We start from the raw sequence: 461,373 nt of genomic DNA on the forward strand, positions 1-461,373 counted from the left end.
ACGACTGTGCAGATCGCCGAGGCGCCCGTCGCTGTCGGCGAGCAGCGTCTCGCACTCGCGCAGGATGTCGCGGGGCGGGATGCGCCGCCCCGCCTCGTAATCGGCGATGTTGCTGTGCGCGCTGAGCCCGAGCAGCCGGGTGAAGGCACGCTGGGAGAGCCCGCGCTCGCGGCGCAGCCGCCGCAGCTCGGCACCGAGTGCCACCGCGGCCTCTCGCCCCTCGCTCATACATTCAACACTATCAATGATATGTCGGTCGGCAAGTGTTCGGCGTTTGTTCGGCGGCCCCGGCCGGGCGGTCGGGGATCGGGAAGCCTGCTGGAAGGCGGATTCCCCCGCACACACCCCACCGGAGGAAACATGCTTCGAACCAGACAGGCCATGCTGGGCATCGCCCTGCTGGCGGTGACGATCTCGATGCTGCCCGCGTCGGCGGTCGCCGAGCCCGCACCCACCGCACGCTCGCTGGAGCAGATCGTCGCCGACGCCGTCGTGGCACGCGTCGGCAGGTCCACCACCGAGATCGCCGCCGCCGGGCGGACCCTGCGTACCGACGTCCAGCGCACCGACGCCACCGGCGCGTGGGCGTTCGGGGTCGGCATGCTCCAGGCGCCCGCCAAGCCGGGCGAATACCCCGCCGCCTGGCTCTTCCTGGCGCAACGGCAGCAGACAGGCTGGTCGGTGGCGCTGGAGAGCACCCAGGAGTTCCTGGACCTCGCCGCGAAGGCACCCGCCACCGTCTTCAGCGCGCAGGAGCGGAGCACCTTCGAGTCCGCCTGGCGGGCCGGCCGGTCGGGCCTGCTGGCGCTCTCCAACAACACCGGGCTGCGGCTGCCCTACGCCGTCGGCGCGACCTGGACCATGGGCGGCGGCCCGCACGGCTGGGGCGGCTCGGAGAGCCCCTTCAGCTCGGTCGACCTCAGCGGCGGTGACGGCATCGTCCGGGCGGCCGGAGCGGGCAGCGTCTACACGATGTGCGCGGACAGCTCCAACGGCGGCACCGCCGGCGGCTGGCGCCGCGTCTACCACGCCAGCGGCTACACCACCGACTACTACCACCTGTGGAACCTCACCGGGCTCGGTGCCAGCGTCAACGAGGGCGACGCCCTCGGCAACATCGGCGTGAACCTCTGCGCCGGCGGCTCGGCCTCCGGCCCGCACGTGCACTGGGGCATCCTGTCCGGCACCACCCGGGTCGCGTGGCACTGGCGCTCCGCGGGCAAGTGGGTCTTCTGGGCGGGTGCGGCATACGGCGGGTACGCCCTGCACGGCAGCACGCAGGCGAATGTCGGCACCGGCCTCTACAACTACGGCGCGCTCGGCCTCAACCAGGGCATCATCGACGCCTGGGGCAGCGGCACGATCAACAAGCGGTCCGGCCCCGGCACGGGCTACGGAATCGTCGGCTCCGTCGCCGACGGCACCACGGTGACGATCTCCTGCTGGCGCGCGGGCACCTCGGTCGGCGGCCGCTGGGGTACGACCACCACCTGGGACAAGCTCTCCGACGGCACGTGGATCAGCGATGCCCTGATCTACACCGGCGTGGGCACGATCGGTCCGAACTGCTAGCGACCGTTCCGCATCGCGCGCCCGACCGCGTTCATGGGACCAACTCTTCAAGAGTTGGTCCCATGACAGCTGCGCACGTGCGGAGGCGCGGACCCGTGGCCGGTCCGGATCGGGCTGTGCTTGGATACGTGCGTGGGACCGGACGTGACGAACATCGATGAAATTGGCACGCGCGGCTTCGGCGTGACGAGCAACCGCTCCGTCTGCCTGGAGTGCTTGAGAGACAGGGGCCTGATCCGGGAGACGAGCCGGCTGATCACCGAGCGGAGCTGCTCCTTCTGCGGCCGGACCGCCGCCGCGCACGAGCCGCCGATCGCCGCCGACTTCAACGCCTTCATGCGAGTCGTCATGGCCGGTGTCTACTTCGTCTACAACCACGCCGGCAACGAGGGTGTGCCCCGCAACCACGGCGACTGGGTCGGCGCGCCGATCTTCGACTCCGAGGACGTGATCGAGGACGTCTGCGGCAACGCCGTCAACGACGACGTGCTCGAAGCGATCATGGAGGCCGTGGGCTGGGAGGACTGGACCCACCGCCGCTTCCAGCAGCTCCGCCCGGACCAGGCGATGCGCCTGGGCTGGACCGAGTTCTGCCGCAAGGTCAAGCACGAGGCCCGCTTCGTCTTCATGTCGATCCCGCAGGAGCCGTCCTACAAGCCGGACAGCTTCACCGCCACGGAGTTCCTGACGAAGTTCGTCGACATCATCGCCACGACCGGGGTGCTGCTCCCGGTGCCCGCCGGGCGGGTCTTCTGGCGCGGCCGGCTCATCGACAGCACGCGGCCGCCCGCCTACTCCGCGGCGGCGCTCGGGTCGCCGCCGGCCGAGACAGCGTCGGCCAACCGGATGAGCCCCGCCGGGATCTCCATGTTCTACGGCAGCGACGACGTGGAGACCGCCGTCGCCGAGATCGGCGCGCACAGCACCAAGAGGTACGCCGCCGTCGGCGCCTTCGAGACCGTCCGGCCCCTCACGCTGCTCAACCTCGCCGCCCTGCCCGAGGTACCGAGCCTGTTCGACAGCGTGCCCCGCGCCAACTACTACGACCTGCGCTTCCTGCACGCCTTCGCCGAGGACCTGCGCAAACCCGTGGTCCTCGACGGCCGCGAGCACATCGAGTACGTTCCCACCCAGGTCGTCACCGAATACCTCCGCTGGATCTCGACCGAGCAGATCGACGGCATCCTCTTCCGCAGCGCGCAGACCGACGGCATGTCCTGCGTCATCTTCTGCGACGCCACCGGCTGTGCCGATCCGGGCCGGGAGAACGAGTCGACCTACCTCAGCTACATGCCCGGCACCGGGCGCGTCGTCAAGGTCGTCCCGCACGCGATCGAGCTGTAGGGTCGCTCCTCATGACTGACACCACCGGCCTCGACCCGCTGAAGCTGTTCGAGTATGACCACAAGCCCGGCCACTTCTCCCTGCTCCTGACCGATTCCTCGATGATCGCGTCGACGGAGGCCTTCGAGGCCGCGGGCTTCGAGGGCGGCGGCTACAGCTGGGCCGGCGTGGCCAAGACCGCGATCGAGGTGCACGCGCCGCACCTCGACGGCCGGATGGGCTTCGACCCGGAGGCGGGGATGTTCGTCGCCTACGGCACGGATCCCGAGGCGCTGCGCGAGCTGGGCCTGCTGCTGCGCAGGGCGCTGGGCGAGCCGGAGTTCCTGGCCGAGCTGATCGCCGCCGGCGACCCGGCGGCGTTCGACTGACCCTGAATTTTAATGCTGGACACGCCGTAGCAAGCGCAACAAAAGTCAGGATCAACTCGGGCGCCCGAGTTGATCCTGATTTTTGTTGCAGGATTCGCGGCGTGTCCAGCATTAAAATTCAGGGGGGAGCAGCGCGATCAGGCCGTCCGCCAGACCACCGCGCCAGCAGGCGTAATCGTGGCCGCCGTTGTACTCCGCATAGGTCACGTCATAACCCTTCGCCACCAGGACGTCGCGGAAGTGGCGGTTCAGGTCGCGCAGGAGCCACTCGATGTAGCCGGTCTCCAGATAGAAGCGCGCCGTCGTCCGCTCCGACCGTGCGTAGTCGCGGATCAGCGCACCCGCCTCGACGTCGAACTCGGATCCGCCGGGCCACCAGAAGGAGCCGCTCTGGCTGAGGATGAGCCCGAACCGGTCCGACGCGTGCAGTCCGGCGTAGGCGGCCATCAGCCCGCCGAAGCTCTGACCGGCGAGAACGGTCCTGGCCGGATCGCGGGTGAGGTTCAGCTCGGCGTGACCCCACGGCAGCAGCTCCTCGACGAGGAAGCGCAGGAACGTGGCGTGATCGGTGAGCTCGACCTGCCGGGTGGCGCTGTCGATCGCGTCGACCATCAGGATCACCGACGGCGGGATGCGCCCCTCGGCGATCAGATTGTCCACTGTGGGCGCGGCACCGACGGTGATCCAGTCGTCGCCGTCGAGCAGGACGATCAGCGGCAGCGGCACGCCCGCCGGGTCGTAGCCGGGCGGGGTGTATACCCAGATCTTGCGGGTGGAGCCGAAGATCTGCCCGGTGTGCAGGTGCTCGGTGACGACGCCGTGGGCCGAGCCGGGACGCGGCTGCCACCAGGACTGCGGCGGTGCGTCGGGCAGCTCCAGGACGGAGCTCGGGCCGGGGTTGCCGAAGACCGCGCCGAAGGAGGCCGGGTTGGTGGCGTCGGCGACCCCGGCGGCGATCAGCCCATGCCATCCGTCGTCGTCGAACCGGTGGCCGCGCAGCAGACCGTCGCGGGAGGGGCAGAACTGGTAGGCCGACCGGAAGTCGGCCCGCAGCCGCAGGGTGAGCCGCCACTGCCCGTCGCCGCAGTCGGTCATCAGGTAGGGACCGAGGTCACCGTCGTAGTGTGCCTTGTCCCCCAGGGTGATCAGCCGTACGAAGACGTCCCGTGCCGGCCGGTCCGGTTCGGTGTCGAGCCACTCGAGGGTGACCTGTCGATAGCGGGGGTCGTCGTCCGGATCGATCAGCATGGGGGGTTCCTCCCAGGCGCACTCACGGTTGCGAGCCTCAGACAGTAGCCATTGCACTACTTAATGTCATCCCGCGTGAGAGAAGCACCAAAAGGGGAAAATCCCCTAGATCCTCCACCTCGTCATCGCCACCGGCACCGGCGCGGTCGGCGCGAGGACCTCGGCCCGGGGCGGACGGCGGCGCAGGCGCACGGCGTACCCGGAATCGTTGGGCCACAGGTCCGCGAGCCGCCAGCCGGTGCCGTCGAGGACTCCCAGCAGCTCATCGGGGGTGAGCAGCCAGCGGTCGTGCCACTCGGAGACGACGGCGCCGTCGCGCAGCCGGACCCGCACCCGGCCGGGCGCCCGATCCGCCGATCCTGACGGGACCGGCTCGGCGCAGTCGCCGAGGATCTGGGCGCCGGGCCGGGCGTGCCAGGCGAGGGCCGCCAGCATCCGACGCGCCTGCTCGGGATTGCCCAGCCGGGACAGCCCTCCACCGAGCAGCAGAAACGTGTCGAAGCGGCCGAGCCCGGCCGGCGGGTCCTGCAGGCTGCCCTCGACCACCGCGACGCCCCGGTTGCGGGCGACCGCGGCCGCGCCGGGCGACTCCTCCAGGCCGACCACGTCCATCCCGCGCCGCTGCAGCCAGCGCGCCCGGCTGCCCGCCGCGCAACCGACGTCGAGTACGCGGCCGTCGGCGTGGGCGAGCACCGTCCGCAGCGCCGGCGTGGTCGCCGCCAGATCGGCGAAGTAGACAGCGGCGTCGATGGAGCTCTGGTGGCCGTCGTCCCGTTCGCTCACCTCGAAGGCGTGTCCCGGCAGGCCCCCTCGGGCATGGCAGACCGCGACGACCTGCCCGAAGACATCCCCGATCACGGTGGCCCGACCGGTGCTCGGGCCCGCGCGAAGGGCGCCGGTGTTGGCGCTCATGCGAAGACCACCCGGCTGACGCGCCACTGCAGCCGCAGCTCGGCCTGGCGGATCGCGGCGCCCACGGAGACCCGCGCCAGCAGTGCGGCGGGGTGCGGCTCGCCGTGATCGCGGCGGCGGAACAGGTGCGGCGCGTGCCCGTTGAGCACGTCACGGACGATCGACTCGAAGACCTCGGCGTCGACCGGGCTGCGGCGCTCGCAGGGCAGCGGGCAGCGGTAGACCCGCATTCCGGCCTCGAAGTCCGGCACGAGCTGCGTGTCGCAGAGCCGGCACCAGGCGATGTCCATCAGGGAAAACAGGGGCGACATCACAGTCATGATCAGATCCCGTTCGTCGGCGAAATCGTTGCGGGACAACGGGGTGCGCCGACCGAGGGGCGGTTCACCCTGCCAATGGGAGAACGGGCCGACCAGCGGTCAAGGTCTTACTTATCCGTGCTCAACGCCGAAAGGTGTCAGGTCCGAGCCGTGTTGAGATAGGCGAGAACCGCCAGGACCCGGCGATTGTCGTCGTCCGACGGCGCGAGCCCGAGCTTGCCGAAGATCCCGGCCGTGTGCTTGCCCACGGCGCCCTCGCTCATGAAGAGCCGCTGGGCGATCGCGGCATTGGACCGGCCCTCGGCCATCAGCCCCAGCACCTCCCGCTCGCGCGGGGTGAGCTGGTCGACGGGCCCGTCGGCGGGACCGGTCGAGAGCAGCTTCGCGATGACGTCCGGATCCATCGCGGTGCCACCGGCCGCGACCCGGTGCACCGCGTCGAGGAACTGGTCGGCGTTGAGCACCCGGTCCTTGAGCAGATAGCCGACCCCGCCGGAGCCGTCGGCGAGCAGCTCCCGGGCGTAGAGCTGCTCCACGTGCTGCGAGAGCACCAGAACGGGCAGGCCGGGTGCCGCGCGACGGGCGGCGAGGGCCGCGCGCAGCCCCTCGTCGGTGAAGGTCGGCGGCAGCCGCACGTCGACGATCGCCACGTCGGGCCGGTGCTCGGCGAGGGCGGCGGCGAGCTCGGGGCCGGACTCGACGGCGGCGACCACCTCGAACCCGTGCGCGCGCAGGAGCTGCGTCAGGCCCTCCCTCAGGAGGAAGAGGTCCTCGGCGAGGACGACGCGCATGGGATCTCCATCGTCAGCACGGTGGGGCCGCCCGGCGGGCTCGCCACGTCCACTGTTCCGTCGAAGATACCCAGTCGCCGGGCGAGCCCGCGCAGCCCGCTGCCCCGGGTCGGGTCGGCGCCGCCCCGGCCGTCATCGCGGACGGTGATCCGCAGCAGGTCGTCTTCGTGTGCGAGCACCACCGCGGCGGTCCGAGCCTCGGCGTGCCGGGCGGCGTTGCCGAGCGCCTCGGCGACCGCGAAGTAGGCGGCCGCCTCGATCGGTTCCGGCAACCGCTGCGGCAGCCGCACGGTCACGGTGACCGAGAGCGGGCTGTCGAGCGCGAGCGCCCGGACGGCGTCGCCGAGCCCGCGCTCGGCGAGCACCGGCGGATGGATGCCGCGGACCAGTTCTCGCAGCTCGCGTAGGGCGGTGGCGGCGGATTCGCGGGTCCGGGCGAGCAGCTCCCGCGCCGCCTGCGGGTCGGTCTCCATCAGCTTCTCGATCGTGGCGAGGCTCATTCCGACCGCGACGAGCCGGGCCTGCGCGCCGTCGTGCAGATCGCGTTCGATCCGTCGCAGCTCGCTCGCCTGCGCCTGCGAGGCCTCGGCCCGGGTCTGGGTGAGCTGCTCGACCCGCTGGGTCAGCGCCGCCTCGTTCGTCGGCCCGAGCAGCAGCCGGGTCCACCGGCCATGCAGGCGCAGCAGCGGGGGTGCGAGCTTCGCGGTGCCCACGGCGAGGAGGAGCCCGGCCGGGATCGCGGGCCAGGCGTAGCCGGCGACGTGGCCGTACCAGTCGGCTTCGGGAACGCCGAAGAGCGTCTGGGTGACCCGGGGCAGCGCGAGGCCCCAGATGCCGTAGATGATGCCGGCGGCGGGCACGAACGCGATCAGGCCGCCGACGATCGGGTCCACGCCGCGCCACAGCACCTCGCGCCAGGTCGCCGGGTCCTTCAGCAGCCAGCTGGAACGCTGGTTGAACGCCGCCCAGCGCTGCGACTCGTAGAGCCGCCCCTCCACCTGATAGAGCCCGTCATCGATGCGCCGCTGTAGTGGCGGCAGGATCCGGTAGGGGCTGGCGATCCGTCCGCCGGTCCACCGGGCCATCGACCGGCGCATGTCGGCGAGCCAGCGGAAGTCCTCCAGCACCGCCGGCACCAGGAAATAGATCCCCAGCCCGAACCCGCCGAGCAGCCCCAGGATCGTCACGACGAAGACCGGGATCGCGAGCATGCTGGTGAGGAACAGCAGCGTCAGCCGGAAGGCCGGCAGCAGGGTCCGGCCGAACCAGGCCCGGATCGGGTGCCGCCGCTCGCTCGGATCGTCCACATCGGAGCGGAGCAGGGCGCCGCCGAGCATCCGCCGGTTGAACCGCGCGCAGGCCGCGAGCGTCCACGGCGCGACGGCGACGCCCAGCCCCGCCGCACCAAGCCCAAGGGCCACGAGCAACCAGGTGGGTACGCCACCAGGCCCCCACCACGGCAGCGACACACCGCCGACCAGCGCGAACGCCGGAAGCAGCCCGATCAGCCCGCCGGTGAACGGCGCCAGCAGCATCCAGCCGAGGTCCCGCCACGTCGCGTTGTCGCCCAGCACCCACTCCAGCCGGAGCATCAGCCGCGGCATCCACGGTTTGCGATAGAGCTGCCGCTGGTGGCGGTACCACCCGTCGGGCTGCCGCACCGGTTCGGGCGGCTCCGGCAGGTAGGGGTCCCCGATCGCCACCCCGGTCCACCGGTGGGTGAGCAGTCTCGCCAGCCGGGCGAGGCGACGGCTGGCGAGGATCGGCAGCGGCAGCGAGAACACCAGGCCGAACCCGAAGCCGGGGATGAAGGACGCGATCGTGAACACGAAGCCGACCAGCCCGAGCAGCGCCACTCCGTAGAGCTGCACTCCCCTGACCAGCGCCGTCCATCGTCCCGTCATGCGCACAGTCTCGCCGGTGGGCGGCCCGGCCGCACTCCCCCCATCCCCACACCGGGGTGGTGCTAGCTCTACCCCGACCGGGGAGTTGCGGGCATTCCGCCGCCTCGCACCGGATTCCTAGAGTCGTCGGCATGGCAGTCATCGAAGTCAATAACCTCACGAAGCGGTACGCCGACCGCACCGTGGTGGCGGACGTCAGCTTCACCGTCGAGGCGGGCGAGATCTTCGGCATCATCGGGCGCAACGGCGTCGGCAAGACCACCACGGTCGAGTGCATCAGCGGCCTGCGGGTCCCCGACGGCGGCACCGTCGCCGTGCTCGGTCTCGATCCGCAGCGGCACGGCGTCCAGCTGCGCCGGCAGGTCGGGGTGCAGCTACAGGAGTCGGCGCTGCAGGACCGGATCACCGTGCGGGAGGCGCTGGGGCTGTTCGCCTCGTTCTACCCCGACCCGGCCCGGCCGGAGCAGCTCATGGACGAGCTCGGTCTCACCGCGTCGCGGGACACCGCCTATGCCAAGCTCTCCGGCGGGCAGAAGCAGCGGCTCTCGATCGCGCTGGCCCTGGTCGGCAATCCGAAGATCGCGATCCTCGACGAGCTGACCACGGGGCTCGACCCGCAGGCCCGCCGCGAAACCTGGCAGCTCATCTCCGGCGTACGCGACCGGGGTGTGACGATCTTGCTCGTCACCCACTTCATGGACGAGGCCGAACGGCTCTGCGACCGGATCGCCGTCATCCACGACGGGCGGGTCGCGGCGCTGGACACCCCCGACGGGCTGACCGCGCGAATCGCCACCGGCCAGGTGCTGCGCTTCCGCACCAAGAGCCCGGCCGACCTCGACGCGCTCCGCGCGCTGCCGGCGGTCTCCTCCGTCGTCGACACCGACGGCGATCTGGTCGTCGCCGGGACCGCCGAGGCGCTGCCGGAGGCGATCGTGGAGCTCAGCCGCCAGCACCTCATCCCCATCGGACTCAAGGTCGAGCAGGCCACCCTCGACGACGCCTTCATCGCCATCACCGGCACCGCACCGACAGGAGACCCGGCATGAACGTCCAGCTGCTCCGGATGGAGCTCAAGCTCTACTTCCGCGACATCGCCGCGGTGATCTTCGGAATCCTGCTCAGCCCGCTGATCCTCGTCGTCCTCGGCAGCATCCCCGGTTTCCGCGTCGAGGCGCCGGAACTGGGCGGACGCTCGGTGATCCAGCTCTACGTGCCGATCATGCTGGCGATGGCGATCGCCATGATCGCGACGAGCACCCTGCCGGTCCAGCTCGCCGCGTACCGGGAGCGGGGCATCCTGCGCCGCCTCTCCACCACCCCGGCCCGGCCCCGGGACCTGCTCGCCGCGCAGGGCCTCGTGCACCTGAGCATGCTGCTCGTGGGGACCGCGCTGATCCTCGGCATCGGCCGGGTCGCCTTCGGCGTGCCACTGCCCGGCAACCCGGTCGGGTTCGCCCTCGCCTACCTGCTCGCGGTCGCGGCGCTCTTCGGGCTCGGGCTGCTGATGGCGAGCGCGAGCACCAGCAAGGTGGCGCAGGCCCTCGGCACGACGGTCTTCTTCCCGATGCTCTTCTTCGCCGGGCTCTGGGTGCCCCGGGAGGCGATGCCGGAGGCGCTGCGCCGCATCGGCGACTTCACCCCGCTCGGCGCCGGAGTGCAGGCCCTCCAGGACACCACCGCGGGCCACTGGCCGCAGCTGCTGCACCTCGGTGTCCTGATCGGATACACCGTGCTCGCCTGGCTCGCCGCGATCCGCTATTTTCGCTGGTCCTGATCGCCCGGGACAGCCAAGGTCGCCGCAACTTTTCAAGAGTTGGTCCTAAAAACCCATTAGGACCAACTCTTGAAAAGTTGCGGCGACCTTGGGGTCGGCGCGGTTCCGGCGGCACCGGTCCCGGCTGTCCGTCAGATGTCCGGGAATGGATTCCACGTCGATCGAGGGGAACACGTGTGGGCACCGCCGGCGCGGCCGACTCGGCATCGCAGATCACCCGGATAGTCAACGCACGCGCTGAGCTGCTGCCGCGCATCCGATCCCGCCTCGACCAGTGGATCGCGGTGGAGGGACACCTCAACAACCTGGCGAGCCTGGTCGGCCCCGGGATCTCCTATCCGGAGCTCCAGATGGACCTGGCGCAGATGCGGACCGCGGTGGACACGACGCTGGCGGCGCTGCGCCTAGTCGAGCGCCGCTGCTCGCGCGACTCGATCAACGTCGGGGTCGGCGGTGACGCCCGCATGGGCAAGAGCACGCTGCTCCAGGCGATCTCCGGCCTCACCGACCAGCACATCCCGACCGGCAGCGATCTGCCGGTCACCGCCGCGCGCAGCCGCATCACCTACACCTCCGGCGAGCCGAGAGCGGTGCTGACGCTGCGCACCTTCGAGGGGTTCCGCCAGGAGGTGCTCGTCCCCTATCACGAGCGGATCGGCCTGGGCCCGGCGCCGCTGACGCCCTTCGAGTTCGAGAACCACGTCTACCCGGCGACGCTGGTCTCCGGCGGCGCCGAGGACCTCGCCTCGACGACCCGGCAGGCGCTGCTCAACGAGCTCCGCGAGCTGCACAGGGCGTTCCCCGGCTATCGCGACCTGCTCGTCGGCGGTACGAAGGAGGTGTCGCTCGACGAGATCGCCGGGTACGTCGCCTACGAGACGGCGGAATCGATCGCGGCGGGGCAGCAGCGCTCGGCGCGATACATGGCCGTCGACCACGCCGACATCATGTCGCGCTACCGCAACGACGACGCCCGCCAGCTCTGCCTCGTCGACCTCCCCGGCCTCGGCGAGCTCTCGCCCCGGGTCGCGGCGGAGAGCCACGCAGCCGCTCTGCGCGACGACATCGACGTCGCCCTGATGATCAAGCGAGCGGCCCCCACCACGGCGTTCTGGGGTGAGCGGGACGCCAACGCGCTCGGCATCCTCGACATGGCGAAGGGCCCGATCCGGCACGTCGCCGACTTCGCGGTGATCGTCGTCAACCGGCACCCGGACGACGGCGGCCGGATCCCGGCGATGCGGCGCAGCATCGAGGAGAAGCTCCACGAGAGCGGCGAGCAGGTCATCCAGATCTTCGAGGTCGACGTCCACGACACGACCGACGTCAACCAGCGGCTCCTGCCCTTCGTGCTGGAGTTCGTCGCCGAACGCCTGCAGCGCAACGATCGCGCGATCTTCGACGGGCTGGAGGTCAAGCTCCGCGAGCAGCTCGCCTCGGTCGCGGAGGCGCTTCACCGGATGCGGGCCGCGATCGCGCGCAGCGCCGGATCGGTGCACCACCACGACGACGAGCTGATCGGCCGGGCCGAGCGGCTGCGGTCGGACCTCGCCGGCGGGCTGCAGACCCTCATGACCGAGCTGCACGCCCTCACCACCCAGGACGCGGTCGACCGGGCCTACGAGACGCTGATCGAGCAGATTCACGCGGAGGTGCGCGAGTGGATCGTCGGCGGCCTCGGGATGGCCGAGTCGGACTGGTTCCAGGCCGCCGACGACGCGATCAACCGCGACGGCCACGGCCTCAACTTCTCCAGCCGCGAGCTCGACCGGGTCCGTGTCGAGCTCGGCGGCCGCTACGCCGTGCTCGACACCCTCTTCGCCGAGCGGGTCCGCAACCTCCAGGACCAGATCGTCAAGGTGCTGCTCAAGCACCTGCCGCCGCTCACGGCACAGGATCCGTCCTCCCCCGCCGGGGCGCTGCTGGAGCTGGCGCAAGCCGTCGAGCAGGCCGACTATCCGGCGGACGGCTTCGGCCAGGCGGTACGCGCCCTCGCCGCGGTGCGGCTGGACTTCGGCACCCAGATGTACCCGCAGATCCGCAGCGAGCTGCGCCGCATCGCCTACGTCGAGACCAACCCGACGACGGGGCAGCAGATCATCACGATCCGGCCCGACGACTCCGCGTCGCTGCGCGAGCAGATCATCGGCCGGGCCCTCAGCGGGGCCGACGGCACGCGGCGGGCACTGATCCTGAAGAAGCTGCCCACGGCGTCGATCCTGCACGCGGTGGCCGAGCAGTTCGAGGACTCGGTCATCCGGTCCGGCGACGCCGAACAGGAGTTCCGCAACATCCTGCGGTCCTACTACGAGGTGGTGCCGCAGGCCCGCGACTCGGACGTGTCCTACCAGCTCATCCGCTTTCGCAGATTTTCCAAGACGATGCTCGAGCACATCGCAGCCATGGAGGCAGGCTCGTGACACCCACGATGGTCCATCGCATCGGCATCGCGGCTCCGAGCGGGGTCGGCAAGACCACGCTGCTCGCGTCACTGCTGCTCGACGGCCGGGAGATGCTCAACGGCCAGAACGGGCGGTTGACCGCGGAGAACCAGGCACAGAGCGCCGACCTCTCCGACCTGATCAACCGGATCAAGGGCGCCCTGGAGAACCACCACCTCAACCTCGGCGCGATCAACGCCACGATCGGCGTCAAGAACTACCGCCTGCGGCTCGGCGCCGGTGTCTCCGGGCCGTCGGTGATCCTCGACATCATGGACTACCCCGGCGGCATCATCACCGGTGAGGTCCAGGACCAGAACAGCTGGGTACGCGTGCAGGAGCATGTCGAGCAGAGCACGATGCTGCTCGTACCCATCAATGCTCCTGCTCTGATGAGCGCGACCACGATCGCGGAGCGGGCGGCCCTCAGCTCTCACCTCGCCATCGAGGAGGTGAGCGTCATGGTCGAGTCCTGGGCCAAGTTCCGGGGCGGTATCGACAGCGAGCCGGCATGCATCATGTTCTGTCCGATCCGGTGCGAGAGCTACTTCTCCGACCACCACAACGTGGTGGACGAGTCGGCGCGGCTGTTCCAGGCCGTCTCCACGGCGTACCGGGATGTCTGGGACCTGGTCCGCTCCAACGCGCCGCGCGCCCAGATCGGTTACCTGCCGCTGGACACGCTCGGCTCGGTCTCCCTGCAGGAGGCGCGCTGGCTTCCCAACTCGACCACCGGCAAGCTGGAGTGCCAGCCCACCTTCCATGCCCGGGCGCCCTACAAATTCTCCCCCAAGGGCGTGCGCAACCTCATGGTGCTCACGGCGAAGCTGCTGATGGAGGACACCGAACGCCAGGCCGAGGCGCAGGAGAGCCGGGCGGGCCGGCTCTACCGCGAGGCCTCGGAGGAGGTCGACCGCGACCGGTTCGTCCTGTGGCGGTGGTGGTTGGAGGCCTCCGGGCAGATGGACCAGATGCGCGGCCGGGCCGAGCAGCGGCGTAGCGAGCTGGTGGCGGCGCGGTCCCAGCTCGGCACGCTGCGCGAGACGATGGAGTTCCTGCGTACGCATCAGATGGACAGCCGCTACGTCGCGTGGAACGAGAGGCGGTGACCGTGATCATCGTGCAGGCACGCGGGACCGGGACGACCGGCAGCGACTACCGCTTCCTCGGCCCGCCGCCCCAGCGGTGGTGGGACGGCCACACCGCCGCCACCTACATGCGCTGGGAGGAGTTCGCGGTCCTCGTCGAGTCCGACGGTGAGCGCTGGCAGGCGGCGGTCTTCGGCATCGCCGCGAAGCACCGCGACGTGCTCACCCGCCAGACGCAGATCATGCTCGCCATCTCCGGCGACGCCCACGACCCCGACGCCGAACTGCTGCGCGGCCTGCTGCAGTCGGTCCTCGCCGGCGAGGACGGCGCCGCCCTCGTCTCGGACCTGCTCGGCGAGGAGTTCCCGCAGCAGGAGATCGTGAAGCTGCGCGACTGGGCTGCGGCCCTGCCGGACGGCGAGATCCCGCCGACGGCGGAGGCCGCCCGGGCCGAGTCGGAGATCAGGGCCCGCCGAGCGCTCGCGAAGCTGCCCGCCTGCTCGGTCCCGCCGTGGATGGAGGACCCGGACATCGGGATCTCCTGCCACGTGCTGCGCGACGGTGCCGAGGAGTTCCTCGCCGTCGTGGGCAGGCTCTGCGCGGGGCGGGCGGGGCGGGCCGTCCTCACCGCGACCCTGCAGGACAAGGCCAGCGCCGACATCGTGCTCGACGAGCTGATGAAGCAGCCGGGTACGAGCATCGTGCTCGTCACCGTCGGCGGGGATGCGTTCGACCGGGCGTTCTGGGAGATCCCGGTCGAGCCGGAACCGGTGGCGGCCGACCCAAAAGGTGGGCCGGGTGGACCCGGCTCCAGCGACTCCTCCCGTGGAACTGGCGATTCTGGCGTAGGTCGCCCGCCGAATAGCGCTCCTGGCGGGCGGTTCACCCCTGCGCCCCGGGGCGGCGACTGGCTCACGTTGTGGGAGCCACGGCGGGATTTCGAGCTCGTTGCGGTCGGGGCGTCGGGCGGTCAGCTCGTGCTCACCTACACCAAGAGTTCGCGTCAGCACACCGTGAGGGTCACCCTGCGGCACGACCGGCTCGCGGCGATCCTGGAGATAGGCATCGACGGCGGCAGTGGTCCCATCAGAGTCGAGGTAGGAGTGACCCGTCAGGGATCCCGCCTGAAGTGCGCCGGGGATGTCACCGGCCACGGCAGTCGGATCGCGCGAGTCGAGGTGGTCGTCGACTGCGACTTCCACTGGGCGGGCTACTACGACACCGGCGGCGGCCTGCCGACTCTGGTGTCGGAGGGGACGGAGTTCGTCACGGGCATCGTGCGCAACGTCCTCAGCCCGCCGTCGACTCCGCCGGACCGGGACGGTCGCTGACCGGATCGGGAATCAGCACCCGGACCAGCCTCGACACCTCGGCGTAGGCGTCGAAGGCGGGGTCCGGGAACGCGACCTGGTGCAGCATGATCCCGTCGAGCTGGAACATCAGCATCCGGCAGTGGCCGTCGGGATCGGCGGAGCCGACGGCCCGCAGCCAGGCACCCGCCCACACCTGGATCCCGGCGGCCGTCGCGGCGAGGTGGTGCTGGAGCCGGGGTCGCCAGGCGGCCTCCATGAAGATGCCGTAGCGGGCCAGCGTGAGCGCGCGATCGGCTCCGGTGGCCCGGCTCACGAAGGTCGACAGGGCCATCGCGAGCTGGTCGGCGTCGGCCGGCGGCGCGAGCGACACGATCATCTCCCAGACGGCCCGCTCCCGGGCGGCGAAGCGCTCGATCACCCCGCCGATGAGGGCCTCCCGGGTCCGGAAGAGGTTGGACGTCGACCCCTGCGGCAGCCCGGCCTCGGTGTCGACGGCCCGGTGGGTGAGCAAACGCGCGCCCTGCTGGCCCAGGACCGCGATGGCGGCGTCCAGGATCAGCTCTTCTCTGCTGGTCACCGGCGGAATACTACAGGAGTAGTGACGATCCACTACAGCTGTAGTACGCTCGGGGCATGCGCGGAACAGCAGCGATCATCGGCGGCGGCATCGGCGGTCTCGCCACCGCTGCCGCACTGGCACAGCACGGCTGGGCGGTGACGGTCTTCGAGAAGGAGGCGGCACCCGCCGGGTCCGGCACGGCGCTCGGCATGTGGCCCTCCGCCGTCCAGGCCCTCGACCCGCTCGGCATCGGCGACCGGATCCGGCAGGTCGCCGTCCGCCAGACCGTCGGCGCGTTCCGGCGGACCGACGGCTCCCGGATCTGCACGCTCTCCATGGCCAAGCTGGAGAAACGCTCGGGCGACCCGATGTTCGTGATCTCCCGCCCGACCCTGCTCGGCATCCTGCGCGACGCGGTCGATCCCGCGTCGCTGCGGCTCAGCACGGCGATCGAGGACCCCGCCCCGCTGCGCGCGGAGCACGATGTCGTCGTCGCGGCGGACGGCATCTTCAGCCACACCCGCACCGCGCTCTTCGGCGACGCCCACCGCGCGACCTACACCGGCTTCACCGCCTGGCGCGGCTGCGTCGACGACATGCCGACGCAGACCTTCACCGAGACCTGGGGCCCGGGCAGCAAGTTCGGCGTCTCGCCGCAGGAGGGCGGCCGCACCAACTGGTATGGCACGATCGCCGCCCCCGAGCGCTCCTTCACCCCGGGGCGGGAGCTGGCGACCCTGCGCGAGCTCTTCGGCGGCTGGGCCGAGCCGATCCCGTCGGTCCTCGCCGCGACCAGCGAGGACGATGTCCTGCGCCACGACATCTACACCGTGCCGGAGCTGCCGGCCTTCATCAGCGGCAACGTCGCGCTCATCGGCGATGCGGCTCACGCGATGACGCCCGACCTCGGCCGGGGTGCCTGCGAGGCGCTCATCGACGCGGTCGCCCTGGCCCGCTGCCTCCACGAGGCGGCCGATGTCCCGGCCGGGCTCGCCGCCTATGACGGCCTGCGGCGACGGCCGGCCCAGCGGCTCGCGAGGGTCTCCGGCATCGCGTCGCGGCTCGTGCACCGGCGTCCACTGTGGCTGCGCGATCGACTTCTTCAGATGAGCCTTATCTTGCCCACACCGTCGTGACTTAGTCCGTTTTGACTGCTCAAGGACCGATAAGCGGCGCGATCGACTTTCGCCATCGAGCCTTCTCGTCTTCTACTCTGTGGCCGTGAGACACGGCGAGAGCCGCTGGGATGGCGACGATGGCATGCAGGCCTATGACCGATGGCTGGTGTGGCACCACGCCTCCCGGCTGCTGCGGGGAAACCCCACAGGGCACGGCGAGCGGGAGCTCGTGGACTGGGGCGATCAGGCGCTCCTGGAGGCGAGCCTCGCGGTGGTCGCTCCGGTCGCCCGCCCGATGGTGGACCACTTCTACGAACAGCTCTTTCTCCATTTCCCGCACTACCGCCGCTACTTCCCGGCCCAGATGGACGGCCAGTCAGACCGACTGCTGGCCGCGCTGCTCGCCCTGGTCAACGGGTTCGAGGACAAGGAAGCGCTGATCCGCACGCTGAAGCAGCTCGGCCGGGACCACCGCAAGTTCGGCATCCGGGCCGTGCACTTCACCGCCGTCGGCAAGACGCTGCTCACCACCCTCGCCCGCTTCTCCGGGTCGGCCTGGACACCCCAGATCGAGCAGGCGTGGCTCTGCCGCTTCCAGGCCGCCGCGACCACCATGATCGTCGCGGCCGAGGCGGACACGGATCAGCCGCCCTACTGGTATGCCACGGTCGTGCACCACCGGCCCACGGCGCCGGAGAAGGCGGTCCTCAAGCTGCGGCCGCACCACCCCTACGAGTACGCGTTCGGCCAGCACGCCACGATCGAGTCGCCGCTGCTCCCCCGCGTCTGGCGGCCCTTCCCGCTGATCGCCGAGCCGCGGCTCGACGGGCTGCTGGAGTTCGAGATCGTGGCGCTCGGCGACGGCGGGCTCGGCGACATCCTGATGGACAAGACCGTCGTCGGCGACACGCTGCGCCTCGGCGCACCGATCGGCTGACCCTCGACCGGTCCTCAGGCCGGTCATGGTCTCCTGGCCGCAGGAGGCTGTCACGATGACTGAATTGATCAAGGTTTGCGACGTGGACGCGCTGCCCGACGGCGAGGCGCTGCTCGTCCCGGCGGAGACGACCGGCTGGTCCGACGGGATCGCGGTCTTCCGCGACGGCGGCGAGTTCTTCGCCCTCGACGACACCTGCACCCACGAGGAGGCCTCGCTCGCCGACGGCTGGATCGAGAACGGTGCGGTCGAGTGCCCCGACCACGCGGCCCGCTTCTCGCTCGCCACCGGCGCGGTGCTCTGCGACCCGGCCACCAGGGCCGCCCGCACGCACCGGGTCGAGGTCGCCGACGGCTGCGTCTGGCTCGCGGTCGGCGAATGACAGTCGCGGTCGTCGGGGCCGGCGCGGCGGGCGTCGCCACCTGCCAGGCGCTGCGCGGCGGCGGGTACGCCGGAAGCATCACCCTGATCGGCGCCGAACCGGACCTGCCCTACGACCGCCCGCCGCTGAGCAAGAAGGTGCTGGCCGGGACCGCATCCCCGGAGACTGCGACCCTGCACCCCGCCACCTGGTACGCCGACCACCACATCGACCTCCGCCTCGGCACCCCCGCCGAGGAGCTGCGCCCCGATGGAGTGGCCCTCGCCGACGGCACGGTGATCGCGGCGTCCACAGTGGTCCTCGCCACCGGCGGGCGACCACGGCGCCTCACCGTCCCCGGCGCCGACCACCCCGCCATCCGCCACCTGCGGACCAGGGCCGACGCGATCGCGCTGCGGGACGCGCTGGCCCCCGGTCTCCACCTGCTCGTCGTCGGCGGCGGTCTCATCGGCGCCGAGGCGGCGTCCGTCGCCGTGGCCCGGGGTACGCGGGTCACCCTCGTCGAACCGGATCCGTGCCCGCTCGCCCGGGTCGTCGGGGCGCCCGTCGCCGCCTTCCTGCACGGCGAGCACGCGGCGCACGGGGTCAGGGTGGAGACGGCGCAGGTCACCGGCTTTCGCCCCGACGGCAACGGCGTCGTCGCGACACTCGGCGACGGCCGCGAGGTGGCGGCTGACGGCGTACTCATCGGAATCGGCATCGAGCCCGAGACGCGGCTCGCCGCGCGGGCCGGACTGGCGGTGGACGACGGTGTTCTGGTCGGACCGGAACAGCGGGCCGGGACCGGCGCGGTCTTCGCCGTCGGCGACGCCGCGCGGCAGGTCGGACGCCCCCGCGTGGAGCACTGGCACGGCGCGCACCAGTCGGCGGCGCGTGCCGCCGCCGCGATCCTCGGTGTCTCCGCGCCGGTGACCGCGCCGTGGTTCTGGTCGGATCGCTACGGCACACACCTGGAGATGGCCGGTGTCGCGGACCCCGGCGCCACGATGATCGTGCGCGGGATGCTCGGCGACCCGGCCGGATTCTCCGTCTTCTACCACCGGGACCGGTCGGTCCTCGGCGCCGTCACCGTCAACCGGCCGCTGGACTGCCGGGCAGCGCAACGCCTCATCGACCGCGCCGTTGCGGTCGATGAGGGAGCACTGAAGGACGAGACGGTCGCCCTGAAACGGTTGCTGCGCTAGTCGGTCAGGCGTTGCTGCGGCGACGGCGCCTGCGCTTCGGGGCGTCGTCGTCCGCGATCGCCGTGCGGGTCAGCGCGGCTGCGATCGCGATGCCGATCACCGCGAACACGAGCTGCACGCCGAGCTCCACCCAGCTCCAGCCGAAGTGCCAGCCGGCCCAGTCCCAGTCGAACCGCCCGGGAACGTTGTCGTCCCAGCCGAGCGCGCGCGAGGCCCACGTGCCGAGCAGTGCGGCGACCACGCCGACCGCGACCGTGGCGACTGCACCGATGCTCTGCCGTCCAGGCAGGATCAACCGGCCGAGGGTGCCGATCACTATTCCGATCAGGATTGCGCTGAGAATTCCGGTCGCCGTCATGCATCCCGAATACCCGAATCCCCCTCACCCCAATCCTCCCGCGCTCCCCGCAGCGCGAAGTTCGAGATCTTGTGCGTTTTCCGTCGCTCTGACGACGGAAAACGCACAAGATCTATGAATCCAGCAGATGTACGCCGTCGTGAAGGCGGATCGGGGTGCCCGCCGGCTGGAGAGCGTCGAGGGCGCGGATCGCGATCGGCTCGGCGATGGCCGCGGTGATCTGCGCCGGGGTCCACCAGGCGACCTGCTGCGATTCGTCGGTCGTCGTCGGCTCGCCGCCGATCTGACGTGCGCGGAAGACCAGCGCAACGACACCGATCCTGATGTTCTTGTAAACGCCGCTGAGCCGGACCGGCTCCACCTCGACGCCCGTCTCCTCCAAAACCTCACGACGCATGCCATCCTCAATGGACTCGTCGAGCTCGAGGATGCCTCCCGGCAGCTCCCACCGGCCGTTGTCCCGGCGCTGCACGACGAGCACCCGGCCGTCGCCGTCGACGACGACGCCCGTGACGCTGACCGAGTGCCGATAGGGTGCGGTCATAGCTGATCTCCCTGCTCAAATAGGCACAACGCGACAGTGGCGTCGTCGTGGGGCTTCGTGCCTGCCGATGTGACGGCGGTCCGCTCAGCACGTCGCACCTGTGCGATGAGCTCCCGCGGACCCTCGACCTCCACCAGATCGAGCAGCGCCGCCCAGCCCATCAGGCCGAACTTGTCCACGGCGCAGGACGCGCCATCCGTCAGCAACGCCGCTCGCCGCAGCGCACCCGGGCCATGCTTCGGCGCTGACCCGCTGAGCCCTCGGTAGGCAGCGAGGGGATCAGCGGCAGCGATCCAGTAGCCGCCTTCGCGGTTGATGTGGTCCCACTTACCCGGCGTGTGACCCCGGTTCATCTCCAGCGCACTCAACTCGGGGGCATCGGCGCGCAGCCGGGCGATCAGGTCGGCGAAGCGGGTATCCGTCACCGCCGTGATGTCACCCGAGTCCAGTACCAGCGTCGCGTCGCAGAGGACGAGGTATTCGACATCGTCCGGGTGATCGCGGAGGAGGCACACCGTCGACGCCGGCGTACTCGGAACGCTCAGATCGCAGGTGTCCTGGTGCTCCGCTGCGACGCAGGAGATCGCGCAGGCCAGGATCCGGGCAAGCGGCACACGGGATTCCGACGCGTAGCAGCCCATCACGTTCTTCATGAGGCGCTCGACATACCAGGCGGGATCGTGGATACAGCCATTGTCCAGATCGGACACTGCGGTCACTCCGTCGAGGACACAGACCAGGCCCATCGCGTGCGCCACGCGATCCTCGTTGGCCTCCCGACCAGGGGCTGTTTCAGAAGCGGTGACGACCCTCATGAGGGCGACACCCGGTCGGCCCACGCATAGTGCAGCGTCCACAGATGTCCGGACATCACATGGACGGTCACGCTTACCGGGCGATCGGCGGCGTCGTAGGCGACGTGGATGATCTCGAAGACCGGCTGGCCGGAGTCCAGATCCAGCTTCCGCTGCTCGGCAGCGTCGGGCATCCGCACGGTGACCGCCTCGGTGAAGCGCACCGGGGCAGCGCCGAGGTCGGCCAGCCGAGCATAGGAGCCACCCGCGCCGACGTCGGGCTGCACCAGGACGGAGTCTTTCGCCATGTCCCAGAGGTAGTAGGAGTCGGCCAGTTGCGTCGGCTCGTCATCGGCGAAGAGCGCTCGACTGCGCAGCAGCGTCTGCGTACCCGCCATGATGCCGAGCGCCTCGGCGACAGCGCTCGGTGCGCCGATCGGGCCCACGTAGCCGTAGTCGGTGCGGGGCTGCAAGCCTAAGGAACGGATCTCCACATCACCCGCGCCCGCGCCACGATCGCGCACGGCGAAGCGTTCGCTGGCGTGGCGGTCGATCTTCGACAGGGTGGCGACGTAGGTGCCGAGCCCTCGCTTGACCTTGACCAGGCCGGTGGCTCGCAACAGACCCACGGCCTTGTTGATCGTGACGCGCGAGACCCGCAGCTCAGCGGCGAGTTCCGGCTCGCTGGGCAGCGCCGAGCCCTTCACGTAGGTCCCGTCCGCGATGCGGCTGCGCAGCAGGTCGGCGATCTGCGCGTACTGCGACTTCGACGGTTCGATAGAAGACAACCTGCTCACCCTGCTCGTACGACATCTGGGCACCCAAGCCTAGATCTTCCTCGGCATCAGCCTGACACAGACGTATTACATCTTGCCAGCCACAAAATCCCACTTGTAGGATGTCTTACATCTACCTCGCTGAAATGAGGAACCATGGCCGCACGCGACCAACACCGTCTCATCACGACAGCACGTCCGGTGCCGAGCGGCGTCGAGGTCATGGTCAAGCTGGGCACGGGCTCGCGCATCAACCTCGACGTGGCTCCGCTCGGCGACGGAATGCCCATCCTGGAGATCCTGGCCGGTGACGGAGTGCACGTCATGATCACGCCGTGGGTCGGCGTTGCGGACGACGGGCCCCTCACCAGCATGGATCTGCTGATCGCCGACGAATTGCTGGCATCGGCCCGGGGTTATCGCAACGATCTCGCGCGGGCTCTCGGCGTACCCGCTGTCTAGTTCAGAGCGCGGTCCGCTCACCCGGGGTCAACCAGCGCAAGCCGTCCCGGGTCGCCGCCGGTGCCGTCGCGAACTCGCGCTCGATCGCCTCACGTGGCTGCTGGAAGTGCTTCCAGCCCTCGTAGTGCACCGGGATCACCACCCGTGGCCGGACCAGTTCGCACAGCTCGACAGCGTCCCGGGCCAGCATCGTGTATCGGATCGGCCCCGAGATCGGGAACCGCACCCCACCCATGTGGATCACCGCAACGTCGATGTCGAGCCGCTTCGCCACCTCGTGCAACCCGTCATAGAGCACCGTGTCGCCGGAGATCCAGACGCTGCCGCCCGGCCACCGCACGTCGAAGCCGATCACGTCGCCGACGATCGCCCGGCTCAGCGGCGGACCGTGCCGTCCCGGCGTGGCCGTGATCTGCACGGTCGGCCGTCCCGGCGCGGCGAGGGTGGCGGTGGCCCAGGGTGCCAGCCCGCGCGCGTTGCCGCCCAGCCGGCGCGCGCCGGAGACGGTGGTGAGCACGGTGGCGGCGGTCGGGAGCAGCCGTCGGCCGGCGGGGTCGAGGTTGTCGCCGTGGCCGTCGTGGCTGATCAGCACCGCGTCGATCGGCGGCAGGTCGACGGCGGCGATCGCCGGGCCGGTCAGCTTGCGCGACGAGGTGCCCCACCCGAAGCGGTAAAGCCCGCCGGGCGGGTCGAAGGTCGGGTCGGTGAGGAGCTGCCATCCGCCGATCTCGATGAGCGTCGTCGGTCCGCCGATGTGGGTGATCGCGAGCTCCGTCATGCGGATCAGTCTGCCAGCGCTGTCACGTCAGGGGTTGGTGGCGAGGAAGATGAATGCGGCGAACAGCGCCAGGTGCACACCGGCCTGCATCAGCGTGGCCCGTCCTGGTACGACGGTGAGAACGCCGACCACCACCGTGAGCAGCAGCAACACCATCTGGATCGGGTCGAGTCCGAGGAGCAGGTGCCCGGGCAGCCACAGCGACGCGACGGCGATCGCCGGGATGGTGAGCCCGATGCTCGCGATCGCCGAACCGAGCGCCAGGTTGAGGCTCGTCTGCATCCGGTCCCGCCGGGCGGCCTTCAGCGCGGCGAACGTCTCCGGTGTCAGCACCAGGATGGCGATGATGACACCGACGACGGCCTGCGGCAGCCCGGCGGCGGCGACACCGCGTTCGATCGTCGGCGACACCGATTTGGCGTTGCCGACCACCGCGATCAGCGCGATCAGGAGCAGGCCGAGACTGATCATCGTCTGCCGGTTGGTCGGCGGCGACTCGTGGTCCTCGGACTCGATCACCTCGCCGGCCCCGCCGTCGACCGTGGTGATCGGGAGGAAGTCGTCGCGGTGCCGGACGGTCTGCACGGTGATGAAGGTGGCGTAGAGCAGGAGCGAGGAGACGGCGGCGAAGGCGAGCTGCGGTGGCGTGAACTCCGGTCCCGGGCGGCTGGTGGTGAAGGTGGGCAGGACCAGGCTGAGCGTGGCGATCGTCGCGATCGTGGCGAGCGCGGCGCCCGTACCCTCCGAATTGAAGATGGCGACGCGGCGGCGCAAGGCGCCGGCGAGCAGCGACATGCCGAGGATGCCGTTGCAAGTGATCATGACGGCGGCGAAGACGGTGTCGCGCGCGAGCGACTGCGTCTTGGACCCGCCGCTGATCATCAGCGTGATGATCAGCGCGACCTCGATCACCGTGACCGCCACCGCGAGGATCAGCGAGCCGAACGGCTCGCCCACCCGGTGCGCGACGATCTCCGCGTGGTGCACCGCGGCCAGAACAGCGCCGGCCAGCAGCACCGCGATCACGATCACCGCACTCGCGCTCAGCGATCTCCCCCAGGAGATGGCGAGTACGCCGATGGCCAGCACCGGCAGCACGGCGGTCCAGTGGGCGATCGACCAGCGGATCGGGTTGGCCATATCGCCCACATTGCCATATGACTTGCATAGTCGGGCGTAGTGTCCGAATGTGATCAGCATCGACGCCGTGGCCGACACGCTGACCGAGCTGCACGACCGGCTGCGGACCCTCGACGAGGGCACGGTGGCCGACTACATCCCGCAGCTCGCGACGGTCGACCGGCGGCTGTTCGGGCTCGCCCTGGTGAGCATGGACGGTCACCTCTACACCGCCGGTGACGCCGACGTGCCGTGCACGATCCAGTCGGTCTCGAAGCCGTTCGTCTACGCCCTGGCCCTCGCCGATCTGGGACTGGCGGAGGTCAGCAGGCGGGTCGGCGCCGAGCCCAGCGGGGAGGCGTTCAACGCGATCAGCCTGGAGCCCGGCACCGGCCGCCCCGCCAACCCGATGGTCAACGCGGGCGCCATCGTCACCACCTCGCTCGTCGCCGCGGACTCGCCGGAGCAGCGGTTCGAGCGGATCCTGGCGTGCCTCTCGGCGTTCGCCGGGCGCCCGCTCGACGTGGACGAGCAGGTCTTCGCCTCCGAAGCGGCGACGGGTGACCGCAATCGGGCGCTCGCCCACCTGATGCGTGGCGCCGGATCCCTGACCGGCTCCGTCGACGACGCCGTGACCACGTATTTCCGCCAGTGCGCGATCCGGGTCACCGCCGCGGATCTCGCCGTGATGGCCGCGACCCTCGCCAACGGCGGCGTCAACCCGGTGACCGGCACCGCCGTCGTCCCCGAGCCGATCGCGATGCGGGTGCTCGCCGTCATGGCCACCTGCGGCATGTACGACGCCGCCGGCGACTGGCTGCTCCGCGTCGGTCTCCCCGCGAAGAGCGGGGTCTCGGGCGCGTTGATCGCGGCGAGCCCCGCGCGGTTCGGGATCGCGGTCTTCAGCCCGCCGCTGGACGCCACGGGGAATCCGGTACGCGGCGTCGCGGTGCTGCGGGAGGCGTCGGAGCGGTTCGGGCTGCACCTCATGCACCACCGGCCGGCGGCCGCTCCGACGGTGACCTCGGTGGGACCGGGGCGGTCGACCCGGCCGCGCTCCCGTGCCGCGGCCGCCCTCCTGGCTGCCGCGGCGGACCGGATCACGGTGGTCGCGGTGCAGGGCGCACTGGAATTCACCGAGACCGAGCGGCTGCTCCACGCTCTCGACCAGGCGATCTCGGCTGCTGTGCCATCGTGGGTGGTGCTCGACCTGGGTCGGGTGACGTTCATCGCGCCGGGCGCGGCGTCCATGCTGGACGGGCTGCCGATGCGGCTGCGCGACCATGGCGTGACGGTGGTCGTGGTCGACGTCGGCGGGTTGCTCACCGCTTCCTCGCGGCACTGGACGGGTTTCGCCGGGCTGGATGCGGCGGTCGCCTGGTGCGAGGATCAACTGCTCGCCGATCAGGGACCCCGCGTGGGGTCAGCCTAGCGACGCGGCACGATGATCACGTCCGCTTCGGGGAACCAGACGTGATCGCGGACCAAGCTTCGGTCGGGTTCCCCGAACCTGCCGTGATCACCCGAGGCGGAGCGACGGCGTGATCGCGCCATCGTCGTCAGAACGGCCAGAAGAGCGGGACCGCCCCCACCGCCACCACGAAGAACCAGGCGAGCATCGGCAGTCCGAGCTTCCAGTAGTCGCCGAAGCGGTAGCCGCCCGGCCCCATCACCATCATGTTCGCCGGAGTCGCGACCGGGGTCAGGAAGGACGCGGCCGCCGCGATCGTCACGCACATCAGCACCGGGCGCACCGACACACCCAGCTCCCCCGCGGCCGAGATCGCCACCGGGATCACGATCAGCGCCGTCGCCATGTTGCTGATCATCTGTCCGAGCACCGCCGTGAGCAGGAAGACCCCGACCAGCAGGGCATAGGGTCCCAGGTCGCCGACGACGGCGACGAGCCCGTGTGCCAGGGTCGCCGCCGCGCCGGACTCCTGGATCGCCACCGAGAGCGGGATCATCGCCCCCACGATGACGATCGTCGTCCACGAGATCCCCCGGTAGGCCTGGCTCATCGTCACCACCCGCAGCAGCACCATCGCCCCCGCCGCGAGCAGCCCGGCGACGGCGGGCGGCACGGCACCGGTCGCGAGCAGCACGACCATGGCGATCAGGACCGCGAGGGCCCGCTTCGCGCCCGGCCCGAGCGGGACGGCCTGCCGCCGCACGGCGCTGGGAGAGTCCACCACCAGGAAGTCGTCGTGGCGGTTGAGCGCCTGCCAGGTGCCCTGCAGCAGCAGGGTGTCGCCGACGGCGAGCGTGGTCGGCGCCGGACCCTGGTCGTAGCCCTTGCGTTGCACGGCGAGGACGACGAGGTCGCCGTCGCGGGCGGCCATGCCGGGAAAGGCGGTGTCACCGACGAGTTCGGAGCGAGGGCCGACCACGACCTCGGCGACGCCGAGCTCCCGGTTGAGCAGCGCACCGGCCACGTGGTCCGCGACCGGTCCGGCCAGGAAGGACAGGCCGCTGCGCGCCGCGTAGGCACCGACGGCGGCGAGCTCGCCCCGCACGATGAGTACGTCACCCGCGTCGAGCACACTCCCGCATTGCGCACCGATCACCACGACGCCCGGCGCGGCGGAGCCGGAGCCGGGGAGCGGTGCGGTACCGATCAGCGGCGAACCCGGCGAGACCGCCAGGCGGAAGGCGTCCTCGTCGAGCCGGTACTGCTGCACCAGCGTCCCGGCGTGCCGGCTCAGGTCCGGCGGGATCGACTTCGGCCGCCGCTGCGGCAGCAGCCGGTCCCCGAAGAGCACCGCGATCGCGCATACGCCGAGGACCAGCGGGATGCCGACGAGCGCGAACGAGAAGAACCCGAACCCGTCACCGCCCGCGGACTGCGCCGCCTCCGACGCGATGACGTTGATCGGGGTGCCGGTGAGGGCGAGCAGCGAGCCCGCGTGCGCGGCGAAGGCGAGGGGCATGACGAGCCCCGACGGTGACCGGCCGAGCCGCACGGCCATCACGACGACCATCGGCAGCAGGGCGGCCACGGCACCGTTGACGCTGATCAGGGCGGTGAGGCAGGCGACCAGCAGCATCGTGAGCAGGAGTTGGCGGGGGCGACTGGTGCCCGTACGCGAGATGAGCTCTTGACCTGCCCACGCGGTGACTCCGGTGGCGTCGAGCGCCTCGCTGACGACGAAGAGGCTCGCGATGAAGATGATCACCGGGTCGCCGAACCCGGCGAAGATCTGCTCGACGCCGAGCACGCCCGAGAGGAAGAGGGCGAGCGCGGCGCCGAGCGCGACGATCTCGACGGGCAGCCGGTTCCAGACGAAGAGCACGATCACCGCGCCGAGCACCGTGAAGGCGATCCCCGCCTGGCTCATGACGACCGCCCTACGGCATGTGCACCGGGGCGCCGGGGCCCCACGGGATGCCGATGAGGTACCACGCGACGAAGAACAGGATCCAGGCCACCGCGACGATCAGCGTGTAGGGCAGCATCAGCGACACGACCGTACCCATGCCCGCCTTTTTCTTGTATTTCTGCGTCAGCAGCACGATGAACGGCAGGTAGACCATGAGCGGCGTGATCACGTTGGCCGGTGAGTCGCCGACGCGGTAGGCGGCGAGCACGGTCTGCGGCGCGACCCCGAGCCGGATGAACAGCGGTACGAACACCGGCGCGAAGATCGCCCACTTCGGAATGACGCCCGGGATGATCAGGTCGAGGATGAGCGTGACGATGATGAAGCCGATGAGCAGCCACAACGCGTCGACGTTGGCGCCTTCGAGCGCATCCGCCATCTTCACCGCCGCGATCGTCGCCATGTTGCTGTAGTTGAAGTAGGCGATGAACTGGGCGATGATCAGCAGCAGGAAGATCAGGCCGCCGAGCCCGGCGAAGGTCTTCGTGATCGCCGCCATCGCGGCCGCGCTCCCCCGCAGCGTTCCGGCGCCCCGGCCGTAGCAGAGGCCCGCCACCAGGAAGATCAGCATGATGATGAAGATCAGGCCGTCCATCAGCGGCGACTCGTTGAAGATGCTGCCGGTCTCCGGGTTGCGCAGCGGCCCCCACGACGGCAGGGTCAGGATGAGCAGCAGCGCGACGACGGCGAGGAAGCCGTAAAGGGCGTACTTCAGCCCGCGCCCCTCATCGTCGGCGGACTCCTCGACCTCGGCCGAGGTCTCGGCGCCGCCCTCATAGCGGCCGAGCCGCGGCTCGATGATCCGCTCGGTCACGATCGTGATCACGATGGCGAGGAAGAGCGTCGACCCGATGCCGAAGAACAGGTTGGAGGTCAGGTCGATCGACTGACCGGGGTTGACGAGCTGGATCGCCTCGTTGGTGATCTCGGTGATGATGCCGTCGACCGGCGTGATCAGCACGTTGACGCCGAAGGTCGCGCCGACACCGGCGAAGGCCGCCGCGAGACCCGCGAGCGGATGTCGCCCGACACTCATGAAGGCGACCGCGCCCAGCGGGATCAGCACCAGGTAACCGGCGTCCGACGCGATGCTCGACAGCACGCCCAGCAGCACGATGATGAAGGTGAGCGCGCCCTTCGGGGAGACCTTGACCAGCTTGCGGATGAGCGCGCCGATCAGGCCCGCCTCCTCCGCGAGGCCCACACCGATCATGGCGACGAGGATGACGCCGACGACGCCGAAGTTGGTGAAGTTCGTGACCGCCGAGGTGAAGATGAACCGGATGCCGTCCGCGCTGAGCAGGCTCTGGATCGACGTAGTCTCGGTCGTCGGCTCGAAATCCGGGTGATAGACGGCGTCCGGCGGGTAGCCGACCGACGGCTGGTCGGTGCCGCCCGGATAGGTCTCCGCACCGGGGATCGGCAGGGGTGCCACGGTGTCGTAGGTGACCGAGACGTCGAGCCAGGACAGGATCGCCGAGAGCACGATGACCAGCCCGATCAGGGCGAGGAAGATGACGGCCGGGTGCGGGACCTTGTTGCCGACCCGTTCGATGCCGTCGAGCATCTTCTGGGTGAAGGTCCGCTTCGGCGCGGTGACGGCGGCGCTCATCGCACGCCCCCCTTCGGTGCGGTGAAGTTCAGCGCCAGCTCCAGCAGCAACCGCGCGCCGAACCCGGTGCAGCCCTTGGGCCGCCACGAGGCCGCGATGTCGTTCTGCGCCGTACCGGCGATGTCGAGATGCGCCCACGGCGTCTCGCCGACGAACTCGGCGAGGAAGAGCGCAGCGGTGATCGAGCCCGCGTTGACGCCGCCCATGTTGGTCATGTCGGCGACGCCGGAGTCGAGCTGGCTGCGGTAGCGCTTGTCCAGCGGCAGCTGCCACACCGGCTCGGCGGTCGCCTGCGCGGCCGTCGTGACCTGCTCCGCGAGGCCGGTGTCGTTGGCGAAGAGCCCCGCCACCTCCGGGCCGAGCGTCCGCAGGCAGGCCCCGGTGAGCGTGGCGATGTCCACGATCGCGTCGACGGGCTCCTCGGTGGCGAGCACCAGCGCGTCGGCCATGACGAGCCGGCCCTCGGCGTCGGTGTTGAGCACCTCGACCGTCTTCCCACCCCGCATGATCAGCACGTCACCGAGCTTCGTCGCGGTCGCCGACGGCATGTTGTCGGTGCACATGAGGTAGCCGGTGACCTCGGTCCGGCAGCCGAGCGCCGCGAGCTGCGACATCGCGGCGAGGATCGCACCCGCGCCGGACATGTCGTTCTTCATCTGGGCGTGCACGAGGTCGCTGGGTTTGAGGCTGATGCCGCCGGAGTCGTACATGATGCCTTTGCCGACCAGCGCCAACCGCCCGGTGGCAGCCTCCGCCGGCCGGTAGCGCAGCTTGATCATCCGGGGCTCCTCGACGCTGCCCGCGTTGACCCCGAGCAGCCCGCCGCAGCCCAGCTCGATCAGCGCGGCCCGGTCGAAGACCTCCACCTCCAGCCCGACCTCACCGGCGATCGCGGTGGCGCAGTCGGCCATCGCCTCCGCGCTCAGCATGCTCGGCGGCGAGTTCGCCAGGTCCCGCGAGAGCATGGTCGCGGCCGCGAAAGCCACCCCGCGCCGCCCACCCTCGGCGGCTCCGTCACCCGCCACCACCACGATCACATTCTCGACGGGTACGCCCACCGGCGCCGATTTCAACGGCGGATAGTCGTAACGGGCCAGGAGCACACCCTCGACCACCGCCTGAGCGGCCGCCTCCCCCGTCACCCCGGACAGCTCGCCCGGCACCAGTGCGAGGCTCCCGTGCCGCTTCGCCGCGAGCGCGAAGGCAGCCGCGGCATCACGCAGCTCATCCGGGCCGGTCGCCGCCCCCAGCCCGACCGCGACCACGGGAGCTCCGTCGGCCCGAGGCAGGACCAGCGCCTCCCCGACCTTCCCGGTGAACCCCACCGCGGCCAGCCCGTCCCGACCGATCCCCAGGTCCCGCGCCACCTCACCGGAGACGCCGACGCCGTAGCCGACGACGGTCCCGTCCGGCAGCCCGTCCGCCCCGGTGGCGACGGTGACGCCGACCGTCCGCCCCCGCGACGGCATCGGCTCGAACTTCCCCCGCAGAACCATTACCCAGCCCCCATCCGTGCCCGCCGAGCGTTCACATCCGTATCATCCCTCCCCAAACCCGTACGAACCCCCAAACCCTAAATTCGCGTTGATCAAGGGAAGACTCGCCGCATATCGGACACCCGACATGGCGAGTCTTCCCTTGATCAACGCGAATTTAGGGCGGGGGCGGGGCGGAGGGGCGGGGGGGCGGGGGGCGGGTTAGGCGTGGGTTAGTTGGGGGCGGGGGGCGGGGGTGCGGTGGGACTGGACGGATTGGAGGATCTCGCCGGCGCGGACCGCTGTGGCCGAGAGCAGCGACGACGTGATGCCGTGGGTGTGCTCGGTGCCGCCCTGGAGGTAGACGCCGCAGGTCAGCTCCGGTCCGGTGTGCACCCGGTAATCGCGGCCGACCAGCAGGCGGCCGTGCTCGTCGTGGCGGCAGTGCGCCACCACGTCACCGAGCACCCGGGCCGGGTCGGCGGGGCGGTAACCCGTCGCGCAGACCAGGATGTCGGCGTCGAGGACGGTCGGCTCACCGGTGATCAGCGAGGTGACCGCCACCTCGACGCCCGTGGCGGTCGGCTCCGCCGAGACGAGCCGGGAGGCGTTGAGGATACGCAGCCGCTCCCGGCCCAGCACCTTCTCCTGATAGGCCCGCCGGTAGATCTCGTTGATCAGATCGAGATCCACCACGGAGTAGTTGGTGCCGCTGTGGTAGCGCTGCAGCAGCTCCTTCGTCTCCGGCGGCGCGTGGTAGAAGTCGTCGACGGCGGCCGGGTCGAAGATCCGGTTGGCGAAAGGGCTGTCGTCGGCGGGGCTGTAGCCGTATCGGGAGAAGACCGCGCAGACCTCCGCGTCCGGGAAGCGCTCGTGCAGGAAGGTGGTCGCCTCGGCCGCGCTCTGCCCGGCGCCCACGACGACGATCCGCTGGGGCGGCGCGACCTGCTCCTCGACCCGTCGCAGCAGGTCGTTGCTGTGCCAGACGGTCGGCGACGCGGTCACACCGTCGGGCAGCGCCGGACGCAACCCGGTGGCGAGGACGACATTGCGAGCCCGGATGACCCGAGCCGGTCCGCGGCCCTGTGCGATGACGTTGAAGTACGCCGCCCGGCCGCCCTCGATCACCGGCATCACCTCGAGCACCTCGTGCCCGTAGCGCACCATTTGCTCGACCTTCTGCGCCGCCCACTCCAGGTAGTCGTGGAACTCGACCCGCAGCGGGTAGTGGTTCTTGTGGTTGATGAAGTCGATCAACCGGTTGCGGCTGTGCAGATAGCTGATGAAGCTGTAGTGGCTGGCCGGATTGCGCAGCGTGACCAGGTCTTTCATGAAGGAGACCTGCATGGTGGCGTCATTGAGGAGCATCCCGCGATGCCAGCCGAAGCCGGCTTGGCGCTCCAGGAAGACCGCGGTGAGACCGGTGCTGGCGGCGGACTCGGTGACGGCGATGGCGAGCGCCAGATTGGAGGGCCCGAATCCCACCCCGACGATGTCGTAGATCGGTTCTCCATCAATGGACAACTCTGACATGTCCGTCCCATCCTCGGCTACACCACAAGCCTGACGCTCATGACTTAGGTTAGGCTAACCTAGCGGTTCCTTGCTGCCAAGGCCGCCCGGAGTGCCAAGTCCACGGACGACAAACACCCTGCTGTCGGATTCCCGTGCTCAGGTGTTCACGATCGACACAACCATGGCTATGGTCTGTAGAAATCGTCGAGTCGGTGAGGTGAGGAATGTCCAAGGTCCTGGGCGAGCGCATCCGTCACCTACGCCGGTCCCACAACCTGAGCCAGCTCCAACTCGCCGAGGGCATCGCGTCGGCGAGCTATGTCTCGTTGATCGAGGCCGGTCGACGGATGCCGGAGCCGAAGATCCTGCGCGCGATCGCGGACCGGCTCGGCACCAGCGAAGCGGCGCTGCTGGAGCCCGAGATCGACCGCGAGCACCAGGCCCAGCTCGTGCTGCGGCTGCGCTACGCCGAGCTGGCCCTCGCCAACGGCGACACCGGTGAGGCGCTGCGCGAGCTCGGCGATCTGGTCCAGCACAACAGCATCGCCGCCGACGCGCACTGGGCGCTCTCCCGGACCTACGAGGCCGATGGCCGCCTGGAGGACGCGATAGGCGAGGTGGAGCTGCTGCTCGACCTCGTCCGCGGCGGCACACCCTGCGCCGCCGAGCTGCTCGTCCTGCTCAACACCCACTGCCGCCTCTACCGGGAGGTCGGCGACCTCGGCCGCAGCATCGACATCGGCGAGGCCGCCCGCCGCGAGGTGGCGGAGCTGGGACTCACCGGCACGGAGAACGACGTCCGCCTCGTCTCCACCCTCGCCGGCACCTACTGGCAGCGCGGCGACTGGGCGAGCGCGGAGGTGCTGGCCCGGCAGGCGATCGACCTCGCCGAGCAGCAGGGATCCCGGCGGTCGCGCGGCTCCGCCTACTGGAACGCCAGCCTCGTCGCCGAGGCACGCGGTCAGCTCGGCGAGGCGATCGCCCTCGCCGAACGCGCACTCGGGCTCTTCACCGAGGACAGCGACGAGCGCAGCATCGCCCGGCTGCGCACCGACCTCGCCTGGATCATCCTGCGCGCGCAGCCGGTCGAGGTGACCCGCGCCGAGCAGCTCCTGCTGCTGGCCCGGGCCCGCCTCGCGGAGGCCGGCATCGAGATGGACCTCGCCTACTGCGACACCGAGCTGGCCCGCTGCCACCTGCACCTGGGCCGGATCGAGCAGGCCGCCGAGCTCGCCGCCGATGTCGTACGCCGACTCGGCGAGCGCCCCATCCTGGAGGTGAGCAACGCCCGGACGGTGTGGGCACAGGCGCTCGCCGCCGGTGGCGACACCGCCGGCGCGCTGGCACAGCTCGACCTGGTGATCGAGCAGCTCCGCGCGCTCGGCATCGGGCGGCAGGGCGCGAGCCTCTGGCGCGAGATCGCCGAGCTGCTGCTGAGCCTCGGCGAGACCGCGGCCGCAGTCCGTGCCTTCCAGTACCTCGCCGACGCGTCGGGTGCGGTGGCACCGGCGATCTCGGCGCGGCGGGTGCTCGTCTAGGCTCCGGCCACCACCGGAGGCGCCGAGGCGGGCGGTGCGGGACAGCAGCCCCCGGGCCCGTCCGGGCCGATGGGACCGTATCCGATCACGGCGAGCACGGCGGTGATCACCGCTGCCAGCACCAACACTTGCGCCTTCACGCTGCCTCCAAAGCTTCATCAACTCCGTGCAAGGTATCGGTGATGATTGATTTAATCAAGCGATACCTGACGATGCGTTACGAAAGATCGTCGCAACTCTTGAAGAGTTGGTGCCTCAGGCCGCCAGGCCTTAGGACCAACTCTTCAAGAGTTGCGACGATCTTCAGGGAGGTCAGGATAGATGCCGGGCGAGGAAGGCGAGGCGGGCGGCGTCCTGGACGGACTCGCCGCCCTCGTGGCCGTTGAAGGGGTAGACCTCGATCGCCTTGGGCCCGGCGTACAGGTGGTAGGCGCCGAAGACCGTGGACGCCGGGCAGCTCTCGTCCATCAGCGCCACGCTGAACAGGGACGGACACTCCGCCCGCTCGGCGAAGTTGACCCCGTCGGCGTAGGCCAGCGTCTCGAAGACCTGCTCCTCATGCCCTCGGTGCACCGCGAGGTAGCCGACGACCTCCTGGAACGGCCCGGCCGAGGCGATCTCGGTACCCCGGCGCATGTCGCAGAGGAACGGTACGTCCGGCGCGGCGGCCGCGACCTGCGACGACAGGCCCGCGACGGCGAGGGTGAGCCCGCCGCCCTGACTGATCCCGGTCACCGCGATCCGGTCCGGGTCGACCGCCGGATGCGCGGCCGCCACCTCGACCGCCCGAACGCAGTCGGTGATGACGCGGCGGTAGTAGTACCCGGCGGGGTCGAGCACTCCCCGGGTCATGACGCCCGGGTGCTGCGGTCCGGTCCCGTGCGGATCGGGGGTGTCCCCGGATCGCCAGCCGCTCCCCTGTCCCCGGATGTCGACGAAGAGGTGGGCGTACCCGGCTGCGGCATAGAGCAGGCAGTCGGTCGGCAGCCCGCGCCCGCCGCCGTAGCCGGGGAACTCGACGACGCACGGCAGCCGCCCGACTGTATTTCCGGGCGCGCCCTGCGGGGCTCCCTCGCTTCGCTCGCTCACTCCTCGTGCCAGCACGGCATCACCCGGCGCGCCCTGCGGGGCTCCCTCGCTTCGCTCGCTCACTCCTCGTGCCAGCACGGCATCACCCGGCGCGCCCTGCGGGGCTCCCTCGCTTCGCTCGCTCACTCCTCGTGCCAGCGCCACACCGCGCGGCAGTGCCAACCACGCGCGGATCCGGTCGCCGCCGAAACCCGAGAAGGCCACGTCGAAGACGTCGACGATCGCCAAGCCGCTCGCGACCGGCGTGAAGACCGGGTCGAGCGGGAAGGTCCGGGCCTGCGCCAGGGTCGACGCCCAGAACTCGTCGAAGTCGGCCGGGATCCGCCTGGTCGGGCGGTACGCGTCGAGCTCCGGCAGGCGCAGGTCGGTGAGCGGCATGGCTACCCTTTCAGGCCTGTGTGTGCGAGGCCCTCGATGAACTGGCGCTGCGCGATCACGAAGACGACCAGCACCGGGATCGCGGTGAGCGACGCCGCCGAGAGCTGCACGTTCCACATCGGACCACCGTAGGCGTCCACGAACTGCGTCAACGCCTGCGGCAGCGTGAAGAGTTCCGGGGTCGAGAGGAAGACGATCGGCTCCAGGTAGAGGTTCCACGAGTGCAGGAAGGTGAAGATCGCGACGGCGGCGAGCGCCGGGCGGGCCAGCGGCAGCGCGATCCGCCAGAAGATCGCGAAGCGGCCGAGGCCGTCCATCCGCGCCGCCTCCTCCAGCTCACCGGGCAGGGCCAGGAAGAACTGCCGCATGATGAAGGTCGCGAGCACGCTCGGCGCCCCGAAGATCGGTACGAGCACCAGCGGCCAATGCGTATCGATCATGCCCCAGGTGTGGAACATCTGGAACAGCGGAACGATCGTCACCTCGCTCGGGATGAGCAGCCCGACCAGCACCACCAGGAAGAGCACGTTCTGGCCACGGAACCTGATCCGCGCGAAGGCGTACCCCGAGAGGGAAGCCACCGCGAGCGTCCCCAGGGTGACCACCGCCGCGATGTAGGCGCTGTTGAAGTACTGCCGCGCGAACGGCTGCAGCGTGAAGACCTCGCGGTAGGCGTCGAGGCTGAACGACGTCGGGATCAGCTGGGGCGGGAAGGTGAAGATGTCGATGTCGGGCTTGACCGACGACGTCACCATCCACCAGGTCGGGAAGAGAAACGGCAGCGCCAATACGCAGAGCGCCCCGTAGATGAGCAGCTTCCCCTTACGACTCATGGAAGACCCATTTCCGGCGCATCTGCCACTGCACCACGGTCAGCAGGAGCACGATGCCGAACAGCAGCACCGACAGCGTCGCGCCGTAGCCGAAGTGGTGGAACTGGAACGCCTGCTGGTAGAGGTAGTAGACGAGCACGGTCGTCGAGGTGCCCGGACCGCCCTGGGTGAGCACGGCGATCTGGGCGAAGACCTGCAGCGCGCCGACGACCGTGATGATCGAGGTGAGCAGGATCGTCGGGCTGATCATCGGGACCGTGATGGCCCGGAACTGCCGCCACCGGCTCGCGCCGTCCATCTTCGCCGCCTCGTAGAGGTCGGCCGGGACGCCCTGCAGCGCGGCGAGGAAGAGCACCATGTTGAGGCCGACGTTCTTGATCACCTGCACCACGACGACCGCGGCCATCGCGGTGCCCTCGCCGCGCAGCCAGTTGGGTCCGGCGATGCCGATCGCGTCGAGCAGGCCGTTGATGCCGCCGTTGTCCTGGAGCAGGAAGTTCCAGACGATGGTCCAGGCGACGAGCGAGACGACGACCGGCGAGAAGAAGATCGTCCGGAAGACGATCGTGCCGCGCAGCTTCTGGTTGAGCAGGACCGCGAGCAGCAGCGCCAGACCCAGGTTGAGGATGACGAGGCCGACCGAGAAGATCCCGGTCGCGGCGAGCACCCCCGGCAGCTTCGGATCGTCGAGCAGCGCCTGGTAGTTCTCCCCGCCGACGAAGTCGAAGGTGTCGGCGAGCACGTTCCACTCGTGCAGGCTGTACCACCCGACCAGTCCGAGCGGGATCAGCACGAAGACGATCGTGCCGATGAGCTGCGGCGTGATGAAGAGGTAGGCCGCGAGCTGGTCCCGTCGCCGGGTGGTCCAGTATCGGGGCGCGGTGCCGGTGGATGCCGAAGCACCCACCGGCGACTGCGTGCGGTCGGTCAATGCACTGCCCTACTTGGCCAGCAGCGGGTTGATGGCGGAGCAGACACCGTCGAGCACGCCCTTGACGTCGGCGTCGGCCTTCCACAGCGGGTCGAGCGCCGCCCGGACCGCCTGGCTGATCTCGGCCTGGCCGCTGTGGCTGGGCTTGACGACACCGGTGGCGATGCCGTCGATGACGACCGTCTGCAACTGCTCGGGCTTGAGCAGCGGGTTGGTCTTGGCGAGCGTCTCCGCGGTGAGCTGGCTCTGGCGCGGCGGCGGGAAGTACGCCGCGAGCTTCGCCGAGTTGTCGGGGCGGGTGAAGAAGGCGAGGAAGTCGGCCGCCTCCGCCGCGTGCTTGCCCTTCTTCAGCGCGCCGATGCCGGCCTGGCCGATCACGGCGTACTTGCCCTTGGGACCGGCCGGCAGCGGGACCAGGTCCCAGCCGAACTTCGCGTCCTTGAGCAGCGAGGCGCGGGAGATCTGGGTGATCGTCATGCCCGCCTCGCCGGTGAAGAAGTCCGCCGCCGTGCCGGGGCCCGGCAGCGCCTTGTCGGTGAAGATCGCCTTGTGCAGGGTCGTCATCGCGTCGACCATCTCCGGCGCTGCGAACCCGCAGGTCTTGCCGTCGGCGCTCCACGCCTGGGCGCCCCAGCCGGTCCAGATCGAGGCGAGGTTGTCCCAGCCCTTGTAGTCGAAGTCCCGCACGACGAGACCCGCCTTGCCGGTCTTCGCCTTGACCGCGGCGGCTGCCGCGTAGGCCCCCGTCCAGTCCCACTGACCGGCCGCGATCAGCTCGGCCGGGGTCTTCTGCCCGGCCGCCTTGAGCAGGTCGGTGTTGACGAAGATGCCGAAGGGCGAGGTGGAGAACGGGTAGGCGTAGAGCTTGCCGCCGGTCTGCCACAGCTTCGTCGCCGACGGGGAGAGGTCGGCGACGTTGTAGCCGTCGGCCTTGGCCAGGGTGTCGTCGAGCGGCACCAGCGCGCCGGAGGAGACGAAGTCCGGCGCCGAGTTCTCCAGCAGCCAGGCCAGGTCCGGCCCGTTGCCACCGGCGATCTGCGTCGTCAGCGTCGTGGTGTAGCTCTCGAACGGGATCGGGTCGAACTTGATCTCGGTGACGTTGCTGTGGGTCTTCTTGTACTCGTCGGCGATGGAGTTGAAGAGCTTCAGGTGGGCCTCGTTGGCGGTCCAGACCGTCACCCGCAGGGAGACCGGGCCGGAGTCGGCCGCCTTCTCGCTGCCGCACGCGGCCAGGCCGATCAGCCCGGCGAGCGCGACGGCGGCGAGGCGCATGCCCCGGTGGAGCGTCATAGGGAACTCCTCATGATCAAAAGGGAGGGAATCAGCATCAGTAACCGGCCACATCCGGCCAGCGCAGCTCGACGCCGTCGCGGACCAGCAGGGCCTGAAACTCGGCCAGCAGGCCGGGGGTGTTGCGCACCGCTCGCGGGGACTCGCCCCGGGTAAGGCAGAAGGCCGCGAGCGCGCCGGCGACCTCACCGACGTTCCACTCCACCGGGTGCAACCGGTAGGAGCCGTTGGTGATGTGCGTGGTGCCGATGTTCTTCCCGGCCGGCAGCAGGTTCTCCATCCGTTGCGGGATGAGCGCGCCGAGCGGGATCTCGAAGGGACAGGACCCGACGTCGATGTAGTTGTCGCCGCCCGTCGACGGGTGCAGGTCGATGCGGTACATCCCCACCCCGATCGCGTCCGGGTAGGAGACCGCGCCCTTGTCACCGCGTACCGACAGGGAAAGGTCCTGCTCCACGACGGTGCGCTCGGCGCGGATGCGGCGTGACTCGCGGATGTATGGCGCCTGGGCGAGACCGCCCGCGCCGCCGCCGGTGACATCGGAGCGCAACCGCAGCCCGGGGAAGCCCGTGCCGCCGTCGGCGCGCGGCGCCTGCGTCTGCAGCCAGTAGAGGACCGACCGCGACAGCTCGCGCGCCGCCGCCACGTGCGCTTCCGCATCGGGTACGCCGATGATCGGCGCCTCGAAGTAGTCGATCATCGGCCAGTTGACCAGGCAGATGTCGCTCTCGTAGGACCCGTCGACGAACATCCGGCGAGCCGCGATCCGGCGGAAGGTCCACAGGTTGCCGTCACCGGGGTTGACCCGCTGATCGGCGAGGACCGCGAGCGGATCGTCGTCCGGGTTGGGCGTGAAGCTCCGCTCGCTGATCGACAGGGTGCGCGGGTTCGGCGACCGGAAGGAGAGCATCCGGTCCCCCCAGAACGCGGGCTGGTAGTCCCGCCAGAACCCGTAGGAGTCCGGCCGGTCGATCGTGTGGTCGCCGTCGACGTGGTCGATCGCGAAGCAGACCGACATCGCCTGCATGTTGGTCGGGTCGGCGATGTCGGGGGCGCTCGGCTCCCCGGTCTCGTGCTGCGACTCGAAGCCGGTGACGAACTCGGTGCCGGTCAGCGGCAGCAGCTCCCCGGTCTCCGTCGCGTCGAGCACATAGGGTGCGCTGACCGTGACCAGCTCGCCGCTGTCGCGGTGGGCGAGCGTCACCGAGGTGACCCGGTCCCCGTCGGCCTGCGCGGCGATCGGACGGTAGGGCTGCAGCACCCGCAGCCGCCCCGAGCCCCGGTAGGGCGCGAGCATCGCTTCGAGGACCGCGACCGCGACCCGCGGCTCGTGGCAGAGCCGGCTGACGTGCCCGGCGCCGGGATTGAGCTCCCGGACGGCCCGAGCCGCGCTGGTCAGCGGGTAGTGGCGCCGGTAGTAGTCCCGGATCCCCTCGCGCAGCGCGCGGTAGGACGCGGTGACGCCGAACTGCTCGACCCAGGAGTGCTCGTCCGGCGGGACGGCCTGGCTGGTGAGCTGGCCGCCGAGCCAGTCGAACTCCTCGGTGAGGATGACCCGTCGCCCGGCCCGCAGCGCGCCGAGGGCCGCGGCGACGCCGCCGAGCCCGCCGCCGACGACGAGGATATCGGCCTCCATCTAGATTCCTCTCGGTTGTGCAAGGGTGGCGCCGGGCACGAATTCGCACTCCAGCAGCCGCTGAGTCGATGTCTGCGTGCCCTCGATCAGGGCGGTGAGCACCTCGACCGCTTCCCAGCCCATCCGGCGCCGGGGGATGCGGAAGCCGCTGAACTCCAGGTCCGCCGGGCCCGCCGGGGCGGTGCGGGTGGGGTCGCCGAGGGTGAGCACGGAGAGGTCGGCCGGCACGGCGAGCCCGCGCTTCTCCGCCGCCGCCACCAGCGCCACCCCGTCGGCATGCTCCTCGGCGAAGACCGCCGTGGCACCGTTGTCGAGGACGAGGTCGAGCAGCTCGTCCGGGGTACGGCCGACCGCGAGCTCGTGCCGCCCGGTCGTGCCCGGCACCTCGGCGACGGCGGCCCGGAAGCCGCTCATGCGGTCGGCGTGCGACTCCGGCCCGCCACCCTCGCCCAGGTAGATCAGCGTGGTGTGGCCGAGCCCGGTGGCCCGCCGGACCAGGGCGGCGACGGCGGCGGCGTAGTCGGCGCCGACATAGGGCACCGGCCCGCCCGCGTCGTCGCGGCGGCCGACGGAGACGAAGGGCAGCCCGTCGGCGACGAGCCGGGTCAGCTCGGCCCGGTCGAGCGAGCGGCCGAGCAGCACGCAGCCGTCGGCGAGGCGCAGCCGGTTGTCCTCGTGGAAGATCCGGCGGCGGCCGTCGACCACCGGGGAGCTGGTGAGCAGCAGCAGGTCGCAGCCGAGGCCCTCGGCCCGCTCCTCGATGCCGACGAGGAAGGGGTGGTAGAAGTCGCTGTTGGCGCTGGGGAAGACCGCCTCGTAGGTGAAGACGCCGAGGATGCGGTTGTGCCGCGACCCGAGTCGCCGGGCGATCGGATCGGCGACGTATCCGGTCTCGGCGATGGCGCGCAGCACCCGGTCCCGGGTCTCCGGCGCGATGCGCACATCGGACTCGCTACGTCCATTGAGGACGATCGAGACGGTGGACTGGCTGACGCCGGTCATCCGGGCGATGTCCTGCTGGGTCACCCGCCTGCGGGGAGCGGTCACGGAGCGTATCCAATCGTTTCTGGTCGGTTTCGACTAATGCGTATTAGCCGTTGCAGGGTTGCCATCTTGATGGCTCTCCCCGGCACCCGTCAAGACCTCGTGCTGGAAATGTTGCACGGGAAATCCCTGAACTAATACGTATTAGTGTCTTGACTGACGCCTCCGGCCGGTCGCAGACTCATGGCCACCACGCTCCTCCTGGCCATCACTCTGAGTCACTGGATTGCTGGCCACGATCGACCGTCCCCCACGATCGGAGGCACCTCGATGGATGACACACCCGCGCTCCCCCGCCGCAGCCTGCTGCGCGGCGCCGTCGCCCTCGGCGGCGCGGCGACGCTCGGCGGTCTCGCCGGCACCGCGCTCGGCTCGGCCGCCCACGCCGGTCCCGCCGGTTTCCCCGGGTACGCCTACCTGGGCACCCCGTTCACCAAGGCGAACCTGCGCTACAACCCCACCGGTGAGCTGATCTTCCCCTGCATCCGGGGGGTCTACGACAAGCTCTCGTCACCGCTGGGCCGCTACTACCTCTACTACGCCCCGCACGACGCCCCGGGCGGCATCTGCCTCGCCTACGGCAACTCGCTGTCCGGCCAGTTCACCGAGTACGCGGCGAACCCGATCATCAAGAACGTGTGGTCGCCCTACTACTCGGTCAGCCACGTCTCGTCGCCGCACGTGATCTGGAACGCCACCACCAGGCAGTTCTTCATGTATTTCCACGGCGAGAACACCACGACGCGGCTCGCGACCTCCACCAACGGCGTCAACTACACCTACTACGGCACGGTGCTGACCACGGCGATGGTGCCGAACACGACCGAGGTCTCCTACGCCCGGGTCTTCGCGCACAACATCCCTGCCCTCGGTGCCAAGTACGTCATGGTCTTCATGGGCTACCACACCGTCTCGCCGGGCCACCGCAAGATCTTCTGGGGCTGGTCGGCGGACGGGAAGTCGTGGCAGTTCGACCCGACCCCGCTCGTCTCCCCCGCAGGCGACGGCCAGACCGACCTGAGCGGGCCGAGCCTGCTCTACCGCAACGGCACGACATACGTCGCCTATCATGGCAATTCCGGCAAGATGTACTTGACGGAGGTGGGCAACTCCTTCGACCGCGAGGTCCATCTGGGTGTGTTCCACACTCCTTTGACGGGGGCTCCGGACAACGGCCGGTCGGCGGCTCCGAGCTTCGGCACCGACGGCGGCGTGGAGTACATGTTCTACGAGGCCGGCCAGCGCAGCAGCAGCACGATCGCGGTGGCCCGCGCCCTCTAACCCCTGAATTTTAATGCTGGACACGCCGCAGAAAGTGCAACAAAAGTCAGGATCAACTCGCCGTCGCAAACCGGCCCGAGTTGATCCTGACTTTTGTTACCGGAATCGCGGCGTGTCCAGCATTAAAATTCAGGGGTGGTGGGGTGGACGGGCTGGCATGCTCGCCGCATGACTGCGCCGCACCACAGCGTGCTGGAAGTCCGAGCCGCCGACGCGACCCTCGACGACGAGATCGGCGGGCGCCTGGTCGCCTTCAACGAGGCGGCGGTCGGAGCCGACCAGCACTCCATCGCCATCCGGGTGACCGACTCCGACGGCGGACTGGCCGCCGGGCTCACCGGCTGGAGCTGGGGCGACTGCGCCGGGATCGGTTCCCTCTGGGTACGCGAGGACCACCGCTCGCACGGCTGGGGCGGCAGGCTGCTGCAGGCCGCCGAGGACGAGGCCCGCCGCCGGGGCTGCCGGCAGATCACGGTGTCGTCGCTGACCTTCCAGGCACCGGGGTTCTACCGCAAGCACGGCTATGTCGAGGTGGGGCGGCTCGACGCCTTCCCCGACGGCAACGCCGACCACCACTTCGTCAAGTCGCTCGTCGAGCCCGCCGACGCCGAGCCGGTCCGGCTGATGGCGCTCGTCGAGTACGCCGAAGACGCCGTCGATGCCGGAACCGGATACGAGGACACCGTGCTCGGGCTGCTCGGCAGGCACGGCGGCACGGCGGAGCGGAGGATGCGCACGGCGGACTCGCGTACCGAGCTGCATGTGATCTTGTTTTCTTCCCGCGACGGCTATGAGGCGTTCCTGGTGGACCCGGCACGGTTGGCCTTGCGCGCCGAACTCGGCGACGCGGCCCCCGACCGCCCGGGTCCACGAAATGTGGGACGTCTAGACCGGTCCCCAGAGCCAGTTGCCCGGCGCGTCGGGGTCGGCACCCCGGTAATACTCCTCCGCCGCGACGACGAGCTCGTCGACCGTGAGCTCGCCGGACCCGTCGGAGTCCAACCGCTGGAACGCCGCGTCGATCGCCGCGTCAGCCGTGCCGAAGGCCCGCTGCAGCGCGTGGAACTCGGCGGGCCGTAGCGTGCCGTCGCCGTCGGTGTCGGCGAGGTGGAAGACCGCGCGGGCGGCGGGCCGGAAGTTGGCGAGGTAGCCGTCGGGGCTGTCGATGAAGGCTCCGGCCATCCCCTCGCGCCACTCGACCGGGTCGATCCTGCGATCGCCGTCGAGGTCGAGGTTGGCGAGCAGGGCCTGCCACAGCTGCTCGAACGCGCTGACGACCTCCGCGCCGCGCGGCGTCGTCGGCGACTGCCCGAAGGCGCTGGTGATCCGGGTGGCGAGCGCGATCCAGTCCTCCCACTCGATCGCACCGTCGCGATCGACGTCGAGGTGGCCGAAGGCCTGGTCGAGTTTACGCTCCTGGAGGATAGTAAGCACGGTTTCACCCCTTATACGATGAGTTTTATGAATCGTCCCATATTGCTCACGGGCGCAACAGGTTTCCTCGGCAGCAGGCTCTGCCACAGCCTGCTGATAGCCCAGCCGGGTGACATCCATTGCCTCGTTCGTGGCCGCACTCCCGCCGGCGGCGAGCGGCGCCTGCACGCCCGGCTCGACATCCCCGACGAGCTGCGGCACCGGATAGTCGTCGTCCCCGGCGACGTACGCCTGCCGCGCCTCGGTCTCTCCGAAGTGGACTTCAGGGAGCTGGCCGCGACGGTCGGAGCGGTCTACCACTGCGCCGCCTCCGTCAACCTCGCCGCCGACTACGAACGGCTCGCCCCGGCCAACGTCGAGGGCAGCCGCAACGTGCTCGCCCTGGCCCAGCGGGGTGAGCACCACCTGCACTACGTCTCGACACTCGGCGTCTTCCTCGCCGGTCGGGCGGTCGGCCTGCCCAAGGTCACCGAGGACACCGAGCCGAGCTGGGAGTCGGCCGGTGAGATCGGCTACTGCCGCACCAAGCTCGTCGCCGAACGGGAGCTCCTCGCGAGCGGCGTCCCGCTGACGATCTACCGTCCGGGGCTGGTCACGGGCGACACGCGTACCGGCGAGTGCTCCGGCAGCGACGTCGTCGCCCGCATCATCCGCGCCGCCGCGGCCCTGCGTGCGGCACCCGAGACGACGGGCGAGGTCTGCGTCGGCAGCGTCGACTTCACCGCCCGGGCCATCGCCGCGTTGTCGCTGCGCCCCGACGCCGCCGGGCGGACCCATCACCCGGTGGAGGAGCAGGCTTTCCCGATGTCGCGACTCTTCGACCACCTGGCGACCGCCCGCGAACCGCTGGAGCGGGTCGACGTCGGCGGGTGGCACCGGAGGCTCACCGAGGCACCCGACAGTTCGGCGGCGTTCGTGCTGCTCGCGGTCTGGCGGGCGGCCCGGCACCTGCTCGCCGAGACCGAGATCGCCGCGTCACCCGCCTTCGACGTCACGCAGACGCGCACCGTGCTCGCCGACGAGGGCGTCGACACCTCGGTGCTGGACGAGCCCTACTTCCACCGCATGATCCGGCGGATCATCACGCCGTGACCGCCGCCGCCCGGCGCGCCGCGACCTCCTCGATCGTCACCGCCCACAGCCGCAGCCCGAGCGCGACGAGCCCGAGCAGGAAGGCGCTGATGAGACCCCAGACGACCCGGTCCTGCATCGTCCGGCCCGGCCCGGCGTCACCGGTGACCATCACCTGCATCGAGGTGAGCAGCATGATCAGCATCAGGCCGAGATCGACGTAGAAGCCGACCCGGACCAGCCGCGCGGTCCAGCGCCGGAACGGGTAGGCGAGCACCAGCCGCCGCCCCAGCGACTCCGGGCGCAGGTCCGTGCTCGCGGCCTGCTGCCCGCCGAACGCCTCGGCCGCGGTGTCGAGCCAGGTCAGCACCCTCGACGCGTCGGCCTGCAGGGTCTCGGGCGACGACGGCACGCTCTGCCGCGCCTGCCACCACTCGTTGGCGAGCGCGACCCGGCGGCCGGCGTCCTCCATCTGCAGCTTGCGGCGTCCGGTCTTGGACCGGTCCCGCAGCAGGATGCCGACGGCGCCCAGCACCGCGGTGAGCACCGGCACCAGCACGGCGCCGAGAATGGTCGCGATCTCCGGTCCGGCGAGCATGCGCCACAGCATGCCAGCACCGACCGGACGAGGCCAACGCGATCCGGTCCTAGCAGTGGTGGTTGACGTGATCGGCCCTGTTCGGTTGGGGGACAAGGCGAATGCCCCGCTTGGTCACACTCAGCGAGAACAGCAGCTCATCGCCGGCGTGGCCGCCGGATCCCCTGTGGTCCAAGAAGTCGACCGAGCCGCTGCTCACGTTGTAGTAAACGGAACTTATGTGATCGCCCCAGCCCCACAGATAGAGGTCAGACCACCCACAATCGGAGAGCTTGCCGCGGACTCCGCGATAGTCCGGTTCGCTGTAGAAGCAGAACCAACCGGCCGGGCAGTCTGCGGACAGGCCCGACGACGATGAGGGCTCGTCCAAGGTCACCACCAGCTTTCCGTCACCATAGCTGGCCTCGGTGGGGCTGATCTGTGTGCCGCCGGGATGATCGGCGAGCAGCTGCTCCATCCGCGACTGCGTGGCCGACGCCGCCAGCACGCCCTGGTCGGGGCGCAGGCCCACCCGACCGACCAGGACCATCATGCCGATGGCAAGGATGCAGGCCAGCGCAGGGACGAGGATGGCCCGCCGTCCGCTGCTCGGGTCGACATGACCGGTTCGCTCATCCGCGGCGGGGACATCGCCTGCGCGGAGGAGTTCGACGAGTCCCGCATCCGTGTCGAGCTGGGCGGCGACAGCCGCACGGAGGTCGGCGTGTTGGACACGGAGCAGGAGTTCCCGCAGCCCCGCCTCCATGTCCAGGAAGGCGGCGACCTCGCCGATCTCCGGCAGAGATGAGTCGGCAGCGGCGTCTCGCATCACACGCCCCCCTGCTCGGACAGGTACGTCAGAGCCTTGCGCGCCTTCAGCAGGTTGCTGCGCACCGCTTCCCGCGTTATCCCGAGTTCCACGGCGATCTCCGACGGGCTGAATCCATCGTAGGTCCACGCCATCACCTGACGCTGCCGGGCGGGGAGTTCGCGCAGCTGACGCAGCACCTCGTTGGTCTGCTCCCAGTGCTCGAACGCCGCTTCGTCGACCATCAACGCAGTCCTCGACACCCCGACCGCACGCGGCTCCACCCGGCTCAGCAAGCGCCCGAACTCGCGTGAGGCCACCCGTCGCAGCCAGGCACGCCGGTTGGTGATGTCCTGCCAGGCCCGGGAGGCGGCGAACATGGTTTCCTGCACCAGATCGGGTACGTCGTTGCTCCGCGCGCCGAGGTAGAGGAGAAACGTCGCCAACCCGGGAGCCTCGGCTCGATAGAAGTCGGCGAAAGCCTCATCCACACCGCGAGAAGCATGATCGGCGGCGGGCGTCTCCGGGCGACGGCCCCATCCGAGCACGGATCGGGTCACCGGGCTTCCCGGCCATGTCCGCCACCGATGATCAGCGTCAGGCAGCTCCCGTCGGGAGACGCGCGCTGGACCACGGTTCCGGTCGGCAGCGTCGACGAGCAGCGGAGCAGAACCGCCAGATCCGCATCGTTCCTGTCGCCGCTCCCCCGACGCCTTCGCGGCAGTCGCCCGACTGACTGCGCGATCAGGCGGCCGGCGGCCGCCACCACGGCGACGAATATCGGGTCCACGACGGACTCCCTCCACATCGGTGTCACCTACCTAGTGGAGGAGAAGCGTTCCGGCGTGAACTCGTGGCCGGATCAGTTTCGGCGGGCTCCCGCGGCGAGCCGCTCGTCGAGGTCGTCCTCGGTCGGGCAGAACCACAGCTGCCGGCCCCGGTTGGTCTCGTAGACGAAGTCGCGCAGCGCGGTGCTCACCGTGGTGAAGGCGCTGATGTCGCCGACGATCGCGAGCCGCAGGTGGTAGTTGACGAACTTCTGCGCGATCCCCCCGGCCACCCCGGTGCTCAGCGTGAAGAAGTCCTCCGCGAGCCGCTCGACGGGGATGACGACCAGCTCGGCCTCGTGCTGAAAGGCGGTGCCGATGACATCGACCGCGTCACGCTCATCGCGCAGCTCCGGGCCGTCCACCGCACAGATCAGGGTGGGTACGCCATGCCGATGCACAAGGATGTCAGTGGTCATGCCCGGTGATCCTACTGCCCGTACCGTCCCGAGCCGATCGATTTTCGTGCGCACCTCGCTCCGGTCCAAGCCCCACGATCGCCGCAACTCTTGAAGAGTTGGTCCTAAAACCCGTTAGGACCAACTCTTCAAGAGTTGCGGCGATCGTGGGTGCCGATGCGGAGCGTGTAGAGGAACGAACCCAGCGCGACCAGCGCCAGCAGCAGCAGACCGATCCGGTAGGAGTCCGTCCAGCCGTAGACCGCGCCCATCACCAGCGGCGGCACGAACCCGCCCAGCCCGCCGACCGCGCCCACGATCCCGGTCACCGACCCGACCGTCGCCTTCGGCGTGACCTGCGCCAGCAGCGCGAAGACCGCTCCCGCCCCCGCTCCCAGCACCGCCGCCATCACCAGGAACGACACCGTCGCCCACGGATACAGCACGGGCTGGAACGACTGCACCAGCGCCATCACCGCGAGCACCGCGAGGCACACGGCGAGCACCTTCGCCGGCCCGATCCGGTCCGACAGCCACCCGCCCGGCGGCCGGAACACGACGGCGACGAGCGTGAACCCGGCCGCCTTCAGTGACGCGTCGGGCTGCGCCAACCCGTAGGCGGTCTGCAGGTAGGTGACGAGGTAGACGGCGAAGGCGACGTAGCCGCCGAACGTGACGGCATAGAGCCCGGCGAGCGGCCACGTCATCGACTGCCGGGACGCCTCGGCGAAGCGATGCGCGAAGGAGGTGGTCGGCACCGTCCGCCCCGGCGGGTCGCGCAGCAGCGCCATCAGCAGCAGTCCATAGAGGACGAGCACCGCCGCCACCAGGTAGAACTGGGCGTTGTCTCCGTAGTGCTTGCGCATCGGCGCGGTGAGGACCGCCGCGATCGCGGTGCCGCCCATGCCCATGCCGACGACGCCGAGGGCGAATCCGCGCTTGGCGGGCGGGAACCACGCGTTGGCGTGCGGCACCGACGCGGCGAAGGGCGTGCCGCCGAGGCCGAGGAAGAAGCCGACGACGAGCAGCCCGGCATAGGAGGAGCCGACGAGCGAGAGCGCGAGCACGGGCAGCACGGTGAGGAAGGTGATCGCGGGGAGCACCACCCGGGCGCCGAGCTTGTCGGTGAGCGCGCCGACCGGGATCCGGCCGAGCGAGCCGACGAGCACCGGTACGGCGACCAGCACCGACTGCTGCACCGCCGAGAGCCCGAGGACCTGCTTGTAATGAGCGCTCGACGGCGAGATCAGTCCCCATGCCCACGAGTTGAGCAGGAACGCCACGGCTGCGAGGACCAGGTTGCGATAGGCACCCGGCGCCACCCGGTCGGCGGGAGTGGTCATCGGTCCCTCCGCTGCCCGGCCCGCCAGACGACCAGCGCTAGCGAGAACGACACGACCTCGAAGCCCGCGATCCACCAGGCGATCCTGGTGTCGCCGCGCATCCACGCGTTGAGGCCGACCGTCAGGCCCCAGAGTTGCCCGACCAGGATGCTGAGGACGACGGCGAGGCGGGCGGTGAGCATCGACGACCGGTCGGGGTCGCTGTCGGCTCCGGCGCCGGGACCCGGTCCGGTGCTGCGGACGCGCGGGTCGGCGTACCCACTGGTGGGTCTGATCTCGGGGTAGCGGTCGTGAGTGGACATCTCACGCCTGACCCGAGCGCTGCGTGCCGATGGCGTAGATGCCGTCGGCACGCTCTTCCAGCAGCACCTTCGGCAGCGGCCGGGGCGGTGGACCGGCGGTGACCGCGCCCGTCCGCGCGTCGAAGACGCCCTCGTGGCAGGGGCAGAGCAGCTCGCCCTCGGTGCCGCGGTCGGCCCGCCACAGCACCGCGCAGGCGAGGTGCGTGCAGACGGAGGAGTAGGCGACGAGGGTCCCGTCGCGCAGCCGGATCGCGGTGGCCCGGTCGGCGTCGCCGGGGTAGGTGAAGGTGACCGACTCCCCCGGCGCGAGCCGCTCGGCGACGAGCTTCGCGGGTGCCGTGCCGTCGCCGTGCCGGTGGAAGAGCCCGCCCGCGATGGCGACGCTGCCGACGGCGAGCCCGCCCGAGACGGTGACGGCGATGCGGAGGTAGTCGCGGCGGCTGGTCAGCGAGTCGGCGCTGATCCGGTCGGCGTCGAAGTCGACGGTCACAGCGGCTCCCCCAGGACGTTGGGCTGCTCGTGGCCGCACCCGCCGGGGACGGGCAGGTCGCCGCGGTCGCGCGGCACGATGACGGCGACGCCGGTGGTGACGATCGTGCCGTCGAAGTCGAAGGTGTTGGCGACCGCGACGTTGGGCCGGTCGGCGAGGAGCTCGTCCATCGTGCCGTAGAAGAGCGCGCCGGTCGGGCAGACGGTCGCGCACATCGGCGCGAGCCCGGCCGAGGTCCGGTCGTAGCACAGGTTGCATTTGAACTGGAGCTTCGCGGCGAGGTCTATCTTGGGTACGCCCATCGGGCACGCGCTGACACAGTTGCCGCACCCGATGCACCGGCTCTTGTCGGCGTCGTGCACCACCCCGTCCGGCGTCACCAGGATCGCCTCGGCCGGGCAGACCTGGGCGCAGGGCGCGACGGGGTCCTCGCAGTGCATGCAGACCGTCGGCATCGAGGCGGCGCTGATCCCCTCCTCCAGGTAGTCGAGGTGGATCATCGATTTGCCCCGGTGCGAGTCGCACTCGCGGCACCCGGCCACGCAGGCCTGACAGCCGATGCAGCGACCCGGATCGATGAATAGCGTTCGTCCCATCATCGCTCCGACGTGCCCCTTCCCTGTGGTGAGGTGGGCGGCAGCGGATCGAGCCGCGAGACCTGGCTGGCGGCGTAGGTCGTCCGCCCCGGCGGCACCGGTGGTGCCGGGGTGTCGACGACGTGCTCGGCGCGTTCGAGCCGGCAGGCGCAGACCTTGTACTCCGGGATCTTGGAACGCGGGTCGAGGGCGTCGATCGTGAGCACGTTGGCGGCGACCGGGAACGGCCAGTGGTAGGGCACGAAGACCGTGTCGGCGCGGATCGCCTCGGTGACGAGCGCCGGGAAGACGGCGCTGCCCCGGCGCGTGACCACCCGGACCGGATCGCCGGAGGTGAAGCCGTGCGACGGGTGCACCTCGACCCACGGCCGGGGGGTCTGCTCGACGAGGCCGCCCAGGCGCCGGGTCTGGTTGCCGGAGAGGAAGTGGGCGACGGTCCGCCCGGTGGTGAGTGTCATGGCGAAGTCGTCGTCGTACGGGTCGGCGGGCGGGTGCCACTCGACGGTCTGCAGGTGCACCTTGCCGTCGGCGTGGTAGGTCCGGCCGCCCTCGAAGAGCCGGGGTGTGCCCGGGTGGTCCGTCGACGGGCACGGCCAGGCGATCCCGCCGGTCTCGTCGAGCCGGTCGTAGGTGATGCCGAAGTAGTCGTTGACCGTCCCCCGCGAGGCGATCCGCAGCTCCTCGAAGACGTCCGCCGAGGAGGTGAAGGCGAACTTGTCCCCGACGCCGAGCCGTTTCGCCAGCTCGCACATGACCCAGGTGTCGGTGCGTACCCCCGGCGGCGGCTCCTGCGCCTTGCGGTGCCGGACGACCCGGGCTTCGGCGTTCGCCATCACACCGTCGTCCTCGGCCCAGGTGGTGATCGGGAAGACGACGTGGGCGTTGGCGGCGGTCTCCGACAGGAAGAAGTCGGCCTGCGCGTGGAACTCCAGCGCGTCGTAGCCGGCCTTGACCACGGCGTGGTTGGGCAGCGAGACGAAGGGGTTGTTGCAGATGCCGACGAGTCCCCGGATCTCCCCGGCGCTCATCTGGTGCACCATCTCCATCATCGACGTGCCGGCCTGCGGCAATTCGGCTTCGTCGATGCCCCAGATCGCGGCGATCTGCGCCCGGTGCGCCGGGTCGTTGATGCTGCGCCCGCCGGGCAGCATGTCGGACTTCTGGCCGTGCTCCCGGCCGCCCTGCCCGTTGCCCTGGCCGGTGATGGTGCCGTAGCCCGCACCGGGCTTGCCGATGTTGCCGGTCGCGACGCAGAGGTTGATCACCGACAGGCAGTTCTCGACGCCCTGGGTGTGGTGCTCGATGCCGCGCGCGTGCCAGGCCATCACGTTGCGCGCGGTGGCGAAGATCCGGGCCACCTGCTCGACCTGCTCGGCCGGGATGCCGCAGATCTCGGCGGCCCGTGCGGGCGGATAGGCCGCGACGGTCTGCGCGACCTCGGCCCAGCCGGTCGTGTGGGCGGCGATGAAGTCCAGGTCGGCGAGGCCGTCGCGGATCACCACGTGCAGCACCGCGTTGAAGAAGGCCGAGTCGGTGCCCGAGCGCAGCGCGACGTGCACGTCGGCGGTCCGGGCGATGCTCGTCTCGCGCGGGTCGACGACGATCAGCTTCGCGCCCCGGTCCCGGGCGCCCCAGAGGTACTGGGTCATCACCGGGAAGCACTCGCCGACGTTGGAGCCCGCGATGAGCAGGCAGTCGGTGAGCAGGATGTCCGAGAACGGGTTCCCGGCCCGGTCGATGCCGAAGGAGAGCTTGTTGGCACCTGCCGCGCTCACCATGCACAGGCGCCCGTTGTAATCCACGTGCCGGGTCTTCAGCGCGACCCGGGCCAGCTTGCCGACGAGGTAGGTCTTCTCGCTGAAGAGGCTCGCCCCGCCGAGCAGGCCGAACGCGTCACGGCCGTGCTCGGCCTGAATGCGCTGGATCTCGGTCGCGGTCACGTCCAGCACCTGCTCCCAGCTCGCCGGGCGCAGGTCGTCGGTGCGCGAGCGCCGCAGCAGCGGCGCGGTCAGGCGGTCGGGATGATTCACCTGTTGGTACGCGTTGAGGCCCTTCGGGCACAGCCGCATCCGGTTGATGTCGTGGTTGCGCGGCTCGACCCCGAAGACCTTCCCCTCGCGGACCCGCAGGTACATCCCGCACTGCACGCCGCAGAAGCAGCAGTGCGTCGGCACGAGGGTCTCGTCGCCGACGAGGGCGCGCCACTGGTCGGCGGGGAGCCCGCCGGCGTCGCGGAAGCTCCTCGTCCCCGGCGGGGAGATGATCGGACCCAGCGGGATGCTCACTGCTAGAAGCCTCGCTTCACGTCGGAGAGGTAGGCCCGGCCGCGCTGGCGGCGCTTGCACCGGGGGCAGGTCTCGGCCCACTCGTCGAAGCCGAGGTGCAGGTCACGCATGGTCTCGCGCAGGTTGGCGACGTAGGCGGCGGAATCGATCGGCTCCCCGCAGACCCGGCAGCCCTTCAGCTCCCCGGCAATCTCCGGCGCGCCCCGCGGGGCTCGGTCGCTGCGCTCCCTCACTCCTCGTGCCAGCGCTGTGTACTTGAACAGCTGCATCCCCACCGCCGCAGGCCGCTGCACGATGTGGAAGAACTTGCCGAAGGGCAGGTAGAGCAGCGTGAAGACGACCGAGACCATGTGCAGGATCGCGAGGAACTCGTAGCCGCCGCCGTGCAGCAGCACGCTGGAGAAGGTGAGCAGCAGCCCGGTCACCGAGACGACGATGAGGGCGAGCAGCGGCATCAGGTCGTAGCCGAAGCGCTGCCCGGTGATCGCCTCCCGGTCGGTGAGCCGCCGCCGCAGGAAATACCCGGCACCCGCGATGACCAGCACCGCCGCGATGTCGAGCCCGTGAAAGGTGAGCCACCCCAGGACCGAGAGCCCGTCGAAGGTGACGAGCGGGAAGCCCCAGATGTTCATCGTGTAGCCGGGTCCGCTGCCGGTCGGCGAGGTGAAGGTGAACCAGCCCCAGGTGAGCGGGAAGGTGATCGCGGCGGCGAGCAGGCAGCCCCAGAACATGAGCTGGTGCGCGGCCCACCGGGCATGCGATCGCGCCCCGAGGAACTTCTGGAACCCCAGATAGGTGGCGGCCATCCGGGGCAGCGCGGTCGGCGCCCGCCGGAAGTTGCGCCACGACAGCGCCGCGCCCCAGCCCTTGACGAACAGCCGCTTCGCCGCGGGCTCGGAGACCCAGACGGTGTAGCGGTAGGCGATCCCGAAGGTGAGGAAGATCGTGGCGACCGCGTAGGGAACGAGCGCTGAGTCGAAGTTGCGCAGCCCTCGGCTGCCGAGGTAGATCGCCGCGCAGAGCAGCACGGCAGCACCGATGCCCACCCCCGTGGCTTTTCGCTTCACGGACGAATCATGCCAAAAAACCTATTCGGGACATGTCGTAAACGCCGGAGATCGTGTCGGTGCCGTTTGACCGCTAGATCACCCGGGTACTGCGAGAGTGTCTACAGGCCCGAGCGGCCACGAAAGGAGACGACCATGTTCACCGAAACGCACGCGTTCAGCGGATTCTCGGTCGACGACGTAGCGACGGCGAAGAAGTTCTACGGCGACGTCCTCGGCCTGCGGGTCTCCGAGGCCAACGGCATGCTGAGCCTGCACCTGGCCGGCGGCGGCGAGGTCCTCGTCTACCCCAAGGACGACCACACGCCGGCGAGCTTCACGATCCTCAACTTCCCGGTCGAGGACATCGACGCCGCCGTCGACCACCTCGTCGGCCAGGGCGTCGAGATGATCCGCTACGAGGGCTTCCACCAGGACGCCAAGGGCATCGCCCGCGGCAGCGGCCAGGGCAGCGGACCGGACATCGCGTGGTTCACCGACCCGTCCGGCAACGTGCTCTCCGTGCTGCACGGCAAGTAACAACCGGCGTCGGGCGCAAGCATGCAAGTGCTTGCACCCGACGCCTAGGTTTTTGCGCACAATCCGGTAGGCTGACCGGCGTGACGACGAGACTCTCGACCGTGGCCAAGTTCGCCGGCGTCAGCGAGGCGACCGTCAGCCGCGTCCTCTACGGCAAGCCGGGCGTCTCCCAGGCCACCCGCGACACGGTGCTGACCGCGCTGGACGTCTTCGGCTTCCCGAGGCCCGACCCCGTCCGCACCGACCGGGCCCGCCTGATCGGCCTGGTCCTGCCCGATCTGCAGAACCCCGTCTTCCCCGCCTTCGCCGACCTGATCGGCGCCACCCTGATCCAGCGCGGGCTCATCCCGGCGCTGTGCACCCGCACGTCCGACGGGGTCTCGGAGTCGCACTACATCGAGATGCTCCTCGCGCAGCAGGTCGGCGGCATCATCTTCGTCGGCGGCAGCTACGCCGACGCCGGGCCCGAGCAGTGCCGCCAGCTCGACGAGCGCAAGCTGCCGATAGTGCTGATCAACGCGGCCGATGAGAACCTCGGCGTCCCCCGGGTCTGCGTCGACGACACCCAGGCGGTCGCGCAGGCGATGGCGCACCTCACCGGCATGGGCCACCAGCGCATCGGCCTGGTGCTGGGCCCGGTCGGGCACGTGCCGTCGGCCCGCAAGCTGGCCGGCTTCGCCCGGTTCTGGGAGAGCCGGGGCGAGAGCCGCTGGCGGCGCTGGGTGGACCACACCGTCTTCTCCGTCGAGGGCGGCCGGGTCTCCGCCCACCGCCTGCTCGCGGAGGGTGTCACCGCCCTGGTGTGCGGCAGTGACGCCCTCGCGCTCGGTGCGATCCGGGCCGTCCGCAAGCAGGGGCTCACCGTGCCCGGCGATGTCTCGGTCGTCGGTTTCGACGACTCCGCCTACATGGGCGTGACGGATCCGCCGCTGACGACGGTGCGCCAACCGATCAAGACGATGGCGATGGCGGCGGTATCCTCGCTGCTGGCGCAGCTGGAGGGGCGCACCGTCTCGCGTGACGAGGTGCTCTTCGACCCGGAGCTGATCGTGCGGGGCTCGACGGGTCCCTGCCGCGTCACCGCCGCTGACCTGGCGTAACACCGAATGTAGTGGAATTGCGGTTCTACGCAAGCGCGCGACAACCTCGTTATCAAGTTTTTGCGTTATCCCATGGACTTCCTCGCATCCGTGGGCCTATCCTTCTGCCTACGCCGCGAAGTACTTAACCCCCACGCGATGCGGCGGCAACGCGCAATTAACAACCGCGGCGTACGGCGCCAGCGGTCGAACCGGGCTGCCCGTGGCCCGGTGCTTGCATACAGAAGGGATCGGATACCGATGGACCGACGTACGTTCGGCAAATCAGCAGCCGCGCTGCTGATCGCCGGCTCGGCATTGCTCACCGCCGCCTGCGGCACCGACGAGGACAAGACCGCAGCGGGCGGTCCGGTGACCCTGGTCGTCAACGGCCTCCCGCCGTCGACCGACGCGGTGAACCGGGCCAACTTCGAGGCCGACGTCAAGGCGTTCGAGGCGAAGTACCCGAACATCAAGATCAGTGCCAAAGAGGGTTTCATGGACCCGCAGACCTTCAGCACCAAGCTGGCGGGCGGGCAGCTCGAGGACGTGTTCTACGTCTACTTCACCGACCCGCAGGCGCTGATCGCCAAGAAGCAGGTCAGCGACATCTCCTCCTACCTCGGTGACTTCCCGGTCATCAAGGACGTCAAGCCCTCGCTCATGAAGGTCTTCTCCGGCCCGGACGGCAAGGTCTACGGCCTCCCCTCGGCCAACTACTCCCTCGGCCTCGTCTACAGCCGCACGCTGTTCACCAAGGCCGGTCTCGACCCGAACAGCCCGCCCAAGACCTGGGAAGAGGTCCGGGAGTACGCCAAGAAGATCGCCGCCCTCGGCACCGGGTACGTCGGCTACGGCGACTACAGCAAGAGCAACACCGGTGGCTGGCACTTCACCGCCGAGACCTACTCCGTGGGTGGCGACATCGCGGTGAAGGACGGCGACACCTGGAAGGCCGCCTTCAACAACGACAAGGGCAAGCAGGTCCTCCAGCAGCTCAAGGACATGCGCTGGACGGACAACACGATGGGCCAGCGCCAGCTGCTCGAGTGGGCCGACCTGCTGCAGATGATGGCCGGCGGCAAGCTCGGCATGTACGTCGGCTCGGGCGACAACCTGCCCGCGATCGTCAACCAGTTCAAGGGCAAGTACGAGGACCTGGGCCTCGGCGCCATCCCCGGCGGTCAGGCGACCCTCGGCGGCGGCGACGGCTACATGTTCAAGGCCGGCCTCAGCGCTGAGAAGATCAAGGCCGGTCTGACCTGGCTGACCTTCAAGTCGGTCAACCCCGACCGGATCGACGCCGACAACGCCAAGGCCGCCGCCGCCAAGCAGCCCGTGGGTGCGCCGGAGCCGAACATCTGGACCGGCGCGTCGGAGCAGAAGCTCATCGACGCCACCAAGAAGCACGCCAACATCCCGTCGGAGAACTTCGCCCCGTTCGTGACCGGCAGCGCCTCGATCCAGCTCAAGCTCGAGCCGCCGCTGGCCCAGCAGGTCTACGCCGTGCTCGACACCGTGATGCAGAAGGTCCTCACCGACAAGAACGCCGACATCGACGCCCTGCTCGCCGCTGCTGAGAAGCAGGTCAACCAGGTTCTCGCAGCCGCGAAGTAGTCAGGCCGGTCCCGGGCCGCTCCACCGCCTCGTGTCGGCCCGGGACCACACCTCTCGCGGGATTCACCCGCACCCTGTCGCACCACATCCGCACTCGGGCCGATCCGCTCCGGCCGGAGTGCCGGGTGCTGCTCGAAAACTCCCTGCACCGTCCCGCTCCCCCGCAGCGAAGGAGTACACCATGCACCTCGCCGTTAGATCCCGGGTCCGCGCCCGCTTCACGGCCGCCTTGGCCGCCGCAGCCGTGACCGTCGCGGCCGCCGCCTGGGCCGCCCTGCCCGCCGAGGCCGCCACCACCACCTACCAGGCCGAGAGCGCCGCCCGCGCCGGTGGCACCGTGGTCGCCACCGACCACACCGGATACACCGGCACCGGCTTCGTCGGCGGATACACCGACGGCAACAAGGGCAACGCCAACCTGACCTTCACGGTCAACGCGGCCGGGGCAGGCGGTTACGACCTGTCGCTGCGCTACGCCAACGGCACCGGTTCGCAGATGTCGCTCTCGCTCTACGTCAACGGCACCAAGATCCGTCAGACCACCCTGCCGGCCACGGCGAACTGGGACACCTGGGGCACCCGGGTCGAGACGGTGACGCTGGCCAACGGGAACAGCTCGGTGGCGTACAAATTCGATGCCTCTGATTCCGGCAACGTCAACCTGGACTCGCTGACGGTGAGCAACGTCGCGGCTCCGCCTGCGGGCACGCTGCAGGCCGAGTCGGCCGCGCTGACCGGCGGCACCGGCGTCGCCACGGACCACAGTGGATACAACGGGTCCGGCTTCGTCGGCGGATACACCGACGGCAACAAGGGCAACGCGAACACGACCTTCACCACCAGCGTGACCTACGCGGGCAGCGCCACGGTGACGATCCGCTACGCCAACGGCACCGGCGCGCAGATGTCGCTGTCCCTCTACGCCAACGGCACCAAGATCGGCCAGACCCTGCTCCCGGCGACCGCCAACTGGGACACCTGGGGCACGAAGGCCGAGACGGTCCCCCTCAACGCGGGCAGCAACACGATCGCGCTGAAGTTCGACACGACCGACTCCGGCAACATCAACCTCGACCAGATCACGGTCGCGGGCGCCGCCTCCCCCGCGCCCACCACCAGCCCGTCCACGCCGCCGGTGACCACCGGCTTCGAACTGGAGGGCGGCCACCTCTCCGGCGGGGCGTCCACCGCCACCTCCACCGGCGGTTACACCGGCACCGGTTACGCCACCGGCTTCACCGCCGTCGGGTCGCGGGTCATCCGCACCGTGAACGTCACGGCCGCGGGCAACGCGACGACCACGCTGCGGTACGCCAACAGCAGCGGCTCGGCCAAGCAGCTCAGCGTCTATGTCAACGGGCTCAAGTCCGGCACGATCGCGCTGCCGGCCGGGTCGGGCTGGCTCACCGCCACTCAGACCCTCGCGCTGCGGTCGGGCGTCAACATCATCGGCTACCAGTTCGACAGCGGCGACTCCGGCAACGTCTCCCTCGACAACGTGGGTGTCTCGGGTTCCGCGGCGCTCGCCACCCGGGGCGCCACCGTGCCGTTCACGCAGTATGAAGCCGAGAACGGCAGCACCAACGCCAGCGTCGTCGGGCCGAGCCGGGCCTACCTGACCGAGGCGAGCGAAGCCTCCGGCCGCCGGGCGGTCCGCCTCGCGAGCACCGGGCAGTACGTCCAGTTCACGCTCACCAAGCCGGCGAACTCGATCGTCGTGCGCTACTCGATCCCCGACAACGCGGCGGGCACCGGCATCACCGCGCCGCTCGCCTTCTACGCCAACGGCACCAAGGTCCAGGACCTCTCGCTGAGCTCCACCTACAGCTGGGTCTACGGCGCCTACCCCTACAACAACGCGCCCTCGGGCGGCGAGGGGCACCGCTTCTTCGACGACGTACGGGCCACCACGCCGAGCTACCCGGCGGGCACCGTCATCAAGCTGCAGAAGGACGCCTCGTCGACCGCCGCCTACTACACGATCGACCTGATCGAGACCGAGCAGGTCGCGGCGGCGCTCACGGCTCCGGCCGGGTACCTGTCGATCACGTCCTACGGCGCGGTCGCGGGCGACGCAGGGGACGACACCAACGCGTTCAACAGCGCCATCTCGGCGGCTGCGGGCGGCAGCAAGGGCGTCTGGATCCCGAGCGGCACCTTCATCGTCAACGCGCGGATCAACCTCGCCGGTGTCGCCGTCCGCGGTGCGGGCACCTGGTACAGCGTCGTCAAGGGCACCAACGGCAAGGGCGGGTTCTTCGCCACCGGCTCCAACACGACGCTCGCCGATTTCACCTTCGCCGGTGACGTCCGCTACCGCGACGACAGCGCCTTCGACACCGCGATCGAGGGCAACTTCGGCACCGGCTCGCTCATCTTCAACGTGTGGATGGAGCACGCCAAGGTCGGCATGTGGATCAGCTCCGGTACCAACGGCCTCTACGGCGTCGCCCTGCGCATCCGCAACACCTTCGCCGACGGCGTCAACCTCAACGACAACGTCGTCAACACCCGGATCGACCAGAGCGTGCTGCGCAACACCGGCGACGACGCCCTGGCGATGTGGTCGCACGCGGCGTCGGTGACGAACAGCGCGTTCACCTTCAACACCGCGGTGCTGCCGATGCTCGCCAACCCGGCGGCCATCTACGGCGGCAACGGCAACCGGATCGAGGACAACCTCTTCGCCGATGTCGTCTACGCCGGCTCCGGCATCGCGATCAGCACCTGGCACGAGTCGCAGCCCTTCGCCGGGACGACGCTGGTCTCCCGCAACACGGTGACCCGGGGCAGCGGTTACGAGCGCAACTGGGGCTCGTCGCTCGGCGCGCTGTGGGTCTACGCCGAGGCGCGGGACATCACCACTCCGGTGATCTTCTCGAACATCGACGTCATCGACAGCACCTACCAGGGCATCCTGCTCAGCTATGCCCGCACGATCTCCAACCTGACCTTCGACCACGTCACCGTCAACGGCGCCGGGACATACGGCATCGAGCTCAACGCGGCCGGCAGCGCCACCGTCAACTACGTCACCGTCACCGGCGCCGCCAGCGGCGGGCTGCTCAACAGCACCGGCTACACGCTGATCCGCGGTCCCGGCAACAGCGGCTTCTGACCCCTCACTCCATCGATCAGAGAGCAGGTAACCGTGTCCGAGAACGTGACCCGCGACTGGTGGCGCAACGCGGCCATCTACCAGGTCTACCCGCGTTCCTTCGCCGACGGCAACGGCGACGGGATCGGCGACCTCGCGGGCATCCGCGAACGGCTCGGTTACCTGCACGACCTGGGCATCGACGCCATCTGGTTCAGCCCGTGGTACCCGTCGCCGATGGCCGACGCCGGGTACGACGTGGCCGACTACCGCGACATCGACCCGTCCTTCGGCACCCTCGCCGAGGCGGAGGCGCTGATCGCGGAGGCGCACGCGCTGGGCATCCGGCTCATCGTGGACATCGTGCCCAACCACTGCTCCAACGCGCACGCCTGGTTCGTCGAGGCGCTCGCGTCACCGCCGGGATCACCGGCCCGGGACCGCTTCTGGTTCCGGGCCGGCCGGGGCGAGCACGGTGAGCTTCCCCCCAACGACTGGCGCGCCGACTTCGGCGGCGGCGCGTGGACCCGCCTGCCCGACGGGGAGTGGTACCTGCACCTGTTCTCCCCCGAGCAGCCCGACTTCCAGTGGGACAACGACGACGTACGGGCCGAGTTCCTCAGCATCCTGCGGTTCTGGTTCGACCGGGGCATCGACGGCATCCGGATCGACTCGGCGACGATGTGCGTCAAGGACCCGGCCCTGCCCGAGCTCGGCGGATCCGGACCCCACCCCTATGTGGACCACGACGGCGTACACGACGTCTATCGCTCGTGGCGCGCGGTGGCCGACAGCTACGACGTGCCGCGAGCACTGATCGGCGAGGTCTGGCTCGGGATCCCGGACCGGTTCGCGCGCTACCTGCGCCCCGACGAGATGCACGCCGCGTTCAACTTCGAGTTCCTCGCCGCGCCGCTGACGGCGAAGGCGCTGCGCGCCTGCATCGACGAGACGCTCGCGACCGCCGCGCTCGTCGGCGCGCCGAGCACCTGGGTGCTCTCCAACCACGATGTCACCCGGCACGTCACCCGTTACGGCCGCAGCGAGACCGGGTTCGACCACGGCCTGCGCCGCGAGCGCCACCTCAGCCGCACCGACCGCGACCTCGGCACCCGCCGGGCGCGCGCGGCGGCCCTGCTCACCCTGGCCCTGCCCGGCGGCGTCTACGTCTACCAGGGCGAGGAGCTCGGCCTGCCCGAGGTCGAGGACCTGCCCGACGAGGCCCGCCAGGACCCCAAGTTCCGCCGCACCAACGGCGTCGACCCCGGCCGCGACGGCTGCCGGGTGCCGCTGCCCTGGTCCGGCACACAAGCTCCATTCGGGTTCAGTCCGACCGGCGCGGCGGATCCGTGGCTGCCGCAGCCGTCGGACTGGATCGAGCTGACGGTAGAGGCGCAGCTAGAGAACTCTGGCTCGATGCTGCGCCTCTACCGCTCGGCGCTGGCGATCCGCAGGGGGGAGCCAGGCCTGGGCGACGGCCCGATGGCCTGGCAGGACGCTCCCGAAAACGTCCTGCACTTCACCCGCCCGGGAGGCTTCGCCTGCGTGGTCAACCTCTCCGACGCCCCCGCCGCCCTCCCCCCTCACACAGAGGTCCTCCTCACGAGCGCCCCCCTGACCGCCGGACGCCTGCCCGCCGACGCGGCGGCATGGCTCCGCACCGACCACTGACAACTATTTCGCGTTGATCAAGGGAAGACTCGCCGCATATCGGACACCCCGGATGGTGAGTCTTCCCTTGATCAACGCGAATTTTGGGTCGTTACGGCCAGGAGGAACCAGGCCGTGTGGGGGATCCACTGCTCGGCCCAGCGCCAGGCGTCGCCCTCGGGGGCGTCCGGCGGGAGGAACGCCATGTCCGCCTCGTCGGACCAGCCCGAGGTGATGCCGTTGACGATGCCGCCGGGGATGTTGGGGAAGTCGCAGGCGTAGTCGGCGTTGTTGCGGCCGCGGCCGTGGATCATCGAGACGTCGAACGGGTTGCGGCCGCAGACCCAGGCGAGCTGGTCGGCGGCGAACTCCTCGAATCGCCGCCGCTGCTCGGCCGGGATGCCGTCGACGGCCGAGCATGCGCTCGCGGCCGCCGACAGGGAGCAGATCGTGGCGTTCTCGCCCTGCCACCAGTAGCCGGTCTCGTTGGCGTGCGGGAAGAAGAACGCGTCCGCCGGTTCGCCGCCGAGCGGCTGCACTCGCTGGCGCGGGTAGCCGAACGGGTTCGGAACGCCGTCGGTGCGAGCGGCGATGTCGGCCATCGCCAGCAGCGCCACGGATCGGGCTTCGGCCGCGGGCACCGCATCCGGCAGCACCTCGGCGAAGCGCAGCAGGGCCAGGATCGGCAGGCCCGCCTCGGCGGCGTGGAAGAACGGCCGGCCCGCCGCATCGGCGGTGAACCACCCCGGACCGGTCTCCGGGCGCACGTAGCGGTCGATGAGGGCGCGGGCTCGGCGTACCGCCGACGGTTGTGCTTCTGCGACGCCGGCCGCGACGAGCTCGACGGCCGCGAGCAGCGCGGCGTAATCGTCCACGATGGACTCGACGCCGTCGAAGAGGTAGTCGGTGTTGTGCTGCTCCAGGTGCCGGAAGGCGTCGACGGCCGCCGCCAGGTAATCGGCCCGGGTGGTGTCGCCGTCGTCGTCGAGCCCGGCGGCGCGGGCCAGGGCCGCGATGGCGAGCCCGCCGCCCTGGCGGTATCCGGCCTGGTAGCGCGACGTGCGCACGCACTCCGGCAGCGGCGCGGTGATCACCCGCTCGTCGAGCTGCTTCGTCAGCGCGTCGAAGATCCCGGTGTAGAAGTAGCCCTCCGGCGCCCGGAACCGGTGCAGGAAGTCCGCGCCCCACAGCGCCTCGTCGCGCAGCCGGATCCGCAGCGGCCGGGACAGCCCGGGCGCGTCGAGCGCCGCGATCATCGCCCAGACGCAGAGCGGGATCTGCTGCGGGCTCATCGTGCTGGTGTAGGTGAGGTGGCTGAGGAACTTGCTGGTGTCGCCGCTCGCGTCGAGCCAGCCGCCGCGCGCGTCCACGGTCCGGCCGGAGTCGTCGTCCCAGAGCGCGGCGTGCCGGTCCTTGCGGTCGATCTCGCCGCTGGAGCGCATCGCCTTGAAGTAGCTGAGCACGTCGGAGACGGTCTGCTGGACCAGTCGGTCGGCCGCGATCTCGAAGGGCGCCGAGTCGATCTCCTCGCCGTCGGCCTCGACGAGCCGCACCCGGTAGGTACCCGGCGCGAGCTGCGCGGGGAGCGGGATGCGGGCGAAGGGGCCGAGGTGCCAGCCGGGCACGGACTGCACCGGGCCGACGGCCAGCTCGACGGCCTCCCCGGATGGCGTCAGCAGGACGGCGGCACGCGGCGCGCGACCGTCGCGCGGGGCGGCGATGACGGCCCGGGCGGGGCCGAGGCCGTAGCCGAGGTGTGAGATGAGCAGGCGCATCGAGGTCCTCCCGCAGCCGGTTCGCTTCGCGGGCCATGATCCGCGGGACCGACCATATCCGCCCGGGGTCACGGGCCGCACGCACCTGCGGCCCGTGGGCGCCGATCAGCAGTACGGCTGCACGTGGTCCGCGATGTCGGCGTTGTCACCGAGGTCGCTGATGGTCCGCTTCGAGACGCCGACCGCGAAGAGCGGGGTGTCACCGAGGTGCGGGGTCTTGCCGTGATTGATGAAGGTCACCGCTCCGGCCGACTTGTTGTAGTGGACGGAGCCGGCGACGTCGTTCCAGTAGGGGTAGAGGTCCCGCCACACGCACGTCGACAGCTCGGTCCGCGGGTAGCGGAAGTTGGTGCCGTCGTAGATGCAGAACAGGCCGCTGGGGCAGTTGGGCCCCGAGACATCGAGGCTGCTCCGGGCGACGGTCACGACGATCGCGCCGTTCTCGTAGCTGATGCGGCCCGGTCCGATCTGGACACCGCCGGGCTTGTCCCGCAGGTAGGCGTCGACCAGTTCCTGCATGTCGGCCCCCTCATCGGGGCGGGCCGCGACGGCTGCCGCGGGGGCGATCACGGCGAGGGTGGTGACTGCTGCGACGACGATGGTGACGATTCGGGCTCCTAGGTGCACGACTCCTCCTGACGACTGGCGCTGATGATGATCGTGGCAGCAACCCACTACTGTGGGTAGATCAATTGATCACTCTTCGTAGCCACGGCCTTCACGATACGAAGGGGCCAACATCGAGTCGCTACATAACAAAAAGATGGCAGTGAATGAACTGTAACGTGGAAGTTCATTGCAACCCTTGTTCGACCAGCGATGATCACCCTCAGTGATCGAACGAGTGCGAAGACTGCCTGCGAGCTGGACTTCGTCGTGACTGGATCGTCGCCAGTTCCGGTAACCAAAACGCTCACGATTGACAAATACAGGGTGAGCGGGTGACCGCTCAACGGTCCGGTGCGGAGACCCCTCCGCCGCCTCTAGGAGTACCGGTTGCCCAGCACAGAAGAACTCGATCATATCTTGGCGACATACGGTGACCGGCTGACTCGCGACTGCTTCCGCCTGTCCGTCGGAAACCAACTGGAAGCGGACGACCTCTTTCAAGACACCTGGGAAACCGCCTTGAAGCGGTTCGCCAAACTGAGAGAAGCCGACGACCAGTATCGATGGCTCTACAGCACCGCGTTCAACTTCGTACGCCGGAGCTGGTACCGGCAACGCATACAGCGGCGGTACCTCGCCGTCAATTCCACGGAACTGCCCGACCTTCCCGCCCCGGTCCAGCACGACGGGACCTTCGCCATCGACATCAATTCCTACCTGCGCCGGCTCAAACCGCACGACCGCGAGGTCCTGCTGCTGACCGTCTGGGAGGAGCTCACGGATGCCGAGATCGTGGAGAGGCTCGGCATCAAGGAGAACGCGGTCCGCACCCGACGGCACCGCGCGATGCGAAAGCTCAAGGACCTGCTCATGCGCGACGGGTACACCGAGTTCAGCCACTGCCTGGCATTCGACGAGACGGAGACGAGCAATGCGTAGGAGGAAGAGCCACATCACCGATGAAGAGATCATGGGTATGGTCCGGGCTCAGCGGCCGCCGCAGCCCGCACGGGAGCGGTCCGAGATGCTGACCTCGCGAGCGATCGTCAGGTACGCCGAGACGCCGCGCCGCGAGCCCTTCCAGCTCCAGCTCCGCACCACCCTGAAGTGGGCGACCCGGACCGGCGCGGCCCTGGTCGTCGTCGGCCTGCTGCTGCCCTCGGCGAACGCGACCGCGAGCCCCGCCACTCCCGGACCGCTGTCGATCGACAACACCAGCACCACCCCGGCCGACGAATACCTCCTCGACCTGGCGAAACGGGTGGAGCAGCGATCGGAGCCGACGAGCACCGGCCCGTACACCTACACGCGGGTGCAGGTGTGGGGGCTGGAGACCGGGGACGAGCAGTCGGACGGGGTCAACGCCCGAGACCAGCGGCTCTGGTGGCGAACGGACCGGTCGGCGGTCTCCATCGACACCCCCCTGCCACCGCAGCCACCCGGCCGGCGGCGCGCCGAGTGGACCCAGGCGCTCCCCGAGAAGGCGGCGAACCCGGTCCTCAACCCGCCGGGCACCTTCTCGCCGCTGCTGGCGGGCCTGCCCGGCCGCACCAGGGAGACCATGCGCGAGCAGCTGGAGCGCGGCCAGCGCAACCTGCCTGCGGAGCAGATCGTGCGCCGGGCCGCGCAGCTGTGCGAGTACTACGTCCTGGACCCGGCGCAGCGGGCCGCGCAGTTGCGGATGCTCGCCGACACCCCCGGCCTGATCTTCCGCGGCAGAACCGACGACCGGGCCGGCCGGGCCGGAGCGGTCGTGAGCGTCGACAGCGACGGCGACCACCTACGCGACATCCTCGTCTTCGACGACGCGACCGGCGAGCTGCTCAGCCTGGAGCGGGTGACCCTCAAAGCCCGCGACGGCGTCCCGGCGAACACCGTGATCGCCTACTTCATCTTCCTCGAACACAGCCGCGTCGACCGGGCCGGCTGACACCCCCTCCCACCCCGTCCTCCGGCGAACAGCCGGTCACCTTAGGAACCGAGATGTCGAGTACCACCACCCAGCCGTCATCCACGCCCGTCCACCAGCGCCTCCGCCCCGTCCTGCTCGCTCTGCCGCCCGCCGCGATCCTCGCCTGCACCTTCGTCGCGGGGCGGACTCACGGCGGCGGCGCCGTGGCCTGGATCGCCGCAGCGGTCCTGCTGACCATCGCCTCGGCCTCGCTGACCTACTGGCTCGACCGGCGGGCCGTCGCGCACGCGATCACCGTCGGGCTGGCGCGCAGCATCGTCGCGAAGTCGGTCAACCGCTCGGCCGAACCGGTGATCGGCGCCCTGAACTCCGTCGCCGCCAGCACCTGCCCCGAGGAGTGCCACACCTCGGTGCAGGTGCTGGTCAGCCGGGTCGTCGACCACTCGTACAACCAGTGCTGGCTGCCGGAGCCGACCTTCGCGGAGATCCGCTGCACCTACTACGAGCTGGTCGGGAAGGAGCAGCTCCGGCGGCGCCACTTCGGCGGCCGGGCCGATGTCCCCCGCCGCGACTTCAAGGCCGAGCGCAGCCTGCACGACCAGGAGGCGATCCGGCTCGCCCTCGACGAGCGGTCGCTGCTCGTGAACGACCTGCACACCGCGCCGCCGCCGCACTTCGAGGACAGCCTGGGCCGGCCCTACCGCTCCCTCGTCGCGGTGCCGGTGCGGGCGGGCGGCACCAGCTACGGGCTGCTCGTTCTCGACGCCGCAGCACCGGGCACCTTCGGACCGATCGACCTCGGACAGTTGCAGCTCATGGCGAACCTGCTCGGCGCCGGGCTCGCCCACGAGGAGCTCGTCTCGAAGACGTGACGACCGGCGGCGGAGCCGGACTAGGCTTGATCGATGCGCGCATTCGACGGTACGCGGGTGGTCGTCTTCGGTCTCGGCGGCACGATCGCGATGAAGTCGGCGGCGGGCGGTGGCGTCACACCCCTCGTCTCCGCCGCCGACCTCGTCGCCGGGGTGCCGGGGCTCGCCGACACCGGCGTCGCGGTGGAGGTGGTGGATTTCCTTCGCGTACCCAGCGCGTCGTTGAACTTCACGGACCTGGCCGAACTCGCGGCCGCGATCGACGCGGAGCTCGCCGCGGGCGCCACGGGCGTCGTCGTCACGCAGGGCACGGACACGATCGAGGAGTCCGCGTATCTGCTGGACCTGACCTATGCCGGGCCGCAGCCGATCGTGGTCACGGGGGCGATGCGCAACCCCACGCTCGCCGGTCCCGACGGCCCCGCCAACCTCCTGGCCGCGATCCTCACGGCCGCGCACCCCGACGCGCGCGGCCTGGGCGTGCTCGTCGCGCTCCATGACGAGATCCACACCTCCCGACGGGTACGCAAGACGCACGCCACCTCGGCCGGGACCTTCGCCTCGCCCAACGGCGGACCGCTCGGCTACCTCGTCGAGGGCGTGCCCCGGCTGCTCAACCACCCCGGCCCCCGGCTCACCGTTCCGCGACCGCCGTCCGGGGCGAGCCCGCGGGTGGCGATCTACACCGCCACCCTCGGCGACGACGGCGCATTGATCCCGAAGCTCGGGGGCGAGGTGGACGGGCTCGTCGTCGCGGCGATGGGCGTCGGCCACGTCCCCGAGCAGCTCGTCGATCCCCTCGCGGAGCTCAACGCCCGGATCCCGGTCGTCCTCGCCACCCGGACCGGTGCGGGTTCGACGCTCACGGGTACCTATGGCTTCCCCGGCTCCGAGCGCGACCTGATCGAGCGCAGCCTCATCCCCGCCGGGTGGCTGGATCCGCTGAAGGCGCGGCTGCTGCTGCGGACCCTGCTCGGGTCGGGCACCGGCCGGGCCGAGATCGCGGCGGCCTTCGCCGTGGCGGGCGGCCGCCTCCCGCACACCCGCTGGCCGTGGGCCTGACCGGCGTTCGGCGGCGATCGATGGAGCGTGGAGGCCGCGCATGATCATCCTCTACACTTGCCGCCATGACGCGCAGACTGGCTGAAGTCGCCAAGTACGTGGGGGTCAGCGAGTCAACGGTGTCTCGGGTCCTGAACGACAAACCCGGCATCTCGGATGCCACCCGGTCGGCCGTGCTGACCGCTCTCGACGTGCTCGGCTACGAGCGCCCCACGAAGCTGCGCGGCGAACGGGCCCGGCTGGTCGGCGTCATGCTCCCCGAGATGGAGAACCCGATCTACCCCGCCTTCACCGAAGTGGTCGCGGGCGCGCTGGCGAAGCGGGGCTTCACCCCCGTGCTGTGTACGCGCACCGTCGACGCCGTCTCCGAGACGCAGTACATCGACATCCTCCTGGAGCAGACCGTCTCCGGGGTGATCTTCGTCGGCGGCCTCTACCAGCAGACCGACGCGTCGCACGAGCCCTACCACCGCCTGCGCGAACGCAGCCTGCCGGCCGTGCTCGTCAACGCCGCGATCGAAGGGCTGCCCTTCCCCCGGGTCTCCTCCGACGACGCACACGCCGTGGACCACGCCTACGGGCACCTCGCCGCGCTCGGGCACGACCGGATCGGCCTGCTGCTCGGCCCGCCCGGGCACGTGCCGTCGGGTCGCAAGCTCGCCGCCTACCACGAGGCTCGACGCCGGCACGGCCACACCTCGCCGGAGCTGGTCAGCCATACGGTCTTCGCGATGGAGGACGGCCACGCCGGTGCGACCCGCCTGGTGCAGCAGGGTGCGACCGCGCTGATCTGCGCCAGCGACGCCCTCGCCATCGGTGCCATCCGGGCGGCGAAGCGGCTCGACCTCGTCGTACCGTCCGACCTCTCGGTGATCGGCTACGACGACGCCGCGGTGATGGCCTACACGGATCCGCCGCTGACGACGGTGCGGCAGCCGGTCGAGGCGATGGGTCAGGCGGCGGTGGCGCTGCTGATCAGCCAGATCGAGGGCCACGCGGTCCCGACCGACGAGCTGCTCTTCGAACCCGAGCTCGTGGTCCGCGCGTCCACCGGCGCGGCGCGCGCTCCCCAGCCCGCGTAGCGGTCGGTCCCACTCCCCTGAATTTTAATGCTGGGCACGCCGCGAAAAGTGCAACAAAGGTCAGGATCAACCCGGGCACACGGCGTGTCCAGCATTAAAGTTCAGGATCGACAGCCGTCGGCACGCGTGACTCGTGGAACGACACCCCGCGTGGTCAGCCACGAGGGACGGTGGTGGCGACGCCACGCGCGGGGAGGGGAACCGCCCGGGGCGAGCAACCGCTACAGGCGGCCGGCCTCGATGATGCGCTGCAGGAACTGCCGCGTGCGGGGCTGCTGAGGATCGCCGAGGACCTGCTCCGGCGGGCCCTGCTCCAGGATCGCGCCCTGCTCCAGGAAGCAGATCCGGTCCGCGACCTGGCGGGCGAACCCCATCTCGTGGGTGGCGATCAGCATCGTCATCCCGTCGCCCTTGAGGTCGCGCACCAGGCTCAGCACCTCCCCCACCAGCTCGGGGTCGAGCGCCGAGGTGACCTCGTCGAGCAGCATCAGCCGGGGCGAGTTCACGAGCGACCGGACGATCGCCACCCGCTGCTGCTGCCCGCCGGAGAGCCGGTCGGGGAACTCCCGGGCCTTGTCGGCGAGCCCCACCCGCTCCAGCAGCTCCAGCGCGCGGGCCTCGGCGGCGGCGGTGCTCAGGCCGTGCACCCGGATCGGCGCCAGAGTCACGTTGTCCAGCACGCTGAGGTGCGGGAACAGGTTGAAGGACTGGAAGACCATGCCGATGCGACGGCGTACCAGATCGGGGTTGGTCTTCGGGTCGGTGATGTGCTCGCCGTCGAGGTGGATGCTGCCGTCGTCGAGCGTCTCCAGCAGGTTGACGCAGCGCAGCAGGGTCGACTTGCCCGAGCCGGACGCTCCGATCAGCACGACCACCTCGTGCTCCGCGACATCGAGGCTCAGGTCGCGCAGGACGACGTTGCCGCGGAACTCCTTGCGCACGTCGCGGCACTCCAGCACGGCGCTCATGCCGAACCCTCCGCGGATTGGCGGCGAGCCGCGCGCAGGGTGACCCAGTCGGTCACCGCGATCAGCGGGATCGCCATGAGGACGAAGAGCACGCCCGCCACGACATAGGGCGTGTAGTTGTAGGTCTCGGCGGTCTGGATCTGCGCCACCCGGATCGCGTCGATGGGGCCGGCGAGCGAGATGAGCCCGACGTCCTTCTGCAGCGCGACGAGGTCGTTGAGCAGCGGCGGGGCGACCCGGCGCACGGCCTGCGGCAGCACGACGTGGCGCATCGTCTGCCGATAGGTCAGCCCCAGCGACCGGGCCGCCGCCCGCTGCGACGGGTGCACCGACTCGATACCGGCCCGGAACACCTCGGCGAGGTAGGCGCCGTAGGTGATGACCAGCGCGATCCCGCCCAGCACCAGCAGCGGTGGCGTGCCCTGCAACCGCAGCCCCGGTACGCCGAAGGTGAGCAGGTAGAGCACGATCAGCAGCGGCATGCCCCGGAAGAGGTAGGTGTAGGAGGTGGCGAGCGCCCGCAGCGGGAAGAAGACCGCCGGGCGCAGCGTGCGCAGCACCGCCACCCCCAGCCCGAGCAGCAGGGCGCCGATCGCGCAGAAGAAGAGCAGCTGCACGTTGAGCCAGAGCCCGCGCAGGATCTCCGGCAGCGACTCCCGAGCGACCTCGGCGTTGAGGAAGGTCTCCCGCACCCGGTCCCAGCCGGGTGCACCGGTGATCGCCACCACCGCCAGCACGCCGAGCACGGCGGTGGAGGCGGCGGCGATGACGATCGACGTGATCGTCTGCCGTCGCCGGTAGGCCAGTCGCTCCCGTTGCAGGGCGCTGACCTCGTAGGCGGGGGTGGTGGCGGTCACCGGTGCTCCGTCAGCTCAGCGTGGGCGCACCGGCGACACCGGCGAGCCACTGCTTCTCGATGGCGGCGAGGGTGCCGTCGGCGCGCAGCGCGTCGACGGCCTGGCTCACGCAGCCGGTCAGCGCCGAACCCTTGTCCAGCACCAGGCCGAACTGCTCCGGAGTGCCCGCGGGCTGCGCCACCTGGCCGACGATGATGCCGTTGTCGAGCTCCGCCGAGGTGATGTAGAAGGCGGTCGGCAGGTCGACGACGATCCCGTCGACGGTGCCGTTCTGCAGCTGCTTCTTGGCGTCGTCGTTGTTGTTGAAGACGGCGGGCTGCGCGGTCGGCTTGATCACCTCGGTGATCGCCCGGTAGCTCGTCGTGCCGACCTGCGCGCCGAGCTTGGCGCCCTTGAGGTCGGCGAGCGACTTCGCCCCGGCGATCTTGGAACCCTTGACGGTGATCACCGTCTGCGTCACGTCGTAGTAGGGCGAGGAGAAATCGACGGCCTTCTTGCGGTCCTCGGTGATCGAGAACTCGTTGACGTCGAAGTCGTAGGTCTTCTTCCCCGGCGCGATCGCGTTGTTGAAGGTGACCCGGGTCCAGACGACCTGGTCCTTGGCGTAGCCGAGCTTGGCGGCGATCGCGTAGGCGACCGCCGACTCGAAGCCCTGCCCGCTCTCGGGCTTGTTGTCGGCGAACCACGGCGGGTAGACCGGGTCGTCGGTGCCGATGGTGAGCTTGCCCGCGGCGAGGGTGGCGAGCTTGTCGGGGGTGCAGGCCGAGGGCGCCGCCGAGGTGGCGGCGACGGTCGGCTCGTCCTGCGGCGCGCATGCGGCCAGCGCCGCCGCCGCGAGCACGGCGGCGGCTAGCACTGCGGAGCGAAGAGGTGGGGTACGCATCCCAGCACCTTAACCTAGTGATGCGGTAGGAATTACGGGCGTGTCCGGGAGCTGATGCATCGCACACCCCAGGAGCACCGACTTGTCCGCATTGATGCTCAGGACGGTGATGTTGGCCGTGACCGGGGCCACCCGCAGCGCCATCCCGCCATAGCCATCGGGCCCCGACGGCATCGAGAAGACGCCGAGGTTGATCGTGTAGTCGGTGAGCTCGCCGTCCGGCGCGGGCACCAGTTGCGGCACCGGGCGCACCCGCCGCTGCAGGATCCACCCGCCGTCCATCGCCGCCTCGACCCGCTGCGCCCAGTCCGCCGGGTCGGCCTCCCAGCCGGGCAGCACCCCGCTGCCGCTGTGCAGCAGGGCCGGCTTGAGGATCAGCTCCGCCCGCTGCGCGAGCGCGTGGTCGAGCAGCTCGACCCGCTCGCCGGACTCCAGCGTCACCGTGCCCGGGCGGCACACCCGGGTCCACGGCAGGATCCGGTCCAGGGCTGCGAGGGTCTCCGCGTCGAAGCGGTGGCGGTGCGCCTCGTCGGAGAGCATCGCCAGTGCCGCCTTGGAGCCGAAGACCTGGCAGCCCAGCGGAGTGAAGATCTCCACCTCGCCGCGCTCGGCTGCGGCGAGCAGCGGATCGATCAGCTCGTTGGCCTCGGGACCGGTCGCCTGCTGGAGCATGAACATCCGGTAGACCACGTCGATCCGGTGCCCCTCGTCCCAGACACCGCCGTCGCGGTATTCGAGTCGGCCGAGGTGGGTCGGGATGCTGGTCAGGCCGTAGCTGTCGCGGTGCATGTCGGTGCAGAGCCGCAGTGGCGCCTCGTTGACGGGGAACTGGTCCGGCCAGTCGCACATCGCGATCACCGGCTGGGAATCGGGCGCCAGCCCGCACTCCTGCCGCATGCTCGCCAGGCACTCGGCCACCATGTCGACGGAGCCCAGCCGGTGCTCGGCCGCGAACCCGGCGAGCACCGGGTGCGCCAGCAGCGCGTCGTTGAGCAGGCCCGCCTCGATCATGCCGATCGTGCTGCCCACGTTGTACTCCAGCAGCTTGAAGCCGGTCGCGTCGGCATACATGTCGGCGCGGGCGAAGCGGGTCACCGGCGCGCCGGACTGGGTGCGCACGACGAAGCCGACCTGCCGCTCGGTGAGGCCCACGGCGGTGGCGAAGGCGCCGAGATCACCGCCGAAGAGCAGGTCGGGCAGGCTGGTCAGGGCGGCGTGCATGGTGGACAGATCCCGGACCAGCCGGGCGTGCTCCGCCTCGGCGAAGAAGACCGGCCGGGCCAGGGCGCGCTGGCCGTAGAACGACTCGACGATGGCGGGCAACCGGTCCGGGGGCAGGAGGTCGGACGCGGTGAGCCCGCGGGATCTGATCTCGTTGATGTACTGCTCGGTGAGTGACAAACCTGGCGACACTGACGGGTTCCTCTCTGCGACAGTCCTCCGGAGCCTATGGCCGCCGTATGACGCTGAGATTCCGTCTCAGCCGCAACTCTTCAAGAGTTGTCGCCTCAGGCCGCCAGGCCTTGGCGACAACTCTTGAAGAGTTGCGGCGATCTACAGCCGTCAGGCCGGTTGGACCGAACCGGTGAGGTCGTCGTCGGGGTCGTGCTGGCCGGGGACGACCGGTGGCGGGAGCGGGTCGCGTCGAGCCGCCCGGCGGCGCATCAGCGGCTCGACGCCGCGGGCGATGAGCGGACCGGCGACGGCGAGGATCAGCACATAGGCCGCGGCGAGCGGACCGAGTTGCGGTTCGATGCCGGCCGCGACCGCGAGTCCCGCGATGACGATGTTGAACTCGCCGCGCGGCAGCAGCGCCACCCCGGCTCGCAGGCGGCCCTGCGGGCCGATCCCGGCCCGGCGTGCCGCCCACCATCCGGTGCCCAGCTTCGTCAGCACGCCCGCCAGTGCCAGGAGCAGCGCGATCCCGGCCACCGGCGGCAACGCGGACGGATCGGTCTGCAGGCCGAAGAAGACGAAGAAGACCGCCGCGAAGAGGTCCCGCAGGGGGGTGAGCAGTTCCCGCGCCGTGTGTGCGAGCGGACCGGACAGGGCGATGCCGACGAGGAACGCGCCGACCGCGGCCGAGACCTGGAGCTGCTGCGCGACACCGGCGACGAGGACGGTGAGGCCCAGCACCTTGAGCAGCAGCACCTCCTGGCTCGGCGACGCGACGAAACGCTCGACCCAGTGGCCGTAACGCAGGGCCACCACCAGGATCACCGTGATCGTGCCCGCCGCGATGGCGAGCGTCGTGGCGCCCGCGACGAGCCCCGCACCGGCGAGCAGCGCGGTGAGGATCGGCAGGTACATCGCCATCGTGAGGTCCTCGAAGACCAGCAGCGAGAGCACGACCGGCACCTCGCGGTTGCCGAGCCAGTCCAGGTCGGCGAGGACCTTGGCGGTGATGCCGGAGGAGGTGACGTACGTGATGCCGCCCATCGCCACCGCCGCGACCGGACCCCAGCCCAGCAGCAGCGCCACGGCGACTCCGGGTGCGGAGTTGAGCACCAGGTCGACGAGGCCGGCCGGGGCGTTGTGCCGCAGCGTGCTCACGAGCTCCGGAGCCGTGTACTCCAGGCCCAGCGTGAACAGGAGCAGGATCACGCCGATCTCGGCACCGACGGCGGTGAACTCGGTACTCGTGGCGAGCGGCAGCAGACCGCCCTGGCCGAACGCGAGCCCGGCGAGCAGGTAGAGCGGGATCGGGGAGATGCCGATCCGGACGGAGAAGGCGCCCAGCAACCCGAGGCTGAGGATCACCGCGCCGATTTCGATCAGGGCGATGGCACCGTGCATCTGCGACTCCCCGCTCAGCCGTGCGCGAAGATGTCGGCGACGGCGGCGGTGCCCTCTTCGGTGCCGACCGCCACGACGAGGTCGCCGGGGTGGAAGACGTAGTCCGGGCGCGGGCTCGCCACGATCTCCCCCGCACGGATGACCGCGACGATGGAGGTGCCGGTACGCGTACGCGAGCGGGTGTCACCCAGCGTGCGCCCGTCGTAGGGCGAGCCGGCGATGATCGGGACCTGGGTGGTCTTCAAGCCCACGACCTGGCGCTGGAGGTCGGCGAGGCGCTCGACGATCCGCGCCGTGCCGAGCAGCTCGGCGACGCCGTTGGCCTCGTCGGTGGTGAGGGAGAGCGCCGCGATCGCGGTGTCGGGATCGTCGGGCCGATAGATGACGAGGTCACGGCGCCCGGAGACGTGCGAGACGACGGCTGCGTGCTGGCCCCGCGAGGTGCGGAACTCGTGCCGAAGGCCGATACCGGGCAAAGCGGTACGTTCGACATCCACAGCAGTGCTCCTCGCCTCCGGCGGACCGGTGGCCCCGATCCGCGTCCGGACAGCTTACCCGCTCTTGATCCATCACGCCGTGGTGTCCACAGTGGACGACAGCTCGCGCGCGTCTCGCCGGGGATGTCGGTCGGGGCTGCTATCGTCCCTGCGATTGCCCGACTGCGGAGGCCTCGATGACGATTAACAGCCACATCACCACCTTCGCCGGCCTGCCGGTGCTGGAGTATGTCGACGGCGCCCGGGCGGACGACCCCGCCGCGGTCGCCTGGCGGATCGAGGACCCGGACTATGACGGCGGCGATGTCTTCCGTGCCCGCCTCGCGGCCCTCGTCGCCGAGCCGTGGGCGGACCGGATCACCGCGCTGATCCTCGGATCGTGGGGCAGCACCTATGACAGCGCGCCGCCGCTGGAGCTGGTCATCGAGGCCGCGGCCAAGCTGCCCGCACTGACCGCGCTCTTCATCGGCGAGATCACCTTCGAGGAGTGCGAGATCTCCTGGATCCAGCAGGGCGACATCACGCCGGTGCTCGAGGCCTTCCCGAAGCTGGAGGTGCTCACCGTCCGGGGCACGGAGGACCTGCAGCTCAAGCCGCTGCGCCACACCGGCCTGCGCAAGCTGACCTTTGAGGCCGGCGGCCTGCCCGCCGAGATCGTCCGCGCCGTCGGCGAGTGCGACCTGCCCGCGCTCCAGCACCTGGAGCTGTGGCTCGGCACGGACAACTACGGCGGTGACGCGACGGTCGACGACCTGACGCATATCCTCATCGGCTCCCGCCTGCCCTCGCTGACCTATCTGGGCCTGCGCGACGCGGAGATCGCCGACCTGGTCGCCGCCGCCCTCGCCGGAGCGCCCATCGTCGCCCGCCTCACCGAGCTCGACCTGTCGCTGGGCATCCTCTCCGACGTGGGTGCCAGTGCCCTGCTCGCCGGGCAGCCCCTGATCCACCTGCTCAAGCTCGACCTGCACCACCACTACATCAGCGAGCCGGTCATGGACCGCCTCAACGCCGAGCTCGGCGAGGCGGGCGTCGCCGTCGACCTCTCCGACGCCGGCGACCCGGAGGACGTCGACGAGCGCTATGTCGCCGTCGCCGAGTGAGCCGCCGCCCCCGATGTCCAACGACACGCACCTGACCATCGTCGGCAACCCCGACAACCGGCGTGTCGCCCTCTTCACGAGGGCGGCCGCGGCGGCGGGCCTCCCCGCCCCCGAGGTCATCGCCTGGCGAGGCGTCGCCGCGGGCGAGGCCATCGCCTTCCGCCCCGGCACCCTGGTCAGAATCGACTCCCCCGGCGAGGACCCCGAGGTCGACCGCCTCCTCCGCCACGCCAAGGACCAGGCGGAGCACGGCGAGATCACCGGCACGAGGGCCTGGTTCGAGGGCTTCGCCCAGGCCCTCACCAGAATCGACAAGGCGGCCGCCGACGCCGGCGCCCACCTCCTGCACGACCCCGCCGAGATCCTCATCATGTTCGACAAGTCCTGCACCCACGCCCACCTGAGCGAAGCGGGAATCCCGGTCCCCCCTGCCCTCCCAGACAGCCCCGGAGACTGGCCGACCCTGCGTGCGCGGTTGCGAGATCAGGGTTGGGCCAGAGTCTTCGTCAAGCCACGGCACTCTTCGTCGGCCTCCGGAGTCATCGCCCTCCAGCAGGCGAGCAACGGCCGCATCATGGCCACCACCTCCACCGAACTCGCCGACGGCAGAGTCTTCAACTCCCTGCGGGTCCGCACCTACCGCGACGAGCAGACCGTCGCCGCCATCATCGACCGCCTCGCCCCCGACGGCCTCCACGTCGAACGCTGGTTCCCCAAGGCCGACCTCAACGGCAAGGTCGTGGACCTGCGGGTCGTGGTCATCGGCGGCACTCCCACCCATGCGGTGGTCCGCTCCAGCCACACCCCCATCACCAACCTCCACCTGGGCAACACCCGAGGCGACCTGCAAACCCTCAAACAGGCAGCCGGAAGCGCCTACGAAAAAGCCATGGAAACCTGCGAAAAGACGGCAGTCCTATTCCCCGGCAGCCCTCACGTGGCGATAGACCTGATGTTCAGCCCCACCTGGCAGTCCCAAGCAATAGCCGAGGTCAACGCCTTCGGTGATCTCCTCCCTGGCGTCACCACCAACGGCCAGGACACCTACGCGGCCCAGATAGCCACAATATTGAATAGCCCGACGAACCACGTCCCACCGTCAAGCAGCAACCAACCGACGGTAGACCCCCCGCCACCCGGACCCGGTCAGGTTTCGGGGCGGGGATCGACCCACGACGGGATCAAGCCTGACCGCCCAGAGTGGGTCGATCCCCGCCCCGAAACCCCCACAGCGACACCATGAAAAGCCTGATCCCCTCCCACGACCTGGCATTCATCACCCTGGACACCCTCCGATACGACACAGCCACACAACAAGCAGCACAAGGACGAACACCCAACCTCAGCAAGGCCGCGACCTGGGAAAAGAGACACACCCCGGCCAGCTTCACCTACGCCGCCCACCACGCGTTCTTCGCCGGCTTCCTCCCCACCCCCGCCACCCCCAGGCTCTTCGCAGCCCACTTCCCCGGCAGCACCACCACCACGGACGACACCTGGACCTTCGACGCCCCCGACGTGGTCACCGCGCTGAGCGAAACCGGCTACCACACCCTCTGCATCGGCGGCGTGGGCTTCTTCAACAAGCGGTCAGCCCTGGGCAGCGTCCTGCCCGGCCTCTTCGCCGAATCCCACTGGCAGGAGAGCTTCGGCGTCACCGAACCGGACTCGCTCCGCCACCAACTGGACCAGCTGGAAGCGTCGACCGCGCGGCTGGCTGCGGGGCGACCGCTCTTCACCTTCCTCAACGTCTCCGCCCTGCACCAGCCCAACCGCCACTACCTCCCCGGCGCCACCGAGGACTCCCTCGAGAGCCACGCCGCCGCGCTGGCCTATGTGGACACCCGGATCGAGCGCCTCTTCCGGCTGCTCTCCGCCCGCGGCCGCCCCTGCTTCGTCATCATCTGCGCCGACCACGGCACCGCTTACGGCGAGGACGGCCTCCACGGCCACCGGGTCGGGCACGACGTGGTCTGGACCGTCCCCTACGCCCACTTCACGCTGCATCCGGGAGAGTGGTGACGTGCTCGACGGTTCCCCTTACCAGGGCTACCTCTACGCCTACCCGCACAAGTCGGCGTACCGGCCGCTGCGCCCGCGACCCGCGCTGCGGGACGTGTGGGCGGCCGAGCCCCGAGACGCGCTCTTCCTCTACCTGCACATCCCCTTCTGCGAGATGCGCTGCGGGTTCTGCAACCTCTTCACCCGGGCCAACCCGCCCGCCGAGCAGGCAGCCGCCTACCTGCGGCAACTCCGCCACCAGGCCGTCGAGGTCGCGGCAGCGCTGGGCCCCGCCGGCTTCGCGCGGGCGGCAATCGGCGGGGGTACGCCGACCTACCTCACCGCCGACGAGCTGACGGAGCTCTTCTCCATCACCCGTGACGTGCTGGGCCTGGACCCCAGACGTGCCCTGCTCTCGGTCGAGACGTCGCCCGCCACGGCGACCCCGGACCGCCTCGCCGTCCTCGCCGCCAACGGCACCCACCGGGTCAGCATCGGCGTCCAGAGCTTCCTCGACAGCGAGGCCCATGCGGCGGGGCGCCCCCAGCGGCGGGCCGAGGTCGACGCGGCGCTCGACGCGATCCGCGCGGCGGAGGTCCCGCTGCTCAACGTGGACCTGATCTACGGCATCCCGGGTCAGACGGCGGCGACGTGGGAGCAGTCGCTGCGCACGGCGCTGACCTGGCGACCGGAGGAGATCTACCTCTACCCGCTCTACGTCCGCCCGCTGACCGGCCTCGGCCGGCGCGCTCCCGACGGTCCCGATCCGGCCTGGGACGCCGAGCGCCTCGACCGCTACCGCCATGGCCGGGACCTGCTGCGCGAGGCCGGTTACCGGCAGTTGTCGATGCGCCAGTTCCGCCACGAGACGGCGCTGGACGCGGTGGGCGACGCGGACTACTGCTGCCAGGACGACGGCATGGTGGGGTTGGGCTGCGGCGCCCGCTCCTACACGACCGATCTGCACTACTCGTTCGACTACGCCGTGAGCGTCGGCGAGGTCCGCGCCATCATCGACGACTACCTGCGCCGCCCGCCCGCCGACTTCGGCTTCGCCGAGTTCGGGTTCCGTCTCGACGCCGACGAGCAGCGGCTGCGCTGGCTGGTGAAGTCGCTCCTGCGGGCCGAGGGCGCGGACGTCAGGGCTTATGCGGCCCGGTTCGGCACCGGGCTCCTGGCCGACTTCCCGCACCTCGCGAAGCTGACCGAACGCGGATGGGCGGCGGTCTCCGACGACCGCGTCACCCTGACCGACGAGGGCCTGGCCCACAGCGACTCGATCGGCCCGTGGACGGTCTCCGACCGGGTCCGGGACGCGATGGCGGGGGCGGTGCTGCGGTGAGGCTGATGCTGCTCTACCGGGGACCGCTGGCGAGCTGCAACTACGACTGCCCCTACTGCCCCTTCGCGAAGCGCCGCGACTCCCCCGATCAGCTCCGCACGGACCGGGCGGACCTGGCCCGCTTCACCGACTGGGTGGCCGCCAACCCGCACGGCGACACCCTGTCGATCCTGTTCACCCCGTGGGGCGAGGGCCTGACCCGCTCCTGGTACCGCGAGGCCCTCACGACGCTGTCACACCTGCCGCAGGTGGAGCGGGTCGCCATCCAGACCAACCTCGCCGGGCGGCTCGGCTGGGTCGCCGACGCCGATCCGGGCTCGCTGGCGCTCTGGTGCACCTATCACCCCGGCCAGGTGACCCGGGAGCGATTCCTGGCGGCGTGCGCGACGCTGCGCGGGCACGGCATCCGGCACTCCGTCGGCATGGTGGGACTGCCGGAGCACCACGCCGAGGCGGTCGCGCTACGCGCCGCACTGCCTGCGGAGACCTACCTGTGGATCAACGCGGCGGACGGGCACACGTATGGCGCCGACGACGAGGCCCGCTGGACGCTGATCGATCCGCTCTTCGGCTTCAGCGCGAGACCGCACAGCTCGCTCGGTGACGAGTGCGGGGCCGGTGAGACCTCGCTCTCGGTGATCGGCGACGGCACGGTGCGGCGCTGCCACTTCCTGCCCGAGCCGCTCGGCAACCTCTATGACGGGTCCTACCGCGCGGCACTGCGACCGCGCGGCTGCACCGCGTCCGTGTGCGACTGCCACATCGGCTACGTGCACCTCAAACGGCTCGGCCTGCACCAGATCTTCGCGGGCGGTGTCGCGGAGCGCATCCCGGCCGTCGGGGCACCCACCTGGGGCGCCCCGACGGCGGCGGTCAGGTCTGCTGCAGCGGAGAGTATTCCGCTTCGGTGAGGTCGAACGTCCACGCGACCCCGGCCCGAGCGGTGCGGATCGTCGGCGGCACCCGCAGGAAGTAGGTGCGGAACGTGCCGTCCGGCTCGGCCGTCGAGTTGATCACCTCGACCATCACCAGCGGCTCGTCGCCCGGCAGCTCCACCCGCCACAGGACGCCGCACTCGTCGCTCTGCGTCCGGGCGGCACCCGAGTCGCGCAGGTAGCGGTCGAAGCCGAAGTGCTCCAGCATCACGCGGCGGATCTCCGCGTTGTCCTCGGCCCGGATCCGCTCGACCGTCAGCGAGCCCAGCTCGTCGGCGACCTCGGCCGGGATCGGCATGCCCCGCCAGGCGTGCAGGCCGAATCCGTCGGGATAGGACAGTGCCGCGCCGTCGCCGTGGTGCAGCCGGCCCAGGTTGTCGCGGTGCACCTCGCGGGGGCGCTCGGTGATGATCGCCAGGTGCTCGAACGCCCACCACCAGCCCGCCGAACGGGCGACCGCGGCGAGACCGGCGAGCTCGGCCGTGCCCTCGTCGAAGGCGCCGAGCCAGGCGGCGTCGTGCTGGCCGAAGATCGGGTCCAGCATCGCCTCCCGGCTCGCCGCACCGAGCGGACCGCTGTCGGCGGCGAACTGCGCGTCCAGCCTGGTGCGCAACGGAGTCACGATCTGCTCGACGAGCTGCTGCCAGGGCCGCCGGGACGAAGCCGCCCAGTGCCGGGCGAACCCGACGCCGCCGAGCTGCGCCACCAGCTCCGCCCGGGCCCGGGCCCAGGGACCGGTGCGAACCTTGGGCCGCACCGAACCGCCGAGCACCGTCTGGCCGGGGAAGGCGCTCTGGGCGAAGAGCAGGTCGCGGACGCCGGACTGCTCCGCGCCGCCCGTCTCGCCGGTGCGCAGCATCGCGATCGCCACGGCCGCAGCCGCCGGGGAGCCGAACCAGAGGATCTGCTCCGGCGGCGTCAGCCCGGCATCGGCGTAGGCGCGGCGGACACCGGCCTCGGCGGCGGCCCGGTCGGCGGGCACGCAGGTCAACCCGGTGTCGAGCCACTCATCGGCGCGGGCGGCGAGCGTCGTGTCGGGGGTCTGCACCGTCTCGGTGGTCATCGTCACACCCCTCAGTCCGCGACCGGGCGGATCGCGCCGGGGAAGTATTCCCGCTGGCGGATCACGCGATAGGCGCCGGGGCCGAGCGCGATCGGCCCGTGCTCCTCGTGACCGAGCCGGCCATAGCCCTCGATCAGCAGGAAGAGCTGCCCCGGGTCGTCGGGCGGGCAGAGCATGGAGACCCGCTCACCCGTGATGACGTGGGCGTGCCCGGTCGCCTCGCCGAGCGCCAGCACCATGCGGTTGCGCCGATCGCGCGGTGCCTGCATCAGCCCGGATGGCAGATCCTCGCGATCCATCGGCATGACAAGCACGTCGCCCTGTCGGTACATCGGTTAGCTCCGTCGATTGTGGGAAGGTGGCTGACGGAGCCTAGCGACCGGGTGTGACATTGCCCAGTCGAGGTGCGTCGGCGAAGAGTTCCTCCAGCGTGAGCGCCACACCGTCGTCGTCGTTGCTCGCCGTGATCCGGTGCGCCGCCGCGAGCACGGCCGGATGGGCGTTGGCGACGGCGACCGCTGTCCCGGCCCAGCGCAGCACCGACAGGTCGTTGGGCATGTCACCGAAGGCGATGACCTGCTCCGGCCCCACGCCCCACCCGGCGCAGAGCCGGGCCAGAGCATCCACCTTGGAGACTCCTGCCGCGCTGATCTCGATCAGCCCTTTCCCGCCGGAGTGGGTGATGTCCACCTCCGCCAGCAGCGAGCGCAGCCGGTCCAGCACGGCGTCGGTCACCGGCTCCGGCGTCCAGGCCAGCAGTTTCACGCAGGATTCGGCGGCCCAGAGCTCGTCGAGCGTCTCGGCGGGGAAGCGCTCGCGGTCCCGGGTCGCGACATGCCCGTATCCGGGGCCGATCAGCGCCCGATGCCCGGTCTCCACGGTGAAGGTGACGCCGGGAAGGGCCGACACGAGCAGGGCAGCGGTGCGCCGGGCGGTCTCGAGCGGCAGCGGGCCGACGATCTCCATCGCGTCGGTGCCGAGGTCCGCCACGATCGCGCCGTTGGAGCAGACCGCGACGCCGCTGATCCCCGCCTCGGCGGCGAGCATCCGGGTGAAGCGCGGCGGCCGCGCGGTGACGACCACCACGCGCGCTCCGGCCGCCGTCGCCCGGGCCAACACCGCCACGGTACGCGCGGAGACCGTCGAATCCGACCGCAGCAGGGTGCCGTCAAGGTCAACCGCTATGACGCTGATCATGCCCGGCAGGATAGCCGAAATGTGGATCACCCCTATCCGCAGCACGACAAATCAAGTAAAACGTGCACATGACTGAATCTGTGCTCGTTCGGCGGGCCACCCCGGCCGACGCCGCCGACCTGGCCACCATGATGAGTGAGGCCTTCATGGCCGACCCCGTCGCCACCTGGGTCTTCCCCGAGACCGACATGCGCCGAAAACTGCACCCGGCGTTCTTTCGGATCTTCGTGGACCTCGCCATCGCGGAGGGCGTGGCTCTCACCACCGACGACCTCGCCGGGGTGACCCTCTGGTACGCCTTCGACCCCGCCCACGAACCCGACGACCCCGAGCCGTTCCGGGACCTGTTCCGCGAGGCGCTCGACCCCTACCACGCCGACCGGTTCCTCGTTCTGGACGACCTGATGGGCGGCAACCACCCCCACCACGCCGCCCACGACTACCTCGGCTTCGCCGCCGTGGACCCCGATCGGCAGGGCCAGGGCATCGGGGCGGCCCTGATCAGCCACCGTCTCGCCGAGCTATCCGCCGACCTGCCCGCCTACGTGGAGGCGAGCTGCGAACGCAACGCCCGCCTCTACGCCCGCCACGGCTTCCAGCACCGCTCCCCCCAGCTGACCCTCCCCGACGGCCCCACCATCCACCCGATGTGGCGCCCCGCCCCGTAACCCCCAGAAAATCGCGTTGATCAAGGGAAGACTCGCCATCCGGGGTGTCCGATTCGCGGCGAGTCTTCCCTTGATCAACGCGGAATGAGGGCGGGACGGGGGCGCGGCGGGGGTGGGGGTGAGGGCGGGGGTGGGCGTCACAGCGGCTGGGGCTTCCTAGGAGGCTGGACTGCATGGTCTGGCGGGGTGCGGTATAGGTCGGCCATCAGCTCCACCAGGGCGTTCAGTGCGGGGTGGGGATCCTCGCGCCACCATGCGGCTACCACCGGGATCGGCGGGGTGCCGGGGATCGGGCGGTAGCGGACGCCGGGCCTCGGGTACTGGGCCGCCGTCGACTCCGCCGTCACGCCGATCGCCTCCCCCGCCGCGATCACCGCCAACCAGTCGTCGATGTCGCCGGTGTGCATGACCTTGCGGGGCTGGGCGTCCTCCGGCCACAGGGACAGGGTCGTGCTCCCCGTACGCCGGTCGATCACCACTGTCCGTTCGGCCAGTTCGGACAGGCGGATCGCTCGTCGGCGGGCCCATGGATCGTCGGTGGCGATCGCGCTGAACCGCCGTTCCAGACCGACCACGGCGGAGGCGAACCTGCGGTCGTCCGGCGGTACGCGCAGCACCGCGACATCGCACGCGCCCTCGGCGAGCCCCGACGTCGGCGAGTTGGTGCGCACCAGGACGAGCTTCGTCTCGGGGTGGCGCTGCGCCCATCGGCGCTGCAACGGGACCGTGTGCTCGCCCAGCGCCGCCCAGGCGTACCCGACGCGGATCTCGCCCAGGCCGAGCTGCGCGGCCTGGACGAGCAGGTCGAGCCCGGCCAGGACGCGGCGCGCGTGGCCGAGCACCCGCGTGCCGGCGGTGGTGAGCGAGACCGCGCGGGTGGTACGCCGAACCAGCAGCACGCCGAGCGCGGCCTCCAGCCCGGCGACCGTGCGGGAGACCCCGGCCTGGGAGATGCCCAGCTCGGCGGCGGCATCGGTGAAGCTGCCCGCGTCCGCGAGGGCGACCAGGCAGCGCAGGTGGCGCAGCTCGACATTCATGACCAGAGTGTATGAATGTCGCCGCCTATGCATTTCTCGAATCACTGCGAGCGGTGCAGGCTGTGCCCATGACCACGATCGCGCCGCCCGCCGCCGCACCCACGACCGGCCTCGCCGGCGGTGTCGCCGCGCTCGCCGCCAGCGGACTCTCCAACCAGGTCGGCGCGGCGACCGGTGCCCTCGCCTTCCCCGTCATCGGCCCGGTCGGGGTGGTGAGCATCCGGCAGTTCGTCGCGGCGGGCGTGCTGATGGCGACCGTGCGGCCGCCGCTGCGCAGCTTCACCCGGCAGCAGTGGTGGCCGGTGCTCTGCCTCGGTCTCGTCTTCGGCACGATGAACCTCACGCTCTACGCCGCGATCGACCGGATCGGGCTCGGCCTCGCCGTCACGCTGGAGTTCCTCGGCCCGATGGCGATCGCGCTCGCGACGACCCGGCGCCGCTCGGGGCTCGCCTACGCACTCGCCGCCGCCGTCGGGGTGGCGATCCTGTCCCGGCCCCAGCCGACCACCGATTACCTCGGCATCGCCCTCGGGCTCGTCGCCGCCGCCTGCTGGGCCGCTTACATCCTGCTCAACCGGGTGATCGGCGCCCGCCTGCCGGGGCTGCAGGGGACGGCCGCCGCAGCCGGGTTCTCCGCGCTGCTCTACCTGCCCGTCGGGGTGTGGGTGCTGATCGCCCATCCGCCGACGCCGGCCGCACTCGGCTGCGCACTCACGACCGGGGTGCTCTCGTCGATCGTGCCCTACGCCGCCGACATCATCACGCTGCGCCGGGTGCCGCCGCACCTGTTCGGCATCCTGATGAGCATGAACCCGGTGATCGCGGCACTGGTCGGGCTCGTCGTGCTGCACCAGGTGCTCGGGTGGAGCGAGGTCGTGGCGATGGGTCTGATCGTGCTCGCCAACGTCGCGGCGGTCGCCTCGTCCGACTGACGTGGCCGCATGCCGGAACGCCGCCGCGGCCCGGCGAGCCGGGCTCCAGGCATGCTGCTCGTCGAGGCCCGGACCGCCTCCTCGTCACCGGCCTGGCGGACGACCTCGCCGCCGCCCGCACCATCGAACGCAACGGCGGCGTCCTCGAAAGCCTCCGCGACACTCCGCACGGCCGGGGTGCGGCGCTACTAGATCGCCCGGGACCGCTGACGGCCGCCCCGGCGCCGGCGCAGCAGCAGGGCGCTCGCGGCACCGATCGCGAGCGGTGCCGGCAGGAACCCCACCGCGACCGAACCGCTGGCGTCGAGCAGTGCACCGTCCACAGCGGACCCCGCAGCGCTGCCGACCGCGAACGCCGTCGCCACCCAGGCGAACGACTCCGCCGCCGTCCCCGCCGGGGCGACCTTGTCGGCCGAGATGAAGACCGCGGTGAGCATCGCGGGCAGCCCCGCACCGCTCACCACCAGGAGGACCACCATCACCGGCAACCCCGGCACGAGGAGCAGCGGCAGGTAGCTCACCGCCAGCAATCCCACGATCCCCGGCAGGCTCCGCCGCAGGTCAGCGGGTTGATGCCGGGCGAAGAGCAGTCCGCCGATCAGCGCACCCGTCGCCTGCGCGGCGAGCAGCCAGCCCGCCCACGACCGTGACCCGGCCGCCTCCGCGTAGCCCGTCACCGCCACGACCGTGCTGCCGACACCCGCTCCCACCAGCAGCGTCGCGGCGAGCAGCAGCCGCAGCGCCGCCGACCGCAGCGGCCCGGCCCAGTGCCGCGGCACCGTCTCGCCCCGCCACCGGTTCACGACCGGCGCGGTGGCGAAGATCAGCGTTCCCACGAGCTGCACGACGCCGATCGCGACGAGCCCGCCCACCGATCCACCGAGGCCGATCGCGCCCAGCGCCAGCACCGGCCCCACGATGAAGATCAGCTCCTGCGCGGTGACATCGACCGTATAGGCCACGTGCACCAGCTCCGGCGGCACCAGGTCCTTCCACAGCACCCGCAGGCACGACTCGAACGGCGGCGCGCCCACCCCGATCAGAACTGCCGCGACCAGCATCGCAGCCGTCCCCGGCCGCAGTGCCGTGACGATGAGCCCCAGGGTGGAGAGCGCCACGGCCGCCCACAGCACCGGTGGTTGCCGCCACCGGTCCGCCAGCCTCGACAGCAGCGGCTGCCCGATCGCCGTCCCCGCGCTGTAGGCCCCCACCACCAGCCCTGCCAGCCCGATCGACATCGTCTCGCGCGCGAAGAGCAGCAGCACCAGCGGCGCCGCCCCCAGCGGCAGTCGCCCGATCAGGCTCCCACCCAAAACCCAGACCACCTGGGGTGTACGCAGAAAGCCACCCACACCGGACACGACAACTCCTAGATCAACTCGCAGACGGGGTCCTGGTGAAGCGGCCCGGTCAGGGAGCGAAGTCCCCGCGTTCGTGATCGTTGCCGTAGAGCGGCAGGTCAGGAGTGATCCACTGCGCGTAGGCGGCATCCAGCGAGATCACCCCGCCACCCTAGCGCGCCTGAGAAGCATCCCGAATCCTGCCCACCTCCACTCTTAGGACCAACTCTTGAAGAGTTGCGGCGATCTTGGCCAGGAGTGCCGTCCCACACTCCCGCATGATCGCGCTAAAACCCTGAAACTGCGCGAATCTTGGGCACACGAAGGGCCTATTTCCGGGAAGCAACGCGATCAAGCTCGGCGGCAGAGCTCAGGTGCGGGCGGACCAGGTGGCGTACATGCCGGCGTAGTGGCCGCCCGTCGCCACCAGTTCAGCGTGGGAACCGGACTCCAGGATCCCCGAGGCGTCGACCACGATGATCCGGTCGGCCCGCATCGCCGTCGACAGCCGGTGCGCGATGAGCAGCGCCGTGCGCCCGTCCAGCAGCCGGTCCAGTGCCCGCTCGACGAGCAGCTCGGACCGCAGGTCCAGATTGGAGGTCGCCTCGTCGAGCACCACCACCCGCGGCTGCGCCAGGAAGGCCCGGGCCAGCGCGAGGAGCTGCCGCTGCCCCGACGAGACCGACTGCCCCCGCTCGTGCAGGGGTGCGTCGAGGCCTAGCTGCGTACGCTCGACCAGCTCACGAAGGCCGACGGCATCGACGGCGGACCAGATCTCGTCGTCGGTCGCCTCCGGCCGGGCGAAGGCGATGTTGTCCCGCAGGGAGCCGACGAACATGAAGGGCTCCTGCGGTACGACACCGATCTGCCGGCGCAGCGACGCGAGGGTGACGCTGCGCAGGTCGACGCCGTCGATGAGGATCCGCCCCGAGTCGGGGTCGTGCAGCCGGGTGACGAGCTTGGCGAGCGTGGACTTGCCCGCGCCGGTGGGTCCGACCACGGCGAGGGTCTCCCCCGGTGCGATGCGCAGTTCGACGTCGCGGAGCACGGGACGGCCCGGCTCGTAGCCGAACGTGACGCCGGAGAAGACGATCTCCCCGCGTACCCGCGGAAGGGGTTGGGCCTGGGGGGTTTCCGGGACCGTCGGCGCTGCCGCGAGCAGCTCGCGGAGCTTGAGCACCGCGGCCCGGCCCTGCTGGTAGTTGGTGTAGAGCTGCACGAGCTGCTGCACCGGCGCGAAGAACGCGTTGAGGTAGAGCACGAACGCGGTCAGCTCGCCGATGCGCAGATCGCCGTCGAGGACCATGTTGCCGCCGATGAGCAGCAGAGCGGCGAGGCCGAGCATGCCGATCACGGAGGTGCCGGGCCCGTAGATCGCGTTGATGTGGCCGGTGAAGTCGTTGGCGTCGCGGTAGGCGCCGACCACCGCGCGGTGCGCGGCCGTGTTGCGCTCCTGGCGGTTGTGGGCGGTGATGACGCGTACGCCGTAGAGGTTCTCCGACAGGTCCGAGAACATCGCACCGATCGTGTCGCGCTGCCTGCGGTAGCCCACGTCCGACGCCTTGCGGAACCACAGCGACGCCACGAGCAGCAGCGGCACCACGAGGAAGAGGGTGATCGACGCGAGCTGCACGTTGTAGCTGAAGAGCACCACGGTGACCACGACCATGGTGAGCCCCTGGACCGCGAACTGCGCCAGCCCCTCCTGGAAGAGCTGCTGCAGCGCCTCGACGTCGGAGGTCATCCGGGTCATGATGACCCCGGCCTTCTCCCGCGTGTAGTAGTCCATGGAGAGGCGCTGGAGCTGCGCGAAGACCCGGACGCGCAGGTCGCGCATCGTGTCGGCGGCGAGTCGGCCGGTCTGGCGCATCCGGGCGCCGGACGCGGCCCACCCGGCGATGACGGAGGCGGCGAAGAGCCCCGCGGCGAGCAGCACGATGTCGAAGTCGCGGGGGACGATGCCGTGGTCGATCCCGATCTGCACGAGCAGCGGACCGGCCTGCAGCAGCAGCGTCTCGACGATGACGAGCGCCACGGCGACGGCGAAGGTCCGGCCGTGGCCGCGGATCAGCGACACCATGGTGAGCGGGCCGGTACGCGGTGGCTGGTGGGTGAAGGTGTCGGCGGGTTCCGCGTGGTCGGGCTCGCTGCGTTCGAGCTTCGCCACCCCGGCCATCAGCTCGGCCGGGATGCCCGCGAAGGGCAGTCCCTCGCCCGCTCCGACCTGCCGTCCGCCGCCTCGGTTGACGCCGATGCCGCCGAGGCCGCCCATGGGTGCGCTGCCGGGACCCGCGCCGGGGCCGCCGAATCCGCCACCGAACATGCTCATGCCGTCACTCCGTCGGTGTCGTGGTGCCGGGATCCAGCGGCGGCCGGGCCGCCCGGTGGCCGCGCCGACGGCACCAGCTCTTGAGCCGATGGCACCAACTCTTGAAGAGTTGCGCCGATCTCGGCGCCGCCCGCGGTGCCGCCGCCCGCGAAACCGCCGCCCGCAGCACCGCCGCCCCCGGTGCCGCCGGCAGCCGGGACGCCGGGCGGAGTGACGCCGAGGTCGGCCGCCCCGTCCGGGTCGATCGAGGCGAGGACCGCGCCGTAGCGGGGCTCGCTCACGAGCAGTTCGTCGTGGGTGCCGGTCGCGAGCACCCGGCCGCCGTCGATGAGGACCACCCGGTCGGCGAGCGCGATCGTCGACAGCCGGTGCGCGACGATGATCGTGGTGCGGTCGGTGAGCAGCGCCGACAGCGCCGAGTGGATCCGCTTCTCCACGGTCACGTCGACCGCGCTCGTCGCGTCGTCCAGGACCAGGATCGGCGGGTTGACCAGCAGCGCTCTGGCGATGGCGAGGCGCTGGCGCTGGCCGCCGGAGAGCGTGTAGCCGCGCTCGCCGACGACGGTGGCGTACCCGTCGGGGAGTTCTCGGATGAAGCCGTCGGCCCCGGCGGCGATGGCCGCGGCGATCACGTCGGCGGCGTCCGCCCCGGGCCGGCCGTAGGCGATGTTGTCGTGGATCGAGACCGAGAAGAGGAAGGGCTCGTCGGGGACGATGCCGATCTGGTCGCGCAGCCCGGCGAGCTCGTAATCGCGCACGTCGCGGCCGTCGATGGTGATCCGGCCGGCGTCGGCGTCGTAGAAGCGGGCGAGCAGCTTCGCCACGGTCGACTTGCCGGAGCCGGTGGCGCCGACGACGGCGACCGTCTCACCCGGCTCGACCCGCAGGTCCAGGCCGTGCAGCGCTTCGGTGCCGTTGGGGTAGGTGAACTCGACGCCGTCGAAGACGATCTCGCCGCGGATGCGGGCCCGGACCGGGTCGGCCGCCTCGACGATCTCCGAGGAGGTGTCGAGCACCTCGTAGATGCGGTGTGCGGAGGCGGCGGCCCGCTGACCCATCATGATCATCATGCCGAGCATCCGGAAGGGCGGCTGCAGCATCAGCACGTAGGAGTTGAAGGCGACGATCGCGCCGACCGAGGTGTGCCCCTCGATCACCATCCAGCCGCCGCAGAGCAGCACCAGCGCCATGCCGAGGCGGGGCAGGCTGTCCAGCGTCGGCGACCAGCGGCTGCGGATCACCGCATCGCGCCGGTACGCCCACCGCACCCGGTCCGCCGCCTTCGCCAGGAGCGTGAGCTGCCGCTGCTCGCCCGCGAAGGCCTTGACGATCCGGACGCCGTTGATGTTCTCGTCGACGATCGTGGCGACACCGGCGAGGCGGGACTGGATCAGCCAGGAGACCGGGAAGATCGCCTTGCGCATGGAGACCCCGAGGATCGCGATGACCGGCATGGCGAGCATCGCGACGATCGCGAGCGGCACGTTGATCGAGAGCATCAGGATGAAGGCGAAGATCGCAATCGTGCACTGGACCAGGATCGACGGGCCGAAGGCGAGGTACATCTGGACGGCGCGGATGTCGGAGCTGGAGCGCGACATCAGCTCGCCGGACTGCACCCGGTCATAGAAGCCGAACGGCATCCGGACCAGGTGCGAGAAGATGATGTTGCGCATGTCGTACTCGATCTCGTACGCCGTGCGCAGCAGGTAGCGCCGGGCCAGGTAGTTGATGACGCCCCCGGCGATCGCGAGCCCCGCCACCCACCAGACATATGTCGTCAGCGGCGCGGTCCGTGCCACCAGCGCGTCGTCGATGCCGATGCGCACCATGTTGGGGATCTGCACCTGCACGATGAGGCCGATCAGCGAGAGCCCGAGGGAGGTCAGCAGCAGCCATCGGTGCGCCTTGACCAGCGGCAGGGCCCGGCGCAGCCAGGACTTGGTGACATCGGGATCGATCGCCGCGGTGGGGGTGCGGTAGCGCGACGTGGTCACAGGCGTCCTTACCGAGACGAGGTGGAAAATCTAGTCGTTAGCTAGGCTACGCATTATTCCCATCTTCGGTCGGCCCGGGAAGAGCCCGCGAGAGTGACGTAGCTATCCACCGAGATCCGTTAACAGACACGCAGAAGTGCCCGCGCGGGGAGCGCGGGCACGGCAGTTCCGGAGTGCGGGGTCTAGCGCACGCCCGCGAAGCTGGACGACGACGGCGCAGCCGAGGTCGACGGGCTCGGCGAGGTCGGCACCGACGGCGACGACGTCGGGGTCGAGGTCGGCGAGGTCGTCGGGGACGGGGACGGCGAGCTCGTGCGGTTGAGGTTGTTGTACATCTGCGTCGTCAGCGAGTCGGCGAGGGCCGGGTCGGACTCGTTCACGATGAGCAGGGTGTTGCCCTGACCCGTGACGTTGACGTTGGCGACACAGGACTGCGCCACATCGAGCGACATCGAGGCGCCGGGGGGCATCTCGAAGCGGCGCACCAGCTCGGCCTCGGCCGATCCGGCCGTGACGTTGAAGGTGGTGGTGCCGGTGACCGAGTAGCCGACCGTACCCGGCAGGGCCGGACCGGTCCGCGCCTTGTAGGTCACGTTACCGGTGACCGGGGTCTGCCCGGCGAAGGTCACGGTGCCCCGGGCACAGGGCGCCAGCGCCGCCTTGACCCGGTCGACCAGCGCCTGGTTGGCACCGGTGGGGATGTTCAGCGCCAGCTGGCTGAAGTTGTCGTTGTGGTCCTCGTGCACCCGGGTGCCGTACTGGACGTAGCCGTCGAGCTGGTTGAGCGGCTTGCCGAGGGCGTCGGCGAGGTAGGTCTCGCAGGACTTCGGCGCGAAGGTAACGCCCTGCGCGGCGACGAGGCCGCCGAGCTCGGCCGCCTGCTTCACGGTCATCGGGCCCTGGACAGACCGGGTGGCGGGCTGCCCGGCGATGGGAACCAGCACGGAGCGCAGGTCGGTGGCGTTGAGGCCGACGGAGACTCCCTGGACGCCGTCGGGTGCCGCGGTGGGTTGCACCGACGAGCACGCCGCGGCTGCGGCGATGACTGCGGTCGCCAGAGCGAGTACGGCGCCACTCTTGATCATCTTGCCACGTGTACGCATGATCTTGTCCGATCTACCCGCCCGGTAGGGCAGGCGCGAGAGGTGGTGGGTGACTGGCCAGTCCTTACAGAAACCAAGTGTCCTGTCTGGACGGAGCCCGGGCACCTCCCGCGTTGCCATGGCGACCGATGTGGACGGTCCACGGCGGAATCGAATAACGGGTGCCGTGCCCGCGCCGGTGGCGCGAGCACGGCGATCCGCCGGGCTCACGGCCGCACCGATCCTGACCGATCCGGAGCGACCGTGAGCAGCCTGCGGGTTAGTTGATCGTCTTGACGCCCTTCAGGTTGTTGTACATCTGGGTGGTGATCGAGTTGGCGAGCGCCACGTCGGACTCCTGGACCACGAAGAGCGTGGTGCCGGTGCCGGTGATGTTGACCTGCTCGACACACGCCTCCGAGGAGTCGACGTTGAGCTGGGCACCCGGCGGGAGCTCGTAGTTCTCGACGATCTTCGCCTCAGGCGTACCCGGCTTGACCGCGAAGCGGGTCATACCGGTGATCGAGTAGCCGACGGTTCCGGCCAGCGCCGGGGTCGGGCGCTCCACGTAGGACACCTGGCCGGTGACCTTGCCGTCGAGCGTGACGGTGCCGGTGGCGCAGGGCTTGAGGGCCTCGCGCACCTTGTCGATCACGGCCTGGGTGACACCACCCGGGATCTCGACCGCCGCCTGGATGAAGTTGTCCTTGTGGGTGTCGTGGTCCCGGCTGCCGTACTGGATGTACCCGTTGAGGTCACCCATGTTGCCCAGAGCGCGGGCGAGGTAGTCGCCGCAGTTGGCGGGCGTGAACACGACGCCCTTCGGCGACGTCATGGCACCGGACTCGGCGGCCTGCTTCAGCGTCAGCGGGCCCGCCGAGGAGCGGGTGTCCGGCTGGGCCGACAGGGGGACGAGCGCCGAGCGCAGGTCCACCGATTGGGCCACGGTCACGGCCTGGACATCCTGCTTCGGCGACGCGGCGGGCTGCGACGAGGAGCAAGCAGCCGCGGTGGCGATCAGGCCGACGGCCAGCGCCAGGGCGGCGCCCCGGCCGATCAGATTGCTACGCATATGTGTGTCCCATCCTCCTGCCCGTTCGGGGCAGGTGCGCGAGTGGTGGAGACCGGCCGGTCTTTGTTGCACTCACAGTCTCCGGTCCCACCGGGGTGGTCCACACCTCTTGCGTTGCCATGCCCGAGCGGCCATGGCCACGGGTATGGCCAGGCGAGCGACACATCAGCTGGAAGACGACGGTCGATCGCCTGGCCGGCAGGATCGGGATAGCACTATCGCCGCCGGTACGCAGCGTCCCTGACCGATAGCGGGTGGTAGCCGGCGTCGGCCGGGTTGAGCGTCACGCCGGGCGGGACGATCTCGTCGATCCGGTCCAGGATCTCCGGGCTCAGCGTCACCTTGACCGCTCCGAGCTGCGACTCCAGGTGCTCCAGCGTGCGCGGGCCGATGATCGCCGAGGTGACCGCCGGGTGCTGGAGCACGAAGGCGAGCGCCAGGTGGATCAGCGAGATGCCCGCCTCGTCGGCGAGCGCGGCGAGCTGCTCCACCGCGACCAGCTTCGACGCGTTCGCCGGTGTCGTCGGGTCGTAGCGCTCGGGCATCCGGCTCGCCCGCGAGGAGATCGGCGCGGTGAGCTCCCTGGAGTAACGCCCGGACAGCCAGCCGCCGCCGAGCGGGCTCCACGGCAGCACCGCCAGGCCGTACTGCTGGGCCACCGGCAGCACCTCGCGCTCGATGCCCCGGGTGAGGATGGAGTAGGGCGGCTGCTCGGCGACGACCCGCTCGCGGCCCCGTCGCTGCGCGATCCACTGCCCCTCGACGATCGCCGAGGCGGGGAAGGTCGAGGTACCGATGTATCGGATCTTGCCCTGGTGCACCAGATCGCTCAGCGCGCCGAGGGTCTCGTCGAAGTCGGTGTCCGGGTCCGGCCGGTGCACCTGGTAGAGGTCGATCCACTCGGTCTGCAGCCGGGTCAGGCTCGCCTCGACCTCGCGGATGATCCAGCGTCGGGAGTTGCCCCGGTGGTTGGGGTGCTCGCCGATCTGCATGTGGAACTTGCTGGCGAGAAAGACGTCGTCGCGGCGCCCGGCGAGCGCCTTGCCGACGATGATCTCCGATTCGCCCTGCGAGTAGACGTCGGCGGTGTCGACGATGTTGATGCCCTCGTCCAGTGCCCGGTGGATGATCCGGATGCCGTCGGCGTGGTCGGCGTTGGCGCGCGAACCGAAGTTCATCGCGCCCAGGGTCAGCGGGCTGACCTTGACGCCGGTGCGGCCGAAGGGTCGAAGCTCGGTCATGGTGCTCCTCTGTGCGGTTGCGGTCCGCGGTTCACACCGGCTCACCCCGCAAAACCCCATCTGGGTACGCGGGAAGGCGCCATTGCCGCGGGGGCCGGTGCCGGGGAGAACCTAGCCAGCCAATTCCCACCAGGTCAATAGGAATTGACGGCGGATAACAGTCCGTTCACAACGATGGCGGCGGCACCGGTCGACCGGCACCGCCGCCATCCCGTGCGGCTATGCCTTGGCGGTGCGCTCCGCGGCGAGGGTGCGCAGCTCCCCCAGCGTCGTGCTGAACCCGTTGCCGTAGGCGGCCTGGTCGGCGGTCCGCAGCCCGGCGACGCTCATCGTCTTCGACCTGGTCGTGGCGGTCGACGTACCGTCAGCGCCGGCAACGTCGAAGACGCCGAAGTCCCAGCTCAACGTCGCGAAGGTCGGGTCGTCCTGGGTGTCGCCGCCCCGGGCCAGGTAGAGCACGGTCGCCTGACCCGGCTCCAGGGTCGACATCTGCACCGTGTCGATCACCCCCGGGGTCGCCCTGGTCAGGGCGATCTCGGCACCGGCTCGGACGGTGGTGCCCGGCGCGGCGAAGAGCACCTCGTCGACGCGGTAGGCGGCCCGGCCCTCGGTCACCTTCACCACGGCACCGCGCACGATCAGGTCGGCCGCGTCGGTGAGTTCCTGCACCGTGCCGAAGCCGCGGAGCTTGCCGTTGCGGGGTGCGTCGCCGGTGGCCGGGGTGGGTGCCGCACTCGTCGCGGCGGCGCTGGTCGGGGCCGCCGCCACCGGGCTCGCCGGAGAACCGCAGGCCGAGGCGGCGGCGAGCAGCAGCGCTGCGGCGGGCACCGCCACCAGCAGGCGGCGGGCGGACTGGGCGTGGTTCGGGATCATGACGCTCCTCGGGTCGGTCGACATCGCACTTTCACCCGTTATCTGTGCGGCACCGTCGCTCGAGTTCCCACATTCTTTTCGGCGCCGCCCGGTCGCGACCACGCCATGCCACGGCGTCGCGCGGCCACGATCGTCGCGCGGCCACTATCGTCGCAACTCTTGAAGAGTTGGTGTCATGGGCCGGCGAGTTCGCGCAGCTCGTCGAGGCTCGCGCTGAATCGCCGTTGCGGGGCGGCCGGATCCGGGGTACGCAGCCCGGAGACCGACATGGTCGACGACCGGGCGGTCGCGGTGTCGCCGGTGACGTCGAAGATCCCGAAGTCGCCGCTGAGCGGGCGGTAGACACCGTCGTCACCCCGAGCCAGGTAGACGACGACCTGCTGCCCCGCCGCCAGCGCGGACATGCCGAGCCGCTCGGAGAGCGACATGTCGAGCCCGATCTCGGCACCCGCGACGACCCGCAGACCGTCCCTCGCGAGCAGGACCTCGTCCACCCGCAACCGCACCGGGCGGTCCGATCCGGCCACGGTCCCGCGTACCACCAGGTCGGCAGCCGCCGTGAGCTCCGCGACCGTGCCGAAACCGCGGATCTTGGCCGGGCCGGGGTCCTCGCTCGTGCCGAGCGTGTCGCTCGGCGACGGGGCGCCGATCACGACGCCGCTGCCCCGGTCGGCGAGGACTCCCCCGGCGACGATGCCACCGGCGAGCACGATCGCGACGGCTCCGAAGGCGAGTGCCGGGCGCCACCGCGCCACCGCCCGACGGGGAGCCGGCGCCGTGTCGCGCTCGATGGCGGCCATCAGCTTCGCCCGGTGGTGCAGGTGGCGGCCGGGTGGCAGCTCCCGCTGCCCCGGGTCGGGCAGCACGGCGGCGAGCTCCGCCCACTCGGGCTCGTCCTGCGGTGACCGGGTGCTCATCGATTGCCCTCCTGCGCTGGCCGCGAACCGTTCTCACCTGTTGTCTGTCCGGCCGGGGCCGACGGGTTCCCGTGGAGCTGCGCGTCGACGAGCTTGCCGAGCCGGGCCCGGCCCCGGGACAGCCGCGACCGCACCGTGCCGACCGGCACCCCCAGCGCCCGGGCGGCGCTCTCGTAGTCCAGGCCCTCCCAGAGGCACAGCGTGATCACCTCCCGCTCGTGCGGCCGGAGCAGCGCGAGCGCGGCCACGGCGGCCCGGATCCGGCGGGCGTCGTCGAGCTGCCCCGCGACCTGCTCGGCGTGGTCCGGGGTCGGCGGCTCCACCGGCAGCGCCGCGGCGGCGGCCCGGTAGCGGCGATTGCTGCGGACGTGGTTGCGGGCCTCGTTGGTGGCGATCCCCAGCAGCCAGGGGCGCAGCGAGCCGCCCTCGTCGCTCACCCGCGCTCGCGACCGCCAGGCCTGCAGGAAGGTCGCCGACATGACGTCCTCGGTGACCGCCCAGTTGGCGGTCAGCCGGAACGCGTGGTTGTAGACGGCCTTCGCGTACCGGTCGAACAGTTCGGCGAAGACACTCGGGTCGCCCGACCGGACCCGTTCCCGGATATTCGACTCCACATCCATCTTCTGTCCGCAGGCTCCCCCCGAGTTCCCGATGACCTGCGTCACACGGCGTGGCCAGGGGCGGAGCAAGCCTACCGTCCGCCCACGCGGGGAAAGACCGCGCCGCCATGGGACCGACTCTTCAAGAGTTGCGGCGATCTCGGGGTGGGCGGCGAGTCCATTCTCGACTGTCGCAAGGGTGACTTGAGGTGGCGACCGGCGGCGGGGATGACGATGGTGAGTCCCTACACGCCCAACGGCTGAGGAGATCATCATGGCCCGATGGAAGCAGGTGGCCGTCGGCGCGTTCGCGCTGGCCCTGGTCACCGCGCTCGTCCCGTCCACCGCGACCAGCGCCGCACCGCCCCCGGCCGCCGCACCACAGCCGGCCGCCGCACCGAACGGCACGGACGACTTCGCCGAGGAGGCGGCCGGGTTCGCCAAGGAACGCGGCATCACCGAGGCCGAGGCCCGCAAGCGGATGGCCTGGCAGCTCGTCGCGCCGGACCTCGACGCCCGGCTCACGACCGACCTGGGCAGCCGCTACGGCGCGCTCTGGATCGACGTGCGCAATGGCGACCGGGTGACGATCGGCGTCACCGGGACGGTCGACGCGGCAGCCCAGGCCACCGTCAAGGCGGCCACGGCGGCGTTCGGCCTGACGGTCTACGACCTCATCCCGGTCAAGCGGTCGTGGGCGAAGCTCTCGGCCGACAACGACTGGCTCGCCGGCGAGGTGATCCGGGTCAACGCGGGGGCGACGGTGATGCTCAGCGCCGGCATCCGCACCGACCTCAACGCGGTGCAGGTCGGCGTACCCGCCGATGGGGTTCTTACCGCCGCCCAGAAGGCGTTCGTGGAGGCGGCCCGGACCCGGCTCGGCGCCGGCCTGGTCTTGGGCACCTCGCCGAGCCGCGGGTTCGAGGCGTTCGCCGGGTGCGACTCGCCCTACTGCGACCCGCCGCTGCGGGGCGGCGTGAAGATCAACTACCCGGGCGTCACCGCCTGCACGCTCGGGTTCATCGCCCAGAGCAAGGTCGACAGCAAGAAGTACATGGTGACCGCCGGGCACTGCGCGATGGACCGCCTCGGCAACTGGTGGAGCAAGAACGCCGGGCTCAGCGAGTTCAAGGTCGGTGCGGTGCACCACTGGATCTTCGACACCTACATCGGCGACATGGCGATCATCCGGATCGACGACCCGTCGGCGATCGGCTGGAACCCGCAGCCCTGGGTGATGGTGACCTGGGGCCTGTCCACCACGGAGAACTTCACCTATCACATCAGCTCCGACAACATGAGCGTCGTCGGGATGCGCATCTGCACCACCGGGATGAAGACCCGGATGAGCAACTGCAGCTACGTCACGGAGCTCGGCCTCACCGCCAACCTCGACGGCCTGCCGATGCGCAACCTGGGCCGCACCGACAACTGCAGCCAGCACGGCGACAGCGGCGCCCCGATGTACGCCAGCCACGTCGGCTACGGCATCCTCGTCGGCGGCGTCGAGGGTGACTGCGACACCGTCTACCAGGGCATCCGGACGGTCGAGCGGGAGCTGAACGTCAACATCCTGCACTGACCGCACGATCACCACAGCTTTCAAGAGTTGCGGCGATCGTGGGTGCGAACCACGGGGCGGCGACGCCGCGGGGTGGGAGCAGCGCAGAGCGGGCCGGGAAGTCGCGGATCACCCCCCGCGCCTTCCCGGCCCGCTCGCTCGGCGGTCGGCCGTCACGGCATCCAGGATCCGGCCGGCCGCCGGGTCTAGCTCAGCCCGTTACGGCTGATCACGTCGCTGAACCACAGGGCGCTGTCCTTCGGCGTACGCCGCTGGGTGTCGTAGTCGACGTGGATGATCCCGAAGCGCTGGCCGTAGCCGTAGCCCCACTCGTAGTTGTCGAGCAGCGACCAGGCGAGGAAGCCGCGCAGGTCGGCACCCTGCTGGATCGCCTCGTGCGAGGCGCGCAGGTGGCCGTCGAGGTAGGAGATCCGATCGGTGTCGCGGACCCGGCCGTCGATCACGGTGTCGATGAAGGCCGCGCCGTTCTCTGTGATCATCAGCGGCGTGCCCGGGTAATCCGCGGTGAGCCGCAGCAGCAGGTCCGACAGGCCGGTCGGGTCGATCGGCCAGTCCATCGCCGTCACCGGCTTGACCTGCGGAACGTCGATGATCCCCTCGCTGCCGGGGTAGACGGGGCTGCCCGGCGAGCCGACCTGGGCCCGCACGAGCCCGGCCTGGTAGTAGTTGATGCCGAGCAGATCGATCGGGGCGGAGATCACCGCGAGGTCGCCGTCGCGGATCGCGCCGGCAGCGCGGAACCGTTCGAACAACCGCAGCATGTCCGCCGGGTACGCCCCCCGCAGCACCGGATCGAGGAAGATGCGGTTCTGCAGCCCGTCGATGAGCGTCGCCGCCTCGACATCGTGGCGATCCGCGGGGTTGGCCGGGCTGACCCGGGTCAGGTTGAGGGTGAGCGACACCTCGGCGGCCCCGCCGGCCCGCAGCGCCTGGGTGGCGAGGCCGTGTGCCAGCAGCAGATGGTGGGTGGCGAGGTAGGCGGCCTGGGCGTCCTCACGGCCCGGCGCGTGGATGCCGCTGGCGTAGCCGAGGAAGGCCGAGCACCAGGGCTCGTTGAGCGTGGTCCAGGTGTTGACGCGGTCGCCGAGGCGGCCGTGGACCGCCTGGGCGAGGTCGGCGAAGGCGAGAGCGGTGTCGCGGCTCGTCCAGCCTCCGTGGTCCTCGAGGATCTGCGGCAGGTCCCAGTGGTAAAGCGTGATCATCGGATCGATGCCGTGCGTGAGCAGTTCGTCGACGAGCTTGTCGTAGAAGTCGAGTCCGCGGGTGTTGACCGAGCCGGTGCCGTCCGGCTTGATCCGCGGCCAGGCGATGGAGAAGCGGTAGGTGCCGAGGCCGAGCTGCGCCATGAGGGCCACGTCATCGCGGTAGCGGTGGTAGTGGTCGCAGGCGACGTCCCCGGTGTGTCCGAGGTGGACCTTGCCCGGCGTGCGCGCGAAGGTGTCCCAGATGGACCTGCTCCGACCGTCCTCCTGCGCTGCGCCCTCGATCTGGTACGACGCCGTGGCCGCGCCCCACCGGAATCCCTGCGGGAAGGTCAACTGGTCGACGCCGGTCAGCTCCCGGCCTTCAGTAGTGATGCTCACGCCTTCACCGTTCTCTCACCAATCATCGGCAGACTCGTCGAGCCGGGCCGGCCCCTTGGTGCACGGTGTGTGCGTGGGGGCCGGCCCGGGTGGGGTGTTACAGGAGGGCCTTGACGTCCTTGAGGACCTGGGTCCAGGCCTCGTCGGGGGTCTGCTTGCCCTGCTCGACACGGGTCAGGCCGTTGATGACCGCGGTGTTGACGTCACCGGACTTCGGGCCCATGTACTGCGGCACCATCGTCTTGACACTCTTGGAGAAGATCGCGCCGACCGGGGCGTCGGAGAAGAACGGGTTCTTGAAGTCCTTGATCACCGAGTCCTCGTACAGCGACACCGTCGACGGGAAGTTGCCGACCGCGCGGAACACCTTCGCCTGCTGCTCCGGAGCCACCAGCCACTTCGCCAACTCACTGGCCTCCTTGACGTGCTTGCCCTGCTTGGGCAGCGTCAGGAAGCTACCGCCCCAGTTACCGCCACCACCGGGCACATCAGCGATGTCCCACTTACCCGCGGTGTCCTTGGCCTGCGTCTGGATATACGCCATCATCCACGACGGGCACGCCAGGGTCGCGAACGTCCCCTTCGCCATACCCGTGTTCCAGTCCGGCGTCCACGCCGCGATCTTCGCCGACAACCCCGCGTTCATCGCCTTGATCGTCAGATCCCACGCCGTCTTCACACCCGGCGCGCTGTCCACCACGACCTTGTCACCGTCGTAGATACCCACCGGCTGCTGACCCAGGATCGACCGGTACATCACCGCCGGACCGTCCATGAACTTCGCACCGGGCTTGGCCGCCTCGAACTTCACACCCGTCGCGATGAACTCATCCCACGTCGGCCACAGCTTCGACACCTCAGCCCGGTCCGTCGGCAGACCCGCCTTCGCGAACAGATCCTTGCGGTAGCACATCGCCATCCCGCCGACATCCGTACCCAGACCGATGACCTTCCCATCCGGAGACGACGCCTGCTGCCACTTCCACGCCGGCCACGCCGACTTCAACTCCGCCCCGCCGTACTCCATCCAGTCATAGAACTTCCCCGGCTGCGACGTGAACTGACCGACCCAACCCTCCTCGATCGCCTCGATATCCGCCGCACCACTATTCGTGGCGAGGTGCGCCGCCAGGTTCTTCTGGTGATCCTCGGTCTTCGTGATCCGCTCCACGATCTCGATATTCGGATGCGCAGCCATGTACTCCGTGTACAACGCCTTATACCCGAACTCACCGAACGTCGCGACCGTGAGCTTGACCTTCTCATTACTCGCGGTGTCACTGTCACTGCCACACGCGGCAGTCGTCATGACCAGGGTGGCGGCGAGCAGCGAGCCCGCCACAGCCGCGAATCTGCGCCGACGATCGGCGCCTGAACGTGCTGAGAGCATTGGTGATCCTCCAGAACAAGGGGTTGGAGCGGGTGGGTGCTCGAACTGGAACTGCTGGTTCTGTTCTTGTTGATCTTCCAGAGAGCGCTCCCTGAAGTAACTCAGACATTCGGCCCCTTCCTCGAAACTGTCAAGATGGCGTTGCTGTGTCGTTACAAATTCCGCCATCCTTCGGCCACCCGCGACCAGGGTGGGGAGGGGGTCTCGTAGTCGTCGATCATTCCGAATGTGTCGTGGTCGCATGCCATTCCAACAGCATCTTCACTGACACGATAGCCGAGCGAGCGCTCCCACGGGATCCACCGCCGCCGATGATCTGGTCACGCGCTGGTCGCGAAGCTGTTACCGAACGTCGCTCAGAGTTGACACACATGCCTTCCCATTGACATCTCAGCGACCGCGGGCGATTCTTGCTCCAGAGAGCGCTCCCTCACATCGTTTGTCCGACTTAGAGCTCGTTCACCCGTCGAGTCGGAGCATGCAGCGATATTTCGCTTCGTGCGACGGCCTCCGCTGCCCGCGGAGCCGCCGCCGGAGTGCATGGGGAGGCCTGATGTGCCTGGTCCGGCTTCTTCTCCAGTCGTCGCGTGCGAGCCTAAGCCATCCGTCAGGAGATGTAATGAGATCCGTCCAGCTCGCGGCGGCTGCGCCGCGAACTAGTTCCCCCGGCCGACGCCGGCTCTATCTCACGATGAGCCTGCTCGGCGCACTCCTAGCCTCCTATGTGGCCGTGCTCTCGACCTCGGCGAGCGCGGCCGACACCCTGATCTCGCAGGGCCGGCCCGCCACGGCCTCCTCCATCGAGAACGCCGGCACCCCCGCCGCCAGCGCCGTCGACGGCAACCTGACCGGCACCCGCTGGTCCAGTGCCGCGAGCGACCCGCAGTGGATCCAGGTCGACCTCGGCGGCACCGCGACCATCAGCCAGGTCGTCCTGCGCTGGGAAGCCGCCTACGCCACCGCTTTCCAGGTGCAGACCTCGGCATCCGCCACCGGCCCGTGGACCAACATCTACAGCACCACCACCGGCACCGGCGGCGTGCAGACGCTCAACGTGACCGGCTCCGGGCGCTACATCCGGGTGAACGGCACAGCACGTGCCACGGTCTACGGCTACTCCCTCTGGGAGTTCCAGGTCTACGGCACCGTCGCGGGCACCCCCGGCGGCTGTGACACGGTCAACGCCGCGCTCAACCGCCCCGCCACCGCCTCCTCGGTGCAGGCGCCCTTCACGGCGGCCGCCGCGGTCGACGGCAGCACCGGCACCCGCTGGTCCAGCCTCGCGGCCGACCCGCAGTGGCTCCAGGTCGACCTCGGCACCAGCAAGGCGATCTGCCAGGTCGGGCTCAACTGGGAGGCGGCCTACGCGTCCGCGTTCCAGATCCAGGTCTCCGAGACCGGCACCGGCGGCTGGACCACCATCTACAGCACCACGACGAGCTCCGGTGGCGTCCAGACGATCCCGGTGACCGGCACCGGCCGCTTCCTGCGGGTCAACGGGACCGCGCGGGGCACGCAGTGGGGCTACTCGCTCTGGGAGCTGGTCGTCAACACCGGCACCGGTACGCCGCCCAGCTCGCCCGCGCCGCCCAGCTCCCCGCCGCCGAACTCGCCCTCGCCCAGCCCTTCGACGCAGCCCGGCACCGACGTGCTGCTCTCCTACAACAAGCCGGGCGTCGCCTCCACCTCGCAGGATGACGGTGCCTGCTGGCAGTGCCTGCCGCTGCGCGCCTTCGACCTCGACCCGGCTTCCCGGTGGGCGACGAGCCCGACCGGCGGCTGGGTGGATCCGGGCTGGATCTACGTCGACCTCGGCGCCACGGCACAGATCCACAAGGTCGTGCTGCAGTGGGACCCGGCGTACGCCACGGCGTACCAGATCCAGACCTCGGCGGACGCGAACACCTGGACCACGATCTACTCCACCACGACGAGCACCGGGTTCAAGCAGACCATCACCGGGCTCACCGGCACCGGCCGCTACGTGCGCATGTACGGCACGGCGCGCAGCAGCACCTACGGCTACTCGCTGTGGGAGTTCCAGGTCTACGGCACCGGCGGCGCACCCACCGCGCCACCGGCCCAGCCCGCCGACCCGGCCTTCCCGGCCAACAACCTGATCTGGAGCGACGAGTTCAACGGTGCCGCGGGCAGCAAGCCCGACCCGGCCAAGTGGACCATCGACCCGGGCACGGGCCAGAACGGTGAGATCCAGTACTACACCAACAACGAGAACGCGTCGATGAACGGCACCGGCGCCCTCGTCATCGAGGCCCGCAAGCAGACCCTCGGCGGCCGCGACTACACCTCGCACCGGATGAACACCGGCACCAAGTTCACCACCCAGTACGGCCGGGTCGAGGCGCGGATCCAGGTACCCAAGGGCAACGGCCTGTGGCCCGCGTTCTGGATGATGGGCGCCGACTTCCTCACCGGCCGCCCGTGGCCCTACAACGGCGAGATCGACATCATGGAGGTCCTCGGCCGCAACACGCTGGAGGGCTACTCCACGCTGCACGCGCCCGCCTACAACGGCGGCAACGGCTACGGCCAGAAGTACACCGCCCCCGGCGGCGCCGACCTGTCGGCCGGATTCCACGTCTGGGCGGTCGAGTGGAACAGCCAGGGCATGCGCTTCCTGCTCGACGGCACGCAGGTCTTCTACGCCAGCAAGGCGACGGTCGAGTCGACCCGCGGCCCGTGGGTCTACGACCACCCGTTCTACGTGATCCTCAACCTCGCGGTCGGCGGCGACTTCCCCGGTCCGGTGGACGCCACCACGCCCTTCCCGTCGCGGATGCTCGTCGACTACGTACGCGTCTACAAGTAACCGCGTCCCAGTAACCGATCGGGGCGGGCGGGTGCTGTCACACCCGCCCGCCCCCCGACCCCCGTACGATCCCGTCCCCTCCTCATGCCAGGAGAATCGTCATGAACCAGGTTTTACCCCGCCCCGCTCGTCCACGACGTCTGAGGATCGCCGGTCTCGCGATGGCCATCGCGGGTCTGGTCGGCACCTCGATTATCACCTCCGCCAGCCCGGCGAGCGCCGCCGACGTCCTGCTGTCCCAGGGCCACACGGCGACCGCCTCCTCGGTGGAGAACGGCGGTGCCGCAGCCGCCAACGCGGTTGACGGCAACAACGGAACCCGCTGGTCCAGCGCGTTCAGCAACCCGCAGTGGCTCCAGATCGACCTCGGCGCCACCGCCCAGGTCAACCAGGTGGTCCTGCGCTGGGAAGGCGCCTATGCCACGGCCTTCCAGATCCAGGTCTCCCCCAGCGGCGGCAACCCGTGGACCACCATCTACTCCACCACCACCGGCACGGGCGGAAACCAGACCCTCAACGTCTCGGGTTCCGGCCGCTACATCCGGCTCTACGCCACGGCCCGAGCCACCCAGTACGGCGTCTCGCTCTGGGAGTTCCAGGCCTTCGGCACCGGCGGCGCTCCGGCACCCGGCGGCGGTGGCGGCGGTCCGATCGTGCGCGTCGCCGAGTTCCTCGCCGACTGCCCCTTCACCCACCGGCTCCCGGACGACCCGATCGTCTTCCCGGGCCTGCCGGGCGCCTCGCACTCGCACGACTTCTTCGGCAACACCTCGACCAACGCCAACTCCACGGTCCAGACGCTCGCCGCGGCGGGCAGCAACTGCAACCCGGCGGTCGACCTGTCGTCCTACTGGGTGCCGACGCTCTACGTCAACAACGTCGCGGTCCCGCCCACCGGCACCACCTTCTACTACCTGGGTGAGGGCATCAACGAGAACCTGCTCCCGACGACGCAGGCCCTCCCCTACGGCCTGCGGATCGTGGCGGGCAACGCCAAGGCCACCGGGCCGAACGACAACACCATCTCCCGCTGGTCCTGCCTGCACCACAACGAGGTCGGCTCGTCCCACGACTTCGTCACCTGCCCGGCCGACTCGATGCTGGAGTCCTACCTGGACTTCCCGCAGTGCTGGAACGGCACGACCCTCGACTCGGCCGACCACAAGAGCCACATGGCCTACCCGGTCAACGGCGCCTGCCCGGCGTCGCATCCGGTCGCGGTGCCCAAGGTCCGCCAGGTGCTGCGCTACCCGGTGACCGGCAACCCGCTCAACCGGATCCGGCTCTCCTCCGGCGGCGGCTTCACCATGCACGGCGACTTCTTCAACGCATGGCCGATCGCCGAGATGGAGCGTCGCGTCAACGACTGCATCCGTCCGAAGATCAAGTGCGGGGCGAACGGCACCCCGTGACCTGAGTCAGCATCGCCCGGGGCGGGCCGCCGAACCGCCCCGGGCGATGCCCTTACCGCTTGGAGGCGTACCAGATGAGGTTTAAACTGCTCGCGGGCCTGGCGCTGATCGCGGCGCTCGCCCCCGGCTGCGCCTCGCCCGCACCGGCACCGACCGCGACCGCCTCCACGGCCGCGCCCGTCGCCGTCGCCGGCGGGACCGACCTGGCCTGGACCCAGCTCACGCTCGCCCTCGACGAGCACGCACTGCAGATCCTGGAGCTGGCACCCGAGCGCGCCGCCGACGCGAAGCTCAAGGCGTTCGCCGCCGAGGTCGCCGCCGCGCACCGCGACGAGGCGGCCGAGCTGAAGCGGATGCTCGTCGAGATCCAGGCGCCGCCCGGCAACCCGCACGAGGGGCACGTCATGCCCGGCATGGTCACCCCCGAGGCGCTCGCGGCCATGCGCGCCAGCAGCGGTGCGGCCTTCGACGCGCTGCTCACCACCAGCCTGCGCGAGCACCTGAGCCAGTGCCTCAGCCTGGCGAAGTCCGAGCAGAAGGCCGGCAGCCAGCCCGCGGTGAAGGCGCTCGCGATGGCGATCGAGAAGGACCGTGGGAGCGCCCTGGAGCGCCTTACCGCGTTAACCCCTCGGTAGAGCGCTCTCACGCGTGTAGCGTCGCTCTCATGCCCCCCGCACCACCCTCCCGGCGCGCCCCCTGGCCCGTGCTGAGCCTCGCCGTCATGTCCCTGGCGGTCTTCTTCTCCATCACCACCGAGGTGCTGCCGACCGGGCTGCTGCCCTCGATGAGCCGCTCGCTCGGCGTCTCCCCCGGCAAGCTCGGCCTGCTGGTCACGGCATATGCGCTGGTGGTCGCGGTGCTCGCCGCGCCGCTCGGCATCGCCACGGCCAGGTTCGCGCGCCGCCCGCTGCTCACCGCAACCCTCGTCGGGTACGCCTCCAGCAACGCCGTCATGGCGCTGAGCAGTTCCTACGCGCTCGCGATCGGGGCACGCCTGATCGGCGGGCTCAGCCATGCACTCTTCTGGGCGATGCTCGGCGGCTATGTGGCCCGGATGGTCTCACCCGAACGGGTCGGCCGCGCGGTCACCCTGGTCTCGTCGGGCGGGCTGCTGGCGGTGCTCTTCGGCGTACCGGCGGGGACGGCGCTCGGCGTCGCGATCGGCTGGCGCCCCACCTATGTCATCCTCGCCGTCGCACCGGTGCTGCTGATCGTGCTCGGCTGGCGCGCGCTGCCCGACCTGCCCGGCACCACGGGCGGGAAGGAGCAGCGGCTCGCCCAGGTGGCCCGGATCCCCGGGCTCGTGCCCGTCGTCGTGGTGACGGCGGTGACGATGCTCGGACAGTTCACCTTCTCGACCTATGTGGCACCGTTCCTGCTGCACGTCGGCCTCGCCGAGGAACAGATCAGTCCGGTGCTGCTCGCGTCCGGGGTCGCCGGGGGGCTGGGACTCCTCGCCACCGGCGTCTTCATCGACCGGCGCCTGCGGGCCGGGATGCTCATCGGCACCGCCGCGCTGGGTACGGCACTGGCGGTCCTCGCCTTCGGGCCGACATCGGTGGCGCTCGTCGTCGCCGGGATCTGCGTGACCGGGGTGGCGATGGGGTCGATCCCGGTCTTCGTACAGACCGCGACCCTGCGGGCCCGCGCCCGGCGCGCCCGATGCGGCGAGCGGGCTCAACGCGGCGTCGTTCAACCTCGGGATCGCCGGTGGGGCGCTCATCGGCGGTATCGTCGTCGACCACCTCGGCCCGGCGGCGCTGCCGGTGATCGCGGCGACGCTGGTCGGTGTCGGTTTCGTGGTCATCGCGACGACTCGCCTCGGCCGCCCGGACCCGTCCCCGCCCGGCGACGACCTCATCCCGTCAGATTCGTCCCCCCTCACCGCCTCCGCGTGACCTCCTCCTCACCCCCTTCCCCGGGGCGCGCTTCCCCGGGGGCCACGTTTTGCAGCAAAGCGTGGCCTCGCGCGGCGAAATGAGCACGCTTTGCTGCAAACCGCGCCCCCCGGGTCGGGACCGCGCCCAAGATCGCCGCAACTCTTCAAGAGTTGGTCTTAAAGCCCTCTCGGACTTCGACCTTGGCGCAGAAGTGCTGCTCCAGCGACACCTCGGCGCCACGATCTCGCCGATGAGCGGGCCTGGAGCGCCGCAGCGCCCGCCCACCGCACCAGCACCCGCAAGATCAGGCCTCGGTGGAGTCGCGGGACATGCCGGCCCAGGGGTTGTAGTCGACCTCGAGCTCCTCCTGCGCCGGCCGATCCGCCTCGGGCACGTGCTGGAGGTTGATGCGGATGCGGTACCAGACCGAGCTCCGACCGCGCATGCCGTCGACGAGGATGTCGGCGGGCTCCAGCAGCGGCACGACTCCCGGATGGCGTTCCTTCCAGCGGTCCAGGCCCGCCTCCGCCTCCTCGCGGGTCTTCGCCCGGGCGATCTCGATCAGCGGCATCGCCGACTGGCGGCGGCCGGTGCCCTTGGGCGGCTTCTCCGCCGGGCCGAGCTCCTTGGCGAGCGCGAGCAGCGGTGCCAGCGAGCCGGTCGCCGTCTCGATCCCGGCCCACGGGTCGCCGATGGCGCGGAAGCGCTCGGCGACGCTCGCGAGCGTGAACTCCTCCGGCTTGCAGCCGGGCACCTCGTCCCAGGTCAGCGGCGTCGAGACCCGGGCGTCGGCGACGGCGCGCACCGAGTAGGCCGACGCGACGGTCCGGTCCTTGGCGTTCTGGTTGAAGTCGACGAAGACACCCTCGCGGTCCTCCTTCCACCACTTGCTGGTGGCGAGGTCGGGAGCGCGCCGTTCCACCTCGCGGGCGACCGTCTCGGCGGCGAGCCGCACCTTGGGGTAGGGCCACTCCGGCGCGATCCGGGCATAGATGTGGAAGCCCCGCGAACCGGAGGTCTTGGGCCAGGCGGTGAGCCCGTGATCGGCGAGGACCTGCTGCACGACAAGGGCGACCTCGACGATCTGCGCCCAGCCGACGCCGGGCACGGGATCGAGGTCGATGCGCAGCTCGTCGGGGTGGTCGAGGTCCTCTGCCTGCACCGGGTGCGGGTTGAGGTCGATGCAGCCGAGGTTGACGACCCAGGCGAGCGCGGCGGCGTCGCGGACGACGACCTCCTCGGCGGAGGTGCCGGAGGCGTATTTCAGCTCCGCCACCTCGATCCAGTCCGGCCGGGCGGTGGGGGCGCGCTTCTGGAAGAACGCCTCCTCGTCGATGCCCTTGACGAACCGCTTGAGGATCATCGGCCGCCCGGTGACCCCGCGCAGCGCGCCGTCGGCAACGGTGAGGTAGTAGGTGACCAGGTCGAGCTTGGTGAGCCCGGACTCCGGGAAGATCACCTTGTCCGGGTGGGTGATCGTCACCTCGCGCCCGCCGACGGAGACGACCTGAGACGTGGCCATGCCTTCACCTTAGGACCAACTCTTCAAGAGTTGCGCCGATCTTGGCCCGCTCGCTGTCACGTTTTGCAGCAAAGCGTGGCCATCTCGCGAAGCGAGGCCACGCTTTGCTGCAAAACGTGACCGGGTCACGCGGGGAGGGCGACTCGCCACTGGCGGACGGTGCCGGGGCGGCGGATCGCCATCGACAGGCCGGCCGCGCCGACCGACAAGGCCCCCGCGACGTAGAACGCCGCGTTGTAGCTGCCCAGCGAGTCGCGGACGGCACCGGCACCGAACGCGGCGACCGCAGCACCGATCTGGTGCGACGCGAAGACCCAGCCGAAGACGATCGGCCCGGAGACGCCGAACTGCTCACGGCAGAGCGCGATCGTCGGCGGTACGGTCGCCACCCAGTCCAGGCCGTAGAAGATGATGAAGACCAGCATGCTCGGGTGCGCCTGCGCGCCGAAGAACCCCGGCAGGATCAGCAGCGACAGCCCGCGCAGCAGGTAATAGGCCCCGAGCAGCACCCGTGAGTCGAAGCGGTCGGTGAGCCAGCCGGAGAGCACCGTACCGACGATGTCGAACAGGCCGACGAGCGCCAGCAGGTTCGCCGCGGTCGTGATCGGCATGCCGTGGTCGTGCGCGGCGGGGATGAAGTGGGTGCCGATCAGGCCGTTCGTCGTCATCCCGCAGATCGCGAAACCACCCACGAGCAGCCAGAAGGCCCCCGACCGCGAGGCGTCCCGCAGCGCCGTCAGGGCGCGCCGGGCCGCGCCCCCTCCCGATCCCCCGGTGGGTACGCCATCAGCCGCCTCCGCCCCCAGCGCCGTCACACCGAGGTCGGCCGGGTCGTCCCGCAGCCGCCACAGCACCAGCGGCACGACGAGCAGGGCTGTCGCGGAGATGACGAGCGTGGCGATGCGCCACCCCTGCGCCTGGGTCAGCGAGGCGATGAAGGTGAGGAAGATGAGCTGGCCGGTGGCGCTGGCCGCGGTGAGGATGCCGGTGACGACGCCCCGGTGCTTGACGAACCAGCGGCTGGTGACCGTCGCGACGAAGGCGAGCGCCATCGACCCGGCGCCGAGCCCGACGAGCACACCCCAGCAGACGATGAGCTGCCACGATTGGCGCATGAAGACGGTGAGGCCGCTGCCCAGCGAGATCATGAGCAGCGCGAAGGCGGTGACCTTCCGGATGCCGAAGCGCTCCATCAGGGCGGCGGCGAAGGGTGCCGTGAGGCCGAAGAGCACGAGGTTGACGGAGACGGCGGCACCGATCGTCGCCGTCGACCAGCCGAACTCGTCCTGCAGCGGCTCGATGAGTACGCCGGGGGCCGATCGGAATCCGGCGGCACCGATCAGGGCCACGAACGCCACGGCGGCCACGGACCAGGCGGGGTGAAGTCTTCTCGTCACGACCTCATCATGATCCTGCCGTCGGCACGGAGCGAGTGGCTTGACTGCCACTATGTGAAAGAATCAGGCCATGCATCGGATCGCCGTCCTCGCCTTCGACGTCACCGTCGCCTTCGACCTGGGCATCCCGGCGCAGGTCTTCCCCGCCGCCGACCAGCCCGGTGAGCAGCAGCTCTACTCGGTCAGCACGGCGACCTCGGGGCGTGCTCCGGTGCGTACCAGCGCGGGGTTTGCGATCCTCCCCGACCACGGCCTGGAGCTGCTCGACGCCGCCGACACCGTGATCGTGCCGGGGGTGCACCGCTCGTCGCTGGAGCTGGATCCGCAGGATCCGGCGCTCGCGGCGCTGCGGGCCGCGCACGAGCGGGGCGCGCGGATCATGTCGATCTGCACCGGGGCGTTCGTGCTGGCGGCGGCGGGGCTGCTGGCGGGGCGGCCGGCGACGACGCACTGGGCATACGCCGACCGGTTCCGCCGGGCGTTCCCCGATGTGGAGCTGCGGCCCGACGTGCTCTTCGTCGACGACGGCGACGTGCTCACCTCGGCCGGGGTGGCGGCCGGGGTCGACCTGTGCCTGCACGTGCTGCGCCGCGACCACGGCAGCGAGGTCGCCAACCGGGCGGCTCGGCGCTGCGTGGTGCCGCCGTGGCGCGACGGCGGGCAGTCGCAGTTCATCGACCGGCCGATGCCGCCCGTCGGCGACGCCTCGACCGCGTCGGCCCGGGCCTGGGCGCTGACCCGGCTCGACGAACCGCTCGACCTCGACGCACTGGCCCGGCATGCGCGGATGAGCGTGCGCACCTTCACCCGGCGGTTCCGCGACGAGACCGGCGTCAGCCCCGGCCGGTGGCTCACCCACCAGCGGATAGAGCACGCCCGACGGCTGCTGGAGACGACCGACCTGCCGATCGACCAGGTCGCGACGCGGGCCGGGTTCGGCACGGCCACCTCGCTGCGCCAGCACCTGCACGCGGCGATCGGCGTCGCACCCGCCGCCTACCGCCGCACCTTCCGCCGCTGACCCGGTTCGGAGCTCCGACTGCCGGGTGCTCCAGTTAGGACCAACTCTTGAAGAGTTGGCCCTAACCCGGGGGCGAGCAGCGCGCGGCGTGCGGCCTCGACCCGCACGGTGGCCACACCCTGGCCGCAACTCTTCAAGAGTCGGTCCTAACGGCGGGGTGCTGGCGGTGACCGGTGACGGACCGCACCCCTAGGATCACCGGCAGACCCTCACCCCCGGAGAGACCCATGGCCGTCGCCGAAGAGCCGAAGCCCAGCAGCGGGCTGAGCAAGACGAGCACCGTCGTCACCATCATCAGCACGCTCGTCGGCCTGATCCTCGCCTATCTGACCTTCGCCGCGACGGTGGGCTGGCCCCCCTTCGGCGACGACAACCCGGCCCATGACGCCAAGGGCAGGTCGGTCGCCGTCTACAAGGGAGACAGCGCGCAGGGCCGGCCGAGGTGCGGCATCCCGTCCTGCGCGTTCATCGCGGTGGAGCTGAAGGGCTTCCCCAAGCTCACGGACGTCCGCTGCACCTTCGACAGCAGCCAGGGGCCGAGGGACTTCCTCGACTTCGTGGGCCGCACCGACAGCAAGGGCTCCCTGCTGGGGCAGAGCCAGAACTACATCGGCACCGGCTGGGTCAGCGCCACCTGTGACGGCGTCCGGGGCGAGCTCAACCCCTGGTAGGACTCACGCCTCGCGCGCTGGAGTGGGCCTTTCGCGCGCCCATATATCGATACATTTATTGTTTACGAAATAGTCATGCCCCGGGTAATCCGGCGACGGCATGACGATTCGTGAATAGGTCGCGAAAACCGACCATTTCCCAGGTCGATCTTTGATAAATCCCTCGAACCCTTGACACGGTTCCTTCACTGCTCTTTCATATTGGTACATACGTTCGAATGAAGCGAATGAACCGCCCGCCGACCGGCCGGGCGGGCCTTTCGTCTATCCACATCATGCAGTCGGTCGTGTTTTCCCAGCTCAGGACATGATCACGGAGGGAGGAACAGTGCAGGTATTCGACTATTCGACAGCCCATAAAAGCCTTGTCGAAAGCGTCGAGGTCGCACGATTCGAACAGTATCCGGCGACTCTCGGATTCCCATTCAAAGCGATGTGGTACTGCATTCCGCCACAGGACAACAGTCCACCGGACCGGCACCCGGAATACGAATTCTCCATCGCCGTCCGGGGCAGCGCCACGGTGGACGTGAACGGCGTTCGCACCGTCGTCGACCAGGGATCGGCCTTCCTGCTGGACAGCTCCGAGGGGCACACGGTCTACAACACCTCGCCCGACGAGGCATTGCTGATCTTCAGTGTCTACTGGATGCCCGCCACGAATTCGAACAGGTGTTCGAATGACGACCGATAAGCTCGTCGTCATCACGATGCCGCAGCCGACCGTGAATGGTCCGCTGCACATCGGCCACCTCTCCGGTCCCTATGTCGCAGCCGACATCGCGGCCCGGGCGGCCAGGGCCCGCGGTGTCCGGGCGATCCTCTCCACCGGTCTCGACGTCCACCAGAACTACGTGCTGCTCCAGGCGGAACGGACGGGGATCCCGGTCGAGAAGATGCTCACCGAGTTCCGCACCGAGATCGTCGAGACCTACCGGCTCGCCGGGATCCGCCACGACAACTTCACCGACCCGCTGCTGCCCGGGCACGACATCATCATCGACGGGCTGGTCAACCGGCTGATCACCAGCGGCGCGGTCCACCTGACGGAGTTCGACCTCAAGGTCTGCTCCGACTGCGACCGCACGCTCTACCAGTCCTATGTGACGGGCCGGTGCTCCCGCTGCGGCGGCGAGGCGGCGGGCGGTGCCTGCGAGGGCTGCGGCTCGTTCACCTCCGCGCAGGACCTCGTCGATCCGGTCTGCGGCGTGTGCGGTGGAGCCGCCCGGACGGTACCGACCGTGCTGCCCGTGCTGCGCATGGAGGACTACCGCGACCGGCTGACAGAGCTGTGGGTGCGGGCGGAACTCCCGAGCCGGGTCCGCAGCCTGATCGCCCACCACCTCAGGGTGGGGCTGCCCGCCGTGCCGCTCGCCTACCCCGCCGACTGGGGTGTGCCGGGGACCGCGGCGATCGCCGGGATGCGGGTGGACGCCCACGCCGAGGTCGCCCTCACCGACCTCTACGGCATCGCCCGCCACGTCTACCCGGACGCCGAGACCCTCGGCGACTACCGGGCAGCCTGGGGCGAGGTCGGCGAGCTGTGGCACTGCCACGGCATCGACAACGCCTTCTGGTACGCCGTCTACTGGCCCGCGATCTGGGCAGCCGCCGGACTCGACCCGCTGCCCCTCACCGGCCTCGCGGTCAACGAGTTCTACACATTGGACGGTCGGAAGTTCTCCACCAGCCGCAACCACGCCATCTGGGCCAACGAACTGCTCACCGGCGAGGACCCCGCGATCGTCCGGCTCTACCTCGCCTGGGACCGACCCGACCGCTACGCCAGCGACTTCACGATGGCCGCGTTCACCGCCTTCCGCGACCGGGTGGCCCCCCTGCTCGACGGCACCGCACCGACCACGCCGATGCCGCCGGAGCTCGCCGCCGCCGAGCTCGCCCGCGGCCTGGCGGCGCTGCGGCTCGACGGGTTCTCCCCGCCGACCGCCGCACGCTGCCTGCTCACGCTGCTCGCCGCCGGGGCGCCGGACGTGGAGCCGCTGCGGTCCGCGCTGACCGGGCGGGGGTGACGGCGATGCGCATCTGCGTCATCGGCGGCGGGCTCGCCGGGGCACTGCTCGCGTGGCGACTCGCCGGCCGCGCCCGGCAGGTCGACATCTTCACCGGCGACGACGGCGAGCGGGACGCGACCGATGCCTCCGGTGGCGGGGTGCGCGGCTACGAGACGCATCCCGTCCAGCGCGAACTCGCCGTGGCGAGCCTCGCCGAGCTCCTGTCGAGCCGGGTCCTGCGGGAGTGGGCCGACTTCCGGCGGACGGGGTCGGCGTACCTGCGGGAGGGTTCTGCGGAGCTGTCGGCCGAACTGGCCGAGGTGGACCGCTGCGTTTACGGGTCGGTCTCGCTGGCGGCGACCGATGAGCTGACCCGCGCGGGCTGGGCCGGGCTGCCCGCCGGGACGGTCGCCGTCACGGAGCGGTTCGCCGGCTACATCTCACCGCACCGGCTGCGCAGCCGGGTGCTCGCCGACCTCGCCGGACGGCAGCGCACCACCGTGCGGACCGGCGCGATCACCGCGCTGGTCCCGCACACCGACGGCACCGTCGACTGCCGCACCGTGGAGGCGGTGCGGCGTTACGACGTCGTCGTCATCGCGGCGGGGGCCTGGACCCCGGCGCTGCTGCGGGCGAGCGGCCTGCCCGCCGACGGCTACCGGACCAAGGCGATCCAGTACACGGTCTACCCGGCCGGCGGCTGGCGACCGCCGGTCTTCGTCGACGAGACGTCCGGGCTCTTCGGCCGGCCCACCGCCGACGGCGCCGTGCTGCTGGGACTGCCCACGCAGTCCTGGGGCGCGGGACCGGGCGAATCATCGGGGACCACCGCCCTGCACGTGGAGGCGAGCAGGGTGGCCCGGACCCGGTTCCCCCGGCTGCGCCTGGGCCCGCCGCGATCGCGGATCAGCGCCACCGACTGCTATGCCGGGCAGCCCGTCCTGCGGTTGCGGCCCGTCGGTGCGGCGCCCCGGCTGCACACCTTCACCGGTGGTGCCGGCGGCTCGGTGAAGACCGCGCTCGCCGCGAGCTCGATCGCCGCCGCTCAGCTCACCGCTGATTGAACAGCCCTTCGGCGCCACCGCGCCGCGGGTCCGTGAACCACCGCTGAACACCATCACCCGTCAGAAAGGTTCATCCCATGTCCGACCGTACAGTCAATGATCTTGGTTGTGTGCCGGCCGAACTCCCCTACTTCCACACGGTGGGGATCGGCGCCGGACCGGCCAACCTCAGCCTCGCCGCCCTCTTCGAATCCGCGACCACCGAGCGCATCGCGCTCTTCGACGCGGCTCCCGGCCCGTCGTGGCACGCCGACCTGCTCTATTCGGGGGTACGCATGCAGACGGGCTGGCTGAAGGATCTCGTCTCCCTCGTCGACCCGCGGCACAAGCTGACCTTCCACAACTACCTGGTCACCACCGGACGGCTCTACGCCCTGCTCAACGCCCAGTTCGACGCGATTCCCCGCATCGAGTACCAGCGCTACCTCGCCTGGGCCGCCGAGCAGATCGGCAACATCTCCTACAGCTCCCGGATCGACCGGGTCTCCTTCGGCGAGGGCGGCTTCACCGTCCACTCCGACGGCAAGCCGCTGGCCCGCTCGGAGCACCTGGTGCTGGGCGTCGGCACCAGGCCGATGCTGCCGGCCTACCTCGGCGGGCTCCCGGCCGACCAGGTCTTCATCGCCGACGGGCTCGCCGCCCGGCTCGACGCGATGCGCGCCGACACCGAGGCGCCCGTCGCCGTGATCGGCGCCGGACAGACCGGCATCGAGTGCGTGTTCCGGCTGCTCGGCGCGGGCTTCACCGACATCTCGTGGTTCGGTCGCCACCAGTGGTTCCAGAGCATCGACGACTCGCCGATCGCCAACGACATCTACCGGCCGCAGCACGTCGACTACATGCAGGAGCTGACCCGGACCACCCGGCGGCAGCTCATCGCCGACCACAAGCTGACCGGCGACGCCCTCACCCCGGGTGCGCTGCGCGCGCTCTACCAGGCCAACTACGACGGCATGCTGGAGCTGGGCCGCTATCCGGTGACCCTGCTGCCGCACCGGGACGTCACCTCGGGCGAGCGCGACGGCAACGACATCGTGCTGCGCTGCACGTCGCCGGAGCGGCGCGAGGAGTACCGGTTCCGCCACGTCGTGGTCGCCGCCGGGCGGGAGGCGACGCCGCTGCCCCTCGACGACGAGCTGCGCGAGCGGATCGACCTCGACGACGAGAACGAGATGATCGTCGAGTCGGACTTCTCGGTGCGCTGGAAGGGGATGAACGGGCACAAGATCTATGCCCTGGGCGCCAGCCGCTACAGCCACGGGCTCACCAACGCCGGGCTCACCCTGCTCCCGGTCCGCGCCGCGCGGGTGGTCAACTCCATGTTCGGCACGCACATCTACCAGGTACGCGACGAGCTGTCGCCGGTCCGGTGGTGAGCACCGTGCCGGACATCAGTTACCACGGTCGGGTCTTCGTACCCGTCGTCGTCGCACCGGCGGTGCAGTCGACCGAGGAGACCCCGCGCGGGCGGTTCAGCCAGCAGGGCGACCTGGTCCGGGGCGAGTACTCCGGCGGCTGGCTGCGCGGCGGCTCCATGGTCGGCGTCTGCGATCGTGACGGCACCGTCGAGGGCGTCTACTGCCTCGCCTTCGGCAACGGAGACATGGTCGCCGGGCGCTGCCGCTACGAGCCGACGGTGCTCGCCGACGGCCGGCTGCGGATCGCCGAGCACTGGGAGCGGTTCGACGGATCCGCCGGAGTGTCCTATATAGAGGAAGTAACCGACGACGCCGGCGCCACCGCGCCGTCGCGTCGAGGAGAGGAGCACTAGTCATGCACGACAACCCCACCGTGCGGACCGGTCGGCCGCACCTGCTGGTCATCGCCACCGGGATGCGCCTGTTCCGCGAGTACCTGCTGCGCTCGATCGCGTCGCAGTACCGCATCCACATGTTCCTGCACGCCGAGCCCACCTGGGAGACCGACTACATCGCCGGGTGGACGGTGCTGGAGAGCACCCTGGACGCCGACGCGATGACCGTCGCCGCCCGCAAGCTCGACAGCACCGACCCGATCGACGGGGTCCTCTGCTGGGACGAGGCCCGCATCCTGCAGACCGCCCACGTCGCAGCGGCGCTCGGACTGCCCGGCGGCGACCCCGAGATGGTCAACCGCTGCCGCGACAAGCACCTGACCCGGCAGGCGCTCTCGGCCGCCGGGGTGCCGCAGCCGCAGTCGATCCTCGTCGACACCGTGGACGACGCCCTGATCGCGGCCGAGAAGGTCGGTTACCCGATCATCCTCAAGCCCCGGGCGCTCGCCGCCAGCCTCGGCGTGATCAAGGTCAACGACGCCGAGGAGCTCGCGGCGAACTGGGCCTTCGCCCACGACACGACCGTGCCGGAGGCGCCGCACTACGACGTCAAGGTGCTCGTGGAGGAGTTCGCCGACGGCTATGAGATCAGCATCGACTCGGCGGTCTTCGAGGGGGCGGTGCAGCCGTTCTGCCTGGCCCGCAAGGAGTTGGGCTACTTCCCCTACGCCGAGGAGGTCGGCCACTTCGTCTCGGCCACCGACCCGCTCTGGCAGGACGAGCAGCTCATCAAGGTGCTGCACGACACCCACGCCGCGCTCGGGTTCACCGACGGCGTCACCCACACCGAGATCATGATGACCGGCGACGGGCCCAAGGTGATCGAGGTCAACGCCCGGATCGGCGGCGACCTCATCCCCTATCTGGGGCTGCGGGCCAACGGGATCGACCCCGGTCTCGCCGCGGCGGCGGTCGCGTGCGGGCACGCACCGGCGATGACCCCGGATCGGAGCCTCTGCGGCGGGGTGCGGTTCTTCTACGTCGACACCGACGACACGGTGCTCACCTCGATCCGGTTCGTCGAGGAGGACCTGCCCGCCGCGACGGATCTGCTGGTGCCGCTGATGAAGGCGGGCGACACCACCTCGCCGCCGCCGAAAGGCACGCTGTGGGGCCGCATCGCGTACGCCACCGCCGTCGCCGACTCCGTCGAGGAGTGCCGGGCCGCGCTCGACCACGCCCAGGCTGCCCTGCGCTGGAACGAGGAGGTGACCGCATGACAGCCGTCGCGGACACGCAGGAAACCGGCATCCTGGTGACGATCCGGGAAGCACCGGCGGCGGTGAAGGCGCTGCTCGCCGGGGTCTTCGTCAACAAGCTCGGCTGGTTCATCCAGGTCTTCCTGGTGCTCTTCCTGACCCATCGGGGCTTCAGCGAGGTGCAGGCGGGCACGGCACTCGGCTTCTACGGCGGCGGATCCGTCATCGGCCTGATCATCGGCGGCTCGCTCGCCGACAAGCTCGGGCCGCGCAACGCGGTGCTCGTCAGCATGCTCGGCACCGCCGCGTTCGTGGTCGGCATCCTCTACGTCGACGGTTACCCGGCGCTGCTCGCGATCATCACGCTCGTCGGCGTCGTGGGCCAGTTCTACCGGCCCGCCTCGGCGGCGCTGCTCACCGAGCTGACACCGGAGAACAGGCAGGTGATGATCTTCGCGGTCTATCGCCTCGCGCTGAACCTCGGCACCACCGCCGCCCCGCTCATCGGTGCGGCGCTGCTCGCCGTCTCCTGGGACCTGCTCTTCTGGGGCGAGGCGGTGGCGGCACTCGCCTTCGCCGCGATCGTCGCGGTGGCACTGCCCCGGCGCGTTTCCGCCTCGACCGAGGCAACGGACAGCGCGGCGCCGACCGCTCCGGCACCGAGCAGTGGCTACCTGGCGATGCTCGGCGACTACCGCTACCTGCTCTTCCTGCTCTGCATGTTCCTCAACGCCGCCGTCTACATCCAGTACCTGGCGACGCTGCCGCTCGCCATGTCGGCGCGGGGGCTGAGCACCTGGTGGTTCGGGGCGGTGGTCGCGCTCAACGGCTTCCTCGTCATCACCTGCGAGCTGCTCGTCACCAAGGTGGTGCAGCACTGGCCGGCCCGGATCGTCGCCGTCATCGGGTTCATCCTGCTCGGCGGCGGCCTCGCGTTCTACGCACTGCCGTGGGCTCCGGCGGTCTTCGTCGTCGGCACGCTCATCTGGACCCTCGCCGAGATCATCGGCGGGCCGACGATGTTCGCCTACCCCGGGATGGCGGCACCGGAGCACCTGCGTGGGCGCTATATCGGTGCTGCTCACGCCATGTTCGGCCTCGGGTCGGCGCTGGGACCGATCGCCGGTGTCTACGCCTTCCGGCAGCTCGGCAACTCCGTCTGGATCTGGATCGGCGTCGTCTCCCTCGCCGGGACCGCCGCCGCCTTCTTCGGCATGCGCGGCCGCCGCGTCGTCGACCAGCCCGTCGCGGCGCTCGCCGCCGAGAAGGTGGAGGCACTGTCATGACCTACGCCATCATCGTCGATCCGCTCTCCACCGGGCAGGAGTACGGCCCGGCGTTCCGGGAGGCGGGTGCCACTCCGATCGCCGTGCTCAGCGGTCTCCAGCCGCCGGACTCCTACCTGCCGACGTGGTTCCCGGAGAATTACGAGGCGGTGCACTACTTCGACGGGGACGTCTCCGCGCTCGCCGAACAGCTCCGCGGCTACCTCGTCGACGGGTTCGTCATCCCCGGCGCCGAGTCCGGGGTGGAGCTCGCCGACCAGCTCATCGACCGCCTCACCCCCGGCGCGGGGAATGTCAGCCCGCTCAACACGGCACGCCGGGACAAGCGGGCCATGTCGGCGGCGTTGGGCGCGGCCGGCGTACCCAGACTCCGTCAGATCAGCTCCGACGACCCGGCGGTGATCGACGCTTGGCTGGCCGACAACGGCCTGGTCGGTCGTCGTCTGGTGATCAAGCCGCCGAAGGGCGGCGGCGGCGACGAGGTGCACATCATCGCCGAGGACGACGACTGGCGGACGCGGTTCGCGGAGATCCTCGGCAACACCAACAAGCTGGGAGTGCACAACGACGAGGTGCTGGTCCAGGAGTACGCCGAGGGGACGGAGTACCTCGTCGACAGCTACTCCGTGGACGGGCGGCACGCGCTGGTGGACGTCTGCCGCTACACCAAGATCCGGCGTGGCGACCAGATCGGGATCTACCGGCGGATCGACTTCCTGGAGCCCGATCATCCGGAGGTGCTGGCGATCTGGCCGTATACGCAGCAGGTGCTTGATGCTGTCGGGATCCGCGTCGGGTGCGGGCACGCGGAGGTGATGCTGACTCCGGACGGGCCTCGTTTGATTGAAGTCGCCGCTCGGCCGGCCGGAGGCGGGCACCAGATGGTGAGCGACCTCGCGACCGGGGACAACCACATCAAGCGGACGGTCGCGCACCGCCTGCGCGGTGAGTTCCGGGAGAGCTTCGACCTGGTGCAGCGGCTGCGGGGGATCTTCGTCTCGGCGCATCGCGCGGGGATCCTGCGCAACGGCGAAGTGCTGCAGAAGGCGGAGGCGCTGGCGTCGTTCCACTGGATGCGGGTGATGAAGGAGAACGGCGCGCTGGTGCCGGAGACGGTGGACCTGTTCACGTGCCTGGCCTGGGTGATCCTGATTCACCAGGACCTGGCGGTGCTGGACGAGGACTACGACCGGGTGCTGGAGCTGGAGGCCGAGATCCAGATCGATCCGGTGTAGCAGCCGGTGTTTCACGGGCCGGACCGGGCTGGCGCCTGGTCCGGCCCGTTGGCGCTGAACGGCACGGTCTGGCCGGCTGGCGCTGCACGGTCTGGCCGGCTGGCGCTGCACGGCGCGGTCCGGCCGACTGGCGCTGGACGGCACGGTCTGGCCGGCTGGCGCTGCACGGCACGGCACAGCCGACTGGCGCTGGACGGCACGGTCTGGCCGGCTGGCGCTGCACGGTCCGGCCGGCTGGCGCTGAACCGCACGGCCCGGCCGGCTGGCGCTGAACCGCACGGTCCAGCCCGTTGATGCTCGACGGTCACCGCGCCGCGGTGACGGATCGTGACGGCAAGCCGCCCGGGGACCGGTGACGCGCGCGGAGCTTTGCTCTGCTTACACCCGCGCATCGGCCACTGAATCCGGATATTCCCGGTGATGCGTCGGTGTAAGCAGAGCAAAGCTCCGCGCGCACCCTAGGCCCACCCCGCGACGATCGCTACCATGCGTGACCTACGAAATAGACCCGGACACCCCGGTGATGCGTCTGTGTAAGCAGAGCAAAGCTCCGCGCGCACCCTAGGCCCACCCGGCGGCGACCGCTACCATGCGTGACCTCCGGAAAGGACCGCGAACAGCACCCGCAGCGCGCACGGCACGGTCGCGGACAATCGCGTCGTCGGCGGGAGATGTCGGTGGGCGCGGTTACGATCCGGGTCATGGCTACCGCGAAGAAGGCACCCGTGACGTCCCCCACCGGGGCCTCGGTCGAGGACTTCCTCGCCGCCGTGCCCGACGCGCGGCGGCAGGCCGACGCCCGCACTCTCTGCGCCCTGATGACCGAGGTCACCGGCGAGCAGCCCGTCATGTGGGGGCCCAGCATCGTCGGCTTCGGCAGCTACCACTACCGCTATGCCAGCGGCCACGAGGGCGACGCGCCCCGGGCGGCGTTCTCGCCCCGCAAGCCCCACCTCGTGGTCTACCTGGTCGGCGACTTCGAGACCCGCCACGCCACCGCGGTGGCCAAGCTCGGACCGCACACGGCCGGCAAGGGCTGCCTCTACCTCAAGCGCCTCGACGGCATCGACATCGGCGTCCTTCGCGAGCTGATCGAGCGGACATACCGGGTCGCGAAGGGCATCGACAAGGCCAACAGCGATTAGACGCCCGGGCCGCGGCCCCGCACGAGGGTGCGAGCTCGTGCGGAGCCGCGGCTTGGGGAGCGGGCGCGTTACACCCGGGTGATGCGGATGGCGTCGGCGATCACGTAACCGGCGCCCGAGGTCCAGCGGCTGACCGCGACGATGTTGTGCGAGCCGGCGGTCAGCGTGAAGGTGCCCAGCGACTTCCAGGCACCGCCGCCGGACTGCTGGTTGACCACGACGTTCTGGCTGCCGGTCTTGGTGTAGATGATGTAGGGCGTGGTCGCGTTGTAACCGGTGTTCGCCGGATACCACGTCTCGATCTTGTAGTTGCCCTCGGCCGGGATGTTCGCCGCGTAGTACGCCGGGTCGCTGATCGCCTGCGGGTTGGCGTAGTGGTAGTCGGCGCCGTAGCGCTGCGTGGAGTAGGTGGACACGGCCCAGTTGGCGCTCGCCGTGAACCCCGCCGAGCCGTTGTCGATGGTCGTGGTCCAGCTCGGCGTACCCCCGCCGTTGAGCACTGCCGCGACGTCCACCCGCAGCTGCGGCAGCATGCTGTAGAGGACGTCGCCCGGGCACTGGGTCGCCGTGTAATCACGGTGGCCGTAGATCTTCGTCGGCGCGATGCCGTACTGCTGGCAGATGTAGGCGCAGAACGCGACGAGCTGGTTGTAGAGCGCGGCCGGCGGTGCGACGGAGGTGTAGATGCCCTCGTTCTCGATGCCGATCGCCTGATCGTTCTGGCCGGGGGCGTGCGCACCGACGACCATGCCGCTGCCGGAGCGCAGGTGGGCGAGGCTCGTGTGCCGGCCCTCGGAGATGTAGCCGCCCCGGCTGATCGTGAAGTGCTGACCGGTGTCGGACCAGCCGTTGTGGTCCATGTGGTAATTCTGGATGCTCCGGCAGTCCGCGAAGGCGTGCGCCTGCGAGTAGTCGGTGGTGTTCGGCCCGGCGGTGTGGTGCACCAGGATCTTGTTGGGTTTCGTGCTGATCTCGGTCAGTGCCGACGACGGGTTGCGGGCGCCCCAGGTGGCACAGGAGGCGATGGTCGGGGTCGGCACGGCGGCGGAGGCCGGTGCGGTCGCGGTGAGCTCGACGCCGCCCGCCGTGGCGCCGATGCCGAGCAGGACGGCGCCGCGCATGACGTTGCGGCGCGACAGGGGGGTGCCGGACATGGTGATGGCCCTCCTAGTGGGATTTAGCTGCTGATCCGGACGGCGTCGGCGACGACGTACCCGGTCCCCGTGGTCCACCGGCTGACGCCGACGGTGTTGCGGTCCCCGGCGGCGAGGGTGAAGGTGCCGAGGCTGACCCATTTACCGCCGTTGGCGGTCTGGTTGACGGTCACCGACCTGTTGCCGGTCGTGGTGGCGACGATGAAGGGCGTCGCGGCGTTGTAGCCCGCGTTCGCCGGATACCACACCTCCACCTTGTAAGCGCCGACCGACGGCACGTCGACGGCGAACCAGGCGACGTCACTGCTGCTCACCGGGGTGGCGAAGCGGTAATCTGCCCCGTAGCCCTGGTCGGAGAAGCTCGACGTGCCCCAGGCGGCGCTCGCGGTGAAGCGCCCGGCGGTGGCGTTGTCGACGATCACCGAGAACGGCCCGCCACCGGCGACGACGCGGGCGGCGCTGACCGGGCTCTCGTGGTGCTGCCGGTCCAGCGCCGTCACGTAGTAGGAGTAGGTCTGCGACGAGACCGCCGACGTGTCGGTGAAGGTCCGCGATCGGGTGGTGCCCAGCAGCGCGGTGGCATCGGCGAACGCGCAGCTCCCGGCCGCGCCGGAGCCGTTCAACCGATAGATGGCGTACGCCGTGGCGCCCCCCGCCGCCGACCAGCCCACCGTGACCGTACCGCCCGCCCGGGTCGCCGAGGTGATCGAAGGCGCGACCGGGGCCGCCCCGCCGAGCCCGGCGTTGACCGGCACCAGCGCGGTACGGCTGTAGTGGTCGCCCGCGAGCCGGGTCACCGAACCGAGCCGGTCGGCCCGCACGTCCTTGGCACTGAAGTGGATGTCCCCCGAGACCTGCGGATATCCCCGGTTGACGAAGAGGTGGTCGGTGAGCTCCGTCGTCGTCTGCCACTGCGCGGGCTGCCCCGAGGCGCCGGTCCGGTAGGTCGCCTGCCCGACATACAGCTGGACGCCGGTGCCGGCCACGACACTCGCCCACCAGGGCACGAGCACGTCGTAGTCGGCGATGACGAAGCCCCGGTGCCAGTAGATCTGCGGGGTGATGTAGTCGATCCAGTGCTGCTTGACCCATTTCCGGGTGTCGGCGTAGATCGAGTCGTAGGACTGGAGCCCGTCGGTCGCCGAGCCGAGCGGATTGGTGCTGCCGTTGCGCCAGATCCCGAAGGGGCTGATCCCGAACGCCACCCACGGCTTCGCCGCCTTGATCCGCTGGCCCATCTCCTGCACCAGCTTGTCGACATTGGACCGCCGCCAGTCCCCGATGTCGGTGAAACCGCTCCCGTACTGCGCGAACGTGGCCTGATCGGGGATCGCCGACCCGTCCGGGTAGGGGTAGAAGTAGTCGTCCCAGTGCACGCCGTCGATGTCGTAGCGGCTGACCGCATCCATCATCGCGTCTTCGACGAAGTCGCGTACCGCCGGGATTCCGGGGTTGTAGTAGCGCTTGCCGCCGTAGGCGAAGGTCCATCCCGGGTGCTGGCGGGCCGGGTGCGCCGCGACGAGATCGGTGAGGTTCTCCGTCATCCCCACCCGGTAGGGGTTGAACCAGGCGTGGAAGTCGAGGTTGCGGGCGTGCGCCTCGCTGACGAGGAAGGCGAGCGGGTCGTAGCCGGGAGCGGTGCCCTGCTGCCCGGTGAGCCACTGCGACCAGGGCTCCAGCGGCGACGGCCAGAACGCGTCGGCGGCGGGGCGGACCTGCACGACCATGGCGTTCATCCGGCGCTGGACGGCAAGGTCGAGCCAGCTCCGGTACTCCGCCTGCTGCTGGGCGACGCTCAGACCGGGGGCGCTGGGCCAGTCGATGTTGACGACCGTGGAGATCCACATTGCCCGGAACTGGCTCTTCGGCGTGGCCGGGTTGGTCGTGCAGGCGACCGGGACGGGTGGTGCCTCGCGGGCGATCGCGGCGACGCCGAGCGCGGCGAGCAGGAGGAGGGGAAGGACACCGCGCAGACGAACCATGGCTGCCTACCTCGATTGACGGCGATTGCCGCACGGCTGGTGCGAATTGAAAGAAATCTTCAACCACACATCGAGATCATGCAATACCTACTGGTCACGTCAACGACCAGGTCGTCCAGGAGGGGCACTGGCTGACGTGGGTGATCTCGCCGTGCGGGCGATCCCCGGCGAATCACCGCCGCGAGCCAGGCCCCGGCCATCACGATGAACCGCCATATTCGCATCGCGCCATCAAGGCACCCCCCACGACTGGCCCGTCCCGGTTACGGTGGGCGCCATGCCCCTCGTACTTCTGGTTGAGGACGATCCCACGGTTAGGGCAGCGCTGACCTACGCGTTGACGGATGCGGGGCTCGCGGTGCGGGCCGTCGGCAGCGGGCTGGAGGCGTTGCGGGTCGTCACCATCCAGGCTCCCGATCTGGTCGTTCTCGACCTCGGGCTGCCGGACATCGACGGCGCCGACGCGCTGCGGATGCTGCGGGCGATCTGCGATGTCCCGGTCGTCGTCGCCACTGCACGGCGGCAGGAGAGCGACGCGATAGCGCTGCTCAACGCGGGCGCCGACGACTATGTCACCAAGCCCTTCTCCGGTGCGCACCTGCTCGCCCGAATCGGTGCCGTGCTGCGCCGGGGCCGGGCCGCGCCCGCCGCCGAGCCCGTCATCCACGTCGGCGGGCTGCGGCTGGAGCCCGATCAGCGGGCCGCCTGGCTCGACGGCGAGCCGTTGCAGCTCACGCGGCGCGAGTTCGACCTGCTCTCCTACCTCGCCGCCCGGCCGGGTCGGGTCGTCACCCGGCGCGAGCTCGTCACCGAGGTCTGGCAGCAGCAGCCGCTCAAGGGCGCCGACCAGACCCTCGACGTCCACCTGTCCTGGCTGCGCCGCAAGCTCGGCGAGAGCGCCGCCGCGCCGCGCTTCCTGCGGACGGTCCGGGGGGTCGGGGTCATGCTGGTGGCCCCCAGGTGAGGGGGACGCTCGCCCGGCTCGCCCTCGCGGTCGGCGACCTGTCGGCGCTGCGGCGCGGCACGAGCGGCTCCGGCCCGACGGGACTCGTCCCGTCGATCGCGCAGCGGGTGGCCGGCAGTGTCGGCGGACGCCTGGAGACAGGCCGGAGCCCGGCCCTGGACGGGGCACGGATCGCACTACACATGGGAGCAGCGTGATCACGACCCGGACGCGCCTCGCCGTCGTCCTGACGACCTTCGCCGCGATGATCTGGATCAGCCCGTTCACCGTCGACCGCAGCGGCACGATCGCCTTCATGCTGCTCGCGTCGCTGGGCTTCCTGCTGGTGCAGATCACCTGGTTGCGCGGTGTCTTCACCACCCGCGCGGTCTTCTTCTGGAGCTTCGTCGTCCCGACCGCGTTCGGGTTCGCCGTCATCCTGCCGCTGTGGCGCTTCAGCGACGAGCAGATCCCGACGGTGATCACGGGCGGTGTCGTCCTCGGCGTGGTCGGCGGATTCACCACCCTGTGGCTCGGCAACCTGGCGCAGATCCGCCGCCACCCGAAGATCTTCATCAGCTACCGCCGCGACGACTCCCAGCAGGCCACCAGCTACCTCTACGAGAGCCTCGTCAAGCGCTACGGGCGCGACAGCGTCTTCATGGACACCCAGTCCCTGCAACCCGGCCTGAGGTGGCGCGACCAGCTCCAGGAGGTGATCTCGCGCTGCGACATCGTGATCGTGGTGATCGGTCCGGTCTGGTGCGAGCTGCGCGAGGCCGCCGGCGGCCGGCGGCTCGACCGGACCGACGATCCGGTCCGGGTCGAGATCGAGATGGCGCTCGCGATGGCGAAGCCGACGATGCCGGTCCTCATCGGCGGCGCCGACCTGCCGCGCGCCGAGCAGCTCCCCGAGAGCATCCGGCTCCTGCCGGAGATGCACGGTGCGGTGCTGCGCGAGAGGTTCCTCGCCGAGGACACGCTGACCCTGATCACGATGCTCGACAACACCCAGCGGACCGGTGCCAGGGAATCGATCCTGCCTGCGCCGGTGGTGCGGCGGGGACGAAAGCTGCGGGTCGTGCTGGCGGTCGTCGCCTACCTGTTCGTCATGGCCGCGCCTGCCTCGTGGGCGTTCCTCACCGACGGCGGCTCGGACCTGGACGCGGCGGCTGTCTCTCCCGACGGCAGCCGGATCGCGGCGCTCGACGACAACGTGCTGCGGATCTGGAGCTCCACGACCGGCGAGTTGCAGCAAGCCCGGCCGCTGGGCGGCTCGCGGCCGTCGGACATGCTGGAGTGGTCGCCCGACGGACGCCGGATCGCCACCGCGAGCACCTTCGAAACCTCGATCACGATCTGGGACGTGGCCGGGCTGACCAAGGTCACCTCGCTGCTCGACCAGCAGGACTTCGCCTTCGAGAGCGGCCCGGCCCAGCCCCGGCTCGCCTGGTCTCCCGACAGCACCCGGGTCGCAGCCGGTGACGGCGCCGGCAACATCCGGGTCTGGGAGGCGACCAACGCGAAGCCGATCGCGTCCGCGCAGCTCGCCAAGAGCGGCGTCAGCGCGCTCGCCTGGTCACCCCAGGGTCCGGACCGCATCGCCTACGGCAGCGACGACTCGGCGATCCGCGTCCTCGCGGTCGGCGCGGAGCTGACCCCGATCTACACCTTCACCCACTATCCCCCGCCGGTGACGGTCGCCCCGTCACCGAACCCGACGGTGCTCGTGCTGCCGTCGCCGGTGCCCACGCCGCCCGAGGTCGATTATGTGGCCTGGTCGGGCGATGGGACGCGGCTGCTGACGCAGGCCGGTTCGGACATCCGGCTGCACCGGCTCAGCGGTGGCGCACCGGGACCGCTGCTGAAGGTCGACGCCGGGTCGAGCTTCCGCGACATCAGCTGGTCGCCGCAGGGCACCTGGTTGGCGTTGCGCGTCGACTACCCGGTCACGCAGATCCTGCTCCGCAACGTCGAGACGGGGGCGACCCGGACGGCGCCCTTCGGCTCCTGGGACTACAGCAGCGGAACGGTCCTGGCCTGGTCGGTGGACGGCGCGGAGCTCGCGGTCGTCGATCGGTTCAGCATCCGCCTCTGGTCGGCGGCGCTGGAGAGCGAGACCGAGTCGTTCAACCACGGTCAGGAGGGCAGCGGCCTCTCGCTCATCGGCTGGCTCTCGGGTAAACGCCGGGTCGCCACGATCCGATCGGAGTCGGTCGACCTCTGGGACATCGACAAGCAGAGCAGGCAGAGCAGCCTCTTCGTGACCCACGGCGAATTGCTCCGCGAATGAGGCGACCTCAACACCTGGTCCGGCCTAAAGGCGTCGCCATTCCTGCCGATCACCGACCCCCACGCGCTAATTCCCGTTGATCAAGGGAAGACTCGCCGCGAATCGGACACCCCGGATGGCGAGTCTTCCCTTGATCAACGGGAATTTGGGGTCAGGCGCAGGGGACGGAGGCGACGGTGCAGGTCAGGGGGGTGCCGTCTACACCGGACGGCAGGTTCACCTGGAATTCGAAGGTGAAGATGCCGTTCGCCTGGAGCACTCGGTGCGCCGCCAGCGGGGTGAAGGTTATCGTTGCGCCCTGTTGGCGTACCGCCATCTGGTCCCAGGCGCTGGAGACGGACGCCCCCGGCGGCAGGACGATCACCGCGCTCCACCCGTCGAGGCCGTCCGGGCCGGCCTTGACCGTGATCGCGCCGATGTAGCCCAGCTCATAGCTCTCCCGCACCCGGAAGAGCGCGCTGATCCGTGACCGGCTCGGGGTGGGCACCGCCGCGCTGCGGCTGGGCCGCACGCTGACGCGGCCGCTGGGGCGGGCCGTCGGCGACACCGGCTCAGACTCCCCCGGCTGCGCCGCAAACGCGGGGGTACGCCACGGGTCGACCCCCGCCTCCGCGGGCACCATCGACGGCTGGAGGATCAGCGCGGTGAGCCCGGTGATGACGACCGCGGTGAGCACGATCGCCGCGACCGCGGAGAGCACCCGCAATCGCAGCAGCGCAGCGGCGGCAGCGTCCCGGCGGGCCCGCCGGGACCGCACCTCCCATGACCCCGGCACCGCGCGCAGCGTCTCCTGCGGCGGATCGGCGAGCAGCAGCGGCAGGCGTTCGGCGAAGAACGTCTCATAGGCGGCGAGCAGTTCCCGGCGGTGCGGCAGGCCGTCGATGCCGAAGTAGCCCGACTGGGTCACCCGCAACCGGCAGCCGTGCGGCCGGGGTTCGAGGTCCCAGGTGACGTCGGAGAAGAGCTCCCGGCCCCGCCACCGCATCGCGAGGCGGCGCTCGGCGTCGACCGCGACCACCTCGATGGTGAAGGGTCCGTGGAAGCCGGCGAGATCCGGCGGCGGGACGGCGCGGGCGACCCGGCCGGCCTCGGCCACCAGGTCCGTCGCGAGCCACCAGTCGGCGGCGAGGCGACGATCGGTCAGCACCGCCCAGACATCGGCGGCGGTGGCGTCATAGTCGACCTCGAGTTCGATCACGTTCAGCAAGATAGCGTGCTATCGATCTCTCTGGTAGGGCGCTTCCATGTCGGTGCGGCGTGGCCGCGGCGGCGACCACGCCCATCGATGGCTCAGCAGCCGCCGCAGTTGTAGAAGGTGATGTCCCAGTGGTTGCCCTCGTCGGTGTAGAGGTTCCCCGCGCCGGAGCGCCACTGGTATCCCCAGCCGGCGATGTAGCCGACATAGGTGAAGTTGTTGCTGATGTAGTTGCCGATGCAGGTGGTCTTGGTGATGTCCAGCTTGTAGCCGTTGTAGTGGCTGTAGGTGCCACCGGCGTGGCCGACCTCGGTACCGGCGGTGATCGTGATGCCGCAGCCGCTGTAGGTCTTGAGCGTCTTGATGCCCGAGATCGTCGTCTGCCGGATGTCGGTGAAGGACGTGCAGGTGGAGTTGTTGCGGTTGCTGCAGTTGCCGCTGGAGGTCCAGCCGATGTTGGCGGCGTTGAGCTGGCTGGCGGCCTGCGCGTGAGTCAGGAAGGTGGCGGCGTGGGCCGGTCCGGCCAGTGCGACGACCACGGTCACGGTGACGGCGCCGATCAGGGTGAGGGCGCGCTGAAGCGTACGGAGCATGGGATGTTCTCCTCAGGGGGTGTTCGGAGATTTATTTCATGCGTCGCGATACATGTGAAGGATTTTTAGCACAGATAGACGAGCAACGCTAGATTCCGTACTCGTTGCGGCACAACGGAATCGGTGGCCCGCACACCCCTACGGGCCACCGGGGCTCCGTCGGCTCGCCGCTAATTGCCGCCGGGGTAGCAGCACCGAGGGAAGTCGGCGATGCTCGAGGAGGCAGGACGCGCGGTGCCGATGAGCGTCGCCAGCGTGACACCCAGCGCCGCGACGACCAAGATCTTGACCACTCTCATGGTGCTCCCCACTTCTGTATACCGGGCTACACTGCGCGGTAAACCAGGAGAGCATCTTGAGTCAACCCAGTCAATCGACCTCCGCCGAGTTCCCCCGGCGACTGCGCGCGTTGCGGACCGCCCGGGGCATCACGCAGCGTCAACTGGCCGGCGACAACCTCTCCGTGAGCTACGTGTCGCTGCTGGAGACCGGCCGCCGCTCCCCCGGTCCCGAGGTGCTGCAGCAGCTCGCCGATCGGCTCTCCTGCTCCGTCGAGGAGCTGCGCGGCGACATCGAGACCTCGGCGACCAGGCCCGCGGCCCTCGCCGTCCGATTCGGACAGTTGGCGCTGGAGTCGGGCCGCGCCGAGGAGGCGCTGGACCATTTCGGCACGGTGCTGCGCACCACCGACCTCGATCCGCTGCTGCGCTCCGACGCCCGCATCGGCGCCGCCCGCGCCCTGGAGGCGGCCGGTCGGCTGGAGGAGGCGGCCCGGGCGTACGAGACGCTGGTGCAGGAGGCGATCGACGCCCCGACCTATCTCGCGTCGCTGGGTGTCGTGCTGAGCTGGTGCGGCTGCCTCTTCGAACTCGGCCAGCTCAACCGGGTCGTCGAGGTCGGCGTCGGCGCGATGCAGCAGTTCGACCGGCTCGACGCCTGGGACTCCGACGGCGCCATCCAGCTCCTCGCGACCGTCGCCTCCGCCCACTTCGAGCTCGGCGATGTCGGCCAGGCCGAGCGGTTGCTCCAGGAGGGCCTGGCCCGCGCCAACAGGATGCACTCGCCCCGCGCCCGCGCCTCGGTGCTCTGGAACGCCAGCCAGATCGCGAGCGAGCGCGGCCGCCACCGCGAGGCCCTCGACCTCGCCGAGGAGGCGCTCGCCTACTTCCGGCACGGCTCGGACCGGCGCAGCACCGCCCGCCTGCTCGGCGCATACGGCTATCTGCTGCTGCGGCAGGACCCGCCCCGGCCGGTCGAGGCGAAGGAAGCCCTGCAGGAGGCGCTCGCCGGGCTCACCGACTCGGGACGAGGCTTCGACCGAGGCTCGATCCTGGTGGAGATATCTCGCTCCCACCTCATGATCGGCGACCCTTCCTCCGCCGTCGACGCGGCCCGACAGTCCCTTGTGGAGGCCGGGCCCGAGGCGACGTTGCAGGGTGCGCAGGCCCGGACGGCGCTCGGCGCGGCGCTCGCCGCGATCGGCGATGCCGACGGCGCCACGGTGGAGTTCGCCCGGGCCGCCGAGGAGCTCGGCCGGATCCACGCCAATCGGGAGGCCGCCCGTGCCTGGGCCGAGCTGGGCAACGTGCTCGCCGAGGCGGGTGACGCGCACGGGGCCGTCCGCGCATTCCGGCACGCCACCGCCGAGCTCCACCTCGTCCAGCGCCACCAGTCCACCGCGCCCGCGAGTCCGGCACCGCTCGCCGCCGGCTGACCCGATCCACTCTCGCGGAGTCGTTCCGGCCCTGAAGGAGGGGGTACCGGCCCTGAAGGAGTGGACCGCGCGGGGAGACGTGGCCGGCACGGCGGGAGTGAACCGGCACCGCCAGCCCGCACGAGCACCGGCACCGCACGGGCGCAGCGGGACCGCACCGGTCCCGCGGTAGTGGTGTGCGCGCCGCGCCGTCTACCAGCACCCCCTCGGTCGCACCCTGAGCGAACCGCACCGGCCCCGCGGTAGTGGTGTGCGCGCCGCGCTTTGCTCTGCTTACACCCACGCATCACCGGGAATGTCCGGACTTGCCGGGTGATGCGCCGGTGTAAGCAGAGCAAAGCCTCGCGCAGAACCACCTCCCCCGAGCCGAGGGCACGCAAGATCCGGTCTGCTTCGGGCAACCAGACGTGATCACGCGCCATGATCCGGTCTGGTTCCCCGAATTACCTGTGATCACCGCAAGGTCAGCACCCCGGCGGGGCGTCGACGGCTGCGCGGATCGCCCGCAGCCGGGGCAGGTTGGCGCCGTAGTAGGCCGCATCCGTGACCTGCGGGTCCTGATACCCCTGGTAGACCGCACCCGTGCCGTGGGGTGCCAGCGCATCGCGGCAGTCGCGCACCCACGCCGCCGCGTCCGCCCGCCGCTGCGCGCCGGCGTTCGCCCCCAGCACCGCGCGGTGCGCGACGAGGAAGCCGGGCCGCCGGTGCACGAACGCGGTGGCGTCCGGTGCGATGTCGGCGTACGCGCCGCCCCACGGTGTGAACTCCACGTCACGCTGTTCTCCCGGTACGCGCACCGCACCCACCACCGCCACCAGCGCCGCGATGGCGTCCACGGGAATCGGCGGGCCGAAGAACTCCGACGTGGCCCGCTGGAAACCCGGCCGGGGCGGCACCGGTGACACCTCGCCGAACTCGAACTCCTCACCCCGGCGCCACACCGACCCGGAGAGGTAACCGGCGGCGGCCTGCCCGTGCAGCGTCGTCACCTTCGGCTCGTCGAGGAAGCCACGCGGCGACGAGGCCAGGAACGAGGCGAACTCGGGAACGGCCTCACGCAGGGCACAGCCGAAGAGCTCCACGACCGGCTCCTCGTCCGCGTGGTCGCTGAGCGTCAGCGCCAGGTGGGCCGTGACCTCCCGGGGCAGGTGGGGTGCCCACCGCTGCCACCGGTCGATCAGCTCGACAGCCTCGTCGAGCGGCCACGACACGTGGAAGATCGTGACCGGCCGCGCCGGGTAGGTCCGGAACACCAGCTCCGTGACGACACCGAGCGTGCCGCCACCGCGCAGCGCCCAGTCGAGGTCGGGTTCCCGCCCGGAGCCGACCCGGACCACGCAGCCGTCGGCGAGCACCACCTCGGCGGCGAGCAGGCTGTCGGCGGTGAGCCCCCGCGACCGGCCCTGGAACCCGAACCCGCCCGCGATCGTGCTGCCGCCGATGCCGACCGAGGCGCAGGAGCCCGTGGGCAGCGAGCGACCCCGTTCCGCGAGGGCCCGCTGGATCTCGCCGAGCCGGGCACCGGGACCGACGGTGAGCAGCTCCCCGTCGAGCCGGATCGTCCGCAGACCACGCAGCTCGATGAGGAGCCCGGCGGTGCTGGAGCGGTCGGCGTAACTGTGGCCGCCGCTGCGCACCGCGAAGGGCAGCCCGGCCGACCGGGCGAAACCCAGGGATCGCACCACGTCCTGAGTGGACACGCACGCGGCGGCCGCCGACGGGAGCAGGTCCGCGTCGCCGCCGACGAATCCCCGCCGCACCCGCGCGTAGGAGTCGTCGCCGGGCAGCCAGACCTCCCCGTCCAGGGCGGCCCGGAGGCCGGAGAGGGTCGAAGCGTGGCCGAGCGGCCTCGGGGCGTCCGATGTGGAGGTGCGCCGCTCGGCCACGCCGCTCATCGCGGCACGACCGCGTCGGGGGCGTAGATGCGTGCCTGGATCGCGTAGAGCTCGGCATATCGAAGGTCCGCCGCGAGCAGCTCCTCGTGAGTGCCGTGCTCGACGAGCTCGCCCCCGTGCAGCAGGAAGATCTGGTCGGCGTGGCGCACGCTGGCGAGCCGGTGCGTGATCAGAATGACGGTACGCCCGGCCGCGAGCTGCCGCAGCGACTCGTAGACCGCCGCCTCGGCCCGGGCGTCGAGCGGCGCGGTCGGCTCGTCCCAGATCAGCAGGGGCGCGTCGCGGTAGAGCCCGCGCGCGATCGCCATCCGCTGCCACTGCCCGCCGGAGAGCTCCTGACCACCGGTGAAGAGCTTCGAGAGCAGGGTCTCCCAGCGCTTGGGCAGCCGGTCGACCACCTCGTCGGCGCGGGAGTGCCGGGCCGCGAGCAGCAGCGCCGCGTCGTCGGGATCGGGCCGGTCGGGTCGGCCGAGCCGGATGTTGGCCCGCGCCGTGGTGGGCCAGCGCACGGGTTCCTGCAGCACCATGACGACCTGGGCGGCGAGGTCGGCCGGGTCGAGGTCGCGGATGTCGGTGCCGTCCCAGCGGATCGCCCCCGAGCCCGGCCGGTAGAGCCCGGCGATGAGCTTGGCGAGGGTGGTCTTGCCGGAGCCGTTCTCGCCGACGAAGGCGACGGTCTGGCCGGCCGGGATGGTGAGGCTGACCCGGTGCAGCGCGGGTTCGTCGGTGCCCGGGTAGCGGAAGGTGACGTCGGCGACCGAGTAGCAATCCGGGCCGGAGGCGACGGGGGCACCGGAGGCCGACGGTGTCCGGGCCGCGGAATCGACGAGGAACCCCTGGTAGTCGGAGACGTAAAGCGCCTGCTCGACGATCCGGTTGCCCGCCACGACGAGCCGGGTGAGCGCGGCGACGGAGGCGCGGATCGCGATCACCGCCGTCCCCGCCACGGCGAGGGCCACCCAGCCGAGGTTGAGCAGCAGGGCGAGTGCCGCATAGGTGATGGCGATGCCGACACCCGCCATGGCCCGGCCGGTCGCCCTGGTCCGCGCCTGCGCCAGCCCGACCCGTACCTCCTGGGCCTGTAGAGCGTCCGCGGCCCGGCGGTAGTCGTCGAGCACGAAGCCCTGCGCCTGGAAGGCGCGGATCTCGGCGGCGGACTCGCGGCGGGTGGCGAGGTCGGCGATCGTCCACACGCGACGGGCGAGGGTCGCGGTGACGGTCATGTTGGCGAACTCGACCCGCGCCGCCCGCAGCACCGCCCACCCCTCCGGCACGACGCCGAGCAGCAGCACCGGCAGCAGCGCCGGGTGCAGCAGCCCGACGCTCGTCGTCGCCGCCGCCAGCGCGAACGCGGCACCGATCAGCTCGACGAGGTTCTCGGCGGCGCGCTCGATGTGCGGCACGGCCCGGTCCCGGGCCCGGTGCAGCCGGTCGTAGAAGCCGGAGTCGTCGAAGGCGGCGAGCTCCACCCGCACGCTCGCCGCGTAGAGCCGCTCCTCGGCCGCCCGCCGCACCGCGGGCACGAGCCTGGCCTGCGCGAACGACGTCCCCGCGTCGAGCGCTCCGCGCGCGCCGAAGGCCGCCACGACGAGCGCGAGTCCCGGCAGCGCGGCGGCGATCCGGTCCGCGGTGGGTCCGGCGGAGAGCAACTCGGCCAGTACGCCGGTGGTCGCCAGCAGCCCCGTCGCGGCGGCCACCCCGGCGGCGACCTGGAGTACCAGGATCGTGACCGCCGAACGGGGTGCCGCCTCGCGCACGATGGCGAGCACCGGCCGGGCGGCCTGCCCCAACCGGCGCAGCAGCCCGATCGGGCCGAGCCGGCGCACGGCGGGGTCCTCCAGCCGCCAGTCGGGTGCGGCCAGTTCGCCCACGAGCTCGTCGCTGCTCAGCGCAGGTCTCCGCCCGGCGTCGCGGCACCGGCGGGCAGCGGTGCGGCGTCGCCGAGCACCAGTACCGACGGCAGCCCGGCACCCCGGTCGAACCGCAGGAGCTGATAGGCGACGCCGCCGACCCCGGGCAGCAGCCCCGGTGTGAAGGCGTCCCGGGCCAGGCCGCTGACCGGGCCGTACTGCTCGATGCTGCCGATGAGCTGCGCGTCGAGTGTGGTGCGGTCGAGGCCGGGCGGCGCGAGCGGCGTGTCGGCGACCGCGTCGAGCAGCTCCCAGGCACCGAAGTCGCCGTGGCAGAGGGTGTGGTTCCAGCCCAGCGCCACCTCGGCGGTCTTCGCGGCCGCGAACGCGATGGTCGCCGACCCGCCACCGCCGTCGAACCGGCGTCTCTGCAGGTCGTGGGCGATCAGCCCGATGCCGACGGTGCCGTGGCACCACGCGGCCGAGCAGCGTTCGGGTTCGCGCAGGTCGCGCCAGGCCAGCTCGACCGGATCCCACAGCAGGTCCTCGAAGGCGAACGCGTGCCGGGCCACATCGGCGAAGCGGCCCTGCCCGGTCCGCAGCGCCAGCCGGGCCAGCGCCCAGCCGATGCCGGTGGAGCCGTGCGCGAGCCCGCCGAGCCCGGCCGGCCAGCGCAGGGTGGGCCAGATCGCGCCGACCGCCCCGGTCGGCAGCGCCACCTCGCGGGACACCTCGACCAGCCGCTCCCCGAGCATGATCGCGAGGTCCTGGAAGCGCTCGTCACCGGTGCGGTCGGCGAGCGCGAGCAGCGGCACGATCGACCCGGCCGCGCCGACCATCAGGGAGAACTCGTCGTCGACCTCGACCGCGCCGGGAATCTGCGCGGTGAGCGCGACGGCCCGGTCGAGGGCGATGTCGCGGGCGGCGCCGAGCTGGTCGAGGGCGAGCCAGGACCAGATCTGCCCGCCGAGGCCGATCTGCGCGCCGAGCGGTGGCGGCCGCACGTCGAGGTAGCCGGTGAAGTCCTCGGCCGCCTTCTGCTCGGCTAGGCACATGGTGCGCACCACGTCGTCGAGGAGGGTGTCGAGATCGGCGACCGGATCGGCCCGCCCGGCGGCGACCTCCCGCTGGTATGCCGCGACGACGATCGCCACCCCGGGCGCTCCGCCGTAGAAGTCGGGGCTGAGCGGCTGCACCGCCCAGCCGGTCGGGTTGAGCACGGGCGCGATCCAGGTGACGGTGCCGTCGGCGCCGTGGATCGCCTCCCCGGCGAGCCGCCGCATCATCGTGGCGAGCACCCGGCGCCGCCGCCCGTCGAGCCCGGTCAAGTCGACGGTCGGCGGCAGCAGGGTCTCCTCGGTCGGCAGCCAGCCCTCGTTGAGATAGGCGCTGACCAGCGCGGACTGGATGACCTGGCGCTCCAGCACGAGGTCGGCACCGCGCCAGCGCATCAGCGCGTCCGCCGCGAGGTCCTGCTCGTCGAACCAGTGCGTGCCGCGCGGGCCGGTGAGCCGCCCGTGGGCCGGGGTGGTGGCGAAGAAGGGCACGTCGCCGTCGAGCAGGTCGTCGATCTCGGCCCGGATCACCGCCGGGTCGCTGGGCGCGCCCGCGACGGACTGCGCCATGTCCGCGAGGATCCGCTCCGCGCGCTCGATCGCCGGTCCCGGCTCGTGCAGCGAGACCGGGTGCCAGAACATCCGCTCAATCTCCGCGTACGCCTCCGTCGAGCGCACCACCACCCGGATCGGGCAGTCGGCGAACCGGGCCAGCATCGGCACCAGTCGATCGGCCTTGTCGAGGGCGATCATCGCGTCGGTGAGCTCGACGAAGCCCGCGAGCACCTGGTCCCAGTGCTCGCCGAGGGCGGGGTCCGGGCTCGGGTGGTTCTGCGAGGGCTCGGGCTCGCCGGGTGCCATCCCGATGTGCGCGGTGTCGGTGCCCGCGTCGACGAGGACCGGGCGCTCCCCGGCCGGCTGCTGCCCGGGGAGGCCGCCGACGGCGGAGGCGCCCACACCACGCCAGCCGAGCGCCAGTCCTCTCCCGGGCAGCAGCCCCGTGCGGAGCACCGTGCCGTCGACCAGCTCGCCCGCGCGGTCGACGGCGAGCCCCAGCCCGGTCGGTGATGCCGGGGTGTCCGGCGTGAAGAGCGTCTCGCAGTCGATCACCATCGGGATCGGCCCGGCGGCGATGACGTTCTCCGCGTGCAGGTCGCAGCCGCCGAGCAGGCGCATCACGGCGAGCCAGTGGCCGATGCCCCGGTAGAAGTGGCGCAGCTCGGCCTCGCTGCCGCAGTAGGCGTGCTGCGCGAACGCCGCCCAGCCGTAGTCGCCCCGGTCGAGCACCCGCGGCACCCGGATCCGGCCGAGCGCGCCCTGCGGGGCTCCCTCGCCACGCTCGCTCACTCCTCGCGCCACCACAATTCCCGGCGCACCCTGCGGGGCTCCCTCGCCACGCTCGCTCACTCCTCGTGCCACCACAATTCCCGGCGCACCCTGCGGGGCTCCCTCGCTACGCTCGCTCACTCCTCGTGCCACCACAATTCCCGGCGCGCCCTGCGGGGCTCCCTCGCTACGCTCGCTCACTCCTCGTGCCAGCGCTGGGGCGTCGAGCAGGTCACCGAGGAGGGCATCGAGGGCGGTGTCCACGCGTACCGAGCGAGGTTTGTAGACGATCTTGCCGCCGTGGCCGCGCAGGATCGCGACGGCCTGGCCGCCGCGGTGGCTGTCGCCGTTGCCGAAGGTGGCGGCGGCGAGCTCGCCGAAGGGGCGGCCGAGCAGCTCGGCGAGGGTGTCGCGGTCGGTGGCGAGGCGTTCGGCGAGGGCCAGCGCGGCGGCGCAGCGGTTCGCGACGATCACCGCGACCCGGTCGAGCATCGGCGGGTAGTGCTCCACCAGCGAGTCCCAGAAGGACCGGTCGGTGGTGAGCTCGATGAACTCGTCCCAGCGCTCGGCGGAGGTCGGGGCGGTCAGTCGCCCGGTGATGCGGGCCGCGTTGAGTTCGAGGACCAGCACCCGCGCCAGCTTGCGGTGCAGCGTGTTGCGCAGCGATTCACGGACCGCGTCCAGGAGGACGTCCCGCTCGCCCGGTGTCACCCCGCCGATCATGCGGAGCTGGGCTGCCAGCCCGGCCAGAGCCGGTTCGATGAGGCAGCCCAGCGACGCGGTGAAGTCGGCGGTGTCGTCAGTCGACACCGACCGTGCCTAGCAGCAGTACCGGGTCGCGGACCAGGTGCAGGCGGTGCCGCACCGGTTGGTCGGACGACCGGTCTTCATCCGCAGCTCGGCCTCGGTGTACTGGCCGCCGCTGAACAGCGGGCCGGCCGGGTTGGCCTTGCCCGCGGCGCTGCGCCACTGCGCCACTTCGGACGCGGCTTGCTCCTGCGACATCGTTACCTCCAGGAATCGACGGTCCGGCCGGCCCGGGATCACCGGAACGACCGGGTGGTTCCTGATTGAACACGAGTGTCAACGTCCCGACAAGATGTGTTCACATATTTAAGAAGCCAAGTTGACAGGCATGTTGTAAACTCGGTGACAGCTCAGCTACTCGCGTACGAAAGCCATGATCGGCGCAACTCTTGAAGAGTTGCGCCGATCATGGCCGAGCGACGTGCCTGGGTCAGAGCGGATAGGTCTTGGCCACCACGACCAGCTCCGAGCTGTGCGAGCCGGCGATGTCCACACCGGTCGGGCGGGGCTTGAAGCCGGGCAGATCGGCGAGCCCGTCGCTGCCGTCCATCGCCCGCACCGTGACGCCGGTGCCGCCCTCCACGACGACCACCAGCTCCACCCCGTCGGCGGGCGGGGCGTGGAAGAGTACGCCGACCGTGCCGTCGCCGAGCCGCTGCGCCGGGATCTCCCGACCGGCCACCCCGGCAGAGACGATCTTCCCGCCGCCGGTGTCGATCCGGGCGTAGACGAGGCGGACCGCCCGTTGCGACTTCACCACCAGGCGCAGCGATCGCTGGGTGCCCTCGCGTTGATCGGAGACGACCCGCACCTCCGGCGGCAGCAGCGTCGCCGCCTCGGCCGGGCCGGTCCAGACGTCGCCGATGATCGGGTAATCCTCGGTCAGATCATGCTGCTCGGTGACGAACTGGCTGGTCCAGGCGCCCGGCGTCGACTCCAGGCTGGCCCAGGCGGCCTTGCCGGTGCCGGCGTCGAGGGCGTACATGAGCTGGCTCGGCACCGGGTGCCGGGCGTCGAAGCGGTCGACCACGAGACCGGTCACCGCCAGCCCGGCGAAGAGCACGAGGGCGCCGATCGCGGCCCGGCCCACCCGGGGCAGCTTCGGGAACAGCGGCAGCAGGGCGAGGCCGAGCAGCACCGCGAAGAGCGCCGGAGCGGCACCGGTGGCGAGGCCGAGCGCCGGGAAGAAGAGCACCACGGTCGGCGCGAGGATCACCACGGCGACGGCGGCACCGGCGGCCGCCGCGATCAGCCCGGCCCGGTGGGCGACGGCGAGCCCGGCGAGCGCACCGCAGAGCGCCGGCAGTGCCGCGAGGTAGGACCCGCCGGGGATCGCGGTCGCCATCAGCACCCCGAAGACCGCCAGCCAGCCCAGGCCCCCGATCGCGAGCGTGATCGGGGCGAACCGCCGCCGGGCCAGGGCGAACCAGCCGAGTACGACGGCGGTGACGAGGGCCGCCAGCGCCCAGCGGTAGAGGACCGGCCGCCACGGATCGATCATGTTGTCGTAACCGGGGCGGACGACGGTGAGCAGCCACCAGAAGAGCTGGGCGGCGATCGGCGCGACGATGACCGGGATCAGCGCGAGACCGAAGCCCGCCGCGAGCGCCCGGCCGGTGGCGGCACCCCGGCGGACCGTCAGCACGCCGAGCGCGGCGACCGCGAGCAGGGCGAGGATCGCCAGCGGCCAGACCAGCCAGCCGGGGTAGCGCACCAGCAGGCCGAGCACCGGGAAGTAGCTCGCGTCGGCGCCGCCGGTCTTCTTCAGCTCCGCGAGGTCGGCGTCGCCGAAGGCGCGGGCCAGCGCCAGCATGTTGTCGCCGTGGTGCTGCAGGCTGCCCTGGTCCATCCGGTCGGCGGTGTCCTGCGGCTTGTGATAGGCCGCCTGGCCGTCGATGTAGGCGCTGTTGAGCCCGGCGAACCGACCGCTGAGCCGGAACGGCGTGAAGTCGGTGTCGTTGGGGAGGATCCGGTAGACCTCGACGGCGACACTCGTGCCGACCGGGTGCGGCGCGTGCTTGCCGAACATCGCGACCACGCCGGAGTTGCCGGTCGAGGTCTCGAACATCACCGCCGGGCCGGAGCTGCCGCGCGCCTCGGCGTTGAGGACGATCCCGCCGTCGCGGGCGAGCTCGTGGCTGTGCACGAACGCCTCGGCACCGCAGAGGCACGCCTCCTCGGCGTCGGTGAAGAGCAGCACGATGTCGTTGCGCGGCTGGGGCCCGGTCCGCAGCGCGCGCACCGATTCCAGGATGGTGGCGAGTCCGGCGCTGTCGTCGTTGGCGCCCGGCCCGTTCTGCACGGAGTCGTAGTGCGCCATCAGGATCACCCGGCCGGTCGAGGCCGAGCCGGGGATCAGGCCGACGACGTTGCGTACGCGAGCGGCGGCCACCGGACCGTCGCCCTCGGTCTCCATGCCGATCGCGTCCTGCACCTGCGCGATGATGCCCATCCCCTGCAGCGTGCTGAGCAGGTAGGCGCGCACCTCGTCATTGGCGGGACTGCCCGCGACGTGCATGACCTTGCCGGTCTGCTGCACGTGGGCGAAGGCTCGGCCGGCGCTGAAGTCCTCCGGCGGAGCGCCGGCGTCGCGCGGGGACGGCGACTGCACCGTGGCGATCGCGCCGGCAGCGAGCGCGGCGAGGCAGGCGAGGGCGATGAGCGGCTGGATCAGACGGCTGGAGTTCGGCACGCAGACATCGTGCCACGACCGCCCGACCGGAGAGCGCTCTCCTGTCCCCGCACCTGCCCGCGCACCGACGAACGTTATATACCCACGAATCAGGGCAATCGAAGCATGATCTCGTCGATATTCATGCCCTTGACAGTCCGGCCCGACGGGACGACCCTGTACGCCAGAGAGCGCTCTCGCACCGCGTACGTCACACCCACGTAAACGAAGGAAACGTATGAGAAGCCCCGTCCCCCACGGCTTTCTCCCGTCCTGGCGTGCCTTGTCGGGCGCCACCAGGCTCTGGGTGAGCTTCGTCGTCCTCGCGGTCACCGCGGCCGGCCTAACTCTCGTGGCACGTCCGGCCACGGCGGATCTCGTCCTGCTGTCCCAGGGCAAGCCCGCCACCGCCTCCTCCGTCGAAGCGGTGGGCACACCTGCCTCCGCCGCCGTCGACGGCAACACCGGCACCCGCTGGGCCAGCGCGTTCTCGGATCCGCAGTGGATCCAGGTCGACCTCGGTGCCAGCTCCGCTATCTCCCAGGTGGTCCTCAACTGGGAGCCCGCCTACGCCACCGGCTTCCGGATCGAGGTCTCCACCAACGGCACCACCTGGACCCCGATCTACACCACGACCACCGGGACCGGCGGCATCCAGACGCTCGCCGTCACCGGCACCGGCCGCTACGTCCGGATGTACGGCACCGCCCGGGCCACGGCATACGGCTACTCGCTCTGGGAGTTCCAGGTCTTCGGCGGCTCGACGCCGCCGGCCTGCGGGACCGCCAACGTGGCGCAGGGCAAGGAGGCGACGGCGTCGTCGGTCGAGAACGCGGGCACCCCGGCCGCCTCCGCCGTCGACGGCAACGTGGGCACCCGCTGGTCGAGCGCCTACACCGTGCCGCAGTGGATCCAGATCGACCTCGGCTCGACCCAGCAGGTCTGCCAGGTCGTCCTCGTCTGGGAGGCGGCCTACGCCACCGCGTTCCAGGTCCAGCTCTCGTCCAACGCGACGGCCTGGACCTCGATCTACTCCACCACCACCGGGACCGGCGGCACGCAGACGCTCGACGTCAGCGGCACCGGCCGCTACCTGCGGGTCTACATCACGGCGAAGGCCACCCAGTGGGGCGCCTCGCTCTGGGAGATCCAGGTCCGCACGGGCACCGTGGTGACCTCGCCCAGCAGTTCGCCGAGCACGCAGCCCTCGCCGTCCACCAGCACGCCGCCCACCGGTGGTGACGTGCTGCTCTCCTACAACAAGCCGGGCACCGCCTCCACGTCTCAGGACGACGGGGCCTGCCCTGGCTGCGTACCCGCCAAGGCCTTTGACCGGGATCCCGGCACGCGCTGGGCGACCAGCGCGACCACCGGCTGGGTCGACCCGGGCTGGATCTACGTCGACCTGGGCGCCACCGCGCAGATCCACAAGGTGATCCTGCAGTGGGACCCGGCGTACGCCACGGCCTACCAGATCCAGACCTCGACCAACGCCACGACCTGGACCACGATCTACTCCACCACGACGAGCACCGGATTCAAGCAGACGCTGACCGGGCTCACCGGCACGGGCCGCTACGTCCGGATGTACGGCACGGCTCGGAGCAGCACCTACGGCTACTCGCTGTGGGAGTTCCAGGTCTGGGGCACCGGCGGCGCACCGATCACGCCGCCCGCGCTCCCGCCGGCGCCGGGCAACCCGCTCGTGCTGAAGTGGTCCGACGAGTTCAACGCGGGCAACGGTGCCGCGCCCGACAACGCCAAGTGGCGGCCCGAGGTCGGTCCCGGCGTCAACAACGAGCTGCAGTATTACACCAACAACGCCAACGCCTACCACGACGGCGGCGGCAACCTGGTGCTGGAGGCGAAGCGGCAGGTCACGCCCGGTTCGGCATGCCCCGGCGGCGAGTGCCAGTACACGTCGGCGCGGCTCAACACGAGCCAGACCTACACCTTCGCCTACGGCCGCGCCGAGGCACGCATCAAGGTCACCGGTACGCAGGGGCTCTGGCCCGCGTTCTGGCTGCTGGGAGCCAACTTCTTCCAGGGCACCCCGTGGCCCAACTGCGGTGAGATCGACATCATGGAGCACGTCGGCAAGGTGGCGAACGCGACATACGGCACGATCCACGCACCGGCCTACAACGGCGCCGGTGGCATCGGGTCGCCGTACACGATCGCGGGCGACTTCGCGTCGGACTTCCACGTGTTCCGGGTCGACTGGGACGCCATGCACATCGCGTTCTCCGTCGACGGCAACCAGTTCTACAGCATCGACAAGGAGCAGACCGAGCTGACGAAGGGCCCGTGGGTCTACGACCACCCGTTCTTCATCATCCTCAACAACGCGGTCGGCGGTGACTGGCCGGGCGCGCCCGATGCCACCACCGTCCTGCCGCAGAAGATGCTCGTCGACTACGTCCGCGTCTACCAGTAACAACGACCTCGATGGGCGCCCGGCTCACCGCATGGCCGGGCGCCCATCGACTTTCGTCTCGATCATGCGCCGGAGAGCGCTCTCTCGCCGTGCTATAAAGGACCGTGCCTGCGAACACACCCCCCGCCAAGCGGCCGCTGACCCTCGAACAGGTGGCCAAGACGATCGGCGTCTCCCGCGCCACCGTCTCCAGGGTCATCAACAAGGTGCCCACCGTCGACCCGGTGCTGCGCCAGACCGTTGAGCGGGCCATCGAGGCGACCGGCTACGTGCCCAACCAGGCAGCCCGGTCCCTGGTCACCCGGCGGACCGACTCCGTGGCGCTGGTGATCTCCGAGCCCGAGCACCGCCACTTCGACGACCCGTTCTTCGGCCGCGTCTTCACCGACCCGTTCTTCGGCCGCATGGTGAGCGGTGCGATGAGCGTCCTGCGCCCGCTCGGCATCCAGCTCGTGCTGATGCTCGCGGAGAACGCCGACGCCCGCGCCAAGCTCATGACCTATCTCCGGCAGGGCCACGTCGACGGGGTGATCATCGACTCGACGCACCTCGACGACCCGCTGCCGCAGCAGATCGTCGAGCTCGGCCTGCCGATCGTGCTCTGCGGCCGGCCCGCCAAGCCCTATCCGATCAGCTATGTCGATGTCGATCACCAGTCCGGGGCCAGGCTCGCCGCCGATCATCTCGTCGCCCGGGGCTGCCAGGAGGTCGGCACGATCTCCGGCCCGCTCGACATGTCGGCCGCGCAGGACCGGCTCACCGGATTCCGGGCCGGGATGGCCCAGCACGGCCACGCCTACATCCCCTGCGTGGAGGGGAACTTCACGGTCGAGAGCGGCGAGCGCGCGATGGAGCAGCTCCTCGACGAGCACCCGCGCCTCGACGGCGTCTTCGCCGCCAACGACCTCATGGCGCAGGGCGCGCTCACCGTCCTCGCCGCCCGGGGCCGCCGGGTGCCGCAGGACGTCGCGGTGATCGGCTTCGACGACAGCAGCGCGGCGGTGTCGAGCCGGCCGCCGCTGACGACGGTGCGGCAGCCGCTGGAGGACATGGCGGCGGCGATGGCCCGCAACCTGATGAACCACGTCGAGGACGCTGAGCTGCGCGTCTCCTCCCACATCTTCGAGCCGACCCTCGTCATCCGCGAGTCCGCCTGACCCCCGAAGCCGCAACTCTTCAAGAGTTGGTCCTAAACCCCGTTAGGACCAACTCTTGAAGAGTTGCGGCTTGGGGGCGCAGTCAGCGGGTGGCGAGGGCGGGGAGGGTCACGCCGGTGAGGCGTTCGGCCTCGGTCCAGAGGCGGGCGGCGACATCCTCGTCGCGCATCCGCTTGGTGAGCCGCGAGGGCTTCGTCTCGCCGACGAGCTCCATGAAGCCGCTCGGCCCGTAGTATCCCCCGTTGACCACGGCCCGGCTCGTCGCGGCGTGGAGCAGCGGCTCGGTGCCCTGCTCCGGCTGCTGCGACGGCAGGATGTCGACACTGGTGAGCAGGCTCCGCTTGGGCTTGTCGCGGCCGAGGCTGGCCCCGGCGGTCTGCAGGTTGGTCTTGGTGTAGCCGGGGTGCGCCGCGACGCTCATCGCCCGCCAGCCGCGCTCGGTGATCACCCCGGCGAGGTGCCGGGCGAAGAGCAGGTCGGCGAGCTTGGACTGGGCATAGGACCGCATCGGGCTGTATCCCCCCGTCCACTGCAGGTCGTCGAAGCGGATCCGGCCGAAGTTGGCGGTGCCGCTGCTCATCGTCACGATCCGCGGCGCGTCGGCCGCGAGCACCAGTGGCAGCAGGCGCATCGTCAGCGCGAACGGTCCGAGGAAGTTGCTGCCGAACTGCAGTTCAAACCCGTCGGCCGTGGTCATCCGGGTCGGCGGCGCCATCACGCCCGCGTTGTTGATCAACAAATCGACTGGTACGCCATCAGCCGCCATCCCGTCGGCGAACTCGCGCACCGAGGCGAGATCCGCGAGGTCGACACGGCGTACCGACAACAGGGCTTCGGGGTTTTCGGCGAGGATCTCGGCGCGGGGCCTGCTCGCCCTTCGCCACCGTGCGCACCGCCATCACGACGTGGGCGCCCGCGGCGGCGAGCCGCCTGGCGGCCTCGCGGCCGGTGCCGCTGTTGGATCCCGTGACGACGGCGAGACGACCGGTCTGATCTGGCACGGTGTACATGATCTTCTCCCTGCGGACGTTGATGAGACCATCGGTCTGTTATTCGCCACCGTATCAGACCGCCGGTTCGTTAACAAGGAACCGGCGGTCTGTAAGCTAAGATCAGCACCACAGCCGACGGGAGGGCAGAGCGCGTGACCAGATTCGCCGAGTTCCAGCGGGCACGCAGCGAGGAGCAGCGTGAGGTGCGCCGCCAGGCGATCCTCGACACCGCCGCGGCGATGCTCGCCGAGATGCCCGTCGCCGACCTCAGCCTCAACGAGCTGAGCCGCCGGGTGGGCCTCGCCAAGTCCAACGTGCTGCGCTATTTCGAGACCCGCGAGGCGGTCCTGCTCGACCTCTTCGACACCGCCTGGCGCGGGTGGCTCGCGCGCCTCGGCACGGAGCTGCCCGCCGCGATCGATCCGGCGGCGCCCGTCGCCGAGCGGTATGTCCAGGTCGCCGACGTGCTCACCGCCTCGCTCGTCGCCGATCCGCTGCTCTGTGAGCTGATGAGCGTCTCGGCCGGGGTGCTGGAGCGCAACATCTCCCCCGAGGTGGCCAAGCGCTACAAGCTCGGTGCGATCGCCAACACCGAGACGCTGACCGCGCTGACCCGCGCCTGCCTGCCGGAGCTCGGCGCCAAGGGCGGCTTCCACTTCGCCGCGGGGGTGCTGCTCTCGACCGGCGGGCTGTGGCCACTGACCAATCCGACCGACGCGATGCTCTGCGTCTACGAGGACCCGGCGATGGCGGCGATGCGGCTCGACTTCCGCACCGCGCTGCACGAAATGCTCGCCACCCTCCTGATCGGCTGCTTGACCCGCTGGCCGGCGGAGTAGGCAGCCTTCTTTAGAGAAGTTTCGCTGGTCAGCGTGGCCCCACTCGGTTCGGAGAGCGCTCGCCCATGATCAAAATAATTTCCCGGCACTGATTTATCAATTCGAATGCTGCCCCGGGCAACAAATATGCTGGCCAGGGTGGCTTCACCTGTGCGCCAAGGGGTAGCGCACCCGACACGTGGTCGAAACATGGCCTTGACAGGAATCCAACAAACGACAACTCTTCTCCCAGAGAGCGCTCTCTAGTACGACCTCCAGCCCGTCCCTGAGCTGGATCCGCCCGGCACGTTCTACTTCCCAGCCCCCACCAGGGAGATGAGATGCAACCCGTTCGTCGTCTCGCCGTTCCCCGCGGCAGACCCCTATACGCTCTCGTGTTCGCCGTCCTCGCAGCGCTGACGGCCACCTATGCCGTGGCGCTCTCCAGCTCCGCCAGCGCCGCGGTCACCCTGCTCTCGCAGGGCAAGCCCGCCACCGCCTCGTCCGTCGAGAACGCCGGCACCCCCGCCTCCGCCGCCTTCGACGGCAACCTCACCGGCACGCGCTGGTCCAGCGCCGCGAGCGACCCGCAGTGGATCCAGGTCGATCTGGGCGGCACCGCCACGATCAGCCAGGTCGTGCTGCGCTGGGAGGCCGCCTACGCGACCGCGTTCCAGGTGCAGACCTCGGCCACCGCGACCGGCCCCTGGACCAACATCTACAGCACCACCACCGGCACCGGTGGGGTGCAGACGCTCAACGTGACCGGCTCCGGCCGCTACGTGCGGGTCAACGGCACCGCCCGGGCCACCGGCTACGGATACTCGCTGTGGGAGTTCCAGGTCTACGGCGAGATCGGCGGCGGCACCGGCTGCGGCACGGCCAACGCCGCCCTCGGCCGCCCCGGCATCGCGTCCTCGGCCGAGAACGCCGCCAACGCCGCCTCGCTCGCCTTCGACGGCAACGGTGGCACCCGCTGGTCCAGCCTCTTCACGGTCCCCCAGTGGATCTATGTCGACCTCGGCACCACCCAGTCCATCTGCGAGGTCGTCCTGACCTGGGAGGCCGCGTACGCGACCGCCTTCCAGCTGCAGACCTCGGACAACACGACGACGTGGACCACCATCTACTCCACCACCACCGGCACGGGTGGCACGCAGACCATCCCGGTCACCGGCAGCGGCCGCTACCTGCGGCTCAACGCCACCGCCAAGGCCACGGCGTACGGCGTGTCGCTCTGGGAGTTCGTCGTGCACACCGGCACGGGCACCACCCCGCCCAGCTCGCCCCCGCCCGCCAGCCCCAGCCCGAGCGGCGGGGTCATCCCCGGCGGCGGTTCGCTCGGCCCGAACGTGAAGGTCTTCGACCCGAGCATGTCGGGCGCGACCATCCAGGCCCAGGCCGACGCCATCTTCAACGAGATGGAGGCCAACCAGTTCGGTCTCCAGCGCTACGTCCTCGCCTTCAAGCCGGGCACCTACAGCGGCTTCAACGCGCAGATCGGCTTCTACACCTCGATCATCGGTCTCGGCCAGAACCCCGGCGACGTCCGGATCAACGGCGACGTGACCGTGGACGCGGGCTGGTTCCAGGGCAACGCCACCCAGAACTTCTGGCGGTCGGCCGAGAACCTCTCCATCTACCCGTCGGCCGGGTTCACCCGGTGGGCCGTTTCGCAGGCGGCCCCGTTCCGGCGGATGGACATCCACGGTGACCTCAACCTGGCCCCCGCGGGCTACGGCTGGGCCAGTGGCGGCTACATCGCCGACTCCCGCGTCAGCGGCTCGGTGGGCCCCTACTCGCAGCAGCAGTGGTACACCCGGGACAGCCAGATCGGCGGCTGGGTCAACGGCGTCTGGAACATGACGTTCTCCGGCGTCCAGGGCGCTCCCGCCAACAGCTTCCCGAACCCGGTCTACACGACCCTGCCGACCACCCCGGTCAGCCGCGAGAAGCCGTACCTCTACCTCGACGGTGCCGGTGCCTACCGGGTCTTCGTGCCGTCGCTGCGTACCAACGCGTCGGGCACCACCTGGGCGGGCGGCGCCACGGCCGGCAGCTCGCTGTCGATCAACTCGTTCTACGTCGCCAAGCCCGGTGACACCGCCGCGCGGATCAACCAGGCGCTCGCCCAGGGCCTGCACCTGCTCTTCACGCCCGGCGTCTACCACATCAACGGGACGATCAACGTCAACCGCCCGGACACCGTCGTGCTCGGCCTCGGCCTCGCGACGATCATCCCGGACAACGGCGTCATCCCGATGTCCGTCGCCGACGTGGACGGTGTCCGCATCGCCGGCCTGCTCTTCGACGCCGGCCCCGTCAACTCCCCGGTGCTGCTCCAGCTGGGCGCCGCGGGCTCGACGGGCAACCACGCCGCCAACCCGACCTCGATCTCGGACGTCTTCTTCCGGATCGGCGGCGCGGGCCCCGGCAAGGCCACGACCAGCCTCGTGGTCAACAGCAACAACGTCATCATCGACCACATCTGGGCATGGCGCGGCGACCACGGCGCGGGCATCGGCTGGACGGTCAACACCGCGGACACCGGCCTCATCGTCAACGGCAACAACGTGACGGCGACCGGCCTGTTCGTCGAGCACTACCAGAAGTACAACGTGATCTGGAACGGCCAGGGCGGCAAGACCATCTTCTTCCAGAACGAGCTGCCCTACGACCCGCCGAACCAGGCCGCCTACATGAACGGGACGACGAAGGGCTACGCGGCGTACAAGGTGGCCGACTCGGTCACCTCGCACGAAGCGTGGGGCCTGGGTAGCTACTGCTACTTCAACGTCGACCCGACTATCCACGCCGCTCGCGGCTTCGAGGTGCCGAACAACCCCAACGTGAAGTTCCACAGTGTGCTCACTGTGTCGCTGGGCGGAAACGGCGTCATCGACAACGTCATCAACACCACGGGTGGACCGGCTCAGGGGACGGCTACCGTCCCGAGCAATGTTGTCAGCTACCCCTAACCGGTAGCCACCCTCAGAAAACGGCCGGGCGTGCTTTCTTCGCGGATGCACGCCCGGCCCCTGCATGTCCGCCCACGATCCCCACAACTCTTGAAGAGTTGGTCCTAAGCCGAGGCGCGTTGCGATCCTCCCAACTGGTGATCACACCATTTCCCCAAAGAAGGCCTGATCATGACCCTTGATCACACCGTTTTCCCCGAATTTGGTGTGATCACGCCGAGCGCGCGGCCTGCCTCCCCGGCCCCGCGACGGTGATCACGTCGCTTTCCCTGAAGTAGACGTGATCTTGATCAATGATTACGTCTGCTTCCCCGAATTTAACGTGATCTCCACCCGCGAAGACCCTGCGCCGCCACATCGGGCGCCTTCTGCACCGCTTGCCACCCGGACCCGCAGCACGTCGCCCAGACCAGCTGCCCACGCGCCAGGCCGACTGCCCACGCGCCAGCCCCGGCGCCCGACGCGCCAGACCAATCGCCCAACGCGCCAGCCCCGGCGCCCGACGCGCCAGCCCCGGCGCCCAACGTGCCAGCCCCGGCGCCCGACGCGCGAGGCCCGTCGCCACTAAACCCGGCGCCAAACGCGCCAGACCCGGCGCCCACCAAACCCGGCGCCAAACGCGCCAGACCCGGCGCCCACCAAACCCGGCGCCAAACGCGCCAGACCCGGCGCCCACCAAACCCGACGCCAAACGCGCCAGACCCGGCGCCCGCCGGGCGCGCCCCGTCGCCCGAGGGACCGATCGCCGACGGACCCGCACTACGCAGACCAGCCCGAGCGGGCACCTAGCTCCCCGTCGGCGAGCTCTTGACCCTCGCCCCCACCGAAACGCGCCTCGATAACACCAACTCTTCAAGAGTTGCGACGATCTTGGCCGACACCGGCGAGCAGCGAGCAGCGAGCGACGAGCCACGAGCAACGGCCAGGGAGCGACGAGCAACGGGCGGGGAGCAGGGAGCGGCGGCGGGTCTGGGTGCTACGGGAGGGTGGGGAGCCAGGACTTGAGGGCTGCGGCTACCTCGTCGGGGGTCTCCATGTGGGGGATGTGGCCGGCGTCCAGCTCGACATAGGTCCACTCCGGGTGCCTGGCCGCCGCGGCCCGGGCGTTCACCACCGACACCAACCGGTCGTGCGTCCCATGGACCAGCAGGACCGGCATCGTCAGCGCGTCCAGCTTCGCCTGATAGGTCGACGCCCGCCCCAGCACCCGCAGCAGCGACCGCGACGCCGCCACGTGCGCAGCGACCCGGTCCGGCTGCACCCGGTCCATCTCGCCGTCCTGCGCCACCATGTCCTCCACATAGGACGCAGAGATCCGCGAGACGTCCGAGCAGCACAGATCCAGTGTCGCGGCGACCCGGTCCCGGGCCGGAATCCGGGCGATCCGGCGCCGGATGACCAGCTCACCGAGCCCGGGGACGAGCTGGACCAGGAACTGTTTGCGTACCATCGGATCGATCTTGGCGCCACGCGCGGCCGGGAGGGTCGGGTCGATGAGTGCCAGACCGCGGACCAGGCCGGGGTTGGCCGCCGCGACGAGGATCGAGATCATCCCGCCCATCGAGTTGCCGACGAGCACGGCGGGCTCCCCCACCTTCTCGGCGATGAAGCGCTGCACCAGCGCCGCGTTGGCCTGCACGGTCGTCGACCGCGGGCCGCTCGGCGGGCGCAGCCCGAACCCGGCGAGGTCGAAGACGTGCAGCGGCCCGACATCGGCGAGCAGTGGCGTGAGCTGGGACCAGTTGAGCCCCGACCCACCCAGTCCGTGCACGAACACCAGCGGTGTGGTCATGCCTTCGGCTCCATTTCCCGCGCGCCCTGCGGGGCTCCCTCGCTTCGCTCGCTCACTCCTCGTGCCAGCGCATATTTCCTCAGCTCGGACTTGGCCAACGACATCTTGTGTACCTCATCGGGGCCGTCGGCGAGGCGCAACGAGCGCGCGCCGGCCCACATCGCGGCGAGCGGGAAGTCCTGGCTGACGCCACCGCCGCCGTGTGCCTGGATCGCCTTGTCGAGGACCCAGCCGGCCATCTCCGGTACCAGGATCTTGATCGCCTGGATCTCCGTGTGCGCGCCCTTGTTGCCGACGGTGTCCATCAGCCAGGCGGTCTTGAGCACCAGCAGCCGGGCCGCCTCGATGCGGCAGCGCGCCTCGGCGATCCACTCCCCCACGACGCCCTGCGCCGAGACCGGCTTGCCGAACGCCGTCCGCGACAGCGCCCGGCGGCACATCAGCTCCAGCGCCCGCTCGGCCATGCCGATCAGGCGCATGCAGTGGTGGATCCGGCCCGGCCCGAGCCGGGCCTGCGCGATCGCGAACCCCTCGCCCTCGCCGACGATCAGATTCCCGGCCGGTACGCGCACCCCGTGGAAAACGATCTCCGCGTGCCCGCCGTGCGACGAGTCGTCGTAGCCGAAGACCGTCATCCCCCGCTGGATCTCGATCCCGGGGGTGTCGCGGGGCACCAGGATCTGGCTCTGCTGCCGGTGCCGGTCGGCGGTCGGGTCGGTCTTGCCCATGACGATGAAGATCTGGCAGTTCGGGTTCATCGCGCCGGAGGCGAACCACTTCCGTCCGGTGATGACGTAGTCGTCGCCGTCGCGCACGATGCTGGTCGCGATGTTGGTGGCGTCGGAGGAGGCCACGTCGGGCTCGGTCATGCAGAACGCCGACCGGATCTCCCCCGCGAGCAGCGGCTTGAGCCAGCGCTCCTGCTGCTCGGGGGTGCCGAACATCGCGAGGACCTCCATGTTGCCGGTGTCCGGTGCGCTGCAGTTCATCGCCTCGGGCGCCAGGTGCGGGCTGCGGCCGCTGATCTCGGCGAGCGGGGCGTACTGCAGGTTGGTCAACCCGGCGCCACGAGTGTCGTGGGGAAGGCTGTGCCCTCGTCCTGCCTCCGGCAGGAAAAGGTTCCACAGGCCGAGCGCTCGGGCCTCCGCCTTGAGGGAGGCCATGACCGGCGGCGTCGACCAGTCGGTGATCTTCGCGGTCTGCTCGGCGAGCACGGCCTCGGCGGGGTAGACATGCGACTCCATGAAGCCGAGCAGACGTTCGCGCAGCTCGGTGGTGGTCGCGTCGAACTCGAACTCCATTGTCATGCCTCCCGGGTGGTTGCCAGCATCGCGTGGCCGCGCTGGACGAGCTGCGGTACGAGGGGGCCGAAGGTCTCGAAGCCCGCACCGACCGTCTGACCGGCCACGTATCGGTAGTGGATGCCCTCGGCGATGACCGCGAGCTTGAAGCAGGCGAAGGCGACATACCACGGCAGGCGGTCGATCGGCGTCGAGGTGCGCTCGGCGTAGCGGGCGGCGAGCACCTTCCCGTCGGGGAAACCGGCACCGCCGCCATCGCCCCGGAAACCGCCGTCGAGCATGATCTGCCAGTAGAGCAGCAGCAGGCCGACATCGGTGAGCTGGTCGCCGAGGGTCGCCATCTCCCAGTCGAGGACCGCCGCGATCCGGCCGTCCTCGGCGACGATCACGTTGTCGAGCCGGTAGTCGCCGTGGACCAGCCCGGACCGGGTCGACTCGGGCTGCTCGGCGACGAGGCGGTCGTGCAGCTCGTCGATGCCGGGCAGGTCGCGGCTGCGCGACGCGTCGAGCTGCTTGCCCCAGCGGGCGAGCTGCCGGGTGAGGTAGCCCTCCTGCTTGCCGAAGTCCGCGAGCCCGACGGCGGCCGGGTCGATCGCGTGCAGCTCCACCAGCACGTCCACCAGCGACATCGAGAGCTCGTGGAGTCGCGCGGCACCGAGCGGGGCGGCCTGGGCGGCCGTGCGGAAGACGGTGCCCTCGACGCGCTCCATCACATAGAACGGGGCGCCGAGCACCTCGTCGTCCTGGCACAGGGCGATCGTCGCCGGGACCGGCACGGCGGTGGCGGCCAGCGCCGACAGCACCCGGAACTCGCGGGCCATGTCGTGTGCCGTGGTGAGCACGTGGCCGAGCGGCGGTCGGCGTACCACCCAGGTGGTTGTGGTGTCGGTCACCGTGTAGGTGAGGTTGGACCGTCCACCCTGGATCAGCTCGGCGTCGAGCGGGCCACTGACCAGGCCCGGGCACGCCCGCTCCAGGTAGTCGGCGAGCCGCGCGGTGTCCATGCCGACGGCGGTCACGCAACGACCACCAGGCGGCCGACGCTCTGACCGGCACCGAGGCGGGTCAGACCCGCCGGGGCCTCGTCGAGCGGCATCGTGCCGCCGACCAGCGGCGTGATCTGTGCGGCGTCGGCGAGGCGGACCAGCTCCTCGTGCGCCGTCGTCAGCAGGCCGAGGTCGTGCTGCTTGTAGAGGCCCCAGTGCAGGCCGAGGATGGAGTAGTTCTTCACCAGCGCGTGGTTGAGGCCGGGCGTCGGCACGGTGCCACCGGCGAAGCCGACGACGACGATGCGCCCCTCGAAGGCGATGCAGCGCGCCGAACCGGTGTAGGCGTCCCCGCCGACCGGGTCGTAGACCACGTCGACACCCGTGCCGCCGGTGAACTCCTTCACCTCGGCGATGAAGTCGCGCGCATGGCGGTCGATCACCAGGTCCGCGCCGAGACCGGCCGCGACCTGCGCCTTCTCCTCGCCGCCGACGACCGCGATCACCCTGGCCCCGGCCGCGCGGCCGAGCTGCACCGCCGCGCTGCCGACCCCGCCCGCAGCCGCGTGGACCAGCAGCGTCTCGCCCGGCTGCAGCTTCGCGCGCCGATGCAATCCGAACCACCCCGTCTGGTACGCGATGTGCAGGCTCGCCGCAGCCGCGTCGTCGAGCGAGTCCGGTGCGCTGAACGCGTCGGCCACGGACATCAGGGCATATTCCGCGAGCGCGCCGTGCGGCAGCGCCGGTGTCCCGATGACGCGGGTGCCGACATCGATCCCGTCGCCCGAGACGACCTCACCGCACAGCTCGACACCGGGAGTGAAGGGCAGCGGCGGCCGGACCTGGTACTGCCCCCGGCACAGCAGCACGTCGGGGAAGTTGAGCGCCGCGGCGCGTACCCTGACCAGCACCTGTCCGGGACCCGGCTCCGGAGTCGGGACGTCGACCAGCTTCAGCACCTCGGCGGGCTCACCGTGCTCGTGGAGCTGCCATGCCTTCATCGTCACTCCAGGTCTCTTCTCGTCGTCGGGTCAGAAGTAGTAGCGGGACACGGTCTCGGCGACGCAGACCGGCTTGTCGCCGCCCTCGCGTTCGACGGTGACCCGGGAGACGACCTGCAGGCCGCCCTCGACCTCGTCGACGGTGACCACCTCGACGGCGGCCCGGACGCGGGAGCCGACCGGCACCGGCGCGGGGAAGCGCACCTTGTTGAGGCCGTAGTTGACCGCCATCCGGGCACTCGCGACCGCGACCAACGGCGAGGCGAGCTTCGGCAGCAGCGAGAGCGTCAGGTAGCCGTGGGCGACCGTGGTGCCGAAGGGACCGGCGGCGGCCTTGACCGGGTCGGTGTGGATCCACTGCAGATCGGCGGTCGCCTCGGCGAACCGGTCGATCCGCTCCTGGTCGATGGTGAACCAGTCGCTGTGCCCGAGCGAGGTGCCCGCGGCTGCCTTCAGCTCGTCGGCGGTGGTGAAACCCATGCTAATTCTTCCTGTCCGAGGTGAGAGAGTCCGATGTGGACGGGGCCAGGGCGGCGAAGACGACGGCGCAGATCTCATCCGCGATCTCGGCGGCCTTCTTCGGACCGTCCGGCCGGTACCACGTGGGCATGGTGCTGGTGACGCCGAAGATCATCCAGGAGATCACCTCGGGCGAGGCGACGGCGGCGAAGTCGCCGCTCGCCTGCGCGTCGCGGATCACCCCGCGCACGGTGTCCTGGTAGCGGCGCCACTGGGCCTGGAGCGCGTGCCAGTGCTCCAGGTTGAGCTTGGTGCGCTCGCGGGTGAAGACGGCGGTCGCGAGCGAGTGCTCGGCCGTCGTCTCCACCACGTCGGCGATGATCGCGCGCAGGGTCGGTACGGGCGCCATCTCCTGGGCGAGCACCCGGTCGAGCCCGGCGAGCTGCTCGGCGATGACCGAGCCGTAGATCTCGAAGAGCAGCTCCTCCTTGGAGGAGAAGTAGTGGTAGAGCGCGCCCTTCGTGACCCCGGCCCGGTTCACCACCTGCTGCACCGAGGTGGCGTCGTAGCCCAGCTCGGCGAAGAGCTCCGTGGCCGCGGTGAGCACCCGCGTCCGGACATCGTCCATCAGAAGGCCTCCGTGCCGATCTCCATCAGCGCGTTGTCGGTGCGCTCCAGGACGGCCCGGCGGGCGGCGAGCTCGGGCAGGACGGTGGCGGTGAAGAAGCGGGCGACCGCGAGCTTGCCGGTGTAGAAGTCGGTCTCGGTGCTGCCCGCCGCGAGCGCGGCCCGGGCGACGGCGGCCTGCCGGGTGAGCAGGTAGCCGATGAGCAGGTCACCGACGCTCAACAGCAGCCGGGTGGTGTTCTGCCCGACCTTGTAGACCTCGTCGACGTGGTCGCGGGCGGCGGACTGCCAGCCCAGCATCGTCTCCATCATGGACGTGACATCGGCGAGCGCCTCGCGGACGGCACCGGCCTCCGCCTTGAGGTCGCCGTCGACCGTGGCGAGGAACGCCTCGATCTCGGCGGCGACGGCGTCGAAGGCGACCCGGCGGTCCCGCACGATCTTGCGGAAGAAGAAGTCGAGGCCCTGGATGCTCGTCGTACCCTCGTAGAGAGTGTCGATCTTGACATCGCGGAGATACTGCTCCATCGGGTAGTCCTGCAGGAAGCCGGAGCCGCCGAGCGTCTGCAACGACAGCGTCAGCATCTCCCAGGCCCGCTCGGAGCCGACGCCCTTGACGATCGGGAGCAGCAGGTCGTTGACGTTGGTCGAGAGCTCGCCGCCCTGGTCGAGCCAGTCGGCGGTGTAGAGGTAGACCGCGCGCATCCCCTCCGCGTACGCCTTCTGCAGCATCAGCATCCGGCGAACGTCGGGGTGGTTGTCGATCGTCACCCGGGGTGCGGTCTTGTCGGCGGCACGGGTCAGGTCCGGGCCCTGGACCCGGCTGCGGGCGTAGTCCAGCGCGTTGAGGTAGCCCGTCGACATCGTCGCGATCGCCTTGACGCCGACCTGCATCCGGGCGAACTCGATCACCTTGAACATCTGGGCGATGCCGTCGTGCACCTCGCCCGCGAGCCAGGCCACGGCCGGCTGCTGCTCGCCGAAGCGCAGCTCGCAGGTGGTGGAGACCTTGAGCCCCATCTTCTTCTCGACGTTGGTGACGTAGACGCCGTTGCGCTCGCCGAGCTCGCCGGTGACCGGGTCGAAGCGGAACTTGGGCACGATGAACATCGACAGGCCCTTCGTCCCCGGGCCGGCACCCTCGGGGCGGGCCAGCACGAAGTGCACGATGTTGTCGCTGAGGTCGTGCTCGGCCGAGGTGATGAAGCGCTTGACGCCGGTGAGGTGCCAGGAGCCGTCGGGCTGCTGGACCGCCTTCGTCGTGCCCGCCCCGACATCGGAACCGGCGTCGGGCTCGGTCAGCGCCATGCTGCCGCCCCAGCCCCGCTCGATGATGATCTCGGCGATGCGCTGCTGCTCGGGGGTGCCGATGCGGTGCAGCAGGCCGCCGAAGCCGGGGCCGCCGCCGAACATGTAGACCGGTGCGTTGGCGCCCTGGATCAGCTCGCTCAGCGCCCACCAGAGCGCGCGGGGTGCGGCGGTGCCGCCGGCCTCGACGGGCACGTCGAGGCGCCACCACTCGGCGTCCATGTAGGCGCGGTAGGACCGCTGGAACGATTCGGGCATCGTCACCGAGCTCGTCGCGGGGTCGAAGACCGGCGGGTTGCGGTCGGAGTCCACATAGGAGGCGGCGATCGGGCCGGTGGAGAGCCGGTCGACCTCGTCGAGCATCGTCGCCGCGGTCTCCGGATCGAGGTCGGCGAAGCGGCCCCTGCCGAGCAGGCCGCCCGTGCCGAGCACCTCGAAGAGGTTGAAGCGCAGGTCGCGCACGTTGCTCCGGTAGTGGCTCATGAAGATCCTCTCACAGTCATACCGACCAGTCGGTTTCAGCCTACGTCGCGCAGTCGCCGGACGCCACGGACCCAGCGATCAGGGTCGGACGCCTTGTGGACCAGGAACTCCGCCACCTCGGGATGGGGCAGGATCAGGAAGCGCTCCTCGTCGAGGCCAGCGATCACCGCGTCGGCGACCTGCTCGGGCTCGATGATCGACCCGGCCGCGGCGACCGATCGGGCCGCCGTCGAGCCGGCCCGGACGCCGTCCATCAGCAGCGGGGTGTTGACGCCCTGCGGGCACAGGGCGCTGACGGTGATGCCGCGGTCGCCGTACATGATCGCGAGCCACTCGGCGAAGGCGACGGCGGCGTGCTTGCTCACCGAGTAGGGAGCATCGCCGAGCGCCGTGAGCAGCCCGGCCGCCGAGGCGGTGTGCAGCAGGTAGCCGCTGCCGCGCTCCAGCATCCCGGGCAGCACGGCGCGGGTGGAGTAGATGTGGGCCATCGTGTTGACCCGCCACGCCCGCTCCCAGTCGGCGTCGGCGGCGTCGAGAAGGCCCAGCCCGGTCGCGATGCCCGCGTTGGCGCAGAAGAGGTCGATCGGGCCCAGCTCGGCCTCGGTCCGCTCGACGAACTCGCGGACCGACGCCTCGTCGGCGACGTCCGTCCGGACCCCGATCGAGCGCACGCCGAGCGCCCGCAGCTCCACCGCGAGCGGCTCCGGATCGGTCAGATCGCTCACACCGATCGCCGCCGCACCCTCGGCCGCGAAGCGCCTGGCCAGGGCCGCACCGATCCCACCGGTGGCGCCGGTGATCGCGACAACCCTTCCGCTGACCCGCATGATGCTCTACCTTCCATATGCACATACCGAACGGTCGGTAACCTACGAAACATAGGCTCAGCAAGCGTCGGCCGTCAACGACCAGCCGCCCGATCCCAGGAGAGAAGCCACATGCAGACCGGACTCACCGGCAAGACCGCATTGATCACCGGGGCCTCCCGAGGCATCGGCCGGGCTATCGCCGAGGCGCTCGCCGCCGAGGGCTGCAACGTCGTGCTCAGCTCGCGCAAGCAGGACGCGCTCGACGAGGTCGCGGCCTCGATCCGGGCGGCATACCCACAGGTCGGGGTGCTCGCGAAGGCGGCACACGTCGGCGAGCCCGAGCAGGCCCACGCCTGCGTCGAGGCGGCGGTCGCCGAGTTCGGTGCGGTCGACGTGCTCGTCAACAACGCCGGCACCAACCCCTACTTCGGGCCGATGGTCGACCTCGATGTGGCCCGGGCCGAGAAGACGGTGCAGGTCAACCAGTTCTCCATCGTGCTGTGGACGCAGACCGTCTGGCGCGCGTCGATGGAGCGCAACGGCGGTTCGATCATCAACATCGCCTCGATCGGCGGGCTCAGCAGCGAGCCGGGGATCGGCTACTACAACGCGACCAAGGCGGCCGTCATCCACCTGACCCGGGGGTTCGCGGCGGAGCTGGCGCCGAAGGTGCGGGTCAACGGCATCGCGCCGGGGATCGTGCGGACGCAGCTCGCCCGCGGGCTGTGGGAGAACAACGAGGAGTTCCTCAACGAGCACACGCCGCTGGGGCGGATCGGCGAGCCCGTCGACATCGCGCACGCGGCGGTCTTCCTCGCCGGGGACACGTCGTCGTGGATGACCGGGCAGACGATCGCGATCGACGGCGGTGCGCTGATCCGCTCGTCGCTGAGCTGAGGCCGGGCGGGTGACAGCGGCAGGGAAGCGAGCGCTGCTGATCGACTATGGCGGCGTACTCACGACTGATGTCTTCGTCTCGTTCGCGGCCTTCAGCGCGGGGCACGGGCTGCCCCCCGACCACGTCGCGACGGTCTTCCGGACCGAGCCGCGCGGCCGCGAGCTGCTCGTCGGGCTGGAACGCGGAACGATCGCGACCGGCGACTTCGAGCGGGACTTCGCCGACCTGCTCGGGGTGGCGCCGGAGCGGCTGATCGCGCGGCTCTTCGCCGGGGTGCGGGCCGACACCGCGATGCGCGATGCGGTGCGGCGAGCCCGGGAGCAGGGCATTCGCACGGTGCTCGTCTCGAATTCGTGGGGTGCCGAGGGCTACACGGAGCTCGACGAGCTCTTCGACGCGACGGTGATCTCCGGCGCGGTCGGGGTACGCAAGCCGAGCCGGGCGATCTACGAACTGGGCCTCGCCGCCGCCGGGGTCCCGGCGGAGCGCTGCGTCTTCGTCGACGACCTCGCCGCCAACCTGGTGCCCGCCCGGGACCTGGGAATGGCCGTGATCGAGCACAGGGGCCCGGAGACGACGATCCCGCAGCTGGCGGCGGTGCTCGGCGTGACCCTGTGAGCCACGGTTCGCAGCAAAGCGTGGCCTCGCTTCGCGCGATGGCCACGCTTTGCTGCAAACCGTGACGGGGGTCAGCGCAGGGACAGGCGGATGTCGACGTCGGCGAGGTTGACGTAGGCGATCCGGTGGCCGAACTGGATCTGGGCGTACTTCGTGGTGCCGCTGATGACGGTCCAGTCACCGGGCGACGTGCCCGCGAAGGTGGAGGAGCGGTAGTACTCCGAGGGCGCGAACAGGCCCACGCTGTACTTCTCCCCCGCCGCGAACGTGTACTGCGTGAGCGGGGCGAGCGCCTGCACCGGTACGCCGGTCGGGTAGGCCGCCGCCTCGGGATAGGCCCGGCCGTAGACCGGAACCGTCGCCCTGCCCGCCTTCGGGGTGGCGATGAAGCCCAGTGACCACAGTGCGCTCGGCGCGGACGGCGGGTTGTAGAACCAGCCCTTCTGGCCGAGGTACCAGATCGCGGTCCAGTCGCCCTGGATCTCGGCGACCGCGTACTGCTGGCCCGTCGAGGCCCGGGCACCGTGGTCGGAGATGAGCATCGTCGAGGCCGGCCTGGTCGGGTTGCGGCCCTTGTCGGCCAGCAGCGGCGAGGCAGCATCCGGTGCGGTGTGCAGGATCACCGACGACGAGCCGTGCAGGACGCACGGGGTCGTGCCGCTGACGCAGCCGTAGAACGCGGGCTGGTTGCTCTCGTAGTCCGGGTTGATCGTGACGAGCCCGGCGTGCGGGGTGCCGACGCCACGGAAGGGCCGCCCGAGCAGGTCGAAGTAGTGCGACCAGTCCCAGTAGGGGCCCGGGTCCCAGTGCATGCCCTGCACGCCGGCCGGGGTGGTGCCGTTGACGTTGTCGTGGCCGATGATGTGCTGCCGGTCCAGCGGGATGCCCAGGCGCAGCGCCAGATAGCGGACGAGCTTGGCGGAGCTGCGGTACATCGCCTCGGTGAACCAGGCGCCCTGGCGTGCGGCGTACCCCTCGTGCTCCAGGCCGATCGCCTTGGCGTTCACATACCAGTTGCCCGCGTGCCAGGCGACGTCCTTCGCCTTGACGTGCTGGGCGATGTGCCCGTCGACCGAGCGCAGGGTGTAGTTCCACGACACGTAGGTCGGGTCCTGCACCATGTTGATCGTGCCGTTGTAGCTGCCCTCGGTCGAGTGGATCACGATGTACTCGATCTTCTGCTGCTGCGGCCGGTTGCCCGTGTCGTGGTTGCCGTAGGCGGTCGGGTTGGCGCCGAGGCTCTGATAGGGCGCCGGGATCCACTCGCAGGAGAGCTCGACCGGGCACTCCAGGCCGTCCGGGCGGGCGAGTTTGCGCAGGCCCAGCCGGTCGAGCCAGTCGCGGATCGGGTGCACCGCACGGGCCGGCAGGGTCACCGCCTCGCCGTCGTCGGTGGTCCGGGCAGCACCGGCGGCGATCGTCGCGTAGACCTCGTCGGCGAAGGCCGCCGCCGCGTCCGCGTTGTCGGCCCCGCTGTACTTCGCCACCGCGCCGAACCAGGCCGCCGGGTCACTCGCGGCCCCGGTCGGCCCCTGCACCCCCGACTGGTACGCCGCCAGCAGCGCCGCACCGCCGCGGATGTTGACCGCGGGGTCCTCGCGCAGGCTCGCCTCGCTGACCCCGATCAGCTCGGCGGCGGCGGTGAGCGTCCGCATCGAGGCCGGGTCCGGCGCCGGAGCGGTCTGCACCGGCACCACCTCGAACGGCCGGCTGTCGTCGCCGCGCGGATCCTCGTCGGCATCGTCGTGGTGCCCGCCGGGAAGGCTCGACACGTAGGCGGCGTCGGTCAGGTGCATCGGGCCGTACCCGCCGCTGGTGCTGGGTGCGCCGCCGTTGACGTCCCAGCGGGACTCCAGATAGGACACACCGAGCAGGATGCTCTCCGGCACGCCGAATTCGGTTGCCGCGGCGGCGTAGTCGCCCTGGCGGCCGGTCGCCTCGGGCTCGGCGGATGCGGGGATGGGTGCGCTGGCGGCGATCGCGGTGGCGGCGACGACGGCCAGGAGCCGGACCGAGACTCTTCGTCTCATCGGGGGGTCTCCGTTCCTCAGACGTGACCCCCACAGTCACCCGGCACCCCACCTATGTCAATAGTTTTCACTTCACGTTTAACATCAGGCGGAAAGCTTCATCGAGCTACATCATCTTCAGCACGTCTCCCGCGTTGATCAGGTCGGGATCGGTGATCTTCGGATTGAGCTTGAGGATGCCGTCGACGGTCACGCCGAAACGGCCGGCCACCGCACTCAGCGTGTCCCCCGGCTGGATCGTGTAGCTGCTCGCCAGCCCCGCCTTCGGCTTCTTCGCCGTCGCCTTCTTCACCGAGGTGGTGGCCTTCTTCGCCTTGCTCGCGGACTCCTTGCCCGTCGCCGCCTTCGCGCCCGAGGCCTGGAGCTTGACGAGGAGCCGCTGCGCGTCGTCGAGGTTGGCCGCGACGTGCACGTGGTTCATGTGCGCGGCACTCGTCGCCGGGCCGTAGAAGGACTCGCTGACCTTCTTGCCGTTCTTGACGTAGAAGCCGTTGTCGTCGCTGAAGGGCGTGGTGTGGATCAGCTCCAGCAGGTAGCCGCTGTACTGGTGCATCCAGCGGGCGAAGTCCCGCATCGCCTTCTGCCCGGCGGCGTTCTGCGCCAGCGCGAAGTCGACGGCCTTCTTGTCGACGTGGAAGTCCCAGCCCGGCCGGTCCCGCCAGCCGCCCGGGCAGGTCGGGCAGGTGTCGGTGACCTTCAGCTTCACCGGCGCAAACTTGGCGACCTCGATGAGCACCTCAAACGCTTCGGCCACCCCGCACACCACCCCTCCCCTCTGATTTCACCAGCCGCGAGCCGGTGATCGCGTTGTTTCCGGGAAACAGCTCCCTCGGCCGGTCCGCGAGGGGGCTGTTTCCCGGAAACAACGCGATCAAGGAGCGAGCGTGCGGGCCGGGTCAGAAACGCGCGACTCGCCGAGCGCGAAAATCTGTAGGGGCGGTAGTAGACATTCCCCGGGGGTGTGTGTAAAGTTTGAGGAGTTGAGAGAGAAGATCTATCGAGTGCGACAGACGAACTGGCGCACGACGTAGGGAGCAAGAAGCACCACCGCCTGTGATAAGCCGAGTGTCCCTGAGCCGGGTAAGTGATCGTGGCTCCGCGGAGACGCAGCAGGCCAAGGGGACGAAATTCCAGGTCCCGGCACGACCGCTTGTTGTAAGTCGGGTATCCCTGAGCCACGAAGTTGAACGGGCTCCGCGGAGACGCCGCAAGCCAAGGGGGCAGATGTCCGACGCCCCGGCACCACAGCACGACCGCCTGTGACAAGTCGAGCATCCCTGAGCCGGGCAAGTGATCGTGGCTCCGCGGAGACGCAGCAGGCCAAGGGGACGAGGTTCCAGGTCCCAGCACTTCAGTTGAGCAGTGACCAAGAGGTAGTTGAGAGAGGAGAAGGTGCCATCGGATCCCGTCCGACGAAGTGTGTCGGCGGAACCGCAGACCCCGAGCGAAAGAAGGTGGTCCCCGGTCGTATCCACGGTTTCCTTAAGGCCCGCGCTAGTCAGGCGGGTTCAGGACGCGATGAGCTGGTGTAACTGATCCAGCGATGGTATTAACTCGAGCTCTCCTAGGGTCCCGGTGCACACGCACCGGGACCCTCACCCGCGTTCACGACCCATTCAAGGAAAGGTGTGCATGACCTCTGCCGAGAAGGCTTCGGCCGATAAGTTCGACGACGACGACTACCCCGCCTACACGATGGGGCGGGCAGCGGAGATGATCGGCGCGACCCCCGCGTTCCTCCGCTCACTGGAGCAGGCGCGCCTGTTCGACCCGCTGCGCTCCGACGGCGGGCACCGCCGCTACTCCCGCTATCAGCTGCGCCTCGCCGCGCGGGTCCGCGAGATCGCCGACCAGGGTACGCCCGTGGAAGCGGCCTGCCGGATCGTGATCCTGGAGGACCAGCTCCAGGAGGCGCTGGAGATCAACCGGCGAGCCACCGAGAGGCAGCTCGCCGACGGCTAGTCCTTGACTATCTGGTTTTTGCCGATGACGACGATGCCGCTCTCGGTGACGGTGAAGCGCTCCCGATCGCGGTCCAGGTCGACACCGATCTGGGCCCCCTCGGGGATGCGCACATTTTTGTCGATGATGGCGTTGCGGACGACCGCGTGGCGGCCGATGTCGACGCCCTCCATCAGGACCGAGCCGTGCACGTGCGCCCAGGAGTGCACGAAGACGTTGGGCGAGACGATCGAGTTCTCCACCAGGCCGCCGGAGATGACGGCGCCCGCCGAGATCATCGAGGTGACGGCGCGGCCGGCCCGGTCGGGGCCGTCGTGGACGAACTTCGCGGGCGGCCACGGCGGGTGGTCGGTGAAGATCGGCCACTGGAAGTTGTAGAGGTTGAAGACCGGCAGCAGCGAGATCAGGTCCATCTGCGCGTCGTAATAGGAGTCGAGGCTTCCCACGTCGCGCCAGTAGCCGCGGTCGCGGTCGGTGCTGCCCGGCACCACGTTGTCGCGGAAGTCGTAGACGTTCGCCTCGCCCTTGGCGACGAGCGCCGGAATGATGTTGCCGCCCATGTCGTGGCGGCTCGTCGGGTCGAGGGCGTCGGTGACGACCGCCTCGCGCAGCGCGTCGGCGGTGAAGACGTAGTTGCCCATCGAGGCGTAGACCTCGTCCGGCGAGTCGACCAGGCCGACCGCGTCGGTCGGCTTCTCCCGGAACCGCTTGATCTTCTTGCCGTCGGTGTCGACGTCGATGATGCCGAACTGGTCGGCGAGGGCCAGCGGCTGGCGGATCGCGGCGACCGTGACCGAAGCGCCGGACTCGATGTGCTCGGCGACCATCTGCGCCGGATCCATGCGGTAGATGTGGTCGGCGCCGAAGACGAGGATGTAGTCGGGGCGCTCGTCGTTGACGAGGTTCATGCTCTGGTAGATCGCGTCGGCGGAGCCGGCGAACCACCGGGGTCCGAGCCGCTGCTGCGCCGGGACGGGGGTGACGTAATTGCCGAGCAGCGTCGACATCCGCCAGGTCTTCGTCACGTGCCGGTCGAGCGAGTGCGACTTGTACTGCGTCAGCACGACGATCTTGAGATAGCTCGCGTTGGCCAGGTTGGACAGGACGAAGTCGATGATCCGGTAGATCCCGCCGAAGGGGACAGCCGGCTTCGCGCGGTCCGCCGTGAGGGGCATGAGCCGCTTGCCCTCGCCACCGGCCAGGACGATGGCGAAGACCTTGGGAGCAGCCATGGTCAAGACGGTAACCACTCTCGCGCCCGTGCGCCAGCGTTACCGTTCCATTGCCACTACTCTGCGGCTGTGACCGACTCTTCATCCACCGCGTCTTCCGCTCTCCGCGTCGATCTGCTCACCCGCGAATACCCGCCGGAGGTCTACGGCGGCGCCGGGGTGCACGTGGAGTACCTCGCCCGTGAGCTGCGCTACCACGCCGATGTGCGAGTGCACTGCTTCGGCGCGCCCCGGACCGAGCCCGGCGTGACCGCCTACGCGGAGCCGGCCGACCTCACCGGGGCCAACGCGGCGCTGCGCACGATGGGAGTGGACCTGGCGATGGCGGCCGGCTGCGCCGGGTCCGACGTGGTGCACACCCACACCTGGTACGCGAACCTCGCCGGCCATGTCGCGAAACTCCTGCACGGCGTGCCGCACGTGGTCACCACGCACAGCCTGGAACCCCTGCGCCCGTGGAAGGCGGAGCAGCTCGGCGGCGGCTACGCCCTCTCGTCGTGGTGCGAGCGTACGGCGATCGAGTCGGCCGACGCCGTCATCGCCGTCTCCGCCGGGATGCGCCGCGACGTCCTCACCGCCTACCCCTCGGTCGATCCGGCGCGGGTGCACGTGGTCCACAACGGCATCGACACCACGCAGTACGCACCGGACCCGAACACCGATGTCCTGCGCCGGCGGGGAATCGACCCGGATGCGCCGACCGTCCTGTTCCTGGGCCGGATCACCCGGCAGAAGGGCCTGCCCTACCTGTTGCGGGCGGCGAGGTCGCTCCCGGCCGACGTGCAGCTCGTGCTGCTCGCGGGTGCCCCGGACACGCCGGAGATCGGCGCGGAGGTGCAGGCGCTCGCCGAGGAGCTGCACGCCACCCGGGGCAACGTGGTCTGGATCCAGGAGATGCTCCCCAAGCACGAGGCGATCCAGGTCCTCACCCACGCCACCGTCTTCGTCTGCCCGTCGATCTACGAGCCGATGGGGATCGTCAACCTGGAGGCGATGGCGTGCGAGACCGCCGTCGTCGCCACCGCCACCGGCGGCATCCCCGAGGTCGTCGCCGACGGCGAGACCGGGCTGCTGATCTCGACCGAGCAGGCGGCCGACGGCACCCCGCTGGACCCCGAACGTTTCGTCGCCGACCTCGCCGCCGCGATCACCGAGCTCGTCACCGATCCGCAGCGCGCCGCCGAGCTGGGCCGGGCCGGTCGCCGCCGGGCGATCGAGCACTTCTCCTGGACCGCGATCACCGAGCAGACGATGCAGATCTACCGGTCTGTGCGCAGCGTCATGTGATCACGATGCGGCACTCGCGTTCCGCGAGTGCCGCCGCTGCAATAGGGTTGAAACGTGAATAGCTTGCCCCCGGCGCTCGGTCGCCTCCCCATCGAGGACGTGACCCCGTCCGTCGCGGGCGGCACGCTGCCCGCCAAGGCCGTCGTCGGCGAGTGGGTGCCGGTCGGGGTGACGACCTATCGGGAGGGCCACGACGCCATCGGCTGCAACGTCGCCTGGCACGGCCCCGACGGGGTGGCGCGGCCGTTCACCCGGATGGTCCCCGGTGCGCCGGGCACCGACCGCTGGCACACGACGATCCGGCCCGACGCGGTCGGCGCGTGGAGCTTCACCGTCGAGGTCTTCGCCGATCCCTATCTGACCTGGCGTGACGCGGTGAGCAAGAAGCTCGACGCCGGTCAGGGGCCGGGCGACCTCGCCAACGACCTCGCCGAGGGCGCGCTCATCATGAAGGCGGCCGAGGCGACCGTGCCCGCCGAGTCGGTGCCCGAGGTTGTCGCGGCCGGGAAGGCGCTGCTCGACACGTCGCTGCCACTGATCGGGCGGGTCACGCTCGCGATGCACCTGGCGGAGCTGCTCTGGGAGCACCCGGTCCGCGAGTTCGTCACGGTCGGGCAGGCGCACCCGATCTGGTGCGATCGCGTCGAGGCGCTGTTCTCGGCGTGGTACGAGTTCTTCCCGCGGTCCGAGGGCGCCGTGGTGCCCGTACCCTCCTCGGGGTCGATCTTCGGGGGGAAGCGCAAGGCGGTCGCGAAAGCGCGCCACGGGACCTTCGCGACCGCGACCGAGCGGCTGCCCGCGGTGGCGGCGATGGGCTTCGACGTGCTCTACATGCCGCCGATCCACCCGATCGGCACGCTCAACCGCAAGGGCCCCAACAACACCCTCATCGCGGGTCCCGACGACGTCGGCTCGCCGTGGGCGATCGGGTCGGCCGCCGGCGGCCACGACGCGATCCACCCCCAGCTGGGTACGCCGTCCGACTTCCGAGCGTTCGTCAAGGCGGCCGACGGGCTGGGCCTGGAGATCGCGATGGACCTCGCGCTGCAGTGTGCGCCGGACCACCCGTGGGTCGCCGAGCACCCGGAGTGGTTCACGACCCGGCCCGACGGGACCATCGCCTACGCCGAGAACCCGCCGAAGAAATACCAGGACATCTACCCCCTCAACTTCGACAACGACCCCGAGGGGATCACCGCCGAGATCCTGCGCGTCGTGCTGCACTGGGTGAGCGAGGGCGTGAAGATCTTCCGCGTCGACAACCCGCACACCAAGCCGATGCACTTCTGGCACCGGCTGATCTGGGAGGTCAAGGCGGTCGACCCGGACGTGCTCTTCCTCGCCGAGGCGTTCGCCCGGCCGGCGATGATGCACGGCCTGGGCCGGATCGGGTTCACCCAGTCCTACACCTACTTCACCTGGCGCACCACGCCCCGGGAGCTGCGCGATTACTGCGAGGAGCTGATCGCGGCCGCCGACCACATGCGGCCCAACTTCTGGCCGACCACGCCGGACATCCTGCCGGAGAACCTGCAGCACGGCGGCCCGCCGATGTTCAAGATCCGGGCGGTGCTGGCGAGCCTGCTCTCCCCCGCCTGGGGGATGTACGCGGGGTACGAGCTCTTCGAGCACGTGGCGCGCCCCGGCGCCGAGGAGTTCATCGACAGCGAGAAGTTCCAGCTCCGCCCCCGCGACTGGGCCGGCGCCGAGGCGGCCGGGCGGTCGCTCGCGGGCTACATCACCCGGCTCAACGAGGTGCGGCGAGCCAATCCGGCCCTGCACTGGCTGCGCAACCTGCGCTTCCACGAGGTCGACAACGACCAGGTCCTCTGCTGGTCCAAACGCGATCCGGAGACCGGCAACACGGTCCTCGTCGTGTGCTCGATGGACTCGCGCAACGTCCAGTGGGCCAACACGACGCTCGACATGCCCGCGCTCGGCCTGGACTGGCACGACCGGTTCATCGCCACCGACCAGCTCGCCGAGGTCACCTTCGACTGGGGCCAGCGCAACGCCGTGCGCCTGGACCCCTTCCTCGAGCCCGCCCACGTCTTCCTCGTGCGTCCCCGTGGCTGAGCGCATGTCCGTCGCCAAGCCCACGCCCGCGGTCGAGCCGACGCCCGCGGTCGAGCCCACGCCCGCGGTCGACCCGACGCTCCCGGTCGGACCCGCGGCGCCGCCGACCGCGCCGGCACCCGTGGCCGAGCCCGCGCGGTCCGTGGCGGACAAGTCGGCCCGCAGCCACCCCGGTGACCTGGAGGATAGGACCATGGACCGCCTGATCGCCGGAGACGTGCACGACCCGCACGCGGTGCTGGGCGCGCACCCGCAGGGCGACGGCACGGTGATCCGGGCGCTGCGCCGGGGCGCGGCGCAGGTGTCCGTCGAGGTCAAGGGCAAGCGTTACCCGATGACCCGGGTCCACGCCGACGGGGTCTTCGAGGTGCTGGTGCCGATCGCCGGGGTCACGGGTTACCGGATCGAGGCCGACGGGGCGTCCACCGACGATCCCTACCGGCATCCGCCGACCCTCGGCGAGCTGGACCTGCACCTCATCGGCGAAGGGCGGCACGAGCGGCTCTGGACCGCGCTCGGCGCCAAGCCCGTCAAGGGCGGGGTCGCCTTCGCCGTCTGGGCGCCCAACGCCCGGGGCGTCCGCGTCGTGGGCGACTTCACCGGCTGGGCACCCGACGCCGGCTGGCCGATGCGATCGCTGGGCGCCAGCGGCGTCTGGGAGCTCCTCGTGCCCGACGCGGTGGCGGGGCAGCGCTACAAGTTCCGGGTGCTCGGGCGCGACGGCGTGTGGCGCGACAAGGCCGACCCGCTCGCCCGGCACAGCGAGGTGCCACCCGCCACGGCATCGGTGATCTTCACCTCGGCGTACCGGTGGGGTGACGGTGCCTGGCTCGCCCGTCGCGCCACGGCACAGCCGCACGAGCTGCCGATGAGCACCTACGAGGTGCACCTGGGCTCGTGGCGGCCGGGGCTGGGCTATCGCGAGCTCGCCGAGCAGCTCACGGCCTATGTCGTGGAGATGGGCTTCACGCACGTGGAGTTCATGCCGGTGATGCAGCACCCCTACTCGCCGTCCTGGGGCTATCAGGTCACCGGCTACTACGCCCCCACGTCGCGCTTCGGCGACCCGGACGACTTCCGGCACCTCGTCGACACGCTGCACCAGGCGGGCATCGGCGTCATCCTGGACTGGGTGCCCGCGCATTTCCCCAAGGACGAGTGGGCGCTGGCCCGCTTCGACGGGACCCCGCTCTACGAGCACCCGGACCCCCGGCGCGGCGAGCACCCCGACTGGGGCACCTACATCTTCGATTACGGCCGTCCCGAGGTGCGCAACTTCCTCGTCGCCAACGCGCTCTACTGGTGCGAGGAGTTCCACGTCGACGGGCTGCGCGTCGACGCCGTCGCCTCGATGATCTACCTGGACTACTCCCGCGAGGGCGGCGACTGGCTGCCCAACGTGCACGGCGGCCGGGAGAACCTGGAGGCCGTGGCGCTGCTGCAGGAGATGAACGCGACCGTCTACCGCCTGCACCCCGGCATCGCCACGATCGCCGAGGAGTCGACGGCCTGGCCGGGTGTCACCAGGCCCACCCACGCGGGGGGCCTCGGCTTCGGCCTGAAGTGGAACATGGGCTGGATGCACGACACCCTGGACTACCTGGCCCGGGAGCCGATCTACCGGCAGTACCACCACAACGACCTCACCTTCTCCCTCGTCTACGCCTGGGACGAGAATTTCGTGCTTCCGATCAGCCACGACGAGGTGGTGCACGGCAAGGGCTCGCTCGTCGGCAAGATGCCCGGCGACACCTGGCAGCGGCTCGCGGGCGTCCGGGCGCTGCTCGCCCTGATGTGGGCCCACCCCGGCAAGCAGCTGCTCTTCATGGGCTGCGAACTCGGCGACGAGCAGGAGTGGAGCGAGCAGCGCGGCCTCGACTGGACGCTGCTCGACGACCCCGACCGGGCCGGGGTGCAGCGGCTCGTCCGCGACCTCAACGGCGTCTACCGGGCGACACCCGCCCTCTGGTCGCAGGACACCAGCCCCAACGGTTTCCGCTGGATCGCCTACGACGACGTCCACAACAACGTCATCTCCTTCATCCGGATCGCCACCGACGGCTCGCCGCTCGTCTGCGTCGCCAACTTCTCCGGCGGCCCCTACGCCGACTACCGGATCGGGCTGCCGCGCGGCGGTGCCTGGACCGAGGTGCTCAACACCGACGCCGAGCACTACGGCGGGTCGGGCGTCGGCAACCTCGGTGAGGTGCGGGCCGACAACAAGCCGTGGCACGGTTTCCCGGCCTCGGCAGCGCTCAACGTGCCGCCGCTCGGGGCGATCTGGCTCCGACCGGCATAACGGGGCCGCCGAGGGGGAAGAATCACGGGTATGGCGGTCATCGGCACCACGTTGGGCGGTCTGCGCGACGCGCTGGCCGCGATCCGGTTCCCGCTCGCCCTGCCCGGGGCCGACACGTCCGGCGCGCTCGCGAAGGCGACCGCCGCCCAGCTCGACGACTACCTGATCCCGCGGCTGGCCCGGCTCGACGCGCCGCTGCTCGCCGTCGCGGGCGGGTCCACCGGCGCGGGCAAGTCGACGCTCGTCAACAGCCTGGTCCGGGCGCCCGTCAGCATCGCCGGGGCGCGCCGCCCGACGACCCGCGCGCCGGTGCTCGTCTGCCACCCCGCCGACGCCGCCTGGTTCACCTCCGCGCAGCTGTTGCCGCACCTCGCGCGTACCCACACCGCCGCCGGGGCGGGCACCGACCTGCGGATCGTGCCGACGCCCGTGCTCGGGCAGGGGCTGGCGCTGCTCGACGCGCCCGACATCGACTCCGTCGAGGACGCCAACCGGGCCCTCGCCGAGCAGCTGCTCGCCGCCGCCGACCTGTGGCTCTTCGTCACCACCGCCGTCCGATACGCCGACGCCGTGCCGTGGGAGCTGCTCACCGACGCCCGGGACCGGGGCACCGCGATCGCGATCGTGCTCAACCGGGTCCCGCCCGGCGCCGACGGCGAGGTCACCCCGCACCTCACCGAGATGCTCGGCGAGCACGGCCTCGGCGGCATCCCGATGTTCGTCATCGCCGAACGCGCCCTCGATGACCAGGGGCTCCTGCCCGTCGCTGCGATCGCACCGCTGCGCGACTGGCTCGGCTCCCTCGCCGAGTCGGCCGCCGCCCGCGCCGCCGTGGTGCGCCAGACGGTCGACGGCGCGCTCGCCGCGCTCGGCCCGGTCGCGGCCCGCCTCGCCACCGACGCCGACGCTCAGACCAGGGCGCTGGCAGCGCTCGGTGCCGGCGTCGACGGCGCCTACCGCGACGCGGAGCTCGCCGTCGAGCACGGGGTACGCGATGGCGTCCTCTTCCGGGGCGAGGTCCTCACGCGCTGGCAGGAGCTCGTCGGCACCGGCGAGTTCATGCGATCGTTGCAGGCCCGGGTCGGCCGATGGCGCGATCGACTCGTCGCCGCCGTCTCCGGCAAGCCGCGACCGACCGATGAGCTCGCCTCGGCGATGGAGTCCGGCCTCGTCACCCTGGTCCACGGCGCGGCTGCCGACGCGGCCGAGCAGGCGGCCACGGCGTGGCGGGCAACCCCGGCCGGAGCCGCTCTGCTCAACGCACAGCCACGCGGGCTCGCGCTCGTCGGCCCCGAGATCGACGCCCGGATCGAACGCATGGTCCGCGACTGGCAGCGCGGTGTCCTCGACCTGGTCCGGGCCGAGTCGGCGAGCAAACTCCTCGCCGCTCGAGCGGGTGCCTACGCGGTCAACGCGCTCGGTCTCTGCGTCATGGTGGCGGTCTTCGCCGCCACCGCGTTCATCCCGACCGGGGCGGAGATCGCCGTCGCGGGCGGGACGACGATCGCGGCGCAGAAGGTGTTGGAGGCGATCTTCGGGGATGACGCGGTGCGCCGCCTCGCCGATCGGGCCCGGCAGGACCTGCTGGACCGCGTACACACGCTGCTGAGCGAGGAGAGCGGGCGGTTCCACGCGGTGCTCGGCGCGACCAGCGTCGAGGGCGGCGATGCCCTGCGCGCGGCCGCGGCGGCGGTGGAGGCCGCGCGGCGGGCGGACCCGATCGGGCGTGCCGCGTGAGCGCGAGCATCGTGACCAGGATCGGCGCGCTCAGCCGCTTCGTCGAGGCCGCGCAGGGACACCTGCCCGATGCCGACCTCGCTCCGGCGAGAGCACTGATCGCCCGCGCCGGTGAGCGGCTCGCCCTCTCCGGCGCGCACACCGTCGTCGCGCTCGCGGGCGCCACCGGCAGCGGCAAGTCCAGCATCTTCAACGCGCTCGCCGAGGTCACCCTCTCGCAGACCGGGCTGCGGCGGCCCACCACCGGCGAGGCGCACGCCTGTGTCTGGGGCGGTGACGACGCGGGTGCCCTGCTCGACTGGCTCGCCGTGGGGCGGCGCTTCACCCGCGACGGCGGCCGCGACCCCGACCTGACCGGACTGGTCCTGCTCGACCTGCCCGACTTCGACTCCGTGCAGGCGGCGCACCGGGCCGAGGCGGACCGGCTGCTCGCCGTCGTCGACCTGATCGTCTGGGTGCTGCACCCCCAGAAGTACGCCGACAAGGTCGTGCACGCCGGCTACCTCGCCCAGTTCCACCGCCACCGCGACATCACCGTGGTCGTGCTCAACCAGGCCGACCTGCTCAGCCCGGATGACCTGCGCGAATGCATGGAGGATCTGCCCCGGCTGCTCGCCGACGACGGCCTCGGCGGGGTGCCCGTGCTCACCTCGTCCACCGTCGCCGCACCCGGTCTCGGTGCGCTGACCGGTGTCCTCGCCACAACCGTGGCGGCTCGCCAGGCTGCCCTGCGTCGCCTCGGCGCCGACCTCGACACCATCACCGCCCGGCTGGAACCGCTCGCCGGACCGGCCGTACCGAAGAACGCCCTCGGCCCCGCCGTGACCGGCCCGCTCACCGATGCCCTCGCCCGCGCCGCAGGTGTGCCGCTCGTCGCCGACGCGACCCGGGGCGCCTACATCCACCGCGCCCGCAAGGCCACCGGCTGGCCGCCCCTGCGGTGGGTCCGCCGCCTCCGCCCGGACCCGCTCACCCGGCTGCACCTCGGCGACCACACCGGCACGCCCGGTGCCACCTCGATCGGCCCCGCGATGCCCGCCGCGCAGGCCGCCGTCGCGCTCGCCCTGCGCGACACCGCGGCCAGAGCCGGGCAGGGATTGCCGGAGCCCTGGCAGGAGACCGTGCTCACCGCCGTTCGCTCCCATGTGGAGAAGCTGCCCGACGCGCTCGACCGGGCGGTCGCCGGGACCGACCTCGGCATGGCGCGGCCACGGCTGTGGTGGCGGTTCGTCGGCGTGCTGCAGTGGCTCTGCACCGCTGCCGCCCTCGCCGGGCTGCTCTGGCTCGGCGTACGCTACCTGCTCTTCGCGCTCGCCCTGCCCGAGCCCCCGATGCCGGAGCTCGGCCGGATCCCGCTGCCGACGGCGCTGCTCGCGGGCGGTCTGCTCGGCGGGTTGCTCGTCTCGCTGCTCGTTCGGCCGGTCGTACGCATCGCCGCCGGCCGACAGGCGCGTCGTGTCCGGGCCCGGCTGCACGCCGCCGTCGACCTCGTCTCCCGGGACCTCGTCGTGGCACCGGCACAGGGCGCCCTCGACGCCTACGCCGAGGCGCGGAAATCGCTGCGACAGGCGGCGGGGTGATCGCGAAGCGCACCCGCCATGTGGCGGGTGGCACGGCGCTGCCGTGTGCGCTCTTTGCACACAAGGCGACGAGCAACGCAGCCACCCGCCACATGGCGGGCGCGCTAGGGTGCCGGGGTGCATGAGGATCTGCTCCCTCCCGTCATCGCCGCCGTCTTCGGCTCCGACCGGCGTCTCGAGAGCGTGACGCGGCTGAAGGGCGGCAGCAAGAAGGGCGCCTATCGGCTCACCCTCGACGACGGCTTCACCGCCGTGCTCTACAGCTGGGAGGCGTCGGAGAACTTCTGGCCCGCGCTGCCGGACGAGGACCCGACGGACCCGTTCTCGCACGCCACCGGCCTGGACCTCTTCACGGCGGCGCACGGGATGCTCACCTCGCTGGGCGTCCGCACGATCTCCGCCTACCTGCTGGACCCGAGCCATGACCTCTATCCGGCGGACATCGCGCTCGTCGAGGACGTTCGCGGGGACAGCCTGGAGGTCCTGCTGGCACGCGACCCGGCCGCGGCCGCGTCCACGATGGACGCGCTCGCGTCGGCACTCGCGTCGATGGCGGGGCACCTCGGTGATCGGATCGGCAAGGTGGCGCTGGTCGAGCGGGGTGCGGCGCCGCAGGACCGGAGCTGCGAGCAGGTGGTGGCGGACCGGGCGCTGCGCGATCTCGCCGACGCGGCCGCGCGGGTCGACCGGCTGGGTGCGGTGCACGACCGGCTCGCGGCGGCGGTGCGCTCCCTGCGTGACGCGGTCGAGCCGCGCAGTTCGGTGGGGGTGATCCACGGTGAGCTCGGGCCGGACCACGTGCTGGTGGACGCGGCCGGGCTGCCGGTGCTGATCGACATCGAGGGGCTGATGCACTTCGACGTGGAGTGGGAGCACGTGTTCCTGCGGATCCGGTTCGGCGATCATTACCCGCGGCTGCACCGCCCGGGGCTGGACGCTTCGCGGTTGCGCCTCTATCGGCTGGCCCAGCATCTGTCGCTGGTCGCGGGCCCGCTGCGCCTGCTGGACGGCGACTTCCCGGACCGGGACTTCATGCTCGACATCGCGCACCACCACACCGGTGAGGCGCTCACCTTCCTGGCGGAGTAGACCTTGAATGGTTTGCGTGGCCCTGGCGACGCAAACCATTCAAGGTCTACGGCCCGGGTCACGTTTTGCAGCAAAGCGTGGCTTCGCGGCGCGAAATGGCCACGCTTTGCTGCAAAACGTGACCGGCGGCGCTGGGGGAAGCACCCTAGTCGGCGGGGCGGAACGCCCGGCGGTAGCCGCTCGGCGATGTGTGCATCGCGCGACCGAAATGGTGGCGGAAGGTGACCGCGCTGTCGAAGCCGACCGCCCCCGCGATCTCCTCCACCGGCAGCGTCGACCCCTCCAGCAGCGGCAACGACGCCGCCACCCGCTGCGCGATGAGCCACCGCACCGGGGAGGTGCCGGCCCGGCGTCCGAAGTGCCGCAGGAAGCTCCGCGTCGACAGGTGCGCCCGCCGCGCGAGCTCCTCCAGCGTGATCGGCTCCGCGAGGTGGTCGAGCGCCCATGCCATCGCCGCCGCCACCCCGTCGTGCTCGCCGATCTCCGGCACCGCCGCTTCGATGAACTGCGCCTGCCCGCCCTCCCGGTGCGGCGGCAGCACGAGCCGCCGGGCCACCGAGTTCGCGACGGCCGAGCCGTGGTCACTGCGCACGATGTGCAGGCTGAGGTCGAGCCCGGCCGCGCTCCCGGCCGAGGTCAGCACCCGCCCGTCGTCGAGGTAGAGCACGTCGGGATTGACGCGGACCAGCGGATAGCGCTGCTGCAGGATCCGCGCGTAGCGCCAGTGGGTGGTCGCCTCGCGGCCGTCGAGCAGCCCGGCCGCCGCCAGCGCGAACGCTCCGGAGCAGATCGAGACCAACCGAGCCCCCCGGTTGTACGCCGCCCGCAACGCCCCCACCAGCGCCTCCGGCACCGCACCGAGCACGTCCGGCACGGCGGTGACGACGAGCGTGTCGGCTTCGGCGAAGACCTCCAGCCCGTGCTCGGCGACGATGCTCATCCCGCCGAGCACACGCATCGGCGCCCGGCTCTCCCCGCAGACGACCATGTCGTACCACGGCCGGTCGATCTCGGGGCGGGGCAGCCCGAAGACCTCGATGACGCAGCCCAGCTCGAAGGGGCTCATGCCGGGGAACGCGAAGGCCGCGACCCGGTGCCGCCGGTGCAGTGACATGGCGAGATCTTAGCGATAGGCGGCGTTCACGCCACTGGCTGGTCGTCCACCGGGTCGGCAGGATCATCGGCATGACCACAGCGACCACCACCGCGGCCGACCCGGCCACCGCGATCGCCCACTTCAGCGCCAAGCTCTCCTTCGAGACCGATGTCTCCGACGTGCACGCCGCCCTGGCAGCGGGGACACCCGGGATCGTCGTCGTCGACACCCGCAGCCTCGACGGCTGGGAGCAGGGCCACGTGCCCGGTGCCGTGCACCTGCCGACCGCCGAGATCGCGGCTCGGGCACCGGCCGAGATCGACCCGGCGGCGCTCGTCGTCACCTACTGCTGGGGCCCGGCCTGCAACGGTTCCACCCGGGCGGCCCTGGAGTTCGCGAAGCTCGGCTTCCGGGTCAAGGAGATGATCGGCGGCTACGAGTACTGGGTGCGCGAAGGCTTCGACACCCGGGGGCTGCTCGGCCTGGTCCAGCACGATGTCGACCCGCTCACGGCGCCCGCCAGCGGCGCGGCCTGCGCCTGCTGAGCCGCCGGCCGGGAAGCAGACCGCCTGCCGGAAGCCACGCGATGAAGCCGCCGGCCGGGAAGCCGCGCCGGGAGCGGTCAGCCGGCGCGGGTCAGCCGGACCACGGCGATGTCGCGGGAGGTCCCGCGCTGGTAGATGTCCCAGCGCGGGAAGACCTCGACGAGGTGCGGCCAGACCCGCGCCTTCTCATCGGCGGAGAGGGTTTCGGCGACGGCGTCGAACCGCTCGGGGCCGACCCGCAGGCGCACCGCGGGGTTGGCGCGCAGCGACGGCAGCCAGAGCGGTTCGTCGTCGGAGCCGCTGTTGGAGGCGACCACCAGGTAGTCGTCGCCGTCCCGGCCATAGATCAGGACCGTTCGGCGCCACACCCCGCTGCGGCGGCCCAGGTAGTCCAGGAGCAGGCAGGGAGCGCCGCCCTGGGTGACACCCTTCGTCCCGCCGGACTCCTCATAGAGCGCGGCCTGCTTCGCCACCCAGCCGACGGGGCTGAGCTTCACCGATTCCGACATGGAGTCCCCGATCGTCGCCGTTTGCGTCACCCTATGCCGACCCGGCCGGGCGAGGCGGATCAGACCAGCATCTTCACCGCGAGGACGACGATGATGATCGAGCCCCACAGGACCACCTCGCGGAACCAGCGGGGTTTACGCCGCCACCACTGCAGGACGAGACCCCAGCGCCACCGCACCTTGGCGTATCCGACGGCGGCCCACTCGAACCGCAGGGCGAGCAGCCGCAAGCCGATCAGCAGCAGCGGGATGCCCGCCTCGGGAAGCGGCAGGGCCAGCACGACCCCGAGCAGCGCGGCGAGCCCGCCGAGGGCCACGGCTCCGGTCCGCACGAGGGCCGACCGGGGCTTGACGCGCTGCGCCTGCACCTCGGCGAGGATCGTGGCGTAGTCGGGGGCCTCGCTCATGATCACGATCCTAGCGGCTGGAGACGAGAGCGGCACGGTGCCGCCGGGGCGCTCATCGCTTCGCGGTGATGGTGAGCGGGCCCGCGGTCAACCGGACCTCGACCACCTTGGCGACACCGAAGGGCAGGTCGAAGCCGCACTGGGCGGCAGCGGCCCGCACGACGCACTCCCCCAGCGGATGGCTGACGCCCGCCTTGTCGACCACCGTCATGGCGTACCCCCCGTCTGCCGGCGCCGTCGAGAGCACCGCGAGCCCCCACGATGGATGGGTTTCGTAGTGGCCCTGGTAGAGGAAGAGCGTGCCGACCCGGTCGCCCGCGGCCGTCAGCAGCGGCGCTGCGGCGAGGTAGCGGCCGCCCGCGATCTCCAGCGTCGCCCGGTAGCGCTCGCCCAGGTCCCGGACCTCGGCCGTACGCCACAGCACCGCTCCGGCACCGACCGCCGCCGCGAGCAGCACCGCGACGAGCTGCCCGACGAGCCGCCGGGTGAGGCGGAACCGGCGGGCCCGCCGGACCGGGGCCGCGACAGTGTCCGGAGTAGACAGTCGCGCGAGGACACCCGCCTCGAACCTCGCCGTCGGCGCGAAGCCGGGCGCCAGCGCGAGCAGCCCGTCCGAGGTGTCGGCGAGTTCCCGCAGCTCGTCCCGGCAGGTCGGGCAGCCGCGCAGGTGACGCTGCACGATCGGACGATCCTGCTCGTCCAGGATGCCGAGGGCGAACTCCGGCAGCAGCTCGAGGACCTCCCCGCAGCAGACCTCGTCATTCATCCCCGGCTCCCAGCTGATCGCGCAGGCGGGAGAGGCCCAGCCGGATCCTGGTCTTCGCGGTGCCGAGCGGCACCCCTTCCCGCTCCGCGATCTCCCGCGCGGTGAGCCCGTAGAAGGTCGCGAGCACGACGGCCCGGGCCTGCTCGCCCGGGAGCCGGTGCAGCGCCTGGCGGATCCGCTGGGAATCGGCGAGGTCGTCGGTGGCGGCGGTGGCGCCGAGGAGGTCCATCAGCCGGTCCGGCTCGACGGGGTCCTCGGGACAGGCCCGCATGGCGTCGATCGCCGCGTTGCGGGTGATCGCCAGCAGCCAGGTGGTCGCGGCACCACGGCGCGGGTCGAAGGCGCCCGCGTAGCGCCACGCACGGACGAACGCATCCTGCGCCACCTCCTCGGCGAGGCCACGTGTCCCGACCACGGCCAGGGCCAGGCCGAAGACACGGGCGGAGTGTCGCCGGACGAAGACAGCGGCGGCCTGGGTATCACCCGCCGCCATCGCCGCCAGCAGTCCCTCGTCGGTAACCACGGCCGTAATTAGAGCCCACCGTGGCGCGAGGGATTTCGCGGGGTCGATATCTGTGCCCGGCCGGCGCCGATCCGGCCGCGCACGTCGGTGTCCAGAGTAGAGACGATCACCATGTCGTCGGGAAGTACCCGGCAGAGCGCTCCCAGGGATTCATCCGGGCCGAAATTTAAGGCTGGCAGCGTACGCCACGATGTTTGCGGTCATGTTGTCACTCTGTTGCGTAATGTTGTCGGACTATTGCGTAAGCATGTCGGTTCCTGACACGATGGCGCAACTGCCCACTGCCGGAGGTCGATGTCCCCGATGCCGGCAGGCGGGACACCCTCTACCCGGAAGGAGTGCACATGGCAGTCTCACGCCGGAAATTGATCACGTCTGCCGCAGCGGGTTCCGCCCTCGCCGCGGTGTCGTCCACCGGCCTGGTCACCTCGACCGCCAGCTCAGCCGCCGCCGCCAGCCCCATCGGCGACGTCGTCGGCAAGATCACCGTCGGCTACCAGGGCTGGTTCGCCGCGATCGGCGACGGCTCCCCGCTCAACGGCTGGTGGCACTGGGCCAACAACTGGGGCCAGGCACCGTCGCCGAGCAACAACTCGGTGATCTCGTGGCCGGACATGCGGGAGTACACCCGCACCTACCCGACCGCGTTCGCCAACCTCAACAGCGGCCAGCCCGCCACGCTCTTCTCGCACTACGACCAGCAGACGATCGACACGCACTTCCGCTGGATGCAGGAGAACGGGTGCGACACCGCGGCGCTGCAGCGGTTCAACCCGGTCGGCGGCGAGGGCCCGATCCGCGACGCGATCACGGTGAAGGTGCGCACGGCGGCCGAGGCGACCGGCCGCAAGTTCTACATCATGTACGACGTCACCAACTGGACGAACTTCCAGTCGGAGATCAAGACCGACTGGCTCAACAAGATGTCGGCGTACACGGCGTCCTCGGCGTACGCGAAGCAGAACGGCAAGCCGGTCGTCTGCATCTGGGGCTTCGGTTTCAACGACCCCGGCCGCCCCTTCACCCCGGCCCAGTGCCTCGAGGTCCTCAACTGGTTCAAGGCGCAGGGCTGCTATGTGATCGGCGGGGTGCCGACCTATTGGCGGCAGGGGATCAACGACTCCCGCCCCGGGTTCGAGCAGGTCTACCGCGCCTTCCACATGATCTCGCCGTGGATGGTCGGCCGCACCGGCGACCTCGCCGGACTCGACTCCTTCTACACCAACGTCAACACCCCGGACCAGGCCGAGTGCAACGCGCTCGGCATCGACTACCAGCCCTGCGTCATGCCCGGTGACCTCTCGTCCCACCACCGGCGCCACGGCGACTTCTACTGGCGGCACATCTACAACATGGTCCGCGTCGGCGCACAGGGCCTCTACGTCTCGATGTTCGACGAATACAACGAGGGCAACCAGATCGCCAAGTCGGCCGAGAACGCCTCGATGATCCCGGCCGGGACCAGCTTCGTCACCCTCGACGAGGACGGCACGATCTGCTCCTCCGACTACTACCTGCGCATCACCGCCGACGGCGGCAAGATGCTCAAGGGCCAGATCCCGCTCACCGCGGTCCGGCCCACCCAGCCCGTCGTCGGCGGCCAGCCGCCGGGCGACAGCAACCTCGCGCTCAACAAGCCCACCTCGGCGAGTACGAGCAACGGCGGCTTCCCGTCGGGCAACGCGGTCGACGGCAACACCGGTTCCTACTGGGAGAGCAACAACAACGCCTTCCCGCAGTGGGTCCAGGTCGACCTCGGCGCCGCCGCGACGGTGAGCCGGGTCGTGCTGAAGCTGCCGCCGTCGTGGGGTGCGCGTACTCAGACGCTCTCGGTCCAGGGCAGCACCAACGGCTCGACCTTCAGCACGCTCGCCGCCTCGGCGGGGAAGGTCTTCGACCCGGCGTCCGGCAACACCGTGACGATCACCTTCACGGCGGCGGCGACCCGGTACGTCCGGATCAACGTCACCGCCAACACCGGCTGGCCCGCCGCGCAACTCTCGGACCTGCAGGTCTTCGGCACCACCGGGGGCGGCGGGGACACCCAGGCGCCCACCGCGCCGGCCAACCTGACCGTGACCGGCAAGAACCAGACGAGCGTCTCGCTGAGCTGGTCGGCGTCGTCGGACAACGTCGGCGTCACCGGATACCAGGTCCGCCAGGGCGGCAACGTCGTCGGCACCACCGCGGCGACGAGCTACACGGTCAGCGGGCTGACCCCGGCCACGGCATACACCTTCACGGTCACCGCGCAGGACGCGGCGGGCAACACCTCGCCCGCCTCCAACTCCGCGAACGCGACCACCGACGCCGCCCCCAACACCAACCTGGCCCGGGGCAAGGCGACGTCGGAGAGCAGCCACGTGCAGAGCTACGGCTCGTGGAACGCGGTCGACGGCGACGCGGGGACCTACTGGGAGAGCAACAACAACGCCTTCCCGCAGTGGATCCAGGTCGACCTCGGCGCCGCCGCCTCGGTGAGCCGGGTCGTGCTCAAGCTGCCGACGCCCACCTCCTGGGCCACGCGTACGCAGACCGTCGCGGTGAGCACCAGCACGGACGGGTCGAGCTTCACCAATGCGGCAGGTCCGGCGGGTTACACCTTCAACCCGTCGAGCGGCAACACGGTGACGATCACCTTCTCGGCCCGCAGCGCCCGCTACCTGCGGCTGACCTTCACCGGCAACACGGGCTGGCCCGCCGGTCAGCTCTCGGAGTTCGAGGTCTACGCCGTCTAGGGATCCATACTCGGTGGGGGTCCGAGCTTCACCAGGGGACTCGGACCCCCACCGGCATCAGGGCCCACCTCGCGCGATCCGCACTGGATAGACCTAGTTGTCGAGCGATTGATCTCGATACGATGTCGATCAAACTGATGATTGCTTTCGAAATATCGCCATGTGACGATTCTCTCCACCCACCACGGAAGGGACCGCTCACCCATGCGACTTCCCCTGCGAACAGCCGCCGTCGCCACCGGCTTACTCGCTCTCATGCTCACCGTCACCACCTCGGCGCTGGCCCACGATCCCAACACCGCCGAAGGGCGGGAGGAACTCCGCCGCGTCAACGCCGACTACCAGCCGGCCGTGCGCTCGGCACCGATCACCGGACTCGCCGCGACCTCCTGCGTCGGCGGCACCGCCGCGGGCTACCCGTGCAGCAATGTCGACCTGCTCAGCGTCCTGCCGCTGGCGAGCATCGGCGGCGGCAACGGCAACAGCATGTGGGGCTGGACGGACTCGGCCACCGGCAAGGAGTACATCATCTTCGGGCGCACCACCGGTGCCGCCTTCATCGACGTGAGCGTGCCGACCGCCCCGGTCTACCTGGGCAACCTGCCGTCCTACAACGGCACGTCGAGCTCGTGGCGCGACATCAAGGTCTACGCCAACCACGCCTTCATCGGCGCGGACAGCATCAGCACCCACGGCATGCAGGTCTTCGACCTGACCCGGCTGCGTACGGTGACGACCCCGCAGACCTTCACCGCCGACGCGCGCTACACCGGCTTCGGCAACTCGCACACCCTCTCGGTCAACGAGGAGACGGGCTTCATCTACGCGGTCGGCACCAACACGTGCAGCGGCGGCGTCCACATGGTCAACGTCTCGAACCCGAAGGTCCCGGTCAACGCGGGCTGCGTCAGCAACGACGGTTACGTGCACGAGAACCAGTGCGTGGTCTACCACGGTCCGGACACGGCCTACAGCAACCACGAGATCTGCTTCAACTACAACACCGACACGCTGACGATCGTCGACGTCACCAACAAGTCGGCCCCGGTGCAGCTGTCCCGGACCGGCTACGCGGGCTCCGGCTACACCCACCAGGGCTGGCTCACCGGCGACCACGCGCGCCTGCTGATGGACGACGAGCTCGACACGGACCTGCCGGGCACCAAGACCTTCATCTGGAACGTCTCGGACCTCAACGCCCCGGTCAACACCGGCGTCTACGTCTCGCCGACGAGCCAGGCGACCGACCACAACCTCTACATCATCGGCAGCAAGGCCTACCAGGCGAGCTACCGGGCCGGGTTCCGGATGTTCGACATCACGAACATCGCGTCGAGCTCGATCAGCGAGATCGGCTACTTCGACATCTACCCGGCCGCCAACAACACCGGTTTCAACGGCGCCTGGAACGTCTACCCGTTCTTCGCCAGCGGCACGATCGCGATCAGCGGCATCGAGCAGGGCCTGTTCCTGGTGAAGTACAACCCGGTCGTCACCCCGCCGACCACCACGGTCTGGAGCGACACCTTCGAGACCGCGACGGGCTGGACGGTCAACCCGAGCGGCACCGACACCGCGACCACCGGTGCCTGGGAGCGCGGCGACCCCGCCGACACCACCTCCAGCGGCGCCAAGCAGCTCGGCACCACGGTCAGCGGCAGCAACGACCTGGTCACGGGCCGCCTCGCCGGCACGGCCGCCGGTGACTACGACCTCGACGGCGGCGTCTCCAGCATCCGCTCCCCCGCGGTCACCCTCCCGTCGAGCGGCACCCTGAAGGTCTCGCTCTCGTGGTACCTCGCCCACGGCAGCAACGCCTCCAGCGCCGACTACTTCCGGGTCTCGGTCATCCACAGCGGCGGCACCACGCAGCTGTTCAACCAGGCGGGCGCGGCGAGCAACCGCAACGGCGCCTGGGCGACCGGCACGTGGGACCTCAGCGCCTATGCCGGGCAGTCGGTGCAGATCCTGATCCAGGCCGCCGACGCCTCCGGTGCCAGCCTCGTCGAGGCCGGCGTGGACGACGTCAAGATCACAAAGCAGTAGCCAGTCGCACACCCGGTGCCGCCCGCCCGTCCCGGCGGGCGGCACCGCCGTTCACACCTAGGGGGTACGCCGTGAGTGCAGCCTGGCGTCGCAGGATGCCCTACCTCGCGCTCGTCATCACGTTCGCCCTGACGATCGCCTACATCTGGCCGGCGCTGACCGAGAGCTCCAGCGCCCGGACAGCGGCACTCCCCACCCCGTCGCCCTCCCCCAGCGCGCACGGCGACGGCCTCTCCGACAGCCACGACGGCTATCTGATGCAGCCCGTCTCGATGCCGACGACACGCGGAGCGGCCCGCACGGTCGCCTTCCGCATCGTCGCCCCCGACGGCACCGCCCTCACCGATTACGAGACGGTCCAGACGAAGCTGCTGCACATGTACGTCCTGCGCGACGACCTCAGCGGCTACCAGCACGTGCACCCCGAACTCGTCGGTGACACCTGGAGCGCCACGATCGGCGTACCCGATGGGGGTTCCTATCGGGTGTATGCCGAGTTCACGCCGCGCGGCCGCGGCGTGCTCGGCCACCCCACCACCCTGGGCCTGGCCTTCCTCATCCCGGGTGACACCAAGCTCGCGCCGCTGCCCGCACCTGCCGCGACCAGCGATGACGGCGAGCTGACCCTGACCCGGATGGACGGCGTCGCCAACCTGCTGGAGGACCGGGGCACGCTGCTGCGCTTCCGCCTCACCGACCGGTCGGGCGCCGTGGTGACCGGACTGGAGCCCTATCTCGGCTCGCTGGGCCACATGTCGGCCTTCGACTCGCGCACCCAGGCGCTGAGCCACGTCCACGCGGGCCTGGCGCTCGCGACGGCCGGGCCGATCGCGGCCGACGGGGTGCTCGGCTTCCACGTCCAGTTCACCGGGCGCGGGGAACGCCGCCTCTACCTGGAGTTCCAGGTGGCCGGCAAGGTCCACCGGGCCGCTTTCACCATCTTCGTCACCTGACCAAGAGCGCCGCAACTCTTCACGAGTCGGTGTTATCAGGGCACGCCCGAAGATCCCCGCAACTCTTGAAGAGTTGGTGCTATCCCGGCGTGCCGAAGATCGCCGCAACTCTTCAAGAGTTGCGGCGATCGTGAGGCGCGAGGTGCGGGACACGCCCGGGCAGGTCGGTGTTTGACCCGCGACGGCAGTGGATATCTGCTGGACAGCGGCGTGCGCACGACCGCGCGGCCACCGGCAGAACTAGGGCGGGAACACCATGGACGACATCACGGCGCTGATCCTCGACGACCACGCGGCGTTCCGGCGCGGGTTCGCGCGGCTCGACGACGCCGCCGACACCGAGCAGATGCGCGCCATCTGGGAGCCGCTCGCGCTGCACCTGGAGATCCACGCCGAGGCCGAGGAGCGGTTGCTCTACCCGCACCTGCTCAAGAAGGGCGGCGAGGACGCCGACGACGAGACGCTCGACGCGATCAAGGATCACAACAAGATCCGTGACGCCATCGACAAGGCCCGGGAGCAGGAGATCGGCTCGGACGAGTGGTGGGCGGCGGTCTGGGAGGCGCGCAAGGAGAACACCGAGCACCTCGGCGAGGAGGAGGACGAGGGGCTGCCCGACTTCCGCCGGCACGCGACGCCCGAGCTGCGCGCGGAGCTGGCCGCGAAGTGGCTGCTCTTCTACGGCGAGCACCCCTCCGGCAAGGGGCTGACCTTCCACGACAAGAACCCCGAGAAGTACGTCGAGCAGAACAGCTAGCCGCTCTCCCGTCGCGTTTCGCAGCAGAGCGTGGCCTCGCGCAGCGACATGGCCACGCTCTGCTGCGAAACGCGACCCGGGGTCAGCCGAGCGGAGCCGTCGGGGCGAGCGTGGTGTAGAAGCAGGTAGCCCCCGAGGTGGGGAGGCTGGTCGCGGCGGGCGGGGTCAGGCCGTCGTAGATGGCGAGCAGGAAGTTCTGCGGGCAGCGCCGCACCGTCCCGGTACGGATGCCGAAGTGCAGGTGCGGACCGGTGGTGTTGCCGGTGTTGCCGCTGAGCCCCAACTGCTGCCCGGTCGTGACGGTGGCGCCGTCGGCGACGGACCAGGCGGAGAAGTGGCAGTAGGTGTAGATCGCACCGTCGGCGCCCGTGAGGTTGATCCCGGTGCCGCAGGAGCTGTCGCTGATCCGGACCACGGTGCCGGAGCGCACCGCGTATGCGGGGGTACCCGTCCCCACCGGCAGGTCGATCGCCGGGTAGTCGTGGTGCGGGTCGTCGTATTCGCTGCGGGGCAGTGCCGACTTGGCGAGCGGCAGGCTGAAGGCGGCGGTGGTGACCGAGGTGATCCGCACGGCGTCGGCGACGACGTATCCCGTACCCGTCGTCCATCGGCTGACGCCGACGACGTTGCCGGAGCCCGCCGCGAGGGTGAAGTTGCCGAGGCTGACCCACTGGCCGCCGGTGGCGCGCTGGTTGACCCGGACCGTCTGGTTGCCGCCGGTGGCGGCGACGACGAAGGGCGTGGAGTCGTTGTATCCGGCGTCGGCGGGGTACCAGACCTCGATCTTGTGCGAGCCGGTGGCGGCGATGCTCGCCGAGAACCAGGCGGCGTCGCTGGCGGTGGTGTCGGGCGTCGCGAACCGGTAGTCGGCGCCGTAGCGCTGGGCCGACCAGGCCGACGTGCCCCAGTTGGCGCTGGCGGTGAAGGCACCGCTGTTGTCCACGATGGTGGTCGCGGCCGAGGCGGGTGCGGGGATGCCGAGCAGGCCGATCACGACGGCGGCGCTGGCGGCGAGGGTGAGCAGGCGTTTCACGAGGGTCCCTCCGGGGGGTGGGGAGAGCGGTACGTGAAACTATTTAACCAATTGAATGTAACGCTCGAAAGACTTCTTCATCGTGGAGGGCGGTGCCAGGCGCGCACGGGGCAGGCGCCTGGCACCCACCGATCAGCCGATGACGCGCTTGCCGGAGAGCTCCGCGAAGGCCTCGTCGAACTCGGCCATCGCCCGGGTGATCCACGGCACCGGAACCGGCTCCCCGGCCGCCCGCTGCATCAGCGTCAGACCATCGGCGAAGTCCTGGTCGGCGGCCTGCAGCCAGGGCTGGGACGAGGGGATCGTCGCCTGGCGGTCCGGGTCGTAGTAGCCGACCACGCCGGGCAGGGCACGCCCGGCACCCAGCGAGCGGGCGGCGGCGGCGAACTGGTCCGTCGCCTGCGAGCGCAGCACCGCGGCGGTACGCGGGTCGGCGACCGAGGCCTCGCTCAGCTTCGTCACGCCGGCCAGGAAGCTCGCCTGGAACAGCTTCTCCTGGTCTGCCGTGAGCACCACGGTCTTGCGGAAGTCGATCTGCCACGCGCACTTCGCGCAGCCGATGATCCCCTGCAGCTCATCGATCCAGAACCAGCTCGTCAGCGCAGCCCCGTTGGACTGCACCACGGCGTAGAGCTCCTTCCTCGGCGCGGCCTGCGCGACGCCGGGAGTGGCGATGACGGCTGCCGCCATCGCGAGAGCTGCCAGAAGTCCCACTGGACGTTTCATGTTGGACCCTTCGTTACGGACCTTCGGTGTGCTGCGGAACCTCGGGATTCCGCGCCACCTCAGGATCACTGTCGGGATCACGGCTGCTTCAAGGTCTATTCCGGGTTGACTCACGGTGACAGAGTGGATGACGGTCATCGCCCTTCACGGCCTGCGAAAACGCGGCGACACGGGGAGTGCGGGGCGGGCCGGAAACCTGGGGAGCAACATGGCGAGCCGGTCCACATCCGACGATGCGCTGGATCGCGGCGATGCCCTGATCGTCGCGGGGGACATCGACGGAGCGCTGGCGGCGCTCCACGAGCTGACCGGTGAGGAGGCAGCCTGGGAGCCCGGCGTCGCCTGGCGGATCGGGCTGGTCCACTACCTGCTGCGGGGATCACCCCGCGACGCACTGACCGGCATGTCGCGGGGGCGGCTGCACGAGGAGCGGACCGCTGACGAGGCGCTGCTGCTGGGGTGGCTCGCCGCCGCGTACTGGGCGCTCGGCGACATCGACGCCTGCACCGACTACTCCGGCCGCGCCATCGCCGCAGCCGAGGCCGCCGACGACGACCGGGCCCGAGCCGCCGCGCACGTCGCGCTGGCGATGCACGCCATGCTCACCGGCGACCGGATCAGCAACGCGGCGCACTACGGCAAGGCGCTGCGCTGCGCCGAGGCCGCCGCGGACCACATCCAGCTCATCCGCATCCTGCTGAACAGGTCCAGCCGCTCCCTCGACGAGGGCTGCTTCGACGACGCCCTCGCCGACCTGCGGCTCGCGGCCGAGCGGGCCGAGCTGATCGGCAACACGGTGCTCCTCGCCGTGGCGCTCACCAACGAGGGCGACACCCTCAACTCGCTGGGTCGGCTGGCGGGCGCCGAGAAGCTCTACCGCCGGGCGATCGAGCTCTGCCAGCAGGCCGAGTCCGGCAAGATCTGCTTCGGTCTGCTCGGCCTCGGCGAGGTGCTGCGCCGGTGCGGCCAGCCGGCCCTGGCCCGGGCCGCCTACGAGGAGGTCATTCCGCTCGCCGAGCAGCACGGGCACCTGCAGGTGCTCGTCCCGGCGCTGGCGGGGCTCTCCGGCGTACTGGCCGAGGGTGAACCGGCCACCGCGCTGGCGCTCGCCGAGCGCGCCCGGGACGAGGCGGTCGGGCCGTTCGTGACCGTCGCCCTGCTGGCGCTCGCGCGCGCGACGCTGGCCGTCGGCGACCTCGGCCGAGCCGTCGAGTTCGCCGACGAGGCCCAGCGCTCCGCGCGCAACCACCGCGACCGCACCGGGGTGGCGCAGGCGCTGGAGCTGCAGGCCGAGCTGTGCGACGAGTGGGAGCGAGCCGGTCGGTACCTCGCCGAGGCCCGCAGCATCTGGAGCGCCATGGGCGCCGGCTTCGACGCCGACCGGGTCACGGTCGCGCTGAGCAGGCTGCCGGTGGTGACGGCCGAGGCCGTCGAGGACTCCTACCTCGCCGCCGACCGGCTCGCCGCCGCCGGACTTCAAACCCCCTGTCCGGGTACGGGCACCGCGGAGATCCGCACCCTGGGGCGCTTCGAGGTGCTGGTCGCTGGCCGTCCGATGCCACCGGCGGCGTGGCAGTCGCGCAAGGCCCGGGACCTGCTGCGCCTGCTCGTCGCCCGGCGTGGCCGCCCCGCGATGCGCGAGGAGCTGACCGAGCTGCTCTGGGCGGACGAGCGCGGTGGCGGGCTCGACCGCCGAGGGCACCGGCTCGCCACGGCGCTCTCGATCATCCGGGGAGTGCTGGACGGCAACCGGCCCGCCAGTGCCGAGAGCGTGGTCATCGCCGACGGCGGCAGCGTGGCACTCGACACGAGCCGGGTCGTGATCGACTTCGAGACCTTCATGCGCCAGGCCGACCACGGGCTCCAGCTGCGGCGGCGGGGTCGCGACACCGACGCCAGGACCGTGCTGGTCGCGGCGGAGCGCCTCTACACCGGCGACTTCCTGGAGGGCGAATCCTATGAGGACTGGTCGGCGATGCCCCGTGAGCAGGCCCGCGCCACCTATCTGCGGGTCGGCCGAGCGCTCGCCGAGGACGCGACGCGGGCCGGCGACACCAAGGACGCGATCCATTACCTGCTGCGCATCCTCGCCATGGACAGCTACGACGAGCAGAGCCACCTCGACCTGATCGACGCCTTCTCGACGGCGGGACAGCACGGCGAGGCGCGGCGCGCCCGGGACCGGTATGTCGCCGCCATGCGCCAGATCGGAGTCGGCGTCCGTCAGCACGGGGTATGAGACATTCCCACTACATTTCGAGGTACTGATATACATGAATGAAATGTGACGGGGATCGATACGAAAGGCATCGGAGTGTCAGACCCAGGGATTACCGAAGTGACCACCCCCGATGGCCGCACCCTGACCGTGGAGGTGTCCGGAGATTCAGCTGGAACAACGGTGTTCCTCCTGCACGGCACGCCCGGCTCGCGTAACGGCCCGAAGCCTCGCGGCAGCGTGCTCTACCGGCTCGGCGTCAAACTCGTCACCTACGACCGGCCCGGCTACGGCGGGTCCACCCGTCAGTTCAACCGCACGGTCGCCGACGCGGCTGCCGACATCGGGGCGGTCGCCGACGCGCTCGGCTTCGACCGCTTCGCCGTGGTCGGCCGCTCCGGCGGCGGACCGCACGCCCTCGCCTGCGCCGCGCTCCTGCCCGACCGGCTCATCCGGACGGCGGTGCTGGTCGGCATCGCACCCTCCGACGCCACCGGGTTGGACTGGTTCGACGGCATGGCCGACGACAACGTCCGCGAATACTCCACCGCCGACAACGACTTCGACATCCTGATCGAGCGGCTGCGGGTGCGGGCCGAGCGGACGGTCAGCGACCCGGAGAGCCTGATCGAGCTGCTGCGCACGCAGATGGCCGAGCCGGACCGCTACGTCACGGACAGCCTCGCCCTGCGGCGCATGCTCGCGGAGACCTACACCGAGGCGCTGCGGCACGGCCCGGGCGGGTGGATCGACGACGTCCTCGCCTTCCGCAAGGACTGGGGCTTCGACCTCGCCACCATCAGCAGCCCGGTGCGGCTCTGGCACGGGGCCGACGACACCTTCTCCCCGGCCAGCCACGCCCGGTGGCTGGCGAGCCGGATCCCCGGCGCCGAGGTGCAGGTGCAGCGCAACGCCGCGCACTTCGGCGCCATCTCGGTCCTGCCCGAGATCCTCGCCTGGCTCACCGCGAGCCAGCCCGACCAGTTGCAGCCCAGCTCGGCCGGCTGAGATCAGAACGGGTGCGGGTCGATGATCCGGTAGAGGTAGTGGCGCTTGCGGAGCGCCTCGACGATCGGATGGCTGCTGGAGAGGCGGCGGATCAGTCGTTCCCGGACGTCCGCGATGCGCTCCTCCGCACCAGCCCGCCCGAGCGCGTGCGCCACCAGCGCGATGTTGCCCTGGCAGCGAAGCGTGTTCGGGTGGTCATCCCCCAGCACCTCGGCCATCTTCAGCGCGGCCTCCTCCAGCAGGCCCAGCGCCGTCTGCAGGTCACCTAGGCCGGCCTCGCAGATGGCCAGGTTCATCTGCGCGGACAGGCTGTAGGGGTGGTCGTGGCCCAGCGCCCCGCGCAGCCCTTCCGTCGCGGTCCGAGCCAGTCCGCGCGCGGCCTCCAGGTTCAACGCGGCCCACTCCGCCATCGCCAGGTTGGTCTCGCAGACGAGCGTCTGCGGGTGGCCGACACCGAGCACATCGGAGTAGATCGGCATCAGGCCCTCCAGTTCCCGGCGGGCCCGGTCCGGATCGCCCATCGCGAGGTGGCTCAGCGCCAGGCTGAGCCGACACGACAGAGTGTCCGGGTTCGACGGTCCGAGAATGTCGTTGAGCCGCTCGTACGCCTCCTCGTGCAGCCGCAGGGCATCCTTGACGGAACCGGCACTGCGCAGCGAGACGGCGAGGTTGGACTGTGCGGTCATCGCCGCCCGCGACTCGGGTCCCCTGCTCTCGACGCAGCTCTTGTGCACGGCGAGGCAGAGCACGACGGCCCGGTCGTAGTCGCCCGCGTCGCGGACGTCCCGGGCGATGGCCGAGGCGGAGAGCAGGGTGAACGGGTTCGTCTCGCCGAGCACGATCCGGCGGCGCTGGTGAGCGAGTTCGTCCCGTTCGCGCGCCGAGCGGAAGTCGCCCATCAACCGGTTGCAGACGGCGAGATTGCTCAGCGATGCCAGCGTCCGGGGATGATCCTCGCCGAAGTTCTCGAACCAGAGGTTGTAGGTGGTCGAGTCGCTCTCGAGCGCCTCCTGGTACTGCCCCAGGCCGCGAAGATCGCCACCGAGACTGTTCTGCGTCATCAGAGTGTCGGGGTGAGCACCGCCGAGCAGCTCCCGCTGCTCGGCGAGGACCGCCACGTCGAGGTCGTGGGACGCCTGCACCAGGCCCATGTCGCGCAGGATGTTGGCGAGGTTGAAGCGCAGGTGCAGGATCTGCCGGCGCAGCTCGCGCTCCTCGTCGATATCCGTCACTCCCGGCAGCATCTGCAGCCACACCTCGATGGTCCGCTCCGCCCGGCTGCGCCCGGCCAGGAGGTCGCCCTGGATCCACTGGTAGCGGACCCGGTCGATGATGAGTTCGCGGACCGCCGAGTCCCGGCTGGAGACGGACTCGGTGACGTCGAGGTGCGGCCAGAGCGTGCGGAAACGGGGCCAGGTCTCGACCTCGTCCACCACGCCGCTGGGACGGCTCGCCGCGAGCACCCGCTGCACCTGCAGCCGGGCGAGCGCGCGCTCCTCCTCCGTCATGCGGGACTGCACCACCGCCTGGACGACCCGGTGGATCAGGATCTGGCCGCCCCGGAGCCGGTCCCGCGGCAGGCCGCCCTCGGCCCGCTGGTCGACGCGCAGCAGCGCCAGCCGGTTGATCTGCTGGACCAGCGAGCCGCGGACCATCCGCACCGAGAGTCGTGGATCAATGGGCTTGAGCAGCTCCGCGAGCTCGTCGCTGTAGACGAGGTCGAGCGCGATCTCGGGTGCGAGCATGCAGCAGAGCTGGAACATCCGGTAGGCCGCCTCCGACCGCTCCCGGAGCCGCTCCAGCGACAGGTCCCACGTCCGCTGGATCGACCGGTCGGCCGCGACCTCCAGCGCGACGCTCGCGCCCTCGCTCTGCAGATTGCGGACATAGTCCTCGACCGGCGTGCCGGTGTCGGCGAGCCAGGCGCCGGCCGCCGCGACGGCGACCGGCAGGTCCGCCAGGAGCTCCGCGATCTGGGCGGCCTCCTCCCGCCGGATCCGGGGCACACGCTGGCTGAGGTGGTCGACACTCTCGCGCCGCTGAAAGACATCCACCGGTACGGGTTGAGCACGCTCGCCCCAGGACGGGTTCCGCGAGGTGATCAGCACGTGTCCCTTGCCCTGGGGAAGGTACTGGCTGACCAATTCGGGGTCCTCGGCGTTGTCGAAGATCAGCAGCCACCGGTCCCGGGAGCGGCCGAGCATCTGCAGCACGGCCCTCGCGTTGTCAGGGCCCGACGACTCCATCGGGACGCCCAACTGGGCACCCAGATCGATCAGGGACGTCTCGATCTCGCCCACCGGATCGGCGCTGACCCAACAGATCACGTCATAGGCCGCGCGGAAGCGGTATGCGTACTCGATGGCGAGCTGGGTCTTGCCGATGCCGCCCATGCCCTGCAGCGCCACCGGCTGAGCTCCGGAGAGCACGACGGCGGAGCGCTCCCGCAGGTGGCCCCGCAGCCGCCGGAGGTCTTCCTCGCGACCGGTGAAGCGGCTGTTGCGCTGCGGGACGTTGAAGATCCGGTTGTCGTCGCCGGGGTAGCGCGGAGCGCCCACGAGCACGGTGTCCGGCTCGATGCCCGATCGCCCGACCAGGCCCAGGATCCGCTCCACCGCGGCCGGACCCGGCTGCCCGGCGATCTGCACACCGTTGGCGAGCGGGATGTGGGTCAGCCTGGGCACGTCGGAGACGTAGATGGCGAGCGGCAGCCGGGAGGTGTTGCTCTCGGCCGAGATGAACGCCGCCTCGCTCGCCGCATTGACGTGGGAGACGATCGTCGTGGTCCGGGCGGTCGGTGGGACCGCCGGGGCCTCCTCCGCCGTGCCGGACAGCGACGGGGCGTGGACCCGCAATCCGCCGGTGGTCAGCACGTGCGCGACCCACTCGGCCCAGACCTGGTCCTGCGGCGCGAAACGCAGCACCACCTCATCCTCGGCGACCGACGGGCGCCGGATGAACCGGGCGGCGACCCGGCTCCGGACCGCCTCCTCCATCGGGGGCAGCGCGCGCACCTCGCCGCCGGTGATGTGATGGGTCAGCGTCTCGTAGGCGCTGAGCAGGGTACCGGTGCCGCCCGGCTGGTCGGCGAAGGTCGCCAGGGTCTCCTCGTACCCGTAGAACGCCTGGTAGGGAATCTGCACCGCGTTCCAGTAGGCCTGACGCTCCACATCGGAGAGCCCGGTCGGCAGGCCTTCGAAGCGCCGCATCGCCACGCTGCGCCCGGCATCCGCCTTCTCCTTCTCGGCGGGGTCGACCCGCATCGGCACGGGCAGGATGCGGATGTTGCGGACGGCGTAACGTCCCCGTACGGTGCGGGCCATCCGGGCGGAGCCGTCGATGCCCTGCTCGCTGAGGGTGAAGCAGTCGACGAGGGTGTCGGGCAGGTGGATGGTGCAGATGTCCGCGACATCGCTGAAGCCGGTCCGGCTGTCGATCAGGGTGTAGTCGTAGTGGCGCTTCATGTCGGCCCGCAGAGCGTCGAAGAACTGGCCGCCGCCGAGCCGCTCGTAGAAGTCGTCCCAGTTGGTCGCTGCGACGGTCGAGTTGTAGTCGTTGTTCTCCCGGCCGGCCGAGAGGTAGTCCAGGGTGCCGCCCTCGGGGAAGCCCTTCCAGTCCAGCGAGAACGAGTATTTCTGGACGCTGGCGTAGCGCTCGATCCACCGGGCGTCGGGCCGCGGCTCGATCGTGGCCCACTCGTAGCCTCGGATCAGCTCGATGACGCCGCCGGTGCTGGCGAGCGCGTTCGGCTTGATGAAGGGGCTGAAGAAGCGGTTGAGCCCGGGCGACTCGAGATCCCAGTCGACCACGAGCACCCGCTTGCCGTTGGCGGCGAGGATCCAGGCGACGTTCGCCAGCGCCATGGTCCGACCCGTGCCGCCCTTGTAGGAGTAGAAGGTGACCACCTGGCCGTTGCGATTGGCTGTCATCGTTCCTCTTCCCGTCGGGACTGCTGCGGGTTCTGCTTCGGGTCGGACCGGTCCTGGGCCACGATGAACCGCTGTCGGGACCGGTTGACCGCCTTGGACATCACGGCGTCGAACTCCTCGGCGTCGCGGGCGAGCTTGAGGCCCTGAGCGAGCTTGAGACCCTGCGCGTGGCCCATCGCCATCACCCGGTCCGCCAGCTCCCGGCCGCGGTCGTCGTACTGCGGGTCGAGGCGGTCGACGACGACCATGACCGTGGTCCACTGCCGCCGGGACGCCGCGAACGCCGCCCGCAGCAGCTGCGGCCCGTCCGGGTGCTCCAGCACCCACGGGTCGATGAGGATCACGCCGGGACAGATCTCCAGGCTCGTGTCACCGGCGGCGAACTCCACGATGCTGGTGCTGGGCAGCATCAGCCGCTTGGCCATCTCGGCGGTGTGCTCGGCGATCGAGACGGTGTAGCGGTTGCGAAAGGGGCGCCAGTTGACCGCCCTGGTGCCGTAGTACTGATGCTCCCGGCGCGCCGCGGGCAGCCGGCCCTCGACGGGGGCGATCACGGCGATGACGAAGGCGGTGTCCCCCGAAGCCGGTGCCGACAGCTCCAGCAGCGACCCGGGCATCGTCGGGTGCAGGATCACGTGCTCGGCCACGTGCACGATGCGGCTCGCCAGCCGGTGCACGATCGCCCTGTAGGAGACCGTGTGCGAGGTGAGCCTGCACATGGTCCGGAGGCCGAGCTCGGCGTACTCGGGGAATCCCGCGCCCAGGTCGGCTGCCGCGCCGAGGTCGGCGCCCTGCCGATCGGAGATCGGCGCCCAGAGCACCGGCTGCAGGTGCTGCGCCGCGGAGCCGACGGCGGCGAGCTTCAAGCGCCCTTCGAAGGTCACCTGCTCGCGGGACGGCAACGGGGAGTATTCCGGCGAGTAGAGCATCACCATGACGTGGGCGGCGTGGAGGACCTGGGTGACCAGGGCTTCCCGCTCCTCCCCGACGAGCTGGAAGTCGGCGAGGCCGATCTCCATCGCGGTGCCCGCGCGGGCGAGCCGCCGAACCTCGTCGACGAGATCCTCGTGGAAGGTCTGCACCCAGTGGTCGGGAGTACTCGTGAAGGCTCGGGCGTGGCTCAGATAGAAGTAGATTTCCCTGATGGCTGGCTCGAGCGTCACGAGGCACTCCTCGAACTGTCACCAACCATGTGGGCTCCCGTCAGGGGTGTCGCGGCGCGACTCCTACAGAGGATAATCCGTCGATGCCAATATTCGAGTGCATCTTTGAGCGGTGCCGACTCAGCCAGTCGACGGCGAAATCGACCGCTGGTCGGATCGGCAGCAATCTCGCGGCCGCCTGTCCCACCTGCTCCTGACGGACGAAGCCGGCGCGGTCCAGATCGACGCCCATCTCGGCGAAGTCGGAGTCGTCCAGATCGAGTGCGCGGAACTCCGCGAGCCGCCTGCACCCGCCCGCCATCACGTAGCAGCGATAGTCCTTCGACCGGTGCAGGCCGACCGGCAGCCGGTACTCCGCGAGGTGCAGAGCGGTGCAGCTGTCATAGCCGACGCCCAGCAGCGCGACGTCCGCGCCGGCCTCGTAGAGAGCGGCGAGCGGAGACTCCTCCCCGAGGTGGCTGCGGAACTCGTGCACCCGCATCAGCTCCACCGCGGCTGGTCCGAGTGCGGTGAGCGAGGTCTGCGGATGGCCGCTGCGCACTGCTCCCGGTTGCCGCCGGACATGCTCCGCGAAGGCACCCATCTCGAAGGACGGACTGGTCGCCCGGTCGAAGCCCTGCATCGCCGCTTCGTAACGAGCTCGCTGATCGTCGTCCATGCCCTGGGTGTCGCGGTGATAGACCCGGCTGGTGGTCGAGTTGTTCGCGGTCTGCGTGGGCACCACCACCGTGCCACCCGGACCGAGAACCCGGCGCACGGCCTGGAGCAGGGTCGCCGGGCCGGCGGGCAGGAAGCCCACTCGCCGCAGCGAGGAGTGGATCAGGACGGTCGATCCGGCGCGCAGACCCAGGGCGGCCAACCCGCCCTCGATCAGGTCGACCACCCGGGGCTGCTCGACGATGGTCATGAGGATGGAGCCGCCAGCGCCTCGGCCAGGTGGTCGACGAAGCGCTCGCCGACCGGGGTCAGCGCCCCGCTCGACCGGAGCGCGTCGACGGCCGCGCGGGTCCAACCGTCGTACTGCCGGAAGGCCGCTGCCGCCTGCTCCCGCCCCGGGCCCGACCGGGCCGCCCGGACCCGCCAGAGCCGGGTCACCGCGAGGTGCGCGTAGGTGCCCTGCAGGACGCCCTCGATCGGGCGCGGATCCGGTCGCCAGCCCACCTGGAGCTTGACCGGGGAGGCCGTGTCGAAGAGGTCGCAGAGGTCCAGCAGCACGCCCAGCTTCCCGTGCTGGAACTCATGCACGATCATGACGGCGAGCGCGTCCGGCGCGGCTCGTTCGGCGCCGACGGAGCCGAAGGCGTGCCGCGAGGTGGAGGCCCGCAGCTCACCGGCGGGTCCCGCTTCGAGCGGGACCATCGCGCGCAGACCGGCCCGCAACCCCGGGAGTTGGTACGCCGCCTCGGCCTCGATGATCTCCCACGCTTCGGCGAAGGAGCGCTGCCATGCCGCCGCCTCGGCCACGTCCAGCCGCTGCCGGGGTTGCCACTTGTGGCAGTCGCGATGCGGATCCGCGTCCTCCAGCAGCACCTCGATCCCGGGTGCGACCAGGGTCCGGACCGGCAGCCAGCGCGGATCACCGCTCTCGCCGCCGTGGTCGACGCGGACCACGGTGCCGCCGTGCCGCACGGTGAACCCCTCGGCGGTGCTGACGACGTCCGCAACGTCCACGGCGGCGCCGGCCGGCAGGACGACCGTGCCGAGGCCGGGCAGGTGCAGTCGGCCGCCGACCACCGGCACGGGGACCTCCGCCGACATCCGTGCCCGGATCGCCGCAGCCGCAGCCACGGCGCACAGGTAGCCGTGACCGGCATCGCCGTCCCGGGCGGAACCGCGCAGGATTCCCACCGCCCAGACCCGGACGAAGGGGTGTGCCAGGACCGCAGCGGTCGCCGCCGGGCTGCGCCGGTCGACGTCACCGAGCAGCTCCCAGCCCTCAGCGGCATAGGGGTGCCCGCGCAGCTGGTCGGCGATGGCGACCACCAGCGCCCGGCTGATCGCCACCTGAGAATCGGCGAGATAGGTGACCGCCCGCTCGTCACCGGCACCGGACCCGACCTGATCGATCAGGTCGGTGAGCGCGGTGGCCGCGGGCTGCTCTGTCGCCACCGCGGCGACCTGGACCGAGTCGTTCACGACGACGATGAGCTCCTTGAGATCCGCGCAGTAGACCGAGGGATTGTCGAAACCGCGGGCGGTGGAGTAGCGGTGCGCGAACATCCCGCCGCCGCACTGGCCGACCACCGGACAGGAGCGGCACTCCTCGCTGAGCCCGGCGAGGCCTAGCTGGCGGCGGGTGATCTCGGGCAGTGCCGCGACCTCGTCGACCGCGTGGGCGAAGACGGACATGCCGGTCTCGGGCGCACCGTCGAACGCGGTCTTCAGCGAGTCCGCCTGCTCCCATGAGCCGTCGGTCTCGACCACCACGAGATCCGCGGCCCCCAGCCCGATCTGCTCGCTGCCCGTCGGCCCGCCGACCGCGCCCGAGTGCAGCGAGTCGAACATCCGGACGCGGACCGGCTGCCCGTCGGCGAGCCAGCGCGTGTGGATGCGACCGAGCCAGATCGCATAGGCGGTGGCCTCACCCGCCGGCCGCAGCGGCGGCGCGTCCCAGGTCGCGTGCGGGAGGAGGAAATCGATCCGCGGGGGCCGGTGTTCGAGGAGCGCCTCGTAGACGGCGATGGGATCGTTGCGGATGTCCACGGTACAGAGGATGCCGGCGTAGACGTGCCGATAGCCCGGCCGTCGCAGCAGCTCCAGCGCCCGGACCGCTTCCGCGTGACTGCTGTTGCCGTTGGCGAAACGCCGGTGGAGGTCGTTGGATCGGCGATCGCCGTCCAGGGAGATGCCGAGCCGGACGCCGAACTCCGCCAGGAGGTCGCAGAACTCCTCCGTGAGCAGCACGCCGTTGCTCTGCATCAGGAGCTGGAGGCGGGTGACGGGAGCGATGGCGGTCGTCAGCTCGGTGAGCGCGGACCGCAGTCCCGCGACACCCACCAGCAGCGGCTCGCCGCCGTGCAACACCACCCGTACGCCGGGGAGCTGCCACCGCGCGGCGTGCTCGGCGATGCGCCGGGCCGCCGTCGCCAGGGTGTGCGGCGCCATCGTCCGCGCCTTGGTCCGCCAGCTCTGATCAGCATGTTCGTACATGTAACAGTGGTCACATGACAGATCACACCGACCGTGGATCTTGAGAATGAACTGGCTTATCGGGCTCACATCGCGGAGCCGAATGCCGCGACATCGAGAGCAGGCACCTGCTGCTCATTGTCGACGATGCGGCGCACAACCTCGGTCACCCGGTCGGCGGAGATCGCGTGCAGCTGCGTCTGCCGGAAATCGTCCAGCGAACCGACCATGCGCTCAGCCGGAGCGGTTGCGATCGTCACTATGAACCCCTAATAAGCGTGCCGCCAAAACCATATCTGTATCACCCCGCGACCAGTAGGTCACATGACGATCAGTAACAATTCAATGACTTAACGAGGGTGAGCACGGAAAGTCGTCGGCGGTGTAACCCGATCGGGCTACACCGCAGAGTCCCAAAATCCTCTCTCAGCACGCGGGGGCATGTCCACAGCCGAAAGTGCTATGTAGCAACCGGCGCCTGGTTGATCAGGAAATCAAGATCGAATGATGTGGATACCATGTGATTCCATGGGTCGGTAGTGTCCGCTGTCTCCAGGTGGTGCATGGATGTCGTCCGCGAAGCGTTGGATCCTCGCCTGCCTGGTGGTCGGTGGGACGCTCGCCACGACCTGGATGGTGCTGCAGTTCGCCTTCCGCATCGACGGCGAGCTCGCCTCCCAGATCGCCGCCGCCGTCGCCGGTGTGCTGAGCCTGCCCATGGCGGCATGGGCGGCCGGACAGTTGACCAGGGAGCAACCCCCGCCGACAAAGATCACCCCATCGGTGATCCAGCCCGAGATCGACCTACCGGTCACCGAGGAAGATCCGATTGTCGGCGACGACCTGGGGACCACTCGCAGCCGCTACTTGAGCCGTATTCGCAAGCGTTACCGCAGCGTCGACATGGAAATCCTGACGCCGATGTCCCAGCAGGACGAATTCCCGGCCGTCCCGCTCAGCGACATATTCGTCGGGCAGGTCGTCAAGGCGGGGCCGCGGCCGATGGAATTGCCACGGGAACTCGTGCAGCGACTCATCGACAATGGACTGGCCGAGGCGCGCGACCTGCCGGACGGCATCACCCGGACCATGCTCAACCGCATCCGCGAGAGCTACCAGCAGCAGCCGTCGATGCCCGTGCTCCCGCTGATCGCCGGGGAGGAGGGGGCCAGGCTCGTCCTGCTGGGCGATCCCGGATCGGGCAAGTCCACGCTGGCCCGGTACATCGCCTATTCGCTGAGCGCGGTCGAGGTGAGGGGCGCACTGGAGCCCCTGGCCGGATGGCTGCCGGTCATCATCGAGCTACGGGAGTACGCCCTGCACGGGGGCAATTTCATCGACTTCCTCAGCCATCTGCACCTTCGTCAGGGCATCGCACCGCCGCCAGAACTGCTGAACGAGCACCTCGACGGCGACGGCAGGATCGTCATGATCTTCGACGGTCTTGACGAGATCTTCGACGCACAGGCGCGGGACCAGATGGCCAAGCACATCGCCAACATCGCCGCCCGCTACCCGGCCGTCCGGATCATCGTCACATCGCGGACCATCGACTATCAGAAGAACGTGCTGGAGGCCGAGGGCTTCCGCCGCCATCAGCTGCAGGATCTCGATCGCGCGCAGATCGCCACCTTCGTGGACCAGTGGTACCGCATCGCGTACCCGGACAACCCTGCCGAGGCGGTCAATCTCGGCCGCCGCCTGATGACTGCGATCAGCAGGACACCGGCGATCGGAGAGCTCGCGGGCAACCCCATGCTCCTCACGATCCTGGCGATCATCGGCCGTCGCCGCCAGCCTCCCGGCGACCGCGTCAGCGTCTACGCCCAGGCCGTCACCGTACTGGTCGAGCAGTGGGATCCGCGCAAGTTCCTGCCCACGGCGGAGTCGGGAACGGACACGCACTACATCAACGCACGCGACAAGATGGCGATGCTGCGCCTGGTGGCTCGCGCCATGCAGGACAGCCCGGCCGGACTGTCCGGCAACTTCATCTCCGGTGGCGAGCTGCAGCACCTGTTCGCGGGCTATCTGGAGCAGCGCGACTGGGGCAGACTCCTGCCGGCACAGGCCCGCCGTGCGGCCGACACGATCGTGCAGCAGTTCCGCAAGCGCAACTTCATCCTGAGCAACTTCGGTAACGATGTCTACGGCTTCGTGCACCGGTCGTTCCTGGAGTACCTCGCCGCGTACGACATCGAGCAGCGGTTCAACTTCACCCACAGCATCACCGACACCGAGCTCATCGACGGCATCTTCGGCCAGCGCTGGCGCGACCCGGCCTGGCACGAGGTCCTGCTGCTCACCGCCGGGATGCTGGACGGACGGTTCGTCAACCGGGCGGTCATCCGGATGCTCGGTGCCGACCCCCACTGGGCGGCCAGCAACCTGGTCGAGCCGCACCACCTGCTGCTCGCGATCAGGTGCATCGGCGAGGTGCACAGCGTCAGTCTTCTCGCCGAGGCGTGCGAGCTCGCCATCGACGAGGTGATCCGGATGCTGCCCGTCGCGCACCGGCGTGTCACGCGGGCGTACAACGACGCCCTCAACCGGGAGATCGAGAGATCGGTGCTGCCGGTCTTCGCCGGGATCACACCGTGGCCGGGGCGCGAGCGGTACCTGGCCTGGTATACGGGGAACGGCCTCATCGAGACCGACGACGAGGTGACCGGCGACATCGCCGCCCGCCTCGCCGTCATCCTGCTCAGCGACAGCGAGGAACTCCTCGCCTTCCTCCGCACGCAGGCCTCGCACGGCTGGAGCGCCTTCCAGCGGATGGCAGCGGTCTCCGCCCTCGCTCAGGCGTGGCACGCCGACGCCGACGTGATGTCGCTCATCCGCGAGCGAGCGGCGACCGACGCCGACCACGAGGTGCGGCTGAGAGCGATGCGCGAGGCCGAGCGAGCCCGGCCCGGTGACCCCGAGACGCTGGCGCTGCTCCGCGACCTCGCCACGAACGACCAGCACCTCTCCGTCCGCACCGCAGCCGTGCGGGCGATCGCGGACGGGCGGACCGACCGGCCCGGCGCGCTCGCCCTGCTGCACGAGTTCAGCATCGCGGAGACCCACAGGGAGATCCGCGCGACCGTGGTCCGGGCGATCGCCGACGGCTGGCCGTACGACCCGGGGACCCTGCCGCTGCTGCGACAGGTGGCGGCTGCGGCGGAGCACGACGACGTCCGGCGGGCTGCCGTGCAGTCCATCGTGGCGCTGCGGCCCGCCGATCCGCAGACCCGGTTGCTGCTGCGCGACCGGATCGCCAACGACACCAGCACCGACGTACGCCAGCTCGCGGTGAAGGCCCTTGCCACGGGGTGGCCGCAGGACCGGGACTCCCTGCCGCTGCTGCACAGCCTCGCCACCGACGATCAGCAGGAGGGGATCCGGCAGGTGGCGGTACGCGCGATCGCGGACGGGTGGCGCGAGGACCCGGGCACGCTGCCGATGCTGCTCGCCCGGACCGGTGCCGACAGCAGCCCCGACGTACGCCAGGCCGCCGTGCAGGCGATGGCGCGCGGGTGGCACGGCCGTCCGGAGCTGCTGCCGGTGCTGCGCGAACGGGCCATGACCGACACCAGTGACGGCGTTCGCCAGGCGGCCGTCAGTGCGATCGGCACCTACTGGCGCGAGGATCCCGACACGCTGGGGTGGCTGCGTACCCGGGCCACCTCCGCAGGCGAACGCAGCGGCGACGTCCGTTCCACCGCCATCCAGATGATCGTCGCCGGCTGGCACGACAACCCGGACACCGAGCTCTGGTTGCATGTCCGGGGCGTCGAGGATCCCTCGTCCAAGGTGCGCCAGACCATCGTCCGGGCCCTCGCGACCGGGTGGAGCGACGACACCGACACGCTGCCGTGGCTGCGCGGACGCACCGTCGCGGACCACCACGAGGATGTCCGCGACGCGGCGGTCCGGGCGATCGCGGTCGGCTGGCCGGGCGACCCCGACACCCTGCCGCTGCTGCGCCAGCGGGCGACCGACGACCTCTCGGAACGGGTCCGGCACACGGCGATGGAGGCGGTGGCGGCCGGCTGGCACGACAACGACGGCACCCTGCCGCTTCTGGTCGACCGAGCCCGCCGGGACCAGCACCAGTACGTCCGCCGCGCCGCCGTGCCCGCGATCGCCGCGGGCTGGCACGACGAGGCGGCGACCCTGCCGCTGCTGCACGAGCGCGCCCACGGTGACCCGCACGAATTCGTCCGCCGGGCCGCGGTGCGCGCGATCGCGGACGGCTGGCACGACGACCCGGGCACGCTGCCGCTGCTGCGTACCCGGGTGACCGCCGACCAGCGCGAGGAGGTGCGGCTCGCGGCGGTGGAGGCAATCGCCGCCGGGTGGCACGACGGCGAGACGCTGCGGCTGCTGCGGGTGCGGGTCGCCCGCGACCCGCACCCCCGCGTACGCATTCTGCTGATCCACGCCATCATCAGCGGCTGGTACGCCGACAGCGGCACCCTGCCGCTCGTCGCGACAAGGCTGGTGGAGGACGCCGATCCCGGTGTGCGGATGGAGGCGGTGCAGGCACTCGCCGACAACTGGCACCATGATGCCGAGACGTCCGCGCTACTGGACCGGTGCGCGGCGGAGGATGTCGACGCCGATGTCCGCCGAGTTGCGCGGGCGGCCGTCGTGGAGCTTGCGGACAGGGCAAGCCGCGCCTGATGGTCGCGGCCGAGGAACGATCACCCGCACAGTGAGAAGTCCTAAGATCGTGGACCGAGAGGGAACCGCGCTACCAGCACTGTTTCATCAAACGACCCGCGACCCATGAAGATCGCAATGAATAGACCAGTCAGATTCGCGAGCGCTCGTCGCACTCAGGCGGCGTGGTCTTGCTCTGAGTCTGGCCGACCCAACAGTCGAACTCCGAGGCTACGACACAGGGTCCACCGCCGGTAGGGTCTGCCGCTGATCGATCTTCGTTCAAGCGGCGAGGCACCTGTCTGGCCACGATTGCCTTCTCCGGCGAGCATTCCGAAGAGCCACAACGGCTTCACGCCGGCACGCAAGTGCAAGGCGCTCGCCGACAAGTGGCACCCCGACACCACGACAGCAGCGCTGCTGGAACAGCGGGCGCGGCGGACACCGGCGACGATGTCCGCCGGGCGGTGAGGGCGGGCGGTCGCCGAGCTCGCGGACCGGGCCAGCAGCGCCCGACGGTTGCGGTCGACGGGCGATCACCGTAGGGTGATAAATCCTATAGGATCGTCGACCGGGAGGAACGCCGTGCGGATCGCGCTCTTCATCACCTGCGTCAACGACCTGGTCTTCCCCGGCACCGGACGAGCCGTCGTGCGCATCCTCGAACGCCTCGGCCACACCGTCGACTTCCCCCCGGAGCAGACCTGCTGCGGCCAGGCCCACGCCAACAGCGGCTACCGGGCCGAGGCGATGCCCCTGGTCCGCCGGTTCGTCGACACCTTCGCCGGCTACGACGCGATCGTGACGCCGTCCGGGTCGTGCACGGCGATGGTGCGGGAGGCGTACCCCCGGCTCGCCGCAGGCGATCACGGCCTCGCGGCGCAGGTCGCGGCTGTCGCACCGCGGGTTTTCGAACTCTCCGAGTTGCTCGTCGACGTGCTCGGCGTGACCGACGTGGGCGCGCACTTCCCGCACCGGGTCACCTATCACCCGACCTGCCACGGGCTGCGCATGCTGCACCTGGGCGACAAGCCGGAGCGGCTGCTGCGCGCGGTCGGCGGCATCGAGCTGACCGAACTGCCCGGCGCCGACGAGTGCTGCGGCTTCGGCGGCACCTTCGCGCTCAAGAACGCCGGCGTCTCCGCGGCGATGCTCGCCGACAAGTGCGACGCCGCCTGCGGCACGGGCGCGGACTTCCTCGCCGCCGCTGACAACTCCTGCCTCGCCCACATCGGCGGCGGCCTGAGCAGGCGCGACGGCCCGCGAGCGATCCACTATGCGGAGATCCTCGCCGCGACGAAGGAGGACTCGTGACCGGCACCGGCAACATCGTCGCGGCGCTGCCCTTCCCGACCGCGGCGAAGCCCAAGCTCGCCGACTCCCAGCTCCGCGACAACCTGCGCCGAGCCACCCACACCATCCGCGACAAGCGCCTGCGCACCGTCGCCGAGCTGCCCGAGTGGGAGCGGCTGCGGCTCGCCGGTGCCGCGATCAAGGACGACGTGCTCGCGCGCCTGCCCGAACTCCTGGTGGAGTTCGAGGCCGCCGCCACGGCGGCGGGAGCCACGGTTCACTGGGCCCGCGACGCCGCGGAGGCCTGCGGCATCGCCGTGGACCTGGCCCTTTCGACGGGTACGCGCGAAGTGGTCAAGATCAAATCGATGGCGACCCAGGAGATCGGCCTCAACGAGGCGCTCGAAGCCGTCGGCATCACCCCGATCGAGACCGACCTCGCGGAGCTGATCGTGCAGCTCGCGGGTGACACCCCGTCGCACATCCTGGTGCCCGCGATCCACTACAACCGGCACCAGATCCGGGAGCTCTTCGCCCGCCGGATGCCCGGCGTCGACCTCGACGCGCTCACCGACGACCCGGCCGCGCTCGCCGAGGCGGCCAGGCGGCACCTGCGAGCGCGCTTTTTCTCGGCCCGGGTCGCGATCTCCGGCGCCAACTTCGCCATCGCCGAGACCGGTACCCTGGTCGTGGTCGAGTCCGAGGGCAACGGCCGGATGTGCCTCACCCTGCCCGAGACGCTGATCAGCGTCGTCGGCGTCGAGAAGATCCTGCCCACGGTCCGCGACCTCGACGTGTTCCTGCAACTGCTGCCGCGATCGTCGACCGGCGAGCGGATGAACCCCTACACCTCGGCGTGGACCGGTGTCACCCCCGGCGACGGGCCACAGCAGGTGCACGTCATCCTCGTCGACAACGGCCGCAGCGACGTGCTCGCCGACCCCGTCGGCCGCCAGGCGCTGCGCTGCATCCGGTGCTCGGCCTGCCTCAACGTCTGCCCCGTCTACGAGCGTGTCGGCGGGCACGCATACGGCTCGGTCTATCCCGGACCGATCGGCGCGATCCTGTCCCCGCAGCTCTCCGGCGCCGGGGCCAATGCGACGCTGCCCTTCGCCTCCACCCTCTGCGGCGCCTGCTTCGAGGCGTGCCCGGTCCGCATCGACATCCCCGAGGTACTCGTCCACCTGCGACAGGAGATCGTCGCCGCCGCCGGTGCCACGCCCGAACGAGCCGCGATGCGCGCCGCCGCCTGGGTGCTGCGCGACCGTCGGCGCTACTCGGCCGCCCTCCGCGCCGCCCGCCGCTTCGCCGCGCCGCTGCGCCTCGTCGGCCGCCCCGACGCGGTTCGGCACCTGCCGTGGCCGCTCACCCGCTGGTCGGCGAGCCGAGATACGCCGCTGCCGGCGAGGGAGACCTTCCGCGAATGGTGGTCCCGTGAACGCGCGTGACGAGGTCCTGACCCGGCTCCGGGCCGCCCGCCCGAGCGGCGCCGTGACCGTGTCGCGGGACTACGATCCGCCCGCACCCGACGGCACCGACCTGGTCGAGCTGCTCACCGATCGGCTCCTCGACTACCGCGCGACCGTCCGCCGCTGCGACGCCGCCGCGCTGCCGACGGTGCTGGCGTCGCTGCTCACGGATGCCTCGGTGGTGGTCGTGCCGCCCGGCCTCCCGTCGGCATGGCTCGGCGGGACCGACGTGGCGCAGCTCACCGACGATGGCGGTCTGACGCCGGGACAGCTCGACCTACCGGGGGCGGTCGTGGTCACGGGATGCGCGATCGCCTGCGCCCGCACCGGGACGATCATCCTCGACGCGGGTCCGGACCAGGGCCGCCGAGTACTCACCCTCGTCCCGGACCGGCACATCTGCGTGGTGCGGGTGGACCAGGTGGTCTACGGCATTCCCGAGGCGCTGTCGCGGCTGACGGATCCGACCAGGCCGCTGACGATGATCTCCGGCCCGTCGGCGACCAGCGATATCGAGCTCAATCGCGTAGAAGGCGTCCACGGCCCCCGCCACCTCACCATCATCCTCCTGCTCCCGTAGCCCCAGATCCCCAACTCTTCAAGAGTTGGTCCTAACCGTTTCGCCGACACCGCCCGTGGCGCCCACACCGTGCGCCGGCCCACACCGCGCGCCGCGCCGCGGCCCCACCGCGAGCCGCGGACGCACCGCGCGCCGCGCTGCCCACCCCCACCGCGTCGCTCGCGCCCACCGCGTCGCTCGCGCCCACCGCGTCGCTCGCGTCGCCCAGCGGCTTCGCGCTCGAAGCGTGCCTCAAGATCGCCGCAACTCTTGAAGAGTTGGTGTCATGGCGGGACCTTCTCCTTGACGCATACTCCGCGTGGTGATCGCGGATCATGGCGTTGAGGACATGCCCGGGTGAGCCCGCAGCGCCAAGGTCCGCGATCACCGCACGGCAGCAGCGCAGACAGTGGCGACAACGTGCCCGGGAGGAACTCGTACCCCGTGGAGATCACGGCACGCCCACCCGACACCTCCCCACCCGGTGATCGCACCTTCTGTGGGGAAAACGGTGCGATCATGGCGCTTGATCAGCCCTTCTTCCCCAAAGAAGGTGCGATCACCAAGCCACGGAAGAGCACAGGACACCCCGATGACACCAACTCTTCAAGAATTGCGGCGATCGTGAGGCACGCTGCGCCACGGATAGGACCAACTCTTGAAGAGTTGGGGGAGAGCGGGTGAGCTGACGGACCCTGCGCATCCTCGTCACGGTTTGCAGCAAAGCGTGGCCTCGCGACGCGAAATGGCCACGCTTTGCTGCAAACCGTGACCGACCGCAGGCTAGCTGGAGCGGGACACCGCCAGGTTGGCCAGCGAGCTCAACGCCGCCGCCACCTCGGCCGGGACCGGGAGCCCGGCGATCGCCGCCAGAGCCTGTTCGTGGCCGAGGCTGATCCGCGATTCCGTCGCCGCCAGCGCACCGCAGTCCACCATGATCGACTTGATCATGTCCGCGCCGTCCTCGTCGAGCTCCGGATCGCCGACGAGCTCCACCAACGCCCGCCGCCACACCGGCGTCGCCTGGGCGAAGGCGAGCGCCAGCAGCACCGTCGCCTTGCCGACCCGCAGATCGTCCAGAGTGGACTTGCCGGTCACGGCGGGGTCGCCGAAGACGCCGAGTACGTCGTCGCGGAGCTGGAAGGCTTCGCCGAGCGGGTCGCCGACGGTGGCGTACGCGTCGAGAAGAGCCGGTGACCCCCCGGCCAGGATCGCGCCGAGCTGCAGCGGCCGGACGATCGAGTAGCGGGCGGTCTTCAGCCGGGCCACCTCCAGCGCCCGCTGCACCGATCCGAACCCGCCGACCGCCTGGGCGAGCGTGTCGAGGTGCTCCCCCGCGATCGCCTCGGCCCGCGTGACGGCGAAGAGTTCCTGGGCCTGGCGCAGCAGGTGGGGCGGGGCGCCGCAGCGGCCGAAGAGCTGGTCGGCCCAGACCGCGCAGAGGTCGCCGCAGAGCAGGGCTGCGCCTCGGCCGTAGTCGACGGGGTCGCCGCGCCAGCCATGGGCGGTGTGCGCGGCGGCGAACACCTCGTGCAGGGACGGCTCACCACGCCGCAGACTGCTGCCGTCGATGATGTCGTCGTGGATGAGGGCGAAGCAGTGGAAGAGCTCCAGGGCCGCACCCGCGATGATCGCCACCCGTTCGGCCTGCGGGGCGGCCGTGTCCGGGTCGACCGCACCACGCCAGCCCCAGTAGCAGAAGGCCGGCCGCAGGCGCTTTCCGCCGCTGAGGACGAAGCTGCGCACCGCGGTGAACGTGGACCGGCGGTCGGGCCCGGACCAGGTCGCGGCCTGCTGCGACAGGAAGCCCGCGAGTGCCGCGTCGACCCGCCCCGGCAACGCTGTGGCCGAGACCCGCCCCGGCGGCGCTGTCATGAAGACCTCCTCTACCGCGGCGGACCGCACACCGACCCCGGGCGGCGCGTCGGCGACGGAGCGACGACCGGCGGGACCGCCCTCGGTGGCGAGGAGCGGCGGGGCGGTCACGACTCCAGCCCCGCCAGGCGCAGCAGCAGGGCTTTCACATCGGTGGCGGCGAGCCGGTCGGTGTCGAGCGCGGCCGACGAGAGCAGCACCGGCGAGTCGCGCTCCCCGTCCGGCAGCCGCCCGTGCGAGCCTCGCACAGCGTCGGCACCGGCATCGAGGCCGATCACGTTCATCCGGTAGCGCATACCGAGCTTCTTCTTCAGCAACGCCTTGCCCGCCCGGGCCTTCGCGGCACCCGGTCCGGCCGGGTCGAAGAGCAGCTCAGCGGGGTCGTAGCCGGGTTTGCGGTGGATCTCCACATGGGTCGCGAAGTCCGGCGCGTGCGCATCGTCGAGCCAGTAGTAGTACGTGAACCAGGCGTCCGGGTCCGCGACGACCACCAGCTCACCGGCGCGTTCGTGGCCGAGGCCGTACTCGGCCTTGCCGACGGTGTCGAGAACCTCCGCGACCCCGGGCAGGTCGGCGAGGAGCTTCGCGACCGCGGCGATGTCGGCGGGGTCGCGTACGTAGACGTGGGCCACCTGGTGGTCGGCGACGGCGAAGGCACGCGATGTCCAGGGGTCGAGGTACTCCATGCCGTCCTGGGTGTGCACGTTGAGCAGGCCGGCCGAGCGCAGCAGCCGGTTGACGTGCACGGGCTTGCTGACCTCGGTGATGGCGTATTCGGACAGTGCCACGATCGACGCGCCCCGGGCGGCACCGGCGTCGAGCAGCGGGCCGAGGACCGCGTCGAGCTCCACCGCCGCCGCGATCGCCTGCGGCGACGACGGGCCGAAGCGCTGCAGGTCATAGTCGAGGTGCGGGACGTAGACGAGGGTCAGGTCGGGGTTGCGGGTCGCCATGACGTGCTCGGCGGCCTTGCAGATCCACGCCGACGAGACGATCCCGGCACCGGGGCCCCAGTAGCTGAAGAGCGGGAACTCGGGCAGCTCGTCGTGCAGCTCCGGTGGGAAGGTGTAGCAGTCGGGGTCCTTGCGCCCGTCCGCGCGGTAGATCGGCCGGGGCGTGATCGTCCAGTCGACGTCGGCGCCCATCGCGTACCACCAGCAGATGTTCGCCACCGTGTAGCCGGGGTGCGCGGCGCGGGCCGCCTGCCAGACCTTCTCGCCGCCCATCAGCGCGTGGTGCTGGCGCCAGAGCATGACCTCGCCGAGATCGCGGAAATACCACCCGTTGCCGACGATGCCGTGCTCGGTGGGGAGGGCCCCGGTGAGCAGGGTCGCCTGGACGCTGCAGGTGACGGCGGGGAGCACCGGGTCGAGCCGGGCGTCGTGGCCGCAGGCGGCGCGCAGCCGGGGCATGTGGGTGAGCAGGTCGGCGGTGAGGCCGACGACATCGAGGACGAGCAGCGGGGTGGGCATCACGAGACTCCAAGGGCGTGCAGTTCGTCGCGGGCGAAGGCGAGTTCGGCGGCGATTCCCCTGGCCAGGCCCGCGTCGTCGACCGGGCGGGCGGCGTCGGGCAGCACACCCCAGGTGTAGGTCTCGACCTCCAGGTGATCACACGCCGGCGACTCCATCAACACGGCGAGGGCCTGGCGGAGCACGGGGACGCTGGTGGTCAGCGGCGGCAGGGGCGCGGCGTGCAGGGGTGCGTGGAAGTGGATCCGCCACGGGCCGGGTGCGCCGCTGGCGAGGGCTTCGGGCAGGTCGTCGAAGGCGGCTCCGGCGGCGGAGCGCGTCTGGTGCAGGAAGCGCGGTTCGGCGTACTCGGCGAGGGTGTCGAGGTTCGCGGCCGGGTCGGCGATCTCCAGCGCGGCCGAGACCTGGACCTTGACGATGGGGATGCCCGCCGCGTCGAGGCGCGCCACGGCCTGCGCCGGGTCCTCCCACGCGCAGGCGAGGTGGGCGAGGTCGAGACAGACGCCGAGGTAGTCGGTGTCCACGTCGGAGAGTGCGGTGACGGCCTGGGTGGTGGTCTCGACGACGCAGCCGGGCTCGGGTTCGAAGGCGACCCGGATCCGGCCGCCGTAACCGGCGAGGCCGCCGGAGAGCTCGCTGAGCAGCTTGCGGGCGGAGTCGGCGTTGTCGCTGGTCCAGGGCTCGCGCCAGGCGAGCGGCAGGGTCGAGATCGACCCGCGCTCGGCGCCGTCGGGGAGCAGGTCGGCGAGGATCGCGGCGAGTTCGAGGGTGTAGCGCAGCCGCCGCCGGTCCGTCCAGTCCGGGTAGTAGACATCGTGCTTCACCACCGGTGCCTGAAAAGCCTGGTAGGGGAAGCCGTTGAGGGTCACCGCCTCCAGCCCGCGCGCGGCGAGCTCGCGCCGCAGGCCGAGCCGCAGGCCACGGTCGGCGGCGAGCGCCGACGCGACCGGCTCGGCGAGCCACAACCCCAGACCGAGCAGGTCGACACCCAACTCCTCGCGTACGGGCACCGCGAAGCGATCCAGCTGCCCGACTACCCCGGCCAGGTCCTCGGCGGCGTGCACGTTGGTGCAGTAGGCGAGGTGCACCGTGGAGCCGCCCGGATGCGTCAGGCGCATCACGACCCCCCGCGGAGGATGGAGTTGCCCGCGAAGGTGGCTTCCACGTCGGATGAGCCGAGGTCCAGGCGGCCCGACTGCCCGTAGAACTCCACGGGATTGCGCCACAGCACCCGGTCCACGTCGTCGTCGGAGAAGCCCGCCGCGAGCATCGCCTCACCGGTGCGGGCGGTGAGCAGCGGATCCGACTTCCCCCAGTCGGCGGCCGAGTTGACGAGCATCCGCTCCAGCCCGAATTCCCGCAGGATCGAGACCATCCGGTCCGGCGTCATCTTCGTGTCGGGGTAGATCGAGAAGCCCATCCAGCAGCCGCTGCCGATCACCTCCGGCACCGTGACCTCGTTGAGGTGGTCCAGCGTGACGAAGCCGGGATCGATGCCCGACTCCTTCACGACACCCAGGCTGCGCCGGGCGCCGAGCAGCTTGTCGCGGTGCGGCGTGTGCACCAGCGCGGGCAGTTCGTGCTCGACCGCGAGCGCGAGCTGGGCGGCGAACGCCTCGTCCTCGGCCGGCGTCATCGAGTCGTAGCCGATCTCCCCCACCGCCACGACCCGGTCCTTCGCGAGGTATCGCGGCAGCTCGGCGAGGACCTCCACGCAGCGCGGGTCGTTCGCCTCCTTGGGGTTGAGCGCGATCGTGCAGTGGTGCGCGATGCCGTACTGCGAGGCCCGGAACGGCTCCCACCCGATCAGCGCGTCGAAGTAGTCGGTGAACGATCCCACGGTCGTGCGCGGCTGCCCCAGCCAGAAGGCCGGTTCGACCAGGGCGGTGACCCCGGCGGCGGCCATCCGCTCGTAGTCGTCGGTGGTCCGCGAGGTCATGTGGATGTGCGGGTCGAAGATTCGCATCAGGTGAGCCTCTCCAGCAGATCGCAGGCGTCTTGGGGGAAGGCCCGCCCCGCTGCCTCGCGCTCGGTCCGCAGGGCCGCGAGCATCCGCGCCAGCTCCGCGTCCGCCCGCGCGTCGAGGCCGTGCACCCCGGCGAGGGACAAGCCCATGAAAACCGATTTGAGTACGCCATGGCGCCACTCGTCGTCACCCAGGTGCTCCGCGTAGGGCCCCAGGGCCGCCGCCACCAGCCGCGAATCATTGCTGCGCAGGGCGTCGCGCAGCAGGTCGGCGTGCTCGCCCGCGGGGTCCACGACAGGCAGCGCGAGCAGAACGGCACGCTTCTCGTCGTTGTCGCCGTCGCGGTAGAGCTTCGCGACATGGGCCGCCGGTTCGGGGAGGGACCGCAGCAGGCGCACCCGACCGGCGTCGGCGGCGTCGCGGCCCAGCTTCCGGCGTACCGACGGGAAGATCTTGCTGATCTGCTCGGGCTCGGCGGCGAGCGACTCCTCCGCGTCGCCGAGCCACTGCGCAGCCTGGAGGAACGACAGTGAGCGCGCCGCGACGGCGGGCGCGGCGTGCGAGTGGCGGGGCAGCTCGACCGCGACGAGCCCGGTGTAGCCGACCTCGCGCAGCGCGGCGAGCACCGGCGGGAAGTCGATCTCCCCCGCGCCGAACTCCAGGTGCTCGTGCACCCCCCGGCACATGTCGTCGATCTGTACGTTGACCAGGTGCGGACCGGCGATGCGGACGCACTCCGCGACGCCGTGCGGCTCGATCGCCCGGCAGTGTCCGATGTCGAGGGTGAGCTGGAACGGTTCGGGTTCGCCGAGCCGGCCGCGCAGGTCGAACCACTGCTCGATCGTCTCGACGAGCATGCCGGGCTCCGGTTCGAAACCGAGCAGGACGCCCTTGCTCTCGGCGTGCTCGACCACCTGGGCGCACCCGCGCACGAGCCGGTCCCAGTGGTCGGCGCCGGTCGCACCGGGCACTCCGGCCCAGAACGAGACGGCCTCCGCGCCCAGGTCGGCGGCGATGTCGACGGCCCGCCGCAGGAACTCGACCCGGACCGCGGCCTCGTCGTCGAGCAGAGTCGGGGCGTGCTTGCGCCGGGGATCGAGCAGGTAGCGCGCGCCGGTCTCGATGACGACGCCGAGCCCGCGCCGCTGCAGCTCCGCCGCGAGCGCTTCGACCCGTCGGGGCAGGTCGGGTGCGTAGGGATCGAGGTGGGCGTGGTCCAGCGTCAGCGCCACCCCGGTGTAGCCGAGGTCGGCGATGACGGCGAGCGCGTCGCCGAGCCGATGGTTGGCGAAGCCGTTCGTGCCGTAACCGAATCGCAGGCTCATGTCGGTGACACCGCCTTCACTAGTCGCCTGCCGAGCGGCGCCATGACGGCGACCGCCGCGCCCGCCACCGGGCTGCCGTGCTGGGCCGCGAGCGCACCCTGCAACGACGGGAGCGACATGATCCCGGCGCCCACGGCGGCCCGGACGTTGCCGGCCGCCGGGTCGCGCAGCACCGCGCGCTGTGCCCGGCCGAACTTCTGCGCGTAGAGCCCCGCGAGCACCAGCCCCACCAGCCCACTCGCCGCGTCCCGCACGGCACCGGACCACCCGCCGGTCACCGTGGTCGCCGTGGTCGCGCGTCCGCCGGGCCCGCCCTCGATCGCCGCAACTCTTGAAGAGTTGGTGTTGTTCGGCGGGCGCCGGGCGGCGGCCGTCGCGACGACGGCGGTCGCGGCGAGGGTGCCGAGCGGCAGGGCCCGGTCGGCGCCGGAGACCTCGCGGCGCGAGAGCGCGGTCACGGCGTAGGTGTGCGCGGCGACGACCGCCGCCGGCCGCAGGGCCCGGCGCATCGAGCCGGTGCTCGCGCCGAGCAGCACGTCGAGCCCCCGGCAGACGGCCATCCCGGCGGGCCCGGCCGGGCTGTTCTTCAGCTTCACGTCATAGGTCCAGATCGCGCCGACCAGCAGGCCCGCCGTCGCCAGGGTGCGGCGCCCACCGGCGGCACCGGCGATCGCCAGGCCCGCGGCGGTGAGGCCGCCCGCCACCGCGAGCGCCTGCCCGGGCGAGATCCGGCCCGACGGGATGGGGCGTTCGGGTCGCTCCACGGCGTCGAGCTCCCGGTCGGACCAGTCGTTGGCGGCCATCCCCGCCCAGTAGAGGCAGACGGAGGCGGCGGCGATCCCGGCGGTCCGCCCGTCGAGGCAGTCCGCGGCGGCGGCACCGGCGACCGCGTCACCGGGTACGGAGAGCGCGGCGGGCGCCCGGACCAGCTCGATCAGGTCACGAAGGATCATCGGTCCACCCCGTGACCCAGTCGACGAGGTCGTGCCACTGGTCGGCGAGCGAGTGCGAGACCTCGCCGATCGGGTCCTTGAAGAAGAAGGCGAGCTGCGGCATCGGTCCGGCCGTGCCCTGCTCGTGCGCGCCCGCGGTGAGCCGGGCCAGGTCCAGCACGAGCGGGGCGGCGAGCGCCGAGTCGCAGCCGTGCCAGGTGAACTCGAGCCGCATCCGGCTGCCGAGGAAGCCGGAGAAGGTGATCAGGTCCCAGGCGGTCTTCAGATCACCGATGTCGGGCACGTAGTCGATCCGCGTCTGCCCCTCCGGCTCGTAGCCGAGGGTCTCCTTGAGCACCCGCTGCTTGCTCGCGACCTTGGCGGCGTTCGCCTCGGGCTGGGCGAGGTTGGCGCCGTCGCCGCCGCCGAGCAGGTTGAGCCCGGACCAGGAGCGGACCCGGAGGTTGCGCATCGCGAACATCGGCGCCAGCACCGACTTGAGCAGCGTCTCGCCGGTCTTGCCGTCGCTGCCCGCGAAGGGCGTGCCCACGCGCCGGGCCAGCTCGGCGAGGGCGGGCAGCCGGGCACCGGTCGACGGCGTGAAGTCCACGAAGGAGCACCCGGCGGTGAAGGCGGCGTAGGCGTAGAGCGAGCTGGCGGGCAGCACGTCCGCGACGGGCAGCGCGGCGTCGAGCGCGGCGAGGCTCTCGTGCGCGGGGTGTGCGACGATCAGCGGCTCGGTCGAGGAGACGTTGACGACGACGACCCGCTCCAGGTCGTGCTGCTCGCGGAACGCCCGCAGGTCGGCCACGGTCTGCTGGATGGTCTCGGCCTGGTTGCGCCCGGCCGGTGCGGGGCGCAGGTGCCGCTCTATCTGGTCTAACTCGCCGGCGACGGCCTCCACGATCGGCGCGGGGAGCACGCCGGCGCCGACGAGGGAATGGGCCTTCTTGCACAGACGCAGCATCGAGATGTCGTGGCCGCCGAAGACGAGATCGGTCCAGCCCGGCAGAGCCGCGTCGCGCAGCGGAGGGAGATCGGTGACACAGCCCAGCGGTTCGGCGAGCGAGGCGCGAATCGCGAGGGCACCCACCATTGTGGTCACGGCGACCGACCCACGGGCGCCCACCAGCCAAATACCCGTTCGCACTGGGCCTCCCATGTCATCGACGTGTCGGCCATATTAAATCCGGATCAGCAAAACTTTCTAGATATAACTTCAAAGTTTTTTCGATTTGGGCAAAACTTCTGTCGCCGCAAGCAGATTTCATCCGACATGCCGCTGGAAAATATCGCCAGACACCCTCAAAGCCGCCAAAAGCAATAAGCCGGGCCGCCCGACGAGAGGCGACCCGGCTCTAGTTGATCACTTAGTGTGAATGTTTGAGCGGCTTGGGTGGAGTTCAATAGACGCGATAAGACACGAAACGGCACGGTCCTTACCCGTACCGTTTCGGCCATCATCACTATGCGTGAGAGTTTTGAAGTGCCACCGACGAGTGCCGGGAGTGTCCCGGATTTTCGCTTCCCGCAACCGGGACGATCTTGGCTCGCTGCCGCCCGTTGCGCACCATCGGGAGGTTGCAGTAAGCACGGAAGATGCGCATCGCCGCGTCGTAGTCGGCCGGCCCGATGATCTCGCACCGCACCTCGGGGAACTCGTGTTCGTTGCGAGGTGGATCATTGGGCCCGAGCGGACGCACCCTGGTCAAGGAAATCATGTATTTCTGCGCGGTCACCTGATCCTCCAGCCGTGTCGGGTGGGCGCACAACGAGGGGTGCGAGTGCGGTCGCAGATCGCTGCGCGCCCGTACCTACCGCCTACGTCCCGATGACAGCAAACGGCAGGAGCAGACTCAGCTTCCTCACAATCGGCACAACAACGGCAGATGTCTCCCTCGGGACATGTCCCGTGTCCCCTAACGTGTCACCCCCGGCTCCCCCGAACGGTTCAGCGATCATCGTCGCATCGGCCTTCTTCGCTCGTGCCCTCCTCTCGTCGCTTCATCACGATAGGGGCGATTTATTGGTAATGATGAGGGCACCCTTGGGGCTACCGTGTTCCCTATGGGTGATCTGGTGCGTGGCAGCAGCAAACGTCCCGCATGGGCGCAAAGAATCAAGGCGGAACGCACGGCACGGGGCTGGTCCCAGACGAACGCCGTCGCCGCGTTGCGAACGAACGCGACGCAGCCGCTCGCGGGCGACGGCAGCCTGTTGCGGAACTGGAAGCGGTGGGAGGCCGGCGACGCCGAGCCCGACGGCTTCTACAAGCCGCTGATCGCGAAGACCTTCGGTACGGTCACCGCCGCGATCTTCCCGAACGTCGTACGGCGCAGCCCCGACGCGGAGCTCCTCACCGACGCGGGCCTGGACACACTGGAGATCGTGTCGCGGCTGCGCGTCTCGGACGTCTCGCAGTCCACCCTCGACGCGCTGCACATCGCGGTCGACCGGCTCTGCTGCGACTACCCCCACGTCACCGCCGAGCAGCTGCACCGCGACGGCCAGGCGTGGCTGCACCGCATCACCAGCCTGCTCGACCGGCGCCTCACCCTCGCCCAGCACCAGCAGGTCCTCAACCTCGCCGGCTGGGTCGCCCTGCTCGTGGGCTGCGTGGAGTACGACCTCGGCCGCCGCCAGCAGGCCGAGGCGACCCGACAGGCCGCGCTCTCGCTCGGACTCGAGTCGGGCAGCGCCCAGATCCAGGGGTGGGCCCACGAGATGCGCGCCTGGTACGCGCTGACCCGCGGCGACTACCTGGGTGTCATCGCCGCGACCGAGACCGGTGAGGCGGTGGCGCCCAACCAGAGCGTCGCGGTGCAGCTCGCCGCCCAGCGCGCCAAGGCCTGGGCCCGGCTCGGCAACCGCAAGCACGCCGCCGAGGCCCTCGACCAGGGCCGGGCGCTGCTGGAGAAGCAGCCCTACCCGGACAACCTGGACCACCACTTCATCGTCGACCCGGCGAAGTTCGACTTCTACGCCATGGACTGCTACCGGCTGCTCGGCGACGACAACCTCGCCGGGATGTACGCCAACGAGGTGATCAAGTCCTCCACCGACTTCGACGGCTTCGAGCGGCGGCCGATGCGGCTCGCCGAGGCCCGGATCACCCTCGGCGTGATCGCCGGACGCGAGGGCAACCTCGACAAGGCCGTCGAGCACGGCACCAAGGCGCTCAGCGCCGATCGGCAGTCGATCCCGTCGCTCGTCATGTGCTCCCAGGAACTGCGCGAACTGCTGCAGCAGCGCTACCCGAACGAGCCGCAGACGCAGATGTACATGGAGAAGCTCAGCACCCTCGCCTCGACTGCGGCGAACTGACACCGCCGTTTATGGTTACCCCGTCAGACGACGGGGAGGCGAGGCGGCGTGACGAACGACGATCGGCCATCGGCCGCGGGGGCGACCTCCGCGGCCGATTACGTCGCCGCCCTGCGGGCTCTGCGGCAGTGGAGCGGGCTGTCCTACCGGGCGATGGAGAAGCGGGCCGCCGCCAACGGCGACGTGCTGCCCCGGTCCACGGTGATCACGATGCTCTCGCGGGAGACGCTGCCCCGCGAGGAGCTCGCCGCCGCGATGGCCCGGGCCTGCGGCTGCACCCCGGACGAGGTCGACACCTGGGTCACCGCCCGCCGCCGCCTCGCCGCCGCGAACGCCACGCCGAACCACCACACCCAAGACCTCGCGCCGGGTACGCCGCCGTCACGTTTTGCAGCAGAGCGGCCTGTCGACAGGCCGTCGAGGCCACCGTTTGCTGCAGAACGTGACGGGGAGGGTGACGGGGAGGCTGACGGGCGGCGGGTGCGGCGGTGGGTGCTCGCGGGGGCGGCGGGGCTGGTGGGCGTACTCATCGTGGTGTTCGTCCTGAACCGGTCGGCGACGGCGGACCGCAAGCCCGATGCCGGCGCGAGCACCCGGCACGGGCCCGCGGCCGGGACCGTGATCGCGGAGCTGACCGACGACGCGACCATCGAGCGGGCCCGGCCGGACGGCCCCGGCGACCCGGCGGTCCTCGTCTCCTGCGGGCCCGTCTGCGCCACCGACGTGGCCGGGCAGAGCCGCATCCTGCTGCGGTTCCGGGTGAGCGGCGGTGTCGGCAACTGCCCCGGCCAGGCGACGCTGCGGCTGTGGCGGCTCGGTGCCGGCGGACCGGTCGACGTCTACCGCGCGAACAGCAAGTGGGAGCAGTCGACGGTGGGCTGGAACGCGCAGCAGAAGGCCGGTACGTGGCTCGCCGACACCGGCGACACCGGGACCGACGGCTGGGAGTCGCTGCGATTCCCGCTGGCGGCGGCCGACGGCGTGCTCGCCCTGACGCTGATCGGCAAGCAGGCAGCGCCGGTGACGTTCGCGTCGAGCGAGCACCCGACCCGGGCCCACCCGGCGGAGCTGCGCATCGACTACACCTGCCCGTGACGTGACGTGAGGCGTTGCGGCGCGAGGCGTTGCGGCGCGGCGCCAAACCGGCGATGCTGTGGCCCAACCAGCAACCCTGGGCCCACTCGAGAGGGAGCACAACCCGTGATCGGTCTCCGCCGCCTGAGCCTCATCCTGACGTTGGCCGCCACCGTCGCCCTCGCGGCGTGCTCGGCCGAGGACGACAAGCTCGTCCCGCCGACGCCGCCCTCGGGCGGGCCCGCCGACAGCAGCATCGATCCGTGCAAGCTGGTCACGCCGGACGAGGTCACCAAGGCGCTGGGTGCCAAGGTCGGCGACGGGGTGGCCCAGCCCGGCGGCCTGCCCGGCCAGCGGAGCTGCGCATTCGGCTCTCCCGAGACGAAGCGGCTGGTCACGATCGGGGTCGTCGGCGGCGGCCGGGGTGTCTACGACCAGGTACGCGACGGGTTGGGCGCGGCGAGCAAGGAGGTGCCCGGCCTCGGCGACGCGGCGGTACGCGAGGCGGGCTACCTGCACATGCTCAAGGGCGACACGGTGTTGATGATCTTCGTCAACGGCCTCGGCAACGGCACGGAAGCCGAGACGGCGACGAGCGGCCTCGCCGCAGCCGCGCTGGGCCGCCTCCCCTGACGCAGCCCGTTCCCGAACCCCTGCGCACCCCCAAGATCGCCGCAACTCTTCAAGAGTTGGTCCTAAAACCCCGTTAGGACCAACTCTTGAAGAGTTGCGGCGATCTTGGGCGGTTAGATGCTGACGAAGCCGAACAGGACCGTCGCCAGCAGTGCCAGCACGAACGACACCTGCTGGACGCCCATCGGGATCGCGGTGTTCGCGTCATAGATCGACCGGCTCGTCCCGCGCTCGATCGCGTCGACCGAGCCCGACACGGCGTAGAGCAACCACACCCCGCCGAGGATCGAGATGAAGTAGAGCCCCCAGGCCACCCCCGCGATCAGCCGCTCCGCATCGCTGACCTGCCCCGCGAGGATCTCGGTGGAGAAGGTGATGGTCAGCGCGACGATCGCAGCCGAGAGCGTGACGAGGTGCTTCGCCACATCCGCCGCGACGTCGAAGGCACGCGTACCCCTGCGCTCCGCCGTCCCGTCTCGCTCTCGCTCGGCCGTGCCGGTCTGCTCAGCCATCGCGGCACCACGGCGGCAGCGGGCACAGGCCGCGCAGCGCCGCCCGCAGCATCCGGTCGTCGACCGTCGTGCGGCCCCGCTCGGCGGCGAGGTGCATCGCCCGGTCCAGCAGCACGACCAGGTTGCGACGAGCCTCGATCGCCGCCGTACGCCGGGCGGCGAGCGCCTGCTCACCCCGATCGACGATCATCGCGAGGTTGCGCAGCGAGGCCGAGGTGAGCCGGTAGCCGGCCGAGCCGAGGTGGCCCAGCGCGACCTCCATGTTGGACCGGCCGGTGGGTCCGCGCCGGGCCGGGGCGACCCCGGTCCGCACCGACTGGCGGAAACCGGCCCCGGGCCGGAAGACCGGGACGACCGCCTGCGGAACCCGGTGCACGCCACCGGTGCGCGGATTGCGTACCGTGCGGGCGGGGCGGACGCGCCGCTCGAAAACGCCGAAACCCATGAGCAGCACCCGATCGCCCCGGGCGACGGCGGCCTGGATCTCCGCCAGGACGGCGTCGACGGCGGCCGCGGCTCTCCGCTCCCCGCCGAGTCGAACGGCCAGGATATGGACGAGCTGCGCTCTGTTCACCCCTCGATCAAACCACGCTGACCTGGGTGGATCGTCGATCTGGCGGCGTACACGCGGTGTGGATCAGCCTGCCGGAGCACAGTGCGGCCGCTTCGGCCGACCCGCGAGCGCGTGAATCCGGTCCATGATGCTCCCGTGACTTCCACGGGGCGGAATTCCAGAACGGACGGTGGGCCACGATCGTCGATCCCGGCGCGGGCGCTCGCCGTCGCGCTGGTCGCCGTCGGGGTGGCGAGCCAGCTCACCCTGCCGACACGGCCGTTTCTGATCCCGATCGTGATCGGCCTCGGCCTGGCCACGGTCGGGCTGCTCGTCGGGGTTCCGGTAGCGGTGCTCCTCGCCCCCTACCCGTCGATCTGGCGGCCGGGCCTGGTCATCGTCCTGCTGCTGCTCGGCAGCGCCGTCCTCTTCTCGGCGCCTGGGCCGGCGGTCGCGCCGGGAGTCGACTGGGACGAGCTCGCCGTCGAATACCACGGGGTCGCCGTCGTCCACGCGGACTCCGTCGTCGTCGACGAGACGCTGCTGCTGGCGGCGGACCTCGCCGACCGGGAGCTGGTCAGGCTGAAGAACCTGCGGCACGACCCCGCGTGGCCGGTGACGGCCGATGAGCTGATCCTGTCCCCGGCCGCCGGGTCCGGTTGGGTCGCGGCGGGCACCCGCGACGGGGCGGCCGTCTACCATCGCACGCGCGGTTTCCCCGCCGACCCGGGCTCCCTCGTGACGACACCCGTGGAGATCGATGTGTCGCCGGGCCTGCTGGCCGTCACGGTCGGCGGCCGTCCCGAGACCTACTCCGCGCGGATGCTGGCACGCGGCAGCTCCACGCTGCGGGTCACCGCACCGCCGGGCCACCTCATCGGTTCGCCGGCCGCCGATCCCGACGGCGCGCCGGTCCTCGTCCCGGTGGACGACAGCGGCAAGGCGTCGGTGCTGGTCCGGCCCGAGTTCCTGCGCGGTCCGGCCGGGCAGCGCGTCGTCGACGCCGTCGAGTGGCGGCCGTTGAACTGGCTGCTCGCCGCGATCGCCGTCGTGGTCGGCTGGTTCATCGCACCCGCGGCCAGGCGCACCGCCGCGGCGACGATCCGGGCTGCCCGCAGCCGCTCTGCGCCGGAGGGCACCTAATCCGCCAGGACTCCCCGGGCCGCGAGCCGCGCCGCACCGACGGTCCCGGCCTCGGCGATCGGCACCACGACTCCCGGCCGGCGGTCGGCGAGCCGCTCCCGGACCCGATCGCGCAGCACCGGTCCGCCGGTGAGCACGCTGCCCGCGAGCACGACCGGATCCCCCGGGTGCCACACCTCGGCCGCCGTCGCGACCAGGTGGTCGGCCGCCTCGTCCGCGATCCGGGCCGCGATCGGATCGTCCGCGACCGCGCCCAGCACGAGCGGTGCCAGCTTGGCGAGGTCGCGGGGCGGCCGCTCGTGCACCGCGGTCACGAAGGCGTCCGCACTCCCGCCGGGCAACACGCTCAGCAGCGCCCGCACCAGCGCGCCGTCGCGTCCCGCGTGCAACTCCCGAGCCACCGCGGTCGCGGCAGTCCGCCCCAGCCAGAACCCGGAACCGAGGTCGCCGAGCAGCCATCCCATCCCGTCGGCGCTGCTCAGCATGGTCTCGCCGGAGATCCGCGCGGCGATCGCGCCGGTGCCGGAGATGAGAACCGTTCCGGTCACCTCGTCGGTGCCGGCCGCATAGGCGACCACCACGTCGCCGATCGGCCGCACCGGGCAGGACAGCCCGGCCGCGCGCCACACGGCGTCGAACGCGCCGGCCACCGCCGGGTCGCCGAACCGACTGGTCCCGGCGATGCCGAGCACCCCCGCGACGATCCGCGCCGGGTCCAGGCCGCGCAGCGCCGCCGCCAGCGCCGTGGAGACCTCCGCACAGGCGACCTCGACGGGTACGCCGACCGGGTTGCCCGCCCCGGCGACGCCGCTGCCGACCGGGGTCCCGTCGAGCGTCGTCACCAGCGCCCGGGAAGCCGTGCCTCCGACGTCGAGCCCCAGCACCAAGTCCTGCATAGTTGACTTCCTTCGGGTAACCGAGGGCGGTGCCCGCCGGTCTAGGCCTCCGGCGGGCACCGTTATCACTGGTCAGGCTTCTGTCTAGCAGAGACCCTTGTCTTCCCACTGCGCGGTGAGGCCGGGCTCGGAGCCCAGGGTCCACCAGCGCGCCCGCCACTTGTGGCCGGCGTGCTTGACGAGCTCACCCTCGAGGTAGACGGTGCCCCAGTCCCAGGCCCGCAGGGTGCCACAGCCGCCGACCGGGCCACTCGGGCTCGGGCTGGTGCTGGGGCTGCGGCTCGGGCTCGGGGAGACCGACGTCGACGGTGACACCGACGGCGACGGGGGCTTCGAGGTGCTCGACGCCGACGGGGAGCCGGTGGGGCAGGTGCCGCCACCCGTACCCATCGTGTCGGTGAAGCCCACGGCCGACGACCGCAGCGCGCTGACGCGGCTGCTCAGCTCGCTGGGCGCGATCGCCTCTCCCACCGTGTGGTAGAAGTAGTCCACCTGCTGGGTGTAGACGCTGGTGCCGCTGGTGTGCGCCGCCGTGTCGATGAACCAGAGGTTGAAGTTCAGCGACATCGGCGTCTCGGGGTAGTAGATCCCCGAGTGGTCCGCGACCTGCACGCCGTCGATGAAGTACTTGACGTGCCCGCCGCTGACCTGGAAGGCGAGGTCGTGCCAGCCGTTGTAGCTGGCCCGCTCCTCGGTGTGGGTGTTCTCCGCGAGCCACGGCTCGTTGCGGTAGGTCTCCCAGGTGGTCTGGTAGAAGATCGGTCCCTGCTCGCCCCAGCCGCCGTTGGGCAGGTACTCGAAGTCGATCTCGCCGTAGTTGGGGTCGAGGTCGAAGTTGAGCGGGGTGATCGTGAAGAACGTCTCCACCAGGTGATCGCCGTCGGTGCCGGAGTCCGGCGCGTCGGCGAACTTGACCCGGGCGCCGTAGGTGCCCTCGAAGAACCGCCGGGAGGAGCTGAGGAACTCCGCCTGGCTGGTGCCGCCGCTCGTGCCGTCGGTCGCGGCCCGTAGTTGCAGGGCCTTGCCGCCGGTGATCGAGGGGAAGCTGATGTTCGACGCGGGCCAGGCGGCACCGGGTACGCCCGGTCCGCCGGTGTTGGTCCGCACGGACCAGCCCCGGCTGTTGATCGCCGAGTCCGACGACGACGTGTAGTTGAAGTCGTCGAAGAGGACCTGGTTGCAGGCGGCGGCCGAGGCCGGCGCGGTGGCGGTGAACGCGGCGACGCTGCCGGTGATCACTACCGCTGCCGCCGAGGCCGCCGCGAGGGCTGCCCGGTGGCGGATGGTACGGACAGGTGACATGGGGGTCTGTCCTTCCGTGAGGTGGTGCTCCGGCGAGGATTACCGGAGCTACTTGACCGCTCCCGCGGTGAGACCAGCGCGAATCTGCCGTTGGAACAGCACGTACGCGAGGAGCACCGGCATGATCGCGATGATCAGTCCCGCGAAGAGTCCGCTCCAGTCGCTGCGGTAGCCCTGGCTGACCGCGAGTGCGGCCAGGCCCTGGGAGAGCACGTAGCGATCCGGATCGGGGTTGAGCACCACGGGCAGCAGGTATTGGTTCCACAGCCCGAGGAAGTTGAAGATGCCGACGCTGATCAGGCCCGGCCGGGCCATCGGCAGCATGACCCGCCAGAAGACCCCGGCGTGCGAGGCGCCGTCGATGAAGGCGGCCTCGGCGACGGCGGTCGGCAGCGTCCGGAAGAAGCCGTGCAGGAAGAAGACCGTGAACGGCAGGGCGTAAGCGGCGTAGACCAGGATCAGCCCGTGGTAGGTGCCGAGCAGCCCCATCCGGTTGACCACGAAGAAGAGCGGCACCAGGGCGAGGAAGACCGGGAAGAGCATCCCCGCGATGAGCGTGTAGTAGATGACCCGGTTGCCCGGGAACTCGTAGCGGGCCAGGCAGTAGGCGACGAGCGAGCCGAGCAGCATCACCAGGACCAGCGCGCCGCCGACGACGATCAGCGTGTTGAACAGGTAGCGTCCGATCTGCGCCTCCTGCCACGCCCGGCCCCAGTTCTCGAAGTGCAGCTTCGACGGGACCGACCACGGGCTGTCGAAGATCTCCTCGTCGGTCTTGAGCGACGAGACGACCGCCCAGAGCAGCGGCAGCGTGACGAGGGCCGCCCAGAGGGCGAGCACCGCGTGCAGCACGCCGTTGGTAACACGAGTCATGAGAGCTCCACCCGTTCGCGCCGGGACACTCGCAGCAGCAGCACCGCCAGCGTGAGGGTCAGGAAGAAGAGGGCGACGCCCATCGCGGAGGCGTAGCCGAACTTGCCGTAGGTGAAGGCGTTGCGGTAAAGGCTCAACCCCATCACCTCGGTGGAGTTGTCCGGCCCGCCGGGGCCGACCGTCATGATCTGCACCAGGGCGAACCCGTCCAGCGCCGCGACACCGAGATAGATCCAGGCGACCTGGACGCTGTCCCAGACCAGCGGCAGGGTGATCCGCCGGAAGGTGGTCATGCGGCCGGCGCCGTCGAGCAGCGCCGCCTCCAGCACGTCGGCCGGGATCGACTCCATCGCGGCCGAGAAGAGCACCACGTAGAAGCCGACGGCGGCCCAGATCATCGTCGCCATCACCGCCCAGATCGCGAGATCCGGCTCGGCGAGCCAGCTGCGCCGCAGGCCCGGCAGGCCGATCCCGCTCAGCAGCCCGTTGAGCAGGCCGCTGTTGGGGGTGTAGACGAACTGCCAGAGCACCGCGATGATCGCCACCGAGAGCAGCTGCGGGAAGAAGTAGACGATCCGGTAGGCGCTCGCCGCCCGCCGCTTCTCCCCCGTTCCGAGCATGGCCGCGAAGAACAGCGCCAGTCCGATGGTGACCAGCGGCACGACGAGCAGCATCAGCCCGTTGTGGCGCAGGGCCGCCAGGAACAGCGGATCGCTCCACAGCTTGCCGAAATTCTCTAGTCCCACCAGGTTCGCCTGGCCGGACAGGCCGTTCCAGTCCGTGAAGGCCAGGTAGAAAGCCTGGGCGTACGGCGAGAGCACGAACACGCCGTAGAGCAGCAGGGGCGGGATCATCGCCCCGGCCAGGAACCGGTACCTACCGTGCCGCATGGTCACCATCGCCCCCGTCAGCGCTTGTGCTTGACGATGGAGCTGTCCTTGGCGACCGAGTCGGCGGCCTTCTGGATCCGCTCGGCCCACTGCGCCGGGTTGACCCGGTTGGTGAGCAGCTCACCGGTCGCGTCGTCGAACGCCTTGCTCAGCGGTGCGTACCAGGTGCGGAAGCGGTAGGTGAAGACGTTCGGACCGGCCGCCTTCGCCGCCGCGGCGACCGACGACAGGCCGCTGGAGAGGGTGAGCCCGTCGGTGGCGCCGATGACGACCGGCAGCGCCTTCGCCGACTCGGCGAAGCCCCGGGCGACCTGCTTGGAGAAGAGCAGGCGGAGATATTCCAGACCGCCCTGCGGGTTCTTCGCCTTCGCCGGGACCAGGAACGACTCACTGCTGGCACCCTGCACCGCACCGTTGGCGAGCTTGTCGCTGCCCGTCAGCGCGGGCACCGCCGCCATCACCATGTCGAAGCCGGCCGGGGTGACCGCCTGCTGCTCGCCCTCGAGCCACGAACCGCACGGGATGAAGGCCGCCTGCCCCTTGCACCAGGCGTTCTGCGCCTCGGTGTGCGACAGCGCCTCGGAGCCGGTCATGATGTGGCCCCGCACGACGAGCTGGTGGATCGCCTCGGCGGCGGCGAGCATCGGCGCGCTCTGCCAGGCACCGGGCTCCAGGTTGTCGATCGCCTTGACCAGGTCCATGCCGCCCGCCTTGGCCGCGAGGGACTGCAGCGGGTCGTTCATGTACTCCGGGTACTTGCCCTGCCACGTCCACGGCGCGACGCCGGTCTTCTTGATGGTGTCGCCGAGGGTCAGCATCTCCTCCCACGTCGTCGGGAAGGTCCAGCCGTTCTTCGCGAAGAGGGACTTCGAATACCACACCCCCCACAGCACGGACGAGAAGTTGAGGACCTGCACCGAGCCGTCGAAGGTGCCGTCCTCGACGACGCCGGGCAGCAGCGTGTCGCGGACCTTCTTGCTCGGGTCGTCGACGCTCGGCGAGTCGAGCAGCTCGCCCAGGTCCTTGAGCTTCTTCGACGCGACGAGGGTGGCGAGGTCGAGCCGGCCGGCGCCGCTGTTGTCGACGACGTCGGGCGGGGTGTCGGCGACGAAGCGGGGCTGGAGCACGTCACCGACGCGCTGGATCCCCTTGTGGTCGATCGCCGCCTTCGGGTACTTCTGCGTATACAGGCTGCCCGCCTGCTTGGCGTAGTCGTCGCCGTAGCCGCCCTTGAAGATCACGACCTCGAGCGGGGCATCGACCGGGACGCCGAGCGGGTTGGTCGCGCTCTTGTCGCCCTTGGTGCCGGTGTCGCCGTCGTCGCCGCCGGTGACGCAGCCCGCGAGAGCGGCTCCGGCGACACCGGCGACGCCCACGGCAGCCGCACTACGCAGGACGGTCCGTCTGGTTGGGTAGGGTGGATTGTTGGAAGAGGGGTTCATCAGGGCCTCAATTTCGATTCAGGCGGTACGCCGGATGCGACCGGCGTACCGCTGTTCCCATACCTGGTTGTGCTCATGTCCGCCGTCGACGTTGGCGGACAGGTAGATGGGCGGGGTCTGTCCCGCCGCGAGCTGACGGCGCACGACCTCGGTGACGATCATCTGGGCCAGCACCGCCGCCGTGACCGACGAGACCGCACCGACCGCGCCGCCGTCGGGCAGCCCGATCGCCGCGTCGCCGTAGGGTGCCCCGTTGTCCAGGACGATGTCGGCGATCTCCGACAGGCGCTTGCCCGACGGGTGCCGGGGTGTCGAGCGCGCGCTGTGCTCCGTCGAGGTGATCGCGATGAGCTGGTGCCCGTGCTCCTTGACGAGCAGGGCGAACTCGACGACCACGCCGTTGATGCCGGAGTTGGAGGCGACGACGAAGACGTCGGCCGGCTTGATGGCGGTCAGTTCGTAGAGCCGGTGGGCGACCGTGGGGTCGCGCTCCAGCATGGGGTCCTCCAGCACCTCGCGCGGCAACCCTCCATAGAGGACGATGTCGCGCAGGGCGATGCGGTTGGTGGGCACGAGGCCACCGGCCCGGCCGGCGATCTCCATGGCGAGGGCCTCGGAGTGCCCGCAACCGAAGGCCTGCACCACGCCGCCGCTGTCGAGCGAGGCCGTGATCAGGTCGGCGGCGCGCTGCACCGCCTCCTCCTGCTCGCGGCCCACCGCGGCCACGGCCTCGCTGATCAGGGCCAGATACGCCTGACTGCTGATCTCGGTCGTTCTCACTTGTCCTCCGTGGGTGTTTTCCGCTGCCGGGCGCGACGTGCGCCGGAAGCCTCGTCGTGCAGGCGGTGTGCCTGCACGGCCCGCGCCGTCACCTCGAACGCCTCGGTGGTGCGGGCGTAGGTGCGCTGCGCGACCGCCACATAGACCAGGTCGAGCGCGACCAGCTGGGAGTGCAGCGCGGAGAGCGCGGCGAGCCGGAAGGTCGTCTCGTGGGCGGCCGTGGTCAGCACGACATCGGCCGCGTCGGCGAGCGGCGAGCGGGCGAAGGAGGTCACCGCGACGGTCAGCGCGCCCTGCTCGGCGGCGACGGCGAGGGTCTCGATCACCTCACGGGTGCGGCCGCTGTGCGACAGTCCGATGGCGACATCGCCGGGGCCGAGCAGCGCCGCGTTGGTGAGCGCGGTGTGCGCGTCGGGGCGGAACCAGCAGGGCACCCGGATGCGCTCCAGTCGGAACGCCATCTCCCGGCCGGACGTGCCGCTGCTGCCGAGGCCGAAGAGCTCGACCCGGGAGGCGGTCGCGATCGCGTCGGCGACCCGGGCCACCTCGGCGAGGTCGAGCCGGTCGGCGGTCTCCTGGATCGCGCGGGCGTCGGCACCGGCGATGATGCCGAGCACCCGGTCGAGCGGGTCGTCGGGCTCGATGTCGCCGTCGATGTCGGTTTCCCAGCGGGCCTGCTGGGCCCGGCCGCTCTCGGTGGCGATCGCCACTCGCAGGGCGGCATAACCGGCGAAGCCGAGCACCCGGCAGAAGCGGGTGACCGTCGCGGTGGAGGTGCCAGAGCGTTCCGCCAGGTCCACGATGGACGCCTGGGCCGCCTCGGCCGGGTCCTCGAGGATCTGCTCCGCGACCCGCTGTAGCGCGTCGGGCAGGGTGGGCAGCTCCATCTTCAGCCGACCGAGCACACCCGTTGGCGAGACCGTCACGATAATTCCTTTCACCACTTGCCTGTGGTGAAGAAAATTACGACTGCGTTCGTTAAAAGTCAACGCATGACGGTAACAATTTTTGTATCTGCACCTGGATCCTCTTCCCTTCCTGAGCGAACGGCGTCTACCCTTCGCCGCAGAGATCCCAGGAGCAGTCATGCGCCACCACCGGACCGTCCTCACCGCCCTGCTCGCCACCGTCCTGCTCGCCGGCTGCGGCACGCAGGGCGAATGCACGCCCGGCGGCGCACCACCGGCCGCACCACCGAAGTCGAGGTACGCCTTCGGGCTGCCGCAGGGCGACAGGTCACCGGATCAGCGCATCGAGAGTGCCGTCTATGTCGAACTGGCGAGGTCCCACTGCGGCGACGCGCGGGCGATGATGCGGCGCAAGGACGCCGACGGCGACGTGCCCGGCTGGGGCAGCTTCGACGACCCCCGGGCGGTGCTGCTCTTCCAGGCCGCCGTGGAGCTCTGCGACGGCGAGACGACCCGGGCCCGCACGGTCTGGGACGTGGTGTCCCGCGGCTACGGCGGCTGGACCGGGATCGGCTGGGACGTCGAGACGACCACCGTGCTGCGCTGGCACGTGTGTGAGGCGTACAAGTCAGTGGGGAGTGCTCTGTTGCAGAAATCCAAGGACGACCTGCCCTGCCGGCGGGCGGACGAGATCGCCCCGGCCATCGTGGCGTGGAACACCGGCGACCGGCCGGATCCGCGCCTCGACGGGGCACCGGGGGTGCGGTGATGACCGAGCAGCCCGTGGCGGCCCGCGCCGAGACCACCTCCGGCGAGCTCACCCGGCACCTCCTGCTCCTGCTCGCCAACGCCACCGTGATCACCGCCGTGCTGGTCTACTTCGGCTGGCGGCGAACCGAGGTGATGGCCGACGAGCTCGGCATCGACGAGGCGATCCTCGGCATGTCCTCCTCCGAGCTCATCCTGCGCAGCATCGACCAGGTGCAGTGGCTGCTGCTCGCCCTCGGCCTGGGCGGGCTCGCCTGGCTCTGGCTCGGCAAGCGGCTCACCCGGCTCGCCACCGGCCCCTCGGCGGGCGCCCGCCTGGTGCCGTGGGTTCTCGTCGGCGTGGCGATCGCGACTCCGATCGGCATGTCGATCGCGGCGAGCGTCCTGGAGGAGCCGGTGACCTTCCTGCTCGCGCCGGTGACGATCACGGTCGGCTTCCTGCTGCTCGTCTTCGCCGTCCGGCTGGAGCTGCTGCGCCGCGACGCGGGCTCGGTGCTGCCCGCGCAGGCGCAGCTCTTCATCCTGCTGGTGACGGCCGTCGGCCTCTTCTGGGCGGCGAGCAACCTCGCCACCGTCGTCGGTGCCCGGATGGCCGACCGGTTCGTCGCCGAGCTGCCGGACCGGGTCGACGTGACGATCGTCAGCGACCGGCCGCTGCACCTCAGCGACGGCATCATCACCGAGACGGTTCTCGGCACGGACGTCGAGGGCCTTGCGCCGGTGCCGAAGCAGTACCGCTACGAGGGGCTGAAGCTGATGGACCGGATCGACGGCAACGTCTTCCTCGTCTCCTCCCGCTGGCGTCCGGGCGACTCCCCCGTATTCGTGCTGCATGAGGGGGATGGGATCAGGTTCTCCTACGAGAAGCCCTAGGCGGACCCGATTGGTTGCTGTAGAGTAACCGTTACTTATGAGCAACCAATCACCCGCCGAAGCCGTGTTCGACGCGTTGGGCGACCAGACCAGGCGCCTCATCGTCGAGCGGCTCCGCCACGGACCGCTCCCGGTCGGCGAGCTCGCCTCCGCGCTGCCCGTCGGCCGGCCCGCCGTCAGCAAGCACCTGCGGGTGCTGGAGGGCGCCGGGCTCGTCGAGCACCGCAGCGTCGGCACCCGCAACCTCTACGCGCTGGCGCCCGAGGGCTTCACCGCACTGCAGCAGTGGCTGGTGCAGACGTGGGACGAGGCGCTGGGCGCCTACGCGGCGAGGGTGACCGCACGTGTGGAGGAGTCGTCATGAAGCCACTGCCACCGGTTCGCCGCCAGGTCGTCGTGCCATCGGGGCCGGAGCTCGCGTTCGCCGTCTTCACCGAGGAGATCGGGGCCTGGTGGCCGCTCGGCGAGAACCACAGCGTCTTCGGCGCGGGCGGCACGGTCGCCTTCCGCGACGGCGCCGTGGTCGAGACCGGGCCGGACGGCGACGAGTCCGTCTGGGGCTCCGTGCTGGAGTGGGCGCCACCGCAGCGCCTGCTGATCACCTGGCACCCCGGCCGCGGGCCCGACGACGCGACCGAGGTCGAGGTGACCTTCGCCGCCGTCGGCGAGCACCAGACGCTGGTCACCCTGGAGCACCGGGGCTGGGAGCGGCTCGCCGACCCGATGGCGCGCCGCAGCGGCTATGAGCAGGGCTGGCCGCTCGTCTTCGGTGCCTACGCCGAGCTCGCCGCGAAGCCCGGTCCGGCCGATGTGGACGGTGAGGTCTGGTTCGCCCTGCTGCACACGCCCGGTCCGGCCGTCTGGCCGTCGGCCGAGGTCTTCGCTCATCCGGACTTCGCCGGACATCCGGCGTTCCTGCTGCGACTGCGCGAGCACGGAGTGCTGGTCGCCGCTGGTCCCCTCGACGGCGTGGGCGAGGGGATGGCGGTCATCCGGGTGCCGGCCGCCGCGGCGGCGGAGTTCACGGCGCTCGTCCAGTCGGCGGACACCGCCGTGACGGCCGGGGTGCTCCAGGTCCGGGTGCGGCCCTGGGCCGTCCGCCTCACCGGCTGACATCCGGGTCGGCCCGGCCTCGACCGGGCCGACCCGACCGGATCAGAAGTCGAACCGGTAGAGCGGCAGGTGGTTGGAGTCGTAGACGAAGATCTGCGCCGTCCCGGTCCGCACCGGGTAGTCCGACGGGCAGGTCACGGAGGAGCCGTTGCGGTCACCCAACCACTTCATCGGGCCCTTCTTGGTCACGCTGTTGCCCGACGTGGGGTTGTAGCACCAGGTCTCCACCTGGTAGGTCGGGTAGGGACCGTTGCCGTCGCACCAGCCGTTCGCCGTCGTCGACGTCTTGCTGATCTTGTAACACGGGTAGCTAGCCGCCTGGGCCGGCGCCGTCAGCGTCAGGGTCGTCACGGCCACCGTGGCAGCCGCCGCCATCGCAGCGGCTACCGTCATTCGAAGGTTGTGCATGTGTTTCTCCAGGTCGTTGGCTATCTGCGGGACAGACAATGACATGGCCGGCCTTAACCGGACAACCTACTTCTGCCTGAGACGAAACATGCAGGTCAGCGGCCTTCTAGCCGGAGCGCCATCTCACGATAGCGGGAGACCGGCACAAGGTGGACGCCGTGGAAGGCGCCACTCTCCCGCAGCGCCTCGATCTGCTCGAACGCGGCGTCGACCCCGGCCCGAGGATCGGCGGCGACCCGCTCGATCAGAGCGTCGGGGAACTCGATGTCGGGGATGGTCGCGGCGAGCCGCCGGGCCATCCCCGGACTCGCCAGCACCATCACCCCGGCATAGACGGGCATGTCCAGCGAGACCGAGTCCCGCCAGCGCAGCAGCGCCTCCACCGAGAAGCTCATCTGGGCGAACATGAAGTCGGCCGTCTTCTTGAAGCTGGGCACCTTGCGCAGCCCCGACGCGACGCCGATCCGGAACGGCGGGCACCCCGCGAAAGCCGGATCGTCGGCGAGCTGCCGGGTCTCCTCGATCATCGCGCGGACCGTGAGCTCGCTGGTGCGGTCGCCGACCGTCGGCTTGTCGCCATAGACGAAGAGGAACTCCTCGACGCCGTAGGCGGCGGCCGTCATCAGGTCGCGGCGGAAGCCGAGCAGGTTGCGGTCGCGTGAGTTGAGGCAGGCGATGCTGCGCCCGCCCATCGCCGCGACCTCGTGTGCCACGGCGATGCTGGAGACCGTGGCCCGGCCGATGTGGTTGTCAGGGATGAGGAACGAGTGCGCCACCGGAGCGAGAACGCCGATCTGGTGCCGGACGTGCCGCAGGTCCGGACGGGTCGGCGGCTCGATCTCGCAGACGAGGTCAAAGGACGTCACCCGGCCAACCTATCGTGCGGTCAGCACGTCGGCCAGATCGAACCGGACCACCTCTTCGAGCTGCTCGTAGGTGCACGACCGGGGGTCGCGGTCCTCGCGCCAGCGGTTGAACTGGGCGGTGTGGCGGAAGCGCTCGCCCTCCATGTGCTCGTAGCGCACCTCGACGACGCGCTCCGGGCGCAGCGGGGTGAAGGAGAGGTCCTTCCCGACCGACCAGCGGCTGCCCTCGGAGTTGCGCGGGGTGCGGTTGCCCTCCAACTGGTTGGCCCACGCCCACGGGTGCTCGTCGAAAGTGGTCACGAGCGGCTGCAGCTCCTCGAAGAGCTCCTTGCGCCGGGCGGCGGAGAAGGCGCCGATCACCCCGACGCTGACGAGCACCCCCTGGTCGTTGTAGAGGCCGAGCAGCAGCGATCCGATCACGTCGGGCCCCGACTTGTGCACGCGGTAACCGGCCACGACACAGTCCGCGGTGCGCTCGTGCTTGATCTTGAACATGGTGCGCTTGTCCGGCTCGTAGAGCCCGTCCAGCGGCTTCGCGATCACGCCGTCGAGGCCCGCGCCCTCGAACTGGTCGAACCATTGCTGCGCGAGCGCGTTGTCGAGCGTGGTGGGCGTGAGGAAGACCGGCGCCTTCGACGCCGCGAGCGCCTCCTCCAGCGCCGCACGGCGCTCGGCGAAGGGGCGGCCGGTGAAGTCGTCGTCGCCCAGCGCCAGCAGGTCGAAGGCGACGAAGCTGGCCGGTGTCTCGCCCGCGAGCAGCTTCACCCGGCTCGCGGCGGGGTGGATGCGCTGCTGGAGCATGTCGAAGTTGAGCCGGTCGCCGCCGGGCTCGATCAGGATGATCTCGCCGTCGATGACGCACCGCTCCGGCAGGTTGGCCTGGAACGCCGTGACCAGCTCCGGGAAGTAGCGCGTCATCGGCTTCTCGTTGCGGCTGCCGATCTCGACCTCGTCGCCGTCGCGGAAGATGATCGATCGGAAGCCGTCCCACTTGGGTTCGAAGGACAGGTTGCCCTCGGGCAGCTTCTTGAGCGGCTTGGCCAGCATCGGTGAGACCGGCGGCAGGATCGGCAGGCGCATGGGTCCATTGTGACCCACTCGGGGCCGGCTCACGGCGTACCCGGAAAGGCGAGCGGAAGGCGCGCGGGCCGGGAGGCGGCCGAGCAGCCGCAACCGACCCATCGCTGACCGGCGTTTTTTATTCTATATCCGTATTTGTCCTCTTTATCTCATATATCTTGCGTTGAATTGAGCTATGGGGCAGCCGGATGGCTATCTCGCCAGTTGGGGGACATGAATGTTCACGATCAACTCCGGCCATCGCGCCGGGAAACTCCTTCGAGCGGTCGGCGGCACCGCGGTCGCCGCCCTCTTCATCACCGGCCTGGCCGGGTGCAACTCCGACAGCGGCTCCGACGACGCCGCGGGCGGCGGCAACTGCGGCTTCGAGATCGCGTTCTTCGGCGCGCTCACCGGCTCCGCCGCAGGCCTCGGCGTCAACATCGAACAGGGTGCGGAGCTCGCGGTCGACCAGTACAACACCAAGAACGGCAAGGACTGCGTCACGCTGAAGAAGTTCGACTCGCAGGGCAGCCCCGACGTGGCGCCGGGCCTCGCCCGCCAGCTCGTCACCGACAAGAAGATCCTCGGCATCGTCGGACCGGCCTTCTCCGGCGAGTCCGAGGCGGCGAACCCGATCTTCCAGGAGGCGGGCATCCCGCTCATCACGCCGTCGGCGACCCGGACCTCGCTCGCCACCAAGGGCTGGAAGGTCTTCCACCGCGCGGTCGCCAACGACGACGCGCAGGGCCCCGCGGCCGCCGGCTACATCAAGAACTCGCTCAAGGCCGAGAAGGTCTTCGTCGGCGACGACCAGTCCGCATACGGCGCGGGCCTCGCCGACATCGTCAAGGCCAAGCTCGGCGGGCTCGTGGTCGCCAGCGACAAGACCGCCGCCGACGGCAAGCAGACCGACTTCTCCGCGACGGTCCAGAAGGTCGTCTCCAGCGGCTCGACCGCCTTCTTCTACGGCGGCTACTACCAGAACGCGGGCCTGCTGCGTAAGCAGCTCACGGCGGCCGGCTGGACCGGCACGCTCGTCGCGGGCGACGGCGTCAACGACCCCGGCTTCGCCAAGGCGGCCGGCAACGCGGCGGCCGCCGGCTCGATCGTGACCTGCCCCTGCGCCCCGGCGGCCAAGGCGGGCGGCACGTTCGTCGCCGACTACAAGGCGAAGTGGAACGTCGACCCGGGCACCTACAGCGACGTGGCCTTCGACGCGGCGAACATCCTGATGCAGGGCATCGGCGCCGGCAACACCACGCCGCAGAAGCTCAACGACTACCTGACCGGCGTCGACTACGCGGGCATCGCCAACACCTACAAGTTCACCTCCACCGGCGAGCTGGACCCGGCCCAGATCAAGGTCTGGGCCTTCAAGTTCGACGCCAACGGGACGGCTCAGCCGGACCAAGAGGCTCCGAAGATCTGATCGCCACCGCCGCTGGGGGCACGTCGCCCCCAGCGGCTCTGCCTGGAGGCACCGTGAACTTCTCCGACCTGATCCGCGACTTCGGCCCACTCACCATCACCGGGCTCGCGCAAGGCGCGATCATCGCCCTGTTCGCCCTCGGTTACACCCTCGTCTACGGCGTGCTGCGGCTCATCAACTTCGCCCACTCCGAGGTCTTCATGGTGGGGACCTTCGCCTGCCTCGTCGTCTGGGGCTGGTTCGGCCTCGACCAGAACTCCGCCACCCCGGCCACCGGCGCCGTCATCGGCCTGCTCGTGCTGGGCCTGATCGGCGCCATGGTCGTCTCCGGGGTGATGGCGCTCATCGTCGAGGTCGCCGCCTACCGGCCGCTGCGCCGCCGCAACGCACCGCCGCTCGCCTTCCTCATCACCGCCATCGGCGCCTCGGTCGTCATCTCCGAGGCCGTCGGCATCAAGACCGACCGCAACATCCGCGGGGTACCGCCGCTGATCCAGCCGTCGACGGTCTTCCAGATCGGCAACATGAAGGTCACCAACCTGCAGATCCTCATCATCGTGCTGGCGCTGGTGATGATGTTCGTGCTCGACCGCTTCATCAACGGCACCCGGCTGGGCCGGGGCGTCCGCGCGGTCGCCCAGAACCCCGACAGCGCGGCGCTGATGGGCGTCAACAAGACCCGGGTGATCTCCCTCGTCTTCCTGCTCGGCGGCGTGATGGCCGGTGTCGCCTCCGTCATGTACGTCCTGAAGATCGGCGACACCCGCTACGACGCGGGCTTCCTGCTCGGCATCGAGGCCTTCACCGCGGCCGTGCTCGGCGGCATCGGCAACCTGCGCGGCGCGCTGATCGGCGGCTTCATCCTCGGTGTCGCCGAGAATTACGGCGCCGGGCTCTTCGGCACCCAGTGGAAGAACGTGGTCGCCTTCGTGCTGCTCATCGCGATCCTGATGTTCCGCCCCACCGGTCTGCTCGGCGAGTCGCTGGGACGGGCCCGCGCATGAGCCAGCATCGCAAGTCGACCGGCGGATCCGGCGGCATCCACCTCGGACTCGACTCCATCCGGCAGTGGTTCCAGGGCCTGCCGAAGCTCGCCCGCTGGGGCATCGGCGCGGTGGGCGTCCTCGCGGCGTTCCTGCTGCCCTATGTCGGGTCGATCCCGCTGATCGGGCCGCAGATCGAGACCCAGGGCGTGGACTGGCCGAGCGCCCTGTTCAACATGTCGTACTTCGTGCTGCTGGCGCTCGGCCTCAACGTCGTCGTCGGCTACGCAGGCCTGCTGGACCTGGGGTATGTCGGCTTCTTCGCCATCGGCGCATACACCGTCGCCGTCCTCTGCTCCCCCGACAGCGAGCTCGGCACGATGTGGCCGTGGCTCGCCGCCGTGCCGATCGCCATCGTCATGACGATGCTCTCCGGCCTGATCCTCGGCTGGCCGACCCTGCGGCTGCGCGGCGACTACCTGGCGATCGTGACGCTGGGCTTCGCCGAGATCATCCGCATCGTCGCCGACAGCTCCGAATTCCTCCGCGGCGACCGGGGCTTCGGCGGCATCCCGCACCCGCCGGGCAGGCTGCCCGACGGTGCGGCGATCTTCGGCGTCCGCGACGCCACGCCCTATTTCTGGCTCGGCCTCTGCGTGATCCTGCTGGTCATCGTCATCGTCCGCAACCTCGACCGCAGCCGGGTCGGCCGGTCCTGGGTCGCGGTCCGCGAGGACGAGGAGGCCGCGGAGATCATGGGGGTACGCACGATCAAGTTCAAGCTGTGGGCCTTCGCCACCGGTGCGGCCGTCGCGGGGCTGGGCGGCGTACTCTTCGCCGGCATCCAGGGCTTCATGAACTCGTCGACCTTCATCCTCCAGTTCTCGATCCTGATCCTCGCCGGTGTCGTGATGGGCGGCGCGGGCAACATCGCCGGCGCGATCCTCGGCGGCGCGATCATCGCCTACATCCCCGACCGGCTGCGCGGCGTCGAGATCGCCGGGACCGATGCCTTCGAGTACCGGTTCCTCATCTTCGGCCTCGCGATCATCCTGATCATGATCTTCCGGCCGCAGGGCATCATCCCGAGCCGCCGCCGCGCCATGGAGTTCAAGGACCGGGCCGGAGAGGTGGCACCGCAGTGAGCGAACCCGTCAGCGACGACCGCACCTGGGACGACGCGACCGCCGGTACGCCGGTCGACGCGCCGATCCCGACCTCGAACGGGTCGTCCGGTCCGGATGCGGCGGTCCGGCATCCGCACCCGGGCGCGCTGCTGGAGGTCGACGACGTCACCCTGCGCTTCGGCGGCCTGGTGGCACTCGACAAGGTCAACTTCTCGATCTACCCCGGTGAGATCTTCGGTCTCATCGGGCCCAACGGCGCGGGCAAGACGACCTGCTTCAACGTGATGACCGGCGTCTACCGCCCGACCAGCGGCGAGATCAGGTTCGAGGGGCAGCCGCTCACCGGGAAGAAGAAGCACGAGATCACCCGGCTCGGCATCGCGCGTACCTTCCAGAACATCCGGCTCTTCCCCGAGATGACCGCGCTGGAGAACGTCATGGTCGGCGCCGACGCCCGGCACCTCACCAGCGTGCCCGGCGCGCTCTTCCGGCTGCCCCGGCACCGCCGCGAGGAGCGCGAGGGCCGGGAGAAGTCGATGGAGCTGCTGCGCACCGTCGGCATCGAGAAGCGGGCCGGGGAGGTGTCGCGCAGCCTGCCCTACGGCGACCAGCGCCGGTTGGAGATCGCCCGGGCGCTCGCCACCGACCCGAAGCTGCTCTGCCTCGACGAGCCGGCGGCCGGTTTCAACCCGGCGGAGAAGGAGCGGCTGCTCACGCTGATCCGCGGGATCCGCGACAGCGGCGTGACGATCCTGCTGGTCGAGCACGACATGCGCCTCGTCATGGGGGTCGTGGACCGGCTCGTGGTGCTGGAGTTCGGCCGCAAGATCGCCGATGGGCAGCCGGCCAAGGTACGCACGGATCCGCGGGTCATCGCCGCTTACCTGGGAGAGCCGACCGATGCTGCTTGAGATCTCCGACATCACCCTGCTCTACGGCCGGATCCAGGCGCTGCACGGGATCAGCCTGCACGTCGACGAGGGCGAGATCGTCGCGATGATCGGTGCCAACGGCGCCGGGAAGTCGACCACGATGCGGGCCGTCTCGGGGCTCCGGCCGGTGGCGAGCGGGTCGATCAAGTTCAACGGCGAGGACATCACCCGTCTACGGGCCGACCTGCGGGTGGTTCGCGGCATCTGCCAGTCGCCCGAGGGCCGGGGGCTCTTCCCGGGCATGTCGGTGCAGGAGAACCTGGACATGGGGGCCTATACCCGACGGGATGCGGCCGGGATCCGTACCGATCAGGATCGCGTCTTTGAGCTCTTCCCCCGGCTGGCCGAGCGCCGCAAGCAGATCGGCGGCACCCTCTCGGGCGGCGAGCAGCAGATGCTGGCGGTCGGCCGGGCCCTGATGAGCCGCCCCAAGCTGCTGCTCCTGGACGAGCCGAGCATGGGGCTGGCCCCGATGCTGATCCAGCAGATCTTCAACATCATCACCGAGATCAACCAGCAGGGCATGACCATCCTCCTGGTGGAGCAGAACGCCCAGCAGGCCCTGAGCAGGGCGCACCGGGGTTACGTCCTGGAGACCGGCCGCATCGTCAAGACGGGAACGGGCGCCGACCTCCTCCACGACCCGGTGGTCAAGGAGGCCTACCTCGGCGTCGCGTAAGCCCTCATATTCGCGTTGATCAAGGGAAGACTCACCATCTCGGGTGTCCGATTTGCGGCGAGTCTTCCCTTGATCAACGCGATTTTGGTGCTTACTGCCCGGCTAGGGGCCTACCGGTTTCGAGGAGGGACTTCAGGTCGCTGAGGACGTAGACCCAGCCGCCGCCGGCGTTGGGGATTCGGCCGGTGACCATCTCCTCCGTCAGGGGGGCGTTGTCCAACTCGTGGGTGATCGTGAGCTTGCAGACGCCGGGGGCGGTCTCGGTGATCTTGTAGGTCAGCCGCTTAGGCCCCTCAGCCTTGATCTCGTCGCTCCAGAGGAAACGCCAGGTCTGCACGAGTTTGTGCGGCGGGTCGGCCTCGATGACCTCGCCGTCGACGACATGCTCCGGCATGCCCATCGCCTGCATCTCCGGGCCCGCATCGCTGCGGAAGGCACCGCCGGGGCGCAGGTCGTAGTCCGAGCGGCAGGCGTAGCCGTAGCGCTCGGTCCAGTCGGGCTGGGTGATCGCGTCCCAGATCGCCTGGGCGCCGGCCCGGATGTAGACCTCGTTCACCTGGGTGATGGTGGTCGTCGCTGCGTTCATGGCTGTTCCTCCAGTTCCTTCTTGAGTTCTATCAGCGCGGTGACCTGGCGTTCGGTGTATTTGTCGATCCATCGGTCATGGATCTGACGGATCGGCACCGCGTTGAGGAAGTGCAACTTCTCGCGGCCCGACCGCCTGGTGACGACGAGCCCGGCCTCCTCCAGCACCTTCAGGTGCTTCATGACCCCGAACCGGGTCATCTCGAGCGAGGACTCCAGCTCCGTCAACGTGGCACCGTCCTTGGCGAAGAGCCGGTCCAGCAGGAATCGCCTGGTCGGATCGGCCAACGCCTTGAATACGAGGTCGTCGTCGCTCACCCCTTCAAAATAGGTGACCATTTGGTCACATGTCAAGCCGATGTCGAGAACCCGGGTTCCGCTCCGACCCACCTGCAAACACTGATAGGGAGTGAAGTCGTGAAGTACATGCTGCTGATCTACAACAACCAGGCGGACCTGGCCGGACTGCCCGCTGCCGAGCTCGACGCGTTCATGGCGGAGGTCGACGTCGTCATGGCCGAGCTGACCGAGTCGGGCGAGCTCATCGGTGGCGAAGCGCTCGCGGACCCGGTCCAGACCAAGACCGTCCGGGTACGCAACGGAGTCCCCGCCGTCACCGACGGGCCCTTCATCGAGACGAAGGAGCAGTTCGCCGGGTACCTGATGATCGAGACGGATCGCCCCGAGCGTGCCGTGGAGATCGCGGCACGCTGGCCGGACGCGTCCCGCTGGGCGATGGAGGTGCGCCCCGTCATGGCGGCGGGCGGACTGGAGATGTAGCGGTCGGCGTACCGGCCGGGGGTTCTTGTTCTGGACCTTGACACCCGGCTGGCAATAATCTTCGATACATGAATGTCGAGCGAAGGAACTCGACATGGCTCCCCGGGGCCGCCTCGGACGTGACCGAGGCGGCCTCGCCGTAAACCCCCAACGGTCGAGGAGAAATTCATGCGGAGAAGACTCTCCACCCTGCTCGTGACGATCGCACTGGCGCTGGCCGGCGCAGTGACGATCGCCGAACCCGCCCACGCCGACGGCTGCTACACCTGGGGCCGCTCGCTCGCACAGGGCACCAGCGGCGAGGATGTGCGCCAGCTGCAGATCCGCGTCTCCGGCTACCCCGGTTACGCCAGCGAGATCGGCCTCGACGGCGTCTTCGGACCGGCGACGAAGTCAGCCGTGATCCGTTTCCAGCAGGCCTACGGGCTGTCGGCGGACGGCATCGCCGGACCACAGACCTTCAACCAGATCTACGCGCTGCAGGACAACGACTGCACGCCGATCAACTTCAGCTACGCCGAGCTCAACAACTGCAACTCGACCTGGGCCGGTGGCGCCGTCTCGGCGGCGCAGGCGAAGGCGAACGCCCTGGTCACGATGTGGAAGCTCCAGGCGCTGCGCAAGGCGCTCGGCGGCCCCGGGATCGTGGTCAGCAGCGGCTTCCGCAGCACCGCCTGCAACAACGCGGTCGGCGGCGCCTCCAACAGCCGACACCTCTACGGCGACGCCGCGGACCTGGCCGGTACGCCGTCCTACTGCACGCTCGCCAAGGAGGCCCGCTACCACGGGTTCCGGGAGATCCTCGGCCCCGGCTACCCCGACCACAGCGACCACGCCCACGTGGCCGACCGGGCCGGCCAGTTCTGGTCGGCGAGCGCCTGCGGCATCTGAGAGCGAAGCGAAGCGCGCCGCGGCGTCTGGACTGAGGAGCGAAGCGACGAGGGAAGACGCCGCACAGAGGCGCGCGAGAGCGGAGCGACCCAGCAATAGAGGGAAGACGCCGCACAGAAGCGCGCGAGAGCGAAACGACCCAGCAATAGAGCTCCCTGCCGCCTGACGGTTGCCGTCAGGCGGCACCACTGTTTCTTACGAGCATTCGGTGCAGATCGGCTCGCCGTTGCGCTGCCGGGCGAGCTGGCTGCGGTGGTGCACGAGGAAGCAGCTCGAGCAGCGGAACTCGTCGGCCTGCATCGGCACGACCGCGACCGTGAGCTCCTCGTCGGAGAGGTCCGCGCCGGGCAGATCGAGGACGTCGGACGGGTCCGGCCCGTCCAGGTCGGCCGCTGCGCTCTGCGCCGTCGTACGCCGTGTCTGCAGCTCTTCGAGACTGTCTTCCTCGACCGCTGCCTGACGTGGTGTGTCGTAGTCGATAGTGCTCATAACCTGTCACCCTCCCCGGCGTCGGTGACTTGTGGCACCGACGCGATCGCGGATCATGTCATCCTCTGCCGCCAGGGCTTCGTGGGCCGTTGGCGCATCGCCAGGATGGTTGCGGGGGGTGGCGACTCTGTCACCCTCTGCTGGGCGGCAAGGATAGCTCGTTTTCCCGAAATGCCTATCGTCATTAGAGGTGAGGCAGGCCACTATTCGGGTGATCCGAGTCGCCCCAGCGGCCCCCATCAGGGCAGCAGCGTGATCATCGTGTCGAAATCGTCCAGCGATCCCCGGAACACGTTGGCGTCGCAGATCTGCTGCCCGCCGATCGTGGCGTCGGAAGCGTACTGCAGGATTCGCGGCACCCGGCCCGACATCGGGGCGAACCCGTCGTTGGTGTCGCTCGCCTCGACCCGCGCCCACTGCTCGCGGAAGGGACCCGGCGCGCCCGACCCCCGATAGTCGCTGTTCCACAGCGGACGGTCGCCCGGGATCGCGTCGGCGTAGGCCCAGCGCGGCGCGTAGATCACCGCACGATGCCCGGTGGCCTGCTCCAGCTCCTCGGCGAGCCGCTCCCCCACGGCGGCGTCGACCTTGTCGTAGTCCCAGTGCTCCAGGTCGACCTGCCAGAGGAACCGGCGGAACCCGCTCGGCTCGGCCAGCAGGAACGCCGCCTGCTCCCGGACGAACTCCACCGCCATCGCCGCCTGCTTCTCCTCCGGTACGCCGGTCCGCGCCACCACGTAGGCCCCGATGAACGGGATTCCGGCGTCCCGGGCGGCGGCCACCTTCTCGCCGAAGTGCCCGTGCTCGTGCACGGTCGTCGGGGTGTGCTCGGTCGCCTTGTGGGTGAAGAACTCGATCCCCTCGCGGGCGGCGGCCTCGATGTGGGACGAGCGCATGCCGCGGTCGTGGTCGTAGTCGGAGGCATCCCACCCGAAGATCATGCCCACGAGGCTAGCGGCGATCGACGCCGGAGGAGGCGGTATTTACAATACAGAGCACAGCTGTATTGTAAATGCATGGACGATCGACGAGGCCCCGGGCGACCACGGCAGGCCGAGACCGACGCGGCGATCACCGCGGCCGCGCTGGACCTGCTCATCGAGCGCGGCGTCGACGCCGTCGGCATCGAGCAGGTCGCGCGGCTGGCCGGCGTCACCCGGGCGACCGTCTACCGCCGCTTCCCCGATCGGATCGCCCTCCTCATCGCCGCGATCACCGCAGGTCACGAGGCACCGGCGGGCGTTCCCGACGATCTGGAGTTCGGGCAGCTCCTGACGCTGCTCGCCGAGCACCTCAGCGACTCGCGGCACCGGCGTCTCGCCCGGCGCCTGATGACCGCGCTGCAGGATCAGCCGGAGCTGCGCGACGCCTACCTGGAGACCGGCATCCGGCCCCGGGAGCAGGCGATCCGGGCCACCCTGGCGCGAGCTCGCGACGCCGGACGGTTTCCACCCGGCACCGACCTCGCCGTCATCGCCACGATCCTCACCGGAGCGGTGGCGGTGCACCTGACCAGCCACCCCGACGACAGCACACCCCGGCAGATCGAGGAGTTCCTCCTCGGCGTCATGCGCCAGACCGGCTATCAGGAAGGCAGCTGAGATGAAGTCCATCCCCGTTCCCGAGACCTTCACCGGCGTCCGCGTCACCGCACTGATCGAGCTCTACCTGCGGTGGCTGGACAGCCGACGATCGCGGTCGATCCTCCGCGACCGGCTCGCCGCCGCGGCGGTCGAGCGGCTCGACTTCGACTTCGACCAGTTCAAGAGCATGAAGATCGGCCAGTACGCCGTCAGCATCCGCTCCCGGCTGATGGACGAGTGGATCACCCAGTTCCTCGCCGGGCACCCCGACGCCGTCGTGCTGGATCTGGGCAGCGGCCTCGACAGCCGGGCGACCCGGGTCGACCCGCCGGCCGGGCACCCCTGGTTCGACGTGGACCTCCCCGATGTCCTGGCGATCGCCGAGCAGCTCTACCCGCCGCGCCACGAGCACACCTTCCTCGGCACCTCGGTCCTCGACCCCGGCTGGCTCGATGGCGTACCGGCCGACCGTCCGGTGATCGCGGTCGCCGACAGTCTGCTCGGCTTCCTCGGTGAGGAGGAGGTGCGCAGCGTCCTGCGGCGGATCGTCGATCACTTCCCGCACGGCGAGATCGCCTTCAACATCACCTCCTCGGCGGTGCAGCGCCAGCGCGACAAGCGACCGGTGCCGCTGTTCGAGAAGTACGGCATCGTCGAGCGCTGGTGGCTCGACGACCCTCGCGGTCTGACCCGGCTCGAACCCAGGCTGAGCTGCGTGGAGGTGGTCAACCAGATGCAGACGCCCCTGCTCGCGCAGACACCGCTCGCCTATCGGATGCTCTGCGCGGTGATCCGGGCGGTGCCGTCGTGGAACAACAGCGGCTGGGTGCTGCGGTACCGGTTCTGATGCCCGGTCTGCATGCGGCAGACTGTGGATCATGACCGTCGAGCTGCGCCGCGCCGTTCCCGCCGACATCGAGCCGCTCCTGGCGTTCTGGGTGATCGCCGCCGAGGGCACCGACCGGGTCGACAGCGCCGATGCGGTGCGGCAGTTGCTGGCGCGCGATCCGGACGCGCTGCTGCTCGCGGTCGACGGCACGGAGATCGTGGGTTCGCTGATCGCGGGCTGGGACGGGTGGCGGTGCCACCTCTACCGCTTCGCGGTGCATCCGCAGCGGCGGCGGCGTGGCATCGGACGGGCGCTGATCGACGCGGCCGAGGCTCGGTTCGCGGAGCTGGGCGGACACCGCGCGGATGCGATGGTGCTCGACGACAACACGCCGGCCCACGGCTCCTGGTCGGCGGCGGGCTATCGGCGGCAGCCCGAGTGGAGTCGCTGGGTGAAGGCACTCGCGTCGCCCTCCACTGTGTCCAGTCCTACAGTGATAAGAGTAACAACCGGCCAGTAGCGGTACTCCTTCATCACATCCCATCGCTAACGTGACGGGATGCCGTCTTCACTACACGAGGGGCTCATCGAGGTCTTCCGTCAGCGACCCGCGTTCGCCGCCGACCTGATCGCCGGACTGTTCGAATTGGACGTTCCCGCCTGGCAGCACGCGCGCCTCGACTCCGGCGATCTGCCCGACCTGACCCCGACCGAATATCGCGCCGATGTGGTGGTCACCCTGCTCGCCGGCGAGCAGGCGGTGCTCGCCGTGATCGTCGAGATACAGCTCAAGCCCGATGCGGCGAAACGACGCACCTGGCCGGTCTATCTGACCACCCTGCACGCGCGGCTCCGTTGCCCGACCGTGCTGCTCGTGCTCAGCCCGGACAGCAGGTCCGCCGAATGGTGCGCCCAGCCCATTCACATCGGGCATCCCGGGTGGGAGCTGCGCCCGTTGGTGCTCGGCCCGCAGCAGGTGCCTGTGGTCACGGACGCCACGGAGGCTGCCGACAATCCGGAGTTGTCGCTGCTCTCGGTCATGGCCCACAGCCAAGACCCACAGCGTGACAAGATCTTTGATTCCTTCCTGCGCGCACTGCGGACCCTCGAAGACGAGCAAGCCAGCCTGTACGCTGACCTCGTGCTCGCAGCGTTGCCGATTGCGACCCGACACCATTTGGAGGCACTGATGAGCACCGGAACCTACGAATACCAGAGCGACTTCGCCCGCCGTTACTTCTTCGAGGGCAAGGCCGAAGGCACGGCCGAGGGCGAAGCCCGCGGTGAAGTCCGATCGCTGCTGGCGGTGCTGGCCGCCCGGGGCTTCGACGTTCCCGCCGCAGCCCGCGAGCGGATCACCTCGTGCACGGACCTCGACCAGCTCGAAGAGTGGATCGGGCGAGCCGTCACCATCAAGACCATGGCCGAGCTGTTCGACTGACGACGAGTCGTCACAACCGTTCAGCACCGCGATCCGGGCATGACATCCACGAGCGATACCCCGGATGTCGTGCCCGCCAAAAGGACTTGTCCGGCCTGCGATCATGGCTGAATGAACGAGCGCAAGCCGATGATCGCCGTCCTGACCGGCGCAGGCATCTCCACCGACTCCGGCATCCCGGACTTCCGGGGCCCGCAGGGCGTCTGGACCCGTGACCCGGAGATGGAGAAGCTCTTCACCCTCGACAACTACCTCGCCGACACGACGGTCCGCGCCCGGTCCTGGCTGGCCCGCCGGGACAATCCGGTCTGGCGGGCCACGCCCAACCCGGCGCACCTCGCCCTGGCCGAACTCGAGCGCTCCGGCCTACCGGTGCGGATCATCACGCAGAACATCGACGGCCTGCATCAGAAGTCCGGGATCAGCCCGCGCAAGGTGATCGAGCTGCACGGCACCATGTTCACCGTACGCTGCCTGAGCTGCGACGACCGCACCACGATGGAGCAGGCGCTGGCCCGGGTGGAGCAGGGCGAGCCGGATCCGGCCTGCCTGCTCTGCGGCGGCATCCTCAAGTCCGGCACGGTGATGTTCGGCGAGAACCTCGACCCGGAGGTGCTCAACCAGGCCGGCCGGATCGCCGAGGCGTGCGACGTCTTCTGGGCGGTCGGCACGTCGCTGCGCGTGGAGCCGGCGGCCTCGCTGTGCTTGATCGCGGCGAATGCCGGTGCCCGGCTCGTCATCGTCAACGCCGATCCGACACCCTATGACGGAATCGCCGATGAGCTTGTGCGGGAACCGATCGGCGTCGCTTTGCCGACGATGGTCGCCGCCCTCCGGGACAGCATCGGGATGGCATGATGTGACGCACTGAACTGCGTCGAATCCGCTGGAGTCCACAATGCATAGACGAGTACGGGTGACGCTGGTGGCCATCGCCATGCTGGCCGCTCTGGCCGCGTGCGGCGAGGACATCGACTCCTCCACCGAACCGTCGCCCGGTCAGGCCAACGGCGGCGCCTTCGCCAAGGTCGATGCGGAGACGGCCGGACTGGTTCGCAAGGAGGCGGTCTGGCAGGCGCCGAAGTCGGTCGATGTCGGCACCACGCAGCGGATCGGCCTCTCGGTCGGCGAGGGCAAGCAGCTCAAGGCGAAGATCGACAACTTGATCGTGGGTGCGAAGCCGACGGGCGCCGGTGAGGTCCTGGTCGGCCCGACGGTGCGGGTCTCGCTCCACGCCGACCCCGACGACGCCGAGATCACGCCCTCCGAGGCGGTCGACGCGTCGACCGGCACCGACGTGCAGATGCTCTGGACCTGGCTGATCAAGCCGAAGCGCCCCACCAAGGCGCTGATGCTGACGGCGTGGTTCGACGTTCCGCTGAGCGCCGGTCACACGATCCACAACGAGATCGCGTTGACGCTGGAGGTGAAGCGGACGCTCGGCTACACCGTCTCCCAGGTCGCGACCCACTGGGCCACCTGGTCCGGGATCGTCGCCTCCGTGGTGACCGGCGCCGCGTGGCTCTGGCGCCGGCGCCGCCTGCTGGCCCGCGGGAAGCCCGCTGCCGACGAGCCGGTCTCGGCGGTCAGCGCACCCTAGCGCCGCACGTCTTGATGCAGCCCGGGCACCCGCCCTACCACCAGCATGATCGTGTTGTTTCCCGGAAGCAGTCCCCTCCAAGCACCTCGTTAGGGCCTCTTTCCGGGAAACAACACGATCATGCGGGGTGGTAGGGGCGCCACTCTGCCGGTGGAGCTCAGGGGAGCACGGACGCGAGCACGTCCTCGACCCGGATCACCCGCGTCTCGCGGGTGGTCCGGTCGGTCAGCTCGACGGTGCCCTGGGCCAGCCCACGCGCGCCGACGGTGACCCGCAGCGGGATCCCGACCAGCTCGACGTCGCGGAACTTCACCCCCGGCCGCTCGGCCCGATCGTCGAGGACCACCTCTACCCCGGCCCGGCGCAGCTCGCCATAGATCCGCTCGGCCGCCTCCGTCACCGCCTCGTCGGTCCCGGCCGGGACGATCGCGACGGCGAACGGCGCGACGGAGGCGGGCCAGACGATCCCGTCGTCGTCGTGGTGGCACTCGACGATCGCCGCGAGCGCCCGCTCGACCCCGATGCCGTAGCTGCCCATGATCGGCGCGACGAGCTGCCCGTCCGGGCCGAGCACGCTGACGCCGAGGGTCTCGGTGAACTTGTAGCCGAGCTTGAAGATGTGCCCGACCTCGACCGTCCGGATCAGCTCCAGCTCGTCGCCGCAGGTCAGGCAGGTCTCCCCGGCGGCGATCTGGCGCAGGTCGGCCCAGCGGCCGACGACGATGTCCCGGCCGACGTCGACCCCGCTGAGGTGGAAGCCGTCGGCGTTGGCTCCGGTCGTCATGCCCCGGCGGTGCCGCAGCGACTCGTCGGCGATGACCGGCAGGTCGGTGACGCCGACGGCGCCGAGGCTGCCCGGGTTGGCGCCGAGCGCCGAGTGGATCTCCTCGGCGTGGGCCGGCCGGATCGCGATCGCGCCGAGGGCGTCGATCAGCTTCTGCTCGATCAGCGCGTGGTCGCCGCGCAGCAGCACGAGCACGAGTTCGCCGTCGGCGACGTAGACCAGCGTCTTGATCTGCCGGTCCGCGGTCACCCCGAATTCACGATCAAGATCATCGATGGTACGCACACCCGGCGTCGCGAATCGCGAAAGCTCCGCGTCCACCCCGTCGCCATCGTCCACATCCGGCAGCAGCGCGACGGCCTTCTCCATGTTGGCCGCGTATCCGCAGTTGGGACAGCGCACCACGATGTCCTCACCGGCGTCGCACGGGCACATGAACTCCACCGAGTCGCTGCCGCCCATCGTGCCGTTGGAGGCCTGCACGGGGATCGCCGGGATCCCCAGCCGGGCGAAGATCCGCCGGTAGGCGGCGTGATGCAGATCGAAGGACCGGTCGAGCCCGGCCGCGTCGAGGTCGAAGCTGTAGGAGTCCTTCATCGTGAACTCGCGGACCCGGATCAGCCCGCTCTTGGGCCGGGGCTCGTCGCGGAACTTCGTCTGGAACTGGTACCACAGCTGCGGCAGATCCCGATAGGAGCGCAGCTCACCGGCGACCGTCGTGAAGATCTCCTCGTGGGTCATCCCCAGCGCCAGCTCCGCCCCACGGCGGTCCATGAGGCGGAACATCTCCTCGCCCATCACGTCCCAGCGCCCGCTCTTACGCCAGATCTCCGCCGGATGCATCGCCGGGAGCAGGAACTCCTGGGCACCGATCTCGCTCATCTCCTCGCGGATCACCTCGATGATCTTCGCGCGGACGCGTACCGCCAAGGGGAGCAGTGAGTAGTGACCGGCCGCGAGCTGTCGGATGAACCCGGCGCGGAGCAGCAGCCGGTGGCTGACCGCCTCGGCGCCCGCGGGCTCCTGCCGGAGGGTGGGGATGAAGAGTGATGACCAGCGCACGCGTCACCCTAACCCGGGTGACCGGCCCCCTCGCCACCGACTTTCCGATGTGTCCGGCCCGGCTCGGCCACTCCCACCGTGGCCTTCGGCTCGCGCGAGCGCAGGAAGCCCGACCGCGTGGTGCGGCTGATGACGTCGACCCCGGTCATCGTGATCTTGCCGAAGCTCGTGTGCTCCAGGCTGAGCGCGCGGGCGTGCGGGGTGCTCCAGCCGAACCACACCGAGAGCATCCGGACCGCGAAGGTGACCCCGATCCCCGCCCAGGCCGCCTCGCCCGGCGTCGCGAACTGGACGGTCGCCAGATAGGCGAGGGCGCCGCCGATCGCCGCGAAGGCGTAGAACGAACCCACCGTGACCAGCGCGACCTCCGTCCCCATGAGCAGGTCGCGGATCACCGATCCGGCCGTGCAGGAGAGGATGCCGATGAAGACGGCCGGAACGACGTCGACCTCCAGGCTCAGCGCCTTGGAGATGCCGACGACGAGGTAGAGCCCGAGTGCGAGCGCGTCGAAGGCGACGACGAGCGGCTCCAGCCGGTTGATCAGGTTGGCGAAGGCGGCCGAGACGACGGCGACGAGGACCGCCATCGCGATGTAGCTGTTCGCCTCCAGCGCGACCGGGCGCAGGTTGAGCAGCAGATCCCGGACGATCCCGCCGCCCATACCCGTGGCGATGCCGATCATGAGCACACCGATCAGATCGATGCGCTTGTTCGGCGCGACACCGGATGCGAAGAGCGCACCCTGCGCCGCGCCGAGCGCCACTGCCGTGATGTCCACGGCGTACGGCAAGGCCACGGGTATGACGGGATCAAGCACAGCCAGATCCTATGCGAGCAGCACCTCGTGCCGAATGATCTCTTCGGGCGACTCGGCGAAGACGAACTCCCCCACCCGACCGGCCGCCCGCAGATCGGGCAGCGCCGGTCGCAGCCCGTCCCACGTGGACCGATCCGTGTGGATCGTCAGCCGGAGCACCTCGGCCTTCATCGAGACCTTCGCCGCCGACTTGGCCCGCCGCACCGCCGTCAACGCGGCGACCGCCTGCTCCAACACCCGCAACTCTTCGAGAGTTGGTCCTATCGCGGCGGACGGCCACCGTGCCGTGTGGACGCTGCCCGGCTGCCACCACGACCAGACCTCCTCGGTGACGAAGGGCAGCATCGGTGCGAGCAGTCGCAGCTGCACCGACAACGCCTGCCGCAGCGCCGCCCGGGCCGAGTCGCCGCCGGGGTGCTCGCCGTAGGCGCGTGCCTTGACCAGCTCCAGGTAGTCGTCGCAGAAGAACCAGAAGAACCGCTCGGCGGCCTCCAGCGCCCGGCCCTGGTCGAGCGCGTCCAGGGCAGCGGTCGTCTCGGCGACCGCAGCGTCGAGCCCGGCCAGCATGGCGCGGTCGATCGCCTCGGTGACCTGCGCGTCCGGACCCGGATCACCGAGTCCGAGCACGAACCGGGTCGCGTTGAGGAGCTTCATCGCGAGGCGTCGACCGATCTTGATCTGGGCCTCGTCGAAGACCGTGTCGATGCCGGGGCGGCCGCTCGCCGCCCAGTAGCGCACCGCGTCGGGACCGTAGGTGTCGAGCAGTTCGTCGGGGGTCACCATCCGGGTGGCCGCGGATTTGGCGACCTTCTTCTTCGCCGGATCCATCACCCAGCCCGAGATGGCCGCGTGCGACCACGGCAGCACCCCGTGCTCGAGCTCCGAGCGCAGCGCCGTGGCGAAGAGCCAGGTCCGGATGATCTCGTGGGCCTGCGGGCGCAGGTCCATCGGGAAGACCCGGTCCAGCAGCTCGTCACCGGCGGCGAGCTGCGGCGACAGCGACGACGTGGCCCAGGTGTCCATCACGTCGGCCTCGCCGACGAACCCGCCCGGCAGCCCACGCTGCTCCGGCGCGTAGCCGGGCGGGGTGTCGGCGCTGGGATCGATCGGCAGGGCGTCCTCCGGCGGGGTGATCGGCCGGTCCCGGCACGGTTCGCCCTGCTCGTCGAGGGGGTACCAGATCGGGATGGGCACGCCGTGGAACCGCTGGCGGCTGACGAGCCAGTCACCGGCGAGGTTGGCGACCCACGCCTCGTAGCGCGCTCGCATCGGCTCGGGCTGCCAGGCGAGCTCGCGGCCCCGGGCGAGCATGCGTTCGCGCAGCTCGGGGTCACGACCGCCGTTGCGGAGGTACCACTGCCAGGTGGTGACTATCTCCAGTGGACGGTCGCCGCGCTCGTAGAAGGCGACGCTGTGCTCGATCGGTTCCGGCTCGCCGTCGAGCCGTCCCGCCGCGCGCAACAGCTCCAGCACGATCGCCCTGGCCTGCTTGGGATAGGCGCCCGCGAGCTGCGAATAAGCGGCCGTGTCGATGCCCGGTGGCGGGTCGGTGCGGAAGCGGCCGTCGCGCCCGAGCACGGGGCGGATCGGCAGGTCCAGCTCGCGCCACCAGATCACGTCGGTCGGGTCGCCGAAGGTGCAGACCATGACGAGACCGGTCCCCTTGCCGGGATCCACCAGGTGGTGGGCGAGCAGCGGGACCCGGGCACCGAAGACGGGCGTGGTGATCTCGGTGCCGGTGCGGTGGGCGTACCGGTCATCTTGTGGGTGGTGCAGCACCGCGACGCACGCCGGCAGCAGCTCCGGCCGCGTCGTCGCGACCAGCAGGCCGTCCCCGAAGACCAGCCGGTGGTACGCCGATGAGCCGACCCGGTACTCCAGCTCCGCCTGCGCCACCGCCGTGCCGAAGGTGACATCCCACATCGTCGGCGCCTGCGCCAGGTAGGCCTCGCCGCGGGCGAGGTTGCGCAGGAACCCGCGCTGCGAGATCCGCCGTGAGCGGGCGGAGATGGTCGTGTACTTCAGCGACCAGTCGACGCTGAGCCCGATCCGGCGGAAGAGCTGCTCGAACCTCACCTCGTCGTGCTCGGTGACCGCCTCGCAGAGCGCGATGAAGTCACCCCGCGAGACCGCTTTCGGCGGGCCGTCACCCGGCCCGTCGCGCAGCAGCGCCGCCAGCGCCTGCGGATCCGCCGGCGTGCTCGGCTCGCAACGCACGTTGAAGTGCTGCTGCGCGCGTTTCTCGGTGGGCAGGCCGTTGTCGTCCCAGCCGATCGGATAGAAGACCGCCCTGCCGCGCATGCGCTGGTAACGCGCGATGACATCGGCGTGCGTGAACGAGAAGACGTGCCCGACGTGCAGCGACCCGTTCACCGTGGGTGGCGGGGTGTCGATGGCGAAGACGTCTTCCCGGGTCGCGGTGCGATCGAATCGATAGATCCCGTCGCGTTCCCAGCGAGCCGGCCAGTGCTCGGCGAGCTCCTCTAGCGAAGCCGCTGGGTGCGGCGAGCGGTCCGGCAGTGAAGCCCGGGTACCCATGCGGAACCACCCTTGTCGTTCATCCTCACTTGCCTCCTCCCTCGTCGCCGACCCCGCTGTGCGGGGGTCTGGTGCCACGACTCTATCAGCCAAACCGCCTCCGGCTGCGCCTCGATCGGGCTAGCGTCTGGCCCTATGGGCGCAGTCACCATCATCGGCACGGGCAACATGGCCAGGGGAATCGGGCACCGGCTGGCCGACGCCGGGACGAGGATCGTCTATGCCGGTCGTGACTTCACCGCCGCCAAGACGCTCGCCAACGAGGTGGGCGGCGACGCGATCGGCCTCGACGAGCCGATCACGACCGATGTCGTCCTGCTCGCCACGCCGTATGCCGCGGCGCTTTCGATCGCCGCGGCGCTCGGGGAGCGGCTCGCCGACCGGATCGTCATCGACATCACCAATCCGCTCAACGGGACCTATACCGACCTCGCGACGCCGCCGGGGGTCTCCGGCGCCGAGCAGATCGCCCGGACCGTCCCCGCGAGCACGCACGTGGTCAAGGCCTTCAACACCACCTTCGCGGGTACGCTCACCGCCGGCGAGGTCGCGGGGCAGCCGCTCGACGTCTTCCTGGCGGGTGACTTCGAACCCGCCAAGCTCGCCGTCGCGCAGCTCGTGACCTCGGCCGGGATGCGCCCGATCGACCTCGGACCGCTCTCGGTCTCCCGGCACCTGGAGTCGACCGGCCTGGTGCACATCACCGCGCAGCAGGTGCTCGGCACCCAGTTCGGCACCGCATTGAAGATCTTCTCGTAGGCCGCCGTGGCCACCGCGCGCAAGCCGCAGCCTCCACGCAAGCCGATCAAGGTCGGCGACGACCACACCTTCCGATGGGTGGTGATCGCCCTCGTCGCGATCCTCGCCATCGGCACCGGGATCGGCGTCTGGGCCACGACCAGGGGCGACGGCTCCACCGACCCGACGGTCTCGGCGCCGCCGACCGCGGGTGCCGACTGGGCGGCACAGGCGGCCGCGATCCCCGGCATCGTCGACGACCGGAGCAAGAACTTCACGGCGAACCACGTGACCGGGCCGGTGGCATACGCCAACACCCCGCCGATCGGTGGCGACCACAACCCGGTCTGGCAGAACTGCATGGGCGACGTCTACGACGGCCGGATCGCCAACGAGAACGCCGTACACAGCCTGGAGCACGGCGCGGTCTGGATCACCTACGAGCCCGGCCTCGCCGCCGACCAGCGGGAAGTCCTCGCGAGCAAGGTGCGCGGCGTGCCCTACACGATGATGAGCCGGTACCCCGACCAGGGCTCGAAGATCTCGCTGCAGGCGTGGTCGTGGCAGCTCAAGGTCGACGACGCCGACGATCCGCGCATCGACGGCTTCATCCGGACACTGCGGATCAACGCCTCGCAGGAGCCGGGCGCGGCCTGCTCCGGCGGTGTGACGAAGGTGCTGTAACTATTTGTTGTGCCGGAAGTGCACGAAGAGCCTGCCGAAGTTCTTCGAGTCCTTCTCCACCCGGTGGTAGAGCGCCCGGTTCTCCTTCTGCTCCAGAAACCGGATGACCTTCTTCTTGAGCGCGCCGGAACCCTTGCCCGGGATGATCTCGATCATCGGGGCCTTCTTGGCGATCGCTTCCTGCATGATCGACTTGAGAGCACGGTCGATGTCCGTGCCCTTGTTGAAGATGTCATGCAGATCAAGTACGAGTTTCATCGCTGCCAAGCGTAACCGAACTCCGCCGCGGGTAGCGCTGCCCTGCGCCGACAGGGCAGCATAGGCTCGTGCCGCAGCAGACCCATCTCCCCGATGTCTGGACCGAGGCCCGCGAGCTCCGTGACCGAGGCGACCTCGACGGCGCGCGCCTGCTCCTGGAGGACAGCCTGGACACGGGCACCTTCCAGTTCGGCGAGGACCACCCCGATGTGCTCGCCACCGGCCATCTACTCGCCACGATGCACCACCACGCCGGCGACCTGACCTCCGCCCGCCGGGTGCTGGAGGAGGCCCTGCACGCGGGTTCCCTGCGGCTGCGTGACGACGAGCCGGTGATGCTGCGGCTCAGTTTCGAGCTGGCCCGCGTCGCCGACGAGCTGGGCAACCGGCACGAGGCACGCAAGCACTACAACCGCGTCGTCACCCACGGGCAGCTCGCCTCCGGCTTCGCCGAACCGGTCCGGGAGGCGCTCGCCTGGCTGGGGCAGCACGCGCCCACCACGCAGTACCCGCAGGCGAGCGCACCGCCCCAGTGGCCGCTGCGCCCCTCGGACACCGCCGAGCACCCGACCGTCACCCCGGCCGCCGCCCATGTCCACCAGTCCGGCTACGACCCGGTGCAGGGGGTCTACGAGCACGAGCCGGTCGACGACTACGACGACGAACCGGTCGTCTACGAGCAGCCCGTCGCCTATCGGCAGCCCGCCGCGGCCTACGACCAGCCCGTCGGCTACGACCAGCCCGTCGTCCATGACCAGCCCGTCGTCTACGAGCAGTACCCGGAGGACCGGGAGCAGCACTGGAACGACCGCGAGCAGCGGTGGGAGGATCTGCCGCCGCAGCAGCAGTGGAACGCGCGCGAGCAGCGGTGGGAGGACATGCCGCAGCAGCAGTGGTCCGAGCCGGCACGGCAGGAGTGGTCCGAGCCGGCGCAGCAGCAGTGGTCCGAGCCCGTGCGGCGGCAGTGGGACGAGCCCGAGGAGCAGTGGGACGAGCCGTCGCTGCCCTCGCTCTCCGGACCGCTGCGGTTCCCGGATCACGCCGACGACCAGCACGAGTACGTCAGGTTCGTGCCGGAGGCGGTGGGGCCGGTGCCGGTGGCCGTGCCCGTACCCCTCTTCCCCTCGCAACCCACCGTGGTGGTGGAGCGGCGCGGGCGCGGCCCGATGCTCGCGGCGATCGGCGCGGCCGTGACCGCGGTCGTCGCGGCCGGCGTCGCCGTCGTCGTGATGCTCAGCGGCAGCGGCGGCACCCCGGCGGCGACCCCGACCACCGGAGCCGCGCAGACCCGCGAGCTGAACCCGCCGACCGGTGTCGCCATCGTGGACAACGGCGACGCGATCACCATCACCTGGACGGATCCCGGCGGCACCAATGGCTTCGCGGTAATGATGGGCCCCAATGAGAAGGAGTTGCGGCTCTCCACCCAGAACCTCGGTGTCGTGAGCACCAAAACGATTAACGGCTTGAATACGAAGTTCAATTACTGCATCCAGATCATCGCCATCTATTCGGCCTCTGACCAGCCTGTTCGCTCCGAAACCGTGTGCACCAAGCGAACCGGGGCGCCCTGATCCACACCATTCGCCGGGTTACCTCCGTCGGTGGCTGGGCCTATGATGACGGCGGCTTCGCAGGAGCTGTCATTGGCCGACGCGAGTGGGGAGGGGGCGACCCATGGTCGATCTGACACCGGGTGCGCTGGGACGAAGAGCACGGACAAAGGGGGGCATCGTCACGATAGTGACGGTGCTGGGCCTCGTCGCGGCCATGGGCCTGACCTGGTTCGGCCTCGGCGCCAAGGACCACGCCGCCGCGAGCTTCGACGCGAGCTCCTGGATGTGGAGTTCGCTCAAGGGCGAGCTCGCCCGGGTCAACGGCGTGACGGGCCGGGTCGACACCCGGTTGAGCCTGGAGCCCGCGATCGGCCACAACGTGCAGGTGAGCCAGAGCGACAAGAACCTGATCGTCCGCGACCTCAGCAGCGGCAAGCTCAGCGCCGTCGATCTCGCCACGCTGCAGATCTCCGCGACCTCGCAGACCGCTCCCGGCATCGGCGTCTCGATCGCCATCGACCGCGACGCGGCGTTCCTGATCGACCCGGTGCAGGGCATCGTGCAGCAGATCAACCCGGCGACCCTGGCGCCGCTGGGCGAGGCGCTCTCCTACCCGCCCGGCATCACCGGCGGCACGTTCGACGGCGCGGGCAAGCTCTGGATCGCCGTGCCGAGCGAGGGCACCGTCTCGGCGGTCGTGCCGATCCCGATCGTCAGCGCCAGCGGCGGCCAGGGCGGCGGTGGCGTGCCGACCAGGGTGACCACCGTCCCGGTCGCCGAGCCCAGCCACGACCTCGCCGTCTCCACACTGGACAACGGTGTCGCGGTGCTCGACCGCACCTCCGGCAAGCTCACCACGGTGCGCGGCGACAAGCCCCGCGAGATCGGCCTCGACCTCGGTGGATACGGCGACATGCCCCGGCGCACCACCGGTGCCAAGGTGCCGGTGACCGTGGTCGACGGCCGCCACGTCTTCGTCGTCAACGACGTCGGCGCGGTGCGCGACTTCACCGTGCCCGGCGACTCCCCCCGCCTGCAGCCCGCCGTCTCCTGGGCCGACCGGTTCTACGTCGCCGACGATGCCAACCACGTGATCTACGTCCTCGACGCCGAGGGCCACCAGATCGACTCGATCAACTTCAAGGAGGCGGGCGGCCCGCTGGAGCTGGAGGTCCGGGAGAACCGGCTCTTCATCAACGCGCCCGCCGCCACCACCGCCCGGGTCGTCGACGACCACGGCAAGGTCAAGGTCGTCGAGAAGTTCGTCGGCGAGGTGGTCGGGGCCGAGGTCCCGCCGCCGCCGGTGGTCACGCCGCCCAAGCCGGTCCCCGGACCGCCCGGCCCGCCGCGCAACGTCAAGGCCTCGGCCGGCAACGCGCAGGTGCGGATCACCTGGACCAAGGCGGTCGAGCACCTCTCGCCGATCCAGCGCTACATCGTCGAGGGCGACGGCAAGACCTGGACGGTCGCGGCCAACATGCGGTCGCTCGTCGTCACCGGCCTGGTCAACGGCAAGTCCTACGTCTTCTCCGTGCGAGCCGAGAGCCCCAAGGGCAAGGGCCCGGCGCGCAAGACGCCGCCCTTCATGCCGACCTCCGAGGTGCCCGCGGCGCCGACCGCGGTCAAGGCGGTCGACAAGCCCGACGGCACCGTCGTGGTGACCTGGTCCAAGGCCAACGGTCTGGGCCGCGCCATCAAGAGCTATGAGATCTCCGCGGTCACCGGCGGTGCCAGCGCGCCGATCGGCACCGCCACCGGCACGTCGTTGACGATCAAGGCGGGCGAGCTGGCCTACGGCACGCAGGTCGCCTTCACCGTCGTCTCCATCAACGACAAGGGCGCGGGCTCCGGGGTCTCGCCGACCAGCAACACGGTCACCCCCTACACCAGGCCCAGCGCGGTGAAGACCCTCGCCGCCACGACGGTCGCCAACCAGAAGGGCGCCGTCCGCGCCACCTGGGGCGCCGCCGACGACAACGGCCGCCCGATCACCGGCTACGAGGTCACCGCCAACGGTGCCAAGCAGACCGTGACCGGCACTTCCGTGACGCTCAACGGCTTCGCCGACGGCGTCAACGTCACGGTCGCCGTGCTCGCGATCAACGTCGCGGGCAAGGGACCGGCGAGCAGCAAGGTGGCGAAGACGATCTCGCCGCCGACGATCACCGCGACCGGGCGCACCATCACCTACAACTCGATGAGCCTCGCCTTCGCCACCGACACCGGCGGTGGTGCCGCCACCTGCGCGGTCAGCGTCAACGGCGGCGCCGCGAGTGCGCTCTCCTGCACCGGCGGCACCGTCGGCGGGCTCTGGCCGGGCACGGCATACAGCTACACCGTCACGATCACCAACGCGGCCGGCTCGGCCAATTACGCCGAGGCGCAGACCTCGCCGATCCTCAAGGGCACCGTCGGCTGCTCGGGCTGCCCGAACGGCGTCGGCATCTACACCAGGCCGTGGCAGGACACGAGCTCGTTCTCCAGCCCCGACGCGCAGGACAACGACAAATACCGCGCGCTCTGCAAGATCGAGGGCATGGACGGCAACCAGTCGCCCAGCGCCACGATCAACGCCGCCGGGGAGAACCACAACAAGTCCAGCGCGTGGTGGGTGCAGCTCAAGAACGTGCCCGAGACGAAGAACACCGTCAGCAACTCGGGCAACCGCTACATGCCCTACGCGTTCTTCGATCTCGACGCCGGCGACAACCTGAACATGATCCCGCACTGCTAGACACCGGTCGGCGGTGTCCGTCCGGTCGCACGCAGCGGCCGGACGGGCACCGCTGATCCGCACCACCGACCCATTGAGCACAAAGGACATACTGTGACCCAGCCTCAGCCGCTCACCCCGGCACAGGTGGCGGCCTTCGCCGACCTGTCGGCCAAGCTGGCCGAGACCATCTCCACCGTCGTCCTCGGCAAGCCCGAGGTCGTCCGGCTGGCGCTGGTCGCGCTCTTCGCCCAGGGCCACGTGCTCCTGGAGGACGTGCCCGGGGTCGGCAAGACGACCCTGGCGCGCGCCATCGCGGGCTCGGTGCAGGGCCAGTGGCGGCGGGTCCAGTTCACCCCCGACCTACTCCCCTCCGACGTCACCGGCGTCACGATCTTCAACCAGGCGAGCCGGGGCTTCGAGTTCCACCCGGGCCCGATCTTCGCCAACATCGTCATCGCCGACGAGATCAACCGGGCCTCGCCCAAGACGCAGTCCGCGCTGCTGGAGGTCATGGAGGAGCGCACGGTCACCGTGGACGGCGTGCGGCACGCGGTGCCCCGGCCGTTCATCGTCGTGGCGACGCAGAACCCGGTCGAGATGGACGGCACCTACCGGCTGCCGGAGGCACAGCTCGACCGGTTCCTGATGAAGCTCTCCATCGGATACCCGGAGGAGAGCGTCGAGATCGAGGTGCTGCGCGGTGCCTCGCTGCGCTCCCCCGAGGCGCTCGACCCGGTCTGCAACACCGAGACGATCGCCGAGGCGGTCCGGCTCGCGCAGCGGGCGCACATCGCCGATCCGCTCTATACCTACGCGGTGCGGATCGCGACCGCCACCCGCGAGCACAAGCACGTGCGGGTCGGGGTCAGCCCTCGCGGCGTCATCGCGCTCACCAAGGCCGCCTGTGCGTACGCGTTGACGGTGGGCCGGGGTTACGTCCTGCCGGAGGACTTCAAGGCGCTCTTCGTCCCGGTCTTCGCGCACCGCATCCTGCTCTCCCCCGATGCCCAGCTCCGCGGTGTCACCGCCGAGGAGGTGCTCGCCGACGCGATCGCGGCCGTGCCGGTGCCCCTGCCCGGCCAGGCATGAGCCTCCGACCGGCCATGATCCTCACGGGGCGGGGCGTCGGCCTCACCATCGCCGGGGCAGCACTCGTCGCGGGCGGCTTCGGCTTCGGCTATCCGGAGCTCGCGATCGTGGGCACGACATCGCTGATCGCGGTCGGCTGCGCGCTGGTCTACGGTGCCTGGCGGCCCAAGCTCAGCGTCGAGCGCGCCGTCGAGCCGGACCGGGTCGCACGCGGTGAGGGCAGCACGGTGACGCTGACCGTGCACAACGACAACCGCCTGCTCGCGGCGAGCCTCATCGCCGAGGACCGCTGCGCGGAGGTGCCCGTCGCGGTGCCGGTGATCCGGTTGCGGCCCCGGACCGAATCGACGACGAGCTACCCCGTCCCGACCGGGCGGCGCGGTGTGGTCGGGATCGGCCCGCTGCGGGTCACCCGGCGCGACCCGCTGGGCCTGATCGGGCTCTCCCGCGACCACGGCGGCACCGCCCAGGTCTGGGTCCACCCGCGCGTCCACCTCATCCGGGCGGTCCCGGCCGGCATCAGCCGCAGCATGGACGGCCGGGTCGACCGGGTGCCGCACGGCAGCATCACCTTCGACACCCTGCGGGAATACGTCGTCGGCGACGAACTGCGGCACGTGCACTGGCGGACCAGCGCCAAGGTCGGCGAGCTGATGGTGCGCGAGCACCTCGACACCAGCCTGCCCCGTCTCGTCGTGCTGCTCGACGACCGGGTCGGCTCCTACCCGGACGCCGCCGGTGCCGCCCCCGGTGCGGAGATCGCGCCCTTCGAGGCGGTCTGCGAGGCCGCCGCGTCGATCGTGGCCGCCGCGATGCGCGAGGACCTGCCGATCAGCATCCACACCGTCAGCGGCGCCGAGGCGGCGACGATGGGCACCCGCGCCCGCAGCGGTGCCCGGGCCCACCTCGACCTGCTCGCCGAGGCGACCCTGCAGCCGCTGACCGAGACGACGGAGGCGGGCGCCAACGCGGCGCTCACCCAGGCCGCCAACCGGCTCCGCCAGCACCGGCCGGGCGACACCCTCATCTACCTCACCGGGGTCGGCGGCCTCGCCGATCTCGGGCTCGTCGGCCTGCTCCGCGGCCCGTTCCCGACGATCGCGGTCGGCTGCCTCGGTCCGGCCGCACCCGACGAGCCGCCGACCTCGGGCGCCGCCGCCGGGCTGCTGATGCTGCGCGCCGAGGACGGGCTCGAGTTCGCCGCCGAGTGGGACGGGGTCCGGCGATGGTGAGGTTTCTCCGCGTGGTCACCGTCCCGGTGCTGCTCGCGGGCATGCTGGCGCTCGCCGGGATCACGCTGGGTCAGGTCTACTCCGGTCCGCTGCTCGCCCTGCTCGTCGCGGGTGCCGCCGCGGGATCGGCGCTGATCGGGATCGCCACCCGGCCACTGCCGGCCTGGGCCGTCGCCCCGCTCTCGGTGCTGGGGCTGCTCGGCTACGGCTCCTTCGCGATCATCTACTCCGCCCGGCAGTCCGGGGTGGTCGGCGACTTCGCGGATGTCGCGCTCGACGCGGTCGCCAACGGCGTACCCCGGCTGCTCACGGCGATGCTGCCGGTGGAGGCGCAGCCCGACACGGTGGCGGTCCCGGTCATCGTGACCTGGCTCGCCGGACTCGCTGCGACCGAGCTCGGCACCCGGTCGCAGCGGATGATGTCGGCGCTGGTCCCGCCGCTGCTGCTCTACGTGAGCGCGCTCTACCTCGTCGGCCCGCATCGCAGCACCACGATCTGGACCGGCCTCGGCTTCGCCGGGCTCGGCGCGCTCGCCCTCGCCGCCACCGGGCAGTGGCAGCGCACCGCCGTCCGCGATCCCGGCGGGGCGCTCGACACCGGTGTCCGTCGAGCCCTGCGGATCCGCGCCGCCATCGCCGCCGCCACCGGGGTGGCCGTCATCGTGGCCCTCGCCGCGATCGCCGCCAGCCCGATCAGCGGCGGCGTCGGCAAGCAGCCCGCCGACCCCCGGGCGTACGTCACCCCGCCACAGCTCGACACCCTCGACGAGAACCCGCTGAGCCGCATCTCCGGGTGGGCCGTCACCCCCGACCAGCACCTGCTCGACACGACGCTCAACGAGCCCGCCCGGATCCGGCTCGCCGTGCTCGGCGACTACGACGGGATCACCTGGCGCGTCGGCGGCCTCTACCACCCGGCCGGACGGTCCCTGCCGTCGCCGCCCCCGCCACCGGCCGCCGTGCCGGTCGAGGGCGAGGAGACCACCGGGATCGACCCCGGCGTGACCACCGAGATCGAGCAGAGGATCACCGTCGTGGAGCTGGGCGGGAAGCTGCTCCCCGCCGTCGGCACGCCGCGCCGGGTGGACGGCGTACGCGTCTCGCTCGACCCGACCAGCGGCACGCTGATCCTGCCCGAGGGCCTGTCGGAGGGCCTCTCCTACACCGTCACCTCGCAGCGCACCACGCCCGACATCAACGTGCTGCCCACCGCCGACGTGCCCAAGGGCCCGGCGATGGCCCGCTACCTCAGCTTCGCCCCCAACGTGCCGTCGGCCCTGGAGAACGCCGCGCAGCAGCTCGCCTCGGAGAACGCGGGCGCCTATCAGCGGGCGGCCGCGATCGAGCAGTTCCTCGCCGAGCACTACCGGCTCGACCCGAAAGCGCCGAGCGGCCACGCCTATCGCAACCTGGAGTTCTTCCTCTTCGGACCGGCCCACGCGGGCGGTCGCCGAGGCACATCGGAGCAGTTCGCCGCCTCGTTCGCCCTGCTCGCCCGGATGGTCGGCCTGCCCAGCCGGGTCGTCGTCGGTTTCAACGGCGCCAAGGGCAGCGCAGCCGTGCACGCGAGCGACGCGTACGCGTGGCCCGAGGTGCTCTTCGCCGGGATCGGCTGGGTGCCCTTCGATCCGCTGCCCCGCCCGGACCAGCAGGTCGAGCCGCTGGAGCCGCAGTTCGAGCCGAAGCCCGAGCCGACGAAGCCGGAACCCTCGGACGTTCCCGCGCCGACCGTCCAGCCCGGCTCGGCCGGACCCACGGCACCCGTCGAGTCGACCGGCGCCGCCGTCGTCACCGGCTCGGTGCTGCCGGTCGTCGGTGCCGGGGCCGGTGGCGGCCTGCTGCTGCTCCTGGCCGGCGCGCTGGCGATCATCCTGATCGGACGCAAGGCACTGCGTCGTCGGCGCCTCGACGAGGGCAGCCCCGCCGACCGGGTCACCGGCGCCTGGCTGGAGGTGACCGATGCGCTCCGGCTCGCCGGGAGCCGCCCCGGCTCGTCGCTCTCGGCGGCCGAGATCGCGCAGCACGCCCAGGAGGCCGCAGCCGCGCCCCTCGGCGGCAAGCACGTCCGGCTGCCCGCTCCACCGCTGACCGAGCTGGCGAGCCAGGTCAACGCGGTGACGTTCGCCGCCGGGGGCAGCGTCCAGGTCGACGCCGACGCGGCCACCGGGCGGGCGACCGCCTTCATCGACGAGCTCAAGGCGCGGCGCCCGTGGTGGCGGCGCCTGATCTGGGCTGTGCACCCCGGACCGCTGCGCTGGCAGCGCCGCCGCGACCGCGAAACCCCCAAACCTGAACTTTAATGCTGGACACGCCGTAGATTCCGCAACAACTGTCAGGATCAACATCCATCGTGGAGTTGATCCTGACTTTTGTTGCACCGTTGGCGGCGTGTCCAGCATTAAAGTTCAGGGGGGTGGGGGCGCTGGCGCCGGCGGGGTGGGGCGCATAGCATCTACTTCGGACGATGTCGGCCCGTTGGGAGCCGGGCCGCTCGGCAGCGTCCGTCGACACCTGTCTTCGCGCAGGTGCCCGCAGGGGCGGCGGTGCCACTCTGCGCGCATTGCGAAGGGACCACACCCATGGCAAGGCCCGCTCCCCGAGCCGCGCTGGCGGCCGCAGTAGCAGCCGTCGTCGCTGCGCTGGCGTTCGTCATCGCGCAACCCGCCGTCTCCGCCGCAGCGGCACCCGTGCGCATCATGCCGCTCGGCGACTCGATCACCGGTTCCCCCGGCTGCTGGCGCTCGCTGCTGTGGCAGCGGTTGCAGAGCAGCGGCTACACCAACATCGACTTCGTCGGGACGCTGCCGCCGCAGGGCTGCGCGGTCGCGCACGACGGCGACAACGAGGGCCACGGCGGCTTCCTCGCCACCAACATCGCCAACCAGAACCAGCTGCCGGGCTGGCTCAGCGCCACGCTGCCCGACATCGTCGTCATGCACCTCGGTACGAACGACGTGTGGAGCAGCATCGCACCGGCGACGATCCTGACCGCGTTCAGCAAGCTCGTCGATCAGATGCGGGCCAGCAACCCCAACATGAAGATCCTCGTCGCGAAGATCATCCCGATGAACCCGTCGTCCTGCACCCCGTGCGGGCAGCGGGTCATCGACTTCAACGCGGCGATCCCGGCCTGGGCCGGCGGCAAGACCACGGCGCAGTCGCCGATCACCGTCGTCGACCAGTTCACCGGCTTCTCGACGGCGACCGACACCTACGACGGGGTGCACCCCAACGCCGCGGGCGATCAGAAGATGTCCGACAAGTGGTACCCGCCGCTCGCCGCGCTGCTCAGCGGGGCCACCGGCTCGCCGTCGGTCTCTCCGTCCACGTCCCGGTCGCCCTCCGCCTCGCCGTCGGTGTCGCCGTCGGCGTCCCGGTCGCCCTCGGCATCGCCGTCGCCGTCCGGCTCACCTCAGGCGGGTAAGCGCTGCACCGCCACCTACAAGGTCGGCAGCCAGTGGAACACCGGCTTCGGCGCCGAGGTGTCCGTCGCCAACACCGGCAGCGTCCCGATCACCGGCTGGACCGTCGTGCTCGTCTTCGGCAACGGCCAAGTCGTCACGCAGCTGTGGAACGGGGCCTACACGCAGGCCGGCGGCACCGTGACGGTCAAGAACATGAGCTACAACGGCACCATCCCGGTCGGCGGGACTATCGGCTTCGGCTTCAACGCCAACTGGAGCGGCGTCAACAACGCACCTGCGGTGACCTGCACACCGGCATAGCTAACCAGGTTGCGGCGATCATGCCGGAGGATCTAGCGTTCCGCGCATGGTCGCCGCCCTGGAGCTCTACTTCGATCACGTCACCCAGCAGCGCATCCGGACACTGTGGACGGCGTTGGAGGAGGTCGGCGTACAAACCATGAAGCGGCTGCTCGACGGGCGGCACCGGCCCCACCTGAGCCTGACCGGCGCGGAACGCCTGGACGGGCCCGCCATCGCCGCAGCGCTCGACGGCCTCGCCGCCGCGCCGCCGCTCGAGGTCAACCTCGACTTCTGCGGGCAGTTCGTCGGGCGCGTGCTGTGGCTCGGGCCGGTCCCCACCCCGGAGCTGCTCGCGCACCACGCGGCCGTGCATCAGCGGCTCGACGCAGCCGGGATCAGCGGATTCGACGTCTACCGGCCCGGCGCCTGGGTGCCGCACGTGACCATGTCGATGCGCGTGCCCCGGCCGCTGCTCCCCCAGGCGATCCGCCTCTGCCTGGAGTTCCTCCCGATGAAGGCCACCATCACCGGTGCGGCGGTCGCCGACCACGCGCACGACGAATATCTGCCGCTGAGCTAGATCGGGCGGCGGCCGGGGAAGCCGCAGTCGGCGCGGTGGTACCAGGAGATGTCCTCGTCGCCCTCGAGCCAGCACCACAGGACCGGGCGGCCGTCGTGCTCGCCGGGGTAGTCGAGCAGCACCGGAGCGTAGCCCTTGACCTGGACCTCCTGCTCGGAGATCTCTTCCAGCACGGCGAAGAGCCTCGCCTCCAGCGCCTTGGCCTCGGCGAGTCCGCCCAACGGGCTCTCGCCGTGCTGGGCGAGGTCGGCGCGGAGCTCGGCCAGATCTGCGCGCTCTGTGATGAGCTGCTGGATGCGGGGCTTGAGCGCGGCGAAGTGCTCTCGTGCTTCGGCAAGGGTGAACACGAGGCCATTATGCGTGTTGTGCGGGGTTTGGCTGCGTCGTGGGTCGGTCAGGCCTGCGTGCGTCGTGGGCGGGGTTGGGGGGGCAGATCGACTCAGGCAGGGCGGTCAGGCTTGATCCCTGCCTGAGTCGATCTGCCCCCCAACCCCGGGGTGGGTCCAGGTGGCCGCGGCGGGTTGCGGAGGGACGGTGGGAGGTGACCGTTGGGTTTACTCCGTTGGGGTGGTGATGGTTGTTCTGGGGCCGGTGAACCAGTGTTTGGCGCTCAGCGTCCACCAGAGGGCTGCTCCGCCCAGGACCAGGGCTACGGCCGCGATGGTGTAGTTGAAGTTGGCGACCGTGATGGGGTAGACGCCGGGCAGGACGAACAGTACGCAGATGAGCCCCACCCAGATGACGGCGATCCAGCCGATGGGGCGGCTGTAGCGGCCCAGATTCCAGGGGCCCTGGACGAAGTCGGGGTTGCGGAGCCGGAGGTAGATGGGGGTGGCGTAGGCGACGTAGAGGCCGATGACGGAGATGGCGGTGGCGGCGAGGTAGGCCGTGGTGTTCCACAGGGACGGCAGGACGAGGAGGGTGGAGCAGACCACGCAGAGCCAGATGGAGTTGGTGGGCGTACCGGTGCGGGGGTTGACCTTCTTCCACAGGCGGGAGCCGGGGAGGGCGCCGTCGCGGCTGAACGCGTAGGCCATGCGGGAGTTGGCGGTGACGGAGGCCATGCCGCAGAAGAACTGGGCGACCACGCAGATGAAGAGCAGGAAGATGCCGAGATCGTTGCCGGCGGCATCGATGAAGATCTGGGCCGGCGGGAACTTCGTCGCCGAGCCGAGCGCGCCGTCGTAATCCTGGATCGCCCAGGTCACCGCGAAGAGCAGCGCGAACCCGGCGATGACGGAGACGACGACGGAGCTGACGATCCCGCGCGGTGCCGCGATCTGCGCGTCGTGGGTCTCCTCGGAGACGTGGGCGCTGGCGTCGTAGCCGGTGAACGTGTACTGCGCCATCAGCAGGCCGAGCAGGAACGCGAGCACGGCGGCGCCGGTACCCGAGAGCCCGGTGGCGTTGGCGGTCTGCAGGAAGACATCGCGCAGGTCGTAGTGCTTGTCGGGCACGACGACGAGGACGCCGACGATCACCGCGACCCCGACGATGTGCCACCAGGCGCTCACATCGGAGAGGATCTTCACGAGGTTGACGCCGAAGGTGTTGAGCAGCCCGTGCAGCGCGATGATCACGAGGAAGACCGTGAAGGTGCTGAGCGTCGTGACCGGGAGGTCGACCGTGAGGTTGAGGAAGGCGGTCGTCGTGAGCGCCGCGCCGAAGTCGATCGCCGCGGTGACCGCGACCTGGCCGAGGAAGTTGAACCAGCCGACGAACCAGGCCCAGGCCGCCTTGTTGGTCCGGGCCAGGGCGAACGCCCACCAGTAGAGCGCGCCGGCGGTCGGATAGACCGAGCAGATCTCGGCCATCGCGAGCGCGACGACGGTGACCATGACACCGACGCCGAGCCAGCCGAGGGTGATCGCGGCAGGCCCGCCGTTGGCCATCGCGATCGAGTACGACGTGAGGCACCCTGCCAGCACCGAGATGATCGAGAAGGAGACGGCGAAGTTGGAGAAGCCGGAGAGCTTGCGTCGCAGCTCCTGGCGGTACCCGAACTGGGCCAGCAGGGCGACGTCGGCGTCGGCGCCGCCCTCCGGTCCTGGCGTTGCGTCAGCTCCAGTGATAGTCATACTTTTCGATCATTCGCATGAGGATGATTCATGTCAATGACATGATCGGCTGACATCTATGCGCTGCGGGGCTCCGCGATCACGGCGCGGCCCTGCGATCGCAGCGCAGCCACCGTGATCACGACACCGCCGCCCCGATCACGCCGCGGTCTCGGCGATCACCGTGTAGAAGGTGAACCCCGCCTGGAACGGCCCGGTCGACAGGCTCGCCAGCCACGCCTCCGCCGCATCCGCCTCGATCGCGCCGTCGGCGACCGCCCGCGACGCGACGCTGCCCATCCGCAGGATCTGGTCGGCGGCGGCGAAGCTGCCGAAGACGATCGGCGTCGGGATGATCGACTGCACGGCGAATCCCGCCTCCATGGCGAGCCGGGTCAGCTGCCGCCCGATCGTGCCGTTGCGGATCACCCGGTCCGCGACGTAACGCGTATATGCCCTGGTGGTGGCGAGGTCGGGGGCGTCGAAGGTGAGCGTGTCCCAGTCCGGCTCGACGAGGCCGAGCAGGCAACCCGGCCGCAGCACCCGGCCCACCTCGGTGAGGATCGCGGCGGGGCTCTCCACGTGCATCAGCACCCGGTCGATCCGGGCCCGGTCGACGCTGTGGTCGTCGAGCGGCAGCGCCGAGCCCGAGGCGAGCCGGACCTCGATGTTGGGCTGCTCGACCTGGTGCTGGGCCGCCTCGACCATCGCCGGGTCGTGGTCGACGCCGATGACCATGCCCTGCTCGCCGACCCGATCGGCCATCGTGGCGAGGTCCGCGCCGGGCCCGCAGCCCAGATCCAGCACCGTGTGGCCGCGCCGCAGGTCGAGCTCGGCGAGCAGCCGCCGCTTGTAGTCGCGCCCCGGATCGGTGGCGGCGAGCTGAAGCAGGTAGTGGATCTGGTCGTGCTGCGGGGGTGTGGGCATGCTCCGGATGCTAACGACGGCCGGGCCTTTTGTCAGGGTGAGACCTAGGCGAGAGCCTCGGCCGCGGCCGGGTCGCTGTCACGCAGGAACGTCGCGCAGCGCTCCGCCTCGTCGGTCTCGCCGATCTCTGCGGCGGCCTGCGAGAGGACGTGCAGGCAGCGCAGGAAGCCCCGGTTGGCCTCGTGGGACCACGGGATGGGACCGGCGCCCTTCCAGCCCGCGCGGCGCAGCTGGTCGAGGCCGCGGTGGTAGCCCGTGCGGGCGAAGGCGTAGGCGGTGACCGCGTCGCCGCCGTCGAGTGCCCGCTTCGCCAGCGCCGCCCACGCGTCGCTGTAGGTCGGGTGAGCTGCGGCGGCCTTCGCCGGGTCGCCCGCTGCGAGCAGCGCGGCGGCGGCGTCGTCGGCGGGGAGCAGCGTGGCGGGCGGTTCCATCAGGTTGCGCATGGTCCCATTCAACACCCTCACCTCCGCAGGATCAGCCCGGCCCGGTCGCGGGTCGTGGCGATGAGCCGTGCGTTCGCCTCGTCGCTGCGGAACACCCACTCCCGCGCCGCCTCCTCCGACAGGCCCTTGCTGCGCTGCCGCGCCAGCAGGCCAGGCAATCGCTGCGCATCGTCGGCCTCCAGGAAGGCCGCGACGTCCAGCAGCGAGCGGACCCGATCCCAGGGCGCGGTGGGTACGAGCAGGTAGTTGCCCTCGGTCACGATGAAGCGGGTGCCGGGGTGGATCGGGATGCTCCCGGCGACGCCCTCGTTGAGCACATGGTCGAAGGCGGGCGCGTAGACCGTGTCGTCCACGTCCCGCCGCAGCCGTTCGAGCAGGGCCACGTATCCCAGCGCGTCGAAGGTGTCCGGGGCACCCTTGCGATCCGCCCGGCCGAGCCGCCGCAGCTCCACATTGGCGAGGTGGAACCCGTCCATCGGCACGGAGACGGCGGCGCCCTCGCCGTAACGCCGGATGAGCTCCTCGGTGACCTCGTCGGCGAGCGTCGTCTTCCCCGCACCGGGCGCACCGGCGATGCCGATGACGACGCGCCCCTCGGACTCGGGCAACGCGCCGATCACCGCACCGATCAGGTCAGCAGTCATCGTCAGTTCATAGCACGCGGTGTCACGCCGACGACGCGGCCGACGGGAATGTGAGCTTCGCCAGCTGCGCCTGGCTGATCCAATCCCGGTCGAGCATCTCGCGCAGGATCTCCGCCCAGCGGATCTGGCGCTCGGCCCGGGGAGTGCCGTTGAGCATCGCGCCGAGCGCGGCGGCTTCGGCGAGGGTCAGCTTCGCGGCGTCGTGCCGGAAGACCCCGAGCGCGGCGGCCTGCACCCCGATCCGTCCACTGCCGAAGTCGGCCCGGTCCAGGTAGAGCAGGAGGATCTCCTCGAGGCTGTACTCCGCCTCCAGCTTCGCGGCGATGATCGTCTCGCGGAGGCCGCCGTCGTCGTCCTGGGTGGCGAGGCGAACGTAGCCCCTGGTCAGCTCCGCCGGATCGACCCCGGCGAACCCGCCGGGGCTGTGCTCGAGGAACCCCGGCTCGATGGCGGCGACAAAGGCTCTGCGGGCCGTCTCCGGCAGCTGCGCCGACATGGCTCGATCACCGGCCGGCTGCCTGTCCGGAACGATCGACTCCACGCTGTCGTAATAGTAGGTCCAGCCGACGACCGCCACTCCGATGAGGAGGATCGGCGCGACCAGCAGGGCGACGATCCAGCGCCACCGGCGCCGACCGGTTACGGCATCGATCTGCGACATTCCCTTACCGTAGCCGCTCGGACGCATCCGCAGGGGGCAGCCCGTCGTCGCAGGCCCGCCGGGCCGCCTCGCTCAGCAGCGGGCGCAGCCTGGTGAAGAGTCGCCGCAGCCCCGGACCGTAGCGCTCTCGCAGCTCCGGATTCACCCGGACCAGATCGAGCTCGTTGGCGGCGGTGAGCTCGGCGAAGTCCCGGCGCTGATCGAGTGTCGGTGACGTCACCACCCCGGCGAAGCGGTCCCGGAACTGGTCGGCGTCGTCGACGAGATGCGCGTAGGTGTAGCTCCGGTCGCAGCTCGCGTAGCGGTAGGCGATCGCCTCCGCCTCCGCGCCGACCACGGCGACGAGGCGGTCCCGCTCGTCGAGCGAGAGCAGCGACGGCGCGAACCCGTCGGTGCCGTAGCACGCGTGGCCCAGCCCGGCGAGCTGCAGCGCGGGCCGGGCGCCCCAGTCGGCGAGCAGGTCGTGGACGCGGTGCAGGTGGGCGAGGAGGGTGCCGCCCGGATGGTCGATCTCCCGGGCGCCGAGCTCGATCAGCAGCAGCGCAACCGGCTCGATCATGGCGCGAGGAGCTCCGCGCGCAGGTCGGGGGTGAGCATCTCGCCGGCCTGTTTGACCAGGCGGGTCATCTCGAAGCCGATGGTGCCGAGGTCGCAGTCGGGCGCGGCGAGCGTCATCAGGATCGACCCGTCGGCGACCTGCATGACGAGGACGAAGCCGCCGCTCATCTCGACGACGGTCTGCCGGACCTCGAACGAGTCGGTGTGCGGGATGACCGCCTTGGCGATCGCGTGCAGCCCGGCGCCGACCGCGGCGAGCTGGCTGGCCCGCTCCGGCGGCAGCGCGGCGGAGGCGGAGAGCGGCAGTCCGTCGGAGGAGACGACTGCGGCGTGCGCGACACCCGGCACCTTCTGCGCGAATGCGCTGATCATCCAGTGCAGTTCCGCCGCCGGGGCGCTCACCGTATTGGTCGCCATCTCAACCCTCCCCACGCCGGCATCCGTCACATCCGACTACTTATAAACCTAGTCGGACCGTGTCGCTGCCGCCGCCGGACCCTCTTAGTCCATTGTAGAGCCTGGTCAGCACGGGGACGGCGGTCGGCTCCGAGCTGGCCTTTCCCACTCCCTGCGGCTCGGAGGTCGGCAGGTTGGCCATCGGCACGCGCAGCGGCAGGCGCACCGTCGTCTCGTTGATCGGGTTCTCCGCGACGGAGGGGCGCGGCTGCACCGGCGGAGTCGCGCCGTTGGCGAGCAGCCGGTCGAGCAGCGTGATCGTGACCGAGGTGCCGGGGCTCGCCCGGCTGATCCGGACCAGCGCACCGTGGCGGGCGGCGAGGTGCCCCACGACCACGAGGCCCATCCGCTCGGTGACGGCGGCGTCGACCGACGGCGGCGCGGCGAGCATCGCGTTGGCCTCGGCCATCGCGTCGTGCTCGAAGCCGATCCCCTCATCGGTGATGATCAGCTCGGCGCCGCTGCGGACCCGGCGACCGACCACGCGCACCGGGTTGACCGGCGGCGAGAAGTTGGCGGCGTTGTCGAGCAGCTCCGCGATGAGGTGCACCAGGTCCGCCGCGGCGTAGCCGACGACGTCCAGGCCGTCCTCGACCTCGGCGCGAACCCGCTGGTACTGCTCGATCTCGGCGACCGCGGCGAGGACCAGGGCCGCGAGCGGCACCGCCTGCCGGGTCCGTCGGCGACCCGCGCCACCAGCCAGGACCAGCAGATTCTCGTTGGTACGCCGCATCCGCGCCGCCAGGTGCTCCAGGCGGAAGAGGGCTGCCATCCGATCCGGATCCTTCTCGTCGCGCTCGAGCTCGTCGAGGAGGCGGAGCTGCCGCTCGACGAGGGTCTGGCTGCGCCGGGCGAGATTGAGCACGATGTCGTTGACGGTGCTGCGCGCAACGGCGGCGGCATGGTCGGACGTGGTCTCGGGATGGTCGGCGACGGGGATCTGCCGTCGGCTGCGCAGTCGTCCCCACATCGCGGTTACTCCCGTCCCCCAGGCCTGACCGTGGCTATGTTACCGCCTAGCGCGCCGCGAACGAATAGTCAATCGACAATTCAATAGGTGCGTGACTTTCTCTGGGCCAACCGGTATGGTCTCGGCCATGACCGCGCGACTGAACTGGTGGCACGCCTGACCGGCGGCCCTTTCAACGCGTGTCTCACCACCGCGGCCGCCTCGACGAGGCGGCCTTCTTCGTTTCTGCGAACCGGCGGCCCCGCACCGGGAGAGCCGCCCTGACGCAGGAGAAGCACTCATGCACCTCACCACGATCCTGTCGGGTCACAGCCCGTTCGCGCTGCTCCGACGGGAGGGGCGCGACCACGTCGACCTCCTCACCGGCGACGTGACATCGGTGTCGCGCCTCGCCGACATCCCGATGCGGAAGGGCATGCGAACGCTCGCGGTGGTGCCGCACCGCCAGATCGCCGAGCGCGGCTTCGCCGTCATCGAGGACAGCGCCGAACTGCTCTGCCTGACCAGCCACGACCTGCGCGAGGTGCCGGTCGCCGACGTGGTCGCCGCCCTGCCGAACGAGCCCTTCGACCTCACCGACCTCGGGTTCGACGTCGACGACGAGACCTACGAGCGGATCGTGGCCCGGGTGCTGCGCGACGAGATCGGCCGGGGCGAGGGGTCCAACTTCGTCATCCACCGCACCCGGCGGGCCCGCGTCGCCGAGCCGCTCACCGCCGCGCTGACGGCGTTGCGGCACCTGCTCTCGCAGGAGCGGGGCGCCTACTGGACGTTCCTGGTCCACACGGGCGAGTACACGTTCGTGGGGGCGAGTCCCGAACGCCACGTCAGCGTCGACGACGGGTTGACCCTGATGAATCCCATCTCGGGTACCTACCGCCATCCGGCCGGCGGCGCCGATCGCGACGGGCTGCTCCGCTTCCTCGCCGACCCCAAGGAGGTCAACGAGCTGGCGATGGTGCTCGACGAGGAGCTGAAGATGATGGCGGTGGTCGCCGAGGGCGGCGGCCAGGTCGTCGGGCCCTACCTCAAGGAGATGTCGCACCTCGCCCACACCGAGTATCTGCTGGCTGGACGCTCCACCCTGGACGTACGCGAGGTGCTGCGGGAGACGATGTTCGCACCGACCGTCACCGGCAGCCCGATCGAGAACGCCTGCCGCGTCATCGCCCGGCACGAGCAGCGGGGACGCCGCTACTACGGCGGCGTGCTGGCCCTGCTCGACCACGACGACATCGGCGGGCAGCGGCTCGACGCGCCGATCCTCATCCGCACCGCCGAGTTCGCCGCCGACGGCACGGTCCGGGTGCCCGTCGGCGCGACCCTGGTCCGCGACTCCACCCCGGCCGGCGAGGTGGCGGAGACGCATGCGAAGGCGGCCGGCGTACTCGCCGCGTTGGGCATGCGGCCCGCGGCGGCGCGACCCGCCTCCCCCACCCGGCTCGCCGACGACCCAGCGGTGATCGCGGCCCTGGCCGCGCGCAACGACCGGCTCTCGCCCTTCTGGCTGACGGCGCGGGCGCCCGTGGTCAACGCGCCGTTCGCGGGACGCTCGGCGCTGATCGTCGACGCCGAGGACACCTTCACCGGCATGCTCGCCCACCTGCTCAAAGCGCTCGGCATGGAGGTCGACCGGGTGCACGCGCTCGACGCGCTCGCCCGCCTGGACGACTATGACCTGGTCGTCGCGGGTCCCGGGCCCGGTGACCCGGCCGACGTCGGCGAGCCGCGGATCGTGGCGCTGCGCGAGGTCGTCCGCCACCGCCTGGGCACGGGCGCACTGCTCGCGGTCTGCCTCGGCCACCAGGTGCTCGCCGCCGAGCTGGGGATCTCCCTGCACCGGCGGGAGGTTCCACTGCAGGGCACCCCGATGGAGATCGATCTGTTCGGAGAGTCCCGGCGGGTCGGCTACTACTCCACCTTCACCGCCGTCTCCGATGTGGACCGCCACGGCGACTCGGAACTCGCTCGAGACGCGGTGACGGGTTTCGTACACGCGATGCGCGGACCGGGCTATGCGGGGGTCCAATTTCACCCGGAATCGGTACTCACCGAACACGGCCCCGAGCTGCTCACGGCACTCATTGATCACTGTCTCCACAGTAGAGAATCGGCCGATTGCGTATCGGTCGCCGATTTGGCACAGTGATCGCGACTTTGGCAGGGAACGGCGTGCTAGGTGACCTCACCAGGCATGCCGTTCCGAATTGGGGAGGGGCACCCATCATGATGGGTCGTTCGCACGCGCTGTCAGGCGCGGCGGTGTGGTTGGCGGGATCCTGGGTCGGGGACCAGTTCCTCGATTACCACCAGTCCCCGCTCTACCTGGCGCTGGGCACCGCAGTCTGCGCCGGCGGCGCGCTCCTGCCCGACCTCGACCTCTCCGGCAAGGTCACCACCGGCCAGGGCGGCGCGACGGTGGCGCACACCTTCGGCCGCGTCTCGATGTTCGTCGCCGAGGTGGTCGAGAAGATCTCGGTCGGCATCTACACCGCGACCCGGCTCCAGCACGACCCCAAGCGCGACAACGGGCACCGCACCTTCACCCACACGCTGCCCTTCACGGTGCTGATGGGCTGGGGCGCGACCTATCTCTGCACGCAGTTCGGCAAGTGGGCGGTGCTCTCGATCCTGTTCTTCACGATCGGTCTCGCCGTCCGCGGCATCTTCGAGAGCTGGGCCAAGAAGGCCGGCTGGCTCATCACCACCGCCGTCTCCGCCGCCGCCGCGTGGTACGCCTTCGTCAACCTCGACGCCGGCCACGGCTATCCGCTCCTGGGATTCGCCCTCGGTGTCGGCTGTTTCGTCCACCTGATGGGCGACATCATCACCAGCGCCGGCGTACCGATCCTCTGGCCGATCCCCACCGGCATCAAGCAGGTCCAGATGTGGCGCATGATCGGCGTACCCAACGCGATCTCGGTCGAGGTCGGCGGCAAGGTCGAGAAGTTCGTGCTCCAGGGGGCATTCACCATCGTCTCCATCGCCTCCGGGATAGCGCTGATCGGCAATGCGGTGCTGCGGAAATTCGACATCGAGCTCTAGCCGCGCAGACTTCCGGGACGGATGGCCGCACGCGGGCCGTCCGTCCCGTTGCTATTTGGCCTCCGCATAGGACTCCACGATCCGCGCCTGCAGCGGGAAGTGCACCGTCGCGTCGCCGAAGAGCACCCGGCCCGTCCGCACGGCGGCAGCCGTCACCACCTGCGCGACCCGCTCGGCGAACTCCTCCGGGCAGTGCACGATCACCTCGTCGTGCTGGAAGAAGACGAGCTCGGCCGGGATGTCCCAAAGCTCCTGGCGCACCAGGGCGAGCAGCGTCGCCGCCCACTCCGCCGCCGTCGCCTGGATGACGAAGTTGCGGGTGAACCGCCCCCGCGCCCGCGCACTCGCGTCCGGTTTCGCCCCCTCGCCGCCCTCACCCGCTCCGAAGTCGAAGTGCGCCGAGGTCGGCGGGCAGGTCCGCCCCAGCCAGGACCGCACCAATCCGCCGTACTCCCCCTGTCGGGCCGCCTCCTCCACCACCTCCCAGGCGAGCGGGTAACGCCCCCGCAGCACCGCCAGGGCAGGCGCCGCGGAGCCGCCGGTCTGCCCGTACATCGCGCCGAGCAGCGCCAGCTTCGCCGAAGCCCGATCCTTGAACGACTCCTTCGCCAGCGCCTCATAGAGGTCGCCCGACCCTGCCGCCTTGCACAGCCCCGGATCCCGCGAGACCGCCGCGAGGATGCGCGGCTCCAGCTGCCCCGCGTCGGCGACGACCAGCCGCCAGCCGGGCTCCGCCCGCACGGCGCCGCGCAACACGGCCGGGATCTGCAGCGCACCGCCGCCCCGGGTCGCCCAACGACCCGAAACCACACCCCCCGGGATGTACGCCGGGTGAAACCGCCCGTCGCGCACCCACTGCGATCGCCACCCCCACGCGTGCGTGGTCCAGATCCGATAGAGCTCCTTGTATTCAATGAGGACCGGGATGACCGGATGCTCGATCTTGCGCAGTGTCCAGGCCCGGGTGTTGGGCACGTCGATGCCGATCCGGCGCAGCGCCCGGCGCACCTCGGCCGGTGAATCCGGGTGCAGCCCCGGTGCGCCCAGCAGCGAGGTGATCTGCTCGGTCAGCGCCACCAGCTTCCGCGGCGGCCCACCGGCGGCCGGGCGCTCGCCGAGCAGCCCCGTCAGCAGCTCATCATGGGTCGCCGCGTGCCACGGCAGGCCCACCTCGCCCATCTCCACCGCGACCAGCCCGCTCGCCGACTCCGCCGCCACCAGCAACCGGAAGCGCCCCGGCTGCTCGGCCGCCGCCATCCGGCGAAGCTGCTCGGCGTGGACCGCGATCACCTCGTGGATGCCGACCGACGGCGCCTGCTCCGCGAAGAGGGTGGCCTGCGCGTCGCCGGGTGCGTCGGCCTGCCGGGCGGGCGGGTCGGGTGGCACCGGTGCTCCCGCCAGGCGGGCGTGTGCGGCGGCGACGGACCGCGGCTCGCCCCAGCGGCCCTCGTGGCCCAGCAGAAGTGCCTCGGTGAGCTCCAGGTCGTGGCAGCGGGCCAGCCGGACACCGGCACGGAGCAGCTCGGGATAGAGGGTCTCGGTGGACGCGAGCACCCAGCGCGCGTCGGGATGTGCTCTGACCTCCGCGGCGAACTCCGTCACGGGACGCACCGGCCCGGCCGGCGTGCCGTCGGGCGCCAGCTCGCAGAGCGCACCGTCGGCCACCGCGATCAACACCCGGCCATCATGGCACCCAGGTCAGACATCCCCCACAACCTGCCCGAACACCGCCACCCCCACCCTCCCAAACACCCGACACCCGCCGCCCGCCGCTGCCCGTGCCGCCCGCCGCCCGCCGCTGCCCGTGCCGCCCGCCGCACGCCGCACGCCCACCGCCGCCGCACGCCCGCCGCCGCCGCACGCCGCTGCCGCCCACCGCCGCCGCACGCCCACCGCCGCCGCACGCCGCCGCCCGCCGCCGCACGCCGCCCGCCGCCGCACGCCGCCGCGGCTGCCGCCCGCTGCACGCCGCCGCCCACCGCCGCCACCCGCCGCCGCACGCCGCCGCGGCTGCCGCCCGCCGCCGCCCACCGCCGCCGCACGCCGCCGCGGCTGCCGCCCGCCGCCGCCCACCGCCGCCACACGCCGCCGCACGCCGCCGCGGCTGCCGCCCGCCGCCGCCACACGCCGCCGCGGCTGCCGCCCGCCGCCGCCCGCCGCCGCACGCCCGCCGCCACCGCCCGCCCGCATGATCGCGCTAGTTCCGGGAAACTGCCCCTACCCTGGCAGATGATCGTGTTCTTTCCCGGAAATAGGCCCTACCGAGGTGCACTGAGGGGACAGTTTCCGGGAAAGAACACGATCAAGGGCTCGGCGCAGGTACCGCCAGGCTGGGCGAAGATATTCCGCCTCACGCCACACCTCGCCGCACACCGCACCATGACGCCGCACACCGCTCCATGACGCGCCTCACCGCCACTCGTGCACACCGCTCCTCAGCGGCGACATCACGCCGATGATCGCGCTAATTCCGGGAAACAGCCCCTACCCCGGGCGATGATCGCGCTTTATCCCGGAAATAGGCGCTACCGGCATGCTCTGAGGGGGTTGTTTCCGGGAAACAGCACGACCTTGAGCACCGTGCGGGAGCACCGGGCTCGATCCGCACGCTAGGCGACACGACGCCTCGGTCGCCCGCTTCGGCCCTGCGGCGACGAAGAGCCGGCCCCATAGCACCAACTCTTGAAGAGTTGCGGCGATCTTGGCCGCGCTGCGCCGTCGCGCATCGCTGCCGCTGCCCAACGCTGCCGTCACCCAACGCTGCCGTCACCCAACGCTGCCGTCGCGCCTCGCTGCCGTCGCGCCTCGCTGCCGTCGCGCCTCACTGCTACCACTCATCGCTACTAGCGGCCCGGATGGCGTGATCTTGACGGGGGCGCTGCGGTGGGCGTACCGATGCGGGGGTGGAACGGGACGCGGCCCGGCACCCCCGGAAAAGGGTGACGGGCCGCGGACCTCGGAGGAGGTACAGCCGAGCTACTTGGAGATGCCGCCGGTGAGGCCGGCCTGCACCTGCCGCTGGAAGGCGATGTAGACGACGAGCACCGGGACCATCGCCATGGTCAGACCGGCGAACATGCCGGACCAGTCCGACTTGTAGCCCTGGTTGACCGCGAGGTCGAGCATGCCCTGCGCCAGCACCTGGTGCTTCTCGGCGGCGAAGTCGGCCGGGTTCATCAGCAGGACCGGGAGGTACCACTGGTTCCACTGGCCGATGATGTTGAAGATCGCGATGCTGACCAGGCCCGGCTTCGCCATCGGCAGCATCACCTGGAAGAAGAGCCGGGTGTGGCTCGCGCCGTCGACCATCGCCGCTTCCGCCACCGAGTTCGGCAGCGTGTTGAAGAACGAGTGCATGAAGAAGACGGTGAACGACAGCGACCAGCCGACATAGACCAGGATCAGCATGGCGTGCGAGTTCAGACCGAGCGGCGGGAACACCTTGCCGACCTGGTCGGTGAGCTTGAACAACGGGATGGCGGCGACGTAGATCGGCACCGTCAGGCCCACGAGGAAGGTGTAGTAGATCAGCCGGTTGCCGGGGAACTTGTAGCGCGCCAGTACGTAGGCGGCCATCGAGCCCAGCAGCATCGTCAGCGTCACGCCGCCGCCCAGCACCACGATGGTGTTGAAGAACAGCGACGCGAACTTGCCGTTGGTCCAGGCCCGCGAGAAGTTGTCGAAGTGCAGGCCGTCCGGGATCAGCGAGAGCGGGTTCTTGAGGATCGCCGAGTCCGACTTGAACGCCGAGATGACCACCCACGACAGCGGGTAGAGCACCAGCAGCGCCCAGGCGGCGAGGAAGAGGTGCGAGAAGCCGCTGAAGAAGGCGCCTTCGCGCTTCGCCTTGGCGGGCTTGGCCGGGGTACGAGAACCGGACGCGTGATGGGTGTCGGTGACTGTGCTCATGTCCAAGCGCTCCTAGTACTCGATCTTCTCGCGACGGGTGAGCCGCATCTGCGCCATGGACAGCAGCACAGCGATGATCATCATCGAGACCGCGATCGCGCATCCGTAGCCGAACCGGCCGGTGCGGTTCAGGTGGAAGTTGAAGACGCTCGCCAGAACCTGCGTCGAGTCGTCCGGACCACCGGGGCCGGGCGTCATCGTGACGATCAGGCCGTACATGTCGAACGCGGCGATGCCGAGGTAGATCCAGCCGGTCGAGATCGTCTCCCGCAGCAGCGGCAGGGTGACCTTGAAGAAGGAGGCGAACCGGCTCGCGCCGTCGAGCAGCGCGGCCTCGTAGATGTCCTTCGGGATCGAGGTCATCGCGGCGGAGAAGAGCACCATGTAGAAGCCGACGCTGCCCCAGACCGAGATCAGCAGCAGCCAGAACAGGTTCTGCGGCACACCGAGGATCGTCGTCGGGTCCTGGTGGAACGCGAGCGGGTCGTCGATGAGCCCGAGCTTCGCCAGCAGGCTGTTGAGCAGGCCGTCGCCGTCACCGCGGTAGATGCCCTGCCACATGATGGCGACGAGGATGACCGAGAGGACCTGCGGGATGAAGAAGACGACCTTGTAGAACCCCGAGCCCCAGACGCCGCGGATGCCGACCTTGCCGCCCCGTCCGCCCACGTTCAGCAGGAACGCGAGGAAGAGTGCGAGCCCCAGCGTGAAGAGCGGGATCGTCACGAGGAAGAAGACGTTGTGCCAGAAGGCCTTCTGGACCAGGCTGTCGCCGACCAGCTCGACGTAGTTGTCCAGCCCGACCACGTCCGGGGCGTCCTGGGAGAAGCCGCCCCAGTCCGTGAACGAGTAGAAGATCGTCTGAACCAGTGGCACCAGCACATACCAGGCGTAAATAACGACGGGCAGGATGAGGAAGCCCAGGATGAAGGGCGCTCTGCGATGCCGCATCTTCGTGCTCTTTTCGACAAGGGGGACAGCGAGGGGAAATACGTTGTTGGGACCGGACGCCCCGCAGGGCGCCCGGTCCCGCAGTGCTATCAGGCAGCCGTACGGGTCTGCTTGACGGCCTTGCCGTCAGCGATCTCCTTGACGACGGCCTTGGCCGCGGCCTCCATCCGGTCCGCGAACTGCGCGGCCGTGATGCGGCCGGCGAGGAACTCGCCGATGCCGGCCTGGCTGGCCTTGTCGTAGCTCGCGTACCAGCCGTCGTACTTCCAGCTGATCAGCTTGCCGGGCGCGGCCTTCATGACGGCGTTGGCCGACTCGAGCGACGGCTTGTCGGTGACGGCGTCACCGGAGCCGGCGCGCGACGCGAGCGACGCGGTCAGGCTAGCGAACTTGCCAGCACCCTCCTTGGAGAGCATGGCGCGCAGGAACTCCTTGCCACCCTCCTTGTTGGGGGCCTTGGCCGGAACGATCCAGCCCTCGCCGGCACCGGCCTGAACCGAGCCGTAGGGGGCCTTGTCGGAGCCGGAGACGCTCCAGAAGGGGGCGATCTTCAGCTTGAAGTCGGCCGGGATGGTCGCCTTCATCTCGTTCTCGAGCCAGGTGCCGACCGGGAGGAAGGCGGCCTTGCCGTCGAGGAACGCCTGCTGCGACTGCGTGTGGGTCAGCGTCTCGGAACCCTTGAGGGTGTAGCCGCCGGTCTTGCTGGCGAGCTTCTCGACGGCCTGCAGGGCGGCGGTGACCTCGGGGGTCTTCCAGGCGCCTTCCTTCAGGTTGTCGATGTCGATGAACGCCTGCTCGCCACCGGCGAGCCAGATCCACGCGTTGATCGCCCAACGGCCGTAGTACGGGTAGAAGCCCGCGAAGGTGAACGGCGCGATGCCGGCCGCCTTGATCTTGTCGGACAGCGTGAAGAACTCGTCGAAGGTCTTCGGCACGGTCCAGCCGTTCTTGTCGAACAGAGCCTGGTTGTACCAGACACCGAAGACGGTGAACGCGTAGTTCAGGATGTAGAACTTGCCCTGCTGGGTGCCGTCGGTGACGGTGCCCGGGAGCAGGGTGTCCTTGACCTTGACCGCAGCGTCTTCCCAGCTACCGGCGGCGAGCAGGTCCTCGAGGTCGGCGAGCGCGCCGTCCTTGATGAGGGCGTCGTTCGCCATGTTGTCGGCACCCGAGTTGTTGATCAGGTCGGCCGGGGTGGTGGCGAACTTCGGCTGCTGCTCGGTCTTGATCTTCTGAGTCGAGCTCAGGTTGACCGTGACCTTCGGGTGCTTGGCGTTGAACAGGGTCTTGTCGAACTTCGGGTACTCGTCGCCGAGGCCGCCGTTGAAAACGACGACGTTGACGGTCGAGCCCTCCTTGACGCCGAACGGGTTGTCGGCGCTGGTCGCACCCTTGTCGGCGTCCTTGTCGTCGGTGCCACCTGCACACGCGGCGAGGAGGCTAGCGGCCGGAGTGGCGAGCAGGCCTACGGCCGCCGCACGGCGCAGAACGCTACGACGGTTGAGGTCGGGGGTAGTGGACATCTTTGTCTCCTCGGTTCGGGTCAGGCGGTACGCCGGAGTCGCCCGGCGTAACGCGACTCGAGGGTGTGGTTATATGCGTCCCCACCGGGGACGCTGGCGGAGAGGTACACGGGTGGAACCTCACCGACGGCTTGGAACCGTCGCACGATCTCCGCGGTCAGCAACTGCGCCAGCAGCGCACTCGTGACCGTTGAGGCCGCACAGACCAAGCCGCCGCCTTGCAGCGGCAGCAGTGCGTCGCCGTACGGAGCCCCGTTGTCCAGGACCACGTCGGCGATCTCGGAGAGGCGCAGACCGGATGGGTGGCTGGCGGCCACCCGGGTCGTGTGCTCCACCGATGTGATCGCGATCAACGAGTGACCGCGCTCTTTCACCAGCAACGCCAGCTCGACTACCGAGCCGTGGATGCCGGACTGTGACGCCACCACGAACACGTCGCTGGGGCTCGGGGCCGCCAGTGCGTAGATCTGGTGTGCGATGGAGGGATCGCGCTCAAGCTTGGGATCGGCGAGCGCGGAGAGCGGAGCGTCGCCGTGGATCGCCACGTCGCGCACCGAGAGCCGGTTGACCGGGACCAGGCCGCCGGCCCGTCCGGTGAGTTCCATGGCGACGACCTCGGAGTGGCCTGCGCCGAAGGCCTGCAGCACGCCGTCGCCGCGCAGGGCCTCGGCGATGAGGTCGGCTGCCTGGTCGAGCGCCTCGGACTGGCAGGCGACGGAGTCGAGCAGCGGGCGCAGCCTCTCGGCGTAGGCGGCGGCGGAGATCATTCGGCCACCTCCTTGATCCGGTGCGCCTCGACGGCGCGGGCCGTGCGCTGGAAGGCGGCGTGCGAGCGCTCGTGGGTCCGCTGGGCGACCGCGATGTAGAGCAGGTCCAGCACGACGAGCTGCGGGTGCCGGGCCGAGAGCGCGTCCGGCCGGAAGGTCGTGGCCTGCGTCGCGGTGAGCAGCACGATGTCGGCGACATCGGCGAGCGGCGAGCGCGGGAAGCTGGTGAGCGCGATCGTCGTCGCGCCGTGGCTGCCGGCCTCGGCGATCATCTCGATCGTCTCGCGCGTCTGGCCCGAGTGCGAGACACCCAGCGCGACGTCGCCCTTGCCCAGCAGGGAGGCGCTGGCCAGGCCGTTGTGGATATCGGTCCAGGCCCAGGTGGGTACGCCGATGCGGTGCAGCGAGAACTGCAGCTCCTCGCCGACCAGGGCGCTGCCGGAGGCGCCGTAGATGTCGACCCGGCCGGCGGAGGCGACCGCGTCGGCGGCCCGCGCCACGGCGGCGAAGTCCATCCGGGCGGCGGTGTCGCGCATGGCGAGCGTGTCGGCGGCCATGATCTGGTTGAGCACGCGGTCCAGCGGGTCGGTCGGCTGGATCTCCCGGCCGATGTCGACGGACCACCCGGCGCGGGCGGCCCGGCCGGTCTCCCCGGCGATGCCCAGGCGCAGGTCGGCGTAGCCCTCGAAGCCCAGAGCCCGGCAGAAGCGGGTGATCGTGGCCGGCGACGTACCGCTGCGCTCGGCGAGCTCGACGATGGTGGCCCGGGCGGCACCGGCGGGGTCGGCGAGGACCTGCTCGGCGACGCGCTGCAGGGCACCGGTGAACTCGGGGAGCTGGAGCCGCACCCGGGCGAGCACGCTGTCGCTGTGGTCGATCTCGGCGATGGTCAGGTGGCTGGCTTCCCGGGGCGCAGGGACGACACCCAACCCGGCCTCCGCCGTGGTGATCGTCACCTCGCGTTCCACCGTTGGACCCGCCTCTCGTCGTGACACAGCTTTTGGAAAGGACTGTTTACTGTTCCTGGTAAAAGTTCTTACTGAACGACCCCTCCTGTCAAGAGTTAGGGCCAAGTTTTCAAACTGTTACCTCCGGCGACCGGCGCGAGCCTGGCACACGAACTGTGTCATCGCCCACTATGACCAGGGAGAATGCCATAAATCTCACTCGACCGACAGGAGCTGTGGGGCCGATGAGAAGTTTGACCGAATTAACCTAGTGATGAACTTTCTTCGGCCGCGCGCCGGTAAGAATGGCGACCAAACTAACCCCGTAACACGACCGTGAAAATGCGAAACGGCCCGCCGGCGGAGGCCGGCGAGCCGTTTCGGTGGTGTTTCGGTGGCGCTACTGCTGTGTCGGGAAGCCCAGATTGATGCCTCCGTGCGACGGGTCGAGCCACCGGCTCGTGACGACCTTGCCCCGGGTGAAGAAGTGCACGCCCTCGGCGCCGTGCGCGTGGCTGTCGCCGAAGAGCGAGGCCTTCCAGCCGCCGAAGGAGTAGTACGCCATCGGCACCGGGATCGGCACGTTGACGCCGATCATGCCGACCTCGACCTCGTGCTGGTAGCGCCGGGCGGCACCGCCGTCGTTGGTGAAGATCGCGGTGCCGTTGCCGTAGGGGTTGGCGTTGACGAGCGCGAGCGCCTCATCGTACGTTCGGACACGCACGACCGAGAGGACCGGTCCGAATATTTCATCCGTATAGATGGACATCTCGGGTGTCACATGGTCGAAGAGCGTCGGTCCGAGCCAGAATCCGTCGCCCTCCCCGTCGGCCTCGACGCCCCGGCCGTCGACGACCGCGGTCGCACCGGCACTCACCCCGGCATCGACGTAAGACGTCACCTTCTCCAGATGCTGCCTGGTCACGAGCGGTCCCATGTCGCAGCCACGCAGCCCGTCGCCGGTCCGGATCCCGGCCATCCGCGAGCTGATCTTGTCGACGAGGGTGTCGCCGACCGGGTCCACCGCGACGACGACCGAGATCGCCATGCAGCGCTCCCCCGCCGAGCCGAACCCGGCGTTGACCGCGGCGTCCGCGGCGAGGTCGAGATCGGCGTCCGGGAGGACCACCATGTGGTTCTTCGCTCCGCCGAGCGCCTGCACCCGCTTGCCGTTGGCGGTGCCCCGCTCGTAGACGTACTTCGCGATCGGGGTCGAGCCGACGAACGAGACCGCCTTCACCGTCGGGTGGTCCAGCAGCGCGTCCACGGCCTCCCTGTCGCCGTGCACGACGTTGAAGACGCCGTCGGGCAGGCCCGCCTCGGCGAAGAGCTGTGCCAGCAGCGTCGCCGCCGACGGGTCCTTCTCGCTCGGCTTGAGCACCACCGCGTTGCCGGCCGCGATCGCGATCGGCACGAACCACAGCGGCACCATCGCCGGGAAGTTGAACGGCGAGATCACCGCCACCACGCCCAGCGGCTGCCGGATCGAGTAGGAGTCGACCTCCGTCGAGACGTTCTCGCTGAAACCGCCCCGGATGGTGGAGGGGATGCCGCAGGCGTACTCGATGATCTCCAGACCGCGCTGGACCTCGCCGGCGGCGTCGCTGAGCACCTTGCCGTGCTCGGCCGTGATCAGCGCCGCGATCTCGTCGCGCCGTTCGTGGACGAGCTGGCGCACCGCGAAGAGCACCGAGGTCCGCTTGGCGAGCGAGGCGTCCCGCCAGGCGCGACCGGCCTGCGCCGCGACCGTCACGACCGCGTCGACGTCGGCCGCCGAGGCGAAGTCGACCCGGCCGCTGACCTTGCCCGTCGCGGGGTTGAAGATCTCGCCCTGGCGGGCCGAGCCGTGCTCCCAAGGCTTGCCGCCGACGAAGTGCGTCACGTGGTTCATCGCGCGGCCACCGCATCGGTGGCCGCGCGAATGGCGTCGGCGAGGATGTCGAGGCCCTCCTTCGCCTCCGCCTCGGTGAGCGTCAGCGGCGGGCCCATCCGGACCACGTTGCCGTGCAGGCCGCCCTTGCCGACGAGCAGCCCGTGTGCCTTGCACTCCTCCAGCACGCGCAGCGCCACGGCCGGCGCCGGGTCCGTCGTGCCGGGCCGGACGAACTCGATCGCGATCATGAGGCCCTTGCCCCGGACCTCGGCGACGACCGGGCTGCCCAGGGCGCGCAGGCCCTCGTGCAGCAGCGCGCCGACCCGGGCCGCGTTGCCCTGCAGGTCGTGGTCGAGCAGGTAGTCGAGGACGGCCGAGCCCGCGGAGCTGGAGACCGGGTTGCCGCCGAAGGTGTTGAACGACGTCGCCGTGAGCGAGTCCATCACGTCGCCCCGGGCCACCACGCCGCCGAGCGCGAACCCGTTGCCCACGCCCTTGGCGAAGGTCAGCATGTCGGGTACGGCATCGTGCGCCTGATATCCCCAGAAGTGCTCACCCGTACGCCCCCAGCCCGTCTGGACCTCGTCGGAGACCCAGAGGATGCCGTGCTCGTCGAGGACCTTCTTGATCTCGCCGAAGAACCCGTCGGGCGGCGCGACGAAGCCGCCGACGCCCTGGATCGGCTCGGCGATCAGGCACGCCACATCGCCGGACGTGGTGGTCGCGAGCACCTCGCGCAGGTCGGCGACGGACCGCTCGATGTAGTCGGCGTCGGAGAGCCCGGCGAAGATGCCGCGCAGGCGCTCGCCGGAGTGGATGTAGGAGACGTTGACCGGGGTCAGCGACGACGCCGACCAGCCCCGGTTGCCGGTGACGCCGAGCGCGCCGAAGCTGCGCCCGTGGTAGCTGTTGCGCACGGCGAGGATCTGGTTGCTGCGCCGGAACTGCGTGGCGAGCAGCAGCGCCGTCTCGTTCGCCTCGGTGCCGGAGTTGGCGAGGAAGACCTTCGCGTTCGGGATGCCGGAGAGCTTGGCGATCCGCTCGGCCAGCTCCACCTGCTTGCGGATGAGGTAAAGCGTCGAGGAGTGCGCGATGCCGGTGTCGAGCTGGCGGCGGACCGCGTCCGCGATCTCCGGGATGTCGTAGCCGATCATCGTCGTCAGCACGCCGCCGAAGAAGTCGAGATAGGTGCGGCCGGCCGCGTCGGTCACCCGCGCACCGGAGCCGGAGACCAGCTCGATGGGGTCCGCGTAGAGCGGGTTGATCCAGTTGGGCATCACGGCCCGGTGGCGTGCCAACAGGTCATCGGTGGTCATGCGTTATCGCCCCTTGGCGTAGTGCGGCTGGGTGAGCTGAATCACTCGACATTCCCACTGATCAGGGGCGCAGCGCAAGCACCACCCTGTCAGGTCGGGGCCCGTGGACCTGACGAACCGTCAACCGAGGCGGGGTGGCCGCTCCCCCGGCGGCCACCCCGCGAATCCCTACTGCAGGGAGTTGGCGCTGGCGAAGAACCCGTAGTGGACCGGGGTGCCGTTGACCGTGAAGCAGTTGACGTTCTGCGCCACCGTGTCCGTCCCGAAGTGCTGCCACGGTGCGCTCAGGCTGCACCAGTTGGGCACGGTGCCGAAGGTCGAGACCTGCAGCGTGTCCGGCAGGAACGCGATCGACGGGAACTTGATCGTGACCAGGCCGACGCCGGCCACCGCCGGGGTGTTGGCGCCGAACCCGAGCTGCGAGTTGAAGTTGGTCGAGGCCGGACCGGCGCCCGGCACCCAGTGGTAGTAGCCGTAGTACTTCGGCGCGAACGCCCGGCCGTAGAGCGAGGGCCGGTACTGGTAGGTCAGGGTGAACCGGGTGTCCAGCGGGGCGCCGGCCGACGCGAAGCAGTAGACGAAGACGTCCTGCTGGGCCGGGGTCGACGCCAGGTTGGCGATGTTGCAGCGGGCACCGGTCGCGCTGTTGACGGCGGTCGCCTGGAGGCTGCCGTCCTTCGGACCGGCGGTCCCGATCCCGGGGAACTTCACCTGCCACTTGCCGACGCCGACATGGGTGACGGTGTTGACGGCACCGGCCGCATTGTACTGGCTGATCGTGCCGCCGCCGGGATTGGCGTCGACGTAGCCGTAGGTGCCGTAGGGGCTCGGGCCGGAGCTGCGGTAGAAGATCGCACTGAAGGCGGTGTAGTCGAGGACGCCGCCGGCCTTGTAGCACCGGATGTAGGCGATCTCGTCGACACCGGACGGGAACCACTGCTCGGCCTGGCACCAGTGCGCCACGGCGTTGATCGCGGTGACGTGCACGACGCCGCCGGCGATCCCCTGTCCGGGGAACTTGACCTGGTAGCGGCCGACGCCGATCAGCGTGACGGTCGTGGCGGCCGGGGTGGTGCCGGTCGGTACGACGGCGCCACCGTTCCAGAGCACGAAACCGAGCCGGTCGGGTACGGCGGCCGCGGCGGGCGGCGTACCGAGAGCGACAGCGCCGAGAGTGGCGAGCAGCACGGCGGCTGCGGCCGGGACGAGCCGCTGCCATGCGGGTTTGCGCATATCTGAACCTCCTTGGGGCGGGATGGTGCAGACATGCAAACATAATGATCTGTAATTGGGTGTCGGGTCGCTGTCACCCGGCTACGAGTCGCGGACGGCGTCCAGCGCCAGCAGCGCGACATGCAGCGACAGGCACGCCTCGACCGAGTCGAGGTCCGCCTGCAGGATCCGCCCGAGCCGGGCCAGCCGCTCGTAGAAGGCCGGTCGGGACAGGTGCGCCTCGGCCGCCGCCGACGACTTGTTGCGCCCCTGCTCCAGGTAGACCCGCAGCGTCGGCAGCAGCGTGTCCCGCGGGTGCTGCGCGTCGTGGGCGAGCACCGGGCCGAGCTGCCGCTCGACGAAGGTCTGCAGCCGGGGCTCGTCGCGCAGCAGGTGCAGCAGCCCGGCGAGGCCCACGTGCGGCAGGCGGAAGACGGGCACCTGGCGGTGGTCGTGGCGGGCCGCGTCGGCGACCTGACGGGCCTCGACCAGCGAGCGGCGGGCCTCGCGCAGGTCGGCCACCCCGGTCCCGGCGGCGACGATGACGGGGGCGGACTCCGGGCGTACTCGTCGGAGTGCCGTCGCGAAGGCACCCAGCGCGCCCTCCTCGTCGGCGGGCCCGCGCAGGGCGATGAGCGCGCCCACGGCATGGTCGTCGAGGAGGCTGGAGAGGCCGGAGAGCTTCGCGTCACGCAGGGCCTGCCCGACGCCCTCGGCGAGCCCGCGCAACTCCGCCTGCTCGGCCACGGCGGGCGCGTGGCCACCGTCGTGGCGCGGACGGACGACGACGCCGACCAGGTGCCTGCGCTCCAGCGTGACGCCGAGCGCCCGGGCCCGCAGCGCCACCTCGTCGACCGGGCGGGAGTGGTCCAACAGCGCCGTGAGCAGGGTCGCGTGGAGCTGGCGCTCCAGGCCCTCGGCGTCGCGCCGGATCAGTCGGCCCAGCGCCAGCGTCGAGGCGGCCCGCTCCAGCAGGATCCGCAGCCGGTTGGCGGGCTCGGCCCGCACGTGCAGCAGCAGCCGGCCCCAGTCCTGGCCCCGGGCGCCAACCGTGGTGACGAGCCAGCCCGAGTCGGCGTCGAAACCGGTCCGGGTCGGCACCCGGATCCGGCGCGAGTGGCTCTCCCAGCCGTCCAGCAGCAGCGCGGCACTGCCACCGGCCGGGTCGTAGGCGAGCACCTGGCGGGAGAGGTTCTCCAGCACCACCGGGCTGCCGGAGAGCTCCGCGACCTGCCGCAGCACCTCGGCCGGTTCGGCGCCCTCGACCGAGAGGTCGGTGAAGCGCTGGTGGATCTCCTCGGTCGCCCGCAACTCGGTGAGCTGGGCGTCCACGATCAGCGCGTGCACCGCCTCGGTGATCCGGACGAACGGTGTGTCCCGGCGCAGCTCGATCAGCGGCAGGCCGCGCTTCTCGGCGGCCGCCACCAGCACCTTCGGCAGGTTCTGGGTGTATCGGCGGCCCAGCTCCACGACGAAGCCCGAGACGCCGACGTCGGCGAGGTCGTTGATGAAGCCGCGCAGCCCCGCGTCGTCGGCGGGCAGGCCGATGCCGGTCGCGAGGACGAGCTCGCCGCCGCGCAGCAGCGAGGCGATGTCGGGCACCTCGGCCACGTGCACCCAGCGGACCGGGTTGTCCAGCGCGTCCTCACCCGCGACGACCCTCGGCGCACCGAAACGGAACGGGTCGAGCGCGAGCACCTCACGGACGGTAGGGAACACGGACATCACCGTAACGGTAAGTCATGCGAGGTCGCTGCGGCACAGCTCCCAGCAGGCGACGGCGGTCGCGGCGGCGACGTTGAGCGAGTCGACCCCGCGCCGCATCGGGATGCGCACGCGCACGTCACTCGCGCTCAGCGCGTGCTGGGACAGGCCCGGCCCCTCCGCACCCAGCAGCAGCGCCGGCCGCTCCCGCTGCGCGTCGCTCAGCACCTGCATCGGTACGCCGTCAGCAGCCGGACTCATCGCCAGCAGCGTGAACCCGGCCTCGCGGAGCTGCGCCAGCCCGCCCGGCCACTCGTCGAGGAAGGCATAGGGAATGGCGAAGACCTCGCCCATGCTGACCCGGACGCTGCGCCGGTAGAGCGGATCCGCGCAGGTCGGCGAGAGCAGCACGGCGTCCATGCCGAGCCCGGCGACGCCCCGGAAGATCGCGCCGATGTTGGTGTGGTTGTTGATGTCCTCCAGGATCACCACCCGCCGCGCCGCCCGGAGCACGTCCCCCACGTCCGGTAGCGGCTTGCGATGGAAGCTCGCGAGGACACCCCGGTGCACGTGGAACCCGGTGACCGCCTCCAGCACGTCCGGCTCGGCGCCGTAGACCGGTGCCCCGTCGAGGTCGGCGACCTGCCCGGCCCGCTTCGCCTCGACGAGGAAGCTGCGCGGTCGGTAACCGGCCTTGACCGCACGGCGCAGGACCAGCTCGCCCTCGGCGATGAAGAGCCCGTGCGGCGGCTCCCAGCGGGTGCGCAACTCCACGTCGGTCAGCGCCCGGTAGTCGGCGATCCGCTCGTCGCCCGGGTCCGTGATCAGCTCCACCGGGCACATTCTGCCCTGCCCGGCACGCTCGACCGCCCGCCCGGTGCCGCCCGGCCCCACGATCGCCACAACTCTTCAAGAGTTGGTCCTAAACCGGCCGGCCGCGCCCACCATCGCCCCACGATCGCCCCACGATCGCCGCAACTCTTGAAGAGTTGGTCCTAAACACGCCGTGGCCCCCCGCGGATGCGGGAGGCCACGGCGATCGCCAGCGGCGGATGCTACTTCTCCTTGGCCACCTTGGCAGCCTCGGCCTCGATCTTCTTGATCTCTTCCTCGGCCTGCTTCACGACCTCGAGCACGACGTCGTCCCGCTTCTCGGCGGGCTTGACCGGCTTGCGCGGAGCATCCGGGTTGGCGGTCGGCAGGTTGCCGAACGCGTTGCCGATGCCGTCGAGCGCCTTACCCAGCTCCGCCGGGATGATCCAGATCTTGCTGGCCTGGCCGTTGGCGATCTGCGGCAGCGCCTGCAGGTACTGGTAGGCCATGACCGTGCTGTCCATGTCGGCGGCGTGGATCGCGTCCACGACCGTCTGGATCGCCTTGGCCTGGCCCTCGGCGGTGAGGATGCGAGCCTGCCGGTCACCGTCGGCGCGCAGCACCTGGGACTGGCGCTCGCCCTCGGCGGTGAGGATCGCGGCCTGCTTGTGGCCCTCGGCCGTGAGGATCGCGGCACGGCGGTCACGCTCGGCACGCATCTGCTTCTCCATGGAGTCGCGGATGCTCGCCGGCGGCTCGATCGCCTTGATCTCGACCCGGGTGACCTTGACGCCCCAGCGTCCGGTGGTCTCGTCGAGCACCGCCGACAGGTGCGAGTTGACCTGCTCGCGGCTGGTGAGCGCGCGCTCGAGGTCCATCGAACCGATGATGTTACGCAGGGTCGTGACCGTCAGCTGCTCGATCGCCTGGAGGAAGTTGGCGATCTCGTAGGTCGCCTTCACCGCATCGATGACCTTGAAGTAGAGCACGGTGTCGATCGAGACGACCAGGTTGTCCGAGGTGATCACCGGCTGCGGCGGGAAGCTGACGACCTGCTCGCGCAGATCGACCTTGGTCCGCACCTTGTCGATGATCGGCACGAGGATGTTCAGACCGGGCTGCAGGGTCCGGTGGTATTTGCCCAGCCGCTCGGTGACATCGTTGCGCTGCTGCGGCACCTGCCGCACGGACTTCATCAGCGTGATCACGACGATAAGTGCCGCCGCCACGATCAGCACCGTGAGGAACAACTGACCAGAACTCACTCTTGGTCCTTCCCGACCAGGGCGGTAGCGCCCCGGACCTCAATAACCCGGACCCGTTCGCCCGGTTCCAAAACGTCTCCGGCTGTGGCGGGGCGAGCACGCCACAGCTCACCACCGATGCGTACCTGGCCACTCTCGGTGTCGACCCGGTCCACGACGATCGCCGAAGCGCCCACGATGGCCTCGAGGCCGAACTCGACCTTGTGTGACTTGCGGAAGAAGAAGTCCTTCATCGGCTTGCGTGCGAGGCCCAGCGCCAGCGTCGAGACCACACCGAACGTGATCAACTCGGCGATGATGCCTCCGCCTGCCACGCCGACAATCGCCGCCACGAAGGCTCCGGCAGCCAGCATGAGCAGCACGAACGTCCCGGTAAACAGCTCGCCAACGACGAGCGCAGCGGCGGCGACGAGCCACCAGACCCACGTGTACTCCACGGCATGATCGTGGCACGTCAGCGCAACTCCGTGTACCCCTCCTCCAAACGGATCGTCCCGCATGGCCCGTTTGGCGACACCGATAACGGATAGTCCGATCCCGCGTTGAGCGCTTAGGCTGCCGTCAGGTCGCCACCTCAGGAGGTCACAGTGCTGCTGCCGGAGACGGCCCGCCGGGTCGATCAGCTCGTCACCCAGGTGCAGGCGACCGGAAAGGCACCCATCGTCACCGCGGCGGTCATCCGCGACGGCGAGCCGGCCCACCTCTCGGCGGCCGGGCACCCCGCCAACCAGGTCGGCGACCTCCAGTTCCGGATCGGCTCCATCACCAAGACGATGACCGCCGCCGTCGTGATGCAGCTCCGCGACGAGGGCCTGCTCTCCCTCGACGACCTGCTCTACCGCCACCTGCCGGGCACACCGGTCGGCAGCAGCGTCACCCTCCGCCAGCTCCTCGGCCACGCGGCCGGACTGCAGCGCGAGCCCGACGGCAAGTGGTGGGAGCGGATGGACGGCGGCGACATCGAAGCCCTGCTCTCCTCGCTCACGCCGGAGAAGCTCGCACTCGCGCCCCACCACGGCTACCACTACTCGAACCTCGCCTACGGCCTGCTCGGCGCGGTGCTCGCCAAATTGACCGGGCAGGAGTGGGCGGACCTGATCACCCAGCGCATCCTGACGCCGCTGGGCATGCACCACACGAGCTACCACCCGACCGACCCGTTCGCGGTGGGCTACGTCGTGCACCCGTGGCTCGACACCGTACGCGAGGAGCCCCGCGCCGACACGGGTGCGATGGCACCGGCCGGGCAGCTCTGGTCCACCCCGAACGACCTGGTCAAGTGGGCGGCGTTCCTGGCGAACCCGGATCCGGCCGTGCTCGCTCCGGCCACCGTCGCCGAGATGTGCGCTCCGGTCGTCATGAACGACCTGGACTCCTGGACCGGCGGTCACGGCCTCGGCCTGGAGCTCTACCGTCGCGGCGACCGGGTGCTCGTCGGGCACGGCGGGTCGATGCCCGGTTACCTCGCCAACCTCGCCACGCACCGGCGCAGCCGCACCGGTGTCGTGGTCTTCGCCAACGCGTACACCCTGCGGGGCACGTCGATCCAGGCTCTCTGCCTCGACGTACTCGACGCGGTCTTGGATTGTGAGCCCGTGCCCCCGGCACCGTGGGTGCCGGCGCTCGATGCGCCCGCGGACGTCGCGGAACTGCTCGGCCGCTGGTGGTGGATGGGGCGCGAATATGAGGCGACCCTCGATCACGGCACCGCTGAGCTGGTCTTCGACTCGCTGACCCGGCCCCGGGAGGAGATGCGCTTCCGCGCCGAGGCGACCGACCGCTGGCGCGGCGTCTCCGGCGAGAACGACGGCGAGATCCTGCAGGTGCTCCGCGACGCCGCCGGGCGGGTGGAGCTGCTCGACATCGCGACGTTCCTCTTCAGCCGCGAGCCGCTGGGCCCCGAGGGCTGAGGCTGCAAGCTCGGCGGCTGTGGACATGATCGCGACTCGTGGGCGCTGCGCGTCGGCCGATGTCCGTTTCGCCGACTGTCAAAGCCCAGAGTTGCACATCTTGCGCTGCCGCCGCTACTCGGTCACGTGGTCGATGAGGCGCTCGACGGCGCCGATCAGCGGCGTCTCCAGGTCCCGGTAGCCGTCCACCCTCGACAGGACCCGGCGCCACATCTCGATGGGGTCGGTGACGCCGAGCGCGGCGCAGACCCCCTCCTTCCACGGCTGGCCCTTCGGCACCTGCGGCCAGGCGGCGATGCCCAGCGCGGCCGGGCGGACGGCCTGCCAGATGTCGACATAGGGGTGGCCGGTGATCAGCACGAAGTCGCTGGTGACCGACGCGGCGATGCGGCTCTCCTTGGACCCGGGGACGAGATGGTCCAGGAGGACACCGAGTCGGCGGCCCGGGCCGGGCTGGAATTCGCGGACCGCCTCGGCCAGGTGGTCGGCGCCGGAGAGCGGTTCGACCACGACGCCCTCGACGCGCAGGTCGTCGCCCCAGACGCGTTCGACGAGGGCGGCGTCGTGCACGCCCTCGACCCAGATGCGGGACTCCTTCGCCACCTTGGCCCGCTGCGGCGCGACGGCGATCGAGCCGCTCGCGGTGATGCGCCGCTGGGGCTCCTTCGTCACCGCCGGGCGGCGCAGGGTGACCGTGACGCCGTCGAGCAGGAACGCGGCGGGCTCCAGGGGGAACATGCGGCGCTTGCCGTGGCGGTCCTCCAGGATCACCGCGCCGTGCTCGAAGCCGAGGATCGCGCCGCAGAAGCCGGAGTCGGCGTCCTCCACGACCAGGTCCACCTCGGCGTCGACGACCGGGATCTCCCGGCGCGGGCGGCGGCCACCGGCGAGCACATCGGAGTCATAGCGATCCACGTCGGCAGAGCCTACCGGCCGGCACGTCCGAAAAGCGGACACCCGGTAGCAGGGCGCGCCTCACGGTCAACGGTTTCAAGACGACACGGATCACTCCGCAGCAGGTGTTCCCGCCGCTGGGAGACGAGAACGCCTTCATCCGCTGCGACAAGACGACCCGGGCCGGTCGGGCGACCGAATACCACTGCGCGGGCTGGCTCGCCACCACGAACCTGATCACTTCGATCTATTCGTTCTCCGGTTCCCAGAAGTCCGCCGAGGCTTATCTGCTCCCGATGATCCACCAGGCGCGTTCCGCCCTGCTTCTCGCCGACTCATGACCGGGGTGGTCCGGTTCGCCGTCTGACGACGATGTCGACACCGGACTCGCGGGGAAAGCAGACTGACCGGCTCGTCGTCACTCTCCGCAACGCCGCGTATGGATACACGCGATTCCGGTCCTCAGCAGGTACCCTGATCTCCATGTCATCTGCGGCGCACGCGGTTTCCCTGACCGCGCGCCGCTCGGCCCGGTTCGTCGCCTGGGCACGGGCGTGGCGCGCTGGGCTCGTCCCCTTCGACGATGCCCTGGACACGATCACAACCGACGAGGAGCACCTCGCGGTCGAGGTGCCGGGCACGTGGACGGAGCTTCCCCTGCGGGAGGCGATGCCGCACCTGTCCCGGCTGCACCCGGACGAGATCCGGCTCGCCCTGCCGGCGCCCGGCGACCCCGGTGGCCTCGGTCCCGGTGAGCTCACCGGTGCCGCGCTGCTCGCGGGCGAAGCCGTGCTCGCGGGCACCATCGGTTTCGTGCCCAGCGTGCGGGAGCACACGTCGGGGTCCGGCATGACGTTCGCGATCGTGTGCTGGACGGCGTACCCGCTGCCGCAGACCGTGGCCCACGGCCCGAAGCCGACCGTCCGCCAGGCCGACGCGGAGCTCTCGCAGGCTCTCGCCGCGACCACCGAGGAGCTCGCGCGGCTCGACGTGGCCCGCTGGCGACCGGAGCTGGCCGGAGCCCTAACCGCGCTGCGGCGGCCGACCGAGGTCGTCGACCTGCCCGAGGGCTACGAGGCGGCGGCGCGGCGGCTCTACGCCCGGGCCACCATGCTCGACCAGGTCGTGGCGCTCGCCGGTGACTCGGCTCCCGGTGGAGCGATCAACGCGTTCGAGGCGCAGCGCCGCGACGAGGCCCTGCGGCCGCTCGGCGCGGCCTGCCGGCTCGCCCTCGTCACGGCCTGCAACTCGCCGCTGACCTCGGTGTCTTAAATCTCGTCGATCAGATCCGCGACGGAGTCGACGATGCGCGACGGCCGGAACGGGTGGTGGTCGACGTCCTCGCGCTTGCTGATCCCCGTCAGCACCAGCACGGTACGCAGACCGGCCTCCAGTCCGCACAGGACGTCGGTGTCCATCCGGTCACCGATCATCGCCGCCGTCTCCGAGTGTGCGCCGATCTGGTTCAACGCCGATCGCATCATCATCGGATTGGGCTTGCCGACGTAGTAGGGCTCCTTGCCGGTGGCCCGGGTGATCAGCGCCGCGACGGAACCGGCGGCGGGCAGCGCGCCCTCGTTGGACGGTCCGGTCGCGTCGGGGTTGGTGCAGATGAAGCGGGAGCCCGTGTTGATCAGGCGGATCATCGTGGTGATCGCCTCGAAGCTGTAGTTGCGGGTCTCGCCGAGCACGCAGTATTCCGGCTGGTAGTCGGTGAGGATGTAGCCCGCGTTGTGCAGCGCCGTGGTGAGCCCGGCCTCGCCGATGACATACGCCGTGCCGCCGGGCCGCTGGTCGGCGAGGAACTGCGCGGTGGCGAGCGCCGAGGTCCAGATCGCCGTCTCGGGCAGGTCGAAGCCGAGCCGGCTGAGCCGTGCGTGCAGGTCCCGGGGCGTGTAGATGGAGTTGTTCGTGAGCACCAGGAACGGCTTGCCGGAGGCGCGCAGGCGGCCGATGAACTCGACCGCGCCGGGCACGGGTGAACCCTCGTGGACGAGCACGCCGTCCATATCGGTCAGCCAGCTCTCGATCGGCTTGTTGCTCATGGTTGCCTGTCCCCTAGCGTCGCGGTTCAGCGGGCGCCGCAGCACTGCGTCGGGCAGGCGTCCCAGTGATCGAGCCTACCGAGAGCGGTGGACCGCCGTTCGGCCGATGGGTCCATCCGCTCCCTGATGAGGCGGGTGATCATTTTCACGAAGCGGGGGTCGGTGCCTGGGGTGGCGGCGCGGGCGTAGCGCATGCCGAGGTTCTCCGCGGTCGCGGCGGCCTCGATGTCGAGGTCCCAGCCGATCTCGAGGTGGTCGGAGACGAAGCCGATCGGGCTCACCACGACACTCGCGCAGCCCTGCTTGGCGAGGGCCTCCAGGTGGTCGTTGATGTCGGGTTCCAGCCACGGCACGCTCGGCGGACCGGAGCGCGACTGCCAGACCAGGTCCCAGGCGCCCGCCAGGCCCGCCTCGGCGGCGACGAGGGCGGCGGTCTCGCGCAGCTGCGCCTCGTAGAGGCCGCCCTCGGGTCCGGCATTGCGCGCCATCGAGAGCGGGATGGAGTGCGCGGTGAAGACCAGCCGGGTGTCGGCCGGGGAGCCGAGCTTGGCGTGCGCGGCGCGGACGCCGTCGGCGTGCGGCAGCACGAAGCCGGGGTCGTCGTGGAAGTGCCGCAGCTTCGAGATGGCGGGCGCTCCGGCACCGACCGCCATCCGGGCGGTGGCGATGTCGTCGAGGTACTGCCGGCAGGCCGAATAGGAGCCGTAGGCGCTGGTCACGAACGCGAAAGCGTGGGTGACACCGTCGTCGCGCATCTGGGCCAGGGCGTCGGCGAGCATCGGGTGCCAGTTGCGGTTGCCCCAGTAGGCGGGCAGCTCCAGACCCTCCTCCGCGAAGTCGGCCTGGACCGCGGCGAGCAGGGCACGGTTCTGCCCGTTGATCGGCGAGACGCCGCCGAAGTGGGCGTAGTGCTCCGCCACGGCGGCGAGGCGCTCGTCGGGGATGCCCCGACCGCGGGTGACGTTGCGCAGGAAGGGCATCACGTCGTCGGGTCCCTCCGGACCGCCGAACGAGAGCAGCAGAAACGCGTTGTGCACGCTTTCAGGCTATCCGCCCGGGTCAGGCACCGACCGAGTGGTAGCCGCCGTCGACGTGGATGATCTCGCCGGTCGTCGCCGGGAACCAGTCGGAGAGCAGCGCCACGACCGCCTTCGCGGCGGGCTCGGTGTCGGCGAGGTCCCAGCCGAGCGGAGCGCGCTCGACCCAGGCGTCCTCGAACTTCGCGAAGCCCGGGATCGACTTGGCGGCCATCGTCCGCAGCGGGCCCGCCGAGACGAGGTTGCTGCGGATGCCCTGGTCACCGAGGTAGGTGGCGAGGTAGCGCGACGCCGACTCGAGCCCGGCCTTGGCGACGCCCATCCAGTCGTAGACCGGCCACGCGACGGTCGCGTCGAAGGTGAGCCCGACGATCGACGAGCCGCGCCCGAGCATCGGCAGCAGCGCGGTGGCGAGCGACTTGTAGGAGTAGGTCGAGGCGTGCAGGGCGACCGACACGTCCTCCCACGACGCGGTGAGGAACCCGCCGCCGAGGGCGGACTGCGGTGCGAAGCCGATCGAGTGCACGACGCCGTCGAGGGAGCCGACGTGCTCGCGGACCTTGTCGGCGATCCCGGCGAGCTCCTCGGCACTGGTGACGTCGAGCGGGATCACCGGGGCCTCGGCGGGCAGGCGCTTGGCGATCCGCTCCACGAGCGAGGGCCGGGGGTACGCCGTGAGGATCAGGTTGCCGCCCTGCTCCTGCACCAGCTTCGCCACGTTGAACGCGATCGACTGGTCGGTGATCATGCCGGTGACCAGGATGTTCTTGCCCTCGAGCAGCCCTGCCATGGTGTCCAACTCTCCCTGTAAATGAAGTGCGTCGGGCTCAGTGGCCCATGCCGAGGCCGCCGTCGACCGGGATGACCGCGCCGGAGATGTAGCCCGCCGAATCGCCGGCGAGGAAGGTGCAGACGCCCGCGACCTCGTCGGCGGAGGCGAGCCGGCCCGCCGGGATCGCCTTGAGGATCTCCGCCTTGCGCGCCTCGGGCAGCGCCGCGGTCATGTCGGTGTCGATGAAGCCGGGGGCGACCACGTTGGCGGTCACGTTGCGGGTGCCCAGCTCGCGGGTGATCGAGCGGGCGATGCCGACGAGCCCGGCCTTGCTCGCGGCGTAATTGACCTGGCCGGCACCGCCGTAGAGGCCGATCACCGACGAGATGAAGATCATCCGGCCGAAGCGGCCCCGGACCATCTTGGTGGTCGCGCGCTTGGCACAGCGCCACGCGCCGGTGAGATTGGTGTCGACCACTCGGGTGAACTGGTCCTCGGACATGCGCATCAGCAGCGTGTCGTCGGTGATCCCGGCGTTGGCGACGAGCACCTCGACCGGGCCGAGCTCGGCCTCGATCGCGGCGAACGCGGCCTCGACCGCCTCGCCGTCGGTGATGTCGCAGGTCACGGCGAAGATCTCGGGGGCGATCGCCGGATCCCAGGAGCCCCGGTGGGTGATCGCGACGCGGTCGCCCTGCTTGAGGAAGGCCTGCGCGATGGCGAGACCGATGCCCCGGTTGCCACCGGTGACCAGGACAGTGCGGGCCACGACGTGCTCCTTGAGATCAAGATCTTGCTCTGTTGACGGTCAGCTTAGGTCCTACCCATTGGTAGGCCTAACGGGGCCGGACAGTCACCGCAACGCTGCCAGGACGGCCGATGCGGCCAAACCCGGATGCCACGGTACGATCACCGCGTTAGGTCTGGACCGGCCCGAGGAGGTGATCGCTGTGCGAGATAGCGATCCTTCCAGTCATGGCTGGGCAGATCGTCAGCGCGGCTGAAACACCGCCCGCCGACCACCTTCCCCGGCAGCCCGCCGCCCGACCGTCGTCTGACAAACGATGGGCGGGGACAACGTCGCGCTGCCGCGCCCAGCCGTGATCTCAAGCGTGAATCCGTCTTCCGTCAAGACAACGCCGGAGTTCATGATGAGCCGTTTCGTCGCCCCCCTGGGTTTCACCCTCGCCATCGCCTGGGTCTGCACCCTCTTCGTCCTCGTCGCCCATTGAGCTAGGGCAGGCGACTGCCCCACAGCAGGCTGAAGCCACCGGCCAGCAGGCCGCAGAGCAGGGCCGCCGCCATCGCGAGGTAGGTCAGGTCGCGCGGCTCGGTCCGGTGTCCGATCGAGGACCCCATGTCCTCGTAGACCTTCTTCAGCTCGCTGACGCTCGCCGCCTCGGCGTAGTAGCCCCCGGTCGTCTCGGCCAGGTCCGCGAGCGCGACCCGATCGACCGGTACGCGCTGCGGCATGCCCCCGATCTCGACCATCCCCTCGTCGGTGCCGAACGCGATGGTGGAGACGGGCACCTGGGCCTCCAGCGCAGCCGCTGCGGCCTCTTCGACGGTCCGCCCATAGGTGCGGTACCCATCGGACAACAGCAGGATCCTGGCGGGCGGTGGACCCTGCGCGCCGTCCTTGGGGACCGTGTCCAGGGCGTCGAGCGCGGTGAAGACCGCCTCGCCCGTCGCGGTCGCCTCGTCGAGCTGCAGCCCGTCGATGGCGGCCATCACCTCGGCCCGGTCCTTCGTCGGCGAGACGAGCACGCTCGCCGACTTGGCGAAGGAGACGAGCCCCAGGTTGTAGCTCGCGGGCAGCTCGCCGACGAAGGACTTCGCCGCGAGCTGCGCCGCCTCGATCCGGGTCGGCGCGACGTCGTCGGCCTGCATCGAGAGCGACACGTCGATGGCGAGCACGATCGTGGCCCGCTCCAGCGGGACGGACTGCTCGACGGCGGGCTTCGCCAGGCCGACGCTGAGCGCGCCGAGGCACGCGAGCAGCGCGATCGCCGAGGCGTGCCGCCGCAGCCCGATGCCCTTGGGCGCGATCGAGCGCAGCAGCTCCAGGTTGGAGAAGCGCATCGCGTAGCTGCGCCGGTGCAGCTGGCGCCAGAGGTAGAGGCCGCCTAGCGCCGCCACCGGAATCAGTGCCAGCAGCCAGATCGGCTGGAGAAAATGGATCATCGCGTGCTCCCCCGGTCGCGAAGGTGTCTGCGCCCGACCACGAAGCGCACCATGTCCATGAGCCAATCCGAGTCGGTACGCAGCCGCAGCCGGACCGCACCGGCCCCGCGCAGCGCGTCGGCGATCTCGTCCCGCTGGGCCGCCGCCGCCTTGGCGTAGCGGGTGCGCAGCTTCGGGTCGCTGGTCTGCACGGTGTGCACCCGGCCGGTCTCGGCGTCGACGAACTCGACCACCCCGACGGGGGGCAGCTCCAGCTCGCGCGGGTCGACGATCTCGATGGCGAGCAGGTCGTGGCGGACGCGCAGCCGTTTGAGCGGGCGTTCCCAGCCGGCGACGGGGCTGAGGAAGTCGGAGATCACCACGACGAGACCCCGGCGCCGGGGCGGCCGGGCGAGGCCGTCGAGCAGCTCACCGATGCCGGAGGCGCCCTGGGCCGGGTGCGGGCCGGGGTCGTCCTGGATCCGGGCGATGCGGTGCAGCAGGGCCTGCGCACCCCGGCGGCCGCCCCGGGCGGGGATCCGCACGACGGGTGCGTCACCCGTGCCGACCAGCGCGCCGATGCGGTTGCCACCGCGTACCGTCAGGTGGGTCATCGCCGCCGCGGCCGCGAGGGCGAGCTCGCGCTTGAGCATCGTGCCCGTGCCGAAGTCGAGGCTCGCCGAGGCATCCACCGCGAGCCAGGTCTCCAGCTCGCGATCGGCCTCGGTGAGCCGCACGTGCGGCACGGTCGTGCGGGCCGTGACCGGCCAGTCCATCCGGCGCACGTCGTCGCCGGGGCGGTATTCGCGCGACTCACCCGCCTCGCTGCCCGGCCCCGGCAGCAGCCCGAGGTACTCCCCCTGGAGCAGCCCGTCGAGCCGCCGGGTGACCTGGAGCTGCAGCCGGGAAAGGGAGGCCGAGACACCGCTGCTGGTGACGGTCACCGCGAAGCGCCCACCGGGACCGGGTTGGCCTGCTGGCGCGGGGCGACCGAGGGCAGCGGCACGGCACCGAGGATCCGGGCCACGACCTGGTCCGGCGGCACGTCGTCGGCGAGCGCGTCGTAGCTGAGCACGAGCCGGTGCCGCAGGATGTCGGGTGCGATCTCCTGCAGGTCCTGCGGCAGGGCGTAGTCGCGTCCGCGCAGCAGCGCCACCGCCCGGGTGGCCCGGACCAGGCCGAGCGACGCGCGCGGGCTGGCGCCGTACTGGATGAGCCGGGCGACATCGGGCATGCCGTGCGCGGCCGGCGCCCGGGTGGCGGTGACGAGGCGTACGGCGTAGTCGATCAGCGCATTGTGGACGAAGACCTGGTCGGCGCGGCCCTGCAGCGCGTGGAGCTCCTCGGTGGTGAGGATCGGGGCCGCGGTCGGCGGCGCCACCCCCATCCGGTAGACGATCTCCCGCTCCTCCAGATCCGTCGGATAGCCGACGAGGATCTTCATCAGGAAGCGGTCCCGCTGCGCCTCGGGGAGCGGGTAGACGCCCTCCTGCTCGATCGGGTTCTGCGTCGCCATCACCAGGAACGGATCGGGCACCCGGTGCCGCCGGCCGCCGAGGGAGACCTGCCGCTCCGCCATGACCTCCAGCAGTGCGGACTGCACCTTCGCCGGGGCCCGGTTGATCTCGTCGGCGAGCAGGAAGTTGACGAAGACCGGTCCGAGCTCGACGTCGAAGCTCTCGCTGGACTGCCGGTAGATCCTGGTGCCGACGATGTCGGCCGGGACCAGGTCCGGGGTGAACTGGATACGCGCGAAGGAACCGCCGACCACGGTGGCGAGGGTCTCCACCGCCAGCGTCTTCGCGACGCCGGGGACGCCTTCCAGCAGGCAGTGGCCCCGGGCGAGCAGGGCGACGAACATCCGCTCGATGAGCGCGTCCTGCCCGACGATGACCTTCTTCACCTCGAAGAGGGCACGTTCGAGGGTCGTCGCGTCCTGCGCGGGGGGAACCCGCGCGGGTGACTCGGCGGGCGGGTTCGGCTCGGTCACGGCACGCCTCCTAGCGGCTGCAGCTGAAGTACCAGGGAGGAAATACTGCTAAATACTCCCACGACTGACTTATTAGACATGGCGCTCTGCCAAGATCTCCTCGTGTCGCGAGGAAAGGTTCCCTGGTGAACCGTCTGGTGCACTGGAATCGACCGAATAGGCACACCGGCGGGCTGGACACGCGGGGGGGCGTTGTGGTTACTATTCCTGCGTCGCCGGGCGACTTCCCCCGTGGTCGCCCGGCGCTCTTACTCTCACCGAGAGAATCCCTTTTCGTTCTAGACTCCCGTCGTGTTGTTCACCGATCCGGTCGAGTCCCCCGCAGGCCACCTCAGCTGCTCCGCCAAGGGCTGTCGCAATACCGCCACCTGGTCGCTGCTGTGGCGCAACCCCAAGCTGCACGACGAGGCCCGCCGCAAGACCTGGCTCGCCTGCGACGAGCACCGCAGCACCCTCGGCGACTTCCTCAGCGCCCGCAGCTTCCTCCTCGCGACGGAGCCGATCGCCCAGCCCTGACTCGTCTCAGCTGTCACAGCGGCACCGGCGGACTAGATTGGTCGGCGTGACACCTCCGGTCTCCGCGCTCGAACCCTGGCCCGCCACCGTCGCCTGGCGCACCGTCTCGCCCAGGCTGATCACCATCAAGCTGCTCGGGCTCGCCACGGGCATCGTGTTCGTGCTCGCCGGGCTCGGTGTCGCCCGGTGGCTGTGGGAGATCGACTGGATCTGGTGGATCGTCGCCGCCGTGCTCGCCTACGCGGTGCTGCGGGTCATCTCGATCATCCGGGGCGTGCGCTCCTGGGGCTACGCCGAGCGCGACAACGACCTGCTGGTGCGGCACGGGCTCCTCACCCGGCACCTGTCGATCGTGCCCTACGCGCGGATGCAGTTCGTCGACGTGAGCGCCTCGCCACTGGAGCGCGCGTTCGGGCTCGCCACCGTCCAGCTGCACACCGCTGCGGCGGCGAGCGACGCCCGCGTACCCGGACTGCTGCCGGACGACGCGGCCCGGCTGCGCGACCGGCTGACCGCGCTCGGCGAAGACCGCGCGGAGGGATTGTGACCTCGGCCGAGACACCGGAGATCCCGCGCCGCCGGCTGCACCCGCTCTCCCCGCTGCTGCGCAGCATCCGGCTGCTGATCGGCCTCATCGCCTACGCCTCGTGGCGGGCGCTGAGCGACTTCGGCGTCTCCAGGTTCATCATGGGGATCGCCGTCGGGATCGTCGTCGTCACCGCCTTCTCGATCGTGAGCTGGCGCTTCACCGGTTACGAGGTGGCCCGGCGCGAGCTGCGGATCTATGAGGGCGTGCTGTCGCGGCGCACCCGGACGATCCCGCTGGAGCGCCTGCAGTCCGTCGAGGTCGTCCGCCCCTTCCTGGCCCAGGTGCTCGGCCTCGCCGAGCTGCGGCTGGAGGTGGTCGGCGGCGGCAAGGCCGAGGCACCCCTCGCCTACCTCTCCGTGGCCGAGGCCGGTGAGCTGCGGACCCGGCTGCTCGCCCTGTCCCGGGGCGCCCACCCCGCCGAGGCGGAGACGGCGGCCGTGCCCGAGGCGCCGCTGCACGCCGTCGACAACAACAACCTGCTGCTCAGCCAGCTCTTCACCCCCGAGGTCTGGGCGGTGCCGATCGCGGTGGCGTTCGTGGTCTTCCAGTTCGTCTCCACCGGCCGGTTCGGCTTCATCGCGATCGCCAGCACCTTCACCGCGCTGATCGGCGTCTTCACCCGCCCGATCCGGCGGCTCACCCGCAACTGGGACTTCAAGCTCACCACCAGCGAGGGCAAGCTGCACCTGCATCGCGGCCTCACCGAGAAGATCAGCCAGGTCGTGCCGGTGCACCGGGTCCAGGCGATCCAGGTCGTCTGGCCGCTGCTGTGGCGGCCCAAGCAGTGGGTCCGGGTCGGCCTCGACATCGCCACCCACGGCGCGCAGGGCGGGGAGCACGAGGAGCTCGGCACACTGCTGCCGGTCGGCGACGCCGCCACCGCCCGGGCGATCGTGCCCTACGCCCTGCCCGGCGTCGACATCGCCGCCCTGCCGCTGACGGGGGTGCCGGAGCAGGCCAAGTGGGTTGCTCCGCTGGGGCGGCGCGTCCTCGCCGCCGGCCTCACCGACCAGGTCTTCGCGACCGTCGACGGGGTGCTGACCCGGTCGCTGACGCTCGTGCCTTACGCCAGGATCCAGTCGGTGCGGGTGAGCCAGGGACCGGTGCAGCGGCGGCTGGGCCTCGCGACGCTGCACGTCGACCACGCCGGCGGGCTCGCCGCGCGGGCACCGGAGCGGACGGTCGCGGAGGCTTACGCCCTCGCCGCCCAGCTCACCGAGCGGGCGAGACTGGCCCGCGCCGCCGCCCAGGCTCTCTAGATCTCCGTCCGGAGCAGCTCCAGCAGCTCGGTGCCGTCCGCGACGATCGCGTCGGGGCGCGGGTCCAGCTCGACGCTGGAGATCTCACCGTCGGGCATGAGGATCGCGGCGCCGACCCCGGCCCGCCGCCCGGCGGCGATGTCGGTGTGCACGAGATCGCCGACGAACCAGCAGTCGGCCGGCTCGACCCGCAGATCCCGCGCGGCCGCGAAGACCATCTCCGGGTGCGGCTTGAAGTAGCCCAGCTCGTCGCTGTAGATCTGGACCCCGAGCGCCCCGGTCAGCCCGCGGTCGTCGAGGAAGTCCCGGTGGGCCGCGCCGCAGCGGGTGTTGCTGACGACCGCCACCGGCAGGCCCCGGCCGACGGTGAACTCCAACAGGTCGAGGATGCCGGGCCGCAGCTTCCAGTTCGACCGCCTCGCCCAGGCGTAGGTGAGGTCGCGGGCATTGGCGAGGACCGCTTCCCGTGCGGCGTCGGGCCAGCCCTTGGCGACATAGTCGCCCCAGAGCTGCTCGTGGGTCAGCTCGATCTGCTCATCGGTGCTGTCCCGCCATGCCCCGCGCTCGGCGTCGGCCCTGTTCAGCTCGCTTTTGAGCTCGTCGACGCTGAGCACGCCGCCGATCAGGTCGTGGACCCGCTCGACGAATCCGGGCTCAAAGGGGGTGACACGGTAGGACGTGACTATCGTGCCGCCGAAGTCGAGGAGCAGCGCGCGAGGGGTGGGCAGCATGCGCTCACTCTGCCAGAATCGCGCACCAGACTCCATCAGAGTGTCTACGGTCGAAAGATGAAAAGCGGCTGGCGGACCCACGTGCCGCGGATATTCTCCTGGGTCCTGGGCATCGTGGCGGCGATCTGCGCGCTCGCGGCGCTCAGCGACGCGGTGAGCGACCGCGTCCAGCCCGTTCGCAAGCTCATCGACGACTATCTCATCCCGGCCCCGGCCAACCTCGGGTACGCCGCGTTCCTGGCGATCCTCGCCGCCGCCGCGGCCCGGCACAAGCGCGTCGCCCGGGTCGCGCTGACGATCTACTTCGCGACGACCGCGGTCCTCTACGCCACCCTGCTGCTGATGTGGCGGCTGATCCCGGCGAAGGATTTCATCGACGACGACGGCGCGCCGATCGTCACCTCGTCGGAGGCGCGGGGCCTCGCCGTCACCGGCTGCATCGCCGTCATCGCGCTCGTCGTCCTCTTCCTGGCCCGCGACGAGTTCTTCGCCCGGGTCCGCAAGGGCAGCCTGCGCCGGGCGCTCGGCGTCTTCGCCGGGCTCGCCGCGATCGGCATCGGCATCGGCTACTCCCTGGTCACGGCCTTTCCGGGCACGCTCACCGATGCGGGCAACCGGCTGCTCTACACGATCTCGCGGGTTCTCGGCGGCGCCGTCGCCTTCGACTTCACCATCAGCGGCGAGGCGCCCGGCTGGGTCAACCTGCTGCTCGGCCTCTTCGGCGCCATCGCGCTCTTCGCGGCGCTCTTCACGCTGATGCGGTCCCAGCAGGCGGCGGCGGTGCTGGAGCCCGCCGACGAGGAGCGCATCCGCGGGCTGCTCGCCCGCACCGGCGACCGCGACTCGCTGGGCTACTTCGCCACCCGCCGCGACAAGGCGGCCGTCTTCGCCCCCAGCGAGCAGGCCGCCGTGACCTACCGTGTCGTCAACGGCGTGAGCCTCGCCAGCGGTGACCCGATCGGCTCCCCGGACGGGTGGGAGCCCGCGATCGCGCTCTGGCTCGACCAGGCGCGGACCTACGCGTGGACGCCGGCGGTGATGGGGGCGAGCGAGGAGGGGGCCACCGCCTATGCCAAGGCGGGGCTGAAGGTGCTGCACCTCGGCGACGAGGCGATCCTGCGGCCCGCCGAGTTCACCCTGGACGGCCGGGACATGCGCCCGGTCCGGCAGGCGATCAACCGCATCGAGCGCGCGGGCTACACGCACCGGTCGCGGCGCCACTCGGAGATCGACGACGACGAGATGCGGGCCGTCGCCGAGCTCGCGACGAAGTGGCGCGACACCGACCAGGAGCGCGGTTTCTCGATGGCCCTGGGCCGCCTCGGCGACCCCAACGACGGCCGCTGCATCCTCGTCGAAGCCCTCGACGAGCACGGCGCGACGCAGGCGATGCTCTCGTTCAGCCCGTGGGGCGCTCGCGGTACCTCGCTGGACCTGATGCGCCGCTCCCCCGACGGCGACAACGGGCTCAACGAGTTCCTGGTGGCGGGGCTGATGGCCGACGCGCCACGGCTGGGTGTCGACCGGGTCTCGCTCAACTTCGCGGTCTTCCGCTCCGTCTTCGCCGAGGGCGCCCGGATCGGCGCCGGTCCGATCCTGCGGCTCTGGCGGCGGGTGCTCGTCTTCCTGTCCCGTTTCTGGCAGCTCGAGTCGCTCTACCGGGCCAACGCGAAATACCAGCCGCGCTGGGTGCCGCGCTACCTCTGCTTCGGCGAACGCCGCGAGCTTCCCCGCGTCGGCATCGCCTCCGCCATCGCCGAGGGCTTCCTGCCGATCGCCGCAGGGCCGGTCGCCCCGCTCTACGAGCCGCCCTCGACCCGGCCGCTCTTCGCGGTCCCCGAGGCCGCGGCGCCCGTCGCGCTCACCGCGGTTCCCGAGCAGATGGTGGTACGCCTGGCGAAGCTCGACCGGCTGCGCGAGGCGGGTGTCGAGCCCTACCCGGTCGGCTTCGACCGCACCGACACCTGCGGTGCGGTGGCGCAGCGGCACGCGGGGCTGGCGGCGGACTCGCGTACCGGCGAGGTCGTCTCGGTGACCGGGAGGGTCGTCCGTCAGCGCGACCACGGCCGGTTCTGCTTCGCCACGATCCGCGACTGGAGCGGTGACCTGCAGGTGATGCTCGACGAGCAGGAGCTGCCGGCCGAGACCGCGCGGTGGCGCGACATGATCGACATCGGCGACCACGTCGGGGTGACCGGCGAGGTGATCACCTCGCGGCGCGGCGAGCTCTCGATCGCGGTCACCGCGTGGACGCTGACCGCGAAGTGCCTGCGCCCGCTCCCCGACAAGCACCGCGGGCTCACCGACCCGGAGGCGCGGACCCGGCAGCGCTACCTGGACCTCATCACCAACGCCGACGCCCGCGAGCTGCTGCGCGCCCGCAGCGTCGCCGTGCACAGCCTGCGCACCTCGCTCGTCGGCCGGGGCTTCCTGGAGGTGGAGACGCCGATCCTGCAGCGCATCCACGGCGGCGCCAACGCGCGGCCGTTCACCACCCACATCAACGCCTACGACATGGATCTCTACCTGCGGATCGCGCCCGAGCTCTACCTCAAGCGGCTCGCCGTCGGCGGGGTCGAGCGGGTCTTCGAACTCGGCCGCACCTTCCGCAACGAGGGCGTCTCCTTCAAGCACAACCCGGAGTTCACGATGCTGGAGGCGTACCAGTCCTACGCCGATTACGACACCATGCTGGCGCTGACCCGGCAGATGATCCAGGAGGCGGCGATCGCGGTCTACGGAAGGGCGATCGCGAAGGCCCCCGACGACCAGCGGGAGATCGACATCTCGGGCGAGTGGCCGGTGCTGACGATGAACGAGGCGATCTCCGCCGCCCTCGGCGAGGAGGTCACCGCCGACACCACGCTGGAGCAGCTCCGCAAGCTCTGCGACACCGCCGACGTGCCCTATGACCCGGCCTGGAACCGGGGCGCCGTCGTGCTGGAGATCTACGAACGCCTCGTCGAGCACCACACCGTCGCGCCCACCTTCTACAGAGACTTCCCGACCGAGGTGTCGCCGCTGACCCGGTCGCACCGCGACGACCCGCGCCTCGCCGAACGCTGGGACCTCGTCGCCTTCGGCACGGAGCTCGGCACCGCCTACTCCGAGCTGATCGACCCCGTCGAGCAGCGGCGGCGCCTCACCGAGCAGTCGCTGCTCGCCGCCGGTGGCGATCCCGAGGCGATGGAGCTGGACCAGGACTTCCTGCTCTCGCTGGAATATGCCATGCCGCCCACCGGCGGGCTCGGCATCGGCGTCGACCGGCTCGTCATGCTGCTCACCGGGCACACGATCCGCGAGACGCTGCCCTTCCCGCTGGTGCGAGCATAGCTCCGTGACGACTCTGCTCGACGCCGTCTCCGCAGTGCTGCCACCGGCCGCTTCGCCGGCGGACGCGCCCGCGATGGCCGCCTACATGAAGCACCACTTCGACTTCCTCGGGATCAGGTCGCCGCAGCTCAAGGCGGTGCTGCGGCCGGTCTTCGCGGCGTACCGCCCGCCCGACGAGTCCGACCTGCGGGACTTCGCGCTCGGGTGCTGGGAGCAGCCCTACCGCGAGTACCAGTACGCCGCTTGCGCCTACCTGCGTACCCACGTCAAGGTCGCGGGGCCGTCGTTCCTGCCGGTCGTGCGCACACTCATCGTGGAGAAGTCCTGGTGGGACACTGTGGACACCCTCGCCGCGCACGTCGTCGGGCCGCTCGTCAGCCGCCACCCGTCGCTCGTCGCCACCATGGACGAGTGGGTCTTCGGTTCGGAGCTGTGGCTGATCAGGACCGCGATCCTGCACCAGCTCGGCTACCGGGCGGACACCGACGCCGAGCGGCTCTTCGGCTACTGCGCGGCGCAGGCGGGGCACCCGGACTTCTTCATCCGCAAGGGGATCGGCTGGGCGCTGCGGCAGTACGCCTACGTCGACCCGGCCGCGGTGGCCTCGTTCGTCGCGGCCACCCCGCTGTCGCCGCTGTCGCGTCGGGAGGCGCTGAAACACGCCGCCGAGGCTGCCTGAATGCTGTCGCGGTGTTCCGGTCGGCGGGTCGGCCTACCAGGCGTCGCCGTCGCGCCAGTCGCAGGCGAGCTCTCCCGCCGGATCGGCGGCGTGCTGGCCGGTGAGCGCGGACGAGACCGTGAGGACGTAGATCGCACCGTCCTCGTCGGGGGTGCGCTCGATGCCGTTCGGGGTCATCGCCGCGGTCGGGCCTGTCCAGCAGGTCCAGCCCCGCGAGACGTAGAAGGCGGCGCCCTCGTCGGTGGCACCGAGCGCGCCGAGGTCGTAGGCACCGCGGATGATCCGCTCGAGCTCCGCCATGAGGGCACTCGCGACCCCCTGGCGACGGCGGTCGGCCCGGACGGCGACCCCCTCGACGTAGCCGGTCCGCAGCGCGCGGCCGCCGTGGAGGAGGCGCCGCTGGATGACGGCGGCGTGGCCGATCAGCTCGGCGCCGTCCCAGGCGAGCGCGTGCATGCCGCCGAGCGAGTGCTCCCAGTCGGCGTCGGTCATGTCGTCGAAGACGTCGTAGAGCAGGTCCCGGGCTGCTTTCAGGCTGGCCGCGTCCAGGTCGGCGGTATGCGCCGCGTGCACCACAGTCATGGTCGGCAGTATCCCCCGACGGTCGGGGCGGCCCAGAACGCGGTCGCGCCGTTGAGGACCAACTCTTGAAGAGTTGTGGCGATCGTGGACCGGGCATCCGTACCGGGGTGGTGACCGGTCACCTGCCGGAGGGTACGGATCGGCGTTCGCAGGCGCGGGCCAGGTCGGCGAGGTCGGTGTTGTTGTGGTCGACGACGCACTCGACGATCCGGGCCCGGAACAACCGGCTGCCCAGCCAGAATCCAGGCCCGCCGCCGCGGGTCCAGAAGGTCACCCGCACCGTGGTCCGGGTGCCGTCCTCGCTGGGGACGAAGACGTACTCCATGAAGGATCGGGCACCTGACCAGCACTCGGCGAGGTACCGGCGGTGCGGGTCGCACTCGGTGACGCAGTAGTCGACCGACGCGCTCCGGCCGTGGGCGGTCCGGGTCTCGCGCCAGCGCGTGCCGACGTCGAAAGATCCGTCGTCCATCGATCCATCGCTGGTCAGCACCGCTGCGTCGATCTTGCTGAACCGCTCGGCATAGCGGTTGACGTCGGTCATCGTTGCCCAGACGCCCTCCACCGGCGCGGCGATGTCTCGCTCAAAACTCATCGGACCCATGCGGGCGATGATAGCCACGTCGTAGGATTCCGATCATGCCAATCATCGATCGACTTGCCTCCGTCAGCGATCTTCCGGACTCCCACGGCTACGCCCACGCCGTCGTCGCGTCCGGTCCGCTGGCCTTTATCGCAGGTCAGGTCGCGATGGACGCCGACGGCAACCTCGTCGGGGCCGACGACATCCGCGCACAGACCGAGCAGGCAATGCGCAATCTGGAAGCAATCCTGACGACGCTCGGCGCGGGTTGGGCCGATGTCGCCCGGCTCGGTTGGTACGTCCTGGACACCTGTCTGGTCGACGGCACGGGCCTGCAGGTGATCCGCGACGTACGCGACGAGTTCCTCCGTCCGGCGCTCGGCGACCGGGTCAACCCGGCCAGCACGCTGATCGGTGTCGGCGGACTCTTCCGGCCCGGTTACCTCGTCGAGGTCGACGCCGTGGTGGCGGTGCCGGAGCGCGGTCGGCGCAGCTCGTAGACGGCGAGCCGGCCGTTGTCGAAGCGCAGGTCGGCGAGGTCCGCCACGAGGGGTGACTCCGGTCCGGTGTCCCGGTCGACGACGAGCCACCGCACGCCGTAATCGTCGCGCAACCGGGCCAGCCCGTCGGCGGTCGGGCCGGAGATCGCGGAGTCGTTGAGGCTCAGCAGCGGCTGGTCCCAGAAGAGGGCCAGGTCCGGGGAGTGCGCCTGCGCGAACCGGCCGGGCGCGAAGCCCCAGCTCTCGACGAGCACCCGGCGCTCGGCATAGGCGCTGAGCCAGAAGGAGACCGGATCGCAGGTCGCGCCCTCGCCGACCCGGCAGTGCACGTTGGTGACGAGGATGTCGGAGGGTGCGCTGTGATCGCGTACCCATCTGGCGGCCTCGACCCGCGCCTGCGGCATCGGGACGTTGAAGTAGGCACCGCCGTTGGGCGACCGCTCGGCTTTAGCCGCGTCCATGGCGAAGGCGGGCGCGCCCGCGACCAGGACCGCGGTGAGCGCGATCGCCGGACCGGCACCGCGCAGGGCCGGACGGCGCTGCACCACCGCGGTCCAGGCGATCCAGGCGACGACGCCGACCCCGCCGAGGATCAGCGCCCACAGCACGATCGGTGCGATCTGGCCGTAGACCGACGGGCTGGGCGCGAGGTCGAGCTGAACCCCGGTGAGGATCACGGCGAGGACCGCACCGCCGGTGACGACCGCACCGCGCCAGGCCGGGCGGAGCGAATCGAACGCCGTCGACCAGCCCCAGGCGGCGAGCAGCACACCGAAGGTGAAGCCGGCGCGGGTGAAATACTGGCTGTTGACGCTGCTGAAGGCGAGGTAGAGCAGCGGTCCGGCAAGCGCGCCGCCGAGCAGGAAGACCTGTTCGGGAGCGAGCGATGCGGGTCCCCGCAGCAGCGGCACCGCCCCGACATATTTGATCAGCATGCTGATCAGGAACGCCGCCACGACCATCGCCACCGGCTCGCCGTTGTCCCAGTAGAAGCGCAGGTTGGCGAGCGGGTCGAGGACGAGGCCGTAGGTCTCGAAGTGGAACAGCACCGCGGTCGCGAAGAGCTGCGCTCCGGCGACGATCGCACCGAGCCCGATGACGGTCCAGGGCAGCCGGGTCCGCAGATTAGAACCCGCTGACCAGCCTCGGACCAGCAGGACCAGCCCGGTGAGTGCGAGCGCCAGCAGCGTCACCGGCAGCGAGCTCGCCTTGGCACCGCTCGACGCCAGGGACAGAGCGCCGACCAGGACGAACATGCCCGTAGTCGGGCGCCGCAGGGCCGAGGTGACCGCCATGATCAGGGCGAGCAGCAGCACCCAGCTGTAGATCATCGACATGCCGTGCCAGATGACGAACATCGACTGCGTGCCGAAGGGCTGGCCGACCGGGTCGGTGAAGGTGATCTCGCCGATCACCCAGAAGAGCACCGCGGCACCGACCCCGGCGTAGGGCCGCCCGGCGAGCCGCCACCCGATCACGCCGGTGAGCACGATCGCCGCAGCGCTCAGCCCCGGCACCACCAGCCGCAGCGAGACGACCGGCAGATCGACGCCGCCGACCATGCTCACCATCGCCATGTGCACGTAGCCGAACCAGTGGTAGTGCAGCGGCACCCCGCTGAGCTGCGGCACCTCGATCGGGAAGTGGTGCTTGGCCTCACCGGCGAGTGAGAGCTGGTAGGCGAGGTCGAGGTACTGCCGGGTGAGCTCGCCCTCGGGCAGGACGGGGTTGCGCTCCAGGAAGACCACCGACAGGTACGCCATGAAGAAGACCACGACACCCGCGATCGACCACGACCACCCCAGCGGTGTCGGGGCATAACCCGTGACCCGCCAGTGCCGTCGCAGCCGGGGGACCAGCGCGAACGGCACCAGCACCGCCAGCGGCCACAGCGCCGTCCAGCCGCGCAGGTCGAGCAGCGAGAAGGCGAGCCAGGCGGGGATCTCGAGGCAGAGGCCGACGGCGATCCCCATCGCGACATCCTCGACGAAGGTGTGCGGGGTGCGCCGCAGCGACCGGTAGACCAGGGTGCCCGGCAGCGCGACGGCGAGCACGGCGTAAGCGGCGTAGCGCAGGAGGTCCAGCGGGGCGGTGTCGGCCCGCAGGAGCACCACGACGGCGGCGAGGACGGCAGCGGCGAGGGGTGCCCACCGCTGCCACCCCGGAGCCGGACCGGTCGCAGCCGCCTCGGGTGTCGCCACGGCTGCCGACGGGGTGGTCGTCTCGGCGGTCGCCCCAGCGGTCGTCCTCACGAAAGCGAGCATAGACGGCAGGCGACCCACCGGCCGGTCGCCCGGATCACAGGCGGATGCTCGTCACCATCCGGCCGGTGACGGCGGCGATCGGCACCGGGCCGAAGATCCGGGAGTCCCCGGACGACTCGCGCGCGTCGCCGAGCAGGTAGACGGTGCCGATCGGCACCGTCAGCGGATCACAGACGGTGCGGGTGCCGACCTCGAGGTAGTCCTCGGCCACCAGCTCGCCGTTGCGGAGCAGGACGCCGTCGCGGCACTCGATGGTGTCGCCGGGCAGCCCCAGGACTCTCTTGATCATGGTCTCACCGGCGACGTCGGCGGTGACGACGTCGCCGTGGGCGAGGCCGGTCCAGCGGAACCCGACCTTGTCGATGATGACGCGGTCGTCGATCTGCAGGGTCGGCGCCATGGCACCGGACGGGATGTAGGCGACGCCCGCCGCGAAGGCCTGGACGGGCACGGCGAGCACCACGACCGACACGACCACGACCACGGCCCGGCGGCGCAGTCGGACGAGAGCGGAGCCCGGGTCAGTGGCAGGGCGCAGCCGCCCGATGGCCCGCAGTGCGCTCGCGCTCCACCGCAGCCCCTCCCAGGAGCCCGTGGTCTGGTCGAACTCGGCGAGCATCGCCTCGCCCCACTCGATACCGCGCTCGGCGCTGCGGTGGGCCGCCTCGGCCCGGTCGGCGGTGGCGGTGCCGTGGGTGTGGAGTCGGCGTACCCGGAGAAGGAGCGCGCGGCGGGCCGCGCGGCGCAACCATGGCTCGGTCATGATGCCGTCCTGGGGATGAGGGTGGTGGGAGCGGGGGTTGCCGGTCCGGCGGCGGCGAGCCGCGCGTTGGCGAGGTCGAGGCCGTCGGCGGTGGCGCGGTAGAGGTGGCGCGGCGGGCGGCCGACCTGCTCGGCGGGCTCCCACCGGGTCTCCAGCAGGCCTCGGTCGACGAGGCGGGCCAGGATCGGGTAGAGGGTGCCGGGCGCGAGGCCCGTCTGCTTGCTCAGGGCATAGCCGTAGTGCCAGCCCTGCGGGTCGTCCACCAGGCAGCGGAAGACCCGCAGGGTCTGCGGCGAGCTATCCGGTTGTCGCGGCATCTCTAAAGTCTATATATGGAGACTATGAAAGGAAAGCCCTCAGCTCCACACCAGACCGACGGCGAGTACGCCGATGACCGCACCCGAGACGAGCGCGGTTCCCAGCCGGCCCCGCGGACCGGTGAGGATCCGCCCCACCAGTGCTCCCCCGCCCGCCAGCGTCAGCTGCCACGCGGCACTCGCCAGGAACGCGGCGATCACGAAGACGAGCGACCCGGCGGCCCCGAGCTCCGCCGAGTCGCCCCGGCCGAGCACCAGTGCTCCGAAGTAGACGATCGTCATGGGGTTGAGCAGGGTGATCCCGAGCAGGCTCGCGTAGGCCCGGAGGGGCGTCGTCAGCCCGCCGACCTCGCGAGCACTCGCCGGATCGCGGTAGTGGCGGACGGCCGTCACCACCATCCGGACCGCGATGACGAGCAGCACGACGGCCGCCACCCAGCGCAATGGTCGGGAGACCGGGGCGATCACCCCGGCGAGGGCGGCACCGCCGAGCACGGCGATGAGGGCGTAGATCCCGTCGGCGGTCGCGACACCGAGAGCGGCCAACGCGCCGACCTTGAACGATGTCCGCGCGGTCAGGGAGATCAGCAGCAGTGCGATGGCGCCGACCGGCACCGCGACGCCGAGCCCGGCGAGGGCACCGGCGAGAGCGGCCGCCGTCACGAGCGTGGCGGTGTCGTCCCGGTCGGGGAGCCATGCTGCTGTCGGCCCGCTCCCGCCGTCGCGGCGGTCAACGGTGCACTGAGCAGGCGATGGCGTGTCATGAGCGCATTCTGGCAGGCGCCGCCCTCGGCCGTCGAAGGGTTTATACGCTCGTGCCGCCGTCCATCAGCGAGGCGCCGATGCAGCAGAACGCCACCAGCGCGAAGACCACGGCGAGCACGACGAGGATCGTGATGCCGCCCGGGTTCTTCACCGGCTGATGGCCGATCGCACCCTTGGAGAAGTTGTGCCACGGCGCGGCGTAGTAGACCGGAGCGGCCGGAGCGGTGGTGTTGTCCACCGTGATGCCAGCCTTGCCGATCTTCCAGAGGTACTGGCAGTAGATCTCGATGTGGTGCACGCCGGGCTGGGCCTGCAGGACGTTCTGCCCCCACTCCAGCGGCACGGTGTGACCGTTGATCACGGCGGTCGGCTTCATGAGGGCACCGAACGAGCCGGGGGTCTTCTTCGTGAACAGCGTCAGCGCGGAGGGGCTGGGGGCGACCGGGTGGGTGCCGGGGAAGGGGTGAGTCACGAACGGAGAGGCTACCGTGCCGGAGCCGCCGACGCAGGGCCCCGGCACGGTCGAGCGAAAGCCTTCAGACGTTGAAGCCGAGCGTCCGCAACTGGTCGCGGCCCTCGTCAGTGATCTTGTCCGGACCCCACGGCGGCAGCCACACCCAGTTGATGCGGAAGTCGCTGACCAGCGGGACCGGGCCGCCCGTGAGCGCCTGCCGGGTCTGGTCCTCGATCACATCGGTGAGCGGGCAGGCCGCGGAGGTGAGCGTCATGTCGATGGTGAGGACGTTCTCGTCGTCGACGTGCAGGCCGTAGACGAGGCCCAGGTCGACGACGTTGATCCCCAGCTCGGGGTCGACGACGTCACGCATCGCCTCCTCGACATCGGGGATGGCGGCCTTCGGCCCGGCAGCCTTCGCCACCGGAGCCTCGGTCGCACCGGCTTCAGCCGCTACGGCCTCCGTCGCAACGGCTTCGGTCTCGACAACCTCGGTGTCACTCATACCGATCCCTCCTCCTGCGCGCTCGCCCGCAGCGCCGCGTCCTTCAATGCCATCCATGAGAGCAGCGCGCACTTGACGCGGGCCGGATATCTCGCCACCCCGGCGAACGCGATGCCGTCGCCGAGCACCGCCTCGTCGGGCGTCACCTGGCCCTTGCCGAGCATCAGCTCGACGAAGGCCTCGTGCACCGTCAGCGCGTCGGTGAGCGTGGAGCCGACGAGCAGCTCGTGCAGCACGCTCGCCGACGCCTGGCTGATCGAGCAGCCCTGGCCGTCGTACGAGATGTCGGTGATCTTTTCCCCATCGAGCGTCACGCGGAGCGTGATCTCGTCGCCGCAGGTGGGGTTGACGTGATGGGCCTCCGCACCGAAGGGATCCCGCAACCCCCGCCCGTGCGGGTGTTTGTAGTGGTCCAGGATGATCTCCTGGTAGAGCTGGTCAAGCTGCATTACATGAAGACCTTCCGCACCTGTTCGAGACCGCGCACGAGCGCGTCGATCTCGGCCGTCGTGGTGTAGAGGTAGAGGGACGCCCTGGTCATCGCCGGTACGCCGAAACGTACGCAGGTCGGCCGGGCGCAGTGATGCCCCACCCGCACCTGGATGCCGAGGTTGTCCAGCACCTGACCCACATCGTGGGGGTGGATCCCGTCCACTGCGAACGAGATCGTCCCACCTCGGCCGACCGGGACGGTCGGACCGAAGATGCGCAGGCCTTGGACAGTTGTCAGGGCGTCCAGGGCATACGCGGTGAGCTCCTTCTCATGCCACGCGATCGCCTCCATGCCGACGGCGGAGAGGTAATCGATCGCGGCACCCAGCCCGACGGCCTCGGCGATCGGCGGCGTGCCCGCCTCGAACCGGGCCGGCGGCGGGGCGTAGGTGGTCTTGCCCATCGTCACCGTCTCGACCATGGAACCGCCGCCGAGGAAGGGCGGCATCGCCTCCAGCAGCGACGACCGGCCCCAGAGCACACCGATCCCGGTCGGGCCGAGCATCTTGTGCGCGGTGAAGGCGATGAAGTCCACGTCGTAGTCGACGACGTCGAAGGGCAGGTGCGGGATCGTCTGCGAGCAGTCGAGCATCAGCAGCGCACCGACCTCGCGGACGCGCGCGGTGATCCGCGCGGTGGCGTTGACGGTGCCCAGGATGTTGGAGGTGTGCACGATGGAGACGATCTTCGTGCGCTCGTTGACCAGCTCGTCCAGTGTCGACTCGTCGAGGCGGCCCTGCTCGGTGATGCCGAACCAGCGCAGCGTGGCACCGGTCCGCTCACAGAGCAGCTGCCACGGGACCAGGTTGGAGTGGTGCTCCATCTCCGAGACGACGATCTCGTCGCCGGGGCCCAGCCGGAAGCGCTCGTCGGTGGCGCGGCCGGAGAAGGCGTGCGCCACCAGGTTGATCGCCTCGGTCGAGTTCTTCGTGAAGACGACCTCGTCCGGGGAGGTGGCGCCGATGAAGGCGGCCACCTTCGCCCGGGCGCCCTCGTAGGCCTCGGTCGCCTCGGTGCCGAGCTGGTGCACCGAGCGGGCCACGTTGGCGTTGTGCTGCGCGTAGTGCGCCGACATCGCGTCGATGACCTGGCGGGGCTTCTGCGAGGTGTTGCCGCTGTCGAGGTAGACCAGCGGATATCCGTTGATCGTCCGGCTCAGGATCGGGAAGTCGGCACGGATCGCGTCGACATCGAAACGTGGCTTGTCGGCGTACTGCGGCATCCCGGCCGGAATAGTGATCATGATGCGCTGACCGCGTACCTCTCGTAGCCCTCGTCCTCGAGTTTGTCGGCGAGCTCCGGGCCGCCCTCTTCGACGATCTTGCCGGCGATGAAGACGTGCACGAAGTCCGGCTTGATGTAGCGCAGGATCCGGGTGTAGTGGGTGATCAGCAGCAGGCCGGTGTCGCCGTTGGCCTGGACGCGGTTGACGCCCTCGCTGACGACCCGCAGCGCGTCGACGTCGAGGCCGGAGTCGGTCTCGTCGAGGATCGCGACCTTCGGCTTGAGCAGCTCCAGCTGGACGATCTCGTGGCGCTTCTTCTCACCGCCGGAGAAGCCCTCGTTGACGTTGCGCTGGGCCATGGCCGGGTCCATGCCCATCTTCTCCATCGAGCCCTTGAGCTCCGCGCCCCACGTGCGCAGCTTCGGCGCCTCACCGTCGATCGCGGTCTTGGCGGTACGCAGGAAGTTCGCCACCGACACCCCCGGCACCTCGACCGGGTACTGCATCGCGAGGAAGAGGCCCGCCCGGGCCCGCTCGTCGACGGTCATCGCGAGCACGTCCTGCCCGTCGAGGGTGACCGTGCCGCCGGTGATCTGGTATTTCGGGTGACCGGCGATCGAGTAGGCGAGCGTCGACTTGCCCGAGCCGTTGGGGCCCATGATGGCGTGCGTCTCGCCGGCGCGCACCGTCAGGTTGACGCCGTGCAGGATCGGCTTGAGCTCACCCTCGGGGAGCTTGACGGAGACCTGAAGGTCACGGATCTCGAGAACACTCATCGGGTTACTCCATTGCTTGCGGTCAGGCTTACGTAGACATCACCGTCGCGGATCTCGACGGGATAGACGGGCACGGGCTCCGTGGCGGGCAGCCCGGACGGCTTGCCGCTGCGCAGGTCGAAGCGGGAGCCGTGCAGCCAGCACTCCAGGGTGCAGCCGTCGACCTCGCCGTCGGAGAGCGGCACGGACGCGTGGGAACACTCGTCGTAGATCGCGTAGAAGGTGTCGTCGTCGGCGTGGACGACCGCGATGGTGAGATCATCGAGATCCACACTCATCGCCGTCCCCTTCGCCACCTCGGACACCGCGCACACTCTCCTCATGAACCGGCCTTCACCAGCCGCGATTCGATCACCGCGCCGAGCCGCTCGCGCAGCTCCTCGACCGGGATCTTGGCGAGCAGCTCCGCGAAGAAGCCCCGCACCACGAGCTGCCGCGCCTCGGCCTCGGGGATGCCCCGCGCCATCAGGTAGAACAGCTGCTCGTCGTCGAAGCGCCCCGTCGTGCTGGCGTGGCCCGCGCCGACGATCTCGCCGGTCTCGATCTCCAGGTTGGGGACCGAGTCCGCCCGCGCCCCGTCCGACAGGATCAGGTTGCGGTTGATCTCATAGGTGCTGGTGCCGGTCGCCTCGGCCTGGATCAGCACGTCGCCGACCCAGATCGTGTGCGAGTCGTCGCCCTGCAGCGCGCCCCGGTAACCGACGTAGGACCGGCAGTCCGGCACCGCGTGGTCGACGAGGAGGCGGTGCTCCTGGTGCTGGCCGCCGTCGGCGAAGTAGAGGCCCCACAGGGTGGCGTCGCCGCCCCGGTCCGCGTACTCCACGCTGGTGTATTGACGCACCAGGTCCCCGCCCAGGGTGACCTGGACGTGGGTGACCTTGGCGTCGCGGCCGAGCCGGAACTTGATGTGCTGGGCCTGGACCGCGTCGGCCGCCCAGTCGGCGACGGTGACCAGCGTGAGCTGGGCGCCGTTGTCGACCGCGACCTCGATGTTGTCGGCGAGCGTGGCCGAGCCGGTGTGCTCGACGATCAGCGTCGCGGAGGCCATCGCGCCGACCCGCACATAGGTGCGGGCGAACGAGAGCCCGTCGGCGCTGTCGCCGCTGACGCGGACCACGGCCGCCTCGGCCGGGACCGCCTCGCGGGCGACCTCGATGAGGGTGACCTGCGGTGCGGCGCCGAAGGCGAGCGCGCTGATCCGGTCGAACGGCACCAGCAGCGGCGTGACGGCCGAACCGTCCACGGTGCTCACCGAGAAGCCGGCCGGCAGCGACGGGAAGTCGTGCTTCACCGTCCCGCCGGTGGCCCCGGTCGCCGTGACCAGACCGCGCAGGCGCTTGAGCGGCGTGAAGCGCCACTCCTCCTCGCGGCCGGTCAGCGCCGGGAAGTCGCTCACGTCAAAGGAGCGCAGCAGTTGAGACTTCGTCTTCGGCGGGATCACCGGTGCGGAGGTCTCCAACGTCGTGACGGCCATCAGCCGACGGCTCCTTCCATCTGCAGCTCGATGAGCCGGTTGAGCTCAAGGGCGTATTCCATCGGGAGTTCCTTGGCGATCGGCTCGATGAAGCCGCGCACGATCATCGCCATCGCCTCGTCCTCGGCCATACCGCGGCTCATCAGGTAGAAGAGCTGGTCCTCGGAGACCTTGGAGACCGTGGCCTCGTGCCCCATCGAGACGTCGTCCTCGCGGATGTCGACGTAGGGGTAGGTGTCGGAGCGGGAGATCGTGTCGACGAGCAGCGCGTCGCACTTGACCGTGGACTTGCTGTGGTGCGAGCCCTCCAGCACCTGCACCAGGCCGCGGTAGCTCGTGCGGCCGCCGCCCCGGGCGATCGACTTGCTGATGATCGTCGAAGAGGTGTGCGGCGCGGCGTGCACCATCTTGGCGCCGGCGTCCTGGTGCTGGCCCTCGCCGGCCATGGCGACGGAGAGGACCTCGCCCTTGGCGTGCTCGCCGAGCATGTAGACGGCCGGGTACTTCATGGTGACCTTGGAGCCGATGTTGCCGTCGATCCACTCCATCGTCGCGCCCTCGTGGCAGACCGCCCGCTTGGTGACGAGGTTGTAGACGTTGTTCGACCAGTTCTGGATCGTCGTGTAGCGGCAGCGGCCGCCCTTCTTGACGATGATCTCCACGACCGCGCTGTGCAGCGAGTCGGAGGAGTAGACCGGCGCGGTGCAGCCCTCGACGTAGTGCACGTAGGCGTTCTCGTCGACGATGATCAGGGTCCGCTCGAACTGGCCCATGTTCTCCGTGTTGATCCGGAAGTACGCCTGCAGCGGGATCTCCACGTTGACGCCCGGCGGCACGTAGATGAACGACCCGCCGCTCCAGACCGCCGTGTTGAGCGCGGCGAACTTGTTGTCGCCGACCGGGATCACGGTGCCGAAGTATTCCTTGAAGAGCTCCGGCTGCTCCTTGAGAGCGGTGTCGGTGTCGAGGAAGAGGACGCCCTGCTGCTCCAGGTCCTCGCGGATGGAGTGGTAGACGACCTCGGACTCGTACTGCGCGGCCACACCCGCGACGAGCCGCTGCTTCTCGGCCTCGGGGATGCCGAGCCGGTCATAGGTGTTCTTGATGTCCTCGGGCAGCTCTTCCCAGGTCGCCGCCTGGCGCTCCGTGGACCGCACGAAGTACTTGATGTTGTCGAAGTCGATGCCACTGAGGTCGGCGCCCCACGACGGCATGGGCTTGCGCCCGAACAGACGCAGACCCTTGAGTCGCAGATCGAGCATCCACTCGGGCTCGCTCTTCTTCGCCGAGATGTCCCGGACCACGTCCTCGTTGAGGCCGCGGCGGGAGTTGGCGCCGGCGGTGTCCTTGTCGGCCCAGCCGTACTCATAGGTGCCCAGACCAGCGAGCTGGTCCTGCGTCGTCTCAGTCATGGTCAGTCCTCACACTGGGCCTGAGCGACGGGATGTGCGTCGTGCACACCCCATCGCCGTGAGCGATGGTGGCGAGCCGCTGCACGTGCGTGCCGACCAGGCGGGAGATCACCTGGGTCTCGGCCTCGCAGAGCTGCGGAAACTCGGCGGCAACGTGAGCCACCGGGCAGTGGTGCTGGCAAAGCTGGCCGCCGGAGGCGATCACGGATGCGTTCGCAGCGTAACCCTCGGCCGTCAGCGCGTTGGCGAGTGCCTCCGCTCTCGCGAGCGGGTCGTCACCCGCCTCCCGGAGCGCCGCCTCGCAGCGCTCCTCGAGCTCGGCCACCTGCGCCTTGGCGAAGGCGGCCACCCCGGCCTCGCCCGACTGCGCCGAGATCCAGCGCAGTGCCGACGTGGCCAGGTCGTCATAGAGGTGCCCGCCGAGGCCCTCGCGCGCGGCGGGGGTGAGCGAGAAGAGCTTGGAGGGACGCCCACGACCGCGTGAGCGCAGGTCGCGGCAGGTGACCAGGTTGTCCGAGAGGAGCGCGTCGAGGTGTCGGCGGATCGCCGCCGGCTTCAACCCCAGCGCGATGCCCAGCTGCCCGGCGGTCGCGTCACCCTGGCCGAGGCGTTCGATGACCCGATCACGGGTACGCCGGTCGGCGCCCTCGGCCTGCGTTGCCCCGTGCGGCGGCGAGGGCTGCGCAGGCAGACCCGTCGGCGTCACGAGGTTTTTCACTACATCAGTGTGACTTATTTAGGTTGGCGTGCGCAAACCGGGTGGCGAGTGATCCAGAACACCGTGACGTGGAGCGCCCTCGCGGGCCTCGCTCCGCAACGGCGGCGAGCTGGCTCTCTATATTGCAGCAGTGCAGCCTTACTCCCCCGTGCTCCACCGCTTCGCACTAGCGAACCTCGTGGTCAACGTCGCGATCGTCGTCACCGGTGGCGCCGTCCGGCTGAGCAACTCCGGCCTCGGCTGCCCCACGTGGCCCAGGTGTACCGACGACTCCTACGTCGCGACCCCCGAGATGGGGATCCACGGCGCCATCGAGTTCGGCAACCGCACCCTGACCGGGGTGGTCGGCGTCATCGCGCTCATCTCTGTGCTGCTCGCCTGGCGGATGCACCGGCGCGGCGAGCTGCGCTGGGCGCTCGGCGTCCTCGCCGGTGTCGCCGTGCAGGGCCTCGTCGGCGGTGCGACCGTCCGGGTGCGCCTCAACCCGTGGGTCGTCGGCATGCACTTCCTGCTCTCGATCGCGCTGATCGCGGTCACCTACGGGCTGGTCCGGGCGACGGCGCGGATCGGGTCGCCGAATCCGCCGAATCCGCGCGGAGCGCGGCCCCTCGTGATCGCCACCACCGTCGCGAGTGCCGCCGTGCTCGTCGCCGGGGTGCTCGTCACCGGCGCCGGTCCGCACTCGGGCGACACCGGGGCGGCACGCAACGGCTTCGATCCCGAGCAGATCTCGCAGATCCACGCCGATCTGGTCTTCCTCGTCCTCGGGCTCACCCTCGCCGCCGTCTTCCTGCTGCCGGGTCGGGCACCGAAGGTGCTGCTCGGCGTACTGCTCGGCCAGGGTTTGATCGGATTTGTTCAATACTTCACGGATCTGCCGCGGGTGCTGGTCGCGGCGCACATGCTCGGCGCGTGTCTCGTCTGGATCGCGACGCTGCGGCTGTGGCCATCGATCAAGTCCGCTGCCGGGCCGTCAGGGGAGCTCACCTCGGCATCGACCGTTGGTCACCAGCCCTCAGCCGAGAGGTCACTGGAAGATAACTTGACGGTTGCAAACACGGCTGGTAATCGCTAACCGCGTGACCTCGTTCACAAGGAGCGGCATGATGGGCGGCGTGTCCCCGTCGCTGCGCCGAAGTCCACCGGTCGACGCCGTCACGCTGCCCGCCACCGTCAACAACGCGTTCTCCTGCAGTGGGCCGCTCGACTACTGGGGCGCGGTGCGCTATTCGAAGCGGGCCGGTGAGGTCGCCGAGGCGCTCGCCGGGCTCGTGCGCGCCGGGGGCGCCGACACCGCCCGGCCGCTGCTGGAGCGGGGCATCGCCGGGGTGCTCGGCGCGCTCGCCGATGCCGACGACGCCGCGGGGAGCCTGGACGATCTGCTCAACCGGCTGCTCGCCGCGCACGCCGAAGCCTGCCGTCTCGCCCCGCCCGAGCCGCTCCGGCTCGCGTCGTGGCTGGTCGACGTGCAGTTCGCCGGTCCGTGGTGCCCGGTCCAGATCGGGGAGTACGCAGACCCCCTCACCCCGGACGGCCTCGCCGCCTATCGCACGGAGGTCCGCCGCCGCTGGGCGGCCGACCCGGAGTCCCTGCCCGCCCGTTACGCCGTCGAGCAGCTCGCCCGGCAGGACCGCGATGTCGTGATGCTCGTCGACGTGATCGGCGGCGACCTGCAGCACCCCGCACAATACGGCCGCCTGGCCCGGGCGCTGCGCGACATCGGCGAGGTCGACGCCGCCCGTCAGTGGGCCGAGCGGGGCCTGGCGGAGCATCCGGATGATCCGCCAGGCGCCGGTCTCAGAACCTTCCTCGCACGGCTCTAGCTAGGAGCACGCCGCGCCGTTGACCTTGAAGGCGGTCGGGGTGGCGTTGGTGCCGGAGTAGGTCCCCTGGAATCCGAAGGACGTGCTGCCGCCGCCGGCCGGGATGCTCGCGTTGTAGCCGAGGTCCCGAGCGGTCACGGCCTGCCCGCTCTGGGTCACGGCCGCCTGCCAGCCGCTGGTGATCTGCTGGTTGCCCGAGAAGCTGAAGGTCAGCGTCCAGCCGTTGATGACCGTCGAGCCGGTGTTGGTGATCGTGACGGTGGCGGTGAAGCCGTTGCCCCAGGTGTTGGGGACATAGCCCACGCGACAGGAGCCGCCTCCCCCGCCGCCGGCCGTCGTGGTGACGGTGACCGTGTTGGAGTTGCCGGAGGTGTTGCCCGCCGCGTCCCGCGCTCGGACGTAGAAGCGGTAGCTCGTCGACGCCGACAGGCCGGTCGCGGCATAGGTGGTGCCGGACGCCGTACCCACCTGGGTGAAGCTGCCGCCGCTCGTGCCCGGCGCGCGGAAGACGTCATAGCCGGTGACACCGACGTTGTCGCTGGAACCGCCCCAGGACAGGGTGGCCCCCGAGGACGTCACGCCCGACGCGCTCAGGGTGCCCGGGGTGGTGGGCGGGCTCGTGTCGCCGCCGCCGCCGGACGTGGTCACCGAGAAGGAGTTGACCGCGAGGCCGGTCTGCCCGACCCACGGCTCGAAGCCCGCCTGGATGCTCGTGAGGTACCAGGAGCGCTGGGCATAGCCCCGGCTGATCGCGTCGGTGTAGAAGGTGTTGACATTGAAGTCGAGCGAGCTGACGCCGCTCTGGCGGACGTAGGAGATGACGTTCCAGCCGATGTTGCCGAACCAGACGTTCCAGGTCGCGCCCCCGAGGGACACCGTACCGACCTGCGAGCCGACCGGCTGGATCGAGCCGAGCTTGTTGAGCCAGACCATGATCTCCGCGCCGGTGTTCTGGCCGTCGGTGCGCGGGGTCGGGTCGAACCAGATGTCGTACGCCGCGTCCCAGACCCCGGAGCCGGGCAGGGTCATGCTGACACTGGTGTTGATGGTGTTGAACGCGGACGAGCTCGCCTGCAGGGGCAGCCCGCTGCCGCTGCTGCAGTTGGCGTAGTGGCAGCCGTAGTAGACGGCCGGGTAGGCACCCGGCGCGCCGTTCGTCGGCCGGTTGTGGCTGGCGGTGGTGACGTTGAAGCCGGTGCCGGTGACGTTGATGCACTGGGTGGTGTCGTCCCCCCAGTTGTTGTTCATCACGACGTATCGACCGCTGGAGATCGTGGTCGAGCCGTACTTCTCGCAGATGCTGACATCCGCGTGCGCGGGTGCAGCGATGACGATGGCGGCGATGAGCGTGCCGGTGACGATGAGGCACACCCTGGCGATCGCGCCGGAAAGTTGTTTCATGCGCTCCTCCGTGGAGTCGGCGGTGCGGAGTTGTGGGAGCGCTCCCGCACCGGAGCGTACGCGGAATTGACATACATGAAAAGAGTCGGCAATCAATGGACCACTTCGAACGCGGTTCGACGGCCCAGCCCTCCGCTCGGATTGTATGATGTCGACATTCCGGACAATTAGTATAGAAATACATACACGGGGGATACATGAAGATCAGCGCCAAGGGTGCCATCGTGCTGGCATCCATGCTGCTCGCGGTGGCCGCGTGCGGTGACAAGGAGAGCTCCGACACCTCGTCGTCGCCCGCACCCACCGTGGCCGCCGACAGCGCGCTCGCGGCGAAGGTCCCCGACGCCGTCAAGTCCGACGGCAAGATCGTCGTCGGCACCGACTCGACCTACGCGCCGAACGAATTCCTCGACACCGACGGCAAGACCGTCATCGGTTTCGACGTGGACCTCTTCAACGCCGTGGCGGCGAAGCTCGGGCTCAGGACCGAGTGGGTGTCGAGCAAGTTCGCCGATGTCATCCCCGGCGTCCTCTCCGGCAAGTACGAGGCCGGCGTCTCGTCGTTCACGATCAACCCGGAGCGCAAGGCCGAGACCAACATGGTCAGCTACTTCAACGCCGGCACCCAGTGGGCGGCGAAGACCGGCGCGACGATCGACCCGGCCAACGCCTGCGGCAAGAAGGTCGCCGTGCAGGCGAGCACCGTCCAGGTCGACGACATCACCGCGAAGTCCAAGGCGTGCACCGACGCGGGCAAGCCGGCGATCACGATCGAGCAGTTCCAGGGCCAGGACCAGGCGTCCGCCTCGGTCGTCTCGGGCAAGAACGACGCGATGCTCGCCGACTCCCCCATCACCGCCTACGCCGTGAAGCAGACGAACGGGCAGCTCGCCCTCGTCGGCGACATCTACGACTCCGCGCCCTACGGGTACGTGGTGAAGAAGGACCAGACCGCGTACGCCGAGGCGCTGCGGGACGCCGTCGCGGCACTCATCGCCGACGGGACCTACAAGCAGATCCTCACCAAGTGGGGTGTCGAGGCCGGCGCCATCACGACCCCCGCCCTCAACCCGTGACACAGCAGCCGCCCGCGCCGGAACCGCAGCCCGAGCCCCGGAGCCGTCCGGAGGCGATCAAGGCGGTTCCGGTGCGGCACCCGGGCCGCTGGGTCGCGATCGTCGTGATCGCGATCCTCGCCGCGATGTTCGTGCACCTGCTGGTGACGAACGACCGGTTCGAGTGGTCGTTCATGATCGACAACATGTTCCGGCCGCCGGTGATCGAGGGCGTCAAGACCGCGCTGGTCGTGACGGTGCTGGCGATGGCGATCGGGATCACGCTCGGCATCATCGCCGCGATCATGCGGTTGTCGACGAACCCGATCCTCGCCGGTGCGGGCTGGGTCTACACCTGGTTCTTCCGGGCCATCCCCCGGGTGGTGCTGCTGGTGCTCTTCGGCAACCTCGGCATCCTCTGGGAACGGCTCGAGTTCGGCATCCCCTTCGACCGGCAGCTCGGTGCGCTCTTCGGGATCCACGACTTCTCCGCGCGGCTGTTCGGCTTCGACGCGCGTACCGCCATCTCGGGTTTCACGGCCGGGTTGATCGGCCTGGCGCTCTCCGAGGGGGCCTATATGGCCGAGATCGTGCGCGCCGGGATCCAGTCGGTCGACCCGGGGCAGGCCGAGGCGTCGTCGGCGCTCGGCATGAGCCGCGGCCTGACGCTGCGGCGGGTCGTGCTGCCGCAGGCGATGCGGGTGATCGTGCCGCCGACCGGCAACGAGATGATCGCGATGCTCAAGGACACCTCGCTGCTCGCCTTCGTGCCCGTCACCAACGAGCTCTTCTTCCAGCTCTCGGCGATCGGCTCGCGGACCTTCAAGGTCTTCCCGATGCTCGTCGCGGCGTGCCTGTGGTACCTCGCGATGACGAGCATCCTGATGATCGGGCAGTACTTCGTCGAGCGCTACTTCTCCCGGGGCTACGGCACCGCGCAGAAGGCCAAGGCCCGGCTGCGCGACATCACAGCAGAGAGCGGAGGGGGTACGCCGTGACCGACCTGACAGTGACCGGCGACGCGCCCGGGGCGCCCGAGCCGTCGGCACCTCGAACCGGCGAGATGGTCCGCGTCGAGAACGTCTACAAGTCCTTCGGCTCGACCGAGGTGCTCAAGGGCATCGACATGGTGGTCCGTCCCGCCGAGGTCTGCTGCATGATCGGGCCCTCCGGCTCCGGCAAGTCGACCCTGCTGCGCTGCGTCAACCACCTGGAGAAGATCAACGCCGGGCGGATCTGGGTCGACGGCGACCTCGTCGGTTACCGCGAGCGCGGCGGCAAACTGCACGAGCTGCGGGAGAAGGAGGTCGCCGCCCAGCGTCGCGCGATCGGCATGGTCTTCCAGCGGTTCAACCTCTTCCCGCACCTCACCGCGATCGAGAACGTGATGGAGGCGCCGGTCCGGGTCACCCGGCTCGCCAAGTCCACCGCCAAGACCGAGGCCGCCGCCCTGCTCGACCGGGTAGGCCTCGCCGACAAGCTGCTCAACTACCCCGCGCAGCTCTCCGGCGGGCAGCAGCAGCGGGTGGCGATCGCGCGGGCGCTGGCGATGCGGCCGAAGCTGATGCTCTTCGACGAGCCGACCAGCGCGCTCGACCCAGAGCTCGTCGGCGAGGTGCTCGACGTGATGAAGGGCCTGGCGAAGGACGGCATGACGATGATCGTGGTGACCCACGAGATCGGCTTCGCCCGCGAGGTCGGCGACACGCTGGTCTTCATGGACGGCGGCGTCATCGTGGAGTCGGGCGACCCGCGGGTGGTCCTCGCCAACCCCCAGCACCAGCGGACGAAGGCGTTCCTGGCCAAAGTGCTGAGCTGAGTCCCGGCGCTCTATTTCTGGGCCGCTGCGCTCCTAAAGTCTCGCCGCTATGGCTGCGGCGAAGCGGTCTGCGGCGTGCTCGTCGTGCTCCAGGAAGACCGACGGCTCGGTCAGCTCCACCTCGACCAGCACGGGCGAGCCGTCCAGGCCAGGTATGAGGTCGATCCGGGCGTAGAGCAGCCCCGACGGCAGTGCGGCGAGCACCCGGCGGGCCGTCGCGAACTCGGCCTCGGTGGGCGTCCGCGGCGTGATCTTCTCGGGGACGTAGAGGCCCGCCACTCCCGCATCCGGACCGACGAGCATCGGACCCTTGCGGATCGCATGGCTGAAGGCGGGCTCGCCCGTCTCCGGCGAGCTGAAGTAGAGCAGCGCGGTCTCGCCGTAGCTGTCGACGGCCGGCAGGTAGGGCTGGATCATCACGAGCCGCCCGGCCGCCTGAAGGCGCCGCACGTGCGCCACGGCGAGGTCGGCATCGGCGAGGTCGTAGCGCCCGGTGTCCTTGCTCCCGGCGCTCACGGCGGGCTTGATGACGTAGAGACCGGCTTCGGCGGGCGGGCTCCACTCGTCGCCGGGCTCCACCCAGGACGTGGGGACCACGGGCACCCCGGCCGCGCTGAGCTCGCGCAGGTAGCGCTTGTCGGTGTTCCACTCCACCACGTCGGCCGCGTTGAGCAGCCGGGGCACCGAGTGGACCCAGGTGATGAACTCCGCGCGCCGGTAGAAGTAGTCCCACGGGTTGCGCAGCACGACGAGGTCGTAGCCCGCCCAGTCGATCGCCGGGTCGTCCCAGACCGCCGGTTCCGCCGTGATGCCCCGGCGCGCCAGCGGCGCGAGCAGGAGCCGGTCGTCGGGCTCCAGGTCGGGCAGGTCGGCGCAGGTGGCGAGCGCGACGCGGGGCGAGGCACCGAATGCTGGCGAGTCGATCACCCAGCCATCGTAGAGCGGGGTACTTCGTAAGGAGCCGACCCCCCACCGATCGTTTCACCACCGCGCATGATCGCGTTCTTTCCCGGAAGTAGGCCCTACCGGCGCCCTCTGAGGGGGCTACTTCCGGGAAACAGCGCGATCATGCGCGCGAGGCGAGGCGCCGCCAGGACGGGTGGTGGGCGCAAAATGCGGCCCGGGCTAGGCCCGGGCCGCGCGAAAGGGGTTATGTACGAGGTGAGGTTGTGCTAGATCAGCGTGAGAGCGTGCGCTTGGACATGGAGCGCCACAGGTCGTTGCTCGGCCGCATCAGCTCGATCAACTCCCGCTCCCAGCTGTTTTCCAAAGTAACGCCGGCCTGCTCGCAGGCCGCGCGCGCGACGTCGGTGCTAGGTGCCACCCGATCCCCCCAGGCGCCATCTCCACCCACCAGCACGATGCGAGCACCGCGCCGGCCGACGTACTCGATGACCGCAGTCGCCCCGCCGTGATCCCGCATGAAGCCCTTGATTCCAGAGACAAGGTCTTGCGCGGGGCGTTCGAGAGTCAGCGTCGTATCGGAACCATCTGCCATGTGGAGCACCATAAGCAGACTGAGGGCCGAATTGCACACCACTGAGGCCAGACTGTGATTCCCATTACGGGGTCACGAGCGGCAAGTTACCGACATATGTCCGGAATCATCCCGGTCAATACCGGACACATCGGAGCATCAATAAATGCCCTGTCAGCTGGCCGACAGTCAAGCGGGCGTGTCCGCCCAATATCGGTCATCAGTGCACAGTCTGCCACAACGGGATCCCGAATGTGAAACCGGGTGTAGGTTACAGCACCGCATCGATGGCTATCGCCACAAAGACGACAGTCAGGTAGGTCGTGGAGTAGTGGAACATCTTCATCGGCTGCGTCGGCTCGCCTCGACGGGCCCGAGCATAGAGGGCGTGGGCCTGCCAGAGGAAGAGTGCGCCGCAGATCACAGCCGGCACCCCGTAGATCAGGCTCATGCCGAGCGGCCACAGCGCCATCGAGATGGCGAAGGTCAGCCAGACGTAGATGACGCTCTCCAGGCCCACCCGGCGCAGCGAGCGGACCACCGGCAGCATCGGGATGCCCGCGCGGGCGTAGTCGTCCTTGAACTTGATGGCGAGCGCGTAGAAGTGCGGCGGCTGCCAGAGGAAGACGATGCCGAACATGACCCAGGCGGGCCAGGCGAGACCGCCCGTGACCGCGGCCCAGCCGATCAACACGGGTGCCGCGCCGCAGACGCCGCCCCAGACCGTGTTCTGCCAGGTCGTGCGCTTGAGCCACATCGTGTAGACGAGGTCGTAGTAGGCGATCGCCGCGACCGTCAGCAGCGTCGCCAGCAGGTTGGTGAAGACCGCCATCAGCACGGTGGAGACGGCCGCCAGGGTGAGCCCGAAGATGAGCGCCGAGCGGGCGGAGACCGTGTGCGTCGCCAGCGGCCGCCGCGAGGTGCGGTTCATCAGCTGGTCGATGTCGCGGTCGATGTAGCAGTTGAGCGCATTGGCCGCGCCCGCCGCCAGCGCGCCGCCGACCAGGGTGACGAGCACCAGCCAGAAGGAGGGCAGGCCCCCGGCGGCGAGCATCATCGCCGGCACGGTCGTCACGAGCAGCAGCTCGACGATGCGCGGCTTGGTCAGCGAGACATAGGCCTTGATGATCGCGACCCGCGGCGAACCGGCAGCCGCCACCGCGGTGCGCGGCACAGCCGTGGGCTGGGGGGCGACTTCGACAGTTTTGGGCGCCGGATCGGCAGCGAGCGTGCTCACGGGGCTAGGGTACGGCAGCCACCCGCCGCTGCCCGCGCCGACCAGCCGAGGTGCGCCGGGTCACAGTTGCCGGATTTTTTCACGTTTGCACCAACACCCTCGTCCTCATCGATCGCAGCTGCGTGTTTGCGCAGGTTGACACACGGGTAGGTGCACGTAGAGCGCGTTGTGGGGGTGATCGCGCACAACGCATGCACGGAGTGGGTAGGGTTTTAGCGAAAGGCGACACCGAGGCCGCCCGCGACACTCTCCGGCCGTTCGCTCACTTTCGTAGCGCGCGGGCCCCAAAGCTGAAGCAGAGCCCACCGATACAGGGAGCAACACCGCTGTGGACACCCGACTGAACTGGTCCGAACTCGACAGCCGCGCCGTTGACACGGCCCGCGTGCTGGCGATGGATGCCGTGGAGAAGGCCGGCAACGGTCACCCAGGCACCGCCATGAGCCTCGCGCCTGCGGCGTACCTCCTCTTCAACAAGGTGATGAAGCACGACCCGAGCGATCCGGCCTGGCCGGGACGCGACCGGTTCGTGCTCTCCTGTGGCCACTCCAGCCTCACCCTCTACGTCCAGCTCTACCTCTCGGGCTACGGCCTGGAGCTCGAGGACCTGAAGCACCTTCGGCAGTGGGGCTCGCTCACGCCGGGCCACCCGGAGCACGGGCACACCCGCGGTGTCGAGACGACGACCGGGCCGCTGGGCCAGGGCCTCGCCAACGCGGTCGGGATGGCGATGGCGTCGCGCCGCGAGCGCGGCCTCTTCGACCCGGAGGCGGCGGCGGGCGAGAGCCCGTTCGACCACCACATCTGGGTGCTCGTCTCCGACGGCGACATCGAGGAGGGCATCACCCACGAGGTCTCCGCGATCGCCGGCCACCAGAAGCTCGGCAACCTCGTCGTGATCTACGACGACAACGAGATCTCGATCGAGGACGACACCAAGATCGCGAAGTCCGAGGACGTCGTGGCCCGCTACGCGGCATACGGCTGGCACACCGAGCGGGTCGACTTCACGGCCGGCGGCAGCTACCACGAGGACATCCCGGCGCTGTTCGAGGCGATCCAGCGGGCCAAGGCCGAGACCGACCGGCCCAGCTTCATCTCGCTGCGCACGATCATCGGCTGGCCGGCACCGACCAAGCAGAACACGGGCAAGATCCACGGCTCGGCGCTCGGCAAGGACGAGGTCGCGGCCACGAAGAAGATCCTCGGCTTCGACGCCGACACCAGCTTCCCGGTCGCGGACGAGGTGCTCACCCACGCACGCACCGTCGCCGACCGCGGGTCCGAGGCACGCAGCTCCTGGCAGCAGGGGTACGCCGCCTGGGCCGCCGCGAACCCGGAGCGCTCCGCGCTGTTCGAGCGGCTCGCCACGCGTACCCTCCCGGAGGGCTGGACCGACGCGCTGCCGACCTGGCCGGCAGACCCCAAGGGCGTCGCCACCCGGGCCGCCTCCGGCCAGGTGCTCAACGCGCTCGCACCGGTCCTGCCGGAGCTGTGGGGCGGCTCGGCCGACCTCGCGGAGAGCAACAACACGACGATGAAGGGCGAGCCGTCGTTCATCCCGTCGGAGTTCGCCACCAAGGAGTTCCCGGGCAACGAGTACGGCCGCACGCTGCACTTCGGCATCCGCGAGCACGGCATGGGCGGCATCCTCAACGGCATCGCGCTGCACGGCGGCACCCGGCCCTACGGCGGCACGTTCCTCGTGTTCAGCGACTACATGCGCCCGTCGGTGCGGCTCGCCGCGCTGATGAAGCTGCCGGTGACCTACGTCTGGACCCACGACTCGATCGGCCTCGGCGAGGACGGACCGACCCACCAGCCGGTCGAGCACCTCACCGCACTGCGGGCGATCATGGGCCTCGACGTGGTCCGCCCCGGCGACGCCAACGAGACCGCGCACGCCTGGCGGGCCGCGCTGGAGCACACCGACCGGCCGACGGCGCTCGCGCTGACCCGGCAGGCGCTGCCGACGCTCGACCCGGCGAAGGCGACCTACGAGGGCTTCCGCCGCGGTGCCTACGTGCTGGAGGAGGCGACGGGCGGCAAGCCGGCCGTCATCATCCTGGCGACGGGTTCCGAGGTCGCCATCGCGCTCACCGCACGGGAGCGCCTGGAGGCCGACGGCACGCCCACCCGCGTCGTCTCCGTGCCCTGCCAGGAGTGGTTCCGGGGCGAGGACGAGGCCTACCGCAACTCCGTGCTGCCGCCCGAGGTGAAGGCCCGGGTCAGCGTCGAGGCCGGCATCGCGATGTCGTGGCGCGACCTCGTCGGCGACGCCGGTGAGAGCGTCAGCCTGGAGCACTTCGGCGCGAGCGCGCCGGCCCAGGTGCTCTTCGAGCAGTTCGGCTTCACGCCCGACCACATCGTCGCCGCCGCCCGCGCCACGCTGTCGCGCACCGGCTACATCAAGAGCTCCACTCCCACCGGCAACTAGCTCCGCCACCGGCAAACCTAGGAGACACCCATGACGAACAACCTGGCGCAACTGAGCGCCGCCGGTGTGGCGGTGTGGCTCGACGACATCTCGCGCGAGCGCCTCAACTCCGGTGGCCTGGAGAAGCTGCGCACCGATGACAACGTCGTCGGCGTGACCAGCAACCCGACCATCTTCGCGAGCGCGATCGCCGGCTCCGACCTCTACGCCGACCAGATCCACGACCTCGCGATCCGCAAGGTCACCGTCGACGAGGCCGTCCGCATGATCACCACGTTCGACGTGCGGTGGGGCTGCCATGTGATGCGCCCCGCCTACGACGCGTCCAACGGCACCGACGGCCGGGTCTCGATCGAGGTCGACCCCCGACTCGCCGACCAGACCGACGCCACGATCGCCGAGGCGAAGCAGCTCTGGTGGCTCGTCGACCGGCCCAACCTCTTCATCAAGATCCCGGCGACCCAGGCCGGGCTGCCCGCGATCACCGAGGTGCTCGCGACCGGCATCAGCGTCAACGTGACCCTCATCTTCTCGCTGGACCGCTACGTCGCCGTCCTGGACGCGTGGCTGACCGGTCTGGAGAAGGCGCAGCAGCACGGCTACGACCTGTCGAGCATCGAGTCGGTGGCGTCGTTCTTCGTCTCCCGCGTCGACACCGAGATCGACAAGCGCCTGGACAAGATCGGCACCCCGGAGGCGCTCGCGCTGAAGGGCAAGGCGGCCGTCGCCAACGCGCGCCTGGCGTACGCCGCCTACCAGGAGGTCACGGGCGGTGCCCGCTGGGCCGCCCTGGAGGCCGCCGGAGCCCGTCCGCAGCGCCCTCTGTGGGCGTCGACCGGCACGAAGAACCCGGACTACCCGGACACGCTCTACGTCGACCAGCTCGTCGCTCCCGGCACGGTCAACACGATGCCGGAGAAGACGCTGCGGGCCACCGCCGACCACGCGGTCATCACCGGCGACACGATCACCCCGCACCTGGAGGAGGCCGCCGACACGATGGCCGCCCTCCAGGCCGTGGGCGTCGACTACAACGACGTCGTCGAGTTCCTGGAGCGCGACGGCGTCGCGAAGTTCGAGGCGAGCTGGACCGAGCTCCTCGATGGTGTGCAGCAGAAGCTGGAGGCCGCACGTGGCTGAGTTCGTCTTCGCGGCGGGACTGTCGGTTCGCGCCGACGCCGCCGTCACCGCGGCATCCGAACCCGTCGAAGCGACGCTCGTCGCCGACGGGGTGCCGGGCCTGCTCGCCGCCAAGGACCCGACGCTGTGGGGCCCGGACGCCGAGGCCGAGTCCTCGGTCCGGCTCGGCTGGGTCGACACCGTGGTGCGCAGCCGGGAGCTGCTCCCCCAGCTCGCCGAGCTCGCCGCCGAGCTGGGCGACCTCGATCACGTCGTGCTCGCCGGCATGGGCGGCTCGTCGCTCGCGCCCGAGGTGATCGCCCGGACGCTGGGCCGCTCGCTCACCGTGCTCGACACGACCGACCCGCACCAGGTCGGCACGGCGATCGCCGACCGGCTCGACCGGACCGTCGTCGTCGTCGCCAGCAAGTCGGGCTCCACGGTGGAGACCGACAGCCACCGCCGGGCCTACTGGCAGGCGTTCCTCGACTCCGGGCTGTCCGAGGCCGAGGCCGGACGGCGCTTCGTCGTCGTCACCGATCCGGGCTCCCCGCTCGAGCAGACCGCTCGCGAGATGGGCGCCTTCGTCGTGCTCGCCGACCCCAACGTCGGCGGCCGCTACTCCGCGCTCACCGCCTTCGGCCTCGTGCCGTCGGCGCTCGCCGGTGTCGACGTCGCCGAGCTGCTCGACCAGGCCGAGGAGCTCGCCACCACGCTGAGCCGCACCGAGGAGAACCCGGCCCTCACGCTGGGCGCCCTGCTCGGCGCGGCGGCGAAGGCGGGCCAGGACAAGATCGCGATCGCGGAGGACGGCAGCGGCATCGTCGGCCTCGGCGACTGGGCCGAGCAGCTCATCGCCGAGTCGACCGGCAAGCTCGGCCTCGGCATCCTGCCCGTCGTGGTGGAGAGCCCGACCGCGCCCGGCTTCACCGGCCCCGACGTGCTCGGCATCACGGTCGGCGGCGCCCTCGCCGCGACCCCGCCCGCCGCGCCCGGCACGCTCGCCGTCAACGGGCCGCTCGGCGCGCACTTCCTCGCCTGGGAGTTCGCCACCGCGATCGCCGGCCGGGTGCTCGGGATCAACCCGTTCGACCAGCCCAACGTGACGGAGTCCAAGGAGAACACGGGCAAGATCCTCGCCTCGGGCCTCCCGGACCAGCAGCCCACCTTCACCGACGGCGCCATCGAGGGCTTCGGCCCCGACAGCCTCACCGACGTCGCGTCGGCGCTCGCCTGGCTGCGCTCCACGCTCAACCCGCGCGGATATCTGGCGGTCATGGCCTACCTCGACCGGTTCGGCGACGCCGACACGGCCGGGATCCGTCCTCTGCTCGCCGCCGCCACCGGGCGCCCGGTCACCTTCGGCTGGGGTCCGCGCTTCCTGCACTCCACCGGGCAGTTCCACAAGGGCGGTCCGCAGAACGGATCGTTCCTGCAGATCACCGGTGCCGTGACGGCGGACCTGGCGGTGCCGGGCAAGGCGTACACCTTCGGGGTCCTGCAGGCCGCCCAGGCCGGCGGCGACCGGCAGGCGCTCGCCGGGCGCGACCGGCCGCTGCTGCACCTGCACCTCACCGACCGGGCGGCGGGCATCGAGCAGCTGCTCGCGGCGGCCAAGGAGCTGGGAGCCCGCTGATGACCAATCCGCTGCGCGATCCGCAGGACCGCCGGCTGCCGAGGATCCCCGAGCCCTGCGCTCTGGTGATCTTCGGCGTCACCGGCGACCTGTCCCGCAAGAAGCTGCTCCCGGCGATCTACGACCTCGCCAACCGGGGTCTGCTGCCGCCCGGCTTCGTGGTGCTCGGCTTCGCCCGGCGCGACTGGGGCGACGGCGACTTCGAGACCTTCGCCAAGGAGAACGCGCAGGCCCACGCGCGTACGCCGTGGCGCGAGGAGGTCTGGTCCCGGCTCATCGGCAACGTGAAGTTCGTGGCGGGCTCCTTCGACGACGACAACGCCTTCGACGAGCTCGGCCGCACCCTGGACCACCTGCGCGAGACGCACGGCATCCGGGGCAACGCCGCGTTCTACTTCTCGATCCCGCCAGCCGCCTTCCCGCTCGTGCTCAAGCAGCTCGAGCGCACCGGGATGGCCGACAACGACAAGTCCAACGGCTGGCGCCGGGTCATCGTGGAGAAGCCGTTCGGCAACGACCTCGACTCCGCCAAGGAGCTCAACGACCTGGTCGACGACGTCTTCACCGCGGTCGACGTCTTCCGGATCGACCACTACCTGGGCAAGGAGACGGTCCAGAACATCCTGGCGCTGCGCTTCGCCAACGCCCTGTGGGAGCCGATCTGGAACGCGAAATATGTCGACTCGGTGCAGATCACCATGGCCGAGGACGTCGGCATCGGCACCCGGGCCGGCTTCTACGACTCCGTCGGCACCGCCCGGGACGTGCTGCAGAACCACCTGCTCCAGCTGCTGTCGCTGATCGCGATGGAGGAGCCGACCAGCTTCGACGCCACCGAGATCCGCTACGAGAAGCTGAAGGTGCTCCGCGCCATCACGCTCCCGGCCGACATCACCGCCGACACCGTCCGCGGGCAGTACACGGCCGGCTGGGTGGCGGGTGAGCCCGTCGCAGGCTACCTGGAGGAGGAGAACGTTCCGGCGACCTCCACGACCGAGACCTACGTGGCGGTGACCCTCAACATCCAGAACCGCCGCTGGGCGGGCGTGCCCTTCTACATCCGGGCCGGCAAGCGGATGCCGAGGCGGGTCACCGAGGTCGCGGTGCTCTTCAAGAAGGCGCCCCACCTGCCCTTCCACTCCGACGACGTGGAGCTGCTCGGGCACAACCAGCTCGTCATCCGGGTCCAGCCCGACGAGGGCGTCGTGCTGAAGTTCGGCTCCAAGGTGCCGGGTACGGCGATGGAGCTGCGCGACATCGCGATGGACTTCTCCTACGGCGAGGCGTTCACGGAGGCGAGCCCGGAGGCGTACGAGCGGCTCGTTCTCGACGTGCTCCTCGGCGACCGGACGCTCTTCCCGCACGCCGACGAGGTCGAGGAGAGCTGGCGGGTCATCGACCCGCTGGAGGAGGCCTGGTCCGGCACCACCCCCGCCGATTACCGCGCGGGTGAGTGGGGACCGGCCGAGGCCGACGAGATGCTCGCCCGCAACGGCCGAAGCTGGCGCCGGGCATGATCAACCTAGTGACGGTAAGGGGACTCACGTGCTAGCTCTGTGGGACACGACCGGAGCCGAGGTCGTCCGCAAGCTCGCGGCCGAGCGGCACAGTGCCGGCGGGGTGGCGAGCGGGCTGGCCCTGACGCTCGTCGTCGTCGTCGACGAGGCCCGCGTCCGGGGGGTGGAGGACGCGGCGACGATCGCCGCGGCATCCCACCCGTGCCGGCTGATCATCGTCAGCCGCGCGCTGAAGAACCCGCACCAGACCGGGACCGATGTCGTCGACCGGCTCGACGCCGAGATCATCGTCGGCGGCCGGCTCGGGCCCTGTGAGGCCGTCGCCCTGCGCATGCACGGACCGCTCGCCTATCACGCCGAGTCGGTCGTCATGCCGCTGCTCGCGCCGGACGTTCCGGTCGTGACGTGGTGGCACGGCAACCCGCCGGACCGGATCGCCGACGACCCGCTGGGCGTGGTCGCCGAGCGCCGGATCACCGACGTGTCGCAGGCCGAGAACCCGCTGGCCGCGCTGCGCCAGCGGGCCGAGGACTACGCGCCCGGCGACACCGACCTCGCCTGGACCCGGATCACCCCGTGGCGCACCCTCCTCGCGGGCGCGCTCGACACCTCGACCGCACCGGTGACGGCGGCGACCGTGGTGGGCCGTCTGGAGGACCCCAGAGTCTCGCTGCTGGCCGGTTGGCTCGCGTCGCGACTGGGGTTGACCCCCACGCTCGAAGCGAGCTCCACGGGCAAACTCGAGCAGGTACGCCTCCGTGTCGGCGACGACGACCTCACCCTCACCCGGAGCAACGGCACCTGCCTGCTGACCCGGACCGGGGTCGGCGACCGTACGCTGCCGCTGGTGACCCGGCGCCTCGGTGACGAGCTCGCGGAGGAGCTGCGCCGCCTCGACGCCGACCAGCCCTACGCCGCCGCGTTGAGCGCCGCGACGGGCGTGACCGGTCTCAGCGACCGGGCCGCGGTTCGCGGGTTGAGCCAGAAGGCGGAGCGCCGTCAAGCCACGGTGAAGGTGCCTGCATGAGCACCGAGCACCAGCTCATCGTGCACGCCGACGCGGCGCTGCTGGCGGAGGCGGTGGCGGCCCGGATGCTGGTGCGCCTCCTCGACGCCCAGTCGGCCCGCGGGACGGCGAGCGTCGTGCTGACCGGGGGCCGGGTGGCCGCAGCGGTCTACCGGGCCGTCGCGGCGAGCCCGGCCGCAGGCGCGGTCGACTGGTCGAAGGTCGACATCTGGTGGGGTGACGAGCGCTTCCTGCCCTCGGGCGACCCGGAGCGCAACGAGACCCAGGCCAGGGCTGCCCTGCTCGACGCGGTGCCGCTCGACCCGGCCCGGATCCACCCGATGCCCGCCACCGACGGCCCCGACGGCGACGACCCCGAGGCGGCGGCGGCGCGCTACGCGGCGGAGCTGGCGGCGGCCGCCCACGGTTCGGCGGCACTCCCCCCGTTCGACCTGCTGCTGCTCGGTGTGGGCGAGGACGGGCACGTGGCCTCGGTCTTCCCGGAGCAGCCGGCCGTCCACGACACCCGCACCGTGACCGCCGTCCGCGGCGCGCCGAAACCACCGCCGGTGCGGATCACCCTGACCCCGCCGACGATCAACACGGCGGAGGAGGTCTGGCTGATCGCGGCCGGGCCGGACAAGGCCGCTGCGGTCGGGATGGCGGTCGGCGGTGCCGGTGCCGTCCAGATCCCCGCAGCGGGCGTCGGCGGCCTGCACCGCACGCTGTGGCTGCTCGACCGGGCGGCGGCGGCCGAGGTCCCGGCGACCGCGGTGACTCTGCGCTGAAGCCCCGCCCGGCACCGACAACGAAGGGCCGCCCCGGTGACTCACCGGTGCGGCCCTTTCGCTGAGGGATCCCTACGTCGCGATCTCCAGCTTCAGCCAGAGGCCGAGGAAGATGATGCAGGCAAGCCAGACGATGCCGACGAGCACGGTGTAGCGGTCCAGGTTCTTCTCCGCCACCGACGAGCCGGCGAGGTTCGACGAGACACCACCGCCGAACATGCTCGACAGACCGCCTCCCTTGCCACGGTGCAGCAAGATCAGCATGGTGAGCAGTCCGCTCGTGATGATCAGAATCACGATTGCCGTATAGGCGAACGCGATCGGCATGGGGTCAGTCCTCTCCGTGGTGTTGCATCGGAGCAACAATAGCGGTCAACGCGGCATAGCCAAACAGTGGACCAAGACCAAGCTGCGCCGAGCGCGGCGAGGCTTGCGGCATGGTCGTTTACGCGGCTCCGGAGATCCCCGCGTTGATCAGACCCAGTGCCGAAAGGTCGGGTTGACCGAATTGGGAGTGGATAAACGCTCCCGTCACGTTTGAGCCGTAAAGCCGCAGGGCCTTCGGGTACATCACCGGCACCACGACCGCCAGCTCGGCGATCTTCTGGTCCAGCTCGCCCCACATCAGATACTGCTGGCTGAGGTCCGGCTCCGCCAGCGCGTCGTCGATCCGCTTGTTGACATCCTCGTCCTGCAGGAACGAGTAGTTGCTCATGCTGCTCAGGACGCCGGGCCGCTGCACGACCGACCCGTCGAACAGCGGCTGCATCACCGCGGAACCGTTGGGGAAGTCGGGCACCCAGCCCGCGTAGAGCATGTGATAGGGGCCGCCCGAGTCGGAGATGTCGTTCCAGTAGCCCGCGCTCGACACCGGCACGGCCTCGACCTGGATGTTCAGCCGCATATACGCCTCGACCACGGTCTTCATGTAGCGGACGATCTGCGGCTGGTTCCGGTAGGCGATCTTCAGCTTCTTGGGGCAGGTCTTGCCGGACTTCTCCGCCTGGTCCAGCAGCTCACTGGCCTTGGTGGGATCCCCGTCCGGGTTCGCCGCGGTGTTGTAGAGGTCGAACTCCTTGTGCGCGGCGAGGCTCGGCGGGATCATCGTCGTGGCCAGCTCGCCCATGATCGCGCCGCCGACCGCCGTGCGCCAGCGCCGCTTGTTGAAGGCGTAGACCAGGGCCTGACGGCAGATCAGATCGGGCACGGTCTTGGTGTTGATCGCGAAGTAGCGGACCGAACCGGCGAGGCCGCCCGCCGTACGCGCCGACAGATCGGGGTCGTTGACGACCTGCTGGACGAAGTTGGGGGCCACGTCGTTGTCGAGCATCACCGTCGAGGCGTCCTCGCCCTGATCGGCGATGATCGCGTTCGTCACGGCTGCGACATCGGGGTTGGCGTCGATGACGACCTTGTCCGGGAACGCCTTGCGTACCGTGTCGCTGTCACGGCTCCAGAACTCGTTGCGAACCAGCGTGAGCTGCTTGTTACCGGTACGCGGAGCCACCTTGTAGGGCCCGTTCGAGAACGGCGCCAGGTCGTACTTGGCCCGGTCGAGACCGTCCTGCGCCTGCGGGACCGGGGAGAACTCGCTCAGCGCCACCACGTAGCCGAAGTCACCCACGGGCTGCTTGAGCCGGTACTGGATGGTCCTCGCGTCCAGGCACTCCACCGAGGCGAGCCCGGCACCCTCGTTGTTCGTGCCGAACAGCGGTCCCTGGTAGGAGCCGCCGGGGTTCTCCAGGTACTTCAGGGCATAGCGGAGGCTGCCGAAATCGCCGTCCTTGATGAAGTTGCGCTCGACGCCGTACTTCAGCTGGCTGCAGTTGATCGCCGTGCCGTCCTGCCACTTCACGTTGTCGCGAAGCTTGAACTCCCAGACCCGGTTGCCCTGGCTCGGACGGCCGACGTCGGTGGCGAGGTCGGGCACCAGCTCGCTCGACGCGGAGCCGGGCTCGGACTTGAACGTCGTCAACGAGCGCGTCAGCAGGCGGCTGATGTTCGCATCGGTGGCCGCTGTGATCTTCTGCGGGTCGAGGTGATCCGGCAGGTTGGCGACGACCACGCGCAGCGTGCCACCCTGCGAGGCCGGTTTCGCCTGATCCGTGGCCGCGGCCGAATCGCACGCGGCGACGAGGAAGAGCAGGGCAGTTGCAGCGCCGGCGAAACGGCGTGTTCGCCGGGCGCCGTGACGGGGTGCGAGCATTGTCGTCCTCAGGCGGGGGTGGTCGTGATGGACGTGGACACTTTATGCCGCCGTGCGGTCCAGGTCGAAGTCGGGAGCCGGATCGCAACAAACCACCCACGCCCCGTTCCCCCAGCGCTACGCAGCGCACGCAGAAGGGGCAACTCTTCAAGAGTTGTTGCTTCAGGCCGCCAGGCCTTAACAACAACTCTTGAAGAGTTGCCCCTTTCGGGAAGGCAGGGTCAGCCGGCGAAGCGGACGATGCCGACGAACTCGTCGACGATCAGAGCCGCACCGCCGACCAGGGCGCCGTCCACGTCGGGCTGCGCCATGATGTCGGCCGCGTTGCTGGCCTTGACCGAGCCGCCGTAGAGCACGCGCACGATCCCGGCGGTCTCCGCGCCGAACGTCTCGGTGAGGCGGGCCCGGATCGCGCCGATCACCTCCTGCGCGTTCTCCGGCGTCGCGGTGCGGCCGGTGCCGATGGCCCAGACCGGCTCGTACGCCACGACGACCTTCTCGACCTGCTCCGACTTGAGCCCGTCGAGAGCCGCGTCGAGCTGGGCGAGGGTGTGCTCCACGTGGGTGCCCGCCTCGCGGACGTCGAGCGGCTCGCCGACGCAGAGGATCGGGGCGAGCTCGTTGGCGAGCGCGGCCTTCACCTTGGCGTTGACCAGCGCGTCGTCCTCGTTGTGGTAGGCACGCCGCTCGGAGTGGCCGACGACGACATACTGGCAGCCGAGCTTCGCCAGCATCGCGCCCGAGATCTCGCCGGTGTAGGCGCCCGAGACGTGCGCCGACAGGTCCTGCGCGCCGTAGCCGAGCAGCAGCTTGTCGCCGTCGATCAGGGTCTGCACGCCGCGGAGGTCCGTGAACGGTGGCAGCACGACCACCTCGACATCGGTGAGCTGCTTCTCGTTGAGGCTGAAGGCGAGCTTCTGCGTCAGCGAGATCGCCTCGAGGTGGTTGAGGTTCATCTTCCAGTTGCCGGCCATCAGGGGCCGGCGGGCGGCGTTTGCCATCAGTTCTCCAGAGCGGACAGGCCGGGCAGGGTCTTGCCCTCGAGATATTCCAGGGACGCGCCGCCACCGGTCGAGATGTGGCCGAAGCCGGACTCGTCGATGCCGAGCGCTCGCACTGCGGCGGCCGAGTCACCGCCGCCGACGACCGTGAGGCCGTCGACCTTGGTGATCGCCTCGGCAACGCCCCGGGTGCCGGCCGCGAACGGCGCGAGCTCGAAGACGCCCATCGGGCCGTTCCAGAAGACGGTCTTGGCACTGCTCACCGCGTCGGCGAAGAGCGCGACCGAGTCGGGGCCGATGTCGAGGCCGAGCCAGCCGTCGGGGATCTCGGTCGCCGGGACCGTCCGCACCGAGGCGTCGGCCGCGAACTTGTCCGCGATCACCACGCCGGTCGGCAGCACGATCTTGTCGCCGCCGCGCTCCAGCAGGTCACGGCAGGTCTCGACCATCTCGTCCTGGAGCAGCGAGCCGCCCACGGAGTAACCCTGAGCCTTGAGGAAGGTGAAGCACATCCCGCCGCCGATCAGCAGCTTCTCCACCTTGGGCAGGAGCGACTCGATGACGGCGAGCTTGTCGGAGACCTTCGATCCGCCGAGGATCACGACATAGGGCCGGGCCGGGTCGGTGGTGAGCGCGCGCAGCACCTCGACCTCGCGCAGCACCAGGCCGCCCGCGTAGTGCGGGAGCCGGGCCGGCACGTCGAAGACGCTGGCGTGCTTGCGGTGCACCGCGCCGAAGGCGTCGTCGACGTAGACGTCGGCGAAGGCGGCGAGCTGGTCGGCGAAGGCGCCGCGCTCGGCGTCGTCCTTGCTGGTCTCGCCCGCGTTGAAGCGCAGGTTCTCCAGGAGGGCGACGTGGCCGTCGGCGAGCTCGCCGACGACGGAGGCAGCCGACTCGCCGACCGTGTCCGACGCGAAGACCACGGCGGAGCCCAGCAGGTCGCGCAGGCGCTCGGCGACCGGAGCCAGCGTGTAAGCCGGGTCCGGCGCGCCCTTCGGGCGGCCGAGGTGCGAGATGACGATGACCTTGGCACCCGCGTCACGCAGGGCGACCACGGTGGGGAGCACCGCCCGGATCCGGCCGTCGTCGGCGATCTCCACCGGCGACGACCCCTTGACGAAGGGGACGTTCAGGTCGGCGCGCACGAGCACGCGCCGACCTGAAACACCCTCGCTGAGCAGGTCAGCAAGCGACTTCATCAGAGGGAGGCCCCGACGAACTTGGTCAGGTCGACCAGGCGGTTGGAGTAGCCCCACTCGTTGTCGTACCACCCGACGACCTTGACCTGGTTGCCCAGGACCTTGGTGAGACCGGCGTCGAAGATGCAGGACGACGGGTCGGTGACGATGTCCGAGGACACGATCTCGTCCTCGGTGTAGGTGAGGAACCCGGCCATCGGGCCGTCGGCCGCGGCCTTGACGATCGCGTTGACCTCCTCGACCGAGGTCTCGCGACCGGCGGTGAAGGTGAGGTCGGTCGCCGAGCCGGTGGGGATCGGCACCCGCAGCGCGTAGCCGTCGAGCTTGCCCTTGAGCTCGGGGATCACCAGGCTGATCGCCTTGGCGGCACCGGTCGAGGTCGGCACGATGTTGATCGCGGCGGCGCGGGCGCGGCGCAGGTCCTTGTGCGGCGCGTCCTGCAGGTTCTGGTCCTGCGTGTAGGCGTGGATCGTCGTCATCAGACCCTTCTCGATGCCGATGGCGTCGTGCAGCGCCTTGGCCATCGGGGCGAGACAGTTGGTGGTGCAGGACGCGTTCGAGATGATCGTGTGCGCGGCCGGGTCGTACTTGTCGTGGTTGACGCCCATCACGATCGTGATGTCCTCGCCCTTGGCCGGCGCCGAGATGATGACCTTCTTGGCACCGCCCTCGATGTGGGCGCGGGCCTTGTCGGCGTCGGTGAAGAAGCCGGTCGACTCGATCACGATGTCGGCGCCCAGGTCGCCCCAGGGCAGCTTGCCCGGGTCGCGCTCGGCGAACGCCTTGAAGGACTTGCCGTTGACACTGATCTCGTCGGCCGAGTGCTTCACCTCGTAGGGAAGACGACCCAGGATGCTGTCGTACTTCAGCAGGTGAGCGAGGGTCGCGTTGTCGGTCAGATCGTTCGCGGCCACCAGCTCGATGTCCGCACCGGAGGCCAGGAGCGCCCGGTAGAAGTTGCGGCCGATGCGGCCGAAACCGTTGATGCCAACCCGGATGGTCACAGGTTCCATCTCCTCGTTAGCGCCGGCGTATGCGCCGGCGGCCGAATAAATCGTCTCGGCCGCCCCGCCGCGCCCCACAGATATCTGCGCGACGGCGGCGCCCTTGTCGGCGCGGGCACAGGACACCTGTGCACCGCACCTTCAGGCCGCGGTTTGGCCGGTTGTCCGGCAGCGTCGCCTTCCGTAACGACCCTAGCCCACCGGGGTGATCCGAGTACTAGCAGGCCAGCATTTCCGGTGTGACGGCCGCCTCAGTGTCGGGGATGCCAAGATCCCTTGCCCGCTTGTCGGCCAGGGCCAGCAGCCTGCGGATGCGTCCGGCGATCGCGTCCTTGGTCAGCGGCGGGTCCGCGAGGGCCCCCAGCTCCTCCAGGGACGCCTGCCGGTGCTCCAGCCGCAGCCGGCCGGCACTGGTCAGATGGTTGGGCGCATCCTCCGCCAGGATCTCCAGCGCTCTGGTCACCCGGGCCGCCGCGGCGACCGCCGCCCTCGCCGAGCGGCGGAGGTTGGCGTCGTCGAAGTTGGCGAGGCGGTTGGCGGTGGCGCGCACCTCACGGCGTACCCGCCGCTCCTCCCAGGCGAGCACGCTGGCGTGCGCGCCGATGCGGGTGAGCAGCGCGGCGATCGCGTCGCCGTCCTTGACCACGACCCGGTCGACGCCGCGGACCTCGCGGGCCTTCGCCACGATGCCGAGCCGCCGGGCGGCGCCGACCAGCGCGAGCGCCGACTCCGGACCCGGGCAGGTGATCTCCATCGCGGAGGACCGGCCGGGTTCGGTGAGCGAGCCGTGCGCCATGAAGGCACCCCGCCACGCCGCCACCGCACAGCAGATGTTCGCCGAGACGACGTGCGGGGGCAGCCCCCGCACGGGCCGTCCGCGCACGTCGAGCAGGCCGGTCTGGCGTGCGAGCGCCTCGCCGTCCTTCACCACCCGCACGATGTAGTGGCTGCCCTTGCGCAGCCCGCCAGAGGCGAGAATGTGAATCTCACTCTGGTAGCCGTAGAGATCCGCGACCGTGCTGCGCAGGCGCCGTGCGACGGCACCCGTGTCCAGCTCCGCCTCGACCACTACCCGGCCGGAGACGATGTGCAGGCCGCCCGCGAAGCGAAGCAGAGCGGCCATCTCGGACCGCCGGCAACAGGGTTTGGGCACGTCGACCCTGCTCAGCTCGTCTTTGACCGCTGCGGTCATCGCCATTGTGTCGTCACCTCGGGGCCGAAGAGTGTGGATTGCATCATCAGAAAGCAACCAACGAGTCTGATGATTAACGACTGGTGCGCAGGAGTGGCACCAGTGCGGAGCCAAGGGCGGCCGGATCGTGTCGTGCGGTGCCGTCTCCGACGGCGACCGGCGCGAGCGCGAGCCGAGCTCCCAGCGTTTCCGCCGCGGCAGCCACTGGTCGTGGGTCTCCCACGGCAGTGGTGTCCGCTAGAACAATATCCGCCCGAAAATCAGCCAGGTAACGGGTCAAGGCCCCAAGATGGTCGGCAAGCGACAATCCGCCGGTTTCCTGGTCAGGTGCCAAATTAAGGGTGACGAGTTTGCGGGCCTTGCTCGCCACGATCGCGCGGGCCAGCTCGGGCACGAGCAGATGCGGGATGACCGACGTATACCAACTCCCCGGCCCGAAGATCAGCCAGTCGGCCTGGCCGATCACCGAGAGCACCTCGGGGCAGGCGTCGGGTCGGGCCGGGTTCAGCCGGAGATTCTCGATCCGGCCCGGCGAGACCGCGACCTCGTGCTGCCCGACGACCGTGACGGCCTTGTCCGGATGGCGGGGGTCGGCGCCGACCACCTCGGCCTCCAGACTCACCGGTTCGCGTGACATCGGCAGCACCCGGCCCACCGCGCGCAGCATCGCCCCGGCGTGATCGAGGGCCGCGACCGGGTCCCCCAGCTGCTCCATCAGGCCGTGCAGGACGAGGTTGCCGACGGGGTGACCGCTGAGCGGGTCTTCGCCCGTGAAGCGGTGCTGGAAGAGGCGCGCGGATCTGGTGCTCACCGGGTCGTCCCCGGCCAGCGCCGCGAGGGCCTGCCGCAGGTCGCCGGGGGGCAGGGCGCCCCGGTCGACGCGGAGCCGCCCGCTGGAGCCGCCGTTGTCGGCGACCGTGACGACTGCTGTGATCAGCAACGGGTGGTGGTCACTGCGGCGAAGCGCTCGCAGCGAGGCGCTCAGCCCCGTGCCGCCGCCGAAGGCAACGATCTTCACCGGTCACTCCCGTCCCAGATCGCGGTGCTGCGCGTTCGCCACCACCCGCAGGTCACGAAGGCGACGGGCGAGTTCCTCCGCGATCGCCACCGACCGGTGCTTGCCGCCGGTGCAGCCGACGGCGACGGTCAGGTAGCGCTTGCCCTCCCGCTCGAAGCCCGGCGCGGTGGCGTTGACGAGCCTGGCGTAGGTCTCCACGAACGTCGTGGCGCCCCGCTGGCCGAGCACGTAGCGGCTGACCTCGACCTCTCGGCCGGTGTGCTCGCGCAGCTCCGGCACCCAGTAGGGGTTGGGCAGGAAGCGCGCGTCGAGCACGAAGTCGGCATCGGGCGGCAGGCCGTATTTGAAGCCGAACGACAGCACCGTCACCCGCAGGCGCAGGGCGTCCTCACCGGCGAAGAGCTCCTCCACCCGGTGCCGCAGCTGGTTGACGTTGAGGTGGCTGGTGTCGATCAGCACGTCGGCGAGGTCGCGGGCCTCGGCGAGCAGCTCCCGCTCGGCGGCGATGCCGTCGGAGAGGCGGCCGTTGCCCTGCAGCGGGTGCGACCGGCGCACGCTCTCGAAGCGCCGGATCAGCACGTCGTCGTCGGCGTCGACGAAGACCACCCGCGGACTGAAGCCCCGGTCCTTGAGCGCCTTGATCGCACCGGCCAGGTCGGTCGAGAAGGCGCGCGAGCGCACGTCGAGCACCATCGCCGTGTGCCGGGCCGCCCCGCCGGCCTCCGCCGCGAGCTCGGCCATCGGCACCATCAGCGCCTGCGGCAGGTTGTCCACGACATAGAAGCCGACATTTTCCAGTGCTCTGGCCACCGTGGACCGACCGCCGCCGGAGACGCCGGTCACGATCACGAGGTCGGCCTGGGCCCGCTTGTCTGAAGCCTCTGGCTGCTGCAACCCATCCCCCTTGATCATCAACCGGAGCCCACCCCGCTCACGGAAGAGATCCTGAGTCTAGGCCGCACCGCTCGCAGCCGGGTCGTCGCCCCGCAGCGCCGCGACAACCGCCTCAGCGGTACGCGGGCCGACGCCCGGCACCGTCGCGATCTCCTCGGCGGAGGCGAGGGCGAGCTTCTTCAGCGAACCGAACTGGCGCAGCAGGGCCTTGCGCCGTGCCTCGCCCAGCCCCGGGATGTCATCCAGTGTGGAGGCGATCATCCGCTTGGACCGGCGCTCCCGGTGAAACGTGATCGCGAACCGGTGCGCCTCGTCGCGGCAGCGTTGCAGCAGGTAGAGCCCCTCCGAGGTGCGGGGCAGGATCACCGGCATCGGCTCGTCCGGCTGCCACACCTCCTCGAGCCGCTTGGCGAGCCCGCAGACCGAGACATCGACGATGCCGAGCTCCGCCATGACGGCGGCAGCGGCGTTGACCTGCGGCTGTCCACCGTCGACGATGACCAGCTGCGGCGGGTAGGCGAACTTCTTCGGCTTCTCCCCGAGAGTCGCATCCGGCTCGAAGTCGCGGGCCTCGAGATAGGCGCGGAACCGGCGGCGGATCACCTCGGAGATCGCCGAGACGTCGTCGGTGGCGCCCTTGATGATGAAGCGGCGGTACTCCGACTTGCGGGCGAGGCCGTCCTCGAAGACGACCATGCTGGCGACGACGTCGGTGCCCTGGATCTGCGAGATGTCGAAGCACTCGATCCGCAGCGGTGCCGACGGCAGGAAGAGCGCGTCCGCGATCTCCTCCAGCGCCTTGCTGCGGGCGGTCAGGTCGCTCGCCCGGCGCAGCTTGTGCTGGGTGAGGGCCTGCGACGCGTTGCGGGCGACCGACTCCATCAGGGTCTTCTTATCGCCGCGCTGCGGCACCCGCAGCGAGACCCGGGAGCCGCGCCGCTCGGCGAGCCAGTCGGCAAGCGCGTCGGCATCGTCGGGGAGCACCGGCACGAGCACCTCGCGCGGCAGGTCGGGGCTGGTCGCGGCACCGGTGTCGGCCTCGGTCTCCGCGCCGTAGATCTGGGAGCAGAACTGATGCACCAGGTCGGCGGTGGTGACGTGCTCGGTCTTCTCCACCACCCAGCCGCGCTGGCCCCGGATCCGGCCGCCCCGGACGTGGAAGACCTGCACGGCGGCCTCCAGGTCGTCCTCGGCGAAGGCGACCACGTCGGCATCGGTGCCGTCGCCGAGCACCACGGCCTGCTTCTCCAGTGCCTTGCGAGCGGCGGCGAGGTCGTCGCGCAGCCGGGCGGCCCGCTCGAACTCCAGCTCGTCGGAGGCGGCGAGCATCTCCTTCTCCAGGCGGCGCAGCAGCTTGTCGGTGCCGCCGGCCATGAACTCGCAGAACTCGTCGACGATCGCCCGGTGCTCCTGCGCGCTGACCCGGCCCACGCAGGGCGCGGAGCACTTGCCGATATAACCCAGCAGGCAGGGGCGGCCGATCTGGCCGGCCCGCTTGAAGACGCCGGTGCTGCAGGTGCGTGACGGGAAGACCCGCAGCAGCAGGTCGAGGGTGTCGCGGATGGCCCACGCGTGCGAATAGGGCCCGAAGTAGCGCACGCCCTTGCGCTTGGCCCCCCGCATCACCTGGAGGCGGGGGTATTCCTCGTCGAGGGTGACCGCGAGATAGGGGTAGGACTTGTCGTCGCGGTAGCGCACGTTGAAGCGCGGATCGAACTCCTTGATCCACGCATACTCCAGCTGGAGGGCCTCGACCTCGGTGTGCACCGTGACCCAGTCCACACTGGACGCCGTGGTGACCATCTGCTGGGTGCGGGCGTGCAGCGTCCAGGTGTCGGCGAAGTAGGAGTTGAGGCGCTGCCGCAGGCTCTTGGCCTTGCCGACATAGATCACCCGCCCGGTCGGGTCCCGGAAGCGATAGACACCGGGAGACTCCGGGATGGTGCCGGAGGCGGGACGGTAAACGGACGGGTCGGCCACGCTGCCACATTAACCGCACCCCCCGACACGCTGCCGCACTCCCCGCGCGGGGTGCGCGCGCACGATCGCGCTGTTTCCCGGAAGGAAGGCCTACCCGAGGTGCGGGAGGAGCCTGCTTCCGGGAAACAGCGCGATCGTGAGATCACGCCACCGAGATGCTGTCGCCGTCGATCTTCAGGGCGACCACAGGGAGCGGCTGAGTCGCCGGGGGGCTCTTGACCGAGCCGTCGACGATCGAGAAGGCGCTGTTGTGACAGGTGCACATGATCGAGTCGCCGGTGATCTTCGCGACCGGGCAGGACTGGTGCGTGCAGACGGAGCTGAAACCCTTGAAGGTGCCCTCCGTCGGCTGGGTGATGACGACACCCTCGTCAGCGAAGATCTTGCCACCGCCGACCGGGATGTCGGCCTTCTTGGCGAGCGGGCCCGTCGCCTGGCCCGCGGGCGGGTTGCTGCTGGTCGGCGTCGGCGTCGCGTCATCGCCGCAGGCGGCGAGCAGGGCGGCCGCGCCGACCGCCCCCACGCTGCCGAAGATCACTCGACGGCTGGCGGTAGGGGCAGGGGTGACGTGCTCGGTCACTGGCTTCTCCTCCGGTACGGTTTAGTTGAACATTCCAGGACACGCTAGCCAGTGAATGTCACAGCCCGCTGTGAGTTTGCCCTACTTCTTCTTGGCGAGCAGCGGCTTGAGGAATTGGCCGGTGTAGCTCGCCTTGACCTTGACGATCTGCTCCGGGGTGCCCTCGGCGACGACCATGCCGCCCCGGTGGCCGCCCTCGGGGCCCATGTCGATGACCCAGTCGGAGCTCTTGATGACATCCAGGTTGTGCTCGATGACGAGCACCGTGTTGCCCTTGTCGACCAGGCCCTGGAGCAGCAGGAGCAGCTTGCGGATGTCCTCGAAGTGCAGGCCGGTCGTCGGCTCGTCCAGGACGTAGATCGTCCGCCCGGTGGAGCGCTTCTGCAGCTCGGCGGCGAGCTTGACGCGCTGCGCCTCGCCGCCGGAGAGGGTCGGCGCGGGCTGGCCGAGCCGCACATAGCCGAGACCCACATCGACCAGGGTCTTGAGGTGCCGGTGGATCGCCGGGATCGCCTCGAAGAACGTGGCGCCCTCCTCGATCGGCATCTCCAGCACCTCGGCGATCGTCTTGCCCTTGTAGTGCACCTCCAGCGTCTCGCGGTTGTAGCGGGCACCCTTGCACACCTCGCACGGGACGTAGACGTCGGGCAGGAAGTTCATCTCGATCTTGATCGTGCCGTCGCCGCCGCAGTTCTCGCAGCGTCCGCCCTTGACGTTGAAGGAGAACCGGCCGGGACCGTAGCCTCGGACCTTGGCCTCCGTCGTCTCCGCGAAGAGCTTGCGGACGTTGTCGAAGACACCGGTGTAGGTCGCCGGGTTGGAGCGCGGGGTCCGCCCGATCGGGGACTGATCCACGCCGACCACCTTGTCGACGTGCTCCAGGCCCGCGACCCGGGTGTGCCGGCCGGGCACCATCCGGGCGCCGTTGATCTGGTTGGCGAGCACCGCGTGCAGGATGTCGTTGACCAGCGTCGACTTGCCCGAGCCGGAGACGCCGGTGACCGAGATGAGCTGGCCGAGCGGGAAGTCGACGGTCACGTTCTTCAGGTTGTGCTCGCGGGCGCCGACGACCGTGATCTTGCGCTCCTTGACCTGCGGTCGCCGCTGCGCCGGGATCGGGATCGACTGCCGACCGGAGAGGAACGCCCCGGTCACCGACTCCTTGTTCTTCAGCAGGTCTGCGTAACTGCCGCTGTGCACGATCTTGCCGCCGTGCTCGCCCGCGCCGGGACCGATGTCGACGATCCAGTCGGCGGTGCGGATCGTGTCCTCGTCGTGCTCGACCACGATCAGCGTGTTGCCGAGGCCGCGCAGGCGGACCAGGGTCTCGATCAGGCGGTGGTTGTCGCGCTGGTGCAGGCCGATCGACGGCTCGTCGAGGACGTAGAGCACGCCGACGAGACCGGAGCCGATCTGGGTGGCGAGCCGGATGCGCTGCGCCTCGCCACCGGAGAGGCTCCCCGACGGCCGGTCCAGCGACAGGTAGTCGAGGCCCACGTCGAGCAGGAACCGCAGCCGGGCGTTGATCTCCTTGAGCACCCGCTCGGCGATCATCTTCTGCCGGGTGTTGAGCTCCATCTCGCCCAGCATGTCGGCGGCCTCGCCGATCGAGAGGGCGCAGACCTCGGCGATGTTCTTCCCGCCGAGGGTGACCGCGAGGACCTCGGGCTTGAGCCGGGTGCCACCGCAGGTGGTGCAGGGCACCTCCCGCATGTAGCCCTCATACTTCTCGCGGCTCCACTCGCTCTCGGTGTCGGAGTGGCGCCGCTCCAGCCACGGCACGACGCCCTCGTAGCCCGCGTAGTAGGAGCGCTCGCGACCGTACTTGTTGCGGTAGACGACGTGGACCTGCTTGTCGACGCCGTGCATGACCATCTTGTGCACCTTGGCCGGCAGCGCCCGCCACGGGGTGTCGAGGTCGAAGCCGTTCTCCCCCGCCAGCGCCTCCAGAACCTGCTGGAAATACTCGAAGGTGTGGCCGCTGGCCCACGGGGCGATCGCGCCGGTGCGGATCGTCTTCTCCGGGTCGGGCACGAGCAGCTCCGGGTCGACCTCCTTCTTCGTCCCGAGACCGGTGCACTCGGGGCAGGCGCCGTAGGGCGCGTTGAAGGAGAAGACCCGGGGTTCGAGATCCTCGATCGCGAGCGGGTGGTCGTTGGGGCAGGCGAGCCGCTCGGAGAACTTGCGCTCGCGATGCTCGTCGTCCTCGGGCAGGTCGACGAAGTCGAGCACGACGATCCCGGCGGCGAGACCCAGCGCGGTCTCGACCGAGTCGGTGAGGCGCTGCTTCGCCGACTCCTTCACCGCGAGCCGGTCGACGACCACCTCGATCGTGTGCTTCTCCTGCTTCTTCAGCTTGGGGATGTCGGTCAGCGCGTAGACCACGCCGTCGACCCGGGCCCGTGCGTAGCCCTTGGACTGCAGCTCGGCGAAGAGGTCGACGTATTCACCCTTGCGGCCGCGGATGACCGGGGCCAGGATCTGGAACCGGACCCCCTCCTCCATCTCCAGCACCCGGTCGACGATCTGCTGCGGCGTCTGCCGCGTGATCGCCTCGCCGCAGGTGGGGCAGTGCGGCTCACCGGCGCGGGCGAAGAGCAGCCGCAGGTAGTCGTAGACCTCGGTGATCGTGCCCACCGTCGAGCGCGGGTTGCGCGAGGTCGACTTCTGGTCGATCGAGACCGCCGGGGAGAGGCCCTCGATGAAGTCGACGTCGGGCTTGTCCATCTGCCCGAGGAACTGCCGGGCATAGCTGGAGAGCGACTCGACGTAGCGCCGCTGCCCCTCCGCGAAGATCGTGTCGAAGGCAAGGCTGGACTTGCCCGAGCCGGAGAGGCCGGTGAAGACGATGAGGGCGTCGCGCGGCAGCTCCAGGCTGACATCCCGCAGGTTGTGCTCGCGGGCACCCCTGATGATCAAACGGTCAGCCACGTTGAAACTCTCCTAGATCGGACATGCGGATGCAGCGCTGAGAACAGCGTTCCGACACTAACCGGGGGCTACGACAAAAGCGTTCTCGTGAGCAACGAGGTGACCTTGCCATCGACGTCGCCCGGTGACGTCCAACCGTATCCGAGCCGTGTTACGGGCGACTCGTGCCCCTGCTGTGCTGGGTGAGGCGCTTCCAGCGCTCCTTCTCCTCGGCCCGCGTCCGCACGTCCTTGCGCCGGGCCTCGAAGGCGAGTTCCTTCTGCAGCCGCTGCCAGCTCTCCCAGCGGCGCGGTGCCAGGTCACCGTCGGCGAGCGCCGCCCGCACGGCGCAGCCCGGCTCCCCCTCGTGAGCACAATCACTGAACCGGCACAGGTCGATGAGGTCGACGACGTCCTCGAAGGCCTTGTCGAGGCCGTCGGAGCCGTCGAGCAGACCGACGCCACGCACGCCGGGAGTGTCCAGGACGGCACCGCCGCCCGGGATCGGAATCAACGCCCGATAGGTGGTCGTGTGTCGGCCTTTGCCGTCGACCCGGCGTACCCCCTGGGTGGTCATGACCGTGGCGCCCGCCAGGGCGTTGACCAGCGTCGACTTGCCCGCGCCGGAGCGACCGAGCAGGCCCAGCGTGCGGCCGTGCGCGATGAGCGGCCGGAGCTTGTCGAGGCCGACCCCCTGGTCGGCACTGACGATGACCACCTCGACGCCGGGTGCGATCGCGCGCACCGACTCGGCGACCGCCTCGGGGTCGGTGGAGACGTCCGACTTGGTGAGAACCACGATCGGCACCGCGCCGGACTCCCAGCCCAGGGCGAGGAAGCGCTCGATGCGACCGAGGTCCGGACCCGAGTCCATCGGCTCGACCACGGCGGCGACGTCGATGTTGGCGGCGAGCACCTGGCCGGAGGAGTCCTTGTCCGAGGTGCGCCGGACGATCACCGTGCGCCGGGGCAGCACGACCTCCAGCGTGGTGCGGTCATCGGGCCACCGGCGCACGATCACCCAGTCACCCGCGCACGGCAGGCGCACGGGATCGGCCGAGGCCGCCCGCAGCACGCTGCCCGCGAGGCTCGCGCGATCGACGCCGGTCTCGGTCAGCACGGTGCACACGCCACGATCAGCGCGCAGCACTCGCCCAGGCCGGTGGTCGGGGTCCGCGAGCAGCAGGGGGTACGCCGAGGCGAGCGCCTCGTCCCAGCCGAGCGACGACAAAAGCGTGGTCATGCACCGTTTCCTTAGTAGTGGTTACCGAGCAGTGTGGGCCAGGTCGGCAACTTCCGCCATGAGATTTCCTCGCACTGGTGTGCGGATAACCGCTTGACACCTGGTGTTACTCCGCCGATGGCACGATCGGCGCGGCCGGATCGAAGCACGCCCGTCACTTCTTGGTGGCCGGCAGGGCGCACGCCGCCGCCGTGTGCGCCCGCTGCAGACCTGGCGACGAGCAACACGGCCAGGCGCCGATTGACGGACGCTCTAAGCTCTCCAGCGTGACTCTGCACGCGACCGCGGTCCTGCCCGATCTCGAGATCACCACGCTGGAGGTCGGCGACTTCGGCAACGACGCCTACCTGCTGCGCTGTCGCCACACCGGTGAGCAGCTCCTCATCGACGCGGCGGCCGACGCGAAGGCCCTCACCTCGCTGATCGGCGACGGCGGGCTCGCCTCGGTCGTCACGACCCACGGGCACGCCGACCACTGGAAGGCCCTGGCGGAGATCGTGGCCTCGACCGGCGCGACGGCCTACGCGCACCCGGCCGACGCCGGCTCGCTGCCCGTGCCGACGCAGCCGCTCGTCGACGGGGACACCGTGACGGTCGGCTCCAGCTCGCTGGAGGTGATCCACCTGGTCGGGCACACGCCGGGGTCGATCGCGCTGCTCTACCGGGACCCCGAGGGCCCGCCGCAGATCTTCACCGGCGACAGCCTCTTCCCCGGCGGGGTCGGCAACACGCGGGGCAACGCGGCGAACTTCACCAGCCTGCTCAACGACGTGATCGGCAAGATCTTCGACCGGCTGCCGGACTCGACGATCGTCCACCCCGGACACGGGCTCCCGACGACGCTGGGAGCGGAGCGCCCGTCCCTGCCCGAGTGGCGCGAGCGCGGCTGGTGACCGCCGGTCTTGCATGTAGACCTTGAATCGTTTGTGCTGCCCTGGCAGCAGTAATCATTCAAGATCTGCCACGGGAACGACCACGATCTGGTGGTCGTCCTCGTAGATGACGCGGCCCGGGTCGTCGGAGCGGAGCACCACGCACGCCACTCCGTGTGCGGTCAGGATCTCCAGATAGCCGTCGACCCGCTCGACCAGGTGCTGGGCCGAGACCTTGAACCAGGCAGCCGCACCCGGGTGCAGTTCCCGGTCGTAGACGGTGGCGTCCACGGTCGCCGGATCGGGGTAGGCCGCGTCGTACCAGTCGTTGTTGAGCCGCCGGAACCGCTCCTGCTCCTCGATCAGCCGACCCTGCTTCGCAAGGCCGTTGACCAGGCCGAAGACGCCGACGTTGCGACCCCGATCGTCGACCTCGGGGCTCTGGAACCGGATGTAGCGCACAGCCGACCGTAACAGCGGTGCCGGGTCGGTCACCCCGACCCGGCACCGGGCTCACGCTAGTTCGCGGGCCGAACGAGCCGGACGAGGCTTGCGGCGATCCAGCCCCAGGCGATGACGACGCCGAGGAACAGCGTCAGCGCACCCGCCGTGCCGCCGCTGAACGCCCAGCCCAGCCCCAGCGCGAAGAGCACGCCGCAGACCCGGCCGCCGACGGCCCAGGCCCGCTCGCCACGGACCGTGAACCGCCGGGCCAGCACGAAGCAGAGCGCGATCATCGAGAAGAAGGAGAGGCTGCCACCGAGGTTGTGCAGCATCGCCTCGCTGCTCATCGTCGTCGGGACACCGGCCGGTGTGCCGATCGGGAAGCCGTCGGCCGCGTCCATCCGGAAGACACCGGCGATGAGCATCCCGAGGCCGATGACGGCGAGCAGGATCGGTCCCCAGGTCCCGGCCTTACCGCCGCGCAGCACCCGACGGGCGCCGACCGCACCGGCCACGGTGAGCGCCCCGGTGGTCAGGAAGCTCATGGTCTGGATCCAGCCGAGGTCACCGTTGGCGAGCATGCTGACCGGGTGCCGGGTCAGGTCGTAGGCCTCGCGGGTGAAGGTCTGCGCCAGCGCCACCACCGTGAAGATCGGCGCGGCGGCCGCGCCTGCGAGCAGCAGCGGACGAGTCGAGACCGTGGTGCGGCCGGTGGCGTGAGCAAGGGTGGTCATGGTGGTTCCCTTCGCGGATTCGCGGGTGGCCGTGCGGCCTGTCATCAAGGCAGCGAACGGCCGAGCCGCGAATCGACAAGATCGCCGGACGAAATTTCATGGACGGCAGCCCTAGAGTCGGCACCATGACCGAGTCGGCCGAGCAGCTTGCCGCCATCCAGGACGCCTACGCGGTGTGGCGTCGCCGGCACCGGCGGCGTTCCAGCGGGGAACCGGTGTCGGCGACGCAGATCGCCGAGGCGGAGGCCGTCCTCGGCCTCACGCTCCCGACCGGCTACGTCGCGTTCCTGACCACCTTCGGCGTCGGCGGTCCGAACGATCTGATCACGCCCCGCGCGGCCGTGGCCGACAGCCAAGGGGATGCGGGCGGCTGGGCGCACGTCCGGCGGCCCTTCACGATCGTCAACGGCAAGTGCCCGATGCCCGACCCCGAGGACGCGAGCGTCGTCGATGGCGCGATCCCCGTCAATATCGGCGGCTGCGACTTCCACACCGTGCTCGCGGTGACCGGCGACCTCGCCGGGACGGTGTGGACCAACGACTACAACAACGTCGACGAGGACAGCTACTTCGTCTGGGCACCGGCCCGGCTGGTCACGGGCGAGCGGCAGTCCGAGCCGGTGGAGTTCCTGACCTGGATGCGGCACCGGACCGAGCGGGCCGCCGAGTACGCCGCCCGTCGCCCGTGGTGGCGCCGCCGGTTCGACTGAGGGTGTGCCGCACCGGCGAGCGGAACGGCACACCCCGACTCGGTTACGCGAAGACGCCCAGTGCCTGGAGCTCCGAGAGCTGCCCGGCCGGCTGGCCGGTGTTGCCGGTGATGGTGATCCGCACATACCGAGCCGTCGTGCCGCCCGGCAGCGGGATCACGACGTAGTTCCCCGCCCCCGTCCCGAAGAGGTAGGAAGCCGACCCGACGATCGTCGAGTAGCCGCCGCCGGTGCTGCCGAGCACCGACAGCGTCTGGTTGCGGCTCACCCACGCCGGGGGCACCCGGAGCACGATCGAGGAGAGCTTCGCGTTCGCGCCGAGGTCCACGGTGATCGACTGCGGGAAGGCGTTGTTGCTGCTCTCCCAGTAGGTGTTGAGGTCGGTGTCGACCGCCTTGGCGGGCGTGTGCCCGGCGACGCTGGTGCCGGTCGCGGGCTTGCCGAGCGCCAGGTTGGTCGTGCCGGGCGCGACACCGAGGCCGGTGAGCGCGAACGTGACCGTCGGATTGGTGGCGTTGCTGCTCACGACGACCGACCCGGCCTTGGACCCGGCCGAGCCCGGGGTGAAGACGACGCTGATGAAGCAGTTGTAGCCGCCCGGGAGGGTCGTCCCGCAGTTGGAGGTGCCGACGGAGTACCCGGCCCCGGTGGCGCTGATCGACGAGATCGTCGCGGGGTTGCTGCCGGTGTTGCCGAGGTAGACCTGCCGGATCACGCTGGAGCCGACGACGGTGTCCGGGAAGAGGGTGCTGGCAGGGGAACCGACGAGCGTGGGCGGGGTCGGGTTGACCCCGGTGCCGGAGAGGTTGACGACGAGGGTCGGGTTGTTGGCGTTGCTGTTGACCGTGATCGCGCCGGTCTTGGGACCGACCGAGGTCGGCTGGAACGCGATCGTCACCTGGCAGGTGGCACCGGCGGCGAGGGTGCTGCCGCAGTTGACCGACCGGGTGAACTGGCCGGTGACGGTGATCGAGCTGATGGTGGCGGTCGCGGTGCCCTCGTTGGTGATGTTGACCGAGATCTGCGGCCCGGTGGTGTTGACGAGCTGGTTGCCGAGCGACACCGCGAAGGGCGACGCGGTGAGTTCGGCCGCGACGAGCCCGCCGGCCGAGGCGGGAGCGGTGAGGAACGCCGATCCGGTCGCCGCGAGGAGTGCGGCGAGGATGAAGCGGGTGGTGACCGCGTAGGGACGGTTACGCCGATCTGGGGACACGAAGGTCTCCTCATCTCAGTGGTGTGGCTGCCGGAGGGACGGCCGGGCAGCCTGGACGAACCCCAATCTGCTCAACATATCGAGGCATGTCAATCTAAAGTCCGGATGGTGACGGGGCATGGCAGCGCGAAGGGCGCGCCACCGAGATGACGCGCCCTTCGCTACCCGATGACCGTTAGACGAAGACCCCCATGACCTGGAAGTCCGACAGCTGCGCGGCGGGCCAGCCGGTGTTGGCCGTGAAGGTCAACCGGACGTAGCGCGCCACGGTGCCCGGCGGCAGCGGGATGACGATCGTGTTCGCCGACCCGGTGCCGAAGGCGTAGCCGGTGGCACCCACCACCGAGGTGTAGCTACTGTTGTTGGTGCTGCCCAGCACCTGCACCGTCTGGCTGCGGCTGCCCCACGCGGGCGGCAGCTTCAGCACGAGCGACGAGAGCGAGGCGTTGGCGCCCAGGTCGACGGTGATCGACTGGGGGAACGCGTTGTTCGGGCTCTCCCAGTAGGTGTTGGCGTCGGAGTCGACCGTGTTGCCCGGGACGTAGGTCTGGACGTACCCGGCGGTGGTGGGCTTGTTGAGCGCCAGGTTGGTGGCGCCGACGGCGACGCCGAGCCCGGTCAGCGACGCGCTGAGCACGGGGTTGGTGGCGTTGCTGTTGACGGTCACCGTGCCGCTCTTCGACCCGGCCGAGGTCGGCGCGAAGACGACGTTGACGAAGCAGTTGCCGCCCCCGGCGAGCGAGGTGCCGCAGCTGTGCGAGCTGACCGAGAATCCGGTGCCCGACGCGGTGATCGACGAGATCGCCGCCGCCACGCTGCCGCCGTTGGAGACGTAGATCTGCCGGGTCACGTTCGCACCGACGTTGGTGTCCGGGAAGGTGATGCTCGGCGGCGAGAACGACAGCGTCGCCGGGGTCGGGTTGATGCCCGTTCCGGTGAGGTTGACGACGAGCGCCGGGTTGGTCGCGTTGCTGTTGACCGTGAACGAGCCGGTCTTGGCCCCGGTCGAGGTCGGCGTGAAGGTGACGCTGACCTGGCAGGTGGCGCCCGCCGCGATCGTCGAACCGCAGTTGTGGGACTGGGCGAAGTTGCCCGCCACGACCACGCCGGAGACCGCCGCCGGCCCGTTGCCGGTGTTGGTGATGTTGACCGAGACCTGCGGGCTGGTGGTGTTGACCAGCTGGTTGCCGAAGGCGAGGCTCACCGGCGACGCGCTGAGCGTCGCGGTGGTCGGCCCGCCCCCGCCGAAGATCTGCAGCTCACCGATCTGGCCCGCGGGCCAGCCGGTGTTGCCGGTGATCTGCACCCGCAGGTAGCGGACGCTGGTCGCGGTGAAGGTGGCGGTCGCGGTGTTGCCGGTCGCCGGGTCGAAGACATACCCCGCCGACGCCTTCAGCGTCGTGAAGTTGCTGCCGTCGGTGCTTCCCAGGACCGAGAGCGTCTGGGTACGCGTGGCCCAGCTCGACGGCGGCGGCAGCTTGAGCGTCACCGAGCTGACCGACTTCGCCGAGCCCAGGTCCGCCTGGAGCCACTGCGGGAAGGCGTTGTTGTTCGACTCCCAGTAGCTGCTCGTGTTGTTGTCGTTGGCGGCGCTCGCCGGGAACCCGCCGTTGGCGGTGCTCGCCGACATCGCGGCGCCGATCGCCAGGTTGGTGGTGCTGGAGACCCCCGAACCGGTCAGGGCCACCGCGATGGGCTGCGGGGTGGTGGAGTTGGTGATGGAGAGGGTGCCGTTCTGCGTACCCACCGCGGTTGGCGCGAAGCGCACGCTGACCTGGCAGGAAGCGTTGAGCGCGAGGCTCACCGGGCAGTTGTTGGTCTGGGCGTAGGCACCGCTCACCGCGACCGACGAGATCGACGCCGCGCCCGGACCGGGGTTGGAGATCGTCACCGTCTGCGCCGCCGTGGTCGTGCCGACGTTCACCGAGCCGAAGGCGAGGCTCGTCGGGTTGACGCTGAGCTGCGACGAGTCCGCGACGCCCCGGCCGATGAAGTCGACCCAGTTGACATTGAAGATCGAGCCCTGGCCGGTGTCGCCGACCGGGTTCTTCGCGACGAGGAAGAGCGGCCCGGACGCCGTGGTCGCCCCGGAGAGGGTGGCCGTGGCGTCCACGAAGGTCTGCCAGCCGCCGGTGGTGCCGAAGGTGGCGGTGCCGACGAGCGGGCCGGTGACCGAGCCGGTGCGCACCTCGATGCGGCCGCCCGCGCCCGGCGACGCCACGCGGAAGCGCAGCGCGTCGATGTTGAGCAGGCTGGTCGGGGTGTAGGACCAGAAGTCGCCGTCCTCGATGAAGCCGAGGTTCTGGAAACCGCCGGCCGTGTCGGTCGTGTTCTCCCGGACCACGCCCGGGTCGCCGCCGCCGATGCCGGTCGGCGAGCGTCCGGTGGTGCTGAAGAACTCGGCCTGCTTGTGCTTGGGCTGCAGCACCTTCGTCGAGCGGCCCGTCTGGGCACCGCCGCCGCCGGGACCGCCGAGGTCGGTGTAGGTCGCCTCGATCACGCCGAAGGTGTTCGCGTCGTCACCGTGGCCGGATCCGGCCGAGGTCGCGATCACGCCGGAGCAGCCGGTCGCCGTCTGGAACGGGTGGGCGTGCTCGTCGTGGCCGAGGTAGTACTGCACCGTCACCCGCGAGCAGTTGATCGTGCCGTCCTCGGGGTCGGTCACGGTGACGGCGTAGCGCACCGAGTCACCCCAGGCGAAGAAGCCGCCGTCCACGGGCGTCGTCAGCGTCACGGTCGGCGCGGTGTTGCCCACCGTGATCGGTACGTTCGCCACCCCCGTCTTGCCACCGGGGTCCTTCACGGTGAGCTGGGCGTTGAAGGTGCCCGCCGTGGTGTAGACGTGCGACGGGTTCGCCGCGGTGGAGGTCCCGCCGTCGCCGAAGGTCCAGGCGTAGGTGATCGCCAGCCCGTCCGGGTCCCGCGACCCGGCACTGGAGAAGTTCACGGTCAGCGGGGTCGGTCCCGAGGTGGGCGTACCGGCGGCGACCGCGATCGGTGCCCGGTCCCCGGCGATGTAGTCGATGCGGTAGATGCCGGAATCGGCGTTGTTGCCGCCGAAGCCGGTGCCCCACTCGATGAGGTAGAGCGCGCCGTCGGGGCCGAACTCCATGTCCATCGGCCGCAGGAACGCCATCGAGGCGAACGCCTGGTTGATGTCGATCAGCGTCTTGCCGTCGGTGCCGAGCTGGAACGTGTAGAGCTTGTTCTGGTTCCACTCACCGAAGATCGACTTGCCGTCGTAGTAGGCGGGCCACTTGCGGTCCGACACCAGCGAGGCGCTGTAGCGGTAGGTCGGGCCGGCCATCGGCGCGCCACCGCCGCCGATCTCCGGGAAGAGCGGGTTGCCGCCGTAGTCGTAGTCGACCGTGGCGGGCACGGCGGGCGGCAGGTTTTGCAGCCCGGTGTTGTTGGGCGAGTTGTTGACGATCGCGGCGCAGTTGAACGGCGCCCCGCTCGGCCCGGACGGCCACGTGTAGTCGTTGAACGCGTAGTTGTTGCCGTGGCAGTAGGGCCAGCCGAAGTTGCCGGCCGCGCTGATCGCGTTCCACTCGACGGTGCCCTCGGGACCCCGGTTGGGGTTGGCCTGGCCCGCGTCGGGGCCGTAGTCGGCGACGTAGAGGACGTTGGTGAGCTTGTCGATGCCGATCCGGAACGGGTTGCGGAACCCCATGGCGTAGATCTCGGGCCGGGTCAGCGCGGTGCCGGGCGCGAACAGGTTGCCCGACGGAACGGTGTAGGTGCCGTCGGCCTGCGGCTTGATCCGGATCACCTTGCCGCGCAGGTCGTTGGTGTTGCCCGCCGAGCGCTGCGAGTCGAAGTCGGCGCGGCCGGGCCGCTCGTCGAGCGGCGCGAACCCGTCCGACTCGAACGGGTTGGTGTTGTCACCGGTGGCGAGGTAGAGGTTGCCCGCGTTGTCGAAGGTCATCGACCCGCCCTGGTGGCAGCAGGTGTTGCGCTGCGTGGTGACCTGGAGCAGCACCTTCTCGCTCGCCAGGTCCAGGGTGTCGCCGGTGACGGTGAAGCGCGACACCTGGTTGCGGGTCGCGCCGGTGGACGGCGAGTAGTAGAGGTAGATCCACTTGTTGGTCGCGAAGGCCGGGTCGAGGCGCATGCCGAGCAGGCCGTCCTCGTTGCCGGTGAAGACGCTGAGCGTGGCGGCGGTGACCGTGGTGCCGGTCGTCGGCTTGATGATCTGCACCCGGCCGTCGCGCTCGATGTAGAAGACCCGGCCGTCGGGCGCGATGTCGAGCTCCATCGGGTTGCTGGTGTTGCTGTCGAGCGTCACCTTCTGGAAGCTCGCGTCCCGGGTGGCCGTGCAGTCGGCCGAGATCGCGTTGGCGCTGGTCTGGATGCCGCCCAGCAGGTGCTTGAGGAAGGTGGCGTCGCTGTAGGCGGCGATGTCGTGCCCGCCGGCCGTGTACCAGGCCCGGCCGCCGTCGTAGTTCTGGCACCAGGCGAAGGGATGATCGGCACCCATCGCCGACGTGCCCGGCGTGTAGGTCTTCTCGTCGACGCTCGCCAGCACGTGGACGCGGGGGCGCGGGTTGCTCTGGAACGAATACCACTCCTCCGACTTCGACCACTTCAGGGGCAGTGTCGCGGTCGACGGGTGCGCCGGGTCCTCGACCTTGACGGTCGCGGTCTGCGGCGCGGGGTGGCTGGAGAAGTAGGCGCCGACGAGGCTGCCGTACCAGGGCCAGCTGTATTCCGTGTCGGCGGCGGCGTGCACACCGGCATAGCCGCCACCGGCGCGGATGTAGCGCTCGAACGCGGCCTGCTGGGTGGCGTCGAGCACGTCGCCGGTGGTGGAGAGCCACACCACCGTCGCGAACCGGGCGAGGTTGGCGTCGGTGAAGGCGGCGGCGTCCTCGGTCGCCTCGACGGTGAAGTTGTTGGCGGTGCCGAGGGTGCGGATGGCGGCGATGCCGGCCGCGATCGAGTCGTGGCGGAAGCCGGCGGTCTTGGAGAAGACGAGCACGTTGTAGGGCGCGGCCTGGGCCGCGGACGGGAACGCGGTGAGACCTGCTGCCGCCAGGGCAGTGGCGAGCAGCAGGCGCAGTGTGATCGCTAGGGGACGGGGACGGCGATCTCGGGACACGAAGGTCTCCTTCGTCTGCGGTGGACACAGGAAGACCCGGCTCGGGTGAGCGGCCCCGGCGGGAGTGAGCGGGAACGGAGGGGTGTTTCGAAGTAGTGACAAATTTGCGCTTAAGAAGCGGAGAATGTCAATACTTAGCTCAACTTCTTGCGTTGGCTTTCACGTTCCTTGCGCGCGCTCCCATTCCAGGCCAGAGGGGACCTGAGACCGTTTCAGGCGAAAAGCAACCACCGAACGGTCAAATCGCCGCACAATATCCTCAAGGTCACGAAACGGGGTGGGTCATGGGACGACAGCGGGCTGGTTGGGCGATGGTGGCGGTCACGGTGATGGCCCTCGTCGCCGCGGGGTGCTCCAGCGAACCGGAGCAGCCACCGCTGGTCCTGCCCGCGATAGCCCCGCCCACCCTCGACATCACGCCCGCCGCCAAGGCCAAGCAGGTGCCGGTCAGCGCGGAGATCGCCGTACGCACCACCGACGGCCGGGTCACCGCGCTCGACGTGACCGACGACAAGGGCGTGGCGGTCCGGGGTGCGATGCGCGCCGACGGCTCCTCCTGGGTCCCGGCGAAACCGCTCGGCTACCAGCGCACCTACACGGTGGCGGCGACGGCGACCGGGGCCTACGGGCAGGCGACGACGCAGCGGACGAGCTTCACCACGATGGCGAAGCCGACCAGGACCGTCGACACGACGCTCTACTTCTTCGACCAGGCGACCTACGGCGTGGCGATGCCGGTGACGCTCGACTTCAGCCAGGCGATCCCCAAGTCGGCGCGGGCAGCCGTCCAGCGGCGGCTCTTCGTCACCACCGAACCGCCCCAGCCCGGTGCGTGGCACTGGCTCGACAGCGGCACCGAGGTGTTCTACCGCGCGCCGGACTACTGGCGCCCCGGCACGAAGATCACGGTCCGGATGGCGCTGGAGGGCGTACCCATGGGAGCGGGTATCTTCGGCGACGCGGACCGCACGGCGACCGCGAAGATCGGGAACTCGGTCTTCCTCGACATCGACAACCGCACCAAGCAGATGACGGTGACCATCGACGGCAAGGTCGCCAAGCGGATCCCGGTCAGCATGGGCAAGCCCAACACGCCGACCTCCAGCGGCAAGATGGTGATCATGGAGAAGCACGACCGGGTCACCTTCGACACCCGCAATGACCCGCAGGGCGGCTATGTCGTGACCGTCTCCGACGCGCAGCGCCTGACCTGGGGCGGTGAGTTCATCCACGCCGCACCGTGGTCCGAGGGCGACCAGGGCTACAGCAACGTCTCGCACGGCTGCACCAACGTGTCGAGCTGGGCGGCGTCCTACCTGATGGGGATCACCCACGTCGGCGACCTCGTCACGATCAAGGGCACCGAGGTCACGCTCGACCAGGGCAACGGCTGGACGGCCTGGAACATGACCTGGGACGAGTTCGTCCGGGGCAGCGCGCTCGACGTGCCGGCCGACCTCAAGCCGGCACCGGCGAAGGCGGCGGCACCGAAGCCGAGCGCGGTGCCCGTGCCGGTGCCGTCACCGACGAACTGACGCGGCGCGCGATGATATGCCCATGAGAGACGTCGGCATCCGCGATGACATGATCCGCCTCGGCCAGTTCCTGAAGCTCGCGGGCGTCGCCGAGACCGGCGGCGAGGGCAAGACCTTCATCGTCTCCGGCGACGTGCTCGTCAACGGCGAGGTCGAGACCCGCCGGGGCCGCCAGCTGCACAAGGGCGACGTCGTCGAGTTCGAGGACGAGCGGCTGCGCGTCGCCTGAGAATTCCCGGGAACCGATCCGCCCCCTCGCGCGCCAGGCAGGTTGTGCAGGTTGATGTGGTGCGACAGCGTGCCCCCGGTGATGTCTACACCCGGGAGTACCCCGGGCTGGTGCGGCTCGCCTATGTGACGACGGGCAGCCTCGCCGCTGCCGAGGACGTGGTGCAGGATGTCTTCGCCGACTGGTTCCGACTCGACGGCACCCGCCGCGACGAGGTCCGCGAACCCGCCGCCTACCTGCGCCGGGCCGTCCTGTCCCGCTGCACGTCCTGGGTCCGGCGCCGCATCGTGGAGCGCAAGCACGCCGCGGTTCCGGCCCTCGCGCCGCCGTCACCCGACGTGCCGGTTCAAGCAGACATCGCGGCGGTACGCGCTGCGCTGCGCCACCTCGCCCCGCGCCAGCGTGCGGCGGTCTTCCTCCGGTACTACCTGGACCTGCCGGAGGCGCAGATCGCCGCCGAGCTCGCCTGCCGCCCCGGCACGGTGAAGTCCCTGCTGCACCGGTCCCTCGCGACGATGAAGGAGGTGCTCGGTGACTAGCCTCGACGACCGGCTCCGTGCCGCGATCCACGCCATCGCCGACGAACCCGACGTGATCGTGCCGCCCCGGCCGACCGTCCGTGTCACACGCGGCTCCCGGCTGCGCCGATCCGTGATCCCCGCCCTGGCGGCGATCGCCGTACTGGTCGCGGTGCTGGTCACCGCGCTGCTCCCGACCAGCGGCGGCGGTCCGCACCGGGTCGCCGTGCCCCGTGACGGAGCCCTCCTGCCGAACGAGATCGCCGGGCTGTCCCTGTTCACCGCGAGCATCTCCGACGCACCGCTGGGCCAGCCCGCGATCGCCGTCCTGAACCAGGGTGACCTGGGTACGCGGTGGGGCACGCGGCAGGTCGTGGTGATCGGGGTGGACGGGCGGACCTATCGACGCCTCGACCTCGCCGAACAGCGCGGTGCGGACGGCGGCGACGGGGAGTGGGCGGACGCTCAGGCTGTGCTCTCCCCGGACGGGAGGCTGGTCGCGATCGGCGACCCACGGGGCGGCTCCACCGATATCGTGGTGCTGAACCTCATCACCGGGGAACGCCGCGACTACCCGCTCGCAGTCCCCTCGGTCTACCTGCTCCTCGACTGGTCACCCGACGGCCGCAGCCTCGCACTGGCCGTCACGCCGTTCGGCACCCGCGGCGAATACGCGTCGCAGGTATCCGACTCCGCCGAACTCACCACCCTCGACCTGGCTACGGGAGCCTTCAGCACGGTCGTCCACGCGCTGACGAGCTACCCGCAGAATCCCTGCTTCACCGACGACGGCCGGTCGATCGCGACGTCCGAATACGCCGACCGGCACTCGCTGGTGAAGATCCATCCCCGCGATGGCGGGGCGGTGCGAACCCTGCCGCAGCTCGACGGGAGCTGGTCTCTCGCCGGCTGCGACCCGGACGGTTCGCTGCTCCTGTCCAATTTTGCCGAAAACGGCAAGAGCTTGCGCCTCATCTCCGCCGTCAACGGCACCACGCTCCGGGAGATCCAGTTCCCCTACGGCGTTCCCGAGGTCCTCGCCTGGCGCTCACCCACCACGCCGATCATCTTCGTGAGCTCCTATGACACCGGCGACGGCACCGGGCTCATCCTCGACGCACCCTTCGACGGGGAGATCACGACGCTCAGCACGGCCGAGAGCGGCTTCTGGAGCACGCTCTACGGCGTCGATCTCGCCGACGACCTCAGCACCACCATCGCGGCCACCACCGCGGGTCCGGATCGGGGACCATGGCCCGGCTGGACCCGGATCACAGCCGGAGCCATCCTCGTCCTGATCGGTGGGGTGGTGTTCCTGCTGCTTCGGCGAAGGCGGCGGCGTCTGCTCAGGCGGTGAACGCCGCGAGCACCTGCTCGCGGCGCGGCGTCCACCACTGCAGCCGGGCCGAGTTGACGAGGAACAGGTGGTCGCAGGACGTGTCGGCGTGGTGGTAACGGGTGTTCAGCGGCCAGTCGCCGGCGAGCCAGTGCCACCAGAGCCGGTGCAGGGCGTCGGCGACCTGCTCGCCGGTGAGTGGTCGCATCGAGCGGTAACCGGCGACGAAAGCGGTGATCCGGGGCAGGTCCAGCGCGGGGCCGTCGCCGAAGATCAGCACCGCCGCACGGGCCAGCTCGTCCGCGACCGGGCGCAGGCCCAGGCGGTCCCAGTCGAGCACCGCGGAGATCTCCGAACCGTCCCACAGGACGTTGAAGTGGTGGAAGTCGCCGTGGGTCCAGCCGAGCTCCGGTTCCGCGCCGTCCGGGCAGAGGTGCCCCGACTCGTCGAGGATCCGCAGCCGCCAGCGCAGGTGGGCCAGCGCCACGACGTCGAAATCGTCGGGGCGGTGCAGCGAGGCGATCAGGTCGGCGTACCCCGCCAGCAGCGTGCGGGCCTCCTCGGCCGGCCGGACGGGGTGCGCGCTGCTGGGGCCGACCGGCGTGGAGAGCTCGGCGAGCGCGCCGTGCAGGTCGCCGAGGACCTCGCCGAGGCGGCGGCACTCGGCGAGGTCGAGCTGTGCCCCGCTGCGGTGCCGGCCGGGCGCCCACGGCTGCACGGTGAAGGTGGCGGTGCCGCGCGTCAGCACGGTCTGCCCGTCGCCGCCGTGCCGCGCCGACGCCACGGGCAGACCCCGTGCCGCCAGCGACCGGACCACCGCGTGCTGCTCGCGGGCCCGCCCCGCGTCGACGTCGAGGAGCTGCTTCACGGCGAACTCCCCCGCCTGGGTGACGACCCGCCAGTTGCGATTCATCAGGCCCTCGGGCACCGGGCTGAACTCGACGATCCCGCCGAGCTCGAACTCGGCGCACACCTCTTCGAGCATGCGACTCTCCACCGCTCACTCGTAGCAGCAGCGGGCCACCCCGTCGCGCAGGCGCGCCGTATCGTGTGCCGCGTGCTGCACCGACCACCCTTCTCCGACGAGCTGCGCGCCTCGCTGGGCGACCCCCGCCGCGCCAGCCGGATCTCCAGCAGCCCGCGCTCCCGGGTCTGGGAGGTCGAGGTGGGCGGGCACGCGGCCGTGGTCAAGCAGGTCGTCGGCGGCGCCGGCTCCTTCGACCGGTACGCCACCGAGCTGACCGCGCTCCGTCTCGCCGCCCGCGCCACCCCGGCCCTCGTCCCGGCCCTGCTCGGCAGCGACGACGCGACCCAGGTGCTGGTGCTGGAGCACGTCCCGGCCCCCTACCAGCTGCCCGAGTGGGTCCCCTACGCCGAAGGGCTGGCGCGGCTGCACGCCGTCACCGGGCCCGACGACGCCGGGGTGCTGCCGCCCGCCGCCCAGCCGACCGGCGAGGACATCGAGGCGTTCCTGCGGCTGTGCCGGGCGCTCGGGGTGGCGATCCCGGCCGGGGTCCCCGTTGAGCTCGCCGCACTCGTCGAGCGGCTCGGCGACGGCTACGCCCACGCGCTGCTGCACGGTGATCCGTGCATCGGCAACGTGCTGCCGGTCGGGGAGCGGGCGATCTTCATCGACTTCGAGGGCGCGTCACTGGGGAGCGGGCTCGCGGAGCTGGCGTACCTCCGGATGGGTTTCCCGACCTGCTGGCAGGTGCTTCCGGTGAGCGACGGACCGCTCGCCGAGGCGGAGGCGGCCTATCACCGCGTGTGGCGCGAGCTGACCGGGTCGGCGCTCCCCGGCGACCTCGCCGACCACTGCGCGGGCTGGCTGCTGCGCAACGACGCGCTCGTCGAGCGGGCCGAACGCGGGCAGCGCGACCAGTTCGCCCGCCTCGTGGCCAAGGACTGGACCTGGGGCCCGACGAGCGCCCGGCAGCGGCTCGTGCACCGGCTCGGCGCCGTGCACGCGATGACCCGCGACAGTCACCGGCTCGGCGGTGTCGGCGTGCTCGCCGATCGGCTCAGATCCACAATGGTCGGACGATGGCCGGGCGCCGATCGGCTGCCACCCGCGACCTGGCCGCTCTCCTAGCCGTCGGGGATCGCTGCTACCTTTCTGTGCTGCACCACCGAGATTGCGGCACCGAGGCAGTAGGAGTGACAGTGACGCGGATGCGCATGCGGGACCGGTTGCGGTCCTGGTTCGACAGCACGATGGACCGCGGGACACCCGCCCTGATCGGCTGGCTCGGCCTCGCCTCGCTCCTGCTGGTTCTCGTCGTCACCGCCCTGGTCACCCTCTTCGCCAGCGACAAGGACCGCGGCGACCACCCGCTGCCGCGGCTGTTCTGGGACAACATGATGCGGGCCATCGACCCGGGCACGATGGGTGCCGACGTGGGCGATCCGGTCTTCCTCGGCCTGATGCTCGCCGTCACCATCGGCGGCATCTTCCTGGTCAGCTCGCTGATCGGTGTCATCACCGCCGGTCTGGAGAACCGCATCCAGGAGCTGCGCAAGGGGCGCTCGCGTGTCATCGACACCGGCCACACCGTCATCCTCGGCTGGTCCGACCAGGTCTTCGTCGTCATCTCCGAGCTCGTCAAGGCCAACGCGAGCGGCAAGCGCTCCCGGGTCGTCGTCCTCGCCGACCAGGACAAGGTCGGGATGGAGGACCAGATCAAGGCCCGTGTCGGCGATCTGGGCCGGACCCGGGTGATCTGCCGCTCCGGCAGCCCGCTCAAGCGCGTCGACCTGGAGCTGACCAGCCTCGACACCGCCCGCTCGGTGATGGTCCTCTCCCCCGCCGGCGACGACGCCGACATCGATGTCATCAAGGTGCTGCTGCTGCTCAACAACCGCGTCTGGTCGGCGGCCCGGCCCAACATCGTCGCCGCCGTGCAGGACACCCTCAACCTCGCCGCCGCGCGGCTGGCGGCCGGCCCGGACGCACAGCTCATCGACGCCGACGACATCGCCGTACGCCTGGTGGCGCAGTCGCATCGCCAGTCCGGGCTCTCCACCGTCTGCACGGACCTGCTGGACTTCTCCGGCAACGAGATCTACATGCACCCCGAGCCCGCGCTCGTCGGCCGCCCCTTCGGCGACTCGCTCAGCTCCTATGAGCTGGGCTGCCCGATCGGCCTGCTGCACGCCGACGGCACCGTCGCGGTCAACCCGCCGATGTCGACCGTCATCGCCGAGGGCGACAAGATCATCGTCATCGCCGAGGACGACCTGCTGGTCCGGCTCGCCGAGGTCCCCGCCGCCGTCGACGAGTCCGCCATCTCCACTGAGGACGGTCATCGGCCGTCGCCCGATCGGACGCTGCTCGTCGGCTGGAACTCCCGCGCGCCGCGCATCCTCGACCTGCTCGACCGGCTCGTGGAGCCCGGCTCCACCGTCGACGTCGCCGCGCCGCAGGAGCCGATCGACGCCCTGGCCCAGCAGCGGACCAACCTGACACTCGGCTTCAAGCCCTGCGACCCGACCAGCCGGCGCGCGCTGGAGGAGCTCGACCTCGGCAGCTACCTGCACATCATCGTGCTCTCCGACGACACGATCGGCGGTGATCACGCCGACGACCGCACCCTCGTCACGCTGCTGCACCTGCGCGACATCGAGGTGAAGCTCGGCGATCCCTACTCGATCATCACCGAGATGAACGACGACGCCAACCGCGAGGTCGCCCAGATCACCAAGGCCGACGACTTCATCGTCAGCAACATGCTGATCAGCCTCCTGATGACCCAGCTCGCCGAGAACAAGCACCTGCACGGCGTCTTCGCCGACCTCTTCGACCCGTCCGGCTCGGAGATCCAGCTCAAGCCCGCCGCCGACTACCTGCGGCCCGGTGCCGAGGCGACCTTCGCGACGGTCGCCGAGGCCGCCCGGCGCAAGGACGAGACCCCGATCGGCTACCGGCTGCGGCGCAACCACAACGAGGCGCCGCACTACGGCGTGGTGCTCAATCCGCCCAAATCGGAGCCGCTGACGCTGACCGCGGACGACCACGTCATCGTGATCGCCGTGGCCTGACCTGTCACAGAGCGGGGACGCACCGAGTCGGCGACAATGCTCGGCATGAGGATCTATGCCGAGCGCAAGCGCCGACTCACCCGCCAGCTCATCGCCGACGCCACCGCCATCGCCTGGAGCGTGCTGTGGATCTGGGTCGCGATCACCGTCTACGGGGTGGTCAAGGCTCTCGCCGCGCCCGGCAAGAAGCTGGAGAGCGCCGGGGTCAGCCTCGCCGCCGACCTCGCCGAGGCACAGTCGAAGGCGCAGGGCATCCCGCTCGTCGGGGAGTCCGTCGGCAAGCCGTTCGGCAGCGCCGCCAACGCCGCCGAGACGATCGCCGAGGCGGGCCGGACCCAGCAGTCGGCCGTCGGCGACCTCGCCACGGTGCTCGCGGTCCTCACCGCCGGGGTGCCGATCCTGCTCGCCCTGGCGCTGTGGATCCCGCTGCGCCTCACCTGGATCCGGGCCGCCAGCATCGCCGCCAAGCTCCGCAAATACGAGGGCGGCAGCGAACTGCTGGCCCTGCGGGCGCTCGCCACGGCACCCCTGCGCCGCCTCGCCGAGCTCGACAGCAACGTCGTGGCCGGCTGGCGCAACGGCGATCCGCAGGCCGTCGAGGACCTCGCCGCTCTGGAACTCGGCCGGTTGGGCCTGCGGGTGACGCCCAAGCGATAGGGCAGGACCGAAACCCGCTGGCCGGGGCGGTCCGCAGGGGCTAGCGTCGGCGTTCGTGCGCACCGTGACCCTGATCCTCGTCGACGACGACGGCAAGCTGCTGGGCGCGCTGCCGCCCTTCCCCGCCGAGGTCCCCTTCTGGCCCGAGGTGGGCGGGGTCGTCACCACGGTCCGGGAGCGCTTCGGCATCGACGTCGCCGTACTGCGGATCCTCTTCACCTCGCTGCCCGTGCCGCACGGCGGCGAGGTGACCTACCTGGCGCAGACCGGCGGGGTGCCCTCGGTCGACCTCGCTCCCGTCGAGGTCGACCTCGACGATCATCCGCACCGGGCCGCCTACGCCCGGGTCGGCGGGCCCGCCGCGTCGCTCGCCTGGGCCGCCGACGCCCTCGACGCCGCCGGGGTCGGGCCGATCACCGGGGTGCTGCAGCAGCGCACCTGGAACCTCTCGGTGATCTGGCGGATCGCCACGGCCGGCGGGCCGGTCTGGTTGAAGCAGGTCCCGTCCTTCTTCGCGCACGAGGGCGCGGTCATCGGCTGGCTCGCCACGGTCGGCGGCGGACCTTCGCTGATCGCCGCCGCCGAGGGGCGGATGCTGCTCCACGACATCCCCGGTGACGACCTCTACGCCGCCGACGCCGGTGTGCGCGATGCCGTCGCCGCCGATCTGCACCGCTATCAGCTCGCCGCCGTGGGGGACGTGGAGCGGTTGGCGGCTCTCGGCGTACCGGACAGGCGCGGAGCGCTTCTCGGAGCGCAACTCGCGGGCGTCGTCGCGGCGCACGGCGGTGGCGATCCCCGGCTCGAAGCGCTCGCGGCCGGACTGCCCGCACGCCTCGCCGAGCTCGCCGCCTGCGGCCTGCCGGAGACCCTCGTCCACGGCGACCTGCACCCGGGCAACGTTCGCGGCGACCTGCACCCGGACGGCGCCCGGACCATCATCGACTGGGGCGACTCGTTCCTCGGACACCCGGGCTTCGACATCCTGCGGATCACCGAGCGCGGCGTCACCGACGACGAGCGCGCCGCGATCACCGCCGCGTGGGCCGACCGCTGGCGCGCCGACGTGCCCGGCTGCGACCCCGAGCGGGCGCTGGAGCTGCTCGTGCCGCTCGCCGCGCTGCGCAATGCCGCGATCTATGCAGCATTCGTCGCCGCGATCGAACCGGCCGAGCACCCCTATCATTCGTCCGATGTGGATTTCTGGCTCGACCACGCGTCGAAACTCCCGGCCTGACAGCCCAGGCGGCGGCCAGTTCGCCACGCGTGCTGGCCGCCCCCGTTTGCCTGAGCCAGGAAATCATCACGCATCGGGAGCGTCAGGCACTGCCACTATGCTGCCGATGACTGCCGTATGACTGACGCCACAGGTCAGCGGCGTGCCACTCGGGGAGGACTGCCGGTGACATCGCAGGTGACGGAGCCGATCCACCGCGACGCGCTGCGGTTCGAGATCCTCGGCCCGGTCCGCGCGCAGCAGGGCGAGCGGGAGATCGACCTCGGCCCGGGCAAGCAGCGCGCCGTTCTCGCGGCCCTGCTCGTCAACGCCAACCGCCCCGTGCCGACCGCGCAGATCGTCGATGCCGTCTGGGGCGAGGAGCCGCCGGAGAACGGCGCCAACGTGGTGCAGAAGTACATCGCCGGACTGCGCCGGGTCCTCGAGCCCGACCGCTCCCCGCGGACACCCGGCGGTCTGCTCGCCCTCACCGACGGCGGCTACGTGCTCACCGTCGCCCCCGGCTGCCTCGATGCGGAGAACCTCGACGAGCGGTTCCACGAGGCCCTGCACCTGCGCGACGAGGGCCGCACCGCGGAGGCCGCCCGGCGGCTGCGCGACGCCCTGAAGCTGTGGCGGGCCGAGCCGCTCGCGGGCTGCACCGGGACCTACTTCGACGCCGCCCGCGACCACCTCACCGAGCGCCGGGCCGCGGCGCTGGAGGCCTGCGTCACCGTGGAGCTGCAGCTCGGCGAGCATGTGAAGCTCGTGCCGGAGCTCGTCGCGCTGATCGCCGAGTTCCCGCTCCGCGAGGAGCTGCGCTACCTGCTGATCCTCTCGCTCTACCGGTGCGGGCGGCAGGCCGAGTCGCTGTCGGCCTATCGGGAGATGCGGCGCTTCCTCGACGAGGAGTTCGGTGTCGAGCCCAGCGAGCGGCTCCAGGAGCTGCACCGGCGCATCCTGCAGTCCGACCCGGCGCTGCTGGGCCGGTCGGCCCCCGTCGTCCACCCTCCCCCGCCGCCGCATCAGCCGGTGCCGCCCGTGGTCTACGTGCCCTGGCAGCCCTATCTCCCGATGCGGCCCACCCCGCCGCCCGCGCACGATCCGTCACTCACCTGGCTCGTCGGCCTCGCCTCGGCGATCGTCCCCATCCTGAGCTGCGGATTCGCCGGATGGGGAGTCGTGGCCATCTTCGCCGCGCTGCGCCGCAGCAAGTGGCTCGCCGCCGCCACCCTCGGGCATCTGGCGGTCACCGTCTTCGCCTGGATCGCGATGCTCACCTCGCCCGAGGACCTCGCCGGGCCCTGGGACGACCTCGGCGTCGTCGCCCTGATCGTCGCCATCGTCGGCGGCTCCGTCCACGGCGGCATCCTCGGCTTCACCTGGCGCAACCTGCCCGGCCGGGCACCCTTCGGCACTGCACCGGCCCGGCCCGCACCGCCGCACGTCCTCGTTCAGCAGGACCGGCGCGAGCAGGCCCGCCAGCTCCTCGCCAGCCATCCGGCGATCGCCCGCCAGCTCCACATCGGCCGGCCGGACCTGCCGCGCGCCTTCGACGACGGCGGGCTCGTCGATGTCAACAACGCCCCCGCCCAGGTGCTCGCGACGCTGCCCGGTGTCACCGCCGAGGCGGCGCAGCGCATCGTGGTGGACCGGCAGCTGCGCGGCGAGCTGCGCTCGGTCGACGAGCTGATCAGCCGCCAGCTGCTACCGCCCTACGTGGTCCACATGCTCCGCGACGAGCTGATCGCACTGTGAACCCGGGAAATCATTCAAGATCTCCTCGCTTCTCGCCGTTGACGACGACAGCGGTCACCAGGGCAGCGACCACCAGGGCCAGTAGCGGGAGCGCGATCGGGCTCAGCGGGGTGAGCAGCGCGAGGACCGACGCGGCGAGGTAGACCACCCGGTTGCGCGGCCGCACCTGCAGCAGCCACACGCTGCAGAGGTAGACCGCGACCGGGATCGCCACCGCGAACGCGGCGCCCCGCTCGCTCAGGTGCGCGGCGTGGGTCGCCGAGTCGGCCGCGACCGCCAGGCCCGCTCCCACCGCGGCCGCCGAGGCGAAGACGACATAGTGGCCGTAGCCCCAGAGAAACGAGGTCCGGTCGGTCTGCCCCAGTCGCTCGTGAGCTGGCCGGTCGAAGTAGACCCACCACATGCCGAAGACGACGACCAGGCCGCTCGCCGCGATCACGACCAGCTCGCCGAGCCGGCCGCCCACGTCGAGCCCGGCCTGGATCGCGACGGTCGCCGAGAGGATCGTCTCGCCGAGCACGATGATGGTGAAGAGGCTGTAGCGCTCGGCGATGTGCTCCGGGTGCCACGTCGTCGCCGACGCCCGCTCCGCCCAGACCGGCACCAGCATCTCGCACGCGACCAGCACCGCGAATCCGCCCAGGAAGCCGAGCTCCGGGCGCACCAGCAGCAGCGCCATCCAGCCGAACTGGCAGACGGTGATGCCGACGGCGTACCGGATGGCGGTCCTGCGGCGCGCGGCGTCGCTCACGGCCGCGCGCAGCCACTGCGCGGCGAGCGCCAGGCGCATCACCGAGTAGCCGATCACGATCACGCCGAAGTCGCGCTGGTCGAAGGCGCGCGGCACGCCTGCGGCGAGGATGAGTACGCCGGCGATCTGCACCAGCGTCACCAGCCGGTAGGGCACGTCATCGGTGTCGTATGCCGACGCGAACCAGGTGAAGTTGAGCCAGGCCCAGAAGATCGCGAAGAAGACGGTGGCGAAGCCGAGCAGGCCCTGGACGATGTGGTCCTCGGCGAGGGCGTGGTGGAGCTTCGCGGAGACCTGGGCGACGGCGACGACGAAGCAGAGGTCGAAGAGGAGCTCCAGCGGGGTGGCTGCGCGGTGGGAGCTGCCACTGCGCGCCGCCATCGGGCGATACCAGGTCACGGCTGCTGATCGTACGTGCCGGTGCAGGCGGGCTCGGCGCAGCCGCTAGGGGCGCTTGTCGTACTGGTAGAGGTTGAACTGCTTCATCAGCTTGATCAGGTTGTCGGCGTAGGTCGGGCTGGTGGCGTAACCGGCCTTGTGGATCTCCCGCGCGAACCGGTCCGGGTCCGCCGTGTAGCGCATCGCCGTCGCATAGCGGGGCAGCGTGGCGAGCTGCTTGCCGTGGTCCAGGAACGACGATCCCAGCGATCCATAGGCCCGGAAGTAGTCCCGCGTCGGGAAACACGTCCCGTCCCGGTTGCACTCGTGCGTCGCGTAGCTGGAGCAGCCGATGGCGATCCCACCCGTACCCCCGAAGCATTTCATCCCGAAATAGCTGTGATCGAGCCGCGTCAGCCAGCTCTTGCCCCAGCCCGACTCCAGGATCGCCTGCGCGATCGTGACCGAGGCCGGCACCCGGGTGTCGACGGCGCTCTGCCGGGCGGGCGCCGCCACCCGCGCGAAGAACGCGGCCTGGCTGGCGGCGGGCACGGTCGGCGCCGCCTGGTTGCACCAGGGGTAGCGGGGTTCGGTCGAGGACCACTTCACGTAGGCCGCCGTGACGAAGCGTCCCGGGCCGAGCGATCCCCAGACCGAGTTGCCGTCGATCGTCTCGCCCCACGCCCGACAGGCCATGTGCACGGCCCGGCCGTTGGGGATCCGCTCGAGAATGGCGTATTTCGTGCCGGGTCCGGAGCGGACGTTGAGCTCGCCGCCGGGCGCGTTGACGCTCGACGTGACGGCGTTGACGGGCGGCTCGCCGCACCAGGGCAGCACGGGTCGCTCGCCGGGCCACTTCAGGTACGCCCCCGAGACCATCCCGCCGGTGGAGAGCCGGTCCCAGAGCGCGGTGTTGCGGGCGGGTCCGCTGACGTATTCGCCGTAGATCCGACAGACGAGGCTGACCGTCGTGTTGTTGGCGACCGTACGGATGATCTTGCGATCGGTGGCCGCGTCGGCACGGACGTTGAGCGGGTCACCACCGGTACCCGTGGTCACCACGGCAGTCCACGTCGGGACTGCGGCAGTGGCTGGAGCTGCCGAAACGGCGTTCAGGCCGGCAATCACCAGCACCGGCACGACGAGGAAATTACTTCGCATTGGCCCCCCTGGTGGTGTTTAATTACCATAACGGACATAGAGGGCAGCCCGTGGGCGAGAGTGATTTCCGGCATGGTTTTCGACCCCCACGGCCCGAGATGATCACGGACCGGGAAGAATGGACACCATGCTGACCCGTCCGGATCTCCGTAATGTCGCGATCGTCGCGCATGTCGACCACGGCAAGACGACGCTCGTCGACGCCATGCTCAAACAGGGTGGTGGCTTCCACGCGCGCGGGGAGATGGCCGACCGGGTCATGGACTCCGGTGACCTCGAACGCGAGAAGGGCATCACCATTCTCGCCAAGAACACCGCCGTGCACTACGCACCGGCCGTGGGCGAACCGATCACCATCAACATCATCGACACTCCCGGCCACGCCGACTTCGGCGGTGAGGTCGAGCGCGGCCTGACCATGGTCGACGGCGTCGTGCTCCTCGTCGACGCGTCCGAGGGCCCGCTGCCGCAGACCCGCTTCGTGCTGCGCAAGGCGCTCAAGGCCCGCCTCCCGATCATTCTGGTGATCAACAAGGTGGACCGCCCCGACGCGCGCATCAAGGAGGTCGTCGACGAGACCTACGAGCTCTTCCTCGACCTCGACGCCGACGAGCACCAGATCGAGTTCCCGATCGTCTACGCCTGCGCCCGCGACGGCATCGCCTCGCTGAAGCAGCCCGAGGACGGCAAGGTCCCCGACGACTCCGACTCGCTGCAGCCGCTCTTCCAGACGCTGCTCGACTCGATCCCGGCACCGACCTACACCGAGGACGCGCCGCTGCAGGCGCACGTCACCAACCTCGACGCCTCGCCGTTCCTCGGCCGGCTGGCGCTGTGCCGGGTCCGCGAGGGCGTCATCCGCAAGGGCCAGACCGTCATGTGGTGCAAGACCGACGGCACCCAGTCCCGCGTCCGCATCTCGGAACTGCTCATGACCGACGGCCTGGAGCGCAAGTCCGCCGACCAGGCGGGTCCCGGTGACATCATCGCCGTGGCCGGCATCCCGGAGATCATGATCGGTGAGACGCTCGCCGACGCGGAGAACCCGATCCCGCTGCCGCTGATCACGGTCGACGAGCCGGCGATCTCGATGACGATCGGCACCAACACCTCGCCGCTCGTCGGCCGGGTCAAGGGCTCCAAGGTCACCGCGCGCATGGTCAAGGACCGCCTCGACAAGGAGCTCATCGGCAACGTGTCGCTGCGGGTGCTCCCGACCGAGCGCCCCGACGCGTGGGAGGTGCAGGGCCGTGGCGAGCTGGCGCTGGCCATCCTCGTCGAGCAGATGCGCCGCGAGTCCTACGAGCTGACCGTCGGCAAGCCTCAGGTCGTCACCAAAGAGGTCAACGGCAAGGTCCACGAGCCGGTCGAGCGCCTGACGATCGACTGCCCCGAGGAGTACCTCGGCGCGATCACGCAGCTCCTCGCGACCCGCAAGGGCCGGATGGAGCAGCTCGTCAACCACGGCACCGGCTGGATCCGGATGGAGTGGCTGGTCCCGGCCCGCGGCCTGATCGGCTTCCGGACCGAGTTCCTCACCGACACCCGCGGCACCGGCATCCTGCACCACGTCTTCGAGAAGTACGAGCCGTGGTTCGGCGAGCTGCGTACCCGTAACAACGGATCGCTCGTCGCGGACCGGCAGGGCGTGGTCACCGCCTTCGCGATGATCAACATTCAGGAGCGCGGCTCGCTCTTCGTCGAGCCCACCACCGAGGTCTATGAGGGCATGGTCGTCGGCGAGAACTCTCGCGCCGACGACATGGATGTCAACATCACCAAGGAGAAGAAGCTCACGAACATGCGGGCCGCCTCCAGCGACACCACGGAGAACCTGATCCCGGCGCGGAAGCTGACGCTGGAGCAGTGCCTGGAGTTCTGTCGCGAGGACGAGTGCGTCGAGGTCACTCCGGTGGCCGTGCGGATCCGCAAGGTCGTGCTCGACCAGACTCAGCGTGGTCGGGCTGCTGCTCGGCGCAAGCACCAGTAGTTGCGCCGGTGGTTTCCTGGGCCTGATCGGCCCGCTCCGGGCAGTCGAGCTTGACCCCGACGCGGGTCGAGCCGGCTCAGGAAACCGGCACGGTAGTTCTCGCGGTGGCACTTTGGGGAATCGGGTGTGATCAGCTTGCTGGTCGCGTCTGGTTCCCCGTTTTCGCGCCCCTCCTCGCGGTGCAAGATCGTGCTGTTTCCCGGAAGTAGTCCCCTCGAAGCGTGTCCGTAGGGGTCACTTCCGGGAAGTAGCGCGATCTTGCATGGCGGTAGGGGTAGTTTCACCACCACCACCCACCCGATCGCGGCGCGAGCAAACTGCGCCCCAGGAGCAGTGCGAGGCACGCATACGAGCACGAAGCGGGGTAGCCTCCCGGGCATGCCTGGACCACTACCGCCCGCGCTGCACGCGATCGATCTGGACTCGATTGATGGGACTGTTTCGATCTGGCTGGGCCCGGTCGGCGGCCCACCGGTCTTCACGCGGGATGCCGAGGTCACGCACTACGCGGCCAGCACGATGAAGGTCGCGGTGCTGGTCGCGCTTCATCGGGCCGCCGAGCGCGGCGACCTGGCTCTCGACGACGAGATCGTGGTGGATAACGAGTTCGTCTCGGTGTTGCCGGGGGCGGGGCCCTTCTCGATCGATCCGACCGATGACAACGACGAGCAGGTCACCGGGCGGATGGGCGAGACGGCGACGCTGGGGTGGCTGGGCGAGCGCATGATCGTGCGTTCCAGCAATCTCGCGACGAACCTGCTGATCGGGGTGCTCGGCACCGATGCGGTCAACGCGGTCTGGCGCGATGTCGGCGCCCGGCACAGCCGGACCGATCGGGGCATCGAGGATGTCAGGGCCCGCGAGACGGGCGTCACCAACCTCGTCACCGCCGCTGATCTGGCCGCTCTGCTCTCGGCGATCGCCGACGGCACTGCGGCGAGCCCGGCGAGTTGCGCGGCGATCCTGGGGATCCTGGAGGCCCAGGAGTACCGCGAGGACATTCCGGCCGGGCTGCCACCGGGGACCAGGGTCGCCTGCAAGAACGGCTGGGTGCCGAATATCCGCCACGGCGCGGCGGTGATCTATCCGGTGCACTCACCGGCGTACATCCTGGTGGTCTGCACGACGACGACGCTGGAGGAATCGGCGGGCGCCGATCTGGTCGCGCGGATTGCCGCCGCGACCTTCCCCGAGTAGCGTCACCCTCCGTGTCGATCATCGCCGTGAGGACGCACCGGATCTCGGTGCCCCTGCATACACCTTTCGTGACGGCGCTGCGGCGCGCGACCAGCGCCGAGAGCCTCATCGTCGAGATCATCGATGACGAGGGCCACTCGGGTTACGGCGAGGCGCCCCAGGTCTGGCAGGTCACCGGCGACTCGATCGCCGGATCACAGTCCTGTGTGGACTCCATGCTCGGCCCGCTGCTGGTCGGCCGCGACCCCGACGACCTGCTCGCGCGCTGCCGCGAGGTCGCGCGGGCGGTCGCCGAGAACCACTCGGCCAAGGGGGCGGTCGACGTCGCGCTGCACGACCTGGCCGCGCGCCGCAACAACCTCTCGCTGGTACGCGCACTCGGCGGCAACGCCACCACCGTCCCCACCGACGTGACCCTCGCCGCCGGTGAGCCCACGGAGGTCGAGGCCGCCACCCGGGCCCGCGTCGGCGAGGGCTTCACGGTCCTGAAGCTCAAGGTGGGCGCCGACGCCGCCGGAGACCTCGCCCGGATCCGGGCCTGCCGCGACGCCGCCGGACCGGAGGTGCGGATCCGGCTCGACGCCAACCAGGGCTGGACGGCCCGGGAGGCGGTCCGGATCATCCGGGGCGTCGAGGAGGCCGACCTCGGCGTCGAGTTCGTCGAGCAGCCCGTCCCCCGGTGGGACCTGGACGGCCTCGCCTGGGTCTCCCAGCGCGTCGACACCCCGATCATGGCCGACGAGTCGGTCTTCAACGTCCGCGACCTCACCGAGGTGATCCGGCGCGGTGCCGCCGACCTGGTCAACGTCAAGCTCGCCAAGTGCGGCGGGCTCACCGCGGCCCGCACCATGATCGAGCTTGCCCGCGCGCACGGGCTCGGCGTCATCGTCGGCTCGATGATGGAGTCCCACGTCGGTCTGGGTGCCGCCGCGGCCCTCGTCGCCGCTCACGGCACCACCGCGGTGAGCGACCTCGACGCCGCCTGGTGGCTCGCGCAGAGCCCGGTCGACGGGGGCATCACCTACGCCGGGAGCACGATCACCCTGCCCACCGGACCCGGCCTCGGACTCACCCTGCGGGAGACGGCATGAGAGCCACCGTACGAGTAGCCGTGGCGACGCTGTGGCGCGAACCCCACGACGACCCGGCAGACGTTCTGATGCTCGGTGAGACCACCGACATCCGTGGCTGGTGCGCCCAGCTCCCCCGGGAACGGCGGATGGATCAGGACTCCGTGCTCGGCCAGCTCCTGCTCGGCGAGCAGGTGGTGATCGACTCCGAGCGCGACGGCTGGGCCCACGTCGTCGTCACCGGCCAGCCGTCCCGGTTCGACCCGCGCGGCTACCCCGGCTGGCTGCCCCGGCACCAGCTCACCGAGGCGTCCGACGAGACCGAGGACCTGCTCGTCGCGGCGACGGCGACCACGCTGCGCGACGCGCCCGACGGCGATCTGGTGCTGCGCGGGGTGGTCCTCGGTACGCGGTTGCGCACGATCACGCTGCCCGGGCGGCGGCACCTCGCCGACGAGGGCGACGACGATCGCGACGGTGACGGCGACACGCTGGGCGACGAGTGGTGGGCGGTGGGCGTACCCGGCGAGGTTGAGCCTTTGTGGGGCCGCGCGCTGGACCTGACCCCCGTGCCGCAGCGGCAGCCGGCGGCGCGTGACGTGCTGATGACCGCGACCCGGCTGCGGGACACGCCCTATGTCTGGGGTGGCATGACGCCCTTCGGGATCGACTGCTCCGGGCTGGTGCACCTGTCGTGGCGGCGGCACGGTGTCGTGCTGCCCCGCGACGCCTGCGACCAGGCGCTCGCCACGACGCCGGTGGAGTTCGGCGAGGAGCGCCCCGGCGACCTCTACTTCTTCGCCCGGCCCGGCGAGCCCGTGCACCACGTCGGCATCGTCGCGGCGGCACCTCGCAACGGCAAGCGGGTGATGCTGCACGCCTCGTCCTCGGTCGGCCACGTGGTGATCGAGGAGCTGACGGGCGACCGCTTCGCCGACCTCGTCAGCGCCGCCCGCGTCCCGCTGTAGCCACGCCGCCGACCGCGCTCACGCCGCACGCCGGAGCACGCCGCCCCGGGTCACGCCGCACCCCCGGTCACGTTTTGCAGCAAAGCGTGGCCATATCGCCGCGCGAGGCCACGGTTTGCTGCAAAACGTGGCTCAGGCGCTGCGGGGCGACGAGATCTTGCGGTCGCGGGACGACTTGACCAGGCTCGCGATCGTCGCGATCACCAGCGTCCCGATGATCACCGTGAGGGAGAGCCAGATCGGGATGTGCGGGGCCCAGCCGACCGGCTCGCCGCCGTTGATGAACGGCAGATTGTTGGTCGCGAGCGCTTCGAGGACCAGCTTCACGCCGATGAAGGCGAGCACCGCGGCGAGGCCGACGGAGAGGTAGACCAGCCGGCTGAGCAGGCCGCCGAGCAGGAAGTAGAGCTGGCGCAGACCCATCAGCGCGAAGACGTTGGCCGTGAAGACCAGGTAGGGCTCCTTGGTGAGCCCGAAGATCGCCGGGATGGAGTCGAGCGCGAAGATCAGGTCGGTCGTGCCGATCGCGAGGAAGACGATGAGCATCGGCGTGAAGAGCCGCTTGCCGTTCTTCGCCACGATGGTGATCTTCGACCCGTCGTACTTGTCCGTCAGAGGTAGGACGCGACGTGCCCACCGGATCATGACGTTTTCCTTGAAGTCGTCCGGGTCGTCCTCACCGTGCTGGAGCAGGGTGTAGGCCGTGTAGACGAGGAAGGCACCGAAGATGTAGAAGACCCAGGAGAACTGCTGGACGACCGCGGCACCGGCGGCGATGAACGCGCCACGCAGGACCAGCGCTATCACGATGCCGATGAGCAGCACCTTCTGCTGGTACTGCCGGGGGACGGCGAACCGGCCCATGATGATCACGAAGACGAAGAGGTTGTCGATGGAGAGGCTGTATTCCGTGAGCCAGCCGGCGAAGAACTCGCCACCGTAGGTGCCACCGTGCTTGCCGTAGACGTAGACCCCGAACGCGACGGCCAGCGCAACATAGAAGAGGACCCAGAGGGTCGATTCCTTCATGGAGGGCTCGTGCGGCCGTCGCGCCACGATGACGAAGTCGATGAGCAACAGCACCATGAGGCCGACGAGGGTGACGCCCCACTCAAGGCTGGACACGTTCATAAATTAACCCTCCGGTAGGCAGCGCAAAACCACCGGAGGTCTCTTCTGCCACGGAAAATCCCGTGACCGACGGAACCGGGCCTCTATGCGCAGGCCGTGCTGACGACTCCGCCGCGAGGGAATACTCCCCTCCCGATCGAACATTATTCTCCATGATGACCTACTCGGGTCCGCTTCCGGGGCTGAAATCGAGTGTGAAAAGATCCTCCAATGGTTGTGGAAGTGGCTATTTTCGACATCGTCCCCGGTCAGGAGGACGACTTCGCGGCCGCCTATGAGCAGGGTCACCACGTTCTCGCCAGCACTCCGGGCTGCCACGGCGTGCGGATGACCCGGGGGATCGAGACCCCGACCCGGTTCATCCTCATCGTCGAGTGGGACTCGGTCCAGGCACACACGCAGAACTTCCGGGAGTCGGAGCGCTTCGGCGTCTGGCGCGGTCTGATCGGCCCCTACTTCGCCACGCCGCCGCTGATGGAGCACTTCATCGACGTGACCGCCGGGGCGCCGGTGGAGGAAGCCAGCCTTGGGCACTAGGCATGACCTGTTGCGCACCATCGACGGTGTGCTCATCTCCGCGAACCACCAGCCCGGCCCCACCGAACTCGCCCTGGTGATAGCGCACGGGTTCACCGGCTCCTGGCGCCGACCGGCGGTACGCAGAGCGGCCGACGTCTTCAACCGGGGCGCCGGCGTCATCAGCTTCGACTTCCGCGGGCACGGCCGCTCCGGCGGCTCCTCCACCGTCGGCGACCAGGAGATCCACGACCTGGAGGCGGCCGTCGCCTGGGCCCGCGAGCTGGGCTACAAGGAGATCGTCACGATCGGCTTCTCCATGGGCGCCTCCGTCGTCGTCCGGCACGCCGCGCTCGTCCGCGGGGTGGCCGCCGCCGTCGCGGTGAGCAGCCCGGCCCGGTGGTACTACCGGGGCACCACGCCGATGCGGCGGGTGCACTGGGTGATCGAACGCCGCCTGGGCCGCCTCCTCGGCAGGGTCGCCCTCCGGACGCGGATCTCCGGCCGGGGCTGGAACCCGGTGCCGGAGTCACCGACCGAGGTGGTCGCCCGGATCGCGCCGACACCGCTGCTCGTGGTGCACGGCGACGCCGACACGTATTTCCCCGTGGAGCACGCTTACTCCCTCTTCGCCGCGGCCAACGACCCGCGCTCCATCTGGATCGAGCGGGAGTTCGGGCACGCCGAAAACGCGGCCACCGAAGAGCTCCTGGAGCGGATCGCCGACTGGATCGACCGGGCGGTCGGCATCACCCGACCGTGACATCCGCACCGGCCGCAGATCTGCGCGGCCGGTGCGGATGCCGCCGTCAGTCGGCCTCAGCCATGATCTTGAGCTCCTTCTTCAGCTCGTGGATCTCGTCGCGGATCCGGGCCGCCAGCTCGAACTGCAGCTCCCGGGCGGCGGCGAGCATCTGGTCGTTGAGCTCGGCGATCAGGGTCATCAGCTGATCGCGGGCCATGCCCTGCGAGTTGGCCTCGACCTTGCCGCCGCGCGACCGCGTGCCCGGTGTCGGTGCCTTGCCCCGCGACAGCTGCCGCCCGGCGCCGCCGACGATCGCACCGCCGGGGCCGTGCCCGCCGAGCGCCGACTCGGTATCCTCGGCCTCTCGGTAGATGTCGTCGAGGATGTCGTGGATGCGCTTGCGCAGCGGCTGCGGCTCGACACCGGCCGCCTCGTTGTATGCCACCTGCTTGGCCCGGCGCCGATCGGTCTCCTCGATCGCCTTCGCCATCGACGGGGTGATCTTGTCGGCGTACATGTGGACCTCGCCGGAGACGTTACGGGCCGCGCGGCCGATCGTCTGGATGAGGCTCGTGCCGCTGCGCAGGAAGCCCTCCTTGTCGGCGTCGAGGATCGCCACCAGGGAGACCTCGGGCAGGTCGAGACCCTCTCGGAGCAGGTTGATGCCGACGAGGACGTCGTATTCGCCCATGCGGAGCTCCTTGAGCAGCTCCACCCGGCGCAGCGTGTCGACCTCCGAGTGCAGGTAGCGCACGCGGATCCCCTGCTCCAGCAGGTAGTCGGTGAGATCCTCGGACATCTTCTTGGTCAGCGTGGTGACGAGGACGCGCTCGTCGCGCTCGGTGCGCAGCCGGATCTCGTGGATCAGGTCGTCGATCTGGCCCCGGGTCGGCTTGATCACCACCTGCGGGTCGACGAGGCCGGTCGGGCGGATCACCTGCTCGACGAACTCCCCGCCGGACTGCCGCAGCTCCCACGGGCCGGGGGTCGCCGAGAGGAAGACCTGCTGCCCGACCCGCTCCAGGAACTCGTCGAAGCGCAGCGGCCGGTTGTCCATCGCCGACGGGAGCCGGAAACCGTGCTCGACCAGCATCCGCTTGCGGGAGGCGTCACCCTCGTACATCCCGCCGATCTGCGGGATCGTCACGTGGGACTCGTCGATGACGGTGATGAAGTCGTCGGGGAAGTAGTCGAGCAGGCAGTGCGGAGGGCTGCCCGGACCCCGGCCGTCGATGTGGCGGGAGTAGTTCTCGATGCCGGAGCAGAAGCCGACCTGGCGCATCATCTCGATGTCATAGGTGGTGCGCATCCGCAGCCGCTGCGCCTCCAGCAGCTTGCCCTGACGGTCCAGCTCCGCGAGGCGCTCCTCCAGCTCGACCTCGATGTCGCGGACCGCGCGCTCCATCCGCTCCGGACCGGCCGCGTAGTGCGTCGCCGGGAAGACGAGCATCTGGTCGACCTCGCGGACCACGTCGCCGGTGAGGGGGTGCAGGTAGGAGAGGCGCTCGACCTCGTCGCCGAAGAGCTCGATCCGCAGCGCCAACTCCTCGTAGGCCGGGATGATCTCCAGCGTGTCGCCCCGGACCCGGAAGGTGCCCCGGTTGAACGCGATGTCGTTGCGCGAATACTGGATGTCGACCAGGCGGCGCAGCAGCTTGTCGCGGTCGATCTCCTCGCCGACGCTGACCTTGACGGCGCGCTCGAGGTACTCCTGTGGCGTGCCGAGACCGTAGATCGCGCTGACGGTCGCGACGACGATGACATCGCGCCTGGTCAGCAGCGACATCGTCGCCGAGTGGCGCAACCGCTCGACCTCCTCGTTGATCGAGGAGTCCTTCTCGATGTAGGTGTCGGTCTGCGGGATGTAGGCCTCGGGCTGGTAGTAGTCGTAGTAGCTGACGAAGTATTCGACGGCGTTGTGGGGCATCAGCTCGCGGAACTCCTTGGCGAGCTGCGCGCAGAGGGTCTTGTTGGGTGCCAGCACGAGCGCGGGGCGCTGCAGCTTCTCCACCAGCCAGGCGGTCGTCGCGCTCTTGCCCGTGCCCGTCGCGCCCATCAGCACGACCTGCCGCTCCCCCGCCCGCACCCGGCGCTCCAGCTCCGCGATCGCGGTCGGCTGATCACCGGAGGGGACGAATTCGCTGACCACCCGGAAGGTGCCGTCGACGCGTGGGATCTCGAGTGCCATGCCCATCAACCTACGCCGTGGGTATGACAGCCTTTGTCGGACCGGACAGGAAGCACGGGACTATACGTGACCACCTCGCTGCAATATTGCGATTGTGTGTCGTGGTCGACTCGATTACCCTCGATTCGTAGGCCGCTCGCGGCGGCCGACCGGGGATGATGACCGGACCTCCACACCGGCCGGTCCCCTCGGCGCCGGGTTGCAGCTCCTGCCGTGGCACATCGCCAAGGGCCGGTGAGCGCACCTGTGCGGTTGCGCTTACGCGCACACGGCCGCCGCGAGCGTCCTTATTTTGCCCGTCACCGATCTGCGCGCTGCGGCGTTCTCCTCGCGTGGAGGCAACCCGACCCAACGGCCGTCGCCGCTCCCTCTCCCTCATCGTCGTCGCGGTCCTCGCGCTCGGCGCCCTCGCCGGGATGAGCCAGGGCCTGCGATCGTGCTCGACGCCAGAGACCAAGCCCGAGAGCAGTCGGCCGCTCAACGGCACCGACCTGCAGAAGCTCGGCAGCATGCGGCTGCACAACTTCCAGGACGCCCGGGCCGGCATCCATGGGACCATCGGCAAGACCGGCTCGGAGATCACCTTTGCGGGCTGGGTCGACTGGCAGCGCCCGCTGATCTACCTCTCCACCAGCAACACCCGCTCCGGCAGCCCGAACATCCTGCTCCAGGCGTCGCCGGGGGTGGTCGCCTACCGCATCGGCAAGCCGCCAGGCACGGCCGCGACACCCAGCCCGGGTCCGAGCGGCGCGGGCGATCCCGCGCTGCCGCCGGCCACGCCGCCGTCCGACAATTGGCGGGTACGCCCCCTCGGCCAGCTCATCAAGGACAAGCCGGACCCGGTCGACAGCCTGCTGGCGCTGATCTTCTCCGTCGCGGCGAACCAACCGGACCGGACCGATTTGCTGGAGCAGCTCGACGCCCGCTGGCTGCGCCACGACAACGTCCTCGGCACCCCGGTCGAGGTGATGATCGGCCCCGCGGTGATCCCCCTGCGCCCCTGGGCCAGCCCTTCCGCGACCATTCCGCCGAGCTCGGCATCGACGCAGCCCCCGGCGTCCCCCGCCGTGCAGGGCGTCCGCCAGGTCCAGCCCGGCTCCTCGGCTGCCGCTCCGTCCGCGACGGCCTCGGCCTCGCCCAGCGCATCACCCAGTGCTTCACCGCCCGCACCGAACTCGCTCGCCGCGCACGGCGGTGCGGTCGCCTACTACCTGGACGGCGCGGCCCGGCTGCTGCGCATGGAGGCCCTGCTCACCCAGGAGATCTCCGTCCAGGTGGACCTGCAGCGCGATGATCGGCCGGTGCTGACGACGATCGACGTCCTCGGCGGCGGCATGATCAAACCCCGGGCGGTCACCACCGTCGAGGCGAAGGCGCTGGCCCGGATGCGCCAGCGCAACCTCAACGCCGGGGGCGGCCACGTCACGGTGACGATGCCGGTCGGCGGCGGCGGCCTGATCGAGGCGTCCGGCTGGCTCGACTGGCGGACCGGCCTCGCCTACCTCTACGCGCGGAACCTCGACGAGCCCACGTCCAACGTGCTGGTCCTCGCCGGGCGCAAGGGCATCTCGATCAAGCAGTTCCAGCAGCAGAAGACCGATCCGCCCCTGCCGCAGCCGCCGCGGGGCGGATGGGTGACGAACGAGTGGAGCGATCTCGGCATCAAGGTCGCCGTCACCGACATCGACGTCCTGCTGCACGAGGCGCTGTCGCTCGCGGTGAGCAGCCGCGACGACCCGGTCTCGCTCGGCAAGGCCGCGCACCGGCTGCGCGCCGACATGATCGGCAAGGTGCCGGTCGCGGTCTTCGAGATCCCCGGGCAGCAGGACATCGGGCTGCCGAGCGGCTATGCCCGGCTGCGCTACTGGGTGGACAGCACCGGGGTCGTGCACCGGATCGAGATCCGGACGAAGACGGGTGGCCTCGGCCGCCTGGACCTCGACGTGAAGTCCAAGCTCCCAGCCCTCCCCCGCACCGTCTCCTGACACGTTGTGCAGCAGAGCGCGGCCATTTCGCTTCGCGAGGCCACGCTTTGCTGCATGACGTGCCGCGCGGGAGTGCCACGCATGCCGCGCGGGAGTTCCACGCGTGCCGGGTGGAAGCGCAGGGGATGCCGGGCGAAGGTGCCGCGCGGGAGTTCCACGCGCGCCGGGTGGGAGCGCCAGGGGATGATCGCGCTCGGTCCGGGAAGGTGGCCCTCCGCTGAGACCGGGATGGGCCGGCTTCCCGGAAACGACGCGATCTAGCTCAGGCGGGCCCGCAGCGTCGTCCAGACCTCGTCCACCTGGGCAGCCAGCTCCTCGGGGGTGCCGTTGTTGTCGATCAGGATGTCCGCGGCCGCCCGTCGCTGCTCGTCGGTGGCCTGGGCGGCGATCCGGGCCCGCGCCTCGTCCTCGGCCATCCCCCGGTCCCGCATCACCCGGGCGACCCGGGTCTCGGTCTCGGCGAGCACGACGATGACCAGCTCATAGGTGGATGCCAGCCCCGCCTCGATCAGCAGCGGCACGTCGTTGACGACGACGGAGTCCGGCGGTGCGGCGGTGGCGAGCTCGACCGTACGCGAGCGCACCCGGGGATGGATGATCGCCTCGAGGCGCTTGCGGGCGGCGGTGTCGCCGAAGACCGCAGCGGCGAGTGCCGCCCGGTCGACGCCGCCGTCAGCGCCCAGCACACCGGTGCCGAACTCGGCAACGACCTCGGCGAGCCCGTCCGTTCCCGGTGCGATCACCGCACGGGCCAGGCGGTCGGAGTCGATGATGATCGCTCCGCGCTCGGCGAGCAGCTTCGCGACCGCGCTCTTGCCGGCGCCGATGCCGCCGGTCAGACCTACCCACACCATGCCGAACAGTCAACCACGGCGCAGAAATGAAGGAGGAGGGCGACCCGGCCGGGGTCGCCCTCCTCCTTCATGGGGATCAATCAGCCTTACTTGCCGCCGGCCAGCTTCTCGCGAAGTGCCGCCAGCGCCTCGTCGGTGGCGAGGGTGCCCGAGGGCTCCTCCGCCGCCTTGGCCGGAGCCGGAGTCGAGGTGGAGACGTTGCCGGTCGGGGTCTCGGCAGCCGCAACCGCGTCAGCGGCGCGCGAGGTCACAACCTGCTTCGTGTGGGCCTCCCAGCGGATACGCGCCTCCGCGTACTGCTTCTCCCACTCGTCGCGCTGCTTCTCGAAGCCGTCGAGCCACTCGCCCGTCTCGGGGTCGAACCCGTCCGGGTAGACGTAGTTGCCCTCGGCGTCGTAGGTCGCAGACATGCCGTAGAGGGTGGGGTCGAAGTGCTCCTCGCCCTCCACGAAGCCCTCGTTGGCCTGCTTGAGCGAGAGCGAGATCCGCCGACGCTCGAGGTCGATGTCGATGACCTTGACCATGACATCGCCGCCGACCTGCACGACCTGCTCCGGGATCTCCACGTGGCGCTCGGCCAGCTCGGAGATGTGCACCAGGCCCTCGATGCCGTCCTCGACGCGGACGAACGCGCCGAACGGAACCAGCTTGGTGACCTTGCCCGGAACGATGTTGTTGATCGCGTGGGTCCGCGCGAACTGACGCCACGGGTCCTCCTGCGTCGCCTTCAGCGACAGGGAGACACGCTCGCGGTCCAGGTCGACGTCGAGAACCTCGACCTCGACCTCCTGGCCGACCTCGACAACCTCGGACGGGTGGTCGATGTGCTTCCAGGACAGCTCGGAGACGTGCACCAGACCGTCGACGCCACCCAGGTCCACGAAGGCACCGAAGTTGACGATCGACGAGACGACGCCCTTGCGGACCTGGCCCTTGCCGAGCTTGTTCAGGAACTCGGTGCGGACCTCGGACTGCGTCTGCTCCAGGTAAGCACGGCGCGACAGGACCACGTTGTTGCGGTTCTTGTCGAGCTCGATGATCTTCGCCTCGAGCTCGCGGCCCACGTACGGCTGCAGGTCCCGGACACGACGCATTTCGACCAGCGATGCCGGCAGGAAGCCGCGCAGGCCGATGTCGAGGATGAGGCCACCCTTGACCACCTCGATGACGGAGCCGCGAACGACGCCGTCCTCGTCCTTGATCTTCTCGATCGTGCCCCATGCCCGCTCGTACTGAGCGCGCTTCTTGGACAGGATCAGTCGACCTTCCTTGTCCTCCTTCTGGAGAACCAGGGCCTCGATGTGATCACCGACGGAGACGACCTCGGACGGGTCCACGTCATGCTTGATCGACAACTCACGAGAGGGGATGACACCCTCGGTCTTGTAGCCGATGTCGAGAAGGACCTCGTCCCGATCGACCTTGACGACGGTGCCTTCGACAATGTCGCCGTCATTGAAGTACTTGATGGTCTCGTCGATCGCGGCGAGGAATGCCTCCTCGGAACCGAGATCGTCGAAGGTGACCTTGGTGGCGCTCGAGGTGGCCTCGATGCTGCTCGTCATGTGGACTGTTGCTCCGGTCGGATGGTGTCAGGTGTGACCTGGGTGCGCCCCCGCCTAGCCGCCGAATAACATCGACGACGTCGGACCTCTCCCTGCCGAAGCCCGAGACACGGTGAGCGCCATCGAACAGCTTACCGTGCGTCTTAGCACACGATGCAACCCCTCCCGGTATGGGACGCGCCGCTGTGCGCGCTTCGCCCTTGTTCCCACCGCAACCGCCCGGATTGTGGCGTCGGTCACATGGGTACGGTGTGCTCGTGGATTACGTGGTGAGCGGTGCCGGAGTGACCCGGCGCGAGGTCGATTCGGCGGAGAACCGGCGTGCCAGTAGGGATTGGTGGGACCTCGACGCCGATGAATATCAGGCCGAACATGGCACATTCCTCGGCGATGTCGACCTCGTCTGGTGCCCCGAGGGCCTCCGCGAGGCCGACGCCCGGCTCCTCGGTGATGTCGCCGGCAAGACCGTCCTCGAACTCGGCTGCGGCGCCGCGTCGGGCGCGCGCTGGTTGCACACCCAGGGCGCCCGGGTGGTCGCCCTCGACCTCTCCGCCGGCATGTTGCGCCACGCGCAGGTCGCCGCCGACACCACGGGGGTACGCCCACCGCTGGTCCAGGCCGACGCCCTCGCCCTGCCCTTCGCCGACGGCACCTTCGACATCGTCTGCACAGCCTTCGGCGCCGTACCCTTCGTCGAGGACTCCGCCCGCCTGATGCGCGAGGTCAACCGGGTGCTCCAGCCGGGCGGCCGCTGGGTCTTCTCGGTGACCCACCCGATGCGCTGGATCTTCCTCGACGACCCGGGCGACGCCGGGCTGGTGGCGGTCCACTCGTACTTCGACCGCCTCCCCTACGTCGAGCACGACGACAAGGGTGTCGCCACCTACGTCGAGCACCACCGGACCCTCGGCGACCGGATCCGGGAGCTGATCGCGGGCGGCTTCACGCTGACCGACCTGGTCGAGCCGGAGTGGTCGCCGGGCAACGAGCAGATCTGGGGCCAGTGGAGCCCCCAGCGCGGTGCGATCTTCCCCGGCACCGCCATCTTCTGCGCCACCAAGCCCTAGCCATCCGACAAGCCGCCGGCCGGCCGGCCGGCCCAAGATCGTCGCAACTCTTGAAGAGTTGGTGTTATCCGAGACATCAGCCACGGCGCTTCAGAGCACCCGCCCACGGGCGCGCGCCCTTGGCACCAACTCTTCAAGAGTTGCGGCGATCTTGGAGTTGGCGGCGCCCCAGCGGGGGCATGGAAAAGGCTGGGCACAGGTGTCCGCATGCGGTCGCCCGTGCCCAGCCAGGACGGGTCAGTGATCGGCGGCGTTCCAGTCGTGGCCCAGGCCGACCGAGACCGCCAGCGGCACGGTGAGGACCGCCGCCGCGCCCATCTCGCGCCGGACGAGCTCCTCCAGCTGCTCCCGCTCGCCGGGCGCGACCTCGAACACGAGCTCGTCGTGCACCTGGAGCAGCAGCCGGGAGGTGAGGCCGGCCTCGCGCAGCGCGACGTCGACCCGCAGCATGGCGACCTTGATGATGTCGGCCGCACTGCCCTGGATCGGGGCGTTGAGAGCCATCCGCTCGGCCATCTCGCGCCGCTGCCGGTTGTCGGAGGTGAGATCCGGCAGGTAGCGACGGCGACCGAGGATCGTCTCGGTGTATCCGTCCTTGCCGGCCTGCCGCACGACCGCCTGCAGGTAGTCGCGGACGCCGCCGAAGCGCGAGAAATACTCCTCCATCAGGGCGGACGCCTCGGCGGTGGTGATGCCGAGCTGCTGCGACAGCCCATAGGAGGACAGGCCGTAGGCGAGGCCGTAGTTCATCGCCTTGATCCGGCGGCGGTGCTCGGGGGTGACCTCCTCGGCGGGGAGGCTGAAGACCGAGGCCGCGGTGACCGCGTGGAAGTCGGCCCCGGCGCCGAAGGCCTCGATCAGCGACTCGTCCTTGGAGAGGTGCGCCATGATCCGCATCTCGATCTGGCTGTAGTCGGCGGTCATCAGCGACTCGAAGCCCTCGCCGACGACGAACGCCCGGCGGATCCGGCGCCCCTCCTCGGTGCGGATCGGCACGTTCTGCAGGTTGGGGTCGGTGCTGGAGAGCCGCCCGGTCGCCGCGACCGTCTGGAAGAAGGTGGTGTGGATGCGCCCGTCGTCGCTGACGGATTTGAGCAGCCCGTCGACGGTCGACTTGAGCTTCGCCACGTCGCGGTGGCGGAGCAGGTGCTCCAGGACCGGGTGCCCGGTCTGCGCGTGCAGGCTCTGCAGCGCGTCGGCGTCGGTCGTGTAGCCGGTCTTGATCTTCTTGGTCTTGGGGAGCTCCAGCTCGGTGAAGAGGATCTCCTGGAGCTGCTTGGGCGAGCCGAGGTTGAACTCGCGCCCGACCACGGCATAGGCGGCCTGCGCCGCGGACTTCACCTCGGCGGCGAAGTGCGCCTCCAGCTCCGAGAGGTAGTCGGTGTCGGCGGCGATGCCGACCCGCTCCATCGCCGAGAGCACCCGCACCAGCGGCAGCTCCAGCTCGGCGATGAGCCGGACGCCGGAGCCCGAGTCGCGGTCGAGCTCGGCCGTGAGCGCGTCGGCGAGGTCGAGGGTCGCCCGGGCCCGCAGCATCAGCGGCTGGCCGAGGTCGGCGCTGCCGTCGTCGAGGAGGCTGAGCTGGCCGGTCCCGGGCTCGTCGACCCGCAGCTCGCGGTGCAGGTAGCGCAGCGACAGGTCACCCAGGTCGTAGCTGCGCTGGTCGGGGCGGGCCAGGTAGGCGGCGATCGCCGTGTCGGTGACGATCCCGTCGAGCTGCCAGCCCCGGGTGGTGAAGGCGTTGATGACCGGTTTCACATCATGAATGATCTTGCCACGGGCCGGGTCGGCGAAGAAGGCGGCGAGCGCCTGCTCGTCGGCCTGCGCGAGCTGGTCGGGGTCGAGGTAGGCGGCGGCTCCGGCGGCGGTCGCCAGGGCGATGCCGGTGAGCTGGCCCGTGCCCCGGCCGAAGGTGCCGCTCACGGCGAGGCCGATGGTGAGCCCGGTATGCGCGGCGAGCCACGTGACGACCGCACCGGGCTCGGAGAGCACCGCTCCGTCGAGCTCGAAGCCCGCATCGGCCTCGGCGGGCTGGGCCTCGCCGAAGATCTGGGTAAGCCGCTCGCGAAGGATCCGGAACTCCAACGCGTCGAAGACCCGGTGCACCGCCTCACGGTCGAAGCCGGGCCAGAGCGACTCGACGGCCTGCACCGGCAGCTCCAGATCGTCGACGAGCCGGTTGATCTGGTAGTTGCGGATCACCCCGGCGAGGTGCTCGCGGAGGCTGTCACCGGCCTTGCCCTTGACCTCGTCGGCGTGGTTGACGACCTCGTCGAGGCTGCCGAACTGGTCGATCCACTTCGCCGCGGTCTTCGGACCGACGCCGGGGATGCCGGGCAGGTTGTCACTGGACTCGCCGACGAGCGCCGCGAGATCGCGGTAGCGGCCGGGCGCCACACCGTACTTCTCGGTGATGGCCTCCGGGGTCATCCGGGCCAGGTCGGAGACGCCCTTGCGCGGGTAGAGCACGGTCACGGTGTCGGTCACGAGCTGGTAGGCGTCGCGGTCACCGCTGCAGATCAGCACCCGGTAGCCGGCCTCGCGGCCCTGCCTGGCCAGGGTGGCGATGATGTCGTCGGCCTCATAGCCCGGCATCTGCACATAGGGGATGCGCAGCGCGTCGAGGACCTCCTGGACCAGGGCCACCTGCCCGCCGAACTCGGCCGGGCTGTCGGAGCGGCCCGCCTTGTACTCCGCGTACTGGTCCGTGCGGAACGAGTGGCGGGAGACGTCGAAGGCGACCACGATGTGCGTCGGCTTCTCGTCGCGCAGCACGTTGATCAGCATGGAGGTGAAGCCGTAGACCCCGTTGGTGGCCTGCCCGGTCGTGGTGGAGAAATTCTCCACGGGGAGCGCGAAGAACGCGCGGTAAGCCAGGGAATGCCCATCCAGCAGCAACAGCGTCTCAGTCACCCGAGCAGCTTAAGCCCCACCCCTGACAACAGGAGTAAGGGCGCACGCCAATTGGCCGCTGGCGGCGTTGCTCGTCACCTTGCGTGCAAAGAACGCACACGGCTGCACCGTGCGCCTTGCCGGCCACCACTGGGCGTGCGCCCTGAACGACTCAGGCCGGGGTCCGCAGACCCCGGCCTGAATCAGAGAACGACGTGATCAGGCCACGCCGAGGTAGGCCGCCTTGACGGCCGGGTCGTGCAGCAGATCCTGTCCGGCGCCCGACTTGACGACGGTCCCGGTCTCCAGCACGTACGCCCGGTGGGCCCGCGAGAGCGCCTGCTGGGCGTTCTGCTCGACGACGAGCACGGTCATCCCCTGCTGGTTGATCTCCGTGATGATGTTGAAGATCTGCTGGATCAGCATGGGTGCGAGCCCCATCGACGGCTCGTCGAGCAGCAGCAGCTTCGGCCGCGCCATGAGCGCCCGACCGATCGCCAGCATCTGCTGCTCGCCGCCCGAGAGCGTGCCGCCGGGCTGCTTGATCCGTTCCAGCAGCCGGGGGAAGAGCGCGAGAACACGCTCCAGGTCCTCGGCGATCGCGGCGGCGTCCCGGCGGGTGTAGGCACCCATGTCCAGGTTCTCCCGCACGGACATGCCGGGGAAGATGCCCCGGCCCTCGGGAGCCTGGGAGAGCCCGCGGATCACCCGCAGGTCCGCCCGCAGCTTCGAGATGTCCTCTCCGGCGAACTTGATGCTCCCGCTGGAGAGCGGGCGGATCCCGGAGATGGCCCGCATGGTGGTGGTCTTGCCGGCGCCGTTGGCCCCGATCAGTGCGACGATCTCGCCCTCATCGATGCCGATGCTGATCTGGTGCAGGACCTCGATCCGGCCGTACGCGACGGTGACGTTCTCCATCTCAAGCAACATCGGCCGGTACCCCCAGATATGCAGCGATCACTTTCTCGTCACGGCTGACCTCTTCGGGGGAGCCCTCGGCGATCTTCCGGCCGAATTCGAGGACCACGATCCGGTCGGTCACTCCCATGACCAGCCGCATGTCGTGCTCGATCAGCAGGACCGTGAATCCGCGATCGCGGATGTTCCTGATCAGTTGGAGCAGCGCTTCCTTCTCCGCCGGGTTGAATCCGGCGGCCGGCTCGTCCAGGCAGATCAGCTTCGGCTGCGTCGCCAGCGCCCGGGCGATCTCGAGCCGCCGCTGGTAGCCGTAGGGCAGGTTGCGGGCGAGCTCGTTGGCCTGGTCGTCGATGCCGACGAAGCGCAGCAGCTCCATCGCCATCTCCTCGCCGGAGATCTCCTCCCGCCGGTGCCGGGAGATGCCGAACGCCTTCTGCGCCCAGACGAGCAGCGGGTTGGCGTCCGGGCTGAACTCCTCGGGCCGGCGGCGGAAGCGGGGCAGCCCGAAGAGCGCACCGAGGACGCTCGTCTTGTGCCGCGCGTCGACGCCGACGATGACGTTTTCCAGCGCCGTCATCTCGGGGAAGAGCCGGATGTTCTGGAACGTCCGGGCGATGCCGATCCGGTTGATCACATGCGGCTGCTTGCCGCTGATCCCCTGGCCCGCGAAGCGGACCTGGCCCGAAGTCGGCTTGTAGACGCCGGTCATCACGTTGAAGCAGGTCGTCTTGCCCGCACCGTTGGGCCCGATCAGGCCGAGGATCTCCCCCTCGTAGAGGGAGAAGTTGACCTCGTTGAGCGCCACCACGCCGCCGAATCGCAGCGTGACGTCGTTCACCTCGAGCAGCACCCGCCGCGGCGTGGCGGTGGAGATCGCGTCCTCAGACATTGGCTGCCACCGCCTCCTCGGCTCGGTCCTTCAATTCTCTGGCCCGGCGCCGACTGGGGATGAGCCCCGCCGGCTTGAAGATCATGACGATGACGATCGCCACACCGACCGCGAAGGGACGCCAGTCCTGCAGCTCCCGGAAGCGTTCCGGCAGGTAGGTCAGCAGGACCGCGCCGAACGCCACGCCGAACATGTTGCCGGCACCGCCGAGGACCACCATCGCGACGAAGGTGATCGAGAGGGCGAGGCCGAAGTTCGTCGGGTCGATGAAGGTCTGCCGACTGGCGAAGAGCGCACCGGACATGCCGCCCAGGCAAGCGCCGATGGCGAATGCCCAGAGCTTGTACTTGAAGCCCTGCACGCCCATGACGGCCGCGGCGTCCTCGTCCTCACGGACGGCGAGCCACGAACGGCCGACCCGGCTGTGCTCCAGCCGGCGGGTGGCGACGACGAGCAGCAGCGCCACGGTGATCGCCAGCCAGTACCACGGGGTCGGGTCGATCAGGCCGAACACGACGTTGTCCTGCGACGGCGGACCCTCCGGACCGGGAATAGCGGAGATGCCCTGCGGACCGCCGGTCCACTCCGAGTTCCGGGCGACGATGCGGATGATCTCGCCGAACCCCATCGTGACGATCGCGAGGTAGTCACCGCGCAGTCGCAGGGTGGGTCCACCGAGGATGACCCCCGAGATCATCGTGAGCGCGATGGCGAGCGGGATGCAGAGTCCCCAGGCCAGTGCCCACGTCTCGGGCAGGTCGAAGGTGCGCTGGATCATCTTGACGACCGGCGACTCCACCGAGCCGAAGAGCCCGACGGTGTAGGCGCCGATGGCGAAGAAGCCGACATATCCCAGGTCGAGCAGCCCCGCCAGGCCGACGACGACGTTGAGGCCGATCGCCACCAGGGCGTAGACGGCGCAGGTGAAGAGCACACCCGACCAGTTGGAGCCGGCCTCGGCGAAGTCCGTGCGGACATACTCCAGGCCGGGAATCGCCAGGTAGGGCAGGTAGTAGAGGAAGACGATGCCGGCCGCGGGCGCCAGGAGCCGCTGCCACATCGGCAGCTTCCGCCAGCGCTCGCCCATGTCGCTGCGCAGCTTCAGCCGACGCTCGTCGGCCGAACGTACCTTGTCCATGATCATGCGCGGGCCCTCCCCAGCGACTCGCCGAGCAGGCCGGTCGGGCGGAACATGAGTACGACGACCAGCACGACGAAGGCCGCCACGTCCTCCCAGTTGGACTGTGTCAGGGTTGCCGCGTAGACCTCCACCACACCGAGCAGGAGGCCACCCAGCAGGGCGCCGCGCAGGTTTCCGATGCCGCCCAGGACCGCGGCGGTGAACGCCTTGATGCCGAGCAGGAAGCCCACGTCGAACTTGGTCGTGCCGAGCTTGAGGTTGTAGAGCATCGCCGCGCCGCCGGCCATGATGCCGCCGAGCACGAAGACGAGCATGATGACCCGGTCCTTGTTGACGCCCATCAGGGCGGCGGTGTCCGGGTTCTGTGCCACCGCGCGGACTCCACGGCCGAGCCGGGTCCGGTTGATGAAGATGTCGAGGCCGATCATCATCGCGATGGCCGCCACGATGACGATCACCATGATGTTGGTGACCTCGGCATCGCCGACCTTGAAGAGCACCTTCTGCTCCACCACCGTGGGCACGCCCGCGATGAGGCGGCCGAACGGCTTGGGGTCGCGACCCATCACATCCCGGTTGAGCCACACCAAGACCCAGCCGAAGATCTCCATCAGGACGGTCGAGACGCCGATGGCGGTGATGAGGAAGACGAGGCTCGGCGCGTTCTTCTTGCGCAGCGGCCGGTAAGCGATGCGCTCCACGGCGAGAGCGGTGCCGCCGGACGCGAGTGCTCCGGCGATGAGTCCTGCGACGCAGTAGACCAGGATCATGGTCACTGACGAGGTGCCGGTGACGCCCAACGCCGTCCACGTCCCCAGTACGGCGAATGTGCCGACCATGAAGACTTCGGAGTGGGCGAAGTTGATGAGGCGAAGGACGCCGTAGACGAGGGTGTATCCCAGTGCGATCAGGGCATAGATGGCGCCCTTGGAGAGGCCATCCAGCGTATGTTGGCCGATATGGGCAAATAGTTGGTCGAAGTTCACGGGGCGGCTCCAGGGGTGAAAGTGCGGCCGACAGACGAATCTGCCGGCCGCACCGTTGCTCACAAACGTCAGCTCTTGGGGACTTCCACGTCCGGCGTGATCACGCCGCCCTTAACCACGTAGGCCCAGATAACGACGTTGGCCGCCTCGACCTCGCCCTTGGGGTCGAACTTGATGGTCTTGGTCAGACCCGGCGCGTTGTAGGCGTTCACCCAGTCCAGCAGCTCCTTGCGGGTGGTCTTGCCGGCCTTGAAGCCGTCCAGCAGAACCGTTGCCGCGTCCCAACCCTCGGCCGCGTACGGGCCCGGGTCAGCGGTGTACTTCGCCTTGAAGTCAGCCGGGAAGCTGCCCTTGGCGTTGATCGACGGGATGCACGGGCAGGTGATGATCGCGCCCTCAGCCGCAGCGGCACCGACAGCGGTGGCGAATGCGGTGTCGTAGATGCCGTCGCCGCCGATGAACTTGCCGGTGTAGCCGGCCGCCCGCAGCTGCTTGAGGAACGGAGCGGCCTCGTTGACGTAGCCACCGTAGAAGACGGCGTCCGCGCCCGAGTTCTTCACCTTGGAGACGGTGGCCGCGAAGTCGACCTGCTTCTCCTGGACCTTGTCGCTGCCGACGGCGATGGCACCCAGCTGGGTCTTCACCGTCGCGCCGAGGGCGCCACCGTAGGTGGTGCCGTCGTCGACCACGTAGGCCTTCTGGCTCTTCAGCACGTTCTTGATGTAGCTGGCCGCGGCGGGACCCTGCGAGTCGTCGTTGCCGACGACGCGGTGGAACGCCTTGTTGCCCTTGGTCGTGAGGTCGGTAGCCGTGGCCGACTGGGAGACCATGACCAGACCGGCTGCCTCGTAGATCGGCATGGTGGCCCGGGTCTCACCCGAGAAAGCGCCACCGATGACCGCGACGAAGCTCTGGTCCTGAGCGACCTGGTTGGCGACGGGGGTCGCCTTGGCGCCATCACCCTCCGTGTCGAACTCGACGAGCGTCACCAGGCACTTCGGGTTCGCAGCGTTGAACTTCTCGACCGCGAGCTTGGCACCGTCACGCGAAGGCGTGACGACACCGGCGTTGCCGCCGGTGAAAGCACCGAAGATCGCGACCTTGCCGCCGCACTTCGCGGCGTCAGCGGGGGTGTCAGGGGTCTTCGAGCAGCCAGCAGCCGCAAGCACCACGGCCGCCATCATCGCTACGCCGCCAAGCGCACGAATGTTGTTAAGCCTCACAGTTTTCTTGCCCTCCTCCGAAGCAGATTCGCGCGGCCTGGACCAGCCCCAGGGGTGGGGTGCTGAACACTTAGCCTGACCCGCGAGCCTGCATTGCAGTCCGTGACGCCGGACACTACCGCAGGGGGCTGTCCAGGGTAACGGCCAGCAATGGCCCTCAGCCAAACTGTTACTTTGGCTCGGCGTGTGATCGTCCCGTCATCTTTACGGTGTGACGACTGCCATCCATACGCGGCTGACCTGCGCATCGTCGACGAGCAGCAGTGTTGATCCACCACCGCCTGCGGCAACCATCGAGCGATCGTTGGCTGCGAACAGCTCGATCGGTGTGGTGAGCTGCCGCCATGTATCGCCGGCGTCCTCGGAGACCCAGGCGGAAAAGCCCACGTTATTGACGGTTGTAGCGATAAGTTTCGATCCAATAACGGTTAGCGAGAGCGCCTGCGGCGGGCGGATTCCGGCGGTCGTGCCGAACCGGCCCGCCGGGCGCCACGATCCGTCGACCGAACGCCAGGCCCGGAACGATCCTCCGTCGAGACCGATCGCGACGACTGCGGCGTCCGTCGCGACGACCCGCTGCATCTCCTCATACTCCGGCGTCGACGGCGGCTCCTGCTGCTGCCAGGTGAGCCCGTCGGTCGAGCTCCAGGCGATCGGGTCCCGATCGATCCTGCCCTTGCGCAGCACGCCGCCGACGGCGACCCACCGGTCGCCGGCCCAGACCGCGTCGCTGCCCCAGGTGTCGAAGCCCTCGACTCCGGCCAGCGGCGCAACGCCCTCCAGCAGCGCGAAGTCGACCGCATCGGCGGAGTTCCACACCGCGGCGCCGCTGGTGCGGTTGCCGCTGATCAGCCAGCCGTCCCGACCGCCGTCGATGCGGCTGACATTGACGGCGACCGGGCCGCCGAAGAGGGAGAAGGCCGCCTCGACCTGCCGCAGGGTGTGCGGGGCGGAGAGGAACCAGTTGGTGACGCGCGGATTACCGTGCGCCCCACCGCGCTTGGCGCCGAGCACCGCGATCTTGCCGTCCCGGCACCCGACGGAGTAGAGCATCGCCTGGTGTCCGTAGTAGGTGAGCGGCTGCAGGGTCATCGCCGACCAGTTCCTGCCGTCGGCGCTCTCCCAGGCTGCGGGCCGGGTCTCCGGTTCGGCCGCGGCACCGGACGCGACCGCGCCGACGAGGTACCACCGGTCACCGCACCGGGTCGCGTCACCGGTGACCAGTCGGCCGGGCGGACCCGGCGGGACGGTGAGCGAGACCTCCTGCCAGGCGAGGTCGACCGGCGGCGGCGGCGGTGGGGGCGGCCCGTCGGGGGTGGACTCGCAGGCGGCGACGAGCACCGCCGCGGCGCAGGCGATCACGGCCATGCTCAACCGGGAAAGGGGCATAGCATCGGAGTCTATGGTCCGGCGCGGCCTTCGTCGGCCCCGCCGGAAGGCTCCGTCAGGCCTCTTCGGCGCTGGCCGCCTCGGCTTCCTCGATGATCCGGTCGGCGACCTCGCGCATCGTCATGCGGTGATCCATCGCGGTGCGCTGGATCCACTTGAACGCCTGCGGCTCGGTCATCCCGTACTGCGTCATCAGCGCGCCCTTGGCCCGCTCCACCGACTTGCGGGTCTCCAGGCGGTCGGTGAGCCCGGCCACCTCGGACTCCAGCGCGTAGAGCTCCGCGTAGCGCGAGAGGGCGATCTCGATGGCGGGCACCAGGTCGCTCTTCTGGAACGGCTTGACCAGGTATGCCATGGCACCGGCGGCGCGCGCCCGCTCGACGAGGTCGCGCTGGCTGAACGCGGTCAGGATGATCACCGGAGCGATCCGGGCACCGGCGACCTTTTCCGCGGCGGCGAGGCCGTCCATGATCGGCATCTTGATGTCGAAGATGCAGAGATCCGGCTTCAGCTCCTCGGCGAGGCGGCAGGCAGTCTCGCCGTCTCCGGCCTCGCCGACGACCTCATAGCCCTCTTCGCCCAGCATCTCTGCGAGGTCCAGCCGGATGAGCGCCTCGTCCTCCGCGATGAGCACCCGCTTCCGCTCAACGCTCTGGTCCTCGGCCACGTCCACCCCTGCCCCTCACATTTGCCCGCCGCGCATATCCCGCTGACGCTGCCCCTAGCCTAATGGGTACGCTAGTCCCGCCGCCGTCCGCGTATCCCAACCGGCAGAGGAACGGAGCTCAAACCTCCGACAGTGTGGGTTCGAATCCCACCGCGGGCACTCATCACCGATAAACCTTTCACCTTCCGGCTCCCGAGCCCGGAAAATCTCCGTCCAGGCCGTCGCCGCCCGCTCTTCTTCCAGGTGGGTACGCAGACCGGAATTCATCGCCGCCCGCGCCTATTCTGACAAAGTGACCGAGCACACTGTGGCGATCGACGACCTGCCGACCCGGATCGACGCCATCTGCGCCGCCTTCCCCGAGGTGACCCGGCGCCCCAGCCACGGCGCGCCGACGTGGTTCATCCGCGACAAGAAGACCTTCGTCACCTGCTGGTGGCAGGGCCACCATGATCATGAATTCCCGCACCTGTGGTGCGCGGCGCCCGCCGGAGCCCAGGAAGCCCTGGTCGCGGCCGACCCGGTCCGCTATTTCCGGCCGCCCTATGTGGGGCACCGCGGCTGGATCGGGGTGCGGCTCGACGGGCCGGTCGACTGGGCCGAGATCGCCGAGGTGTGCGAGGAGGCCTACCGCGCGGTCGCCCCGAGGACCCTGCTGGCGAAGCTCGACTCGGCCTGATCTCCGGAGCCGCAGGCGGGATCCCATGGTCACACGATGCCAAAGATGCGGCGTTCGAGTGCTAGATCGCGCAGAATGGGCCGCGAGGGATATTCCGACCAAGGGAGATTTGGCACATGGCAACCACGCGCAGCGCACACACCGTCTGGGAAGGCAACCTCTTCGACGGCAAGGGCGTCGTCTCGCTCGACTCCTCGGGGCTGGGCAGCTACGACGTCTCGTGGCCGTCCCGTGCAGAGGCGGCCAACGGCAAGACCAGCCCCGAGGAGCTGATCGCCGCCGCGCACTCGTCGTGCTTCAGCATGGCGCTCTCCAACGGCCTGGCGAAGGCCGGCAACCCGGCCGAGACGATCAACACCAAGGCCGACGTGACCTTCCAGCCCGGCCAGGGCATCACCGGCATCGTCATCACCGTCCGCGCCACGGTCCCGGGTCTGGACAATGACGCGTTCGTGGCGGCAGCCGAGGACGCGAAGGCCAACTGCCCCGTCAGCAAGGCTCTAACAGGCACCACGATCACGCTAGACGCCGCCCTGTCCTAGTCGACAGGACCAATATTCGCGTTGATCAAGGGAAGACTCGCCATCTCGGGTGTCCGATTCGCGGCGAGTCTTCCCTTGATCAACGGAAATTTAGGTGCCGCAGGTCGGGGCGGGCAGGGGGTCTCCCGTCGTCGTGAAGACTCCGGCGTCCGGACAGTAGTAGAGAACCGTCGCCGTCTCCGGAGTGACCCTGATGGCCTCCAGGGCCGCCTCGCCGGAGGTCTGGAGCTGCACCGCCTGGGTGACCGGGTTGACCACGCGGAGGTTCTTGACCGTCAGGCCGGTGACGCGGGAGCCGAAGAGCTGCAGGCCGCCGAAGGTGGGATCGATGATCTCGTTCTCGGTCAGCTCGATCTTCGCGTTGATCGCGATGTCCTCGGCATAGATCCAGATCGCGCCGACCTTCGTCGCGAGCAGGTCGAAGGTCGACCCGGCCCGCAGCAGGGTGTTGCGCGCGACCGTCAGCGAACCGTCGAAGGGGATCGTCCCGCTGAAGCGGTTGGCGAGCTGGATGCCCGCGCCCTCGATCTGGATGTCGGCGACGACGTTGTCGCTGACCGTGTTGTCCTTGCCGCCGTAGATCGCGATGCCGTTGGCGAGCAGCGGCACCTGGATCGTGTTGAAGCGGAAGACGTTGCCGGTGTCGGGGAACTCGTCCGACCACATCGCCAGGCCGTCGTCGCCGACGTTGCGGACGAGGTTGTGCTCGACGACCGTGTTGGTGATGCCCCTGTGCAGGTTGAGGCCGTCGGCGGTCTGGTCCAGGATGCGGTTGCCGCGCACGGTCAGCCCGTCGAAGGGCCCGTCGAGCCACAGCCCGACCTTCGTGTGCTGGATCCAGAGCCCTTCGACGACGGAGCCGCCGCCGAGCGCGCCGCCGACCCCGTTGACCTGGTCGGCGTCGTCGCGCTCGGTGACCTCGCCGAGGATGGTGAAGCCGCTCAGGTGCACGTTGCGGCTCGGTCCGCCGTCGGCGACGTACTTGCCGTAGATCCCGACGCCGTCGCCGTGCAGCGTGGTGTGCCACATTCCGGCACCGCGCAGGGTCACGCGGTCGACGATGATGTGCTTGGTGACCTGGAAGGTGCCCGGCGGCAGCCAGACGACCTTGCCCTTCGCGGCGGCGATGGCGGCCTCGATCGCGGCGCCGGAGTCGGCCTTGCCGGTCGGGTCGGCGCCGAAGTCGGTGATCGAGACCGAGCCGGCCGGCTGCGCGGCGGGCGGGGCGATCTCCTCGAAGTCGGCGAGGTCGACGGTGTAGCTCGGCGCCGTGTCGGACGACTCCTTGCGCAGGGTCACCCTCGTCCCGGTGGGCAGGACCTTGTCGAAGACCATCCGGGCGTGGTCGTAGAAGTGGTGGCCCTTGCCGTCGGGCGGGTTGTTGGTGAAGGGCAGGCCGCCGTAGTACCAGGAGTACCTGCTGGTCACCGGCAGTTTGGGGGCTGCGGTTCCGTCGACGAGGACGCTGAGGGTCGCGTCGAGGCCCTTCCCGTCGGGCGAGTCGGGGATGCTGTAGCGCACGGTCATCGCGTTCGCCGGGCGTACCAGGACGAAGGTGACCTCGTCCCCGACGGCGCCGAGCGTGACCGCCATCCGGCCGGACGCCTCGGCCGCCAGGGTCTTGGCGGTGCGGTCCGGGCCGATCAGCGTGCCGCGACGCTCCGCGGCCTCCGCCTCGTGCTCGACGAACGGCACGGTCGCACCGCGCCCGGAGACGGCGAAGGCCGGGAAGGCCGCGGGCGGCGCCTTCTCCGGCTCGGGCTGCGCGGCCGGCGAGCAGCCCGCGAGCAGCAAGAACACAACCACAACCAGATTGGTACGCCGCACGTGCGCCTCCGAGGAGAAGAAACAGTGGACCGGTGGGCACAGGTCCGCTCGGCCTGTGCCCACCGGCGCTTGTTACGAGGCGTAGACCTCGAACTCACTGACCTGGCCGGCCGGCCAGCCCGTGTTACCCGTGAACGACAAGCGCACGTAGCGCTGGCTCGTCGCGGTGAAGGTGATCGTCACCGTGTTGGCGGAGCCGGGGTTGAACTCGTACCCGGCCGACGCCTTCAGGGTGCTGAATGACGTGTTGTTCGTGCTGCCGAGCACCGACAGGGTCTGGGTACGCGTACCCCAGCCCGAGGGGAGCTTGACCACGACGCGGCCGACCGAGGTCGCCGCACCGAGGTCGACGGTGATCGTCTGCGGCCACGCGTTGTTGACGCTCTCCCAGTAGGTGCCGGCGTTGCCGTCGACGGCCCGGGCGGCGTTGTAGATGTCGGCGTGACCGGACTCGGCGACCGACTTGTTCAGCGCCAGGTTGGTGTTGGCGACGATGCCGTTGCCCGCGAGCGTGATCGTGTGCGGGCTGCCCGGTGCGTTGCTCGTGAACGAGATGCTGCCCGAGCGGGTGCCCGCCACGGTCGGCGTGAAGGTCACCGAGATCGTGCAGGACGCGCCCGCCGCCAGCGAGGATCCGCAGGTGGTGGTCCGGGCGAAGTCGCCGCTGATCGAGGTGGAGCCCAGCGTCGCCGCGCTGCCACCGGTGTTGGTGACGGTCACGGTCTGCGTGCCGCTCGTGGTGCCGACGGTCTGGTTGCTGAACGACAGGCTGCTCGACGAGAGGCCGATCGCCGGGCCGGACGGCTGGGTGCCGCCGCCGTAGACCTCGACCTCGCTGAACTGCCCGGCCGGCCAGCCGGTGTTGCCGGTGACGGTGAGCCGGATGTAGCGCCGGTTCGTCGCCGTGAAGTTGGCGCTGGCACTGTTGCCGGTCGCCGGGTTGAAGGTGTAGCCCGTCGCCGCGGCGATCTCGCTGAAGGTGGTGCCGTCGGTCGAGCCGAGGACCTGCACCGTCTCTGTCCGCGTCGCCCACGCCGTCGCCGGCGGGAGCTTCATCGTGACCTTGTTGACCGAGGTCGAGGCACCCAGGTCGACCGTGATCGACTGCGGGAAGGCGTTGTTGTTGCTCTCCCAGTAGGTGTTGGCGTCGCCGTCGACCGCGTTGCCCGAGGCGAGGGCCTGGACGTGGCTGGTCTCGGTGGTCGGCTTGCCCGCGGCGAGGTTGCCGCTGGGGTTGAAGCCGGTACCGCTGAGGTTGACGACGTGCGGGTTGCCCTGCGCGTCACTGCCGATGCTCAGCTGGCCGGTCCGGGTGCCCGAGACGGTCGGCGTGAACGTGGCGGAGACGGTGCAGGTGGCCCCCGGCGCCAGGGTCGCGCCACAGGTCGTGGTCCGGGCGAAGTCGCCGCTGACCGCGACACCGCTGATGTTGACCGCGATCGACCCCGGGTTGGAGACGGTCACCGTCTGCGCGGCGCTGGTGCTGCCGATGTTCTGCGTGCCGAAGGTCAGGCTCGACGTGCTGAGGTTGAGCTGGCCGACCGGCTGCGGAGACGTCGACGGGGACGGGCTCGGCGAGGTCGACGGGCCGGGCGACGACGGGATGCCGCCGTTGGTCCAGACCGGGGTCGGCCACACGCCGGTGCAGGCGGGCGGGTTGGCGTACCAGCCGGAGTTGCCCGCGCCCTGGGTGATCTGGAAGCCGCTGCCCACGCAGTTGTGGATCGGGTTGGGCTGCGCGATGTGGGTCGCCACGACGTTGGTGAAGGAGACCTGGCTGGCCGCCTGGACCTGCAGCGCGTAGGTGCCCGCGCCGTCGATCTTCACGTTGTTGAGGTTGATCCCGCTGCTCTGGCCCTCGATCCAGTGCAGCGCCGCGTAGGAGCTGTCCAGGATGTCGGTGTCGGTGATGTTGATCGTCGCACCGGCGATCGGCTCGTTGAGACCCGAGAACCAGATCGCGCCGACGCCGAAGTTCCAGTTGTAGTCGGAGTTGCCGTTGCGGATCAGCGTGTTGCGGGCGACGGTGAAGGTGCCCGCGACCGCCGTACCCTGCCCGGAGCTGACGCCCGGGTAGCGGTTGGCGATGTGGATGCCGCCGCCGTTGGTGATCGAGTCGGCCGTCACGTTGTCGGTGATCTTGATGTCGCGGCCGCCGTAGGAGACGATGTTGTTCGCGAGGATCGTGACACCGACCGTGTTGTGGTCGAAGGAGTTGTTGACGTTCGCCACGCGCTCGGGCCACATCGCCAGGCCGTCGTCACCGGTGTTGCGGACGAAGGTGTTGGTGACCGCCGAGTTCGTGACGCCGGTGTGGAAGTTGACGCCGTCGGCGGTCTGGTCCAGGATCCGGCTGTTCTTGATGACGAAGTTGTTCATCGGGCCGTCCATCCAGGCCGCGACCTTCGTGTTCTCGAACCAGACGTTGTCGATGACCGAGTCGGTCATCGCACCGCCCATCGCGTTGACCTGGTCGTCGTCGACGCGCTCCTGGATGTCGCCGATGATGGCGAGGTCCTTGACGGTGACGTTGCGGCTCGGGCCGTTGGCCTCGTGCGAGCGCACCGCGCCGCCGTAACCGCCACCGGGGACGTACTTGCCGTAGATGCCGACGGCCCGGTTGCGCTGGGTGGGGTGGCGACCGGTGAGCACCGAATACCACGGGCCCGCACCGGCGAGGGTGACACCGTCGACGACGATGTGGTCCCAGACGGTGTAGGTGCCCTGCGGCACGTAGACGGTCCGGCCCTGGGCCTTGCCCGCGTCGACGGCCGCCTGGAACTTGGCGGTGTTGTCGACGGCGGCACCCGTCGGGTCGGCACCGAAGTCGGCGACGACGTCGATCGCGTTGGCGGGCTTGCCCTTCGCGGCCGGCACGTTCTCGAAGTCGGCGAGGTCGATGGTGAAGCTCGGGGAGGCGGCGGTCGACGCGACCTGCACCCGGATCTTCGTGCCCGCCGCGTAGGTCTGCCCGAACATCGTCCGGGTCTCGTCGTAGAAGTGGTGCGGGTTGGTGTCACCCGGGTTGTTGTTGAACGGGTAACCGCCGTAGTACCAGCCGTACTTGCTCGTCACCGGCATGGTCTTCAGGAAGGTGTTGTTCACCCGCACGTCGATCGTGGCGTCGCGGCCCTGGCCGCTGGGGCCGTCCGGGATGCTCGCGCGCAGCACCATCGCGTTGGCCGGGGCGGTGAGGGTGAACTCGACGTACTCCCCCACCGCGTCCAGCGTCACGGCCTGGCGGCCCGACGCCTCTGACGGCAGCGTGCCGTAGTAGCGGTTCGGGCCGATGAAGGTGCCGTTGGTCGCGGCGTACTCCGCCTCCTGCTCGAGGAAGGGGACGGAGGCGCCGCGACCGGGCACGTTGAGCGGGGACAGCGCGGGTATGCCCGCGGCGACGGCAGGACTCGCCACCGAGAGCGCGATCGCGCTGAGAGTCGCCGCGCCCAGGAGCGCGGCGGAACCCGCGGCGAGTAGTCGCCGCGGTTGGGACAGGTTACGCATGGTGCAAAACCCTTCTGGTCGAAAAGCTCGGGGGTCGACCTGAGCGGAGGCGGCGCGGGCGCGCCACCCGGTCGGGGTTAAGCGGTGGTTCCTCCTTCTTCTTTCTAAAGCTGTGTCTCCGTCAGCTCAGTCGCAGCCAGACGGCGGTGTCGGTGGGGAGCAGGCCATCCTGGAGCGGGCCGCTCGCGAGCAGGAGGGTGTGGTGGGCGGGCAGCTCGACGGGGACGTCGGAGAGGTTGACCACGCACGCCAGATCACCCTCGCGCCGGAAGGCCAGCACGCCGGGAGCGCTGTCGATCCAGGTCAGGGGACCGTCACCGAAGCCCGCCTCGGTCCGGCGCAGCCGCAGGGCCGACCGGTAGAGGGTGAGCATCGAGTGCGGGTCGCCGACCTGGACCTCGGCCGTGTAGGCCTTCCACGCGGCGGGCTGCGGCAGCCACGGGCGCTCGGTGGCGCCGTCGGGGCTGAAGCCGAAGGGCGCCTCGTCGCCGGACCAGGGCAGCGGCACCCGGCAGCCGTCGCGGCCCGGGTCCTTCTTGCCGGACCGGATCCACATCGGATCGGTCTTCATGTCGTCCGGGATGTCCTCGACCTCCCACAGGCCGAGCTCCTCGCCCTGGTAGAGGTAGGCGGCGCCGGGCAGGCCCAGCGTCAGCAGGATCGCCGCGCGGGAGCGGCGGGTGCCGAGCTCCAGGTCGACCGGGATGTTGTTGCGCTTGGCGGCGAAGCTGAACGCGGTGTCCTCGCGGCCGTAGCGGGTCACCTGGCGGGTGATGTCGTGGTTGGCGAGCACCCAGGTCGCGGGCGCGCCGACCGGCGCGTGCGTCTCCAGCGTCTCGACGATGACCTCACGCAGCTTCGCCTCGTCCCAGGCGCAGGCGAGGAAGCTCAGGTTGAACGCCGTGTGCAGCTCGTCCGGGCGCAGGTAGTTGGCGAAGCGCTGCGCGTCGGGCATCCACACCTCGCCGATGAGCGCGCGGTCGCCGCCGTACTCCTCGGCGACCCGGCGCCAGGCGCGGTAGATCTCGTGCACCTCGTCGCGGTCGCGGAACGGGTGCGCCTCGACCTCGTGCACCTCGGGCAGGTCGGGGTGCTTGGCGAGCAGCGCCGCCGAGTCGATCCGGATGCCCGCGGCGCCCCGGTCGAACCAGAACCGCAGCACGTCCTCGAACTCGGCCTGCACGGCCGGGTTCTCCCAGTTCAGGTCCGGCTGCTTGGCGTCGAAGAGGTGCAGGTACCACTCGCCGTCCGGCACCCGCGTCCACGAACCGCCGGCGAGGAACTCGTTGGGCCACTCGGTCGGCGGCAGCTCGCCGTTCTCCCCCTTGCCCGGCCGGAACCAGAAGAGGTCCCGCTCGGCCGAACCCGGTCCCGCCGCGAGCGCCGCCTGGAACCACGCGTGCTCGTCGGAGATGTGGTTGGGCACGATGTCGACGATCACCCGGATGCCCAGCTCGCGGGCCTCGGCGATCAGCAGCTCGGCCTCGGCCAGCGTGCCGAAGACCGGGGCGATCTCGCGGTAGTCCGAGACGTCGTAGCCGGCGTCGGCCATCGGCGACGCGTACCAGGGGTTGAACCAGATCGCGTCGATCCCGAGATCACGCAGGTAGGTCAGGTGAGCCCGGATGCCGGCCAGGTCGCCCACGCCGTCGCCGTTGCCGTCGGCGAAGCTACGCGGATAGACCTGGTAAATGGCTGCGCCGCGCCACCAGGGGGTGTCTGTGTGAGACACGGGGGACCTGCTTTCTAAACGTTTCCGGGTACGCCTCACCTGGGCGATCGTCGTCGATCGCCTCAGGTGGACCGTATGGGGTTCGGCGGTTGGACAAGGAACGTTTGCCCGAGCGGTCTCCGAGCGGTCAGCCCTTGAGGCTGCCCGCGCTGAGACCACTGAGGATGCTGCGCTGGAAGACCAGGAAGACTGCGATCATCGGTACGCTGGCGATGGCGAGACCGGCCATCAACTCGTCCATCGGCACCCGGCCGGTGGTGGAGAGCCGGCTCAGCGCCACACTCAGCGTCTGCACCTCGGGGTTCTGCAGGACCAGGAGTGGCCAGAGGAAGTCCTTCCACATCCCGATCACCGCGCTGATCGACACGACGGCGAGCACCGGTCTCGACAGCGGCATGATGATGCTCCACAGGATCCGCAATCGCCCGGCGCCGTCGATGCTGGCGGAGTCGAGGATGTCGTTGGGGATCTGGTCGAAGAACCGTTTGAGCACGTAGACGTTGAACGCGTTGGCCGCTCCCGGCAGCCACAGCGCCCACGGCGTGTCGAGCAGGTTCAGGTGGAGGATCGGCACGTCGGCCACGGTGAGGTAGGCCGGGATCAGCAGCGCCGCGGCCGGCAGCATGAGGCTGGCGAGCATCGCGCCGAGCACGAAGCGGCCGAAGATCGGGCGCAGCTTCGACAGGGCGTAGGCGACGCCGACGGCGACGAGCACCTGGATCAGCCAGCCGCCCAGGGAGTAGAAGGCGGTGTTGAAGAAGAACTTCGCGATCCGCAGCTGCTCCCACGCCTTGACGTAGGTCTCCGGGTGGAAGCTCTCCGGGATGAAGGTCGGGGGCGTGCGGACCATCTCCGCCGGGTCCTTCAGCGCTCCGGTGACCATCCAGTAGAGCGGGAAGAAGAAGACCAGCGCGAAGAGGATGATCAGGAACCACAGCACGAAGAAGTAGAGGAAGCGGTTCTTCCCGCGGTTGAGGTCCGTGCTGGAGATGAGGCTGCGCGCAGCGCTGTTCGTCTCGAACTTCTTGGCCATGATCAGTCCTTGTCCCTGGTCAGCCGGAGGTACACGGCGGAGAAGACACCCAGCAGGATGAAGAGGAGCACGCTCATCGCGGCGGCCATGCCGAAGTCGTGGTTGACCGTGAACGCGTAGCGGTAGATGAGCACCATCACGGTGATGGTGTCCGGGTTGGTGGTGCCGGTGAGCTGATAGGGCTCGACGAAGACCTGCATCGTCGCGACGACCTGCAGGAGCAGCAGCACCAGCATGATGAAGCGCATCTGCGGCAGGGTCACGTGGCGCAGGCGCTGCCAGATGCTCGCGCCCTCGATCTCGGCCGCCTCGTAGAGCTCACCGGGAATGCTCTGCAGCGCGGCGAGATACATGATCGTCGCACCACCCATGTTGGCCCAGGTCGAGACGAGGACCAGCGAGATCATGGCGGTCGAGGAGGACTGGGTCCACTGCGACTCCGGCAGGCCGACGCCGCGGAGCAGCGTGTTGAACAGGCCGTTGCCCGGGTCGTAGAAGAACTGCCAGAGGAGCACGACGACGACCGGCGGCATCATCAGCGGCAGATAGACCGCGACGCGGAAGAAGCCCTGGAAGTGGCGCAGCTCGTTGATGACGATCGCCATGAAGAACGGCACGAGGTAGCCGAGGACCAGTGCGAACAGCGTGAACTTCAGCGTGTTCCACCAGGCGGTCCAGAACAGCGGATCGTCGAAGATCGCCTTGAAGTTGTCGAGGCCCACCCACTCTGGGTCGGTCACGAAGTTGACCTGCTGGAAGCTGAGGATCACGCCTTTGATCAGCGGCCACCAGGAGAAGATTGCGAAGCAGGCGATGCCGGCGGCCATGAAGCAGTAGGCGAGCAGGTTGTCCTGCACCCGCCTCTTCAGCTTGTCGCGCTTTGCCCGCTGCTTCTCGCCAGCGACGTTGGACCGGTCGGAACCGCCGCCGCCACTGTCGCTGACCCGAAACTCCGAATCAAGAACCACCATCGCCAAACCCCTTGAATGAAGAACCCTGACCGGTCCGTCCGGACTGTGGTGCCACCCGGACCGCTGTCCCATGGCTGCAGGTCGCGGTGCCGCCGGGAAGGGCGGCACCGCGACCGTCAGGCGTTACTTGACCGCGGCGAGGATCGCGTTGATCTGCTTCTCGGCGTCAGCCAGGAGAGCGGCGATGTCCGCGTTCTTGTCGGTCAGCACCTTGGCCATGGCAGCGTCGAGCACCGCGTAGACCTGCTGAGCCGCCGGCGGCTCGGTCTTCAGCGGAACGCTGGTCATGCCGGCCACGAACGGCGCGTAGTTCTCGGTGGGGACGTTGGCGTACTTCTTGCTCGCCGCAGCCTGCTTGTCGGCAGCCGCACCGGACCAGATGGCCGGCTCGGGCAGACCCACCGGAAGCTTCGCGTCAGACGCGATCTTGTTCTTCTCTTCGATGCGGTCGGGGTTGTTGAACTCCCACGCGAGCCACTTCAGACCGGCCTTGATCTTCGCCGGGGTCGCCTTCGCGTTGAACATGAAGCCGTCGCCACCCGCGAGGGTGCCCTGGCCGCCGGGGACGGAGCCCAGGCCGTAGTCGGCGAAGTTGCCCTTGAACTGGTTCACGATGGTCGGGATGTTGTCCGACGTCGCGACGTACATGCCCAGCTTGCCGCCGGCCATGAGCTGCAGGAGGTCAGCCCACTCGAGCAGCTGGCGCTGCCCCATCGAGTTGTCCGTCCAGCGCATGTCCTTGAGCTGCTGCAGAACCTGCTTGCCCTTGTCGTTGTTGAAGTCGGCCTTCCACGTGTCGCCGTCCTTCTTCGCGACCTGACCGCCGATGGAGTACAGCTCGGCGGTGAAGTGCCAGCCACCCGTGTTGCTCTTGCTGTAGTCGCCGTAGCCGACGTAGCCGGAGCCGAGCGCCGCGATCTTCTTGGCAGCCTCGCGAACCTCTTCCCACGTCTTCGGCGGCGCGGCCGGGTCGAGACCCGCCTGCGTGAAGAGCTTGCGGTTGTAGAGCAGGCCCATCGAGTAGTTGGTCCAGGGCAGGCCGTAGACCTTGCCGTCGGGACCGGTGAAGACCTTCATCAGGTCGGGGCGGATCTGCTCGTCCGACGAGATCTCACCCAGGTACGGGGTGATGTCGGCAACCTGCTTCTTGGCGATCAGGTTGGCCGGGTCGGTGAAGTAGACGTAGAAAACGTCCTCGAGCTGGCCACCGGCGAGCCGGGTGGTGAACGTCGCCGGGTCCATCTTGCCCTCGCGGGCGTCGATCTTGATGTTCGGGTTGGCCGCCTCGAACGCCTTGACCGAGTCCTGGAACGCCTTGCGGTTCACCGGGTCCGTGTCCGGCGGAAGGGCGTTGACCGTGATGGTCACTGGACCGTCAGCAGTGTCTTTGGCGTCATCCGATCCACAGGCCGCGGTGAGCATCGCGGCGCCGATGGTCAGGACAACGGCCAGGCCCAGACGGGCCCGCCTCGTGTTCATAAGATGGAGGTCCTTCCTCAGAGGGAGGTCCCGTGCGAGGCGAGGCTCTGGAAGGTATCGCCTCGCACGGGTTTGCTGGTCTGTTGCCTACCTGTGTTCCCGTGGTGTTTCAGAAACATCGCCGCGATGTGTCAAGTCCGTGGCGTAGGCAGACACTAAACCGAACTCTGCAAGAAGTCCATATGACAATGCAAAAACGTTACGCGGAACCGCGCTGACGTTACGCTGAGCGTTAAGAAGCGATGCCCGTCGACCCTCGTACCACCAGCTCGGGCTCGAAGACCAGGGCATCCGCGGGTACGGGAGTGCCGGCGATCTGTGACACGAGCATCGCCACGACGGCCTGTCCCATCGCCTCTATGGGCTGCCGGACGGTCGTCAACGGCGGGTCGATGCACGCCATGAACGCCGAGTCGTCGTAACCCACGACGGAGACGTCACCCGGGACGCTGAGGTTCATCCGGCGCGCGGCACGCACCGCACCCAGGGCCAACACGTCACTGGCGCAGATCAGCGCGGTCGCAGAGCGGTTGATGAGGCGGCCGGCGGCGGCGTGGCCGCCCTCCATGGAGAAGATCGTCCGCTCCACCGGGTCGTCCAGGGCCCGGTCCTTGTGCCCGTAACGCAGCTGCGCCGAGAGGAACGCGGTCAGCTTGACCTCGGACGGAACGTGATCGTCCGGCCCGAGGATGAGCCCGATCTTGGTGTGCCCCAGCGAGGCGAGGTGCCCGTAGGCCTGGTCCACGGCATGCCCGTCATCCGTGGACACCCGGGCGAATTTAAGACCCTCGACGGCGGCATTAACCAAGACGACCGGCAGGTTGCGATCAGCCAAACGGTGGTAGTGCTGATGGTCGGCGGCGGCCTGGGCGTAATTGCCACCAGCGAAGATCACGCCGGAAACGTGCTGCTCAAGCAGCATGTCGATGTAATCACCCTCGGAGACGCCGTCGGCGGTGCGGGTGCAGAGCACCGGCGTGAACCCGCGCATCGCCAGAGCCCCCGCGACCACCTCCGCGAAGGCCGGGAAGATCGGGTTCTGCAGCTCCGGCAGCACCAGCCCCACCAGGCGGGCCCGCTCGCCGCGCAGCTTCGTGGGGCGCTCGTATCCGAGCACGTCAAGGGCGGTGAGAACCGCCGTTCGGGTGGCCTCCGAGATGCCGGGCTTGCCGTTGAGGACCCGCGAGACGGTCGCCTCGCTGACCCCGACGTACTTGGCAACTTCGGCCAGTCTTCGCGTCATGCGTGCAAGTGTAGTGCATGCCCGTGCAAGACACTTGCACGGGCATTTCCTCCGATGTGCGGAGCCCCCTCAAGCTCCAGGTCGGGACTAGGTGCGGGGAACCTGCTTCAACTCGGCGGCGCCGAAGGAGACGGATGTGGCGGTGCTCCAGACGGTGACGCTGTAGATCGCCGTCAGGTCCGTACCCCGGGGGATCTCGTAGGTCTGGTCGCCCTTCGCCGCTTTGAGCGGGCCCAGGTCGACGTGGAAGCCGTCGTCGTAGGCGGCCTTGTTGCCGGCGGTCACCCGCTGCGCCGACAGCATCAGGTGCAGATCGGGTGCGGCGGTGGTGTCGAGGCCGACGATGACGAGCTGGGTGTGTCCGTCGGTGTAGAGCTGGACCAGCCGGGCCTCGCCGGTCGTCTTGTGCTCGTGCGAGACGAAGTTCCCCTTCGCGAGCAGCGACACCCGCTGGCCGCCCGGCGTCGCCGAGGGGCCGACCGACTCGGCCGAGGGCGAGGGCGCGGCGGCGGTCGCACCGGTGGCGCTTCGGCCGAGGGTCCAGTAGATCCCGAACCCCACGCCGATCAACAGGATGACAGCGACTGCCCAGGCAGCGGGCTTGCGCAGGAGAGTACTCATGGGACCGGACACTACGGTTCCGCGACCCCGCCAATGATCGTTGAATATCGATGGAATCCGCTCGGTGGGCCTGTTCGGAACAGTCTTCCGTCCAGGCTGACCAGTGCGAACATCGCCGTCGGCGGCACCGGCCGAGCGCCGCGCCCGTCGAGCCGGCCTCAAGCAAGGCCCTAGGCGAGCTCCGCCGCGCCGAAGGAGACGGAGAACCTTTTGCACCAGATCGTCACGCTGCGCAACCCGGTGAGGTCCACTCCGGCGGGGACCGCGTAGACCTGGTCGCCCCGGTTGCCCTTGAGCTTGCCGAGCTCGACGTGGCGGCCGTCGTCGAAGACATACCAGCTCTTGGTGACCCGCTGGTCGGTGAGCCAGACGCGCAGGTCCGGTCCGTCCGACGTACGCAGACCCAGCAGCACCACCCGGACCGAACCGTCGGCGAGGCGGACGAGCTGGGCCTTGCCCGTCGTCTCGTGCTCGTGCGTCACGAAGGAGCCCGTCGCGAGCAGCACGTTGACCGGTGACGGGCTGGGCGCGACCGGGTCGGGCGTCGCGGGTGCCGACGAGGGCACGGTCACGACCGGCACCGCCTCGGTCACCGTGGTCGAGGTGAGCAGCCGCCACGGCGCGAACCAGTAGAGCCCGGCCCCGGCGACCACCGCCAGCAGCCCGATGATCACCCAGGTCAGGGGCTTGCGCAGCGCTCTCCTCATAGGAGTCGACGCTACCCGGTGGCGGGTTGATCGCTGATTATCATCTGCTTACGGCCGGTGACGAGGAGCCAGGCCGGCAGCACCGCGACGCAGAGCACCACGAGGATGACCGGCTCGGCGACGAGGACCGCGCCGATGAAGATCGAGAGCCAGCCGGAGCGGGTGACCGCGAGCGTCAGGCCGAGCACCCCCGACGCGATGGCCAGGGTGAGCGGGATCGAGGTGATCAGCGCGTTCGCCGCGATGCCGAGCGCCGCCCCGGCGAAGACCACCGGGAATATCCGCCCGCCCCGGAAGCCGCTCGTCGCGGCGACGAGCATCGCCGCCACCTTGATCCCGACCAGGCCGAGCAGTGCGCCGAAGCCGAAGTCCGCCCGCTCGGCGACGAGCTCCTTCATCTCCGCCAGGCCCTTGAAGAGGCTGAGGTGCCCGCCGAGCATGCCGAGCAGCCCGAGCACGACACCGCCGGCGGTGACGATCAGCAGCGGGTGGCGCAGCCGGGCGAACCAGGCGTGGAGGTAGGGGAAGCAGACTGTCCCCACCAGTCCGATGAGGGCACCGGCACACGCGATCACCGAGCCGCTGACCAGGTCGATCGGCTCGAACCCCCGGTAGGCGGGCAGGGTCAGCGTCAACGATGCGCCGCTGGAGACCGCCATCGAGGTGAGGCTGCCCGCACCGGCCGCCACGAGCATCGGGAAGAGCCTGTCCCAGAGGGTCAGGCCGTCGGTCCCGCCCGGGGCGGCGGGTTTGTCGGCGAACGACTCGGTGATCATCAGGGCGGCGGCTATCGGCGTACCGAAGAGGGCTCCTAACGTGCCCGCGGTCGCGAGCCCCGCCCAGACCGGGACCGGGACGCGCCGGCTCAGCCGCATGCCCACCGTGACCGCGAGCGCGGCGTTGGCCGTCATGATCGGGAACTCGGGACCGAGGCTGACCCCGCCCGCGAGGCCGAGGACGGCGGCGAGCAGCAGGCTCGGCACGATCGAGATCGGGCTGGGCGGGTGGATCAGCTCCAGCGTGGCCGGGTCGGGCCCGCCGTGCCCCGGCATCAGCCAGATCACCAGGCCGACCGCGACGCCGGTCGCGGTGAGGACCGCGAAGATCCACCACTTCGTCTCCGCCGTGGCGCCGAAGAGCTTCGGCAGGTCCGTCCAGAGCAGGTCGTGCAGCCAGTGCTCGGCGATGAGGTCCAGGGCGGCGAGGATCAGGCTGCTGACGATGCCCACCGCGAGCGCGGGCACGACGAGAGCCAGCAGCGTGCGCGCGTTCGTCCTGGTCGCCATGTTTTACACGTTATATGCCCATTGACACCGCTCTGGGGCAGTTGGCGGTTACGCCTCGGCGAGACCTCGGCGGCGGCGGACGCTGCGCTCGATCACCCCGAAGATCGCGTCGACCAGGATGCCGATGAAGAAGATGACGACGAGGGTCGCGAGCAGCCCCTTGGCGTTGCTGAGGTCGCGGTAGGCGGTCATCTGCACGCCGAGCGCGGGCATGCCCGGGATGATCGAGAGCAGCTCACCCGCCATCAGGCTGCGCCAGGAGAACGCCCAGCCCTGCTTGAGCCCGGCGATGAAGGCCGGCAGCGCGGCGGGCGTCACCACGAAGCGGTAGAGCGAGAGCCCGCGGGCGCCGATGTTCTTGCCAGCCCGCAGCCAGATCGGCGGCACGTAGTCGATGCCCGAGATCACGCCGTTCGCGATCGACGGCGCCGCGCCCATCACGACCACGAAGAAGATCGCGCTCTCGTTGAGGCCGAAGATCAGGATCGCGAAGGGGAACCAGGCGACCGACGGCAGGGTCTGCAGCGCGGTGATCATCGAGCCGATGCCCGCTCGCAGCACCTTCACCCGGGCCACGGCGAAGCCGAGCAGCGACCCGCCCAGCACCGAGATGCCGAAGCCGAGCAGTGCCCGGTTCATCGTGTTGAAGACGCCCTCCCACAGGTTGGCGGTCTGCAGCTGGCGCCACAGCTCCTCGCCGACCACCGCCGGGCCGGGCAGGATCCACGGGTCCCGCCAGCCCGACTCGACCACGATCTGCCAGAAGCCGATGAAGATCGCCAATGCGACGAGCTTCGGCCACGTCGCGGCCCACGTCCGGTGGCCGAGACTGCGCCGACCGGACCGGCCCGCCAGCTCCAGTGCGTCGAGCCCGGTCAGGGTCGTGTCGCGGGTGCGCAGCTCAGTTGCCATGACGGCGGACCTCCTCGCGCAGGCGCGCGGTCACGTCGGCGGCGAGTCCGGAGACCGCCGGGGAGTCGATGGTGCGCGGGCGCGGGATCTCCACCCGCTGATCCGAGACGACGCGCCCGGGCCGACTGGAGAGCAGGACGATGCGGTCACCGAGCCGGGCCGCCTCCCGTACGTTGTGCGTCACGAAGATCACCGTGAGCTGCCGCTCGATCCAGATCCGCTCCAGCTCGTCGTGGAGCAGGTCGCGGGTCATCGCGTCGAGCGCGCCGAAGGGCTCGTCCATCAGCAGCACGGGAGTGTCCAGGGCGAGCGTGCGGGCGAGTGCCACCCGCTGGCGCATGCCGCCGGAGAGCTCGTGCGGGCGCTTGCCCGCGAAATCGGCGAGGCGCACCGCGGCGAGCAGCTCGTGAGCCCGCTCCCGGCGCTCCCGCTTGCCGATGCCGCGCAGGCGCAGCGGCAGCGCCACATTGTCGAGCACGTTGAGCCACGGGAAGAGCGCCGGCTCCTGGAACATCAGCGCCGGGTTGATGCCACCGTCGATCGTGATGGCGCCGCTGGTCGCCCGGTCCAGCCCGGCGATGAGGTTGAGCAGCGTGCTCTTGCCGCAGCCGGAGGCGCCGACGAGGCAGACGAACTCCCCCGGCGCGACGTCGAGGGAGACGCCCTCCAGCGCGGCGACCGCACCGGAGTCGCCCCCGCTGTAGATCTTGCGTACGCCGGAGAGCGAGACGGCGGGCGGCGCCGTCACCGTGGCGGTCAGCGTCATGACTTCACCCCGGGCTGCCCCTTGTCGGCCAGCACCTGGTTGAGGAAGGAGAGGTCGTAGATGTCCTTGAGGTCGACCTGGTCGAGCAGACCCGCGTCGACGGCGTGGGCGGCACCGTCGCGCAGGGACGACGGGATCGGGTCGTCGGTGAACTTCAGCGACGGCCACGCCGCGGCGGTCAGCTTCGCGTCGAGCGGCTTGCCGGTGATCCGGCCCAGCGCCTCGTTGAGGGTCCGCTGCGCCTCGTCCGGGTTGGCGTTGATCCACTCGTTCGTGGCGACACTGCCCTTGACCAGGTTTTTCACCACGGTCGGGTGCTTGTCGAGGAACTTCTTGCTGACCAGCAGGTGGGTGATGACGAAGAGTCCGTCGGGCCACAGCTCGCTCTCGTCGAGCAGCTTGACGCCGCCGGCCGCGATCAACCGGGAGGCGAAGGGCTCCGGCACCCAGGCGCCGTCGATCTTGCCGGCCGCGAAGGCGGTCACCGTGTCCGAGTTGGCCTGCGGCTTGATGCTGACATCGCCGCCGCCCTCCTTCGTGGTGGTGAGGCCGCGCTGCTTGAGCCAGTAGCGCAGGGCCACGTCCTGCGTGTTGCCGAGCTGCGGGGTCGCTATCGTCTTGCCGCGGAGGCCGTCCTTGGTGATGCCCGGCTTGACGATGAAGGAGACGCCGCCGGAGGCCGCACCGGCGACGATGCGCACGGCCTGCCCGTCCGACTGGGCATAGGCGTTGATCGCCGGGTTGGGCCCGATGTAGGTCGCGTCGATCGCACCGGCGAAGAGCGCCTCGATCGCCTCGGGACCCGCGTTGAACTGCTTCGTCTCCAGCTTGACCGTGTCGCCGAGCGCGGTGGCGAAAAATTTCTTCTCCACACCGATCACCGGGGTCGCGTGCGTGAGGTTGGGGAAGTGGCCCAGGCGCAGCGCGAGGGGGTCGGCGGCGGTGCCATCACCCTCCTGCTCGCTCCCGCAGGCGGCGAGGCCGGACATCCCGGCGAGCACGAGCGCGGAGATCACCAGCCTTGCGAGGGGACGTCGCATGGGGCCACCATTTCTCTAGATTCCCTACCGAATTAGTAGGAGACTGCCGCAGCCGTCATTCGAACGCAACGAGCGTTCCAAGATCTGGGATATCGGCGCTAGAGAGTTCTTTTGCCAACAGCCGTCAGGCGACGAGCTGCTGGACCGAGAGCGGGAGCTCTCCGGTGACCAGGTGCTCGAAGGTGACCTGCTCCAGCATGGTCCGCTCGTTGGCCTCCAGGGCCAGCCAGACCTCCTGGAGGGCCTTCGCCGCACCCTGGTAGCCCAGATCGGCCGGCACCTGCCCGCGAACCTGCGACAGCGGGCCGTCGATCACCTCGATGACGTCGGCGAGCGAGATCTCCGCCGCAGGGCGGGCGAGCCAGTAGCCGCCCTCCGGGCCGCGCTGGGCGTTGACCACGCCGCCGCGGCGAAGCTGCAGCAGGATGCTCTCCAGGAACTTCGGCGGGATCTCCTGCGCCCGAGCTATCCGCTCGGAGGTCAGCGGGGCATCCGTCGCGGAAGCGAGCTCGATGATGGCGCGGATGGCGTAGTCGACCCTGGCGGAAAGGCGCATGTGAGGAATTATCGCGCCCAGGCGGACCAGCCGGACCCCCACCCCGGATAAGTTCACATCCGGGGTGGCCGAACGGCACGTCCTGAGGTGTTCAGCCGCCCACCTTGCGCAGCAGACCCTCCTGCACCGCGGTCGCGACGTGCTTGCCGTCGCGGGTCAGGAGCCGGCCCGTCGCCAGTCCGCGGGCACCCGCCGCCGACGGGCTCCAGCAGTCGTAGAGCAGCCACTCATCGGCCCGGAACGGCCGGTGGAACCAGAGCGCGTGGTCGAGGCTCGCCCCGATCATCCCGCCCGGCCCGAAGACCTCGCCGTGCACCGAGAGCACCGAGTCCAGCAGCGTCAGATCCGACGCGTAGGTCAGTGCGCACGCGTGCAGCAGCGGGTCGTCCGGCAGCGTGCCGTCGATCCGCAGCCACACCCGCTGCTGGGGGTCGGCCTGGCGCTCCCCCGCCGGCACCCAGCCCGGCTCACCCACGTAACGCACGTCCAGCGGCCGCGGGAAGACCTGATAGATCGCAAGACGCTCCGGGTACGGGACGAGCCGCTCCATCAGCGTCGGGACCTCCTCCGGCGGCGGGACCTCGTCCATCGGCCCGGGGGCCTGGTGGTCGAGTCCGTGCTCCAACCGGTGGAAGGAGGCCGACATGAAGAAGATCGGCTTGCCCCGCTGCAGCGCCACCGACCGGCGTACCGAGAAGGACCCGCCGTCGCGGATCTTCTCCACCGAATACTCGATCGGCTCGGTGGGGTCGCCCGCCCGCACGAAGTAGCCGTGCAGCGAGTGCACGAAGCGGTCCGGGTCGACCGTGCGACCGGCCGCCGCGAGCGCCTGTGCGGCGACCTGGCCGCCGTAGAGCCGGGGCGGGCCGACCGTCGGGCTCTTGCCCATGAAGACCAGCGGGGTGACCTGCGTCAGATCGAGCAGCTCCACCAGGTGATCGACAGCGGTCTGCCCGCTCTGACCCATGTCATCCGTCACTTCACATGTGTCCGGTCAGCGAGCCGAGCTGGTGGACCCGCAGCGTGTTCGTGGAGCCGGGCGTCCCGGGCGGGCTGCCCGCCACGACGACGACCGTCTCGCCCGTGTGCGCGCGGCCCAGCCCGATCAGGGCCTGGTCGCACTGGCGGAACATGTCGTCGGTGTGGTGCACGTAGGGGACGAGGAAGGTCTCCACACCCCACGAGAGCGCCATCTGGTTGCGCACCGACTCCTCGGGGGTGAAGGCGAGCAGCGGGAGCGCGCAGTGCAGGCGGGCCAGCCGCTTGACCGTGTCGCCGGTCTGGGTGAAGGCGACGAGGGCCTTCGCACCGACGGCCTGGGCGATCTGCGAGGCGGCGATGGTGAGGGCGCCGCCCTGCGTACGCGGGTCGTGCTGGAGCCTCGGCACGCCGATCGGGCCGGCCTCCGTGGTCATGATGATCTTCGCCATCGTGCTGACGGTGAGCACCGGGTACTTGCCGACACTCGTCTCCGCCGAGAGCATGACCGCGTCGGCGCCGTCGAGCACCGCGTTGGCGACGTCGCTCGCCTCGGCGCGGGTCGGGCGCGAGTTGTCGACCATCGAGTCGAGCATCTGGGTGGCGACGATGACCGGCTTGGCGTACTCCCGGCCGAGCTGCACGGCGCGCTTCTGCACCAGCGGCACTTCGTCCAGCGGCATCTCAACGCCGAGGTCACCGCGGGCGACCATGATGCCGTCGAAGGCGTCGACGATCGCTTCGAGCTGCGCGACCGCCTCCGGCTTCTCGATCTTGGCGATGACGGGGCGGTGGACGCCCTCCTCCTCCATGATCGCGTGAACCATCTTGATGTCCTCGGGCGCGCGCACGAACGACAGCGCCACCCAGTCGACACCGAGGCGCAGCGCGAAGCGCAGGTCCTCGGCGTCCTTCTCCGACATCGCGGGCACGCTCACCGCGACGTTGGGCAGCGAGACCCCCTTGTTGTTGGAGACCATGCCGCCCTCGACGACCAGGCAGCGGATATCCGTGCCGGTCACGTCGACGACCTCGACGGAGACCTTGCCGTCATCGATGAGCAGCCGGTCGCCGGACTTCACCTCGTCGGGAAGCTTGGAATAGGTGCAGGAGACCCGATCGGCGGTGCCCTCGATGTCGTCGCTCGTGATCGTCACCGTGTCACCGGTGCGCCACTCGTGCGGTCCATCGATAAATTTGCCCAGTCGGATCTTGGGGCCCTGAAGGTCGGCCAGGATCGCCACGGCGGCCCCAGCTGCGCGGGCCTGGCGACGCACGGTCTCGAACACGGCTTCGTGGTCGGCGTGGGAGCCATGGCTGAAGTTCATCCGGGCCACGTTCATGCCAGCATCGATGAGCGCCTTGAGGCGCTCGGGGCTGGATGTCGCAGGACCGAGGGTACAGACAATCTTTGCGCGGCGAGTCACGGTGTTACAGAGTAGTCCCGTCGCCGTCACCAGTTTGACCCCGGGGCAAACATTAGTGGGCCAAACACCAGCGCTTTAACCAGCGTTTACCCAATCCGTAGTTAGTTGCCCGAGATGACCAACCCGTCCTGGGCCGCGCCCCTGGCCTCGATCCACCGGACGATTCGATCATGTGCTCGCCGGTAGGCGGCCCGCTGCCCCTCGCCGGTCGTCGGGTCGGCGAGCGCGTCGGGCAGGTCGACGATCCGGGGGCGTGGCTGGTACTCCATCCACGTCGGTCGAGCCTGCACGCGGGTCACGCGCCAGCCCGCGGCGGTACGCGTGAAGGTGAACGTCGCGACCAACGCGTCCTGCGTATCCTCCGGTGAACCGTCCGGGAAGCGGGTCATCACGTTGCTGATGCCGTAGGCGACCCACTTCTCGCCGATCTTCTCGAACGGCTGCACGACGTGCACGTGGTGGCCGATGATCAGGTCGATCTCCGGCGCGGCGAGCAGCTCGCGGGCGAGGCCCAGCTGTCCGATATCCGGCTCGTGCTGATATTCGGTGCCCCACTGCAGGCTCACGATCACCACTTCGGCACCCGCCGCCCGTGCCCGGCGCGCCTCGTCGATGATCGCCTTCGGATCGATGAGGTTGGCGATCCACTGCTTCCCGGCCGGCCGCTCGATCCCGTTGAAGCTGAACGTGTACGACAGGTGCCCCACCCGCACCCCGCGTACGTTGAGCACCGTCGGCATCATCGCCTCGGCCCTCGTCCGCGCCGAGCCCGCGTGGCGGATGCCCGCCTTCTCCAGCCCCGACAGGGTCCGCGCCACGCCTTCCTCGCCGTAATCGAGGGTGTGGTTGGAGGCGGTGGAGCACGCGTCGTAGCCGAGGTCCACGGCGGCGGCGATCAGCTCGGGCGGTGCGTTGAAGGTGGGGAAATCGGTGATCGGGTCCCCCGGCCGGGCGACGGGTACCTCCCAGTGACAGATCCCCAGGTCGGCGGCGTGCACGGTGTCGCTGAGGCTGCCCATGATGCGGCTGAAGGCGTACCCGTCGAGGTTTTCTGCGCGGGCGTCGGCCGCAGCGGCGGCGGCGAGCTGTGGTTGCACGATGAAGTCGCCCGTCGCCGCGACGGTGAACTCGTTGACCGGCGGCAGCGACTCGCCCGGCATCGGCTGGACCAGGGCCGCGCACCCGCCCGCCGCCGCGACCCCGACCAGCACCAGCACTCTCGCCATGATCGCCCTCACGCCGCTACAACGACGGACCCCGCCCTCGCGCAGCGCGTGCGTCGCCGCCATGATCTCGTCGTTTCCTGGAACAGTCCCCTCGGGCCGTGTCGGTAGGGCCAGCTTCCGGGAAACAGCACGATCATGCGCGCGGGTAGGGGCAGTTTCCCGGAACGTGCACGATCACCGCTCTCGCCCGGCGCGCACCCACTCGCCGCGCCCAAGACATGCCTCTCAGCAGGCCCGCGACCGGCCAGTTTCCGACAAAGTGCACGACCTTGAGCGTGCGCGACGCGCTAGCGGAGGACCTGGGCCATCAGCATGTCGGCGGGGCCGAAGCCGGCGCGGCGGTAGAACTCCACCGAGCGCTCGCTGGGGGCCAGGACCACCCGGACCAGGCCCTCGGCGCGGGCGTGGGCGAGCAGCTCGTCGAGGATCGCGCGGCCGACTCCGGCGGCGCGGTGCTCGGCGGGCACGAACGCGTTGCCGAGGTAGCCCCAGCGGGCCGACGGGCGGCCGGGCGCGGGCATCCGGTCGAAGAGGGCGAGGTTCATCATCCCGATCAGCTCATCGCCGACGGACGCCACGAAGAAGACCCGGGTGTCCCAGAAGGCCGTCAGCCAGTCGGTGAAGCGCTGCTCGAAGCCGGGATCGGTGCCGGGCGGGAGCCCGTCCTCCTCCAGCCAGCGGCGGCGCAGGGCCGCGAGACCCGCCAGGTCGTCCATGCCCGCCCGCCGCACCATCACGAGCGGCGAGCTTACTCGGTGTAAGCAGAGCGCTCTGCTTACACCGGGTAAGCGGAGACTCAGACCGCCACCAGCGGCTTGCTGGCCGGCGTCACGGGAGCCGGAAGCGAACCGGTACCGCCGAGGTAGGCGTGGATCGAGGCGGCCGCCGAACGGCCCTCCGCGATGGCCCAGACGATGAGCGAGGCACCCTTGTGCGCGTCGCCCGCGACGAAGACGCCCTCGGCGTCGGTCTGCCAGTCCGGCCCGGCCCCGATGGTCCCCCGCGACGTGGGTGCGAGGCCGAGGTCGGCGAGGGCGGGCAGCGCATCGGTGCCGTCGAAGCCGATCGCGAGCAGCACCAGGTCGGCCGGGATCTCCCGCTCGGTGCCCGGCACCACGCTGACCACGCCGCGACCGTTGACGCGCTCGACCACGACATCGGCTAGCTGGATGGCCTTGACCTGCCCGGTCCCGTCGTCCACGAAGGACTGCACGGCGACGGCGAAGACCCGCTCGCCGCCCTCCTCGTGCGCGGCGTAGTTGCGCAGGATCCACGGCCAGGTCGGCCACGGGTCGCGCGCCTCCTCGCGGGCGTTCGGCGGGGTCGGGTAGCGGTCGAGCTGGGTGATCGAGGCGGCGCTCTGCCGGTGCGCGACGCCCAGGCAGTCGGCGCCGGTGTCACCGCCGCCGATGATGATCACGTGCTTGCCGGCCGCGGTGATCTCCGGCTCGCCGAGCCCGGAGACGAAACGGTTGGCCTGCACCAGGTGCTCCATCGCGAAGTGCACGCCGCGCAGCGAGCGTCCCGGCGTGTCAGCCGTGTCGCGTCCGGCGAGCGCACCGGTCGCCAGCAGCACCGCGTCGTGCGCGGAGCGCAGCTCGAAGGCCGAGATGTCGACGCCCACGTTGACGCCGGTGCGGAAGGTGACGCCCTCGGCGATCAGCTGCTCCACCCGGCGGTCGATGTGGTGCTTCTCCAGCTTGAAGTCGGGGATGCCGTAGCGCAGCAGGCCGCCGACGGCGTCGTCGCGTTCGAAGACGGTGACCCGGTGGCCCGCGCGGGCGAGCTGCTGTGCCGCGGCGAGCCCGGCCGGGCCGGAGCCCACGACGGCGACGGACCGGCCCGACAGCGTCGGCGCGGGCTGCGGGGTGACCGAGCCGTCGGCGAACGCGTGGTCGATGATCGAGACCTCGACCTGCTTGATCGTGACGGGCTCGCCACCGGCGATGCCGAGCACGCAGGCCGCCTCGCACGGTGCGGGGCACAACCGCCCGGTGAACTCCGGGAAGTTGTTGGTCGCGTGCAGCGACTCGATCGCCGCACCCCACGAGTCGGTACGCGTCAGGTCGTTCCAGTCCGGGATGCGGTTGCCGAGCGGGCACCCGTCGTGGCAGAACGGGATGCCGCAGTCCATGCAGCGGGTGGCCTGCTCGCGCACGAGCTCGTCGCTCGCGGGCGGGTAGACCTCCTGCCAGTCCATGATCCGCACGGGGACCGGGCGGCGCGCGGGGAGCCGCCGGTCATAGCGCAGGAATCCATTCGGGTCAGGCACGTGCCACCTCCATGACAGCCGCGTCGACGTCACGGCCGGCAGCCTCGGCGGCCCGCATCACATCCAGCACTCGCTTGTAGTCGCGCGGGATCACGGCGGTGAACCGCGCCGGGTCCCAATCGGCCAGGATCTTCTCGGCGACCGCCGACTCGGTCTCGGCGTAGTGCCGCTCGACCAGGCAGCGCAGCTCCTCGGCGAGGTCGCCGGTGACGGCGTCGAGGTCGACGAGCTCGCGGTTGACGAGTTCCGGGTTGAGGTCCAGGACGTAGGCCTTGCCGCCGCTCATGCCCGCCGCGAAGTTGCGCCCGGTGGGCCCGAGCACCACCACGGTGCCGCCGGTCATGTATTCGCAGCCGTGGTCGCCCACGCCCTCGACGACCGCCGCGGCACCCGAGTTGCGGACCGCGAAGCGCTGGCCGACCTGGCCGCGCAGGAAGACCTCGCCGGAGGTCGCGCCGTAGAGCACGGTGTTGCCCGCGATGACCTGGTCCTCGGCGACGAAACCGGCGCTGGCGTGCGGGCGCACGATGAGCCGCCCGCCGGACAGGCCCTTGCCGACGTAGTCGTTGGCGTCGCCGTTGAGGCGCATCGTGACGCCGTGCGGCAGCCAGGCACCGAAGGACTGGCCGGCTGTGCCGACGAGGGTCAGCACGATCGTGTCCTCGGGCAGGCCCTTGCCGCCGTAGCGCCGGGCGACCTCGCCGCCGAGCATCGCGCCGACGGACCGGTGCTCGTTGCGGACGGCGACCGTGGCGGTCACCGGCCGACCCGACTCCAGCGCCGGTGCGGCGAGGCGCAGCAGCTCGTTGTCGAGCGACTTGTGCAGCTCGTGGTCCTGGTCGCGGGTCTTGCGCAGCGACGCGCCCTCGGGCAGCTCCGGCGCGTGCAGCACCGGCGTCAGGTCGAGTCCGTGCGCCTTCCAGTGGTCGACGGCCGGCGCGAAGTCGAGCAGCTCGACGTGGCCGATCGCCTCGTCGAGGCTGCGCAGGCCGAGCTGGGCGAGCAGCTCCCGCACCTCCTGGGCGAGGAAGAGGAAGAAGTTCTCCACGAACTCGGGCTGGCCGGTGAAGCGCTCGCGCAGCCGCGGGTTCTGCGTCGCGATGCCGACCGGGCAGGTGTCGAGGTGGCAGACGCGCATCATGACGCACCCGGAGACGATCAGCGGTGCCGTGGCGAAGCCGAACTCCTCCGCGCCGAGCAGGGCGGCGATGACGACATCGCGGCCGGTCTTGAGCTGGCCGTCGACCTGCACGGTCACCCGGTCCCGCAGGCCGTTGAGGAGCAGCGTCTGCTGCGTCTCGGCGAGGCCGAGCTCCCACGGCGTACCCGCGTGCTTCAAGCTGTTGAGCGGGCTGGCGCCGGTGCCGCCGTCGTGACCCGAGATCAGGATGACGTCGGCCTTGAGCTTCGCGACGCCGGCGGCGACCGTGCCGACGCCGACCTCGGAGACGAGCTTGACGTGCACGCGCGAGGTCGGGTTGACGCTCTTGAGGTCGAAGACGAGCTGCGCGAGGTCCTCGATGGAGTAGATGTCGTGGTGCGGCGGCGGGGAGATGAGCCCGACGCCGGGGGTGGCGTGGCGGGTCTTCGCGATCCACGGCCACACCTTGTTGCCGGGGAGCTGGCCGCCCTCGCCGGGCTTGGCGCCCTGCGCCATCTTGATCTGCAGGTCGTCGGCGTTGACCAGGTATTCGGCCGTGACGCCGAAGCGGCCCGAGGCGATCTGCTTCACCGCCGAGCGGCGCGCCGGGTCGTGCAGCCGGTCCACGTCCTCGCCGCCCTCGCCGGTGTTGGACTTGCCGCCGAGGGAGTTCATCGCGATGGCGAGCGTCTCGTGCGCCTCGGCGGAGATCGAGCCGTAGCTCATCGCCCCGGTGGAGAAGCGCTTGACGATCGCCGAGACCGGCTCGACCTCGTCGATGTCGATCGGCTCCAGGTCGTCGGGGAGGCTGAAGAGGCCGCGCAGGTGACCGGCCTGGCGCGACAGCTCGTTGACCTTGGTGGTGTACTCGCGGAACACCTTGAACTGCCCGGAGCGGGTGGCGTGCTGGAGCAGGAAGACCGTCTCCGGGTTGAAGAGGTGCACCTCGCCCTCGCGCCGCCACTGGTATTCGCCGCCGACATCGAGGCGCCGGTGCGCCTGCTCGGCCGGGTTGGTGGGGTAGGCGACCGAGTGCCGCGCGGCGACCTCGGCGTGGATCTCGGCGAGCCCGATGCCCGCGATCTTCGACGAGGTGCTGGTGAAGTAGCGCTCGATCAGCGCCGGGGCGAGCCCGACCGCCTCGAAGACCTGGGCACCGCAGTAGGACGAGACCGTCGAGATGCCCATCTTCGACATGATCTTCAGGACGCCCTTGCCGAGCGCCTTGACGTAGTTGCGGATCGCCTTCTCCGGCGTCACCCCGGGCAGCGCGCCCGTCGCGATCAGGTCCTCGGCGGACTCGAAGGCGAGGTAGGGGTTGACGGCGGCGGCGCCGTAGCCGATGAGCACGGCCGCGTGGTGCACCTCGCGGCAGTCGCCCGACTCGATGATCAGCGCGACCTGGGTGCGGGTCTGCTCGCGCACGAGGTGCTGGTGCACGGCGGCGGTGAGCAGCAGCGACGGGATCGGTGCCAGGTCGGCGGTGGAGTCGCGGTCCGACAGCACGAGGATGCGCACGCCGTCGTCGATCGCCTCGGAGACGTGCCGGCAGATCTCGGTGAGCCGCGCCTTGAGCCCCTTGGCACCGTCGCGCAGCGGGTAGAGCCCCGAGACGCGGACGGCCTGGTAGCCGGGCATGTCGCCGTCGTGGTCGATCGACAGGATCTTGGCGAGCTCGTCGTTGTCGATGATCGGGTAGGGCAGCACGATCTGGCGACAGCTCGCCGCGCTCGGCTCCAGCAGGTTGCCCTCGGGCCCGATCGTCAGCGACAGGCTCGTCACCATCTCCTCGCGGATCGCGTCGAGCGGCGGGTTCGTGACCTGCGCGAAGATCTGGTGGAAGTAGTCGTAGAGCAGCCGGGGCCGCGTCGAGAGCGGCGAGATCGGCGTGTCGGTGCCCATCGAGCCGAGCGGTTCGGCACCGGAGCGGGCCATCGGACCGATGAGGATCTTGAGTTCCTCCTCGGTGTAGCCGAAGGTCTGCTGGCGCCGCTGCACCGACTCGTGCGTGTAGACGACGTGCTCACGCTCGGGCAGCTGCTCCAGGTGCATCAGCCCGGCGTGCAGCCAGTCCGCGTAGGGCGCTGCCGCGGCGAGCTCGCTCTTGATCTCGTCGTCCAGGATGATCCGGCCGGCCTCGGTGTCGACCAGGAACATCCGGCCCGGCTGCAGCCGGCCCTTCGCCACCACGGTCGCCGGGTCGAGGTCCAGCACACCGGCCTCAGAACCCAAGATCACAAGATCGTCGTCGGTACGCCACCAGCGCCCCGGCCGTAGCCCGTTGCGGTCGAGCACCGCGCCGATGAGGGTGCCGTCGCAGAACGCCACGCTCGCCGGGCCGTCCCACGGCTCGATCAGGCTGGAGTGGAACTGGTAGAACGCCCGCCGTGCGGGGTCCATCGCCGGGTCGTTCTCCCACGCCTCGGGAATCATCATCAGCACGGCGTGCGGCAGCGACCGGCCCGCGAGGTGGAGCAGCTCCAGCACCTCGTCGAAGTTGGCCGAGTCGCTCGCGTCGGGCGAGCAGACCGGGAAGAGGCGGCGCAGGTTGCCGGGGATCAGCGGGCTGGCGAGGAGGGCCTCGCGGGCCTGCATCCAGTTCTTGTTGCCCCGGATGGTGTTGATCTCGCCGTTGTGCGCGATGTAGCGGTAGGGGTGGGCCAGCGGCCAGCTCGGGAACGTGTTCGTCGAGAAGCGCGAGTGGACCAGCGCCATCGCGCTCACCACGCGCCGGTCGGACAGGTCGGCGAAGAAGGTGGCGAGCTGGTCAGGCGTGAGCATGCCCTTGTAGACGATGGTCCGCGCCGAGAGCGACGGGAAATAGGCCGGGACGCCGCGCTCGCGGGTCTCCCGCTCGGCTTGCTTGCGCACGCAGAAGGCGACGCGCTCCAGCTCCAGCCCGCTCAGCGGCTCGGCAGATCCCAGATGGTGGGCGGCGATGAACACCTGTCGGATGCGCGGACGGGCCCGCTCGGCCGTGGCGCCCAGGCCGCGCGGGTGCACCGGAACGTCTCGCCAGCCGAGGATCTCAGCGCCCTCGACCAGGGCGTACTTCTCCAGCACGGTGATCGCCCGGGCCTCGTCCGCGCCGTTGCCGGGCAGGAAGACCAGGCCCGTCGCGTAGGCACCGGGGGCGGGCAGCGGGAAGTCGACGACCTCGCGGTAGAACGCGTCCGGGATCTGCAGCAGGATGCCGGCGCCGTCACCGGTCTCCTGCTCGGCACCGCGCGCGCCCCGGTGGTCGAGGCGCCGGAGTGCGGAGAGCCCCTTGGCCACCACATCATGGCTGCGACGGCCGTGGAGGTCGGCGACGAAGGCGACGCCGCATGCGTCACGCTCCTGCGACGGGTCGTACAGCCCCTGGGGGTGAGGGTACGCGGACACCACGCCGGCCTCCTGTCGTCGTTCTCGAATGAACATCGGGACGACGTCGGCCCTGGGGGCGAGAACCTGAGGCTCTCGGGAACGACAACTTTAGGGGTCGCCGTGCAAGTGAGTCTACGTTAACCCCCTGGACATAGCGCCAGACACAGATAGATCACACCGTCCACCTGCTGAGATGTGCTATTTGGGCGATTTATCGCTTAAAAAGCCTTTACCGTCTTTATCCTCGTGATATGGATTTCTCGGACACCTTTGGTAACACGCTGAATGGCATCGCCAACGTCCTTCTCAAGGTATTGGTGTTCCTCGCCATCGTCTTCGTCGGCTGGCTCGTGGCCCGGGCGCTGGACAGCCTCGTCACCAAGCTCCTGACCCGCGTGGGCTTCGACCGGCTCGCGGAGCGCACCGGGCTGCGCCGGTGGACCGGGAACTACACGCCGAGTGCGCTCGTCGGGCGGCTCGTGCGGTACATAGTGCTGCTCTTCACGCTGCTCGTGGCGTTCGCGGTCTTCGGACCCAACCCGGTCACCTCCCTGATCAACACGATCATCGCGTGGCTGCCCCGCCTCATCGTCGCCTGCGTGATCGTGGTCGTCGCGGTCGCGATCGCCAACGCCGTCTTCGACATCATCCGCAACTCGCTGGCGCAGTTCTCCTACGGCAAGGGGCTGGCCCGGGCCGCCCAGGTGCTGATCATCGCGCTCGGTGTCATCGCCGCGCTCAACCAGGTCGGCATCGGCACCACGGTCACCATGCCGATCCTCATCACGGCACTCGCCACCGTCGGCGGCATCCTCATCGTCGGTGTCGGCGGTGGCTTGATCCTGCCGATGCGGCACCGCTGGGAGCGGATCCTCAACTCCGCCGAGACCGAGTACGCCAAGGTCAGCACCCACCTCAAGACCGGCCAGTCCCCCGACACGATCGTCCTGCCGAAGGAGCCGCCAGCCGCCTCCTGACGGGAGTGAGGCACCACGGCGCCACCGCGCTTTGCTCTGCTTACACGGACGCATCACCGGGAAAGTCCGGACTTGTCGGGTGATGCGTCCGTGTAAGCAGAGCTTGTCGGGTGATGCGTCCGTGTAAGCAGAGCAAAGCGTCACGCAACGACATGGTGGGTGCCGCCCGGCCGGGCGGCACCCACCATGTCGTTGCGACGATCCGGCTACTTCGGGGGGAACCAGTTGGCGGCGCTCGCGCGGGCCTTGTCGAGCACACGGGGCTGCAGGAGGCCGAAAGCGGCGTCGCGAGCCCGGGTCGCGACCCGGCCCCGGTCGGCGAGCAGCGCACCGACCCGCTTGCTCTGGCGGGCCACCTCGGCGCCCCGGGACGCCCGGGCCGCCGAGTAGGCGCTGACGCTCGCCCGCAAACCCTGCCCCGGCAGCGTCTCCTTCGTCAGCGACGCCAGGATCGCGGCGTCCTCGAAGGCGAGGCACGCGCCCTGGGTCAGGTGATGGGCCATACCGTGCGCGGCATCGCCGAGCAGCACGATCCCGCCGGTCCCGGACGGCACGCCGACCCGCAGCGGGCTCGGCGTCACCTCCCGGACGTCGTGCTGCACGACATCGCCGGCCTCGGTCGCCGCGAGCAGCTCGCTCACCGGCGACGGCCAGCGCTCGAACCACCGGCGCAGCAGGTTGAGCTGGGTCGCCGCCGACTCCGGCCGGGCCGCGCCCGCCACCGTCGCCTGCCAGTAGATGCCGCCCCGGGTGGAACCGCCGGCCGAGCCCCGGTCGCCCAGGGACGCGGCGAAGAACCGGTAACCGCTGCCCATCGTCTCGCCGCCGAAGACGACGTCGCCGCCGAGCTGCGGAGCCCGGTACCAGGGGATCACGGCCCGCCAGGCCGCGTACCCGCTGCTCGCCACACCGGCCTCGGGGGCGACGATGCGGCGCAGCGTGCTCGACGTGCCGTCGGCCGCGACGATGAGGTCCGCGTCCCAGGTGGTCCGGCCGTCGGTGACGCTGGGCCGGTCGTGGTTGTCGCCCCGGCCGGACTTCACCGTGATGCCGGTGCGGATCTCGACCCGGTCGGTGAGCTTCGCGATGAGCACATCGTGCAGGTCCTCGTGGTGCACCACCACCGGGATCTGCCGATCCGCCGCCGCGACGCCGGGCTGGACCAGCCAGGACCCGTCCGCCCGGCGCAGACCGCCGGGCGGAACGGGCGTGCCGATCGCGGCGAGCCCGTCACCGAGCCCGAGCGATCGCAGCGCCCGCAGTCCGTTGGGCCAGATGAGCAGCGCGGCCGGGTCGGTACGCAGCCGATCCGCCTGCTCGATCAGCGTGACACGCCACCCGGCCCGGGCCAGCGCTCCGGCGGCGGCGAGCCCGCCGACGCCGGCACCGACCACCACCGCTTGACCCACCAGCTCAGCCCTTCTCCGCGGCCTTCGACTTCGCCGGGGCGTCGTCGTCGCCCGGCGAATCGCCGCCGCTCGGAGAGGCGTCGTCGGACTCTTCGTCGGCGTCGGACTCGAGCTCCTCGACGACGGGGATCTCCGGGACCACACCGGTCTCGCGGTAGGCGGTGAACTCCTCCTCGGTGAGGACCTGGTAGCCGCGGCCCTCGGCGAGCGGGGCGACGTACTCCCGGGGGCCCTTGACCCGCACGAAGTAGATGAGCGCGGCCAGGAAGACGATGATCGAGACCCACACGTTGATGCGCCAGGGGCCGATCACCGTGGCCTCATCGGTACGGATGGACTCGATGACGCCCCGGCCGAGCGTGTAGAGCATGACGTAGAGCGCGAACGCGCGGCCCTTGCCGAACTTGTACTTCCGGTCGGCCCAGAGGACCACCCCGGCGATGCCGAGGTCCCAGATGAGCTCGTAGAGGAAGGTCGGGTGGAACGGGCCGCCCTCGAGGAGCTGCGGCGCGTTGTCGGGTGCGGGGCCCACCTCGGCCTGGCCGTTGGGGCCCATCTGGTGCACCTCGAGGCCCCACGGCAGATCGGTGTGGCCGCCGTGCAGCTCGTTGTTGAACCAGTTGCCGAGCCGGCCGATGCCCTGCGCGACCGGCAGGCCGACGGCGAGGGTGTCGGCGACGAGCGCGAACGGCAGGCGGAGCTGCCGGCAGGCGAGCCAGGCGCCGAGCGCGCCGCCCGCGACCGCGCCCCAGATGCCGAGGCCGCCCTCCCAGATGTAGAGCGCCTTGATCGGCTCGCCGCCCTCACCGAAATAGCCCTGCGGCGAGGAGATCACGTGATAGATCCGCGCACCGATGATGCCGAAGGGAACCGCGTAGACCGCGACGTCGAGAATCACCCACGGCTGCACGCCCCGGGCGCGCATGCGGCGATCGGTGATGAAGCACGCTGCGATGATGCCGGCGATGATGCAGAGCGCGTAGGCCCGGATCGGCACCGGGCCGAGGTGCCAGACGGCCGTCGTGGGGCTCGGGATAGAGGCGAGGTTCACGGGCGTAGACGCTACCCGGCTTTGCGGAAAAGTGAAGAGGCGGGTGATTGTCCGACCGGCGCTCGTCCCGTTTCGACATCATCGAGCGGATCGAGCGCCGACCGGCCTAGGGCAGCGCGTCGTAGGCCTCCCGGTAGCGCTGGACGCGCTCCCGATCGGGGCTCAGGCCATAGCCGGCGAAGAATGCCTCCTCGTGGCCCGGACCGCAGTTGCGGGTGATGCTCGCCGAGCCCACCGCGAGGTCCCACCAGCGATCGCCGATGCCGAGCCGGCCCACGTCGATGAAGCCGGTCACGACCTCACCGGTGAGCAGCACGTTGGGCAGGCAGAAATCCCCGTGCAGGACCACCTGGTCGCCGTCGTCGGCCTCCGGCAGGGCGAAGGGGCACTCCCGCACCGGTACGCCGTCGTGCAACCCCCGCAGCGCCGCGCCCAGCACCGTGGCGAGCCGCTCGGGGTCGCCCTTGCACCACGGGTGAACCGACGCGTCCACCCCCGGCAACGCCCGCGTCATCAGCCAGGAGAGCTCGCCGTCGGTGCCGTGCTCGACGAGCTCCGGCACCGACAGCCACTCGGCCGCCCAGCGCAGCCGCATCACCTCGTCGATGAGCACGCGCTCCAGCGACGCGGGGAGCACCTTGACGAAGCGGGTCTCCGCCACCCCGTCCAGCCGATAGGTCGGCCGGCCCGGGGTGTGGTGGTACGCCTCGTCGAAGGACCAGTCGGCGTAGCGTTCCAGCAGGTCCCGGGGCAGATCGATGAGCGGGTCGATCACCGGATGGCGGCGGCCACACCGGCCCGCAGCTCGGTGGTGAGCGAGCGGATCCCGGCGAGCCCCTCCTCGGGGGTCGACGCGTCGAGCAGGGCGCTGACGAGAGCGCTGCCCACGATCACCCCGTCGGCGAAGGCGCCGACCTCGGCGGCCTGCTTCCCGTTGCGTACCCCCAGGCCGACACTGACCGGCGGCGCACCCGGAACGGCCTTGGCCCGCGCGACCAGCGGCTGGGCCAGGCTGGAGGTCGCGTCCCGCGCACCCGTGACGCCCATGACGGCCGTGGCGTAGACGAAGCCGCGGCAGTGCCGCACGGTCATCGCGAGGCGCTCGTCGGTCGACGAGGGCGAGACGAGGAAGATCCGGTCGAGCCCGTGCACGTCGGAGGCGGCGAGCCACTCGTCGGCCTCGTCGGGGATGAGGTCCGGCGTGATCAGGCCCGCGCCACCGGCACCGGCGAGGTCCCGGGCGAAGGCGTCGACACCGTATCGCTCGACGGGGTTCCAGTAGGTCATGACCAGAATGGGTACGCCCTGCCCGGTGACCTGGTCGACGGTGCTGATGATGTCGCGGGTGCGTACGCCGGCCTCGAGCGCGACCTGGCACGCGCGCTGGATGACGAGGCCGTCCATGACCGGGTCGGAGTAGGGCATGCCGATCTCGACGATGTCCACGCCTGAGTCGATCATGGCGTTGATCGCGTCGACGGCACCGGCGACCGTCGGGAACCCGGCGGGCAGGTAGCCGACCAGGGCGGCCCGGCCGTCGGCGGCTGCCTTCTCGTAGGCGACAGCGACATTCATCGGGCGTCCTCCGCCTTGAACAGGCCGAAGTACTCCCCGGCGGTGTGCATGTCCTTGTCGCCCCGGCCGGAGAGGTTGACGATGATGACCGGCGGGCGGCCGAGCTCCGCGGTCAGGGCGGGCACGATCCGCAGCGCACCCGCGATGGCGTGCGAGCTCTCGATCGCCGGGATGATCCCCTCGGTGCGGCAGAGCAGCTGGAACGCGGCCATCGCCTCGGCGTCGGTGACCGGCTCGTAGACCGCCCGGCCGGTGTCGTGCAGCCAGGCGTGCTCGGGGCCGACGCCCGGGTAGTCCAGACCGGCCGAGATCGAGTGCGAGTCGATCGTCTGGCCGTCCTCGTCCTGCAGCAGGTAGGTGCGGGCGCCGTGCAGCACACCCGTGTCGCCGCCCGTGATGCTCGACGCGTGGCGACCGGTCTCGATGCCGTCACCGCCCGCCTCGAAGCCGTAGAGGCGCACGCCCGTGTCGGGCACGAAGGCATGGAAGGCGCCGATCGCGTTGGAACCGCCGCCGATGCAGGCGCAGACCGCGTCGGGCAGCTCGCCGGTCAGCTCCAGCACCTGCGCCCGCGCCTCGGTGCCGATGCCCGCGACGAAGTCGCGCACCATGACCGGGAACGGGTGCGGCCCGGCGGCCGTGCCGAGCAGGTAGTGCGTCTTGTCCACTGTGGTCACCCAGTCGCGGAGCGACTCGTTGATCGCGTCCTTCAACGTCCGCGAGCCGATCGTCACCGGGATCACCGTCGCGCCGAGCATCTTCATCCGGGCCACGTTGAGCGACTGGCGCTGCGTGTCCACCTCGCCCATGTAGATCACGCACTCGAGGTCGAGCAGCGCGGCGGCGGTGGCGGTGGCGACGCCGTGCTGACCGGCCCCGGTCTCGGCGATCAGGCGGGTCTTGCCCATCCGCTTCGTCAGCAGGGCCTGGCCGAGCACGTTGCGCACCTTGTGCGCGCCCGTGTGGTTGAGGTCCTCGCGCTTGAGCAGGATGCGGGCGCCCGCTTCGGCGGAGAGCCTCGTGGCGTCGTAGAGCATCGACGGCGTACCCGCGTAGTCCCGCAGCAGCCGGCCGAACTCGGCCTGGAAGTCGTCGTCGGTCTGTGCCTTGCGATAGGCGGCGTCGAGCTCGTCCAGCGCCGCGATCAGCGCCTCCGGAACGAATCGACCGCCATATTTGCCGAAGTGACCCTTGTCATCGGGCTGTGACACGACGCCTCCCTGGTAAAGAGTTAGCGGGCCGGACGCGGGGTCGCGGGGTGGTTGCCGGCGTTGACCAGCTCGGCCACCGCCTCCCGCGGGCTCTTCTGGGTCACCAGACCCTCACCCACCAGCACCGCATCGGCGCCGGCGGACGCGTAACGGATCAGGTCGAGCGGTCCCCGCACGCCCGACTCCGCGATCTTGACAACGTGGTTGGGCAATCCGGGCGCGATGCGCTCGAAGACGGATCGATCCACCTCAAGGGTACGCAGGTCGCGCGCATTGACTCCGATGACGCGGGCACCGGCCTCGAGAGCCCGGTCCGCCTCCTCCTCGGTGTGCACCTCGACGAGCGCGGTCATGCCGAGCGACTCGATCCGCTCCAGCAGGCCGACGAGCACCTTCTGGTCCAGCGCCGCCACGATCAGCAGGACGAGATCGGCACCATAGGCCCGAGCCTCGTGCACCTGGTAGGTCGAGACGATGAAGTCCTTGCGCAGCACCGGGATGTTGATGGCGGCACGGACGGCGGCTAGGTCGTCCAGGGATCCGCCGAACCAGCGGCCCTCGGTCAGCACGCTGACGCATCGGGCACCGCCATCGGCGTACTGGGCGGCGAGCTCGGACGGGTCGGGGATGTCCGCGAGCGCTCCCTTGGAGGGGGACGAGCGCTTGACCTCGGCGATCACGCCGACCCCGGCCTTGCGAAGTGCGGCATAGGCATCGAGTGCTGCCGGTGCCGCTGCGGCGATCCGCTTGATCTCCTCCAGGGAGACCAGTTGCTGACGTGCTTCGACATCTTCACGGACGCCCGCGATGATCTCGTCGAGTACGCTTCCCTGCACTGCGTCAACGCCTCCGGCCTTCGGCGGAGAGGTCGGTTCATCGGCCTCCGCGCTGATCAGCCCCTCTCCGGGTGTCGTCATGGCCAGATGCTAGGTCGAGTCGTCCGACATACATCCCCCGGGGTATGAGAGCGCCCACCCATTGGCCTAGTGCATAATGCGCACCCCTCCCGCCAAGATCGCCGCAACTCTTCAAGAGTTGGTCCTAACGGGGTTGTAGGACCAACTCTTGAAGAGTTGCGGCGATCTTGGCGGTCAGCGGGTGGTGGGGTCCTCGCCCCGGTCCAGGGCGTCCCAGATGTCCTTGGAGGTCTCGGGGTCCGCCGTGGGGGTGGGGCGATCGTAAGTCGAGGACATGCCGGTCCAGGCGGGGCTGTGGCGGATCACCAGCCAGCCCGAGTAGGCGACAGCGGTTCCACCGAGCGACACCAGGAGCATTTTCGGGGCGGCGTCGGCACTGGCGGCGTACACCCCGATGGCGACCAGCGCGAGGCCGATGGCCGCGAGGAGGCCGCCCAGCGCGCGGCGCGCCGTGCCGGACAGGGCCAGCAGCGCCAGCGAACCGGCGAGCGCGACCAGGGCGAGTGCCCTCGACCAGCCGGAATCGGCGACGAGCGCCGCGAGCCCGGCACCGGCGAGGCCGACGACGATCGCGCGACCCTTCATCGGGCGGCGCGCAGGGTTTGCGCGGCGGCGATCGCCGAGAGCACCGCCATCGCCTTGTTGCGCGTCTCCTGCTCCTCCGCGACCGGATCCGAGTCGGCGACGATCCCCGCCCCTGCCTGCACATATGCCTTGCCGTGCCGGAGCAGCGCGGTCCGGATCGCGATCGCCATGTCGAGATCGCCACCGAACCCCAGATAGCCGACCGTGCCGCCGTAGAGGCCGCGGCGGGTCGGTTCGAGCTCCTCGATGATCTCCATCGCCCGTACCTTGGGCGCGCCCGAGAGCGTGCCGGCCGGGAACGTCGCGGCGAGCGCGTCGAAGGCCGTGTGCTCGGGGCGCAGCTCGCCGGTGACGGTCGAGACGATGTGCATGACGTGGCTGTAACGCTCGATCGCCGCGAACTCCGGCACCTCCACCGTGCCCGGTACGCTCACCCGGCCCAGGTCGTTGCGGCCCAGGTCGACGAGCATGACGTGCTCGGAGCGCTCCTTCGGGTCGGTGATCAGCTCGGCGGCGAAGATCGCGTCCGCCTCGGGATCCGCGCCCCGGGGCCGGGTGCCCGCGATCGGGTGCAGCAGGGCCCGCCGGGTGTCGCCCTCGATCGTGACCTTGATGTGCGCCTCCGGCGACGAGCCGACCACGTCGAAGTCGTCGTAGCGCAGCAGGTACATGTAGGGGCTCGGGTTCGTCGTGCGCAGCACCCGGTAGACGTCGAGCGCGTCGGCCTCGCACGGCGTCTCGAACCGCTGCGACACCACGATCTGGAAGCAGTCGCCGGCCCGGATCGCCTCCTTGGCGGCCTCGACCGCCTTGCCGTACTCCCCCGCCGCGGTGCGGCTGTGCAGCTCCGGCGCACCGATGCGGTCGACCGTCGAGACGAGCGGCGGCGTCGGGCGCGACAGCGAGGTCGTCATCGCGTCGAGCCGGCCGATCGCGTGGTGATAGGCGGCGGCCGACTCGGTGTCGTCGTGCTCCACCGGCAGGATCGCGTTGGCGATGAGGATCGCCGCGCCCGCGAAGTGGTCGAGCACCACCAGGTCGGTCGCGAGCATCAGGCCCAGCTCCGGCAGGTGCAGGTCGTCCTCGGCGAGCACCGGCAGCCGCTCCAGCCGCCGCACGATGTCATAGCCGAGGTAGCCGACGAGGCCGCCGGTGAGCGGCGGCAGGTCGTCGTCGATGTGGCCGTGGCTGAGCGCCTTCAGCGTCGCCCGCAGCACCTCGATCGGATCGCCGTCGGTGGGCAGGTCCGCGGGGGGCGCGCCGAGCCACACCGCACGGCCGTCGCGCTCGGTCAAAGTCGCCAGCGAGCGTACGCCGATGAAGCTGTACCGCGACCACGCAGCACCCGCCGCCGGCTCCGCCGACTCCAGGAGGAACGTGCCGGGCCCCCCGCCGAGCTTGCGGTAGACGCCGACCGGGGTCTCCCCGTCGGCGAGCACCCGCCGGGCGATGGGAACCACGCGGCGGCCCCGGGCGCGGCGGGTGAATTCGGCAAGATCAGGGGTGACGGCGCCGCTGGTCATGGGTGTCCCTTGTCTCAGGTCAGAGGTAGGTGGTCGTTGAAGCAGGTCCGCTCGCCGGTGTGGCAGGCGGCGCCGACCTGGTCCACGCTGACCAGCAGGGCGTCGCCGTCGCAGTCCAGCGCGACGGACTTCACGTGCTGGGCGTGCCCCGACGTCTCGCCCTTGACCCAGTATTCGCCACGGCTGCGCGACCAGTAGGTCGCCCTGCCCGTGCTCAGTGTCCGCGCCAGCGCCTCGTCGTCCATCCACGCCAGCATCAGCACCTCACCGGTGTCGTGCTGCCGGACGATGGCCGCGACGAGACCGTGCTCGTCCCGCTTCAGCTTCTCGGCGATCGTGGGATCTAGCTCAACCATGACCCGATTCTCCCTCGGATGCGGTCGGCGTAGTCGGCGGCCTCCGCGCTGTCCGCGTAGGTGGTGCGCGGCCAGAAGAACCCCCGCAGCCCGTCGCCCTTGCGCCGGGGCACCACGTGTACGTGCAGGTGAGCAACACTCTGGCTGATCCTGTTGTTCATCGCCACGAAGGTGCCGCCCGCGTCGAGACCCTGCTCGACCGCACCGGCGATCGCCTGGACCCGGGTGAAGAACGGGCCTAGCCGATCTGCCGGCAGGTCGGTGAGGGTGATCACGTGCTGCCTCGGCACGACGAGCACGTGCCCCTTGAACACCGGCCGCGTATCCAGGAACGCCACGGCGACGTCATCGGCGTGGACGACGATGGCCGGCGTACTCCCGGCGATCACGGCACAGAACAGGCACTCGGTCACGGTGATCGAGCCTATCCCCGGTCGGCGCTCGTCACCGGCACGCCGGACTGGCTCGCCGGTTGTCCGGTCACGCCCCCTTCAGCTTCCTAGGGTGCTAGGTGAGTGGCCTGTGGGCGGGGCATTCCGGTCCCGCTCTCGTCGGCGCGGAGCGGCTTGATCGCGTTGTTTCCCGGAAACAGGGCGGTCGCGCGCCCTCGCAGGGGATTGTTTCCCGGAAACAACGCGATCAAGCGCCCGCGACAGCGCCTAGCAAGCACCCAGCAAGCATGCTGTTGGCGTGCGTCGCTCGCGGCGACCAGCCCGCTTGATCGCGTTGTTTCCCGGAAGTAAGGCGGTCGCGCACCCCCGCAGGGGACTGTTTCCGGGAAACAACGCGATCAAGCGCCCGCGACAGCGCCTAGCAAGCACCCAGCAAGCATGCTGTTGGCGTGCGTCGCTCGCGGCGACCAGCCCGCTTGATCGCGTTGTTTCCCGGAAGTAAGGCGGTCGCGCACCCCCGCAGGGGACTGTTTCCCGGAAACAACGCGATCAAGCCCCGTCGACAGCGCCCGACAAGCACCCAGCGCCCCAGCAAGTGCCAGCGCCCAGCCATGCGGGCGCCGTCTCACGCAGGCGCCGTGTCGCGCCGGCGCAGCCTCACGCGGGCGCCGGCTCACGCAGGCGGGCGGGAGGTGTCGGGAAAGGGCGGTGTGTTGACGCGTCCGGCTAACTCATCTAGCGTTGAATTCATCAAGCGATGAGATAGACCAGACCCGGGAGGAACCCCATGATTGAGGTCCACGACCTCGTGGTCGACCGAGGCAAGCGCACCGTGCTGCCCGGTCTGACCTGCTCGATGCCGTCCGGCGGCCTCACGGGCCTGCTCGGTCCGAGCGGCAGCGGCAAGACCACCCTGATGCGCGCCATCGTCGGCGTGCAGGTGGTGAAGAGCGGCACGGTCACGGTGCTCGGCAAATCGGCCGGCGACAAGGAGCTCCGCTCCAAGATCGGCTACCTGACGCAGGCGCCGAGCGTCTACGCCGACCTCACCGTCCGGGAGAACGCCCGCTTCTTCGGCAGCCTCTACGGCCTCGACGCGGGCAAGGCCGATGAGGCGGTCCGCAATGTCGGGCTGGAGCAGCAGGCGCACCAGCTCGTCGGCGACCTCTCCGGCGGGCAGCGCAGCCGGGCCTCGCTGGCGTGCGCGATCGTCGGCGACCCGAAGGTGCTGATCCTGGACGAGCCGACGGTCGGACAGGACCCGGTGCTGCGCGACGAGCTGTGGCACCAGTTCCGGGCGCTGGCGGCGGGTGGCGCGACGGTCGTCGTCTCCAGCCACGTCATGGACGAGGCGAATCGGTGCGACCGGCTGCTGCTGATCCGCGAGGGCAGGCTGATCGCGGACGACACCCCGGCCGCGGTGAAGGCCTCCGCCGGGACGGACGACCTTGACGAGGCGTTTCTTACCTTGATCAAGCGCGGGGAGTCGGCATGAGGAGTGAGCGAAGCGAGCCCCGCAAGGCGCTCCAGGGACGGAGTAAGTCATGATCCTGCTGCACACGACCGGGCGCATCCTGCGTCAGCTGCGCCACGACCGGCGTACCATCGGATTGCTCGTGGCCGTGCCCACCCTCCTGCTGACGCTGCTCTATTTCATGTTCGACGACCAGCCGCAGGTCTTCGACCGGATCGCGCTGATCATGTTGGGGGTCTTCCCCTTCGTCATCATGTTCCTGGTGACGAGCATCGCGATGCTGCGCGAGCGCACCACCGGCACGCTGGAGCGGCTGCTCACGACACCGCTGCGCAAGACCGATCTGCTCTTCGGCTACGGTCTCGCGTTCGGGCTGGCCGCCGCGGTGCAGGCGACGGTGGCGAGCGCGCTCGCCTACTGGCTGCTCGACCTCGACACGGCCGGCAATCCGGCGTTGGTGATCGGAATCGCGATCACCAACGCGGTGCTCGGTGTCGCGCTGGGCCTGCTGGCGAGCGCATTCGCCAAGACGGAGTTCCAGGCCGTGCAGTTCATGCCGGTGATCGCGCTGCCGCAGCTGCTCCTGTGCGGACTCTTCGTCCCGCGGGACGAGATGGCCACCTGGCTGCAGCGGATCAGCGACGTGCTGCCGCTGACCTATGCGGTCGAGGCGCTGCAGGAGGTGGGCGCGAACGCGTCGGCGACCGGCACGATGTGGCGCGACGTCGCGATCGTCGCCGGAGCGATCATCCTCGCGCTGGTCGCGGCCGCGGCGACCCTGCGGCGCCGCACCCCTTAAGGTCATCATCGTGGTACGCCGAACCGGCCGCCGTCCCGGCGCCCCCGACACTCGCGAGACGATTCTCGTGGCTGCTCGGGAGACCTTCGCCGAGAAGGGTTTCGACGGCGCGACCATGCGGCAGATAGCGACCAGGGCCGGTGTCGATCCGGCCCTGGTCCACCACTACTTCGGCACCAAGGATCAGCTCTTCCAGGCGGCGGTGCAGATCCCGCTGAACCCGGCCGAGATCCTGCCGATGGTGCTGGCGGACGGCATCGACCACCTCGGCACCAACCTGGTGCGGACGTTCCTCAAGGTCTGGGACTCCCCCGCCGGGCCGGCCGCGGCGGCGGTGCTGCGGTCGGCGATGAGCAGCGAGTGGACGGTGAAGCTGCTGCGGGAGTTCCTGGTCACCCAGGTCCTGCGGCGCGTGGTCAACGAGTCCGATCTCGACTCGGTGGAGGCGCCGCTGCGGATCAGCCTCGTCGCGACGCAGATGGCGGGGCTCGCCTTCATGCGCTACATCATCAAGCTGGAGCCGCTGGCGTCGCTGCCGTCGGAGCAGGTGGTCGCGTTGATCGCGCCCAACGTCCAGCGCTACCTGACCGGCGAGCTGCCCTCGCCCTCGGCGATCGGCGACGCCGCGGCGTAAGCGGCCACGTCGATGTCGACCATCCGACGGCGGCAGGAGCGGTGCCCGGGGTCGCTCTGCATGTGCTCGCAGGTGTTGGTCTCCAGCCGCACCTCCACCACGTCGAGGTGGTGCAGCTCGAAGCCGTTGCCGAGGGCGAGCAGGTCGCTGACCGGGTTGGTGGTGGCGAACTCGATCGCCGCCGCGCGGGTGGCGTCGCCGCAGATCGGGTGCGCCCAGCCGGAGACCCAGACCCGCCCGACCGAGAAGTCCACCGCGAGCACGACGGCGACATCGCCGTTGCCGTGGCTGGGGTGCCGGTTGATCCCCGAGCCGTTCTCGCGCTGGGCGAGCGCCCGCGCCAGGCCGCCGGAGGAGCGGCAGAGCAGGATCGGGTTCCCCTCGGCGTCGTTGGCGTGGCGCACCCGGAAGGGCCGGGGAGACCAGGCGACCTGCGCGGTTCCCAGGTACCTGCCACTCGCCACGGTTCGAGCGATCTCTGCGTAGGTCGCGTTCGCCAGCTGCATCGGGGGCCTCACTCTTGTTAGGGTAGCCTTTGTAAGGCCAGCCTAACCTAAAGGAGCACGAGTGAACCAGCCCCGGCCCAAGGCGAAGATTTCGCGGGCGCTCGGCATTCCGTTGACCCGCAAGTGCGTGCGGTACTTCGAGCGGCGGCCGTTCCCGCCCGGCGTACACGGGCGGGCACGCAAGAAGCCCAGCGACTTCCAGGTGCGACTGCTGGAGAAGCAGCGGCTGCGGCATCAGTACAACGTCAGCGAGGTGCAGATGCGCCGGGCGTTCGAGCTGGCGCACCGCAAGGCGGGCAAGACCGGCGAGAACCTGGTCGCGCTGCTGGAGACGCGGCTGGACGCGCTCGTCGCCCGGGCCGGGTTCGCCCGGACGATCTACCAGGCCCGGCAGGTGGTCGGGCACGGGCACATCACGGTCGACGGGGACAAGGTCGACATCCCGTCCTACCGGGTGGTGCCGGGGCAGGTCATCGCGGTCCGCGAGCGGAGCCGGACGAAGGCGCCCTTCCAGATCGCGGCGGCGGGGGCGCATGTGGACGGCCCGACGGCGCCCTACCTGGCGACGGAGATCGGCGAGCTCACGACCACGCTGCTGCGCCGGCCCGAGCGCCGCGAGATCCCGGTCATCTGCGACGAGCAGCTCGTCGTCGAGCACTACTCCCGCTGAGCCTCGGTCACGTTTTGCAGCAAAGCGTGGCTATTTCGCTGTGCGATGCCACGCTTTGCTGCAAAACGTGACTAGCGGGTCTGCTCCAGCCAGGAGGCGTAGAGGCGGCCGTAGATCGAGTCGGGGTCCTGGACCAGCTCATGGTGCGGGCCACGCTGGACGACGACGCCCTTGTCGACCACGATCACCTCGTCGGCGGCCTGGGCGGTGGAGAGGCGGTGGGCGATCGCCACCGTGGTCCGGCCGCGGGTGACGGCGTCGAGGGTCCGCTGGAGGCGTACCTCCGTGGCGGGATCGACAGCGCTCGTCGCCTCGTCGAGCACGAGCAGGTCGGGGTCCGCGACGTACGCCCGGGCCAGCGCGACGAGCTGCCGCTCCCCCACGCTCAGCGCCTCGCCCCGCTCACCCACCCGGGTCTGGAGATCTTCCGGCAGACCGGCGAGCCAGTCGGCGAGCCCGAGCTCGGTGAAGGCGAGCCAGAGCTGCTCGTCGGTGAGGTCCGGCTTGGCGAAGCGGACGTTCGCCGCGATCGTGTCGTCGAAGAGGAAGCCGTCCTGCGGCACCATCACCACCCGCGAGCGCAGCGAGCCGAACGACAGCGTCCGCAGCGCCACCCCGGAGAGCAGCACCTCCCCCTCGGACGGGTCCATCAGGCGGGTGAGCAGCTTCGCGAAGGTGGTCTTGCCGCTGCCGGTCTCGCCGACGACGGCGACCTTCGTCTTCGCCGCGATCTCCAGATCCACCTCGTGCAGCACGCGCGGGCCGTCCGGGTAGTGGAACGAGACCCGGTCGAAGCGCACGTCGAGCGCGCCCGGCGGCAGGTCGACACCGTTGACGCCGGGGTCGGCGACGTCGGGCGCCTCGTCGAGGACATCGAGCACGCGGCGCCAGCCGGCGACGGCGTTCTGCGCCTCATTGAGGACCTCGGTGGCGATCTGCACCGGCTGGATGAAGAGCGTCACCAGGAAGAGGAAGGCCGCGAGCTCGCCCACCTCGAGCTGGTTGTCGACGCCGAGCAGCACGCCCACCACGACGACCGCGCCGAGCGCCAGGCCGGCCGCGATCTCGCCGGTGGAGAAGCTGGTCACGCTCATCCGCATGGTGCGCTTCTGAGCCTTCTGATAGGTGTCGATCGTCTCGTCCAGCTTGCTCTGGGTCCGCTCGCCCACCCCGTAGGCCCGGATCACGGTGGCGCCGACGACCGCCTCGGAGACCGCGCCGTAGAGCATGCCGACCCGCTTGCGTACCTCGGCGGCGGAGGCGGACAGGCGCTTCTGGAACGCCTTGACGACGAAGACCGCCGGCAGGAAGGAGACGAGCACGACGAGCGTCAGCTTCCACGAGTAGAAGCTCATCACCAGCGCGGTCACGATGAGCTGCCCGCTGTTGACGAGCAGGATCACGCCGCCCCACTGGAGGAACTGGGTGATCGAGTCGACGTCGCTGGTGACCCGGGCGACGAGGACGCCGCGCCGCTGCGTCTGCTGGTGCAGCATCGACAGGTCGTGGATGTGCCTGAAGGTACGCACCCGCAGCGAGGCGAGCGCCGTCTCGCTGACCGTGAACAGGCGCCGCATCATCCAGTAACCGCAGGTCGTGGTGATGACGAGGATGCCGACGGTGATCGTCGCGATGGCAGCGATCAGGGCCAGGTCGGGTGCGCCGCCCGTGCCGCGGATCCCCTTGTCGATGCCCTGCTGGATCGCGACCGGGACGACGGCTCGGCCGATCATCGAGACGATCGCGAGTGCGAGCGTGCCGATCAGGCCCGTGCGCAGCTCCGGGGAGAGCGCCAGGCCCCGCCGGAGCGTCTTCCAGGAGGACTCGGACGCGGTAGCGGCTTCGGTCATCGCGCGCCCTCCAGTTCATCGGCGGCGAACTCCTGCTCGCGCTCGGCTTCGGCCTTCTCATAGGCCGTCACCAGGTTGACGTATCCGGGCACGCTCGCGAGCAGCTCGGCATGGGTGCCGTGCGCGACGACGCGGCCGTGCTCGACGTAGACGACCTCGTCGGCGAGCGCGATCGTGGCCCGGCGGTAGGCGACGACGAGCACCGAGGAGGCCGATTCGCGCAGCGACTGCAGGATCGCCGCCTCGACGCGGGGGTCGACGGCGCTCGTCGCGTCGTCGAGAACGAGCAGCCGGGGGTGTCCGGCGAGCGCGCGGGCGAGGACCAGCCGCTGGCGCTGGCCGCCGGAGAGGGTGGTGCCGCGCTCGCCCAGCTCGGTCTCGAGCCGCAGCGGCAGCCGCTCCACGAAGGTGCGGGCCTGCGCGGTGTCGAGCGCCGACCAGACGTCGTCCTCGTCGATGCCGTCACGGTCCAGGGTCACGTTGACCCGGACCGACTCGTCGAAGGCGAAGGAGAGCTGCGGCACGAGCGCCACGGTGCGGGGCAGCTCGACGGCGGAGAGGTCACGGGCGTCGACGTCGCCCAGGAGGACCCGGCCCTGGGTGGGGTCGAGCAGCCGGGCGGCGATCGTGGCGATGGTGGACTTGCCGGAACCGGTCGGGCCCACCAGGGCCACCGTCCGTCCCGCTCCGACGGTGAAGGTCACGTCGTGCAGGACCGGCTCGTCGTCGTACGCGAAACTGACGTTCTGGAAGGTGAGCGCGACCGGACCGCCGCCCGTGACCGACGACGTGCCGTAATCCATCTCGCCCGTGGCGTCGAGGACCCTGGCGACCCGGTCCCAGCCGGCGACGCTGCGCGGGACCTCGCCGAGGACCCAGCCGATCGCCCGCACCGGGAAGGCCATCACCGTGAAGAGCAGGGTGACCGCGATGAGGTCGCCGAGCGTGATGTCACCGGCGGAGATGCGCCAGGCGCCCACGACGAGGGCGGCGAGGGTGCCGAGGCTCGGCAGCGAGTCGAGGGTGGGGTCGAAGATGCCGCGCAGCTTGCCGACCCGGATCAGCGCGTCGCGCAGCTCGTCGGCCTTGCGCGCGAAGCGCTCCGTCTCGGCCGTCTCCCGGCCCATCGTCTTGACGACAACCGCGCCGTCGAAGCTCTCGTGCGCGATCCCGCTGAGCTCGGCCCGCAGCTGCTGGGCCCGGGCCTGGCGGGGCGCCATCCGCCGGGAGAAGAAGACGTTGAGCGCGAAGAGCAGGGGGAAGAGCCCGAGCCCCACCAGCGCCAGGACCCAGTCGGTGACGAAGAGCGCGGCGACCGCGACCACCATCATCACGATGCTGCCGATCGCGAACGGCAGCGGCGCGATCGGCCACCAGGCCGCCTCGACATCGGAGTTGGCGTTGGAGAGCAGCGTGCCGGTGGAGTGCCGGGCGTGCCAGGCCGGCGGCAGCGCCATGTAGCGCCGCGTCACCAGCCGCCGGTAACGGGCCTGGAGCCGGAACTGCATGAATCCGGCGCCGAGCCGCCGACCGAAGATGCCGAGCACCTTGCCGACGCTGACCGCCATGATCAGGCCGGCCGCGGCCAGCAGCGCGCCCAGGTCATAGTCGCCACCGTCGATGGCCGGCTGGGCGAGATCGCTGATCACCCAGCCCATGACGTAGGCCGAGGAGATGACGAGGAGGCCGAACAGGATGCTGCCGAGCGTCGCCAGGGCGAAGATGCGGGGCTCCGTGCGGATCGCGATCCAGAGGACCCGCATCCCGCGCCCGATGACGTCCCGGCCGGTGATCTCGGGTTTGCCGCTCTCCGCTGCGTCTGCTGCCACGCCCACCCCGCCGTAAGTTTCAAATGATCGCTTAATCCTTACCGACAACGCGGCCCAGCGCTATCGGGTATCAGCTGTGCGTGCCGTCACACATTCGATATCCGCCCAGCTCCCGTGGATGGATATGATCAGCCGCGTGACCGGGCCCGCGCGCATCGAACGACTTGCCCTTGCTGACCTCTTGACGGACGTGGGACCGGATGCGCCGACCCTCTGCGAGGGCTGGACCACCCGGGACCTCGCCGCCCACCTGATCCTGCGGGAACGCCATCCGGTCGCGGCCGCGGGGATCGCCTTCCCGCGCCTGCGGGAGCGGACGGCACGACACCAGGCAAAGGTAGCTCGCCGGGACTTCACGAAACTCCTGCACGACCTGCGCCGCCCACCGGTGTGGAGCCTGCTGAGCAACCCGCTGCTCGACGAGGCGGTCAACGTCAACGAGATGTTCGTCCACCACGAGGATGTCCGGCGAGCTCAACCCGGCTGGTCGCCGCGCACGCTGTCGCCGCAGCTCCAGGCCGAGCTTTTCAGCCGGGTACGCAAGACCGCGCGCCTCTTCCTGCGCAAGCTGCCCCTGAGCGTGGTCCTCGACGCGCCGAGACACGGCGTCATCGAGGCCGGCGGCGGCGGACCGGCCGTGAAGGTGACCGGCGACCCGGCGGAGCTGGCGCTGTTCATCTACGGCCGCCAGCAGGTCTCGAAGGTGGAGATCACCGGTGATCCGGCCGGTGTCGAGCGGTTGCGCAACGCCCGGCTGGGCGTGTGACGACCGTTCACATATCTCACTCACCGTGAGCCCACGCTTCCCAGCGGTGACACAGCGAAAACGCTTACTCTGGCCGAGTGGAGGGCTAGCTCTCCCGCTGCCTGGCGGCTACGCTCCGGTAACCGTTACGAAACCTGTGTTCTAGAACACGGTCGACGCGTCTGGGAGGGCAATACCAGCCATGGGCCTTGAGGTTCCCTACCGGTCTATTCCGGATATGTTTCTCCAGCGTGTCGCGGCGACGCCCGACACGCAGGCCTTCGGCGGCCCCGGCCCCGACGGCACTCCCGTCTGGTTCACCTGGCGACAGATCAGCGACCGTGCCAGCGCCATCGCGGCCGGTCTGACGACCCTCGGTGTGGGCAGCGAGGAGCGGGTCGCGATCCTCGCCTCCACCCGTCTCGACTGGGTCGTCACGGACCTCGGCATCATGTGCGCGGGCGGCGCCACCACGACCGTCTACCCGACGACCGAGCCCGAGGACGCCTGCTTCATCGTGAGCGACTCCGGCTCCACGGTGCTCTTCGCGGAGAACCCGGACCAGGCGGCCAAGATGGACCCGGCTGCCGTACCGGCCCTGCGCCAGATCATCCTCTTCGACGGCGAGGCCGACCCCGAGGCCGCGATCCCGCAGATCACCCTGGCCGAGCTGGAGCTGCGCGGCGCCGGTGTGCTCGCGGAGCGCCCCGGCCTGGTCAGCGAGATCGTCGCCGGCATCGAACCGTCGGCGCTCGCCACCCTGATCTACACCTCCGGCACGACCGGCCGCCCCAAGGGCGTCGAGCTGCTGCACCGGGGCTGGTGCTGGGAGGGCGTCGCGCAGGGCGACGTCGGCGTGCTGCTCGGCTCCGACACGCAGTTCCTCTGGCTGCCGCTGTCGCACTCGTTCGGCAAGACGCTGCTCTGCGGCATCATCCACGTCGGGGTGCCGACCTACGTGGACGGCCGGGTCGACAAGATCATCGACAACCTCGCCCTGATCAAGCCGACGCTGATGTGTGCCGCTCCCCGCATCTTCGAGAAGGTCTACAACCGAGTGGTCACCCAGGCGACCTCCGCCGGTGGCGCCAAGGCGAAGATCTTCGGCTGGGCCGTGCGTACGGGTAAGGCGAAGCTGGCGCTGGAGCAGGCGGGCAAGCCGGTCCCCGGCGGCCTCAACTTCAAGTACGGCATCGCGCACAAGCTGGTCTTCTCCAAGCTGCACGAGCGTCTCGGCGGCAACATCCGCTACATGGTCTCGGGCTCCGCACCGCTCTCGGTGCCGATCGCGGAGTTCTTCGCCGCGGCCGGGCTGCCGGTGAGCGAGGGCTACGGCCTGACCGAGTCGAGCGCGGGCAACACCGTCAACCGGCCCGGCGCGCTGAAGATCGGCACGGTCGGCCCGCCGCTCGCGGACCTCGAAGTCAAGATCGACACCGACGGCGAGATCCTGCTGCGCGGCGCCCCGGTCATGCGCGGCTACCACAACCTGCCCGAGGAGACGAAGGCCGTCTTCACCGAGGAGGGCTTCTTCCGCACCGGCGACATCGGCGAGATCGACGCCGACGGCCACGTCAAGATCACGGACCGCAAGAAAGACCTGGTCAAGACGTCGGGCGGGAAGTACATCGCGCCGAGCCACATCGAGGGGCTCTTCAAGGCGCTCTGCCCGCTCACCTCGCAGGTGCTCGTCATCGGCCAGGCCCGCAACTACGTCACCATGGTGATCACGCTCGACCCCGAGTCGGTGACCGCCTGGGCGGCGAACGGTCCGCTCGCCGGCAAGCCCTATGCCGAGATCGTGGCGTCCAGCGAAGCCGAGGCGTATGTCGGCGGCTTCGTCAAGGAGCTCAACACCAAGGTCAACCGCTGGGAGACGATCAAGAAGTTCATCATCCTCCCGCGCGACCTCACCATCGAGGACGGCGAGATCACCCCGTCGCTGAAGCTCAAGCGCCGCGTGGTCGAGGAGAACTTCAAGCCCCAGATCGAGGCCATGTACGCCGGCAGCCTCGCGGAGATTTAACCCGCATTTTAATGCTGGACACGCCGGCAAATCTGCAATAAAAGTCAGGATCGACTGGGAGCCCCTCGGTCGATCCTGACTTTTATTGCACCTCGTGCGGCGTGTCCAGCATTAAAATTCAGGGAGGTTAGGCGATCAGGGTGGGCTCGGTCCAGTGCGGGCGGGGGGTGCCCCGGTCCAGGTCGAAGCGGGCAGCGGCGATCCGGCCCACCGCCTCCGTCAGGTCCACCGGCGGCAGCGTGAAGGGCAGCCGCAGGAAGCGCTCCAGGGTGCCGTCCAGGCCGAAGCGCGGGCCGGGCGCCAGGCGTACGCCATGGGCCTCCGCCGATCTCGCCAGCGCACTGGAGACCGGCGCGTCCAGCTCCGCCCAGAGCGTCAGCCCGCCCCGGGGAATCGTGAAGCTCCACTCGGGCAGCCGATCGCGCAGCTCCGTGACGAGCGTGTCCCGCCGCACGCCGAGCGAGGCCCGCCGGGCGGCCACGATGCCCTCGGCCTGGTCCAGCAGCCGCACGGCGACGAGCTGATCGAGCACCGGTGAGGCCATGTCGACGCCGACCCGCACCGCGGCGAGCCGCTGCACCAGGGGCGCCGCGGCCCGGATCCAGCCGATCCGCATGCCGCCCCAGAAGGGCTTGCTCATGCCGCCGATGGTGAGCACCCGGCTGTGCCGGTCGAACGCGGCGACCGGCGGCGGCAGCGGATCATCGGTGAGCTGCAGGTCCACGAAGGACTCGTCGATGACGAGGTCGGTGGCGGCGGAGTGGGCGGCGGCGGGCAGCAGCTCGCGCAGCCGCAGCGGCATCAGGTGGCCGGTCGGGTTCTGGAACTCGGGAATGAGGTAGGCGAGCTTCGGCCGGGTCTGCCGGATCGTGTCGAGCAGCAGTTCGCCGTCCCAGCCCTGCGCACCGAGGCCATGGGTGGCGATCCGGGCCCGGCTGCCCGCCAGCGCCGCCAGCGCCCCCGGATAGGTCGGCGACTCGACCAGCACCGGCGCGCCGGGGTGCACGATGAGCCGGACGACCAGGTCGAGGGCGTGCTGGGTGCCGTTGGTGATGAGGATCTGCTCCAGCCGCGTCGGCAGGCCCCGGGCGGTGTAGCGCGCGGCGACCACCTCGCGCAGCTCGTCGAGCCCGCACGGGAAATAGCCGGGGCCGCCGAGATAGCGCGGCAGGTCCTCGACGGCGGCGCGGGCGGCGGCGGCGAGCTCGATCGGTGCGGCCGGTGCGGCGCTGCTCAGATCGATGAGGCCGGGGTCGTCGGAGGGCGCCCAGAGACCGCTGCTGCCGACGCGCAGGCCCTCGGGCAGTGCCGTCCAGCTCCCGGCACCGCGGCGGCTGACCAGGTGGCCGGAGTCGCGCAGCTCGCGATAGGCGGCCGAGACGGTGGTACGCGAGATGGCGAGCGACTCCGCCAGCTCACGTTCAGCGGGGAGCCGTACCCCGAGGGCGAGCCGGCCGTCGGCGAGCAACCCGCGCACGGCGGAGGCGAGGGCGACGTAGTCCGGACTGCGGCGGCGGGCGGGCAGGGCATGCCACTGGCCGAGAAGCCGGCCGAGCTGCGCGCCCCGGACAAGTCCGCCCATCGCGATCCCCTCATCGACTCGCAAACGGCTGGTGTGCCGCTCGGAAGGAGCCATCCAGCACGAATTGGCCCTTCCCTTATCCTAAAGTGGCCCTCAGAGTGGCATGTATGCACCTCCCGAGCAAGCCACATCGACTCGCCCGCCGCCTCGTCCAGCTCTACGCCGGCCTCCTCGGCTACGGGATCAGCATGGCCCTGATGGTCGAGGCGGGCCTCGGCAACCAACCCTGGGACGTGCTGCACCAGGGGGCCGCCGGGCTCACCGGCATCTCGATCGGCACGGTCGCCATCGTCGTCGGCGCGCTGGTCCTGCTCTGCTGGATCCCGCTGCGGCAGCGCCCCGGACTCGGGACCATCTCCAACATCCTCGTCATCGGACCCACCCTGGACATCGTGATGGTGGCGCTGCCGACGCCGCACGGGTGGGCGCTGCGGGTGGCGTACCTGCTGATGGGCATTGTGCTCTGTGGTTTTGCCAGTGGCCTTTACATCGGGGCCAATCTGGGGCCGGGGCCGCGGGACGGCCTGATGACCGGCCTCGCCGCGCGGGGTTACTCGGTCCGCGTCGTGCGGACCGCCATCGAGATCACCGTCGTCGCGATCGGCTTCCTGCTGGGCGGGGTCTTCGGCCTCGGGACGCTGCTCTACGCGGTGACGATCGGGCCGCTCGCCCACGTCTTCATCCCGATGTTCACCATCGACGTGCCGGGCAAACCATCCCTCGGTGCTCCCCGCGAGCCGGACCCGGCCCTCCCGGCCGCGTGAGATGACTCGGCACCGACCCGCCGCCAGGTCGGTGCCGAGTCAGCCAATGGGCGGACCTAGGGGCAGGTCGCGCCGACCGGACCGCTCAGGCCGGTCCACATGTACGCGTCGGAGAGCCAGGTCCCGTCGGTGAACTTGTTCCACAGGCTGGTCGTGCCCCAGCGGCCGGTGTGCGTGGTGCCCGTCTTGGAACAGGAGATCGTCATCGTCGTGCCGTCCGCGACCGTGCCCGCCGCGGCGAAGTTGCTGCCGGGACCGGTGCGCTTGGTCAGGGTCAGCGTGCCGTTGCCGTCGACGATGCCCTGGTTGAAGTCGAGCGGGCCGTAGTTGTAGAGCGAACCGCCCTGCCCGACCGCGGTCGAGCCGTGCCGCGCGGTGCCGCCGTAGGCAGCCGACCCGGCGACGATCGTCCACTTGCCGAAGTTGTGCTGGGAGATCGCGACGTAGCCGCCGTTCTGGCGGAGGGCGAAGTGGACGTGGTTGCCGGAGGCCTGCCCGCCGCAGGTCACGTCGGTGCCGATGTTGCCCAGCGGCAGACCCTGACCCGCCGGTACGCCGTCCGCGTCCGAGACCAGGCTGTTGAAGAGGTGGTAGTAGTCGGTGGCGTAGTTGCGATCGTGGTAGACCCGGATCCAGCCCTGGCACATCCGGAAGGCGGTGCCCGCACGGGCCGCCCGGACGATGCCGTCGCCGCCCGCGAGATCCAGCGCGGTCCACGGGTTCTCGGTTGTGCTCCAACCGTGCGGGCCGCTCGACATCCGCCACGACTGGCCGACGGCGTAGGGCAGGGCCATCCCGGTGCGGTAGTCACCACCCGCGAAGAGGGCGTTCTCGGTGGCGAACAGCGAGCGCTCATCGCCCCTGGTCAGCGGGGATGCGGTGACGAGCTCGCGGAAGAGCGCCTCGTCCTCCAGCGCGATCTGCCAGGTGCCCCTGACGGAGCGGGCGTGGAAGAGCCAGCCCAGCGGGTAGGCGCCCTCCTTCTGCGGCGCGACGATGACCGCCGTGCCGAAGGCCCAGCTCGTACCCGCTGTGCGCAGGACGGTGACCCGGGTCTCGGCGGCCGTCGCGGCGCGCAGGGTGGCGTCGGTCAGGGTCGCGGCTCGCTGGAGCAGTTTCGAGGTGACGGCCGTGGTGACCGCGCTCGTGGCGGCCGCGGCCGGGGCGGCGACGCCCGCGGTCGGGGCGGTGAGGGTGAGCCCGGTGCCGAGCACCAGGGCGAGCAGACAAGCGGTACGGCGTCGCGGAGACACCATGCCAGCCTCCTAAGATCGATCGGCGTATCTATTGACCGCAATCTTAAGAAGAGATCACCTTGCCGTCAGGGTGCGAATCTGCACCTGTTGCGGGCTTTCCTGGCACGACCGCACCTTGACCGCCGCCGCGCTGCGAGCGCGGGGCGCGGCTGCGGGTGCGGCGAGCGGCTGCGGGCGCGGGGCGCGACTACGAGCGCGAGGCGCGCCTACGAGAGCGAGGCGCGCCTACGAGCGCGGCTGCGGCTGCGAGCGCGGCTGCGCCGAAGATCACGCCTTCTTCGGGGAAAATGGTGTGATCACGCGCCTTGATCACACCATTTTCCCCGAAGAAGGCGTGATCTTGCACGCGCGCAGCGATCCAGCAGGCGTGCGGAACGCACGGCGAGAACACACGTCAAGCGGGGCAAGCGGGGCAGGCGGGTGCGAGCGCGTCAGCGGACGGCGTGGCCGGAGTCGGACAGGGCGGTCTTGACCTCGCCGATCGTGACCTCGCCGAAGTGGAAGACGCTCGCCGCCAGCACCGCGTCCGCCCCCGCGTCGACGGCGGGCGGGAAGTCCACCGCCGCGCCCGCGCCGCCCGAGGCGATCACCGGGATGTCGACGACCGCGCGCACCGCTCGGATCAGCTCCAGGTCGAACCCGGCCTTGGTGCCGTCGGCGTCCATCGAGTTGAGCAGGATCTCGCCCGCACCGAGCTTGGCGACGCGTGCCGCCCACTCGATCGCGTCGAGCCCGGCCGAGGTCCGCCCGCCGTGGGTGGTGACCTCGAAGCCGCTGCTGCCGTGGCCGCCGCGCCGCACGTCGAGCGAGAGCACCAGCACCTGGTTGCCGAAGCGCTCGGCGATCTCGCTGATCAGCTCCGGCCGGGCGATCGCGGCGGTGTTGACGCCGACCTTGTCGGCGCCGGCTCGCAGCAGCACGTCGACATCGGCGACACTGCGCACCCCGCCGCCGACGGTGAGCGGGATGAAGACGGTCTCGGCGGTGCGGCGGACCACGTCGAGCATGGTGCCGCGACCGGCGGAGGAGGCGGTGACGTCGAGGAAGGTCAGTTCGTCGGCCCCGGCCGCGTCATAGGCGGCGGCGAGCTCGACGGGGTCGCCCGCGTCGCGCAGGTCGACGAAGTTGACGCCCTTCACGACCCGGCCGGCGTCCACATCGAGGCAGGGGATGACCCTCACGGCGATCGTCACACTGGTGAACCTACCGTGGCGGGCCGCTGGAGCGCTGTCGGCGTGGGTGCGCGGTCCGCTTCCTGAGAAGCATGACCGCTCATGATCGCGTTAAACCCGGAAAGAAGCCCCTCACCATGCAGCGGAAGGGCTTCTTTCCGGGTTTCTACGCGATCACGCCGAGCGCCGAGCGGCGAGCGCCGCAGAGCGGCGTCAGTGGTGGTTGGTCCTCGTCGCCACCAGGCGCAGCCGGACCTTGCTGATCGCGCGGCCGGTGACCTCGGTGACCTCGGCGGTGCAGCCCGGCAGCGTCACCGTCTCGCCCGGCTCGGTCGGGATGTGCCCCAGCTTCGCCAGGACCAGCCCCGCCACCGTCGTGTAGTCGACATCGGCGAACCGCGTCGTGTCGATGCCGAGGTCGGGCAGGTCGTGGATCGGGAAGGACCCGGGCACCACGAAGACGTCGTCGGCCTCGCGTACGACAGCGGCCACATCGGCGTCGGTCTCGTCGTAGATCTCGCCGACGACCTCCTCCACCAGGTCCTCCATCGTCACGATGCCGTCGATCGAGCCGTGCTCGTCGACGACCATGGCGAACTGCTCGCGCCGGTGGCGGAGCTGGCGCATCGCCTCGGCGACCGGCAGGGTCTCCGGCATCAGCAGCGCCGGACGGGCCCGGTCGGCGGCGGTCGCGCCGCCCCGATCGGGCAGCAGGTCGCGCAGGTGGACCACGCCGATCAGGTCGTCGATGCCGCCGGGACCGACCACCGGGGCGCGCGTGTGCCCGGAGTCGGCGAGCTCCCGCAGCGCCTCGTCGGCCGTCAGGGAGCCGGCGAGCAGCGTCACCTCACCCCGCGGGATGAGGATCTCCCGGATGCCGCGCTCGGCGATCTCGAAAGCACCGGAGATGATCTCCCGCTGCTGTGCGGTGAAGCCCCGCTGCGCCACGACCAGCTCCCGGATCTCCTCGGCGCTGATCTCCTCCCGGCCGGCCTTCGGGTCGCCGCCGGTGATCCGCACGATCAGGTCCGTCGACTTGCCGAGCAGCCACACGACCGGCCGCGACGCCGTCGCGAGCAGGTCCAGCGGCTTCGCCGCCGCCAGCGCCCAGCCCTCCGCCCGCTGCATCGCGATGCGCTTGGGCGCGAGCTCCCCCAGCACCAGCGTCACGAAGGTCAGCGCCAGCGTCAGCAGGATGATCGCCACCGACTCCGCCGCCGAACCCAGGAAGCTCAGCGGCTCCACCAGCGGCTTCGCCAGCGAGGTCGCCGCGAACGCCGACGCCAGGAACCCGGCGAGGGTGATGCCGATCTGGATCGTCGCCAGGAACCGGTTGGGGTCCCGGGACAGGCGCGCGAGTGTGCGACCGCCCCTCGACGTCCGCTCCAACCGCTGGATCTGGCTCTCCCGGAGCGAGATGAGTGCCATCTCGCTGCCCGAGAGAGCGCCGTTGAGCAAAATCAGGACCAGCACCAGGATGACCTGGGTGCCATAGCCGCCCACGGGCGTTCACTCCACTCGAATCAGGGTCACCGGACCCCGCGAGCGAGCCCTTAGAGCTGGGCCAACGCGTCGAGTGCCTCGGCGACGGTGAAGGCACCAGCGTAGAGGGCCTTGCCCGTGATGACACCCTCCACCCCGATCGATTCCAGCGCCGCGAGGGCACGCAGATCGTCCAGTGTGGAGACGCCGCCGCTCGCGACGATCGGCTTCGGGGTCGCCGCGCAGACCGAACGCAGCAGCTCCAGGTTGGGTCCGGTCAGCGTGCCGTCGCGGTGCACGTCGGTGAGGACGTAGCGCGCGCAGCCCGCCTTCTCCAGGCGTTCCAGCACGTCGAAGAGGTCACCGCCGTCGCGGGTCCAGCCCCGCGCCGAGAGGGTGTGACCCCGCACGTCGAGGCCCACGGCCACCCGGTCGCCGAACTCGCCGACGATCCGGTCGCACCACTCCGGGTCCTCCAGCGCCGCCGTCCCGATGTTGACCCGGGCCGCGCCGGTGGCGAGCGCCCGGCGCAGCGACTCGTCGTCGCGGATGCCACCGGAGAGCTCGACCTTGACATCGAGGGCGGCCACGACCGAGGCGAGCTGCTCGGCGTTGGATCCGCGCCCGAACGCCGCGTCGAGGTCCACGAGGTGGATCCACTCGGCACCCTGCCGCTGGAAGTCCATCGCCGCGTCGAACGGATCACCATAATCGGTCTCCGAACCCGCGGCGCCCTGGACCAGCCGGACCGCCTGACCTCCTGCGACGTCGACGGCGGGCAGCAACTGCAGGGTCATGCACTTCTCCGATCCCAGGCGATCGTCATCAGCACCGGCAGCGCCATGACGGTCAAGATGGTGAGCAGCACGGCGAGCGCCGTGGTCTGCACGAGAAACCAGATCACCAGCAGCAGCAGCACGACCACGATCGCGGTCACGGCGAGCTGTCCGCGGCTGTGCCGGCGCAGGCGGCCGACGCGGCTGGGGCGGAGGGTCAGCTTGCGGCGTACCCGCCGGATTGTGACCCGTCGGGCCTCGGCCCGGTCGATCTTGCGGCGGCGCTTGGCCTCGGCCGCCTCGCGCTCGGCGCGGCGCAGCGCGCGCTCCTTGCTCACCGCGTCACCCTTCGCTCGCGCTTGCGGGGCTCCGCTGCGCTCCACTCCTCGCGCCTCACAGCGTCATCCTTCGCTCGCGCTTGCGGGGCTCCGCTGCGCTCCACTCCTCGCGCCTCACAGCGTGCCCACCCAGTTGCGCAGCAGGTGCGCGCCGACCGCGCCGGACTTCTCCGGGTGGAACTGGGTGACGCTGAGCGAGCCGCGCTCGGCCGCCGCGACGAAGGTCGCGTCCTCGTGGGTCACGGTCGTGACCAGCGACTCCGGGTCGTCGAAGGCCGCGGCCGCGTAGGAGTGCACGAAGTAGCACCGAGCCGCCGGGTCGATCTGCGCGAACAGGCGCGAGGCCGCGGGGGCCGCGACCGTGTTCCACCCCATGTGGGGTACGCGCTGCGCCTCGATCCGCCGCACCCGGCCCGGCAGCAGCCCCAGACCCGGCGTGACGACCCCGTGCTCGTCGCCGACCTCGAACATGATCTGAGCGCCGACGCAGATCCCCAGGACCGGCCGGCCCGCGGCGACCCGCTGCTGGACGACCGGACCGGCACCGAGCTCGTCGATGCCCGCCATGCACGCAGCGTAGGCACCGACCCCCGGCACGACCAGCCCGTCCGCAGCTGCAGCCGCGTCGAGGTCGCTCGTCACCGTGACATCGACACCCGTCGCCGCCAGGGCGCGCTGCGCGGAGCGCAGATTGCCCGATCCATAGTCGAGCACCACCACCGAAGCCATTTTTCCGGCGCGCTCTGCGGGGCTCATCACACCTCGCCCGGCATCAGCCACGCGACGCCACCGGCGGCGGAGACGAGCGCGAACAGCCCGACGACCGCGACGACACCCCGGTGCGCACCCTGCTTGTAGAGCGACCACGCACCGCCGACGAGGATTCCGGCCAGCGCGAAGAGCACCACCGGCACCGCGCCGCTCACAGCGTCTTGCTCCGTTCGTGCTTGCGGGGCTCCGCTGCGCTCCGCTCCTCGCGCTTCACAGCGTCTCCTTCGTGGACGGAACCTGGCCGGCGTTGCGCGGATCGAGGGCGACCGCCTCGCGCAGCGCGCGGGAGACCGCCTTGAACTGCGCCTCCGTCACGTGGTGCGCGTCGGCCTTGCCACCGGGGCGGCAGGCACGCAGCACATCGACGTGGAGGGTCATCCGCGCCGTCTGCCCGAAGGACTCCCAGACGTGCCGCGTCATGCTGGTCGGGTAGAGCGGGCCGATGTAGGGCGCCAGCTCCGGCTCGTCGTGCACCACGTACGGCCGGCCGGACAGATCGATGGCAGCCCGGACCAGCACCTCGTCCATGGGGATCGTCGCGTCGCCGTAGCGGCGGATGCCCTTGCGGTCGCCGAGCGCCTTGTCGACCGCGGTGCCGAGCGCGAGCGTGGTGTCCTCGATCGTGTGGTGAGCGTCGATGACGAGGTCACCAACAGTCTCGACCCGCAGGTCGAAACCGCCGTGCCGGGCGATCTGGTGCAGCATGTGGTCGAAGAAGCCCACGCCGGTCGAGATCTCGGCCTGGCCCGTGCCGTCGAGGTCGAGCTCGACCAGCACCTTCGTCTCCGCGGTGATCCGCTCAACGGTGGCGGTTCTCGTCATTGCTGCTCCATCGCTGTGAGGAAAGCGTCAGTCTCGGCCGGTGTCCCGGCGGTGACCCGCAGCCAGCCCTTCAAGCCGACATCGCGGACCAGCACACCACGCTCCAGCAGCGCGCGCCAAACGGCCTGCTGATCGCCGCCGGTCTCGAAGAGCACGAAGTTGGCGTCGGAGTCGGCGACCCGCAGCCCGCGCTCGCGCAGCGTCGCGACGATCCGGTCGCGCTGCTGCTTGATCGCCTCGACCGTCGCGAGCAGCACCGGCGTGTGCGCCAGCGCGGCCCGCGCAGCGGCCTGGGTGAGGGCGGAGAGGTGATAGGGCAACCGCACCAGCTGCACCGCGTCGATCACCGCCGGGTGCGCCACCAGGTAGCCCACCCGAGCGCCGGCGAAGGCGAACGCCTTGCTCATCGTGCGGGTCACCACCAGGCGCGGGTGCTCGGCGAGCAGGCTCAACGCGCTCGGCGTGCCGGGCCGGGCGAACTCGGCGTAGGCCTCGTCGACGACGACGAGCCCCTCGGTCGCGGCGAGCACCGCCCGCACGACGTCGAGGTCGAGCGCGGTGCCGGTCGGGTTGTTGGGCGAGCAGAGCATCGTCAGCGCGGGACGGTGCTCCCGGACCGCGTCGACGGCGTGCGCGGCGGTGAGCCCGAAGTCGTCGCCCCGGCCGGCGTCGACCCAGCCGGTCGCGGTGCCCACGGCGAGCAGCGGATGCATCGAGTAGGCCGGGCCGAAACCGAGCACCACCCGGTCCGGACCGCCGAAGGCCTGCAGGAGCTGCTGCTGCACCTCGTTGGACCCGTTGGCGGCGTAGACCCACTCCGCGTCGATG

407 protein-coding genes, 1 tRNA gene and 5 pseudogenes (2 of these 413 only partly in view) are annotated in these 461,373 nt (G+C 70.2%); 164 read left to right on the forward strand and 249 right to left on the reverse strand.

The genetic code is table 11. The features are described from left to right. On the reverse strand, positions 1-228 hold the start of the coding sequence (locus F4553_RS11360; protein ID WP_184835232.1) for a helix-turn-helix domain-containing protein. The gene continues 603 nt to the left of window position 1, outside the view; only the first 228 of its 831 coding nucleotides appear in the window; the start codon lies at positions 226-228; its stop codon lies beyond the left edge, outside the window. 132 nt (positions 229-360) lie between these two features. On the opposite strand from F4553_RS11360, the gene F4553_RS11365 reads away from it, so the two are divergent. From F4553_RS11365 to F4553_RS11375, 3 genes are all read left to right on the forward strand, one after another. Further along, positions 361-1,572 (forward strand): peptidoglycan DD-metalloendopeptidase family protein, encoded by a 1,212-nt coding sequence (locus tag F4553_RS11365; RefSeq protein ID WP_246466284.1) that lies wholly within the window; start codon positions 361-363, stop codon positions 1,570-1,572. Between the two features lie 144 nt (positions 1,573-1,716). After that, entirely contained in the window at positions 1,717-2,916 is a 1,200-nt protein-coding gene (locus tag F4553_RS11370) for a HEPN-associated N-terminal domain-containing protein (RefSeq protein WP_184835234.1), read from the forward strand. An 11-nt stretch (positions 2,917-2,927) separates the two neighbouring features. Continuing rightward, entirely contained in the window at positions 2,928-3,284 is a 357-nt protein-coding gene (locus F4553_RS11375) for an Imm51 family immunity protein (RefSeq protein WP_184835236.1), read from the forward strand. A 111-nt stretch (positions 3,285-3,395) separates the two neighbouring features. On the opposite strand, the gene fes is transcribed toward F4553_RS11375, so the two are convergent. The 5 genes from fes to F4553_RS11400 form a co-directional block, all read right to left on the reverse strand. Continuing rightward, positions 3,396-4,532, reverse strand: a complete 1,137-nt coding sequence (gene fes / locus F4553_RS11380) for an enterochelin esterase (RefSeq protein WP_184835238.1) — start codon at positions 4,530-4,532, stop codon at positions 3,396-3,398. Positions 4,533-4,637: 105 nt separating this feature from the next. Beyond that, complete coding sequence (locus tag F4553_RS11385; RefSeq protein ID WP_184835240.1) at positions 4,638-5,444, reverse strand: class I SAM-dependent methyltransferase; 807 nt, start codon at positions 5,442-5,444, stop codon at positions 4,638-4,640. Continuing rightward, on the reverse strand, positions 5,441-5,755 hold the full coding sequence (locus F4553_RS11390) for a hypothetical protein (RefSeq protein WP_184835242.1): 315 nt from the start codon (positions 5,753-5,755) through the stop codon (positions 5,441-5,443). Before F4553_RS11390 ends, F4553_RS11385 begins: the two co-directional genes overlap by 4 nt. A 146-nt stretch (positions 5,756-5,901) precedes the next feature. Then, positions 5,902-6,555, reverse strand: coding sequence for a response regulator transcription factor (locus tag F4553_RS11395; RefSeq protein WP_184835244.1), 654 nt, complete (start codon positions 6,553-6,555; stop codon positions 5,902-5,904). Beyond that, positions 6,519-8,459: a sensor histidine kinase gene (locus F4553_RS11400; protein WP_184835246.1), complete on the reverse strand. Its 1,941-nt coding sequence runs from the start codon at positions 8,457-8,459 to the stop codon at positions 6,519-6,521. The genes F4553_RS11395 and F4553_RS11400 overlap by 37 nt, the downstream gene beginning before the upstream one ends. 131 nt (positions 8,460-8,590) lie before the next feature. Here F4553_RS11400 and F4553_RS11405 point away from each other — a divergent pair, with 131 nt between their 5' ends. The 5 genes from F4553_RS11405 (at position 8,591) to F4553_RS11425 (ending at position 15,096) form a co-directional block, all read left to right on the forward strand. After that, the gene (locus F4553_RS11405; RefSeq protein ID WP_184835248.1) at positions 8,591-9,508 is read left to right on the forward strand and encodes an ABC transporter ATP-binding protein; all 918 of its coding nucleotides are present in this window, start codon (positions 8,591-8,593) and stop codon (positions 9,506-9,508) included. Next, positions 9,505-10,236, forward strand: coding sequence for an ABC transporter permease (locus F4553_RS11410; protein ID WP_184835250.1), 732 nt, complete (start codon positions 9,505-9,507; stop codon positions 10,234-10,236). Before F4553_RS11405 ends, F4553_RS11410 begins: the two co-directional genes overlap by 4 nt. Before the next feature lie 176 nt (positions 10,237-10,412). Next, positions 10,413-12,656: a hypothetical protein gene (locus F4553_RS11415; protein WP_184835252.1), complete on the forward strand. Its 2,244-nt coding sequence runs from the start codon at positions 10,413-10,415 to the stop codon at positions 12,654-12,656. Next, positions 12,653-13,786 carry a hypothetical protein gene (locus F4553_RS11420; RefSeq protein WP_184835254.1) on the forward strand — a complete coding sequence of 378 codons (1,134 nt, stop codon included), beginning with the start codon at positions 12,653-12,655 and terminating at the stop codon, positions 13,784-13,786. The genes F4553_RS11415 and F4553_RS11420 overlap by 4 nt, the downstream gene beginning before the upstream one ends. After that, positions 13,783-15,096: a hypothetical protein gene (locus F4553_RS11425; RefSeq protein WP_184835256.1), complete on the forward strand. Its 1,314-nt coding sequence runs from the start codon at positions 13,783-13,785 to the stop codon at positions 15,094-15,096. The genes F4553_RS11420 and F4553_RS11425 overlap by 4 nt, the downstream gene beginning before the upstream one ends. On the opposite strand, the gene F4553_RS11430 is transcribed toward F4553_RS11425, so the two are convergent. Continuing rightward, the gene (locus F4553_RS11430; protein WP_184835258.1) at positions 15,056-15,655 is read right to left on the reverse strand and encodes a TetR/AcrR family transcriptional regulator; all 600 of its coding nucleotides are present in this window, start codon (positions 15,653-15,655) and stop codon (positions 15,056-15,058) included. The two genes, F4553_RS11425 and F4553_RS11430, sit on opposite strands and share 41 nt — an antisense overlap. A gap of 56 nt (positions 15,656-15,711) precedes the next feature. Between F4553_RS11430 and F4553_RS11435 the strand changes: the two genes are divergently transcribed. From F4553_RS11435 to F4553_RS11450, 4 genes are all read left to right on the forward strand, one after another. Then, the gene (locus F4553_RS11435; protein WP_184835260.1) at positions 15,712-16,773 is read left to right on the forward strand and encodes an FAD-dependent oxidoreductase; all 1,062 of its coding nucleotides are present in this window, start codon (positions 15,712-15,714) and stop codon (positions 16,771-16,773) included. Between the two features lie 85 nt (positions 16,774-16,858). Beyond that, positions 16,859-17,692 carry a globin domain-containing protein gene (locus tag F4553_RS11440; protein WP_184835262.1) on the forward strand — a complete coding sequence of 278 codons (834 nt, stop codon included), beginning with the start codon at positions 16,859-16,861 and terminating at the stop codon, positions 17,690-17,692. Between the two features lie 55 nt (positions 17,693-17,747). Beyond that, the gene (locus tag F4553_RS11445) at positions 17,748-18,074 is read left to right on the forward strand and encodes a bifunctional 3-phenylpropionate/cinnamic acid dioxygenase ferredoxin subunit (protein WP_184835264.1); all 327 of its coding nucleotides are present in this window, start codon (positions 17,748-17,750) and stop codon (positions 18,072-18,074) included. Beyond that, entirely contained in the window at positions 18,071-19,258 is a 1,188-nt protein-coding gene (locus F4553_RS11450) for an NAD(P)/FAD-dependent oxidoreductase (protein WP_184835266.1), read from the forward strand. The genes F4553_RS11445 and F4553_RS11450 overlap by 4 nt, the downstream gene beginning before the upstream one ends. Positions 19,259-19,262: 4 nt before the next feature. Here F4553_RS11450 and F4553_RS11455 read toward each other — a convergent pair whose 3' ends face one another. The 4 genes from F4553_RS11455 to F4553_RS11470 form a co-directional block, all read right to left on the reverse strand. Then, positions 19,263-19,616, reverse strand: coding sequence for a GlsB/YeaQ/YmgE family stress response membrane protein (locus F4553_RS11455; RefSeq protein ID WP_221469856.1), 354 nt, complete (start codon positions 19,614-19,616; stop codon positions 19,263-19,265). Positions 19,617-19,728: 112 nt separating this feature from the next. Then, entirely contained in the window at positions 19,729-20,160 is a 432-nt protein-coding gene (locus F4553_RS11460; RefSeq protein ID WP_184835268.1) for an NUDIX hydrolase, read from the reverse strand. After that, positions 20,157-20,975: a hypothetical protein gene (locus F4553_RS11465; protein ID WP_184835270.1), complete on the reverse strand. Its 819-nt coding sequence runs from the start codon at positions 20,973-20,975 to the stop codon at positions 20,157-20,159. The genes F4553_RS11460 and F4553_RS11465 overlap by 4 nt, the downstream gene beginning before the upstream one ends. Continuing rightward, positions 20,972-21,742 carry a GntR family transcriptional regulator gene (locus F4553_RS11470; protein ID WP_184835272.1) on the reverse strand — a complete coding sequence of 257 codons (771 nt, stop codon included), beginning with the start codon at positions 21,740-21,742 and terminating at the stop codon, positions 20,972-20,974. The genes F4553_RS11465 and F4553_RS11470 overlap by 4 nt, the downstream gene beginning before the upstream one ends. Before the next feature lie 144 nt (positions 21,743-21,886). Between F4553_RS11470 and F4553_RS11475 the strand changes: the two genes are divergently transcribed. After that, positions 21,887-22,192: a hypothetical protein gene (locus F4553_RS11475; protein ID WP_184835273.1), complete on the forward strand. Its 306-nt coding sequence runs from the start codon at positions 21,887-21,889 to the stop codon at positions 22,190-22,192. Position 22,193: 1 nt separating this feature from the next. On the opposite strand, the gene F4553_RS11480 is transcribed toward F4553_RS11475, so the two are convergent. Together F4553_RS11480 and F4553_RS11485 are read right to left on the reverse strand one after the other, a co-directional pair. Next, positions 22,194-22,970, reverse strand: a complete 777-nt coding sequence (locus F4553_RS11480) for an MBL fold metallo-hydrolase (RefSeq protein WP_184835275.1) — start codon at positions 22,968-22,970, stop codon at positions 22,194-22,196. Positions 22,971-22,997: 27 nt separating this feature from the next. Further along, positions 22,998-24,110 (reverse strand): calcium:cation antiporter, encoded by a 1,113-nt coding sequence (locus F4553_RS11485; RefSeq protein WP_184835277.1) that lies wholly within the window; start codon positions 24,108-24,110, stop codon positions 22,998-23,000. A 49-nt stretch (positions 24,111-24,159) separates the two neighbouring features. On the opposite strand from F4553_RS11485, the gene glsA reads away from it, so the two are divergent. Continuing rightward, entirely contained in the window at positions 24,160-25,521 is a 1,362-nt protein-coding gene (gene glsA, locus F4553_RS11490; protein ID WP_184835279.1) for a glutaminase A, read from the forward strand. Positions 25,522-25,648: 127 nt separating this feature from the next. On the opposite strand, the gene F4553_RS11495 is transcribed toward glsA, so the two are convergent. From F4553_RS11495 to F4553_RS11510, 4 genes are all read right to left on the reverse strand, one after another. Further along, the gene (locus F4553_RS11495; protein ID WP_184835281.1) at positions 25,649-27,427 is read right to left on the reverse strand and encodes an SLC13 family permease; all 1,779 of its coding nucleotides are present in this window, start codon (positions 27,425-27,427) and stop codon (positions 25,649-25,651) included. Between the two features lie 10 nt (positions 27,428-27,437). After that, positions 27,438-29,081 carry an AbgT family transporter gene (locus F4553_RS11500; RefSeq protein WP_184835283.1) on the reverse strand — a complete coding sequence of 548 codons (1,644 nt, stop codon included), beginning with the start codon at positions 29,079-29,081 and terminating at the stop codon, positions 27,438-27,440. Continuing rightward, positions 29,078-30,577 carry a leucyl aminopeptidase family protein gene (locus F4553_RS11505; RefSeq protein ID WP_184835285.1) on the reverse strand — a complete coding sequence of 500 codons (1,500 nt, stop codon included), beginning with the start codon at positions 30,575-30,577 and terminating at the stop codon, positions 29,078-29,080. The genes F4553_RS11500 and F4553_RS11505 overlap by 4 nt, the downstream gene beginning before the upstream one ends. A 201-nt stretch (positions 30,578-30,778) precedes the next feature. After that, positions 30,779-32,089 carry a lysine N(6)-hydroxylase/L-ornithine N(5)-oxygenase family protein gene (locus F4553_RS11510; protein WP_184835287.1) on the reverse strand — a complete coding sequence of 437 codons (1,311 nt, stop codon included), beginning with the start codon at positions 32,087-32,089 and terminating at the stop codon, positions 30,779-30,781. A gap of 206 nt (positions 32,090-32,295) precedes the next feature. Here F4553_RS11510 and F4553_RS11515 point away from each other — a divergent pair, with 206 nt between their 5' ends. Then, positions 32,296-33,609 (forward strand): helix-turn-helix domain-containing protein, encoded by a 1,314-nt coding sequence (locus F4553_RS11515; protein WP_184835289.1) that lies wholly within the window; start codon positions 32,296-32,298, stop codon positions 33,607-33,609. Here F4553_RS11515 and F4553_RS11520 read toward each other — a convergent pair. From F4553_RS11520 to F4553_RS11550, 7 genes are all read right to left on the reverse strand, one after another. Then, the gene (locus F4553_RS11520; RefSeq protein WP_184835291.1) at positions 33,606-33,749 is read right to left on the reverse strand and encodes a hypothetical protein; all 144 of its coding nucleotides are present in this window, start codon (positions 33,747-33,749) and stop codon (positions 33,606-33,608) included. The genes F4553_RS11515 and F4553_RS11520 overlap by 4 nt on opposite strands. A gap of 172 nt (positions 33,750-33,921) precedes the next feature. Further along, positions 33,922-35,076: an acetylxylan esterase gene (locus tag F4553_RS11525; RefSeq protein WP_246466286.1), complete on the reverse strand. Its 1,155-nt coding sequence runs from the start codon at positions 35,074-35,076 to the stop codon at positions 33,922-33,924. Positions 35,077-35,078: 2 nt separating this feature from the next. Further along, positions 35,079-35,909 (reverse strand): carbohydrate ABC transporter permease, encoded by an 831-nt coding sequence (locus F4553_RS11530; RefSeq protein WP_184835293.1) that lies wholly within the window; start codon positions 35,907-35,909, stop codon positions 35,079-35,081. After that, on the reverse strand, positions 35,899-36,840 hold the full coding sequence (locus tag F4553_RS11535; protein WP_221469857.1) for a carbohydrate ABC transporter permease: 942 nt from the start codon (positions 36,838-36,840) through the stop codon (positions 35,899-35,901). Before F4553_RS11535 ends, F4553_RS11530 begins: the two co-directional genes overlap by 11 nt. Positions 36,841-36,849: 9 nt before the next feature. After that, a complete protein-coding gene (locus F4553_RS11540; RefSeq protein ID WP_246466288.1) occupies positions 36,850-38,130 on the reverse strand; it encodes an ABC transporter substrate-binding protein in 1,281 nt (426 codons plus the stop codon). 37 nt (positions 38,131-38,167) lie between these two features. Then, complete coding sequence (locus F4553_RS11545) at positions 38,168-39,766, reverse strand: FAD-dependent oxidoreductase (protein ID WP_184835295.1); 1,599 nt, start codon at positions 39,764-39,766, stop codon at positions 38,168-38,170. Next, the gene (locus F4553_RS11550; protein ID WP_312875163.1) at positions 39,767-40,813 is read right to left on the reverse strand and encodes a LacI family DNA-binding transcriptional regulator; all 1,047 of its coding nucleotides are present in this window, start codon (positions 40,811-40,813) and stop codon (positions 39,767-39,769) included. A gap of 267 nt (positions 40,814-41,080) precedes the next feature. Here F4553_RS11550 and F4553_RS11555 point away from each other — a divergent pair, with 267 nt between their 5' ends. Together F4553_RS11555 and F4553_RS42365 are read left to right on the forward strand one after the other, a co-directional pair. Next, complete coding sequence (locus tag F4553_RS11555; RefSeq protein WP_184835297.1) at positions 41,081-42,091, forward strand: glycoside hydrolase family protein; 1,011 nt, start codon at positions 41,081-41,083, stop codon at positions 42,089-42,091. 168 nt (positions 42,092-42,259) lie between these two features. After that, a pseudogene (locus F4553_RS42365) lies at positions 42,260-42,619 on the forward strand (GNAT family N-acetyltransferase); the annotation flags it as partial. A gap of 357 nt (positions 42,620-42,976) precedes the next feature. On the opposite strand, the gene F4553_RS42370 reads toward F4553_RS42365, so the two are convergent. Next, positions 42,977-43,525 (reverse strand): EF-hand domain-containing protein, encoded by a 549-nt coding sequence (locus tag F4553_RS42370; RefSeq protein WP_184835298.1) that lies wholly within the window; start codon positions 43,523-43,525, stop codon positions 42,977-42,979. Between the two features lie 27 nt (positions 43,526-43,552). On the opposite strand from F4553_RS42370, the gene F4553_RS11570 reads away from it, so the two are divergent. Then, positions 43,553-44,617: an SDR family oxidoreductase gene (locus F4553_RS11570; protein WP_184835300.1), complete on the forward strand. Its 1,065-nt coding sequence runs from the start codon at positions 43,553-43,555 to the stop codon at positions 44,615-44,617. Here the strand turns inward: F4553_RS11570 and F4553_RS11575 are convergent. The 11 genes from F4553_RS11575 to F4553_RS11625 all read right to left on the reverse strand — a co-directional run bounded on the left by F4553_RS11575 (position 44,607) and on the right by F4553_RS11625 (position 53,289). Then, positions 44,607-45,206, reverse strand: a complete 600-nt coding sequence (locus F4553_RS11575) for a hypothetical protein (protein WP_184835302.1) — start codon at positions 45,204-45,206, stop codon at positions 44,607-44,609. The two genes, F4553_RS11570 and F4553_RS11575, sit on opposite strands and share 11 nt — an antisense overlap. Before the next feature lie 37 nt (positions 45,207-45,243). Then, positions 45,244-46,002, reverse strand: a complete 759-nt coding sequence (locus F4553_RS11580; protein ID WP_184835304.1) for a peptidase inhibitor family I36 protein — start codon at positions 46,000-46,002, stop codon at positions 45,244-45,246. Continuing rightward, complete coding sequence (locus F4553_RS11585) at positions 46,002-46,541, reverse strand: RNA polymerase sigma factor (RefSeq protein ID WP_184835306.1); 540 nt, start codon at positions 46,539-46,541, stop codon at positions 46,002-46,004. The genes F4553_RS11580 and F4553_RS11585 overlap by 1 nt, the downstream gene beginning before the upstream one ends. Then, entirely contained in the window at positions 46,538-46,789 is a 252-nt protein-coding gene (locus tag F4553_RS11590; RefSeq protein ID WP_221469858.1) for a hypothetical protein, read from the reverse strand. Before F4553_RS11590 ends, F4553_RS11585 begins: the two co-directional genes overlap by 4 nt. Before the next feature lie 54 nt (positions 46,790-46,843). Then, positions 46,844-47,227 (reverse strand): DUF4180 domain-containing protein, encoded by a 384-nt coding sequence (locus F4553_RS11595; protein WP_184835310.1) that lies wholly within the window; start codon positions 47,225-47,227, stop codon positions 46,844-46,846. Between the two features lie 128 nt (positions 47,228-47,355). After that, entirely contained in the window at positions 47,356-48,549 is a 1,194-nt protein-coding gene (locus tag F4553_RS11600) for an MFS transporter (protein ID WP_184835312.1), read from the reverse strand. Further along, positions 48,546-48,851, reverse strand: a complete 306-nt coding sequence (locus F4553_RS11605; protein WP_184835314.1) for a DUF6755 family protein — start codon at positions 48,849-48,851, stop codon at positions 48,546-48,548. Before F4553_RS11605 ends, F4553_RS11600 begins: the two co-directional genes overlap by 4 nt. Position 48,852: 1 nt before the next feature. Then, positions 48,853-49,341 (reverse strand): QcrA and Rieske domain-containing protein, encoded by a 489-nt coding sequence (locus F4553_RS11610; RefSeq protein ID WP_221469859.1) that lies wholly within the window; start codon positions 49,339-49,341, stop codon positions 48,853-48,855. Further along, on the reverse strand, positions 49,338-49,937 hold the full coding sequence (locus F4553_RS11615; RefSeq protein WP_221469860.1) for a 4Fe-4S dicluster domain-containing protein: 600 nt from the start codon (positions 49,935-49,937) through the stop codon (positions 49,338-49,340). The genes F4553_RS11610 and F4553_RS11615 overlap by 4 nt, the downstream gene beginning before the upstream one ends. Further along, positions 49,937-52,222, reverse strand: a complete 2,286-nt coding sequence (locus tag F4553_RS11620) for a molybdopterin oxidoreductase family protein (protein ID WP_221469861.1) — start codon at positions 52,220-52,222, stop codon at positions 49,937-49,939. Before F4553_RS11620 ends, F4553_RS11615 begins: the two co-directional genes overlap by 1 nt. 2 nt (positions 52,223-52,224) lie before the next feature. Further along, complete coding sequence (locus F4553_RS11625) at positions 52,225-53,289, reverse strand: hypothetical protein (RefSeq protein ID WP_221469862.1); 1,065 nt, start codon at positions 53,287-53,289, stop codon at positions 52,225-52,227. Between the two features lie 135 nt (positions 53,290-53,424). Here F4553_RS11625 and F4553_RS11630 point away from each other — a divergent pair, with 135 nt between their 5' ends. The 5 genes from F4553_RS11630 (at position 53,425) to F4553_RS11650 (ending at position 61,272) form a co-directional block, all read left to right on the forward strand. Further along, positions 53,425-53,808 (forward strand): VOC family protein, encoded by a 384-nt coding sequence (locus tag F4553_RS11630; protein ID WP_184835320.1) that lies wholly within the window; start codon positions 53,425-53,427, stop codon positions 53,806-53,808. A gap of 80 nt (positions 53,809-53,888) precedes the next feature. After that, entirely contained in the window at positions 53,889-54,908 is a 1,020-nt protein-coding gene (locus F4553_RS11635; RefSeq protein ID WP_184835322.1) for a LacI family DNA-binding transcriptional regulator, read from the forward strand. Positions 54,909-55,148: 240 nt separating this feature from the next. Beyond that, positions 55,149-56,504, forward strand: a complete 1,356-nt coding sequence (locus tag F4553_RS11640; protein ID WP_184835324.1) for an ABC transporter substrate-binding protein — start codon at positions 55,149-55,151, stop codon at positions 56,502-56,504. A 181-nt stretch (positions 56,505-56,685) separates the two neighbouring features. After that, positions 56,686-59,622, forward strand: a complete 2,937-nt coding sequence (locus F4553_RS11645; protein WP_184835326.1) for a CBM35 domain-containing protein — start codon at positions 56,686-56,688, stop codon at positions 59,620-59,622. A 33-nt stretch (positions 59,623-59,655) separates the two neighbouring features. Continuing rightward, positions 59,656-61,272, forward strand: a complete 1,617-nt coding sequence (locus F4553_RS11650) for a glycoside hydrolase family 13 protein (RefSeq protein WP_184835328.1) — start codon at positions 59,656-59,658, stop codon at positions 61,270-61,272. 71 nt (positions 61,273-61,343) lie between these two features. On the opposite strand, the gene F4553_RS11655 is transcribed toward F4553_RS11650, so the two are convergent. After that, positions 61,344-63,026, reverse strand: coding sequence for a glycoside hydrolase family 9 protein (locus F4553_RS11655; protein WP_184835330.1), 1,683 nt, complete (start codon positions 63,024-63,026; stop codon positions 61,344-61,346). 105 nt (positions 63,027-63,131) lie between these two features. After that, on the reverse strand, positions 63,132-63,653 hold the full coding sequence (locus tag F4553_RS11660) for a peptidase inhibitor family I36 protein (RefSeq protein WP_184835332.1): 522 nt from the start codon (positions 63,651-63,653) through the stop codon (positions 63,132-63,134). A gap of 399 nt (positions 63,654-64,052) precedes the next feature. Here F4553_RS11660 and F4553_RS11665 point away from each other — a divergent pair, with 399 nt between their 5' ends. The 5 genes from F4553_RS11665 to F4553_RS11685 all read left to right on the forward strand — a co-directional run bounded on the left by F4553_RS11665 (position 64,053) and on the right by F4553_RS11685 (position 68,563). After that, the gene (locus tag F4553_RS11665) at positions 64,053-64,574 is read left to right on the forward strand and encodes an RNA polymerase sigma factor (protein WP_246466839.1); all 522 of its coding nucleotides are present in this window, start codon (positions 64,053-64,055) and stop codon (positions 64,572-64,574) included. Beyond that, positions 64,567-65,565 (forward strand): CU044_5270 family protein, encoded by a 999-nt coding sequence (locus F4553_RS11670; protein WP_184835336.1) that lies wholly within the window; start codon positions 64,567-64,569, stop codon positions 65,563-65,565. Before F4553_RS11665 ends, F4553_RS11670 begins: the two co-directional genes overlap by 8 nt. A gap of 53 nt (positions 65,566-65,618) precedes the next feature. After that, entirely contained in the window at positions 65,619-66,419 is an 801-nt protein-coding gene (locus F4553_RS11675) for a GAF domain-containing protein (protein ID WP_184835338.1), read from the forward strand. 33 nt (positions 66,420-66,452) lie between these two features. Further along, the gene (locus F4553_RS11680) at positions 66,453-67,481 is read left to right on the forward strand and encodes an asparaginase (RefSeq protein WP_184835340.1); all 1,029 of its coding nucleotides are present in this window, start codon (positions 66,453-66,455) and stop codon (positions 67,479-67,481) included. Positions 67,482-67,546: 65 nt separating this feature from the next. After that, positions 67,547-68,563, forward strand: a complete 1,017-nt coding sequence (locus F4553_RS11685) for a LacI family DNA-binding transcriptional regulator (RefSeq protein ID WP_184835342.1) — start codon at positions 67,547-67,549, stop codon at positions 68,561-68,563. Between the two features lie 221 nt (positions 68,564-68,784). Here F4553_RS11685 and F4553_RS11690 read toward each other — a convergent pair whose 3' ends face one another. The 6 genes from F4553_RS11690 to F4553_RS11715 all read right to left on the reverse strand — a co-directional run bounded on the left by F4553_RS11690 (position 68,785) and on the right by F4553_RS11715 (position 74,564). After that, the gene (locus tag F4553_RS11690) at positions 68,785-69,531 is read right to left on the reverse strand and encodes an amino acid ABC transporter ATP-binding protein (protein WP_184835344.1); all 747 of its coding nucleotides are present in this window, start codon (positions 69,529-69,531) and stop codon (positions 68,785-68,787) included. After that, positions 69,528-70,388 carry an amino acid ABC transporter permease gene (locus tag F4553_RS11695; RefSeq protein WP_312875164.1) on the reverse strand — a complete coding sequence of 287 codons (861 nt, stop codon included), beginning with the start codon at positions 70,386-70,388 and terminating at the stop codon, positions 69,528-69,530. The genes F4553_RS11690 and F4553_RS11695 overlap by 4 nt, the downstream gene beginning before the upstream one ends. A 10-nt stretch (positions 70,389-70,398) precedes the next feature. Then, a complete protein-coding gene (locus F4553_RS11700) occupies positions 70,399-71,271 on the reverse strand; it encodes an ABC transporter substrate-binding protein (RefSeq protein WP_184835346.1) in 873 nt (290 codons plus the stop codon). A gap of 9 nt (positions 71,272-71,280) precedes the next feature. Continuing rightward, positions 71,281-72,684 (reverse strand): hypothetical protein, encoded by a 1,404-nt coding sequence (locus tag F4553_RS11705; protein ID WP_312875165.1) that lies wholly within the window; start codon positions 72,682-72,684, stop codon positions 71,281-71,283. Positions 72,685-72,834: 150 nt separating this feature from the next. Next, positions 72,835-74,067 (reverse strand): cation:proton antiporter, encoded by a 1,233-nt coding sequence (locus tag F4553_RS11710; protein ID WP_184835348.1) that lies wholly within the window; start codon positions 74,065-74,067, stop codon positions 72,835-72,837. 14 nt (positions 74,068-74,081) lie between these two features. After that, a complete protein-coding gene (locus F4553_RS11715; protein WP_184835350.1) occupies positions 74,082-74,564 on the reverse strand; it encodes a cation:proton antiporter regulatory subunit in 483 nt (160 codons plus the stop codon). A 176-nt stretch (positions 74,565-74,740) separates the two neighbouring features. Here F4553_RS11715 and F4553_RS11720 point away from each other — a divergent pair, with 176 nt between their 5' ends. The 5 genes from F4553_RS11720 to F4553_RS11740 are packed head-to-tail and all read left to right on the forward strand — an operon-like array spanning position 74,741 to position 79,921. Further along, complete coding sequence (locus tag F4553_RS11720; RefSeq protein WP_184835352.1) at positions 74,741-75,667, forward strand: STM4015 family protein; 927 nt, start codon at positions 74,741-74,743, stop codon at positions 75,665-75,667. Between the two features lie 13 nt (positions 75,668-75,680). Continuing rightward, positions 75,681-76,910: an STM4014 family protein gene (locus F4553_RS11725; protein ID WP_184835354.1), complete on the forward strand. Its 1,230-nt coding sequence runs from the start codon at positions 75,681-75,683 to the stop codon at positions 76,908-76,910. Next, positions 76,907-77,689, forward strand: a complete 783-nt coding sequence (locus F4553_RS11730) for an STM4013/SEN3800 family hydrolase (protein ID WP_184835356.1) — start codon at positions 76,907-76,909, stop codon at positions 77,687-77,689. The genes F4553_RS11725 and F4553_RS11730 overlap by 4 nt, the downstream gene beginning before the upstream one ends. 1 nt (position 77,690) lies before the next feature. Continuing rightward, positions 77,691-79,010, forward strand: a complete 1,320-nt coding sequence (locus tag F4553_RS11735; RefSeq protein WP_184835358.1) for an STM4012 family radical SAM protein — start codon at positions 77,691-77,693, stop codon at positions 79,008-79,010. A 5-nt stretch (positions 79,011-79,015) separates the two neighbouring features. Further along, positions 79,016-79,921, forward strand: a complete 906-nt coding sequence (locus F4553_RS11740; RefSeq protein ID WP_221470106.1) for an STM4011 family radical SAM protein — start codon at positions 79,016-79,018, stop codon at positions 79,919-79,921. On the opposite strand, the gene F4553_RS11745 is transcribed toward F4553_RS11740, so the two are convergent. Genes F4553_RS11745 through F4553_RS11755 form a run of 3 tightly spaced genes read right to left on the reverse strand, consistent with a single transcriptional unit; the run spans position 79,884 to position 82,205 of the window. Continuing rightward, entirely contained in the window at positions 79,884-81,008 is a 1,125-nt protein-coding gene (locus F4553_RS11745; RefSeq protein WP_221469863.1) for a DUF6745 domain-containing protein, read from the reverse strand. The genes F4553_RS11740 and F4553_RS11745 overlap by 38 nt on opposite strands. A gap of 11 nt (positions 81,009-81,019) precedes the next feature. Continuing rightward, entirely contained in the window at positions 81,020-81,340 is a 321-nt protein-coding gene (locus F4553_RS11750; RefSeq protein WP_184835362.1) for a DUF8820 family protein, read from the reverse strand. Positions 81,341-81,380: 40 nt separating this feature from the next. Then, a complete protein-coding gene (locus F4553_RS11755; RefSeq protein ID WP_184835364.1) occupies positions 81,381-82,205 on the reverse strand; it encodes an HAD family hydrolase in 825 nt (274 codons plus the stop codon). A 68-nt stretch (positions 82,206-82,273) separates the two neighbouring features. Between F4553_RS11755 and F4553_RS11760 the strand changes: the two genes are divergently transcribed. After that, positions 82,274-82,873 (forward strand): GNAT family N-acetyltransferase, encoded by a 600-nt coding sequence (locus F4553_RS11760; RefSeq protein WP_184835366.1) that lies wholly within the window; start codon positions 82,274-82,276, stop codon positions 82,871-82,873. A gap of 137 nt (positions 82,874-83,010) precedes the next feature. Here the strand turns inward: F4553_RS11760 and F4553_RS11765 are convergent, their stop codons facing one another. Next, positions 83,011-83,910, reverse strand: a complete 900-nt coding sequence (locus F4553_RS11765; RefSeq protein ID WP_184835368.1) for a LysR family transcriptional regulator — start codon at positions 83,908-83,910, stop codon at positions 83,011-83,013. 68 nt (positions 83,911-83,978) lie between these two features. On the opposite strand from F4553_RS11765, the gene F4553_RS11770 reads away from it, so the two are divergent. Both F4553_RS11770 and F4553_RS11775 read left to right on the forward strand, forming a co-directional pair. Then, positions 83,979-84,842 carry an EamA family transporter gene (locus F4553_RS11770; RefSeq protein ID WP_184835370.1) on the forward strand — a complete coding sequence of 288 codons (864 nt, stop codon included), beginning with the start codon at positions 83,979-83,981 and terminating at the stop codon, positions 84,840-84,842. Positions 84,843-84,851: 9 nt separating this feature from the next. After that, a complete protein-coding gene (locus F4553_RS11775) occupies positions 84,852-85,034 on the forward strand; it encodes a hypothetical protein (RefSeq protein ID WP_184835372.1) in 183 nt (60 codons plus the stop codon). On the opposite strand, the gene F4553_RS11780 is transcribed toward F4553_RS11775, so the two are convergent. The 9 genes from F4553_RS11780 to F4553_RS11820 all read right to left on the reverse strand — a co-directional run bounded on the left by F4553_RS11780 (position 85,031) and on the right by F4553_RS11820 (position 96,307). Beyond that, a complete protein-coding gene (locus F4553_RS11780) occupies positions 85,031-86,203 on the reverse strand; it encodes an MFS transporter (protein WP_184835373.1) in 1,173 nt (390 codons plus the stop codon). The two genes, F4553_RS11775 and F4553_RS11780, sit on opposite strands and share 4 nt — an antisense overlap. A 349-nt stretch (positions 86,204-86,552) precedes the next feature. After that, positions 86,553-88,511, reverse strand: coding sequence for an ABC transporter ATP-binding protein (locus tag F4553_RS11785; protein ID WP_184835376.1), 1,959 nt, complete (start codon positions 88,509-88,511; stop codon positions 86,553-86,555). Then, a complete protein-coding gene (locus F4553_RS11790) occupies positions 88,508-90,508 on the reverse strand; it encodes an ABC transporter ATP-binding protein (RefSeq protein ID WP_184835378.1) in 2,001 nt (666 codons plus the stop codon). The genes F4553_RS11785 and F4553_RS11790 overlap by 4 nt, the downstream gene beginning before the upstream one ends. A gap of 182 nt (positions 90,509-90,690) precedes the next feature. Further along, on the reverse strand, positions 90,691-91,593 hold the full coding sequence (locus F4553_RS11795; RefSeq protein WP_184835380.1) for a hypothetical protein: 903 nt from the start codon (positions 91,591-91,593) through the stop codon (positions 90,691-90,693). 277 nt (positions 91,594-91,870) lie between these two features. Continuing rightward, positions 91,871-92,662, reverse strand: a complete 792-nt coding sequence (locus F4553_RS11800) for a hypothetical protein (protein ID WP_184835382.1) — start codon at positions 92,660-92,662, stop codon at positions 91,871-91,873. A 215-nt stretch (positions 92,663-92,877) separates the two neighbouring features. Continuing rightward, positions 92,878-93,903, reverse strand: coding sequence for an aldo/keto reductase (locus F4553_RS11805; protein WP_184835384.1), 1,026 nt, complete (start codon positions 93,901-93,903; stop codon positions 92,878-92,880). A 219-nt stretch (positions 93,904-94,122) separates the two neighbouring features. Then, positions 94,123-94,776, reverse strand: a complete 654-nt coding sequence (locus tag F4553_RS11810; protein ID WP_184835386.1) for a hypothetical protein — start codon at positions 94,774-94,776, stop codon at positions 94,123-94,125. Between the two features lie 173 nt (positions 94,777-94,949). Continuing rightward, entirely contained in the window at positions 94,950-95,693 is a 744-nt protein-coding gene (locus tag F4553_RS11815; RefSeq protein WP_184835388.1) for a hypothetical protein, read from the reverse strand. Continuing rightward, positions 95,690-96,307: an RNA polymerase sigma factor gene (locus F4553_RS11820; protein WP_184835390.1), complete on the reverse strand. Its 618-nt coding sequence runs from the start codon at positions 96,305-96,307 to the stop codon at positions 95,690-95,692. Before F4553_RS11820 ends, F4553_RS11815 begins: the two co-directional genes overlap by 4 nt. 259 nt (positions 96,308-96,566) lie before the next feature. Between F4553_RS11820 and F4553_RS11825 the strand changes: the two genes are divergently transcribed. Beyond that, positions 96,567-97,874, forward strand: coding sequence for a S1 family peptidase (locus F4553_RS11825; RefSeq protein ID WP_184835392.1), 1,308 nt, complete (start codon positions 96,567-96,569; stop codon positions 97,872-97,874). 185 nt (positions 97,875-98,059) lie between these two features. Here the strand turns inward: F4553_RS11825 and F4553_RS11830 are convergent, their stop codons facing one another. Further along, a complete protein-coding gene (locus tag F4553_RS11830) occupies positions 98,060-99,457 on the reverse strand; it encodes a GH1 family beta-glucosidase (protein WP_312875166.1) in 1,398 nt (465 codons plus the stop codon). 97 nt (positions 99,458-99,554) lie between these two features. After that, a complete protein-coding gene (locus F4553_RS11835) occupies positions 99,555-100,847 on the reverse strand; it encodes an ABC transporter substrate-binding protein (RefSeq protein ID WP_184840620.1) in 1,293 nt (430 codons plus the stop codon). A 619-nt stretch (positions 100,848-101,466) separates the two neighbouring features. Here F4553_RS11835 and F4553_RS11840 point away from each other — a divergent pair. From F4553_RS11840 to F4553_RS11855, 4 genes are all read left to right on the forward strand, one after another. After that, positions 101,467-103,677 carry a discoidin domain-containing protein gene (locus F4553_RS11840; protein ID WP_376776204.1) on the forward strand — a complete coding sequence of 737 codons (2,211 nt, stop codon included), beginning with the start codon at positions 101,467-101,469 and terminating at the stop codon, positions 103,675-103,677. Between the two features lie 161 nt (positions 103,678-103,838). Then, the gene (locus tag F4553_RS11845; RefSeq protein ID WP_184835394.1) at positions 103,839-105,089 is read left to right on the forward strand and encodes a DUF1996 domain-containing protein; all 1,251 of its coding nucleotides are present in this window, start codon (positions 103,839-103,841) and stop codon (positions 105,087-105,089) included. Positions 105,090-105,163: 74 nt separating this feature from the next. Beyond that, positions 105,164-105,724 (forward strand): DUF305 domain-containing protein, encoded by a 561-nt coding sequence (locus F4553_RS11850; RefSeq protein WP_184835396.1) that lies wholly within the window; start codon positions 105,164-105,166, stop codon positions 105,722-105,724. A 29-nt stretch (positions 105,725-105,753) separates the two neighbouring features. Beyond that, entirely contained in the window at positions 105,754-107,070 is a 1,317-nt protein-coding gene (locus F4553_RS11855) for an MFS transporter (RefSeq protein ID WP_184835398.1), read from the forward strand. Positions 107,071-107,273: 203 nt separating this feature from the next. Here F4553_RS11855 and ligD read toward each other — a convergent pair whose 3' ends face one another. Both ligD and F4553_RS11865 read right to left on the reverse strand, forming a co-directional pair. Further along, on the reverse strand, positions 107,274-108,491 hold the full coding sequence (ligD, locus tag F4553_RS11860) for a non-homologous end-joining DNA ligase (protein WP_184835400.1): 1,218 nt from the start codon (positions 108,489-108,491) through the stop codon (positions 107,274-107,276). Positions 108,492-108,616: 125 nt separating this feature from the next. Continuing rightward, positions 108,617-109,888: an MFS transporter gene (locus F4553_RS11865; RefSeq protein ID WP_184835402.1), complete on the reverse strand. Its 1,272-nt coding sequence runs from the start codon at positions 109,886-109,888 to the stop codon at positions 108,617-108,619. Positions 109,889-109,958: 70 nt separating this feature from the next. On the opposite strand from F4553_RS11865, the gene F4553_RS11870 reads away from it, so the two are divergent. The 11 genes from F4553_RS11870 (at position 109,959) to F4553_RS11920 (ending at position 121,334) form a co-directional block, all read left to right on the forward strand. Continuing rightward, a complete protein-coding gene (locus F4553_RS11870) occupies positions 109,959-110,909 on the forward strand; it encodes a GlxA family transcriptional regulator (protein ID WP_184835404.1) in 951 nt (316 codons plus the stop codon). A gap of 227 nt (positions 110,910-111,136) precedes the next feature. Beyond that, on the forward strand, positions 111,137-111,580 hold the full coding sequence (locus tag F4553_RS11875) for a hypothetical protein (RefSeq protein WP_184835406.1): 444 nt from the start codon (positions 111,137-111,139) through the stop codon (positions 111,578-111,580). Positions 111,581-111,908: 328 nt separating this feature from the next. Further along, positions 111,909-112,274 (forward strand): cupin domain-containing protein, encoded by a 366-nt coding sequence (locus tag F4553_RS11880; protein ID WP_184835408.1) that lies wholly within the window; start codon positions 111,909-111,911, stop codon positions 112,272-112,274. Beyond that, complete coding sequence (locus F4553_RS11885; protein WP_184835410.1) at positions 112,261-113,610, forward strand: class I tRNA ligase family protein; 1,350 nt, start codon at positions 112,261-112,263, stop codon at positions 113,608-113,610. The genes F4553_RS11880 and F4553_RS11885 overlap by 14 nt, the downstream gene beginning before the upstream one ends. Before the next feature lie 5 nt (positions 113,611-113,615). Continuing rightward, positions 113,616-114,656, forward strand: coding sequence for an FAD-dependent oxidoreductase (locus F4553_RS11890; RefSeq protein WP_184835412.1), 1,041 nt, complete (start codon positions 113,616-113,618; stop codon positions 114,654-114,656). Between the two features lie 77 nt (positions 114,657-114,733). Beyond that, the gene (locus F4553_RS11895) at positions 114,734-116,032 is read left to right on the forward strand and encodes a SidA/IucD/PvdA family monooxygenase (RefSeq protein ID WP_184835414.1); all 1,299 of its coding nucleotides are present in this window, start codon (positions 114,734-114,736) and stop codon (positions 116,030-116,032) included. A 5-nt stretch (positions 116,033-116,037) separates the two neighbouring features. After that, the gene (locus F4553_RS11900; protein ID WP_184835416.1) at positions 116,038-116,427 is read left to right on the forward strand and encodes an avidin-fold protein; all 390 of its coding nucleotides are present in this window, start codon (positions 116,038-116,040) and stop codon (positions 116,425-116,427) included. 2 nt (positions 116,428-116,429) lie between these two features. Then, a complete protein-coding gene (locus F4553_RS11905) occupies positions 116,430-117,689 on the forward strand; it encodes an ATP-grasp domain-containing protein (RefSeq protein WP_184835418.1) in 1,260 nt (419 codons plus the stop codon). Then, complete coding sequence (locus F4553_RS11910; protein WP_184835420.1) at positions 117,686-118,954, forward strand: MFS transporter; 1,269 nt, start codon at positions 117,686-117,688, stop codon at positions 118,952-118,954. The genes F4553_RS11905 and F4553_RS11910 overlap by 4 nt, the downstream gene beginning before the upstream one ends. Further along, the gene (locus tag F4553_RS11915) at positions 118,951-120,189 is read left to right on the forward strand and encodes an ATP-grasp domain-containing protein (RefSeq protein WP_184835422.1); all 1,239 of its coding nucleotides are present in this window, start codon (positions 118,951-118,953) and stop codon (positions 120,187-120,189) included. Before F4553_RS11910 ends, F4553_RS11915 begins: the two co-directional genes overlap by 4 nt. Positions 120,190-120,890: 701 nt before the next feature. Then, positions 120,891-121,334 (forward strand): DUF1801 domain-containing protein, encoded by a 444-nt coding sequence (locus F4553_RS11920; RefSeq protein ID WP_184835424.1) that lies wholly within the window; start codon positions 120,891-120,893, stop codon positions 121,332-121,334. 68 nt (positions 121,335-121,402) lie between these two features. Here the strand turns inward: F4553_RS11920 and F4553_RS11925 are convergent, their stop codons facing one another. Both F4553_RS11925 and F4553_RS11930 read right to left on the reverse strand, forming a co-directional pair. Next, positions 121,403-122,488, reverse strand: coding sequence for a golvesin C-terminal-like domain-containing protein (locus tag F4553_RS11925; RefSeq protein ID WP_184835426.1), 1,086 nt, complete (start codon positions 122,486-122,488; stop codon positions 121,403-121,405). 23 nt (positions 122,489-122,511) lie between these two features. Further along, complete coding sequence (locus tag F4553_RS11930) at positions 122,512-124,470, reverse strand: family 10 glycosylhydrolase (RefSeq protein WP_184835428.1); 1,959 nt, start codon at positions 124,468-124,470, stop codon at positions 122,512-122,514. Positions 124,471-124,747: 277 nt separating this feature from the next. Here F4553_RS11930 and F4553_RS11935 point away from each other — a divergent pair, with 277 nt between their 5' ends. From F4553_RS11935 to F4553_RS11945, 3 genes are read left to right on the forward strand one after another with little or no spacing between them, the layout of a single operon-like run. Further along, the gene (locus F4553_RS11935) at positions 124,748-125,434 is read left to right on the forward strand and encodes a response regulator transcription factor (RefSeq protein ID WP_184835430.1); all 687 of its coding nucleotides are present in this window, start codon (positions 124,748-124,750) and stop codon (positions 125,432-125,434) included. Next, positions 125,431-125,631 carry a hypothetical protein gene (locus F4553_RS11940; RefSeq protein WP_184835432.1) on the forward strand — a complete coding sequence of 67 codons (201 nt, stop codon included), beginning with the start codon at positions 125,431-125,433 and terminating at the stop codon, positions 125,629-125,631. Before F4553_RS11935 ends, F4553_RS11940 begins: the two co-directional genes overlap by 4 nt. After that, positions 125,628-127,706 carry a toll/interleukin-1 receptor domain-containing protein gene (locus F4553_RS11945; RefSeq protein ID WP_184835434.1) on the forward strand — a complete coding sequence of 693 codons (2,079 nt, stop codon included), beginning with the start codon at positions 125,628-125,630 and terminating at the stop codon, positions 127,704-127,706. Before F4553_RS11940 ends, F4553_RS11945 begins: the two co-directional genes overlap by 4 nt. Positions 127,707-127,857: 151 nt before the next feature. Here the strand turns inward: F4553_RS11945 and F4553_RS11950 are convergent, their stop codons facing one another. From F4553_RS11950 to F4553_RS41835, 3 genes are all read right to left on the reverse strand, one after another. Next, the gene (locus tag F4553_RS11950) at positions 127,858-128,904 is read right to left on the reverse strand and encodes an SRPBCC domain-containing protein (protein ID WP_184835436.1); all 1,047 of its coding nucleotides are present in this window, start codon (positions 128,902-128,904) and stop codon (positions 127,858-127,860) included. Positions 128,905-128,996: 92 nt separating this feature from the next. Continuing rightward, complete coding sequence (locus F4553_RS11955) at positions 128,997-129,494, reverse strand: hypothetical protein (RefSeq protein WP_184835439.1); 498 nt, start codon at positions 129,492-129,494, stop codon at positions 128,997-128,999. 170 nt (positions 129,495-129,664) lie between these two features. Beyond that, a complete protein-coding gene (locus F4553_RS41835) occupies positions 129,665-129,793 on the reverse strand; it encodes a hypothetical protein (protein ID WP_281395007.1) in 129 nt (42 codons plus the stop codon). Between the two features lie 56 nt (positions 129,794-129,849). Between F4553_RS41835 and F4553_RS11960 the strand changes: the two genes are divergently transcribed. After that, a complete protein-coding gene (locus F4553_RS11960) occupies positions 129,850-131,208 on the forward strand; it encodes a helix-turn-helix domain-containing protein (protein WP_184835441.1) in 1,359 nt (452 codons plus the stop codon). A 464-nt stretch (positions 131,209-131,672) separates the two neighbouring features. On the opposite strand, the gene F4553_RS11965 is transcribed toward F4553_RS11960, so the two are convergent. The 5 genes from F4553_RS11965 to F4553_RS11985 form a co-directional block, all read right to left on the reverse strand. Further along, positions 131,673-133,103, reverse strand: coding sequence for an FAD-binding oxidoreductase (locus tag F4553_RS11965; RefSeq protein WP_184835443.1), 1,431 nt, complete (start codon positions 133,101-133,103; stop codon positions 131,673-131,675). Then, on the reverse strand, positions 133,100-134,974 hold the full coding sequence (locus tag F4553_RS11970) for an ABC transporter ATP-binding protein (RefSeq protein WP_312875167.1): 1,875 nt from the start codon (positions 134,972-134,974) through the stop codon (positions 133,100-133,102). The genes F4553_RS11965 and F4553_RS11970 overlap by 4 nt, the downstream gene beginning before the upstream one ends. A gap of 14 nt (positions 134,975-134,988) precedes the next feature. Further along, the gene (locus F4553_RS11975; protein WP_184835445.1) at positions 134,989-138,144 is read right to left on the reverse strand and encodes a type 2 lanthipeptide synthetase LanM family protein; all 3,156 of its coding nucleotides are present in this window, start codon (positions 138,142-138,144) and stop codon (positions 134,989-134,991) included. Between the two features lie 9 nt (positions 138,145-138,153). Then, positions 138,154-138,339 carry a DUF6229 family protein gene (locus tag F4553_RS11980; RefSeq protein WP_184835447.1) on the reverse strand — a complete coding sequence of 62 codons (186 nt, stop codon included), beginning with the start codon at positions 138,337-138,339 and terminating at the stop codon, positions 138,154-138,156. A gap of 232 nt (positions 138,340-138,571) precedes the next feature. Further along, positions 138,572-140,833, reverse strand: coding sequence for a M20/M25/M40 family metallo-hydrolase (locus F4553_RS11985; RefSeq protein WP_312875168.1), 2,262 nt, complete (start codon positions 140,831-140,833; stop codon positions 138,572-138,574). A 217-nt stretch (positions 140,834-141,050) separates the two neighbouring features. Between F4553_RS11985 and F4553_RS11990 the strand changes: the two genes are divergently transcribed. Next, positions 141,051-143,249 (forward strand): discoidin domain-containing protein, encoded by a 2,199-nt coding sequence (locus F4553_RS11990; protein WP_184835449.1) that lies wholly within the window; start codon positions 141,051-141,053, stop codon positions 143,247-143,249. A 152-nt stretch (positions 143,250-143,401) separates the two neighbouring features. Continuing rightward, the gene (locus F4553_RS11995; protein WP_312875169.1) at positions 143,402-144,406 is read left to right on the forward strand and encodes a LacI family DNA-binding transcriptional regulator; all 1,005 of its coding nucleotides are present in this window, start codon (positions 143,402-143,404) and stop codon (positions 144,404-144,406) included. An 82-nt stretch (positions 144,407-144,488) separates the two neighbouring features. On the opposite strand, the pseudogene F4553_RS12000 reads toward F4553_RS11995, so the two are convergent. Then, positions 144,489-145,262, reverse strand: a pseudogene (locus F4553_RS12000) (SDR family NAD(P)-dependent oxidoreductase); the annotation flags it as partial. Beyond that, complete coding sequence (locus F4553_RS42940) at positions 145,162-145,416, reverse strand: SDR family NAD(P)-dependent oxidoreductase (protein WP_221469866.1); 255 nt, start codon at positions 145,414-145,416, stop codon at positions 145,162-145,164. The pseudogene F4553_RS12000 and the gene F4553_RS42940, both read right to left, overlap by 101 nt. Before the next feature lie 134 nt (positions 145,417-145,550). Here F4553_RS42940 and F4553_RS42375 point away from each other — a divergent pair, with 134 nt between their 5' ends. Together F4553_RS42375 and F4553_RS12010 are read left to right on the forward strand one after the other, a co-directional pair. Then, positions 145,551-146,237, forward strand: coding sequence for a TetR/AcrR family transcriptional regulator (locus F4553_RS42375; RefSeq protein WP_312875170.1), 687 nt, complete (start codon positions 145,551-145,553; stop codon positions 146,235-146,237). A gap of 320 nt (positions 146,238-146,557) precedes the next feature. Next, the gene (locus F4553_RS12010) at positions 146,558-149,194 is read left to right on the forward strand and encodes a pectate lyase-like domain-containing protein (protein ID WP_184835453.1); all 2,637 of its coding nucleotides are present in this window, start codon (positions 146,558-146,560) and stop codon (positions 149,192-149,194) included. A 976-nt stretch (positions 149,195-150,170) separates the two neighbouring features. On the opposite strand, the gene F4553_RS12015 is transcribed toward F4553_RS12010, so the two are convergent. From F4553_RS12015 to F4553_RS12050, 8 genes and pseudogenes are all read right to left on the reverse strand, one after another. After that, a complete protein-coding gene (locus tag F4553_RS12015) occupies positions 150,171-150,986 on the reverse strand; it encodes an alpha/beta fold hydrolase (protein WP_184835455.1) in 816 nt (271 codons plus the stop codon). Positions 150,987-151,054: 68 nt separating this feature from the next. Beyond that, positions 151,055-152,287: pseudogene (locus tag F4553_RS12020) on the reverse strand (acyl-CoA dehydrogenase family protein); the annotation flags it as partial. Positions 152,288-152,289: 2 nt separating this feature from the next. Continuing rightward, positions 152,290-153,291: a phosphotransferase family protein gene (locus F4553_RS12025; RefSeq protein ID WP_184840633.1), complete on the reverse strand. Its 1,002-nt coding sequence runs from the start codon at positions 153,289-153,291 to the stop codon at positions 152,290-152,292. Positions 153,292-153,302: 11 nt separating this feature from the next. Beyond that, a complete protein-coding gene (locus F4553_RS12030; RefSeq protein ID WP_184840631.1) occupies positions 153,303-154,274 on the reverse strand; it encodes an NADPH:quinone oxidoreductase family protein in 972 nt (323 codons plus the stop codon). A gap of 30 nt (positions 154,275-154,304) precedes the next feature. Continuing rightward, a complete protein-coding gene (locus F4553_RS12035; protein ID WP_184835457.1) occupies positions 154,305-154,754 on the reverse strand; it encodes a MaoC family dehydratase in 450 nt (149 codons plus the stop codon). Between the two features lies 1 nt (position 154,755). Continuing rightward, on the reverse strand, positions 154,756-155,361 hold the full coding sequence (locus F4553_RS12040; protein WP_184835459.1) for a TetR/AcrR family transcriptional regulator: 606 nt from the start codon (positions 155,359-155,361) through the stop codon (positions 154,756-154,758). Beyond that, positions 155,361-157,151 (reverse strand): acyl-CoA dehydrogenase, encoded by a 1,791-nt coding sequence (locus tag F4553_RS12045; protein WP_184835461.1) that lies wholly within the window; start codon positions 157,149-157,151, stop codon positions 155,361-155,363. Before F4553_RS12045 ends, F4553_RS12040 begins: the two co-directional genes overlap by 1 nt. Before the next feature lie 35 nt (positions 157,152-157,186). Next, positions 157,187-157,978, reverse strand: coding sequence for an SDR family oxidoreductase (locus F4553_RS12050; RefSeq protein WP_184835463.1), 792 nt, complete (start codon positions 157,976-157,978; stop codon positions 157,187-157,189). Positions 157,979-158,089: 111 nt separating this feature from the next. On the opposite strand from F4553_RS12050, the gene F4553_RS12055 reads away from it, so the two are divergent. Both F4553_RS12055 and F4553_RS42380 read left to right on the forward strand, forming a co-directional pair. Next, entirely contained in the window at positions 158,090-158,857 is a 768-nt protein-coding gene (locus F4553_RS12055; protein ID WP_184835465.1) for an SDR family oxidoreductase, read from the forward strand. Positions 158,858-158,867: 10 nt separating this feature from the next. Continuing rightward, a complete protein-coding gene (locus F4553_RS42380; protein WP_184835467.1) occupies positions 158,868-159,476 on the forward strand; it encodes an HAD family hydrolase in 609 nt (202 codons plus the stop codon). Between the two features lie 71 nt (positions 159,477-159,547). Here F4553_RS42380 and F4553_RS12065 read toward each other — a convergent pair whose 3' ends face one another. Both F4553_RS12065 and F4553_RS42385 read right to left on the reverse strand, forming a co-directional pair. After that, the gene (locus F4553_RS12065) at positions 159,548-161,506 is read right to left on the reverse strand and encodes an N-acetylmuramoyl-L-alanine amidase (protein WP_184835469.1); all 1,959 of its coding nucleotides are present in this window, start codon (positions 161,504-161,506) and stop codon (positions 159,548-159,550) included. 106 nt (positions 161,507-161,612) lie between these two features. After that, positions 161,613-162,260 carry a LysM peptidoglycan-binding domain-containing protein gene (locus tag F4553_RS42385; RefSeq protein WP_221469867.1) on the reverse strand — a complete coding sequence of 216 codons (648 nt, stop codon included), beginning with the start codon at positions 162,258-162,260 and terminating at the stop codon, positions 161,613-161,615. Positions 162,261-163,138: 878 nt separating this feature from the next. Here F4553_RS42385 and F4553_RS12075 point away from each other — a divergent pair. Further along, the gene (locus tag F4553_RS12075; protein WP_184835471.1) at positions 163,139-163,468 is read left to right on the forward strand and encodes a MerR family transcriptional regulator; all 330 of its coding nucleotides are present in this window, start codon (positions 163,139-163,141) and stop codon (positions 163,466-163,468) included. On the opposite strand, the gene glgC is transcribed toward F4553_RS12075, so the two are convergent. Beyond that, positions 163,465-164,700 (reverse strand): glucose-1-phosphate adenylyltransferase, encoded by a 1,236-nt coding sequence (glgC, locus tag F4553_RS12080; RefSeq protein WP_184835473.1) that lies wholly within the window; start codon positions 164,698-164,700, stop codon positions 163,465-163,467. The two genes, F4553_RS12075 and glgC, sit on opposite strands and share 4 nt — an antisense overlap. 69 nt (positions 164,701-164,769) lie before the next feature. Between glgC and glgA the strand changes: the two genes are divergently transcribed. From glgA to F4553_RS12110, 6 genes are all read left to right on the forward strand, one after another. Continuing rightward, complete coding sequence (gene glgA, locus F4553_RS12085; protein WP_184835475.1) at positions 164,770-165,987, forward strand: glycogen synthase; 1,218 nt, start codon at positions 164,770-164,772, stop codon at positions 165,985-165,987. 54 nt (positions 165,988-166,041) lie between these two features. Then, the gene (locus tag F4553_RS12090) at positions 166,042-168,063 is read left to right on the forward strand and encodes an alpha-1,4-glucan--maltose-1-phosphate maltosyltransferase (protein WP_312875173.1); all 2,022 of its coding nucleotides are present in this window, start codon (positions 166,042-166,044) and stop codon (positions 168,061-168,063) included. Positions 168,064-168,256: 193 nt separating this feature from the next. Beyond that, positions 168,257-170,362, forward strand: a complete 2,106-nt coding sequence (glgB, locus tag F4553_RS12095) for a 1,4-alpha-glucan branching protein GlgB (RefSeq protein WP_184840637.1) — start codon at positions 168,257-168,259, stop codon at positions 170,360-170,362. A 30-nt stretch (positions 170,363-170,392) separates the two neighbouring features. Then, on the forward strand, positions 170,393-172,099 hold the full coding sequence (locus F4553_RS12100) for a GTPase family protein (protein WP_184835477.1): 1,707 nt from the start codon (positions 170,393-170,395) through the stop codon (positions 172,097-172,099). After that, the gene (locus F4553_RS12105) at positions 172,096-173,679 is read left to right on the forward strand and encodes a GTPase family protein (RefSeq protein ID WP_221469868.1); all 1,584 of its coding nucleotides are present in this window, start codon (positions 172,096-172,098) and stop codon (positions 173,677-173,679) included. The genes F4553_RS12100 and F4553_RS12105 overlap by 4 nt, the downstream gene beginning before the upstream one ends. 117 nt (positions 173,680-173,796) lie before the next feature. After that, on the forward strand, positions 173,797-174,768 hold the full coding sequence (locus F4553_RS12110; RefSeq protein ID WP_184835479.1) for a phosphotransferase: 972 nt from the start codon (positions 173,797-173,799) through the stop codon (positions 174,766-174,768). A gap of 145 nt (positions 174,769-174,913) precedes the next feature. On the opposite strand, the gene F4553_RS12115 is transcribed toward F4553_RS12110, so the two are convergent. Then, positions 174,914-175,882 (reverse strand): helix-turn-helix domain-containing protein, encoded by a 969-nt coding sequence (locus F4553_RS12115; RefSeq protein WP_184835481.1) that lies wholly within the window; start codon positions 175,880-175,882, stop codon positions 174,914-174,916. Between the two features lie 71 nt (positions 175,883-175,953). Between F4553_RS12115 and F4553_RS12120 the strand changes: the two genes are divergently transcribed. Further along, the gene (locus F4553_RS12120) at positions 175,954-176,409 is read left to right on the forward strand and encodes a rhodanese-like domain-containing protein (protein WP_184835483.1); all 456 of its coding nucleotides are present in this window, start codon (positions 175,954-175,956) and stop codon (positions 176,407-176,409) included. A 77-nt stretch (positions 176,410-176,486) separates the two neighbouring features. On the opposite strand, the gene F4553_RS12125 is transcribed toward F4553_RS12120, so the two are convergent. Genes F4553_RS12125 through F4553_RS12140 form a run of 4 tightly spaced genes read right to left on the reverse strand, consistent with a single transcriptional unit; the run spans position 176,487 to position 178,614 of the window. After that, positions 176,487-176,918: a nitroreductase family deazaflavin-dependent oxidoreductase gene (locus F4553_RS12125; protein ID WP_184835485.1), complete on the reverse strand. Its 432-nt coding sequence runs from the start codon at positions 176,916-176,918 to the stop codon at positions 176,487-176,489. A 59-nt stretch (positions 176,919-176,977) separates the two neighbouring features. After that, positions 176,978-177,325 (reverse strand): hypothetical protein, encoded by a 348-nt coding sequence (locus F4553_RS12130; RefSeq protein WP_184835487.1) that lies wholly within the window; start codon positions 177,323-177,325, stop codon positions 176,978-176,980. A gap of 52 nt (positions 177,326-177,377) precedes the next feature. Next, positions 177,378-178,091, reverse strand: a complete 714-nt coding sequence (locus F4553_RS12135; RefSeq protein ID WP_184835489.1) for an anti-sigma factor family protein — start codon at positions 178,089-178,091, stop codon at positions 177,378-177,380. Next, a complete protein-coding gene (locus F4553_RS12140) occupies positions 178,084-178,614 on the reverse strand; it encodes an RNA polymerase sigma factor (RefSeq protein WP_221469869.1) in 531 nt (176 codons plus the stop codon). The genes F4553_RS12135 and F4553_RS12140 overlap by 8 nt, the downstream gene beginning before the upstream one ends. A 344-nt stretch (positions 178,615-178,958) precedes the next feature. On the opposite strand from F4553_RS12140, the gene F4553_RS12145 reads away from it, so the two are divergent. The 4 genes from F4553_RS12145 (at position 178,959) to F4553_RS12160 (ending at position 185,108) form a co-directional block, all read left to right on the forward strand. Further along, on the forward strand, positions 178,959-181,352 hold the full coding sequence (locus F4553_RS12145; RefSeq protein ID WP_184835491.1) for a galactose-binding domain-containing protein: 2,394 nt from the start codon (positions 178,959-178,961) through the stop codon (positions 181,350-181,352). A 204-nt stretch (positions 181,353-181,556) separates the two neighbouring features. Next, on the forward strand, positions 181,557-183,398 hold the full coding sequence (locus F4553_RS12150) for a choice-of-anchor B family protein (RefSeq protein ID WP_184835493.1): 1,842 nt from the start codon (positions 181,557-181,559) through the stop codon (positions 183,396-183,398). 71 nt (positions 183,399-183,469) lie between these two features. After that, a complete protein-coding gene (locus F4553_RS12155) occupies positions 183,470-184,351 on the forward strand; it encodes a DUF8832 domain-containing protein (RefSeq protein ID WP_246466298.1) in 882 nt (293 codons plus the stop codon). A gap of 256 nt (positions 184,352-184,607) precedes the next feature. Continuing rightward, complete coding sequence (locus F4553_RS12160) at positions 184,608-185,108, forward strand: hemerythrin domain-containing protein (RefSeq protein WP_184835495.1); 501 nt, start codon at positions 184,608-184,610, stop codon at positions 185,106-185,108. 82 nt (positions 185,109-185,190) lie between these two features. On the opposite strand, the gene F4553_RS41845 is transcribed toward F4553_RS12160, so the two are convergent. Beyond that, positions 185,191-186,141, reverse strand: a complete 951-nt coding sequence (locus F4553_RS41845) for a golvesin C-terminal-like domain-containing protein (RefSeq protein ID WP_184835497.1) — start codon at positions 186,139-186,141, stop codon at positions 185,191-185,193. Between the two features lie 132 nt (positions 186,142-186,273). Next, entirely contained in the window at positions 186,274-186,867 is a 594-nt protein-coding gene (locus F4553_RS12170) for a hypothetical protein (RefSeq protein WP_184835499.1), read from the reverse strand. Positions 186,868-186,994: 127 nt separating this feature from the next. Between F4553_RS12170 and F4553_RS12175 the strand changes: the two genes are divergently transcribed. Both F4553_RS12175 and F4553_RS12180 read left to right on the forward strand, forming a co-directional pair. Next, positions 186,995-189,106: a BTAD domain-containing putative transcriptional regulator gene (locus tag F4553_RS12175; RefSeq protein WP_184835501.1), complete on the forward strand. Its 2,112-nt coding sequence runs from the start codon at positions 186,995-186,997 to the stop codon at positions 189,104-189,106. Positions 189,107-189,205: 99 nt separating this feature from the next. Next, positions 189,206-190,093, forward strand: a complete 888-nt coding sequence (locus F4553_RS12180) for an alpha/beta fold hydrolase (RefSeq protein ID WP_312875174.1) — start codon at positions 189,206-189,208, stop codon at positions 190,091-190,093. Between the two features lie 2 nt (positions 190,094-190,095). Here F4553_RS12180 and fxsT read toward each other — a convergent pair whose 3' ends face one another. From fxsT to F4553_RS12205, 5 genes are read right to left on the reverse strand one after another with little or no spacing between them, the layout of a single operon-like run. Next, a complete protein-coding gene (gene fxsT / locus F4553_RS12185; protein WP_184835503.1) occupies positions 190,096-194,022 on the reverse strand; it encodes an FxSxx-COOH system tetratricopeptide repeat protein in 3,927 nt (1,308 codons plus the stop codon). Further along, positions 194,019-195,185 (reverse strand): FxsC protein, encoded by a 1,167-nt coding sequence (gene fsxC, locus F4553_RS42390; protein ID WP_184835504.1) that lies wholly within the window; start codon positions 195,183-195,185, stop codon positions 194,019-194,021. Before fsxC ends, fxsT begins: the two co-directional genes overlap by 4 nt. A gap of 40 nt (positions 195,186-195,225) precedes the next feature. After that, entirely contained in the window at positions 195,226-196,092 is an 867-nt protein-coding gene (locus tag F4553_RS12195) for an AAC(3) family N-acetyltransferase (RefSeq protein ID WP_184835505.1), read from the reverse strand. Beyond that, the gene (locus F4553_RS42395) at positions 196,089-198,404 is read right to left on the reverse strand and encodes an FxsB family cyclophane-forming radical SAM/SPASM peptide maturase (RefSeq protein WP_312875175.1); all 2,316 of its coding nucleotides are present in this window, start codon (positions 198,402-198,404) and stop codon (positions 196,089-196,091) included. Before F4553_RS42395 ends, F4553_RS12195 begins: the two co-directional genes overlap by 4 nt. Beyond that, entirely contained in the window at positions 198,401-198,574 is a 174-nt protein-coding gene (locus tag F4553_RS12205) for a hypothetical protein (RefSeq protein WP_184835506.1), read from the reverse strand. Before F4553_RS12205 ends, F4553_RS42395 begins: the two co-directional genes overlap by 4 nt. A gap of 307 nt (positions 198,575-198,881) precedes the next feature. Between F4553_RS12205 and F4553_RS12210 the strand changes: the two genes are divergently transcribed. The 5 genes from F4553_RS12210 (at position 198,882) to F4553_RS12230 (ending at position 206,303) form a co-directional block, all read left to right on the forward strand. Next, the gene (locus F4553_RS12210; protein WP_184835507.1) at positions 198,882-202,982 is read left to right on the forward strand and encodes a HEAT repeat domain-containing protein; all 4,101 of its coding nucleotides are present in this window, start codon (positions 198,882-198,884) and stop codon (positions 202,980-202,982) included. Between the two features lie 291 nt (positions 202,983-203,273). Then, positions 203,274-203,432, forward strand: a complete 159-nt coding sequence (locus F4553_RS12215; protein ID WP_184835508.1) for a hypothetical protein — start codon at positions 203,274-203,276, stop codon at positions 203,430-203,432. A 114-nt stretch (positions 203,433-203,546) separates the two neighbouring features. After that, a complete protein-coding gene (locus F4553_RS12220) occupies positions 203,547-204,275 on the forward strand; it encodes a (Fe-S)-binding protein (protein WP_184835509.1) in 729 nt (242 codons plus the stop codon). Then, entirely contained in the window at positions 204,272-205,702 is a 1,431-nt protein-coding gene (locus F4553_RS12225) for a lactate utilization protein B (RefSeq protein WP_184835511.1), read from the forward strand. The genes F4553_RS12220 and F4553_RS12225 overlap by 4 nt, the downstream gene beginning before the upstream one ends. Further along, complete coding sequence (locus F4553_RS12230; RefSeq protein WP_184835513.1) at positions 205,689-206,303, forward strand: LutC/YkgG family protein; 615 nt, start codon at positions 205,689-205,691, stop codon at positions 206,301-206,303. Before F4553_RS12225 ends, F4553_RS12230 begins: the two co-directional genes overlap by 14 nt. Before the next feature lie 762 nt (positions 206,304-207,065). Here F4553_RS12230 and F4553_RS12235 read toward each other — a convergent pair. From F4553_RS12235 to F4553_RS12270, 8 genes are all read right to left on the reverse strand, one after another. Beyond that, positions 207,066-208,268, reverse strand: a complete 1,203-nt coding sequence (locus tag F4553_RS12235) for a polyprenyl synthetase family protein (protein WP_312875176.1) — start codon at positions 208,266-208,268, stop codon at positions 207,066-207,068. Beyond that, entirely contained in the window at positions 208,265-209,629 is a 1,365-nt protein-coding gene (locus F4553_RS12240; protein ID WP_184835515.1) for an alkaline phosphatase family protein, read from the reverse strand. Before F4553_RS12240 ends, F4553_RS12235 begins: the two co-directional genes overlap by 4 nt. Continuing rightward, positions 209,629-210,747 carry a metabolite traffic protein EboE gene (gene eboE / locus F4553_RS12245; protein ID WP_184835517.1) on the reverse strand — a complete coding sequence of 373 codons (1,119 nt, stop codon included), beginning with the start codon at positions 210,745-210,747 and terminating at the stop codon, positions 209,629-209,631. The genes F4553_RS12240 and eboE overlap by 1 nt, the downstream gene beginning before the upstream one ends. Continuing rightward, positions 210,747-211,595, reverse strand: a complete 849-nt coding sequence (locus tag F4553_RS12250) for a TatD family hydrolase (RefSeq protein ID WP_184835519.1) — start codon at positions 211,593-211,595, stop codon at positions 210,747-210,749. Before F4553_RS12250 ends, eboE begins: the two co-directional genes overlap by 1 nt. After that, positions 211,595-212,920 carry an EboA domain-containing protein gene (locus F4553_RS40935; RefSeq protein ID WP_184835521.1) on the reverse strand — a complete coding sequence of 442 codons (1,326 nt, stop codon included), beginning with the start codon at positions 212,918-212,920 and terminating at the stop codon, positions 211,595-211,597. The genes F4553_RS12250 and F4553_RS40935 overlap by 1 nt, the downstream gene beginning before the upstream one ends. Next, positions 212,917-213,873, reverse strand: a complete 957-nt coding sequence (locus tag F4553_RS12260) for an SCO3242 family prenyltransferase (RefSeq protein ID WP_184835523.1) — start codon at positions 213,871-213,873, stop codon at positions 212,917-212,919. The genes F4553_RS40935 and F4553_RS12260 overlap by 4 nt, the downstream gene beginning before the upstream one ends. Then, entirely contained in the window at positions 213,860-215,002 is a 1,143-nt protein-coding gene (locus tag F4553_RS12265; RefSeq protein WP_184835525.1) for an inositol-3-phosphate synthase, read from the reverse strand. The genes F4553_RS12260 and F4553_RS12265 overlap by 14 nt, the downstream gene beginning before the upstream one ends. Positions 215,003-215,318: 316 nt before the next feature. After that, positions 215,319-215,591: a hypothetical protein gene (locus F4553_RS12270; protein WP_184835527.1), complete on the reverse strand. Its 273-nt coding sequence runs from the start codon at positions 215,589-215,591 to the stop codon at positions 215,319-215,321. Positions 215,592-215,919: 328 nt separating this feature from the next. Here F4553_RS12270 and F4553_RS12275 point away from each other — a divergent pair, with 328 nt between their 5' ends. The 3 genes from F4553_RS12275 to F4553_RS12285 all read left to right on the forward strand — a co-directional run bounded on the left by F4553_RS12275 (position 215,920) and on the right by F4553_RS12285 (position 218,883). After that, positions 215,920-217,176 (forward strand): NsdA family TPR-like regulatory protein, encoded by a 1,257-nt coding sequence (locus F4553_RS12275; RefSeq protein ID WP_184835529.1) that lies wholly within the window; start codon positions 215,920-215,922, stop codon positions 217,174-217,176. Between the two features lie 48 nt (positions 217,177-217,224). Further along, complete coding sequence (locus F4553_RS12280; protein ID WP_184835531.1) at positions 217,225-218,271, forward strand: helix-turn-helix domain-containing protein; 1,047 nt, start codon at positions 217,225-217,227, stop codon at positions 218,269-218,271. Positions 218,272-218,376: 105 nt separating this feature from the next. Continuing rightward, complete coding sequence (locus F4553_RS12285) at positions 218,377-218,883, forward strand: DUF3558 domain-containing protein (RefSeq protein WP_184835533.1); 507 nt, start codon at positions 218,377-218,379, stop codon at positions 218,881-218,883. Positions 218,884-218,996: 113 nt separating this feature from the next. On the opposite strand, the gene F4553_RS12290 is transcribed toward F4553_RS12285, so the two are convergent. Both F4553_RS12290 and F4553_RS12295 read right to left on the reverse strand, forming a co-directional pair. After that, positions 218,997-219,395: a hypothetical protein gene (locus F4553_RS12290; RefSeq protein ID WP_184835535.1), complete on the reverse strand. Its 399-nt coding sequence runs from the start codon at positions 219,393-219,395 to the stop codon at positions 218,997-218,999. After that, positions 219,388-219,969, reverse strand: a complete 582-nt coding sequence (locus F4553_RS12295) for an HU family DNA-binding protein (protein WP_184835537.1) — start codon at positions 219,967-219,969, stop codon at positions 219,388-219,390. Before F4553_RS12295 ends, F4553_RS12290 begins: the two co-directional genes overlap by 8 nt. 135 nt (positions 219,970-220,104) lie before the next feature. Here F4553_RS12295 and F4553_RS12300 point away from each other — a divergent pair, with 135 nt between their 5' ends. Then, entirely contained in the window at positions 220,105-221,091 is a 987-nt protein-coding gene (locus F4553_RS12300) for a hypothetical protein (protein WP_184835539.1), read from the forward strand. Here F4553_RS12300 and F4553_RS12305 read toward each other — a convergent pair. The 7 genes from F4553_RS12305 to F4553_RS12335 form a co-directional block, all read right to left on the reverse strand. After that, a complete protein-coding gene (locus F4553_RS12305; RefSeq protein ID WP_184835541.1) occupies positions 221,088-221,987 on the reverse strand; it encodes an N-acetylglucosamine kinase in 900 nt (299 codons plus the stop codon). The genes F4553_RS12300 and F4553_RS12305 overlap by 4 nt on opposite strands. 84 nt (positions 221,988-222,071) lie before the next feature. Further along, on the reverse strand, positions 222,072-223,289 hold the full coding sequence (locus tag F4553_RS12310; RefSeq protein WP_184835543.1) for a family 16 glycosylhydrolase: 1,218 nt from the start codon (positions 223,287-223,289) through the stop codon (positions 222,072-222,074). 48 nt (positions 223,290-223,337) lie between these two features. Next, positions 223,338-224,162, reverse strand: a complete 825-nt coding sequence (locus F4553_RS12315; RefSeq protein WP_184835545.1) for a carbohydrate ABC transporter permease — start codon at positions 224,160-224,162, stop codon at positions 223,338-223,340. Then, positions 224,159-225,052, reverse strand: coding sequence for a carbohydrate ABC transporter permease (locus tag F4553_RS12320; RefSeq protein WP_184835547.1), 894 nt, complete (start codon positions 225,050-225,052; stop codon positions 224,159-224,161). The genes F4553_RS12315 and F4553_RS12320 overlap by 4 nt, the downstream gene beginning before the upstream one ends. A 17-nt stretch (positions 225,053-225,069) precedes the next feature. Next, positions 225,070-226,428, reverse strand: a complete 1,359-nt coding sequence (gene ngcE / locus F4553_RS12325; protein ID WP_312875177.1) for an N-acetylglucosamine/diacetylchitobiose ABC transporter substrate-binding protein — start codon at positions 226,426-226,428, stop codon at positions 225,070-225,072. A gap of 84 nt (positions 226,429-226,512) precedes the next feature. Continuing rightward, a complete protein-coding gene (locus F4553_RS12330; protein ID WP_376776205.1) occupies positions 226,513-227,274 on the reverse strand; it encodes a sugar isomerase domain-containing protein in 762 nt (253 codons plus the stop codon). Beyond that, entirely contained in the window at positions 227,271-228,200 is a 930-nt protein-coding gene (locus F4553_RS12335; RefSeq protein ID WP_312875178.1) for a MurR/RpiR family transcriptional regulator, read from the reverse strand. The genes F4553_RS12330 and F4553_RS12335 overlap by 4 nt, the downstream gene beginning before the upstream one ends. A gap of 160 nt (positions 228,201-228,360) precedes the next feature. Here F4553_RS12335 and F4553_RS12340 point away from each other — a divergent pair, with 160 nt between their 5' ends. Genes F4553_RS12340 through F4553_RS12355 form a run of 4 tightly spaced genes read left to right on the forward strand, consistent with a single transcriptional unit; the run spans position 228,361 to position 230,936 of the window. Continuing rightward, positions 228,361-228,951 (forward strand): hypothetical protein, encoded by a 591-nt coding sequence (locus F4553_RS12340; RefSeq protein WP_184835553.1) that lies wholly within the window; start codon positions 228,361-228,363, stop codon positions 228,949-228,951. Beyond that, complete coding sequence (locus F4553_RS12345; RefSeq protein ID WP_184835555.1) at positions 228,951-229,823, forward strand: hypothetical protein; 873 nt, start codon at positions 228,951-228,953, stop codon at positions 229,821-229,823. Before F4553_RS12340 ends, F4553_RS12345 begins: the two co-directional genes overlap by 1 nt. A 37-nt stretch (positions 229,824-229,860) precedes the next feature. Then, positions 229,861-230,187 carry an ArsR/SmtB family transcription factor gene (locus F4553_RS12350; protein ID WP_184835557.1) on the forward strand — a complete coding sequence of 109 codons (327 nt, stop codon included), beginning with the start codon at positions 229,861-229,863 and terminating at the stop codon, positions 230,185-230,187. Next, positions 230,184-230,936 (forward strand): SRPBCC domain-containing protein, encoded by a 753-nt coding sequence (locus F4553_RS12355; RefSeq protein ID WP_184835559.1) that lies wholly within the window; start codon positions 230,184-230,186, stop codon positions 230,934-230,936. The genes F4553_RS12350 and F4553_RS12355 overlap by 4 nt, the downstream gene beginning before the upstream one ends. Positions 230,937-230,978: 42 nt before the next feature. Here F4553_RS12355 and F4553_RS12360 read toward each other — a convergent pair whose 3' ends face one another. The 3 genes from F4553_RS12360 to F4553_RS12370 form a co-directional block, all read right to left on the reverse strand. Further along, a complete protein-coding gene (locus F4553_RS12360; protein ID WP_184835561.1) occupies positions 230,979-231,329 on the reverse strand; it encodes a hypothetical protein in 351 nt (116 codons plus the stop codon). 110 nt (positions 231,330-231,439) lie between these two features. Next, entirely contained in the window at positions 231,440-232,210 is a 771-nt protein-coding gene (locus tag F4553_RS12365) for a methylenetetrahydrofolate reductase (RefSeq protein ID WP_184835563.1), read from the reverse strand. Between the two features lie 9 nt (positions 232,211-232,219). Further along, the gene (locus F4553_RS12370; protein ID WP_184835565.1) at positions 232,220-233,290 is read right to left on the reverse strand and encodes an ATP-dependent DNA ligase; all 1,071 of its coding nucleotides are present in this window, start codon (positions 233,288-233,290) and stop codon (positions 232,220-232,222) included. 217 nt (positions 233,291-233,507) lie between these two features. Between F4553_RS12370 and F4553_RS12375 the strand changes: the two genes are divergently transcribed. The 5 genes from F4553_RS12375 to F4553_RS12395 all read left to right on the forward strand — a co-directional run bounded on the left by F4553_RS12375 (position 233,508) and on the right by F4553_RS12395 (position 238,422). Then, positions 233,508-234,701, forward strand: a complete 1,194-nt coding sequence (locus tag F4553_RS12375) for a branched-chain amino acid ABC transporter substrate-binding protein (protein ID WP_184835567.1) — start codon at positions 233,508-233,510, stop codon at positions 234,699-234,701. Positions 234,702-234,754: 53 nt separating this feature from the next. Then, positions 234,755-235,705 carry a branched-chain amino acid ABC transporter permease gene (locus F4553_RS12380; RefSeq protein WP_184835569.1) on the forward strand — a complete coding sequence of 317 codons (951 nt, stop codon included), beginning with the start codon at positions 234,755-234,757 and terminating at the stop codon, positions 235,703-235,705. A 56-nt stretch (positions 235,706-235,761) separates the two neighbouring features. Further along, the gene (locus F4553_RS12385; protein ID WP_376776260.1) at positions 235,762-236,829 is read left to right on the forward strand and encodes a branched-chain amino acid ABC transporter permease; all 1,068 of its coding nucleotides are present in this window, start codon (positions 235,762-235,764) and stop codon (positions 236,827-236,829) included. A 65-nt stretch (positions 236,830-236,894) separates the two neighbouring features. Beyond that, positions 236,895-237,722 (forward strand): ABC transporter ATP-binding protein, encoded by an 828-nt coding sequence (locus F4553_RS12390; protein ID WP_376776261.1) that lies wholly within the window; start codon positions 236,895-236,897, stop codon positions 237,720-237,722. Next, positions 237,712-238,422, forward strand: coding sequence for an ABC transporter ATP-binding protein (locus F4553_RS12395; protein WP_184835573.1), 711 nt, complete (start codon positions 237,712-237,714; stop codon positions 238,420-238,422). The genes F4553_RS12390 and F4553_RS12395 overlap by 11 nt, the downstream gene beginning before the upstream one ends. A gap of 91 nt (positions 238,423-238,513) precedes the next feature. Here F4553_RS12395 and F4553_RS12400 read toward each other — a convergent pair whose 3' ends face one another. Together F4553_RS12400 and F4553_RS12405 are read right to left on the reverse strand one after the other, a co-directional pair. Further along, the gene (locus F4553_RS12400; RefSeq protein ID WP_184835575.1) at positions 238,514-239,008 is read right to left on the reverse strand and encodes an SRPBCC domain-containing protein; all 495 of its coding nucleotides are present in this window, start codon (positions 239,006-239,008) and stop codon (positions 238,514-238,516) included. Continuing rightward, positions 239,005-239,325, reverse strand: a complete 321-nt coding sequence (locus F4553_RS12405; RefSeq protein ID WP_184835577.1) for an ArsR/SmtB family transcription factor — start codon at positions 239,323-239,325, stop codon at positions 239,005-239,007. Before F4553_RS12405 ends, F4553_RS12400 begins: the two co-directional genes overlap by 4 nt. A 108-nt stretch (positions 239,326-239,433) precedes the next feature. On the opposite strand from F4553_RS12405, the gene F4553_RS12410 reads away from it, so the two are divergent. Both F4553_RS12410 and F4553_RS12415 read left to right on the forward strand, forming a co-directional pair. Next, on the forward strand, positions 239,434-239,787 hold the full coding sequence (locus tag F4553_RS12410; RefSeq protein WP_221470122.1) for a YciI family protein: 354 nt from the start codon (positions 239,434-239,436) through the stop codon (positions 239,785-239,787). A 168-nt stretch (positions 239,788-239,955) separates the two neighbouring features. After that, positions 239,956-240,678, forward strand: a complete 723-nt coding sequence (locus F4553_RS12415; RefSeq protein ID WP_184835581.1) for a D-Ala-D-Ala carboxypeptidase family metallohydrolase — start codon at positions 239,956-239,958, stop codon at positions 240,676-240,678. Between the two features lie 195 nt (positions 240,679-240,873). Here the strand turns inward: F4553_RS12415 and F4553_RS12420 are convergent, their stop codons facing one another. Both F4553_RS12420 and F4553_RS12425 read right to left on the reverse strand, forming a co-directional pair. After that, positions 240,874-241,167, reverse strand: a complete 294-nt coding sequence (locus F4553_RS12420; protein ID WP_184835583.1) for a DUF4193 domain-containing protein — start codon at positions 241,165-241,167, stop codon at positions 240,874-240,876. A gap of 239 nt (positions 241,168-241,406) precedes the next feature. Beyond that, on the reverse strand, positions 241,407-242,108 hold the full coding sequence (locus tag F4553_RS12425; RefSeq protein WP_184835585.1) for a glycoside hydrolase family 25 domain-containing protein: 702 nt from the start codon (positions 242,106-242,108) through the stop codon (positions 241,407-241,409). A 75-nt stretch (positions 242,109-242,183) separates the two neighbouring features. On the opposite strand from F4553_RS12425, the gene F4553_RS12430 reads away from it, so the two are divergent. The 6 genes from F4553_RS12430 (at position 242,184) to F4553_RS12455 (ending at position 246,620) form a co-directional block, all read left to right on the forward strand. Further along, on the forward strand, positions 242,184-242,768 hold the full coding sequence (locus F4553_RS12430; RefSeq protein WP_184835587.1) for a TetR/AcrR family transcriptional regulator: 585 nt from the start codon (positions 242,184-242,186) through the stop codon (positions 242,766-242,768). Position 242,769: 1 nt separating this feature from the next. Further along, a complete protein-coding gene (locus F4553_RS12435; protein ID WP_184835589.1) occupies positions 242,770-243,597 on the forward strand; it encodes a class I SAM-dependent methyltransferase in 828 nt (275 codons plus the stop codon). 31 nt (positions 243,598-243,628) lie between these two features. After that, positions 243,629-244,099: a GNAT family N-acetyltransferase gene (locus F4553_RS12440; protein ID WP_184835591.1), complete on the forward strand. Its 471-nt coding sequence runs from the start codon at positions 243,629-243,631 to the stop codon at positions 244,097-244,099. Between the two features lie 39 nt (positions 244,100-244,138). Next, entirely contained in the window at positions 244,139-245,020 is an 882-nt protein-coding gene (locus F4553_RS12445) for a hypothetical protein (protein WP_184835593.1), read from the forward strand. Between the two features lie 111 nt (positions 245,021-245,131). Beyond that, the gene (locus tag F4553_RS12450) at positions 245,132-245,878 is read left to right on the forward strand and encodes an SIR2 family NAD-dependent protein deacylase (RefSeq protein ID WP_184835595.1); all 747 of its coding nucleotides are present in this window, start codon (positions 245,132-245,134) and stop codon (positions 245,876-245,878) included. A 40-nt stretch (positions 245,879-245,918) separates the two neighbouring features. Next, complete coding sequence (locus tag F4553_RS12455; RefSeq protein ID WP_184835596.1) at positions 245,919-246,620, forward strand: hypothetical protein; 702 nt, start codon at positions 245,919-245,921, stop codon at positions 246,618-246,620. Positions 246,621-246,777: 157 nt separating this feature from the next. Here F4553_RS12455 and F4553_RS12460 read toward each other — a convergent pair whose 3' ends face one another. The 3 genes from F4553_RS12460 to valS are packed head-to-tail and all read right to left on the reverse strand — an operon-like array spanning position 246,778 to position 251,822. Next, on the reverse strand, positions 246,778-248,466 hold the full coding sequence (locus tag F4553_RS12460) for a proline--tRNA ligase (protein WP_184835598.1): 1,689 nt from the start codon (positions 248,464-248,466) through the stop codon (positions 246,778-246,780). A gap of 8 nt (positions 248,467-248,474) precedes the next feature. Then, a complete protein-coding gene (locus tag F4553_RS12465; protein WP_184835600.1) occupies positions 248,475-249,284 on the reverse strand; it encodes a trimeric intracellular cation channel family protein in 810 nt (269 codons plus the stop codon). 9 nt (positions 249,285-249,293) lie between these two features. Next, entirely contained in the window at positions 249,294-251,822 is a 2,529-nt protein-coding gene (valS, locus tag F4553_RS12470) for a valine--tRNA ligase (RefSeq protein WP_184835602.1), read from the reverse strand. 135 nt (positions 251,823-251,957) lie between these two features. Here valS and F4553_RS12475 point away from each other — a divergent pair, with 135 nt between their 5' ends. Both F4553_RS12475 and F4553_RS42400 read left to right on the forward strand, forming a co-directional pair. Next, entirely contained in the window at positions 251,958-252,581 is a 624-nt protein-coding gene (locus tag F4553_RS12475) for an NADPH-dependent F420 reductase (RefSeq protein WP_184835604.1), read from the forward strand. Positions 252,582-252,587: 6 nt separating this feature from the next. Next, positions 252,588-253,244, forward strand: a complete 657-nt coding sequence (locus tag F4553_RS42400) for a thioredoxin-like domain-containing protein (RefSeq protein WP_312875179.1) — start codon at positions 252,588-252,590, stop codon at positions 253,242-253,244. Here the strand turns inward: F4553_RS42400 and F4553_RS12485 are convergent, their stop codons facing one another. After that, positions 253,245-253,502, reverse strand: coding sequence for a Smr/MutS family protein (locus F4553_RS12485; protein WP_184835607.1), 258 nt, complete (start codon positions 253,500-253,502; stop codon positions 253,245-253,247). A gap of 68 nt (positions 253,503-253,570) precedes the next feature. Between F4553_RS12485 and F4553_RS40945 the strand changes: the two genes are divergently transcribed. The 7 genes from F4553_RS40945 (at position 253,571) to F4553_RS12520 (ending at position 264,382) form a co-directional block, all read left to right on the forward strand. Further along, positions 253,571-255,076: a tetratricopeptide repeat protein gene (locus tag F4553_RS40945; protein ID WP_184835609.1), complete on the forward strand. Its 1,506-nt coding sequence runs from the start codon at positions 253,571-253,573 to the stop codon at positions 255,074-255,076. 169 nt (positions 255,077-255,245) lie between these two features. Continuing rightward, a complete protein-coding gene (locus F4553_RS12495) occupies positions 255,246-257,792 on the forward strand; it encodes a fibronectin type III domain-containing protein (RefSeq protein ID WP_312875180.1) in 2,547 nt (848 codons plus the stop codon). A 93-nt stretch (positions 257,793-257,885) separates the two neighbouring features. Then, complete coding sequence (locus tag F4553_RS12500; protein WP_184835613.1) at positions 257,886-258,863, forward strand: AAA family ATPase; 978 nt, start codon at positions 257,886-257,888, stop codon at positions 258,861-258,863. Between the two features lie 14 nt (positions 258,864-258,877). After that, positions 258,878-260,095, forward strand: a complete 1,218-nt coding sequence (locus F4553_RS12505; protein WP_184840658.1) for a DUF58 domain-containing protein — start codon at positions 258,878-258,880, stop codon at positions 260,093-260,095. Between the two features lie 11 nt (positions 260,096-260,106). Further along, positions 260,107-262,395 carry a transglutaminase TgpA family protein gene (locus tag F4553_RS12510; RefSeq protein ID WP_312875181.1) on the forward strand — a complete coding sequence of 763 codons (2,289 nt, stop codon included), beginning with the start codon at positions 260,107-260,109 and terminating at the stop codon, positions 262,393-262,395. Between the two features lie 279 nt (positions 262,396-262,674). Then, positions 262,675-263,820: a cellulose binding domain-containing protein gene (locus F4553_RS12515; protein ID WP_184835617.1), complete on the forward strand. Its 1,146-nt coding sequence runs from the start codon at positions 262,675-262,677 to the stop codon at positions 263,818-263,820. A 46-nt stretch (positions 263,821-263,866) separates the two neighbouring features. Then, positions 263,867-264,382 carry a 2'-5' RNA ligase family protein gene (locus F4553_RS12520; RefSeq protein ID WP_184835619.1) on the forward strand — a complete coding sequence of 172 codons (516 nt, stop codon included), beginning with the start codon at positions 263,867-263,869 and terminating at the stop codon, positions 264,380-264,382. Here the strand turns inward: F4553_RS12520 and F4553_RS12525 are convergent. The 9 genes from F4553_RS12525 to F4553_RS12565 all read right to left on the reverse strand — a co-directional run bounded on the left by F4553_RS12525 (position 264,379) and on the right by F4553_RS12565 (position 271,098). Next, positions 264,379-264,729 carry a DUF2203 domain-containing protein gene (locus tag F4553_RS12525; RefSeq protein ID WP_184835621.1) on the reverse strand — a complete coding sequence of 117 codons (351 nt, stop codon included), beginning with the start codon at positions 264,727-264,729 and terminating at the stop codon, positions 264,379-264,381. The two genes, F4553_RS12520 and F4553_RS12525, sit on opposite strands and share 4 nt — an antisense overlap. 207 nt (positions 264,730-264,936) lie before the next feature. Beyond that, entirely contained in the window at positions 264,937-266,460 is a 1,524-nt protein-coding gene (locus tag F4553_RS12530; RefSeq protein ID WP_184835623.1) for an amino acid permease, read from the reverse strand. 138 nt (positions 266,461-266,598) lie between these two features. After that, positions 266,599-267,366, reverse strand: a complete 768-nt coding sequence (locus F4553_RS12535; protein WP_184835625.1) for a methyltransferase domain-containing protein — start codon at positions 267,364-267,366, stop codon at positions 266,599-266,601. Between the two features lie 44 nt (positions 267,367-267,410). Next, positions 267,411-267,809, reverse strand: coding sequence for a DUF3151 domain-containing protein (locus F4553_RS12540; RefSeq protein ID WP_184835627.1), 399 nt, complete (start codon positions 267,807-267,809; stop codon positions 267,411-267,413). A 17-nt stretch (positions 267,810-267,826) separates the two neighbouring features. Further along, complete coding sequence (locus tag F4553_RS12545) at positions 267,827-268,453, reverse strand: nucleoside/nucleotide kinase family protein (RefSeq protein ID WP_184835628.1); 627 nt, start codon at positions 268,451-268,453, stop codon at positions 267,827-267,829. A 22-nt stretch (positions 268,454-268,475) separates the two neighbouring features. After that, positions 268,476-269,114 carry a transglycosylase domain-containing protein gene (locus F4553_RS12550; RefSeq protein WP_184835630.1) on the reverse strand — a complete coding sequence of 213 codons (639 nt, stop codon included), beginning with the start codon at positions 269,112-269,114 and terminating at the stop codon, positions 268,476-268,478. A 4-nt stretch (positions 269,115-269,118) separates the two neighbouring features. Then, positions 269,119-269,673 (reverse strand): DUF6817 domain-containing protein, encoded by a 555-nt coding sequence (locus tag F4553_RS12555; protein ID WP_184835632.1) that lies wholly within the window; start codon positions 269,671-269,673, stop codon positions 269,119-269,121. Further along, positions 269,670-270,089, reverse strand: coding sequence for a roadblock/LC7 domain-containing protein (locus F4553_RS12560; protein ID WP_184835634.1), 420 nt, complete (start codon positions 270,087-270,089; stop codon positions 269,670-269,672). The genes F4553_RS12555 and F4553_RS12560 overlap by 4 nt, the downstream gene beginning before the upstream one ends. A 40-nt stretch (positions 270,090-270,129) precedes the next feature. Then, positions 270,130-271,098 (reverse strand): ATP-binding protein, encoded by a 969-nt coding sequence (locus tag F4553_RS12565; protein ID WP_184835636.1) that lies wholly within the window; start codon positions 271,096-271,098, stop codon positions 270,130-270,132. A gap of 280 nt (positions 271,099-271,378) precedes the next feature. On the opposite strand from F4553_RS12565, the gene F4553_RS12570 reads away from it, so the two are divergent. Next, positions 271,379-273,247 carry an anthranilate synthase family protein gene (locus tag F4553_RS12570; RefSeq protein WP_184835638.1) on the forward strand — a complete coding sequence of 623 codons (1,869 nt, stop codon included), beginning with the start codon at positions 271,379-271,381 and terminating at the stop codon, positions 273,245-273,247. 77 nt (positions 273,248-273,324) lie between these two features. Next, positions 273,325-274,143 carry a metal-dependent hydrolase gene (locus tag F4553_RS12575; RefSeq protein WP_184835640.1) on the forward strand — a complete coding sequence of 273 codons (819 nt, stop codon included), beginning with the start codon at positions 273,325-273,327 and terminating at the stop codon, positions 274,141-274,143. Between the two features lie 51 nt (positions 274,144-274,194). On the opposite strand, the gene F4553_RS12580 is transcribed toward F4553_RS12575, so the two are convergent. Further along, complete coding sequence (locus F4553_RS12580; protein ID WP_184835642.1) at positions 274,195-275,820, reverse strand: bifunctional 3'-5' exonuclease/DNA polymerase; 1,626 nt, start codon at positions 275,818-275,820, stop codon at positions 274,195-274,197. Between the two features lie 9 nt (positions 275,821-275,829). Between F4553_RS12580 and F4553_RS12585 the strand changes: the two genes are divergently transcribed. Then, positions 275,830-276,546, forward strand: a complete 717-nt coding sequence (locus tag F4553_RS12585; RefSeq protein ID WP_184835644.1) for a hypothetical protein — start codon at positions 275,830-275,832, stop codon at positions 276,544-276,546. Between the two features lie 573 nt (positions 276,547-277,119). Here the strand turns inward: F4553_RS12585 and F4553_RS12590 are convergent. The 12 genes and pseudogenes from F4553_RS12590 to F4553_RS12645 form a co-directional block, all read right to left on the reverse strand. Then, positions 277,120-278,052, reverse strand: coding sequence for a carbohydrate ABC transporter permease (locus F4553_RS12590; protein ID WP_184835646.1), 933 nt, complete (start codon positions 278,050-278,052; stop codon positions 277,120-277,122). A gap of 12 nt (positions 278,053-278,064) precedes the next feature. Beyond that, positions 278,065-279,003 (reverse strand): carbohydrate ABC transporter permease, encoded by a 939-nt coding sequence (locus F4553_RS12595; protein WP_184835648.1) that lies wholly within the window; start codon positions 279,001-279,003, stop codon positions 278,065-278,067. A gap of 89 nt (positions 279,004-279,092) precedes the next feature. Beyond that, positions 279,093-280,526, reverse strand: a complete 1,434-nt coding sequence (gene ngcE, locus F4553_RS12600; protein ID WP_184835650.1) for an N-acetylglucosamine/diacetylchitobiose ABC transporter substrate-binding protein — start codon at positions 280,524-280,526, stop codon at positions 279,093-279,095. A 20-nt stretch (positions 280,527-280,546) separates the two neighbouring features. Next, positions 280,547-281,293, reverse strand: a complete 747-nt coding sequence (locus F4553_RS12605; protein ID WP_184835652.1) for a sugar isomerase domain-containing protein — start codon at positions 281,291-281,293, stop codon at positions 280,547-280,549. Next, positions 281,290-282,222: a MurR/RpiR family transcriptional regulator gene (locus tag F4553_RS12610; protein ID WP_184840659.1), complete on the reverse strand. Its 933-nt coding sequence runs from the start codon at positions 282,220-282,222 to the stop codon at positions 281,290-281,292. Before F4553_RS12610 ends, F4553_RS12605 begins: the two co-directional genes overlap by 4 nt. A 418-nt stretch (positions 282,223-282,640) precedes the next feature. After that, complete coding sequence (locus F4553_RS12615; protein WP_184835654.1) at positions 282,641-284,131, reverse strand: CoA-acylating methylmalonate-semialdehyde dehydrogenase; 1,491 nt, start codon at positions 284,129-284,131, stop codon at positions 282,641-282,643. Continuing rightward, a complete protein-coding gene (locus tag F4553_RS12620) occupies positions 284,128-285,429 on the reverse strand; it encodes an aspartate aminotransferase family protein (protein ID WP_184835656.1) in 1,302 nt (433 codons plus the stop codon). Before F4553_RS12620 ends, F4553_RS12615 begins: the two co-directional genes overlap by 4 nt. Before the next feature lie 168 nt (positions 285,430-285,597). Next, entirely contained in the window at positions 285,598-286,662 is a 1,065-nt protein-coding gene (locus F4553_RS12625) for a hypothetical protein (protein ID WP_184835658.1), read from the reverse strand. Between the two features lie 81 nt (positions 286,663-286,743). Next, positions 286,744-288,360, reverse strand: coding sequence for a PucR family transcriptional regulator (locus F4553_RS12630; RefSeq protein ID WP_446680433.1), 1,617 nt, complete (start codon positions 288,358-288,360; stop codon positions 286,744-286,746). Between the two features lie 21 nt (positions 288,361-288,381). Further along, entirely contained in the window at positions 288,382-289,188 is an 807-nt protein-coding gene (locus F4553_RS12635) for a TrmH family RNA methyltransferase (protein WP_184840661.1), read from the reverse strand. A gap of 356 nt (positions 289,189-289,544) precedes the next feature. Continuing rightward, a pseudogene (locus F4553_RS12640) lies at positions 289,545-290,354 on the reverse strand (SPFH domain-containing protein); the annotation flags it as partial. Between the two features lie 65 nt (positions 290,355-290,419). Next, entirely contained in the window at positions 290,420-290,860 is a 441-nt protein-coding gene (locus F4553_RS12645; RefSeq protein ID WP_312875182.1) for an NfeD family protein, read from the reverse strand. Positions 290,861-291,010: 150 nt separating this feature from the next. On the opposite strand from F4553_RS12645, the gene F4553_RS12650 reads away from it, so the two are divergent. Next, entirely contained in the window at positions 291,011-292,333 is a 1,323-nt protein-coding gene (locus F4553_RS12650) for a serine hydrolase domain-containing protein (RefSeq protein WP_184835664.1), read from the forward strand. 114 nt (positions 292,334-292,447) lie between these two features. Here the strand turns inward: F4553_RS12650 and F4553_RS12655 are convergent, their stop codons facing one another. After that, entirely contained in the window at positions 292,448-293,248 is an 801-nt protein-coding gene (locus F4553_RS12655; RefSeq protein ID WP_184835666.1) for a DUF3097 domain-containing protein, read from the reverse strand. Between the two features lie 104 nt (positions 293,249-293,352). Between F4553_RS12655 and F4553_RS12660 the strand changes: the two genes are divergently transcribed. Continuing rightward, a complete protein-coding gene (locus F4553_RS12660) occupies positions 293,353-293,568 on the forward strand; it encodes a hypothetical protein (RefSeq protein WP_184835668.1) in 216 nt (71 codons plus the stop codon). A gap of 142 nt (positions 293,569-293,710) precedes the next feature. After that, positions 293,711-294,499: an Rv1486c family protein gene (locus F4553_RS12665; protein ID WP_184835670.1), complete on the forward strand. Its 789-nt coding sequence runs from the start codon at positions 293,711-293,713 to the stop codon at positions 294,497-294,499. On the opposite strand, the gene F4553_RS12670 is transcribed toward F4553_RS12665, so the two are convergent. The 7 genes from F4553_RS12670 to F4553_RS12700 all read right to left on the reverse strand — a co-directional run bounded on the left by F4553_RS12670 (position 294,496) and on the right by F4553_RS12700 (position 301,234). Beyond that, a complete protein-coding gene (locus tag F4553_RS12670) occupies positions 294,496-295,338 on the reverse strand; it encodes an HAD-IIA family hydrolase (protein WP_376776263.1) in 843 nt (280 codons plus the stop codon). The genes F4553_RS12665 and F4553_RS12670 overlap by 4 nt on opposite strands. Next, the gene (locus F4553_RS12675; RefSeq protein ID WP_184835674.1) at positions 295,299-296,309 is read right to left on the reverse strand and encodes a ferrochelatase; all 1,011 of its coding nucleotides are present in this window, start codon (positions 296,307-296,309) and stop codon (positions 295,299-295,301) included. Before F4553_RS12675 ends, F4553_RS12670 begins: the two co-directional genes overlap by 40 nt. A gap of 22 nt (positions 296,310-296,331) precedes the next feature. Continuing rightward, the gene (gene fabI / locus F4553_RS12680; protein ID WP_184835676.1) at positions 296,332-297,099 is read right to left on the reverse strand and encodes an enoyl-ACP reductase FabI; all 768 of its coding nucleotides are present in this window, start codon (positions 297,097-297,099) and stop codon (positions 296,332-296,334) included. A gap of 37 nt (positions 297,100-297,136) precedes the next feature. After that, entirely contained in the window at positions 297,137-297,850 is a 714-nt protein-coding gene (fabG, locus tag F4553_RS12685; RefSeq protein WP_184835678.1) for a 3-oxoacyl-ACP reductase FabG, read from the reverse strand. Between the two features lie 464 nt (positions 297,851-298,314). Continuing rightward, a complete protein-coding gene (locus tag F4553_RS12690; RefSeq protein WP_184835680.1) occupies positions 298,315-299,265 on the reverse strand; it encodes a VWA domain-containing protein in 951 nt (316 codons plus the stop codon). Then, entirely contained in the window at positions 299,262-300,188 is a 927-nt protein-coding gene (locus F4553_RS12695) for a DUF58 domain-containing protein (protein ID WP_184835682.1), read from the reverse strand. The genes F4553_RS12690 and F4553_RS12695 overlap by 4 nt, the downstream gene beginning before the upstream one ends. Further along, positions 300,185-301,234: an AAA family ATPase gene (locus tag F4553_RS12700; protein WP_184835684.1), complete on the reverse strand. Its 1,050-nt coding sequence runs from the start codon at positions 301,232-301,234 to the stop codon at positions 300,185-300,187. The genes F4553_RS12695 and F4553_RS12700 overlap by 4 nt, the downstream gene beginning before the upstream one ends. 291 nt (positions 301,235-301,525) lie before the next feature. On the opposite strand from F4553_RS12700, the gene F4553_RS12705 reads away from it, so the two are divergent. Genes F4553_RS12705 through F4553_RS12715 form a run of 3 tightly spaced genes read left to right on the forward strand, consistent with a single transcriptional unit; the run spans position 301,526 to position 303,598 of the window. Further along, complete coding sequence (locus F4553_RS12705) at positions 301,526-301,750, forward strand: hypothetical protein (RefSeq protein ID WP_184835686.1); 225 nt, start codon at positions 301,526-301,528, stop codon at positions 301,748-301,750. 37 nt (positions 301,751-301,787) lie between these two features. Further along, complete coding sequence (locus F4553_RS12710; protein WP_376776206.1) at positions 301,788-302,297, forward strand: PH domain-containing protein; 510 nt, start codon at positions 301,788-301,790, stop codon at positions 302,295-302,297. Continuing rightward, positions 302,294-303,598, forward strand: a complete 1,305-nt coding sequence (locus tag F4553_RS12715; protein ID WP_312875184.1) for a PH domain-containing protein — start codon at positions 302,294-302,296, stop codon at positions 303,596-303,598. Before F4553_RS12710 ends, F4553_RS12715 begins: the two co-directional genes overlap by 4 nt. Here the strand turns inward: F4553_RS12715 and F4553_RS12720 are convergent. Continuing rightward, positions 303,595-304,329: an HAD family hydrolase gene (locus F4553_RS12720; protein ID WP_184835688.1), complete on the reverse strand. Its 735-nt coding sequence runs from the start codon at positions 304,327-304,329 to the stop codon at positions 303,595-303,597. The genes F4553_RS12715 and F4553_RS12720 overlap by 4 nt on opposite strands. A 57-nt stretch (positions 304,330-304,386) precedes the next feature. Here F4553_RS12720 and lysX point away from each other — a divergent pair, with 57 nt between their 5' ends. Further along, the gene (lysX, locus tag F4553_RS12725) at positions 304,387-307,662 is read left to right on the forward strand and encodes a bifunctional lysylphosphatidylglycerol synthetase/lysine--tRNA ligase LysX (RefSeq protein WP_184835690.1); all 3,276 of its coding nucleotides are present in this window, start codon (positions 304,387-304,389) and stop codon (positions 307,660-307,662) included. A gap of 4 nt (positions 307,663-307,666) precedes the next feature. Continuing rightward, positions 307,667-308,341: a DNA alkylation repair protein gene (locus F4553_RS12730; protein ID WP_312875185.1), complete on the forward strand. Its 675-nt coding sequence runs from the start codon at positions 307,667-307,669 to the stop codon at positions 308,339-308,341. Positions 308,342-308,374: 33 nt separating this feature from the next. Here F4553_RS12730 and F4553_RS12735 read toward each other — a convergent pair whose 3' ends face one another. The 3 genes from F4553_RS12735 to F4553_RS12740 are packed head-to-tail and all read right to left on the reverse strand — an operon-like array spanning position 308,375 to position 309,518. Beyond that, positions 308,375-308,923, reverse strand: coding sequence for a GNAT family N-acetyltransferase (locus tag F4553_RS12735; protein ID WP_184835694.1), 549 nt, complete (start codon positions 308,921-308,923; stop codon positions 308,375-308,377). Further along, the gene (locus F4553_RS41860; RefSeq protein WP_281395010.1) at positions 308,920-309,045 is read right to left on the reverse strand and encodes a hypothetical protein; all 126 of its coding nucleotides are present in this window, start codon (positions 309,043-309,045) and stop codon (positions 308,920-308,922) included. Before F4553_RS41860 ends, F4553_RS12735 begins: the two co-directional genes overlap by 4 nt. Next, the gene (locus tag F4553_RS12740) at positions 309,042-309,518 is read right to left on the reverse strand and encodes an SRPBCC family protein (protein ID WP_184835696.1); all 477 of its coding nucleotides are present in this window, start codon (positions 309,516-309,518) and stop codon (positions 309,042-309,044) included. The genes F4553_RS41860 and F4553_RS12740 overlap by 4 nt, the downstream gene beginning before the upstream one ends. A gap of 44 nt (positions 309,519-309,562) precedes the next feature. Between F4553_RS12740 and F4553_RS12745 the strand changes: the two genes are divergently transcribed. Next, positions 309,563-310,006 (forward strand): RidA family protein, encoded by a 444-nt coding sequence (locus tag F4553_RS12745; RefSeq protein WP_184835698.1) that lies wholly within the window; start codon positions 309,563-309,565, stop codon positions 310,004-310,006. On the opposite strand, the gene F4553_RS12750 is transcribed toward F4553_RS12745, so the two are convergent. The 13 genes from F4553_RS12750 to F4553_RS12810 form a co-directional block, all read right to left on the reverse strand. Further along, positions 309,946-312,258, reverse strand: a complete 2,313-nt coding sequence (locus tag F4553_RS12750) for a hypothetical protein (RefSeq protein WP_184835700.1) — start codon at positions 312,256-312,258, stop codon at positions 309,946-309,948. The two genes, F4553_RS12745 and F4553_RS12750, sit on opposite strands and share 61 nt — an antisense overlap. Positions 312,259-312,304: 46 nt before the next feature. Then, positions 312,305-313,033, reverse strand: coding sequence for a signal peptidase I (lepB, locus tag F4553_RS12755; protein WP_184835702.1), 729 nt, complete (start codon positions 313,031-313,033; stop codon positions 312,305-312,307). Continuing rightward, complete coding sequence (locus F4553_RS12760; protein ID WP_184835704.1) at positions 313,030-313,350, reverse strand: PadR family transcriptional regulator; 321 nt, start codon at positions 313,348-313,350, stop codon at positions 313,030-313,032. The genes lepB and F4553_RS12760 overlap by 4 nt, the downstream gene beginning before the upstream one ends. A gap of 39 nt (positions 313,351-313,389) precedes the next feature. Further along, on the reverse strand, positions 313,390-314,013 hold the full coding sequence (locus F4553_RS12765) for a LysE/ArgO family amino acid transporter (RefSeq protein ID WP_184835706.1): 624 nt from the start codon (positions 314,011-314,013) through the stop codon (positions 313,390-313,392). A gap of 142 nt (positions 314,014-314,155) precedes the next feature. Beyond that, positions 314,156-314,587: a hypothetical protein gene (locus F4553_RS12770; RefSeq protein ID WP_184835708.1), complete on the reverse strand. Its 432-nt coding sequence runs from the start codon at positions 314,585-314,587 to the stop codon at positions 314,156-314,158. A gap of 64 nt (positions 314,588-314,651) precedes the next feature. Beyond that, on the reverse strand, positions 314,652-315,074 hold the full coding sequence (locus F4553_RS12775; protein ID WP_184835710.1) for a metal-sulfur cluster assembly factor: 423 nt from the start codon (positions 315,072-315,074) through the stop codon (positions 314,652-314,654). Then, complete coding sequence (sufU, locus tag F4553_RS12780) at positions 315,071-315,523, reverse strand: Fe-S cluster assembly sulfur transfer protein SufU (RefSeq protein ID WP_184835712.1); 453 nt, start codon at positions 315,521-315,523, stop codon at positions 315,071-315,073. Before sufU ends, F4553_RS12775 begins: the two co-directional genes overlap by 4 nt. Next, positions 315,523-316,809 carry a cysteine desulfurase gene (locus F4553_RS12785; RefSeq protein WP_184835714.1) on the reverse strand — a complete coding sequence of 429 codons (1,287 nt, stop codon included), beginning with the start codon at positions 316,807-316,809 and terminating at the stop codon, positions 315,523-315,525. The genes sufU and F4553_RS12785 overlap by 1 nt, the downstream gene beginning before the upstream one ends. Then, positions 316,806-317,567, reverse strand: coding sequence for a Fe-S cluster assembly ATPase SufC (gene sufC / locus F4553_RS12790; RefSeq protein WP_184835716.1), 762 nt, complete (start codon positions 317,565-317,567; stop codon positions 316,806-316,808). The genes F4553_RS12785 and sufC overlap by 4 nt, the downstream gene beginning before the upstream one ends. After that, positions 317,564-317,890, reverse strand: coding sequence for a non-heme iron oxygenase ferredoxin subunit (locus F4553_RS12795; RefSeq protein ID WP_184835718.1), 327 nt, complete (start codon positions 317,888-317,890; stop codon positions 317,564-317,566). Before F4553_RS12795 ends, sufC begins: the two co-directional genes overlap by 4 nt. Beyond that, positions 317,887-319,041 carry a Fe-S cluster assembly protein SufD gene (gene sufD / locus F4553_RS12800; RefSeq protein WP_184835720.1) on the reverse strand — a complete coding sequence of 385 codons (1,155 nt, stop codon included), beginning with the start codon at positions 319,039-319,041 and terminating at the stop codon, positions 317,887-317,889. The genes F4553_RS12795 and sufD overlap by 4 nt, the downstream gene beginning before the upstream one ends. After that, positions 319,041-320,453, reverse strand: coding sequence for a Fe-S cluster assembly protein SufB (gene sufB / locus F4553_RS12805; protein ID WP_184835722.1), 1,413 nt, complete (start codon positions 320,451-320,453; stop codon positions 319,041-319,043). The genes sufD and sufB overlap by 1 nt, the downstream gene beginning before the upstream one ends. Next, a complete protein-coding gene (locus F4553_RS12810; protein ID WP_376776207.1) occupies positions 320,446-321,171 on the reverse strand; it encodes a helix-turn-helix transcriptional regulator in 726 nt (241 codons plus the stop codon). Before F4553_RS12810 ends, sufB begins: the two co-directional genes overlap by 8 nt. 121 nt (positions 321,172-321,292) lie before the next feature. Between F4553_RS12810 and F4553_RS12815 the strand changes: the two genes are divergently transcribed. Both F4553_RS12815 and F4553_RS12820 read left to right on the forward strand, forming a co-directional pair. Beyond that, entirely contained in the window at positions 321,293-322,246 is a 954-nt protein-coding gene (locus tag F4553_RS12815) for a COX15/CtaA family protein (protein WP_376776264.1), read from the forward strand. Positions 322,247-322,277: 31 nt separating this feature from the next. Then, positions 322,278-322,994 (forward strand): tetratricopeptide repeat protein, encoded by a 717-nt coding sequence (locus F4553_RS12820; protein WP_184835724.1) that lies wholly within the window; start codon positions 322,278-322,280, stop codon positions 322,992-322,994. On the opposite strand, the gene F4553_RS12825 is transcribed toward F4553_RS12820, so the two are convergent. After that, positions 322,995-324,395: a GH12 family glycosyl hydrolase domain-containing protein gene (locus F4553_RS12825; protein WP_184835726.1), complete on the reverse strand. Its 1,401-nt coding sequence runs from the start codon at positions 324,393-324,395 to the stop codon at positions 322,995-322,997. Positions 324,396-324,592: 197 nt separating this feature from the next. Between F4553_RS12825 and F4553_RS12830 the strand changes: the two genes are divergently transcribed. The 3 genes from F4553_RS12830 to F4553_RS12840 all read left to right on the forward strand — a co-directional run bounded on the left by F4553_RS12830 (position 324,593) and on the right by F4553_RS12840 (position 327,269). Continuing rightward, positions 324,593-325,471 (forward strand): ABC transporter substrate-binding protein, encoded by an 879-nt coding sequence (locus F4553_RS12830; RefSeq protein WP_184835728.1) that lies wholly within the window; start codon positions 324,593-324,595, stop codon positions 325,469-325,471. After that, the gene (locus F4553_RS12835; RefSeq protein ID WP_312875187.1) at positions 325,468-326,448 is read left to right on the forward strand and encodes an amino acid ABC transporter permease; all 981 of its coding nucleotides are present in this window, start codon (positions 325,468-325,470) and stop codon (positions 326,446-326,448) included. The genes F4553_RS12830 and F4553_RS12835 overlap by 4 nt, the downstream gene beginning before the upstream one ends. Before the next feature lie 65 nt (positions 326,449-326,513). Next, positions 326,514-327,269, forward strand: coding sequence for an amino acid ABC transporter ATP-binding protein (locus F4553_RS12840; RefSeq protein WP_184840675.1), 756 nt, complete (start codon positions 326,514-326,516; stop codon positions 327,267-327,269). Positions 327,270-327,302: 33 nt separating this feature from the next. Here F4553_RS12840 and F4553_RS12845 read toward each other — a convergent pair whose 3' ends face one another. The 3 genes from F4553_RS12845 to F4553_RS12855 all read right to left on the reverse strand — a co-directional run bounded on the left by F4553_RS12845 (position 327,303) and on the right by F4553_RS12855 (position 329,920). Beyond that, positions 327,303-328,196 (reverse strand): ATP-grasp domain-containing protein, encoded by an 894-nt coding sequence (locus F4553_RS12845; RefSeq protein ID WP_184835730.1) that lies wholly within the window; start codon positions 328,194-328,196, stop codon positions 327,303-327,305. Between the two features lie 250 nt (positions 328,197-328,446). Beyond that, complete coding sequence (locus F4553_RS12850; protein WP_184835732.1) at positions 328,447-328,767, reverse strand: hypothetical protein; 321 nt, start codon at positions 328,765-328,767, stop codon at positions 328,447-328,449. Between the two features lie 250 nt (positions 328,768-329,017). Next, positions 329,018-329,920 carry a heme o synthase gene (locus tag F4553_RS12855; protein WP_184840677.1) on the reverse strand — a complete coding sequence of 301 codons (903 nt, stop codon included), beginning with the start codon at positions 329,918-329,920 and terminating at the stop codon, positions 329,018-329,020. A 391-nt stretch (positions 329,921-330,311) separates the two neighbouring features. Between F4553_RS12855 and tkt the strand changes: the two genes are divergently transcribed. From tkt to pgl, 6 genes are read left to right on the forward strand one after another with little or no spacing between them, the layout of a single operon-like run. After that, entirely contained in the window at positions 330,312-332,420 is a 2,109-nt protein-coding gene (gene tkt / locus F4553_RS12860; protein WP_184835734.1) for a transketolase, read from the forward strand. 30 nt (positions 332,421-332,450) lie between these two features. Then, on the forward strand, positions 332,451-333,560 hold the full coding sequence (gene tal / locus F4553_RS12865) for a transaldolase (protein WP_184835736.1): 1,110 nt from the start codon (positions 332,451-332,453) through the stop codon (positions 333,558-333,560). Beyond that, a complete protein-coding gene (locus F4553_RS12870) occupies positions 333,553-335,175 on the forward strand; it encodes a phosphoglucose isomerase-related protein (RefSeq protein ID WP_312875188.1) in 1,623 nt (540 codons plus the stop codon). Before tal ends, F4553_RS12870 begins: the two co-directional genes overlap by 8 nt. Next, on the forward strand, positions 335,175-336,692 hold the full coding sequence (zwf, locus tag F4553_RS12875) for a glucose-6-phosphate dehydrogenase (protein ID WP_184835740.1): 1,518 nt from the start codon (positions 335,175-335,177) through the stop codon (positions 336,690-336,692). The genes F4553_RS12870 and zwf overlap by 1 nt, the downstream gene beginning before the upstream one ends. A 28-nt stretch (positions 336,693-336,720) precedes the next feature. After that, a complete protein-coding gene (locus F4553_RS12880) occupies positions 336,721-337,719 on the forward strand; it encodes a glucose-6-phosphate dehydrogenase assembly protein OpcA (RefSeq protein WP_184835742.1) in 999 nt (332 codons plus the stop codon). Further along, complete coding sequence (gene pgl / locus F4553_RS12885; RefSeq protein WP_184835744.1) at positions 337,716-338,486, forward strand: 6-phosphogluconolactonase; 771 nt, start codon at positions 337,716-337,718, stop codon at positions 338,484-338,486. The genes F4553_RS12880 and pgl overlap by 4 nt, the downstream gene beginning before the upstream one ends. A gap of 72 nt (positions 338,487-338,558) precedes the next feature. Here the strand turns inward: pgl and secG are convergent, their stop codons facing one another. The 12 genes from secG to rsgA all read right to left on the reverse strand — a co-directional run bounded on the left by secG (position 338,559) and on the right by rsgA (position 353,713). After that, positions 338,559-338,813, reverse strand: a complete 255-nt coding sequence (gene secG / locus F4553_RS12890; protein WP_184835746.1) for a preprotein translocase subunit SecG — start codon at positions 338,811-338,813, stop codon at positions 338,559-338,561. A gap of 118 nt (positions 338,814-338,931) precedes the next feature. After that, entirely contained in the window at positions 338,932-340,692 is a 1,761-nt protein-coding gene (locus F4553_RS12895) for an ABC transporter substrate-binding protein (RefSeq protein WP_184835748.1), read from the reverse strand. 221 nt (positions 340,693-340,913) lie between these two features. Further along, positions 340,914-341,693: a triose-phosphate isomerase gene (gene tpiA / locus F4553_RS12900; protein ID WP_184835750.1), complete on the reverse strand. Its 780-nt coding sequence runs from the start codon at positions 341,691-341,693 to the stop codon at positions 340,914-340,916. Next, a complete protein-coding gene (locus tag F4553_RS12905) occupies positions 341,693-342,892 on the reverse strand; it encodes a phosphoglycerate kinase (RefSeq protein ID WP_184835752.1) in 1,200 nt (399 codons plus the stop codon). Before F4553_RS12905 ends, tpiA begins: the two co-directional genes overlap by 1 nt. Beyond that, entirely contained in the window at positions 342,892-343,896 is a 1,005-nt protein-coding gene (gene gap / locus F4553_RS12910; RefSeq protein WP_184835753.1) for a type I glyceraldehyde-3-phosphate dehydrogenase, read from the reverse strand. Before gap ends, F4553_RS12905 begins: the two co-directional genes overlap by 1 nt. Before the next feature lie 217 nt (positions 343,897-344,113). Beyond that, positions 344,114-345,094 (reverse strand): DNA-binding protein WhiA, encoded by a 981-nt coding sequence (gene whiA, locus F4553_RS12915; protein WP_184835755.1) that lies wholly within the window; start codon positions 345,092-345,094, stop codon positions 344,114-344,116. A gap of 67 nt (positions 345,095-345,161) precedes the next feature. After that, entirely contained in the window at positions 345,162-346,106 is a 945-nt protein-coding gene (locus F4553_RS12920) for a gluconeogenesis factor YvcK family protein (RefSeq protein ID WP_184835757.1), read from the reverse strand. 3 nt (positions 346,107-346,109) lie between these two features. Further along, positions 346,110-347,000, reverse strand: a complete 891-nt coding sequence (rapZ, locus tag F4553_RS12925) for an RNase adapter RapZ (protein WP_246466303.1) — start codon at positions 346,998-347,000, stop codon at positions 346,110-346,112. Positions 347,001-347,057: 57 nt separating this feature from the next. Next, positions 347,058-348,980, reverse strand: a complete 1,923-nt coding sequence (gene uvrC, locus F4553_RS12930; protein WP_184835761.1) for an excinuclease ABC subunit UvrC — start codon at positions 348,978-348,980, stop codon at positions 347,058-347,060. Positions 348,981-349,122: 142 nt separating this feature from the next. Further along, positions 349,123-349,560 carry a Rieske (2Fe-2S) protein gene (locus F4553_RS12935; protein ID WP_184835763.1) on the reverse strand — a complete coding sequence of 146 codons (438 nt, stop codon included), beginning with the start codon at positions 349,558-349,560 and terminating at the stop codon, positions 349,123-349,125. Between the two features lie 81 nt (positions 349,561-349,641). Further along, positions 349,642-352,491 (reverse strand): excinuclease ABC subunit UvrA, encoded by a 2,850-nt coding sequence (gene uvrA / locus F4553_RS12940; RefSeq protein ID WP_184835765.1) that lies wholly within the window; start codon positions 352,489-352,491, stop codon positions 349,642-349,644. Between the two features lie 151 nt (positions 352,492-352,642). Beyond that, entirely contained in the window at positions 352,643-353,713 is a 1,071-nt protein-coding gene (gene rsgA / locus F4553_RS12945) for a ribosome small subunit-dependent GTPase A (RefSeq protein ID WP_184835767.1), read from the reverse strand. Positions 353,714-353,979: 266 nt separating this feature from the next. Here rsgA and F4553_RS12950 point away from each other — a divergent pair, with 266 nt between their 5' ends. Then, positions 353,980-354,606, forward strand: a complete 627-nt coding sequence (locus F4553_RS12950) for an MBL fold metallo-hydrolase (protein ID WP_376776208.1) — start codon at positions 353,980-353,982, stop codon at positions 354,604-354,606. Positions 354,607-354,660: 54 nt separating this feature from the next. Here the strand turns inward: F4553_RS12950 and F4553_RS12955 are convergent, their stop codons facing one another. Further along, positions 354,661-355,047, reverse strand: coding sequence for a hypothetical protein (locus tag F4553_RS12955; protein ID WP_246466305.1), 387 nt, complete (start codon positions 355,045-355,047; stop codon positions 354,661-354,663). 56 nt (positions 355,048-355,103) lie between these two features. Next, positions 355,104-355,763: a DUF998 domain-containing protein gene (locus F4553_RS12960; protein ID WP_184835771.1), complete on the reverse strand. Its 660-nt coding sequence runs from the start codon at positions 355,761-355,763 to the stop codon at positions 355,104-355,106. A 125-nt stretch (positions 355,764-355,888) separates the two neighbouring features. On the opposite strand from F4553_RS12960, the gene F4553_RS12965 reads away from it, so the two are divergent. After that, positions 355,889-356,473 carry an SMI1/KNR4 family protein gene (locus tag F4553_RS12965; protein WP_184835773.1) on the forward strand — a complete coding sequence of 195 codons (585 nt, stop codon included), beginning with the start codon at positions 355,889-355,891 and terminating at the stop codon, positions 356,471-356,473. A gap of 43 nt (positions 356,474-356,516) precedes the next feature. Here the strand turns inward: F4553_RS12965 and F4553_RS42405 are convergent, their stop codons facing one another. Next, positions 356,517-357,686, reverse strand: a complete 1,170-nt coding sequence (locus tag F4553_RS42405) for a choice-of-anchor D domain-containing protein (RefSeq protein ID WP_184835775.1) — start codon at positions 357,684-357,686, stop codon at positions 356,517-356,519. A 175-nt stretch (positions 357,687-357,861) separates the two neighbouring features. Further along, positions 357,862-362,787, reverse strand: coding sequence for a ThuA domain-containing protein (locus F4553_RS12975; protein WP_184835777.1), 4,926 nt, complete (start codon positions 362,785-362,787; stop codon positions 357,862-357,864). 284 nt (positions 362,788-363,071) lie between these two features. Between F4553_RS12975 and F4553_RS12980 the strand changes: the two genes are divergently transcribed. From F4553_RS12980 to F4553_RS12995, 4 genes are read left to right on the forward strand one after another with little or no spacing between them, the layout of a single operon-like run. Beyond that, a complete protein-coding gene (locus tag F4553_RS12980; RefSeq protein WP_184835779.1) occupies positions 363,072-364,322 on the forward strand; it encodes a L,D-transpeptidase in 1,251 nt (416 codons plus the stop codon). A 22-nt stretch (positions 364,323-364,344) separates the two neighbouring features. Further along, positions 364,345-364,551 (forward strand): RNA-binding S4 domain-containing protein, encoded by a 207-nt coding sequence (locus F4553_RS12985; protein ID WP_184835780.1) that lies wholly within the window; start codon positions 364,345-364,347, stop codon positions 364,549-364,551. Positions 364,552-364,610: 59 nt separating this feature from the next. Next, positions 364,611-365,090 carry a sigma-70 family RNA polymerase sigma factor gene (locus F4553_RS12990; RefSeq protein WP_312875189.1) on the forward strand — a complete coding sequence of 160 codons (480 nt, stop codon included), beginning with the start codon at positions 364,611-364,613 and terminating at the stop codon, positions 365,088-365,090. Then, complete coding sequence (locus F4553_RS12995) at positions 365,083-366,426, forward strand: TolB family protein (RefSeq protein ID WP_184835784.1); 1,344 nt, start codon at positions 365,083-365,085, stop codon at positions 366,424-366,426. The genes F4553_RS12990 and F4553_RS12995 overlap by 8 nt, the downstream gene beginning before the upstream one ends. Here F4553_RS12995 and F4553_RS13000 read toward each other — a convergent pair. Continuing rightward, on the reverse strand, positions 366,416-367,390 hold the full coding sequence (locus F4553_RS13000) for a phosphotransferase (RefSeq protein WP_184835786.1): 975 nt from the start codon (positions 367,388-367,390) through the stop codon (positions 366,416-366,418). The two genes, F4553_RS12995 and F4553_RS13000, sit on opposite strands and share 11 nt — an antisense overlap. 72 nt (positions 367,391-367,462) lie before the next feature. On the opposite strand from F4553_RS13000, the gene F4553_RS13005 reads away from it, so the two are divergent. The 5 genes from F4553_RS13005 (at position 367,463) to F4553_RS13025 (ending at position 374,074) form a co-directional block, all read left to right on the forward strand. Further along, positions 367,463-368,497: a phosphotransferase family protein gene (locus F4553_RS13005; protein WP_184835788.1), complete on the forward strand. Its 1,035-nt coding sequence runs from the start codon at positions 367,463-367,465 to the stop codon at positions 368,495-368,497. Between the two features lie 80 nt (positions 368,498-368,577). Then, positions 368,578-370,443, forward strand: a complete 1,866-nt coding sequence (locus tag F4553_RS13010) for a CASTOR/POLLUX-related putative ion channel (protein WP_184840681.1) — start codon at positions 368,578-368,580, stop codon at positions 370,441-370,443. A gap of 45 nt (positions 370,444-370,488) precedes the next feature. Then, the gene (locus tag F4553_RS13015; protein ID WP_184835790.1) at positions 370,489-371,100 is read left to right on the forward strand and encodes a hypothetical protein; all 612 of its coding nucleotides are present in this window, start codon (positions 370,489-370,491) and stop codon (positions 371,098-371,100) included. A gap of 55 nt (positions 371,101-371,155) precedes the next feature. Next, positions 371,156-372,337 (forward strand): phosphotransferase family protein, encoded by a 1,182-nt coding sequence (locus F4553_RS13020; protein WP_312875190.1) that lies wholly within the window; start codon positions 371,156-371,158, stop codon positions 372,335-372,337. 165 nt (positions 372,338-372,502) lie between these two features. Beyond that, positions 372,503-374,074: an AfsR/SARP family transcriptional regulator gene (locus F4553_RS13025; RefSeq protein ID WP_184835792.1), complete on the forward strand. Its 1,572-nt coding sequence runs from the start codon at positions 372,503-372,505 to the stop codon at positions 374,072-374,074. 10 nt (positions 374,075-374,084) lie between these two features. Here the strand turns inward: F4553_RS13025 and F4553_RS13030 are convergent, their stop codons facing one another. Then, on the reverse strand, positions 374,085-375,224 hold the full coding sequence (locus F4553_RS13030; RefSeq protein WP_221469875.1) for a low temperature requirement protein A: 1,140 nt from the start codon (positions 375,222-375,224) through the stop codon (positions 374,085-374,087). A gap of 45 nt (positions 375,225-375,269) precedes the next feature. After that, on the reverse strand, positions 375,270-376,262 hold the full coding sequence (gsmA, locus tag F4553_RS13035; RefSeq protein ID WP_184835794.1) for a sporangiospore maturation cell wall hydrolase GsmA: 993 nt from the start codon (positions 376,260-376,262) through the stop codon (positions 375,270-375,272). A gap of 229 nt (positions 376,263-376,491) precedes the next feature. Here gsmA and typA point away from each other — a divergent pair, with 229 nt between their 5' ends. The 4 genes from typA (at position 376,492) to F4553_RS13055 (ending at position 381,589) form a co-directional block, all read left to right on the forward strand. Continuing rightward, positions 376,492-378,354 (forward strand): translational GTPase TypA, encoded by a 1,863-nt coding sequence (typA, locus tag F4553_RS13040; RefSeq protein WP_184835796.1) that lies wholly within the window; start codon positions 376,492-376,494, stop codon positions 378,352-378,354. Positions 378,355-378,732: 378 nt separating this feature from the next. Further along, complete coding sequence (locus F4553_RS13045) at positions 378,733-379,551, forward strand: serine hydrolase (RefSeq protein WP_184835798.1); 819 nt, start codon at positions 378,733-378,735, stop codon at positions 379,549-379,551. 11 nt (positions 379,552-379,562) lie between these two features. Then, on the forward strand, positions 379,563-380,642 hold the full coding sequence (locus F4553_RS13050; protein ID WP_184835800.1) for a mandelate racemase/muconate lactonizing enzyme family protein: 1,080 nt from the start codon (positions 379,563-379,565) through the stop codon (positions 380,640-380,642). Beyond that, positions 380,639-381,589: a C40 family peptidase gene (locus tag F4553_RS13055; protein ID WP_184835802.1), complete on the forward strand. Its 951-nt coding sequence runs from the start codon at positions 380,639-380,641 to the stop codon at positions 381,587-381,589. Before F4553_RS13050 ends, F4553_RS13055 begins: the two co-directional genes overlap by 4 nt. A 132-nt stretch (positions 381,590-381,721) precedes the next feature. Here F4553_RS13055 and F4553_RS13060 read toward each other — a convergent pair whose 3' ends face one another. Next, the gene (locus F4553_RS13060; protein ID WP_184835804.1) at positions 381,722-382,720 is read right to left on the reverse strand and encodes a TerC family protein; all 999 of its coding nucleotides are present in this window, start codon (positions 382,718-382,720) and stop codon (positions 381,722-381,724) included. A gap of 210 nt (positions 382,721-382,930) precedes the next feature. On the opposite strand from F4553_RS13060, the gene F4553_RS13065 reads away from it, so the two are divergent. Together F4553_RS13065 and F4553_RS13070 are read left to right on the forward strand one after the other, a co-directional pair. After that, positions 382,931-383,257 carry an antibiotic biosynthesis monooxygenase family protein gene (locus F4553_RS13065; RefSeq protein ID WP_184835806.1) on the forward strand — a complete coding sequence of 109 codons (327 nt, stop codon included), beginning with the start codon at positions 382,931-382,933 and terminating at the stop codon, positions 383,255-383,257. Between the two features lie 10 nt (positions 383,258-383,267). Beyond that, the gene (locus F4553_RS13070; RefSeq protein ID WP_246466311.1) at positions 383,268-383,999 is read left to right on the forward strand and encodes an alpha/beta hydrolase; all 732 of its coding nucleotides are present in this window, start codon (positions 383,268-383,270) and stop codon (positions 383,997-383,999) included. A 46-nt stretch (positions 384,000-384,045) separates the two neighbouring features. Here F4553_RS13070 and uvrB read toward each other — a convergent pair whose 3' ends face one another. Further along, on the reverse strand, positions 384,046-386,169 hold the full coding sequence (gene uvrB, locus F4553_RS13075) for an excinuclease ABC subunit UvrB (RefSeq protein WP_184835808.1): 2,124 nt from the start codon (positions 386,167-386,169) through the stop codon (positions 384,046-384,048). A gap of 332 nt (positions 386,170-386,501) precedes the next feature. Here uvrB and F4553_RS13080 point away from each other — a divergent pair, with 332 nt between their 5' ends. Next, positions 386,502-388,154, forward strand: a complete 1,653-nt coding sequence (locus tag F4553_RS13080; protein ID WP_184835810.1) for a hypothetical protein — start codon at positions 386,502-386,504, stop codon at positions 388,152-388,154. A 284-nt stretch (positions 388,155-388,438) separates the two neighbouring features. On the opposite strand, the pseudogene coaE reads toward F4553_RS13080, so the two are convergent. Both coaE and rpsA read right to left on the reverse strand, forming a co-directional pair. Beyond that, a pseudogene (coaE, locus tag F4553_RS13085) lies at positions 388,439-389,008 on the reverse strand (dephospho-CoA kinase); the annotation flags it as partial. An 86-nt stretch (positions 389,009-389,094) separates the two neighbouring features. Then, the gene (gene rpsA, locus F4553_RS13090) at positions 389,095-390,573 is read right to left on the reverse strand and encodes a 30S ribosomal protein S1 (RefSeq protein ID WP_184835814.1); all 1,479 of its coding nucleotides are present in this window, start codon (positions 390,571-390,573) and stop codon (positions 389,095-389,097) included. 257 nt (positions 390,574-390,830) lie between these two features. Between rpsA and F4553_RS13095 the strand changes: the two genes are divergently transcribed. Next, positions 390,831-391,640 (forward strand): class I SAM-dependent methyltransferase, encoded by an 810-nt coding sequence (locus tag F4553_RS13095; RefSeq protein WP_376776209.1) that lies wholly within the window; start codon positions 390,831-390,833, stop codon positions 391,638-391,640. A gap of 237 nt (positions 391,641-391,877) precedes the next feature. On the opposite strand, the gene polA is transcribed toward F4553_RS13095, so the two are convergent. The 8 genes from polA to F4553_RS13135 form a co-directional block, all read right to left on the reverse strand. Next, positions 391,878-394,553: a DNA polymerase I gene (polA, locus tag F4553_RS13100; protein WP_184835818.1), complete on the reverse strand. Its 2,676-nt coding sequence runs from the start codon at positions 394,551-394,553 to the stop codon at positions 391,878-391,880. 198 nt (positions 394,554-394,751) lie between these two features. Continuing rightward, complete coding sequence (locus F4553_RS13105; RefSeq protein WP_184835820.1) at positions 394,752-395,462, reverse strand: ABC transporter ATP-binding protein; 711 nt, start codon at positions 395,460-395,462, stop codon at positions 394,752-394,754. Further along, complete coding sequence (locus F4553_RS13110) at positions 395,452-396,339, reverse strand: ABC transporter ATP-binding protein (RefSeq protein WP_184835821.1); 888 nt, start codon at positions 396,337-396,339, stop codon at positions 395,452-395,454. The genes F4553_RS13105 and F4553_RS13110 overlap by 11 nt, the downstream gene beginning before the upstream one ends. After that, positions 396,332-397,426: a branched-chain amino acid ABC transporter permease gene (locus tag F4553_RS13115; protein ID WP_184840688.1), complete on the reverse strand. Its 1,095-nt coding sequence runs from the start codon at positions 397,424-397,426 to the stop codon at positions 396,332-396,334. Before F4553_RS13115 ends, F4553_RS13110 begins: the two co-directional genes overlap by 8 nt. 53 nt (positions 397,427-397,479) lie before the next feature. Then, the gene (locus F4553_RS13120) at positions 397,480-398,466 is read right to left on the reverse strand and encodes a branched-chain amino acid ABC transporter permease (RefSeq protein ID WP_184835823.1); all 987 of its coding nucleotides are present in this window, start codon (positions 398,464-398,466) and stop codon (positions 397,480-397,482) included. 68 nt (positions 398,467-398,534) lie between these two features. After that, entirely contained in the window at positions 398,535-399,689 is a 1,155-nt protein-coding gene (locus F4553_RS13125; protein WP_312875191.1) for a branched-chain amino acid ABC transporter substrate-binding protein, read from the reverse strand. A 204-nt stretch (positions 399,690-399,893) separates the two neighbouring features. Continuing rightward, positions 399,894-401,078: a hypothetical protein gene (locus F4553_RS13130; protein ID WP_184835828.1), complete on the reverse strand. Its 1,185-nt coding sequence runs from the start codon at positions 401,076-401,078 to the stop codon at positions 399,894-399,896. 55 nt (positions 401,079-401,133) lie between these two features. Further along, positions 401,134-401,745 (reverse strand): ANTAR domain-containing response regulator, encoded by a 612-nt coding sequence (locus F4553_RS13135; protein WP_184835830.1) that lies wholly within the window; start codon positions 401,743-401,745, stop codon positions 401,134-401,136. 85 nt (positions 401,746-401,830) lie between these two features. Here F4553_RS13135 and F4553_RS13140 point away from each other — a divergent pair. From F4553_RS13140 to F4553_RS13150, 3 genes are all read left to right on the forward strand, one after another. Then, positions 401,831-401,904, forward strand: a tRNA-Leu gene (locus tag F4553_RS13140). A gap of 133 nt (positions 401,905-402,037) precedes the next feature. Continuing rightward, positions 402,038-402,424 carry an MmcQ/YjbR family DNA-binding protein gene (locus tag F4553_RS13145; RefSeq protein WP_312875192.1) on the forward strand — a complete coding sequence of 129 codons (387 nt, stop codon included), beginning with the start codon at positions 402,038-402,040 and terminating at the stop codon, positions 402,422-402,424. 116 nt (positions 402,425-402,540) lie between these two features. Next, positions 402,541-402,966 (forward strand): OsmC family protein, encoded by a 426-nt coding sequence (locus F4553_RS13150; protein ID WP_184835832.1) that lies wholly within the window; start codon positions 402,541-402,543, stop codon positions 402,964-402,966. Between the two features lie 90 nt (positions 402,967-403,056). Here F4553_RS13150 and F4553_RS13155 read toward each other — a convergent pair whose 3' ends face one another. From F4553_RS13155 to gltB, 20 genes are all read right to left on the reverse strand, one after another. Beyond that, positions 403,057-404,772, reverse strand: a complete 1,716-nt coding sequence (locus tag F4553_RS13155; protein ID WP_184835834.1) for a glycosyl hydrolase family 28-related protein — start codon at positions 404,770-404,772, stop codon at positions 403,057-403,059. A gap of 93 nt (positions 404,773-404,865) precedes the next feature. Beyond that, entirely contained in the window at positions 404,866-408,297 is a 3,432-nt protein-coding gene (locus tag F4553_RS13160) for a galactose-binding domain-containing protein (protein ID WP_184835836.1), read from the reverse strand. Positions 408,298-408,418: 121 nt separating this feature from the next. Continuing rightward, positions 408,419-410,029: a glycoside hydrolase family 13 protein gene (locus tag F4553_RS13165; protein ID WP_184835838.1), complete on the reverse strand. Its 1,611-nt coding sequence runs from the start codon at positions 410,027-410,029 to the stop codon at positions 408,419-408,421. A 127-nt stretch (positions 410,030-410,156) separates the two neighbouring features. Then, a complete protein-coding gene (locus tag F4553_RS13170; RefSeq protein WP_184835840.1) occupies positions 410,157-411,062 on the reverse strand; it encodes a carbohydrate ABC transporter permease in 906 nt (301 codons plus the stop codon). Between the two features lie 2 nt (positions 411,063-411,064). Continuing rightward, complete coding sequence (locus F4553_RS13175) at positions 411,065-412,033, reverse strand: carbohydrate ABC transporter permease (RefSeq protein ID WP_184835842.1); 969 nt, start codon at positions 412,031-412,033, stop codon at positions 411,065-411,067. A gap of 123 nt (positions 412,034-412,156) precedes the next feature. Then, the gene (locus F4553_RS13180; protein ID WP_221469876.1) at positions 412,157-413,512 is read right to left on the reverse strand and encodes an ABC transporter substrate-binding protein; all 1,356 of its coding nucleotides are present in this window, start codon (positions 413,510-413,512) and stop codon (positions 412,157-412,159) included. A 232-nt stretch (positions 413,513-413,744) separates the two neighbouring features. Continuing rightward, on the reverse strand, positions 413,745-414,755 hold the full coding sequence (locus F4553_RS13185; RefSeq protein WP_184835844.1) for a LacI family DNA-binding transcriptional regulator: 1,011 nt from the start codon (positions 414,753-414,755) through the stop codon (positions 413,745-413,747). An 87-nt stretch (positions 414,756-414,842) separates the two neighbouring features. After that, on the reverse strand, positions 414,843-415,376 hold the full coding sequence (locus F4553_RS13190) for a DM13 domain-containing protein (RefSeq protein WP_184835846.1): 534 nt from the start codon (positions 415,374-415,376) through the stop codon (positions 414,843-414,845). Positions 415,377-415,546: 170 nt separating this feature from the next. Next, a complete protein-coding gene (locus F4553_RS13195; protein ID WP_184835847.1) occupies positions 415,547-416,083 on the reverse strand; it encodes a DM13 domain-containing protein in 537 nt (178 codons plus the stop codon). Positions 416,084-416,094: 11 nt separating this feature from the next. Further along, positions 416,095-417,369, reverse strand: a complete 1,275-nt coding sequence (locus F4553_RS13200; RefSeq protein WP_184835849.1) for an ion channel protein — start codon at positions 417,367-417,369, stop codon at positions 416,095-416,097. Positions 417,370-417,417: 48 nt separating this feature from the next. Continuing rightward, entirely contained in the window at positions 417,418-418,281 is an 864-nt protein-coding gene (locus F4553_RS13205) for an ABC transporter permease (protein WP_184835851.1), read from the reverse strand. Next, positions 418,271-419,047 carry an ABC transporter ATP-binding protein gene (locus F4553_RS13210; RefSeq protein WP_184835854.1) on the reverse strand — a complete coding sequence of 259 codons (777 nt, stop codon included), beginning with the start codon at positions 419,045-419,047 and terminating at the stop codon, positions 418,271-418,273. The genes F4553_RS13205 and F4553_RS13210 overlap by 11 nt, the downstream gene beginning before the upstream one ends. Further along, positions 419,044-420,087, reverse strand: coding sequence for an ABC transporter substrate-binding protein (locus tag F4553_RS13215; protein WP_184835856.1), 1,044 nt, complete (start codon positions 420,085-420,087; stop codon positions 419,044-419,046). The genes F4553_RS13210 and F4553_RS13215 overlap by 4 nt, the downstream gene beginning before the upstream one ends. 124 nt (positions 420,088-420,211) lie before the next feature. Then, a complete protein-coding gene (locus F4553_RS13220; protein ID WP_184835858.1) occupies positions 420,212-420,643 on the reverse strand; it encodes an RrF2 family transcriptional regulator in 432 nt (143 codons plus the stop codon). Positions 420,644-420,734: 91 nt separating this feature from the next. Then, on the reverse strand, positions 420,735-421,610 hold the full coding sequence (locus F4553_RS13225) for an acyl-CoA thioesterase (protein WP_184840694.1): 876 nt from the start codon (positions 421,608-421,610) through the stop codon (positions 420,735-420,737). A gap of 13 nt (positions 421,611-421,623) precedes the next feature. Beyond that, positions 421,624-423,048, reverse strand: coding sequence for a pyruvate kinase (gene pyk / locus F4553_RS13230; RefSeq protein WP_184835860.1), 1,425 nt, complete (start codon positions 423,046-423,048; stop codon positions 421,624-421,626). Between the two features lie 101 nt (positions 423,049-423,149). Further along, complete coding sequence (locus F4553_RS13235) at positions 423,150-424,337, reverse strand: CapA family protein (protein WP_246466313.1); 1,188 nt, start codon at positions 424,335-424,337, stop codon at positions 423,150-423,152. A gap of 224 nt (positions 424,338-424,561) precedes the next feature. After that, positions 424,562-425,008 carry a GNAT family N-acetyltransferase gene (locus tag F4553_RS13240; protein WP_184840698.1) on the reverse strand — a complete coding sequence of 149 codons (447 nt, stop codon included), beginning with the start codon at positions 425,006-425,008 and terminating at the stop codon, positions 424,562-424,564. A gap of 62 nt (positions 425,009-425,070) precedes the next feature. Beyond that, positions 425,071-426,546 (reverse strand): glutamate synthase subunit beta, encoded by a 1,476-nt coding sequence (locus F4553_RS13245; protein ID WP_184835862.1) that lies wholly within the window; start codon positions 426,544-426,546, stop codon positions 425,071-425,073. Further along, positions 426,539-431,107: a glutamate synthase large subunit gene (gene gltB, locus F4553_RS13250; protein ID WP_184835864.1), complete on the reverse strand. Its 4,569-nt coding sequence runs from the start codon at positions 431,105-431,107 to the stop codon at positions 426,539-426,541. The genes F4553_RS13245 and gltB overlap by 8 nt, the downstream gene beginning before the upstream one ends. Before the next feature lie 197 nt (positions 431,108-431,304). Here gltB and F4553_RS13255 point away from each other — a divergent pair, with 197 nt between their 5' ends. Then, a complete protein-coding gene (locus tag F4553_RS13255) occupies positions 431,305-432,030 on the forward strand; it encodes a mechanosensitive ion channel family protein (protein ID WP_184835866.1) in 726 nt (241 codons plus the stop codon). 206 nt (positions 432,031-432,236) lie between these two features. Here the strand turns inward: F4553_RS13255 and F4553_RS13260 are convergent, their stop codons facing one another. The 10 genes from F4553_RS13260 to F4553_RS13305 all read right to left on the reverse strand — a co-directional run bounded on the left by F4553_RS13260 (position 432,237) and on the right by F4553_RS13305 (position 441,070). After that, positions 432,237-433,439, reverse strand: coding sequence for an FAD-dependent oxidoreductase (locus F4553_RS13260; RefSeq protein ID WP_184835868.1), 1,203 nt, complete (start codon positions 433,437-433,439; stop codon positions 432,237-432,239). 4 nt (positions 433,440-433,443) lie between these two features. After that, on the reverse strand, positions 433,444-434,490 hold the full coding sequence (gene lgt / locus F4553_RS13265; protein ID WP_312875194.1) for a prolipoprotein diacylglyceryl transferase: 1,047 nt from the start codon (positions 434,488-434,490) through the stop codon (positions 433,444-433,446). A 106-nt stretch (positions 434,491-434,596) separates the two neighbouring features. Beyond that, positions 434,597-435,265, reverse strand: coding sequence for a phosphotransferase (locus F4553_RS42410; protein WP_184835870.1), 669 nt, complete (start codon positions 435,263-435,265; stop codon positions 434,597-434,599). After that, entirely contained in the window at positions 435,262-436,065 is an 804-nt protein-coding gene (gene trpA / locus F4553_RS13275; protein ID WP_184835872.1) for a tryptophan synthase subunit alpha, read from the reverse strand. Before trpA ends, F4553_RS42410 begins: the two co-directional genes overlap by 4 nt. Beyond that, positions 436,062-437,276 (reverse strand): tryptophan synthase subunit beta, encoded by a 1,215-nt coding sequence (gene trpB, locus F4553_RS13280; RefSeq protein ID WP_184835874.1) that lies wholly within the window; start codon positions 437,274-437,276, stop codon positions 436,062-436,064. Before trpB ends, trpA begins: the two co-directional genes overlap by 4 nt. Positions 437,277-437,296: 20 nt before the next feature. Beyond that, complete coding sequence (gene trpC / locus F4553_RS13285; protein ID WP_184835875.1) at positions 437,297-438,193, reverse strand: indole-3-glycerol phosphate synthase TrpC; 897 nt, start codon at positions 438,191-438,193, stop codon at positions 437,297-437,299. Between the two features lie 174 nt (positions 438,194-438,367). Further along, a complete protein-coding gene (locus F4553_RS13290) occupies positions 438,368-438,778 on the reverse strand; it encodes a Trp biosynthesis-associated membrane protein (RefSeq protein WP_184835877.1) in 411 nt (136 codons plus the stop codon). Next, positions 438,775-440,301 (reverse strand): anthranilate synthase component I, encoded by a 1,527-nt coding sequence (locus F4553_RS13295; RefSeq protein WP_184835880.1) that lies wholly within the window; start codon positions 440,299-440,301, stop codon positions 438,775-438,777. Before F4553_RS13295 ends, F4553_RS13290 begins: the two co-directional genes overlap by 4 nt. A gap of 14 nt (positions 440,302-440,315) precedes the next feature. Continuing rightward, positions 440,316-440,657 carry a phosphoribosyl-AMP cyclohydrolase gene (gene hisI / locus F4553_RS13300; protein ID WP_184835882.1) on the reverse strand — a complete coding sequence of 114 codons (342 nt, stop codon included), beginning with the start codon at positions 440,655-440,657 and terminating at the stop codon, positions 440,316-440,318. Next, the gene (locus F4553_RS13305) at positions 440,645-441,070 is read right to left on the reverse strand and encodes an HIT family protein (RefSeq protein ID WP_184835884.1); all 426 of its coding nucleotides are present in this window, start codon (positions 441,068-441,070) and stop codon (positions 440,645-440,647) included. The genes hisI and F4553_RS13305 overlap by 13 nt, the downstream gene beginning before the upstream one ends. Before the next feature lie 766 nt (positions 441,071-441,836). Between F4553_RS13305 and F4553_RS13310 the strand changes: the two genes are divergently transcribed. Genes F4553_RS13310 through F4553_RS13320 form a run of 3 tightly spaced genes read left to right on the forward strand, consistent with a single transcriptional unit; the run spans position 441,837 to position 443,956 of the window. After that, the gene (locus tag F4553_RS13310; protein ID WP_184835886.1) at positions 441,837-442,544 is read left to right on the forward strand and encodes an ABC transporter ATP-binding protein; all 708 of its coding nucleotides are present in this window, start codon (positions 441,837-441,839) and stop codon (positions 442,542-442,544) included. A 49-nt stretch (positions 442,545-442,593) separates the two neighbouring features. Next, positions 442,594-443,322, forward strand: coding sequence for an ABC transporter permease (locus F4553_RS13315; RefSeq protein ID WP_184835887.1), 729 nt, complete (start codon positions 442,594-442,596; stop codon positions 443,320-443,322). Positions 443,323-443,332: 10 nt separating this feature from the next. Continuing rightward, complete coding sequence (locus F4553_RS13320; protein WP_184835889.1) at positions 443,333-443,956, forward strand: TetR/AcrR family transcriptional regulator; 624 nt, start codon at positions 443,333-443,335, stop codon at positions 443,954-443,956. Here F4553_RS13320 and F4553_RS13325 read toward each other — a convergent pair. Continuing rightward, a complete protein-coding gene (locus tag F4553_RS13325; RefSeq protein ID WP_184835891.1) occupies positions 443,902-444,474 on the reverse strand; it encodes a hypothetical protein in 573 nt (190 codons plus the stop codon). The two genes, F4553_RS13320 and F4553_RS13325, sit on opposite strands and share 55 nt — an antisense overlap. A 49-nt stretch (positions 444,475-444,523) precedes the next feature. On the opposite strand from F4553_RS13325, the gene rpsD reads away from it, so the two are divergent. Beyond that, positions 444,524-445,132 (forward strand): 30S ribosomal protein S4, encoded by a 609-nt coding sequence (rpsD, locus tag F4553_RS13330; protein ID WP_184835893.1) that lies wholly within the window; start codon positions 444,524-444,526, stop codon positions 445,130-445,132. Positions 445,133-445,203: 71 nt separating this feature from the next. On the opposite strand, the gene F4553_RS13335 is transcribed toward rpsD, so the two are convergent. Together F4553_RS13335 and F4553_RS13340 are read right to left on the reverse strand one after the other, a co-directional pair. Continuing rightward, entirely contained in the window at positions 445,204-446,982 is a 1,779-nt protein-coding gene (locus tag F4553_RS13335) for an ABC transporter ATP-binding protein (protein WP_184835895.1), read from the reverse strand. Continuing rightward, positions 446,979-448,745, reverse strand: coding sequence for an ABC transporter ATP-binding protein (locus F4553_RS13340; RefSeq protein WP_184840702.1), 1,767 nt, complete (start codon positions 448,743-448,745; stop codon positions 446,979-446,981). Before F4553_RS13340 ends, F4553_RS13335 begins: the two co-directional genes overlap by 4 nt. 190 nt (positions 448,746-448,935) lie before the next feature. Here F4553_RS13340 and F4553_RS13345 point away from each other — a divergent pair, with 190 nt between their 5' ends. Beyond that, positions 448,936-449,577, forward strand: a complete 642-nt coding sequence (locus F4553_RS13345; protein WP_221469878.1) for a TIGR03085 family metal-binding protein — start codon at positions 448,936-448,938, stop codon at positions 449,575-449,577. 181 nt (positions 449,578-449,758) lie between these two features. Continuing rightward, on the forward strand, positions 449,759-451,582 hold the full coding sequence (locus tag F4553_RS13350; RefSeq protein WP_184835899.1) for an AMP-dependent synthetase/ligase: 1,824 nt from the start codon (positions 449,759-449,761) through the stop codon (positions 451,580-451,582). Between the two features lie 127 nt (positions 451,583-451,709). On the opposite strand, the gene yczR is transcribed toward F4553_RS13350, so the two are convergent. Then, positions 451,710-453,164: a MocR-like transcription factor YczR gene (gene yczR, locus F4553_RS13355; protein WP_184835900.1), complete on the reverse strand. Its 1,455-nt coding sequence runs from the start codon at positions 453,162-453,164 to the stop codon at positions 451,710-451,712. A 107-nt stretch (positions 453,165-453,271) separates the two neighbouring features. On the opposite strand from yczR, the gene yczE reads away from it, so the two are divergent. Beyond that, positions 453,272-453,928 (forward strand): membrane protein YczE, encoded by a 657-nt coding sequence (yczE, locus tag F4553_RS13360; RefSeq protein ID WP_184835902.1) that lies wholly within the window; start codon positions 453,272-453,274, stop codon positions 453,926-453,928. Between the two features lie 56 nt (positions 453,929-453,984). On the opposite strand, the gene F4553_RS13365 is transcribed toward yczE, so the two are convergent. The 9 genes from F4553_RS13365 to F4553_RS13405 all read right to left on the reverse strand — a co-directional run. Next, positions 453,985-455,184, reverse strand: coding sequence for a M23 family metallopeptidase (locus F4553_RS13365; RefSeq protein WP_184835904.1), 1,200 nt, complete (start codon positions 455,182-455,184; stop codon positions 453,985-453,987). A gap of 431 nt (positions 455,185-455,615) precedes the next feature. After that, positions 455,616-456,377: an imidazole glycerol phosphate synthase subunit HisF gene (gene hisF, locus F4553_RS13370; RefSeq protein WP_184835906.1), complete on the reverse strand. Its 762-nt coding sequence runs from the start codon at positions 456,375-456,377 to the stop codon at positions 455,616-455,618. Positions 456,378-456,569: 192 nt separating this feature from the next. Next, a complete protein-coding gene (locus F4553_RS13375; protein WP_184835908.1) occupies positions 456,570-457,859 on the reverse strand; it encodes a hemolysin family protein in 1,290 nt (429 codons plus the stop codon). A gap of 50 nt (positions 457,860-457,909) precedes the next feature. Beyond that, a complete protein-coding gene (gene priA, locus F4553_RS13380; RefSeq protein ID WP_184835910.1) occupies positions 457,910-458,635 on the reverse strand; it encodes a bifunctional 1-(5-phosphoribosyl)-5-((5-phosphoribosylamino)methylideneamino)imidazole-4-carboxamide isomerase/phosphoribosylanthranilate isomerase PriA in 726 nt (241 codons plus the stop codon). Further along, complete coding sequence (locus tag F4553_RS13385; protein WP_184835911.1) at positions 458,632-458,952, reverse strand: hypothetical protein; 321 nt, start codon at positions 458,950-458,952, stop codon at positions 458,632-458,634. Before F4553_RS13385 ends, priA begins: the two co-directional genes overlap by 4 nt. A gap of 114 nt (positions 458,953-459,066) precedes the next feature. Beyond that, positions 459,067-459,681 (reverse strand): imidazole glycerol phosphate synthase subunit HisH, encoded by a 615-nt coding sequence (gene hisH, locus F4553_RS13390; protein WP_184840704.1) that lies wholly within the window; start codon positions 459,679-459,681, stop codon positions 459,067-459,069. A 26-nt stretch (positions 459,682-459,707) separates the two neighbouring features. Further along, on the reverse strand, positions 459,708-459,878 hold the full coding sequence (locus tag F4553_RS13395; protein ID WP_184835913.1) for a CG2302 family histidine operon protein: 171 nt from the start codon (positions 459,876-459,878) through the stop codon (positions 459,708-459,710). A gap of 55 nt (positions 459,879-459,933) precedes the next feature. After that, the gene (hisB, locus tag F4553_RS13400) at positions 459,934-460,545 is read right to left on the reverse strand and encodes an imidazoleglycerol-phosphate dehydratase HisB (RefSeq protein ID WP_184835915.1); all 612 of its coding nucleotides are present in this window, start codon (positions 460,543-460,545) and stop codon (positions 459,934-459,936) included. Then, positions 460,542-461,373, reverse strand: partial view of a histidinol-phosphate transaminase gene (locus F4553_RS13405; protein WP_184835917.1) — the 3' portion only. 245 nt of this gene lie beyond the right edge of the window; only the last 832 of its 1,077 coding nucleotides appear in the window; its start codon lies off the right edge, out of view — the gene reads right to left on this strand; its stop codon occupies positions 460,542-460,544. The genes hisB and F4553_RS13405 overlap by 4 nt, the downstream gene beginning before the upstream one ends.

Source organism: Allocatelliglobosispora scoriae (assembly GCF_014204945.1).
Taxonomy (GTDB): domain Bacteria; phylum Actinomycetota; class Actinomycetes; order Mycobacteriales; family Micromonosporaceae; genus Allocatelliglobosispora; species Allocatelliglobosispora scoriae.

Bases quoted from the DNA above. Each gene is read 5' to 3' on its own strand.
- F4553_RS11375 (WP_184835236.1), top strand. From the start codon at position 2,928: ATGACTGACACCACCGGCCTCGACCCGCTGAAGCTGTTCGAGTATGAC.
- F4553_RS13130 (WP_184835828.1), bottom strand. From the start codon at position 401,078: ATGCCCCTTTCCCGGTTGAGCATGGCCGTGATCGCCTGCGCCGCGGCG.
- F4553_RS42940 (WP_221469866.1), bottom strand. From the start codon at position 145,416: ATGTACACCGTGCCAGATCAGACCGGTCGTCTCGCCGTCGTCACGGGA.
- F4553_RS13185 (WP_184835844.1), bottom strand. From the start codon at position 414,755: ATGACGCGAAGACTGGCCGAAGTTGCCAAGTACGTCGGGGTCAGCGAG.
- ligD (WP_184835400.1), bottom strand. From the start codon at position 108,491: ATGGCCACGTCTCAGGTCGTCTCCGTCGGCGGGCGCGAGGTGACGATC.
- F4553_RS12635 (WP_184840661.1), bottom strand. From the start codon at position 289,188: ATGTGCCCGGTGGAGCTGATCACGGACCCGGGCGACGAGCGGATCGCC.
- F4553_RS12785 (WP_184835714.1), bottom strand. From the start codon at position 316,809: ATGATCACTATTCCGGCCGGGATGCCGCAGTACGCCGACAAGCCACGT.
- F4553_RS12665 (WP_184835670.1), top strand. From the start codon at position 293,711: ATGTCATCTGCGGCGCACGCGGTTTCCCTGACCGCGCGCCGCTCGGCC.
- rpsA (WP_184835814.1), bottom strand. From the start codon at position 390,573: ATGACGAGCAGCATCGAGGCCACCTCGAGCGCCACCAAGGTCACCTTC.
- F4553_RS11465 (WP_184835270.1), bottom strand. From the start codon at position 20,975: ATGAGGGTCGTCACCGCTTCTGAAACAGCCCCTGGTCGGGAGGCCAAC.
- F4553_RS12540 (WP_184835627.1), bottom strand. From the start codon at position 267,809: ATGCGCAACCTGATGGAACCGCCCGCCACGCTGCTCCCCGCCGACGAC.
- F4553_RS11965 (WP_184835443.1), bottom strand. From the start codon at position 133,103: ATGAGCGGCGTGGCCGAGCGGCGCACCTCCACATCGGACGCCCCGAGG.
- F4553_RS12620 (WP_184835656.1), bottom strand. From the start codon at position 285,429: ATGACCACCGATGACCTGTTGGCACGCCACCGGGCCGTGATGCCCAAC.
- valS (WP_184835602.1), bottom strand. From the start codon at position 251,822: ATGGGTACCCGGGCTTCACTGCCGGACCGCTCGCCGCACCCAGCGGCT.
- F4553_RS12420 (WP_184835583.1), bottom strand. From the start codon at position 241,167: ATGAGCACTATCGACTACGACACACCACGTCAGGCAGCGGTCGAGGAA.
- F4553_RS13310 (WP_184835886.1), top strand. From the start codon at position 441,837: ATGATTGAGGTCCACGACCTCGTGGTCGACCGAGGCAAGCGCACCGTG.
- F4553_RS13235 (WP_246466313.1), bottom strand. From the start codon at position 424,337: ATGGCGGCGACGCACGCGCTGCGCGAGGGCGGGGTCCGTCGTTGTAGC.
- F4553_RS11410 (WP_184835250.1), top strand. From the start codon at position 9,505: ATGAACGTCCAGCTGCTCCGGATGGAGCTCAAGCTCTACTTCCGCGAC.
- F4553_RS12275 (WP_184835529.1), top strand. From the start codon at position 215,920: ATGGGTGATCTGGTGCGTGGCAGCAGCAAACGTCCCGCATGGGCGCAA.
- F4553_RS12545 (WP_184835628.1), bottom strand. From the start codon at position 268,453: ATGACTGCTGACCTGATCGGTGCGGTGATCGGCGCGTTGCCCGAGTCC.
- F4553_RS12360 (WP_184835561.1), bottom strand. From the start codon at position 231,329: ATGACGGTAGCCGCTGCGATGGCGGCGGCTGCCACGGTGGCCGTGACG.
- F4553_RS11885 (WP_184835410.1), top strand. From the start codon at position 112,261: ATGACGACCGATAAGCTCGTCGTCATCACGATGCCGCAGCCGACCGTG.
- F4553_RS12820 (WP_184835724.1), top strand. From the start codon at position 322,278: ATGGGCGGCGTGTCCCCGTCGCTGCGCCGAAGTCCACCGGTCGACGCC.
- F4553_RS12590 (WP_184835646.1), bottom strand. From the start codon at position 278,052: ATGAGCACAGTCACCGACACCCATCACGCGTCCGGTTCTCGTACCCCG.
- F4553_RS12960 (WP_184835771.1), bottom strand. From the start codon at position 355,763: ATGACCACCCTTGCTCACGCCACCGGCCGCACCACGGTCTCGACTCGT.
- F4553_RS13365 (WP_184835904.1), bottom strand. From the start codon at position 455,184: ATGGTGTCTCCGCGACGCCGTACCGCTTGTCTGCTCGCCCTGGTGCTC.
- F4553_RS13225 (WP_184840694.1), bottom strand. From the start codon at position 421,610: ATGGGTCAGAGCGGGCAGACCGCTGTCGATCACCTGGTGGAGCTGCTC.
- F4553_RS11835 (WP_184840620.1), bottom strand. From the start codon at position 100,847: ATGCTCTCAGCACGTTCAGGCGCCGATCGTCGGCGCAGATTCGCGGCT.
- F4553_RS12505 (WP_184840658.1), top strand. From the start codon at position 258,878: ATGATCCTCACGGGGCGGGGCGTCGGCCTCACCATCGCCGGGGCAGCA.
- F4553_RS12115 (WP_184835481.1), bottom strand. From the start codon at position 175,882: ATGTCACTGCACCGGCGGCACCGGGTCGCGGCCTTCGCGTTCCCCGGC.
- F4553_RS11925 (WP_184835426.1), bottom strand. From the start codon at position 122,488: ATGTCCGGCACCCCCCTGTCGCGCCGCAACGTCATGCGCGGCGCCGTC.
- F4553_RS12825 (WP_184835726.1), bottom strand. From the start codon at position 324,395: ATGAAACAACTTTCCGGCGCGATCGCCAGGGTGTGCCTCATCGTCACC.
- F4553_RS11770 (WP_184835370.1), top strand. From the start codon at position 83,979: ATGACCACGATCGCGCCGCCCGCCGCCGCACCCACGACCGGCCTCGCC.
- F4553_RS11615 (WP_221469860.1), bottom strand. From the start codon at position 49,937: ATGGGACGAACGCTATTCATCGATCCGGGTCGCTGCATCGGCTGTCAG.
- F4553_RS12475 (WP_184835604.1), top strand. From the start codon at position 251,958: ATGGGCGCAGTCACCATCATCGGCACGGGCAACATGGCCAGGGGAATC.
- F4553_RS12795 (WP_184835718.1), bottom strand. From the start codon at position 317,890: ATGAGGAGAGTGTGCGCGGTGTCCGAGGTGGCGAAGGGGACGGCGATG.
- F4553_RS11460 (WP_184835268.1), bottom strand. From the start codon at position 20,160: ATGACCGCACCCTATCGGCACTCGGTCAGCGTCACGGGCGTCGTCGTC.
- F4553_RS12135 (WP_184835489.1), bottom strand. From the start codon at position 178,091: ATGAATGACGAGGTCTGCTGCGGGGAGGTCCTCGAGCTGCTGCCGGAG.
- typA (WP_184835796.1), top strand. From the start codon at position 376,492: ATGCTGACCCGTCCGGATCTCCGTAATGTCGCGATCGTCGCGCATGTC.
- glgB (WP_184840637.1), top strand. From the start codon at position 168,257: ATGGACCGCCTGATCGCCGGAGACGTGCACGACCCGCACGCGGTGCTG.
- F4553_RS12985 (WP_184835780.1), top strand. From the start codon at position 364,345: ATGAGAGACGTCGGCATCCGCGATGACATGATCCGCCTCGGCCAGTTC.
- F4553_RS11435 (WP_184835260.1), top strand. From the start codon at position 15,712: ATGCGCGGAACAGCAGCGATCATCGGCGGCGGCATCGGCGGTCTCGCC.
- F4553_RS11930 (WP_184835428.1), bottom strand. From the start codon at position 124,470: ATGGTTCGTCTGCGCGGTGTCCTTCCCCTCCTCCTGCTCGCCGCGCTC.
- F4553_RS11805 (WP_184835384.1), bottom strand. From the start codon at position 93,903: ATGACCGAGCTTCGACCCTTCGGCCGCACCGGCGTCAAGGTCAGCCCG.
- F4553_RS13345 (WP_221469878.1), top strand. From the start codon at position 448,936: ATGATCAGCCGCGTGACCGGGCCCGCGCGCATCGAACGACTTGCCCTT.
- F4553_RS13045 (WP_184835798.1), top strand. From the start codon at position 378,733: ATGCCTGGACCACTACCGCCCGCGCTGCACGCGATCGATCTGGACTCG.
- F4553_RS12175 (WP_184835501.1), top strand. From the start codon at position 186,995: ATGACGGTCATCGCCCTTCACGGCCTGCGAAAACGCGGCGACACGGGG.
- tpiA (WP_184835750.1), bottom strand. From the start codon at position 341,693: ATGGCAAACGCCGCCCGCCGGCCCCTGATGGCCGGCAACTGGAAGATG.
- F4553_RS11645 (WP_184835326.1), top strand. From the start codon at position 56,686: ATGCACCTCGCCGTTAGATCCCGGGTCCGCGCCCGCTTCACGGCCGCC.
- F4553_RS12350 (WP_184835557.1), top strand. From the start codon at position 229,861: ATGAGCAACCAATCACCCGCCGAAGCCGTGTTCGACGCGTTGGGCGAC.
- F4553_RS12570 (WP_184835638.1), top strand. From the start codon at position 271,379: ATGCACCTCACCACGATCCTGTCGGGTCACAGCCCGTTCGCGCTGCTC.
- F4553_RS12430 (WP_184835587.1), top strand. From the start codon at position 242,184: ATGGACGATCGACGAGGCCCCGGGCGACCACGGCAGGCCGAGACCGAC.
- F4553_RS12010 (WP_184835453.1), top strand. From the start codon at position 146,558: ATGCAACCCGTTCGTCGTCTCGCCGTTCCCCGCGGCAGACCCCTATAC.
- F4553_RS11935 (WP_184835430.1), top strand. From the start codon at position 124,748: ATGCCCCTCGTACTTCTGGTTGAGGACGATCCCACGGTTAGGGCAGCG.
- F4553_RS12625 (WP_184835658.1), bottom strand. From the start codon at position 286,662: ATGCGCAAACCCGCATGGCAGCGGCTCGTCCCGGCCGCAGCCGCCGTG.
- F4553_RS13010 (WP_184840681.1), top strand. From the start codon at position 368,578: ATGCGCATGCGGGACCGGTTGCGGTCCTGGTTCGACAGCACGATGGAC.
- F4553_RS13180 (WP_221469876.1), bottom strand. From the start codon at position 413,512: ATGAACACGAGGCGGGCCCGTCTGGGCCTGGCCGTTGTCCTGACCATC.
- F4553_RS11890 (WP_184835412.1), top strand. From the start codon at position 113,616: ATGCGCATCTGCGTCATCGGCGGCGGGCTCGCCGGGGCACTGCTCGCG.
- F4553_RS11980 (WP_184835447.1), bottom strand. From the start codon at position 138,339: ATGTCGCAGGAGCAAGCCGCGTCCGAAGTGGCGCAGTGGCGCAGCGCC.
- F4553_RS11690 (WP_184835344.1), bottom strand. From the start codon at position 69,531: ATGAGCGCCGTGCTGGAGTGCCGCGACGTGCGCAAGGAGTTCCGCGGC.
- tal (WP_184835736.1), top strand. From the start codon at position 332,451: ATGACGAACAACCTGGCGCAACTGAGCGCCGCCGGTGTGGCGGTGTGG.
- F4553_RS13210 (WP_184835854.1), bottom strand. From the start codon at position 419,047: ATGACGCTGACCGCCACGGTGACGGCGCCGCCCGCCGTCTCGCTCTCC.
- F4553_RS11855 (WP_184835398.1), top strand. From the start codon at position 105,754: ATGCCCCCCGCACCACCCTCCCGGCGCGCCCCCTGGCCCGTGCTGAGC.
- F4553_RS11395 (WP_184835244.1), bottom strand. From the start codon at position 6,555: ATGCGCGTCGTCCTCGCCGAGGACCTCTTCCTCCTGAGGGAGGGCCTG.
- F4553_RS12145 (WP_184835491.1), top strand. From the start codon at position 178,959: ATGGCAGTCTCACGCCGGAAATTGATCACGTCTGCCGCAGCGGGTTCC.
- F4553_RS11480 (WP_184835275.1), bottom strand. From the start codon at position 22,970: ATGACGGAGCTCGCGATCACCCACATCGGCGGACCGACGACGCTCATC.
- F4553_RS11680 (WP_184835340.1), top strand. From the start codon at position 66,453: ATGCGCGCATTCGACGGTACGCGGGTGGTCGTCTTCGGTCTCGGCGGC.
- F4553_RS11630 (WP_184835320.1), top strand. From the start codon at position 53,425: ATGTTCACCGAAACGCACGCGTTCAGCGGATTCTCGGTCGACGACGTA.
- F4553_RS11720 (WP_184835352.1), top strand. From the start codon at position 74,741: ATGACGATTAACAGCCACATCACCACCTTCGCCGGCCTGCCGGTGCTG.
- F4553_RS12305 (WP_184835541.1), bottom strand. From the start codon at position 221,987: ATGCAGGACTTGGTGCTGGGGCTCGACGTCGGAGGCACGGCTTCCCGG.
- lysX (WP_184835690.1), top strand. From the start codon at position 304,387: ATGAAAAGCGGCTGGCGGACCCACGTGCCGCGGATATTCTCCTGGGTC.
- F4553_RS13105 (WP_184835820.1), bottom strand. From the start codon at position 395,462: ATGTTGCTTGAGATGGAGAACGTCACCGTCGCGTACGGCCGGATCGAG.
- F4553_RS11575 (WP_184835302.1), bottom strand. From the start codon at position 45,206: ATGCTGTGGCGCATGCTCGCCGGACCGGAGATCGCGACCATTCTCGGC.
- F4553_RS11475 (WP_184835273.1), top strand. From the start codon at position 21,887: ATGGCCGCACGCGACCAACACCGTCTCATCACGACAGCACGTCCGGTG.
- F4553_RS11485 (WP_184835277.1), bottom strand. From the start codon at position 24,110: ATGGCCAACCCGATCCGCTGGTCGATCGCCCACTGGACCGCCGTGCTG.
- F4553_RS11955 (WP_184835439.1), bottom strand. From the start codon at position 129,494: ATGCTCCGTACGCTTCAGCGCGCCCTCACCCTGATCGGCGCCGTCACC.
- F4553_RS12240 (WP_184835515.1), bottom strand. From the start codon at position 209,629: ATGCCCACCCCGCTGCTCGTCCTCGATGTCGTCGGCCTCACCGCCGAC.
- F4553_RS12170 (WP_184835499.1), bottom strand. From the start codon at position 186,867: ATGAAACGTCCAGTGGGACTTCTGGCAGCTCTCGCGATGGCGGCAGCC.
- F4553_RS11990 (WP_184835449.1), top strand. From the start codon at position 141,051: ATGAGAAGCCCCGTCCCCCACGGCTTTCTCCCGTCCTGGCGTGCCTTG.
- F4553_RS13295 (WP_184835880.1), bottom strand. From the start codon at position 440,301: ATGACCAGCGGCGCCGTCACCCCTGATCTTGCCGAATTCACCCGCCGC.
- F4553_RS12310 (WP_184835543.1), bottom strand. From the start codon at position 223,289: ATGTCACCTGTCCGTACCATCCGCCACCGGGCAGCCCTCGCGGCGGCC.
- F4553_RS13190 (WP_184835846.1), bottom strand. From the start codon at position 415,376: ATGAGTACTCTCCTGCGCAAGCCCGCTGCCTGGGCAGTCGCTGTCATC.
- F4553_RS13290 (WP_184835877.1), bottom strand. From the start codon at position 438,778: ATGAAGGGTCGCGCGATCGTCGTCGGCCTCGCCGGTGCCGGGCTCGCG.
- F4553_RS41835 (WP_281395007.1), bottom strand. From the start codon at position 129,793: ATGAGAGTGGTCAAGATCTTGGTCGTCGCGGCGCTGGGTGTCACGCTG.
- yczR (WP_184835900.1), bottom strand. From the start codon at position 453,164: ATGGGCGGACTTGTCCGGGGCGCGCAGCTCGGCCGGCTTCTCGGCCAG.
- F4553_RS12435 (WP_184835589.1), top strand. From the start codon at position 242,770: ATGAAGTCCATCCCCGTTCCCGAGACCTTCACCGGCGTCCGCGTCACC.
- hisH (WP_184840704.1), bottom strand. From the start codon at position 459,681: ATGGCTTCGGTGGTGGTGCTCGACTATGGATCGGGCAATCTGCGCTCC.
- F4553_RS11755 (WP_184835364.1), bottom strand. From the start codon at position 82,205: ATGATCAGCGTCATAGCGGTTGACCTTGACGGCACCCTGCTGCGGTCG.
- F4553_RS11870 (WP_184835404.1), top strand. From the start codon at position 109,959: ATGCATCGGATCGCCGTCCTCGCCTTCGACGTCACCGTCGCCTTCGAC.
- F4553_RS12250 (WP_184835519.1), bottom strand. From the start codon at position 211,595: ATGCGAATCTTCGACCCGCACATCCACATGACCTCGCGGACCACCGAC.
- fabI (WP_184835676.1), bottom strand. From the start codon at position 297,099: ATGGCAGGGCTGCTCGAGGGCAAGAACATCCTGGTCACCGGCATGATC.
- F4553_RS11745 (WP_221469863.1), bottom strand. From the start codon at position 81,008: ATGACCACCGAGACGGTGCAGACCCCCGACACGACGCTCGCCGCCCGC.
- F4553_RS11670 (WP_184835336.1), top strand. From the start codon at position 64,567: ATGCGTAGGAGGAAGAGCCACATCACCGATGAAGAGATCATGGGTATG.
- F4553_RS11570 (WP_184835300.1), top strand. From the start codon at position 43,553: ATGAATCGTCCCATATTGCTCACGGGCGCAACAGGTTTCCTCGGCAGC.
- F4553_RS11445 (WP_184835264.1), top strand. From the start codon at position 17,748: ATGACTGAATTGATCAAGGTTTGCGACGTGGACGCGCTGCCCGACGGC.
- F4553_RS13255 (WP_184835866.1), top strand. From the start codon at position 431,305: ATGGATTTCTCGGACACCTTTGGTAACACGCTGAATGGCATCGCCAAC.
- F4553_RS12735 (WP_184835694.1), bottom strand. From the start codon at position 308,923: ATGACTGTGGTGCACGCGGCGCATACCGCCGACCTGGACGCGGCCAGC.
- F4553_RS11800 (WP_184835382.1), bottom strand. From the start codon at position 92,662: ATGCGTAGCAATCTGATCGGCCGGGGCGCCGCCCTGGCGCTGGCCGTC.
- F4553_RS11765 (WP_184835368.1), bottom strand. From the start codon at position 83,910: ATGAATGTCGAGCTGCGCCACCTGCGCTGCCTGGTCGCCCTCGCGGAC.
- F4553_RS11795 (WP_184835380.1), bottom strand. From the start codon at position 91,593: ATGATCAAGAGTGGCGCCGTACTCGCTCTGGCGACCGCAGTCATCGCC.
- F4553_RS12485 (WP_184835607.1), bottom strand. From the start codon at position 253,502: ATGAAACTCGTACTTGATCTGCATGACATCTTCAACAAGGGCACGGAC.
- F4553_RS13350 (WP_184835899.1), top strand. From the start codon at position 449,759: ATGGGCCTTGAGGTTCCCTACCGGTCTATTCCGGATATGTTTCTCCAG.
- F4553_RS11580 (WP_184835304.1), bottom strand. From the start codon at position 46,002: ATGCGAGACGCCGCTGCCGACTCATCTCTGCCGGAGATCGGCGAGGTC.
- F4553_RS12905 (WP_184835752.1), bottom strand. From the start codon at position 342,892: ATGAAGTCGCTTGCTGACCTGCTCAGCGAGGGTGTTTCAGGTCGGCGC.
- F4553_RS13060 (WP_184835804.1), bottom strand. From the start codon at position 382,720: ATGAACGTGTCCAGCCTTGAGTGGGGCGTCACCCTCGTCGGCCTCATG.
- sufC (WP_184835716.1), bottom strand. From the start codon at position 317,567: ATGAGTGTTCTCGAGATCCGTGACCTTCAGGTCTCCGTCAAGCTCCCC.
- F4553_RS12025 (WP_184840633.1), bottom strand. From the start codon at position 153,291: ATGGACACCGCGCGGCTCGCCGACTACCTGGAGCGGGCGTGCCCGGGC.
- F4553_RS13220 (WP_184835858.1), bottom strand. From the start codon at position 420,643: ATGCGCCTTTCCGCCAGGGTCGACTACGCCATCCGCGCCATCATCGAG.
- F4553_RS13055 (WP_184835802.1), top strand. From the start codon at position 380,639: ATGAGAGCCACCGTACGAGTAGCCGTGGCGACGCTGTGGCGCGAACCC.
- F4553_RS12565 (WP_184835636.1), bottom strand. From the start codon at position 271,098: ATGTGGGGACGACTGCGCAGCCGACGGCAGATCCCCGTCGCCGACCAT.
- F4553_RS11685 (WP_184835342.1), top strand. From the start codon at position 67,547: ATGACGCGCAGACTGGCTGAAGTCGCCAAGTACGTGGGGGTCAGCGAG.
- F4553_RS12160 (WP_184835495.1), top strand. From the start codon at position 184,608: ATGGACGACATCACGGCGCTGATCCTCGACGACCACGCGGCGTTCCGG.
- F4553_RS12895 (WP_184835748.1), bottom strand. From the start codon at position 340,692: ATGCTCGCACCCCGTCACGGCGCCCGGCGAACACGCCGTTTCGCCGGC.
- secG (WP_184835746.1), bottom strand. From the start codon at position 338,813: ATGCCGATCGCGTTCGCCTATACGGCAATCGTGATTCTGATCATCACG.
- F4553_RS12760 (WP_184835704.1), bottom strand. From the start codon at position 313,350: ATGCCGCGACAACCGGATAGCTCGCCGCAGACCCTGCGGGTCTTCCGC.
- F4553_RS12850 (WP_184835732.1), bottom strand. From the start codon at position 328,767: ATGGCAGATGGTTCCGATACGACGCTGACTCTCGAACGCCCCGCGCAA.
- F4553_RS12560 (WP_184835634.1), bottom strand. From the start codon at position 270,089: ATGGCGACCAATACGGTGAGCGCCCCGGCGGCGGAACTGCACTGGATG.
- F4553_RS11405 (WP_184835248.1), top strand. From the start codon at position 8,591: ATGGCAGTCATCGAAGTCAATAACCTCACGAAGCGGTACGCCGACCGC.
- F4553_RS12315 (WP_184835545.1), bottom strand. From the start codon at position 224,162: ATGACTCGTGTTACCAACGGCGTGCTGCACGCGGTGCTCGCCCTCTGG.
- F4553_RS12415 (WP_184835581.1), top strand. From the start codon at position 239,956: ATGCGGAGAAGACTCTCCACCCTGCTCGTGACGATCGCACTGGCGCTG.
- sufD (WP_184835720.1), bottom strand. From the start codon at position 319,041: ATGGCCGTCACGACGTTGGAGACCTCCGCACCGGTGATCCCGCCGAAG.
- eboE (WP_184835517.1), bottom strand. From the start codon at position 210,747: ATGCGCCTGACGCATCCGGGCGGCTCCACGGTGCACCTCGCCTACTGC.
- F4553_RS12830 (WP_184835728.1), top strand. From the start codon at position 324,593: ATGAAGATCAGCGCCAAGGGTGCCATCGTGCTGGCATCCATGCTGCTC.
- F4553_RS11540 (WP_246466288.1), bottom strand. From the start codon at position 38,130: ATGACGCTCCACCGGGGCATGCGCCTCGCCGCCGTCGCGCTCGCCGGG.
- F4553_RS11510 (WP_184835287.1), bottom strand. From the start codon at position 32,089: ATGTCAGAGTTGTCCATTGATGGAGAACCGATCTACGACATCGTCGGG.
- F4553_RS11600 (WP_184835312.1), bottom strand. From the start codon at position 48,549: ATGACCACTCCCGCCGACCGGGTGGCGCCGGGTGCCTATCGCAACCTG.
- F4553_RS12595 (WP_184835648.1), bottom strand. From the start codon at position 279,003: ATGCGGCATCGCAGAGCGCCCTTCATCCTGGGCTTCCTCATCCTGCCC.
- F4553_RS12615 (WP_184835654.1), bottom strand. From the start codon at position 284,131: ATGAACCACGTGACGCACTTCGTCGGCGGCAAGCCTTGGGAGCACGGC.
- F4553_RS11915 (WP_184835422.1), top strand. From the start codon at position 118,951: ATGACCTACGCCATCATCGTCGATCCGCTCTCCACCGGGCAGGAGTAC.
- F4553_RS11515 (WP_184835289.1), top strand. From the start codon at position 32,296: ATGTCCAAGGTCCTGGGCGAGCGCATCCGTCACCTACGCCGGTCCCAC.
- F4553_RS12605 (WP_184835652.1), bottom strand. From the start codon at position 281,293: ATGATCTCCGCCGCCGCCTACGCCGAGAGGCTGCGCCCGCTGCTCGAC.
- F4553_RS11815 (WP_184835388.1), bottom strand. From the start codon at position 95,693: ATGAGCACCCGGTCACCGCAGGACGAGCCCGAGTGGGCGGAGCTCGCC.
- F4553_RS11455 (WP_221469856.1), bottom strand. From the start codon at position 19,616: ATGACGGCGACCGGAATTCTCAGCGCAATCCTGATCGGAATAGTGATC.
- F4553_RS12745 (WP_184835698.1), top strand. From the start codon at position 309,563: ATGCCAATCATCGATCGACTTGCCTCCGTCAGCGATCTTCCGGACTCC.
- F4553_RS12120 (WP_184835483.1), top strand. From the start codon at position 175,954: ATGACCACAGCGACCACCACCGCGGCCGACCCGGCCACCGCGATCGCC.
- F4553_RS11785 (WP_184835376.1), bottom strand. From the start codon at position 88,511: ATGAGCATGTTCGGTGGCGGATTCGGCGGCCCCGGCGCGGGTCCCGGC.
- sufB (WP_184835722.1), bottom strand. From the start codon at position 320,453: ATGACTGAGACGACGCAGGACCAGCTCGCTGGTCTGGGCACCTATGAG.
- F4553_RS12030 (WP_184840631.1), bottom strand. From the start codon at position 154,274: ATGAAGGCATGGCAGCTCCACGAGCACGGTGAGCCCGCCGAGGTGCTG.
- trpA (WP_184835872.1), bottom strand. From the start codon at position 436,065: ATGAATGTCGCTGTCGCCTACGAGAAGGCAGCCGCCGACGGCCGGGCC.
- F4553_RS11390 (WP_184835242.1), bottom strand. From the start codon at position 5,755: ATGTCGCCCCTGTTTTCCCTGATGGACATCGCCTGGTGCCGGCTCTGC.
- F4553_RS13200 (WP_184835849.1), bottom strand. From the start codon at position 417,369: ATGGCGACCAGGACGAACGCGCGCACGCTGCTGGCTCTCGTCGTGCCC.
- F4553_RS12440 (WP_184835591.1), top strand. From the start codon at position 243,629: ATGACCGTCGAGCTGCGCCGCGCCGTTCCCGCCGACATCGAGCCGCTC.
- F4553_RS12065 (WP_184835469.1), bottom strand. From the start codon at position 161,506: ATGAGACGAAGAGTCTCGGTCCGGCTCCTGGCCGTCGTCGCCGCCACC.
- F4553_RS13240 (WP_184840698.1), bottom strand. From the start codon at position 425,008: ATGGTGCGGCGGGCGGGCATGGACGACCTGGCGGGTCTCGCGGCCCTG.
- F4553_RS11605 (WP_184835314.1), bottom strand. From the start codon at position 48,851: ATGTCCACTCACGACCGCTACCCCGAGATCAGACCCACCAGTGGGTAC.
- F4553_RS11450 (WP_184835266.1), top strand. From the start codon at position 18,071: ATGACAGTCGCGGTCGTCGGGGCCGGCGCGGCGGGCGTCGCCACCTGC.
- whiA (WP_184835755.1), bottom strand. From the start codon at position 345,094: ATGGCGATGACCGCAGCGGTCAAAGACGAGCTGAGCAGGGTCGACGTG.
- F4553_RS12395 (WP_184835573.1), top strand. From the start codon at position 237,712: ATGCTGCTTGAGATCTCCGACATCACCCTGCTCTACGGCCGGATCCAG.
- F4553_RS11525 (WP_246466286.1), bottom strand. From the start codon at position 35,076: ATGCCGCTCACCGACCTGCGCCTGCCGGAGCTCGACGCGTACCGCCCG.
- gltB (WP_184835864.1), bottom strand. From the start codon at position 431,107: ATGTTCATTCGAGAACGACGACAGGAGGCCGGCGTGGTGTCCGCGTAC.
- F4553_RS11505 (WP_184835285.1), bottom strand. From the start codon at position 30,577: ATGGTTCTGCGGGGGAAGTTCGAGCCGATGCCGTCGCGGGGGCGGACG.
- F4553_RS11895 (WP_184835414.1), top strand. From the start codon at position 114,734: ATGTCCGACCGTACAGTCAATGATCTTGGTTGTGTGCCGGCCGAACTC.
- F4553_RS11840 (WP_376776204.1), top strand. From the start codon at position 101,467: ATGAGATCCGTCCAGCTCGCGGCGGCTGCGCCGCGAACTAGTTCCCCC.
- F4553_RS12740 (WP_184835696.1), bottom strand. From the start codon at position 309,518: ATGAGTTTTGAGCGAGACATCGCCGCGCCGGTGGAGGGCGTCTGGGCA.
- F4553_RS13170 (WP_184835840.1), bottom strand. From the start codon at position 411,062: ATGGCCAAGAAGTTCGAGACGAACAGCGCTGCGCGCAGCCTCATCTCC.
- F4553_RS12555 (WP_184835632.1), bottom strand. From the start codon at position 269,673: ATGATCGAGCCGGTTGCGCTGCTGCTGATCGAGCTCGGCGCCCGGGAG.
- uvrB (WP_184835808.1), bottom strand. From the start codon at position 386,169: ATGGCACTCGAGATCCCACGCGTCGACGGCACCTTCCGGGTGGTCAGC.
- F4553_RS11920 (WP_184835424.1), top strand. From the start codon at position 120,891: ATGGCTACCGCGAAGAAGGCACCCGTGACGTCCCCCACCGGGGCCTCG.
- F4553_RS12450 (WP_184835595.1), top strand. From the start codon at position 245,132: ATGAACGAGCGCAAGCCGATGATCGCCGTCCTGACCGGCGCAGGCATC.
- F4553_RS12035 (WP_184835457.1), bottom strand. From the start codon at position 154,754: ATGGGTTTCACCACCGCCGACGAGCTGAAGGCAGCCGCGGGCACCTCG.
- F4553_RS11595 (WP_184835310.1), bottom strand. From the start codon at position 47,227: ATGACCACTGACATCCTTGTGCATCGGCATGGCGTACCCACCCTGATC.
- lepB (WP_184835702.1), bottom strand. From the start codon at position 313,033: ATGACCGAGCCATGGTTGCGCCGCGCGGCCCGCCGCGCGCTCCTTCTC.
- F4553_RS12775 (WP_184835710.1), bottom strand. From the start codon at position 315,074: ATGAGTGACACCGAGGTTGTCGAGACCGAAGCCGTTGCGACGGAGGCC.
- F4553_RS13205 (WP_184835851.1), bottom strand. From the start codon at position 418,281: ATGGCAACTGAGCTGCGCACCCGCGACACGACCCTGACCGGGCTCGAC.
- F4553_RS12370 (WP_184835565.1), bottom strand. From the start codon at position 233,290: ATGCGCCTGCCGATCCTGCCGCCGGTCTCACCGATGCTGGCCAAGCCG.
- F4553_RS11675 (WP_184835338.1), top strand. From the start codon at position 65,619: ATGTCGAGTACCACCACCCAGCCGTCATCCACGCCCGTCCACCAGCGC.
- F4553_RS12045 (WP_184835461.1), bottom strand. From the start codon at position 157,151: ATGAGCCACTACCGGAGCAACGTGCGCGACCTGCGCTTCAACCTCTTC.
- F4553_RS12100 (WP_184835477.1), top strand. From the start codon at position 170,393: ATGGCGGTCATCGGCACCACGTTGGGCGGTCTGCGCGACGCGCTGGCC.
- rsgA (WP_184835767.1), bottom strand. From the start codon at position 353,713: ATGACCACGCTTTTGTCGTCGCTCGGCTGGGACGAGGCGCTCGCCTCG.
- F4553_RS12050 (WP_184835463.1), bottom strand. From the start codon at position 157,978: ATGCGGGTCAGCGGAAGGGTTGTCGCGATCACCGGCGCCACCGGTGGG.
- F4553_RS11545 (WP_184835295.1), bottom strand. From the start codon at position 39,766: ATGGAGGCCGATATCCTCGTCGTCGGCGGCGGGCTCGGCGGCGTCGCC.
- F4553_RS13000 (WP_184835786.1), bottom strand. From the start codon at position 367,390: ATGCTCGAAGAGGTGTGCGCCGAGTTCGAGCTCGGCGGGATCGTCGAG.
- F4553_RS11850 (WP_184835396.1), top strand. From the start codon at position 105,164: ATGAGGTTTAAACTGCTCGCGGGCCTGGCGCTGATCGCGGCGCTCGCC.
- F4553_RS12550 (WP_184835630.1), bottom strand. From the start codon at position 269,114: ATGTCGCAGATCGATGCCGTAACCGGTCGGCGCCGGTGGCGCTGGATC.
- F4553_RS12515 (WP_184835617.1), top strand. From the start codon at position 262,675: ATGGCAAGGCCCGCTCCCCGAGCCGCGCTGGCGGCCGCAGTAGCAGCC.
- F4553_RS11495 (WP_184835281.1), bottom strand. From the start codon at position 27,427: ATGAGCCAGGCGGGGATCGCCTTCACGGTGCTCGGCGCGGTGATCGTG.
- F4553_RS11590 (WP_221469858.1), bottom strand. From the start codon at position 46,789: ATGTGGAGGGAGTCCGTCGTGGACCCGATATTCGTCGCCGTGGTGGCG.
- F4553_RS12375 (WP_184835567.1), top strand. From the start codon at position 233,508: ATGTTCACGATCAACTCCGGCCATCGCGCCGGGAAACTCCTTCGAGCG.
- fes (WP_184835238.1), bottom strand. From the start codon at position 4,532: ATGCTGATCGATCCGGACGACGACCCCCGCTATCGACAGGTCACCCTC.
- F4553_RS11700 (WP_184835346.1), bottom strand. From the start codon at position 71,271: ATGCGTACCCCACCTCTTCGCTCCGCAGTGCTAGCCGCCGCCGTGCTC.
- F4553_RS12260 (WP_184835523.1), bottom strand. From the start codon at position 213,873: ATGATCCTTCGTGACCTGATCGAGCTGGTCCGGGCGCCCGCCGCGCTC.
- F4553_RS13215 (WP_184835856.1), bottom strand. From the start codon at position 420,087: ATGCGACGTCCCCTCGCAAGGCTGGTGATCTCCGCGCTCGTGCTCGCC.
- F4553_RS13150 (WP_184835832.1), top strand. From the start codon at position 402,541: ATGGCAACCACGCGCAGCGCACACACCGTCTGGGAAGGCAACCTCTTC.
- F4553_RS12535 (WP_184835625.1), bottom strand. From the start codon at position 267,366: ATGCCCACACCCCCGCAGCACGACCAGATCCACTACCTGCTTCAGCTC.
- F4553_RS11760 (WP_184835366.1), top strand. From the start codon at position 82,274: ATGACTGAATCTGTGCTCGTTCGGCGGGCCACCCCGGCCGACGCCGCC.
- F4553_RS13315 (WP_184835887.1), top strand. From the start codon at position 442,594: ATGATCCTGCTGCACACGACCGGGCGCATCCTGCGTCAGCTGCGCCAC.
- F4553_RS11555 (WP_184835297.1), top strand. From the start codon at position 41,081: ATGGATGACACACCCGCGCTCCCCCGCCGCAGCCTGCTGCGCGGCGCC.
- F4553_RS11810 (WP_184835386.1), bottom strand. From the start codon at position 94,776: ATGATCCCGAACCACGCCCAGTCCGCCCGCCGCCTGCTGGTGGCGGTG.
- yczE (WP_184835902.1), top strand. From the start codon at position 453,272: ATGCACCTCCCGAGCAAGCCACATCGACTCGCCCGCCGCCTCGTCCAG.
- F4553_RS11910 (WP_184835420.1), top strand. From the start codon at position 117,686: ATGACAGCCGTCGCGGACACGCAGGAAACCGGCATCCTGGTGACGATC.
- F4553_RS11500 (WP_184835283.1), bottom strand. From the start codon at position 29,081: ATGAGCGCCGCCGTCACCGCGCCGAAGCGGACCTTCACCCAGAAGATG.
- F4553_RS13160 (WP_184835836.1), bottom strand. From the start codon at position 408,297: ATGCGTAACCTGTCCCAACCGCGGCGACTACTCGCCGCGGGTTCCGCC.
- F4553_RS12355 (WP_184835559.1), top strand. From the start codon at position 230,184: ATGAAGCCACTGCCACCGGTTCGCCGCCAGGTCGTCGTGCCATCGGGG.
- trpC (WP_184835875.1), bottom strand. From the start codon at position 438,193: ATGACGACACCCGGAGAGGGGCTGATCAGCGCGGAGGCCGATGAACCG.
- F4553_RS12130 (WP_184835487.1), bottom strand. From the start codon at position 177,325: ATGAGCGAGGCCCCCGACTACGCCACGATCCTCGCCGAGGTGCAGGCG.
- F4553_RS12210 (WP_184835507.1), top strand. From the start codon at position 198,882: ATGTCGTCCGCGAAGCGTTGGATCCTCGCCTGCCTGGTGGTCGGTGGG.
- F4553_RS13175 (WP_184835842.1), bottom strand. From the start codon at position 412,033: ATGGTGGTTCTTGATTCGGAGTTTCGGGTCAGCGACAGTGGCGGCGGC.
- glgC (WP_184835473.1), bottom strand. From the start codon at position 164,700: ATGGCTGCTCCCAAGGTCTTCGCCATCGTCCTGGCCGGTGGCGAGGGC.
- F4553_RS13015 (WP_184835790.1), top strand. From the start codon at position 370,489: ATGAGGATCTATGCCGAGCGCAAGCGCCGACTCACCCGCCAGCTCATC.
- F4553_RS11640 (WP_184835324.1), top strand. From the start codon at position 55,149: ATGGACCGACGTACGTTCGGCAAATCAGCAGCCGCGCTGCTGATCGCC.
- F4553_RS11385 (WP_184835240.1), bottom strand. From the start codon at position 5,444: ATGAGCGCCAACACCGGCGCCCTTCGCGCGGGCCCGAGCACCGGTCGG.
- F4553_RS40935 (WP_184835521.1), bottom strand. From the start codon at position 212,920: ATGAGCCTGCGATTCGGTTACGGCACGAACGGCTTCGCCAACCATCGG.
- F4553_RS11530 (WP_184835293.1), bottom strand. From the start codon at position 35,909: ATGAGTCGTAAGGGGAAGCTGCTCATCTACGGGGCGCTCTGCGTATTG.
- F4553_RS12015 (WP_184835455.1), bottom strand. From the start codon at position 150,986: ATGACCACACCGCTGGTGTTCGTGCACGGACTGGGTGGGTCGGGGCTC.
- F4553_RS12320 (WP_184835547.1), bottom strand. From the start codon at position 225,052: ATGCGGCACGGTAGGTACCGGTTCCTGGCCGGGGCGATGATCCCGCCC.
- F4553_RS13115 (WP_184840688.1), bottom strand. From the start codon at position 397,426: ATGGGCGAGCGCTGGCGGAAGCTGCCGATGTGGCAGCGGCTCCTGGCG.
- F4553_RS11400 (WP_184835246.1), bottom strand. From the start codon at position 8,459: ATGACGGGACGATGGACGGCGCTGGTCAGGGGAGTGCAGCTCTACGGA.
- F4553_RS12345 (WP_184835555.1), top strand. From the start codon at position 228,951: ATGACCGAGCAGCCCGTGGCGGCCCGCGCCGAGACCACCTCCGGCGAG.
- F4553_RS11750 (WP_184835362.1), bottom strand. From the start codon at position 81,340: ATGTACCGACAGGGCGACGTGCTTGTCATGCCGATGGATCGCGAGGAT.
- F4553_RS12400 (WP_184835575.1), bottom strand. From the start codon at position 239,008: ATGAACGCAGCGACGACCACCATCACCCAGGTGAACGAGGTCTACATC.
- F4553_RS12585 (WP_184835644.1), top strand. From the start codon at position 275,830: ATGGCACCCAGGTCAGACATCCCCCACAACCTGCCCGAACACCGCCAC.
- F4553_RS12150 (WP_184835493.1), top strand. From the start codon at position 181,557: ATGCGACTTCCCCTGCGAACAGCCGCCGTCGCCACCGGCTTACTCGCT.
- priA (WP_184835910.1), bottom strand. From the start codon at position 458,635: ATGACCCTGCAGTTGCTGCCCGCCGTCGACGTCGCAGGAGGTCAGGCG.
- F4553_RS13110 (WP_184835821.1), bottom strand. From the start codon at position 396,339: ATGTCTGAGGACGCGATCTCCACCGCCACGCCGCGGCGGGTGCTGCTC.
- F4553_RS12410 (WP_221470122.1), top strand. From the start codon at position 239,434: ATGCTGCTGATCTACAACAACCAGGCGGACCTGGCCGGACTGCCCGCT.
- F4553_RS12720 (WP_184835688.1), bottom strand. From the start codon at position 304,329: ATGCTGCCCACCCCTCGCGCGCTGCTCCTCGACTTCGGCGGCACGATA.
- F4553_RS12125 (WP_184835485.1), bottom strand. From the start codon at position 176,918: ATGTCGGAATCGGTGAAGCTCAGCCCCGTCGGCTGGGTGGCGAAGCAG.
- F4553_RS12445 (WP_184835593.1), top strand. From the start codon at position 244,139: ATGCCGTCTTCACTACACGAGGGGCTCATCGAGGTCTTCCGTCAGCGA.
- F4553_RS12040 (WP_184835459.1), bottom strand. From the start codon at position 155,361: ATGGACGATGTCCGGACGCGGGTGCTCACCGCGGCCACGGAGCTCTTC.
- F4553_RS11905 (WP_184835418.1), top strand. From the start codon at position 116,430: ATGCACGACAACCCCACCGTGCGGACCGGTCGGCCGCACCTGCTGGTC.
- F4553_RS11725 (WP_184835354.1), top strand. From the start codon at position 75,681: ATGTCCAACGACACGCACCTGACCATCGTCGGCAACCCCGACAACCGG.
- F4553_RS11655 (WP_184835330.1), bottom strand. From the start codon at position 63,026: ATGCGCCTGCTCATCTCACACCTCGGCTACGGCCTCGGCCCCGCCCGG.
- F4553_RS12520 (WP_184835619.1), top strand. From the start codon at position 263,867: ATGGTCGCCGCCCTGGAGCTCTACTTCGATCACGTCACCCAGCAGCGC.
- F4553_RS12575 (WP_184835640.1), top strand. From the start codon at position 273,325: ATGATGGGTCGTTCGCACGCGCTGTCAGGCGCGGCGGTGTGGTTGGCG.
- pgl (WP_184835744.1), top strand. From the start codon at position 337,716: ATGAGCACCGAGCACCAGCTCATCGTGCACGCCGACGCGGCGCTGCTG.
- F4553_RS11845 (WP_184835394.1), top strand. From the start codon at position 103,839: ATGGCCATCGCGGGTCTGGTCGGCACCTCGATTATCACCTCCGCCAGC.
- F4553_RS12340 (WP_184835553.1), top strand. From the start codon at position 228,361: ATGCGCCACCACCGGACCGTCCTCACCGCCCTGCTCGCCACCGTCCTG.
- F4553_RS12980 (WP_184835779.1), top strand. From the start codon at position 363,072: ATGGGACGACAGCGGGCTGGTTGGGCGATGGTGGCGGTCACGGTGATG.
- F4553_RS13065 (WP_184835806.1), top strand. From the start codon at position 382,931: ATGGTTGTGGAAGTGGCTATTTTCGACATCGTCCCCGGTCAGGAGGAC.
- hisB (WP_184835915.1), bottom strand. From the start codon at position 460,545: ATGACGAGAACCGCCACCGTTGAGCGGATCACCGCGGAGACGAAGGTG.
- F4553_RS12290 (WP_184835535.1), bottom strand. From the start codon at position 219,395: ATGGCTGAGCAGACCGGCACGGCCGAGCGAGAGCGAGACGGGACGGCG.
- zwf (WP_184835740.1), top strand. From the start codon at position 335,175: ATGACCAATCCGCTGCGCGATCCGCAGGACCGCCGGCTGCCGAGGATC.
- F4553_RS12195 (WP_184835505.1), bottom strand. From the start codon at position 196,092: ATGACCATCGTCGAGCAGCCCCGGGTGGTCGACCTGATCGAGGGCGGG.
- sufU (WP_184835712.1), bottom strand. From the start codon at position 315,523: ATGCAGCTTGACCAGCTCTACCAGGAGATCATCCTGGACCACTACAAA.
- hisI (WP_184835882.1), bottom strand. From the start codon at position 440,657: ATGGTTGAGCTAGATCCCACGATCGCCGAGAAGCTGAAGCGGGACGAG.
- F4553_RS12965 (WP_184835773.1), top strand. From the start codon at position 355,889: ATGACCGAGTCGGCCGAGCAGCTTGCCGCCATCCAGGACGCCTACGCG.
- F4553_RS11825 (WP_184835392.1), top strand. From the start codon at position 96,567: ATGGCCCGATGGAAGCAGGTGGCCGTCGGCGCGTTCGCGCTGGCCCTG.
- F4553_RS12455 (WP_184835596.1), top strand. From the start codon at position 245,919: ATGCATAGACGAGTACGGGTGACGCTGGTGGCCATCGCCATGCTGGCC.
- fxsT (WP_184835503.1), bottom strand. From the start codon at position 194,022: ATGACAGCCAATCGCAACGGCCAGGTGGTCACCTTCTACTCCTACAAG.
- F4553_RS13340 (WP_184840702.1), bottom strand. From the start codon at position 448,745: ATGCGGGTCCTCTGGATCGCGATCCGCACGGAGCCCCGCATCTTCGCC.
- F4553_RS11875 (WP_184835406.1), top strand. From the start codon at position 111,137: ATGGCCGTCGCCGAAGAGCCGAAGCCCAGCAGCGGGCTGAGCAAGACG.
- F4553_RS13195 (WP_184835847.1), bottom strand. From the start codon at position 416,083: ATGAGGAGAGCGCTGCGCAAGCCCCTGACCTGGGTGATCATCGGGCTG.
- ngcE (WP_184835650.1), bottom strand. From the start codon at position 280,526: ATGTCCACTACCCCCGACCTCAACCGTCGTAGCGTTCTGCGCCGTGCG.
- F4553_RS11730 (WP_184835356.1), top strand. From the start codon at position 76,907: ATGAAAAGCCTGATCCCCTCCCACGACCTGGCATTCATCACCCTGGAC.
- F4553_RS12425 (WP_184835585.1), bottom strand. From the start codon at position 242,108: ATGATCTTCGGGTGGGATGCCTCCGACTACGACCACGACCGCGGCATG.
- F4553_RS12075 (WP_184835471.1), top strand. From the start codon at position 163,139: ATGACCTCTGCCGAGAAGGCTTCGGCCGATAAGTTCGACGACGACGAC.
- F4553_RS11710 (WP_184835348.1), bottom strand. From the start codon at position 74,067: ATGCACGGTGCCATCGCCCTGATCGAAATCGGCGCGGTGATCCTCAGC.
- F4553_RS11775 (WP_184835372.1), top strand. From the start codon at position 84,852: ATGCCGGAACGCCGCCGCGGCCCGGCGAGCCGGGCTCCAGGCATGCTG.
- F4553_RS11740 (WP_221470106.1), top strand. From the start codon at position 79,016: ATGCTGCTCTACCGGGGACCGCTGGCGAGCTGCAACTACGACTGCCCC.
- F4553_RS12055 (WP_184835465.1), top strand. From the start codon at position 158,090: ATGCAGACCGGACTCACCGGCAAGACCGCATTGATCACCGGGGCCTCC.
- F4553_RS12690 (WP_184835680.1), bottom strand. From the start codon at position 299,265: ATGATCCATTTTCTCCAGCCGATCTGGCTGCTGGCACTGATTCCGGTG.
- F4553_RS12530 (WP_184835623.1), bottom strand. From the start codon at position 266,460: ATGACTATCACTGGAGCTGACGCAACGCCAGGACCGGAGGGCGGCGCC.
- F4553_RS11365 (WP_246466284.1), top strand. From the start codon at position 361: ATGCTTCGAACCAGACAGGCCATGCTGGGCATCGCCCTGCTGGCGGTG.
- F4553_RS12840 (WP_184840675.1), top strand. From the start codon at position 326,514: ATGGTCCGCGTCGAGAACGTCTACAAGTCCTTCGGCTCGACCGAGGTG.
- F4553_RS13335 (WP_184835895.1), bottom strand. From the start codon at position 446,982: ATGACCGAAGCCGCTACCGCGTCCGAGTCCTCCTGGAAGACGCTCCGG.